We start from the raw sequence: 456172 nt of genomic DNA on the forward strand, positions 1-456172 counted from the left end.
GCGATTGCCTGGCTGGTGGCCCAGCTGGTTTCCAGCGTGCTGTTCGAGCGCAGCCTGAGCCAGGCGCTTTCCGACCTCCAGGCCCGCGGGGAGTGGCGAGTCAAGCGGGTGGAAAACGACGCCGGCTGGCTGAGTTCCGAGGGGCGTATCCTGCTGTCGCCGCTGCTGGGCCGCCCCTGGCGGCTGGAGCTTGACTATGACGTGCGTCACGGCATTTTATCCAGCGAGATCACCGGCACCCTGCGCCCGCGGCTGGACGGCACGCTGCAAAAGGCCGTGGGCGAAGTCGGTGCTACCGCCGCCCCGCGCCTGAACGGGCGCTATCACACCTACAGCGGGCGCTATGAAATGCGCGTGGCGCTGGCTCCGCTGACCATCACCCAGCACGGGCGCGAGCTTGCCGTGCGCGGTGCCCGGGTCAAGCTGCGCGGCGTTTACGGCGACTGGCGCCTGGCGGCCGAGCTCGACGAGCTTTCCCTGACGGATCACGGCGCCCGCCTTGCCCTGGGGCCGGCCACCCTGGAAAGCCGCTATACCTATATCGACGAAGCCTACCACTTCAACCAGCACGATAAATTGCGCATCGAGGCGCTGAGCCTTGACCACCCCGACCTGGCGCTTGAGTCCGCGCCGCTGGTGCTGCATACCGACATGGCGCTCGACGAGCGCGAGCTGCGCATTGACGGCGAGCTCATCCTCGACAACGTCTGGCTGGCGGAGGAGGCGCCGGATACGCCGGCGCTCCACGGCCGAATCGCGGGGACGCTGTCGCGCCTGGATGCCGACGCCGTGCGGCGCATCTTTGCCCGGCTGCGCCAGGATGCCGCCCGGGGCGACGCCGACATGCCCGTGGCCGACGACGCGCTCGAGCGCCTTTCGCCGCTGCTGCGCCAGGTACTGAGCGAGGCGCCGCGGCTGGACATCGAGGAAATTGCGCTGACCAGTCCCCTGCTGGATATCGCCATGGAGGCCGACGGCGCGCTGTTCTTTGATGCCCGCAAGATCGACGACCTGGATCTGGCCCGGCTCGACGAACCCGAGATGCAGGCGCGCTTTTTACGGCGGCTGAACGGCGACATTACCTGGCGCGACGCGCCGGCCGTCGCCGCGCTGTGGCTGGGCCTGCCGCTTGGCGAACGCGAGCTGACGTTTGACCTGATCCGGGGCGACTGGCGGGTCAACGGCCGCCCGCTGCCGGACTGGTAACGCAGGGGAAGGCTTGAAGTTTGGCTCCGGCGCCCGCATTCCCTTAGCAACCGCCCGGCAGCTACATCGCCGGCTTTTGTTAACGGAGGGTGCATGAGCGACCAGGACTATAGCGACCAGGGCTTTGACCGCGACGACCAGGCTCCCCAGTGGGAAGCGCACGACGAGACCACGGCGTACGAAGATGCCGGCGATGAGCTTGACAGCGAGCACCGCTCCGACGGCGAGCGTGCCCATAACCTTGTGCCGGCCGGCGAAGCGCTGCCCGAGCGCATCTATCTGCTGCCCATCAACAACCGGCCGTTTTTCCCCGCCCAGGTACAGCCGTTGCTGATCAACCGCGAGCGCTGGGAAGAAACCATGCAGCGGGTGGCCAACACGCCGCACCACACCATCGGCGTCGCCTTTGTCGGCGACGGCGATGACGGCGACGAGGCGCCCGGGGAAGAGGACTTTCCCGAGATCGGCACCGCCGTCAGGGTGCACAAGCTCAAGGCCGAAGATCACCAGATCCAGTTTATCGCCCAGGGCATGCAGCGCTTTCGTATCCGGCGCTGGCTGTCGAAGAAGCCGCCGTACCTGGTCGAGGTGAGCTATCCCAGGGAGCCGGTGGACAGTGAAGACGAGGAAACCCGCGCCTGGGCCATGGCGATCATCAACGGCATCAAGGAGCTGTTGCCGATCAATCCGCTCTACGGCGAGGAGCTCAAGCACTATCTCAACCGCTTCAGCCCCAACCAGCCCGGGCCGCTGACCGACTTTGCCGCGGCGATCACCTCGGCCAAGGGGCCCGAGCTGCAGGATGTGCTGGCGACGCTGTCGGTGATCGAGCGCATGCAGAAGGTGCTGCCGCTGCTGCGCAAGGAAATTGACGTGGCTCAGCTGCAAAACGAGATCAGCGAGCAGGTCAACGCCAAGATGCAGGAGCATCAGCGCGAGTTCTTCCTTCGCGAGCAGCTCAAGGTCATTCAGCGCGAGCTGGGGATTTCCAAGGACGACCGTGAAAACGACGTCGATACCTTCCGCGCCCGCCTTGAAGGGCTCACCGTGCCCGAGCGCGTCCAGGAGCGCATCGACGAGGAAATGGGCAAGCTCAGCGTGCTGGAAACCGGCTCGCCGGAATACGGCACCACGCGCAACTACCTGGACTGGCTGACCAGCCTGCCCTGGGGGATCACCAGCGACGACAGGCTGGATCTGGACCACGCCAGGAAGGTGCTCAACCGCGACCACGACGGGCTTGAAGAGGTCAAGGAGCGCATCGTCGAGTTTCTCGCCGAAGGCACCTTCAAGGGCGACGTCGGCGGCTCGATTCTGCTGCTGGTGGGGCCGCCGGGGGTGGGCAAGACCTCGGTGGGCCGTTCCATCGCCGACGCGCTGGGCCGCAAGTTCTACCGCTTCTCGGTCGGCGGCATGCGCGACGAGGCTGAAATCAAGGGCCACCGGCGCACCTACATCGGCGCCATGCCGGGCAAGTTTGTCCAGGCATTCAAGGAAGTCGAGGTGGAAAACCCGGTGATCATGCTCGACGAGATCGACAAGCTCGGGCAGTCGTTCCAGGGGGACCCGGCCTCGGCGCTGCTGGAAGTGCTCGACCCCGAGCAGAACGTGGACTTCCTCGATCACTACCTCGACGTGCGCATGGACCTGTCCAAGGTGCTGTTCGTGTGCACCGCCAACACCGTGGATTCCATTCCCCGGGCGCTGTTGGACCGCACGGAGCAGATTCGGCTCTCCGGCTATATCGCCGAGGAGAAGGTCGCCATTGCCAAGCATCATCTCTGGCCCAAGCTGCTCAAGCGCAACAATCTGCCCAAAAAGCGCATCAACCTGACCGACGCGGCGCTCAAGCAGGTGATCGAAGGCTACGCCCGGGAAGCCGGCGTGCGCCAGCTGGAAAAGCAGCTCCACCGTATCGTGCGCAAGGCGTCGGTAAAGCTGCTGGAAAGCGACCAGGAAGAGGGCGAGAGCACGGTCAAGGTCTCGGTGAAAAACCTTGAGGACTTTCTCGGGGCGCCACTGTTCCGCAAGGAGAAGGTGCTCAAGGGGGAAGGCGTGGTCACCGGGCTTGCCTGGACCTCCATGGGCGGGGCCACGCTACCGGTGGAGGCCACCCGGGTGCACGGGCTGGAGCGCGGCTTCAAGCTCACCGGCAAGCTGGGCGAGGTGATGCAGGAGTCTGCCAATATCGCCTACAGCTATACGCTGGGACACCTGAAGGAAAACGGCGCGCCGGAGGGCTTTTTCGACGCCTCCTTTGTCCACCTGCACGTGCCCGAAGGCGCCACGCCCAAGGACGGCCCCTCTGCCGGGGTGACCATGACCACAGCGCTTCTGTCCATGGCCAGGCGTCAGCCCATCGGCCGGCCGCTGGCGATGACCGGCGAGCTGACGCTGACCGGCCAGGTGCTGCCGGTGGGCGGTATCCGCGAAAAAATCATCGCCGCGCGCCGCAGCAGCATTTACGAAGTCGTGCTGCCGGCGGCCAACCGCCAGGACTATAACGAGCTGCCCGAGTTTCTCCGCGAGGGCATGACGGTCCACTTTGCCGACCGCTACCGCGACGTGGCCAAGGCCGTGTTTCAGTAGCGCCCGGGCTTTCGTGACGGGCGGTCAACGCCGGGGGCTGCCGGCCAGGCGGCCCCTTTTTCTGGCGGTTCGGCAAGCGCTGACGCAGGCCGTTACGGCACCAGCCCTTGGCGCTCGGCGCGCACCCGGTCCCGGGCAATGTAGAGCGCGGCGATGGCGCGGGCTTCGTGGAAGTCGTCCCGGGCGAGCAGGGTGTCGATGTCGTCGAGCGGCTGGCTTTCTACCACCAGCGGTTCGGGCTCGTCGCCGGGCAGGCGCTTGTCATAGAGATCGGTGGCCAGCAGCACGTTCATCCGGTGGCGCATGTAGTTGGGCGCCAGCGACAGCTCGCACAGCGGCTCGATGTGGCGAGCGCCCACGCCGCACTCTTCCATCAGCTCGCGGTTGGCAGCGGTCTCGGCGTCTTCGCCGGGGTCGATGAGCCCCTTGGGCAGCGTGAGCACGTAGTCTTCAAACCCGGCGGCGTATTCCCGGATCAGCAGCACGCTTTCCGGGTCGGGCATGGCGACGATCATCACCGCGCCGCTGCCCTTGCCGCCCAGGCGCTCGAACTGGCGCTCTTCGCCGTTGGAAAAACGCAGGTCAAGGGCCTCGACCCGAAACAAACGGCTTTGGGCAACGGGCGTGCAGGAGAGTATCTGCGGCCTTTGCCCGTGGGGTGGGGCGAGATAATGGTTCGCTGACATGCTGTCTCCGTGGCAGAGCAGGGGTGCGTCCCCCTGGCTGAATGGGTTGCGACCGGTGAACGCGGATCGGCACTCGTGGGCCAGCGGTCGTTGAGGCATCATCGATAGTCTACAATAGCACGCCTGGCCGGGCCGGCGCAGGCAAGCCCTGACCCGTTGCCCAGAGCCGCGGGCCCCGGCGCGGGAAGCGTCAGAGAACAGCACGCAAGAGGAGCGGCGATGATACCTTGGCAGACCATTGATACCGTACTGCTGGACATGGACGGCACGCTGCTGGATTTGCACTTTGACAGTCATTTCTGGCTTGAGCATCTGCCGCGCCGCTATGTGGAGCTGCACCAGCTCGACGAAGCGTCCCAGCGCGAACTTGAAGCCCGCATTGTCGGCGAACAGGGCACGCTCGACTGGTATAGCCTGGCCTACTGGCGCCGGGAGCTTGACGTGGATATCGTCGCGCTCAAGCGTGAGGTGCAGCACCTGATTGGCCTGCGCGGCGATGCCCTGGATTTTCTCCGCTGGCTGAAGATCGCCCACCCCAGGGTGGTATTGGCGACCAACGCCGACCGCGAAAGTCTCGAGCTCAAACTGCCGCTGACCGGCCTTGAGCCCTACCTGGATGCGATTGTGTCGTCTCAGGATCTGGGCGCGGCCAAGGAAGAGCAGGCTTTCTGGCACGCGCTCAGGGCCCGCGAGCCGTTCGACCCGGCGCGGACGCTGTTCATCGACGACAATCCGCGGGTGCTGGAAAGCGCCAAAACGTTCGGCATCTGCCATCTGCTGGGTATCAAGCAGCCGGACAGCCGGCGCCCGGAGCGGGAGCTGCAGACCTTTACCGCGCTTGGCCGCTTTGCCGAGATCTATCCCGCCGAGGTGCCGGAAACCGCAATGAAGGAGGGTTTTCATGGCTGATAGCGTACGTCTGGACAAGTGGCTGTGGGCGGCGCGCTTTTTCAAAACCCGCCAGCTGGCGAAAAAAGCCATCGAGGGCGGCAAGGTGCACTACGACGGCGGCCGGGCCAAAACCAGCAAGCCGGTGGAGCTGGACGCGCTGATTCGCATTCCCCAAGGGTATGATATCTACGAGGTCCGCGTGACCGGGCTTTCCGACCAGCGCCGGGGAGCGCCGGAAGCCAGAAAGCTCTACGAAGAGACCGCGGAAAGCGCCGAGCGCCGGGCGCGCGAGCTGGAAGCCCGGCGGCTGGGCCAGCAGGTCATGCAGCATCCGCACCGGCGGCCGGATAAAAAGCAGCGCCGCGAAATCAAGCAGTTCCAGCGTAACCAGGGCGGCTAATCCTCGCGCCGGCCGCGATTTCTTCTTTGCAGGTGACCGCACAACATGAATGACCAGATACAACGCTTTTTGTTTGACAACACCAACGTGCGCGGCGAAATCGTCACGCTGGAGAAAGCCTACGGCGACGTACTCAGCCGCCACGCCTACCCCCCGGCGGTGAACGCGCTGCTGGGCGAGCTGCTGGCCGCGGTGGCGCTATTGACCGATACCGTCAAGCTCGACGGCGTGATGAGCCTTGAGGTGCGCGGCGAGGGGGCGCTTTCGCTGCTGATGGCCGAATCCAACCCCGGCGGCGAGCTGCGCGCCATTGCCCGGGTTGCCGAAGACGCCGCGCTGCCCGAAGCCGATACTGAGTTTCGCGAGCTGGTGGGTGAAGGTCAGATCGTGATTACCCTGGACCCGCGCGAAGGCAACCGCTATCAGGGCGTGGTCGCGCTGGATCACCCGACCCTGGCCGAGTGCCTGGAGGCCTACTTCAGCCAGTCCGAACAGCTGCCCACCCGGCTGTGGCTTGCGGCCGACGGCAAGCGCGCCGGCGGGCTTTTGCTTCAGCGCCTGCCCCACGAAGCGCAAAATCAGGACGTGGACGCCTGGGAGCGCAGCGCCAAGCTGGCCGAGACAATCAAGCCTGACGAGCTTTTAGGCCTTGAGCAACGCCAGGTGCTCTACCGGCTCTACCACGAAGAAACCGTGCGCGTTTTCGAGCCCAAGGCGCTGTACTTTGGCTGCACCTGCTCCCGGGAGCGCATGGCCGACGGGCTTTTGACCCTGGGCGCCGAGGAGCTGCGCGATATCGTCAAGGAGCAGGGCGCCATCGATACCCAGTGCCACTTCTGCCATTCGAGCTACCGCTATACCGCCGCCGACGTGGAAGCGCTGCTCTCGGGTGACCCGGATGCCCCATCGCCCACGGTGCACTAGCGGCAGGCCTGCAGCCTGCGTCGCCCGGTAAACCGGCCTCCCACAAAATCAGCCGACCACGGAGCCTGTGGGAGGGCGGCTGTGCCGCGCGACGGTGGTGGCTGGATATTAAAAAGACCAATGGTTGTACGTTGGCTTTTTTTATTGGATTTTCTGTACAAGGGTGGTGTTACTATGCTGGCAGATGGACTCGAAAACCCTGAGGAGGTCTGCCGTCAGCTACCTCTCCCTGAAGGGAGAGGCTTGTGAAAGCAAGCCCGGCTGACCAGGGAAAGCGGTAGTCAACCCGCTACGCTGGTAACAGGTCGCCAAGACCCACCCCGCCGTGCTTCCTCAGCGGCGGGCTCTGGAAGGTCAGGATCATGCTGGCGCAAGGTAAAACGCCGAAGGTCTTGATCGCTGCCGTCAGGCAGGAGCCGGTTATCGACATTCCCGAGGGGAGACGGATCGAACGATCCGCGACACCAGGCCCGTAAGGGCATTAACACAGGAGAAAATCGCATGGCGGTTTTCGTATTGGACAAACAGAAACGGCCCCTGATGCCGTGCAGCGAGAAGCGCGCCCGGTTGTTGCTGGAACGCGGTCGCGCTGTGGTGCATAAGCGCTATCCGTTCACGATCCGGCTCAAGGATCGGGTGGATGGTGACACCCAGCCGCTGCGACTCGGCATCGACCCCGGCAGCAAGACCACCGGGCTGGCGTTAGTGCGCGAGGATGCCGAGGATCGTCACGTGCTGTGCCTGTTCGATCTTGTCCATCGTGGCTTTCAGATTCGCAAGGCGCTGGAGCAGCGCCGAGCCTTTCGTCGCCGTCGTCGCCGTCAGAACCTGCGCTACCGGGCGCCACGCTTCAACAACCGCACCCGACCCAAGGGCTGGCTGGCTCCCAGCCTGCGGCACCGTGTCGATACCATCACGGCTTGGGTGAACCGGCTGACTCGTCTGGCGCCGGTCACTGCCATCAGTCAGGAGTTGGTGCGCTTCGATACGCAGAAGCTGGACAACCCGGAGATCAGCGGTGTCGAGTACCAGCAGGGCTCGCTGCTCGGCTACGAGGTGCGCGAATACCTGCTGGAAAAGTGGGGGCGCGAGTGCGCCTACTGTGGTGATACCGACACCCCACTGGAAGTCGAGCATGTGGTACCTCGTGCTCACGGTGGCTCGCACCGCGTCAGTAACCTGACGCTGGCCTGCCACGCCTGCAACCAGGGCAAGGGCAACGGCACGCTGGACACTTTCTTCACCACCGACAAGGGGCTCAAGAAGCGACTCAAGGCTAACAACCTGTCGGCGGATGCTCGACAGGAGCGCGTGCAATGTGAGCTCAAGCGCCCGCTGCGGGATGCCAGCGCCGTCAACGCGACCCGTTGGGTGCTGTTCGGTGCTCTCAAGGCCACCGGTCTGCCGGTGACAGCAGGTAGCGGCGGGCGCACCAAGTACAACCGCCAGCGCCTCGGCATTCCCAAGACCCACGCCCTGGACGCCGCCTGTGTCGGCCCAATGGACGCCCTGCACCATTGGCAGGTGCCGACGCTGACGATCAAGGCCACCGGACGCGGCAGCTATCAACGCACCCGATTGAACCGGCACGGTTTCCCGCGTGGCTATCTGATGCGGCAGAAGCAGGTGCACGGTTTTCAGACCGGCGACATGGTGAAAGCCATCGTGCCCACCGGCAAGAAGGCCGGCATCCATACGGGCCGTGTCGCTGTGCGTAAAACAGGCAGCTTCAACATTCAGACCGAGCAGGGGGCGGTGCAAGGCATCTCGCACAAGCACTGCTTGCTGATCCAACGCGGTGATGGCTACGGCTACCGCCTCACCTCATCCATTCAACCAAAGGGAGGAGCGGGGCAGACGGTGGCGTAACAGGTCGCTCTGCGGGCGACGCGCTATCCCTCCCGGCACTGAAAGTACCGGGTATCCCGCGCAAAATCTGATGAAACGCCGCCATTTTCTCGGTCTTGCCGGCCTGACCGGCGTCGCCGGCGCGCTGCCCGGTGTGTCGTTCGGCTACCCAAGCGTTGATCTGAGCGCGTCCGGCGATATCGAGCCGCTCGAGCTGACCCAGGACGAGTGGCGCGAGCGCCTCTCGCCCAAGGCCTACAAGGTGCTTCGGGAAAACGACACCGAACCGGCCTTTTCCAGCCCGCTGGACGACGAAACCCGGGAGGGCGAGTTCCGCTGCGCCGGGTGCGATCTGGTGCTGTTTGAAAGCGCCATGAAGTACGATTCCGGCACCGGCTGGCCGAGCTTTTTCAGACACGTCGAAGGGCACCTGCTCAGCAAGCTGGACTTCAGCATGATCTGGCCACGCACCGAATACCACTGCGCGCGCTGCGGCGGCCACCAGGGGCACGTGTTTGAAGACGGCCCCGAGCCCACCGGCCTGCGCTGGTGCAACAACGGCCTGGCGCTGCGCTTCGAGCCTGCCTAGGCACCGTTTGTTGCGCGGCTGCCGGAAGCGGGGCGCGGACGAGTGTGGTACCTTGTGGCCCTCTTCATTGCTGCATGAGTTAGTTGCGATATATGAATGTCAATCAGCGTATTATGGAACGCTTGGCCGATGAGCTGGGCGTTCGCACGGCTCAGGTAGCCGCCACGGTAGGCCTGCTGGACGAGGGCGCCACGGTGCCCTTTATCGCCCGCTACCGTAAGGAAGTTACCGGGGCGCTGGACGATACTCAGCTGCGGCGCCTTGATGAGCGCCTGCGCTACCTGCGCGAGCTGGAAGAGCGTCGCGAGGCGGTGATCGCCACGATTGACGAACAGGGCAAGCTCACCTCGGCGCTTGCCGCTGACCTGAACGCCGCCGATACGAAGCAGCGTCTGGAAGACCTGTACCGCCCGTACCGGAAAAAGCGTCGCACCAAGGCTCAGATGGCCCGGGAGGCCGGCCTGGAGCCGCTGGCCGACGCGCTGCTGGCTGACCCCAGGCTCGATCCCGAGCGCGAAGCCGCTGCCTACCTGCGCCCGGCCGAGGGCGAAACCCCGGCGGTGGAGGACGCCAGGGCGGCGCTCGACGGCGCCAAGCAGATCCTGATGGAGCGCTTTGCCGAAGACGCCGAGCTCATCGGCCGGCTGCGCGAGCGGCTGTGGCGGGACGGCGAGCTCTCCGCTCGGGTGCTCGAGGGCCAGGAGCGCGAGGGCGCCAAGTTTGCCGACTATTTCGAGCACGACGAGGCGCTTGCCAAGGTGCCGTCCCACCGGGCGCTGGCGATGTTTCGCGGGCGCAACGAAGGCGTGCTGAGCCTGGCGATCCGCCTGCCCGGCGAAGACGAGGCGCCGATTCATCCGGCCCAGCTGGCCATTGCCAGGCAGGCAGGCATCAAGCTTGTACCGGCGGATAAGGCAGGCCCCGAAGGCCAAAGCCCTGGAGAAAGGTGGCTCGCCGAAGTCGTGCGCTGGACCTGGCGGGTGAAGCTCTACACCTCGCTGGAAACCGAGCTTCTGGGGCAGCTGCGCGAGCAGGCCGAGCTCACCGCTATCGAGGTGTTCGCCGCCAATCTGAAAGACCTTTTGCTGGCCGCGCCGGCGGGCCCCAAGGTAACGCTTGCCATTGACCCGGGCCTGCGTACCGGCTGCAAGGTGGCGGTGGTGGACGCCACCGGGCAGTTTCTGGCCCACACCACGATCTATCCCCACGCGCCGCAGAACCGCTGGCGCGAGTCCCTGGACGAGCTGGCTCGCCTGGTCAGGGAGCACGGCGTGGCGCTGATCGCCGTGGGCAACGGCACCGCCAGCCGCGAGACCGACAGGCTCGCCGGCGAGCTGGTCAAGGCGATGGCGGCCTCGCAGCCGCTGAGCAAGGTGATGGTGTCCGAAGCCGGGGCCTCGGTGTATTCGGCCTCGGAGTACGCCTCCCGGGAGCTTCCCGACCTCGACGTCACCGTGCGCGGCGCGGTGTCCATCGCCCGCCGCCTGCAGGACCCGCTGGCGGAGCTGGTCAAGATCGAGCCCAAGTCCATCGGCGTGGGGCAGTACCAGCACGACGTCTCCCAGCTGCAGCTGTCCAAAAGTCTCGAGGCGGTGATCGAGGACTGCGTGAACGCCGTGGGCGTGGACTTGAACACCGCCTCGAGCGCCTTGCTTTCCCGGGTGGCGGGGCTGTCCGCCACGCTCGCCGACAATATCGTCGCCGAGCGCAACCGCCGCGGCGCCTTCAATAGCCGCCAGGCGCTGCTGGAAGTCAACCGCCTGGGGCCGAAGACGTTCGAGCAGTGCGCCGGGTTTTTGCGCGTCACCGGCGGCGACAACCCGCTGGACGCCAGCGCCGTGCACCCCGAGGCCTATCCGTTGGCGGAGCGTATTGCCGGCCAGACCGGACGCGAGCTGAAAGGGCTGATCGGCGACAGCGCCACTCTCAAGGCGCTCGACCCTGCCGACTTCGCCGACGAGCGCTTTGGCGTGCCCACGGTCAGCGACATTCTCGCCGAGCTGGACAAGCCCGGCCGCGATCCGCGCCCGGAGTTCAAGGCCGCGGCGTTCCGCGAGGGCGTGGAAAGCCTGAACGACCTTGAGCCGGGCATGGTGCTGGAGGGCAGCGTGACCAACGTGACTCACTTCGGCGCCTTTGTGGATATCGGCGTGCATCAGGACGGGCTGGTGCATATCTCGGCGCTTTCCCACCGCTTTGTGGAAGACCCGCGCAGCGTGGTCAAGGCCGGCGATATCGTCCAGGTGAAAGTCATGAACGTGGACATACCGCGCAAGCGCATCGGGCTGTCCATGCGCCTGGACGACCAGCCCGAGGCGGACAGGGCCGCCGGTGCCAGTAGCGGCGCCCCGGGCACGGCCGACGGCAAGGCAGGGGCAAACAAGACCCGGCGCCGCAAGCGCGGCGGCAAGGCCGAGAGCCACGACGCCGACGTGGGGGCGCTGGGCGCTGCGCTGTTAAAGGCTCGCGGCGATAAATAGGCCCGCTTGAATATCGTTAGCCGGGCATCATATCTTACGCGTAAACGTTTTGGGCTGTGCCCCGGTGGCACAGCCTGATGCTTTTATGCAGGCTCGCGACGGCGAGCCGGTTAACCAGGCATTCAGGCCCGCGACGGTGGGCCGCCTAACTGGGAGTGCACTCCTTGTCTGAACCACTCACCGTGCCGACCACGCTTGGCCAGCGCATCGCAAAACTGCTGCCGGCCGCACGCGACGGACGCCTGGGCCGCCTGCGCCGAGGTATCGAGAAAGAAGGGCTGCGCGTGGATGCGAGTGGCCATGTCGCTCAGACCCCCCATCCGGAAGCGCTGGGCTCGAAGTTGACTCACCCGCATATCACCACCGATTACTCCGAAGCGCTGCTGGAATACGTCACGCCGGTGCTCAGCGAGCCCCGAGAGGCGCTGGCGTTTCTCTCTGATCTGCACGCCTACAGCTATCGTCATCTGGACGGCGAGTGGATCTGGCCGGCGAGCATGCCGTCAAGGCTTTCGGGGAACGCAAGCGTGCCCATCGCCGATTACGGCACCTCCAACTCGGGGATAATGAAGCACGTCTATCGCAAGGGGCTGGACGTGCGCTACGGGCGCATCATGCAGGCCATCGCCGGGGTGCACTACAACGTCTCGCTGCCCGATGAGATGTGGCAGGCGCTGCGCGAGGTGGAAGGCCAGAGCGATACCGCGTTCAAGGATTACCGCTCGACGCGCTACTTCAGCCTGATCCGCAATTTTCGTCGCCACAGCTGGCTGCTGCTTTATCTGTTCGGCGCCTCCCCGGCCATCGACAAGAGCTTTCTCGACGGCAAGCCGGTGCCGTCCAAGCTCGAGCCGCTGGGCGACGATACCTATATGGCGCCCTACGCCACGACGCTGCGCATGTCCGATCTGGGCTACCAGAACTCGGTGCAGGAGCAGCTCAAGATCTGTTTCAACTCGCTGTCGAACTACGTCAATACGCTGCGCAACGCCATTTCCACGCCCTGGCCGGACTATCAGGCCAAGGGGGTGAAGGTGGACGGCGACTGGCGCCAGCTCAACGCCAACATCCTGCAGATCGAAAACGAGTACTACAGCGACATCCGGCCCAAGCGCGTGGCCCGGTCGGGAGAAACGCCGAGCCAGGCGCTCGAGGCCCAGGGCGTGGAGTACATCGAGGTGCGCTGTCTGGATCTCGATCCCTTCGAGCCATTGGGCGTCAGCGAACCCCAGATGCGCTTTCTGGACACCTTCCTCATGTGGTGTTTGCTCAGCGAAAGCCCGTGGATTTCCGATGAGGAGTGCGACCATCTGGACGACAACCGCCGGCTGGTGGTGGAGCGCGGCCGGGACCCGGCGCTGCGCCTGAACAAGGACGGCGGCGCCATCAGCCTGCGCCAGTGGGGCGAGCAGATTGTCGCCGAGATGCAGCCAGTGGCGGAGCTTCTGGACGCCGACGAAGACGGCACGCCGCACCTAGATGCTATCGCTGCGCTGGCCCCGCGGCTGCAGGATGCCTCGCTGACGCCTTCCGCCCGGCTGCTCGAGCGGCTGCGCGAGGAGAACGGCTCCTTTGCCGACGTGGTGATGTCGCTGGCTCGGGAGCAGGCCGACATGCTGCGCCGTCAGCCGGCCACCACGACGCGAGAATCCCTGATGGAACAGCAGGCGGTAACCTCGCGCCAGCAGCAGCGCGACATGGACGCCGCCGACGAGCCGTGCTTTGACCGCTTTCTGGAAGACTATTTTGCCCAGGCCCGGGAATCCCACGCGGTAACGCCGCTGAGCATGGGAGCCGCCCGGTGAGGCCGGCGTGGCGGTGGCTGCCCCTGGCCGGGGTGGCGTTCTGCGCGCTGATGATGGCGGTAGCCCTGGGGCTTGAGCATGTCGGCGGGCTCGAGCCCTGCCCGCTGTGCGTTTTCCAGCGCGTGGGCGTGATCGCGACCGGGGTTGTGCTGGCCGTGGCGGCAGGGCATAACCCCGACGGCCGCCTGGGGCGCGGGGTTTACGCCGTGCTGGCGCTTGCCGGTGTGGCCGGCGGCGCCTTCGTTGCCGGACGCCACGTCTGGCTGCAGTCGCTGCCCGCCGACCAGGTGCCGAGCTGCGGCCCGGGGCTTGACTACATGATCGACGTGCTGCCCCTGCAGGAAGTCATCGCCACGGTGCTTTCCGGCTCCGGCGAGTGCGCCGCCGTCGACGCGGCGTTTCTGGGACTGTCGCTTCCGGCCTGGACCCTGGTCGGTTTTATCGCGCTGGCGGCGTTTCCGCTGGCCATGCTGTGGCGCGCTGTGCGCAGCTGCCCGGTGGAGTAACGGGCAGGTCAAGGAACCTGTGGGAGGGCGGCTATGCCGCGCGAGGGGTGCCGTCAGGCACCCTGGGGTTTGCCAGGCTCCATAGCCGGTATCCGGCAGGCTGCGGCCGGCGTCGCCCGGTAAACCGGCCTCCCACACAGTCGGCCGGCCACGGAACCTGTGGGGGGCGGCTTTGCCACGAGGGGTGCCGTCAGACGCCCCCTGGGGTTTTCCTGCATAGCCGGCATCCGGCAGGCCTGCGGTTTGCGTCGCCCGGTGAACCGGCCTCCCACACAGTCAGCCGGCCACGTAGCCTGTGGGGTAGGGCGGCTTTGCCGCGAGGGGTGCCGTCAGGCGGCCTGGGGTTTGCCAGGCTACATAGTCCAGCATCCGGCAGGCCTGCGGCCTGCTTTCGCCCGGTAAACCGGCCTCCTGGTATGGATTGACCTGTCAACGACTGGCTGAGGCTAACTACATGCGATGCTCTCCATGCTCATGGCTCAGGAAGCGAAGGGCTGTTAGCGACGGTGGATCTCTCTGGTATTCGTGGGTTGGTTACCGACCTGTCATCACTTCGTCGCGGAGCTTCCCGGGTCTACAATCGAGGGTCACCTTACCCCGGAGGGCAGGGCCTCATAGGAGGAGCTGGGGTTCTCCTGTCGGCCCGACGCCCCCTGAGCCATGAACACGGGAACCGCACGGTTATGCCGTGGCCCGACTGCCGTGGGGCTTGCCCATGGCTTCACAGGCGATGGCCCACAAGAAGCCCGCCAACTCGCGAGCGACCGCCGTGGTCACTTGCTGTTTGGCCTTCCCCGTAGCGGCTAGCCGGCGATAACGGCCGCACAGGCGTTTCTGCGCCTCCCAGGCGATGGCTTGTACCATCGGGGACGTTCGCTCGGCACGCTGCTGGATAATACGAGTTTTGCGCGCCGGGTAGCGATAGCTCCAGGCCGACTCCACCAGCACACGCCTGACGTGACCGTTGCCCGTCTTGGTGATCCCGCCTTGTCGACGACTGCCGCCGCTGGAGTGCTCGCTGGGCACCAGGCCCAGGTAGGCCATGAGCTGACGGGGCGAGTCGAAGCGGCTGATATCGCCCAGCTCGGACAGCACGGTCATGGCGGTGATCAAGCTGACGCCGCGCAGCGCCATGAGCGCCTCCACCACGGGAGCCAGTGACCACTCGGTCAACGCGGCTCGCATCTGCTTTTCCAGGCCGGCCACACGACGCTCGGCTTCCCTGACGTTTTCGATGTACTCCTGCAACACAAGCTGTTGAATGGGCGAGTCGAATCGGACGGTTTCCAGCCAGCGGTAGTGTGCTGCTGTCCAACGGCTCTTGCCGGGATAGGGCTTGTTGTGGCGCAACAGGAACGCATTGAGACGTTGCCGTGCTCGGAGCTCGGCGGCCTTCATGTCTTCTCGCGCCCGTGTTAAGTCGCGTATGGCCTCCTGTTCAGCCGTTGGCACCCATACGGCCGTCAGTTCCCCGGCACGTGACAGGCGAGCCAGCAACACGGCGTCTCGTCGATCGGTTTTCACCCTGTCCCCCGGCCGCTGGGGAATCAGCGACGGCGCCACCACCTCACTATCATGCCCGCTAGCCTGGATCTGATGATAAATGCCGTAGCCGCATGGCCCCGCCTCGTAGCAGAACAGCAGCGGCTGCCCGGCAAAGCGTTCGCTCATTTGCCGAATCAGCTGATCGATGGCCTTGGGCTCGTTGGGTATTTCCCCCAGGAATTCAGGCGCTTGTCGACCTTCTTCTGCAACGGCGACAGAGATGCTGACCTTGTGGACGTCCAGCCCGATGTAGGCGGCATGGCCGCTGCCGACGGCGTTGAGCCGCTTTGCGGCTTCACTTTCTACAAGAACGGGATTTGTTGCGTTAGACTGTTTCATGACCTGCCTCCTTCAATATTGGCACTGTGTTGTGGTCCCTACTTCAACATAACCCACGACGTTGAAGCGGGGCAGGTCCATCCATCATGTCTACACAGTCGGCCGGCCAAGGACCCTGTGGGAGGGCGGCTATGCCGCGCGAGGGGTGCCGCCAGGCACCCTGGGGTTTGCCAGGCTCCATAGCCAGCATTCGGCAGGTCTGCGGCCGGCGTCGCCCGGTAAACCGGCCTCCCACACAATCGGCCGGCCACGGAGCCTGTGGGAGGGCGGCTTTGCCGCGCGAGGGGTGCCGCCAGGCACCCTGCGGTTTCCCTGCATAGCCGGTATCCGGCAGGCCTGCGGCCTGCGTCGCCCGGTGAACCGGCCTCCCACACAGTCAGCCGGCCACGTAGCCTGTGGGGTAGGGCGGCTTTGCCGCGAGGGGTGCCGTCAGGCGGCCTGGGGTTTGCCAGGCTGCATAGTCCAGCATCCGGCAGGCCTGCGGCCTGCTTTCGCCCGGTAAACCGGCCTCCTGGTATGGATTGACCTGTCAACGACTGGCTGAGGCTAACTACATGCGATGCTCTCCATGCTCATGGCTCAGGAAGCGAAGGGCTGTTAGCGACGGTGGATCTCTCTGGTATTCGTGGGTTGGTTACCGACCTGTCATCACTTCGTCGCGGAGCTTCCCGGGTCTACAATCGAGGGTCACCTTACCCCGGAGGGCAGGGCCTCATAGGAGGAGCTGGGGTTCTCCTGTCGGCCCGACGCCCCCTGAGCCATGAACACGGGAACCGCACGGTTATGCCGTGGCCCGACTGCCGTGGGGCTTGCCCATGGCTTCACAGGCGATGGCCCACAAGAAGCCCGCCAACTCGCGAGCGACCGCCGTGGTCACTTGCTGTTTGGCCTTCCCCGTAGCGGCTAGCCGGCGATAACGGCCGCACAGGCGTTTCTGCGCCTCCCAGGCGATGGCTTGTACCATCGGGGACGTTCGCTCGGCACGCTGCTGGATAATACGAGTTTTGCGCGCCGGGTAGCGATAGCTCCAGGCCGACTCCACCAGCACACGCCTGACGTGACCGTTGCCCGTCTTGGTGATCCCGCCTTGTCGACGACTGCCGCCGCTGGAGTGCTCGCTGGGCACCAGGCCCAGGTAGGCCATGAGCTGACGGGGCGAGTCGAAGCGGCTGATATCGCCCAGCTCGGACAGCACGGTCATGGCGGTGATCAAGCTGACGCCGCGCAGCGCCATGAGCGCCTCCACCACGGGAGCCAGTGACCACTCGGTCAACGCGGCTCGCATCTGCTTTTCCAGGCCGGCCACACGACGCTCGGCTTCCCTGACGTTTTCGATGTACTCCTGCAACACAAGCTGTTGAATGGGCGAGTCGAATCGGACGGTTTCCAGCCAGCGGTAGTGTGCTGCTGTCCAACGGCTCTTGCCGGGATAGGGCTTGTTGTGGCGCAACAGGAACGCATTGAGACGTTGCCGTGCTCGGAGCTCGGCGGCCTTCATGTCTTCTCGCGCCCGTGTTAAGTCGCGTATGGCCTCCTGTTCAGCCGTTGGCACCCATACGGCCGTCAGTTCCCCGGCACGTGACAGGCGAGCCAGCAACACGGCGTCTCGTCGATCGGTTTTCACCCTGTCCCCCGGCCGCTGGGGAATCAGCGACGGCGCCACCACCTCACCATCATGCCCGCTAGCCTGGATCTGATGATAAATGCCGTAGCCGCATGGCCCCGCCTCGTAGCAGAACAGCAGCGGCTGCCCGGCAAAGCGTTCGCTCATTTGCCGAATCAGCTGATCGATGGCCTTGGGCTCGTTGGGTATTTCCCCCAGGAATTCAGGCGCTTGTCGACCTTCTTCTGCAACGGCGACAGAGATGCTGACCTTGTGGACGTCCAGCCCGATGTAGGCGGCATGGCCGCTGCCGACGGCGTTGAGCCGCTTTGCGGCTTCACTTTCTACAAGAACGGGATTTGTTGCGTTAGACTGTTTCATGACCTGCCTCCTTCAATATTGGCACTGTGTTGTGGTCCCTACTTCAACATAACCCACGACGTTGAAGCGGGGCAGGTCCATCCATCATGTCTACACAATCGGCCGGCCACGGACCCTGTGGGAGGGCGGCTATGCCGCGCGAGGGGTGCCGTCAGGCCCCCTTGGGTTTGCCAGGCTCCATAGCCAGCATCCGGCAGGCCTGCGGCCTGCTTTCGCCCGGTAAACCGGCCTCCCACACAGTCGGCCGGCCACGGAGCCTGTGGGAGGGCGGCTTTGCCGCGAGGGGTGCCGTCAGGCCCCCTTGGGTTTGCCAGGCTCCATAGCCAGCATCCGGCAGGCCTGCGGCCTGCTTTCGCCCGGTAAACCGGCCTCCCACACAGTCGGCCGGCCACGGAGCCTGTGGGAGGGCGGCTTTGCCGCGAGGGGTGCCGTCAGGCACCCTGGGGTCTGCCAGGCTGCATAGCCGGTATCCGGCAGGCCTGCGGCCTGCGTCGCCCGGTAAACCGGCCTCCCACACAATCGGCCGGCCACGGAGCCTGTGGGAGGGCGGCTTTGCCGCGCGACGGCATCCCCACTGCGGCTTACCCTGAACGCCGCTCCCCCAGCACCAGCATGCAGGGCGTCAGTAAGAGCGTCAGCCCGGTAGCAAAGGTCAGCCCGCCGGCAATGGCGCTGGACATCTGCCCCCACCACTGGGTGGATGGCGCGTTGAAGCCCAGCGCCGGTGCCATCAGGTTGACGTTGATCCCCAGCACCATGGGCATCAGCCCCAGCACCGTGGTGATGGCGGTGAGCAGCACCGGGCGCAGGCGCAAACAGCCCGCTTCCAGCGCCGCCGCCGTTGGCGCCATCGGCGCGTCTGCCGTTTCGCCTCCCCGGCGCAGGGCGTTGTAGGTATCGATCAGCACGATGTTGTTGTTTACCACGATGCCGGCCAGGGCGATGATCCCCATACCTACCATGACCACGCCAAAGGCCTGGCCGGTGATCAAAAGCCCCAGCAGCACCCCGGCGGTAGAAAGCACAATCGCCGACAGCACCAGCAGCGCCTGATAGAAGCTGTTGAACTGGGTGACCAGAATCAGCGCCATCAGGCCGATGGCGACGGCAAAGGCGCTGAACAGAAACTGCGACGCTTCCTGCTGGTCTTCCTGCTGGCCGGCAACGTTGACCCGCGCGCCGTCGGGAAGCGCACCTTCCAGCTCGTTGAACAGCGTCTCCAGGCGCTCCGCGGACTGGGCTTCGGGCGCGAGGTCGGCCTTGACGGTGATTGCCCGCCGGCCGTCGATGCGGCTGAGCGTGCCCACCCGGGGCGACGGCGCGATGTCGACAAAGTGGGTAATCGGCACCTGGCCGCGCGGGGTGTTGAGGGTGAGACGCTCGAGCTGATCGAGCGAGCGCCAGCCTTCGGGCATCCGCACGCGGATATCCACTTCGTCGTTGGCGGTGGGCGGGCGGTATTCGGCGACTTTCAGGCCGTTGGTCAAAAGCTGCACGGCGCTGCCCACGGTGGTGACGTCGGCGCCCAGCCGGGCGGCGGCCTCGCGGTCGACCCGGATGCGCCACTCCACGCCCGGCAGGCTGCGGTTGTCCTCGATGTCGATAAAGCCGCCCAGATCGCGCATGGCGCTCTTGAGCCGGTCAACGGCCTGGTTGGCCTTGTCGGGCTCGGCGGCGCTGACTTCGAGCACCACGGGCTTGCCGCTGGTGGGGCCCATTTCCTGCTCCTGGGTTTCCAGCACGATGCCGGGGAGCGAGGCGGTGCGTTCGAGCATGTCGTCAAGGATGGCCCGAGCCGGGCGGCGCTGATGCCAGTCGATGAACTGAAACTGCAGCACGCCGATGACGTCGTTGCCCATCTGCTCGTTGGGCACGGCAAAGGAGCGGGCGTAAAGCGCTTCTACCTCGCTCATGCCGCCCAGGCGCTGCTCGACCCGCTTGACGATGGCGTCGGTTTCCTCGGCGGAAAAGTCGCCCCGGGCGCGCACCAGCATCTGGGCGCTGTCGGGCTCGACGCTGGGGAAGAAGTCCACTCCGTGATTGAAGCGCGCATAGCCGCTGTAGACCACGCCCATCAGCAGCACGGCCAAAAGCACTACCCAGCCGGGGTGGCCGAGCAGCCGGGCGAGCAGCTTGCGGTAGCCGCGGCCAAAGGCGGTGGCGTCGGCGGGGGTGGCGCCGGCTGATGCGGTAGCGCTGCGGCGGGTGAAGACGCTGCCGAGCGTCGGCAAAAACACCAGCGCCATGGCCAGGGACGCCAGCAGACACAGCACCACCGTGGCCGGCAGGTATTTCATGAACTGGCCGACCACGCCGGGCCAGAACAGCAGCGGCAGAAACACCACCAGGGTGGTGGCGGTGGAAGCAATCACCGGCCAGCTCATGCGCGTGGCGGCGGCAAGCCAGGCCTGGCGCGGCGCCATGCCGTCGCGCAGGTGGCGATCGGCCAGCTCGCTGACCACGATGGCGCCGTCCACCAGCATGCCGGCGACCAGGATCAGCGCGAACAGCACCACGATGTTGAGCGTGAAGCCCAGCGCCCAGATCAGCATGATGCCGGTGAGGAAGGCCCCGGGAATGGTCAGCCCGACGAGCAGCGAGGTGCGCCAGCCCATGGCGGCAACCACCACAATGAGCACCAGCACCACCGCGGTGAGCACGTTGTTCAACAGCTCGCCGAGCAGGTCCTCCACGGTGGTCGACTGGTCGAGAATGGTGGTCAGATCCAGAGCGTCGGGAAAGCCTTCGCTGGCGGTGTCCATCAGCTCGTCCACCGCGCTGATGGTGGCGATGATGTTGGCTCCGGCGCGCTTGGAAACCTCCAGCACCACGGCGGGCTTGCCGGCAATCCGGGCAAAGCCCTCGGGGTCCTTGAAGGTGGGGTGTATCCAGGCGACGTCGCCGAAGGTGACCACGCGGTCTTCTTCCACCTTGATCGGCATGTTCATGACGTCGTCGAGGTTTTCGATGATGCCGGGCACCTTGAGCGGCGTGCGTCCGGCGCCGGTATCGAGGCTGCCGGCGGCGACCAGGCGGTTGTTGTTGCGCACCCGGTTGAGCAGGGTGTCGAAGTCCAGCCGGTAGCTTGCCAGCACCAGCGGGTCGACGACGATCTCCAGCAGGTCGTCGCGCTCGCCGGCGATCTCGACTTCCAGCACGTCGGCGATGCCTTCGATTTCGTCTTTCAGCCGTCGGGCCACGGCCACGCGCTCGCGCAGGCCAAGCTCGCCGGAGAGCCCCAGGGTGAGTACCGGAAACTCGGAGACGTTGACCTCGTTGACCCGGGGTTCTTCGGCTTCATCGGGCAGGCTGCTGCGGGCGATATCGACCTTTTCGCGGACGTCGGAAAGGGCGGTGTCGGCGTCAAAGCCGGCGTCGAACTCAAGCGTAACCGAGGCGTGGCCCTCGCTTGCCTGAGCGGTGAACTTGTGCAGCCCTTCGATGCCGCGCAGCTCCTGCTCCATGGGGCGAATGAGCAGGCGCTCGCCGTCTTCGGGGCTGACGCCGTCAAGGGTCATCGACACGTAAATGATGGGAATGGTGACGTCGGGGTTGGCTTCCTTGGGGATCACCTGCCAGGCGGCGATGCCGGCAAGCAGCAGCCCTGTCAGCAGCATCAGGGTGGTGCGCGAATAGGTCATCGCGGCGTTGATCAGCCGGCGCATCAGCGATCACTCCCGGCAGCGTCGCCCGCCGGCACGGCCTTGACCGGGTCGCCGGGCGCTACCAGCCCGGCGCCCAGGGTGATCAGCCGGGTGGATTCGGGCAGGCCGGCCACGTAGGCTCGGTCGGTGTCGGCGCTCACCAGCTCGACGGCGGTCTGCCGGACGCGGCCGTCGTCGCCCAGGTGGCGCACGCTGAGTTCGCCGCTGTCGTTCAGGCGTAACAGCGCCGGGGACAGCGCGTGCACCCGGCGGGGCGGCAGCTCGACGCTGAGCTCGGCGCTGGCGCCGGCCAGCCTTTGGCGCTCGGGGTTGGCCAGGGTCGCTTCCATGTAGAAGCTGCGGGTGTCGTCCTCGGCGCGGCTGGCCACGTGGGTGAGCGTGCCCTCGAGAGCGTGGCCGCTGAGCAGCCGAGCGGTCACGCGCTGGCCTTCTTCGAGCGGGCCCACGTCCTGCTGGGAAACCCAGCCGATGCCCTTCAGCGTGTCGTCCGCGATCAGCCGCCCCCACTCTTCCCCGGGCTGCACCAGTTCGCCCAGGTCCACGCTGACGCGATCGAGGCGGCCGGCAAAAGGCGCCTTGGGGCGGGTGTCGGCCTGCTGCTTTTCCAATCGCGCGACCTCGGCGATGCCCTGGCTGAGCGCGGCGCGCCGGCGCAGCAGTTCGGTTTTGGCAATCAGCTCCCGGCGGCGCAGCTTTTCCGCGCCGGCAAGCTCCGAGCGCGCCAGCTCGACGTTGTCCCGGGCCTCTTTGAGGCGCTCGGGGAGGGCGTCGTTGTCCAGCACCAAAAGCGTCTCGCCCTGGCTGACGCGCTCACCCTGCTTGACCGGCTTGTCCTGCACAAAGCCCTCGACGCTTGCCCGCAGCGCCACGTCGCGCACGGCTTCAAGTTCGCCCTGCACCACCTGGACGGGCGTATACTCCATGCGCTTTATCTGCCGGGTTTCAACACGGGTGGGAGCGGGCTCTGAGGCGGCATCGGCGGGGGCCTCCGAGCGAAAGGCGTTGAAATCCCCCAGTACCAGCCACAGCGCCAGTGCGAGCAGAAGCAGGCTTGCCAATACGTAGGAAAAGGGCAGTCGTGAAAATCGCGGTTGCCGCATGGGCCTTGTGTCTCTCGCTGAATCATGGGGCGGTCCGTTGATGCGACCGCCACGGGAAAGCGCCGGGGCGTGAAAACGCCAGGCGCGAAGGCGCTTTAGCCTGCCCGATAGCCGGGCCAAAGCGCAACTTTGCCAGCCCTACTGTACGGCCAAGGTCGGGCCCTTGACTGATTGTGTTTTGCGTTGGCGACGCCTAACATCGAAAAGGGCGTCGCAGCGTTTGGCGTGGCGCACTCAAGGTGAAACAACCAAGGAGTCATGATGAAAGATCCCGTACGTATTGCGATTACCGGCGGTGCAGGACAAATCAGCTATTCGCTTATTTTCCGCATTGCCGCAGGCGACATGCTGGGGCCGGATCAGCCCGTCATACTTCAGCTGCTGGAGATCCCCCAGGCCATGGAAGCCCTCAACGGCGTGGTGATGGAGATCAACGACTGTGCCTTCCCGCTGGTTCGCGATATCGTCGCCACGGACGATCCCAACGTCGCCTTCAAGGATATCGACTACGGCCTGCTGGTGGGCTCCAAGCCGCGCGGCCCGGGCATGGAGCGCAAGGACCTGCTGGAAGCCAACGCGGCGATTTTCTCCGTACAGGGCAAGGCGCTCAACGATCATGCCAGCCGCGACGTCAAGGTGCTGGTCGTGGGTAACCCCGCCAATACCAACGCGCTGATTGCGTCGTGCAACGCGCCGGATCTCGACGCCGGCCAGTTTACCGCCATGACCCGCCTTGACCACAACCGCGCCATGACCCAGCTGGCCCAGAAGACCGGCAGGCACGTCAACGATGTGGAAAGCCTGATCGTCTGGGGTAACCACAGCGCCACCCAGTATCCGGATATTTCCCAGTGTCGGGTCGACGGCAAGCCGGCGCTGGAGCTGGTCGAGCGCGACTGGTACGAAAGCGATTTCATCCCCACCGTGCAGCAGCGCGGTGCGGCGATCATCAAGGCCCGCGGCGCCTCGTCGGCCGCTTCGGCAGCGGCGGCGGCCATCGATCACATGCACGACTGGGCGCTGGGCAGCGACGGCATCGTCAGCATGTCGATCCCTGCCGACGGCAGCTACGGCATCGAGGAAGGCATCATCTATTCCTACCCGGTGCGCTGCAAGGGCGGAAGCTATGAAATCGTCCAGGGCTTCGAGATCGACGCCTTCAGCCGGGAAAAAATGCAGGCTACCGAGAACGAGCTGCGCGAAGAGCGGGCGGCGGTGGAGCACCTGCTGGGCTGAGGCGCGCTTCTGCGGCGCCATGCGCAGCCGCATTCTGCCCGCGTGGCGGCAAGCAGCGAGGCCGCAAACAAGCAGGCAATATGAAAACGGGCGGTACGACGTGTACAGACTGCGTTTTGTTGTCTAGCTTGAAAAGTGCGCAGCGGTAGAATGACCTGCCGCACCGATCCAGCGCCCTTAAGCTTTATTCTCGGGCGCTACTCAAGGAGGTAACGTATGACACTTCGCAACGTATCCCTCTCGATGATGCTGGCACTGGGACTCGCCGGCACCGCCGGCACGGCAATGGCCGCAGACGGCCCGTCTCTCGAGGCGGACGCTCAGTCGCCGGGCAAGGAAGTGACCGTCAGCGTGACGGCCGATGAGAAAGGCTTTGTGGTAATCCACGACAGCAACGAAGAAGGCAAGCCCGTGGCGCCGGCGTCCATTGGCCACGCCGCCATTGACGGCCAGGACGAAGTCACCGTCGAAGTGGATCGCGAGCTCGAGTCCGGTGACAAGGTGTTTGCCATGCTGCACAAGGACACCGGTGAAGAAGGCAAGTACGAGTTTGGCGAAGGTTCCACCGACGTGGATCCGCCCATGATGGCCGATGGCGAGCCCGTGGTTATCCCCGTCGATGTCGAATAACGGTTCGGCTCTTGCCGTCGTCATGCTCAGCAGATAGGCAAGACGCTGTAAACTCATCGTAGCGCCATGGCCCCGGTTCGCCGGGGCCATTTTTGTATTGGGCCCTGGCCTGTAAGGGGTGCCGAGCCATGTGCAACTTTGGTCGCGAAACGCGGCGTTTTGCGCTGAAGCGTGGCATCATGCGTCGCGGTAATCGGCAGCGGGGCAGTCCCGGTTGCCGTCGCGACCTGTCTGCTGAAGGAGACCCCATGTTTGACGAGGATTTGGCCAGCCAGCGCTGCCGCTGGCCCCAGTGGCGCGATAAGCTGCGCACCGCCGAGGAAGCCGCGGCGCTGATCGAGGACGGCATGACCGTGGGGATGAGCGGCTTTACCCGGGCCGGGGAAGCCAAGGCCGTGCCCCGGGCGCTGGCTGAGCGGGCCGGCCAGGCGCCGCTTTCCATCACCCTGATGACCGGTGCGTCGCTGGGTAATGACCTCGACAAGCTGTTGACCGAAGCCAACGCGCTCTCCCGGCGCATGCCGTTTCAGGTGGATGCCACCCTGCGCCGGGCGATCAACGACGGCCGGGTCATGTTCATGGACCAGCACCTGTCCGAGACGGTAGAGCTTTTGCGCAATCGTCAGCTGGCGGAAATGGACGTGGCGGTCATCGAGGCCTGTGCGATCACCGAAGACGGCGGTATCGTACCGACTACCTCGGTGGGCAACTCGGCCAGCTATGCCATACTGGCCAACAAGGTCATCATCGAGCTGAACCTGGATTCGCCCGCGGCGCTGGAGGGGCTGCACGATATCTACATTCCGCAGATGCGCCCCACGCGCACGCCGATCCCCGTGGTCGCGGCGGATTCGCGCATCGGCACGCCGTATATTCCCATCGATCCCGACAGCATCGCAGCGATCGTGGTGACTCGGGGCAAGGACAGCGCCTCCACGGTGCAGCCGCCGGACGCCGATACCCAGCGCATTGCCAACCACCTGATCGACTTTTTTGCCGACGAGGTGAAAATCGGCCGCCTGACGCCGTCGCTGCTGCCGCTGCAGGCGGGTATCGGCAACATGGCCAACGCCGTGATGAGCGGGCTGGCCGAGGGCCCCTTCGAGCACCTGACCATGTATTCCGAAGTGCTGCAGGATTCCACCTTCGACCTGCTCGACAGCGGCAAGCTGGACTTTGCCTCGGGCTGCTCGATCACGCTGTCGGAGGAATGCGGCGAGCGGGTGTGGAACAATATCGATCGCTATCGCGATCGTTTGGTACTGCGTCCCCAGGAGCTTTCCAACCATCCGGGCATCGTCCGCCGGCTGGGGGGCATTTCGATCAACACCGCGCTCGAGATGGACATCTACGGCAACGTCAACTCCACTCACGTGAGCGGCACCAGGATGATGAACGGCATCGGCGGCTCGGGAGACTTTGCCCGTAACGCCCAGCTGTCGGTGTTTGTCACCAAGTCGCTGGCCAAGGGCGGCGATATTTCCAGCATCGTGCCCTTTGTCAGCCACGTGGATCATACCGAGCACGATGTGGATATCCTCGTCACCGAGCACGGTCTGGCCGACCTGCGCGGGCTGGCCCCGCGGGAGCGAGCGGTACAGGTGATCGAGCGCTGCGTGGATCCTTCCTACCGCCCGGCGCTGCACCGCTATTTCGCCGATGCCAAAAAGCGCGGCGGACATACCCCGCACTGCCTGGAGCAGGCGCTTGGCTGGCATGTGGCCATGGAAGAAGAGGGCCACATGCGCCGCTTCCGGTACGACGCGACCGCCGACGCGGTTTCCTGAGCGCGCGGCGCGGTAACGCTTTCGGGTTAGCGGCGCGGCGGGTTGGCGACGGGTTCTGACGGCGTGGCGGTGGCGTCGGGGCGAGTGGCGATAAAGGTGGCCACCCCGGCGAAGAACAGCGCCAGCGCGGCCAGTAGCCAGGGAGAGGCGCCGCCCAGCCACAGCGTGACGAGGCTGAATACCAGCAGCGCGTAGGCGGTGAGCTTGGCGCGGGGCGGAATGGCCCGCTGTTCGCGCCAGGCATAGAGGTAGGGGCCGAAGCGCGGATGGTACAGCAGCCAGTTGGCAAGCCGGGGCGAGCCCCTGGTAGCGGCCCACAGCGCCAGCAGCAGAAAGGGCGTGGTGGGCAGCAGCGGCAGCACGATGCCGGCGGCGCCAAGGCCGATACAAAGGTAGGCCAGTGCGCTCCAGGCTAGAGGGGCAAAACGCATGTCAGGCTCCTTTGAACTTGCAATGGTCGGCGCGGCTTAGGCGGCGGCAAGCCAGGAAAGCGCGCTGTGCTGCGTTGCCGCACCCAGAATATAGGCAAACACCGCCACGGCGGCAACGGCAAACAGCGCCCGGCTGGCCGGCGTGGCGCCGCGTTTGATCGCCACGGTACCCAGCACGATATACACGATCAGGGCGACGATCTTTGCCGTGAGCCAGCCCGGCAGCGGCCAGAAGTTGAGCATGACGGCAAGCGCCACGCCAAACGCCAGCAGCGCGGTGTCGATGACATGCGGGGCAATCTTTACCCAGCGTGCCTTGAGCACGCTGTTTTCGTTGACCGACCAGAACGCCCGCAGCACAAAGAAGATAAGACTCAGATAAGCGGCGGTTACGTGGAGGTGTTTGACGGCGGTGTAGCTTTCCATGGAATGCGTTCCTGTTGTCAGTGTGTTCCGCTTCGGGCGGGATCAAGGCGTACGATGCCCGGACGGCGCTAGCCGGCCTTGCCGTCCGGCCGCGCGCTTGTCAAGGGGATCACATAGTACAGGATAAAGGCCAGATAGCTTAGGCACCACGCGATAATGGTCAGGCTGTACACCCAGTGGCTGGTTTGCGGATACAGCCATAGCCACGCCGAGCGCATCAGCGCGGCGAAGAGCATCAGGCCCAGGGCGATCCCGATACCCGGCAGAGTGCGGATGATGCGCCCGGTATGGCCCAGCGATACCCGGGACATCATCGACAGCATCATGGTGCCCATGCCGCCGATGGCGAGCGCGTGCAGCGCGGTTTCGATCCGCTGGCCGCCGGCGTGCTCGACGGCCCACATGAAAAGCCCCAGCGGGATGAAGGCGTAGCTGGCGTGCAGCCCCCACAGCAGCGGCTCGCGCAGGATTCTGACGTGATACCAGCGCGACAGCCGCCAGGCGTTGGCCGTGGCCGCGACCAGCAGCGCCGGCACCAGCAGGGCGTGGGCCGGCCCCAGTCCCGCAGCGGCAAGTATCTGCAGCGCCAGCACGGCGACAACGCCGCCCAGGCTGGCCGCTTCCAGCGGGCGCAGCCTGACGGGCTGCTCGATGCCTAGCTTGCGCGAGGTAAAGAACGGGATCACCCGCCCGCCGAGCAGCGTCATGACCAGCACGATCAGCAGCATGGCAGAGTGGCTGGCTTCGCGCATCAGCGTGCCGTCACCCTGCTGCGCGCCCAGGTGCATAAAACCGTTGGCACAGGCCAGGGCTAGCAGCAGCGGCACAAACGCCAGGTTGCGCCACATGCGTACGGCGACCACGCGCCGGGCCATGGCCAGCGCCGCCAGGGGCAGAAAGGCCACGTCCAGGGTAATCAGCAGCGTCGCCGGCAGCGAATCGCCGTAGGCCAGCAGCACGCGCGCCAAAAGCCACAGCGCGGCAAGCCCGGCAAGCGGCCAGCCACTCAGTCCGGGCCGGCCGGTCCAGTTCTGCACGGCGGTGAGCAAAAAGCCGACGATAATGGCGCTGCCAAAGCCGAACAGCATTTCGTGAGGATGCCACCAGAACATGCCGCCGTAAGGCGAAAGCCAGAGATTGCCGTGCCAGAAGGCCAGCCAGGCAAGCAGGGCAAGTACGCTGAACACGGCACCGAGCAGGAAAAAGGGGCGGAACGCCAGGCGCATGAGCGGCAGGCGGCGAAGCAGAGTCGTTTCCTTCATGGGCTATTCCTGACGGTTTTGCTGGGGAATGCGCCCCAGCATACGAAAAACGCATTAGGAATGCATGATCTGCGTCAAAGTGCTGCAGCACCCGGCGTTACGCTTTGCTAGGGCCTGTTGACGTTTCATGGCAGGGGTATTGGCAGGATAGGGGCAAGCTCGCAGAATAAAGGTTCCCACACCAACAAACTGCAAGCCTGCCATGCCCCGACAAATGCTCACGGATGAACACTGGTCGAAGCTGAAACCTATCCTGCTTCAACAAGGTATTTATGACAAGGCCGACTTGCGTACCACGATAGAAGGCATCCTTTATCGGATGCGCACCGGCTGCCCGTGGCGGGACCTACCGGAGACGTTTGGCCCCTGGAACACGGTCTACAAGCGTTTTAACGCCTGGTCAGCGAGTGGAAAGCTGATGAGGCTTTTCAGCTCTCTGGTGGAGGAGCCTGATGTTGAGTGGCTGTTCATTGATGGCTCCTACGTCAAGGCCCACCAGGACAGCACCGGAGCTGCCACGGAAGACGCAGAAGCCATTGGCAAAAGTCGTGCAGGCAATACCAGCAAGATCCACTTGACCGTAGATGCCTATGGGCTACCGATCACCTTCAGAATAACCGGGGGTGAGGTGCACGACAGCACGGAAGCCCGGGCATTGATTGACGATTTGCCAGCGGGTGATGCATTGGTGGCTGACAAGGGCTATGACAGCGAGCGTATCCGTGGACAGATCGAAGCCAAGGGCATGGCTGCCGTCATTCCACGCAAACGCAACTCAAAGAAAGGAAATGCCAATCTGGACAGAGGCTTATATCGCTATCGGCATCTGGTTGAGAATGCCTTTGCTCGATTGAAGCCGTATCGCGCCATCGCAACGCGTTACGACAAGCTCAAGCGAAACTACGAAAGCATGGTGGCCTTGGCCTGCGGCTTTTTATGGCTGCCCATGTGAAACGTCAACACGCCCTAGTGTCCTTGCTTTACACTGAGGTCTGCTTGTCTACCGGATTTGACGCCCTATGCTGGCATTTCTTCAAGGTTTCTCCTACGGCCTGTTTCTTTCCTGTCTGCCCTGGCTGGTGATCGGACTGGCAAGTCCGCACCGCGCCCTGGGCACGCTGCGACCCACGCGCTTGCAGGCGGTTGCCCGCTACGGGCTTGCCGTGCCTTTTGTAGCCGGGCTTTTGTGGCTGACGTCGCTGTGGGGCGGTTTCGGGCCGTCGCTCGGCGGCTGGCTGGCGGGGCTTGGCGCGGTGGCCGTGGCGGTTCCGCTGGAACGCCGCTGGCGCCTCTGGCGGCAAAGGCGCCGGCAGCGGCGGGAGAAAGCCCGCCGCGAGCGCGAAAGCGCTGCTCGCCGGGCAGAGCAGGCCCGCCAGGCTCGACAAAGAGGCGAGGAAAGCCTCGATCCGGCGCAGCCACCGGCAGACGCGGATGACGTTACCCTGGCGCTCTGCGAGGCCAAGAAGCGTCTGCTGGCGGCTCGGCAGCCGGCGGTTGCCGGGCAGGCGGACCAGCTTTACGGCCGCTATCGCAAGGCCATGGCGGTACTTTTAGAGCGCTTCGACCCAGGCGAGCTGGCCTTTGAGCGCGCGCGCTCGCTGGTCGCCGAAGTGTGCTTGACCGCGGTGGACAACCTGACCGCCATGGCGGCCCGGGCCAGCGGGGTGGCGGGGGTGGACGCCGAGAGCGCGCGCCGGCGGCTGGCTCGCGAAGGCGAGCGGCTGAGCCAGGCGGAGCGCCTGGCTCTGGAGCGCCGCCTGGCGCTGGTGGAAGACACCCGGCGGCAGCTCAGCGAGCTTGGCGGCCGCAATGAGGCCGCGCTGACCGCGCTGGACAATATGGCGGTGGCCATGGCCCGGGTGGATACGCGTCGCCCCCAGGCATCCGTCAGCGCCGATCAGGCGCTGGATGACCTGCAGCGCTTCGTCGCCGGAGCAGAGCGCTATAGCCGCCGCAGTTGAACTCGACGGCCTGGCCGTAGTCTTGTTGAGTTATTCTCTTGCCCAAGAAGGATGCCCGATTTATGTCCACGCCGCAGGATCCCCGTCATCAGGCACTGTATCTGCCGCCGGCAGAAGACGTTGCCGCCGAGCTTGAGCGCAGGACTTCTGCCGCCTCCGATGAGGAGCGCCTGGCGGATGAGGCGAAACGCTTTGCCGAGGCCTTGCTGGCCGAAGGGCAGGAGCGCCAGGCCCGGCGCCGCCACGTGGACGAGCTGGGCTACGACGTCCAGCGCCAGGCCGCCTATCACAGCGAGCTGCTCAAAACGCCCATGCGCACGCTTGCCGAGCAGGGCGAGGAAGGCGGGCCGGTAGCCCAGGCGCTGGCCGGGCTGCAAGGCCGCATGCGCGAGCTTGACCCCCAGCGCCATCGGCTTTCCCGGCGGGGGATCGATCGCGTGCTGAGGTTTATCCCCGGCATGAGCACCGGTCTTGAGCGCTATTTTCAAAAATATGAAAGTGCCCAGCAGGCGCTGGACGCCATCATCCACGAGCTGGAGTCGGGCAAGGACAGGCTGGGCCGCGACAACCTCACCCTGGCGGACGACCAGCAGGCGCTGGAAAACGCCGTTGACAAGCTCCAGGAGCAGATCGAGCTGGGTCAGATGATCGATCGGCGCCTGGTGTCGAGCGCCGAAGCGCTGCCGCCGGAAGACCCCGAGCGTGGCTTTATCGAAGAAGAGCTTGTGTTTCCGCTGCGCCAGCGCGTGGTCGATCTTCAGCAGCAGCGGGCGGTCAGCCAGCAGGGCGTGCTGGCGCTGGAGGTGCTCATCCGTAACAACCGCGAGCTGATGCGCGGGGTGGACAGGGCGATCAACGTCACCGTGTCGGCGCTGAGCGTTGCCGTGACCGTGGCGCTGGGGCTTGCCAACCAGCGGCTGGTGCTGGACAAGGTCGAGGCGCTCAACGCCACCACCTCGGACATGATCGCCGGCACCGCCCAGTCGCTGCGCCGCCAGGGGGCGGACATCCAGACCCGCGCCGGGTCGGCGATGCTCGACATGGAAAAGCTCGAGCAGGCCTTTGGCGACGTTATGGCGGCCGTTGACGACGTGTCGCGCTATCGCCGCGAGGCGCTGCCGCAGCTGGCAGAGCAGGTCAGCCGTCTGGAGGCGCTTTCCCGCGAGGGCAGTGACGCCATCGAGCGGATGCAGCGGGCCCGCGACGACGCCTCCTCTCGGTGAAGCGACTCCTCGCTTGCCTGGTGCTGATCGCCATTGGCGTGGCCCTCGACAAGGGCCTCTGGGAGGTTCCCCGGGAGTGGGATCCGTTCGCGCCGCTGCGTATTCGGGATCCGGTAACGCCGGTGACCGGCTGGAAAACCAGCCGGCTCAACGGCGACCGCGAGGGCTGCCTGGCAGCGCTTGAGCGCCTGCCGGACAGCTCGCTCGACTATCTGGCGCTTGAGGATTACACGCCGGTGCCCGACTGCCCGCTGACCAACGTGGTGCGCCTGAACGCCAGCGGCGTGGCGTTCAACCGTCGCTTTGTGGCCAGCTGCCCGCTGGCGCTTGGCTGGCTGATGTTCGAACATCACGTGCTGCAGCCGGCCGCCAGGGAGCATCTGGGCAGCCCGGTCAGCCGGGTGGAGCACTACGGCAGCTTTGCCTGCCGCAACGTCTACGGGCGCAAGAATGCCCGGCGCAGCGCCCATGCCACGGCGGACGCGCTGGACGTGGCGGCGTTTGGCCTGGAGGACGGCCGCCGTATCAGCGTGCTCGAAGGCTGGCAGCACGAGGACGAGCGCGGCCGGTTTCTCAGGGCGCTTCATCGCGGTGCCTGCCGCCACTTTGCCACGGTGCTGGGGCCGGACTATAACGCCGCTCATGCCAACCATTTTCATTTGGCCATGGGCGGGTTCGGCGCATGCCGCTAGCTACAGCCACTAGCAGCACGCTGGCCGATCGACTTGCCATTTCACTCTGGAGCAGGCGCTTGTGGAAACCGGACTGCTGTATTCTGCCCTGGTGTTTCTGGTCGCGGCGGTGGCGGTGGTGCCGCTGTGCAAGTGGCTGGGCCTTGGCGAAGTGTTGGGGTACCTGCTGGCGGGGGTGGCTATCGGCCCGGCGGCGCTGGGCCTGGTGCGCGAACCGGAACAGGTGCTGGGGTTTTCCCAGATCGGCATTGTGTTTCTGCTGTTTATCATCGGCCTGGAGCTCAAGCTTTCCCGGCTGAAGCTGATGCGCCAGTCGGTGTTTGTCTTCGGCGGCCTGCAGCTGCTCACCGCCAGCCTGGCCATCGCCCTCGTTGCCTGGCTGTTGGGGCTGTCGCCCACGGCGGCGCTGATTGTCGGTTTCGGTCTGGGGCTGAGCTCGACGCCGCTGGTGCTGCAGCTGCTGGGCGAGGGCGGCGAGCTGCAGAGCCGCCAGGGCCGCTATGCCTTTTCCATTCTGCTGTTTCAGGACATGGCGACGATTCCGGTGCTGGCGCTGATTCCTTTTCTCGGCGCCGGGGCGAACCTGAACGGCAACTCGTCCGAGATTGTCCGGGAGATTGTGCTGGGCATCGGCGCCTTTGCGCTGCTGATCCTCTGCGGGCGCTATTTGCTGCGCCCGCTATTCCACCAGGTAGCCAAAATGCGCAGCCGCGAAATGTTCCTCGCCGCCGCCCTGATGGTGGTGCTGGGGGCGGCTTTGCTGATGGAGCAGGCGGGGCTGTCCATGGCGCTGGGAGCCTTTGTGGCCGGCGTGCTGCTGGCGGACTCGGAGTACCGCCCGGCCATCGAGGCCGATATCCAGCCGTTCAAGGGCCTGCTGCTGGGGCTTTTCTTCATGGCGGTGGGCATGACCGCCCAGGTCGGGCTGCTGCTGGAACATCCGCTGCGCATCCTGCTGTTCGTCATCGGGCTGTCCGTGCTCAAGTTTCTCATGCTGGTGGTGGCGACGCGGCTGTATCGCCGGCCCTGGACCGTCGCGCTGCGGTTGGGGGTGCTGATGGGGCACGGCGGCGAGTTCGGTTTCGTGCTGTTCTCTGCGGCGCTCTCCGCCAGCGTGCTGGAGGCGTCGCTGGTCGATACGCTGATCCTGATCGTGTCGCTATCCATTGCGCTGGCACCCTTGATCAACGCCCTGGCGCTGCGCTCGGGGCTGCTGGCGCACAAAAGGCCGACCCGCGAATTCGACCGACCCCGGGACCACGAGCCCCGGGTGCTGATCATCGGCTTCAGCCGCTTTGGCCAGGTCGTCGGGCGGGTGCTGCAGAACCTGCAGATCCCCTTCACGGTGTTGGACAGCGACCCCGAGCGGGTGGATTTTGTCCGCCGCTACGGCCACCAGGTGTATTTCGGCGATGCCTCGCGGCTCGACCTGCTGGAAGCCGCCGGGGCCGGGCGCGCGCATCTGCTGGTGCTGGCAGTAAGCGAGGTAGACATGTCCCTGCGCGTGGCCGGCCTCATTCGGCGGCGCTTCCCCCGGGCCCGGCTGCTGGCCCGGGCGCGGGATCGCTACCATGCCCAGCAGCTGATGCGCCTGGGCGTCTCCGTGGTGATTCGCGAGCTGCTGCTGTCGAGTCTCGAGATGACCCGGCGGGTGTTAACGGAGCTTGGCGTCAAGGACGAGATCGCCCGGCATACCATCGAGACCTTCCGCCAGCACGACGAGCACACCCTGATGCGGCAGATGGAGGCGTCCCGGGAGGAGCAGCAGCAGCCACAAAGCCACGCCCAGGCCAACCGCGAACTGCAGGAGCTTTTCGAGGCGGACGCGGAAAGTTTGACCCCCGGAACCCTCGAGACGCCGTCGCCTCGTCGCTGACCTGCCGGCTTGCCGGTTCTTTGCATTGTGACTGTGCCGGCTTATGGTGGAGGGAGAGGCCTGCCGGGAGTGGGCCGGCGGCGGGCATGACAACCGGGAGGTGGACATGAGCCAGAAACAGAGACTGACGCAGCTTTACGTGTATTACGACGGCGCCTGCCCCATCTGCCGGCGCGACCGTGCCCGCTACGAGCAGTGGGCCGGCGAAACCGGCGATACGGTTACCTGGTGCGATCTCAACGAGTACGGCGAGCACCTGCACGCCATCGGCGTGGACCCCGAGGTGGCGCTTTTGTCGCTGCATCTGGAAGACGCCGAGGGGCGCTTATACGAGGGTATCGACGCCTACGTGCTGCTGATGAAGCGGGTGACCCGGCTGCGCCCGGCAGCTTTTTTCATGGCGCTGCCGGGCGTCAAGCCCGTGCTGACCGCGGTTTACAAGCGCTGGGTGCGTCGCCGGCTGGCCCGGGAAGGGCGCCTTCCCTCCTGACCGTTGCGGTTACCGGTCGAGTTCGTGGGCGTAGCAGGGCGGCGACGCCACCGGGTCACGGTCAGCGGCGTCTTCCTTTTCCAGCGCCTGCAGCACGCTCTCGCGCAGCGCCGGCAGATGAGAATCCTCGATACGCCGGCTGGCGGTTAACAGCGTCAGGCGCCCGGTTCGAGCATAGCGCATCAGCGGCAGCAGCAGGTCCTCGTTGTCGGCAAGCTCCAGACCGTAGCGGGTGTCGAATGCTGCCTTGCTGCGCCGATCGCGCCGGTACTGGCGTCGCAGCGCGTTGGTGGGCGTCGCCTCCGGATGCCAGGCGCTCAGCGCGAGCGCGTCTTGCGCCTTGCCCCGGGGCCACAGGCGGTCCACCAGCACTCGGGTGCCGTCGTCCGCCTCGGCGGGGGCATACACGCGCTTGAGCGCAATCGAGTAGCTCACTGTGCCTTCTCCTTGTTGTTAACTGAGGGGTGTTAACCGAGGATTGCCGGCTGATAAGAGATGGCCCTGGAAACAGTCTAGCAAATCTCCGGCCGACCGTTTACCGCCTGCAAACAGGTCGTCTATCTTGATCGCAGCGCCAGAAGCCCATAATCTGTCGCGCTATCGTCTCCCCCAGTGATACCGAGCCCCGTTCCCGTGAAGTCTATCGCTTGTGCCCCCGCAAAAGCCGCTGAGCTGACGCCCGCCGGCGATCGCTACTTTGACGGCATGGCGGAGAAGTTTGCCCGCTCGCTGTACAGCACCCCTCGGGGCGCGCTGCGCCTGGCGCTGCTCGACGAGCTTCTCCCCGACATGCTGGCCCTTGACGGCCAGCCGGCGCTGGACGTGGGCGCGGGGCTGGGCCAGCAGGCCGCCTGGCTGGCTCGGCGCGGCCACCCGGTGACGCTTGCCGAGCCCTCCGCCGACATGCTGGCCTACGCCCGCCGAGCGCTTGCCGGGGAGCCCTTTGCCCGGCGCATCGCGTTCCTGCAGGCACCGCTGCAGGCGCTGGAAGCGCGCGCCCCCGGCCCCTGGCCGCTGATATTCTGCCACGCGGTGCTTGAATGGCTGGGCGACCCCGGCGCGGCGCTGCAGTCGTTGAGCCGGCTGCTGGCGCCCGGCGGCCAGCTGAGCCTGATGGTGTTCAACCGCGACGCGCTGCGCTTTTCCAACGTGGTCAAGGGCAATCGGCAAAAGGCGCTGGACGACCGCCTGGAGGGCTGGGGGCGGGGCGCTCGTCTCACCCCGATCAGCCCGCTGACCCACGCCGATATCCAGCGCTTTGCTGCTGCCGCGGGGCTCGAGATCCAGGCCGCGGCGGGGGTTCGCATCTTCCAGGACTATCTGCGCGAGCCGCCGGCGGACGACGCCGATATGGCCACGCTGGAAGCGCTGGAACGTACCTACTGCCGGGTTGATCCGCACTGGCGGCTGGGCCGCTATTTGCTATACACCTTGTACAAGTCGCACCCTGCGCAAGCTATCTTCCCACCTTGAGTCACCGGAGAGTCCTGAATGAGTGCCCAGACGCCCAGCTGCCAGCTGCTTGACCGCCCCGCCTTTGCCGAAGACCCTGATTTTGCCGGCTTTTACGCCGTGGCCCCGCCGGACGATCCCTGGGTGTGGCACGCTGCTGGCGGCGTCATCAGCGCCGATGAGCGTCTGCTGTCGCGGTCTCGCGCGGCGGGCCGGCCGGCCGTACCGCCGCTGGGTGTGCAAGAAGAGGCAGTGCCGGCGGCGGTATTGTTCTGGCCCAAGGCGTTAAAGCTGGCCGGCTGGTGGCTGGACTGGCTCAACCGCTCGCTGCCCGATAGCACACCCCTTGCCGTAGTGGGTGAGCACGGCGGCGGGGTGCGCCGGGCGGCAAAAATGCTCGCCGAGCGCGGCATGGCGTGGGAAAAGCGCGACAGCGCCCGGCGCTGTTCGGTGTTTGTCAGCGAAACGCAAAAAAGCGCTGCACCGGCGGAAGAGGCTGCCTGGCAAACCTTCGGCATCGGTGAGGTAACGCTTGCCAGCCACCCCGGCGTATTCGGCCACGGCAAGGTGGACGAGGGCACCGCGCTGCTGCTCGACACGCTGGAAAGCGAGCTGGGTGGGGCGTCGCTCAGCGTACTCGACGTGGGTTGCGGCGACGGCATCATCAGCGCCTGGCTTGCCCGTCGGGGGCACGATGTCACCGCTGTGGACGTTAGCCACTTTGCGGTGGAGGCGACCCGGCGAACGCTTGCGCAAAACGGCCTTGAAGGTCGGGTGCTGGCAAGCGATGTCTACGCAGGGCTTGAAGAGGGCGAGCGTTTTGATGCGATTGTCAGCAACCCGCCGTTTCATCAGGAGCGCAACATCGACTACGGGCCCGCCGGCCGGCTGATCGGCCAGGCCGCCGAGCGGCTGAACCGGGGCGGGCAGCTGGTGCTGGTGGCCAACGCCTTTCTGCCCTACGCCGGGCCCCTGGAGCGTGCCCTGGGCAAGTTTGAAACGCTCGCCGACAACCGCCGGTTCAAGGTGTATCGGGCGCGTAAGGCGTAAATCCGGCAGGCCACGGGCAATGTTGGCTCGTCCCTGTATTCTGGCGATGTGGCTTGATCTTCGCTGAATAAATTCAGCTCCCACCATTCGCCAATAGCCCGAGCTTGTTGCTATCTTCGCTACGTGGTGGGAAATGGGATGGACCCGTCCTTCTGTGCCAAGCTGGATATAACATCTAGCCAGCAGTGCACAGAACACTGACGGCATCGGTGAAGGAGGATCCATCCATGAAACAGATTAGCATTATAGGCATTGACCTGGCGAAACACGTTTTTCAACTGCATGCCGTGGATGCGCACGGTCACAAAGTATTCAGCAAGCAAGTCCGGCGAGAGAAGTTACGCTTGACGCTGGCCCAAATTCCGCCTTGCCACGTCGCCATGGAAGCGTGCGGCTCCGCTCATTACTGGGCGAGAGACATTGGCACGCTGGGCCATGAGGCCGAACTACTGCCACCGCAGGCGGTCAAGCCCTTCGTGCTGGGCCACAAGAACGATGCGCGCGATGCCGCGGCTATCGCCGAGGCCGCGGCGCGCCCGGCCACGCCTCGAGTGACGATCAAGACGGAAGCACAACAGTCCCTGCAAGCAGTGCACCGAGTACGCAGTCGGTTAGTGCGCGAACGCACCGCCGTCGGCAACGAGCTGCGCGGCCTGCTGGGCGAGTTTGGTCTAATCGTGTCGCAGGGGCACGCGGTGATACGCCAGGGCGTTATTCGTGAGCGGCTGGACGAGCAACGGGCACGGCTGGGGGAAGAACTCTACACCCTGCTGAACGACCTGCTCGATCAATGGCTCGAGAACGATGCCCGGATCGCGCGCTATGACAAGCGTCTGCAGCGTCTGGCCAGGGCATCAGATGACATGCAGCGGCTGATGAGTCTGCCCGGCATCGGCCCGATCAATGCGACGCTGTTGTTCAGCCATCTGGGCGATCCGGCGCGATTCCCCAACGGACGTCAGTTCAGCGCCTCGTTGGGGCTAGGGGGCGTTAACAATTAGGCCAGCCATATGGCGGCTGACACGAGGCAGAGGAGTGACTGGTAGTTTCTTGCCAGTCGCTCATAGCGTGTAGATAACCGCCGGAACTTCTTGATTTTCTGAAAGAACCTCTCCACCAGATTGCGATCTTGGTAACAGTGCCAGTCTACTTCAATGCGCGCCAAACGATTCTTTTTCGGAGGAATCACCGGCTCGGCACCTGCGGCCTGAATCATGTCCCGCAGAGCAGTGGAGTCATACCCCTTGTCGCCCAGCACCGCTTGCGGGGAAAAACCTTCCAGTAGAGCGGGAGCAGCACCATACTCCGACGCCTGGCCCGGTGTGAGAACCAATCGTACTGGGTTACCTAACGCATCGACTGCGGCATGAATTTTGGTGCTCAATCCGCCTCGAGATTTGCCCATGGCTTCGACGTCTTGCGTGTTTTTTTTGACGCTCCATGCTGGTGCACCCTGACGATGCTACCGTCGATCATCAGCTGCTCTAGATCGGGATCGTCGGCTACTGTGTCAAAAATACGCTGCCAAACGCCCTTTCGTGACCAACGGTTATACCGCATGTAGACGGTGTGCCAGCGCCCAAAAGATTCGGGAAGATCACGCCACGGGGCGCCGGTCCGAGCGATCCAGAGCACGGCTTCCACGAACAGGCGATTGTCCTTGGCAGTTACCCCACAGTCTGAGGCTTTGCCGGGGAGCAGGTGCTCGATTCGCTCCCACTGATCATCGCGTAACTTCAACCGACTCATGGCCCACCAAAATCTATGAATACTAAATCAGTTTAAACGAAACTAATGATTGTTAACACACCCTAGTGCCACGCCAGCATTCCAGCGGGGGTCGCAACCAGTTGATGGGGATCACCAAACGCGGCAATGGCGAGGTTCGAAAGCAGTTGGTGCACGGTGCCCGCGCGGCATTACGCCAGTTCCAACGTCAGGAACATCCCGACCGGCTGTCCCGTTGGGCCTGCTCGTTAGCGGCGCGTCTTGGGCAACGCAAGGCCATTGTGGCCCTGGCGAACAAGATGGCGCGGATTTGCTGGTCGCTATTGGCCCATGAACGGCGCTATCAGCCACAGGAGGCCGCTTGATGATACCGAACAAACAGGGAATATAGCTTAGCATGCGATAAGTTACCCAACCCCGAGGTTGCGCAGGCGAGATGCTTCGATGGCATAACGGGTCAGACCGGCTTTCTGTCACTCTGTAAAGTGCGCAGGCCCATCACGAGGCCGAGTGGGAGATCAGAGCAGAGAGCGCGTATTCCATCAGGGCCAGGCACGGCAAGTGCCATCAATAGGCCGGATATAAGCGTGCAGTCCTCACTCTTATGCGTTGTTGCTTCTGGCTTGCACAACAGGACGGGTCCATATAAGCGCAATTTATTGCGCGAATGCTGTGTTGAAACACTATCTTCCTGATTCGGCATTCGCTTGTACGACAAGCCATCAAAGCGTTGTGCTGTTTACTTGACCTCCACAAAAAAACCGCGCGACCCGACAGGGCCGCGCGGTTTTGCGTCGAGGGCGTCAGCCCCGGGTTACAGCGAGGTCCACAGCGCCACGTTGGGCGCGAGGCTCGAGTCCACCGACATCATCACGCTGAGCGCGGTGATGGTAAGGATGGAAAAGCCGAACACCTGCCTGGCCCATTTCTCGTCGTCCCTGGCCTTGTAGCCTTCAAGCCCCAGGTAGAGCCAGTAGACCCCCATTACCAGGGCGACGGCGAAGTAGCCCACGCCGGCGTAGCCCGCCAGGCTGAGGGTCAGCGTGGCTACCACAAAGGCCAGAATGTAGCCGAGGATGTAGTGCTTGGCGGTCTCGATGCCGCGCACCACCGGCAGCACCGGAATCGACGCCGCGCGGTAGTCTTCGCGCCGGAAAATGGCGATGGCGTAGGAGTGGGGCATCTGCCACAGGCAGAAGATCGCCAGCAGGGTCATCGCCCCGGTATCGAACTGCCCGCTCACCGCGCAGTAGCCCACCACCGGCGGTACCGCGCCGGAGAGGCTGCCCACCAGGGTGCCGAACTCCGAGTGGCGCTTCATGTAGAGGCTGTAGGCACCGACATAGATGGCAAAGCCGAAGGCGGCAAGCCCTACCGTCAGCGCGTTGGTGCCCAGGGCAAGAAGGCCGAAGCCGCCCAGTCCCAGCAGGGTGGCAAATACCAGCGTTGCCGCCGGGGTAATCCGCCCCTGTACCAGCGGGCGGTTTTGGGTACGGCGCATGATGGCGTCGATATCGCGGTCGATGACGTTGTTGTAGGCGCACCCCGAGGCAATCACCAGGCCAAGCCCTGCCAGGGTGGCAAGAAACAGCCAGGCGTCGAACTCACCCCGGGCGGCGAGAAAATAGCCGCCCATCACCGAGATGACGTTGCCGCCGATGATGCCCGGCTTGGTCAGGGTGACAAAGTCCTGAAAACGACTCGGCGTCGCCACTAGCCGATCATCATGTTGAGATGCAGGTGATGCATGATCCACAGCGAACCTCCCACGACCAGGGCCAGTATAGTGAGCGTAAAGACAAACGACGTCAGGTTCCAGCCTTCGTCGGACTTGGTGTTCATGTGCATGAACATCACCAGCTGCACCAGTATCTGGGCGATGGCCATGGCCACGATAACGAGCACCGTCGTCGCGGTGTTGAAGGCCCCGCTCATCACCGCGGCAAAGGGAATGACCGTCAGCACAATGGAGAGGATCAGCCCCGTGACGTAGGTCTTGACGCTGCCGTGGCTGGCGCCGCCCGGCGCGGTATGCGAATCGCTCATATCACAGCACTCCCATCAGGTAGACGAAAGAAAAGACGCAGATCCAGACGATGTCCAGAAAGTGCCAAAAAAGGCTCAGGCACATGATTCGCGGGCGCGTCATGTTGTTAAGCCCCTTGGTGGACACCTGAACCAGCATCACGGCAATCCAGATCAGGCCGAAGGTGACGTGCAGCCCGTGAGTGCCCACCAGGGTGAAGAACGCGGTAAGAAAGGCGCTGCGATCCGGGCCGAAGCCTTCCTCGATCAGATGGTGGAACTCAAAGAGCTCCATGCCCACAAAGGCCGCGCCGAGCAGAAAGGTAATGCCCAGCCAGGCCTTGACCTGGCCGGCCCTGTCGGCGTTCATCGAAAGCACGGCCATACCGTAGGTGAAGCTCGAAAACAGCAGCAGGAAGGTCTCGACCAGCACAAAGGGCAGTTCGAAGATCTCCCGCCCCGAGGGGCCGCCGGCCGTGCCCCCGGAGAGCACGGCGTAGGTGGCGAACAGCGAGCCGAAGATCACCAGATCGCTCATCAGGTAGACCCAGAAGCCAAAGACCGTTTTGCCGCCGTCGTCGTGAGCGTCGGCGTGGTGGTCCTGGGCTTTCGCCGGAGCGTGCTGGTTAGTCATGGTTGTGGTTGCCATTATGCCCGTACCTCCACGCGGTGGGTGTTGTGCTCGAGTTCGTCGCGACGCAGGAAGCGCTCGCGGTGTTCGCGCTCGATGCGCTCGACCTCGGCGGCGGGGACGTGGTAGTCGATGTCGTCGTTGAACACGCGCATCAAAAAGGCCATGAAGATGCCCGCACCGCTAAGCGCGGCCAGCCACCAGATATGCCACACCAGGGAAAAGCCGAGAACGATGCTGAGGATACCCATGACCGGGCCGGCCACGGTGTTTTTGGGCATGTGGATGTCCTCGTAGGGCCCGTGGCTGAGCAGGGCCTCGGCGCCGTTTCGCTGCTTGTCTGCCCAGAAGCTGTCGATACCGGTGACGACCGGGAGATGGGCGTAGTTGTAGAACGGCGCCGGAGACGAGGTGGACCACTCGAAGGTCCGCGCGTCCCAGGGGTCGCCGGTGACGTCCAGGTTCTGCTTGCGGTCGCGCACGCTGACGTAGAGCTGGATCACCGTGCAGGCAATGCCCGCCATGATGATCACGGCACCCACCCAGGCGACGATCATCAGCGGCTGCCAGTCGGTGTTGGCATAGCTCTGCATGCGCCGCGCGGCACCGTAGAAGCTCAGTACGTAAAGCGGCATGAAAGCGGTGTAGAAGCCAATGAACCAGCACCAGAAGGCGCGCTTGCCCCATTTTTCGTTCAGGGTGAAGCCGAAGGCCTTGGGGAACCAGTAGGTGAGCCCTGCCATCATGCCGAAGACCACGGCGCCGATGATGACGTTGTGGAAGTGGGCGATGACAAAGAGGCTGTTGTGCAAGACGAAATTGGCGCCGGGCACCGCAAGCATCACGCCGGTCATGCCGCCGAGCGTAAAGGTCACGATAAAGCCCAGCGTCCACAGGATCGGCGAGGTGAACTGCAGGCTGCCGCGGTACATGGTGAACAGCCAGTTGAAGATCTTCACCCCGGTGGGGATGGCGATGATCATCGTGGCAATGCCGAAGAAGGCGTTGACGTTGGCACCGGCCCCCATGGTGAAAAAGTGGTGCAGCCAGACGATGAACGACAGCACTGTGATGCACACCGTGGCCCACACCATGGTGGTATAGCCGAACAGCCGCTTGCGCGCAAACGTCGAGGTGACTTCGGAGAACACGCCAAAGGCCGGAAGCACCAGGATATACACCTCGGGGTGGCCCCAGGCCCAGATGAGGTTGACGTACATCATCATGTTGCCGCCAAAGTCATTGGTGAAGAAGTGCATGCCGAAGTAGCGATCCAGGGTGAGCATGGCGATGCTCGCGGTGAGGATCGGGAACGCCGCGATAATGAGTACGTTGGCGCACAGCGACGTCCAGGTGAAGATCGGCATGCGAAACATCTTCATGCCTTTGGTGCGCATCTTGAGAATGGTCACAAAGAAATTGATGCCGGTAAGCGTGGTGCCGATTCCCGATATCTGCAGCGCCCATATCCAGTAGTCCACCCCGACGTCGGGACTGTACTGCAGCTCCGATAGCGGCGCGTAGGCCAGCCAGCCGGTCTTGGCGAACTCGCCGATGAACAGCGACAGGTTGACCAGCACCACGCCGGCGGCAAACAGCCAGAAGCTCAGGTTGTTGAGAAAGGGAAAGGCCACGTCCCGGGCGCCGATCTGCAGCGGCACCACCAGGTTCATCAGGCCGATGACCATGGCCATGGCGACAAAGAAGATCATGATCACACCGTGGGCGGTGAAGATCTGGTCAAAGTGCTCGGGCGGCAGATAGCCCGTCGCGCCCCCGGCGGCCAGCGCCTGCTGGCTGCGCATCATGATGGCATCGGAGAAGCCGCGCACCAGCATGACCAGGGCGACGAGAAAATACATGATGCCGAGTTTCTTGTGATCGACGGTGGTAATCCACTCCGACCACAGGTACTGCCATTTCTTGAAGTAGGTGATCGCCCCCAGCAGCAGCGCTGCCACTACCGCAATAGCCGCAACGGTGCCCATGATGATGGGCTCGTGGACGGGGATCGCCTCCAGACTCAGTTTTCCGAACATGGTTTACTCCGCTGCCTTGGCGTTTAGCAGTGCCTTGCCATCGCTTGATGACGCGTCATCCGCTTCGCGGCCGGTATGAAAGCTTTGCAGGATGTCTTCATAAAGCCCGGGCGATATCTCGGAGAAGTATTTCACCGGCACGTCTCGGGTGGGGAGCGCCAGATGGTCGTACTGCTCGGGGAACGTCAGGGACTTGTCGGACTCGCGTGCCTTGGCGACCCAGTCGTCAAAGCCTTCTGGCGACATGGCAATCGCGTCAAACGTCATGCCGGCAAAGCCTGATCCGCTGTAGTTGGTCGAGCGGCCCGGGTAGGTGCCCTGTTCATCGGCAATCAGGTGGACATCGTTGTCCATGCCCGCCATGGCGTAGATCTGGCTGCCCAGGCGCGGAATGAAAAACGAGTTCATCACCGAACCGGACGTCACCCGGAAGCGCACCGGGACATCCTCGGGGAAAGCCACTTCGTTGACCGTGGCAATGCCTTCTTCGGGATAGATGAACAGCCATTTCCAGTCCAGCGACACGACCTGGATTTCCATGGGGTCGGCGTCGCTTTCCAGCGGCTTGTGAGGGTCGAGGCTGTGGGTGGTTTTCCACGTCAGCGTCGCGAGAATCGCGATGATGACGCAGGGAATCAGCCAGACCACGACCTCGATGGCGTTGGAGTGCGCCCAGTCCGGCTGGTAGACCGCGCTTTTGTTGCTGCGGCGGTAGCGAACGGCAAACCACAGCGTCATGCCGATTACCGGGATAACCACGAGCAGCATCAGGCCGAAGGCGGTGAGGATCAGCCGGGTCTGCTCATGGCCGATCTGCCCCCTGGAATCCAGCAGGGCAGACCCGCACCCCGCCAGCAGTAGCGGTAGCGTGGTCAGCAGCAAGGTACCGATGGCGCGCGTAAAGCTCTTTCTTCTCATCTTGCGACCTCGTGGGAGTGAAGAGACGAGCGCGCTTTCAAACCGACCAGGCCATCAAGCCAGCGTCATGACAGCCGCCGAGGGAAGCCGTGTCCTTGAGCAGCGTTGGCAGGTTAATTGCTAGCAGGCTAACTTGTTGCGTAAGGCTGGCGTGTGCGACTTGGTGTCGGTGCCGGCTGGCGTAGACCTAACGGTAAGGAGGCGCGCCGTCTGGCGTAGGCCGCAGGTAAAGCCAGTGCGTCTGTCCGGCAAAAGGGAGGGAAAACCGGCGCAAACGCAGCGGCTTTAACCGCGGAGGGCGCATTATTGAACAGGAAAAACGACGCTGAAAAGCGACGTTTTGCCACACCTTTGCACCAGGGAAGGTTGATCTGGGTCAATGCAGCGTGCAGCGCCCGTGTTCAGGGGGCTGGCCAGGAGCGTGCCGGCCGCGAAAAAAATGGCTATCGGCCGGATAGCGTCAGGCAATGGGGGCGTAGCGAATGTCCGTCACCACGTAGTACTGCTCGCCGCCGGGCGCGGCCACGGTGACGTCGTCGTCCACGGCCTTGCCCAAAAGCGCTCGGGCCAGCGGGGCGTCCACGCTGATCCAGCGTTTTTGGGTATCGGTCTCGTCGTGACCGACAATGCGCAGGGAGAGGGTTTCGCCGTGCTCGTCCTCGAGCTCGACGAAGGCGCCGAAGAACACCTTGTCGGTGTCCGCCGGCAGACGATCGACCACCTGCAGCTCGTCCAGGCGCTTGGTCAGGTAGCGGATGCGTCCCAGTACCCGGCCGAGCTCTTTCTTGTTGTAGGTATAAAAGAACCCCTTCCTTCGAATACTATTCCCAAGGAGTTTTTTATTGACGACTGAAGGTTTTTGGTCTAGACATGAAAACAACCCCTAAAAAAGTACTATCTGATGCCCTTCGCACATAAGGTCCAAGTCCGCTACGTGGATGTGGCTAGCGGTAATGTTTACTTGTTGCCGGCTGTTTATACTGAAAGTGGAGTGATTGCATCCCACCTCAGATACTTGGCCTGGTTCAGTTACAAAAGTGAGTCTTGGAAAGAAAGGTCAGTCTTTTCACTTCGACTTTTGATTTCTTATATAAATTCGTTGAGTGGCGAGATTAGAGCTATTGACTTACTGAAATCATTCACCCGTTCTTTAGTAACAGGGACTATTGATTATGAAAGCTGTAACGACCCTATGGGGTTGTTCTGGCCCCCGCGTTCAACATTTGATGTGAACAATATCTTGTTTCATATAACACACTACACGGATTATTTGGCCAGGCAGCCTGAATATGAGGCCGCTCGTATAAATCCATTTGTAAAAGCAACGGGTTATGAAGAAAGGTTAAACTGGTGCGCATACTATAATAGAAATGCCAATGTTTTTCTCAATCACTTAAAGAAAAGAGCGGACGCCTATTTGGAAGTTGGGCGAACGAGAGCCGTGGCAGGGTATCGCGATCCTAAAATAGATAACGATAGGGTGGTTAAATTTCCTGATGACATGGTGGATGTTCTTTTGCAGGAAGGGTTTAGCAACTCTGTGGGAGTGAACTACAAATATCAACTAATGACCATGTTGATGAACTATGGGGGGTTGAGGAAGAGTGAGTTATTTCACCTTTACGTTTCAGATATCACTGTGCACCCTGAGCGAAGGGACGAGGCACTGGTTAGGGTGTATCACCCAGAGTATGGGAAGTCACCACTGCCGGATTATAAAAATAGAAGAGAATATCTTCTTGCAGAGACGCAATATAAGCCAAGAAATTCTTACCCGCTAAGCGAGCGGCTTCATGCAGGGTGGAAAGGTGCTCTTCTTACAAGCAGGGCTGGTTTTTTTGAAGTGATTTTTAATCCACCTAGCATGGCGAAAACCTTTTTAGCAGTTTGGGTGAAGTATTTAAAATACCAAAGAGTGGAGCCTGCTGCCAGCTTCCACCCATTTGCATTTACTAAAAAGAATGGCGGGCCTGAAACCTTAAAAAACTTCCAGCGCGCTCACAAGAGAGCCGTAGAAAAAATTGGCTTGGTATGTAAAAAAGAGTTCGGCACGACCGAGCATGGACACAGGCATGCATATGGTTATAGAGCTAGAAAATTTGGTTTGAGTCGGGTTGAAATACAAAAATCCATGCATCATAGAAGTCCTGATTCTTGTCTGGTTTATATTAAGCCAACCAATGAAGATATAAGGGAAATAATGCGGGGTGTTGCTGATGAAGATGCGTAAGCTTAAGATGCTTAATGTGGATGAGGATGTTCTTAAGCTACCTAAAGCGAATTTTTCTCTGCACGAAATGAAGCTTCTTTGCAAGAAGCATGGGATTAGCAACTCTTCTGAGTACAAGAAGCGATATAAGGAAGTCCCGGGATTGGTTGCTCATCCGGAGAGGATGTTTCCGGATGAGTGGGTTAGCTACAATGATTTTTTTGACATCCCAGAATTCTATACCTACGAAGAAGTTGTTTATAAGATTAAAGGGAAGGGGATAAGGTCTCAGTCAGAGTATAAGAAGTATGTCAAAGACCTCGGCGACCCCAGATTTCCATTTGACCCACAAGGCGCGTATGCAGAAAGCTGGAAAAACTGGTACAAGTTCTTGGGGAAAGAAGAACCATTCAATGTAGAGTTTATCCTGCCTGAATTTAAGCAGTGGCGCGTGAAGATAGATGAGTTTATGAGGCAGGCGCTGGGGGGAAGCTCGAAAAAATCCTATCTATGTAGGTTCGTGAGAGTTTATATTGAGAGGCATGATGGAAGTAAAAGTCCTCAGGAGTTTCTAACAAAGCAAAAAGTCAATATAAAACCATTTAGAGATGAGCTGGAAAATTTCTCAACAGACAATATGAGAAGAAATGTCATACTGTCAGTGAATGAATTTTTTGATTATATCATCGGGTCTGATTTGACTGTGGAGGATGAGGAGACTGGAGAAGTATTCAGGCTGATGGATGCCCGAAATCCATTTGAGTTTATGTTGACCGACTCGTATGTGTCTTCGCCTGGAAGAAGCGAGTCAACCAAACCTTGTCTTCAGTATCACTTTGTCAGGAAGGCCCAGTCATGGATTATTCCAGATTCAGCTAGAAGTTTTCGTGACCTTACACATCTTCATGAGTTCGATTCTGACTGGGTGAAAGTAGAAAGACATATTATTGACAAAGATGACCCAGACTGCGTTTACAAGAAAGCAGGGCCTTTCTGGTATCTATGGGTTCCGACAGACTGGATGCACACCTTTGCTTTGACAAAGGTTCCTCTTCGAGGAAGGCAGATCGCTTATAATGATTCGGGTGAAGCTGACGAATATATACCTGTAATTAAGGATGCTGGAGGAGTGGCGTGGGTAAAGAATCATGCCGAAATGGCAGGGATGACTAAGTCGCAGTCTTTTATTAAGCGCTATCCCGATGACCAGATTGGGATGTTTGTTACAACTAATAAGACATCGTCCAATAATGGCGGTTACTCCATACCATGGATGCCGGAAGATCTTGCATACTGGTTGATTAAGTTGAGAGAGTGGCAGGCTAAATATAATCCTGTCGATTTTCCTACCAGCTGGTCGCGGTGCAAGAGAACCAACTTAAATGAAATTCAGTTGAAGTCAAAAGGTGTTAACTGTTTTTTATTTAGGGCTTTTGAAGATGTTGAGCCAAAAAATGTCGGCACGGCTTTGACGGGCAGGTTGGCAGCTGCCATTTATCATATACAACCATCGCATCTTAGGCTTTCAGAGCTGAGTGGGCTGCCTAATAATATATCTTGTTATAAGTCTCCATACACCCCTCATTCCATGCGGGTGAGCTTGATTACAGCTTATGTTATGGAAATGGGGATGCCGGTTGAAGTTGTCATGAAGGTCGTGGGGCACTCCTCGATCGTCATGTCGATATATTATTGCAAAATATCCCATGGGGAAATAAGGCGGCGATTGGAGGAAGGCGAGAAGATTGCGCTTCAAGCCGAGGTGGAAGCAATACAAAAAACAATTGAGTCCAATAAAATTGAGTCGGTAAAGAATCAGTTAGTTTCTAATAATGAAGACCTTCTGCTGTCGCTAACCAATAGTGTGCCTGCAGGAAATTTTGTATTCAGAGACTATGGTATTTGTCCATTTGCCGCCTCACGCTGCGATGATGGAGGAGATCAGGTCGGCGCGACAAGAGTACGGGCTCCGGTTCCCATGGGGTATTTGGGAATGCAGAACTGTCTTAGGTGCAGGCATTTCATCACAGGACCGGTTTTTCTGGGTGGCTTAATGTCGGTTGGGAACGAGATTTTGTTCGTTTCGAATAAGCAGTCTGAAAAATGTATGCGGCTCCAAGAAGAAATCTCCACAATCACAGCAAGGTTGGAGAAGATAGATCGAGATGAGTATATTGCAAATGCAAAGGGCATGAATTTTGATCAGGCTGAGAGAGTTTCGCTTGAGGCAGAACAAAGAAAGCTGGAGTCAGAGTATGAGAGTGCAGCAAAGAAAATGGACATGTTCCTGTGCGATTTGCAGTCCTGCTATAAGCTAATCAGGATGTGCGTGTCAGCTGTCAATGGTGTCTCTTCTGATGCAGAGGATGGTATTTCGCTGATTAAGATGCCCGATTCCGAAATGGAGATAGAAATGGAGGAGGTCTCTTACTTTCAGCAACTGCATGAGATTTGCGAGAATGCAACAATCTACCATTCGGCTGATGCAGCCGTTGCAATAGCTCCGAGGTCTCAATTGTTGGACCGAATGTCGGTTTTTAATGAGTTGCAGCCGAGCCTTTTTATGTTGACGGATGAGCAGCAGCTTAAAGTTGGTAACCAGGTAGTCGGTTTTTTGAGGTCACGGCTGAAAACCTGGGAAAGAGTTGGCCAGGTCGTTGACTGTTCAGTGAGGCTAGACGAGTTGATGGAGGAGGAGAGAATTGATAGGTCGGAGCTTTCTCTGATTCTAAAGCCTCAGCTATTAAATGAGACGGGCTGCTAATATGAAAAATGAAGATCTTTTGTTGAAGCTAAAAGAAGACGCTACGCCTAGAACCAAGAAGACGCTTGATGCAATATATGAAGTGTGTAGTGAGCAGATGGAGAGAGGTGTTAGTGATTTCTCTATAGTAACTATATCTAGGCTGGGCGCCAAGCGAGGAGTTCCGAAGCCACAAAGTATTAGGAACAAGTCTGGAGAAAAATACCGTGCCCTCATAGAATCCTTTTCTGATATGGCCGGCGGCAATGTTAAGCGTCCCTCGCCAAGTGCTGATGACTGGGTAGAGGAGATTGCGAGTGCTAAACATAAGCTTCTTGTTAGATCGCTTCTTTCCGATCTCAAGAATGCTAAAAACAAGCTCAATGAAATTATTCCTCCGGGTAGTAGAATAGACGTATACGATCATAGGTCACAGCAAGCGGGCGAGGAAGAGAAGCTCTCCCAGCAGGAGAGAAGAGCGCTGGAATATCTGATATCCAATGAGTTTGTTGGTAAGTGGAATTTTCGCGCTACTGAGTTTGGTGAGGTTGTGGATGAGGGTGGTCAGGTGGTGTTCAAAGCTGCTACAATCGATGCTATTAAAAAGGCTCTAAATAACTTGTAGGTCAGCTATGAAGAATCCACTTGTAACAAGAGAGGGCTATGAAAGCCTGAAAGAAGAGCTTGACCATCTTTGGAGGGTGGAGAGGAGAGAGGTTACAGCTAAGGTGACATGGGCGGCCGGTCTAGGCGATAGGTCGGAGAATGCAGATTATCAGTATAACAAGAAGCGACTTAGAGAAATTGATAGGCGGGTCAGGTATCTACGGAAAAGACTGGATGAGCTTAAGGTGGTTGATTATCATCCGGATCAAGCGGGTAAGATTTATTTTGGCGCCCACGTGGTGCTTGTTGATGACGATGGCAGGGAGATGAAGTTTCGGATTGTAGGTGTTGACGAGATTTATGGAAAACAGGGGTATGTTTCAATTAATTCGCCTGCGGCTAGAGCCTGTTTAGGTAAAGAAATCGATGATGAAGTGGAGATCGTAACTCCGGATGGGCGGAAGCTATGGTATGTCGAAAGCTTTTCTTATAACAGATGATCCTTTTAAGGCTTTTATCTGCGAGTCCTTGTGAATACTGACACCTATGACTTCCGCTACGACTCCGACCTCATCGGTGGCTCGTTGATGGTCCGCGAGAGCCGCATCGTGGCGGAGCTGCTGCTGGCCGGCGTCGATGACGCAGCCTGGAAGGCGGCCATTCTCGACGAGAATCGTCTCCAGAAGGCGCGGCCGGCCACGGCCAAGCGCATGGCCCAGGCGATCCGCAAGCGGCTTGTGCGGCTGCCTGCGCCGTTCTGGGAGGCGTTGTGTGAGGGGGATGACCAGCTGGCCACCCAGGTGGCATTCTGCGCGGCGCTGGCCCGCAACCTGCTCCTGGTGGAATTTCTGGAAACGGTGGTGGCCGATGCCGTTGTGACCCAGGCCGAGCGCCTTGAGCCCTACCAGTGGGATGATTTTCTTGCCGACCGTGCCTATCGTGATTCCGCCATTAGTGGGTGGACGGCATCCTCTAGACGAAAGATGGGGCAGGTGGCCTTTCGCATGCTTTGCGAAGTAGACTTAATGACTGACAGTCGTAAGCGAACGTTACGACCGCTGATGCTGCGGCCCGAGGTGGTGGAATTGCTGGAGCGCCACCACCTGATTCGGCTGCTGGACTGCCTGATGCTCCTGGGGTCGCGTTGAACGCCATGGCTCCGGGCTGGCGGTAGCGTGCCTGTATGTCAGGGCTGTCGGCTGGCGATGCGGCAAGCTCTCGGGCAGCGTCTCGCAGCACGCCATAAAAAGAATGAGATGATGATAAGGAACGCAGACGCAGGGATGGGAACCACATGTCACACGCCGACACTCCCCTGGCTCACCGCCAGGCGGTCCGCCAGGACGATCCTCAGCTAAAGGATCGCCTCAACCAGATCGCCGATAAGATCACAAGCCCGGCCTTCCTTTCCGGCCAGGGCCTGGGCAACGAGATCGGCTTCTGGATCTTCGACTATCCCCCCGAGCACGAACTGCAGGTTCGCGAGTACCTCACCTTCCTGGAAGGGGTACTGTCCCGTCAGCACAGCGAGCTGACGGTTGACCACGTCAACCTGCTGCGCGTGCTGCGCGACTATCTCCATGAGCGTGGCTTCCTCGACAAGGCCATTGCCATGCAGCAGACCAAGGGCGATGCGGCGCTGCTCAAGGCGCTGCGCGGCCCGCTGCACATGGACAAGTTCGCCCCCTTCCTGATCCGACACGCGCTGTCGGACGACCCCGATATCATTCTGCTGTCAGGCGTGGGTAGCGTCTGGCCGGTGATGCGTGCCCACAGTTTGCTCAATGCGCTGCACGGCAGGCTCGGCCACAAGCCGCTGGTGCTCTTCTATCCCGGCCGCTACGACGGCCAGAGCCTGACCCTCTTCGATCAGATCGCCAGTAACCACTACTACCGGGCGTTTTCTCTCGTGCCGTGACGCATGGGCGCCCGGCTCAGTCAGTCCCCAGGGAACTCTCGATCTGAAGGCCAGCCGGCAGCCGTGCTGCCCTGGCACCCGCTTTGTTGACCGCCTTGCCCCACCACGGGAGCGAGGCGTTGCCCGTTAAGGAATCGATCGGACATGCGTATCCAGGACCTCTTCCAGAAACCTTTGAACCGCCCCATCAACGGTGTGGTGAAGGCCGACCAGAAGGACCGCGAGACGGTTTACCAGGAGCTCGACGAGTACGTGGTGACCAACGAGCTGGAGAAGCACTTCCGCGCCTTCTTCGAGTCCTACGCCACGCCGCTCAGTGACCCTTCCATCGCCAACCGGGTCGGGGTGTGGATCTCGGGCTTCTTCGGCTCGGGTAAGTCGCACTTCCTCAAGGCGCTGTCGTACCTGCTGGCCAACATCGAGGCCGAAGACGAGGCCGGCAACCACCGCCGCGCCGCCGAGTTCTTCGACGAGCACAAGCTCCATGACCCGATGATCCGCGCCGACGTCACCAAGGCGGTACAGCAGCCGGCCGATGTCATCCTGTTCAACATCGACAGCAAGGCGAGCTCCAACGACGGCGGCAACCCGATCCTCAACGTCTTCCTGCGGGTGTTCAACGAGTACCAGGGCTTCAGTGGCGATCACCCGCATATCGCTCACATGGAGCGCCACCTGGCCCAGCGCGGCGTGCTGGAACGCTTCAAGGCGGCCTTCCAGGAGGCCAGCGGTATGGTCTGGGAAGAGGAGCGCGACGGCTTCCAGTTCTATCAGGACGACATCGAGCAGGCGATCAGCCAGGCACTGGATCTCTCCCCGGAGGCGGCCCACAAGTGGTTCGAGGATTCCGAGGAGACCTTCAGCGTCTCGGTGGAGAACTTCTGCCGCTGGGTGAAGGAGTACCTGGACGCGAAATCCCCGACTCAGCGCATCGTCTTCATGGTGGATGAGGTGGGTCAGTTCATCGGCAGCAACACCCGCCTGATGCTGACCCTGCAGACGCTGACCGAGAACCTCGGCACCATCTGCGGCGGTCGCGCCTGGATCGTGGTCACCTCCCAGGCTGACATGGACGCCGTGCTCGGCGAGATGACCGCCGCCAAGGCCAACGACTTCTCCAAGATCGCCGGGCGCTTCAAGACCCGTCTGTCGCTGTCGAGCTCAAACTCCGACGAGGTGATCCGCAAGCGCCTGCTGGCCAAGACCCCCGAGGCCAGCGGTGAACTCGCCCAGGTGTTCGAGGCCAAGGGCGCGGTGCTGCGCAATCAGCTCACCTTCGACCGCTCCGGCCCTACACTGAGGAACGTCGACGGCGTGGAGAGCTTCGTCGCCAACTACCCGTTCGTGCCGTACCACTTTCAGCTGGTCCAGAAGGTCTTCGAGGAGATCCGCAAGGTCGGCGCTACCGGGGCGCACCTGGCCTACGGCGAGCGCTCCATGCTCGACGCCTTCCAGATGGCCGCCAAGGCGGTAGGTGACCAGGAGATCGGCGCCCTGGTGCCGATGCACAGCTTCTACCGCGCCGTGGAGGGCTTCCTCGATACCGCGGTGAAGCGGACCATCGACCAGGCCAGCGAGAACGTCGCGCTGGATGACTTCGACGTCGAGATCCTGCGTACCCTGTTCATGATCCGCTACGTGGATCTGGTCAAGGGCACCCTCGACAACCTGGTGACGCTCTCCATTACCCGCATCGACGACGACCGCCTGGCGATCCGCGAGCGCCTGGAAGGCACCCTGGCGCGGCTGGAGAAGGAGAGCCTGGTCACGCGCAACGGCGAGGAGTACCTGTTCCTTACCAACGAGGAGCGCGACATCACGCGCAAGATCAAGGCCACCGAGATCACCAGCAGCGACGAGAACAAGCTGCTGGCCGAGATGATCTACAAGGACCGCCTGCGCGACCGCAACAAGTACCGCTACCCCCTCAACAAGACCGACTACACCATCGGCCGCTACCTGGATGGCCATACCATCGACGGCCGCTTCCAGAGCCAGCTGCGCGTCGAGGTGGTCTCGCCGCTGGATATCGATTACGTCCAGAGCTACTCGGTCCAGAACGGCGAAGCGGGCTGCATCCACCGCAGCAATGAGAACCAGGGCCAGGTGCTGATCCGTCTCGGCGACAACAAGGCCTTCTTCGACGACCTGCGCACCTACCTCAAGACCGAGAAGTACATCCGCTTGAATGCCGCCTCGGGCGACAGCAGCGTGGAGCGTATCCTTGCCGACCGCGGCCGTGAGAACCAGGAGCGTCGCAAGCACCTGCTGGTGCGCTTGGAGGACATGCTGCTGGAGGCCGACGTCTACGCCCTGGGCCAGAAACTCGACATCAACCGCAGCAATCTGAGCACCCGCCTCGACGACGCCTGTCAGTACCTGCTGGAGAACACCTACAGCAAGCTCGGTTACCTGCAAGTACTTACCCCCGACCCCATGCGCGAGCTTGTCGCGGTGATGACCGCCGACGACATCGGTCAGCAGGCCATCGAACTCGACGGTGAGGAAGGCAACCCCCAGGCGGTGCGCGAGGTGGAGCAGTACATCAGCCTGCACGGCGGCGAGCCGGTGCCCCTCAACCCGCTGCTGGAGCGCTTCAACAACCGCCCCTTCGGCTGGCCGGTGGAGGAGACCCTGCTGATCCTCGGACGGCTGTATGCCGCAGGAAGACTCACCTTCCACACCGCCGGCCCGGCGCTGCCCGGCAAGGAGGCCTTCGAGCTGCTCAACAACAGCCGGCGGCGCAGCGAGGTAAGGTTGCAGAAGAAGCGCCAGACCGACGACGCCGTGCTGCGTCAGGTGCGCAACCTCACCAAGGACCTGTTCACCAAGCTCGGGCCCTCCAGCGAGACCGAGCTCTACGCCTTCTACGTTGAGCAGTTCAGCGCCTGGAAGAAGGACCTGGAGGCCTACCGCAGCAAGACCGAGGTGGGCCGCTTCCCGGGGCGTGCCGCCATCGACAGCACCCTCAAGGAGGTTGAGCGCCTGCTGCGCATCGACGACAGCTTCGACTTCTTCAAGGCGGTGGCCGACCAGCAGGAGGATCTGCTCGATCTTGAAGAGGAGTATCGCGACCTCCACGAGTTCTTCACCAAGCAGCTCACCACCTGGAAGCAGCTCGACCAGGCCCTGACCCGCTTCCAGCCCAACCGCCCGGCGCTGGAGAAGGAGCCCGAGGCGAAGGCGGCGCTGGCCGAGCTGGACCGCATCTACGCCTCCGAGGCGCCCTACGGCATGCTGCAGAAGGTCTCCGGGTTGATCCAGACCGTCGATGAGACCAACACCCAGCTGCTGGAGCAGAAGCGCGAGCATGCCATCGGCCGGATCGACCAGCGTATCGCCAACGTCAGCGCCGAGATCGTCAAGAGCGGCATCGGCACCCCGGAGCTCAGCAACCGCCTGCTGCGCCCCCTGCAGCTGCTCAAGCAGGACATCGAAAGCGCGGCCAGCATCGCCCAGATCTACCTGCTGCAGGGTGATACCGCCAATGACCGCGAGCAGGAGAGCCTCGACGAGCTCCACCGCGAGCAGGAAGCCGAGGCCGAACGCCAGCGCATCGCCCGCCAGAAGGCGGATAACGGTGGCAAGCCGGACCGCGATGCCACGCCAGACGGCGAGGGTGACTCAACCCAGGGCGGCGGCAGCGGTGATACCGGCACACCGCCCGATGAAGTGCGTGAACCCGCGCCCACCCGAGTCGCCGCACCCAAGCCGGTGGCCAACGTCAGCGTCAGCCAGGTGCTCAGCCGCACCCATGAAGGGGTCTACCTGGAGAGCCAGCAGGAGGTCGATGCCTTCCTCGACGCCCTCAAGCGCGAGCTCGACGACGCCATCCAGGCCAACAAGCGCATCCGCATCCGCTAAACCGACGCTATACCGAGCAGCCCCGCCTCTCAGAGCACGGGGCCGCCATGCCTCATTTGCCAACCCCTCGGCAACCCGCGCGATCAGGAATCCAGCATGAACACAGGGAACATCAAGAAGTACGCCCCCAAGGCGCGTACCCGCTTAATCGAGACCATGACCCGCCAGGCCGCCCGCTACGGCATCAGCTCCGGTCACAAGGGCGAGGGCCATGTGGCGCCCGCCGAGGTGCGCGGCGATGTGATGCTGATCAGCGCCCTGGATGGCCAGACCCACAGCTTCCCCAAGGCCCTGCGCGGCCCCCGCGAGGCACTGGCCAAGTGGGTGACCCAGCTGGGCTTCGAGCAGGCCATGGAGCAGGCCGCCTACAGCTGGTTCAACCGCCTGTGTGCGATCCGCTTCATGGAGCTCAAGGGCTATCTGGATCATGGTCGGCGGGTACTCTCCCACCCGGACCACGAAGGCGGCTTCCAGATCCTCGATGACTGCCTGGAGATCGACCTTCCCGGGCTGGATACCGCCCGCGTGCGCGAGCTCAAGCTCGACGGCACCCAGGACGAGGCGCTCTACCGCGAGCTGCTGCTGGCCCAGTGTCATGCCCTTCATGAGGCCATGCCGTTCCTGTTCGAACCGCTGGACGACGCCAGCGAGCTACTGCTGCCGGACAACCTGACCAAGACCGACTCGCTGATTCGCGAGCTGGTGGAAGCGATTCCCGAGGAGGACTGGCAGGACGTCGAGGTGATCGGCTGGCTCTACCAGTTCTACATCGCCGAGAAGAAGGACCAGGTGATCGGCAAGGTGGTGAAGAGCGAGGACATCCCCGCCGCCACCCAGCTGTTCACCCCCAACTGGATCGTCCAGTACCTGGTCCAGAACTCCGTAGGCCGCCAGTGGCTGCAGACCTACCCGGATTCTCCCCTCAAGGGCGAGATGCCGTACTACATCGAGCCCGCCGAGCAGGAGCCCGAGGTGCAGGCCCAGTTGGACGCCATCACCCCGGCCAGCATCGACCCCGAGACCATCAAGGTGCTCGACCCCGCTTGCGGCTCTGGCCATATCCTGGTCGAGGCCTACAACGTGCTGAAGGCCATCTACGAGGAGCGCGGCTACCGCTCCCGGGACATCCCCAAGCTGGTCCTGGAAAACAACCTGTTCGGTCTGGATATCGACGATCGCGCCGCCCAACTCGCCGGCTTCGCGCTGCTGATGAAGGCACGGGAAGACGACCGCCGCATCTTCAGCCGGGGCGTTCGCCTCAACGTGATGGCCCTGCAGAGCACCCAGCACCTGGACGCTAGCACCCTGTGGCGTGACCTCAACCTCACCGGCGACTGGCACCAGGGCCAGTCCCAGAGCCTTTTCGAGGGCGAGCAGAAGGAGCTTTCCAGCCATGACAGCACCTACAAGGCCATCGTCGACCTGATCGAACGCTTCCAGGACGCCAAGACCTTCGGCTCGCTGATCGAAGTGCCAAACAGCTTTGAAGCTCCGCTCAAGACCCTGCTGGAGGTGCTCACCGGGCTTGTGGATAGTGGCGACACCATGCAGAAGACCGCTGCCAGGCAGCTGATGACGGTTGTGCAGCAAGCTTGGGTATTGGCCCAGAGGTATGAGGCGGTGGTAGCGAATCCACCTTATTTAGGTGGCAGAGGGGTAACAGGCGTACCCAAAGTACTTGCTCCGTTAGCAAAGGGTGAGTATGCATTGGGTAAGATTGACGCGTACGCTATGTTTATCATATTGTCAAGAAATTTAGCCGTGGAACATGGTGTGTTTTCTTCTGTTGTTAAAGAAGAGATTCTTTACCTTCCAAGCTTATCAGAACTAAGAAGAAATCTTCTTGAAAAAAGTAAGGTTAGCAGCATTTGGCGAATTGGGAGTGGGGCATTTTCTGTTAGAGCCGCAGCATACGTGGCGAATAAAAATGTCACACCTGGTCGATTAAAGGTAGTGAGAAGCAACCGGGATGATGCATCTAAGTTAGGAGTAATGTCAGAATGGGATCAAAAAACGTTTGATTCACTTCCTTACTGCATAATCGACGATGACCTGCCCTCGAGTGTGGTGGAAATACTAAAGCTAAAGCCAAGGTTCGGAGATTTTACTACTGCAAAGCAAGGATTATCAACCACTGATAATGAGAGGTTTTTAAGATATTGGTGGGAAATTGGCGCTTCAGAATTAAAAAAGAGCAGGGAGAATCCCGAAAAAAAATGGCACCCCCACAACAAAGGTGGCAGCCCTAGGAAATGGTATGGGAACGTTATCCACACGATTGACTATAGAGACAACGGCTCTTTCTTGCTTGACTATGTCAGAGCAAAATATCCAAAAATATCTGACCCAGAGTTTATAATAAGAAATAGGTCTTCATATTTCAAAGAGTCTATTACATGGTCAAGGGTAAGAAGTAGCGGAAAGAGGGTCGGGTTCAGGCTTTCTCCAGAAGGACATGTTTTTGACACTGCCGCTATGTGCTTCAGTCATCCTGATATTGATAATTTATCAAATCTTGCATTCTTGAATTCATCTTTTATTTCCGACGCCATCCAGTTCCTCAGTCCGGGGACTGACCTGAATTCGGAATTCGACCAATTGCCAGCCTGCCCCGAAGACCTAAAATCCTCTCTATCACCTATCGCTTCACGTTCCATTAGTGCATCAAAGGAACTTTGGGATAGAGAAGAGATCTCAATGGAATTCTCAGTAAAGTCTATGAGGTTAAATTGTGAGGGATTTAAATCTTGGGAGAGAAATTTTTTAGAAGTCGAGAAAGGGTTGATTTCAGAAATCAATATACTCCAAGAAAAAATAGATAGGTTGGTCTGCAACTATATTTCTAGGGAGGCGGGTGAGAATCAGGAGTTTAAATCATACGAAGCTGAAAACATCAGTGCATCAGTAGCTCCAGCAAATATCCTAATGGCATTTTCCATTGGGTGTATGTTTGGAAGGTTTTCCCTGGATAAACCTGGCTTAATCCTTGCCAATCAAGGCGAAACCGTTCGCGACTACCTCGCCCAGATCCCTGAGCCCAGCTTTGCACCGGATAACAACGCCATTATCCCACTGACCGATCAAGAATGGTTCCCCGACGACGCGACCAACCGCTTCCGCGACTTCATCCGCACCGTCTGGGGCGAAGAGCACCTGCAGGAAAACCTCGATTTCGTGGCCGAAAGCCTCTGCCTGCATGCCATCAAGCCCAAGAAGGGTGAGGCGGCTCTGGACACCATCCGGCGCTACCTGAGCACCCAGTTCTACAAGGATCACCTGCGCACCTATAAGAAGCGCCCCATCTACTGGCTGTTCAGCTCGGGCAAGCAGAAAGCCTTCGAGTGCCTGGTCTACCTGCACCGCTACAACGAGAGCACGCTTGCCGAAATGCGCACCGACTATGTGATCCCGCTTACCGAGAAGCTCGCCGGCTACGTCGAGAAGCTGGAGCAGGACAAGGAAGCCAGCGCCTCCGCCGCCGAAGCCAAGCGCATCGAGAAGGAGCTGAGCAAGCTCTACAAGCAGCAGGCCGAGCTTAATTCTTTCGACGAGAACCTTCGCCACTATGCAGATCAGCGGATCTCACTGGATCTAGATGATGGGGTGAAGGTGAACTACGGGAAATTTGGTGATCTACTCGCCAACGTAAAAGAAATCACAGGTAGCAAGCCGGAGTAGTTATGTATCAGGCAGGTGGCACTATCGCAGCACTAATGGATCAAGTGAAGAACCATGGTCTGATTCTTCCGGCAATCCAGAGGGAATTTGTATGGAAGCCTGACCAGATCTGTAATTTGTTTGACAGCCTTCTTCAGGGTTATCCTTTTGGGGTTTTTCTATTTTGGCGAATACAGCCTGAAAACCGAGAAAAATATCAGTTTTACGATTTTGTTAAGGATTTCCATCAGCGTGACAACCCTCATTGCCCACCATTAAAGGATCTTCCTGAACGTGAGCTTGTTGCCGTTCTTGATGGCCAACAACGGATAACCGCGCTAAATATCGGCCTGCAAGGTTCCTACAGTCAGAAAATTCACGGGAAATGGTGGTCGAGCTCAGATGCCTTTCCCATGAAACACCTTTATATAAACCTTCTTGGTCAGCCTGAGGAGGAAACTGGCAGCCAGTATCAGTTTGAATTTCTCACAAGTAAACAGGCTGCTGACAAGAATGGTGAGGAATGCTGGTTCAGGGTTGCGCGGATCCTCGAAGAGGACCGAGATGATCTAAACGACGATCTCAATGATGGATGGGAAGGCGATAGAGAGTCTTTAAAGGCCGCTCGGAGTGTGCTCAGGCACCTAATCACCACAATCTTTGACAAAGACAAAATTGCTTACTACGAAGAAAAAGATCAAGACCTTGAGCGGGTGCTTAATATATTCATTCGTATGAATAGTGGCGGAACCATTCTTTCATATTCGGACTTGCTTTTATCAATAGCTGTCGCTCAATGGGACAACCTAGATGCTCGAGAGGAGATCCACTCTCTAGTAGATGAGATGAATAAAATTGGAGACGGCTTTTCTTACAGCAAGGATCTTGTTCTAAAAGCTGGATTGATGCTGTCAGATATAGGTAGCGTAGGGTTCAAGGTAGAGAATTTCAATAAATCCAATATGGCAATTCTTGAGCAGAATTGGTCGAATATCCGCAGTGCTCTTTTGCTTGCGACTGAGCTGTTGGCGACCTTCGGATTTAACTCCCAAAACCTTCGAGCAGATAGCTCAATCTTACCGATCGCTTATTATATTTATACGCGAAAGCCTGGTGAGGGTTACTTGTCTAGATCGGAGTTCGCAAAAGATCGTGAAGCCGTTCGACAATGGTTAATAAAATCACTTCTGAAAGCGTCAGGTATTTGGGGGAGTGGTCTCGATACACTTCTTACCAGCTTGCGGAGAGTACTAAAAGAAGAAGGGGAAGCAGGTTTTCCGGCGGATTCACTAGGCTCCGCTATGGCGTCCCGAGGGAAATCACTCCACTTTGTCGATGAAGAAGTCGATGAGCTTTCCGAATTGGAGTATGGTGGAAAAAGAACCTTTGCTCTTCTTTTACTCCTGTTCCCGGGGTTTGATTTTTCTAGGCACTTTCATGTTGACCACATTTATCCCAAAGGGTTGTTTTCAACTAGCAAGCTAAGAAAGTCAGGGGTGCCGGAGGAAAAAATAGAGACCTTCAAAATATGGGCCAATCGATTACCTAATCTGCAATTGCTCGAAGGTACCATTAATAACGAGAAGCGACAGAAGATGCCGTCAGACTGGTATGATAAAGCATGGCCTGACCCTGAAGCACGTCAACGCCACCTACACTCCCAAGGAATAGATTTGCTCCCAGGCGATATCAAGGAATTTGAAGGTTTTTACACTCAGAGGAAGAAAATCTTCAAGGCAAGGATCGAACAGGTAGTCAATAGGAAGGAAGATGGACTTTAAACAGTTACACCAAGGCCTATCTAGCTCTTTCTTCGCTGACGGCCATCGCCTCGTTTTCTGGTACGACCCCCCGGTCCACTTTGTCGAAGCACTAGATGAACTCGCACTAGATGGTGTACAGGTTCTCAACATGGCCGGGCAGTCCACCTTCGGCGTGAAGCTGCGCCTGGAGCTAGAGGAGCCGGAGACGCCGACGCTGCTCTACTTCCCCTACGCCGAGCCAGCGCCGGAGGATGACTGGCTTTTGGATATCAAGCTCTACTCCGGGCGCTTCTACGCCGATCAGCTGTCGATGATCTTCAACGAGCTGGGCCTTGCCCGGCATGTGCTGCGTGAGCACCTGGCCAAGCGCCAGGCGTTCCTGGGCAGTCGCAAGCGCATTGAGGCGCTCAAGCGCCTGGTCACCCCGGAGATGGACGAAGACGGTCTGGACCTGGCCATGTGCGCCGCCGTGGTGGGGGCGCCGACCTCGGATATTGCGACGCTGCTGTTCCACCTGGGCGATGAAGCAGTAGCCGAGGAGGCGGGGCTGGAGGGCAACCCCTCGTCCCTGACTGAAATGACCAAATACGCTCTTGTGCCGAGCCTGGTGCGAGCGCTGCAGCTAGAGGTGGGCTACCCCGCTAGTCAGGCAGAGCTCAGCGGCGACGCGCCGTTACCGTTCGGCCAGCTGATGCTGCGCCTGCTGACCACCGGCTACTGCGAGAGCATCTCCGAGATCCCCGACTGGGCACAGAGCCACGCCATCGCCTCGGTGAACGCACGCGCTACCTCCCGGGCGCTGCTGTCGCGCTGGCGGGACAGCTCGCGCTTCTATCCGGCCTTCGATGTGATCTCAGGCTGGGTCGCCGGGGCGCTGCGCATCGAGGACAAGATCCGAGACGTGCCGCTGGAGCAGCTTGCCAACGTGGCGACCTTCGAGGTCGTTGAAAAGCAGATCATCGTCGACCTATGCCAGGCGATCCCCCAGGCCGATATCCGCGACCTGGAGATGTTTCGCGGCATCATCGCCGAACGCCTGGATGGCTATTGGGCTTCTCGCCACAAAAACGACGAGCGGCGGACATTCTATCGAGGGCTCTATGCCGCGCTAAGCGCCGCCATCGACCTGTTCGCCCTGCGGCAGCAGCACCTCCACGGCTTTCACTACGAGAGTGTCGAAGCCCTTTACCACGCCTACTGCAGCGAGCTCTATCGTTTCGATACCGCCTATCGCCACTATGCGGTGGCTTCTGACAGCACCGGCGTGGAACTGCTCAAGAAGCTCGATGAGGCGGTGGAGCGCTGCTACGACGAGTGGTTCCTGGGCCAGCTCACCCGCAACTGGAGCGAGCGCATCGACGCCGAGGGGCGCCTGCACGACTGGAAGCTGCCGCGCATCCCCAACCAGCAGCACTTCTTCCGCGACGTGGTGCGCCCGCACCTGGACGCACATCGCAACAAGCGCCTGGTGGTGATCATCAGCGATGCCTTCCGCTATGAGGCGGCCGAGGAGCTGCGCGAGCGCATCAACGCCAAGCGCTACAGCGAGGCCACCCTGGGCAGTCAGCTCGGTGTAGTGCCCAGTTACACCACCCTCGGCATGGCCTCGCTGCTGCCTCACCGGGAACTGAGCTACCAGCCCGGCAGCGACAGCGTGCTGGTGGATGGCAAGTCCAGCCAGGGCACCGAGAATCGCAGCCAGCGCCTGAGCGCCGCCGTGAGCGGCCAGGCCATGGCCGTGACCGCCGAGGAGGTAAGGGGCTGGTCCCGCGAGCAGGGCCGCGAGGCGATCAAGGGGATGCAGCTGGTCTACGTCTACCACAACGTGGTGGACGCCCGGGGGGATACCGCCAGCACCGAAAGCGAGACCTTCGCCGCCGTGGAGGACGCCATCGAGGAGCTCGATACGCTCACCCGCAAGATCCTCATGCACCTCAACACCAGCACCGTGCTGGTCACCGCCGATCACGGCTTCCTGTTCCAGCGCAGCAAGCTGGACGCCACCGACCGCACGAGCCTGATCGAGAAGCCTGCCGACGCCTTCAAGAGCAAGAAGCGCTACGTGCTTGGGACCAACCTGCCCGACAACGCCAGCGTGTGGCACGGCCTCACCCGCGAGACCGCGGGCACCACCTGTGAGATAGAGTTCTGGATTCCCAAGGGCGCGCACCGCTTCCACTTCGTCGGCGGCGCTCGCTTCGTGCATGGCGGCATCATGCCTCAGGAGATCGTCGTGCCGGTGCTTACCGTCAAGCAGCTGCGTGGCGAGAAGGTCGAGAAGCGCACCCGCCGCAAGGTGGACGTGATCTCGCCCAAGGCCTCGCTAAAGATGGTCAACAACATCCAGCGTTTCGAGCTGTTGCAGACCGAGGCGGTTAGCGAGCAGCTCAAGCCCATCACCCTGGCCGTGGCCATCTACGAGGGCACCGAGGCCGTCTCCAGCGAAGAGACGGTGACCTTCGACAGCACGAGCGACAACATCAGTGATCGCATGAAGTCCGTGCGCCTGTCGCTGTCGGGGACCGACTTCGACCGCAAGCGCGACTACTTCCTGGTGCTGCGCGACAAGGATCTCGGCACCGAGCTTGAGCGGTATCGGGTGGTCATTGATCTGGCTTTCACCGATGATTTCTTCTGAGGTTGTCAATTGACAACCTAGGCAGCGAGTGCCTAAGCTACTGGCAGGAGACACGATGACCCGCCCACGACACAGCAAGAAGGAGATCGAGGCGGCACTGGCCCATGCCGAGGCGCAGGGCTGGCGGATTGAGCTCGCATCGGGGCATGCCTGGGGCCGGCTGTATTGCCCACACAACGACAGCGAGTGCCGCTGCGGTGAGTTCTGCATCGTCAGCGTGTGGAGCACACCGAAGAACCCCGCCAATCATGCCCGACAACTGCGCCGCGTGGTCGACAACTGCACGGGTGGCACATCCTCCGAGGAGGACGAGACATGACGACCTACGACTTTACCCTCAAGTTCGCGGTTCCCGGTGACCTCGGCATGGAGACGCTGGAATCCCTTCTATTCGAGGCGGGCTGTGACGATGCCTTGATCGGCGTTGGGTTGAAGGGGCGCTTGGCCCTGGAGTTTTCCCGCGAAGCGGTGTCGGCTCAGCAGGCGATTACCAGCGCCATGGCGGATGTGAAGCGCGCTATTCCCCAGGCCCGCCTGATCGAGGTGGGGCCAGACTTGGTTGGCGTCACGGATATCGCCGAGCTCCTGGATTTCACTCGCCAGAACATGCGCAAGCTGCTGCAAACGCACCTGGCGACCTTTCCGCTGCCGCTGCATGAGGGGCGTGCCTCGCTGTGGCACCTGGCCGAGGTGCTGGACTGGTTCCAGACCCATCAGCGCAGGAAGATCGACGACGCCTTGCACGAGGTGGCGCAGACCAGCATGCAGGCCAATGTGGCCCGTGAAAGCCGCCGGGTGCCGGCGGAACACATCCGCCACTTCGATGATGCCCTGGTGTCATAAATGACCACTCCGATGGAACCCGCTCGAATGGAAGCGCACCCCAACGTAAGCTCTGACGAGCCTGCCGATCTCGACACCCTGCTCAACACCCACTTCGCCGGCCGGGTGGTGCGCAAGGACCTGACCCAGCGGGTCAAGGAAGGCGCCAACGTGCCGGTCTATGTGCTGGAGTACCTGCTCGGCATGTACTGCGCCTCCGACGATCAGGAGGTGATCGACGAGGGCCTGAAGAACGTCAAGACAATCCTCGCCGACAACTACGTGCGCCCCGACGAGGCCGAGAAGGTGAAGTCGTTGGTCCGTGAGCGTGGCAGCTTCAAGGTGATCGACCGGGTGATGGTGCGCCTCAACGAGAAGCAGGACTGCTACGAGGCGGCGTTCAGTAACCTGGGGATCAAGGATGCCGAGATCTCCGCGGGTATCGTCAAGGAGCACGAGAAGCTGCTGGTGGGCGGGATCTGGGTTATTGCGACCCTGAGTTACTACCACGAGGAGGGGCAGCGCGGCTCGCCGTTCGGGGTCAGCCAGCTCAAGCCGATCCAGATGCCCCACATGAACATGGAGGAGCTGTTCGAGGGGCGCCGCGGCTTCACCACCGACCAGTGGCGTGAGGTACTGATCCGCTCCATCGGCATGGAGCCCGCCGAGCTCGACGCCGAGGTGCAGTGGCACCTGCTGGCCCGAATGATTCCCTTCGTCGAGAACAACTACAACGCCTGCGAGCTGGGCCCCCGCGGCACCGGCAAGAGCCATATCTACAAGGAGTGCTCGCCCAACAGCATCCTGGTCTCCGGTGGCCAGACCACGGTGGCCAACCTGTTCTACAACATGAGCTCGCGGCGCATCGGCCTGGTTGGCATGTGGGACCTGGTCGCCTTCGATGAAGTAGCCGGCATCTCGTTCAAGGACAAGGATGGCGTGCAGATCATGAAGGACTACATGGCCTCCGGTTCCTTCGCCCGTGGACGTGAACAGATGGAAGCCTCCGCCTCCATGGTGTTCATCGGCAACATCAACCAGAGCGTCGAGTCGCTGGTGAAGACCAGCCACCTGCTGACCCCGTTCCCCGACACCATGATCGACGCCGCCTTCTTCGACCGCTTCCACGCCTACATCCCGGGCTGGGAGATCCCCAAGATGCGGCCGTCGTTCTTCACACAGCGCTACGGCTTCATCGTCGACTATCTGGCCGAGTTCTTCCGCGAGATGCGCAAGCGCAGCTTCGCCGACGCCATCGATCAGCACTTCCGCCTGGGCGACAACCTCAACCAGCGCGACGTCATCGCCGTGCGCAAGACCGTCTCTGGCCTGCTCAAGCTGCTCTTCCCACATGGGGAGTACCAGAAGGATGACGTACGCCAGTGCTTGGAGTACGCCCTGCAGGTGCGCCGTCGGGTGAAGGAGCAGCTCAAGAAGATTGGGGGCATGGAGTTCTACGACGTCCACTTCAGCTATATCGACAAGGAGACGCTGGAGGAGCACTTCGTCTCGGTGAAGGAGCAGGGTGGCGGCGGGCTGATCCCCGAAGGTCTCGGGAAACCCGGCGTGGTGCACACCATCGGCCTCAGCGACAAGGGCATGCCTGGGGTCTACCGCATCGAGCTCCAGGTCACCGCCGGCAGCGGCAAGCTGGCGATGTCGGGACTGTGGAACTCCACCTCCGCCAAGGAGCAGGTCAAGATGGCCTTCGATTACTTCAAGGCCAACGCCAGCCGCATCAGTGGCTCCAGCAAGGTGCTGGAGCACGACTTCCACCTGCATGTGGTCGACCTGCAAAACACCGGCGTGCTGCGCGACCTGGCCCTGGCCAGCCTGGTGGCCTTCGCATCAGGGCTGCTGGGCAGGCCCACCCAGGGCCAGATGGTGGTGTTAGGCGACATGAGCCTGGGTGGCAGCCTAAAGCCCGTGGAGAACCTCGCCGAGTGCCTTCAAGTCGCCTTCGACGCCGGTGGCAAACGGGTCACCCTGCCCATGGCCAGCGCTGCGGATATCCCCACCATTCCCGCCGAGCTGTTCACCAAGTTCCAGACCAGCTTCTACGCCGAGCCGGTGGACGCCGTGGTGAAGGCGCTGGGGGTGGAGTGACAGCCTGTCGCTGCCGCATGCGACCTGATCGGGAGAGGAGACGCCGATGACTATGCCATCTGAACGAACACGCGCTGTAATTCACGCCAGAGAATTTCTGCAGACGCTTTCGCAGGATGCCTCCCTCCCAGAATCTGTCCGCCGGCAGGCGAGGGGGCTGCTGCGCCACTATCCGTCTCGGGAAGAGACGCTACACGCCGGCCAAGTGGAAGAGCAGCTGACCGAGGGAACTCTCTTCCAGCCCACCTTCAGTTCCTCGATAGACGACTAGGCCGGCTCGACGCCGCAACGCCACCCGGCGCCGCTCGCGCCGCCAACCACGAGACACTGCCATGAGCGCTGAACCCGAACTGATCCAGAGCCCCTTGAGCCAGTCCATCACCCGCGATGGCCACACCCTGCAGGTGGATATCTATCGCCTGGAGGAGGAGATCGACTGGCTGCTGGAGGTCGTCAACGAGGAGGGCACCTCCCATGTGTGGGACGACCGCTTCGCCACCGACCAAGCCGCCCTGGACGCGGTGCATGAGGCGATCGACGAGGAAGGCGTCGCTGCTTTTCTGGACTAATGCTGGTAACCGTAAGGAAGCAACGGTAGTCCGCGTTGGCCATGGGCTACCCTGAAAGCCACACCATCCGCTGGGTAGCCTCCCCATGACACAGCCTTCACAACCTCCCACAGACCCGCTAGCTCGTATCTTTGCCTACCGGGCCATCGACCTCCGTGACCGCTTCCCCCAGCCTCTGGAGAGCTTCCGCGAGGCGCTGGAATGCCTACAAAGCGACCGTTCCTACATGGCCGCCATGAGCGGCGAGATCATCGCCTACCTGCGCGGCGGTTACGCCCTGACCATTCCGGACGAGTTCTTCATCTGCCGCAGCGGTGAGATCGACGCCACCCTCGTGCCGCTCGGTAAAAATGATGAGGTGTGCAAGGAAGTAGAAGCGTGGCTGCGGGAAATGCTCACGCGACCCGATGTCGACACCACCAAGGCTGTTCCCGCGGAAGAGCGGCCTTACTCCCTCGATCAGCTACTGGCACAGTGCGATCCTCAGGCTCCAGTCCCTGATGAGCTAAAAGCCTGGCAGGACATGCCCGATGTTGGACACGAAATCCTGGAGGCGCCTACCGAGACAGATATCTGGCTAGCCGCCGAGCGATTGTTTGAAAGTCGAGAAGGTGCCGAACGCTGGATGATAAGCCCAGAAATTTCTCTCCGAGGTCGCACACCGGTAGATGTTATGGTTGAAGATCCTCAGCTAGTTTATGACCTCATCATGCGACTGGAGTATGGGGTGTATACATAAAGGAAAGACCGCTATCGACCCAAAGCCGACATGCCGGAAAAAGGTAGCAGGCACGCTCATCGGTGTTATGCAGCCGGCTACTATGATTGGTGTTATGCTGCCTACTCATAATTAATTCGAGTTTTTTCAGAAGATTATGGAGAGAACGCCGTGCAGTATAAAATTGTTGAACGTGCCTGCGCGTTAATTTAATATCAGAGGGTTCAGTCTAATACCTATAATGCACTTGGGAATGACAGATTGTGAAGCTAATTGACGAGATTATCGACGAGCTCAGTAGTGAGAGCGGCAACCTGACGGATGCGCTGCTGAAAACCAAGGTGGTCCTGAACAGCATGGGGCAAGGAGAGCTGGTTGCTTGGGTCAATCGAGAGCTGAATGGGTATTCTGAGGACGAGGAACTCCCGGAGTATCGAAAAGTACCAGCGCAGGTCTTGGCAAATCTCGCAAGCATGACTTGGACCGCGCAATCGCATCCAATCCCAATCGGTCATCTGGAGAAGCACGAACAGGAACAGCTTCAAACGGCGTATATGCGTCAGTCGCTAGCCGTTTTGCAGAAGTACGCGAGCTCTGACGGGGCCTTGGAAAGTCCGATTCCATTAGAAGCGAATCAGCGCCTTGGAGAGACGCTTGCGAAGGGCGTACATATCCAACGCGCTTGGTCTGAAATTCAGGCTGCATCAGTTGTTCAGATACTTACAGAAGTGCGGTCGAGGCTTTTGGACTTTATCCTTGGCTTGAAGAACGAACTGCCAGATGACCCTAGTCGCCAAGAGCGAGAGGCAGTAGATGCCATGTCTCTATTTAACAACTCCGTCCTTGGAGATAATGCAACTATCGTGATTGGTGATAAAAACAAGACGCAAGTAATTAACCAGCACTTGGTCGGCAACAAAGATGCCCTCGCGCATGAGCTCAAGAAGTACAACGTACACGATGACGATATCGGTGAACTTTTTGAGGCACTGGATGAAGATGAAGAACGAGGTGTGGATCATGAGTCAAAGCAATTTGGAGAAAGCGTCAAACTGTGGATGACGGGCATGTTGAGCAAGGCGGTTGAAGCGTCATGGAATATCGAGCTTGGTATCGCGTCTTCAATACTGGCCGATGCGCTCAAACACTATTATGGCTGGTAAGTATGCATAATGCGGCGCTCAATGGGACTGGGTTCCGCTTCCTTCCACCCAGCCCGTTAGCTGTCCGTTGGGAAAATTAGCGTTGAGGGAGTAAGTATGTACTGGTGGTTTGGCGGGGTGTTGCTCGGGGCAATCTTGGGAGCCCCCTTCCTGATTGCGGGAAATTCACTCGCGCAGAGCATGTTCGGACTACTGACTACCGTAACCGCAACGGCAGTCGGCATATTCGCAACATGGAAGTACTCGCAGAAAACAAAACAAGAAGAACTGACACGTTATGGATTGCTAGCGTGGAGGAACATCGACGCTCTTTCCGTAAAGATTCAGCAACAAATTGCCGAAGGCGAAGCGCGCACTGATGTTCTTGAGTCGTGGCTGCTGGACGTCGATCAAGCGAAATGGGCGTGGAGAGATTTGCTCCGGGAGTTGTTTGAACTTCAGAAACGCTTGGAGGCTGAGCGAGAGGAAGTCGCAATCAAGTACAAAGCCAAAATGGATGAAGCATCGTCGGAGGCGGACAGGCGTCGTCTCGAGAGGGAGTTGCGTGTCGAGCTCGCTAAAATTGGAGGCAAAGCGCCTCTCCCGTTGCGTGAAACAGAAGATGTCTTGTGCCCGAACTGCGGGCAAGATGTACAGACAATGATCGGATCGGATGTGGGATCAACAAGTTGGCCTAACTGTGGTGGGTGTGGTGCAACATTCCCTGTGCACCGGAAAGGCGATTCGGAAATCGTCGTAAACGAGGATGCGGTCAAGCTACCGGTTAATGGTGAGTGTCCTCACTGCGGCGCGGAGCATACGTGGAAGGTGCCCGCGGAAAGGTCTATTCGCTTCCGATATACATGCAATCAGTGCGACGAAGGGATTCAGTGCCTCGGGGACGCCGACGATTTCTCGGTGGAGAAAGTCCAGTGAAATATCTCGCTTTCTATTTGTCTATCGCCCAAGAAATACATGCAGCGGACGCTCGTTCCTCGCGCCGTTGATAAATCACGTTACATAAAACTCTCCGAAAGTCCGCTTCTTGCCGATAGCGACGGCATAGAGACTATGCCGTCGCTGGCTGTTGTTAGACCTCTGTCTGCTCAGCCATAACCAATGCGTCATCCACCTCAATTCCAAGGTATCTGACGGTGCTTTCGAGTTTTGTATGACCTAATAAAAGTTGAACGGCTCTCAAGTTTTTCGTTCGGCGATAGATTAAAGATGCTTTGGTGCGTCGCAACGTGTGAGTTCCATAGGCTGATGGCTCAAGCCCGCCTTATTCACGAAGACGCTGACTGGGCGGCGTGAAGAGGCTGGCTGGCGGCGTCGCTCATCAGGATCGGCCTCTCCGACGCGAGAGGCCGCTGAGTAATGCCCGAACATGGCTTTCTTCCCGGTTTCTTATAGCTCTTGGGAATCCATTGCGACCGTCAAAGCAGCCGTGACCGCCGGCCGCTGCAGCGGTCGCTCGATTTCAGGTCCTGAAGCCGTCTCGCCGGGCGTCAACTCAGCGCCGTCAGCTTCGGCAGCCCCTTCAGCAACGTCGGCCACCACTTATCGGCGGCGGCACCCAGATGAAGGGTGATCCGCCGGGCATGCAGCTTCAGTGTGGCGGCGACCTTAAGCACCTGCTCGCGCATCCGACTCAGGCTCCAGCCTTGCCGAGTCTGCCGCTCCAGCAGGCAACGCAGACCATGCAGGACCTGGTAAGCATAGAGGCTGAGTAGCAGGCTCACCTCGTTACGCGCCATCACGTCCTGAACCGTGGAGGCGCCACGATCCGTCGACGAGAGGTGTACGTCGAGCGCTGATTTCACCTCGCCCATGTGCGCTTCGGCGCTACCGCGCTTGCGGTACAGTGCCAGGACCTTCTCCGGCGGCCAGTCGAACTTGTTGAGGTTGGTGACCAGGAAGAAGGCATGCAACAGCAGGTCATCGGGTCGCTCTTGCACGACCAGTACCACGCGCCGTGGTTCAGGCCAGGTGCCGGCCTGGTACTCCAGGTCATGACACCATTCCCGTGGCTGCTCGGGCGGCCGACCTCGGGGCCGCTTCAGGTACGGCGCCGCCAGTGTCTGCAGCCCCGTGTGACTGCGCAGCCGGCCCAGGTACTCGATGCCGCGATCTTCCAACGCCTCCAGCGTGTCGTTGTCGGTGAACCCGGCGTCGATACGCACCCGAACCTGGGCGCCGGTGCTTTCGTTGAGCCGCTTCACCAGGTGCGGGATCCAGGTATCGGCGTTCTCGGCCGGGCCGGCGTTGCCTTCGCGTAGTAGGCCGCCCACCATGTCACCGGTTTCGGCCAGCGAGGCGACCAGCGGCGAGTAGATGCGGACCCCGTAAAGGCCATGATAGGCCGAGCCACCTTGGTGACCGTGGACCTCGATCGGCAGGCCGTCGATGTCGAGGGTCAACTGCTTGGGTCGCTCGCCGTTCTTCAGCGAGGTCAGGCGCCAGACTACCAGTCGCAGCAGGCCTTCATGCACGGCATCGATGTTGTCGTTGCGTCCAAGGCAAGTCAGCAGCCGCGACAGCGTGGCTTGAGACGGCCGGTCCTGGGCCAGTGGCGTCATTCCACGCGCATCGCTGCAGGCCAGCTGCCAGAGGGGATCACGCCGCAACGTGTCGGTATCGCTGAGGTCGATCCAGCCCATCGCGCGCTGCAGCACCAGGGTTCGCAGCTGGCTGGCCAGCGAGTGGCGGATGCGTAGCGGGTGGCGTTGATCGACCAGATTGTCTTCGAGCGCCTCGATCACACCGCTGTTGTCGAGGGCTTCACGCAGCAGCAGAGCGCCGCTGTCACTGGTGGTGCGGTGGCCGCTCAGCTCGACACGGACGGAGCCGTTGCACGAGGGCGTCCAGGTAGATAGGCTTTCACCCATAGCGGATGGCTCTCTTGGTTCAGGTTCTTGGCGGAACACATTGAATTTTCAAGAGAATACCATCCGCTATCTTCGTTTTCAGGCCGGCCTCATGAATAGGCCGGGTCAAGGCCAATAGAGGTTACCCAGGATTTAACGATGCGCGCGTACTGTCGCGTGGACAAGTGGCCCGCGCTGCTCAGACGACTTGGGAACAAGTAGTCATCGTTACGGAGATAGGCGCGCTGCATCCATTCCTCAAGGGCGGTGCGAGTCTGCTCGGTTATTTCAAACTGTACTGGCCTCTTCGTTTTCTGCTGCGTGACGATGGCTCTTGAAGCCACATGGTTGCCATGGGATACATCACGGACGCGTAATTTGACTAAATCACAGGCTCGCAGTTTGCTATCGATCGCCAGCTCGAACAGCGCTAGGTCTCTTATATTCTCAGCAAGCTGCAGCCTGACACGAATGGCCCAGATGTCTTTGAGCCGAAGCGGTGTTTTCTGACCAACTAGTTTGCCTTTGTTCCAAGGCTCGCGGGTAGCTGTTGCTGATGTGCTCATGGTGTGGACCTCCTCGGATGGAATGTATAGGATGGTCCAGAAAATGATCGACGTGTGCTGGAGCCAGCAGTCAGTCGTGATTCGACACAAAACGGACATGGAAGCAAATGCTGCGGGCGCGTTTATCGGTGTTAGAGGGTGGACTACCACTCACTCAATTTTTCTTAGGTCAGTTAATATGGTAGATAGAAGAGTCAAATGGTTGGCCTATACGGTTCTAGTCGGCCTTATACCAATAGGTTCGCGTTTTCTAATCTGGTTGGTCTCAACATCTAATACGATGCCGTTGTTCAATCCGTCTGACTTTGTTGCATTTGGATTGGTGCTGCACATATCTAATATCAATGAGATTGAGCATATAGGTGCAAACGACCATAATTGGAAAACCATACAGAACGGTGTTTCTTTGGCGTTTATTGTATTTTATGGTGTTCTGTATGCGTTAACGGTAATGTCCGATATGTCTCCAGGGATAATAAATTTAGAGACCATTAAATATTCAGCGATGATTCTTTGTGTAGTCTCATTGTTTTTAAGCTACTCCGTGTTTCATCGAGTGTCGATGATCGAGAAGGGTGGAGGCTAAAATGGATATACTAGTGATATTTATAGCCGCTATTCTAGTTGTATCCGGTGCTGGTGTTGGCGTTTGGTCAATATTAAGTACAAGGAAAAGATACCTTGATGACTATTTGAGAAGGAAGCGCAATGGAACATCTTAAGAACTTTATCTATCTGGATGAATACAAAATGTCTTCACTGTCGTCACAACTTTTTGAAGGCATTACAGAGTATCTTGTTTCTGCAAACAGGTCAGCGTCAGAGGAAAGTGAGCAGCAAAAAGGAGAAATTGGTAGTGGTCGTATTTTTGCTGATGCGCTTAGCAAAGATAGTAGCACAGAAGAGAAAAAGGTTCTTCACGACTATCTGTATTCAAAATTTGAAAATAGACTTCTAGAAAATGAAAAAGTTCTAATCGTGAAAGGTGGTTCGGAGTGTGATTTATTGGCTGAGATACCCAAATATCCATTCATAAAGATAACATCCAAGGCCATCTTCAATGATATTAATTCTATTAAAGCAACCCTGACTAATTTTAATGTTTTGGGCGAAGCATTTGCGTACGTAACTAACTTTGAAAAACTTAAGGAAGTTCAGTCTCAACTTGAAGAGGCAAAAAGGAATACGAAAGATCGAAATGAAAAAGCACGGCTACAGCAAGAGTATAAATCGATAACAAATATAAAAAAAGTGGCTAAGGAGACGGGCCTCCATCAAGATGAAAAATTTCTGGAAAAGCTAAATTATCTGTTGTCTTACGGTTTTGAAGATCAGTTCGAAATACAAATGAATGGTTCTGACCGTATATGTACCGCAAATTTAAATAGAGAATATTTGCGCGAGAATGAGTCTCTATTGAAAAGGAAATATTCGCGAATCACTGAAAAAGAATTTGTGATGTTTGGAGTGGTATCTCAAGCGAATAACTCAAAGAACATAGATATCGAGGGTGAAGAGGAGGTGGACGAGGAAAGATCAATTAAGGATGCATTGCTAAATCTGGTAGAGCACCTGACGAACTTGGAGAACCAGTTTACGGGTAGGCTTTCTAATGAAATCATCATTGATCCTATTGCAATTTATACAGAGCTCTAGAGAAACCTCCTCTAACATATTGCGCCACACGGATGGTCTTTTTTCTGCTTCGCTTAAAAAAGGCCAATGGTGTGCTCCACGTTAGATTTCAAAGGAGCTTCTACGTTGCCATTCCAGATCACCAAAGTTTCAGATCAAGGAACAGCCAATCCCATTGTGGCTCGCTTGAGTGTACAGACTAGTCAGCTGGTCAAGTTTTGTCCCGGTGGCGAAGAGTTACACAAATCTGTCCTTGAGCTTTTTCATGACTATGTCCAAAAACAATTGCTTGAATGTGATCAGATTTCCCAAGAAATCACTAGGGAAGTTTTAGAAATAGGCACCAAATTGGGAAAAGGAGGAATAAAAACTCAAGCTGCCGGTAGAGTGGTAGAGATTCTCCAAGTCATTCGCTTGAACCAAAGAGTTGAACAATTTCTTTACTGTGCAAAATCAGCGCTGCGTGACCTAGCAAGAATATTCGCTCTATTCTTTGGTAAAGAATTTGATTCGGCTCGTTATGACAGGATTATCGCATGGGCAGAAGAAGAATTTGGAGATGAGTCAGAACTCGTCCGTATTCTACGTCAGGATCATGATTTGTGGATAAAAAAACTAGTCTCAATGCGAAATGCTGTGGAGCACCCAGGAGGGTACTCTGGTCATCTGCACATTCATAACATCACTTTTGTTTCGCCTAGCCACCCCAATTACCCAACCCTGGAAACACCAAGTTGGCACTTAAATGATGAGCCGAAAGTACCCATCGTTGAATACCTTCAAGCAACGGTAAATAACGTCCTTGAGTTTTGTGAGGATATGCTCGCCATATGCATCACGATGTCGGGTTTGCCAGAAATGATTGGATTTGCCGAAATTCCGGAAAGTGAACGAGATCCAGCGTGCCCGATACGCATACGCGCAGTACCAAAGAATATTCAAACCTAACAATACCTTCCAGCGGACGCAGTCGCTTACGCGCCTGTCCGCTGAAGGTTGGTGTTATATATCAGAAAATTCTCAATGGCAGCTTGTGGCCGATAGATGACCTTGTTATTCTAGCATATATACAATAGTGAGTTTCACAGCCTGTTATAAATCTCCTAGTCCTAAAGTATATGATTCCTCGATCGGCTCCCTCCGCCCCTCCCTCCCTCCCTCTCTCTGATCCTCTGCCTCTCTCCCTCTCTCCCTCTCTCCCTCTCTCCCTCTAGCCATCCATCATTTATTTCTTAATAGGCGCATAGTCGATGTGCTGTTTGACCTAGCATGTTGCTGCGCTTATATTGTCATTTCCATGGTGTGATTGAGTTTAACGTGATGGAAAAAGATAATGAATTTGGGTTTATTTGCTATTTCGGCGACTTGTCGAATGAAGAGATTGAGGTAATAGATGACTATTGGTTGGTGACGGAGGATGGCGGTGTAAATGGAGGCTTCGCCTACTCAGTTTCTAGAGTTTCAGAAAGGCATGGTCTGCGTGAGGGGGATGTTAGAATTATAATTAAAAAAGGTTCTGGGTTTTGTGCGCCAGGAGGTGTGGGGCTATGTGGTTCTTGTGGGGATGTGGTTTTGTTGTCAAGCAGGATGAAGTATAAAGAGGCTCTCAAGGGGAAGAGGGGGACCTGTAAAAATTGTTTGCAAGAGCAGAGAGAGAAGTTTGACGAGGAATGTGAGAAGAAGCTTGTTGAGTACTTGGAGTCATCTTTGTCAGTAGAAGGCTATGAGTATTCGGATCTTAAGTATCTGGATAAAGTGTTTCTTCTGGCAATTCTCACTATGAATTATGATGGCGATGGACCTTTGAAGCTCGGGGCTGGTGGGTTTGGCTGGTCTGGCTTTAAGAGTATAGATGCTGAAGCTCTCAACTCGTTGGTTGCTAGGAAGGCCGTCAGGCGCGTCGAGCGAATGGGAGACGAGGCTGTAATGGCATATGTTCGCTTAAGAGGCGGGAGTGCCGAAAAGAAGTCTTTGCTCTCCAATGCAGGACTCAGGGATATTCCTCAACCAGGTTTCTATATTAACTTGCCTGATGGTTTATATAATATAAATGACTTTATGCAGGCAGTAAATGATGATGTGGTCGAAGGATGTATAACAATTGATGATATTGAAGATATTAGGCGTCTAGTAAATGATGTTCGGGTTGAGAAGCTTTATGCTGTTGTTGGGTATCTGGGGATGAGCTACAGGTTGAAAATAAATCATAACATCAAGCTGGATGCTGTTCTTAGACATATTGCTGTTACATATCCGCTGGATAAAGCTTACTATACCATGACCAGGATGGTGAAAGATGTAATTGAATATATGCATGTAGAGTATGTCAATAGCTTCGCTGCTGAGCATTTGTTCACTAAGTTTCTTGAGAGCTACCTGTCTAAAGTTAAAACCAGGGGTTGGGAGCTAAAAATTGCCAGATCCTTGCCTCAAGAAATTACGAGTTCAAACTTGGAGGCTATGGTTACTGCCATATTTCTAGAGGGGGCTTTGAGCTGGGATGAGCTGTCGGCAACAGAGGTCGCAGAGCGGTGGGTATCGAAGCTGCACGTTGCGGAGTCGCATGGGTAAATAGTACCTTTAATTAGTATTGATACTATTTTTTAATCGTTAAAAAACATAGGCTTGCTGTATATAGTATGTCATTTGAGGTTCTTTTTCCTAGTCGGCGTTTTCCGAGCGGTCGCCCTGGGCGGCGGCCTCGCCCACCTTGGTGGATAGCGCCGGGCGCTTCACCCGGGTCAGATGGTCGAGGATGCCGCGCAGGCGCGCTGCTCCTTCGGCGGTAATCAGGTTGCTCTTGGGTTCCTGGCGCGGGTCCTTGGCCGGATCGCGCCAGCGGGTCATGTTTCTGCCTTTCATGCCGGCTCCTTGTTAACCGTCGCGCGCTGTCAGCGGCCGCCCACTGTAGGCCGGCAGGGCGGCGTTGCCAAGCCGGCGCCCATTGGCATTTCAAGCCGCCAGCGCCGATAATGGGGAGATGTTGAACCGGGCGGGAGCCGTTGAATGACATCCATATCCGACGAATCGCCACTGTCCGCCAGCGCGCTATCGAAGCCGTCGTTTACCGGCGAGGACGTCGATATCGCCTCGCGCGAGGTGATCCAGCAGGGCTTTTTCCACGTGGAGGCGCTGACCCTGCGCCACCGCCTGTTCGAGGGCGGCTGGAGCGACACCGTGCGCCGGGAGCTGCACTGCCGCCACGGCGCGGTGGGCGTGCTGCTTTACGACGTGGCGCTGGATTCGCTGGTGTTTGTCGAGCAGTTTCGCGTCGGCGCGGTGGATGACCCCGCATCGCCGTGGAAGCTGGAGCTGGTGGCGGGGCTCAAGGACCGCGACGAAAGCGAGGAAGACGTGGTGCGCCGGGAGGCCATGGAGGAGGCCGGCTGCGAGGTTCAGGAGCTGACCCGGCTGCACCGTTATTACCCCAGCCCCGGCGCCTGCAACGAGCGGGTGACGCTTTACGCCGCGCTGGTGGACGCCGCTCACCTGGGCGGCGTGCACGGAGCGGAAGACGAGCACGAGGACATCCGCGTGCATGTGGTACCCTTCGCCGATGCTTGGGAACTCATGGAGGCGGGGCGACTCGATAACGCCATGACGTTGATTGGCATGCACTGGCTTGCCGGCAGGCGCGCTTCGCTGCGCGCCCTTCCCGAGCACGCGCGCCGCTTCGGCGCGACGACCGCGCAATAATTCGAGCAGGAGCGAACATGGCACGAAGCGCCTACGTTACCGATCTGAAAACGCTGCAGGGCGAATGCAGCGCCAACTATCTGCGTCTTCTGCGCCTGGTCGGCGACATGGAGCAGGGGCAGCAGCGCGAGATCGGTCTGGGCGACGCACCCGACGACGCCGAGGTGGAGAACCATTTTGCGCTGCGCCTGCACGTGCGGCAAAACGCGCCTTACACCACCCTGGTGGAAGTCAGTCAGACCGGCCCGCTGGACCGCGTGGTCGAGCGTCCGCGGATGCGCGTGCATCTGTATCACGACGTGCGCATGGCCGAAGTGATCGATTTTCAGCGCGAGCGCCACTTCAGCGGACGCTACCGCTACCCCAACCCGCGCATGCACCAGCCCGATGAAAAGCTCCAGCTGAACCGCTTTCTGGGCGAGTGGCTGGCTCACGGCCTGGCCCACGGGCGCAGTGCTTTTGTGGCCGAAACGCCGTAACTCACCCGTCTATAAAAGAGCCAGGAACAAGTTGCAGAGAGGGTTCTACGCCATGGATGGCGTAGATAGCGTCCAGAGAAGGATTTATAGCGCCCTCTCGGAGACTTGTTCCTGGCTCAATTTTGGTGATGGGCGAATGGCGATGATTCTGATCTTTCCATGATATGGGGCCAGCCATGAAGCTGATCCAGATTACCGATACCCACCTGCACGCCGACCCCGCCGCGCATTCGCGCACCGGTGTGCCCATGGCCCAGCTGGAAGCGGTGGTTGCCGCGGTGATCGACGAGCGCCCGGACGCGGTGATCGTCACCGGCGACATCAGCCAGGACGAGACGCCTGCCTCCTACGCCGCCGCCGCGCGGCTGTTTGATACGCTGCCGTGTCCCTGGTACTGGCTGCCCGGCAACCACGACCGGCTGGACCTGATGGCTGCCGAGCGCGAGCTGGTCGACGCCGTGGACCTTGGCGCCTGGCGCATGCTGCTGCTCAACACCCGAGTGCCGGGCAAGCCCCAGGGGGCGCTGGGAAAGGAAAAGCTCGCCGCGCTGGCGGCCTACCTGGCCGACGACAGCCGCCCGGCGCTGGTCGCCATGCACCATCCGCCGGTGGCGGTAGGCGCTGACTGGATGGACGCCATCGGCCTCGAGGACCGCGATGCCTTCTGGCGCACGCTTTCCCACTATCCCCAGGTGCAAGCGGTGCTGTTCGGTCACGCGCATCAGGCGTGGGCTCGCACCGTGGCTTGCGCTGGGCACAGCGTTGAGGTCTACGGCTGTCCGGCGGCGGCGGACCAGTTTCTGCCTCGCGCGGTTCACTTCGCCGTGGACGCCGAGGCCAGCCCCGGCTATCGGGTGATGACGCTTGGCGAGGGCGAGCTGGAAACTCGGCTGGAGCGCGTTGCGGTGGCAAAAGCGTCGGCCTGATCCGCGGCGGGTTTGCCGCGAATGCTGGCAGCGAGTAGGCTGGGATGCTTTAATCTTGTACAAGCATTATGCATCCACCGGGCGGCGGCAAAGCGTCTTCTGCAAGGAGTTGGACGTCATGAAACAGGGCCTGCGACGCGTTACGTATTTTTTCAAGCGGCTGGCCCACGTGGCGGCGTCGCCGGTGCGCCGGGACAACGGCCGCGGCGGGGTGGTGGTTCACCCCTACCGGGGTTACGGCTCCCGGGACGAGGCGTTTGTCATGGGGCGAGTGTATCGCCAGCTGGCGCTGGGGCGGATGATCCCCCGGCGCGGCGCGCTGCGCGATATCGCCGACGTCGCCCGGCGGATACTGCGTCGGGGGGTCAAGCGTGCCGGGGTGGAGGTGCGCCTGGGCGACAACCATCGCCAGGTGGTCACCGACCGCGACGGCTATTTCAACGTGCGCCTGCCGCTGGAGTCACCGCTACCCGTGGAGGTTTCCTGGCACCGGGCGGATATTGCAGTGAGCACCGCCGCTGGCCGTCTGGAGCACACTCATACGGAGGTCTATGTTCCCGCCGAGGCAACCGATCTGCTGGTGATCAGCGATATCGACGACACGGTGATGTTCACCGGCGTGGCCGAGAAGCTCAAGATGCTCTACCGGCTGTTTGTCAAAACGGCCGAGCGGCGCACGGCGTTTCCCGGGGTCGCGGCGCTGTATCAGGCGCTGCACCGGGGCGCAGACGGCAAGCTGGAGCGGCCGATTCTCTACGTCTCCCGAGGGCCCTGGGCGATCTATGAAATGCTCGAGGCGTTTTTCCAGCTCAACCGCATTCCCGTGGGTCCGATCCTGTTTCTGCGCGAGTGGGGGCTCTCCTGGCGCCATCCCTGGCCGCGTCGCGCCACCGATCACAAGCGCGATCTCATCGAGCGCATGCTCGGACTGTTCGACGACGTGCCCTGCGTGCTGATCGGCGACAGCGGCCAGCACGACCCGGAAGTCTACACCGAGATTGTCAAGGCCCACCCCGGGCGTATCGCCGCGATCTATATCCGCCGGGTGGATAATAACCCTGACCGCGAAACCGCCATCAACCGGCTACGCGAGGAGCTTTCCGGCAGCGACTGCGAGCTGATACTCGCCGCCGACAGCCTCAAAATGGCGCGCCACGCCCACCACCGGGGGTTTATTTCGGCCCACGGCCGCGACGCCGTGAGGCGCAGCGTTTGCAGCCACCCTGAAACCGTCGACAGCGCAGACGTTGCCGAAAGCGAGCGTGGCTAGCGCGGCCTGTCGGCAATGACCACCGCCCGGCGCGGCGCCGGGTAGCCCTCCAGGGTGCGGGTGCGGTCGTCAGGGTCGAGGAAATCGGCCAGCGACTGATAGGTCATCCACTCGGTGGCGCGCTGTTCGTCAAGCGTGGTCAGCCCTTCATCGACGACTCTGGCGTTGTCAAACCCGCAGCGCTCAAGCCAGTGGCAAAGTGCGGCGGACGAGGGCAGAAAATAGACGTTGGGCATCGCCGCGTAGCGGCTGCCGGGCAGCATGACGGTGCGCTCGTCGCCTTCCACCACCAGGGTTTCCAGCACCAGCTCGCCGCCGGGGGCCAGCGCGTCTTTGAGCTGCTGAAGGTGTTCAAGGGGCGAGGGGCGGTGATAGAGCACGCCCATGGAAAACACCGTGTCGAAAAAGCCCAGGTTGTCCGGCACGTCCTCGATGCCCACGGGCAGAAAGTGGGTGCGGCCGCCGTCGGCGTCGCCGACAAAGTGGCGCACCGCCTGAAACTGCCAGTAAAACCGCGGCGAGGGGTCGATCACCAGCGCGAACGCTGCACCGGCGCCGGCCATGCGCCAGGCGTGGTAGCCGCTGCCGCCGCCCACGTCGAGCACCCGGCGCCCCTCGAGCGAGGCCAGATGCGGAGCCACGCGCTGCCATTTCCAGTCCGAGCGCCATTCGGTATCAATTTCGATGCCGCCGAGCGAATACGGCCCTTTCCGCCAGGGCATAAGCTTTTTCAGCAGGCTTTCGCACTGGCGCCGGCGGCTATCGTCGAGGTCGAGATCCACGCGCACGGTGCTCTCGTCAAGCGTGACTCGGCGCTCATCCGGGAGCGCCGGCAGCTTGGCCACGGCCTTCTCCCACTGGGGCAGGTCGCCGTGGCGGCGCCGGTCCAGGCCTTTTTCCAGCTGCGCGGGCAGCCGCGAAAGCCACACCGTCAGCCCCTGGTCGAGAAACGCCTGGTAGAGCGCGCGCTGGTCGTCGGGCAGCGTGGACGGTTGAGCCATCTAGCCCTCCTTGAAGGCGATCATCGAGGCAAAGTTGAGGTACTGAAACCAGGTCAGCGAGCGGGCAAAGCCCGAGCGCTCAAGGCGGGCGTGGTGGGCTTCCAGGGTGTCCGGCACCAGCACGTTCTCGAGCGCGGTGCGCTTCTGGCTGATTTCCATGTCGCTGTAGCCGTTGGCGCGTTTGAAGTCGTGATAGCGCTCCACCCGCCAGGCGTTGTCGTACTCGTCGGCGTCCACGGTCTTTTCCGAGAGCACCAGCACGCCGCCGGGCTCGAGTGCCCGATACAGCCGGGCGAGCAGGGCGTCGCGGTCTTCCGGGGGAAGAAACTGCAGGGTGAAGTTGAGCATGATCATGCCCGCCGGGGCGTAGTCCACTTCGCGGATGTCGGCGACCTCCACCTGCATGGCGTGCTCGGGGCATTCGTCGGCAAAGGTGTGTCGGGCGCGCTCGACCATGGCCGGGGAAAGATCGAGACCCACGTAGTCGAAGGCGCCCGGCGGCAGGGCGCCGGCAAGCGCCAGCCCGCCGGCGCCGAGCGAGCAGCCCAGGTCGTAGACCCGGGCGCCGTGGCGCAGGTGGCGCTCGGCGATGAGTCCCAGCATGCCCAGCACCTGACCGTAGCCGGGCACCGAGCGGCGAATCATGTCGGGAAAGCACGCCACGACTTTCTCGTCGAAGGAAAACCGCGCCACCCGGTCAAGGGGTGTCGAAAAGATGGCGTCACGGTAAGATGCATCACTCATGGGGCAGGCGATCCGTAAAAGCGATCCGTCGAGAATGGAGCCCTAGTTTACGCGCCCCGCCATGACGCGAACAGACCCGACGCTAGAAGGAGAGGGCCACATGGTTGAAGCCGCAGCGACAACGCCCGACCGACTGCCCGCCTGGCAGGCGCTTTTGCGCCACGCCGAGGCGTACAAACACAGCCACGTGGCAGCGCTTTTGACCGCAAAGGGGCAGGAGCATCGCTTTGCCCGCTTCAGCCGTCGGGTGGCCGGGCTGACGCTGGATCTTTCCAAGCAGCGCTGGGACGACGACACGCTGGACCAGCTGCTGACGCTGGCCCGGGAGGCCGGCGTGCCCGAGGCCATCGAAAGCTTGCTCAGCGGCCAGCGGATAAACCAGAGCGAAAACCGCCCGGCGCTGCATACCGCGCTGCGCCTGCCGGCCGGGGCGACGCTCGAGGTAGAGGGCGAGGACGTGGTGGGCGCGGTACAGGAAAGCCTTTCCCGGATGGAAACCCTGGTCAAGCGGCTGCACGCGGGGCAGTGGCGGGGGGCGACGGGCAAGCCCATTCGCCGGGTCGTCAACCTGGGCGTGGGCGGCTCCGACCTGGGGCCGCAGATGGTGACCCACGCGCTGGCTGACTTTCGCCCCGACGATATTCATCGGCTGAAGATCCACTTTGCCTCGACCATGGACGGCTCCCAGCTGGTGGACTATCTCAGCCGGCTGGATCCGGAAACCACGCTGTTCGTGCTGTCATCGAAGTCGTTTACCACGGTGGATACGCTGTCCAACGCCGGTACCGCCCGGGACTGGCTGATTTCGCGCCTCACGGACAAGGGTGTGGCGCCCGTCAGCGCCGAGCTGATCATTCGCCAGCACTTCATCGGCGTTTCGGCCCGCCCGGAGAAAATGACTGCCTGGGGGATCGCCCCGGCCCATCAGCTGCGTTTCTGGGAGTGGGTTGGCGGGCGCTACTCGCTGTGGGGCACCATCGGGCTGCCCATCGCGCTGGTCATCGGCATGGCCAATTTCCGCCGCCTGCTGGCCGGCGCTCACGCCATGGACGATCATTTCGCCCGTGCCAACCTGGAAGACAACGCCCCGGTCATGCTCGCCCTGGCCGGTATCTGGAACGTCAACTTTCTGGATATCCGCGCCCATTCGATTCTGCCCTACGACGGCCGGCTGGAGTATTTCTCGGCGTATCTGGAACAGCTGGAAATGGAGTCCAACGGCAAGTCGGTGACCCGTCACGGCGAGGCCGCCGAGTATTCCACCTGCCCGGTGCTTTGGGGACAGCTGGGGCCCAACGCCCAGCACGCCTTTTACCAGCTGCTCCATCAGGGCACTCAGCCGGTAGCCTGCGACTTCATCGCGCCGCTTACGCGCTATGACGACGTCAAGGACGCCGAAACCCGCCGGCTGCTTCAGTCCCAGCATCGGCTGACGCTGGCCAACTGCTTTGCCCAGTCACGGCTTTTGATGCTGGGCGACGAGGCCATCGACGACGAGGCGCCGCGCCCGGCGCACAAGCGCTATCGCGGCAACCAGCCCTCGACCACGGTGCTGCTGGATCGCCTGACGCCGGAAATTCTGGGCTCGTTGATCGCCCTTTACGAGCACAAGGTGTTCGTTCAGGCAACGATCTGGGGCATCAACCCCTTTGACCAGTGGGGCGTGGAGCTGGGCAAGCAGATTGCCGGGCAGACCCAGCAGATTCTGGAAGGCGATGCCGAGCCCGACGGCATGGACGCCTCGACCCGGGGGCTGATGGAAGCCTTCTGGGCGGCGGGCGGCGGCCCGGCCGAATGAGGTTGCGTCATCTGCCAGGCGACGATCGTGTGTGACACGAAAAAGCCCGAACCGCATAGCGGCTCGGGCCCTGGTACTGGCGCTCGCTATTAACCGGGCACCCTAGTCGAGCTGCGGCAGCAGCGACTCCACGCTTTCTCTGGCGTCGCCGTAGAACATCCGCGTGTTCTCCTTGAAGAACAGCGGGTTTTCGATGCCGGAATAGCCGGTTCCCTGACCGCGCTTGCTGACGAAGACATTCTTGGCCTCCCACACCTTGAGCACCGGCATGCCGGCGATGGGACTGTTGGGGTCCTCCTGGGCCGCCGGGTTGACGATGTCGTTGGAGCCAATGACGATCACCACGTCGGTCGAGGCAAAGTCGTCGTTGATCTCGTCCATTTCCAGCACGATATCGTAGGGCACCCTGGCCTCGGCCAGCAGCACGTTCATGTGCCCGGGCAGGCGACCTGCCACCGGGTGAATGCCGAAGCGCACCTCCTTGCCGGCGTCGCGCAGCTTGCGCACCAGATCGCTCACCGCGTTCTGCGCCTGGGCTACCGCCATGCCGTAGCCCGGCACGATGATAACGCTGTCGGCGTCGTTGAGCGCGCCGGCCACGCCGGCCGAATCGATGGCGATCTGCTCGCCCTCGATTTCGGCTGCCGGGCCCTGGCTGCCGCCGAAGCCGCCGAGAATCACGTTGAGAAACTTGCGGTTCATCGCCTTGCACATGATGTAGGAGAGAATCGCACCCGAGGAACCCACCAGGGCGCCGGTGACGATCAGCAAATCGCTTGACAGCGTAAAGCCGATGGCCGCCGCCGCCCAGCCGGAGTAGCTGTTGAGCATGGAGACCACCACCGGCATGTCGGCGCCGCCGATGCCCATGATCAAATGCCAGCCGATGAAGAAGGCGAGAAGCGCCAGCAGCAGAAGCGTCCAGAAGCCTGCGCCGTTGATATAAGCCACCGCCAGCAGCAGGGATGCGGCGGCGGCGGCGGCGTTGAGCAGGTGGCCGCCGGGAAACTGCCGGGGCTTGCCGTCGACCTTGCCGGCAAGCTTGCCGAAGGCGATCACCGAACCGGTGAAGGTTACCGCGCCGATGAAGATGCCCAGCACGACCTCGATCTGCAGAAAGGTCAGCTCGGCCGGGGTTTTTTCCGCGACCAGGGCGGCAAAGGCGGAGAATTCATCGCTGGCGCTGCGAAGCGTCTGGCTGGCCAGCACCCGCCGACGCTCCAGGTCGGCGTTGAAGCCGACAAACACCGCCGCCAGACCCACAAAGGAGTGGAGCGCCGCCACCAGCTGCGGCATCTGGGTCATGTCGACCCGCCTGGCGATGTAGGCGCCGATCGCGCCGCCGATAATGACCAGCGGTATCAGCCAGCCAAAACCGCCCACGCCGGGCCCGAGCGCGGTGAACACCACCGCAATGGCCATGCCGACGATGCCGTACCACACCGCGCGCTTGGCTTTTTCCTGATTGCTCAGCCCGCCTAGGGACAGGATGAACAAGACACTGGCCGCAATGGCGGCGGCCGTGACGAACTGTTGTCCTAGCATTGCTTGATCTCCCCCGCTCAGGATTTCTGGAACATGGCGAGCATGCGCCGCGTCACCAGGAAACCGCCAAAGATGTTGGTCGAGGCGATCAGCACCGAGATGCCGGCCAGTAGCGCCACCGGCACGCTGCCGGAGCCGATCTGCAGAATCGCCCCCAGAATGATGATGCTGGAAATGGCGTTGGTCACCGCCATCAGCGGCGTATGCAGGGAGTGGCTGACGTTCCAGATCACCTGGTAGCCGACAAAGCAGGCCAGCACAAAAACGATGAAGTGCTGCATGAAGGAAGGAGGTGCCACCATGCCCAGCAGCAGCATCAGCGCGCCGCCTACTACCAGCATGGACACCTGGCTTTGGGTCTGCTTTTTGAAGGCGGCTTTTTCAGCGGCCTGCCTTTCTTCGGGGGTTGGCTCTTTTTCCCGGGGTTGGGGTTTGGCCGCGGCGATGGCCTTCACCTTGGGCGGCGGCGGCGGGTAAGTGATCTCGCCCTGATGGGCCACGGTGACGCCGCGGATCACGTCGTCTTCCATGTCGTGCACGACCCGGCCGTCCTTTTCAGGCGTCAGATCGGTGAGCAGGTGACGAATATTGTTGCCGTAGAGCAGCGAGGCCTGTGTGGCCATGCGCGACGGGAAGTCGGTGAAGCCGGCCACGATCACGCCGTTGTCGGTGACAATGCGCTGGTCGGGCACGGTGAGCTCGCAGTTGCCGCCGCGTTCCGCAGCCAGGTCGATCACCACCGAGCCCGGCTTCATGGCCTCGACCATGTCCTCGAGCCACAGCTTGGGGGCAGGGCGCCCCGGGATCAGCGCCGTGGTGATCACGATGTCGATCTCGGGTGCCTGCTCGCGGAACAGCGCCAGCTGCTTTTCACGAAACTCGGGGCTTGACGGCTCGGCATAGCCGCCGCTTTCCGAGCCGTCCTGGCTGTCTTCAAAGTCGAGGAACAGAAATTCGGCGCCCATGGACTCGATCTGCTCGGCCACCTCCGGGCGCACGTCAAAAGCGCGCACGATGGCCCCCAGGCCGGTGGCGGTGCCAATGGCGGCAAGCCCGGCGACGCCGGCGCCTACCACCAGTACCCTGGCCGGGGGCACCTTGCCCGCAGCGGTCACCTGGCCGGTAAAGAAGCGGCCAAACTGATTGCCCGCTTCGATGACGGCGCGGTAGCCGACGATATTGGCAGTGGACGACAGGGCATCCATCTTCTGGGCGCGCGAGATACGCGGCACCATGTCCATGGCGATCACGGTAGCGCCGGTTGCCTTGCAGCGTTCCAGTATCTCCTCGTTCTGGGCCGGCCAGAAAAACGAGATCAGCGTCTGGTCCTTACGCAGATAGCCCGCCTCGGTGTCGCCGGGTTCGCGCACCTTGATCACGATGTCCACCGCCTGCCACAGCGCCTCGGCACCTTCGATCAGAGTGACCCCTGCTTGGCGATAGGCTTCATCGGTGAAGCCTGCCGCCTCGCCGGCGCCGGCCTGAAGGTAGCATTCGTGACCAAGTTTCTGTATCTGGAGCGCACTGTCCGGCGTGAGCGCCACGCGCGCCTCACCGGCCGTGCTCTCTTTGGGTGCACCAATTTTCACCTTGGACTCCCCCTTGTTCGTATCGGTCGTTAGTGACGGTCGTTATTTATCATCGAGAACGCATAAAACCGGGTACGGTTTCCTTGACCGTGGCAAGAATGGCTCAGACTTGCACTGCCGGCCCGTTGTCATACCTCCATCGTGTTGTTGATCGGTTTGGCCTCCTCATCGTCCCACAGTAGCGCAGCAGACAGGCACCAGCGGGAAGAAAGATCAGCGAATTTCGGTTTTGTAGCTGAAGCGATCGGCACGGCCCTTGGTGGTTCGCACCTCGATGATACGGTCCTCCCTGGTATAGGTTGTTCGTTTGAGCACGACCACCGGGGTGCCCTTGTCGATATCGATCATCTCGGCCGTCCTGGCGTCGGCGGCGTCGGCGGTGAGCGTCTCCTGGGCGCGCACGACCGGGACGCCATACTGATCCAGGACGAGAGCGTAAAGGTAGTCGGGAATGTGAAGCGCCTTGTTCTCGAGGCCCGGCACTACGGTGGCAGGCCACCAGGAATACTCCACCAGAATCGGCTGGTTGCCGACCAGCCCCACACGCTCGATGTAGACCAGCTCGGTGCCTTCGGCCACGCCAAGACGCCGGCAGATATCGGCGGGGCCGGGCTGGCGGCAGCGCTCGGTGGTCTTTTTCTGAATGCGGATGGAGCGCCCTTCGGGATCGCCATAGGAGAAAAAGCGAAAGAGGCTCTTCTCGAAGTCCACCCGGGAAATATAGGTGCCTTTTCCCTGGTGTCTGAACAGCAGCTGCTCCCAGACCAGATTGGTGATGGCCTTCTTGACAGTGCCGGGGCTTACTCCCAGCGCCTTTGCCAGCTGCGACTCCGACGGAATCAGATCCCCCGGTACCAGCTGTCCCGTATTGACGAGGTGACGAATATGCTCCTCGACCACCCGATAGAGCGGCTTGCCTTTTGTGGCCTCGAGCGGCGTTGCGGAAAACAAGTGTAGACGGTCAACTTCTGTTGCCATATTCCCTTCCCCCCACTGATCCCGGGCCTGGCGTATTTGCCATTAGCTCGACGCTGTCAAAGTCGGTCCCGGTGCTGGCGTGCTTTCAAGGTTTTCGTGAGCGCTGGTGCGCCTGTTATGGCACCGACGCTGCCTTGGCCATGTTTGCGTCTGGCCCGGACTTTGTTTTCTAAAATTCTATTAAATTCAACAAGATATTTATTTTATAAAAAGTTGATGAAAAAGCGTTCGTGCTTTTGTAGGCGGCCTTGGGCCGGTTTTGTACTTCTTGTTTGACACCCTTTAAGCCCAAGTCTAGCCTATGATGTAGGTTATGTATATGACCTAGCGGTCAGATACTCCCTCATATAACAAGCACAATCACACGCCTGATTCCCGTGTAAAACGGAGCGGGCGAGGAGGAAAGACCCTGTGGAATTATTTGAGTACCTACCTCAGGTGTTGAGCGGCTGGAATCTCGTGATTCTTGTTGCCGGTACAGTCGTGGGACTGCTGCTTGGTGCTACCCCGGGGCTGAGTCCGACCATGGCGGTGGCATTGCTCATCCCCTTCACTTTCCAGATGGATGCTACCTCTGGCCTTATACTACTGGGCGTTCTGTATACCTCGACGGTAGCAGGTGGGGCAGTCAGCGCCATTCTGGTCAATATTCCGGGCGCTCCGGCCAATATAGCGACCATGCTCGACGGCCACCCGATGGCCAAAAAAGGCCGTGCTACCGAGGCCCTCCACTACTGCTTCATCAGCTCCGGCGTGGGCGGCATAATCGGCGTGCTGGTGCTGATCTTCTTTACGCCGGTGCTGGTAGGGTTTGCGCTGAGTTTTGGCCCCTCGGAGCTGTTCTGGACCGCGATCCTGGGCATTACGGTTATCGGTTCACTGGGCAGCAGTTCGGTTCTGAAAGGCTTGATCGCCGGGGCTTTCGGGATCTGGATTGCGCTGATCGGCTTTAATCCGGTCGCGGGAACCGAGCGTTTCGTATTCACCGAACATCTCCAGGGCGGCGTGACGATCATTCCGGCCCTGATCGGCCTGTTTGCCATTCCTCAAGTGTTTCAGATGATCGAGATGGCCAGGCAGGGCCGTGCTGGCGAGACCTTCGGCATGGAGCAAAGGCCGGTCTGGGCATCGGTTGTTTATAACCTGTCGAAAGTGCGCGCATTAGGTATCGGCAGCGTCATCGGTACCCTGGTGGGGCTGATTCCCGGCGCTGGAGGGCAGATAGCAGGGCTGATTGCCTATGACCAGACAAAAAAGTTTTCCCCGGATTCCGAGGCTTTTGGTCAGGGTGAGCCGGAAGGGGTGGTGGCCTCGGAAAGTGCCAACAACTCCATGGTTGGGGCTTCACTGGTTCCCATGCTGTCGCTGGGAATCCCGGGGAGTCCGACCGCGGCAGTACTGCTGGGTGGCCTTCTGATTCAGGGGCTGTTTCCCGGGCCGGATTTGTTTACAGAACATGCGCCGGTGGCCTGGACGTTCATGGGCGCGCTGCTGGTAAGTCAGGTCTTGCTGGTGATCTTCGGCCTTTATATCAGCCGGTTCAGTAAATACATCATTCGAATTCCCAAGCACTACATGGCAGCCGCCGTGGCGATTCTGGCAGTGTTCGGTACCTATAGCGTGCAAAACAGCGTGTCGGACGTCTACATCATGATGACCATGGGAGTGGCGATGTACTTTGCTACCTGGTTTGGGTTTAGCCCCGGTCCGGTAGTGCTGGGCATCATACTTGGGCCGATTGCCGAAACCAATTTCCTGCAAGGCGAGATGATCGCTCAGGCGATGGGCGGCACGGCCCAATACTTTCTCACCGGCAATATCAATATATTGCTGATAAGTCTCTGCGTTCTTTCCATCGGCTACAGTATCTTTGCCGAATATAGAACCAAGGCCAAGAGGCGTAGTCAGGAAACTGGTCGTACTATAGGAGTGCAGTCATGACTTCCGTGAAGCGTCACCTGACATCCCTTGTCACCTTGCTCATTGCCCTTGGTCTGGTAGCAGCTTCTTACTGGCCGTCGGAGTCCGGGTATGAGTTTCCGCAAATCATTGCCATCGTGACTGCCGCTATTTCAGCGATTCACTTGCTGGTGACGATAGCCACCAGAAAAGCGCACCGGACCGAATCCGCGGAAGCCGTTATTCCCTGGGCCGGAATTATACCTGTCCTGCTGATTCTCGGCGGTCTCCTGTTGGTTGCCGAGCGGCTGGGTTTTTTCGTGACCTCCTTCATGGCCTTCTCGTTAATCGCTGTGCTTTATACGCCGGGGCCATGGAGTTGGCGCCGAGTTATCCGCGGCTGTGCTATTTCAGCCATTTTCATGGGAGCGCTGTATGCCATCTTCGTTCTGTTGCTGGAAGTGCAGGTGCCAAAGGGAGCGCTGATATAAAGCGATGGAATGAAGAATTCAACAGTAATCAGCAGTAAAAGAACAATATTTATCCCCCGAGAGAGGAAGTGACAATGAAAAACAAACGCCAACTAAAGATAGTGAAAACCCTCGTGGGTATCGTCTCAGGCAGCTCGCTGTTGATGATGGGAAGTCTGGCATCCGCCGCCGAGGACTTTCCAACGCAGCCGCTGAACATGGTTGTTTCCTATTCGGCCGGCGGCGCCACTGATTTCCAGGCGCGTATTGCCAGCTCTAAATCGGAGCAGTACCTGGGCGAGCCGACTGCGATCGTCAACCGCCCGGGCGCCGGCGGCCAGGTAGGCTGGAACTATCTGGTCCAGAAAGGGAAGCAGGACGGCTATGACATAGCGGCGTATAACGTCCCCCATTTTATTGCGCAGTCCCTGATGTATGACACCCATTACAGCATCGACAATCTCGAGCCGATCGCTAACTGGGGGGCCGACCCGGCCGTTCTGATTGTGGGAAAGGATAGCCAGTTCGATACGGTCGATGAGCTGGTCAACTATGCCGAAGAGAACCCCGGCAAGGTGACGATGTCCGGTGCCGGCCTCTTTGTGGGCCACCATATTGCCGCGGTACAGCTGGAAAACGCTGCCGATATCGACCTGCAGTACATTCCCACTTCGGGGGGCGTCGACGCTTTGCGCCTCGTCGTTGGCGGCCAGGTCATGGCAGGTTTCAACAATCTCTCGGATGCCTATCGTAACCAGGATCGTCTAAAAATTCTGGGCGTTGCCGACACGGAACGGCACAGCGATTTCCTTCCCGACGTACCGACTTTTCAGGAGTCCGGCTACGAGGTCGACGATTCCAGTGTCAACATGCGTGGCGTCATGGCGCCATCCGGTGTCTCTGAAGAGCGTCTCGATGTGCTCTCCGAGAAGTTTGTGGAAATGTTCAACGATGAAGAAATCCAGGCCAAGCTCAAGAAAGGCGGGGCTCCCATGCGAGTCATGGATCGTGAGGAGCTAAAAGAGATGTGGAAGGAGCGTAAGGCTTATCTGGATGAGCTGTTTGAAGGCTTTGATGTCGAAGAGATAAAGGAAGAGAGCTGATACTGGACATTAAAGCTGCTGAGATATTGGGGCTTTAAGCCATGCATAAACAAGCAAGCGACGGCACGATTACCAGCGTCGTGACTGTCGCTGCCTGAAAAGCCGTATGGAGCAAGACAGCCATGAGTAACATGACATTGCAGCAGGATGCGTCATCCGAGGCGCAGGACATCGTGGCCGGCCTGATGGAGCGTGCCCGCACCGCTCAGGAGCAGTTTGCCCGGTACACTCAGGAGGAAGTCGATGAGGTGGTGACGGCCGTTGCCTGGGCGCTGGTGCATCCCGGACGCAACGAAGCCATCTCCCGGATGGCGGTCGAAACCACCGGGCTGGGTAACGTCAACGACAAGATCACCAAGAATCAGCGCAAGACGATGGGCCTGCTGCGCGATCTCAGGCAGGCCAAAAGCGTGGGCGTGATTCAGGAGCTGCCCGAGCTCGGACTGGTTGAAATTGCCCGGCCGGTAGGGGTGGTCGGTGCCGTTGTGCCCTCGACCAACCCGGCGGCTACGCCGACCAACAAAACCATCAACGCCCTCAAGGGCGGCAACGCCATCATCCTGGCCCCCTCGCCCAAGGGACAGCAGGTATGCGCCGAGCTTCTGGAGTATATGCACGCCGAGCTTGACCGGGTCGGCGCGCCCCGCGATCTGATACAGCAGCTGCCGGCGCCGGTCAGCAAGGCAACCACCTATGAGCTGATGAACCAGGTGGACCTGGTGGTCGTTACCGGCTCACAAAACAACGTGCGCTCCGCCTATTCCAGCGGCACTCCGGCGATCGGTGTCGGGGCGGGTAACGTGCCCGTGATCATCGACGATTCGGCCGACCTTAAGGAGGCGGCGCGCAAGATTGCCGCCTCAAAGACCTTTGACTACGCCACCAGCTGCTCGTCGGAAAACAGCCTGGTGATCCTCGACGGCGTTTACGATTCGGCCATTGCGGCACTTGAACAAAGCGGCGGCGCGATGCTTACCGCCGAAGAGAAACAGCAGCTGGAAGCGGCGATGTGGGAAGAGGGTAACCTCAGCCGACATGTCATTGCCCGTTCTGCTCCCGAGATTGCCCGGCTGGCGGGGCTGACGCGTCCGGCGCTGGAAAACGCGGCTTTCCTGATGGTCGCGGAGGACCAGGTTGGCAAGGAGCATCCCTTTTCGGGGGAAAAGCTCTCTCCGGTGCTGGCGGTGTATCGCGTTGAGGATTTCGATGCGGCCTTTACCCAGACCCACCGTCTGCTGGACCACCAGGGCAAGGGACACTCGTGCGGTATTCACACCGAAGACGAGTCCCATATCCAGCGCCTGGGGCTTGAGATGCCGGTCTGTCGCGTCATTGTGAACCAGGCCCATGCCTTTGCCTGCGGCGGTAATTTTGATAACGGCTTGCCGTTTTCGCTTTCCATGGGCTGCGGTACCTGGGGGGAAAACAGCATTTCGGAAAACCTCAACTACCGGCATTACCTCAATATCACTCGTATCGCCCGTACCATTCCCGTCGATGAGCCGTCCATGGATGAGCTCTTCGGCGGCTACCTGAGTCGTTATGGGCTTGCCAGTTCCTGATATATACAACAATGATGCTAGGAGTGTTGGCTTTATGACCATTCAAGATGCGATTCGCCGCTGGGCCTCCGATAGCGGAGACAGAGCCTTTCTGGTGTCTCCAGAAAATAACGAGACGCTAACTTTCCTGCAGCTTGACGAGCGCCTTGCCCAGATGGCGGCCCAGCTCGATGCCATGGGCATCGGGGCGGGTGAGCACGTGGCGATTCTCATGGACAACGGCCAGTGGACGGCCACGCTGCTGCTGGCGCTAATGGCCAGCGGGCGCGTGGCGGTACCGCTCAACGCCATTGCCGGCGACAGCCAGCTTGAGTACGTGCTGGATCACTGCGATGCCGATCTCGTGTTCGCCTCGCCGGCGCATGAGGAGCGGGCCGCTCAGCTTACCGGCCGGGTCGAACGGTCGATCCGGGTTATTCCGACCTGTCCGGATCGCGGGCCGAGCTGGGAAACCAGCGCGGACGCCGGTACGGCGTCCCTGCCGGCCGTCGATCCCGACGATACTGCCTTGCTGATGTACACGTCGGGCACCACCGGCAAGCCCAAGGGCGTCATGCTCAGCCACCGCAACGTGATCGCCGGCGGCATGAATACGGTAGAAGCGCACACCCTTTCCCGGGAGGATCGGGGGCTATGCGTGCTGCCGCTGTATCATATCAATGCCGAGATCGTGACATTGATCGCGCCGCTGATCAGCGGGGGCAGCGTGGTAATGCCGCACCGCTTCAGTACCCGTGCCTTCTGGGAGCTGATTCGCGAACAGCACTGCACCTGGTTCAGCGTGGTGCCCACCATTGTGACCTATCTACTGGAGCAGGCGAATAACGAGGATCCCGGGGTTCGGGACAACCCCGACTTTTCCCGGGTACGCTTCGGCCGTTCGGCGTCGTCGGCGCTGCCCGTTGCCACGCACAAGGCATTCGAAGAGGCCTTTGGCATACCGCTGATAGAAACCATGGGCCTGACCGAAACGGCAGCCCAGATCCTTTCCAACCCCTTGCCGCCTTTCCAGACAAGGTACGGTTCACCGGGCGTTGCCTACCGCAACAAGGTCAAGGTCGTCACCGAGAACGGCGAAGAAGCCAGGCGCGGCGAAGTCGGGGAGCTGGTGGTTCAGGGCGATAACGTGATGCAGGGCTACTACAAGAACCCCGAGGCGACCCAGGAGTCGCTGGATGAGGAGGGCTGGTTTTATACCGGCGACCTTGGCTATCAGGACGACGAGGATTTCTTCTTTATTACCGGCCGGCTCAAGGAGCTGATCATCAAGGGCGGCGAAAATATTGCGCCCCGGGAAATCGATGAAACCCTGCTCAGGCATCCGGCGATTCTGGAAGCTGCCGCCTTTGCCATCGACGATGCGCATTACGGTCAGGACATCATGGCGAGCGTGGTTCTCAAGCACAACCAGGAGGTAAGCGGAGAAGAGCTGACCGAGTTTTGCCAGGGGGAAATCGGCAAGTTCAAGACGCCCAGAGAGGTCCTGTTTGTACAGTGGCTGCCCAAGGGGCCGTCCGGCAAGGTCCAGCGGCTCAGCATTGCCGACATGCTCGATGACCTGAAGCAGAGCCCGGATATGGTTGCCGACAACCGGTGAAGTGGCAAACAGCGAAGCGGCGAAGCAGAGGCCCGGTATTCAACAGGCCCGGAGACCGACTTCCGGGCTATAGGGAGCGTCCGTTATGCAGTTCAATATCCAACGTATTCTGTATGCGACTGACCTCGGGCCGCACGGTCCCAAGGTCTTTCGCTGCGCCATAGGGCTGGCTGAAAAATTTGGTGCAGCAATTCATGTGCTTCACGTCATTGAGGATCCTGCCATTCTGCGAAACAACGTGGCCGAACGCTATATTTCGAGTTCCGTCTTGGGTACCTATCGCGGTACGGCCTTTGACGAAGCCGTTAGCGAGATAGAAAAACGGCTGGAGAGTTTTAGCCTGTCAGCGCTGGAGGCGGAGGATTCCCAGGGGGCAAGAGTGGCTGAAATCAGGGTGCTGGCCGGCCGCCCCGGGCGTACCATCCTCAACGAGGCGGAGCGTATAGATGCCGACTGCATCGTGCTGGGGACGCACCGCTATTCGGGAGTGAGCGACATGATCATTGGCTCAGTGGCAAGAAAAGTCACGCTCAAGACGCCGCGGCCGGTCTTTCTCTTTCCCGTCTGACGTTTCAGCCGGTTTGTTCATTTTCCTGTCCTTGCCGCCCTTCAGGGTAGAGCGGTGAGGTGGTGGAAAGCGCGCGGTGCGCCTCCATGGCGGGTTTGCCGCGCCCGGCGTTGCCAGCCTTCCATGTGATGCCGCCCCTCTGATCCCATAAGGTTTGCCAAGGCGCAACTCTGTTCGAATATACAGCATGCGTGGGTTTGGGGTATCCTGTGCCTTTTTGGCTCCTATCAGGAAATCAGTACCACATGTCCCAGTTTGATGCCGCTTCGTACGGCGCCAGCTCGATCGAAGTTCTGTCGGGGCTTGAACCGGTGCGCAAACGCCCCGGCATGTACACCGACACCTCCCGACCCAACCACATGGCCCAGGAAGTCATCGACAACAGCGTCGACGAGGCGCTGGCCGGGTACGCCAAAAGGGTCAGGGTGGCGCTGCTGGCGGACGGCGGTATCGAGGTGTCCGACGACGGCCGCGGGATGCCCATCGATACCCACCCCGAGCACGGCGTGTCCGGCGTCGAGCTGATCCTGACCAAGCTGCATTCCGGAGGCAAGTTCTCCGCTTCCAGCTACCGCTTTTCCGGCGGGCTGCACGGGGTCGGGGTTTCCGTGGTCAACGCGCTGTCGCGCCGGCTGGAAGTGGAGGTGACTCGCAGCGGCGCCCGCCACGCCATGGCCTTCGAGTTCGGGCAGAAGGTGGAAGAGCTGGCTCCGGCGGGCAAGGCACCCAAGCGCGCTCGCGGCACGCTGCTGCGTTTCTGGCCGGACGAGAGCTACTTCGACAGCCCCAAACTGGCAGTAGGGCGGATGAAACACCTGCTGCGCGCCAAGGCGGTGCTGTGCCCGGGGCTTGAAGTGACGCTGGTTGAGCCTGACGGCACCCAAAGCCAGTGGCAGTACGCTGACGGCCTGCGCGACTACCTGGTCGAGGCCACCGACGGCTATGAGGTGCTGCCCGCCGAGCCGTTTCTGGGCCATTTCAGCGACGACGACCACGGCGTGGACTGGGCCATCCAGTGGCTGCCCGAGGGCGGCGAAACCCTGGTGGAGTCCTACGTCAACCTGATTCCCACGCCCCTGGGCGGCACCCATATCAACGGCTTTCGCTCAGGGCTTCTGGACGCCCTGCGCGAGTTCTGCGAGTTCCGAAGCCTGTTGCCCCGGGGCATCAGGATCACCGCCGACGACCTCTGGGAGCGGGCGTCGTTCGTGCTCTCGGTGAAGATGCTCGACCCGCAGTTTGCCGGCCAGACCAAGGAGCGACTGTCATCGCGGGCCGTCTCAACGTTTGTCTCCGGCGTGGTCAAGGACGCTTTCTCGCTGTGGCTCAACCGCCACGTGGCCGATGGCGAAGCGCTGGCCGAGCTTGTGATCAGTGCCGCCCAGCGGCGCCAGAGAAAAGCCAAGAAGGTGGCGCGCAAGAAGGTGACCTCGGGCCCGGCGCTGCCCGGCAAGCTGGCCGACTGCTCCGGCCAGGACCCGGCCCAGAGCGAGCTGTTTCTGGTGGAGGGCGACAGCGCCGGGGGCAGCGCCAAGCAGGCGCGCAACCGCGAAACCCAGGCCATCATGCCGCTGCGGGGCAAGATTCTTAATACCTGGGAAGTGGAACCCCAGGATATCTACGGCTCCCAGGAAGTCCACGATATTGCCGTTGCCATCGGCGCCGACCCCGGCAGCGCCAACCTTGAGCGGCTGCGCTACCACAAGATCTGCATTCTTGCCGACGCCGACTCCGACGGCCTGCACATCGCCACGCTTTTGTGCGCGCTGTTCGTACGCCATTTCCCCAGCCTGGTGGACGCCGGCCACATCTTTGTTGCCATGCCGCCGCTGTACCGCATCGACCTGGGCCGGGAGGTTCACTATGCCCTGGACGAAAGCGAGAAGGACGCGATTCTCAAGCGGCTGGCGAAAAGGCGTGGCACCCCCAACGTCCAGCGTTTCAAGGGGCTTGGGGAGATGAGCCCTTTGCAGCTGCGCGAGACCACCATGGCGCCGGACACCCGCCGGCTGGTGCAGCTCACCCGCAGCGAGGGCGACGGCAGCGAGCAGATGCTTGACATGCTGCTGGCGAAAAAGCGCGCCTCCGACCGCAAGGAATGGCTGGAACACTACGGCAACCTCGCTGAGGTAGACGTATAAGCACCGGCGACGACCGATCTCGACAAGAGGCCCATTGATGAGCATGGATATTGCCGTGGCGGAAGGCGACGTTGAGCGCCTTTCCCTGCGCGACTACACCGAAAAAGCCTACCTCGACTATTCGATGTACGTCATTCTGGACCGGGCACTGCCCAACATCGGCGACGGGTTAAAGCCCGTGCAGCGGCGCATCGTCTACGCCATGCGCGAACTTTCGCTGTCGGCCAGTGCCAAGCACAAGAAGTCCGCGCGCACCGTGGGCGACGTGCTGGGCAAGTTTCACCCCCACGGCGACAGCGCCTGCTACGAAGCCATGGTGCTCATGGCCCAGCCGTTTTCCTACCGCTACCCGCTGGTGGACGGCCAGGGCAACTGGGGCAGTCCCGACGACCCCAAGTCGTTTGCTGCCATGCGCTACACCGAGGCGCGGCTTGCGACATTTGCCGAGGTGCTGCTCGCCGAGCTTGGCCAGGGCACTGTGGACTGGGCGCCCAACTTCGACGGCACCATGCAGGAGCCCGAAGTGCTGCCCGCTCGGCTGCCGCACATTCTTTTGAACGGCGGCACCGGCATTGCCGTCGGCATGGCCACGGATATTCCGCCGCATAACGTAAACGAGGTGGTCGAGGCGACCTGCCATCTGCTGCGCCACCCGGATGCCACCACTACCGATCTGACGGAATATTTGCCGGGGCCGGACTTTCCTACTGAGGCGGAGATCATTACCCCGCGGGCGGATCTGCGCAAGCTCTACGAAGCCGGGCGCGGCTCGGTGAAGATGCGCGCGCGCTTTGTCCGCGAAGACGCCAACATCGTGATTACCGCGCTGCCGTACCAGGTCAGCGGGGCCCGGGTGCTGGAGCAGATCGCCTCCCAGATGCAGGCCAGGAAATTACCCATGGTCGCCGACCTGCGCGACGAGTCCACCCACGAGGAGCCCACCCGGCTGGTCATCGAACCGCGCTCGGCAAGAGTCGACGTCGACGCGCTGATGGCGCATCTGTTTGCCACTACGGATCTGGAAAAGAACGCTCGCGTTAATTTCAACGTCATCGGTCTCGACGGCCGCCCTCGGGTGATGGCGCTGCCCGAGCTTTTGGGCCAGTGGCTCACCTTTCGCCGGGAGACGGTGCGCCGCCGGCTTGAGCATCGGCTGGGCAAGGTCGAGGATCGGCTGCACCTGCTGGAAGGGCTTCTGACCGCCTATCTCAACCTGGACGAGGTGATCCGCATCATCCGCGAGGAGGACGCGCCCAAGCCCGCGTTGGTCGCCGCTTTCGGTCTCTCCGAGCGCCAGGCCGAGGCGATTCTGGAGCTGCGCCTGCGCCATCTGGCCAGGCTTGAAGAAATGAAGCTTCGCGGCGAACAGGACGAGCTGGAAAAGGAGCGCAAGCGCCTGGAAAGGCTGCTGGGCAGCGAGGCCAGGCTTACCACCCTGATCGAGAAAGAGCTGCGCGCGGCGGGCAAGGAGCACGGCGACGCGCGCCGCTCGCCGCTGGTGGAGCGCAAGGAAGCCCGGGCGCTGTCCGAGGTGGAGCTTCTGGGCGCCGACCCGATCACCGTGGTGCTCTCCGAAAAGGGCTGGATTCGCGCCGCCAAGGGCCACGAGATCGACCCGGCAGGGCTCTCCTTCAAGGCCGGCGACCGCTTTGCCCTGGCCGCTCGGGGCAAGACCAACCAGCCGCTGGTGCTGCTCGACGATACCGGTCGCGCCTATACGCTTGCCGCGCACAACCTGCCCGGCGCCCGGGGGCAGGGCGAACCGGTGACCGGCCGAGTCAATGTGGCCGCCGGCGCGCAGATGGCCGGTTTGCTGCTAGCCCCGCCGGAGCAGCGCTTCGTGCTGGCCTCGGACGGCGGTTACGGCTTTGTCGCCGAGCTTTCCGCATTGACCGGCAAGAACCGCGCCGGCAAGGCGGCGCTGACGCTGCCCAAGGGCTGCAGCGTGCTGCCTCCGGCGGTCATTCCCGACCGCGAAGAAGAAGCGCTGTGGGTGGCGGCGATCTCCAACGAAGGGCGGCTTTTGCTGTTTAGGCTCGACCAGCTGCCGAAAATGGCGCGGGGCAAGGGTAACAAGCTGCTGGATATCCCGCCGGCCCGCGCGGCCAACCGCGAAGAGTTGGTCCGCGATATGACCGTGTTGGCGGAGAGCGACTCGTTGGTGGTGTACGCCGGCAGGCGCAAGCTGACGCTCAAGCCCGCCGACCTGGAATACTATCGCGGCGAGCGCGGCCGGCGCGGCAGCAAGCTGCCTCGGGGCTTTCAAAAAGTCGACAGTCTGCAGGCGCTGCCTGCCGAGTCGCGATAACGGCCGATTCGCCAAGCATGCCATAGAGGATAAAAAGAGAGTCACATGAGCCAACACGCACTGGTATTAACGCTGCTGGGCGAGTCGCTGCCCGCTTCGCTGCTGGATGACGTCACGGCGCTGACCGAGCGCCTGGGGCTGCACGCCTCGGCCCATCGCTGGCTGACCGATAAAGCCGCCGAACGCGCGCCGGGCCGAGCCGCCTGCCTTGCGATTGAGCTTGGCGGTCAGGCGCTGGCGGAAGGTCGGCTGGACGCGGAGGCGCTGCGCGAGCAGGCGCTGGCGCTGGGCCGTGCCCGGGGTGTGGACGTGGCGGTTCAGGATGCCGACGAGTGGCGCGGCCATCGCCGGCTGGTGTGCTTTGACATGGATTCCACGCTGATCAAGACCGAGGTCATCGACGAGCTGGCGCGCCGCCACGGCGTCGGGGGCGAAGTGGCGGCGGTGACCGAGCGGGCCATGCGCGGCGAGCTGGACTTTCAGCAGAGCTTTCGCGCGCGCATGGCCAAGCTCGAAGGACTGGACGAGGCGGTGCTTGAAGACATCGCCGCTAACCTTCCGCTGATGGACGGGCTGGAAACGCTGATGGCTGGTCTCAAGCGCCACGGCTACCGTACGGCGATCCTCTCCGGCGGCTTTACCTATTTCGCCCGGCATCTGCAAAAGCGCTTCGGCTTTGACGAGGTCCACGCCAACGAGCTGATCATCGAGAACGGCCGCGTCACCGGCGAGGTGCGCGAGCCCATCGTGGATGCGGCGCGCAAGGCCTGGCTGCTGGAAGACATGGCAGCGCGCGAAGGCTTATCCCTGAGTCAGACCGTGGCGGTGGGCGACGGCGCCAACGACCTGGAGATGCTTTCCCGGGCGGGGCTCGGCATTGCCTTTCGTGCCAAGCCGGTAGTGCGCGAAAAGGCCCGCCAGTCGATTACCGCCCTGGGGCTGGACGCCGTGCTTTATCTCATGGGCCACTCCCGGGCCGCGCCTGCCGTCGAGGCGTCTGCCGATACGTCTGCAGGCTAGTCGTCGTTGTCCGCAACGACGTCTTTGTCCGGCGGCGCCGCCGGGTTGTCGCTGCCTTCCTCGCGTAGCTCTCGCGGGTTGCCGCCGGTCTTGTCGGCGCGCTCAAGCTTCATGTGCAGGCCGGTCTTGGACAGCATGTGGGCGCTGACCGGGGCGGTGATGAACAAAAACAGCGTGATCAGCATCTCCTGGATGCTGGGGGTGCCGTGAAGCCCCCAGAAATACGTCATGGAGGCTATCAGTATGCAGCCAACGCCCAGGGTGGAAACCTTGGTGGGGCCGTGCAGGCGCATGTAAAAATCTTTCAGGTGCGCCATCCCCAGCGAGCCGATAAAGGCGAAAATACCGCCGGCTACCAGCAGTATCGATGCCAGCAGTTCTATCAGCGTATTCATTCGATAATATCTCCGCGCAGGATGTACTTGCAGATGGCCACGGTGCTGACAAAGCCTAGCATGGCGATCAGCAGGGCGGCTTCAAAATAGGTTTTGCTGTCCAGCCACAGGCCGAACATGGCCACCAGCGCAATGGAGTTGACGTACATGGTGTCCAGCGCCAGCACCCGGTCCGGCAGGCGTGGCCCCCGAGTCAGACGGTAGAGATTCATCATCAGGGCCAGAACCACCAGCATCAGGGCTATCGGCAGCGCAGTGCTCAGCATTCGAAAATCTCCTTGAGCGGTCGCTCATAGCGCTGGCGAATCTGCTCTATCAGCGCGTCGGGGTCTTCCACGTCCAGCGCGTGGATCAAAAGCGACTTGCCGTCCAGGCGCAGGTTGGCCGATACCGTCCCCGGCGTCAGGGTGATCGTGCTGGCCAGCAGGGTAATGGTAAAGCGCTCCTCGAGCATGAGCGGATATTCAACGAAGTAGGGACGCGTTTTACGCCAGGGGTTGACGATCAGGTAGGCCACTTCGAAGTTGGCGACGATGATGTCGCCAACCACGCGCAGCACGTAGCGCGCCAGCAGCCAGGGCTTTTGAATGTGCGGCTGAACGTCCCAGAAACGATGGGTCGCCAGCGGAATGGCGATCCCCAGCAGGCCTCCCAGCAGAATTTGCCCGGGGGCGATGCTGTGCGTCAGCAGCAGCCAGACCGTCAGCAGGAGAAGGGAGAGTACCGGCGTGGGCAGCCAGGGGCGCGGCTTGATCATGGCATATCTCCTGTGGTTGACAGCTCCGTTGCAGGCAGCAGCGTTTGTATGAGCGCCTCGGGGTGGGCCAGCTGTTCGGCGGTGGCCTGGGTGTAGTCGCTCACCGGGCCGGCAAATGCCACCAGGGCTATCGGGGCAGCCGCGACCAGCAGGATGACGCCGAAACACTGGGCCCAGGGCAGGGCGTCACCGCCGGACGTACCGCGGTGGCTGGCCCAGAACATGGTCGAGCCCGCCCGGGAAAGCGCCACCAGCGAAGCGAGCCCCGCCAGCAGCAAGATCGGCCACAGCCACAGCCGCTGGCTGCCTTCGGCGGCGTTGAGCAGCAGCGCCTTGCCCAGCGCGCCGGATAGCGGCGGGATCCCCGCCACGGCGACGCTGCCAAGGAAAAACAGCAGCGCCAGTCCGCCGCCTTCGGCCATGGGCCGCCCCTTGACCAGCCGCGTACCGGCCTTGCCGCGCTGGGTGCCGATCATGGCCGCGAGCAGGAAAAGCCCGCCGGTCACCAGCGTGGTATGAATCAGGTAATAAAGCAGCGCGGATATGGCCTCGGGCGTGCGCATGCCGATGCCGGCCAGCAGGGTGCCCACCGAGACCAGCACCAGATACGCCACCAGCAGGCGCAGATCCCGGGTGGCGAGCACGCCCATGGCGGCGACGACCAGAGTGCCAAGCCCCAGCCACCATACCCAGGGCTGTTCCAGCGCGGCAAGCCCGCCGGCCTGATCGCTGAAGATCAGCGTATACACTCGCAGGATCGAGTAAATACCCACCTTGGTCATAATCGCAAACAGCGCCGCTACCGGCGGCGGGGCATAGCCGTAGGTGCGCGGCAGCCAGAAATACAGCGGCAGCATGGCGGCTTTCAGTCCGAATACCACCAGCAGCATCAGCGCGCCGGCCACTACCAACCCCTCGCGTTCGGCAGGCAGCTCGGCCACGCGCAGGGCCATATCGGCCATGTTGAGCGTGCCGGTTGCCCCGTAGAGAATGCCCACGGCGATCAGAAACAGCGACGAGCCGGCGAGGTTGAGCACCACGTAGTGCACGCTTGCCTGGATGCGCGCCTTGCCGCCGCCGTGGAGCAACAGGGCGTAGGACGCCAGCAGCAGCACCTCGAAGAAGACGAAGAGGTTGAAAAGGTCGCCGGTCAAAAAGGCGCCGTTGAGGCCTACCAGCTGCCACTGGAAAAGGCCGTGGAAGTTGCTGCCCTTTTCGTCGTCGCCGCCGCAGGAATGAATCACCGCGCCCAGGGCCAGCAGCGACGTCACCGCCACCATCAGCGCCGAGAGGCGGTCAAGCACCAGCACGATGCCGAAGGGCGGCTGCCAGCTGCCCAACGCATAGTAGGTCACCTCGCCGCTCGCGGCCTGACACAGCAGCGCCACGGAAACCCCGACCAGCGCCGCCGTGGCTGCCACGCTGATGGCGCGCTTCTTGACGCTCAGCCGGCCAAGGCGGCGGTAGAGCAGCAGAATCCCCGTCAGCATGGGCAGCACGACGGGCAGAATAATCAGGTGCTGGGTCATTCGTGATCGTCCTTCTTGCCGTCCACGTGGTCGTTACCCACTTCGCTTCGCGCGCGCATGGCGAGGATCACGACAAAGGCCGTCATGGCAAAGCCGATGACGATGGCGGTCAGCACCAGCGCCTGGGGGAGCGGGTCGGCGTAGTCCACGGCCTGCTTGGCGGCGTCGCTGATCAGCACCGCGCCGTTGGTGGTCAGCCCGCCCATGGAAAACAAAAAGAGGTTGACCGCGTAGGAAAGCAGGGTGAGCCCCACGACCACGGGAAAGGTGCGCCCGCGCAGGGTCAGATAAAGCCCGCAGGCAGTGAGAATACCGGTCGCTATGGCGTAAAGCGCTTCCATCAGCTGGACTCCTTGCCGTTGCCGTTGCCGTTGCCGTTGCCGTTGCCGTTGCCGGGAGTGGTGCTGTCGGTATGCTCTGCCGGCGCGTCGGGTACCGGGCGATGGGGCGTGGTGACCTTGCCCAGGTTGGCCAGAATCATCAGCGTCGCGCCCACCACGGCGAGGTATACCCCGAGGTCGAACAGCAGAGCGGTGGCCAGCTCGACCTCGCCAATCAGCGGCAGCGAGAAGTGGCCGAAGGCCGAGGTCAAAAACGGTTTGCCAAACAGCCAGCTGCCAACCCCGGTCAGCGTCGCCGTGGCCACACCGGCGACCGCTATCGGCTGGAAGGGGAAGTCGAGGCGCTTCTGGGCCCAGTCCACCCCCCGCGCCACGTACAGCAGAATCAGCGCCACCGCGGTGACCAGGCCGGCAATGAAGCCGCCGCCGGGCTCGTTGTGGCCGCGCAGGAAGATAAAGGCCGAGACCAGCAGTGCCAGCGGCAGCAGCGCCATGGAGATCGACTTGAGTATGGGCGGATAGCGATCCGGCGACCAGGGGCGACCCTCCACGTCGCTGTGGGGCATGAACAGCCGCAGGCGATTGAGCAGCTTGAAAATGGCCAGGCCGGCCAGCGCCAGCACGGTGATTTCGCCCAGGGTATCAAAGCCGCGGAAGTCCACCAGAATGACGTTGACGGCGTTGTGCCCGCCGCCGCCGGGGACGCTGTTGGCGATGAAAAAGTCGGAAATCGACACCGTGCCCCGGGTCAGCACCGCGTAGTTGAGGCTGGCGACCACCAGCCCCAGTGCGCTTGCCAGCAGGATGTCGCGGACGTTGCGCATGGGGCTTGAGTCACGGGGGGTGCGCTGGGGCAGGAAAAACAGCGCCAGCATCAGCAGGATCATGGTCACGACTTCCACCGACAGCTGGGTCAGAGCCAGGTCCGGCGCCGAGTAGCGGGCAAAGGTCAGCGCCACAAACAGCCCCACGGTCGAGAGCATCAGCAAGGAAATCAGGCGGAAGCGGTGGGTGGCGGCGGTGGCGATACCGCCGAATACCAGCATGGCCGCGCCGAACAGCACCATGCCGTCGATCGGCTGGTTGCCCTGGGCGCCGGTCAGCGGCGCGATTTGCGCCAGGCCGATGACGCCGCTGACCAGCGCTGCCAGCATGAGAAACGCCATGTAGCGCTGCAGTGAGTTGCCCTCCAGCCAGGTCACGGTGCGTTCCGAGCCGTGCTTGCAGGCCAGCACGCCGCGCTCGAAAACAAACCTTGCATCCAGCCCCTTGAACTGGCTGAGAAAGCGGCGCATGTCGCGGTGATAGCCGTACATCAGCGCGCCGCCGGCCAGGGCTATGACGCTCATCGCCAGCGGGAGGTTAAAGCCGTGCCATAGGGCCAGGTGGAATTCCAGCGGCTCGCCGAGGACGGCGAGGGTGGCCAGGTCCAAAAGGCCGCCGGCAAAAAACATCGGAAACAGGCCGACCAGCACGCACAGCGCTACCAGCAGCTCCACCGGGGCGCGCATCAGCCGCGGCGGCTCGTGGGGAGGCTTGGGGGGCGCCTTGCGCGGCGGCTTGAAAAATACGGCGTGGGCCAGGCGCAGCGAATAGGCCACCGAGAGCACGCCGCCCAGGGTGGCGAGTACCGGCATGGTCCAGCTCAGGCCGGCGAGGATCGGCGTGTTCAGCGCTTCGGTAAAGAGCATTTCCTTGGACAGAAAGCCGTTCAAAAGCGGCACGCCGGCCATGGCCGCCGCGGCAACCGAGGTCAGCACCGCCATTACCGGCATGCTGGTGCGCAGCCCGCCCAGGCGCTTGAGTTCCCGGGTACCGGCTTCGTGGTCGATGATACCGGCACTCATGAACAGCGCCGCCTTGAAGGTGGCGTGATTGAGGATATGAAACAGCGCGGCAAGAATCGCCATGGGGCTGCCGATGCCCAGCAGCATGGTGATCAGCCCCAGGTGGCTGACGGTGGAAAAGGCCAGAATCCCCTTGAGATCGGTCTTGAACAGCGCAAACCAGGCGCCGTAGAGCAGCGTGACCGTTCCGGTTAGGGATACCAGCACGGTCCAGAGCACGTGGTCGCCGATGGCGGGATGCAGCCGCGCCATGAGCAGGATACCGGCCTTGACCATGGTGGCCGAGTGCAGGTAGGCCGATACCGGGGTCGGCGCGGCCATGGCGTGGGGCAGCCAGAACTGGAAGGGGAACTGCGCCGACTTGGTAAAGGCGCCCAGCAGCACCAGCACCAGCATGGCCGGGTAGCGCGGGTCGGCGGTAATGGCATCGCCGCTGGCCAGCACCACGTTCATGTCGAAACTGCCGGCCATGTGGCCCAGCAGCAAAACGCCGGCCAGCAGGGCAAGCCCGCCGGCGCCGGTGACGGTGAGCGCCATGCGCGCGCCCTTGCGCGCTGCGCTCTGGGTAGTCCAGAAGCCGATGAGCAGAAATGAAGCCAGGCTGGTGAGCTCCCAGTAAAGCCACAGCAAAATCAGGTTGTCGGCCATGGCAATGCCCACCATGGACGCCATGAACAGCACCATGAAGGCGTAAAAACGCCCCACCGGCTCGTCGTCCGCCAGATAAAAGTGGGCGTAGAGCAGAATCAAAAGCCCGATGCCCAGAATCAGCAGATTGAATAAAAGCGTGAGGCCGTCCAGCCGCAGCGCCAGCTCCAGCCCCAGCTGGGGCAGCCAGCCTGCGCCAAAGCGCAGCGTCTCGCCGTCGGCAAGCGCGGGGATCTGCGCAAGCGTCAGCGCCAGGGCAATGGCGGGCAGCGCGGTAGTGACAAGGGTGCAGGTAGCGCGCCCACGGCGTGCGCCAAGCACAGGGGCAAACACGCCCGCAAGCGGCAGTAAGGCTATCCACAGCAGTGTCATGGGGTCATCCAGCGGTTGAGTATCGTCGAGTGGCGTCCGTGCTGGCACGGCGCAAACCTTGGAGCCTACCAGTTGATTCGCCTTTGGGGAACTTTACTGCGCCCGTTTTGCTCGCCGAACAGCCATTGACAAACTTCGCCGAGACTGATTTTCTAAAGGCATGAAAATTTCCATGACGCTTCTTGTACTAGACCTACGACTACTAAGCGCTCGCCTCTGACACTTCAGGGCCGGGCAAGCGCCTCCGGGCGCGCATTCAAAGCATCGTCGTTAGCTGTTACAAGGTAAACTGTCATGGGATTCAAAGAAGCGCATTATTTTTGCAGCAAGTACCGTTTTTTCACTACGTCTTCTCGTCTGGAAAGCGGTGCCAGCCGTGTATGCTGCCCTATCCCTAAAGCGTCCGTATCGTCGGTAGCAATGCCTACCGTCATCGACGCTTGCGTACGTGTCAGCGCCTGTCCAAACGCCCCTTCGCCCCCGATGGTGAAGGGGCGTTTTGCGTGGGTGCCTGCAAGCCTCGACGCTTTTTATACTGTCTTTCGCCGCACGTTGTTCCTCCAGGAGAGCCGCCATGATGTTGTCTGATCCCGCACAAAAGTATCGCCCGTTCGCCGCTATCGACCTGCCCGACCGCCAGTGGCCGTCCCGGCGCATCGACGAGCCGCCCATCTGGACCAGCGTCGACCTGCGCGACGGCAATCAGTCGCTGATCGACCCCATGGACCAGGAGCGCAAGCAGCGGCTTTTCGACATGCTGGTGGACATCGGCTTCAAGGAAATCGAGGTGGGTTTTCCCTCGGCCTCGCAGACCGATTTTGACTTTGTCCGCTCGCTGATCGACGAGGGCAAGGTGCCCGACGACGTGACCATTCAGGTGCTGACCCAAGCGCGCCCGCACCTGATCGAGCGCACCTTTGAGGCGCTCAAGGGCGCCAGGAACGCCATCGTCCACGTCTACAACGCCACCGATCCGGTGTTTCGCCGGGTGGTCTTCAACGTTGACAAGCAGGACTGTATCAAGATTGCCCGTGAGGCCACGGCGCAGATTCGCGATGCCATGAACGCCGCGCCGGAAACCCGCTGGACCTTCCAGTATTCGCCGGAGCTTTTCACCACTACCGAGATAGATTTCGCCGTGGAGATCGTCGAGGCGGTAATGGACGTGTACCAGCCGACGACCGAGCACCGCATGATCGTCAACCTGCCGGCCACGGTGGAGTGCGCCACGCCCAACAACTATGCCGACCAGATCGAATGGTTCTGCCGCGAGGTAAACAACCGCGAGGCGCTGATCATAAGCCTGCATCCGCACAACGATCGCGGCACCGGCATCGCCGCCGCCGAGCTTGGCCTGATGGCCGGCGCCGACCGGGTGGAAGGCACGCTGTTCGGCAACGGCGAGCGCACCGGCAACGTCGATCTGGTGACCGTGGCGATGAACATGTACACCCAGGGTGTGCATCCCGGGCTGGACTTCTCCAACATCACCCCGATCATGCGCGAAGTGGAGCACTGCAACCAGCTGCCGGTGCACCCGCGCCACCCCTACGTCGGCGATCTGGTGTTCACCGCCTTCTCCGGCTCCCACCAGGACGCGATCAAGAAGGGCATGACCGAGCGCCGTGCCAACCCCGACGCCGTGTGGGAGGTGCCATACCTGCCCATCGACCCGCTGGACGTGGGCCGCAGCTACGAAGCGGTCATTCGCGTCAACAGCCAGTCGGGCAAGGGCGGCGTTTCCTACCTGCTGGAAGAAGAGCACGGCGTGGTGCTGCCGCGTCGACTGTCCATGGAGTTCAGCCAGGTGGTGCAGGAAGTGGCCGAGCGTACCGGCCGGGAGATCACCTCGCAGATGATCTATCAGGCCTTCAGCGACGAATATCTTGAGCGCACTGCGCCGTTCTCGCTTGCCAGCCACAGCATGTCTTCCGAGCCGGACAGCCCTACCGTGAATCTGGAAGCCACGGTGGATCTCGACGGCGAGCGCAAAACGCTGACCGGCCAGGGCAACGGCCCGCTGGCGGCCTTTGTCCAGGCGCTTTCAAGCGCCGGCCACGACGTGGAAATCATCGACTACCACGAACACTCCCGCGGGCAGGGCACCGATGCCGAAGCCGTAGCCTATGTGCAGGTGCGCGTGGGCGGCGAGTCGGTCTTCGGCGTCGGCATTGACGAAAGCATTACCAGCGCCTCGATGAAGGGCGTGCTCAGCGCGATCAATCGCCACCGCTCGACCCAGGCACCGGCGGCCAACGTCACCGCGGAAACGCTTGCCTGATTGCGGTCCGGAACCGGCGGGACATCGTTGATATGACCGGCGCCTCGGGCGCCGGTTTTTTGTTCCTGTGTGGCTAAAGCGGCGTTTTGCTCGGTTCGCCGGGAATTTCGCGCACCAGTCTCGGCATCAGAAAGCCCGGCAGGCGCTGGCGCAGCTTGTCCACCAGTTCCCGCGCCTCGTCGTCGCCGACGTCGAAGTGTGCCGCCCCGGCCACCGGGTCGAGGACGTGCAGATAGTAGGGCAGGATGCGCGCCTCGAACAGCCGTTCGGACAGTGCTTCCAGCGCCGACACGCTGTCGTTGACCCCGCGCAGCAAAACGCTCTGGTTGAGTAGCGTCACCCCCGCTTTTTGCAGCCGCGTACAGGCGTCGATTACCGCCTGGTCGATTTCGTTGGCATGGTTGATGTGCAGCACCATTACCGTTTGCAGCCAGGTGGCATCCAGCCAGGCGAGAAGAGCGTCGTCTACCCGGTCGGGGATTACCACCGGCAGCCGGGTATGAATTCGTAGCCGTTTGAGGTGCGCGATGTTTTCCAGCTCGCCGACCAGCCAGCCAAGCTGGCGGTCGCTTCCCGCCAGCGGGTCGCCGCCGGAGAAAATCGCCTCGCGGATCGAGTCATCGTCGCGCAGGTAGCCAAGCGCTTCGCGCCACTGGGCCCGGGAGGGGGCGTTGTCGGCGTAGGGGAAATGGCGGCGAAAACAGTAGCGGCAGTTCACCGCGCAGGTGGGGCTGGCGATCAGCAGTACCCGGCCGTGGTATTTGTGAATGAGCCCCCGGGCCGGGCGCTGTTCGGCCTCTTCCAACGGGTCCGCCACAAAGCCTGAGGTTTCGCGGGTTTCCTCGCCCAGCGGCAGCACCTGGCGCAGCAGCGGGTCGGCGAGATTGCCAGGCTCGATGCGAGCGAGAAAGGCTTCGGGCACGCAGGTCTCGAACAGCGCATGGCCGCCCTCGGCGCCGGGTAGCCAGGCGTCAGCCAGATTAAGCCTTCGGCACAGCTCGGCCGGGTCGCGCACCGCCCGGGAGAGCTGGCGCTTCCAGCCGGCGCTTTCCGCCGCGTCGGCGCTGTCTTTGACGATCAGGGTGTTGTCCTGCAAAAAGCCCTCCTTCGGGTTAGAATGCGGCGCACCGGTCAGGCGAACGCGCGCTGACGTTTTGACTCTTGTTTCAATGACGCAACCTGAGAGGCACTATGGCCAACTATTCTACCAACGAATTCAAGGGCGGTTTAAAGGTAATGCTCGACGGCGATCCGTGTTCGATCGTTTCCAACGAGCTGGTCAAGCCCGGCAAGGGGCAGGCCTTCAACCGCGTGAAGCTGCGTAACCTGATGACCGGCCGCGTCTGGGAGCGCACCTTCAAGTCCGGCGAATCCCTGGAAGGCGCAGACGTCCTGGAGCTGGAGATGGAGTATCTCTACACCGACGGCGACATGTGGTACTTCATGCGCACCGACGGCTCCTTCGAGCAGTACGCGGTAGAAAAGCGCGCCCTGGGCGACGATGAAAAGTGGCTCAAGGAGCAGGTGCCCTACACCGTGACGCTGTGGAACGACAATGCCATCCAGGTCACGCCGCCGAACTTCATCGAGCTTGAGGTCACCGAGACCGACCCCGGCCTCAAGGGCGATACCGCTCAGGGCGGCTCCAAGCCGGCCACGCTGTCCTCGGGGGCCGTGGTACGCGTACCGCTGTTCATCAACGAAGGCGAAGTGCTCAAGGTGGATACGCGCACCGGCGAATACGTGTCCCGCGCCTGATGAGCGACGCCTGGCGGCCCACCGCTGACATGACCACCTTGCGCGACCGCGCCCGGCTCATCGCCCGGGTGCGCGCCTTCTTCGCCGAGCGCGGCGTGCTCGAAGTGGAAACCCCGATTCTTGGCCAGGGCGGCAGCACCGATATTCATCTGGCGTCGCTTTCCGCCTTGGCGCGCACCGCTGCCGGCCGTCAGCGCCTGTGGCTGCGCACCTCGCCCGAGTTTCACATGAAGCGCCTGCTCGCCGCCGGCAGCGGGCCGATCTACCAGCTGGCCAAGAGCTTTCGCGACGGCGAAGTGGGCCGGCGGCACAACGTCGAATTCACCATGCTGGAATGGTACCGCCCGGGCATGAGTCTGGCATCGCTGATGGAGGAAACCGCCGCGCTGATCCGGGAGGTGCTATCCCCATCGACGCTTTCCGACGAGCAGGGGCCGTTGCGGTGCCGACCCTACCGCGAGCTGTTTCACGAACACTTGGAAATCGATCCCTTCAGCGTGTCGCTTGATCGCCTGCGCCGGCTCGCCGCCGAGCGCGGCTTCATGCCCAAGGGTGCGCTTGACGACGAGCCCCGGGAAACCTGCCTGGATCTGCTCATGAGCCTGGTCATCGAGCCGACGCTTGGCTGGGCAAAAGAAGATTCGAAGGGAGGGCAGGGCTCGCTTTGCGCGGTAGTGGACTACCCCGCCAGCCAGGCGGCCCTGGCCCGCCGTCATGTCGATGCCTATGGCGACGAGGTGGCCTCGCGCTTTGAGCTGTACTTCCAGGGCGTGGAGCTGGCCAACGGCTACGACGAGCTGACGGACGCCGCCGAACAGCAGGCCCGCTTCGACGAAGACAACGCCCAGCGCCGCCGGCTCGGGTTTGACGAAGTTGACGTCGATACCCGACTGGTCGCTGCCCTTGCCCAGGGCCTGCCCGACGGTAGCGGCGTGGCGCTGGGGCTTGATCGTCTCATTCAGCTGGCGCTTGCCAAGCCCCGACTGAGCGACGTGCTGAGCTTTGATACGTCGGGGTGTTAAGGGGAGCCGGTGTATTACCCAGCTCATAAAGCACAGGCCCGGGATATAGCCTGTTTGGCCAGTCCAGCAGCATGATGGCCAGCACGTTGCGGTGTTCGCCCTGAGCGAGGTCGGTGCTGCCGTCCTCGGCGGGGATCATCTGCGCGTCGGCGTCATAAGCCTCGAGCAAGGCGTCTTGCAGCTGCGTGACCGCCGGGTGTTCGCCTTGGCCGGCGAGCAGAAAGCTGATGCCGACTTCGGTGTAGATATCTGCCTTGGTGCGCGCGAGAAGAGGGTCCAGGCCGGCAGCAAATTCGTTCAGCGCCCAGCGAAACGCTTCGGCCTTCACCGGCTTTTGGTAGTAGTCGCTGGCGGCAATGACAAGGTGGGTCATGCCGTAGATCTTGTTGCGATACTCCGCTCGGGTTAGCGCAGCATTCCGGGTTGGCGGATACTGCTGGCGAAATGCCGTGATGACCTCTTCGCGCAGGTCGACCACGCCCAGGTCATGCAGATAGTAGGCCAGATTGGCGATCTGGGCGGCGTAGACGGTCATGACCTCGGCATCGAGTAGAAACGAACGGAAGTTGACGCTTTTCAAATAGGCCAGCGCTCGCTGATAATCGGGCAAGTCGGATTCGTTCAGCAGGCCATAAGCCTTGGTCTGCACCAGATCAAAGGCCAGACTCTTGGCGTAGGCGATCTCGCCCCACTGGGAGAGCATGCGCTTGCGGTGCCGCTTCTTTTCGCTGCTGGTCGGATAGTCGGCTATTGCTTCGCGCGCCCGGCGTTCGGCGTAGCCGGGTGTTGCCAGCGCGGCGATTTCTTCACGGAGCTTTTCGGTCAGGCGATCGCCATAGTCGCGGTTGAGAGGCAGGTAACGCTCGTCTCCGGTGATGCGGTAAAGCCGCTGGGCGTAGTGGCGCTGCTTGCTTTCGGGCAGGTCGACAAGGGCGGTTTCATAGCGTGCCCGGATCGCTTCGGCGATAGCTTCAGGTGCGCTGACGCCAGGGGTATCGGATGTCGGCGTTGAGCCGGCTGCCCAGGGCACCGTCAGCAGTAGCCAGAAAATAAGGCCCGTTAATCGGGAAAGAGATATAGCGCGCACGTCATCAAGCCACCTGCTGATAAAACGATCGGGGAAGCCTGAAACATGGCCCCAAACGCCGTCGTGACGTTAGGGGCCATGAGAGTTGTCGTTAGCTGTCCATGTGCTTGCGTCTTGAGTTATTCCTCTTTGGGATCCTCGGTTCGCTGCTGCTGCTTTTCTTTTTGCTTTTGTTCCTGCTGTTCTTGCTGCTGCTTTTCTTCTGTCTTGTAGGGCTCAGCGTTGTCGAGGTCTTTCTTCTCGATCGAGGTCTTCACCTGATAACTGGCCTCGTCTTCGGCCGTGGTAATTTCAACGGCGTCCCAGGAAAGGGCAACCTGCTTTTCTCCCATGCCCAGAAAGCCGCCTACGCCGACCACGATCCCGACGACCTGGCCATTCTGATTCATGATAAGGTCGGAAATCGAGCCGATCTTGTCATCGGAGGCATTAACGATGTTGCTGCCGACCAGCTGGTCGGAGCGAATCTGGTCTTCGGTCTGCTTGGTCATGAACATGTCGCCGGAAGCCGTGCTATCGGCGGACTGTTGCTCTGCCGAGGCGTCTTTCGCTGACTTGTCTTCTGTTCCTTCTGTCTGATTCTCTTCGGTTTGTGCTTCCTTGTTCGCTTGCTCCTGGCTCATGCCGTCGCCACTGGCGTTTGACTGCTGAGTCTCGGCCTGCTCTGCCTGTGCCGGATCGTTCTCTGGCGCCTTGTCGCTCTCCTGAGCCAGTGCAGCCCCCGACGCCAGCATTAAGCTAAGAATGCATGCCTGAATTTTTACCATGGTTTTTCTCCTTGAGTTTCACTGCGTGTCATCGGCTATAACAATCGAATCAGACGTAGCCGGTTTCTCCCTAATGCTTTATTTATCGCCTGGCGGCGATTTCCTTTTTAACTAATAGGTTAGGGGGGCCGGGGTGTCAAGAAGGTGAACAGCGGGAGTGGGGAATACATCGCGCCGCTTTCAGTCGCGGCCGTTTCGATAGCTGTCGCGATAGTGCCTGCGGCGCTCGCTGTTCTCCTGCCAGTGGTGCCCGCGATGGTGCCTGTAGCGTTCGCCGTTCTCTTGTCGGTGATGCTTACGGTGGTGTCTATGCCGATCGCCGCCGCGACTGTCCTGTTCGTGCCAGCGATGATGCCGGTGCTGGCTGCTATCGCGGCCTTGCCGGCGGTGTTCGTGTTGCCTGTGCCGGCTGTCATCATGGCGGCGCTGGTGGTGGTGTCGATGCTGGCTGTCGTGGTGATGGCGGTGGTGGCCGTCGTGGCCGTAGCGCTGCGGACTGTTCGAAAGCCGCGAGTCTCCCTGCTGGGCGACGGCGCCACCGGTTACCAGTGCGCTAGCCACGGCAAAAACGGCGAGCGACTTCTTGAGCATGAGCTTCTCCTTCTGCTGATAGCGTGAGGGCGCTTGATAAGGCCAACAAGTTAATCAGCCAGCCCTACGCCTCTTGCATTTATCTTGGGCTGGTATTTGGCAGAATGGCGGCCTTTGGAACGGCCCTTATTCATAAGCGCGGCTGTTTCAATGGCTGCCCCCGGTTTCTGCAGCCCAGCGGTTTCTCTTTTATTGAGGCTGATCTCAGCCCTCATCGTCCCGGGGAGATTCGTTCACGGCTTCAAAGGCCCGCTGGTCGTCGGGCAGGCGCACCATATCCCCCAGGCGGAGCTTGCCGTGCTGGCTTAGCCGCTTGCCCTGGGCATCAATGATGGCGGCGACGCTGCCGATGCTCACTCCGTCCTTGTAGGCCTCTACCTTGACGCGCACGTTGGCGCCTTCATAGCGTCCGGAAACAATCACGCCGGGACGTGGTTCGCTGTAGCCCTCTGGGTGCTGGGCATAGTAGGCAGCGACGCTCTGCGCACCGGGCGCGTCCCATTCGATATGTTGATGCATCGCCTCCTCCTTGTGTGATCCAGGTGTCTGAAGCTTAGCGCATTAAGACGATAAGCGGCCAACAAGGTCTCCGGCAACGGCATTGGCAGGATATCGTTAGCCTGTTATTGACACCGGAGAAAGCTATGGTATCGTTCCTGTTATTGATAATCAGTATTATTAGTCACTGCTGTTCATTCACAAGCGCTACCGCGCTGTCTATCACCGCGCCGGGGCGTTACGAGAAGGATGCACCATGCACAACGTTGCGAAACGCCTGTTAACCCCGGGATCCGCTGCGCTGGCCGCGCTGCTGCTGGCGGGATCTACCGCCGCTTTGGCCCAGGAGGACACGCTGACGATCTACAACGGCCAGCACAAGGATGCCACCCTGGCGCTGATCGATGGTTTCGAGGACAAGACCGGCATCAGCGTGGAGACCCGTAACGGTTCCAGCAACGAGCTGGCCCACCAGATCGTCGAAGAGGGCGACCGTTCTCCGGCGGATATTATCTACACCGAAGAGTCGACGCCGCTGATCATGCTGGCCGAAAAAGGCCTGCTGGCAACGATTGACGACTCGGCGCTGGCCAACATCCCCCAGGAGTATCAGGGCGATAACGGTGAATGGGTGGGGCTGCTCGCCCGCTCGCGGGTGGTGGTCTATAACAAGGACCAGATTGATGAAGAAAGCCTGCCAGGCTCGGTCAAGGACTTTGCCGACCCCGAGTGGGACGGCCGATTCGCCTTCGTCAAGACCAGCGGCGCGTTTCAAAAGCAGCTCTCGGCCATGATCAAGCTGGACGGCCGCGAGGCCGCCAAGGCATGGCTTGAAGGCCTCAAGAACAACGGCAAGGTGTACCGTAACAACGTCGCGGCCATGAACGCCGTCGAGCGGGGCGAGATTCCGGCGGCGCTGATCAACAACTACTACTGGGATGCCAAGGCACGGGAAGAAGGGGCCGAGAACCTCGATACCCGGCTGTATTTCTTCGGTACCAACGACCTGGGCGACCTGGTGACGGTATCCGGCGCGGCGATTCTTGCCTCCAGCGAGAATCGGCAGGCGGCTCAGAAGTTCATGACCTATGCCACCGGCGAAGAAGGCCAGCAGATACTGACGGATGAAAGCGCACAGTATCCGCTGAATCCTGACGTGGACAGCAAGGGGCTCAAGCCCTTTTCCGAGCTGACGCCGCCCAACGGCACCCTGGATCTCGGCGAGTACAGCAACGGCGATGCCGCCATCGAGCTGCTGCAGGAGGTCGGGCTGCTGTAAGGGCGGCGGTCACTGGCCTGATGGCTAACGTTCATGGTCAAGCCGGGGGTGCTGTGGGGCGCCTCCGGCGCGCTTTTGTGTGCCGATGCTTTTTCCGGGAACCCTGATGACTCCTCGTATTTCCCGCGTCCGGCGCCCGTCCGCCGTGCCGCTTGCCCTGGTGCTGGCCGTCGCGCTGGTAGCGCTGATGTCGCTGCTGCCGGTGCTGTACATTCTTCTGCGAGCTCGGGAGGCCGGCTGGGAACACTCGATGACGCTGGTGTTCCGCCCCCGGGTGTACGAGCTGCTGGTCAACACGCTGCAGATGGACGTTGCGGTGACCCTGCTCTGTGCGGTGATCGGTACGATAACGGCCTGGCTGATCGAGCGTACCGATCTGCCGGGCAGCAAGCTGTGGAACGCGGCGGTCATGCTGCCGTTTGCGGTGCCTTCCTTTATCGGCAGCTATAGCTGGGTGTCGATCCTGCCGGGTATTGAGGGGCTCAAGGGGGTCATTCTGGTCATGACGCTGTCCAACTATCCGCTGGTGCATCTGCCGGTGGCGGCGGCGCTGCGCGGCATGGACCCGGCCCTGGAAGAAACCTCCCGTTCGCTGGGGTACAGCCGAAAGCAGACATTTTTTCGCGTCATCCTGCCTCAGCTGCGCCCGGCGATTCTCGGCGGGGCCATCCTCATCGCGCTGCACATGCTGGCGGAGTTCGGGGCGCTGTCGTTTCTCAACTATGAAACCTTCACCACGGCGATTTTCGACCAGTACAACGTGGTATTTGACGGCGCTTCGGCGGCGATGCTGACGCTGGTTCTGCTCAGCCTTTGCGTGATGGTCATTGGCCTTGAGCTGCTGTCAAGAGGCCGGGCCCGCTACGCTACCCAGCGCCAGGGGGCGCCCGGTGAGCTCGAGCGCATTCGGCTGGGAGCGGGCAAGCCGCTGGCGCTGGCCGGCGTGGCCTGTCTGGTCGCATTGGCGGCAGGGGTGCCGCTGGGCACTATTACCTACTGGCTGCTGACCGGCTCATCGGCGGCCTTTGACGTTGCTATCGTTACCCGGTCGCTTTATACCACGCTAGCGTTCGGCATGGGGGGGGCGCTGCTGACGGTTCTGCTGGCCCTGCCGCTGGTGTTTCTGGCGGTGCGCTATCAGGGGCGGCTGGCAACTCTTGCCGAACGGCTGCCGTACTTTATTCACAGCCTGCCCGGGCTTGTGATCGGGCTGACGCTGGTATTTTTTGCCATCCGCTACGCCTACCCCCTTTACCAGACGGTGCCGCTGTTGCTGATCGGCTATGCGATGCTGTATCTGCCGCTGGCCCAGTCATCGATCCGCAGCGTGCTGGTGCAGGTGCCAAGCCAGCTCGAGGAAGTGGCCGGCTCGCTTGGCAAACGTTCCCTGAGCGTGTTTGCGCGGGTGACGCTGCCGCTGATAGCCCCGGGCGTGGGGGCGGGGCTGGCGCTGGTGTTTTTGCAGGTGATGAAAGAGCTGACGGCGACGCTGCTGCTGCGGCCCACGGGCGTCGATACGCTGGCAACCCGGGTATGGGTGCATACCGCCAGCGGTGAGTACGCCGCGTCCGCCCCCTACGCCGCGCTGCTGATTCTGGTGTCCGGGCTTCCGGTGTACCTGTTGACCATGCGCTCCTTTACCCGGAGCAAGCAAAAGAGAGGCGAAACATGACCAAGCTGCAGCTATCCAACGTTTCCAAGCGGTTTCAGGCCGTGCAGGCGCTTAAGGATGTCAGCCTGGAGCTTGACGCCGGACAGATGCTGGCGGTGCTTGGCCCGTCGGGCTGCGGCAAGACGACGCTGCTGCGCTCGATCGCCGGCTTCGAGTTCCCCGATGCCGGGGCCATCAGCGTCGACGGCAAGGTCTTCATGAATCGCCGGACCTGGGTCAGGCCCGAGAAGCGCCGCGTCGGCTATGTGCCCCAGAACGGCGTGCTGTTTCCGCACCTGACGGTGGCCAAAAACATTGCCTTTGGGCTTTCTCGCGCTGAGCGCAAGTCATCGCGCGTGAGCGACATGCTGGCGCTGGTGGGCATGGACGGGCTCGGCGAGCGCATGCCGCACGAGCTGTCCGGCGGCCAGCAGCAGCGGGTGGCACTGGCTCGGGCCCTGGCGCCGGCGCCGTCGCTGGTGCTGCTGGACGAGCCGTTCAGCGCCCTGGACGCCGGGCTTCGCGCCGCGCTGCGCGAGGAGGTGCGCACGACGCTGAAGGCCATCGGTGCGACCGCGATCATGGTCACCCACGACCAGGAAGAAGCGCTGTCGATGGCTGATCGAGTGGCGGTCATGCGCCACGGGTGCTGCGTGCAGGTGGCCGACCCCGTGTCGCTTTACAAGTACCCGGCGGACCTGGGCGTGGCCCGCTTTGTGGGCGAGGCCACCCTTCTCCAGGCGCCGGTGGCCAACGGCTGTATCGACACCCTGTTTGGCCGCCTGAAGGTGGCCTCCGGCTGCCCCGAGAACTGCCGCCGGGCCACCATCATGTTGCGTCCGGAGCAGTTTGTCGTCGGCAAGCCCCAGGGGCAGCCGGTGAGCGGGCGCGTACTGAAGACGATCTATCACGGCCATGACGCCCTGATCTATCTCAGGGCCGACGCGCCGCTGGGCACCGAGGATATCCGCGTGCGCGTCATGGGGGCGCCGGCGTTTGCCCCCGGCGACCGCGTGGGCATCGCGGTCAGCGGCGACGTCATGGCCTATCCGCAGCCGTCGCCGGAAGACGAGCGGGCAGGGCGGCAGGAACGCGCGGCCTGAGCGAGCGATCGGCATTGGTCCGCCGCCGGCTAGCGCCGGGCCATGACTTGTTCGGCTTTGCTGTCGCACTCCTGATAGTCTACGGAGGGGCTGACGAGCCGACTGGCGGCGCGAACGGCGTTCAGCGTCGAGGGATTGCGCCTGGTAGAGACGCTGGCGAGAGCTTCGGAGGAGGGCGGCATAGCGATGACAAAACGGCAACGTGACAGGGAAGAAGTCGCTGAAGCGCTCGACGCTCTTCAGGACGACGGCCAGGCGCTGCTTTCCATCGACGGGCTCTGGTGCCCCAGCTGCGCGGCGGCGACCGAGCAGGTGATCCAGCGAACGCCCGGCGTCATTGAGGCGGGGGTGAGCTTTGCCACTTCCACCCTGGTGGTGCACTGGGACCCTCGGCAGCTTCGGCTGCGCGAGCTGGCGCGCCGGGTTGCCCGCCTGGGCTATCGCCTGGGGCCGCCGCTGAGCGCGGCCGAGACCCTGGCGCGGATCGATCGGCACGTCGAGCGGCTGGGGATACGCCTGGCCATCGCCGCTTTTTTCGGCATGTGGACCCTGGTGCTGTCGCTGGTTCTCTACCTCGATAGAGGCGGCGTTGCCGCGAGCGCTACCGGCTGGTGGATCGCCAGCGTTGCCGGCATTCTTGCCGTGCCGGTTCTTGCGGTTGTCGGCCTGCCGATTCTTCTGGCCGGGTGGCGCACTCTGCGCACCGGCGTTCCCGGCATGGATACCCTGATCGGTATCGGCGTTACCGCCGCGGTGGGGCTGTCGGTCTGGCAGCTGAGCCAGGGCAGCAGCCGCGTCTACTTTGATACCGCCACAATGCTCGTCGGCCTGCTCACCCTGGGACGCTTTATCGAGACCCGCACCCTGCGCCACGCCACCCAGGCGATCGATGCCCTCAGAGATACGCTTCCGGAAACCGCGCAGCGTCTCGATACAGCGGGGCAGCCGGTCAGCGTGGCGGCGGATAGGGTCGTCAGCGGCGAGCGTATCCGGGTGGCGGCGGGCGAGCGCGTCCCGCTCGACGGGGTGGTGCTCGAGGGGGCGAGCCGGCTGGATCGCAGCGTGCTCACCGGTGAGTCGTTGCCGGCGCCGGTGAAAAGCGGTGACTACGTGGAGGCTGGGTGCGTCAACCTGAGCAGCGCGCTGACGCTGGTTGTCGACAAGCCGGTCGGCGGCCGGCGTATCGATCGCATTGGCGCGCGCATCGCCGAGGCGGTCGGCGCCAAGGGCGACACCCAGCGGCTGGCGGATCGGGTCGCCCGCTTTATCGTCCCCGTGGCGCTGGGGCTATCGGCACTTACGCTGCTGGGAAGCTTCCTTGCGGGGCTGGCGCTGGAAGAGACGCTGCTGCGGGCCGTATCCGTGCTGGTCATCGCCTGTCCCTGCGCGGTGGGTATCGCGGTGCCGGTGGCCTACGTGGCGGTGGCCAGCCAGGCGGCGCGCCGGGGCATTCTCTTTCGCCATCCCGCCGCGCTGGAGAGCATGGCGGGGGTTAATACCCTGATGTTCGACAAGACCGGCACCCTGACCGAGGGGCAGCTGGCCGTTGACGAAGTCCAGCTGCGCGCAGAGACGTCGCTGACCTCGGAGGAGGTGCTGGCGCTGGCCGCTCGGGCCGAACGGGACGTGGAGCACGTCATTGCGCGCGCCTTGCAGGCCGCCGGCGCGCTTTCGCCGGCCGCGCAGGACGAGGCGCCGCAGCGCTTTGAACGCGGGGTGCGCCTGGAGGCTGCCGGGCACGGTACGGTGCTGGTCGGCAGCGCCGATTTTCTCGAGAGCCAGGGCGTGGCGTGCCAGCGCGAGGACGCCGCCGGGGCCGCAGCGGCTATCCGCGTCGGCGTGGAGGTGGCCGTGGCCGGGCGCTGGGTGGCAACGCTCTGGCTTGCAGACCGGCTGCGCGACGATGCCGCCGAGGCCGTCGCCCGGCTGCGCCGCGGCGGCATCGAGTGCGCCATCGTCAGCGGCGACGCCGCGCCGCCTTCCCTGGCGGTGGCCCGGGAGCTGGGACTGCCGCCATCCCGGGTCTACGCCGACTGTTCGCCGGAGGGCAAGGCGGCCATCGTTCGCGCCACGCACGGCAGTGTCGCCTTCGCCGGCGATGGTATCAATGACGGCCCGGCGCTGGCCGAGGCGGCGGTAGGCATTGCGGTGAGCGACGCCGCTGGCCCCGCCATGAGCGCGGCCAGCGTGGCGATCGCCGAGGGCGGCGTCACGCGGGTTGCTGACGCCGTGGCGGCAGCGCGGCGCGCCTATGGCGTCATGCGTCAGAACTTGGTGTTTGCGGTGATCTACAACGCCGTGGGCCTGAGCCTTGCCGCCTTCGGCATGATTCCCCCGGTGGTGGCGGTCATTGCCATGGCCGCCAGCTCGCTGACGGTGACCGCCAACGCCTCGCGGCTGGCCGGGGAAGGCTAGGGCGCCGCCGCCTAGCTCTGCGGGGAAGCCCCCTTGCCAAGCGTGGCTCCGTTACGGGTCTCCCCGTAGTAGTCCTGGTGCTGGTGGTACGCTTCTTTGGCCTCGTCAAGATCAAGGTCTTCATCGACCTGGCGCGGGTCCGCCGGGCGCGGGAAGCTGTTGATATAGGCGGCGACGTCCCAGGCCTGCTGGTTGCTGAGGCTGTCGGGCCTGCCCAGCGGCATGTTGGCCTTGATGAAGCCGGCGGCGGTGTTGACCCGGTGCATGCCGGCGCCCCAGTTGTAGGAGTTGGGCCCCCACAGCGGCGGGAAGATATAGCGGCCGTTGAGGTCTTTCTGGCCCTGGCCGTTGAGCCCGTGGCAGACGGCGCAGTTGTCGGCGAACACCTGTTCGCCGCGATCTCGGTCGTAGTCCTGCTCCGGCTCCTCCAGCGAGGGGTAGCCGCGCCCGGGGACGTCTTCGCGCAGGGCGTTGCCGTCGGCCAGCCAGGAGAAATAGCTTTCAAGATCCTTGTAGACCTGATGCCCCTGGGGCGGTGGGCCGCCGCTTGGCGAGCCCGGGGCGTTCATCGAGTAGGTGAAGCAGCCGTTGACGCGGTCTTCGATGGTGTTGATCATCTCGTTCTTGCCGCGGTATGCCGGATAGTTGGTGATCGCCGCCCACATCGGTGCCGAGTTCGGCCGGCGCCCGGCGTTGAGATGGCAGTTGGCGCAGGCAAGATCGTTGCCGACGAACTCGCCGGCGTTGGTCCCGGTATTCACAAAGATTTCCCGGCCGCGGGTCACGGCGTCGCCGAACTCGTCGTCGGGAATGTCCTCCTTGAGCGGAGGCTGGTAGTAGCCTTTGGGGCCGACGGGCAGCTCGGGCGGCCCGGCGGAAAGGTCCTCCTGCCAGGCCTGGCGCTGTTCGTCGAGCTGGGTGCGCGCCGCCCGAGCAATCTGGGCACTGCGCTCTGCCTCGGTGGTTTGCGGCGCCGGGCCGGTGACGTAGGGCAGCAGATCATAGTCGGCGACCAGAGCACCCACAATAAATAGCCCTACCGCGCCGACGCTGGCATAGGCCAGGCGCCGCCGGGTGGATCTGTGCATTTGAGACGTCTGGTGATCACTCATGCTCGTCGCTCCCTCCTTGGCTATCGGCTTGGGCGGAGGTCGTCAACCGCTCGGGCGCCGGCGTTTCGAGCCGGGTCGACTGCCGGGCCGGCGGGGCAGGCAAGGTGGCCATGAAATCGGCCACCGAGCGCATGTCGTCATCGGAAAGCGCCGAGGCGACGCTGTGCATTAGCCTGCCCGGCGAGTTGCTGCGCCGGCCCGCCTCCCAGCCGGCGAGCTGGGTATAAAGGTAGCTTGGATGCTGGCCCGCCAGCGCCGGGAAACCTTGCCCCACGCCCCAGGCAGAGGAGCCGTGACAGGTGAAGCAGGCCGGCACGTCAAGATTCCAGTCACCCTGCAGCGCCAGTTCGCGGCCTCGCTCAAGGTCGCCGTTCAGCCGGGGGCTTGCGGTGCTGGAAGTGTTCATGCTCGAGTAGAACTGGCCGAGCGCGGCCATTTCCTCGGCGCTCAGCCCCTGGGCGATATAGCGCATGTTGTCATTCTGACGGCGCCCGCTGGCGTAGTCGTGCAGCTGCTTGGTGATGTAGCCCGCCGGCTGCCCGGCCAGGCGCGGGACGTTCTCGGCACCCTGGGCGCCGTGGCCGTGGCAGGTGCCACATGCCCAGTCCCGGTCGGTACCGATCCCGACCAGCGGGCCGGCGAGCTTGATGTTGGCGCTGAAGGCCTGCTGAGCAAAATAAACCGCGGCCAGCGGAGAGTCGATGCTCTGCTTGTCGGCATCCCGGGCGGTGGACTCGGCCGACGGTTCGTCGGTGGGCGGCTCGCCCTGACCGTAGGTCAGCATCGCCAGGCCAAGTCCGGCGGCGGCCAGAGCCGAAAGGCCGGCCAGCCTGCCGGGGGTTATCCAGGTTCGCATCAGGAGTCCTCCTCGCTAGGGGCCGGGGAGGCCGTGTCGGCGACGCCGAACGCATCCTCCAGCGCCTTGCCGCCTTCCCAGGGGCTCACCCGCCCGGAGAAGCGCTCGCGCTGCTCGGCCACGAAATCAGGCTCAATGCCGGCGGCCTGGTTGTCCCACTGGCCGCGCACGTGGGTCAGGATGGCGGCAATCTGTTCATCGCTTAGCTGATGTCCGAAAGTCGGCATGCGTCCGTTGTAGACGCTGCCGCTGACCTCGATCTCGCCGTCCAGGCCGTGCAGCAGGATATTGACCGGCACTTCCGCGTCGGCCAGAACGTAGTGCGAGCCGTTCAGCGGCGGTACGGCACCCTTGACGCCTGCGCCGTTGGCCTGGTGGCAGGTACTGCAGTAGGCGGTAAAGAGCCGTTGGCCATTAACACTTGGCGATGATGCCGCCTCAACGGCAGCCTGCTCGGCTTCCTCGCCGATCTGCGGCGGTGGCTCGGCAAGCTGGCTATCGGTGAGCAGGGCGACAGTGCCCCAAACCGCCAGTGCCAGCAGGATGGCAGTCACCTGCCAGGGGATAGGGTTATAGGCCTCGTAGGGATCAAAGTTCCGGTAACGGATACCGGCCACGGATCCCGGACGAGAGCGCTTGCTGGGACGCTGGGTCATGAATCCTCCTTCTCGGCGCGAAAGCCGTTGTCACGAAGGTGATCATGTTCGACCGGGTAGGTGCGGTCGAGGCTGAGCAGGTAGTCGGTCAAGTCAAGGGCGGCCTGCTTGGCCACGATGACCTTGCCCTCCGGGCGATACTGTTCGGGCAGCTTCACGACCACGTCATCGCTGCCTGCTTTCTCCTTGGCTTCGAAGAGGAAAGGGAAAGACGGCATGATGCTTGTCGGCGTGACCGCCCGGGGCTGGTAAAGGTGCGTCAGGTGCCACTGCCGGGAAGGCAGACGAGCGCCGACGTTGAGCAGGTCCGGACCGGTGCGCATGGTGCCGAGCAGGTGCGGTTCGTCATAGACATAGTCCGCGGCGGTGGAGGCGCGCCCCCAGCCGCGGGTCGCGTCCGGCGCCTGCTCGCTCGAGCGCGGCTGCTGGGTATGGCAGTAGACGCAGCCCATGCTGACATACACTTCGCGGCCGCGCTGCTCGGCCTCGCTATAGGGCTCAAGCCCCTCGGGAGGCTCGATGGTGCGAATCTGGGCGGCGGGGCCCGCCACCAGGAACAGCGTGGCAAAAGCCAGCAGCGCCAGAGCAACGATGATCAGGGGGAGTATGCGGTTCATGCCTCAGACTCCTGTGCCGGACGGGGTGACTGCGTTTCTTCGGCCTGTGGCGTCTCTTCGAAATGCCGGCGGGGGCCGAGGAACAGCACGGCCAGGTTGGCGGCAAAGACGAAGTGGCCCAGGGTCATCAGGGTGCCGCCCAGGGAGCGGCCGGCCAGATACGGCACGGTGAGCTCCATGCTTTCCAGCCACTCCCGGCTGGCGTCGACCATGGCCAGTCCCTGGAGCCAGCCGCCGATGGTCAACGCGAAAAAGTAGATGGCAAATCCGACGACGACCAGCCAGAAGTGCAGGCTGATGGCCCAGGGCATCGGCCAGGCGCGCCCGGTAATGCGCGGCAGCATGTAGTAGATGCCGCCGAACAGCACCAGGGCGACGAACGCATAGGCGCCCAGATGGGCGTGGCCCACGGTGTAGTGGGTGAAGTGGGCCACGGTGCTGAAGGCCCGCACGGCCTCGAGCGACCCCTGCAGCGAGGCCAGGGTGTACATGATGGCGCCCAGCGCCACGAAGCGCAGCGGCAGGCTCTCACGCCAGGCCCAGAGGTTGCCGAGGCTCAGCGTGTGCTGGTTGATGGCGACGGCAATGACGGGAACCACCATCATCACCGACTGCACGATGGAGAGCGAAACCACCCAGGTAGGGATTGGGCCGCCCACCAGGTGGTGCATGCCTACCTGGCTGTAAAACAGGGCCAGAGCCCAGAAACCCAGCAGCGACAGGCGATAGGAGTAGATCGGCTTGCCGATGATCTTGGGAATGAAGTAGTAGGCCGCGCCGAGCCCCAGCGGGGTCAGCCAGAGCCCCAGCACGTTGTGGGCGAACCACCAGTTGGCGGTGGCCTGCTGGGCACCGGTATGCACCGGCATGTTGGCCATGATGAACAGGGCGGGGAACCATACCAGGCCGGCCATGTAGTACCAGCCGGTCACATAGATATGGTTCACGCGCCGAGCGGCGGCGGTAAAGAGTAGCGGAACGGCAAAGCAGGCACCGCCAAGGGCCAGCAGAATGTCGAACTGCCAGGGAATTTCGAGCCACTCCAGGCCGTCGGTCCAGCCCCTGGCAATGGCGGTGACGCCGGCCAGAAGCCCCAGGTTCCAGATCGCCGCGCCCACCAGGCCCAGCCGCGGCTTGCGCAGCGGCGTCTTGAACAGCGTGGGCACCAGCCACATCGCCGTGCCGATGCCCCCGAGCGACAGAAAGCCGTAGATGACCGAGTTCAGGTGCAGGGTGCGCATGCGCCCAAAGGTCAGCGGCGCGCTCCCGGTCAGCCAGTCGGGCAGGTGCAGCTTCAGCGAGGCGATAACGCCGAATACCGAGCCGAACACCAGCCAGGCCGTGGCGGTGACGAACATCACGATCAGCAGGCGGTGCCAGTCGCGGGTGAGCCGCGGATCCTGAGTGGCAAGGCGCTCGCTGTGCGGCGAAGTGGGGTCGTCCAGCTTGCCGGCTTCGTCATCGTCTTCGAAGACGGTTCTGGCATCGCTTTCGGTAATGCGGAACTGGTGGGTCGAGATAGCCCAGATCAGGGCGATCACCGCAAGCAGCGAGGCGGCAAAGCTGAATGCCAGAAGGGACCCGATGGTGAAGTTCATGTCACCTCCGTTGGCTAGGTGTGATCTCTCGGTAGGTTGTTCATCCGGAGCCAACCCGGAAGACTGGAGATGCAAACCAACCAATCTCTCCAGGAGGCCCGGATGAACACCCATAAGAATGCCCGACTCACTCCGCACGGTCGAGCCCTGCTGGTCGCTCGCGTCATCGATGAAGGGTTGCGGCCCAGAGAGGTCGCGCAAGCCCAGGGCGTCAGTGTGAGAACGGCCTACAAATGGGTGCGTCGTTTCCGTGAGGAGGGACTCGAGGGCCTCCAGGACCGTCGGTCACGCCCTGCCCGAAGTCCCTGGGCGACCGACGCAACGACGGTGGAGCAGATCGTCGAGCGTCGTCAGCGACGCCAGACCTATTGCCAGATTGCCCAGGCGCTGGGGGTTGGCCAGAGCACGGTAGCGCGCATTCTCAAGCGCAAGGGGCTGAATCGCTTGGCGGCTCTGACACCGCCAAGGCCCAGCAATCGCTATGAGCACGACGCACCCGGGGATCTCCTGCATCTGGATATCAAGAAGCTCGGCTGCTTCGCGCGCCCGGGGCATCGGGTCACCGGCGATCGCCAACAGACCACGCGTGGCGCAGGGTGGGAGTATGTCCACATCGCCATCGACGATCACTCACGGGTGGCCTTCGGCACCCGCTACCCTGATGAAACCGGCTGGAGCGCCTGTTATGCGCTATTGGAGGCCATACGATACTATCGAGACTTGGGGACTCGCTTCACGCGGGTGCTCACCGACAATGGCGCCTGCTACCGGTCCCGGGCGTTTCACCGCCTGTGCCGGCGGGTAGGGCTGAAGCACAAGCGCACTCGCCCCTATACGCCCCGCACCAATGGCAAGGCAGAACGGTTCATTCAAACCGCTCTGCGCGAGTGGGCCTATGCCCAGTCTTATGAGAGCTCGGAGGAGCGAGGCAAACACCTTTCCGCCTGGCTTCACCAGTACAACTGGCACCGGCCACATGCCAGCCTGAACTATCACCCTCCGGTTAGCCGGTTGGGGCTTTCCGTGAACAACCTGGTGGGTTTACACAGCTAGGGGCGTGCGCGGCACCAGATGAATGGCTGCCCCGTAACAGTGTAGAGTGAGAAATCAGGGTTACTTTTGACTCGAGCTGAAAGCGTAGCAGGTTTTGACGTTTCACCGAAGCAGAGCGGAGTTGGCCGAAAGGCTAATGTACCAGCACAGCGGCCAGCCGTTTCCTCGGGCCGGACACGGCTTGCTCGGCTCGCTCGCCCCCATAAGGCAATACGTTACGCGGCGTGTCGCTACATTATTATGTATAGCTAATAAAGTTAAGTGTAGCTAAGCTTAACGAATTGGGCCCGGGCTTGACCAGGCCGCTCAGCCCGGCTCAGGCGCTTGTCGAGCGCTACGGACCTAAGCGTTCATATGCCCTAATCCCTGCCCCATCTGCACCTTGGCACCCGGGGGAAAGTCACAAAATGACACCGGGTCTGCAGTGCACATCACCACCGTTGAGCCGAGTTTGAAACGGCCGAGCTCGGCGCCTTTTTCCAGGGTGACGTGCTCATCCATGCGGGTACGCTGGGGCGTGCCGGCAAGCGGCGTGATCTGCCCGGCCCAGACGGTTTCAATGGCGGCGACGATCATCGCGCCCACCAGCACCACGGCAAGCGGGCCGTTGGCGGTGTCGAAAATACACACCAGCCGCTCGTTGCGGGCAAAGAGCCCCGGCACATGGCCGGCGGTGGCCTGGTTGACCGAGAACAGCCGCCCGGGCACGTAGATCGTCTCGCGCAGGGTGCCGGCAATCGGCATGTGCACGCGGTGATAGTCCCTGGGCGATAGATACACCGTGGCGAAGCTGCCGCCGGCGAAGGTCTCGGCAAGCGCCGCGTCGCCGCCCAGCAGCGCCCGGGTGGAAAAGCGATGCCCCTTGGCCTGCACCAGCTCGCCGGCCGCCATGCGCCCAAACTGGGATAGCGTGCCGTCGGCGGGGCTGATAAAGCCTTCCCCGACGGGTCGGGCGTCGCTGGTGAGCGCCCGGGTAAAGAAGTCGTTGAAGGTGGAGTAGGCGCGGTAGTCGGGCTCTTGCGCCTGGCTCATGTCCACCTTGAAGCGCCGGATGAAGGCGCGGATCAGGGCGTTTTTCAGCCCCGGGGAGCGGCACTCGGCCAAAAGCCCCGCCAGCCGCGAAATAGCGTGGTGGGGCAGCGGATACTGCATGAGTGCAAAGGCTTTTTGGGTAAGCGTCACGTATGTTGGTTCCACTGTCAGGCTGGCGCATGGAAGTGTAGCGACGTGGGTAATAGGTCTTCAGGGGGCGCTGTGAATCCATCCTTGGACGCTACCTACGCCATCTGACCGCCATGGATGGCGGAAATGCCGGAATGGCATGGAGCTATTGCCGGCTTTGGCGTGGAACCCTTTTCGAACTATCCCCAAACGTCGCCGGGGGTCAGGTTTCAACGGGCGTGTCGTCGCTGTTGCCCCATTCGCCCCAGGAGCCGGCGTAGCCGCGGATATTGAAGCCCAGCGCTTTGCCCACAAGCCAGGTAAAGGCGCTGCGGTGGTGGCCCTGGCAGTGGGTGGCGATCTCCATGTCCTGGGTGATGCCCATGGCCTCAAGCTCGGTGATCAGCTCGGCGTAGCCGCGAAGACGCAGGTCGCGCTCGGGGTCCATGGCGCTGGTCCACTCCATGTTGACCGCGCCGGGAATATGGCCCAGATGCTTGTTCTGGCCCTTCTCGCCGTTGTATTCCGCCGGGGAGCGGGCGTCCCAGACGGCAAAGCCGTCCTCGCCCAGGCGATCCTTGATCTCTTCGCAGGTGATGCGCGTCTCGGGGTTGAGAATTTCGGCGCGGTAGTCGGTTGGCGTGGGCTTTCTGGGCCTGGTTTCCAGGGGCAGGCCTTCGGCGCGCCAGGCAGTAATGCCGCCGTTGAGGTAGGAGTAGCGCCGATGGCCGATAAGCTCAAGCGTCCACAGAAGCCGCGCGGCAAAGCCGCCGCCTTCGTCGTCGTAGGCGACCACGTGAGTGTCCCGGGTCAGCCCCAGCTCGCTGAGCAGGGCCGAGAGCGTGTCGATATCCGGGACTTCGCTGGGCACCGGCGCTTCGCCGCGCATCAGGCGGCGGCTTTCCAGAAACAACGCGCCGGGGACATGGCCCCGGGCGTAGCTGCCGGGGTCCTTGGGCACGTCGATGATCAATAGCTCCGGGTCGTCAAGGTGGTCGCTGAGCGTCTCCGGCTCGACGATCAGCGGCAGCAGGTGGGCTTCCGAGCTTTGTTGTGGGGTGCTCATGACAACTCCTTACGTTGACGTGGCTTATTCAGCTTGGCGTGTCCAGGCTGGCGAGGATCTGCCGGTAGCTGGCAAAGCGTTGTGGATGGATATTGCCTGCCTCCACCGCGGCAAGTAAAGCGCAGCCGGGCTCGGCCTGATGGCGGCAGTCGCGAAAGCGACAGTGGCCCAGGTAGGGGCGAAACTCGATGAAGCCTTCGGTGACGGTCTCGGCATCGAGGTGCGTCAGACCAAATTCGCGAATGCCGGGGGAGTCGATGAGCACGCCGCCCTCGACGCCGGGCATGGCGTAGAGCCGGGCGGTGGTGGTGGTGTGGGTGCCCTTGCGCGTCTCGTCGGACAGCGCGCCGATGCGCAGGGTTTCGTTGGGCAAGAGGCGATCGATCAGCGAGGACTTGCCCACGCCGCTCTGGCCCACCACCACCGAGGTGCGCCCGGCAAGCTGGCGGCTGAGCGCGTCGAGCCCGGCATGCTGTTCGGTGGTGGCGCTGACCACCGGATAGCCGATGTCGCGGTAGCGCTGCAAAAGCTCGCTCAGCTTGCCGCCGTCGTCGGGCAGCAGGTCGATCTTGTTGAGCACCAGCGCCGGGGCGATGCCGGTGGCTTCGGCGGCGACCAGGTAGCGATCGATGAGGTTGGCGTGGGGCGTCGGTTCCGCCGCAAAGACGATGAGAATCTGATCGACGTTGGCCGCCACGGGCTTGAGCCGGCCCCGAGGGTCCGGGCGGGAGAGCACGCTTTCGCGCTCGGCGGCGGCGACCACCACGCCGGAGCCGTCCTCGCCTTCGCGCCAGATGACCACGTCGCCGGTGACCAGCCCCTGGAGGTTGGCGCGCAGGTGGCAGCGTACCGCCGCGCCGCCGGCACTGCGCACCTCGAGCGTGCGGCCGAAGTGGGCAAGGACCCGGCCGGTCTGCTCGGCGCCGTATTCGCCCGCGGCCAGCGCCTCGGCTTCCCGGGCGCTGTTTCTGGCGGCGCGCCTTTCGCGCTCGGCCTGGATCTTCTCCACTCGCCAGCGCTGCTGACGGGTCAGTTTACGTTTGCTCATGGCCACCTGTTGATCGGTACAGTTGAAGGGTACACTAGCGCTTTTTCGCATTGTAACGGCTTTGCCGGCGGCTGAGTGGCCCTTCGCCGCGCGCCAAAGCCATAAGGGAGAGCCATATGAGTGAGACAACGCCACGCAGCGATCGGCTGATCTGGATCGATCTGGAAATGACCGGGCTGGACCCGAACAAGGAGCGCATTATCGAGGTGGCCACCCTGGTCACCGACAGCGACCTGAACACCGTGGCCGAAGGGCCGGTGATCGCGGTCAAGCAGCCTGACAGCTTGCTCGAACAGATGGACGACTGGAACCGCAAGACCCACGGCGAGTCCGGCCTGGTCAAGCGAGTGCAGGAAAGCACCACGGATACCGCCGCGGCGGAAGCGCAGACGCTGGCGTTTCTGCGCCGCTACGTCGAGCCGGGCACCTCGCCCATGTGCGGCAACAGTATCCATCAGGACCGGCGCTTTCTGGAGCGGGAAATGCCCGAGCTCTGGGCTTTTTTCCACTACCGCAACCTGGACGTCTCCACGGTGAAGGAGCTGGCCAGGCGCTGGAACCCGGATGCGCTCAAAGGCTTTGGCAAGCGCGGGGCGCACCTGGCCATGGACGACATCAAGGAGTCCATCGAGGAGCTTTCGCATTACCGCCGCACGTTTTTGCTAACGGGCACCTGCGCCGAAGACCTCTACGGCGAAGAAGAATAGCTCGGGCTCAGCCGGCGGTGGCGATGCGCCGGCGGCGCTTTGCGCGCTGCTCGCCAAGCGCCCAGGCGACGTGTTCGCGCACCAGCGCGCTTGGGTAGGCGCGCCTTGCCATCAGGGCGGCCTCCACCGCCGGGCTGAAGGGGGCGTTGCCCAGCGCCACGGCGATGTTGCGCAGCCAGCATTCGTAGCCGATACGCCGTATCGCGCTGCCGGCGGTCCTGGCGAGAAACTCCTCTTCGCCCCAGCCGAAAAGCGTCACAAGCTCTGCACGATCGAAGTCGTTTCGCGGGTAAAAATCGTTTTCCCGGGTGGGGTGGGCAAAGCGGGTGAAGGGGCAGTAAAGCTGGCAGTCGTCGCAGCCGTAGATGCGGTTGCCCATGGCCCGGCGGTGCTCTTCGGGGATGGTGCCGGGAAGCTCGATGGTGAGATACGAAATGCACTTGCGCGCATCGACCACGCCGTCGTCGACGATGGCGCCGGTGGGGCAGACGGTCTGACAGCTGTTGCAGCTGCCGCAGTGGTCGCGCGCGAAAGGCGCGTCCACGGGGAGCGGCAGGTCGGTGTAGAGCTCGCCGAGGAAAAACAGCGAGCCGGCCCGGGGGTTGAGCAGCATGGAATTCTTGCCGAACCAGCCAAGCCCGGCCTTCTGCGCCAGGGCGCGCTCCATCACCGGGGCGGAATCGACAAAGGCGCGGTAGCCGATCTTGCCTACCCGCGCCTCGATGCGCCGGGCCAGCGCCGCCAGGCGCTTGCGCATCAGCTTGTGGTAGTCGCGGCCCAGGGCGTAGCGCGAAATATAGGCGCTTTGTGGCCGATTGAGCACCTCGAGACTTTCCATGTCTTCGGGCAGGTAGTCCATGCGCACGCTGATGACCCGCTGCGTGCCGGGCTCAAGCTCGGCGGGGCGGGTTCGCCTGGTGCCGTGCTTGGCCATGAAGCCCATTTCGCCGTGGTAGCCCTTGTCGAGCCAGGCGTTCAGATGGGCCTCGTGGTCGCCGCCGGGGCCTTGCGAGAGGTCGGTATCGGTAATGCCCACCTGCTGAAAGCCGAGCTCGTCGCCCCAGGCCTTGATATCGTCGGCAAGAGTCGCCAGCTCGGCCGAGGAAAGCGGCGAGTCGGGATCACGATCGGAGGCGTGGGCAGGGGGAACGGAAGCGGCCATGGCGGGTCAACGGTCAGACTGTAGCGCTATGCTAACGTATAAGCCGCGCCGGCCGAAACGCGCCGCTTATCCATCGGCAAAAGGAGTTATCGTGAGCTCTTTCATCTCGCAGCCCCCGCGCCCGCTCTACACCGCCGACCAGGCGGGAGACATCGATCGGCGTACCATCGCCGCCGGTACCGACGGTTTTGCCCTGATGCAGCGCGCCGCTGCCGGCGCCTGGCAGCACCTTCGTACCCGCTGGCCCGAAGCGCGCGCGCTGAGCTTGCTGTGCGGCGGCGGCAATAACGGCGGCGACGGCTATGTCATCGCCGCTCTGGCGGCTCAGGCCGGCCTTGCCGTGCAGTGCCTGGCGCTGAAGCCGGTGGAAGCGCTTGCCGGCGACGCCGCCCGGGCGGCAGCCATGGCAAGGGCCGCGGGTGTGCCGGTCGAGGAGTGGCAGGAAGGCTCTTCGCTGTGCGGCGAGGTGGTGGTGGACGCCATGCTGGGCACCGGGCTGGGCGGCGAAGTGAGAGGCGCCTATCGCCGAGCGATTGAGGCGGTCAACCAGGCGGGCAAGCCGGTACTGGCGGTGGATGTGCCCTCCGGGCTTGCCGCGGATAGCGGCGCGCTTCTGGGCGGCGCGGTACGCGCCGACGCCACGGTGACGTTCATCGCCGACAAGATCGGGCTTTATACCGGCCAGGCGCCGGATCACGTCGGCGAGGTAGCATTTTGCCCGCTGGGCGTAAACGCCCGGGCGCAGAGCGATATCGTGCCGCGCGGCGTCTTGCTCGACGAACGTCAGCTGACGGAGGCTTTTACTCCGCGCCGGCGCACCGCGCACAAGGGCGATATGGGGCACGTGCTGGTGCTGGGCGGCGCGCCGGGCATGGGCGGCGCGGCCCTGATTGCCTCTCAGGCCGCGGCCCGGCTGGGCGCAGGCAAGGTGAGCCTTGCCACCGCGCCGGAGCACGTGGCGGCGAGCCTGATCCGCTGCCCGGAAGTCATGGCCCACGGCGTGCGCGGCGGGGCGGACCTGGCCGGGCTGGTGGAACAGAGCGATGTGCTGGTGGTAGGCCCCGGTATCGGTCAGGGCGCCTTTGGCCAGGCCATGCTTGCCGCGGCGCTTGAGAGCGACAGGCCGCTGGTGGTGGACGCCGACGCGCTGAACCTGCTGGCCGAGCGCTTTGCCGGCGAGCGGCGCGAAAACTGGGTGCTGACGCCGCACCCCGGCGAGGCGGGACGTCTGCTGGGCATGAACGCCGCCGAGGTCGAAGCGGACCGGCCGGCGACGGCCGAGGCGCTTGGCCGCCGTTACGGCGGCTATAGCGTTCTCAAGGGCGCCGGCACCCTGACAGCGGGCCCCGGCGGGCTGGGCGTCTGCCCCTACGGCAATCCGGGCATGGCCAGCGGCGGCATGGGCGATGCCCTGGCGGGGATGCTCGGGGCGCTTTGCGGCCAGCGCGGCATGGACGATGACAGCATTCGGCTCGGCGTGCTGGTTCACGCCCTGGCGGCGGACATGGCCGCCCGCCGCCACGGAGAACGTGGTTTGCTGGCGAGCGATCTGGCATCCTGTGCGCGCCGGCTGATCAACCCCGGGTCTGACAATTTGCAATCAAGGTAATAGCCCTCATGCAGGTGCAACTCCCCGACGAGCACACCCAAGTCGCGTTCGGCGAAATCCTGGGACGACTGTTTCAAGGCCGCGGGCGTCTTTATCTACACGGCGAGCTGGGCGCCGGGAAGACCACGCTCACCCGCGGGGTGCTGCGCGCCTACGGCTACAAAGGCGCGGTGAAAAGCCCTACCTATACCCTGGTCGAGCCCTACGAGCTTGACGGCAGGCGCGTCTACCATCTGGATCTTTATCGCCTGGGCGACCCCGAGGAGCTCGAGTTCATCGGCGGACGCGACGTGCTGGCCGACGACGCCCTGTGCGTGGTCGAGTGGCCCAGCCGCGGCGCGGGCTGGCTGCCCCCGGCGGATGTGGATCTGACCCTGGACGCTGCCGGAGCCGGGCGCCGCGCGCGGCTGGCAAGCGCCACCTCTCGGGGCGAGGCGCTGCTGGAGGAGCTGGCAGCCGTTTGCGGCTCGCGTGAAGACGCTGCCGGCCTTGAGGGCGACGTGTGATGGCGGCGCGGAACGTTATTCGCGCTTTGCGCGGAGCCGCGGTGATAGCGCTGGGGCTCGTCGGAGTGGCGAGCGCTACCGCCGCGACGGCGGCAACGGTGGACAGCGTGCGCCTGTGGGCGGCGCCGGACCATGCCCGGCTGGTGTTTGACCTGTCCGAACCGGCAGAGGCCGAGGTGTTTGCGCTGGATTCGCCGTCAAGGCTGGTGATCGACCTGGCGGACAGCGACCTGCAGGCTGAGGTGGACGACCTGTCCCTGGAGGGCAGCGCCATTTCGGCGGTGCGCACCGGCGTGCGCGAGGGCGACGACCTGCGCGTGGTGCTCGAGCTCAGCCGCGAGATCGAGCCGCGCCATTTCCCTCTGGAGCCCAACGAAGAGTACGGCCACCGGCTGGTGGTGGACCTGGAATACCCCGGCGAAAGCGCGGTGGAAAACCCCATCGACCCCATCGAGTCGATGATTCGCGAGCAGGAAATCGCCGCCGAGCGCGCCAGCACCAAAGCGAAAGCGCTGGGCCGGGAGCCCGAGGAGACCTCGGTGGTCGAAAAGGCCGAACCGCATCCCCGGCGCGATATCATCATTGCCGTGGATGCCGGCCACGGCGGCGAGGATACCGGGGCGGTGGGCCCCGGCGGCACCCGAGAGAAGGACGTGGTGCTCGAGATCAGCCAGCGGCTGGCGGCGCGGATCAACGCCGCCGAAGGGTTCAAGGCGGTGCAGATCCGCGACGGCGACTACTATCTCGGCCTGCGTCAGCGTACGCGCCTGGCGCGCGAGCAGAAGGTGGACTTCTTCGTCTCGATCCACGCCGACGCCTTTACCAGCCCGCGCCCCCAGGGCAGCTCGGTGTTCGCGCTGTCTCAGCGCGGAGCCACGTCGGAAACCGCCCAGTGGCTGGCCGACAGCGAAAACCGCGCCGATCTGATCGGCGGCGTGGACGGCAATCTCTCGCTGCGCGACAAGGACCAGGTGCTGCGCGGGGTGCTGCTCGACCTGACCATGACCGCCACGCTCAACGACTCGCTGACCATCGGCGGCCAGGTGCTGGACCAGCTGGGGCGGATCAACCACCTGCACAAGTCCCGGGTCGAGCAGGCCGGCTTTGTGGTGCTGAAGTCGCCGGACATTCCCTCGCTGCTGGTGGAAACCGGGTTTATATCCAACCCCACCGAAGAGCAGCGCCTGGCAACGCCGTCGCACCAGGAAAGCCTGGCCAAGGCGATATTCGGCGGTATTCGCAAACACTTCGAGCGCCATCCGCCGCCGGCCAGCCTGCTGGCCTGGCAGCGCGATCATGACCGCCGCCCCGGCAGCGACGAGTACCGCATTCGGCGGGGCGACACGCTGTCGGCCATTGCCGCGCGCCACAACGTGCCGGTGGGCCGTCTGCGCCAGGCCAACGAGCTCAACGGCGACGTGATTCGCGTTGGCCAGGTGCTGCATATTCCCGAATCCTGACAAGGTGTTGGAGGTATATGGTGGACGATAGTGCGGCCGTGGCGCCCAGCATCCACGTGCTCGATCCGCGCCTGGCCAACCAGATTTCCGCCGGCGAAGTGGTCGAGCGCCCGGCAGCGGTGGCCAAGGAGCTGATGGAGAACGCCATCGACGCCGCCGCGCGGCGCATCGAGGTCGAGGTGGAGCAGGGCGGCGCGCGGCTGATCAAGGTGCGCGACGACGGCACCGGCATCGCCGAAGGCGACATGGCGCGGGCGCTGTCCCGTCACGCCACCAGCAAGATCGAAACCCTGGACGACCTCGAGGGGGTCAGCTCGCTGGGGTTTCGCGGCGAGGCGCTGGCCTCGATCAGCGCGGTCTCCCGACTTTCCCTGACGTCCAACGCCCTGGACGACCCCCGCGACGGGTTTCGCGTGGTGGCCGAGGGTCGCAGCATGGAAGCTCGGGTGACGCCGGCGCCGCACCCCCGTGGCACCAGCGTCGAGGTGCGCGACCTGTTCTTCAACACCCCGGCCCGGCGCAAGTTTCTGCGCACCGAAAAAACCGAGTTTGCCCATCTGGAAGAGGCGTTTCGCCGCCAGGCGCTGTCGCGCTACGACGTCGCCTGGACGCTGCGCCACAACCGCAAGACCGTCCACCAGCTGCCGCCGGGGGATTCTGCTGCCGCTCGGGAGCGGCGCATCGCTTCGCTGCTGGGCAAGACCTTTATCGAGCACGCGCGCCATATCGAGCGCCAGGTGGGCGATCTGCGCCTGTCCGGCTGGGTGGGGCTGCCCACGCACTCCCGGGCCCAGGCCGACCAGCAGTACTTCTTCGTCAACGGCCGGGTGGTCCGCGATCGTCTGGTGGCGCACGCCGTGCGCCAGGCCTACCGCGACGTGCTTTACGGCGGCCGCCACCCGGTCTTTGTGCTCTATCTGGACGTGGACCCGGACGTGGTGGATGTCAACGTCCATCCCACCAAGCACGAGGTGCGCTTTCGCGACGGCCGCAAGGTGCATGACTTTTTGTTTTCCAGCCTGCACCACTGCCTGGCCGATACCCGCCCCGACGCCGTGGCCGAGCCGTCCGCCGAAGCAGCGGTGGGTTCCTCGGAGAGCGTACCGGCAGCGCAGGGCGGTGTCGGCGCAGACGACGGCCGTTTCGAGCAGCAGGGCATGGCGCTGTCGCCTGCGCCTGGCCACCATGCCGGGGCAGCGGGTTCGTCTGCCGTCGGCCATCCCGGGGCCGCCAGGGTGCGACGTTTTATGCAGGGCTACCAAGCGCTGCATCCGGACCACGAAGAGACGCTGCTGACGCCGCGCTCCCCCGAGGAAAGCGCCCTTGACGTCACTCAGGCCCCGGGAGGCGACGCGCCGGCGACGGCAGAGGCCGGCATGCCCGCCGAGGACCCCACCGCCGCGCCGCCGCTGGGCTTTGCCCTGGGGCAGCTGCACGGCGTGTTTATTCTCGCCCAGAACGCCAAGGGATTGGTGATCGTCGACATGCACGCCGCCCACGAGCGCATCGTCTACGAGCGCATGAAGCGCCAGCTGGAGGCCGCGGGGGTGGATGCCCAGCCGCTTTTGGTGCCGGTGTCCCTCGCCGCGAGCCGTCAGGAAGTCGCCATCGCCGAAAGCGAAGCGGACGCCATCCGCCGGCTGGGTATCGAGCTTGACGCGGCCGGCCCGGAAACCCTGCTGGTGCGCCAGCTGCCGGCGCTTCTGGCCGGCGCCGATCCGGAGGCGCTGGTGCGCGCCATGCTCGAGGAGCTCGAACGCTACGGCCGCACTCGCCAGGTCGAAGCGCGGATACACGAGCTTTTGTCCACCATGGCCTGCCACGGCAGCGTGCGCGCCAACCGCCGTCTGACCCTTGACGAAATGAACGCCCTGCTGCGCGACATGGAGCGTACCGAGCGCAGCGACCAGTGCAACCACGGTCGCCCAACCTGGACGCAGATGAACATGCAGGCGCTGGACCGGCTGTTTTTGCGCGGCCAGTAGCCGTCAGCGGCTGTAGAAAAGGAGCCATTCAAGCCCATGACCGACTCACGCCCGCCGGCCATTTTTCTGATGGGGCCCACCGCCTCGGGCAAGACTGACGCGGCGATTGCCCTGCACGAGCGGCTGGGCTGCGAAATCATCAGCGTCGACTCCGCCATGGTCTACCGCGGGCTGGATATCGGCAGCGCCAAGCCCGATGCCCGGGAGCTTGCCCGAGCGCCGCATCGGCTGATCGATATCCGCGATCCGGCGGATCCGTATTCCGCGGCGGACTTTCGTCAGGATGCGCTGCGCGAAATGCGCGACATTACCGCTCGGGGCCAGATTCCATTGCTCACCGGCGGCACCATGCTTTACTACAAGCAGCTGCTCGAGGGCGTCGGCAACCTGCCGCCGGCGCATCCGGCCATTCGCGCGCGACTGGAGGCCGAACGGGCTCGGGACGGCCTGGCAGCTCTGCATCGTCGTCTGGAAAAGGTGGATCCGAGCGCCGCCGCGCGCCTGCATCCCAACGACCCCCAGCGCATTCTGCGCGCCCTGGAAGTTTTCGAGGCGAGCGGTCGTACGCTCACCGAACTGTGGGCCGAGCAGCGCCCGGAAACCTTCCCCTGGCGAGTACTGTCCATAGCCCTGGCACCTGCCGAGCGCGCCGTGCTGCACCGGCGAATTGCCGCCCGTTTCGCCGCGATGCTCGACGAGGGGTTGATAGATGAGGTCATCGCCCTCAGAAAGCGTAGTGATTTGCACGCTGACCTGCCGTCGATGAAAAGCGTAGGCTACCGCCAGGTGTGGGCTTATCTGGACGGCGAATACGATCGTCAGGCGATGGTCGAGCGCGGCGTCATTGCCACGCGTCAGCTGGCCAAGCGCCAGCTGACCTGGCTGCGCCGCTGGCAGGGTTTGCACTGGGTGGATGCCACGGCTGCCGGGGCGCTCGAGCGCGTCATGGCGCTGGCTCGCCATGGCGCCGGCGGAAATGAGCGCCTTTAAGGTCGTGCGTGAGCGTGCCGCTTAGCGTAAGATGGGCGCTTTAACGCGAGCGTTTGCGAGCGGCCGCGCGCCGGCCTTTGGGGTAACCCTGCTGCAGGGCGCTTCTGGCGCACTTTTAATAACCAACTCCAACGACAGTTTGGGAGAGTACCATGTCCAAAGGGCAGTCCCTTCAAGACCCGTACCTGAATATCCTGCGCAAGGAGCGCATTCCGGTGTCCATTTTTCTGGTCAACGGCATCAAGCTCCAGGGTCAGATCGAGTCCTTCGACCAGTTTGTCATTCTGCTGCGCAATACCGTCAGCCAGATGGTCTACAAGCACGCGATTTCCACCGTGGTGCCGTCGCGCAACGTGCGCCTGCCGGCATCCGACGCCGGCGATGTCGAAGCCTGATGCCGTGTCAACCCAAGCCATGAGGTACTGATTGTTTTTTGAGCGTCCCGATGCCGGTGAAACGGCTGTACTCGTGCACGTCGACTTTCCCGACGAGCACGCCCGGGAGGACCCGGGCGAATTTCTCGAGCTGGTGCGATCCGCCGGCGCGACGGCGGCCACCCTGCTGACTGCCAGCCGCAACCGCCCGGATACCCGCACTTTCATCGGCTCGGGCAAGCTTGAAGAGCTGCGTGCCATGCTGGCCGCGCACAAGGCCGAGCTGGTGCTTTTCAACCACGGGCTGAGCCCGTCCCAGGAACGTAACCTGGAGCGCGAGCTCAACTGCCGGGTGCTGGATCGCACCAGCCTGATACTGGATATCTTTGCCCAGCGGGCGCGAACCCACGAAGGCAAGCTGCAGGTCGAACTGGCCCAGCTCGAGCACGCTTCCACGCGCCTGGTGCGCGGCTGGACACACCTCGAGCGCCAGGCCGGCGGCATCGGCGGGCGCGGCCCCGGGGAAACCCAGCTGGAAACCGACCGCCGTCTGCTGCGCGGCCGGATCAAGGCGATCCACAAGCAGCTCAACAAGGTGCGCAAGCAGCGCGAGCAAAATCGTCGCGCGCGGGCGCGGGCCGAAATCAGCAGCATTTCGCTGGTCGGCTATACCAACGCCGGCAAGTCGACGCTGTTCAACGCGCTCACCGACGCCCGGGTCTATCAGGCCGACCAGCTGTTCGCTACCCTGGACCCGACCCTGCGGCGCCTGGAAATCGACGACGTGGGGCCGGTGATCATGGCCGATACCGTGGGCTTTATTCGCCACCTGCCGCACAAGCTGGTCGAGGCGTTTCAGGCCACGCTGCAGGAAGCGGTGGATGCCTCGCTTCTGGTTCACGTGATTGACGCTGCCGACCCCGACCGCGAGCTCAACGTCGAACAGGTCGACGAGGTGCTCGAGGAAATCGGCGCGGATGGCGTGCCCATGCTCAAGGTCATGAACAAGATCGACCAGCTGGACGGCGCCCCGCGCATCGAGCGCGACGGTGACGGCGTGCCCGATACCGTTTGGCTGTCGGCCAGGGACGGTCGCGGGATCGATTTGCTGTATCAGGCGTTGAGCGAGCGCCTGGCCTATGATGTCATCGACTTTTCGCTGACGCTGGCCCCGGAGCAGGGCAAGCTGCGCGCCGGCCTGCACGAACTTAACGCCGTTCAGTCCGAGTATTTTGACGACAACGGGCGCCCGGTACTTGACGTGCGTCTGCAGCGACGCGACTTTAACCAGCTGATGGCAAGACTTGGCGAACGTGCCGATACCTATTTGCCCGAGGCCCTCAAGGAGCCGGCCGGCTGGTAGCGTCCGACCCGGGCGCTGCCCGGTGCGCGCTGACGATGCGATACAACACCTTTGAGAACGATACGTTCACGATAGCAGGATGACAGGGCACGGCGTCGCGCCTAGGCGCCCCGACGCGACGTGCCGGTGAATACCTTGATGGAGAGTAACGTATGGCCTGGAATGAGCCTGGTGGTGGCAACCAGCACGACCCCTGGAGCGGGGGCGGCCGACGCAAGGGCGGCGGCAGCGGCGGCAACCGCGGAGGCGGCGGAAACGGCGGTGGACCGCCGGATCTTGACGAAGCGCTGAAGAAGTTTCAGCAGAAGATCAACGACATGCTGGGCAAAAGGAAAGGCGGCAGGCGCGGCGGCGGTAGCGGCGGCAACGGCGGCGGCAAGTCGCGCAGCGCCTTTACCCTGCCCGGGCTACTGCTCGTCGTGGCGCTGGCTATCTGGGCGGCCTCGGGTTTTTATCTGGTCGACCAGTCAGAGCGCGGCGTGGTGCTGCGCTTTGGCGAGTTCCAGGAAATCGTCACCCCCGGCCTGCAGTGGAATCCGCCGCTGATTGACGACGTGCGCATGGTCAACGTGACCCGGGTACGCTCGCTGACCCAGACCCAGTCGATGCTGACCCAGGACGAAAACATCGTGAAGGTCGAGATATCGGCCCAGTACCGGGTATCGGATCCGGCCAATTTCATGCTCAACGTGCGCAATCCCAATCTGACCATTGAAAACGCGCTGGATTCGTCCCTGCGCCACGTAGTCGGCGGCACCAACATGATCGATATCCTGACGTCCGGGCGTGAAATCCTCGGCAGCTCGGTGGCCAGCCGCCTGCAGAGCTACCTGGACAACTACGACGTGGGTATCCAGCTGCAGACCATCAACATCGAGTCCACTTCGGCGCCGGAGCCGGTGATCGACGCCTTCGACGACGTCATTCGCGCTCGGGAGGATCGCCAGCGGACGATAAACCAGGCCGTGGCCTACGCCAACGCCATTATTCCCCAGGCACAGGGGCAGGCGCAGCGGATTGTCGAGCAGGGCCAGGGTTACCGCGAGTCCGTCGTGGCCGAGGCCCAGGGCCAGGCCAACCGCTTTTTGTCGCTGCTTTCCGAGTATCAGAACTCGCCGGCGACCATGCGCGAGCGTCTCTATATCGAGGCGATCGAAGACGTCTTCGGTTCTACGCCCAAGGTGCTGCTGGATACCGGTGACAACGCGCCGCTGATGTATCTGCCGCTGGACAAGCTCGGCGGCAAGGGCGGCACCATGACCAACGACGGCGAGCAGCTCGACCCCCGCGTGCTGGAGAATATATCCCCGCAGGCGGCAGCGTCCTCGTCCTCATCGTCCTCAAGCCGCTCCGGCAGCAGCGCCAGCCGTTCCAACAACAGAACGTCCACCCGCAGGGAGGGCCGGTAAATGATCAATAATCGTTCCCTGCTGATCGTCGGTGGCCTGGCGGTTGCCGCTTGGCTTGCCAGCAGCAGCCTGTTTGTCGTGGATGAAACCGAACGCGCGGTGAAGCTTCGGTTTGGCGAAGTGGTGGAAGAGAACATCAAGCCGGGGCTGCATTTCAAGATCCCCATTACCCACACGGTGCGCAAGTTCGACACCCGGCTGCTGACCCTGGATACCGACACCAGCCGCTATCTGACCGAGGAGCAAAAAGCCGTCATCGTCGATTCCTATGTTCAGTGGGAAGTCATCGACCCGACGCTTTACTACGAGGCCACGGCCGGGGATGAGACCATGGCCGTGCGGCTGATCCAGCCGCGGGTGGACGAGAGCCTGCGTAACGCCTTTGGCCGGCTGGAGCTGCAGCAGATCATCGCCGAAAACCGTGACGAGCTCATGACCGGCCCCCGCAAGGACCTGGACAACCTGATGCGTGACGAGCTCGGGGTGGCCATCCGCGATATCCGCATCAAGCGTATCGACCTGCCCGAAGACGTTTCCGCGGCGGTGTTCGAGCGGATGCGCTCCGACCGTGAGCGCGAGGCCCGCGAGTGGCGTGCCCAGGGCAAGGAAGAAGCCGAGCGGATCCAGGCCAACGCCGACCGCCGGCGTCAGGTGCTGCTGGCTCAGGCCCGAGAGCGTTCCGAGACGCTGCGCGGTGAGGGTGATGCCGAGGCGGCGCAGATTTACGCCAACGCCTACGAGCAGGACGCCGAGTTCTTCTCGTTCTGGCGTAGCCTGAACGCCTACCGCAAGAGCTTTTCCGACAGCGACAACCTCCTGGTGCTGGAACCGGACAGCGAGTTTTTCCGCTACCTGAACAACGCCATGCCGGCGTCGGAAGACGCGGAGTAAGTCCCGGGCCGCCGGGGTAACGGGGTTTCTCCGGCGGCCAAACATGATAGGATTCGTTAACCGGGCGTTGCCCGGTTTTTTTGTGGCCTCACGCTAGCGGATTTGTCGCGCTGCCGACGAATTCCCGGAGGCTTTCACCGTCGTCTCGCAGGATTGTTGACATGACCATCGCTGACCGCTGGCTGTTGCCCGACGGCATGGATGAGGTGCTGCCGCCGCAGGCAAGCCGCATGGAGGAGCTCCGCCGCGGACTGCTGGACCTCTATTACCGCTGGGGATACGACCAGGTAATGCCGCCGCCGGCGGAGTTTCTCGATTCGCTTTTGACCGGCACCGGCACCGATCTTGACTTGCAAACCTTCAAGCTCACCGACCAGCTGACCGGGCGCATGATGGGCGCGACCGCCGACGTCACCCCCCAGGTGGCGCGCATGGACGCCCACTCGCTGCGCCGGGAAGGGCCGGTGCGGCTTTGCTACTGCACCAGCGTCATGCGCGCCACGGCTGATCCCTATCAGGGCGGGCGCAGCCCGGTGCAGGTCGGCGTTGAGCTGTTTGGCCATAGCGGGCTCGAGGCCGACAGCGAAATCATCCAGCTGGCGCTGGAGAGCCTGACCGCGGCCGGCGCCGGCGAGCTGCACCTGGCGCTTGGCCATATCGGCATCTATCGCAGCCTGATTGAGGCCGCGGCGCTCAACGACGAGCAGGAGCGGGCGCTGTTTGCTGCGCTGGCGCTGAAATCCCCCGGCGCCATCGCGCGCGAAGTCGAGCGTACCGTGAGCGACCCGGCGCTGGCCGACATGCTGGCGGCGCTGGGCGAGCTGCACGGCGGCGTGGACGTGCTCGACCGGGCCCGGGACGTCTTCGCCGGCGCGCCGGCCACGGTGACCGCTGCTCTCGACGAGCTCGAGGCGCTGCAGCGTCGGGTACGCGCGCGCTTTGACGTCTCGCTGTATTTTGATCTGTCCGAACTGCGCGGCTATCAGTACCACACCGGCATGATGTTTGCCGCCTACGTGCCGGGCTACGGCCATGCCCTGGCCAAGGGCGGCCGCTATGACGATACCGGGCGGGTCTTCGGCCGTGCCCGTCCGGCGACCGGCTTTTCCATGGATTTGAAACAGCTGGCGTCGCTGAAAGAGGCGGCGCCGGCGCGGGGGGCCATTCTGGCGCCGGCCATTGATGAGGAGGCGCTGGGCGACGCCGTGGCGGAGCTTCGCCGCCGCGGCGAGCGCGTCATTCAGGCGCTGCCGGGGCAGCGCGACGAGCCGTTGGCGCACGGCTGCGACCGTCGGCTGGAGCTAATCGACGGCCGTTGGCAGCCAACGGCCCTGACACAAGAGACGAGTGTATAATGGGTAAGAATGTCGTAGTACTGGGCACCCAGTGGGGTGACGAAGGCAAGGGCAAGATTGTTGATCTGCTCACCGAGTCGGCGTCGGCGGTGGTGCGCTTTCAGGGCGGCCATAACGCCGGCCACACGCTGGTGATCGACGGCGAAAAAACCGTGCTGCATCTGATTCCGTCGGGCGTTCTGCGCGACGACAAGATCTGCGTGATCGGCAACGGCGTGGTGCTTTCCCCGGAGGCGCTGCTCGACGAGATTCACGAGCTGGAAAGCAAGGACGTGCCGGTGCGCGAGCGGCTGCGGCTGTCGCCGGCCTGCCCGCTGATCCTGCCGTACCACGTGCGCCTGGACCAGGCTCGGGAAAAAGCCCGCGGCGTGGCCAAGATCGGCACCACCGGCCGCGGCATCGGCCCGGCCTACGAAGACAAGGTAGCGCGCCGCGGGCTGCGTCTCGGGGACATGCTGCACCGCGAACGCTTCGCCGCCAAGCTGGGCGAGGTGCTCGACTATCACAACTTCGTGCTGACCCGCTACCACGGCGAGCCGGCGGTGGATTTCCAGGCGGTGCTCGACAGCGCCATGGCCATGGCCGACGAGCTGCGGCCCATGGTCAGCGACACCGTAAGCCTGGTGCACTCCCTGCGCCAGCACGGCGAAAACATCCTCTTTGAGGGCGCTCAGGGCTCGCTGCTTGATATCGACCACGGCACCTACCCCTACGTCACCAGCTCCAATACCACCGCCGGCGGTACCGCTACCGGGTCGGGCGTGGGACCCTTGTATCTGGACTACGTCCTGGGTATCACCAAGGCCTACACCACCCGCGTAGGCTCCGGGCCCTTTCCCACCGAGCTGTTTGACGATCACGGCCGCCATCTGGCGGAAAAGGGCCACGAATTCGGTGCCACCACCGGGCGCGCGCGGCGCTGCGGCTGGTTTGACGCCGTGGCTTTGCGCCATTCGGTGCAGATCAACTCGATTACCGGGCTCTGCCTGACCAAGCTCGACGTGCTCGACGGCCTGGAAACCATCCGCGTGTGCGTGGGCTATCGCAGCAAGGACGGCGAGGTGCTGGACAACCCGGTGGACAGCGAAGGCTACGAAGCCATCGAGCCTTTGTATCAAGATTTGCCGGGCTGGGAGGAATCCACTCTGGGAATCAAAAGCGTCGACGGCTTGCCGGCCAACGCCCGGGCCTACATCAGCTTTCTGGAAGAGCAGATCGGCACCAGCATCGACATGATTTCCACCGGCCCGGACCGCGTGGAAACCGTTGTGCTGCGCAATCCGTTCGCTGGCTGATATTGCGCGGGCAGGTTAGAAATCGATGCCGCGGCGGGCCTGGATGCCGCTGGCAAAGGCGTGGCGGACTTCCTGCATTTCGGTGACGGTATCCGCCATGGCGACTAGGTCGCGGTGGGCATTGCGTCCGGTGATGATTACCGTCTGCTCCGGCGGGCGGTTTTCCAGCGCCTGCTTGACGGTATCGATGTCGAGGTAGCCGAACTTGAGCATGTAGGTGATTTCGTCAAGTACCACCAGATAAACGTCCGGGTCGGCGAGCATGCGCGCAGCCTCGGCCCAGACTTCGCGGCAGGCTTGGGTGTCGGCTTCGCGGTTCTGGGTTTCCCAGGTAAAGCCGGTGGCCATGATGGCAACGTCGAGGTTGGGGTCGTCTTCCAGGCGATTGCGCTCGCCGCACTCCCAGAGTCCCTTGATGAACTGCACCACGCCCACTTTGTAGCCGTAGCCCAGCGCTCGGGTCACGGTGCCCCAGGCGGCGGTGGTCTTGCCCTTGCCGTTGCCGGTGTTGACGATGATCAGGCCGCGCTGCTCGGTGGCGCTGGCGACTTTCTCGTCCACGCGTTCCTTCAGCTTTTGCATCGACGCTTTGTGCCGCGTCTCGCGATCGCTCATGGTGTCTCCCGAGGTGGTTGGATTGGCGTCGTAGCCTAGGCCATGCCTGCGTGCCGGGCAAGGCTTCGGTGGCTATTGTGACGGCCTTTATTAGACAGCTAATGAAATTGGCGGCCGGCGGGGCGGCTGCTCTAGAATAGCGGATCATCTGTTTCGGGAGGCGCTGCTGTCGGGAAGTCACCCTGCCTTCATTCATCCTCGGGAAAGCAGCGGCGTCGAGCTGGAGGGCGAGGCAGGCTGTCCGCTTCATCCGAGAGGAAAAGGGCTGCGCGGCGGGGAGGTCCCGCTCTGCCGTTGCAGACCGACATTGCGTGCCGCCAGTTTTGCGGCTGTCTGATTCGCGCCGCTGCGGGCGGCGCTTCTGGTCTGCTGCTTTTTTCTTTTACTGTATTGCCGTCGGCCCACCAAAGCCGGTATCAACAAGGAGTCATACGTTATGTCAGAACCGCAGCCGGTTTATTTGAGCGACTACCAGCCGCCCGCCTACCGCGTGACCCATGCCGAGCTGACGTTTGACCTTGATCCCGCCAATACCCGCGTCGAGGCGCGCCTGACGGTTGAGCGTCATCCCGATGCCGCCGCCGATGCGCCGCTTTATTTTCACGGCGAACAGCTCGCGCTCGAGTCCGTCGCCGTGGACGGCGAAACGCTGGCCGACAACGCCTACCGGCACGACGACAGGGGGCTGACCATTGCTCGGGTGCCCGCGGCGTTTACTCTGGAAACCCGGGTGCGCCTAGCGCCCGAGGACAACACCGCGCTGGAAGGGCTCTACCAGTCGAACGGCATGTACTGCACCCAGTGCGAGGCCGAAGGCTTTCGCCGGATTACCTTTTACCCGGACCGTCCGGACGTCATGGCGGTATTTCGCGTCACCGTGATCGGCGACGCCGAGCGCGAGCCGGTGCTGCTGGCCAACGGCAACCCGGTGGAGCGCGGCGAGCTTGAAGGCGGGCGCCATTTCGTGACCTGGGAAGATCCCCACCCCAAGCCCTCCTACCTGTTTGCCCTGGTGGCCGGCGACCTTGAGTGCGTGGAGGACAGCTTCACCACCGCGAGCGGACGCGACGTCACGCTGCAAATCTGGGTCGAGGCAGAAAACCTGGGCAAGACCGACCACGCCCTGGCCTCGCTCAAGCGCGCCATGCGCTGGGACGAAGAAACCTACGGTCGCGAGTACGACCTCGATCGCTTCATGATCGTCGCGGTCAACGACTTCAACATGGGCGCCATGGAAAACAAGGGGCTCAACATCTTTAACTCGGCGGCGGTGCTGACCCATCCGGACACCGCCACCGACGCGGCTTTTCAGCAGGTCGAGGGGATCGTTGCCCACGAGTACTTCCACAACTGGTCGGGCAACCGCGTGACCTGCCGAGACTGGTTTCAGCTGTCGCTGAAGGAAGGCTTCACCGTCTTTCGCGACCAGAGCTTCACCGCCGACACCAACTCGGCGGCGCTCAAGCGTATTCAGGACGTGGCCTTTTTCCGCACCGCCCAGTTTGCCGAAGACGCCGGCCCCACGGCGCATCCGGTGCGCCCGGACCACTACATCGAGATTACCAACTTCTATACCCTGACGGTTTACGAAAAAGGGGCCGAAGTGGTGCGCATGCTGAAAAACCTGGTGGGCTGGGAGGCCTTTCGCCGGGGCAGCGATCTGTACTTCGCGCGCTTTGACGGCCAGGCCGTGACCATCGAGGACTTTGTCGGCTGCATGGCGGAAGCCTCGGACGAGGATTTGTCCCAGTTCATGCGCTGGTATCACCAGGCCGGCACCCCGGAGATCGACGCCCACGGCGAGTACGACTATGTCAACGCCGAGTACCGCCTGACCCTGCGCCAGCGCACCCCGGTTACGGCGGGGCAGCAGGCTCCCGAGCCGCTGCACATTCCCGTGCGCATGGGGCTCATCGGGACCCGGTCGGGGCACGACCTGTCCCTGACCCTGGGCGGCGAAGCGTGCGGCAAGGATACCGTCCTTGACCTGCGCGAGGCCGAGCAGACGTTCGTCTTCACCGACGTGGCCGAGGCGCCCACGCCGTCGCTTTTGCGCCATTTCTCGGCGCCGGTGAAGCTGCACTTCCCCTATTCCCGAGAGGATCTGGCGTTTCTGCTTACCCAGGACAGCGACGGTTTCAACCGCTGGGAGGCCAGCCAGCGCCTGGCCATGCTGGCTTTGGACGATCTGATCGCAGCCCACCGCAACGGCGTGGAAAAGGTCATGGACACTCGGGTGATCGAGGCCTACCGGACGCTGCTCAACGCGCCGGAAGAAGACAGGGCGGTACTGGCCGAAATGCTGCGGCTGCCGTCCGAGGCCTGCATTGCCGAGCACCAGCCGCTGGTAGACGTGGACGCCATCCACGCCGCCCGGGAGTTCGTGCGCCAGTCGCTGGGCTTTGCGCTGCGCGACGAGTTCATGGCGCTTTACCAGGCCAGCCAGTCCGCTGAGCCCTACGCGCCCACCCCCGCGCAGATCGGCCGGCGCAGCCTGAAAAACGTGGCGCTTGAGTACCTGATGGCCATCGAGGACGAGGCGGGCATCGAGCACTGCCGGGCGCAGTTTGACGCCGGTCACAACATGACCGACGTGCGCCAGGCATTGACGCTGCTGGTGCATTCCAGCCGCGATGATCTCTCCGCTCCGGCGCTCAGGGCCTTTGGCGAAAAGTGGGCCCACGACCCCCTGGTGATGGATCAGTGGTTCAGCATTCAGGTATCTCGGCCCCAGGGCGACGTGCTCGACCGCGTCAAGTACCTGATGGAGCATCCGGCTTTTTCGCTGACCAATCCCAACAAGGTGCGGGCATTGCTGGGAACCTTTGCGCAGAACCGCATCAACTTTCATCGGCTGGACGGCGCCGGCTACGCTCTGCTGGCCGATACGGTGATCGAGCTGGACGGGCTGAACCCGGAAATGGCGGCTGGCCTGCTGACGCCGCTGACGCGCTGGCGCCGCTTTGACGATACCCGTCAGGCGCTGATGCAGGCCGAGCTTGAGCGCATCAATGAACGATCGCTGTCGGCCAACGTCTATGAGCTGGTGGACAAGGCGCTAGGCGAAAGGCGCTAGGTGTGTAAACTCACCAGGTTGTTCACGGAAAGCCCCAACCGGCTAACCGGAGGGTGATAGTTCAGGCTGGCATGTGGCCGGTGCCAGTTGTACTGGTGAAGCCAGGCGGAAAGGTGTTTGCCTCGCTCCTCCGAGCTCTCATAAGACTGGGCATAGGCCCACTCGCGCAGAGCGGTTTGAATGAACCGTTCTGCCTTGCCATTGGTGCGGGGCGTATAGGGGCGAGTGCGCTTGTGCTTCAGCCCCACCCGCCGGCACAGGCGGTGAAACGCCCGGGACCGGTAGCAGGCGCCATTGTCGGTGAGCACCCGCGTGAAGCGAGTCCCCAAGTCTCGATAATATCGTATGGCCTCCAATAGCGCATAACAGGCGCTCCAGCCGGTTTCATCAGGGTAGCGGGTGCCGAAGGCCACCCGTGAGTGATCGTCGATGGCGATGTGGACATACTCCCACCCTGCGCCACGCGTGGTCTGTTGGCGATCGCCGGTGACCCGATGCCCCGGGCGCGCGAAGCAGCCGAGCTTCTTGATATCCAGATGCAGGAGATCCCCGGGTGCGTCGTGCTCATAGCGATTGCTGGGCCTTGGCGGTGTCAGAGCCGCCAAGCGATTCAGCCCCTTGCGCTTGAGAATGCGCGCTACCGTGCTCTGGCCAACCCCCAGCGCCTGGGCAATCTGGCAATAGGTCTGGCGTCGCTGACGACGCTCGACGATCTGCTCCACCGTCGTTGCGTCGGTCGCCAAGGGACTTCGGGCAGGGCGTGACCGACGGTCCTGGAGACCCTCGAGTCCCTCCTCACGGAAACGACGCACCCATTTGTAGACCGTTCTCACACTGACGCCTTGGGCTTGCGCGACCTCTCTGGGCCGCAACCCTTCATCGATGACGCGAGCGACCAGCAGGGATCGACCGTGCGGAGTGAGTCGGGCATTCTTATGGGTGTTCATCCGGGCCTCCTGGAGAGATTGGTTGGTTTGCATCTCCAGTCTTCCGGGTTGGCTCCGGATGAACAACCTACCGAGAGATCACAGCTAGGCGAAAGGCGGACGGCTTCCGGCGACAGGGCACAACGGCAATACGAGGTGGAAGGGTACGGTGAGCGACATCAATCGGCGTTATGTAATGGTAGTAAACGGCAAGTCTGCCGGCGATCCGGCGCTGCGGGCCGCAGTGGCCAAGAAGCGGCGGGCGGGCATGGCGCTGATTGTGTATGCCACCTGGGAGGCCGGGGACGCGGCGCTGTTTGCCGAAGCGGCCGTGGATCATGGCGCCACCCACGTCATTGCCGGAGGCGGCGACGGCACGGTCAACGAAGTGGTCAACGGCCTGATGCGCCTGCCCAAGGAGAAGCGCCCGGCGCTGGGCATCGTGCCGCTGGGAAGCGCCAACGACTTTGCCCGCTCGCTGGGGCTGCCCCTTGAGCCTTACGCCGCGCTGCAAAAGATCTGCCGCTGGGAGCCCCAGCCGGTGGACGTGGTGCGGATTTCCGCCACCGGGCGTGGCAAGGGGGTGGACGAGTACTACCTCAACATGGCTACCGGCGGCTTTGGCGCCGAGGTGACCTCGACCACGCCCAAGCTGCTGAAGAAGCTCTTGGGCGGGGCGGCCTACTCGGTGATGGGGGCGCTCAAGACCTGGCGCCACCGCAGCTACGAAGGCACGCTCAACTGGGATCACTGCGAGGAAAAGGCCGCCTTCTTGCTGGTGGCGCTGGGCAACGCCCGCCAGTCCGGCGGCGGTCAGGTGCTGGCGCCCAGCGCCAGGATCAACGACGGCTATCTGGACATGCTGCTGGTCAAGGATTTTGCCTCCTTCAGCGAGCTGCCGCAGCTTATTCGCGAGCTGCGCGAGTTTCCGGCCCGGGGGCGCTTTGTGCGCTACCTGCCGGTGTCCAGGCTTTCGGTGAGCACCGACCCCAGCCATCCGCCCTGGCCGTTGACCCTGGACGGCGAGGCGCACCGCTTTGACGCCTTTTCCGTCGAGGTCGTCCCTCTGGCGCTGCGTTTGGCCATGCCCGCGGACTCCGAGCTGCTGGTGGCCACCCCTCCGGCGGCCTCTGCCGGCGACGATGAAGACAGCGCGGCTGAGGACCAGGACGGTCGCGATCACCAGGGCGGCGGCGAGACGCCGGCGCCCGGCAAGGCCGCGCAGACGGCAGGCTCTGACACCGCCCGGCCATCGGCCTAGCCCCGTTTTATTTACAGCGACGGTAAGGAGAATACCGCCATGTCAAACCGCTTTTGGATACCGACGCTCGTGGCCACGGCGCTGCTGCTTGGCGCCTGTAGCGATGACGACGCGCCAGAATCGGCACCGAGTAGCGATACCCCCGCCGAGCAGAGCGAAGAGGCGCCGGCGGAGACGGCAGACAGCGACGAGGCGGCGTCGTCAGACAAGACGCCCGAGCTGGACAGTGCCGAGTCGGAAACAGACGCGCAAGCCCCCGCCGGACAGCCGGACGGCCAGGCGCCTGCCGACGAGACAGCGTCCGACGATATGACGCCTGAAGGCGCTACGTCTGAAGGTATTGTTTCTGAAGAGGCTATGTCTGAAGAGCCTATGTCTGAAGAGACGACGTCTGAAGAGACGACGACTGAAGACGCTATGCCCGAAGAGGTCAGCGCCGACGACGACACGCTTTCCGCGGACCCGGAAGACGTTCTCGAGGACGAGGATGCCGCCATGCCCGGCGAGGTCACCGCCTCTGACGTGGACGACGTGATCAGCGATATCGACCGGCGCTTCGAAGAAGCCGAGCAGGAGCTCAAGGAGCAGTTCGAAGAAGCGGAAAAGCAGGCGCCGACAACCCAGTCGCTTCCCGGAGAGGAGGGCGCGTCAGCGGAGAACGGCATGCCGGAAGAAAGGGACGTCACGCTGCCGGACGAAAAGCTGGATATTGAGCCTTCCGCCCCGCCGGGCAAGCTCGACGGCGAGCTTGGCAAGTCGGAAGTCGACGAGCTGATAGAAGACGCCGAGCGGCGTTTTGAAGAAACTCAGCAGCAGCTACAAAAGCAGTACAAGGCGCTCGAGCAGCAGGACGTGGAGACCGCCTCGGATCCGGCGACGCCCACGGTCGAAGAGCCCGATAGCAGTGGCGAGAAGAGCAGTGGCGATCAGGACAGCGATGAGCCGAGCAGCGACGCCTCGTCGTCTGCTGAATCCGGCAGCTGACAGGCGTAAAAAAGCCCGCCGGCAGGCGGGCTTCTGCGATGTTTCCGGCGCTCGCAGGCGCTATATACTTCTTTAAAACTTGGCGTAAAGGCTTGGCCCGAAGGCTTTCATCCTTATGGCTCAAGTGGTGGTAGATCAGTGGGCCTGGATATTCGAGGCTTGCAGGCCTTTCTTGCCCTGGGTGACCTCAAAGCTGACCTTCTGGCCGTCCTGCAGGGACTTGAAGCCTTCGGCCTGAATTTCGGAAAAGTGGGCGAACAGGTCGTCACCGCCGTCATCCGGAGAGATGAAGCCGTAACCCTTGGTGTCGTTGAACCACTTTACAGTGCCAGTTGCCATTATCGATTTCCTTGCTTGCTTGATTATCTGACGAAGGGCACCTTTGCCTGATCGTCAATTTCAATGTAGAGGCTAAATGTCGGGGCGTAAAGTCGCGGCGAACGTTTTACCGCTTGACGGAGTCGGGCAGCATGGCCGAATGGAGTTTGATCGACGGGCGTTTCGGGGCTTTTGTGGTGGCCATTACGCTGCTTTCCCTGACGCCGGGCGTGGATACGCTGCTGGTAATGCGCAATACCGCCCGGGGCGGCGTGGGCGACGGCGTTGCCACCAGCCTGGCCATTGGCTGCGGACTCTTTGTTCACGCCGCGGTATCGGCGCTGGGGATTTCGCTGATCCTTCTGCAGTCGGCGGCGGCGTTCGGCGCGCTGAAAGTGGCCGGGGCCGCGTATCTGGTCTGGCTTGGCGTGCAGAGCCTGCTTGCCATGCGCCGGGGGCAGGGGCTGGCCGTGGAGGGAGCGGCGGACGGCCGGGGGAAGGCAGGGCGCCTTCAGGCGGTGCGGGAGGGACTCGTCTCCAACGTGCTCAATCCCAAGACCGTGGTATTTTACATGGCCTTTCTGCCGCAGTTCATCGCGCCCGAGGACCCGGCGCTGGTGAAGTCGCTGTGGCTTGCCGGCGTGCACTTTGCCATCGCCAACGCCTGGCAGATTGCCGTCGCGCTGATGGTGGGGCGTGCCGCTCGCTTTCTGGCAAGCGCGCGCGTGGCGCGCGCGCTCAACGGCTTGACCGGCAGCGTGCTGATTGGCTTTGGCATCAAGCTCGCGCTTGAGCAGCGCCCTTGATGCCGGATGTCTCACCCGGTCAAGGCCCGCCCCGCAAAGGCCGGGCCGGCGCCTCAGGGCATCACCAGCGAGCGGTTGTAGCGGCTGCTTTGCTCCGCTTTGCTGAGTAGCGACACGCCCTCGGCATCGCCGCCCTGGGCCAGGTGCTGAAAAATGGCGCGGTAGGTCAGCACGGCCTGGACGTAATGGCGGGTTTCGCGGAAGGGAATGCGCTCGACGAAGAGGTCGAAGGCCTCGGCGCGGTGCTCGCCAAGCCAGCGGTCCACCCGGCGGGGGCCGGCGTTATAGGCGGCCGTCGCCGCCAGGCGATTTCCTCGGTAGCGCCTTAGGGTTTTGCTGAAGTAGGCGCTGCCCAGGCGGATATTGAGCTCGGGGTCGAGCACGCCGTAGCGGCCGGGGGCGTCAAGCCCAAGCGCCTGGCTGACGTCGTTCGCCGTGCCGGGCATCAGCTGCATCAGCCCCAAGGCACCGGCGGGGGAGCGCGCTTTGGGGTTGTAGGCGCTTTCCCGCCGAGCAATGGCCATCAGCAGATAGGGGTCCACGTCGTTGCGGCGGCCAAAGCGCTCGAAGGTATCGCGGTAGGCGTGGGGAAAGCGCCACTCCAGCGCGTCCCACATCTTGCCGGCAATGGTGGTCTGCACCAGCCGGGCGGGCCAGCTTTCGTCACCTGACTCGGCCTGCTGCGCGGCGTAATCGGCCAGCGCCTGGGCGCGCTCGGGCGTGGCCCGGCGCACGGCGTGGAGCCACTCGCTGGTGGCAAGGCCCGGCTCGCCGATGCGGATCAGCGCCTCGGTGCGACGCACTTCGGGCAGCGCGGCAATGCGCTCCCGGGTGGCGTTGTCAAAGCCGTAGCGGGCCATGTTGAACGAGTAGGGCTGTTCCAGGCGCTCGGCGGCGGCGAAGCCGTAGAAGTCGCGCTCCCCGGCGGCGCTCTGGTAGTGGCGGCGGGCGGCGGCGTCATCGCCCAGCTGGGCATCGGCCCGGGCCAGCCAGTACTGCCAGCGGCTGTTTTCCTGCTCCTCGGCGGGCATTTGCCCGATCCAGTGGCGCACGTCTCCCCAGGCGCGCTCGGCCAGGGCCCGGCGGACCCGGAGCTCCCGTACCCGTTCGCTGTCGAGGGTGGGCAGCACGCCGTCGACCCAGTCAAGGGTGCCGGGAGTGTCGCGCACCAGGGCGTAGAACGCCAGCTCCTCTTCAATGGCGCGGCGGGCGGCGGGCGAGAGGTCAAGGCGCGAGGCCTTGGCCTGCCAGGTGGTAAAGGCACTCTCGGTATCCTCGCGGGTCAAACGCTCCATGGCGGCGCGGTAAAAGCCGTCGGTGGCGGCGCACCGAGGTCCCAGGCACTCCGGTGCCAGACGCAGGCTCTCGGGGTCACGCCGAGTGTCTTCGGCGGTGTTGATAGCGGTGTGCCAGTCCCCATCCAGCTGATCCAGCAGGTAGTTCATCAGCCGGGTCTGCTTGGCCTTCCAGGCGAGCATGGCGCGCTCCCACACGTCTTCACCGTCGATCACCCCGCGGCTTTGCAGGCGATGGAACAGGGTGTCGCAGGCGGCAGGGCGCGAGCGGCCCGCAAGCCACAGCTCGCGGCCGAGCTTTCCGGCTCGGGTCGGGCTCTGTGCCAGCAGGGCGGTGGCATAGTGGCACTGGCGTTCGGCCCCGGCCGGTTTGCCGTCGGCCACGGCCAGCAGGTCGTCAAACTGCTCGGCTTCGCCGTAGGCGCTGATGGCCTGGCCGCGCATCCAGACCGACAGCGGCGAGTCTTCGTGCTCCGTGATAAAGGCGTTGACCCGCTCGGGCGAGGCGTCGGGCAGCGCGCCCCGCAGTCGGTGGTAGTCGACGTAGCCGTGCAGGATATGGCCGGCAACGGCGCTGTCATCGATGCTTGCCCAGCGCTGTTCGCGAGCGTCGGCCAGGGCCTCGCGCATGCCCGTGTCGGACAGGGCTAGCGCCGCCGGCGGCAGGCAGCCCAGCAGTAGCGCTCCGGCCAGCGCCGCGGTCCTGGCTCGGTGATAAAGGCGGCGTCGCAAAGCGTGCATGACAAACTCCTCGCGTCAGGATGAAGCATCCGGGTCAGGGGGAACACAGCAGAGCGAAAGATGCTTGAAGCTCAAGGGCTGTTTGACTGTCAAAGGATGCGTAACGAACAGAAGTGAACGGACAGCCGCCCATGCTGCCCGAAACGCTGTCACGATCATACGGTGAGAAGCGCCGGAGTGCGATAGCCCGGTAGCCGCCGATCAACTGCCCGGAGGTGGCATATGGCACTTTACTCCCGTCAACGATGGCGCCGGCTGAAATCCCGGGCCTGGACGCTGCCGCGCATAGCCCGCGGGCTGCGGCTGTTTTTTCCCATGACCCGCGACGTCATGGGCGGGCGCTACCGCCCGGTACCGTGGAAGGCGTTTGCGCTGATGGGCGCGGCCCTTGGCTATCTGGTCATGCCCTTTGACTTGATTCCGGACTTCATTCTGCCGTTTGGGCTGATGGATGACGCGGTGATCGTCAGCTGGCTGCTGGCGCGTATCGACGAGCAGCTGGAAGCGTATCGGGCCTGGCAGGAGGCTCAAGGCCCGGACGAGCGTTCGCGCTGAAAGGCGTCTTGAAAACGGCTGGCCCAGCCCCATATTTCGTTCACGATCATTTCATGCCGCGCGGGCCCATCGCCTTCTGCGCGGCCGGTAGGAAACGACAACGACCCGAGGGCTGAAACAATGACCACCGCAACCAGGGAAGAAACGCTGGGTTTCCAGACGGAAGTCAAGCAGCTGCTGCACCTGATGATCAACTCGCTGTACTCCAACCGCGAAATTTTTCTCCGCGAGCTGATCTCCAACGCCGCCGACGCCTGCGACAAGCTGCGCTATGCTGCGCTCGACAACGACGCGCTTTACGAAGGCGACAGCGAGCTGCGCGTGGAGATCGAGCACGACAGCGACGCCGGTACCGTCACGGTACGCGACAACGGCATCGGCATGAGCCGCGACGACGTGATCGCCAACCTTGGCACCATTGCCAAAAGCGGCACCGCCGAGTTTCTCCAGCAGCTTTCCGGCGAGCAGCAAAAGGACGCCAACCTGATCGGCCAGTTCGGGGTGGGCTTTTACTCCAGCTTTATCGTTGCCGACGAGGTAACCGTGCGCACCCGCAAGGCGGGCCTGGCCGCCGGCGAAGGCGTGGAGTGGCGCTCGGCGGGCGAGGGCGAGTTCACCATCGGCGAACTCGAGCGCGAGGCCCACGGCACCGAAATCGTGCTGCACCTGAAGGAAGACGCCAAGGAGTTTGCCGACGACTTCCGCCTGCAGAATCTGGTACGCAAGTACTCCGACCACATCGAAGTGCCGGTGAAAATGCCCAGGACCGAAACGGCCAAGGACGACGACGGCAACGAGGTCGAGGGCAGCGAGGTCACCACCTGGGAGACCGTCAACGAAGCCACCGCGCTCTGGGTGCGCCCCAAAAACGAGATCAGCGACGACGAGTACAAGGCGTTCTACAAGCACGTCTCCCACGACTTCTCCGATCCGCTGACCTGGAGCCACAACAAGGTCGAGGGCAAGCTCGAGTACACAAGCCTGTTGTACGTGCCCGGCCGCGCGCCGTTCGATCTTTACGAGCGCGACGGAGCGCGGGGCGTGAAGCTCTACGTCCAGCGCGTGTTCATCATGGACGACGCCGAGCAGTTTTTGCCGCTCTACCTGCGTTTCATCAAGGGCGTGCTGGATACCCGGGATCTGTCGCTCAACGTCTCCCGGGAGATTCTCCAGCAGGACCCCCAGGTCGAGAAGATCAAGAGCGCGCTGACCAAGCGCAGCCTGGACATGCTGAAAAAGCTTTCCAAGGACGCCGAAACCTACCAGACGTTCTGGAATACCTTCGGCAGCGTGCTCAAGGAAGGCCCCGGCGAAGATCCCGGCAACCGCGAAAACATCGCCGGCCTGCTGCGCTTCTCGTCCACCCACACCGACAGCGCTACCCAGGATCAGTCCCTTGCCGACTACGTCGAGCGCATGAAGGAAGGCCAGCAGAAGATCTACTACATCGTCGCCGACGGCTTCAACGCGGCGAAGAGCAGCCCCCATCTGGAAATCTTCCGCAAGAAGGGCATCGAGGTGCTGCTGCTCTCCGATCGTATCGACGAGTGGCTGATGAGCCATCTCACCGAGTTTGACGGCAAGTCCCTGACCGACGTGGCCAAGGGCGAGCTGGATCTTGGCGACGTCGAGGACGAGGAAGAGAAAAAGGCCCAGGAAGAAACCGCCAGGGACAAGGAAGACCTGGTCAAGCGCGTTCAGGAAGCGCTGGGCGAGAGCGTCCAGGAGGTCAAGGTGACCCACCGCCTGACCGACTCGCCGGCCTGCGTGGTGCTGCCCGAGCACGAGATGGGCTTTCAGATGCGCCGCATCATGGAAGCCGCCGGCCAGCCGCTGCCCGAGGTCAAGCCGATTCTCGAGCTCAACCCGGGGCACGCGCTGGTGAATCGTCTGGAAAACGCCGACGAGGCCAGCTTCAGCGATCTGGCCCACATTCTGCTGGATCAGGCGATCATTGCCGAAGGCGGCCACCTGGAAGACCCGGCGGCCTACGTCAAGCGGTTGAACGGCGTCTTGACCGCGTAAACCTCCCCCGACGAGAGCCACGGCCCGTCAGGCTCGCCTGACGGGCCGTTTGTTTTGCTGGCGCATTTGCTAAAGTGTTGCGCAATCATCATTTCGGTAGGACACCCTGATATGGCGGAACAGCAGATCAAGGTTGCGGTGCTGGGGGGCGGCAGTTTCGGCACTGCGCTGTCAAGCATCGCGGCGGACAACGGCGCCCAGGTGCGCCAGTGGATGCGCGACGCCGCGCTGGTCGAGCAGATCAACCGCGAGCACCGCAACGGGCGCTACCTGCCCGACTACGCCATGAACGAGGCGGTACACGCCTCCACCGACATGCAGGCAGTGCTCGAGGGCGCCGAGCTGGTACTGATCGCCATCCCCTCCAAGGCGTTTCGCCAGGTGGTGCAAAGCGCTCGCCAGTGGCTGCGCCCGGAGCAGATCCTGGTGAGTACTACCAAGGGCATCGAGTCCGACAGTTTCATGCTCATGAGCCAGGTGCTGGAGCAGGAGACCGGCTTTGCCCACATCGGCGTGATTGCCGGGCCCAACCTGGCCTCGGAGATCGCCGACAAGCAGCTCACCGCCACGGTGGTGGCGAGCGCCGACGCCCAGACGCGTACCCGGGTGCAGCAGGTACTAAGCTGCGGGTATTTTCGCGTCTACGCCAGCAGCGACCGCCACGGCGTGGAGCTGGGCGGGGCGCTGAAGAATATCTACGCCATTGCCGCGGGCATGGCCGCGGCGCTGGGCATGGGCGAAAACACCCGCAGCATGCTGATGACCCGGGCGCTTGCCGAAATGAGCCGCTTTGCCGTGGCCCAGGGCGCCAACCCCATGACGTTTCTGGGGCTTGCCGGCGTCGGCGACCTGATCGTGACCTGCTCGTCGAGCCTGTCGCGCAACTACCGGGTGGGCTACGCCATGGGCGAAGGGCGCACCCTGGAGCAGGCGGTGGAGGCCCTGGGTCAGGTCGCCGAAGGGGTCAACACCGTAAAGCTGGTGTGCGCCAAGGCCGCCGAAATCGGCGTCTACATGCCGCTGGCCGAAGGGCTCGAGCGCGTGCTCTTCCAGGGCGTACCGGCCAAGCAGATGGCCAGCGGCCTGATGACCGGCGAGCAGAGTAGCGATGTGGAATTTGTGCTGCCCCGGGCCGAGGTGCAAAAGGCCCACCGAACAACCCCGGACAGCCAGACAACAGGAGACCCGCAATGAGTTATCTCTGGATCATGCGCCACGGCGAGGCCGCTGACGGCTCGCCGGACAGCGCCCGGCCGCTGACCGCCGACGGCGAACAGCAGGCAAGCCTCATGGCGAACCGGCTGGCCGAGCGCTGCCGAGCGGACGACGCGGCGGTCACGCGGATCGTGACCAGCCCGTATCTTCGCGCCCGGCAAACCGCGGCGATCATGGGTGAAGCCCTGGGCGTGGCCGTGGAAACGCTGTCCGGAATTACCCCCGAGGACTCCCCCCAGGCGTTTTGCGACTGGCTGGTCAACCAGTCGGGCAATCTGCTCATGGTCAGCCACATGCCGCTGGTTGGCGCCCTCGCCGGGCTTTTGGTCGAAGGCCGCGAAGATCAGGGCCGGGCGTTTCCCACCGCGGGCATTGCCGAGCTCGACGCCGACGTCTGGGCCGCCGGCTGCGCTCGGCTGGTAAGCTTTACCGCGCCCTGAGGCTTATACCAGCGCGTCGAGTTTTTCCTTGAGGCGCTGGTTGACCTGCTGGGGGTTGGCCGTGCCGCGGGAGGCCTTCATCACCTGGCCGACAAAGTAGCCGATCATCTTGCCGCGCTTGTCGGGTTCGGCCTCGACGTACTGGGCCACCTGTTTGGGGCTCTGGGCAATGACGTCGTCGATCATGGCGTCGATGGCGCCGGTGTCGGTGACCTGCTTGAGGCCCTTGGCCTCGATGATCTCATCGGCGCTTTCGCCCTGGCCGTCCCACAGCGCCTGAAACACCTGCTTGGCCGCCTTGCCGCTGATGGTGTCGTCCTGGACCCGGCCGATCAGCTCGCCGAGCTGGCGGGCGGTTATCGGGCTCTCGGTCACCTCCAGGTGCTCGCGCTTGAGCGCCGCGGAAAGCTCGCCCTGGACCCAGTTGGCCGCCTGCTTGGCGTCACCGCAGACGCGCATGGCTTCTTCAAAGTAGTCGGCCATGTCGCGGCTGGCGGCGATCACCGAGGCGTCGTAGGCGGAAAGCCCAAGCTCGTCCTCAAAGCGCGCGCGCTTGGCTTCGGGCAGCTCCGGCAGGGCGTCGCGCAGGTGGTCGATATAGGCCTGGTCGAGCACCACGGGCAACAGATCCGGGCAGGGGAAGTAGCGGTAGTCGTTGGCTTCCTCCTTGGTGCGCATGCTGCGGGTTTCGTCGCTCTCCGGATCGTACAGGCGGGTTTCCTGAACCACCTCGCCGCCGTCCTCGATGAGCTCGATCTGGCGCTCTACCTCGAAGGCGATGGCGTGCTCGACGAAGCGGAAGGAGTTGACGTTCTTGATTTCCGTCCGGGTACCAAGCGCATCCTGGCCCCTGGGACGCACCGAGACGTTGACGTCGCAGCGCATGGAGCCTTCGGCCATGTTGCCGTCGGAAATGCCCAGGTAGGTGACGATGGAATGGATCGCCCGCAGGTAGGCGGAGGCCTCTTTGGCCGAGCGCATGTCGGGCTCGGAGACGATTTCCAGCAGCGGCGTGCCGGCGCGGTTCAAGTCGATGCCGGTCATTTCCCGGCCGGTGGCGTCGGTAAAGCTCTCGTGGAGCGACTTGCCGGCGTCTTCTTCCAGGTGCGCATGGTGAATGCGGACGCGCTTGGTGACGTCGTCGTCCAGGCGAATAAGCAGCTCCCCCGGGCCGACGATGGGATGATACATCTGGCTGGTCTGGTAGCCCTTGGGCAGGTCGGCGTAGAAGTAGTTCTTGCGGTCAAACACGGACGTTTCGGCGATCTCGGCGTTGACGCCAAGGCCGAACTGCACGGCCATGGCCACCGCCTGCTCGTTGAGCACCGGCAGGGTGCCGGGCATCCCCAGGTCCACGGCGCAGGCCTGGGTGTTGGGCTCGGCGCCGAAAGCGGTGGAGGCGCCGGAGAAAATCTTCGAGCGCGTGGCGAGCTGGACGTGGACCTCGAGCCCAATCACGGTTTCCCATTGCATCAGGCGATCTCCTTGGCGAAAGCGGGACGTTGTTGGTGCCAGTCGGTGGTCTGCTGGAAGCGGTGGGCGACGTTCAGCAGCCGGGCCTCGGCGAAGTGCGAGCCGAGAATCTGCAGCCCCACCGGGCGGCCATCGACCATGCCGGCAGGCACGCTGATGCCGGGGATGCCGGCAAGATTCACGGCGATGGTGTAGATGTCCTGCAGGTACATTGACACCGGGTCTTTCTGGGCGCCGAGATCGAATGCCGGGGTGGGCGAGGTCGGCCCCATGAGCACGTCGACCTGGTCAAAGGCGTCGAGAAAATCCTGGCGAATCAGCCGGCGTACCTTTTGCGCCTTGGTGTAGTAGGCGTCGAAGAATCCCTCGGACAGCGTGTGCGTGCCGATGAGAATCCGCCGCTTGACCTCTTCGCCGAAGCCTTCGGCCCGGGAGCGCTGATAGAGATCGATCAGGTCTTCGGGATGCTCGCAGCGGTGGCCGAAGCGCACGCCGTCAAACCGTGCCAGGTTCGACGAGGCTTCCGCCGGGGCTATGACGTAGTAGGCCGAGGTGGCGTAGCGGGTGTGGGGCAGGCTGACATCGCGCACCGTCGCCCCCAGCGACTCGTACACCTTGACCGCCTCGCGCACCGCGCTTGCCACCGCCGGGTCCAGGCCGTCGCCGAAGTATTCCCGGGGCAGGCCGATCTTGAGCCCGGCAAGGGGGGCGTCGAGCTCGGCGGCGTAGTCGGGCACGCCGCGTGTGGCGCTGGTGGAGTCGCGCAGGTCGTGGCCGGCGATGGCGCCGAGAAGGTGGGCGCAGTCTTCGGCGGTGCGGGCCATGGGCCCGGCCTGATCCAGGCTCGAGGCGTAGGCGATGATGCCGTAGCGCGAGACGCGCCCGTAGGTAGGCTTGAGCCCGGTAACACCGCAGAAGGCCGCGGGCTGGCGGATGGAGCCGCCGGTGTCGCTGCCCATGGAGGCCGGTGTCAGGCCCGCGGCGACGGCGGCGGCGCTGCCGCCGGAGCTGCCGCCGGGCACGGCGGCGGAGTCCCAGGGGTTTTTTACCGCGCCGTAGTAGCTCGTCTCGTTGGACGAGCCCATGGCAAACTCGTCCATGTTGGTCTTGCCAAGGCTTATGCAGCCGGCGGCGGCGAGCTTGTCCACCACCGTGGCATTGTAGGGCGCGATGAAGTTGTCCAGCATTTTCGAGCCGCAGGTGGTCTTGACCCCCTGAGTGCAGAAAATGTCCTTGAGCGATATCGGCACGCCGGTGAGGAAGCCGGCGCAGCCGTCGGCCCGGGCCTGATCAGCGTCGTCGGCGGCGGCCAGCGCCTGCTCGGCGGTGACGCTGATAAAGCTGTTGAGCGTCGGCTCGGCGCGCTCGATGCGTTTCAGATAGTCGGTGGTCAGCTCGCGGCTGGAGGCGTCGCCGTTTTGCAGCGCGGCGGCAAGCGAGGTGACGGTGTGGTCAAAAGTGGCGTCAGCAGTGTGGTCAGACATGGCCCACAGGCTCCGTTGAGTAAAAGGTAACGGGTAAAGAGGGTACCGGTAGCGGGGTGCCGAGTAACAAGCTTGGGGAGCGGCGCCGGCCGGCGTCGCGACAAGGGCGAGGGCTATTCCACCACTCGGGGGACCAGATAAAGGCCGTCTTCGGTCGCCGGGGCCAGGCGCTGAAAGCGTTCGCGCTCGTTGCCTTCGGTGACGCCGTCGGCGCGCAGGCGCTGGGTGGCATCGAGGGGGTGCATCAGCGGAGCGACGTCGTCGGTCTCGACGCTTTGCAGCTGGTCGACCATCTCCAGTATCCGATTCAGGTCGTCAACAAAGCTCAGCGCCTGAGCGTCGCTTAGGTCGAGCCGGGCCAGCTGGGCCGCCCGGCGCACATGGGTCTGTTCGAGCGCCATGATCAAGTGTCCTCATCAACAGGGTGAAACAGGGTAGCCGAAGTGGCGCCGAAGGTAGCATATCCTGACGCTGGCGGGCAGTGGTGATGCGCTGCGCTGTTGCCGCGGTGGGGATGCGGTGATACCGTTTGCCCCCGCACAGGGTTCCCGGCCAGCACTAGGTAATAACATTCATGTTCAAACGTCTGAGGGGGCTGTTTTCCAGCGATCTGTCGATCGACCTGGGTACGGCCAACACACTGATATATGTACGCGGGCGCGGCATCGTCCTTGACGAACCTTCCGTTGTCGCCATCCGCCAGTCCGGCACCATGCGCAGCGTGGCCTCCGTGGGCACCGACGCCAAGCGCATGCTGGGGCGTACGCCCGGCAATATTACCGCGATTCGTCCGATGAAGGACGGTGTGATTGCCGATTTTACCGTCACCGAGCAGATGCTCCAGCATTTCATCCGCAAGGTGCATCAAAGCACGTTCCTGACGCCGAGTCCGCGGGTGCTGGTCTGTGTTCCCTGCATGTCGACCCAGGTCGAGCGTCGTGCCATCCGCGAGTCCGCCGAAGGCGCCGGTGCCCGGGAAGTGTTTTTGATCGAGGAGCCCATGGCGGCCGCGATCGGCGCCGGGCTGCCCATCGAGGAGGCTCAGGGGTCCATGGTGGTGGACGTCGGCGGCGGCACCACCGAGATCGCCATCATTTCGCTTAACGGCGTGGTTTATTCCGAGTCCATCCGCGTCGGCGGCGACCGCTTCGACGAGGCGATCACCGGCCACGTGCGCCGCTACTACGGCAGCCTGATCGGCGAGGCCACCGCCGAGCGCATCAAGGAAGAAATCGGCTGCGCCTATCCCGGCAGCGAACAGCGCGAAATCGACGTTCGCGGCCGCAATCTGGCCGAGGGCGTGCCGCGCAGCTTTACGCTCAACTCTCACGAGATCCTCGACGCGCTGCAGGATACCCTGGTGGCCATTGTCTCGGCGATCAAGAGCGCGCTGGAGCAGTCGCCGCCGGAGCTGGCCTCGGACATCGCCGAACACGGCCTGGTGCTGACCGGCGGCGGCGCCATGCTGCGCGATCTGGACAAGCTGATCGCCGAAGAAACCGGCCTGCCGGTGATCATCGCCGAGGACCCGCAGTCCTGCGTGGCCCGGGGCGGCGGCAAGGCGCTGGAAATGATCGATCAGCATACCTTCGAGCTGCTGTCGAGCGACTAGCCGCGCCGTCGGCTGTGCGGAGGGCTGCTTATTAAACCGCTGTTTACCCCTGGGTATCTGCCCGGCTATCGGCTGTTTTTTTGCGTACTGGCGGCAGGCGCGCTGATGTTTGCCGACCAGAACTTCACGCGCATGGAAACCCTGCGCGCCCAGCTTACCACCGTGGTGGCGCCCGTTCAGTGGGTAGTAAGCCTGCCCAGCGACCTGCTGAGCTGGGGGACGGTAGCGTTTAGCGAACAGCAGGCGCTGGTGGACGAAAATCGCCGGCTGCGCGAAAAAATGCTCACCCTGTCCCACCGCGCCCAGCGCATGGACAGCCTCCAGGCGGAAAACGCCGAGCTGCGCGATATTCTCGAGGCGGCGCAAAAGCGCGACATTGGCTACATCACCGCCGAGCTCATTTCCCTGGACAACGATCCCTACAGCCACCGCATGGTGATCGACCGCGGGCGGCGTAACGGTGCCTACGTGGGCCAGCCGGTGATCGATGCGTTCGGTCTGGTAGGCCAGGTGACGTCGGTGTCGGCGTATTCCAGCCGGGTCATCCTGCTGGTCGACGCCAGCCATGCGCTGCCGGTGCAGGTGACTCGCAACGGCCTGCGCTTTATCGTTCAGGGTACCGGGCGCTATGGCGCGGTCAAGGTGCTGCACGTGCCCGATACGGCCGATATTCGCGAAGGCGATCTGCTGACCACGTCAGGCCTGGCCGGCCGTTTTCCCGGTGGCTATCCGGTAGCGCGGGTGACCGAGGTCTACCATGACCCCGGCCGGCCGTTTGCCCGGGTGACGGCAAAACCGCTTGCGCAGCTTGAGCGTTCGCGTCACTTTCTGATGCTGTTTCCGCCGCCGAAGCGCGAGGCGCAAACGCCCTGGGGAGACAGCCTGGCGATCACCGACGTGGCCTTTGGCAGCGCCCAACGGGTAGCGGCCGCGCTGCGGGCCGAGGATGCCCCGAGGAGTCCCTGATGGCGCGAGTTTCCGGCATATCGCTTCCTGCAGTCTGGCTGGCTTTGCTGCTGGCGCTGTGCCTGCAGGTGATGCCGCTGGCGGAAGGCTGGCAGATGTACCGCCCGGACTGGCTGGGCCTGATGCTGATTTACGGCTGCATGCGCGCCCCCGAGCGCGTGGGCGTGCTCCACGGCTTTGTGCTGGGCCTGCTGCTGGACCTGATTCAGGGGCACGTGCTTGGGCAGAGCGCGCTGGTGCTGTCGCTGCTGGGATTTTTGTGCGCACTGGTCTACCCGCGTTTTCGCCGCTATTCGCTTTTGCAGCAGGCGGTACTGGTGCTGGTGCTGCTGGGGATTGTGCAGCTGCTGGAGCAGTGGGTGAGAACCCTGTGGGGCGACTCTGCCATCCACCTGGCCTTTTTGCTGCCGGCGGTCACCAGCGCCCTGCTGTGGCCCTGGCTTGCCACTCTGCTGCGCGTCCTGGAAGGCCGCCGGGGGAGTCAATGAGCCACGCCGCCCTGTGCCTGGCCTCGGCGTCCCCACGCCGCCGGGAGCTTTTGGCCACCCTGGGCGTGCCGGTGCGAGTGCAGCCCTGCGAGGTTGACGAAACGCCGCGGACGGGCGAGCCGCCGGACGCCTACGTGCGCCGCCTGGCCCGGGCCAAGGCCCAAGCGGCGGCGAAGTTGAGTATACTGCCTACGCTGGGGGCTGACACCGCCGTGGTGCTTGACGGCCATATTCTGGGCAAACCCCGGGATGCCGATCACGCCGCCGACATGCTGGCGGCGCTTTCAGGCCGCGAGCACCGGGCGCTCACCGCCGTGGCCGTGGAGGGACCGGCAGGCATGCTGAGCGCCTGCGTCACGACGCGGGTGAGAATGCGCGATATGTCGCCGGCGGAAATAAGCGCTTACTGGCACACCGGCGAGCCCGCCGGCAAGGCCGGCGGCTACGCCATCCAGGGCTTTGCCGGTGCCTTTGTCAGCGAGATTCACGGCAGCTACTCGGCGGTGGTGGGGCTGCCGCTATACGAAACGGCGGCAATGCTGCGCCGCCAGGGCGTGGCCCTCTGGCACGGCGCTTTGCCTTAACTTTGAACGTGATCCCCGGGGTTGCGGCGATGACATCGAGGAAGGCTGCATGAGTGGTGAAGTTCTCATCAATTTGACGCCCATGGAGACCCGCGTGGCGCTGGTGGAAAACGGCGTGCTTCAGGAGGCGCTGATCGAACGCTCGTGTCGACGAGGGATCGTGGGCAATATCTACAAGGGCCGGGTAGTGCGCGTGCTGCCCGGCATGCAGGCGGCCTTTGTCGACATCGGCCTTGAGCGCGCGGCGTTCATCCATGCCCACGAGGTCATGCCCGCGGGCACGCCCGCTGACGCGCAGCTGTCCATTGGCCAGCTGCTTCACGAGGGCCAGGCGCTGGTGGTGCAGGTCACCAAGGACCCCATCGGCACCAAGGGCGCGCGGCTGACCACCCATCTGTCGATTCCCTCGCGCTACCTGGTCTACATGCCGGATTCGCCGCACCACGGCGTTTCCCAGCGCATCGAGGACGAGGGCGAGCGCGAGCGGCTGCGCCAGCTGCTGGAGCGCACCGTGGCCGGCCAGCCGCTGGAAGCCGGCGGCGGCTTTATCGTGCGCACCGCCGCGGAAAGCGTCGGCGAGGAGGAGCTGGCAAGCGATATCCATTTTCTGCTGCGGCTGTGGCAGAAGGTTGGCGAGCGCAAGATCACCGCCGCTCCGCCCACGGTAATCTACGACGATCTGCCGCTTTTCATCCGCACGCTGCGCGACGTCATGCGCGACGATATCGAGAAAGTGCGCATCGACTCCCGGGAAAACTTTACCCGTCTCACAGAGTTTGCCCGGGAGTTCATGCCCACGGCTATCGAACGCATCGAATACTACCCGGGCGAGCGGCCGCTTTTTGATCTTTACAGCGTCGAAGACGAGATTCAGAAAGCACTCAGCCGCCGGGTGCAGCTCAAGTCCGGCGGCTATCTGGTCATCGACCCCACCGAGGCGATGACCACCATCGACGTCAACACCGGCGGCTTTGTCGGCCATCGCAACCTCGAGGAAACCATCTTCAAGACCAACCTCGAGGCGGCGACCTCCATAGCCCGTCAGCTCAGACTGCGCAACCTGGGCGGCATCATCATCATCGACTTCATCGACATGGAAGACGCCGAGCACCAGCGCCAAGTGCTGCGCCTGCTGGAAAAAGCCCTGGAACGCGACCATGCCAAGACCAAGTGTACCGGGGTGACCGAGCTCGGCTTGGTGCAGGTAACGCGCAAGCGTACCCGGGAAAGCCTGGCGCAGACGCTGTGCGAAGCCTGCCCCACCTGCGAAGGCCGGGGCATGCTCAAGACGCCGGAAACGGTGTGCTACGAGATTTTTCGCGAAATTCTCCGCGAAGAGCGGGCGTACAACGCCGAAACCTACATGGTGCTGGCCGCCCAGTCGGTGGTCGACCGGCTGCTGGACGAGGAGTCCACCTCGGTGGCCGACCTGGAAGCCTTTATCGACAAGCCTATCCGCTTTCAGGTCGAGCAGCACTATTCACAAGAGCAGTACGACATCGTGCTGATGTAGCCCATGACCCTGCCCACGCTGCGAAAAGGCTGCCTGCTGGTGCTGGCCTGGTGTCTGGGCACGCTGGCCGTGATGCTGCTGGTGCTGCGCCTGTTGGCAAGCCAGGCCGACGCGCTGACCCCGCACCTGGAAGCGTTTTTGCAGTCGCACCTCGGCGCGCCGGTGAGCATCGAGTCGCTGTCGCTTGGCGTGGAGCGCGACGGTCTGCGCCTGGATCTTCGCGGCGTAGAGTCCCGGCTGCCCGAGGGGCCGCTTTTCTCCCTGGGATCACTGCGCCTGCGGCTGGACGTCGGGCGCTCGCTCATGGCGCTGGCGCCGGTCTTTCGCCAGACGCGGATGGAAGGCTTTTCCCTGCACCTGTATCGCGGCGAAGGCGCCGGCTGGGGCTGGCCGGCGCCGGCGACGCTGCCGCTTTACTTCGCCCCGGATACCGAGGTTGACCTCGCCACCGTTGACGCCTGGACGCGGCTGGTGCTCCATCAGCGCCTGCAGATCACCGATACACGGCTGCTGATGCACGGCGATGACGGCAGCGCCACCGTGCATGCCCCCCGCCTGGCGCTGAGCGGCAGCGCCAGGCGAATCCGTATGGCCGGAGAGGTGGCGGTGGCCTCGTCGCTGCTGCCCGAGGCGCCGACCGACCTGCCCGCGGCGCGCCTCAGGGCCGACGTGCGCCCGGGTAGCGACGGGCTCAAGGACTACTCCGCGGCCCTGCAGCTCGATATGCAGCTGGAGCAGCTGTCGGCCCTGGCTGAGCTGGTGCGCCCGGACTTTGCGCCCCGGCTGGCGCTGTCCGGCGGCGAGTCAACGCTTTGGGGGCGCTGGCAGGCCGGCCGGCTGGAAGATGTGCGCCTGCAGTTCAATCTGCCCGAGCTTAAGCTCACCCAGGCGGACAAGCAGGTGGTGCTCAAGGGCCTGCAGGCGCTGGGCCAGTGGCGCCGGGTAGGCGAGGGTGGCGATGCCTGGCTGAGCGGCGACGTGGCTGACGCCGAGCGCGTGGCGACGTCCGGCAGCAAGGCGCCGACCCTGCCCCGCCACTGGCAGCTGACCCATCGGCAAAGCGACTGGGAGCTGCGCACCAGCGCCTTCGAGCTGGACTCGCTGGCCGCCTGGAGCGACTACGTGGTGCTGCCCGAGTCGCTCAAGCGCCCGCTGGCCGCGCTGGCGCCCAAAGGCACGGTAAGCGGGCTCCAGGTAGGCCAGCAAGGCGGCGAGTGGCGGGTCGATGCAGCGCTCCACGATCTGATCGTGTCGCCCTGGGACGAGGCGCCCGGCGGCGGGCCGCTGGATGCCTGGGTCAGGGCTCGGGACCAGCGCGGTCGGGTGACGTTTGCCGGCGGCGACGATACCTCGCTGTATTTTCCCCAGGTGTTTGCCGACCCCATGGCGCTTGGCCACGCCAAGGGCGAGGTGCAGTGGGTACACGACGGTCCGAGTACGCGAATCAGCGGCCGCCAGCTGGAAGTCCTGTGGAACGGCGCCAGCGTGTCGGGAGAGTTCGGCTTGGCAAGCGGCGGCGAGCGCCAGCAGATGGGGCTGGATCTCGCCTTCACTGACGTCGACGCGGTGAACACGCCGCTGATGTCGTGGCTGCCGGTGAAGGTGCTCGACGATGACCTCGCGGAGTGGCTGGCCGACGGCGTCAGCGGCCGGGTGAAACAGGGGACGCTGAAAATCACCGCGCCGCTTGGCGAGCGCACGAGTGCCGACAACATCGACACCACGCTGACGCTGGACATCAGCCGGGGAGCGCTGCCCATCGCCGAGGGCTGGCCGCATCTGAGCGGCGTCGAGGGGCGGATGCAGCTCGACCGCGGGCGCCTCGAGGCAAGCGTCGCCCAGGCGGAGAGCCACGGCGTGCGCGCGACGAACGGCGAGGTCGAGCTCGACGTGGCGAGCGGGGAGCTCGACATAACGGGCGACCTGGCGGCCGATGCGGACGCGCTCCGGGCCTTTTTTCTCGCCGCGCCGGCGCTTGAGGCCGCAAGCCTGCTGGAAGACGTTCGCGCCCGGGGCGAAGCCCGGGGCGAGCTGGAGGTCCGCCTCGGTCTTGACGACCCCGAGTCGCTGGCCCTGGACGTGCACGCCAGGCCGCGCTTCGAGCGGCTGGCCTATGCGCCTCTGGACACCGGTCTGAGCCAGCTGGAGGGCGATATCACCTGGCGCCAGCGCGGTCGCGAAGGCCACCTGCTGGGCGAGGCCCGGGCGGCGTTTCCGGGCGGCGATATCCGCGCGGATTTTACCCCGGATAACGTTGCTCTGGACGGCCAGGCCAACGCCGCCGGGCTGCTGGGCATGGCGGGGATGGCGCCGGAGGCGGCAGCCAGGCTCGCAAGCGGCAGCGCGCGCTGGCAGGGGGCGATGAAGCTGGGCGAGGCGCCCTCGCTGCATCTGCAAAGCGGGCTTGAAGGCATCGGCATCAAGCTGCCCGAGCCTTTTGCCAAGGCGGCCAGTGCGCGCCTGCCGTGGACCCTGGATGCCGACCTTGTCGCCGGGCGCGTGGAAAGCCGGCTCGGCCGCATGGCCACGCTGCGCGCACGCGGGGTCGACGGCGAGCTTGCGGGCCGTCTCAACCTGGGTACCCGGGCGGCCCGGCTGCCTCGCTGGCCGTCGCAGAGCGGCTGGCGCATCGCTGCCGGGGCCCAGGAGGTAGAGCCTTTGGCGTGGCGCGATCTGGGCTCCGTGTTATCTTCCCGCGCCGCTGACGCCGGCGAGCGAGCCGGCAGCCCGACCGCCGGCGGGCCGCTGACGCTGTCGCTTGAGACCCCGTGCGTGAAATATAACGACGAGTGTCTGGGCAGCGTCACGGCCACCGGCCAGCGTCTTGCCGGCGGCGGCGTGGATCTGGCGCTGGACGGTAACGTGCTTTCCGGGAACCTGCGCTATCGCCCGAACGAGGCCGAGCCCATGGATATTACCGTGGCCCGGCTGATGGTCGATCGGCTGCTGGGGCTTTCGCCTCCGGACAGGATCTTCGGGGACAGCGTCGCTCCCGCGCCCGGCAGCTGGATGGAGGCCGTGAAAACCCGAGTGCCGGCGCCGGCAGCGATGCCCGACTGGCTCACCGAGCTGCCCGCCGGCCGCCTGCGGGTGGCCGATATCGTCATGGGCAACAAGCGCTTTGGCCCGCTAACCGCCTACTGGCAGGCCGGCCGGCACCGGTTCACGCTGGCGCCGGTGGGGCTGACGCTTGGCGAGCTGTCGGCGCGCGGCGAACTGGTCTGGCAGGGCAGCGATCACTCCAGCCAGACCCGGGCGGACCTGACGCTTGACGGTGGCAACCTGGGCACGGCCTTGGCAAGCCTTGACCAGCCGCAGGCCATACGCAGCCAAAGCACCCGCGTGGCCGCTTCGCTTGAGTGGCCCGGCGCGCCCTGGCAGTTTGCCCTGAGCCGGGCCGGGGGCAGCCTTTCCACGGATATCCGCGACGGCCGCTTTCTCAATCTGGATTCGCCCTCGGCGCGGCTGGTGGGCCTGCTCAACTTTGAAAACATCCTGCGCCGGCTGCGGCTGGATTTTTCCGACGTTACCGGCAAGGGCACCGCCTTCAACCGCATCGAGGGCAAGGCCGATGTGGCCGGCGGCATGCTGCGCCTGCGCGGCCCCTTGACCATTGACGCTCCGGCGACGAGCATGCGGCTCACCGGCAGCGTGGATTTGCTCAGGCGTGAACTTGATCAGCGTCTGGGCGTCACACTGCCCATCAGTCAAAGTCTCCCCGTTGCCGCCTTTGTCGCCGGTGCACCGGTGGTAGGCGGCGCGCTGTTCGTGGCGCATACGCTGTTCGGCGATGCTCTCGAGCGCGCCACCACGATTCATTACCGGCTGGAAGGCCCCTGGGCTTCGCCGGACATCACACTGGAAGGTACCCAATGACGCAGCTTGATCAGGCAGCTTCGATATTACTGACGCCCGGCGGGCTCGACCTGGACAGCCTGGACACCGGGCTTGCCCACGCCATGGGTCCGGGTATCGACTACGCCGACCTGTATTTTCAGCGCCAGTGGCAGGAAGGCTGGATGCTGGAAGACGGCGAAGTCAAGGAGGCCAGCTACAACATTGACGGCGGCGTCGGCGTGCGTTCGCTGGCCGGCGAAAAAACCGGCTTTGCCTACTCCAACCAGATTAGTGCGGAGGCGCTGGTGGATACCGGCAAAACCGCGTCGGGCATCGTGCGCAGCGGCACGCAGCGCCACGGCCAGGCGGCCGGCCCGGTCAGCGCCGCGCTGTGCTATCCGGGCGTTGACCCGCTCGGCGATCTGAGCGCCGATGACAAGGTAGCCATGCTCAAGCTGGCCGATCGCGTGGCCCGGGCCGTTGACCCCCGAGTGAGCCAGGTCAGCGCCTCGCTGTCCGGCACCTATGAAGTGGTGCTGGTGCGCGCCAGCGACGGCACCCTGGCCGCCGATATCCGCCCGCTGGTGCGTTTCAACGTCAGCGTCATTGCGGCCAGCGGCGGACGTCGCGAGCGCGGCAGCGCCGGCGGCGGCGGGCGCTTTTCCATGGGCCGGCTGCGCGATGCCGGGGTGGCCGAAAGCTACGCCAGGGAGGCCGTACGCCAGGCGCTGGTCAACCTCGAGGCGGTAGACGCCCCGGCAGGGCAGATGCCGGTGGTGCTGGGCGCGGGCTGGCCGGGCATTCTGCTCCACGAGGCCGTGGGCCACGGCCTGGAAGGCGACTTCAACCGCAAGGGCAGCTCGGCGTTCGCCGGCAGGATGGGGCAGCGGGTGGCGTCAAAGGGCGTCACCGTGGTGGACGATGCCACCTTTGCCGATCGCCGCGGCTCGCTCAGCGTGGACGACGAAGGCACGCCGGGCCAGCGCACGCCGCTGATCGAGGACGGCATTCTCACCGGCTACATGCAGGACAAGCTCAACGCCCGACTGATGGGCATGGCGCCCACCGGCAACGCCCGGCGCGAATCCTACGCGCACATGCCCATGCCGCGGATGACCAATACGCTGATGCTACCCGGTCAGGACGAGCCCGACGACATCATCAAAAGCGTCCGGCGCGGCCTCTATGCGGTGAGCTTCGGCGGCGGCCAGGTGGACATCACCTCGGGCAAGTTCGTGTTTTCGGCGAGCGAAGCCTACCTGATCGAGGACGGCGCGATTACCGCGCCGGTGAAGGGCGCCACGCTGATCGGCAACGGCCCCGAGGCCATGGGGCAGGTATCGATGATCGGCCACGACATGGCGCTGGACAGCGGCATCGGCGTCTGCGGCAAGGAAGGTCAGGGCGTGCCGGTGGGCGTGGGCCAGCCCACCCTCAAGCTCGATGAGCTGACAGTGGGCGGGACTCAGTCCTGAGCCTTGAGCTCGGCGCTTTCGCGCAGGTGCCTGAACAGCTTGCGCGCGCTTGACGGCGGCTTTTGCTGCTCGCGCTCGCGCCGGGCGTTGCGGATCAGCTGGCGCAGGGTCTGGCGATCGGCGTCGGGATACGCCTCCAGGAAGGCGTCCACGGCGGGGTCGCCTTCGTCGACCAGGCGGTCGCGCCACGCTTCCAGGCGATGAAAGGCCTGGTCGCGCCAAAGGCGTTCCTGCTCCATGGCGTCAAACTCGGCGCGGATGGCAGGCAGATCTTCCCGGCGCATGAGCTTGCCGACGTACTGCATGTGTCGCCGGCGCGCCTCGCGGGAAGGGATCCGCGCGGTTTCTTCGATGGCATGCTGCAGGTCGTCGGACAGCGCAAAGCGTGCTCGTTCGGCGGGTTTCATGGCGATCAGGGTCTCGCCCAGCGCCTGGAGCTCGTGCATTTCGCGCTTTAGCTGGGTTTTGCTGGGGCGCTCGTCAGGTATTTCGCTGGCCGGGCCGGCATGTTTTTTGGGCATGAGTCCACTCGTTTAGGCAGTTGAACAGGAGGCCATTATGGCACAGGCATTTGATGCCGAGGCGCAGCAGGCAGTGCTTGCATCCCGTGCGGAGCAGGCGCTGGCGCTGGCCAAAGCGCTCGGGGCCGACGCGGCCGAGGTCGGCGCCAGCGTTGACCAGGGCGTTGAGGTCAGCGTGCGCCTTGGCGACGTGGAAACCGTGGAGCTGTCCCGGGACCAGGGCGTTGCCGTGACGGTCTACGTGGGGCAGCGCAAGGGCAGCGCCTCATCCACCGATGCCGGCGAGGATTCCATCCGCGCCGCGGTGGAAAAGGCGCTGGCGATTGCCCGCTACACCGGCGAAGACCCGGCGGCAGGGCTTGCCGACGCCTCGCTCATGGCAAGCGAGAATCCCGATATGGGGGTGCATCACCCCTGGGCGCTCTCTACCGAACAGGCGATCGAGCTGGCGCTTGAGAGCGAGCGGGCCGGCCGCGAGGTCGAGGGCATTACCCAGTCCGAAGGGGCCACGCTGTCCACCGGCGAGGGCGTGCGCGTCTATGCCAACAGCCACGGCTTTGTGGGCACCCAGAAGGGCAGTCGCCACGGGCTATCGTGCCTGCTTATCGCCGAAGACGACAGCGGCATGCAGCGCGACTTTGACTATACCACCGCGCGCAACCCGGCCGAGCTGCGCGACCCGGCGGAAGTCGGGCGCGAAGCGGCGCGCAAGACCCTGCGGCGGCTGGGCGCCCGTCGTCCGCCAACGGGCACGTTTCCGGTGCTGTTTGACCCCTCCCAGGCCGGCGGGCTGGTGGGCCATCTGATGAGCGCCCTGGCCGGCGGGGCCCTCTACCGCCAGGCGTCGTTTCTCTGCGACAGCCTGGGCAAGCCGCTGTTTCCGGAGTGGTTCAGCCTGGTGGAGCGTCCCATGGAACACGGCGCCACGGCCAGCTCGCCGTTTGACGGCGACGGCGTGCAGACGCGCAACAATCGCTTTATCGACCGGGGCAAGGTGGCAAGCTACATGCTCTCGGCCTACAGCGCCAGGCGGCTTTCCATGGAGACCACCGGCAACGCCGGCGGCGCGCGCAACCTGCGCCTTGACGCGCCGCTGGAGCCGGTCGAAGCGCTGCTCAAGCGAATGGATCGCGGCGTTTGGGTAACCGAGCTCATGGGGCAGGGCGTCAACGGCGTGACCGGGGACTATTCCCGCGGCGCCAGCGGCTTCTGGATCGAAAACGGCGAGGTGCAGTATCCCATCGAGGAGTTCACCATTGCCGGCAACCTCGAACAGATGTTTGCTTCCCTGGCAGGGCTCGGTGACGATCTGGATACTCGGGGCAGCGTCCATACCGGAAGCTGGCTGATCGACAGCATGACCGTGGCCGGCAACTAGGCCTGGCGGCTAGCGATCCTCGTCGAAGCGAGCGTCAAACAGCGCTTCGACGGCGTCGAGGGCCTGGTCCGCATCCTCGCCTTCGGCGTGCACGGTAAGCTCGGTACCGCAGGGGGCGGCCAGCATCAGTAGCGCCATGATATTGCGGGCATCGGCTTTTTGCTCGCCCCGATGAACGTGAACCTTGGCCGCAAACGGCTGGCAGCAGGTGACAAGCCGGGTCGCTGCGCGGGCGTGGAGGCCGCGGCGATTGGTCAGGGTCAGGGTCTTGCAGGGCACGCGGTGTCCTTTTGTTGATGGCGGATGTTCGTGGGGGACGTCGCTATGGCTGATGATCCTCGGCCGAGCGGGTGTACTGCACCGACAGCTCGCGGTGGCGCACCTGGATGTCGTCATGGGCATCAAGCAGCAGCCGGCCCAGCTGTTCGACCAGATATACCGAGCGGTGCTGGCCGCCGGTGCAGCCGATGGCCACGGTGATGTAGCTGCGCTGGCTGTTTTGGTAGGCCGGCAGCCAGCGCTCGAGCCAGCCGCGGATGTCTTCGCACATGGCGTCCACCATGGGGTAGCCGCGCAAAAACGCCTCGATTTCGGCGTCGCGCCCGTTAAGCCCGCGAAGCGCCGGGTCCCAGTAGGGGTTGGGCAGGCAGCGCGCGTCGAACACCAGGTCGGCATCCAGCGGCACGCCGCGCTTGTAGCCGAAGGATTCCACGGTCAGGGTCAGCTTTCCCGGCTGGCGGTGGGCCACCTGGTCGGCAATGCGCCGGCGCAGATCGTGCACCGACAGACGGGAAGTGTCGATGGTCAGATCCGCCAGGTCGCGCACGTCGCTCAGGGTTTCCTCTTCCTTGGCGATGGCCTCTTCCAGAGTCATGTCCGTGTCCCGGGTGAGCGGATGGCGGCGGCGGGTGGCAGAGTAACGCTCCAGCAGGATGCGCGCGTCGGTGGTCAGATAGACCACGTTAAAGCCGATGCCCCGGGCGCGCATGCCTTCGAGCAGGCCCGGCAGCAGCGCCAGAGCGCCGGGCAGGTTGCGCGCATCGATGCTGACCGCCAGGTGGGTACACCCGGTCTGGTGGCGCAGCTCGTCCACCAGCGAGCCCAGCAGCATGGCCGGCAGGTTATCGATGGCGTAATAGCCCAGATCTTCCAGCGCTTGCAGGGCAATGGACTTGCCCGAGCCGGAACGACCGCTGATGATGACCAGTTGCATGGCGTCTCTCGTGGTAGCGAGCGGTCCCCGCGGGTAGTGAAGGAGGCGGGGCGCTATGGGTCGGGCTGCTCGCGGATCTTGTGGATGATCAGCTCCAGCAGATGGCGCTGGCTTTGCGCGCGGCGCAGCTGCAGGCGGGTGTTGGCGTCGTTCATGATCATTGCGACCTGGCCCAGCAGCGCCAGATGGTTGTCGTCGGCCTCTTCGGGCACCAGCAGCACGAAAACCAGATCCACCGGCTCGCCGTCGATGGCGTCGAAGTCGACGGCCTCGGCCAGCTTGAGAAAGCCGGCGATGGGCGAGTGGCAGTGCGGGCTTCTGGCGTGGGGAATGGCCACGCCGTTGCCGATACCCGTACTGCCGAGCTTTTCTCGGCTGATCAGGCGGCTGAAGACTTCCTGGCTGTCCAGGCTGGGGATGTTTTGCGCAATAAAGGTGCTGAAAAACTCCAGCACCCTTTTCTTGCTGCCCCCGGGCACGTCGTAGAGCACGCGCTCCGGGGGGAGGATCGCTTCCAACGTCATTGTGCTTTAGCGCAGACCGGCGCCCTGGGCGCGGGCCTGTGCTTTTTCCTTGTGTTTGACCAGCTGGCGGTTGAGCTTGTCGGCCATCGAGTCGATGGCGGCGTACATGTCGGTTTCTGTCGCTTCGGCGTGGAGCTCGGCGCCGGCGACGTTCATGGTGCAGGCGGCCTGTTGGCGCTCTTTTTCCACGGATAGGGTGACCTGCACGGTAGTGATGTTGTCGTAGTGGCGTTCGACCCGGGCGAGTTTGTCATTGACGTACTCACGCAAGGCGTCAGTCAGTTCGAGGTGATGACCGGTCATGTTGACCTGCATGGACGTACTCCTTATCCGTGGGATGGTCGTTTGATTGTAACCCTTTTGGCCGGTAAACAAAGCCCCCGGCAAAGTGCGATGAACCAAAAGTTTCGCCGATCAGCTCCGGCGGCGCCGTTCGCTGGTGGATGGTATGCCCAGGGCCTCGCGGTATTTGGCAACGGTGCGGCGGGCCACCCGGATGCCGGCTTCGTCGAGCAGCGCGGCGAGACGGCTGTCGGACAGCGGCTTGGCGGGCGGCTCCTGCTCTATCAGCTGCTTGATGCGGGCGCGAATGGCGGTGCTCGAGTGGGCGCTGTCATCGTCGCCTGTGAGCTGGCTGGAGAAAAAGTACTTGAGCTCGAAAACGCCGCGGGGCGTATGCAGAAACTTCTGCGTTGTCACCCGGGAAACCGTGGATTCGTGCATGCCCACCGCCTCGGCAATATCGGCAAGCACCAGCGGCTTCATGGCCGCCTCGCCGTGGTCGAGGAAATCGAGCTGGCGGGCCATGATTTCGCGGCCGACGCGCAGCAGCGTATCGTTGCGGCTGGCGAGGCTCTTGATCAGCCAGCGAGCCTCCTGCAGGTGCTCCTTGAGGAAGCTGTTGTCCCGGCTGCTGTCGGCCTTCTGGATCAGCGCGGCGTAGTCGGGCTGGATACGCAGCTGCGGCAGTGCCTCGGGGTTGAGCTCGAGCTGCCAGCCGTCCTCGCTGCGCCGGGCGAGCAGGTCGGGCAGTACCTGGCCGCTGCCGGCGCTGTCAAAGGCGCTGCCGGGGCGCGGATCCAGGCTTTTGATCAGCTTGATGACCTCGTCGAGCCCGGCGTCGTCAAGGCCCAGCCGGCGCTTGAGCAGGCGTCTGTCGCCGCGGCCAAGGGCGGTGAGAAACTGCCGCGCCAGCCGGCGGGCGGGCATCAGCAGCGGCGTGGTGCCGGGCAGGGCATCCAGCTGCAGGGAGAGGCATTCGCCCAGATCCCGAGCAAAGACGCCGGTCGGGTCGAACTGCTGCAGGCGGTCGAGCATGCGTTCAAGGCGCTCGGCGCCGACGGGCTTGCCCTGTTGATCCTCAAGGCCGTCACCTATGGCGTCCAGCGGCTGAGTCAGGTAGCCGTTGGCGTCCACGGCGTCGATCAGCGCCTCGCCGGTGAGCCTGTCGTCGGGCGTCAGGTCGAGCATGGCCAGCTGCCAGAGCAGGTGGCCGTGAAGAGTCTGGCCGGCGGCCTGGCGCTCGAAGTCGGGGCCCTCGCCGGCGGTTTGCTGGGTGTCCGGGTAGGTGTCGGACCAGTCGCTGTCCACGGCGAGCTCGTCGGGGATCTGCTCGGCCCAGCCGTCTTCGGCGGGCTCGACGGCGGTCTGCTCGTCAAACTCGTCTTCCTGCTCGAGCAGGGGGTTGGCCTCCACCGCCTGCTGGACCTCCTGGCGCAGGTCCAGCGTCGGCAGCTGCAGTAAACCGATGGCCTGGCGGAGCTGAGGCGTCATGGTCAGCTGGGTACCGACGCGTAGCTGGAGAGACGCTTTCATGGCCATGGAGGAAACACTCGTCGCGTTGGAAGTATCACCCTAAGCCCGGGCGGAGCCTGGCGGCAAGCGGATGACGCTAGAGGCGGAATTCGTCGCCCAGGTAGACGTCACGGACCTGCTGGTTGTCGAGAATGCTGCGCGGCGCGCCGTTGGCGATGATGCGCCCGTTGCCGACGATATAGGCGGTGTCGCAGATATCCAGGGTCTCGCGCACATTATGATCGGTAATCAGCACGCCGATATGACGCTCTTTCAACGCCCGGATGACGGTCTTGATCTCGCCCACCGAAATCGGGTCCACGCCGGCAAAGGGCTCGTCCAGCAGGATGAACGCCGGTTCGATGGCAAGCGATCGGGCAATTTCCACCCGCCGGCGCTCGCCGCCGGAGAGACTCATGCCCAGGTTGTCGCGGATATGGCCGACGTGGAAATCCTCGAGCAGCGTCTCCAGGCGAGCCTGCCGGGCCTGGCGGCTGAGGTCCTTGCGGGTTTCCAGAATCGCCATGATGTTGTCGGCCACCGAGAGCTTGCGAAAAATCGAGGCCTCCTGGGGCAGATAGCCGATGCCCGCCCGGGCGCGTTCGTGCATGGGCGCCCGGGAAAGGTCGGTGTCGTTGATGCCGACACTTCCGGCATCGGCCTTGACCAGCCCGACGATCATGTAGAACGACGTGGTCTTGCCCGCCCCGTTGGGGCCGAGCAGCCCGACAATGCTGCCCTGGGAAATGTCCAGATTGATATCCTTGACCACCTGGCGACGCTTGTAGCTTTTGGCCAGATGGCGGGCGTGCAGCGTCTTGATTTCTGCCGGGGTCGGCGTGGCGGCGGTGATGTCGTCAAAAGACACAGGGGGCCTCTTTGTCGGTGAGCTGTCGCTTGCGGGCGCTGGCGGGCGTCATTCCTCGGGCTGCAGCGTCATGCGGATGCGCTGGTCGTCGCTGCCTTCGACGTCGGAGCGAGCCTTGACCACCTCGCGGTCGATGAAGTACTCAAGGCGGCCGCCCTTGAAGTGGTCGCCGCCCTGGTCGAGCTCGGCCTGGTCAATCAGTTCGACCCGGCGATCGGCAACGTGGTAGATGATCCGCCGGGCGTTGCCTTCGATGGGCGCCTTGTTCGGATCCGGCCGGTGGCGCAGATAGGCGCGCTCGCCGAAGGCCGTAGCGCGGGAGAGCTCGCCTTCGTCGTTGCGCTGTATTTCCACCCGGGCGCCGCGCAGGCGCATCTCGCCCTGGCGGATCTTGACGTTGCCACGGTAAACCGCCGTGCCGGCGCGCTGGTCCAGGTCGAGCTGGTTGGCTTCGACTTCGACAGGGTCAGCCGGGGCCGCCTGGGCGGTACCGGCGCCCAGCACGCTGAGGCCAAGGGTGGCCGCGGCAAGGCAGCCATAAAGACGTGTGTTCATGGGGACTCCTCAGAGGATGCCGCCGAGGGTGGATGAAAGCCGCGAACCTGGCCTTTCAGGCGTACCTTGCTGGTGTCCAGCCAGGCATCCAGCGTTTGGGCCCGCATGCGCTGGGGCGGCTGCTGCAGCAGAGCCGGGGTGTCGCTCCAGGCGTGCCGGGCGACGCTGTCGTAATGAAGCGTGCGGGTGTCGAGCTGCCAGCCCTGGTTGGGCGCCGTCAATCGGGTATCGCCGTCGAGGGTCAGCCGCTGCTGCTGACCGCTGAGCGTACCGCTGTTGGCAGTGGCGCGCCACTCGCGCTGCTCGCTGTCGATCAGCGTCGCGTGGGGCATGTCGAAACGGGTGATAGCCTGCTGGGGCGTATGGGTAATATGCGGGGAGGCCAGCCGCTGGGTCAGGTTGCCGGCGTCGTCGTAGAGTTTCAGCTCGGCGTTTTCGATCACGTGGCCGGGCTCCTCGGCCCGGGCGGCAGGGTCCGGCGGGGCCTGGCGGGTATCGCGCAGGTCGAGCCAGGCCAGCAACACGCCCAGCGCGACCACGAGCAGTCCCAGCCAGGCCCGCCTTGGCAAGCGGGCAAGCCAACTTTGGTGGGCGCGGGTAACAGAAGGCGTCTGCATGCGTTGCCTCACGACGACTGCGGTGCGTACCGGTAGCTTGCCATGATGGCGTCCCAGTGGCCCTGGGCGCCGAGCAGCGTATCGCAGATCTCGCGCACCGCGCCGTGGCCGCCCGTGCGCCTGGTGACCCAGTCGGCGTGCTTTTGCACATAGGCCGGCGCGTTGGGCACGCAGATGCCCACGCCGGCGACCTGGATCGCGGCAAGGTCGGGCAGGTCGTCGCCGCAGTAGGCGACCTGTTCAAGGCTGATGCCAAGGGAGTCGCAAAGTCCGCTGAGGGTGTCCAGCTTGTGTTCGCAGCCCTGGTAAACGTGGGGGATACCCAGCGCCGTGGCGCGGCGGGTGACCATGGGCGAATCGCGCCCGGTAATCAGCGCCACGTCAATGCCCATGCGCTTGAGCATCTTGAGGCCGTGGCCGTCCTGGGTATGAAAGGCCTTGGTTTCCAGGCCGTCGGCCTGAAAATAGAGGCGCCCGTCGGTCAGGACGCCGTCAACGTCAAGGGCGAGCAGGCGTACGTTCGCCAGTCCGGCGCTGGGAGCAATCGATTGAGGCATACTGAACTCCGTCAAGAATAAAGCGGGGCCCGCGCGCCGCCGGGGCTAAATGACGCCGCTGGCGAGCAGGTCGTGCATGTGCAGCGCGCCGATGGGGCGCTGTTGATCATCCACGACGGCAAGGGCGGTGATCTTGCCGTCTTCCATGATACGCACGGCTTCGGCGGCAAGCACGTTCGGGGCGATGCGCCGGCCCGGCCGGGTCATGACGTCATCGACGGTCAGGCTGAGCACGTCGCGGTGCTGATCGAGGGTACGGCGCAGGTCGCCGTCGGTATAGACCCCCGCCAGGGTGCCGTCGGCGTTGACCACGCAGGTAAAACCCAGGCCCTGGCGGGTGATTTCCAGAAGCGCGTCGCGCAGCGGGCTGCCAAGCGCCACCTGGGGTAGCCGCTCGCCGCTGTGCATGATGTCTCCGACGCGCAGCAAAAGGCGCTTGCCCAGGCTGCCGCCGGGGTGCGAAAGGGCGAACTGCTCGGCGGTAAAGCCGCGGGCCTCCAAAAGCGCCACGGCCAGGGCGTCGCCCAGCGCCAAAGCGGCGGTGGTGGAGCTGGTGGGGGCCAGATCCAGCGGGCAGGCTTCGCGCTTGACGCCGCTGTCCAGATGGGCGTCGGCGTGGCGAGCAAGGGTGGAGTCCGGGCGACCGGTCATGCTCACCAGCGGCACGCCCAGGCGCTTGAGCAGCGGCAGCAGCGCGGTGACTTCGCCGGTTTCGCCGGAGTTGGACAGCGCCAGCACCAGGTCGGTCGGGGTAATCATGCCCAGATCCCCGTGGCTTGCCTCTCCGGGGTGAACGAAAAACGCCGGGGTGCCGGTGCTGGCAAGGGTGGCGGCAAGCTTGCCGCCGATGTGGCCGGACTTGCCCATGCCGGTCACCACCACGCGGCCCCGGCAGGCCAGTATCAGTTCGCAGGCGCGGTCGAAGTGAGCGTCGAGCTTGGCCTTGAGATCGCCAATGGCGGCCTGCTCCACGGCCAGGGTGCGCAGTGCGCTGTCGCGCGGGGAGACGGGGGCGTCGGATAGGTCGGGCATGGCGTGACTCTTCTCTTGCTTTTGGGGCGTGCGCCTTGCGGCATGGCGCAAGGCGTCGCCGTGAGATCCTGTGGCCGCCGGAGATGAGGCGAATGCGGCAAAAGCGCTCGCTACGAATCGGCGAGTACGAGTATCGTACCATTGCGCGCCGGCCTGCCGAGGGGTTTATTTTCTTCGCCGGCGCATGGATTCCGCTTGGCTATGGCGTTAAAGTACGCTGTTCGATAACCTGAGCCGGGCGGTTGGCCCAGCAGACGATGATTTCTCCATCAGACGAGAGTGCCATGACGGATTCGGCCTTTATTGAAGTGGAAGACCTGCATTTTTCCCGCGGAGGGCGCGCCATTTTTCGCGGCGCCAACCTGTCCATTCCCCGGGGCAAGATGACGGGCATCATGGGGCCGAGCGGCACGGGGAAAACCACGCTGCTCAAGCTCATCGGCGGCCAGCTGACCCCGGACAGGGGCCGCGTGCTGATCGACGGGGAGGACGTGCACCGGCTGTCGCGCAAGGCGCTGTTTTCCCTGCGCCGACGCATGGGCATGCTGTTTCAGAGCGGGGCGCTGTTTTCCGATCTGAACGTGTTTGAAAACGTCGCGTTTCCGCTGCGCGTTCACACCGACCTGCCCGACGCCATGATCCGCGATATTGTCCTGCTCAAGCTGCAGGCGGTGGGGCTGCGCGGCGCCCGCGATCTGAGCCCGGCCGAGCTGTCCGGCGGCATGGCCAGGCGCGTGGCGCTGGCCCGGGCGGTGGCCCTGGACCCTGAGCTGGTGCTCTACGATGAGCCGTTTGTGGGCCAGGACCCCATCGCCATGGGCGTGCTGGTGCAGCTGATCAAGCGGCTGGGCGAGGCGCTTTCGCTGACGTCCGTGGTGGTGTCCCACGACATCAAGGAAACCGTCAGCATTGCCGACTACCTCTACCTGATTGCCGACGGCGATATCGTCGCCCACGGCACGCCGGCGAGCCTTGATACCCATGACGATGCCCGGGTCAGCCAGTTCATGCACGGCGAGCCCGACGGCCCGGTGCCGTTTCACTATCCGGCGCCGCCGTTCTACCGCGATATTCTCGGCGCAGACACAACCACGGGGGCAGACTAGATGGCGGCAGGGTTTTGGCGAGGGTTTTGGCGAGTGTTTTCGCGGCTGGCAGAGTGGGTGGCCGGCCTGGGGCGCGCGGCCTTCGGCGTCGTGGAGGCGCTCGGGCGGGCGGGTATTTTTCTCGCTCGCTCGGTCGCCGGCGTGCCCTCGGGCGAGGGAGTTCGCCTGTGGCTGCGGCAAATGCACTTTGTCGGCGTGATGTCGCTTGCCATTGTGCTGGTGTCGGGGCTTTTTATCGGCATGGTGCTGGCGCTTCAGGGCTATACGATCCTGATCGACTTCGGCGCCGAGCAGGCGCTGGGGCAGATGGTGTCGCTTTCGCTTCTGCGCGAGCTGGCGCCGGTGGTTGCCGCGCTGCTGTTTGCCGGGCGCGCGGGCTCGGCGCTGACCGCCGAAATCGGCCTGATGAAAGCCACCGAGCAGCTGACCAGCATGGAGATGATCGGCGTGGATCCGCTGCGCCGGGTGGTCGCGCCGCGCCTGTGGGCGGGCTTTGTCTCGCTGCCGCTGCTGACCGTTGGCTTCAGCGTGGTGGGCGTCTGGGGCGGCTACCTGGTGGGCGTGCAGTGGCTCGGGGTTTCCGAAGGCGCCTTCTGGGGCAGCATGCAGTCGAGCGTGGCGTTTTTCGCCGACGTGGGTAACGGCATGGTCAAAAGCCTGGTTTTCGCGCTCGTCGTCACCTGGATTGCGGTTTTTCAAGGCTATGACTTGATACCCACCTCCGAAGGGATTTCCCGAGCGACCACGCGCACCGTGGTGTATTCCTCGCTGGCGGTGCTGGGGCTGGATTTTGTGCTGACCGCCGTCATGTTCGGCGGCCTTTAAAACGCGGGAGCAGATGCATGCAACGCAGTAAAACCGTAGAGTTCGGGGTGGGGCTTTTCATTCTGGCCGGCATTCTGGGCATGGTCTTTCTTGGCCTGCGCGTCAGCGGCCTGACGCTTGCCGCGCCGTCGGACACCTTCCAGGTGGACGCCAGCTTTTCCGATATCGGCAGCCTCAAGCCGCGCGCCCGGGTCACCATGGCCGGGGTCACCGTGGGGCGGGTGGAGTCCATCGATCTGGATACCGAGTGGTTTGACGCTCGGGTGACAATGCGCCTGGACAGCGACCTGGAAGGGCAGCTTTCCCGTGATAGCACGGCCGCCATTCTCACCGCCGGGCTGCTCGGCGAGCAGTACGTGGGGCTCAGCGTAGGCGGCGATCCCGAGACGCTGGAGGACGGCGATACCATTCGCGACACCCAGTCCGCGCTGGTGCTCGAAGAGCTGATTCAGCAGTTCGTGTCGAGTATGGTCAAGGATTGAGCCGGGCCGGGGAAGCTCCCGACCGGGAAGAAACCGCAGCACGACGACCGAGCAGCATTGGCAACTGAACAGAGCGAGGAAGCGTCATGAAACTGAAATACTGGCTGAGCGGCGGCATGCTGGCCGCCTCCCTGGCGCTCGGTGCGCCGCTATATGCCCAGGAGCAGACGCCCGAGGCGTTGATCCGGGACAACATCACCGGCTTCATGTCGGACCTGGAGGCCCGAGAGGATTACTACGCCAACAACATCGACGAGCTCAAGGAGCTGGTCGACGAGAGCCTCGATGAAGTGGCCGACTTTCGCTATATCGGCGCCAGCGTCATGGGCAGCTATTTCCGCAATGCGTCCCCCGAGCAGCGCCGTCGCTTTGCCGAGGTGTTCCGCCAGACGCTGATCGATACCTATACCAAGGGGCTTGTCACCTTCGACTATGACAAGCTGCGCGTGGTGGACGAACAGCGCCCGCAGCGCTACGAGGATCAGGCCAGCGTGGAAATGGAAATCGTCGCCAACAACGGCGAGGTCTATCCGGTCAACTACAGCCTGCGTCTCAACGACGGCGAATGGCGGGTGGTCAACGTGATCGTCAACGGTATCAACCTGGGGCTTACGTTCCGCAACCAGTTCGACCAGGCCATGCGCGAACACAACCGCGACTACGACGCGGTCATTCGCAGCTGGTCGCCGGGGGTCGGCGTTGACGAGCTGGAAGAGGGGGGCGATGCTTGACGACGCTGTTTTCCCGCCGCGGCGTAGCGCTGGCTGCCGTGGGCGAAGCGCTCGTCGTCAGCGGCGATTTGGGCACCGGCGTGGCAGCGGCCCTTGCCGACACCGGCGAGCGGTGGCTCGAGCGCGCTGAGGCAGCCTCGCTGACGCTGGATTTAAGCGGGGTCGAGCGCGCCAGCAGCGCGGCCATCAGCGTGCTGCTTCAGTGGCTGCGGGTGTGCCGGCGGCGCGGCGTCGTCGTCAGCGAGGTGCGGCTTTCCGCCCCGCTGCGCCGGCTGACGACCCTGGCAGAGCTTGACGCCCTGTTTGACCACCCGGCGGCGTAGCCTGACGTCGGGCCCGGCAGGCCAATCGCCAAAGCGCCGGCTTTTCTTTATCATGGCCGCTACGTTTCTTTTTCCGACGGTTAGGAGTGTCTGCCATGCAACCCACTGAGGTAAAAGCGCTGCTCGAGTCGCATCTGGACGACTGCACGTTTCATGTACAGGGCGAGGGCTGCGATTTCCAGGTCATCGCCGTGGGCGAGGCGTTCGAAGGGCTGACGCCTGTCAAGCGCCAGCAGCTGGTATACGGTGCCCTGAGCGATCAGATCGCCTCGGGGGCGCTGCACGCTGTGAGCATCAAGACCTACACGCCGGCGCAGTGGGAAAACGCGCCGGAAAACGCGGGATAACGCCGGGCGCATGGACAAGTTAATCATTACCGGCAACGGTTCGGTCGACGGCGAAGTCTGGGCCAGCGGGGCCAAGAACGCCGCGCTGCCCATTCTCTGTGCCAGCCTGCTTGCCGACGGCCCGGTGGTTATCGGCAATCTGCCGCACCTGCAGGACATCACCACGACGCTTGAGCTCCTCGGGCGCATGGGGGTCGAGCCGGTGATGGGCGAAAAGCTCAGCATCCAGCTGGACGGCTCCCAGGTGACCGACTGCCACGCGCCCTACGAGCTGGTAAAGAAAATGCGCGCCTCGATTCTCGTGCTGGGGCCGTTGCTGGCCCATTTCGGCCATGCCGACGTGTCGCTTCCCGGCGGCTGCGCGATTGGCTCGCGTCCGGTGGATCTGCACATCCAGGGCCTGGAAGCCATGGGCGCGGAAATCCGCGTCGAGGGCGGCTATATCCGCGCCCGGGTCGACGGGCGCCTGCGCGGGGCGACAATCTTTTTCGATACCGTGACCGTCACCGGCACCGAAAACCTGCTGATGGCGGCGACCCTTGCCGAGGGCACCACGGTGCTGGAAAACGCCGCCCGGGAGCCGGAGATCAGCGATCTGGCCGAGTGCCTGATCAGGATGGGCGCCGACATTCGCGGCCACGGCACCGATACCATCACCGTCGAGGGCGTCGCGCGGCTGCACGGCTGCGAACACGACGTCATGCCCGACCGTATCGAGACCGGCACCTTTCTGGTCGCCGCGGCGATGACCGGCGGGCGGGTCAAGGTAACCCGTACCCGGGCGGATATTCTCGAGGCGGTGCTGGCCAAGCTCGAGGAGGCGGGCGCCGAGGTTGCCTGCGGCGCTGACTGGATCAGCCTCGACATGCACGGCAGGCGCCCGCGGGCGGTCAATATCCGTACCGCGCCGTATCCGGCGTTTCCCACCGACATGCAGGCTCAGTTCGTGGCCATGAACGCGGTGGCCGAGGGCAGCTCGCGGGTGGTCGAAACCATCTTCGAAAACCGCTTCATGCACGTCCAGGAGCTCAACCGCATGGGCGCGGATATCGCCCTCGAGGGCAATACCGCGCTGATTACCGGCGTCGAGTCGCTGTCCGGGGCGCCGGTCATGGCGACCGACCTGCGTGCCTCGGCGTCGCTGGTGATTGCCGCGATGATGGCCGACGGCGAGACCCAGGTGGATCGCATTTACCATATCGACCGCGGCTACGAATGCATCGAGGAAAAACTCCAGCAGCTGGGGGCGCGCATCCGCCGCGTACCGGGCTGAGCCGTCGCGCAGGCGCTGCCTGCGCGGCACCATGCGATAACGACTGGCCGACAACCATGAGCAAGCAACTGATTTTGGCGCTTTCCAAGGGGCGCATACTGGACGAAACCCTGCCGCTGCTGGCCGCTGCGGGCATCACCCCGGCCGAAGCACTCGACAAGAGCCGCAAGCTTTTATTCGACACCAATCTGGAGCACGTCAAGCTGATCGTTATCCGCGCCACCGACGTGCCCACCTACGTGCAGCTGGGCGCGGCCGACATGGGCATTGCCGGCAAGGACGTGCTGCTCGAGCACGGCACCGACAGCCTTTATGAACCGCTGGATCTGAACATTGCCCGCTGCAAGTTGATGACCGCCGGCACCCGGGGAGAGTGCTCCGGCCGGGCGCGTCGGCGGGTGGCCACCAAGTTTGTCAACGTCGCCCGGCGCTACTACGCCAGGCAAGGCATTCAGGCCGAGGTGATCAAGCTTTACGGCGCCATGGAGCTGGCGCCGATCATGAACCTGGCCGACGAAATCGTCGATATCGTGGATACCGGCAATACCATGCGTGCCAACGGCATGGAGCCCCGGGAGCTGATCGAACACATCAGCACCCGGCTGGTGGTCAACAAGGCCTCGATGACCATGAAACACGCGCGCATCAAGCCGCTCATCGAGCGTCTGGAAGCCGCCGTCGAGAGCCGCCGGTCGGCCGACGAAGCCAGCGCCTAGGCGCCGATTTATCGTAGTAGGCACGGCAACATTTGACGACGACAAAAAACACGAGGATAGCCATGAACGCGACGGCTGGCGCAGCAGAGATTAACAGGCTTGCTACCGACGAGGCCGATTTCGACCGGCGGCTGGACGCGCTGCTGGACTGGGAGGGCGTGTCGAACCAGGCGGTGCAGGCCCGGGTAAACGAAATCCTGGAGGCGGTCAAAATCCGCGGCGACGCCGCCGTCATCGAGGCCACCAACCGCTTTGATCGCCTGTCGGCCACCGCCATGCATGAGCTGACGCTGGCGCCCGAGCGCCTCGAGCAGGCCTTTAACAACCTGCCCGACGAGCAGCGCGACGCGCTTGCCGCCGCGGCCGAGCGCGTGCGGCGCTATCACCAGCGCCAGAAGCCCGAGTCCTGGCAGTACACCGAGACCGACGGCACGGTGCTTGGCCAGCAGGTGATGCCGCTGGACCGGGCGGGCATTTACGTACCCGGCGGCAAGGCGGCGTATCCGTCGTCGGTGCTGATGAACGCGATTCCGGCCCGCGTCGCCGGGGTCAGGGAAATCGTCATGGTAGTGCCGACGCCCGACGGCGTGGTCAGCGAGCTGGTGCTGGCGGCGGCGTACCTGGCCGGGGTGGACCATGTGTTCACCATCGGCGGCGCCCAGGCGGTGGCGGCGCTGGCCTACGGCACGGAGACGGTGCCGCGGGTGGATAAAATCGTTGGGCCGGGCAATATCTACGTGGCCACGGCCAAGCGCGCGGTGTTCGGCCGGGTGGGTATCGACATGATCGCCGGGCCTTCGGAGATCCTGATCGTGGCCGACGGCGGCACCGATCCTGACTGGCTGGCCATGGATCTTTTTTCTCAGGCCGAGCACGACGAAGACGCCCAGGCGATCCTGGTCAGCTGGGACAAGGCCCAGCTCGACGCCGTGGCCGCGTCCATCGAGCGGCTGCTGCCGACCCTGGAGCGGGAGCGTATCGTGCGCACGTCGCTTGGCAGCCGCGGCGCGCTGATCCACTGCGCAAGCGAGGCGGAAGCGGTCGCCCTGATCAACCGCGTTGCCCCGGAGCATCTGGAGCTCTCCGTGGCCGACCCCGAGCGCTGGCTGCCGGAGGTCCGCCACGCCGGGGCGATTTTCATGGGCCGCTATACCGCCGAGGCCCTGGGCGACTACTGCGCCGGCCCCAACCACGTGCTGCCCACTTCGGGCACCGCGCGGTTTTCCTCACCGCTGGGCGTTTACGACTTCCAGAAGCGCTCGTCGCTGATCCACTGTTCGGCCGACGGCGCCTCGGCGCTGGGTGAAGTTGCCGCGGTGCTGGCCCGAGGCGAGTCGCTGAGTGCTCACGCGCGCTCGGCGGAATACCGCCAGAAACGCTGAGTCCGCCGCGCTGGCCTTGCCGATACCGCTAGCGAGGCGCCGTGGGCTGCGACGGCAGCGACTGTTGCGGCGGCAGGGAGCGGGCGGAGAGAGGGCGCTCGCCGACGGTTAGCTCAAGCGTTTGCTTCTCGCCGCTGCGCACGATGGTCAGCGACAGCTCGGTGCCGGGCGTGAGCTCGGCGATGTCGCTCATGGTGCTGCGGGCATCGAGAATCGGTTCATCGCTGAGGGCGAGCAGCACATCGCCGGGCTGCAGGCCGGCGCGCTCGGCCGGTCCGTCCTGGGCTACTCCGGCGACGATCATGCCCTGGGGCGTGCGCAGCCCGAAGGAGGCGGCAAGCTCACGGGACAGTGCCTGGGCTTCGATGCCCAGCCAGCCGCGAATCACCCGCCCTTTCGTCACCAGCTCATCCATGATGCCGTGAGCGAGGTTGGCGGGAATGGCAAAGCCGATGCCCTGGGAGCCGCCGGAGCGCGAAAAAATAGCCGTGTTGATGCCCACCAGCGCGCCGTCCGGATTGATCAGCGCGCCGCCGGAATTGCCGGGGTTGATGGCCGCGTCGGTCTGGATGAAGTCTTCGTAGGCGCTAAGGCCCAGGTGACTGCGTCCGGTGGCGCTGATGATCCCCATGGTCACCGTCTGGCCCACGCCGAACGGGTTGCCGATGGCCAGCGCCACATCGCCCACCGTGACCTCTTCGGAGTCGCTGAGCTTGATGCTCGGCAGGTCGTCAAGCCCGATGCGCAGTATCGCCAGATCGCTCTCCGGGTCGGTGCCGATGACGCGGGCCAGGGTCTCGCGGCCGTCGCGCAGGGCTACCTGAATCTGGTCGGCTCCCTGGATGACGTGGTGATTGGTCAGCACGTAGCCGTCCTGGCTGACAATCACCCCCGACCCCAGGCTCGACAGCATGCGCTGCTGGCCGGTGGCGTCGTCGTTGTCGAAAAACTGCTGGAAAAACGGGTCCGACATCAGCGGGTGCTGGTCGCGCTCGACAATGCGCGTCGAGTAGACGTTGACCACCGCCGGCGCCGCCCGGTCCACGGCATCGGCATAGCTTGCCGGCCCCTGGTCCCGGGAAAGCGGCGCGGCTTTCTGGATCTGCGGCGCGGGGCGATCGGGGGCAGTCTCCCCGGCGGCAGGCGCGGTGCCGGTCTTTTCGGACACCGGCGACGAGGGCCCGGCAAAGGGGTTGGGCAGGCGTTCGGGAAACGCCAGCAGCAGCGCCGCGGCAATCACAACGCCGGCGATGACCGGCCAGAAATAAGGCATCAGGAAGCGTGGCAGTCGTACGTTCCTTGGCATCGGCGACGTTCCTTGGGGCATTTCAGCGGCAGGCGATAACGGCCGAAAAAGGCGCTGCCTGGGCCCAGGCTTCACGCCGGCATCGAACCGTCTTTATAGTGGCGCATGGTAACATTGTTCACGCCGCTGACCTTAACGGCTGCGGCAAACTTTCAGGGAGGCAGCATGCTCGATCGGGATACGCTGGTGGCAGCGTGCGAACAGCGCCTGGGCGCGCGGGGATTCAAGGACTTCACGGTCAACGGTTTGCAGGTGGAAGGCAGCGAGCGCATCACGCGAGTGATGAGCGGCGTCACCGCCTGTCAGGCGCTGCTTGATGAGGCGGCGGCGTGGCGGGCCGACCTGGTGCTGGTGCATCACGGCTATTTCTGGAAAAACGAGCCGGTGGCGCTGACCGGAATGAAAAAGCGGCGGATCAAAACGCTGCTCGACCACGATATCAATCTGCTGGCCTACCACCTGCCGCTGGATGCCCACGCCGCCCTTGGCAACAATGCCGAGCTCGGGCGGCGCATGGGCTGGCAGGTAGAGCGCTGCCTGGACGGCGAGATGGGAGAAGGGCTTCTATGGCAGGGACAGACCGCCGCGCCGCTGAGCGTGGAGGCGCTGGCCGGGCAGTTGGCCGACAGGCTCCATCGCGAGCCCCTGGTCATCAAGGCGCCGGGGGTGGGCGAGGTCGAGCGCATTGCCTGGTGCACCGGCGGGGCCCAGGACATGATCACCGCGGCGCACGAAGGCGGTGCCCAGGCGTTTGTCTCGGGGGAAATTTCCGAACGCACAACGCATCTGGCCCGGGAGCTGGGCATCCATTACCTGGCCGCCGGACATCACGCCACCGAACGCTACGGCGTCCAGGCGCTGGGCGAGTGGCTGGCGTCGGAGTACGGCGTGACGCATCGCTTCGTGGACGTTGACAACCCTGCCTGACGGCAGGGCGCGGCGTCGCTCAGTAGCGCGGCGGCTCGGGCGCCTGCCCGGCGTCGCTGGCCTTGTTTTTCAGGCCGAAGTCTTCCGACAGGGTGCCGCCTTCGCCGTCGGCGGCGTAGTCCTTGGGGCGCTCGCCCTCGCTGCTGCCGGCCGTTTGGGCCAGCGGCGCTCGAGCAGCGGTGCGCAGCGGGTCGTTGTCGTGGGAGATCAGTACATCGTCCGCTACCCCCCATGTCTTGGCCTGTCGATGCAGACCCTGGTCAAGCTCGGCAAGCGCGTGGCGGACGCCGTCTATTCGGCGGTGCGTGTCACCCAGGTGACTTTGCATGTCGGCCTTGAGCGCGGCGATTCGGCGCTCACTTTCCAGTAGCTCAAGCTTCATGCTGGATACCTGGCGCTGGCTTCTGCTCAAAAGGCGATGGCCAAATGCGCCGATCGCCATGCCGATAAAGATGCCGATAAGCGCAAACGTTAACTGCAGGCCTGGTTCTTCCACTCTGGTGTCTCCCTGGTTCCCGGGTCACTGGCCGCCGTGCACGGGGCCGGGCGATATTCTTGCGCTGCCATTATAGGCGCGTGCCGGGCTTGCAGGTCAATTCGACCATGTAACGGCGCACCGGGCATGCACCCCGGCGTCCGAGGACGTACAATTCGGCCTCCGGCAATGCGGGAGAATGATCATGGAACAGCAAAGCCCCCGGCGGGCGGGCGACTCACACGACCCCAGTCCCCTGTCGCCGCTGGCGCGCTACCAGGCGGACCTGGACAGCGGCGAGATCGTGTTTGATGCTGCGCAGCAGGCAGCGGCCACGCGCCTGCAGCGGCTTTACGAGGCGCTGCAGGCCGAGCCGCCGGCGCCGCCTCGCCGGCCGGCGCCAGGCGGCTTGTTACGCCGCCTGGCGGGCCGCAGGGGCACCCGGGATGACAAGGTTGACGCCGAGCCGCGCATTGCCGGCGTGTATTTCTGGGGCGGTGTGGGGCGCGGCAAGACCTACCTGATGAACGCATTTTTTGCCGCTCTGCCCTTCAGCGATAAAAAGCGCACCCATTTTCACCGTTTCATGCAGCACGTTCATGCCGAGCTTGGCCGCTACAAGGGGGAGAAAAACCCGCTGTCGCTGATTGCCGCCGATCTGGCCGCCGAGGCGCGGGTTATCTGCTTCGACGAGTTTTTTGTCGAGGACATCGGCGACGCCATGCTACTCGCCAATCTGCTCGAGGCGCTGTTTGCGCGCGGGGTGGTGCTGGTGGCCACGTCCAACGTGCCGCCGGATGAGCTTTACCGGGAGGGGCTTCAGCGGGCGCGATTTCTGCCGGCGATTGCGCTGCTCAAACAGCATTGTGACGTCATGCAGCTGGACAGCGGCATCGACTATCGCCTGCGCACGCTGACCCCGGCCGAAGTCTTCCACGTGCCGCTGGACGCCGCGGCCGAGCGGGCGCTCGAGCAAAACTTCCGCGAGCTTGCCGGCGGGGCGGGGGAGGCGCAGGCGGCGCTGACGATCAACGGGCGGGTCATCACGGCCAGGCGGCTTGCCGGAGGCGTAGCCTGGTTCGAGTTCGGCGAGCTGTGCGACGGGCCGCGCAGCCAGAACGACTATATCGAGCTTTCCCGCCGCTTTCACACCGTGCTGCTGGCCAACGTGCGGCAGATGGGAGCGCGCCACGAGGACCGGGTGCGGCGTTTTATCAATCTGGTCGACGAGTTTTACGATCGCGGCGTTAACCTGCTGGTCGCGGCGGAAGTGCCGGCAGCGTCGCTTTATACCGGCGGCCGTCTCGATTTCGAGTTTCGGCGCACGCTCTCAAGGCTCGAGGAAATGCAGTCCCGGGACTATCTGGCGCTACCCCATCGCCCCTGATTCGCGGCGGGCGCGGAAAAATCGGGCCAAGCGCTTAACTTTGGCGCCGTCTTGGGGTAGAATCCCGCCCCGCTCGACGTTGTCGCCACGGCTTTTGTTGCGGCAACCAAAAAAAATAGGGATGGTGCGCGCCTCTTGTTGGCGCATCAAGGCACCCAACACATTTTATCTGGTGATTTCATCCATGAAGACGTTCAGTGCCAAGCCGCAGTCCGTCCAGCGCGACTGGTACGTTGTCGACGCGACTGACAAAACGCTCGGTCGTCTGTCGACCGAAATTGCTCGCCGCCTGCGCGGCAAGCACAAGCCCGAGTTCACGCCCCACGTCGACACCGGCGACTACATTGTCGTGGTCAACGCCGAAAAGGTCCAGGTGACCGGCAACAAGGCAAGCGACAAGAACTACTACCGCCACACGGGCTACCCGGGCGGTCTGCGCTCCCTGAGTTTCGAGCAGATGATCGATCATGCTCCGGAGCGCGTTATCGAATCGGCGGTCAAGGGCATGTTGCCCAAGGGCCCCCTGGGCCGCGCCATGTATGCCAAGCTCAAGGTATACGCCGGCGGTGAGCACCCGCACGCTGCTCAGCAGCCGCTTGAACTGAATATCTAAGGGATTTTCTCGCCATGACACAGCAGTATTACGGTACCGGGCGCCGCAAGACATCCACCGCCCGCGTTTTCCTCAAGCCGGGAACCGGCAAGATTACCGTCAACCAGCGCGAGCTGGATCAGTATTTCGGCCGCGTGACCGGCCAGATGGTAGTGCGCCAGCCGCTGGAGCTGACCGAGACGCAGGATCAGTTCGACATTTACGTTACCGTTGCCGGCGGCGGCGGCTCGGCCCAGGCCGGGGCCATCCGTCACGGCATCACCCGAGCGCTGATGGACTATAACGAAGATCTGCGCCCGGCGCTGCGCGAGGCCGGCTACGTGACCCGCGACGCCCGCGCGGTCGAGCGCAAGAAAGTCGGTCTGCGCAAGGCACGCCGCAGCCCGCAGTTCTCCAAGCGTTAAGGCAAACGCGTGCGGCAAAACGCCCGGGTCATTGGCCTGGGCGTTTTTTTTGCTAGAATATCAATGAGTTAGCAGCGGTCGGCGGGCCTTTGTCGCAAGGGTTATTGTTGTGCAAAGCGCCGCATTTTTTTATTATAGAGCGTATTTTATATTCGTCGCCGTCATGGTTACGCGTTTGCGGCGTACGGGTGAGCAAAAGGGAGAAACCTGGAATGGCAGATAACGGCGTAAACAAGGGCCGGCGCCGTTTCCTCGTCGGTGCCACCTCCGTAGTGGGAGCAGTGGGCGCTGTCGGGGTTGCGGTCCCCTTTGTGGCTTCTTGGCAGCCTAGTGCCAAGGCGAGGGCGGCTGGCGCCCCGGTTCAAGCGGATATTTCCAAGCTTGAAGGGGGGCAGCGGTTGACGGTGGAGTGGCGCGGCCGCCCGGTCTGGATCATCAGCCGGACGCCGGAAATGATCGAGCGCACGGAAAAGCTGGGCGCCGACCGCCTGGCCGATCCGGATTCGGTTGTGCCCCAGCAGCCCGAGTATATCGAAGGCACGCTGCGCTCGATCAAGCCCGAGATCGGCGTGCTGATTGGCATCTGTACCCATCTGGGCTGTTCGCCCCTGTTCAAGCCGGAGCCCGACGCCGACGATGTCGGCACGGATAACTGGCCGGGCGGCTTTTTCTGCCCCTGCCACGGCTCCCGCTTTGATCTGGCCGGCCGCGTTTTTTCCAACGTGCCCGCGCCCACCAATCTGGAAGTGCCGCCGTATCGCTTCGATAGCGACAGCGTTATCGTCGTCGGCGAGGACAAGGAGACTGCCTGATGGGTAATCCACACAAGGCCAAGGCGGATCGCGGCTTCATGCGCTGGGTCGACGACCGCTTTCCCGCCACGCAGATGTGGCAAGAACATCTGTCGAAATACTATGCGCCGAAGAATTTCAACTTCTGGTATTTCTTCGGCTCGCTGGCGCTGCTGGTGCTGGTCAACCAGATCCTTACCGGCGTCTGGCTGACCATGAGCTACAACCCCACGGCGGAGGGCGCCTTCGCTTCGGTCGAATACATCATGCGCGACGTGGAGTGGGGCTGGCTGATTCGCTACATGCACACCACCGGCGCCTCGGCGTTTTTCGTGGTGGTCTATCTGCACATGTTCCGCGGCATGCTCTACGGCTCCTATCGGGCGCCGCGCGAGCTGGTGTGGATCTTCGGCATGACGATCTACCTGGCGCTGATGGCCGAGGCCTTCATGGGCTATCTGCTGCCCTGGGGCCAGATGTCCTACTGGGGGGCCCAGGTCATCATCTCGCTGTTCTCCGCGATTCCCGCCATCGGGCCGGACCTGGCGCAGTGGGTGCGCGGTGACTTCCTGATTTCCGGCATTACCCTCAACCGCTTCTTTGCCCTGCACGTGGTGGCGCTGCCCATCGTCATTCTGGCGCTGGTGGTGCTGCACATCATCGCGCTGCACGAGGTGGGCTCCAACAACCCCGACGGCGTCGATATCAAGAAGAAGAAGGACGAAACCGGCAAGCCCCTGGACGGCATCCCCTTCCACCCGTACTACACGGTCAAGGATCTGGTCGGCGTCGCGGTCTTTCTGTTCGTCTTCTGCGTGGTGATCTTTTACTTCCCCGAAGGCGGCGGCTACTTCATCGAGCAGCCCAACTTCGAGCCGGCCAACCCGCTGCAGACGCCGGATCACATTGCCCCGGTCTGGTACTTCACGCCGTTCTACGCCATTCTTCGCGCGATCACCTTCTCGATTTTCGGGCTGGAAGCGAAGTTCTTGGGCGTGATCTTCATGGGCGGTGCCATTGCCGTGCTCTTCGTGCTGCCGTGGCTTGACCGCAGCCCGGTGCTCTCCATCCGCTACAAGGGCTGGATCTCCAAGGTAATGCTGGCGCTGTTCGCCGTGAGCTTCATCGTTCTTGGTGTACTTGGCGTGCTGCCGGTGACAGCGGGGCGGACCATTCTCGCGCAGGTCTGTACCGTCATCTACTTTGCCTTCTTCCTGCTGATGCCGTTTTATACCCGGCTGGAGAAGACCAAACCCGTTCCGGAAAGGGTGACTGGCTAATGAAAAAGCAACTGTTTGCACTGCTCTTCGCGCTGCTGCCGGTAACGGCCATGGCGGCCGACGGGGGGCTGCCGTACTCCATGGAGCCGGACTTGCACGACCAGGCGTCGCTGCAAAACGGCATGAAACTCTACGTCAACTACTGTATGGGCTGCCACTCGCTCGAGCACCAGCGTTTCTCTCGGGCAGCGGAGGATCTGGGCATTCCCCAGGACCTGGTAGAGGACAACCTGATCTTCTCGCCGGATCAGGCGTTCAACGACCAGATGCACAACGCCATGCGGTCCGACGACGGGGAAAACTGGTTTGGTGCGCCGCCGCCGGATCTGACCCTGGAGTCGCGTCTGCGCGGCACGGACTGGATCTATTCCTACCTGCTGAGCTTTTACCGCGATGACAGCCAGTCGACCGGCGTCAACAACGCCGTGTTCGACCTGGTTGCCATGCCCAACGTGCTGGAGCCCTTGCAGGGCGTGCAGGAAAAAATCTGTGCGGCCACGGACGAGCCCGTCGAAGGGCAGTCGCCGGATCCGCTCACCGGCAAGTACCAGTCCTGCGACGTGCTCAGGGTAACCCAGCCGGGCGAGATGGAGCCTGACGAGTTCAAGGACGCGGTCTATGACCTGACCAACTTCCTGGCCTACGTCGGTGAGCCGTCCAAGCTCAAGGCCCAGGCGCTTGCGCCCAAGGTGCTGCTGTTCATTTTTATCCTGGGGATTATCTGCTACTTCCTCAAGCGGGAATACTGGCGTGATATTCATTAAGCCATGCTAGCCCCGTGAGCCAGGGCGCACGACGACCGTCGTGCGCCCTTTGTGTCTCGGGCGCCGGCGTGCCGGGCGTTTTCCCCAGAGACGCCGCGGCATGGTAGTATGACCTATTGACTTGAAGCGAGGATTGCTACATGGGTGTTGTGGCCAAACGGTCGTCGATGATTTTTTATTCCGGTACAGATGACCATTTCAGTCATCGGGTACGTATCGTGCTGGCCGAGAAGGGCGTGGCGGTGGATATCGTCGACGTAAGCGGCGGGCAGGCACCGGAGGAGCTTGCCGAGCTCAATCCCTACAACAGCGTGCCGACGCTTCTGGACCGTGATCTGGTGCTCTACGAATCCAAGGTGATGATGGAGTACCTGGACGAGCGTTTCCCGCACCCGCCGCTGCTGCCGGTGTATCCGGTGGCGCGGGCGCAAAGCCGGCTGTGGATGCATCGCATCGAGCGCGAGTGGTGCCCGATGGTCGAGCGCATTCGTACCGGCAGCAAGAAGGAAGCGGACAAGGCGCGCAAGGAGCTGCGCGAAAGCCTGGTGGGCATATCGCCCATCTTCGAGGACATGCCGTTTTTCATGAGCGACGAGTTTACCCTGGTGGACTGCTGTTTGGCCCCCATCCTGTGGCGCCTGCCCGAGCTTGATATCGAGCTGCCGGAAAAGCAGGTGCAGCCGCTGATGAATTACATGTCGCGCGTGTTCGAGCGCGATGCCTTCAAGGCTTCGCTCAACGAGCGTGAAAAAGAAATACGTGCCTGAGCGCACTTTGGTCCCTGGCCACAGTGTGCCCCTGATGCCGCGAAAGGAGAGCGACAATGACGCGTTCCAGCCGCCCCTATCTTGCCAGAGCCCTGTATGAATGGCTGCTGGACAACGAGCTGACCCCCTATCTGGTAGTGGATGCGACCCGCCCCGGCGTGGAAGTGCCCGAGCAGCTGGTGCAAAACGGCCAGATTGTGCTCAACGCCTCGCCGACCGCGGTGCGCGACTTCTTCATGGAAAACCAGGCCATCGGCTTCAGCGCGCGCTTTTCCGGCAAGCCGATGCAGATCATGATTCCCATGGAGGCGCTGATTGCGGTGTATGCCCGGGAGAACGCGGCCGGCATGGTGTTCGGCCATGAGCCTGACCTGGCGACGCTGGACGAAGAGGCCTCCGACGAGGCGTCTCCCGGAGACGACGACGCCAGGGCGCCGGCGCTGACGTCCGTGAGCGATAGCGGTGACGGCGCGCAGAAGGGCGAAAAGGACGAAGAGACGTCGTCCGACCGCGCCGGCGACAAGAGCGAAGAGACCGGCAAAAAAGATACCGGCAAAAAAAGGCCTTCGCTGCGGGTGGTCAAATAGAGCGGGCGAAATAACGGGGCCAAGCGCCACCACAGACTCGGCGAAACGCAAAACGCCTCGGCAGACGCCGAGGCGTTTTTTTCTGTGTGGCGTGATCTTGGCCTAGTTGGCCGCAGCACTGCCATCCAGGTATTCGAAGACCTTGACGATACGCTGTACGCCGGACACCCCGGATACCGCGGCGACGATGCGCTCGGCTTCCTGACGCGAAACGATGCCCATCAGGTAGACGCTGGCGTTTTCGGTGGTGACCTTGAGCTTTGACGAATCGATATGGTCGTTGGTGGCAAGCTGGCTCACCACGTTGGTCGTCAGCCAGGTGTCGGTCAGCCGCTGGCTGGCGGGCAGGCGGGCGGCAACGGCAAGCTCGTTGTGCACGGTCTCCACACCCCGCAGCTGCTCAGCTACCTGGGCGGCCTTTTGCTGCAGCTCTTCGCTGGGCACCTGACCGACCAGCAGCACCCGACCGTTGTAGCTGTGGGCGCGGATGCGGGCATCGCCCAGCCGGGCGTCAGCCTGCTCCAGCGCCTTTTCCACCTGATGTTCGATAGTGTCATCCACAGCCTTGACGTCGCCGGTGCGCTGGCCGTACTGGGACTGGTTGGTGGCTGAGCTGGTGGCGCAGCCGCCAAGCAGCAAAAGGCTGCCTGCGAACAGTGCCGCGGCGCAGGCGCGCGGCGTGGCAAGTGAGCGTAGCGTGGCGGCAAAGGCGTTTAACATGGGCTTGGCTCCCGGTAGTCACAAGAGGGTTCAACAGAAAAAGCGCTGGCACAGCAAGAATACTGCGCCGGACGGCAGAGCGATAGCCTGATGTGGCCGGCTTCAGGCACCGCCGAACAGCTGTTCATCGATTAGATCGCAGAGGCAGTGGATGACCAGCAGGTGAACTTCCTGGATGCGCGCGGTGGAAGTGGCCGGGACGCGGATTTCGCAGTCGTCCTGGCTCAGCAGCGCCGCCATGTCGCCGCCGTCGCGGCCGGTTAGCGCTACCACGGTCATTTCCCGGTCGTGGGCGGCCTGAATGGCCTGGACGATATTGGCCGAGTTGCCGCTGGTGGAAATCGCCAGCAGGACATCGCCGGGTTGGCCCAGCGCGCGAATCTGCTTGGAGAACACCTCGTTGTAGCTGTAGTCGTTGGCAATGGACGTCAGCGTTGACGAGTCGGTGGTCAGGGCCAGGGCCGGCAGGCTCGGGCGTTCGCGCTCAAAGCGGTTCAAAAGCTCCGAGGAGAAATGCTGGCTGTCGCCGGCGCTGCCGCCGTTGCCGCAGGCAACGACCTTGCCCTCGTTGACCAGGCTTTGCACCATCATCTGACTTGCGACCTCGATGAAGGGGGGCAGCACTTCGCTGGCGTAGGTCTTGGTATCGATACTTGAGTTGAAGTGATCGAGGATGCGGGTCTGAAAATCCATTGGGCGTCCTGTCTGCGTAGACCGTTTTGCCGAAAACGGTGTGGATCAAAAGGCGTCAAAGGCGGCCTGAACCCATTCAAATGTCAGCGCCGGAGGCGTCCCGAGGACGGCAAGAATATCAAAGCGGCAGGGGCCCTGGTGCGGCTCCCGGGCCAGATACGTGCGCGCCGCCTTGATCAGGCGGCGCTGTTTCTGCGCGGTAACGGTTTCCAGCGGATGGCCGTAGCGCGCGGTTTCCCGGTGCTTGACCTCGACAAAGACCAGGGTGTCGCCGTCCTCCATGATCAGGTCCAGCTCGCCGCCCTTGGCATGCTGGTTGCGCCCCACAAGCGCAAGCCCCCGCTGCTCGAGCCAGCGGGCGGCGAGGTCTTCGATGGCGCTGCCGCGCGCCCGCGCCGTTTGCGGACGGTTATTCACTGCTTGCAGGGCCGGACGACAGAATGGCGCCGGGTACGCCGTTTTGGAACTGCGCCCAGGGCAGCTTGCGGTAGATGCGTCCGTCGGCGGTCAGGTAAAGCTGCCCGGTGGCGCCCTGGAAGTTCTGCAGGGCGTTGATGTCGGCCAGCCGAGTGCCGGCTTCGTAGGCATCTACGCCCATGGCCAGCAGTCGGAACATGGAGGCGTCAGCGTCGTCGCTGAGCGCCCGATAGCTATTGTAGAAGGGCAGGGCCTCTTCGCCGCCGACGGCGGCATCGGGGATCTGCCAGGGGATATCGACGAAATTGATTCCGTCCAGGTTTTTGTCCTGGCGGGGCTGATCAATGCCTTCGTGCAGGTGCGAAGTGGCATACGTTGGCAGCTCGGAGGCGTAGTAGTAGTCCAGCAGCGATGGCACCTGACGGGCGTATTCGGGCACTGCGAGCAGGAAAAGCCCGTCAATGTTGTCCAGACGCGCGCGTTCGCCGCTGACGCTGAGCGCTTTTTTCACCGCGCTGTTGGCATTGCCTTCGGGGTTGTAGCGAATGGCGTTGGCGACGCTGCCGCCCTCGTTCTGCCAGGCGTCGAGAAAGGCCTCGCCGACGCGCTGGCCCCAGCTGTTGTCCGGCACCATCAGCGACATCTGCCGATGGCCCTCTTCGCTGGCGCGCTTGGCTACCTGGCGTGCCTCGTCTTCGGCAGAGAGGCCGTACTGGAAAAGCTGGCTGGCCTGGTTATGGTCGCTTTCGCCGTAGTTGAGGGCGAGCGTGGGCAGCGGTACGCTTCCGCGTTGCTCGAGCCTGGTGACGCTATCCTTGGACAGCGGGCCGATGACGATTTGGGCGTCCATGGCCCTGGCCTGTTCGTAGAGCTCGCTGAGCGATGCCTGGGAGGTGTCGAAAAAGCGCAGGCTGGTGCTGTCGCCCGAGATGTCCTGATGGGTCTGCATGGCGGTTTTCAGGGTGTCGGCCACGTTGCTCAGGGGGCCGGACTCCGGGAGGAAAACGGCGATGCGCTCGACCTTGCGGCCGGCAAGCCCGGGGACGGCAAGGCTTTTGAGGTCCGGCTGATCAAGCGCTTGGCGCGCCCAGCGGCGCCGCTCGATCAGGGTCTTTTGCTGTTCCGACGACATGGCCAGCTCGTCGTCCAGCACCCGCGCCGCCCGAGTAACGGCGCGGGGCTGCTCGAGCGCCCGGCCAAGCTCCGAGTGAAGCAGGGCCCAGCGTACGCGGTCGTCGGCGGAAAGCGCGCTTTCGTCGAGATTATCGGTGATCTCGTAGGCGCGCTCGCGATTGCCCTGGCGAGCCACGATGTGCGCTGCCTTCAGGCGGGTGCGGGCGGCTTCTGCCGGGGATTGGCTTTCGGCCTCGCCCATCAGCTGTCCGGCGTCGCGGTCGGAGGCGCGGTCTACCACGCTCGGGGATGGTTGCTGGGTGGCGCAGCCTGCCAGCAGCAATACCGCAAGCGCGGTGGCCAGCAGGCCACGAGATATCGGTTTCATGTATCCTTCCTTCGTTGGTAGTAGCGCGGATGCGTTGCTCGCGGCATTGGCTCGCTGATACGGCGATGATTCACCGTGAGGCGCTGCCCGAGACATCAGGTCCAAGGCTACAATGGCGCGCCGCGTATCGCCAGAGCGAGTCGGTCAACCCGCCAACACGTCAGCCATCATAAATCGGGAGTCACGATGACACAGAGGCGTACGGGCACATTGTACGTGGTTGCCACACCCATTGGGAACTTGGACGACCTGAGCGCTCGCGCCGCGCAGGTGCTGGGTCAGGTCGCCCGGGTGGCCGCCGAGGACACCCGCCACAGCAGCCGCCTGCTTGGCCACCTGGGCATCAGCGTGCCGATGCTCTCCCTGCACGAGCACAACGAGGCCGCGCGAGTCGCCCAGCTGACGCAGTACCTGGCCGCCGGCGAGGATGTCGCTCTGATCAGCGACGCGGGAACGCCGCTGATCAGCGATCCCGGTTTTCTTCTGGTGCGCGAGCTGCGCGCGCTTGACTATCCGGTAGTGCCGATACCCGGGCCGGCAGCGCTGATTGCCGCGCTGAGCGCTGCCGGGCTGCCCACGGATCGCTTTCGCTTCGGCGGCTTTTTGCCAGCCAGGCCCGGGGCCCGCCGCCAAACCCTGGAGACGCTTCGCGAGCGCGACGAGACGCTGGTGTTCTACGAGTCGCCGCACCGTATCGCGCATACCCTCGCGACTCTGGGGGAGGTGATGCCCGGGCGCCACACGGTGCTGGCCCGGGAGCTGACCAAGACCTTCGAGACGTTTTTGTCCGGCACCCCGGCAGAGCTCGGCGAGCAGCTCAAAAATGACGCCAACCAGGCCCGGGGGGAGTTTGTCATCATGGTGGAGGGTGCGCCCCCCGCCGTTGACAGCGAGCGTCGGGAAATGACGGCCGGGGCACTGCTGGAGGCGCTGTTGGCAGAAGGCGTGGGCGTCAAGCAGGGCGCGGCGGTGGCGGCGCGCCTTATGGGGGGGCGCAAGCAGAGCTGGTACGCGCGGCTGCAAGCGCTCAAGGAGAACTGAGCGCCCGGCTGCGGATAACGGCGGATCGCGATTGAGGCCGGGCGGGCGCGCTGTTATGCTTGCCCGCGGAGTTGGCCAGGCAGCCGCTGCCGCGCTTGCGCGGGGGAGGAAAGTCCGGGCTCCACAGGGCAGAGTGCCAGGTAACGCCTGGGCGGCGCGAGCCGACGGAAAGTGCAACAGAGAGTAGACCGCCAAGGCCTGACAAGGCCGGTAAGGGTGAAAGGGTGCGGTAAGAGCGCACCGCACGGCTGGCAACAGTGCGTGGCACGGTAAACCCCACTCGGAGCAAAACCAAATAGGAACCCGCTGGCGTGGCCCGCGCCGGGTTCGGGTAGGTTGCTTGAGCGCTGCGGTGACGCAGCGCCTAGAGGAATGGCTGTCCACGACAGAACCCGGCTTATCGGCCGACTCCCCCAGCAAACGCAGGGCGCAAGCGCGGCCTGCACAAGGCGCCGGCTTAGCCTGCGTCCTTATCCGTTAACCCGGTTGACAGACCTATGCGCGAGCGTCACATGTCCTTACCCGATGCGGCCCCGGCAGCCGAGGCCTTCCGCCATACCAGCGTACTGCTGGACGGCGCCGTGGAGACGCTGATGCACAAGGCAGACGGCGTGTATCTGGACGCCACCTTCGGCCGCGGCGGACACTCCCGCGCCATTCTGCAGCGCCTCGGCCCGGGCGGACGCCTGCTGGCCATGGATCGCGACCCCCAGGCCATCGCGGCCGCCGAAGAGATCAGCGACGCGCGCTTTCATATTACCCGCCAGGCGTTTGCCGAACTCGCCGAATTTGCCAGGGAGCAGGGCGTTTACGGCAGGCTTTCCGGGGTGCTGCTGGACATCGGCGTGTCCTCACCCCAGCTTGACGATCCCGAGCGCGGCTTCAGCTTCATGCGCGACGGCCCGCTGGACATGCGCATGGATCCCGGCCGGGGCGAAAGCGCGGCGGCGTTCCTCGCCAGGGCAGGCGAAGCCGATATTGCCCATGTGTTCAAGGCCTACGGCGAAGAGCGCTTTGCCAAGCGCCTGGCGCGTGCGGTCGTGACTCGGCGCAAAGAGGCGCCGTTTACCCGCACGGTGGATCTGGCCGAGGTGCTGAAAAAAGCCCATCCGGCCTGGGAAAAGGGCCGGCATCCGGCCACGAAAGCTTTCCAGGGGCTGCGTATCTACCTCAACGGCGAGCTTGAACAGCTCGACGCCGCCCTGGACGCCGCGCTCGAGGCGCTGGCGCCGGGTGGCCACCTGGTGGTGATCAGCTTTCATTCGCTGGAGGATCGCCGGGTCAAGCGCTTTATCCGTCACCACGTGCGCGGCGACGCTGACGTACCCCGAGGCATGCCGCTACGCGACGACCAGCTCAACCGCCGTCTCGAGTCGCTGGGCAAGGCGCGTCGCGCCGGCGCCGACGAAGTGGCCGATAACCCGCGGGCGCGAAGCGCGGTGATGCGCGCCGCGCGCAAGCGGGGGGCATGATGGGCAGCCGGGTAACGCCGCGGCCGCCGCACGCACGGCGACGAAAGGGCCCGAGCCAGTGGCTGAAGCGCCCAGAGGGGCCGTTTTCGCTGCGCGCCTGCCTGAGTCCGGGGACGCTGCTGGTGGCCGGGCTCATGGCGGCGTGCCTGTTCAGCGGCCTGAGCGTTGTCGTCATTACCCATGAGACTCGCGCCCAGTACGCCAGGTTGCAGACGCTGGAGCAGGAAAAAAATCAGCTAAATACCGAATGGGGCCGGCTGCTGCTGGAGGACGGCACCTGGTCGACGCCGGCTCGGATCGAAAAAATTGCCACGGAGCGATTGGATATGCGCATCCCCGATGTCCACGATGTCGAGGTCATCGCCCCGTGAGCGCCAGGCATCCGCGCGGCCGATCCGCCCCGCCTTCGGTAGCGCCGCCGCTCGCCCGCTGGCGTTTTGGCCTGGTCCTGGTGGGGATCGTCGCGGCGGCGGCGGTGCTGATCGGGCGAATTACGCTGCTGCAGGTGATGGACCGGCCGTTTTTGCAAAGCCAGGGCGACGCCCGCACGCTGCGCCACGAGGCCATTCCGGCCCACCGCGGCATGATAACCGACCGCTACGGAGAGCCGCTGGCCATCTCCACGCCGGTGGTCACGCTCTGGGCCAATCCTCAAAAGCTGCCTGAAGATCCGGTCAGGCGCGTGGTGCTCGCCCAGGCGCTGGACATGACTCTGGTTGACCTCGACGCCCGGATTGACCGCTATAGCGACCACGAGTTCATGTACCTGCGCCGCCAGATGACCCCACGGGCAGCGCAGGAAGTCCTCGATCTGCGCGTGGCGGGGGTGTACTCCCAGCAGGAGTACAAGCGCTACTATCCCGCCGGCGAAGTCGCCGCTCAGCTGATCGGCGTAACCGACGTGGACGACGCTGGGCAGGAGGGCCTGGAGCTTGCCTACCAGCCTTACCTGTCGGGCCGGCCCGGGCAGCGTCGTATTATCCAGGACCGTCGCGGTCGTTTGGTGCGCGAGCTCGGCGTGGTGCGCGAGGCTCAGCCCGGCGGCGATTTGACGCTTGCCATTGACCAGCGCCTGCAGTACATGGCCTACCGCGAGCTGCGCTCCGCGGTGGAAGACAACGACGCCGATGGCGGCGTGCTGGTGATGCTCGATTCGCGCACCGGTGAGGTGCTGGCCATGGTCAACCTGCCGTCCTACAACCCCAATAATCGCGCCGGGCTCGATCCCGGCGGGCTGCGCAACCAGGCGCTGGTGGACGTGTTCGAGCCCGGCTCGGTGGTTAAGCCGCTGGCGATGTCGACGGTGCTCGAAAAGCCTGGCTACAGCCCCGAGACGGTGATGGATACCGCGCCCGGCTGGATGCGCATCGATGGCTATACCATCCGTGACTTTCGCAACTACGGCGAGCTTAGCCTGACCGACGTGCTGGTCAAGTCATCCAACATCGGCATGTCGCGTCTGGCGCTGGAGCTTCGCGATACCGCCATCTGGGAGCGCTATAACCAGCTGGGCTTTTCCCACAGCCCGGGTACCGGCTTTCCCGGCGAGGCCGGCGGCAACCTGCCCGATACGGTGAATTTTTCGCGCAGCGAGCGCGCTTCGCTGGCCTACGGCTACGGGCTTTCGGTCTCGGCGGTGCAGCTGGCGAGCGCCTGTACCGCCATCGCCAATCGCGGCCGGCGTATGCCGCCGTCGCTTTTGAAGCTCGACGAAGCGCCGCCCGGCGAACCGGTCATCGAGCCGGCGGTCGCGGATGAGCTGATGGGCATGCTGGAGGCGGTGGTCGGGCCGGGTACCGGCGGCCGCCGCGCCCGGATAGAAGGCTATCGGGTGGCGGGCAAGACCGGCACCGTGCGCAAGACCGGCCAGAGCGGTTACGACGAGGATGCCTATCGCAGCGTCTTTGTGGGCATTGCCCCGGCCTCCAAGCCGCGCATCGTCACCGCGATAATGATCGATCACCCCAAGGCCGGGGAGTTCTACGGCGGCGCCGTGGCCGCGCCGGTGTTTTCCGACGTGGCCGGCAGCGCGCTGCGGCTGCTGGGCGTGCCGCCCGATGCCGACGAGTCGTCGCCATGAGGCCGAATCGCCACAGGTCAAGGAGACAGCATGACGCTTAGCGCAAGCGATCTGGTCCGGGCGCTGGAAAAGATCTGGCCCGCCAGCGACATTCCCTATGCGGCGCAGTATCTGCCCGAGACGCTAGGACTGCGAACCGATTCGCGCCAGGTAGCGGCGGGTGAGGTGTTCGTTGCCGTGCCCGGAAGCTCGGCCGACGGCCGGGACTTTGTCGATCGGGCCCTTGAGGCCGGCGCGGCGCTGGTGCTCAGCCATGCCGACGGCGGTGAGGCGACGCTTGAGGGGCGCATATTGACGCTGCCGCAGCTGGCGTCGCGGCTGGGCGAGCTGGGGCGCGCGCTGTTTGCCGTGCCCGACGCGCTCGAGGTGATCGCCGTCACCGGCACCAACGGCAAGAGCTCGGTGACCCACTACGTGGCCGCGCTGAGCGAGACGCTGGGTACGCCGGCCGGGGTGGTCGGCACCCTGGGTGCCGGGCGTCTCGGCGCCCTTGCCGATACCGGCCTGACCACGCCGGGCACGCTCGAGCTACAGGCCGCGCTTGGCCGCATGGCTCGGCAAGGGGTCAGGCGCGTGGCGCTGGAGGCGTCGTCCCACGCGCTGGATCAGCAGCGGCTTGATGCGGTGAGCATCAAGGCCGGAGTGTTCACCAACCTGAGCCGGGATCATCTGGACTATCACGGCAGCATGGCCGCCTACGCCGCGACCAAGGCCGGGCTGTTTCGCCGCGGCGAGCTTGCGCTGGCGGTGGTCAACGCCGACGATGCCCTGGCGCGGCTGATGCTGGCCGGCTGCCGCGAGGGCGTGCGGGTGCTGGCCACCGGTCAGGACGAAGCGGTGACGCTGCGGGTGCTCGAATGCTCGCTCCACGCCGCCGGGCTGCAGGCCATTATCGCCACGCCCGACGAAGAAAAGGTGCTTTCGCTTGGCCTGATGGGGCGCTTCAACCTGGATAATGTTCTGCTGGCCATGGCCGTGCTTTACGGACTGGGCGAGCCGCTGGACGCGCTAATCGAAGCGGCCGCCCGTCTGCAGCCGGTGCCCGGGCGCATGGCGCTTTACCGCATCGCCGGGGCGCCCAGCGTGGTGGTCGACTATGCGCATACGCCGGGGGCGCTGGAAAGCGCGCTGTCAGCGCTGCGCGCCCATCTGGGAAGCGCCGGGCAGCTGTGGTGCGTGTTCGGCTGCGGCGGCGACCGCGACCGCGGCAAGCGCGCGCCCATGGCTCGGGCGGCCGAAGCGGGGGCCGACCGCTGCGTGGTAACCGACGACAACCCGCGCAGCGAGTCCCCGGCAGCTATCCGCGAAGACATCGTGGCCGGGTTCGAGGATCCGTCCGCGGTGCTGGATATCGGCGAGCGCCGCCGGGCCATTGCCGAGGTGATCGCCCGGGCCGAGGTCGATGACGTGATCCTGGTCGCCGGCAAGGGGCACGAGGCCTACCAGGAGATCGACGGCGTACGCCATGACTACCTGGACGGTGACGAAGTCGAGCGCGCGCTTGCCGCCCGGAGCGAGTCATGACGCCGCTGGATGCAGGCCGCGTGGCCGGGGCCGTGGGCGGCGAGCGCCTCGGGGCGGCAGCGGACCTGCCTCTGGGCCGCGTGGTGACCGATACCCGTTCCCTGGCGCCGGGCGCCCTGTTCGTCGCGCTTGTCGGGGAGCGCTTCGACGGCCACGATTTTGTGGCCGAGGCGCGGGAGCAGGGCGCCGCCGCTGCCCTGGTCGAGCATCCCGTGGACGACGCGCTGCCCCAGATCGTCTGCGCCGATACCCGGCTGGCGCTGGGGCTGCTGGCCCGGGAGTGGCGGTTGGGTTTTGCCCACCCGCTGGTGGGGGTCACCGGCAACAGCGGTAAAACCACGGTCAAGGAGCTTCTGGCCGAGCTGCTGGCGCCGCTGGGGCCGGTGCATGCTACCCGGGGCAACCTGAATAACGACATCGGCGCGCCGCTGACGCTTTTGGGGCTGGCGCCCGAGCACCGCGCGGCGGTGGTGGAGCTTGGCGCCAATCACCTGGGCGAGATTGCCTGGACGTCCCGGCTGGCCATGCCCGGCGTTGCCGTGGTGACCAACGTCACCGGCGCCCACGTGGGCGAATTTGGCGGCATGGGGCAGATTGCCCAGGCCAAAAGCGAGATATTACAGGGCTTGCCGCCGGACGGCGTGGCGGTGCTCAATCGCGACGATCCCTACCATGCGTTCTGGGCGTGCTGTGCCGCGCCGGCGGCGGTGTCGAGCTTCGGTCTGCACCCCGAGGCCGATGTCCAGGCCCGGGCGCTTTCCTGCGATGCCCGGGGGCGTTATGCTTTCACGCTTGTCGTTGGCGGCAGGGACGTCGGTGAGGTTCGCCTCAGGCTTTGCGGGCAGCACAACGTCAGCAACGCCCTGGCAGCCGCCGCCGCTGCCCTGGCGTTGGGCGTCAGCGCGCCGGAGGCGGTCGCGGGGCTGTGCCGGGCAGAGGCGCTGGCCGGCCGGCTCAGCGTGCTGCCCGGCGTGCGCGATACCGCGCTGCTTGACGATTCCTACAATGCCAACCCCGGCGCGGTAAAGGCAGCGCTTGATACTCTGGCGCGCTTTCCCGGGCCGCGCTGGTGCGCGCTGGGCGCCATGGGCGAGCTGGGCGAGGCTTCCGAGGCGCTGCACGCCGACATCGGTACCCACGCCGCCGCGCTCGGCGTGGACGCCCTTTATACCCTGGGCGAGGCCGCAAGGCCTGCCGGTACGGCGTTTGCCGACGCCGCCAGTGGCGGGGGGCGGCCGCTTGATAGCCGTCACTTTGATAGCCGTCACTTTGATAACTACGCCGCGCTGGAGGAGCATCTCCGGCGCACGCTGCCCGAGGGGGCGAGCCTGCTGGTCAAGGGCTCTCGGAGCGCAGGCATGGAGCGGCTGATCGCCGCCCTGCGCAGGAACCAACTTTAAGGTAAGCGCCGCTCATGTTACTTCATCTGGCGAATTTTCTGGCGCAGTATCAAAGCGCCTTTCAGGTCATCAACTATCTGACGCTGCGCGTCATCCTGGGGGCGCTCACCGCCTTGCTGCTGTGCCTGTGGCTGGGCCCCTGGGTCATTCGTCGGCTGGTAGAGGGCCAGATCGGCCAGGCCGTGCGCGACGACGGCCCGCAGTCGCATCTGTCCAAGGCGGGTACGCCGACCATGGGCGGGGTGATGATGCTGATGGCGATTGCCGCAAGCACCCTGGTCTGGGGGGATCTGACCAACCACTACGTGTGGGTGGTGCTGGGCGTTACCCTGGGCTTTGGCACCATCGGCTGGATAGACGACTACCGCAAGGTGGTAGAGAAAAACCCCCGGGGCCTGCCGGCCAGGTGGAAGTATTTCTGGCAGTCGGCCATTGGGCTGGGGGCGGCCTGCATTCTCTATTTCACCGCGGCAAGCGCGGTGGAAATCAGCCTGCTTCTGCCCATGGTCAAAGGGGTGATGCTGCCCCTGGGCGCCTTTTTCATCGTGCTCAGCTACTTTGTCATCGTCGGCAGCTCCAACGCCGTCAACCTCACCGACGGGCTGGACGGGCTGGCGATCATGCCCACCGTGCTGGTGGCCATGGGGCTGGCGATTTTTGCCTACGCCAGCGGCAACGCGGTGTTTGCCGACTATCTGCACATGCCTTTTATTGCCGGCACCGGGGAGCTGGCGGTGTTTTGCGCCACCATCGCCGGGGCGGGGCTCGGGTTTCTGTGGTTCAACACCTATCCCGCCCAGGTGTTCATGGGGGACGTCGGCTCGCTGGCGCTGGGCGCGGCGCTGGGCGCGGTCGCGGTGGTGATACGCCAGGAGTTTGTGCTGTTCATCATGGGCGGAATCTTCGTGGTCGAGACGCTGTCGGTGATTCTCCAGGTAGGCTTTTACAAGCTTACCGGGCGGCGCATCTTCCGCATGGCGCCGCTGCACCACCACTATGAACTCAAGGGCTGGCCGGAGCCGCGCGTTATCGTGCGTTTCTGGATCATCACCGTGGTGCTGGTGCTGCTGGGACTCGCCACGCTCAAGGTCCGCTGACGGAGGAAAGGCATGACAGCTGTTCCGCGCGGCACGACGCTGGTAGTAGGGCTGGGCCTTTCCGGCCGCGCTATCTGCCGCCACCTGGCTCGCCTGGGCGTGCCCTTCATGGTCGCCGATACGCGCCGCGAACCCCCGGGGCTGGAGGCGTTTCGCCAGGCGCACCCGGGCGTTGCCGTGCACGGCGGCCCCCTTGAAGCGCTGGACATGAGCGAAGCCAAAGAGGTGGTGCTGAGCCCCGGCGTTGACCCGCACGCCCCGGCGTTTGCCGGCCTGGCGGAAGCGCACAGTCCGGCCACCGGCGAGCCGCGTCTGATAGGAGAGGTGGCGCTTTTCTGCCGCGCCGTGCGCGGGCGCGTGGCGGCGGTGACCGGCTCCAACGCCAAGTCCACGGTCGTTACTCTGCTGGGCGACATGGCGGCCGAGGCCGGCGTGCGGGTCGCCGTGGGCGGCAATCTGGGCACCCCGGCGCTGGACCTGCTCGCCGAGCATCCCGACGCCGAGCTGTACGTGCTTGAGCTTTCCAGCTTTCAGCTGGAAACCACGCCGCGGCTGGATGCCGAGTGCGCGGCCTTTCTCAACCTGAGCGAAGATCACCTCGACCGCCACGGCGACATGGCGGCCTACCGCGCCGCCAAGCAGCGTATCTTTCACGGCGCCCGCCACGCCGTGGTCAATCGCGACGACGTTGACACCTGGCCGGCAGCGACGTACGCGCTGGCCGATCGCCAAATCGTGCGCTTCGGCGTCGAGCCGCCGGAAGGGTCAAACTGGGGGCTTGCCCGTCGCGAGGGCCGGACCTGGCTGATGCAGGGTAAAACGCCCTGGCTTGCCGCCGACGAGCTGGGCATGGCCGGGCGGCACAACCAGCAAAACGCTCTGGCAGCGCTGGCCATGGGCCAGCTTCTGGGGCTGGCCCCGACGGCCATGGCGTCGGTGCTGCGCCGCTTTTCCGGTCTGGCTCACCGCAGCGAAACCGTGGCCTCGGCCAACGGCGTGCTCTGGGTGAACGATTCCAAGGGGACCAACGTGGGGGCGACCCTGGCCGCGGTGAAGGGCCTGGGACCGACCCTTGACGGCAGGCTGATACTGCTGGCCGGCGGCGAGGGCAAGGGCGCCGATTTCACTCCGCTGGCCGAGCCGCTCGCCGCTTGCGCGCGCGGCGCGATGCTTTACGGCGCCGACGCCGGCCGCCTGACCGAGGCGCTTGAGGGCCGTGTGCCGGTCAGGCGCTTTGACGATCTGGCGGGGGCCGCTCGCGCCGCTGCCGCGATGGCAGCTCCCGGCGACTGCGTGCTGCTTTCGCCGGCCTGCGCAAGCCTTGATCAGTTTACCGACTATCGGGCCCGCGGCGACGCCTTTTGCCGGCTGGTCGAGCAGCTCAAACAAGACGCCGGTTACGGAGTGAGCGCGTCATGAAAGATCGCCTCAAACGCTTGCGCGAAGCGCTCGATACCCGGCAGATGTCGTTTGACGTCTGGCTGCTGCTGGTGGCGCTGCTGCTGGCCGGCCTGGGATGGGTCATGGTCAGCTCGGCCTCGGTCGAGCTTGTGGACGACAGCTACCGCTATGCCCTGCGCCACGGCGTGTTTTTGCTCGCCGCCGCGCTGGCGGCGGTGCTCATGGTCAGCCTGCCCCTTGAGCTGTGGCGCCAGAATGCCGGCATGATTCTCGCCCTGAGCCTATTACTGTTGGCGCTGGTGCTGCTGGTAGGCCAGGACATCAACGGCAGCAAGCGCTGGATCGCGCTGCCCGGCCCCTTGCCCAGCCTGCAGGTCTCCGAGGTGGGCAAGATTGGCCTGGTATTCTACATGGCGGCGTTCATGGCGCGCTTCGCCGAGCCGCTGCGCACGCGCATGTTCACCCTGCTGCGCCCGCTGGCGGTGCTGGCGCTGCCGGCGGGGCTGTTGTTCGCCGCTCCGGACTTCGGCGGCATGGTGGTTTATACCGTCTGCGTGGTGGGCATGCTGATGATGGCCGGCGCTTCGCTGGTGCTGCTGGCGGGGGCCGGCGGGATACTGACCGCCGGCGCTACGCTGATGGTGGCGATGGAGCCCTACCGACTGGCACGGTGGACGAGCTTTCTCGACCCCTGGGCCGACCAGTTTGCCACCGGCTACCAGCTTACCCAGGCGCTGATTGCCTTTGGCCGTGGCCACGTCACCGGCACCGGCCTTGGCAATAGCATCCAGAAGCTGCATTTTCTGCCCGAGGCGCATACCGACTTCATCTTTGCCGTGATCGCCGAAGAGCTGGGCATGCTGGGGGCGGTGACCGTTGTGCTGCTGTTTACGCTGCTCATCGTGCGCGCCATGCTGGTCGGCCGGCGGGCGGAGCTTGCCGGCCACCTGTTCGCCGCCTACATGAGCTACGGCATCGGCTTCATCATTGCCGCCCAGGCATTCATCAACATGGCGGTGAGCTCGGGGCTTTTGCCGACCAAGGGACTGACGCTGCCGCTGATCAGCTACGGCGGCTCGAGCCTGCTGGTGACCGGAGTGATGATCGGCCTTCTGCTGCGTGCCGATCACGAAACCCGGCATTCTCCCCGACGGGCACCGACGCCGGCCCGCAAGCGCCGGCAGCCGGGCCTTTAAAGGATCGTTGGGCCTGCCTTTTGCGGGCCTGTCATGACAGGGAGACACGCGTGTCGCAACCTATCCCTCAACGTGTTTTGATCATGGCCGGCGGGACCGGCGGCCACGTGATTCCGGCGCTGTCGCTGGCCCGAGCGCTGGCGTCCCGGGGCGTGACGGTGGAGTGGCTGGGCAGCCCCCGGGGCATTGAAAATCGCCTGGTGCCCGAGGCGGGCTTTCCCCTGCACCGGCTGCGCATCGGCGGGCTGCGCGGCAACGGCCTGGCAGGCTGGCTCAAAGCCCCGTTCAATCTCTCTCGAGCCATCTGCCAGGCGCGCCGGGTGGTGCGTCGCTTCAAGCCCCAGCTGGCGGTGGGTCTGGGCGGTTTTGCCAGCGGCCCCGGGGGGCTGGCCGCCCGGCTCTGCGGCGTGCCGCTGATGATTCACGAGCAAAACGCCGTGGCCGGACTGACCAACCGCGTGCTGTCGCGGCTTGCCGGGCACACCTACGCAGCGTTTCCCCAGGCGTTTGGCGGGCGAGCCACGGTGGTTGGCAACCCGGTGCGCGACGACATCGCCGCGCTGGGCGAGACGCCGCGCAGTGCCCGGAAGATGCGGTCAAGGCGGCTGCGGCTGCTGGTAGTGGGCGGTTCGCTGGGGGCCGTGGCGCTCAATGAGCGTCTGCCCCGGGCGCTCGCCGAGCTGGACGAGGCGGCGCGCCCTGAGGTCTGGCATCAGGCCGGGCAGGACCGCGACGAGGCCACGCTTGAGGGCTATCGGCGGTGGGGCGTCGAGGCTCGAGTCAGCGCCTTCATCGACGATATGGCGGCGGCCTACGACTGGGCCGATATGCTGGTCTGCCGGGCCGGGGCGCTGACCGTGGCCGAGCTTGCCGCGGCGGCGAAGCCGGCGCTTTTTGTGCCGTTTCCCCACGCCGTCGACGATCACCAGCGGCACAACGCCCGAGTGCTGGTCGAGGCCGGCGCGGCGCGCTGCGTGGTGCAGCATGAGCTGACCCAAACGAAGCTGGCGCAGACGCTTGCCGAGCTCTTGTCCCCCGAGGTGCTGGCCGACATGGCCGCCCGGGCGCGGCAGGCGGCGCATCTGGATGCCACCGAGCAGTTAATGCAAGGCTGTCTACGCCTTGCCCGGAAGGAGAAAGTGCGTGACTGAGGGGACAGACAGTGCCGGGGCCGAGGCGCAAAGGCGCCCCCGGGGGCCCGGCATGCGGCGTATCCGGCGCCTGCATTTTATCGGCATCGGCGGCGCCGGCATGTGCGGTATCGCCGAGGTGCTGGCCAATCAGGGCTACTGCGTCAGCGGCAGCGACGTCAAGGTGACGCCGGTGGTGGAGCGCCTGCGCGAATGCGGGGTCAACGTGAGCCTGGGCCACGCCCGGGACAACGTCGAAGGCGCCGACGTGGTGGTGGTGTCAAGCGCTGTGGACGACGCCAATCCGGAGATCATCTGGGCCCGGGAACATCGAGTGCCGGTGGTGCGTCGCGCCGAAATGCTCGCCGAGCTGATGCGCTTTCGTCAGGGGATCGCGGTAGCCGGTACCCACGGCAAGACCACGACCACCAGCCTGACGGCCACGCTGCTCGCCGAGGGCGGGCTGGATCCCACCTTCGTCATCGGCGGCAAGCTCACCAGCGCCGGCACCAACGCGCGTCTGGGCGAGGGTGACTACCTGGTGGCCGAAGCGGACGAGTCCGACGCTTCTTTTCTGCATCTGCAGCCGCTGGTGTCGATTGTGACCAATATCGATGCCGACCACATGGCCACCTACGGCAACGACTTCGAGCAGCTCAAGGGCACTTTTCTCGAGTTTCTGCACAACCTGCCGTTTTACGGCCTGGCCGTGCTGTGCCTGGACGACCCTCAGGTGCGCGAGCTGTGCCCCCATCTTCAGCGCCACTTTGTCACCTACGGCTTTGACGCCGGCGCCGACTACCGCATCGTGGATTTTGTCCAGCAGGCCGGCGAAGTGCGCTTTACCGCGCTGCGCCCGGAAGGCGCGCCGCTGGACATATGTCTGGCCATGCCCGGGCGGCACAACGCGCAAAACGCCATGGCGGCGATCGTGGTGGCAAGCGATGCCGGCGTCAGCGACTCAGCGATTCTACGCGGTCTTGCCGGCTTTGCCGGCGTCGGTCGGCGCTTTCAGGTACACGGCGACTATCCGCTGCCCGGCGGCGGCGACCCGGTGATGCTGGTGGACGACTACGGCCATCATCCCCGGGAAGTGGAGGTCGGCATCCGGGCGGTACGCGACGGCTGGCCCGAACGGCGGCTGGTCATGCTCTATCAGCCGCACCGCTATACCCGCACGCGAGATTTGTACGACGACTTCGTGCGTGTGCTCTCGGGGGTGGACACGCTGCTGCTGCTGGACGTTTACAGCGCCGGCGAGACGCTCATCCCCGGCGCCGACGGCCGGGCGCTGGCGGGCTCGCTCCGCCAGCGCGGCGAGGTCGATCCGCTGTTTGTCGAACATAAAAGCGAACTGCCGGGGCTGCTGGCCAACGTGCTGCGCCCCGGCGATATCCTGATAACCCAGGGGGCCGGGGACATCGGCGGCATTGCCCAGCGCCTGGCCCGGGCCGAGCTGCTGCTTGACGAGGTGACACTGTGAGCCAACCCTTGACCTCCCATGCCGCTACGCCGGGAACGACCGCGTCGCCGGTGGTAGTGATCTATGGCGGCACCTCCGCCGAGCGCGAGGTGTCGCTCAAGAGCGGGGCGGCGATTCTTGCCGCTCTTGGGCGCAGCGGCGTTGACGCCGTGGGCTACGATCCCGCCGATCAGGGCCTTGTCGGCCTTGAACGGCTGGCGCCGGCCGCGGTGTTCATTGCGCTGCACGGCCGCGGCGGCGAGGACGGCTCACTGCAGGGGGCCCTCGAGCTGCTGGGCATTCCCTATACCGGCAGCGGCGTGCTGGCCTCGGCGCTGGGCATGGACAAGGCGCGTACCAAGCAGGTCTGGCAGGCGTTCGATTTGCCCACGCCGGAAAGCATCATGCTCAGCGGCGCCTCTGACTGGCAGGCGGTGGCCGGCCGGCTGGGGCTGCCGCTGATCGTCAAGCCCGTGCACGAGGGATCGACGCTTGGCATCAGCATCGTGCAAAGCGTCGCTGAGCTTGAAGCCGCGTATCATGAAGCCGCGCGCTTTGATGCCCGGGTCATGGCGGAGCGCTTTGTTCAGGGCGAGGAATATACCGTGTCGATCCTCGGCGATCGGGCGCTGCCGGCGGTCCGGGTCGAGGTGCCGGGGGGCTTTTACGACTACGAAGCCAAGTATCTGTCCAATACCACGCAATATCATCTGCCCTGCGGGCTCGATGAGGCTGACGAAGCCGAGCTTGCCGAACTTTGCCGGAAAGCGTTTGCGGCCATCGGCGGGGCCGGCTGGGGGCGCGTTGACGTCATGCGCGACGCCCGGGGGCATTTCTGGCTGATCGAGGTCAATACCGTGCCGGGCATGACCGACCACAGCCTGGTACCCCAGGCCGCGGCCCATACGGGGATGGACTTTGATCGGCTGGTGCTCGAGATTCTGGCAACCGCCGGCCATGTGGGCCACGATGCAGAAGCGTAACGTCTGGCTTGGCCTTCTGCTGCTGGCGCTGATGCTCGGCGCCGGCGGCCGGGCGCTGTGGCTGTGGCTGGATACGCCGGTCGAGCGCGTTTCGGTGCGCGGCGACTGGGACTACGCCAACGCCGACTATCTGCGTGGCCAGCTGGCGCCGCTGGTACGCGACGCGCGCTGGCTGTCGGTGGATCTGGCCGAGCTGCGACAGGCGGCGCTGGAAATCGGCTGGGTCAAGGAAGTCCGGGTGTCGCGCCAGTGGCCCGATGCCCTGGCGTTCGAGCTGGTCGAGCAGGAGCCGATCACGCGCTGGAACGATGATCAGCTGCTCAACGTCGAGGGGACACCCTTCGACTTTGCGCCGCTTGCCGCGCCGGAGGGGCTGCCTGACCTGGCCGGGCCGGAAGGCAGCAGCAAGGAAGTGCTGGCCTATTATCGGAGCCTGGAAAAGCAGCTGGGCAGGCTCGATCTGGCCCTTGATCAGCTGCGCCTCGAGCCTCGGGGCGCCTGGCGGCTGCAGCTGACTGACGGCGCCTGGGTCATGCTGGGTCGCCATCAGCGCGAGGCTCGTCTGGCGCGTCTGATGGCTTCCTGGCGGCACGAGCTTAACCGCTACGCCGGTGCTATTCGCTATATCGATCTGCGCTACCCCAACGGCGTGGCCGTCGCCTGGCACGGCGACTCGCCCCGAACGGCCGATGCCGTCTCGGAGGATCCGTCCTGAGCCGCGGCCTGGCCGGTAAGCGCTTGCCAACGGTGCAAATACTGTGCTCGGGGTTTAATTTCTGTATGGTTCTCAGTATCGTGGCGCCTGATAGTCGTTATACCATCTTTATGCCGATATTATAACGTCCGCCAGCCCTGCCGCCGTGACCGGATGTCATCAGGGCAGCGCCGGCGATGCCGACAGCTACGGCAGCTTATCCCATCTTTCAAGGCTACAAGGAGAATTCCCGGCTCATGGCAGGCTCATCCAGTGCATCCAGCATGGTGGTCGGGTTGGATATCGGAACGTCCAAGGTCGTTGCGATTGTCGGCCAGCCCACCGACGACGGTGGCATCGAGATTGCCGGGATCGGCTCCCACCCCTCGAACGGCATGAAGCGCGGCGTGGTCATCAACATTGAATCTACGGTGCAGTCCATTCAGCGCGCCGTGGAGGAAGCTGAACTGATGGCCGGCTGTGATATACACTCGGTCTATGTGGGGATTGCCGGCAGTCACATCAGCTCCATGAATTCCGACGGCGTCGTGGCGATCAAGGAGCGCGAAGTCAGCGCCTCGGATATCGATCGCGTGATCGATTCGGCCCGGGCGCGCGCCGTCTCCGAAGGCCAGCGCGTGCTCCACGTGCTGCCCCAGGAGTTTTCGATCGACGCCCAGGGCGGCATCCGCGAGCCGCTGGGCATGTCGGGCGTGCGCCTTGAGGCTCAGGTGCATCTGGTCACCGCCGCCGCCAACGCCGTACAAAATATCGAAAAGTGCGTGCGCCGCTGCGGCCTTGACGTTGACGCCACCATTCTTGAGCAGCTGGCTTCCAGCATGGCCGTGCTCACCGAGGACGAGCGCGAGCTGGGAGTGTGCATGGTGGACGTGGGCGGCGGCACCACCGACATGGCCATCTTTACCGAAGGCGCCATTCGCCACACCGCGGTGATTCCCATCGCCGGCGACCAGGTCACCAACGACATCGCCATGGCGCTGCGTACGCCGACCCAGCACGCCGAGGAAATCAAGGTCAAATACGCCTGTGCGCTGACCGAGCTTGCGGCCAGCGACGAGATGATCAAGGTCCCGAGCGTGGGCGATCGGCCCTCTCGGGACCTGTCGCGTCAGGCGCTGGCCGAGGTGGTCGAACCGCGCTACGAAGAGCTCTATATCCTGGTCAGGGAAGAGCTTCGCCGCAGCGGCTACGAGGACATGGTGGCGGCCGGCATTGTGCTGACAGGCGGCACCTCAAGGATGGAGGGGGCAAGCGAGCTTGCCGAAGAGATATTCCATATGCCGGTACGCATCGCCTGCCCGCAGAACGTGAAAGGGCTGGCCGACGTCGTGCGCAACCCGATTTATGCTACAGGCGTTGGCCTGTTGCACTACGCTTTGCAGGAAGCGCAGTACGGCCGCAGCCAGCAGGCGCAAGCCGGCGTGGTGGCCGCGCCTTCCGGGCGCGGCGACAAAAGCGCTGAGGCCGCCACCGGAACAACGCTTACGCGAATCAAGGGCTGGTTCAAGAGAAATTTCTGACAGGGTCGCAGACGCGGCTCAGGAGACGGGGCTTATGTTCGAACTGGTAGATAACGCACCCTCGAGCAGTGCGGTCATCAAGGTAGTGGGCGTTGGCGGCGGCGGCGGCAACGCCGTCAACCACATGGTGGAAAGCAACATCGAGGGCGTCGAGTTCATCTGCGCCAATACCGATGCTCAGGCGCTCAAGCGCGTCTCCGCCAAGACGATCCTGCAGCTCGGCAGCGAAATCACCAAGGGCCTTGGCGCCGGCGCCGACCCCGAGGTCGGCCGCCAGGCGGCCATGGAGGACCGCGAACGCATCGCCGAGCTGCTCGACGGCGCCGACATGATCTTCATCACTGCCGGCATGGGCGGCGGCACCGGTACCGGCGGCGCGCCGGTGGTGGCCCAGGTGGCCAAGGAGCTGGGGATTCTTACCGTCGCCGTGGTGACGCGGCCCTTCCCCTTCGAAGGTCCCAAGCGCTCGCGCTCCGCCGAAGAGGGCATGAAGGAGCTCTCCGAGCACGTTGACTCGCTGATCACCATTCCCAACGAGAAGCTGCTCTCGGTGCTGGGCAAGAGCGCCACGCTGCTGACCGCCTTCAGCGCGGCCAACGACGTGCTGCTGGGCGCCGTCCAGGGCATCGCCGAGCTGATCACCAGCCCCGGGATCATCAACGTCGACTTTGCCGACGTGCGCACCGTGATGTCGGAAATGGGCATGGCGATGATGGGCACCGGCGGCGCCACCGGCGAAAACCGCGCCCGCGAGGCGGCGGAAAAGGCCATCCGCAGCCCGCTGCTGGAAGATATCGATCTGCACGGCGCCCGGGGGATTCTGGTCAACATTACCGCCGGGCCGGATCTGTCGATTGGCGAATTCAACGACGTCGGTGCCACGGTCCAGGAGTTCGCCTCCGACGAGGCGACCATCGTGGTGGGAACTTCCATCGACATGGAAATGTCGGATGAGCTGCGGGTGACCGTGGTGGCAGCGGGGCTTGACGGCGGCCAGGCGCGCGTCGCGGCGCGCGAGCCGGCGCGGCGCGCGGCCCAGGCTGACGCCGGCGCCGACTATCGCACGCTCCAGCAGCCTACGGTCATGCGTCAGCAGCAGGCCGCGGCCCGGGCCGAAAAGCCGGAGAGCGAAAGCCGGCCTCGGTCCGACAAGCGCCGCGCCGCCGAGACGGACGACTACCTGGACATTCCGGCGTTTCTGCGCCGCCAGGCCGACTAGTTGTCAAAGCGACCTCGTTCACGGCAGGTCGGCAATCAATCCCGGCCTGCCGCACGGCGCACTCTGCGCCCGGGACAACACCCTTCATGATGGTTGCGTGCGCTGCCCGGCGGCGTGTTTTGCCATCAACGTTTTGCCATCACCACGGCCATCACTGGAGCCTGACTTCCCCCCATGATCAAACAACGCACACTGCAAAACGTCATCCGTGCCACCGGAGTGGGGCTGCACTCTGGCGCAAAAGTTCACATGGCGCTGCGCCCGGCACCCGCCAATACCGGCATCGTGTTCGTGAGGACGGATTTGCAGCCGGCGGTGGAAGTTCCTGCAAGGGCCGATCTGGTGGAAGACACCATGCTGTGCACGGCGCTTTCCCGCCGTGGTGTCAAGGTGGCGACCGTCGAGCACCTGATGTCGGCGTTTGCCGGCCTGGGGATCGACAACGCCTACGTTGACCTGAGCGCCGGCGAAGTGCCGATCATGGACGGCAGCGCCAGCCCGTTCGTGTTCCTGATCCAGTCGGCGGGCATCTGCGAGCAGAACGCGGCCAAGAAGTTCATCCGTATCAAGGAGCGAGTGAGCGTGGGCGACGCCGACAAGGAAGCCGTGTTTCTCCCTCACGAAGGTTTCAAGGTGTCGTTTTCCATCGACTTTGCCCATCCGGTGTTCGAGCAGCAGAAGCAGTCGGCGCTGATCGATTTTTCCACTACCTCCTTTGTCAAGGATGTTTCCCGGGCGCGGACCTTTGGTTTCATGCGCGATATCGAAAACCTGCGCGCCAACAACCTGGCCCTCGGGGGCAGCCTGGAAAATGCCGTCGTGGTAGACGACTACCGCATCGTCAACGACGGCGGGCTGCGCTACGACGACGAGTTCGTCAAGCACAAGGTGCTGGATGCCATCGGCGATTTGTACCAGCTGGGGCACAGCCTCATCGGCGAGTTTCGCGGGGTGAAGTCGGGCCATGCGCTGAACAATCAGCTGTGCCGCGAACTGCTGTCCCGACCGGAGGCCTACGAGATCGTTACCTTCGAGGAAGACAGGGCCGTGGCGCCGATTTCCTACGCCGCGCCGGCCATGGCGTAACGCTGCCGGCATGACAGGGCGGGCTGAAGGCACTGCCTCTGCTCAGGATGACGCCTGGGCAGGGCGGTGCCTTTTGCCGTTCAGGGGCGGGTTGGCCCCGGATTGTCGGGCCCTTTCAGCGGGGCGCGTGGGAGGCCAGCCGCTCAAGCGCGGCCTTGAGCCCGGGATCCCGGGTCTCCTCGGCGCATTCGGTGAGCACCTTGCCGGCGGATTGGGGCAGGGTGCGGCAGTAGCGGCGGGGCGCTTTCACCGGGCGCACCGGGCGCACCTTGAAGCGCAGGCCGGTCACGCCCTCAAACCCGGGGATGCCGTGGAGCAGCGTCAGCAGGCGCGGCTGCTCGAAGCGCAGCCAGGTGACCAGCGCGGCGCGGTCGCAGATCAGCGTCAGCCGCCCTTCGCTCACGCCGCCGACAAAGACGTGCTCGCGCATTGGCTCCGGCAGGTCAGCGCGCAGCCGGCGCTGGGCCTCGTCAATCAGGCGCGACGCCTGCATCAGCCGGCCGATATCGCCCCGGGGCTTGAGCAGTTGCCCCACGGGCTGTGCGCGAGAACGCTTAACCTTTATACTCATGCGCTTGCCTCGTGTGGATGCATCCATTCATGAAAGCCTAGCACGCCAAGGAGTGCGACCCCAGCATGCCCGCCCAGCCGACGCCCCAAGCGAACACTTCGCGGCCCTGCCGTCGGCGCGGCGTGGCGCGCTGGTGGCTGGCCGGCCTTCTGGTCAGCTGTCTGCTTCCCGTCGGACTGAGCGCCTGCCAGGCCGCGCGGCTGCCCGCCGGCCAGGTCTATGCGCTGGCCCTGGCGCCGGCCATCAGGCGTGTGCGGCGCCGTTCGGGGCGCCGGCGGCGGGCCATCATGCGCCGGCGGCGTCCGGGTCGCTGCTGCTCCCGTCTACCCGGCAGCCCGGCCCGCGTGCCGGGGCTGGTCGCCGCGCTCGATGCGGTGTCGCGCCGCGGGCCGCCAGCGTCTCTGCTCAAAACGCCTTGTTTCTTCGCGGCCAACCCGGTGGCACCGCTGTCGGCGGGTCGCCGCGCATTTTCCTGTTTTTACCGGGGACGCATGACGGCGTTTCCGGCAGCCATAGTGGAAAAGTCATGATCAGTAACGTACTGCGCAAAGTCGTCGGCTCCAAGAACGAACGCGAAGTCAAACGCATGCACAAGAGCGTGCAGCACGTCAACGCCCTGGAAAGCGAGTTCGAAGCGCTGAGCGAGGCCGAGCTGCAGGGCAAGACCGGCGAGCTGCGCGCCCGCCTGGACGACGGTGAGCCGCTGGACAGCCTGCTGCCCCAGGCTTTTGCCGTTGTCCGCGAGGCGAGCAAGCGGGTCATGGGCATGCGCCACTTCGACGTGCAGATGGTCGGCGGCATGACGCTCAACGACGGACGGATCGCCGAGATGAAAACCGGCGAGGGCAAGACCCTGGTGGCCACCCTTGCCGTCTACCTCAACGCCCTGCCGGCCAAGGGCGTGCACGTGGTCACGGTGAACGACTATCTGGCCCGCCGCGACGCCGACTGGATGCGTCCGCTGTACGAGTTTCTGGGGCTTTCGGTGGGCGTGATCTTTTCCGGCCAGCCCAACGAGGAAAAGCGCCACGCCTACGCCTGCGATATTACCTACGGCACCAACAACGAGTTCGGTTTTGACTACCTGCGCGACAACATGGCGTTTTCGCTCGAGGAAAAGGTGCAGCGCCCGCTGCACTACGCCATTGTCGACGAGGTGGATTCGATTCTTATCGACGAGGCGCGCACGCCGCTGATCATCTCCGGCGCGGTGGATGAAAACACCGAGCTTTACGGCGTCGTCGACCGTCTGGCGACACATCTGGAAAAGGGCGAAGAGCCGGAAGACGAAGATGCACCGCCCACCGGCGACTTTCTGCTCGACGAAAAGCAAAAGCAGGTCGAACTCACCGAGCAGGGGCATAACCGCGTGGAAGAGCTGATGCGCGCCGAAGGCCTGCTGGGCGAGGAGGAGTCGCTTTACGCCGCGCAGAACCTGGGGCTTTTGCAGCATATGCATTCGGCGCTGCGCGCCCGCCATCTCTATCAGCGCGACGTCGACTACATCATCGCCGACGGTCAGGTGGTCATTGTCGACGAACACACCGGCCGCTCGATGCCCGGGCGGCGCTGGTCGGAAGGGCTGCACCAGGCCGTGGAGGCCAAGGAGGGCGTCACCGTCCAGCGCGAGAGCCAGACCCTTGCTTCCACCACCTTCCAGAACTATTTCCGCCTTTACGAGAAACTGGCCGGCATGACCGGCACGGCGGATACCGAAGCCTTCGAGTTTCGCCAGATCTACGGCCTGGACGTGATCGTCATTCCCACCAACCGCCCCCAGGCGCGCCAGGATCTCAACGATCTGGTCTACCAGAGCGCCGAGGAAAAATACCGGGCGATCATCAAGGATGTGCAGGAGCAGACCGAGGCGGGCCGCCCGGTGCTGGTGGGTACCGCCTCCATTGACACCTCCGAGTACCTGGCGCGGCTGATGCGCGAGGCGGGCATCAGCTTCAACGTGCTCAACGCCAAGCAGCACCAGAGCGAAGCCGAGATCATCGCCCAGGCCGGGCGCCCCGGGGCCGTGACCATTGCCACCAATATGGCCGGCCGGGGGACGGATATCGTGCTCGGCGGCAACTGGGAAGCCGAGGCCGCCAGGCTGGAAAACCCCACCGCGGCGGATATCGAGACGCTCAAGAACGAATGGCAAAAGCGCCACGACGCGGTGCTGGAAGCCGGCGGCCTGCACGTGATCGGCTCCGAGCGTCACGAGTCCCGGCGCATCGACAACCAGCTGCGCGGGCGCTCCGGGCGCCAGGGTGACCCCGGCTCCACGCGGTTTTTCCTCTCTCTGGAAGACAGCCTGATGCGGCTGTTCGGCTCTGACCGCGTCAAGCGGATGATGAAGGCGCTGGGCCTCGAAGAGGGCGAGGCCATCGAGCACAAGATGGTGTCCAACGCCGTGGAGCGGGCCCAGAAAAAGGTCGAGGGGCGCAACTTCGATATCCGCAAGCAGCTGCTGGAGTACGACGACGTCTCCAACGACCAGCGTCGGGTGATCTACGAACAGCGCAACGACATTCTCAAGTCCGAAGACGTGGCCGACGCCGTGGCGGGCATTCGCGAAGAGGTCGTGGACGAGGCGATCAGCAGCTTCGTGCCGCCCCAGAGCCTCGCCGAGCAGTGGGACCTGGCAGGGCTTGAAACTCACCTCAAGACCGAGCTCAACCTGGAAGCGCCGGTGGTCGAATGGGCCCGGGAAGACCAGCGGCTGAGCGAGGAAAAGCTCCGCGAGCGGCTGCAGACCATGCACCGGGAGGCCTACGAAGCCAAGATCGAAGCGGCCGGCGAGGCGCTGATCCGGCGGTTTGAAAAGCAGGTGATGCTGCAGGTGCTGGATACCCGCTGGAAAGAGCACTTGCAGTCCATGGACCACCTGCGCCGGGGGATCCACCTGCGCGGCTACGCCCAGAAGAACCCCAAGCAGGAATACAAGCGCGAGTCCTTCGACCTGTTTCAACAGCTGCTGGCCAATATCAAGGCCGACGTCACGCGGATTCTGAGCCATGTCCAGGTGCGCCAGCCCGAAGAGGTTGACGCGCTGGAGCGCGAGCGTCGCGAAGCGCTCGAGCGCGAACAGGCGACCGCCGCCAGCCGCCACGACGAGCCCGAGGGCAGCGCGGATGAAACCGCATCCGAGACCCCCGAGGCCGCGGCCGCCGAGGGCCAGCCGGTGCGCCGGGAAGGGCCCAAGGTGGGGCGTAACGACCTTTGCCCCTGCGGCTCGGGTAAGAAGTACAAGCACTGCTGCGGCAAGCTCAGCTAAGCTAAGCGGCAATGCTTTCTGGTTGACAAACCCCGGCTGACGGCCCGGGCTGACGAAAGGAGGAATCCTATGGCGGTGGGTCATGTCCCGTTTCCCGCAATGCCGGCGCTTGACGGCGTACGCCTGGGCACGACCAGGGCCGGTATCGGCAAGGCCGGCCGGCGCGATCTGGTGGTGATCGAACTGCCCGATACGGCAAGCGTAGCCGGCGTTTTCACCCGCAACGCCTTTTGCGCCGCGCCGGTGCAGGTCGCCAGGGAGCATCTGGCCGCCTGCCGCCGGCAGGGCCAGGCGCCGCGCTACTGGCTGATCAATACCGGCAACGCCAACGCCGGCACCGGCGCCCAGGGGCTCGACGATGCCCGGGAAAGCTGCCGCGCGCTGGCCGCCGAGGCCGGCTTGCCGGCGCACCGGGTGCTGCCTTTCTCCACCGGCGTGATCGGCGAGGCGCTGCCCATGGAGGCGCTGCTGGCCGGCATCACCCCGGCGTTTGCCGCCCGAAGCGGCCAGAGCGAGGCCTGGGAGCAGGCGGCGGCGGGTATCCTCACCACCGATACGCAGCTCAAGGGGGCAAGCGTCGAAGTGCCCCTGGGCGATCGGCGGGTAACGCTCAACGGCATTGCCAAGGGGTCGGGCATGATTCGCCCTGACATGGCGACCATGCTCGGCTTTGTGGTGACCGACGCCGCCGTGGCGCCGGCGCTTCTCGAGCGGCTGCTGCGCCAGGCGGTAGACCGCTCGTTCAACTGCATCACCGTGGACAGCGACACCTCGACCAACGACGCCTGCCTGCTGGCCGCTACCGGGCAGGGGGCGGAAATCGCCACCGACGACGAGATTCGTGCCTTTGCCGACGGCCTCGAACAGGTGCTGGTGGCCCTGGCCCAGGCGATCATCCGCGACGGCGAGGGTGCCACCAAGTTCGTCACGCTCGACGTGGTCGGTGCCGCTAGCCGCCGGGAAGCGCTGGACGTGGCCTTTACCGTGGCCCATTCGCCGCTGGTCAAGACCGCGCTCTACGCCTCGGACGCCAACTGGGGGCGAATTCTGGCGGCGGTGGGGCGCGCGCCGGTGGCCGATTTCGACGTCGAGCGTGTCACCATTGACCTGGACGAAGTGCGTCTGGTAGAAGGCGGCGGCCGCGCGCCGGGCTATACCGAAGCCGCCGGCAGCGCGGTGATGGCGCGGGAGGAGATCGGCATCCGTATTGATCTGGGGCGCGGCGATAGCGACGCCAGGGTGTGGACGTCGGATCTTTCCCACGAGTATGTGTCCATCAACGCCGACTATCGCAGCTGAGCCTCCCGACCGGGCAGGGATTCGCGCCGATGATGATTCGTGCAGCAAGAGGCGTCGGCTAGGCCGATCAGCAAAACAGTGGAAAAAGACGTAATGAAAGCAATGGTAAAACGACGGGTTCACGTTGCCGCCGCGGCAATCATCAGCGATGACAAGCAGAAGGTGCTGATTGCGCGCCGGCCCTCAAGCTTCGATCAGGGCGGCCTGTGGGAGTTTCCCGGCGGCAAGCTGGCCCCTTACGAAACGGGTCTGGAAGGTCTCAAGCGCGAGCTGCACGAAGAGCTGGGGGTGGAAATTACCCGGGCCCAGCCGCTGATCCGCGTGCACCACGAATACCCCGACAAGCATATCCTGCTCGACGTATGGCAGGTTCATGCGTTTTCCGGCGAGCCGTTCGGCCGCGAAGGCCAGGCGGTGCGCTGGGTGCCCATGGAGGAGCTGTCGGGCTATCCGTTCCCGGCGGCCAACCTGCCCATTCTGCGCGCGGTCATGCTGCCCGCCGAATATCTGATCACCGCCGAAGAGGAAGACGAAGCGGTCTTTGGCGAGCGCCTGACCCGGGCGCTGGAGGAAGACGGCGTGCGGCTGGTGCAGCTTAGGGCCAAGAGCCTCGACGGCGAGCAGTATCTGGCCCGCGCCCGCCGGGCGCTGGCGCTTTGCCGGGAGTACGGCGCTCGGCTGCTGCTCAACGGCGACCCGGCTTTGCTCGAGCAGGTCGACGCCGACGGTATTCACCTGACCAGCGAGCGGCTGATGCAGCTTGACCGGCGGCCGATACCCGCGGGCAAGTGGCTGGGCGCCTCGACCCATAACGCCGAGCAGCTGGAAAAGGCGGCCGCTCTCGGCTGCGACCTGGTTACGCTGTCGCCGCTGGCGCCCACGCCTTCGCATCCGGACGCGGTGCTGATGGGCTGGCATGACTTTCAACAGCACGTGGAGCACGCCGGCATGCCGGTGTTTGCGCTGGGCGGAATGACGCGCCAGCATGCCAACCGGGCCCGCGCGGTGGGCGCCCAGGGCATTGCCTCGATCCGGGACTTCTGGCGCTGAGCCAAAGCGCGCCTGCCAGCGGGCAGGCGTTTTTATGCACGCCGGGCATGCCTGAGCGCTTGCCGACAAGGAGCACGTCATGCTTGACCGCTTGCCTTTTCTGGTGGGGCTGCGCTACGTGCGCGCCAAACGCCGCAACCATTTTATTTCGTTTATTTCGTTGACTTCCATGCTGGGCCTGATGCTCGGCGTGGCGGTGCTGATCCTGGTGCTGTCGGTGATGAACGGCTTTGACCACGAGCTGCGCACGCGCATTCTGGGCATGGTGCCGCACACCAAGATCGAGGCCGTCGACGGCCTCAAGGACTGGCAAGGGCTTGCCGAGCGGCTGACCGAGCGCGAGCGCGTGGTGGGCGCGGCGCCCTACGTGGAGCAGCAGGGCATGTTTTCCGCCGGCGGGCGCAACCAGGGCGGCATGGTGACCGGCATCAAGCCCGGCTGGGAAAGCCAGGTCTCGATCGTCGACGAGCACATGGAGCGCGGCAGCCTCGACGATCTGCAGCCCGGTACCTGGAAGGTGGTGCTGGGGTCGGCGCTGGCGCGCAACCTGGGGGTTGGCGTGGGTGACCGGGTGACCCTGCTGGTGCCCGAAGCCTCGATTACCCCGGCCGGGGTCTTCCCGCGGCTCAAGCGCTTTACCGTGAGCGGCATTTTCAGCGTCGGCGCCGAGCTCGATGCCCGCCTGGCCTATGCCAACATTGCCGACATGCAGACCCTGGCCCGGATGGGCAACACCGTGGGCGGGCTGCGCCTGGAGCTGGATGACCTCTTCGCCGCCAGCAGCGAGACCCAGGCCATTGTCAACGACCTGGGCGCGGGCTACCGCGGCCGCGACTGGACCTTCACCCAGGGCAACCTGTTTCAGGCCATCCAGATGGAAAAGCGCATGATCGGCCTGTTGCTCACGGTGATCATCGCCGTGGCGGCGTTCAACATCGTCTCCACTCTGGTGATGGTGGTCACCGACAAGCGCGCCGATATCGCCATTCTGCGCACCATCGGCGCCACGCCGCGTTCGATCATGGGTATTTTCATGGTCCAGGGCATGGCCATCGGCGTGATCGGCATCGCCATCGGCGTGGTCGTGGGCGTGCTGCTGGCGCTCACGGTGTCAGATCTGATCGGCTGGGTGGAAGGCGCCTTCGGCATCCACTTTCTCGATGCCGGAGTGTATTTCATCAGCGAGCTGCCCTCGCAGCTGCGCGGCAGCGACGTGCTCAATATTGTCGCGGCGGCGTTCGGCCTGACGTTTTTATCCACGCTGTATCCCGCCTGGCGCGCTGCCCGGGTGCAGCCCGCCGACGTGCTGCGCTATGAGTAAGGAAGCCTCCATGACGACCGCGACAACCGCCAACGCCGCCAAGGCTCGGGTGATGCTGGAATGCCGGGACGTGACCCGCACCTATAGCGAGGGGCCGGAAGACTTGACCGTGCTCGACGGGCTTTCGCTTCGCGTACGCGCCGGCGAGCGCGTGGCCATTGTCGGCAGTTCCGGCTCGGGCAAGACGACGCTTCTCAACCTGCTGGGCGGCCTCGATCGCCCCAGCCGGGGGCAGATCGTGATTGCCGACGAGCCGCTTGCGGGACTGAACGAAGCCGCGCTGGGGCGCTTTCGCAATCGCTATATCGGCTTTGTTTACCAGTTTCACCATCTGCTGGCCGAGTTCACCGCGCTGGAAAACGCCGCGCTGCCGCTGATTATCCGCGGTCAGCGCAAGCGCGAGGCGGAAAAGCGCGCCCGGGCGCTGCTCGAGCGCGTGGGTATGGCGCCGCGCGCCGATCACAAGCCGGGCGAGCTTTCCGGCGGCGAGCGCCAGCGCGTGGCCATTGCCCGGGCACTGGTCACCGACCCCGGCCTGGTGCTGATGGACGAGCCGACCGGCAACCTCGATCAGAGCACGGCGGCCACCATCCTCGGGCTGATGGACGAGCTGGCCCGGGAGAGCGCCTGCGCCTTTGTCATCGTCACCCACGATACCGATCTCGCAGCCCACCAGGATCGGGTCCTGCGCCTGGACGGCGGGCACCTGGTCGCGGACCCTGCCTGACGATCGCCGTCAGCTTCAGTCGTCAAATTCGGCCTCGAGGCGCGCCCGACGCTGGCGGCGTTTGCGCTGCCGGCGCCGCCAGTGGCGGGACACGTGCCAGCGCCAGATGAGGCGAACGGCAGCGTTGGCCAGCGCCGCCAGGATAACCGCCGAGATCAGCGAGCCGACCAGCAGCGCCGGCAGGATGTCGTGCATCTGCTCGGCGATCCAGCGGGCCGAGAGGCGCATCGGGGCTTCGCGAACCGGCGTGTCGAAAAACAGCGAGCCCAGCCGGTAGTTGGCGTAATAGATCAGCGGCATGGTCAGCGGGTTGGTGATCCATACCAGCCCCACCGCCAGAGCCAGATTGCAGCGGCTCAGGCGCGCGCCCAGGGCAGCGACTACCATCTGAAAGGGGATGGGCAAGAGCGCGCAGAATATGCCGACGCTGAAGGCGTTGGCCACGCTTCGGCGGGTGAGCAGCCAAAGCCTCGGGTCGGCAATCAGCGGCGCCATGAAACGCAGCGAGCGCCGGCGCTTCAGAGTGTCGGGTCGAGGCATGTAGCGCTGCAGGAAACGGCGCGGCATGTTGATTACTCTGGCCTTTGAAGCTAACCATTATCCATATACTGGGTGGTTTCGGCTATGCGGGCGTAGCGCCGCAAAGCGGGTCCGGGGAGCGGACAGACGATGGCGGCGAAAAAGCGCGGCGCAAGGGGTGTCAAGTATCGGCGTGCGGGACTCGCCTGGCCCCTGGCCGCGGCGGCGCTGGGCGGTGCCGGGGCAGGGGCTGCGGGCGTGGTCGACAACTATCCGCTGCTCGCCGCTGCCGTGCCGGGAGTGGCCTTGCTGCTGGCGGGACTGACGGGCCGACGATATCCGCTATGGCCGCTGCTGCTGGGGGCGTGGCTGCTGACCTGGGGCGGCGTTTTGCAGGAGCAGGCGAGCCGGCTGCCGCCGGGGCTAAGCGGCGTCGACCTTGGCGTTAGCGCGCGGGTGATCGAGGCGGATGACAGCGCCGGCATTCCCCGTCTGCTGCTGAGCGTCGATCGCTGCCGAGCGCCGCCCGGGCTGCCCCGCTGCGACCGGCTGGGCAAAGTCCGGGTCAGCGTTTACGGCGAGGCGCCCATGCGCCGGGGCGAGCGCTGGCAGATGACCCTGCGCCTGCGCCCGCCGCACGGGTTTCGCAACCCCGGCGCCTTCGACTATCAGGCCTGGCTGTGGCGCGAAGGCATTCACGCCACCGGCTACGTACGCCAGAGCCCGGCGCCGGTGCGTACCGACGCCGCCGCGCCGTCGCTGAAGCCCCGGGCGCTTTCCTTCATTGACCGTCACGCCGGCGATGCGGCCACCCGCCGCTGGCTGGCCGCGCTGACGCTGGGAGAAAGCAGCCGGCTCACCCGGGACGACTGGAACCTGCTGAACGCCAGCGGCACCACGCACCTGGTGGTGATTTCGGGTCTCCATGTAGGCCTGGTGGCGGGGTTTGGCCTCTGGCTTTCCCGGGCAGGGGCCCGCCGGTTAACGCCATGGAACTGGCGGCTGCGCCTATGGCCCTGGTGGGCGGCCGCAGGCTGTGCCCTGGGCTATGCGCTGCTTGCCGGACTGACGCCGCCGGCGACCCGGGCGCTGGTCATGGCGCTGGTAGGGCTCTGGGCGCTGGCCGGACGCCATGCTCCAGGCGCCTGGCAGGCGTGGTGGCTGGCCATGGCGATCATCGCAATAAGCGATCCTCTGGCCGTGTGGCGCCCCGGCTTCTGGCTATCGTTTGTTGCCGTGGGCTGGCTGATCGTGATCTGGCAGGGACGACGGCGGCCGACAGGGTGGCGCGGCTGGCTGTGGGCGCTGTGCCGCTCCCAGCTGCTGCTTGCCCCGATCATGGCCGCGGCGGTGCTGCTGGCCTTCGGCCGGGTCGCGCCGCTGGCCCCGCTGATCAACCTGGCGGCGGTGCCCTGGATGAGCATGATCATGGTGCCGCTGGCGCTGCTCGGCTGGCTGGCCGCGCCGCTTCCCTACGCAAGCGAGGCGCTCTGGTGGCTGTTTGGCCTGACGCTCGATCTGCTGCGCGGGCTGCTCGAGCTTGCGGTGACCGCGGCGCCGCTTTGGGAGCCGCCAATCGGGCAGATTGCGGCGGTGGCCGCCGCCCTTGGCCTGGTGGCGCTGTGCTGGGGGCTGCCCGCGGTTGCCCGGGAGCTGCGGACCTTGAGCCTGATGCTGATGTTGCTGGCGGTGGTGACCGTCTCGCCGCCGGCGCTGCCCGAAGGCGCGCTGCGGGTGCGAATCCACGACGTGGGGCAGGGGCAGCTGATCGAGCTGCGCACTCGCCATTCGCGCACGCTCTACGATACCGGACCGCGCTTTCGCTCGGGGTTCATGCCGCTTGCGGGGCTGTGGCCGCCGGGGCAGCGCTTTGACCGGGTGATCGTCAGCCACCGGGATAACCGACCACGCCGGCGGCATTCGCGCCCTTCAGGAAGCCCACCGGGTGGCTCGCTGGCAGGCGCCGGCCGGGGATGGCGTGGTGGCCGGGCAGCAGCCGTGTCGCAACGGGCAGCGCTGGCAGCGGAACGGCGTGGCGTTTGCCCACCTGTGGCCGCCGGCAAAAAGGCCGGGCGAGCTGTCGCCCAACGACGCCTCCTGCGTGCTGCAGGTGACGGCAGGCAAGCACCGGCTGCTGATCACCGGCGACGTGGGGGCCCGGGTCGAGCGCCGGCTTCTGTCGCTCGTCGACGCGCCGGTCAGCGTGCTGGTCGCCGGGCATCACGGTAGCGCGACGAGCTCCGGCGTGCAGTTCGTACGCTCGGTAGCCCCTCGGCACGCGGTGTTCAGCGCCGGGCGCAACAACCGCTTCGGGCACCCGGTAGACAGGGTGGTAAGGCGCTTTCGCCGCCAGACAAGCTGCCTTTGGAGTACTGCCCAGGACGGGGCGCTGACGTTCTGGCTGATCCCCGGGGAAGCGGTCAGGGTGGAGAGTGAGCGCGAGGTCCCGGGGGGCGAGCGGTGTTGATGGGCGCCGGCTTGAGGTAGAATCGGCGCATCGTGTTTTAGCGCCGGGAGTCCGCGTGATTGATTCAGGTTTGGCCATTTACAAGCGCCTGCTGGGCTATGTCAGGCCGCACTGGCGCGCCTTCGCCCTGGCGGTGACGGGGTTTGCCATCTATGCCGCGTCAAGCACGGCTCTGGCCGAGCTGATGAAACGCCTGATCGACGGCATCCAGAACCCCGACGCCGCCTTTCGTCTCTTTCTGCCGCTGTTTGTGATCGGCATGTTCGCCGCCCGGGGGCTGGGCACTTTTCTGAGCACCTATTTCATGGCCTACGTGGGGCGCTACGTGATTCACACGCTGCGCTGCGACGTGTTTGCCCATATGCTCCACCTGCCCGGGGTGTTTTTTGATCATCACTCCAGCGGCCATCTGGTCTCCCGGGTGACCTACCACGTGGAACAGGTCGCGGGGGCCGCCACCAAGGCGGTGACCATCCTGCTGCGCGAAGGGCTTTTTGTGGTGGGGCTGCTGGGCTATCTGCTGTGGACCAACTGGCTTTTGACGCTGCTGTTTCTCGCCGTCACGCCGCTGATCGCGCTGGTGGTGGGCTACGTCAGCAAGCGCTTTCGGCGTATTTCCAAGCGTATTCAGCACTCCATGGGCGACGTGACCCATGTGGCTTCGGAAGCGCTGTCCGGCTACCGCGTGGTGCGCACCCACGGCGCCGAAGCCCACGAAAAGCGCCGTTTCGAACGCGTCAGCGAGGAAAATCGCCGCCAGAGCATGAAGGAAGCGGTGACCAAGGCGGCGAGCTCGCCGGTGATCCTCATGCTGGTGGCCGTGTCCATGGCGGGGCTGGTGTGGGTGGCCATGGCGCCTTCGCTGCTCAACGACATGACCCCGGGGGAATTTGTCGCCTTCATTACCGCCGCCGCGCTGATGGTCAAGCCGGTGCGCCAGCTCACCGAGATCAACAGCCAGATCCAGAAGGGCATCGCCGCCTCCACCGAGCTCTTCGGGCTGATGGACGAGCCCGCCGAAGAGGACAGCGGCGAGCGCTTGCCAAAGCGCCTGCGCGGCGAGATCGCCTTTCGCGACGTCAGCTTTCACTACGCCGACGACCAGCCCGATGTGCTCCATCACGTTAATCTGGACGTGGCCGCCGGCGAGCTTGTTGCCATTGTCGGACGCTCGGGCAGCGGCAAGTCGACGCTTGCCAGCCTTTTGCCGCGCTTTTATACCTGCACCGGCGGCTATATTGCCATTGACGGCGTGGACGTGCGCGACTATCAGCTGGCCCCGCTGCGCCGCCAGATTGCGCTGGTATCCCAGCAGGTGACCCTGTTTAACGCCAGCGTGGCCGACAACATCGCCTACGGCTCCCGCGATCCCGACCCCGCGGCCATTGAAGCCGCCGCACGGGCTGCTTACGCCCACGAGTTCATCGATACTCTGCCCGACGGCTACGAGACTCGAGTGGGCGATAACGGCGTGATGCTCTCCGGCGGCCAGCGCCAGCGGCTGGCCATTGCCCGGGCGATTTTCAAGGACGCGCCGATCCTGGTGCTGGACGAGGCTACCTCGGCGCTGGACACCGAGTCCGAACGCTATATCCAGAAGGCCCTCGAGCGGGTGTGCGAAGGGCGCACGACCCTGGTCATTGCCCATCGGCTTTCCACCATCGAGCGCGCCGACCGCATTGTGGTCATGGAGCAGGGGCGTATCATCGAGCAAGGCACTCACCGCGAGCTGCTAAAGGTCGACGGCGCCTACGCCGCGCTGCATCGGCTGCAGTTTGAGGACGCGGCGTGAACCTGGCCGAACGCTGGGTCCGGGCGGCCTACCGCGGCAGCCCCTGGCTGTACCCGCTGCGCCCTCTGGCGGCCCTGTATCGGCTGATGGTCGAGCGTCGCCGGATAGCGTATGCCGGCGGTAAAAAGGCCGTGTGGCAGGCGCCGGTGCCGGTGATTGTCGTGGGCAATATTACCCTGGGCGGCACGGGCAAGTCGCCGCTGGTGGCCTGGCTGGTGCGCTGGCTAAGCGAGCGGGGCCATACCCCGGGGATTATTACCCGGGGCTACGGCGGCAGGGCCGACAGCTACCCGCTGCGGGTGACGCCGGCGACGCCGGTTGCGCAAAGCGGCGACGAGCCGCTGATGCTTGCCCAGCAGACCGGAGCGGCCGTGGTGGCCGACCCCGATCGCGTCCGGGGCGCTCGAGCGCTGGGGGAGGCCGGCTGCGATATTATCGTCAGCGACGACGGGCTGCAGCATCTGGCGCTGGGGCGGGATCTGGAGCTTGCGGTGGTGGACGGTGCGCGGGGCCTGGGCAACGGCCAGTGCCTGCCGGCCGGCCCCCTGCGCGAGCCGCCCCGGCGGCTGGCCGAGGTGGACGCCGTGCTGGTCAACGGCGAGGCGCGAAGGCGGCTCGGGGTGAACACCGTACCCATGCGGCTGGCGCCGATTCGCTGGCGCCGGCTGGCCACCGGAAAGACCTTTGCGCTCGACCCGCTGCCGTTTGCGCTGCCGGTGCGTGGCATTGCCGGCATCGGCCGGCCGGCGCGCTTTTTTGCCACACTGGAAGCGCTGGGCGTGTGCGGCTTCTGGCAGGGCTACGCCGATCACCATCGTTTCAGCGCCGGGGACCTTGAAACAGCACAAGGGCAGGCGCTGGTGATGACCGCGAAAGACGCGGTGAAGTGCGCGGCGCTGGCGCCGCCGAACAGCTGGGTACTGGACGTCGAGGCCGTTCTGCCCGCCGATTTCGAACGCTGGCTGGCCGCACGGCTGGCAGCTCTTACCTGCAGGAGACAGGCTCATGGATAAACAACTGCTGGCGATGCTGGTATGCCCCCAGTGCCAGGGCAAGCTTGAGTACGTGCGCGAGGCCGGCGAGCTGCACTGCCGCTACGACGGTCTGGCCTACCCGATAAAAGACGACATCCCGGTCATGCTCCCCGACGAGGCACGCCAGCTGAGCGTGGACGAAAAGCTGCCGGCGTCAACCGGCAGCGCGGGAGACGCCTGAGTGTCCGTGCCCGAATTCACCGCGGTCATTCCGGCGCGCTACGCCTCCACGCGGCTGCCGGGCAAGCCGCTTTTGCCCATAGCCGGCGAGCCGATGATCGCCCATGTCTGGCGGCGCGCCTGGCAAAGCGGCGCTGCCCGGGTGGTGGTCGCCACCGACGACGTACGCATCGACGAAGCGCTGGCCCCCTACAACGCCGAAGTGGTCATGACCCGGGCCGATCACGCCACGGGCACCGACCGGCTGGCCGAAGTGGCCGAGGCGCTGGCGCTTGCCGACGAGGCGCTGGTGGTCAACGTTCAGGGGGACGAGCCGCTGATGCCGCCGGCGCTGATTGATCAGGTCGCCGCGCGGCTGGCCGATGACCCCGGAGCTTCGATCGCCACGCTTGCCGAGCCGCTTACCGAGGTCGAGTCGCTTTTTAACCCCAACGTGGTCAAGGTGGTGCGCGCCTTCGACGGCCGGGCGCTGTATTTTTCCCGGGCGCCGGTGCCCTGGGACCGCGAGCATTTCAGCGACCCGCCGGCGCTGTTGGCGACCGATGCCTGGCTGCGCCATATCGGTATCTATGCCTACCGCGCGGCTTTTCTGCACGCCTTTCGCGACTGGCCGCCGGCCGCGCTCGAGCAGCTCGAGCAGCTCGAGCAGCTGCGCGCGCTGCAGCGCGGGCATGTTGTGCAGGTGGCGCTGGCCTGCACGGTCAACCCACCCGGCGTGGATACGCCGGATGATCTGGCGCGGGTGCGTCGCCTGATGGCGTCCCGCGACATCCATTCTGATAGGGAGTCACCATGAAGGTGCTATTCGTCTGTCTGGGCAATATCTGCCGTTCGCCGAGCGCCGAAGGCGTGTTTCGTCGGGCGGTAGAGCAGGCAGGGCTTGAGCCGCATGTCACCGTGGATTCGTGCGGTATCGGCGACTGGCATGCGGGCAACCCGCCCGACGAGCGGGCGCAGGCGGCGGCCAAACGTCGTGGTCTCGATATCGGCAATCTTCGGGCGCGCCAGCTTGGCCGCGAGGATTTTGACGAGTTCGACTATATTCTGCCCATGGACTACGGCAACCTGCGCGACATTCGTGCCATGGAGCCGGAGGGCCACGGCGCCCATATCGAGCTGTTCCTGGCGTTTGCCGGCATGCCCCAGGGTGAAGTGCCGGACCCGTATTACGGCGGCGAGCAGGGCTTTGAGGAGGTGCTCGACATGATCGAGGCGGCCTCCCAGGGGCTCGTCGAGCATATTCAGGCTGCCCGGTGATGCCGCCGTCGGCTCCCGCCACGTGGCAGCCCGACTGCGAGCTGGCTCGGGCCAACACCCTGGGCCTGCCGTGCCGGGCGGCATTTTTCGCCGCGCCGTCGACGCTTTCCGCGCTGCGCGACTGCCTGGGCGCGGCGCGCCGGGCGGGCCAGCGCATAACCCTGCTGGGCGGCGGCAGCAACGTGCTGCTGCCGCCCAGGCTGGGCGGCGTGGTCGTGCGCCCGGCGCTTCGCCAGTGGTGGCTTGAGCGCGACGGCGACAGAGTCCGGGCGCATGTGGGCGCCGGGGTAAACTGGCACGGCCTGGTAATGACGCTTGCCGCGCGCGGGCTCTGGGGCCTTGAGAACCTGGCGCTGATTCCCGGTGACTGCGGCGCGGCTCCGGTGCAGAACATCGGCGCCTATGGCGTCGAGCTGGCCGACGCGCTGCACGCGGTCGAGGTCATGTATCTGGCCAGCGGGCGCACTCGCCGGCTATCGCCCGGCGAGTGCCGGTTCGGCTACCGCGACAGCGTTTTCAAGCACGAGCTGGCCGGCGAGGTGGCGATCACCCGACTGGTGCTCGAACTTGGCCGTACTCCCCGCCCGGTGCTCGGGTACGGCGACCTGGCTGCCCGAGCAGGGGCCGATCCCACGGCCCTTGAGGTCGCGCAAACGGTGAGCGCCATTCGCCGGGAAAAGCTGCCGGATCCGCGGCGCCTGCCCAACGCCGGCAGCTTTTTCAAGAATCCTGTGGTGGAGCACAGCGTCGCCAAACGGCTGCTTGAGCAGCATCCCGACATGCCGCATTTTCCCCAGGCGGGCGGCGGCTGCAAGCTGGCTGCCGGCTGGCTGGTGGATCGCTGCGGCCTGAAAGGACAGCGCTTTGGCGCCTTTGGCGTCCACGAGCGTCAGGCGCTGGTGCTGGTGCATTTCGGCGGCGGTGATCGTGCCGGGCTTAAGCGCGCGGCAGGCCAGGTGGCCGGCGCGGTCAAGGAGCGCTTTGGCGTGGCGCTGGAAGTGGAGCCGCGCACGATTCCGGCGTGAGCGCACAGACATTTCGCCTTAAAAAAAAGCCCGGCACCTTCAAGGTGCCGGGCTTTTTTGTGGGCAGGCGGCGCTACTCGGCGCTGTTCTCCTGCTGGCGACGGCGCTGTTCGCGCGGGTCGTTATGCGCCCGGCGACGGCGACGCGGCTTGGCAGGGGCCTTTTCCGCTGCCCTGGCCGGGGCTTTTTCCTCGGCTTTCTGCGGGGCTTTTTCCGGAGGCTGTTCCGGGGTCGGCTCCGCTGCCTTTTCCGGCGCTGTCGGCTTTTCGGCTGCCGGGGCGTCGGCCTTTTCCGCTGCCCTGGCCGGCGCTTTTTCTTCGGCCTTCTGCGGGGCTTTTTCCGGGGGCTTTTCCGGGACCGGCTCCGCCGCCTTTTTCGGCGCTGCCGGCTTTTCGGCTGCCGGGGCATCGGCCTTTTCCGCTGCCGGGGCTTCAGCTTCGGCCTGGAGCCTGAGTTGCTCGGCTTCGGCCTTGGGGTTCAGCGCCTGCTTGCGGCTGCGCTTGCGCGGGTTGTTGCGAGTGCGCTTGGGCGTGTCCACGGCGACGGCCGGCGCTTCGTTCGGCGAGGCAGCTTTGGCCTCGTCGGGCTGCCTGCCGGTCTGGGGCTCGGCCTCCTTGGGCAGGGTAGCAGGCGTATCGGCGGGCTTGTCTGCCCGGGGCGCAGCCGCTGCGCTTTGGCGTTCTTTGCTGTCCTGCTGGGGGTGGCGACGACGGCTGCGCGAGCGGCTGGGGCCGCTGCGCTGGCTGTCCGCGCTGGCGGGTTTGCGCTGGGCATCGCTGCGCGTGTCATCGCTCTTGTCGCTGCGCGATGCGTGGCTACGCTGGGCGTTCGACGAGCTCTTGCTTGAGGCCTCGGTTTTTGCCGTCTCGTCGCCCGTGCGGCTGCGGGACTTGCCGGCAGCGTCGCTGCCGGTATCTTTTGCCGAGCTCTTGCCCTGGCGCGAAGCGCTGTCATGACCGGCGGTGCTGCCCTTGCCCGACCGACTTTGCTGCTGGTTTGCGCTGCGCGGGCGGCGCTCGACGGCCGGCTTGTGCCGGGCCGGCGCCGGGCGCGACCGGCGCTCGTCCGCGTCGGATGCCTGCCGGCTTTGGGTCTTTTCCAGTGCCTGTTCCGTTTCTTCGGCCCCCAGAAACTTGGCAAAACCGCGGATAAAGCGGCCCACCACGCCGGACGAGGCGTCGGGGGTGGCTTCTGCAGTCGTCCGAGGGGCGCTGTGGCCGTCGCTTTGCAGCGAAGCGGGGGCCGGGGCGTTGTGCGTTACGCTCTTGACCGCGGCGACGTCGCGCTGGGCCGGCGGCGTCATGCCGGGCTCCGACTCCTTGCCGGCTTCGCTTTCCACGGGCAGCTCGAAGCTGGAGGCCGCGGTGAGGTCGCCGCCTTCCAGATGGTCGTCGCGCAGGCGCTGAACGTCGTAGTGCGGCGTGTCCATGTCCGGGTTGGGCAGCAGCACCACGCGAACGTCCTGGCGCGCTTCGATATCGGCCAGCACGCTGCGCTTTTCGTTGAGCAGGTAGGTGGCGACCGGTACGGGCAAAACGGCGCGGATCTGGGCGCTGCGCTCTTTCATGGCTTCTTCTTCGAGCAGGCGCATCACCGACAGCGACAGCGAACGCACGTCGCGGATGGTGCCCTGGCCGTTACAGCGCGGGCAGACCACGCCGCTGGTTTCGCCAAGCGACGGGCGCAGGCGCTGGCGTGACATTTCCATCAGGCCAAAGCGCGAAATTCGCCCGATCTGGACTCGGGCGCGGTCGATCTTGAGCGCGTCACGGGTGCGGTTTTCCACTTCGCGCTGGTTGCGCGCCGGGCCCATGTCGATGAAGTCGATGACCACCAGGCCGCCGATGTCGCGCAGGCGCAGCTGGCGGGCGATTTCGTCGGCGGCTTCGCTGTTGGTCTGCAGCGCGGTTTCTTCGATATCGCTGCCCCGGGTCGCCCGGGCCGAGTTGATGTCGATGGAGACCAGCGCTTCGGTGTGGTCGATGACAATGGAGCCGCCCGAGGGCAGCTTGACTTTGCGCTGGTAGGCGGTCTCGATCTGGGATTCGATCTGAAAGCGCGAGAACAGCGGCACCTCGTCGGCGTAGAGCTTGATCTTTTGCTGGTAGGAGGGCATGACCTGGCGAATAAAGCCCAGCGCTTCGGCGTGGATCTCGGGGCTGTCGATCAGCACCTCGCCGATGTCCTGGCGCAGGTAGTCGCGCATGGCGCGGATGATGACGTTGGACTCGCGGTAGATCAAAAAGGGCGTGGCGTGCTTGCCGGCCTCCGCGGTGATCGACTCCCACACCTGCACCAGATAATCCAGGTCCCACTGGAGCTCTTCGGGCGTGCGGCCGATACCCGCGGTACGCACGATCAGGCCCATTTTGTCCGGCATGGTCAGCTGGCTCATGGCGTTTTTGAGCTGGCTGCGGTCCTCGCCTTCGATGCGCCGGGAAATGCCGCCGGCGCGGGGGTTGTTGGGCATCAATACCAGAAAGCGCCCGGCCAGGCTGATGAAGGTGGTCAGGGCGGCGCCCTTGTTGCCGCGCTCTTCCTTGTCCACCTGGACGGTGACTTCCTGGCCTTCCTTGATCACTTCCTTGATGCTGGGGCGGCCGTTGACGTCCTTGACGAAATATTCCCGGGAGATTTCCTTCAGCGGCAGAAAGCCGTGGCGCTCGGCGCCAAAATCGACAAAAGCGGCTTCCAGGGAAGGTTCAACCCGGGTGATGCGGCCGCGGTAGATGTTGGCTTTTTTCTGCTCCCGGGCGCCGGACTCGATATCCAGATCGTAAAGGCGTTGACCATCGACAAGAGCGACGCGCAGCTCTTCAGGCTGGGTCGCATTGATGAGCATCCGTTTCATGTTGTCTCGCATAGCGTTGCGTGCCGGTGCTCCGTCAAAAACGGTGCGGAGATGTCGCGGAAGCTACCGGCACAACGTTGAACTTGTTTTCGCCCGCCGCCGGGCGCGCTCGATGACGTGAAAGCACGGCGGCGCCGGGCGTAGCGTGTTGTCCTGTCCTTGCCAGGGCCGGCGCTTAGCGTTAAGCGCCGCCGGGCGAACGCGCGGGATAATCCCCGGGCGCCTGTGTCCTTTACCGGCAAGCTGTTACCGGCGGCAGCGATGCTGCCCGGATCCTTGCGGCTGCGCGCGGATACCATTGCCGTGGCGCGCAGATGACGGCGGCATGCGTACACGGCGTCGTCCTGCTCTGGCCTGCGTGTCGGTCGGGCAGGCGCTTTGTCCCAGGCAAGCGTTTGCCGGCCTTGCGGGCTTTCTGTGATGGCGCTTGTCTGGCGCTAGGGCACTTGTTCAGTCGTGCGCAGAGGCGTGGCACACAGAAGCGTGGAAACGCTTGGAGGGCGAGCGTTCCGGAATATAACAGCAAAGCCACCGACCAGCAATTTACCCGCCGATAAATGACGCCGGGTTCGCCTGCCCGGGGCGCATTGTTCGAGCGTGTGCGATAGAATGGCGCTTTTCCCGGCGCAAGGAGGACACCGCCATGGCCGAAGGGCGAGACGTGCAGTGGGTGGACATCGCCCCGGAGCAGGCGGGGCAGCGCCTCGATAACTTTCTCATGACCCGACTCAAGGGGGCTCCTCGGGCGCTGATCTACCGCATTGTGCGCAAGGGCGAGGTGCGGGTGAACAAAAAGCGCGTCAAGGCCGGCTATCGAGTGCAGGCCGGCGACACGGTGCGCGTGCCGCCGCTGCGGCTGGCGCCCCGGGAGGCGGTGAAGGAAGTCAGCGACAGCCTGCGCGACCTGCTGCTGGGCAGCGTACTGCGCGAAAGCGCCGACTGGCTGGTGCTCAACAAGCCGTCGGGGCTGGCGGTGCACGGCGGCAGCGGCGTCAAGATCGGCCTCATCGAGGCGCTGCGCCAGGTGCGCGACGATCTTGACTTTCTGGAGCTGGTGCACCGGCTGGACCGCGACACCTCGGGCTGCTTGCTTCTGGCCAAGTCCCGCGAAGCGCTGCTCTCGCTCAACCGGGCGCTCAAGGCGCAGGGCATGGAAAAGCGCTACCTGGCGCTGGTCAGTGGCCGCTGGCCGGCGCGCAAAACCTTTGTCAGCGCGCGGCTGGACCGCTTTGACGCGGGCAACGGCGAGCGTCGCGTGCGCGTGACGACCGACGGCAAGTTCGCGCGCACGCGCTTTGCCGTGGAGGAAGCGTTTGCCCACGCCACGCTGATCGAGGCCGAGCCGGTGACCGGGCGCACCCATCAGATTCGCGTGCACGCCGCCCATGCCGGGCATCCGCTGCTGGGGGATGACAAGTACTCAAGCCGGGAAAGCGCGGCGGTTTCTCGCCGCCTGGGCGCGGAGCGGCTTTTTCTGCACGCCCGCTCGCTGAGCTTTCCCGAGCCCGGAAGCGGGCGCATGATCACGGTCAAGGCGCCGCTCCCCGAAGCGCTGGAGAGCGTGCTGACCCCTCTTCGTGGATAGGACACAAGCATGTCGACAACAGCGTCGTTTGAACTGATGATTTTTGACTGGGACGGCACCCTGATGGACTCGGTGCCGCGCATTGTTTCCAGCATGCAGGCGGCCGCCCGGGACGTCGAGTGGGGGGAGCTTGCCCCCGATGCCGTGGAAAACATTGTCGGGCTGGGGCTGCCCGAAGCGGTGGAGATACTGTGCCCGGGTATTTCCGCGGCGCACTCGGCGCGCCTGCGCGAACGCTACGCGCACTATTTCGTCCACGCCGACCCCACCCCCATGACGTTTTTCGGCGGCGCCGAGGCGCGGCTCGAACGCCTGCACCGCCGGGGCGTCTCCCGGCTTGCGGTGGCCACGGGCAAGACCCGCCGCGGTCTCGATCGGGTTTTTACCGAGACAGACAGCGCTCGCTGGTTCCATGCCAGCCGCACCGCCGATGAGACCCGCTCCAAGCCGGACCCGCTGATGCTGGCCGAGCTGCTCGACGAGCTCGACGTGCCCGCCAGCCGGGCGGTCATGGTCGGCGATACCGAATACGACATGGCGATGGCCCGTGCGCTGGGCATGCCCCGGGTAGGCGTGAGCTACGGCGTGCACAAAAGCGAGCGGCTGGCGGCCTTTGCGCCGCTGCACATTGCCCACGATATTGACGGGCTCTTCGATTGGCTGGAGGCGTCAGCGGTGAAGACAGCGCCCGCGACAGCCGCGACGTGACAAGGAGACAGCATGAGCGATAAATCAGCCGGCAACGGCAGGGGAGAGCCGTCATCCCGAGCCGCCTCTGACCCCTGGACCGAGAACGAGGCGGTATCTGACACGGCTGCCGCCGAGGCTAGCTACCCGGACGACGACGCCGCGACCCTGCGCGAGCGCCAGCGCTTGCAGCAGCAGGAAATGATGGACCGCTGGATCGGCGGGGTGCTGGCCGAGCAGCGCCGCAGCCGGCGCTGGAAGATCGCCCTGCGGCTGACCCTGCTGGCGCTGCTGCTGGCGTCGGTGCTGCTCGGCGCCTACGGTCTGTTCGGCGACAGGTCGGCTACCCCAGTGAGCGCGCAGCCGCACCTGGGCGTGGTGGAGGTCGAAGGGGCCATTGCCGACGATTCGCCGGCCAATGCCGAGCGGCTCATCCGCGGGCTCAATCGCGCCTGGGAGGCGGATAACGCCAGGGCGGTGGTGCTGCACATCAACAGTCCCGGCGGCAGCCCGGTGCAGTCCCAGCGCGTCTACGCCGAAGTCATGCGCCTGCGCCAGGCGGGCGACAAGCCGATCATCGCGGTGATCGAGGATATCGGCGCCAGCGGCGCCTACTACATTGCCGCTGCGGCAGACGAGGTGGTGGCCTCACCGGCGAGCCTGGTGGGCTCCATCGGCGTGATCTACTCCGGGTTCGGCCTGCAGCAGGCCATCGACAAGCTGGGCGTCGAGCGCCGGGTCATGACCGCCGGGGAAAACAAGGCGTTCCTGGATCCGTTTCAGCCGCTTGACGAGGACACCGAGACGTTCTGGCAGTCGGTGCTGAATACTACCCATCAGCAGTTCGTGGCCGATGTGAAGGCCGGCCGCGGCGAGCGCCTGAGCGAGGATCCGCGGCTGTTCTCGGGGCTGGTGTGGAGCGGCGAACAGGCCCTTGAGCTGGGGCTGGTCGATCGCCTGGCGAGTATCGAAGAGGTGGCGCGCGACTATACCGACGGCCTGCGCCGGGAGGACTACACGCCGGCGCTTGGCCCGCTTGACCAGCTGTCGCGCCGCTTTGCCCGCACCGCGGCCCGGGTGCTGGGTGTTTCCACCTCGCCGTCACCGCTGCGGTTCACCATCGAGCGCTAGAGGGGCGGTGCCGCTTTATCCTTCCCTCAGGCTTTGACACCGGCGGGGGGAGTGCCTATCATTGCGCGCCTATGTTGACCTCACGACTTCCTGATCGGGTTGAGCCTTACAAGCTTGCCGCCCGTCGCGAACGCCTTGAAGGCCGGGTAGCGCTCAGCGGCCTCTCCCGTCTTGCCGAAGAAGCCGGCCCGCAGTCGGGAGATTGCCGCGTCGTGCTTGAGTTCGGCATTGACGCCCAGGGACGCCGCGAAATACACGGCTCGCTTGAGGCCTCGCTCATGCTCGCCTGTCGGCGCTGTCTGGTACCCATCGAGCATCCGGTGAAGAGCGACTTTCTGCTGGGCATGGTGGCCGACGAAGCGCTCGCCGGCGAGCTGCCCGCAAGCCACGAGCCGGTGCTGGTGGAAAACGAGCAGCTGAACCTTTTGACGCTGGTCGAGGACGAGCTGATTCTGAGTCTGCCCCAGGTGATCTATCACGATGAAGCCGACTGCCTTGTGCCGGCGGAGCAGCTGGTCAGCAAGGCCGACGAAGCCGAAGAAGACGAAGCGGCGTCTGACGACAATCCGTTTGCGGTGCTTCGCACCCTGAAAGACAAGCAATAAGTTTCTCTTACCATTGTTGGAGTAATGACCCATGGCAGTTCAAAAGAACCGTAAAACCCGCTCCGCCCGCGGCATGCGCCGCAGCCACGACTCGCTGAGCGCGCCGACGATTTCCGAGGACAAGGAAACCGGTACCAAGCATCTGCGTCACCACGTAGCGCCCGACGGCTACTACCGCGGCCGCAAGGTCGTCGAGGTTTAAGCGTCAAGTGTCTGACGTGCGAAAGCCCGACGACGCGTGCGCATAGCCGTTGATGTCATGGGAGGCGATCACGGCTCCCAGGCCATCATCCACGGCGCTGCGCGCGCAGCGCAGGAAGACCCCGGGCTGGTGCTTGAGCTTTTCGGCCCTTGTCAGCACGTACGGGCCGAAATTTCACGCTTGCCGCAGCCCCTGGCTGCGGCAGCGTCGCGTTTAATCCCCCGGGATGCCGCCGACGGCGTGCCGGCCGAGGCCACGGCGGCCTGGGCGCTGCGTCACGGCCAGTATACCAGCATGGCCTGCATGCTCGACGCCCTCGGCGATAGCCGGCGTCAGCTCGATGCCGCGGTGAGCGCCGGCAATACCGCGGCGCTGGTGGCGCTGTCGCGCCGCTCCCTGGGCACGCTCCCGGGCGTTGGCCGACCGGCAATCAGCACCGCCATACCGGCCCGTCGCCGGCGGCAGTGCTACCTGCTTGATCTGGGAGCCAACGTGGATTCGCCGGCGCGCCGCCTGGCGGACTTTGCCCTCATGGGGGCCGCCATGGCGCAAAGCGTGGACGGCCTGGAGAGGCCGCGCGTGGCCCTTCTGAACGTGGGTGCCGAGGCGACCAAGGGCAGCGCCGAGCTGCGCGACGCCGATACGATCCTGCGCCGCTACGGGGCCGTCGGGGCCTTTGACTATCGCGGCTACGCCGAAGGCGGCGACCTTTACAGCGGCTCGCTTGACGTTCTGGTATGCGACGGCCTGGTGGGTAACGCCGTGCTCAAGTCAAGCGAAGGCCTTGCCGGCATGCTGGTCGAGCGCGTGCAGGAAGCGTTCGAAGCCCGGCTCAGCGGCCGGCTGGCAAGCCTTCTGGCCCGGCCGGTGCTCAGGCGGCTAAAACGGGAGCTTGACCCCGTGCGCTATAACGGGGCGAGCCTGCTGGGGCTTTCTCGCATTGTGGTCAAAAGCCACGGCGGCGCTCACGAGGAAGGCTTCTACTATGCGATACGGCGGGCGATGCAGGAAGTCGAGCACGACCTGCCCGGCCGCCTCGCCGAACGCTGGCAGGCGATGCCTTAGGCGCCTTCGCCGCGCTCAAGCGGGCTCGGGCCGGGGCGCAAATGCCGAGAAAAGCCAACAAGAGCAAAGGTGAAATAACATGTCTCAACCCCTTGCCCTCATGTTTCCCGGGCAAGGCTCTCAGCAGCTGGGCATGCTGCGAGAGCTGGCAGAACGCTATAGCGTGGTGGGAACCACGTTCAACGAAGCGTCGGACGCGCTGGGCTATAACCTGTGGAAGGTTGTTCAGGAGGGGCCGGAGGCCTCGCTGAACGCTACCGCCTGCACGCAGCCGGCGCTGCTGGCGGCAAGCGTGGCGGTGTGGCGCGTGTGGCAGGAGCTGGAAGGACCGCGCCCGACGGTAATGGCGGGGCACAGCCTGGGCGAATACAGCGCCATGGTGTGCGCCGGCGTGATGAGCTTTGCCGAAGGGGTGCGCCTGGTGCGCCTGCGCGGCGAGGCCATGCAGCAGGCCGTGCCCGAGGGCGAGGGCGGCATGGCGGCGATTCTGGGCCTCGACGACAAGGCGGTAGAAGCGGTCTGCGCCGAGGCTGCCCAGGGCGAAGTCGTGGCCGCGGTCAACTATAATGCGCCGGGCCAGGTGGTGATCGCCGGCGCCAAGGCGGCGGTGGAGCGGGCCATTGCCGCCTGCCAGCAGGCCGGCGCCAAGCGGGCGCTGGCGCTGCCGGTATCGGTGCCGTCGCACTGCGAACTGATGCGCCCGGCGGCCGACAGGCTGGCCGAGGCCCTGGGCGAGGTCACGCTGCGGGCGCCGCGCTATACGGTGATCCAGAACGTTGACGCCCGGGCCCACGCCGATGTCGACACGCTGCGCACCCGCCTGATCGAGCAGCTGTATCGGCCGGTGCGCTGGAGCGACTGCGTGCTGGCCATGCAGGAGCAGGGCGCCAGGGTGTTTGTCGAGTGCGGGCCGGGCAAGGTGCTGACCGGGCTCAACAAGCGCATCGTGCGTGGCAGCAAGGGGCTTGCGGTCAACGACCCGGACAGCCTCGATGCCGCGCTGGAGCTGGCCCGGGCCGACGTTGCCGGCGAAGGCTGATCCTCCTTTGAGATTCCGTTCTGATTCTTGACTAGGGCATAGTGCAATGACACAGGGTGCAATGACACAGGAAGAGACGAGCCGGCAGCGCCGGGTAGCGCTGGTCACCGGCGCTACCCGGGGCATCGGCCGCGCCGTGGCGTACGAGCTTGGCCGCCAGAGGCGCATCGTGGTGGGTACGGCGACCAGCGACGCCGGCGCCGAAAAAATCGATGCCGCCCTTGCCGAACAGGGCATTGAAGGGGCCGGCATGCGCCTCGACGTTACCGACCAGGCAAGCATCGACGCCGTGCTCAAGGCCATTGGCGAGCGTTTCGGCGCGCCGACCATCCTGATCAACAACGCCGGCATTACCCGGGACAACCTGCTGATGCGGATGAAGGAAGATCAGTGGGGCGAGGTGCTGGATACCAACCTGACGTCGGTCTATCGTCTGAGCAAGGCCTGCCTGCGCGGCATGACCAAGGCGCGGTTCGGGCGCATCGTCTCGATCAGCTCGGTCGTTGCCACCATGGGCAACCTGGGGCAAAGCAACTACGCGGCGGCCAAGGCCGGCATGGAAGGCTTTAGCCGCGCGCTGGCGCGGGAGGTGGCCTCGCGCGCCATCACGGTCAACGCCGTGGCGCCGGGATTTGTCGCCACCGACATGACCGAGTCGCTGCCCGAGGCGCAGAAAGAGGCGCTGCTGGCGCAAATTCCGCTGGCGCGCCTGGGCGAACCCGACGAAATTGCCGCGGCCGTGGGCTTTTTGACCAGCGACGGCGCCGGCTACATCACCGGTGAAACGCTGCACGTCAACGGCGGTATGAATATGCGTTGATGCCCTTGGAAATGGCGGTTGCGTCAACTCAAGGGCGTCTATAAACTACCCGCAGCTTTTGGCTTGCGGTTTCCCCATAGCCGGCACAGACACGGCTGACGAGAATGACTGGAGTACGTTGATGAGTACTATTGAAGAGCGCGTAAAGAAAGTTGTAGCCGAGCGCCTGAACGTCAAGGAAGACGACATTCAGAGCAGCTCTTCCTTTACCGAAGATCTGGGCGCGGACTCGCTGGACACCGTTGAGCTGGTCATGGCGCTCGAGGAAGAGTTCGACACCGAAATTCCCGATGAGGAAGCGGAAAAGATCACCACGGTTCAGGAAGCTGTCGACTACGTGAACACCCACCAGTAAGGGTCGTGTTGCAGTGACAAACCGGGGCGGTGCAGTCGCCCACATAAAAGCCGTCCTGGCAGGGCGGCTTTTTGTTTGCCGGCTGAATACGGCGGGTAAATTTCGTTATACTGTGGCGCTTGATCTCTGCGCTGTTTACGCTGCAGCCAGTGCCCCCCAAGCGGGTTACGTCACCAAGGATGCCTGGAGGAAAGCTGATGGCACGAAAAAGGGTAGTGGTAACCGGGCTTGGCCTGGTGACCCCGGTCGGGAATACCGTTGACCGGTCATGGGCCAACATCGTGGCCGGCAAGAGCGGCATCGCCCCTATCGAGCATTTCGATACCCAAGGGTTCAACACGCGCTTCGGGGGATCGATCAAGGAATTTGACGTTTCGCCCTATCTCAATCCCAAGGACGCCCGCAAGATGGATCTGTTCATCCAGTACGGCATGGTCGCCGGGGCCCAGGCGATCGCCGATTCTGGTATCGAGTGCACGGAGGAGAACGCCGAGCGCATCGGCGTGGCCATCGGCTCCGGCATCGGCGGGCTGCCGATGATCGAACATAACCACAAGGCGCTGGAAAAGAGCGGCCCGCGGCGTATCTCGCCGTTTTTCGTGCCCGGCTCCATCATCAACATGATTTCCGGCAACATGGCGATCCAGCACGGCTTCAAGGGTCCCAATATCGCCATTACCACCGCCTGCACCACGGGCACCCACAACATCGGCTACAGCGCGCGGACCATTGCCTACGGCGACGCCGACGTGATGATCTGCGGCGGTGCCGAAATGGCCACCACGCCGCTGGGGCTGGGCGGCTTTTCCGCGGCCCGGGCGCTATCCACCCGCAACGACGACCCCGAAGCGGCCAGCCGACCCTGGGACGTGGAGCGCGACGGCTTTGTGCTCTCGGACGGCGCCGGCGTGCTGGTGCTGGAAGAGTACGAGCATGCCAAGGCCCGCGGCGCGACCATCTACGCCGAAATGAGCGGCTTTGGCATGAGCGATGACGCCTTTCACATGACCGCCCCGCCCGAGAACGGCAGCGGTGCGGCGCTTTCCATGCGCAACGCCATCAAGGATGCCGGCATCGATCCGGCCCGGGTGGACTACATCAACGCCCACGGCACCTCGACGGCCGCCGGCGATCTGGCCGAGAGCCGCGCCGTCGAGCAGGTGCTGGGCGAGGCCGCGTCCCGGGTGGCGGTGAGCTCCACCAAGTCGATGATCGGTCACCTGCTGGGCGCGGCCGGCGCCGTGGAGGCCGTGTTCAGCGTGCTTTCCATTCGCGACCAGGTGGCGCCGCCGACCATCAACCTGGACAACCCCCAGGATGGCTGCCGCCTGGACTACGTGCCGCATACCGCCCGCGACATGCGCATCGACGTGGCGCTGACCAACTCCTTCGGCTTTGGCGGCACCAACGGGTCGCTGCTGTTTCAGAAGGTCTGAGGACGCAGGCGTCGGACCGTCCAGGACGCGGAGGAGACCATGGCAGCAGCGGACCAGGTGCCGTTCGACGACCGCGGCCTGGCCTTCGGCGACGGCGTGTTTGAAACCGTGCTGATGCGCGACGGTGCGCCGCTGCTGTGGCCCCGGCACCGCGCTCGGCTGCGCCACGGCTGTCGGACGCTGGGGATTTCCCCTCCCGACGACGCTGCGCTCGAGGCCTGCTGGCAGCCGCCGGCAAGCGGGCTAGAAGTGCTCAAGATCATGGTGACCCGGGGCAGCGGCGGGCGCGGCTATGCGCTGCCCGAGCGTCAGCGGCCGCGGCTGCTCTACCGGCGCACGGCGTTTGCGCCGGCGCGCTCCCGCTGGCGCGGCGTCGACGTCTGCCTGTGCGCGCTGCGCCTGGCCCGCCAGCCGGCGCTGGCCGGCATCAAACACCTCAACCGGCTGGAAAACGTGCTGGCGCGCCGGGAGTGGCAGAGCGCCGACATTGCCGAGGGTCTGCTCGCCGATACCGACGGCAACCTTGTCGAGGCCACGGCAATGAACGTTTTCTGGCGGGCGGATGACGCCTACTGGACGCCGCCGCTCGACGCCAGCGGCGTCGCCGGCACGCTGCGCGCCGCCTTGCTGGAGCAGGGCCGGGTGCAGGAGGCGCCGCTGAGCGCCGAGACGCTGCTCGAGTCGTCCGCCGTCGAGCAGCTGTTCGTGGGCAACTCGGTTCAGGGCCTGTGGCCGGTGAACGCCCTGGTCACGCCCCGGGGCCGGCGCCTGCGGCGCTTTGCCGAGGCGGCCGGCGCGCCGCTGCAGGCCGACGCCCACGCCCTGCTGGGGTATCCAACACTGTCCCGGGAGGACTGACGTGAAATCTATCCTCAAAGCTTTAGTGGTGCTGATCGTGCTGGGGGCCGTCGCGGCGGCGGGTGGCTACGTCTACTGGCAAAGCCGGCTGGCCGCGCCGCTGGCGCTGGACAAGCCTTTGCTGTACCAGGTGCCCGAGGGTGCCGGCTTCAACCAGGTGGTGGACGAGCTTGGCCGGCGCGGAGTGATTGCCGACCCCTGGGCGCTGAAGGTGCTGGCCCGGGCCGAACCGGAAAAAGTGCCCTCGCCCCGGGTAGGCGAATACCGGCTGACGCCGGATATGGACAGCCGCGAGCTGGTAACGCTGCTGGGCAGCAACAACGTGGTGACGTACCCCCTCACCGTGCCCGAGGGCTGGACGTTTGCCCAGATGCGCCGCCTGCTGGACAGCGCCGCCAAGCTTGAACACCGCACCGCCGACATGAGCGACGACGAGGTGATGGCGCTGATCAATGCCGACAAGGAGCATCCCGAAGGCTGGTTTTTCCCCGATACCTATCGCTACCATCTGGGCATGAGCGATACGGACATTCTGCGCCAGGCCCACCGGCGCATGCAGCGCATGCTCAAGGCCGCGTGGGAGGATCGGGATGACGCGCTGCCGTTCGACTCGCCCTATGAGGCGCTGATCATGGCCTCGCTGATCGAGCGGGAAACCGGCGTCCCCGCCGAGCGCCGGGAAATCGCCGGCGTATTCGCTCGCCGCCTGGAGAAGGGCATGCGTCTGCAGACCGATCCCACGGTCATCTACGGCATGGGCAGCCGCTATGACGGCAACATCACCCGAGCCGATCTGCAGGAAAAAACGCCGTACAACACCTACGTGATCGAGGGGCTGCCACCCACACCCATTGCCATGCCGGGGAAGGCGGCCCTGGAGGCCGCGGTGAGCCCCGAGGAGGGCAATGCCCTGTATTTTGTGGCCAAGGGTGACGGTTCGCACCATTTTTCAGGCAGTTTGCGCGAGCACAACCACGCGGTGAACCGCTTTATCCGCAGCGAACGCAAGGACGATGCGGGCAGCGATGACTAACCTGACACACGGCGGCGAGGTATCCATGACTCAGCGCGGACGCCTGATCACCCTGGAAGGAGGAGAAGGCGTGGGCAAGTCAACCAACATGGCCTTTGTCAGCGCCTGGCTTGAAGCCCGAGGGGTCGAGGTGGTGCGCACCCGGGAGCCTGGCGGCACGCCCCGCGCCGAGGCCGTGCGCGAGCTGCTGCTGGACCCCGGGTTTGACGAGCCGCTGGCCGCGGACGCCGAGCTGTTGCTGATGTTTGCCGCCCGGGCCCAGCACCTAGCGGAGAAAATTCGCCCGGCGCTGGAGCGCGGTGCCTGGGTGGTATGCGATCGCTTCACCGACGCCACCTACGCCTACCAGGGCGGCGGGCGCGGGCTTGATGAGGCGCGCATCGCCGTGCTCGAGCGCTTTGTCCAGCAAGGCATGACGCCGGATCTGACTCTGCTGCTGGACATGCCCGTGGACGCCGCCTCGCGCCGGGTCAGCCAAAGGACGGATGCCGGCGGCGGCGAGCGGGATCGCTTCGAGCGCGAGCGCGAGGATTTTTTTTCCGCGGTGCGCCACGCCTACCGCCAGCGCGCCGAGGCTGAGCCCGAGCGTTTTGCCCTGATCGATGCCGCAAGGCCCCTGGCGGCGGTGCAGCATGAGCTTGCCGCCGTGCTTGACCGGCGGACGGCCCCATGGCGCTAGCCGCAGAGGACAGGCTGCCGCTGCCCTGGCACCGGCCGCTGTGGGAGCGTTTGTGGCAGCTCGAGCAAAGCAACCGGCTGCCCCATGCGCTGCTGCTGAGCGGCCCCGGGGGCGTGGGCAAGCAAGTGCTGGCCGAGGCGCTGGTGGCGCGCATTCTCTGCGCCGCCGATACGGCCACGGCCTGCGGCCGGTGCCACGCCTGCCGGATGCTGGGAGCGGGCTATCATCCCGACCTCATGCGCGTTGCCCCCGAGGAGGGCAAGCGCCAGATCCGTATCGACAGCGTGCGCGAAATCAACCGCTTTGTGGCCCAGACCGCTCAGCAAAGCGGCTATCGGGTGATCGTCATTGCCCCGGCCGAAGCGATGAACGTGGCGGCCAGCAACGCGCTGCTGAAAAGCCTTGAGGAGCCCGGGCGCCAGACCCTTTTCGTGCTGATTGCCGACGTGCCGTCGCGGCTGCTGCCCACGATTCGTTCGCGTTGCCAGCAGTGGTCGCTGGCGCCGGTGGCGTTTGACGACTGTCGCGCCTGGCTGGCCGGGCAGCTACGGGGAGACGACGAGGAAGCGCGCTTCTGGTGGCAGGTGGCAGGCGGCTTGCCGCTGCTGGCGCTCGAGCTTGCCGCGCCAGAGCAGCGGGCGCTGCGCCAGCAGCTCCACGACTGCTTTGAGCAGCTGGTGCGCGGCGCCGAGCCGGTCGCCGAGGCGGCGCGGTTTGACCGCGAGGCGGTAGACGCCATCCTGTGGTACGGTATCGCCTGGCTTGAGGATCTGATCGGCTTTGGCCTGTCCGGCGACAGCCGGCGGCTGCGCAATCCCGACCTGGTGCCGCTTTATCGCCAGGCGGCGAAGAATGCCCGGGTGCAGGACTGGTTCCGACTGCTCGACTACGCCCGGGAGCAGCGGCGCCTGTTGGCGGTGGGGGCCAACCCCAACCCGCAGCTGATGCTGGAAGCCTGGCTGGTGCGCTGGTCGGCGCTGCTGCGCTCTTGAAGGAGGCTTGCTGTGAGCACGCAAAAACTGCTGACAACGACGCTGCCCGACGTGCCCGCGCTGCTCGCGATGTACATGCCGTTTCTCGAGCGCGGCGGTCTGTTCGTCGCCACCCGGGAGCGCTGCACGCTGGGCGATCCGGTTATCCTGATGCTGACCCTGCCCGGTGATGACCAGGAGCTCACGGTGAACGGCAGCGTGGCATGGATTTCTCCCGATGGCGTTACCGGGCGGCGCCTGCCCGGGGTCGGCGTGCACTTCAGCCACCAGGACCACAACGTGCGCGACCGCATCGAGACGCTGCTTGCCGGGCAGCTGGACGGCGCCGCCGCTTCCTGCACGCTGTAAACGTCAATTTCTACCCAGGCGAAGTGTCCCATGTTTGTTGACTCCCACTGCCATCTAGACCGCCTTTCCCACAAGACCCACGGCAGCGACGTTGCCGCTGCGCTCGACGCGGCCCGCCGGGCACAGGTCAGCCAGTTTCTTGCCGTCTGCGTGAGTCTGGATGACATGCCCGGGCTTGCCGCTCTGTCCCGGGAGCACGACGACGTGGTGATTTCGGCCGGCCTGCACCCGTTGCATACCCCGACCGACGAACCTGACGTCGACGCCATCATGGACGCCGCTACCCGCTTTGACGCGGTGGCCATCGGCGAAACCGGGCTCGACTACCACTACCGCGACAGCGTGCCGGCGGACGTCCAGCACGCGCGTTTCGAACGCCACCTGATCGCCGCCCGGAAACTGGGGCTGCCGGTCATCGTGCATACCCGAGACGCCAAAGAGGACACCCTGGCGCTGCTGGAAAAGCACTTGGACCCAAGCGTCGGCGGCGTGCTCCACTGCTTCACCGAAGATCTGGACATGGCTCGCCGGGCCGTGGCGATGGGGCTTTATATTTCGCTTGCCGGCATTGTGACCTTTGCCAGCGCCGAGGCCCTGCGCGACGTGGCGCGCCGGCTGCCGCTGGATCGTTTGCTGATCGAAACCGACAGCCCCTATCTCGCACCGGTGCCGCATCGGGGCAAGCCCAACGAGCCGGCCTGGGTCGTGGCAGTCGCCGAGTGCATCGCTGAGACGCGCGGCATCAGCGTGGACGAAGTGGCGATGCAGACCCGGGCCAATTTCTACCGCCTGTTTCGCGCCGCCGCTCCCGAGGTGTCGGCCGAGCTGCGCGACTCGCTGAGCCGGGCTGGCATGGTATAGTGGCGCTGCCGTGCCATTGATGCTGGACCCCGCGCCGGGCACAGGCCGGGCGCCGGTAAAAACGGGAGGTTAGCATGCACCTTGAGCATTTGCTGGAACACGGCGAGAGCGCCGCGAAGATACCGCCGGTGGACCAGTGGCAGCCGCCGTTTTGCGGCGACATGCCGCTGACCATCCGGGCCGACGGCAGCTGGTGGCACCAGGGCGAGCCGTTTACTCGCCCGGAGCTGGTGCGGCTGTTGGCGAGCCTGATGCGCCGCGACCCGGAAGGGGTGTGCCTGGTGACCCCCGCCGAGCGCGTGCGCATCGAAGTGGAAGACTGTCCGCTGACGGTCGTCGCCGCCCGGCAGGAAGGCGACGACTGGTGGCTGACCACCGGGCAGGGCGATGAGTTTGCCCTGGACGCCGACCACCAGCTAACGATGACGCGCACGCCCGCCGGCGACGAAGCGCCGGAAGTGCCGGTGCGCTTTGGCCTGACGGCCAGGCTCAATCGCAACGTCTATTATCAGCTGGTGGACGCCGCCAGCCTGCGCCAGGGCGAAGACCATGCGCAGGCGCGCACCCAGGTCGGCATAGAAAGCGGCGGCGCCTGGCACGTGCTGGGTACGCTCGACGACGAGGCGCTGTGAAGCTTACCGCACAGCAGCAGGCGGTGATTCACCACGCCGGCGGCCACGCTCGGGTGGCCGCGGTAGCCGGTGCCGGCAAGACCACCACCATGGCGGCCAGGGTGCTGTACCTTCTCGACAGCGGTGTGGCCCCCAGGCGCATGCTGGTGCTGATGTTCAACCGCTCGGCCCGGGAAGATTTCCAGCGCCGCCTGGCCGGCATGGCGCCGCCGGAGCAGCCGCTGCCCGACGTGCGTACCTTTCACTCGCTGGGCCATCGGCTGACCCAGAGCCTGTGCCGCTGGGGCGTGCTCGAGCCGCGCCGACTGCTGTCGGCCGACTGGCAGCTGGAACGCCTGCTGCGCCAGGCCAGCCTGAGCGTGCTGGAGCACGAGCGCGAACGCCGGGACGCGGCCCTGGAGGGTGAGCGCCTGGAAACCCTGGCGCACTACTGCGCCCTGGTCAAGGCCGAGATGATCTCCCCCGAGGCGCTGTATCCGCGTCTCGACCTGGACCCCGACACGGACTATTTTCCCGCCGCCTTTCACGAAGCCGAGCGCCTTTTGCGCGACGACGGCGTAATGACCTATGCCGACCTGCTGTATCGGCCGCTTCGGGCGCTGGAGGCCGACGGCGCCCTGCGCGCTCGGGTAGAGGGCTTTCTCGATCACGTCATCATCGACGAGTACCAGGACATCAACGCCGCCCAGCAGCGCCTGCTGGCGATTCTGGCGGGCGAGAGAGCCGACGTGATGGCGGTGGGGGATGCCAACCAGTGTATCTACGAGTGGCGCGGCGCCCACCCCGACACCATGCTGGCGGACTTCACCGCGACCTTTGGCGCGGCCCGGGACTACCCGCTGTCGATCACCTTCCGTCACGGCCACGCGCTGGCGCTGGCGGCCAACTACGCCATTGCCGCCAACTGCCGCCGGCCCGATCAGCTGTGCCTGGCCGGCCCGGACAATCCGGCCACCCGGGTCACCGTCGGGCAGGGCAGCCGCGCGCTGCTGGATACGCTGAGAGACTGGCAGGCCCGGGGGCGCGGCTTTGCCGAGGCCTGCCTTCTGGTGCGCAGCTGGGCGCTGTCGGTGCCGTTCCAGCTGGCGCTGCTCCAGGCCGGTTTGCCGTTTCGCCTCTCCCGGGAAGACCGCTTTGTCTTTCGCCTGCCGCTGGTGCAGGCGCTGGCCGGCTATCTCAAGCTCGCCCGCCAGCCGGGACTGCTTCACGATCCCTCGCTGCTGCTGCTGCTGCTCTCCCAGCCGACGACCTTTGTCGCCCGGGAAAGGCTCTGGCGGCTAGCCTGCCGCCTGGCCGAGACCCAGCGCTGGCCCGAGCGCGGCGATTCGCTACTTACAGAGCTCAAGCCGCTGCAGCGGCGCACGCTGAAAAAGCGCTGGGCGCTCTTGTGCGAGCTGCCAAGGCTCGGCGCCTGGCCGCCGGCGAAGCTCTTGCGCCACGTGGTGGACGAAGTGGAAGCGGAAAAGGTGCTCAAGCGCGCCGCCGCCCGGCGGGACAAGGGCGAAGAGGACGTGCGCCTGCTGGATGTGCTGATCGAGCAGGCGCAAAGCGTACCCGACCCCGACGCCTTTATCGAGCTTTTGCAGCGGCCGGTGCACAACCGGGCCGAAGGCGTGCTGATCAGCACGGTGCACGCCGCCAAGGGCCTCGAGTGGCCGCTGGTGGCGGTCGCCGGAATCAACGAAGAAGACTTTCCCCACTACAGCCGCGACAACCCGCTCACCGACGAGCGCCTGGAGGAGGAGCGCCGGCTGTTTTATGTGGGCATTACCCGAGCCCGGGAAGCGCTGCAGCTGATCCACGACGGCGGCGAGCACCGCCCCAGCCGCTTTCTGGCCGAATGCGCCTGGCAGGATGCCATGGCGGTGGCCGGGCAGCTGGCTGCCGATTCGCCGCCCGCCAGGCCGCTGCCCGTGGGCTCGCCGGGCATTGCCCGGCGCTATCTGGAAGCCGTGGAGCGCAGCGACATAGCGCTCGAGGCGCAGCCTCAGGCGCCGGCCGCGGCGGTTCCGGCCTCCGGCGGCTTCTTTCCCGGCCAGCGGCTGCGCCATGCGGTGTTCGGCGAAGGCGAGGTCGCCGCCGTCGAGGGCAATCCCGACGATCCGGTGATCGACGTGCGCTTCCTGCGCGCCGGCCGCCGCCGCCTGATGGCCCGGCGGGCGCCGATTGAATCGCTGGACAGCGCCGCGCCTTGAGGCCAGCCTGTTCGTGTCTAGTTGTGTAAACCCACCAGGTTGTTCACGGAAAGCCCCAACCGGCTAACCGGAGGGTGATAGTTCAGGCTGGCATGTGGCCGGTGCCAGTTGTACTGGTGAAGCCAGGCGGAAAGGTGTTTGCCTCGCTCCTCCGAGCTCTCATAAGACTGGGCATAGGCCTAATGCCAGTCAGTTAACGCTGACTGGCATTTTTCTTAGTGGGGTATTTCTGTGGTCGCCGCCTGACTGAGCGAGGATAAGATCGTTCGCGTCGTTCAGGCAGGACGAAGGAAGGTGCCATGTCCAGCATCGACTGAACCACGCCGGGCACGCGTCCTGGCGAGACCCAGGGCAGGATCGTTAACTCCTTGATGAGCCAGTGAGCAGCCTGATGGAAGCTGAGCTGATTGGGATGCACGGCATCCAGGCTATAGGCCATGCGAGCCATCTGGAAGCGGATCAGGTTATAGGCTAACAACGTGCCCCAGAGCTCCTGAAAGACCATCTCCGGGGTGCGGCTACGCAGTGTCAGGCGGTTACCCAGCAGAGATTGCTTCATTTCCCGGTAGCCCAGTTCGATTTCCCAGCGGTGGCTGTAGAGATCGACGATATCCGCCGCCGGAAAGCGCAGCGGGTCGGTCATCGAGGTCAGGATCTGCACTTCCTTGCCGTTCACCTTGCGGCGTAACAGCCGCGCCGTCATCGTCGGCGGCAAGGCTGGCCACTTCTTGCGCGCCTGAGGTGACGTCGACAGGGTCACCAGGCGATCCTGCCGGCCTAGTGAGCGCTCTTCCTGATACTGTGTTCCCTTCTTTAGAGGAATCAGCCAATGCCGCTGCTCGCCGGCGCTCTGCCAGGCATGCAGCAAACCCAGTGAGTAGAACCCACGATCAAACAGCGTCAGGGAGTGATCCGGGGTGCTGCCGATGAGCTGAGTGGTCAGCTCCATTTCACTGCTCGCGACACTGTCGAAGGCGGATCCCGTCAGCAGGTGGCTGGTCAGCTCCATCTGGCACACCATGCGAATCTGCGGATAGCTCGCCTCCCCCTGAGCATTGCGCGTGCGCGCAAAGGCTGCCTGATTCTCGGGAGAGTCAGGAGTACGCCAGACCACACCATCAACGCCCAGTAACGTCAGACCACTCCAGTGGGGGTGAGGGGTCTGCTGATGCCACAGGGCCTGGGTCTGCTCGAAGACGCGCTTGACGGGCTCCACTCCAAGCCGTTGACGTGCCTGCACCACGGCACTGGGCGCGACGAAGGGACGCTTGCCGGGCAGCATGATGTCGAGGTGATTGACGATCTGCCCCATCGGGATATGCCGAAACAAGGCCATCCCGACAACCGCCCAGACCACCATGTCCAACGGCAGGCGACGCTTGCGCAGTGTGGCCACGCCGGCTTCTTCAAGACAGGTGTCGATCAGTTCAGGGGAGAGCACCTCGGAGAGGCTGGAGAAATCGTCGGGTACCGACTTGGCGATGGCATCAATAGCGTCGCTGAAATGCATGGACCTTCCCGTGTCAGTGTGCCTGACACGGGAAGGTCTCATGATCAACTTATTGAGAACAGGCTTAACTGACTGGCATTAGGGCATAGGCCCACTCGCGCAGAGCGGTTTGAATGAACCGTTCTGCCTTGCCATTGGTGCGGGGCGTATAGGGGCGAGTGCGCTTGTGCTTCAGCCCCACCCGCCGGCACAGGCGGTGAAACGCCCGGGACCGGTAGCAGGCGCCATTGTCGGTGAGCACCCGCGTGAAGCGAGTCCCCAAGTCTCGATAATACCGTATGGCCTCCAATAGCGCATAACAGGCGCTCCAGCCGGTTTCATCCGGGTAGCGAGTGCCGAAGGCCACCCGCGAGTGATCGTCGATGGCGATATGGACATACTCCCACCCTGCGCCGCGCGTGGCCTGTTGGCGATCGCCGGTGACCCGATGCCCCGGGCGCGCGAAGCGACCGAGCTTCTTGATATCCAGATGCAGGAGATCCCCGGGTGCGTCGTGCTCATAGCGATTGCTGGGCCTTGGCGGTGTCAGAGCCGCCAAGCGATTCAGCCCCTTGCGCTTGAGAATGCGCGCTACCGTGCTCTGGCCAACCCCCTGCGCCTGGGCAATCTGGCAATAGGTCTGGCGTCGCTGACGACGCTCGACGATCTGCTCCACCGTCGTTGCGTCGGTCGCCCAGGGACTTCGGGCAGGGCGTGACCGACGGTCCTGGAGGCCCTCGAGTCCCTCCTCACGGAAACGACGCACCCATTTGTAGGCCGTTCTCACACTGACGCCCTGGGCTTGCGCGACCTCTCTGGGCCGCAACCCTTCATCGATGACGCGAGCGACCAGCAGGGCTCGACCGTGCGGAGTGAGTCGGGCATTCTTATGGGTGTTCATCCGGGCCTCCTGGAGAGATTGGTTGGTTTGCATCTCCAGTCTTCCGGGTTGGCTCCGGATGAACAACCTACCGAGAGATCACATCTAGTTGAGTCATCACGGGAGCCATGCCATGTCACACCCGCTGATTAGCGCCGCAGCGCTTGATGCCGCCCTTGCCGGCAAGGCGCCGCCGCTGGTGCTGGACTGCCGCGCGCGGCTGGATGATGCTGAAGCCGGCGAGAGGCTGTGGGGCGAGGGCCATGTCCCCGGAGCCCGTTACGTGGCGCTGGAAGGCGATCTCGCCGGTGCGCCGGGCGCCGGCGGGCGCCATCCGCTGCCGTCGGCTGCGGCGTTTACCCGCACCGTGCAGCGCCTGGGCATTACCCCTGAGGCCGCGGTGGTAGTGTATGATGACCGCGGCGGCCAGCTGGCCGCCGCGAGGGCCTGGTGGATGCTGGCCGTGTGGGCCGACCACCCGGACGTGCGCGTGCTCGACGGCGGGCTTGATGCCTGGAAGCAGCGCGGCGGGGCGTTGGTAACGGCGACGCAAGCGCCGACCCCGAGCGCCTGGCAGCCGCGGTTCAACGACGCCGCCTGGGTGGGTGCCGATACCATCGCCGAAGGCGAGGTGCTGCCGGTCGACGCCCGGGCGCCGGCGCGGTTTCGCGGCGAGAGCGAGCCCGTGGACCCGGTAGCCGGTCACATCCCCGGTGCCCACAGCAGGCCAGGCGCGGACAATTTGACCGCCGACGGCTACTTCAAGCCCGCCGCCGTACTCGACGACGAGCTGCCCCGGGCGCCAGCCGTTGCGGCCTACTGCGGTTCCGGCATCACTGCCTGCCACAACGTCCTGGCCTACGCCGTGGCCGGGCGGGCGCTGCCGGCGCTTTACGCCGGCTCCTGGAGCGAATGGATCACCGTGGCGTCGCGCCCCGTCGCCACCGGCGAGTCGTCTCGGTAGCGCGGCGTGTCCGCTTTCCTGGGGCGCCGGCTTCTGATTGCCGGGCTCGGCAGGCATAATATCGGCGTATTAACACTCCCCTGATCTTTATCGGCGTGCCTTGAGCGGCCATTCCGCAGCGCGCAGATAGCGACGGGGAGTCGGCATTCCCCTCAGGTCAAGCGAGGCACCTATGAAAGTACTCGTCGCGGTGAAACGCGTCGTCGACCACAACGTCCAGATCCGGGTCAAGCCGGACGGTTCGGATGTGGAACTGACCCACGTCAAGATGGCCATGAATCCGTTTTGCGAAATTGCCGTGGAAGAGGCCGTGCGCCTGAAAGAGCAGGGCACGGCCAGCGAAATCGTGGCCGTGACGATTGGCCCCAGGGCCGCCCAGGAGCAGCTGCGCTCGGCCATTGCGCTGGGCGCCGACCGCGCCATTCATGTCCAGACCGAGGAGCGCGTGGACTCCCACTGTGCCGCCAGGGTGCTGGCGCAGGTGGCCGAGCAGGAGCAGCCCGGGCTGGTGCTGCTGGGCAAGCAGTCCATCGACAGCGACAACAACCAGACAGGCCAGATGCTGGCCGCGCTGATGGGCGCCGCCCAGGGAACCTTTGCCTCGAACATCGAGATAGACGGCCAGGCAGCGACGGTGACCCGGGAAGTCGACGGCGGCCTGCAAAGGCTGCGGCTGTCGCTGCCGGCGGTGATTACCGCCGACCTGCGCCTGAACGAGCCGCGCTACGCCAAGCTGCCGGCGATCATGAAGGCCAAGAAGACGCCGCTGGAGGATACCACCCCCGAAGCGCTCGGGGTCAGCACGGCGTCGAATATCGAGCTGCTGGGCGTTGAGCCGCCGCAAGAGCGCCGGGGCGGGGTCAAGGTAGCCTCGGTGGATGAGCTGGTGGACAAACTCAGGAATGAAGCAAAGGTGATTTCATGAGCATTCTGGTACTCGCCGATCTGGAAGCCGGCCGGCTGGCCGGCGAAACGGCCCACGTGCTGGCGGCCGCCCGGGCCATCGGCGCAAGCGTGGACGTGCTGGTAGCGGGCGAGGGCGTCAAGGCGGCTGCCGAAGCCGCCGCCGGGCTGGACGGCGTGCGCCGGGTACGCCTGGCGGACCACGACGTTTACGCCCACCGCTTGGCCGAGCCGATGGGCGCCCTGCTGGAAGCCCTCGCCGACGACTACACCCATGTGCTGGCAAGCACCTCCTCGGCGGGCAAGAACGTACTGCCGCGCCTGGCGGCGCTGAAGGGCGTGGGCCAGGTGTCCGATATCATCGCCGTGGAAAGCGCCGATACCTTCAAGCGTCCGATCTACGCCGGCAACGCCGTGGCGCGGGTGCAAAATCACGAGACGCTCAAGGTCATCAGCGTGCGCCCCAGCGCCTTTGATGCGGTGGCGCCGGCGGCAGAGGCGGCGCCGGTGGAGGCGCTGGATATCGTCGTGGAAAACACCCTAGCGCAGTTTGTCGACGAGCAGCTGGCCGCAAGCGAGCGCCCCGAGCTTGGCGGCGCCAGCGTCATCGTCTCCGGCGGGCGCGGCATGGGCAACGGCGAGAACTTCAGGCTGCTGGGCGGCATTGCCGACAAGCTCGACGCCGCTATCGGCGCCTCCCGGGCGGCGGTGGACGCAGGCTTCGTGCCCAACGACATGCAGGTGGGCCAGACCGGGAAGATTGTCGCCCCAGAGCTCTATATCGCCGTGGGCATCTCCGGGGCCATCCAGCACCTGGCCGGGATGAAAGACTCCCGGGTCATCGTCGCCATCAACAACGACGAGGAAGCGCCGATTTTCCGGATCGCCGACTACGGGCTGGTGGGGGATCTGTTCGAGGCCCTGCCCGAGCTTGAAAGCAAGCTCTAGGCGGTTGAATATCCTTTCTTTTCAGCGGAGCCTTGCGCCGGGCTAAAAACCCCGACCGGTTTTGTTCCCGGCGACGTCTTCGCTACACTCCCGGGCGTTGGCCACGCTGCCGGGCCATGGGCGTATGAGCAGGAAACGGTTGAAATTCTGCTGCCAAGGCCGCATCTTGGAAAGCGTTGGCAAGAGCAACGGTCACACCATAACGCAAGGAGAGGATGCAATATGGCACATAAACTGCCCGAACTACCCTATGCCTACGATGCGCTGGAACCGCACATCGACGCGCTGACCATGGAAATCCACCATTCGCGTCACCACAATACCTATGTCAACAACCTGAACGCCGCGCTTGAGGGCACCGGCCTTGAAGACGTGCCGGTGGAAGAGGTGCTGGCCGATCTGGATCGCGTCCCCGACGACAAGCGTCAGGCCGTGATCAACAACGGCGGCGGCGTCTCCAACCACAGCATGTTCTGGAAGATGATGTCGCCCAACGGCGGCGGCAAGCCTCACGGCGACGTGGCCAAGGCCATCGAGGCCGAGCTTGGCGGCTATGAGGCCTTCCAGGACGCGCTGAAAAAAGCCGCGCTGGGCCGCTTCGGCAGCGGCTGGGCATGGCTCTCGGTCACGCCGGAGAAAAAGCTGGTGGTAGAGAATACTCTCAACCAGGACAGCCCGATTTCCCACGGCAACACGCCGATCCTGGGGCTGGACGTCTGGGAGCACGCCTACTACCTCAAGTATCAGAACAAGCGTCCGGACTATATCGACGCCTTCTTCAACGTCATCAACTGGGATGACGTCGAGCGCCGCTACAAGGCCGCCGTTGCCTGAGTCGCATCTTGACGCTACCCCAACGGTAGCGCTCTCCAACCGCCCGCTGGCCGCCAGCGGGCGGTTTTTTTATGCCTGAACGTCCGCTTTTTTTGTTCGCTCTCCCGCCTGCCCAGCACTAGAACCGGCGCGCCGACAGCTTGACATCGCGCTATTTTTATAAACGGCTGTGTTAACTATATGTAGTGCCAATATGGGGTTGAAGTCGCGTATATATACTATATATTGTGTGCTCTCGGTGAGCGAAACCGCCGCCTGATACGCGATTTGGCACGGACAGAGGAGACCATCATGACTATCAGGGTGTATAGCGCTGCGGCCTGCGTGCAGTGCCTGGCGACCTGTCGGGAAATGGAAAAGCGAGGGCTTTCTTATACCGTTATCAACGTCGACGAAACCCCCGCCGCCCGAGAAGACCTCGCCCAGCTTGGCTATCGTCAGCTGCCGGTCGTTACCGTGGGCGAGTCGCACTGGTCGGGCTTTCGTCCGGATCGTATTCGCGAACTCGCCGGCGCTACGGCATGAGTCGCGCACCGGAGCTTGTGTACTTTTCGACAAAATCGGGCAATACCCGCCGCTTTGTCGAAAAGCTCGGCCTTTCCGCCGAGCGCATTCCCTTCGAGAAGGAGGCGACGCCGCTGAAGGTTGATTCGCCCTATATTCTCATCGTGCCCAGCTACGGCGGCGGCACAGTAGCGGGGGCCGTACCCAAACCGGTGATTCATTTTTTGAACGATGCGCACAACCGGCGCCTGATCCGCGGCGTTGTCGCCGCGGGCAATACCAACTTCGGCACTGCCTACGGCATTGCCGGTCGCATCGTCGCGGAGAAGTGCGGCGTGCCGCTTTTATATCGCTTTGAGCTTTTCGGCACGCCGCAAGACGTCGTCAACGTTCGTCAGGGAGTTACCTCGTTTTGGCAACCACATCTGTAGCACCGGCGCCTTCCCAGCAGGCAGCAAAAACGCTGGATTATCACGCGCTCAACGCCATGCTCAACCTGTACGGCGCCGACGGCCGCCTGCAGCTGGACAAGGACCGCGAGGCGGCGCGCCAGTATTTTTTGCAGCACGTCAACCAGAACACGGTATTTTTCCATTCGCTGGAAGAGAAGCTCGACTACCTGGTGGAAGAGGGCTATTACGAAGCCGAGATGCTCGAGCAGTACCGCCTTGATTTCGTCAAGGCGCTGTTTGAGCAGGCCTATGGCTACCAGTTTCGCTTCTCGAGCTTTCTCGGCGCGTTCAAGTACTACACCAGCTATACGCTCAAGACCTTCGACGGCAAGCGCTACCTGGAGCGCTTCGAGGATCGAGTCTGCATGGTGGCGCTGACTCTGGCGCGGGGCGATGAAACGCTTGCCCGCGCGCTGGTCGACGAGATCATCAACGGCCGTTTCCAGCCCGCCACGCCGACGTTTCTCAACTGCGGCAAGCGCCAGCGCGGCGAGCTGGTGTCGTGTTTTCTGCTGCGCATCGAAGACAACATGGAGTCCATCGGCCGCTCCATCAACTCGGCGCTGCAGCTGTCCAAGCGCGGCGGCGGGGTGGCATTTCTGCTCAGCAACATTCGCGAGCAGGGCGCACCGATCAAGCGCATCGAGGATCAGTCGTCGGGTATCATCCCCATCATGAAGCTTTTGGAAGACGCGTTTTCCTACGCCAACCAGCTGGGCGCGCGCCAGGGCGCCGGAGCGGTGTATCTCAACGCCCACCACCCGGATATCCTGCACTTCATGGACACCAAGCGGGAAAACGCCGACGAGAAGATCCGCATCAAGACGCTGTCCATGGGGGTGACCATCCCCGACATCACCTTTGAGCTGGCCAAAAGCAACGAGGACATGTATCTGTTCTCGCCCTACGACGTCGAGCGTGTCTACGGCGTGCCGTTCGGCGATATCAGCGTGACCGAGAAGTACCACGACATGGTCGCCGACAAGCGCATCCACAAGACCAGGATCAACGCCCGGGCGTTTTTCCAGACGCTCGCCGAGCTGCAGTTCGAATCCGGCTACCCCTATGTATTGTTTGAAGACAGCGCCAACCGCGACAACCCCATCGCCGGGCGGATCAACATGAGCAACCTGTGCTCGGAAATTTTGCAGGTGAACACGCCCAGTCGCTACGACGAAGACCTGGGCTATGAGCACGTGGGCGAAGACATTTCCTGCAACCTGGGCTCGCTCAACATTGCCAAAGTAATGGATTCCGGCGATATCGGCGCAAGCGTCGAGACCGCCGTGCGCGGGCTGACCGCGGTCTCCGAGATGAGCAATCTGGCCTCGGTGCCGTCGGTGGCCAACGGCAACGCCCAGTCCCGGGCCATCGGCCTTGGGCAGATGAACCTCCACGGCTTTCTCGCCCGGGAGCATATTTACTACGGCTCCGAAGAAGGGCTCGATTTCACCAACCTGTATTTCTACTGCGTGACCTACCACGCCCTGCGCGCGTCCAACCGCCTGGCCATGGAAAACGGCGACACCTTCAAGGGCTTTGCCGACTCCGACTACGCCAGCGGCCGCTTTTTCGACAAATATACCGACCGGGTCTGGGAGCCGCGCACGGCCAGAGTCAGGGAGCTGTTTGCGCGGGTCGGCATCGCGCTGCCGACTCAGGACGACTGGCGCGAACTGAAAGCGTCGGTGATGGCCTACGGGCTTTACAACCGCAACCTCCAGGCGATACCGCCCACCGGCTCGATTTCCTACATCAACCATTCGACGTCGAGCATTCACCCGGTGGCGGCGAAAATCGAAATCCGCAAGGAAGGCAAGCTCGGCCGGGCCTATTATCCGGCGCCGTACCTCGACGACGAGAACATGGCGTATTTCCAGGACGCCTACGAGATCGGCGCGGAAAAGATCATCGATACCTACGCCGAGGCCACCCGGCACGTGGATCAAGGGCTGTCGCTGACGCTGTTTTTCCCCGACACCGCCACCACCCGGGACATCAACCGCACCCAGATCTACGCCTGGCGCAAGGGCATCAAGACCCTTTACTACATCCGCCTGCGCCAGGCCGCGCTTGCCGGAACCGAAGTCGAAGGCTGTGTCTCCTGCACGCTATAAGGAAAAAAGATGACCGATATGCAAACGTCGACCGCCCCGCGGATCTCGCGGGTTGACGCGATCAACTGGAACCGCCTCCAGGACGACAAGGACCTGGAAGTCTGGAACCGCCTGACCAGCAACTTCTGGCTGCCGGAGAAGGTGCCGCTGTCCAACGATCTGCCGTCGTGGCATACGCTGACCGCCGAAGAGCAGCGGCTGACCATCCGCGTGTTCACCGGGCTTACGCTTCTCGACACCATTCAGAGCTGCGTCGGGGCGCCGGCGCTGATGCCCGATGCGCGCACCCAGCACGAAGAGGCGGTCTACGCCAACATCACCTTCATGGAGGCGGTGCACGCACGCTCCTACAGCTCGATCTTCTCGACGCTGTGCAATACCCGGGACGTGGACGACGCCTTTCGCTGGAGCGAGGAAAACCCCACGCTGCAGGCCAAGTCGACGCTGATTCTGGATCGCTACTATTCCGACGACCCGCTGATGCGCAAGGTGGCGAGCGTCTTTCTCGAGTCGTTTCTGTTCTACTCGGGCTTTTTTCTGCCCATGTACTGGTCAAGCCACGCCAAGCTGACCAACACCGCCGATTTGATACGGCTGATCATCCGCGACGAAGCGGTGCACGGCTACTACATCGGCTACAAGTTTCAGCTGGCCTACGAAGAGGCGTCTCCCGAGCGCCAGGCCGAGGTCAAGCAGTACGCCTATGACCTGCTGATGGAGCTTTACGACAACGAGGTGAAATATACCGAGTCGCTATACGACGGCGTCGGGCTCACCGAGGACGTCAAGAAATTCCTTCACTATAACGCCAACAAGGCGCTGATGAACCTGGGGTTCGAGGCGCTGTTTCCGGAAAGCTTGACCGACGTGGACCCCACCATCATGGCGGCATTGGCGCCCAACGCCGATGAAAATCACGATTTCTTCTCGGGGTCGGGCTCGTCCTACGTGATCGGCCGCGCCGAGGCTACCGAAGACGACGACTGGGCGTTCTGACGGGCTGCCCGTCCCGCCGGTGGAAACGCTTCCGGTCGCGCCGGGAGCGTTTTTTCATGGGCGGGACAGGGCCGATTTCCCCTGTGTTGAATGATAAATATTGTCATCTGAGCAGAAAATGATAGGCTGTGCCGCGTAAACGTAAACCGTTCTTATATCTTGGGCGTTCTCACCTATCGAGCGGCTAATATATAAGCAACGCTGACCCCCGCAGCGGAGATGACTCTTGAGCAAACTCTTTCGTGCGGCGGCGTATGGTCTGGTCATGGCCGGCAGCGCGGCGATGCTGCTGCCGGCTGGCCCCTCGCTTGCCGCTGATGACCCGGCTACGTCTCGCCTGGCGCAGAGCGGCGTGGACGCCCAGCGGACCCAGGCGGCGCTCCAGGAGCAGATCGACCAGGCCAGCGACCAGACCCGGGAGGCGCTTGCCGAACTGCGCGACCTGGAAAGCGAGACCCGCACGCTGCGCCAGCAAAACCGCACCCGCGCGCACCGCCTGGCCGACGAGGCCGAGCGGCAGCGGGCGCTCGCCCGGGCGCTGGATACCCTGGCGGACACGCGGGAGGCGCTGCCGCGCATCGAGCAGAACATGGCCCGCCAGCTGAGCCGCTTTATCGAGCGCGACATGCCGTTTCTGGCGCAGGAGCGCCTGGCGCGAGTGGAGAACGACGAAGCGCTTGCCCCCGCCGCGCGGATCCGCCGGCTGCTAAAAGCCTGGCGCACCGAGCTTGACTACGGGCGCGAAGTCGACAGCTGGCGCGGCCGGCTGAGCCAAGCCGACGACGACGCCCGGGAGGTGGATTTTCTGCGTCTGGGGCGTGTCGGCTGGTACTACCTGACGCCGGACGGCCGCGAAGGCGGCGTCTGGCAGGCAGAGCGCCGCGAATGGCAGCCGCTTGACGAAGCCGGCCGGCGCGAGGTGCGCCACGGCCTGCTGATGGCCGACGACCAGCGCGCGCCGGAGCTGTTGACCGTGCCGCTGTCGGTCAAGGTGTCCGCGACCTCGAGCAACAGCGAAGCGACCGCCGAGGGGGATGACGCATGAGCCGGTTTCGATGGATGACGCTGCCGGTCGTCGCCGCCGCGCTGCTGATGTCGCTGGCGGGCACCGCCCAGGCGCAAACGGCGCCCGACGTCGACTCGCTGCGCCAGGCGCGCCAGGCAGCGGAAATGCGCGACCGTCAGCGGCTGCTGACGCTGCTCGACGATCAAAAGGCGCTGGAAAGCGCGCTGGCCGACGCTCGGGAAGCCCACGCTCGGGCCAGCCGCCAGGACGCCGCGCTGCGTATCGAAGAGGCGGTTCGGGCGCTCAGCGCCGCTCGGCTGGAAAGCCGCCGAAGCGACCAGGACGACCGGCTCGCGGGCCTTTTGTCGGCGCTTGCCCGGCACAGCTCCGAGGTGCGCAACGCCCTGGGCGACGACAGCTGGCTGACCCTGGGCGATACGCCGCTGCCTCCGCGGCTGGACGATGCCGAAGTGCTCGAGCAGCGCCATCTGGAAGACGTGGTGGACAGCCTTGCCGCGCTGACCCGGGCGACCGGGCAGGCCACGGCGATGACGCTGCCCGTGGTCGAGCCCGGCGGCGACGTTCGCAAGCGCGAGGTCGTGCGGCTGGGCGACTTCGCTGCCTTTACCCCGGACGCCCTGCTGGCGCGCTCCGGCGCCGGCGAAAGCCCGGCACTGGAGCCCGACACGCCGAAGGAGGTCAGCCGCTGGCTGGCCGACTACGCCAGCGGCGAGGACCGCACCCTGGCCGTGGACCCCACCCGGGGCAGCGTGCTCGAGGCGCTGACCCAGCGGCCGACGCTTGGACAGCGCTTCCACCAGGGCGGCTACGTCGGCTACGTCGTGGTGACGCTGGGCGCGCTTGGCCTGCTGGCGGCCGCCCTGCAGTACGCCTACCTGCTGCTGGTCAGCGCCCGGGTGCGCCGCCAGCGCCGTGCGCCTGACACGCTGCGCTCGAACAACCCGCTGGGCCGGGTGCTGTTGCGCTTTGCGCGGCTGGACAAAGCCCAGCCGCCCGAGGCGCTGGAGGCCCGGCTGGACGAAGCCGTGCTGGCCGAGCTGCCGCGGCTCGAGCGCGGCCAGCCGCTGGTCAAGCTGCTCGCAGCTATCGCGCCGCTTCTGGGGCTGCTGGGTACCGTCACCGGCATGATCGTCACTTTCCAGGCGATTACCGTGTTCGGCACCGGCGACCCCCAGCTCATGGCCGGGGGCATCAGCCAGGCGCTGGTGACCACGGTGCTGGGGCTGGTGACCGCCGTGCCGCTGCTGTTTGCCCAGACGGCGCTGTCGAGCCGCAGCCGCGCCCTGATCCAGCTCATCGAAGGCCAGGCCAGCGCAGCGCTTGCCACCCATCTGGAAGCGCAGTCGCCGGAAGGCGCCGCGGAGGGCGGGCATGACCCTGCACCCCACCTGGCTTGAGCCGGTTGAGCGCCTGGTCGATGCCGGCGGCATGGTGCTGGTGGTGCTCGCCGGCGTGGCGGTGCTGGTATTCAGCATGGCGGTCGAGCGCTTCTGGTTTTACCGCCTGAGCTGGCGTCCGGCGCGCAGACAGCTGGTGCGCTACTGGGCGGCGCGCCGCGACCACCAAAGCTGGAGCGCGCGGACGCTGCGCGATGTCTGGGCCGATGCGCTCATTGCCCGGCTGGGCCGGCCGCTGCCGTGGCTCAAGCTGCTGGTGGCGCTGTGCCCGCTGTTGGGCCTGCTGGGCACGGTAACCGGCATGATCAGCGTCTTCGATAGCCTTGCGCTCAGCGATACCGGCCAGGCCCGGGCCATGGCCGACGGCGTGGCCCGGGCGACGCTGCCCACGCTCACCGGCATGGCCATTGCCGTGGTCGGGCTTTTGTTTATCAGCCGCCTTGAGCACGTGATCCGCCGGGAAGAACAGCGGCTGCACGATCGCCTGGCACAGGCTCTGGAAAATCGGGAACTGGCACTCCAGGCCCGGGAGGAAAAGGATGCGTAGACGCCGCTCGCGAGATATCGCTGACGACAGCAACGAAGTCAACCTCACGCCGATGCTCGACGTGGTCTTTATCATGCTGATTTTCTTTATCGTCACGACCAGCTTCGTCAAGGAAAGCGGGGTAGAGATCGAGCGGCCCGAGTCAAGCGAGGCGACGCCGCGTCCGGAGGCCCAGGTGCTGGTGGCGCTGACGCCGGAAGGCGCGGTCTGGGTGGACGGCAACCCGGTGGATACCCACCGCGTGGGGCAGACGGTGGCGGACATGATAAGCGACGACGGCGGCGTCGTGATCCAGGCCGATAAAAGCGCCGAGACCGGCCTGCTGATCGAGGTGATGGACCGGCTCAAGAAGGCCGGCGTCGAACAGATTGCCGTGGCCGCCAGCCGCGGCCAGGCGTGAGGTGGGCCATGGACAGCGCCTTGATTCAAAAGCCGGGCCGCCAGGACAGGCAAGGCATGCCGGAAGGCCGGCGTCGGGGAGGCTGCCATGTGGCGTAACAGCTTCTCTGCGCTCGGCGGCGCGGGACTGGCGCTGGGCCTTTTCTGGCTGCTGGCGCTGTTGGTGATGCCGCCAAGCGCCGACACGCAAACGCCCGATGAAGCAATGACGCTGTCGATCACCCGGGCGCCGCCGCAGCAGCAGAGTAAAAGCTCCTCGGTGGAAACGCCGCCGGAACCGGTGGAAAGCGCGGCGCCGCCGCCGCCCGCGCCGACACCGTCGCCGGCAGCAAGCAGTGCGGTTGCGCTGCCCGAGACGCCGTTGCCGGAAGCCAGGGCGGAGGAGGTGGCGCTGGACAGCCGGCTGCCCGAGCTGACCGAAGCCCGTCCCGAGCCGAAGCCCGAGCCGGAACCCGAACCGAAGCCGCAGCCAAAACCCGCGCCCGAGCCCGACCCGGAGCCGGCACCCGAGGTCAGCCCCGACCCCGCGCCTTCCCGCGCTGAGGCAGAAAGCGCCGCCTCGGCCGAGGCGGAGTCGAGCAACCCCGCCGCCAACGAGCCGGTGAACGTGGGTCAGGCGACCCCCACCAGCCGGGTGAATCCGACGTATCCGTCCCGGGCCCAGCGCCGGGGGATGGAGGGCTTTGTCGAGGTCAGCTTCATCATCCGCCGCGACGGCCGCGTGGAGCCCGGTTCCATCGACGTTACCCGGGCCAGGCCGCGCCGGATGTTCGACAAGGCCGCGCGGGAGGCCATCCGCCAGTGGCAGTTCGAGCCGAGTGAGCGGCGTCGCCGCGCCACCCAGCGTATTCAGTTCCAGTTGAGGTAGCCCCATGAAGCGTTGTCTTGCCCGCTTGCTGTGCCTTGCGCTATGCATCCTCTCTGTCGGGGCGCCGAGCGCCGGCGCCTGGGGCGCGCCCGCGCTTGCCGGCGGGGTGATCCGCGATCTGGAGTCGATCGAGCAGGCCCTCGAACAGGGCAAGCTTGCGCGGGTGGTGAGCCACGGCAAGCGTCAGGCCGAGCGCTTTGGTTCCGGCAACGCCGCCGACCGCTACGCCAGCGCGCTCTACCGCCAGCTCGCCGCCAGCGCCCTGACAGAGCAGGAGCGCTACGCTAAAGCCGCCGCCCAGCTTGCCCGAGCGCGACAGGCGCTGGGGCCGGCCAGCGCGCTGAGCCGGCGCTGGCTGCGCGAACAGGCGCGGCTTTACCGGGCGGCCGGGGAGCAGGAGCGGGCCATTGCCCGGCTGAGCGAGTGGCTCGAGACGGCCTCGGGCGGCGCCGAGCGTCGCGACGAGCGCTGGCGCCTGATCGGCTGGCTGGCCCGGGAGCAGCGCTGGCAGGAGGCAGCAGAGCAGCTGGACAGCGTCACCGCCGAGGGCGCGCCGGCTGACGACCACCGGCGCCGGCTGGCGCTGGTAGTGAACCTCAACGCCGGGCGCATGGAGAAGGCGCTTGGCGAGCTTGCCGCGGGGCTGGACGGCGAAAGCCCGGCCACGGACTGGCGCCGGGCTGCCGGCGTGGCGCAGCGTGCCGGCCAGCCGGGGGTAGCCGCCGGGCTCTGGGATACCGGCTGGCGGCTGGGTCGGCTCGAACGCCCGGACGACTACTGGCAGCTTTTGGCATTGCACATGGCGGGGGGCACGCCGGCCCGCGCTGCCGAGCTGCTGGAGACAGGGCTGGCAGAAGGGCGAGTGGTGCGCAGCGGCCTCACCCTTGAGCAGCGCGCGGCGGCCTGGCAGCAGGCCGGCGACATCCCCCGGGCGCTGGCCGCCCGGGAAGCGCTGGCTCGGCATACGCAGAGCGCCCACCAGTGGCGAACACTTGGCCAGCTGGCCTACGCCTGGGGAAAAGGCGACCGGGCCAAAGCGGCCCTTGAGCGCGCCGTGGCCCTGGGCGACGAGCAGGCAAGACAGTGGCTGGCGACGCTGTGATCAGGCCAGGGGCCAGTCGAACTGCGTCCACACCGGGGCATGGTCGGAGGGTTTTTCCATGCCGCGCAGCGCATAGTCGATGCCCGATTCCCGAACGCGTTCGGCAAGCGGCGAGCTGACCAGAATATAGTCGATGCGCAGGCCGCGCCGGGGGTCGCGGTCAAAGCCCCTGGAGCGGTAGTCAAACCAGCTGAAAAGGTCGTCGCGCTCGGGGTGGCGCACTCGATAGCTGTCGGCAAGCCCCCAGGCCTTGATCCCGCCGAGCCATTCACGCTCTATCGGCTGAAAGCTGGTCTTGCCCTCGCGCAGCCAGCGCTTGCGGTTGGCCTCGCCGATGCCGATATCGCGATCCTCCGGCGAAACGTTGAAATCGCCCATCACCGCCACGCGCTCGTCGGGGGAGTGGTGCTCCCGGAGCAGCCGCGAGAGCTGGGCGTAAAAGCGCGTCTTGTGCGGAAATTTGGTCGGATGGTCGACGTTTTCCCCCTGGGGAAAATAGCCGTTCCACACCGTCACCGCCTCGCCGTCAGCGCCGCGCAGGCGCACCCCGATCAGCCGCCGCTGGGCGTCGGCTTCATCGTCGGGAAAGCCGTAGAACACGGCTTCCGGCGCCTGGCGGCACATCAGCGCCACGCCGTAGTGGCCTTTTTGACCGTAGTAGACGACGTGATAGCCAAGCGCCTCCACGCTTGCCAGGGGAAACTCGCTGTCCTGCACCTTGGTTTCCTGTAGACCGATGACGTCCGGAAGATGGGCGTCGACGAGGGCTTTCAGCTGGTGCGGGCGCGCCCGTATGCCGTTGACGTTAAACGAGACCAGCCGCATCAGCGCGTCCCCTCGTTGTCGGGCGAGCCTTTCGTGGCCGGGTGTATCTCGATGTCCGGCGCGTTTTGCTGGCGCGCCAGGCGACGCTGCGCCTGCAGCTTGCGCTGCTTTTGCTTTTTGGCGGCAAAGCGCTTCGACGGCCCCGCCTGATCGGGGTTCTCGTGGCGCCATTGCTTGTAATCCTTACGCCGACCGGTGCGGAGGGATACCTTGTCGGCAAGCGAGCGGGTTTTTTTGCGACGCGTCATGGGGCGCTCCTGATTAACCTGTAGCCTGATATGGTGGCGCATTCTAACAGGCGGCAGCGTCGGGCATACAGCAACGCCGCGCCTCCGGCGCCAAGCCCTGTTACACTAGGGCGCTGGTGTACGCGCCTTGGCGGGTACGCCAGCCCTTTCGTGATGTCACTCATCCACCGTAACGGATAGATGGAAAGCCTATGAGCGAGTCGGAAAAGAGCACACAAGACGCGACGGCGCGAAAGCCCAAGCGCCGTCGCCGCAAGCCGCGTCGTCGCCAGTCGGGCTGGGACCTTCGCCAGTTCAAGGTGCCCGCCGTTGCCGGCAAGTGGCGCTTTCATGACTTTGACCTGCCGCTGCCCCTGATGCGCGGCATCCAGGCCCAGGGGTTTGAGTACTGCACGCCGATCCAGGCGGAAACCCTGCGCCATACGCTGCTGGGCGGCGACATCCTGGGCAAGGCGCAGACCGGTACCGGCAAGACGGCGGCTTACCTGATTTCGATTCTGGCCTACTTTCTGGAAGAGAAAGCCCCGGACGGACAGAAGCTCCGGGCGCCCAGAGCGCTGATCGTTGCCCCCACCCGGGAGCTGACGCTGCAGATCGAAAAGGAGGCCAGGGGGCTGGCTCGCTATACCCACCTGTACGTGACAAGCGCGGTGGGCGGTACCGACTACCAGCAGCAGCGCGAGCAGCTGGATCGAAAAGTCGACCTGCTGGTGGCCACCCCGGGGCGCCTGCTGGATTTCCAGCAGAAGGGCGAACTGGATCTTGCCCAGACCGAGGTGCTGGTGCTGGACGAGGCCGACCGCATGCTCTCCATGGGCTTTATTCCCGACGTCGAGCGCATCATCCCGCACATGCCGAATCGGGACGAGCGCCAGACCTGGCTGTTTTCGGCCACTTTCAGCGAGGATATCCGGGCCCTGGCCGAGCAGTGGGCGCAGTCCCCGGCCGAGGTACGCATTCAGGCCGACGCCGACAGCCAGGCGGACGTCGATCAGCGGGTTTACCAGGTCGCGGACGCCGACAAGCCGCAGCTTCTGGTCGCGCTTTTGCAGCGGGAAGGCGTCGAGCGGGCCATCGTGTTCGGCAATCGCCGGGACCGTATCCGCGAGCTCGAGGACGAGCTCCAAAAGGCCGGTATCAGCGCGGGAGTTCTCTCCGGCGATGTGGCCCCGGACGAGCGGATCACCACCCTGGATCAGTTCCGCGAAGGCAAGCTTCAGGTGCTGGTGGCGACCGACGTCGCCGGGCGCGGTGTCCACATTGACGACGTCAGCCACGTGGTCAACTACACGCTGCCGGAAGACCCCGAAGACTATGTCCACCGCCTCGGGCGTACCGGCCGGGCCGGCGCCAGGGGTACGCTGATCAGCCTGGCCGGCGAAGAAGATACCTTCTCGCTGCCCGAAATCGAACGCTACACCGGCGACAGGCTGCCTCGCGAGCAGCCGCCGGAAGGCCTGCTCTAGCCGCCATGCTCGACGATGCGCTCAAGGGCGAGATCCAGACCGCCTATCGGCATATGGTAGAAGCGCTGGCGCTGACGCCGCGCTACGGCCAGCGGCTGATGATTGCCGAGATTGCCCGCACGCTTGGCGGCATCGAAGTCGACGAGGCCGGCAAGCGCCAGGACGACACCCACGTCTGCGTGCTGGAGGCCGGCACCGGCACCGGCAAGACGCTGGCGTACCTGGTGGCCGCGCTGCCGGTGGCCCGGGCACGGGGCAAACGGCTGGTGATTTCTACCGCCACCGTGGCGCTGCAGGAGCAGGTGCTCAACCAGGATCTGCCGTCGCTTTCCGCCCACAGCGGGCTGGACTTTCGCTACGCGCTGGCCAAGGGGCGCGGGCGCTACGTCTGCGTGGCTCGGCTGGACGACGCCATGGGCGACAGCGAGCCCAACCCCACCCAGTCGCTGTTCGAGCAGGACCTGATCGCCAGGAGCGGTGATTTTACCCGCCTGGCCACCGAGATGGCCGAGGCCTACGGTCGCGGCGACTGGGAAGGCGACCGCGACAGCTGGCCGGACACCATCGACGACGCCACCTGGCGGCGGCTGACCGTGGACCATCGCCAATGCACCGGCCGGCGCTGCGGGCACTTCTCCGCCTGCGCGTTTTTCCGCTCCCGGCGGGAGCTGGAAAACGCCGACGTCATCGTCGCCAACCATGATCTGGTGCTGGCCGACCTGGCGCTGGGCGGCGGGGCGATCCTGCCCGATCCCGAAGAGTGCGTTTTCGTTTTCGATGAAGGCCACCATCTGCCGGACAAGGCGCTTTCCCACTTTGCCCACCGCTTTGCCGTACACGGCTGTTTGCGCTGGCTGAACACCCTGCGCTCAAGTCTCACCGAGCTCCACCAGGCGCTGGGCGCCCAGCCCGCCGTGGCGCGACTCCTGGCCGGGCTGCCGGAAACCCTGCAGGCCCTGGAGCCGGCGCTCAAGGAGGTATTCACCAGCGGCCATCAGCTGGCCGAGCGGCCTAACGGGCTCGGCGACAGCGAAGCCACGCACCAGCAGCGCTTTGCCAGGGGCGCGGTACCCGGGGCGCTGCGCGAGCAGGCCGGGCAGCTGTTGACCATGTTCGCCGTGCTTGCGCGCAGCCTCGAAAGCATCAGCGATATCCTGCGCGAAAGTCTCGACCCCGACAAACAGACCGGCCTTGAGCGCGAGCAGGCCGAGGCCTGGCTGCCGCTGGTGGCGCTGCTGCACGGCCGAGCGCTCGAGGCTCACGCGCTGTGGCAGGCGTTTGCCGCCGAGGATCCGCCGGACGCGCCGCCCCAGGCGCGCTGGCTGACGCTTTCCCGCTCGGGCGGCGAGGCCGAAATCGAGTTTTCCGCCAGCCCGGTGTCGGCGGCGCACACCCTGGCCAAGAACCTTTGGGGGCGCTGCCACGGCGCAGTGGTCACCTCGGCCACGCTTACCGCACTGGGGCGCTTCGAGCGCATTCAGGAGCGGGCGGGCCTTGCCGGGCGCTATCGCTACCAGGCGTTGCCCAGCCCCTTTGACTACGCCAGCGCCGTGCTCAGCGTGCCCCAGGCCGCCGCCGACCCGGGCGACCGCGAGGGCCATGAGCAGGCCATTGTCGACTTCATTTCCCGGCTGGCCCCCCGGGAAGCGGCGCTGGTGCTGTTCTCGTCCCGGGCGCAGCTGCGCGCGGTGCGCAAGGCGCTGCCGGCAGAGGTGGAAAAGCGCCTGCTGGCCCAGGGAGCGATGCCCAAGGCCGAGCTATTGAAGCGCCACCGCGCCGCGGTGGATCGCGGCGAGGGCAGCGTGATCTTCGGCCTGGCAAGCTTCGCCGAAGGGATCGATCTGCCCGGCGACTACCTGACCCACGTGGTGATTACCCGGCTGCCGTTCGCCGTGCCCGATGACCCGGTGGGCGCGACCCTGGCCGAGTGGATCGAGAGCCAGGGCGGCAACCCCTTCATGCGCATCAGCGTCCCCTATGCTTCGATAAGGCTGGTGCAGGCCTGCGGGCGGCTGATTCGCCAGGAAAGCGATACCGGGCGCATTACGCTTCTGGATCGCCGGGTGCTGACCCGGCGTTACGGCCGGGCGCTGCTGGACGCGCTGCCGCCGTTTACCCGGGAAATTGCCTGAGCCGATACCGAAAACAGAAACGCCCCGGCGAGTGCCGAGGCGTGGCAGGCGAGGCGGTTGAGCCGATCAGGCGGCGCTGCGCCTGGCCAGGGTGGCGGCGAGCTGGTCGCTCATGCGCACGAAGGATTCCACCGTGGTATCCCAGTCGATGCAGGCATCGGTAATCGACACGCCGTACTCAAGCTGGCTGATGTCCTCGGGGACCTTCTGGTTGCCCCAGCCGAGGTTGGACTCCACCATCAGTCCGATGATCGAGGTGTTGCCGTCGAGAATCTGATTGGTGACGTTTTCCAGCACCAGCGGCTGCAGCCCGGCGTCCTTGTTGGAGTTGGCGTGGGAGCAGTCGATCATGATGTTGGCCGAGAGGCCGGCGCCGGCGAGCTCCTGTTCGGCCAGGGCGACGCTGACGCTGTCGTAGTTGGGCTTGCCGTTGCCGCCGCGCAGCACCACGTGGCCGTAGGCGTTGCCCCGGGTGCGGATGATCGCGACCTGGCCGGAGTGGTTGATGCCGAGAAAGTTGTGCGGGCTGGCGACCGACTTCAGCGCGTTGATCGCCACGTCCAGGCTGCCGTCGGTGCCGTTTTTGAAGCCCACGGGGCCGGACAGGCCCGAGGCCATTTCGCGGTGGGTCTGCGACTCGGTGGTGCGCGCGCCCACCGCGGACCAGCTGATGCAGTCCTGGATGTACTGGGGGGAAATCGGGTCAAGCGCTTCGGTGGCCAGCGGCAGACCGATCTCGGAAAGCGCCACCAGCAGGCGCCGTGCCTTGTGCAGGCCTTCTTCGATTTCAAACGAGCCGTTCAGGCGCGGGTCGTTGATCAGGCCTTTCCAGCCCGTCGTGGTGCGGGGTTTCTCGAAGTAGACGCGCATCACGAGATAGAGGCTGTCGCTGACCCTGTCGGCCAGCTCGCGCAGGCGCTTGGCGTAGTCGATAGCGGCGTCGACGTCGTGAATCGAGCAGGGGCCGACCACGACCAGCAGGCGCGGATCCGTGCCGTCGAGGATGTTCTGGATGGTTTGGCGGCCGTCGATGACCGTGCGCTCGGCTTTGTCCGTGAGCGGAATCGTCTGCTTGAGCTCGTCCGGAGTGACGAGCACGTCCTGAGCGAGGACGTTGAGGTTGTTGACCTGTTGATCGGGCATCTTGCTACCTGTGCATGCGCGGAGTTCGAAAAACGTGTTGCGTGTATCGTCAGTGTGTCTACTATCGCCCGCCGTAGCGGTAAAAATCAATCGCTTTGCCGCCGGCAGCGAGGCCTGGGCGCCGTTCATGGTGCGAGGTGGCGCTTGATGCGCGCGGTGGAACGCGCAACACTGGCGTGATTTTGCCGGTGCGAGCTGTCGGGAGGCGACCGGAGGCCCGGGCGCGTGGCGGCAGCAGGGTGCTCAATGTGAATGTGAAATGAAAACTGCCCAAGGAACACTATGCGTTTTGCCGTGAATGCCACCCGTACCAGGGGGCTTGATAGAGTAGGTTGCCGCGCCGACTGGGCGGGCGTCAGGAGCGTGTAAATGGGCACTCGGGAAACGGATCAGCAGCTGGTGGAGCGGGCGCGCCAAGGCGATAACGGCGCGTTCGACCTGCTGGTGAAAAAATATCAGCACAAGATCATCGGCCTGATCAGCCGCTATGTCCACGACCATGCCGAAGTGCATGACGTGGCCCAGGAAGCCTTCATCAAGGCCTATCGGGCGCTTGGCAACTTTCGTGCCGAAAGCGCGTTTTACACCTGGATGTACCGGATCGCCATCAATACGGCCAAGAACCACCTGGTGTCTCGGGGCCGTCGCCCGCCGGGCAGCGACGTCGATATCGTCGATGCCGAAATCGTCGACCAGAGCGGGCGGCTGGCCGACAGCGAGTCGCCGGAAGCCGCGATTGCCCGGGACGAGCTGGAGGCGTCGGTATTCGAGGCCATCGACAAGCTGCCCGACGACCTGCGCACGGCCATTACCCTGCGCGAGTTCGACGGTTTGGCCTATGAGGACATCGCTCATATCATGCAGTGTCCGGTGGGCACGGTGCGTTCGCGTATCTTCCGCGCCCGGGAGGCGGTGGACGAGCACATCCGGCCGCTGATGACCACGGCGCGGAACAGTCGCGACGATTAGCGGTCAGAGGCCAGGGTGGCGTAGCGGCCGGCCAACAAAGCGTTACTGTTTTCCCCGATTTCTGAACTGTTGGCGCCTGCTGGCGTCATAAGGTCAGACAGGCGCCGCAGGGAAGCCGGCAACGCCTCATGAAGCCGAACTGGCGTCGGCTGTCTCCAATCAGTGTGAGGGTGTGAAGCATGAGTCAAGACACACGGGAAGCGCTTTCGGCGTTAATGGACGGCGAAGGTGACGAGCTGGAACTGCGGCGAGTGCTCAAGACGCTGCCCGAGGATACCGGCGCGGCGGATGCCTGGCGGCGCTATCATCTGGCGCGCAGCCTGATGCAGCGCGACCATGGGGTGGACACCAGCGCCGACCTGTCGGCGGGCGTCATGGCCAGGCTTCAGGACGAGCCTGTGCCGGTGGCCGAGGCGCCCACCGCGGCCGCACCCGCTGCCAGGGCATCGTCTCGCGTGTCGCTGATGCGCGGCGCCGGCGTCGCTGCCGCCGTGTCGCTGATGGTGATTACCGGCGTACAGTATTTCGGCAGTACCAGCAGCAACACCGCCGACTCGCCCGAGCTTGCCGGCGAGCCCGTGGCGAGCTCGGATGACGGCGCCCAGGCAATACCGCAGCCGGTGAGTCTGGCCGCATCCGAGTCGGGCGGCTCGACGCCGATGTTTGAGCCCACACCGTTTCAGCTGAATCGGGAAAGCCGCCGCCAGGGGCTGATGACCGTCAGCGACGGCGGCAGCCTGGCCCCATCGGCCGGTCAGGCGGGCGCCTCCCGGGCGGCCATGCAGGTAGACAGCGAGCAGATCCACCTGCTGCAGTCCTATCTTCAGGAGCACGCCCACGGCGCGGCCTACAGCAACAGCGACAGCTGGCTGCCGCTGTCGCGCTCATCGGCCATGTCTGACGCGCTGGGGCGCTAAGCGTCGATGCGCCGTCCACCACGCAACCCGTTTACCCCCATGCCCGATTTTGTTGCCTGCCGCTCTCTGTCCAGTTGGCATTTGAACGGCCGGGGTGCCGCTTTTGCACTGCTGACCGCGCTGGGCTTGCTGATGGCAACGCCGGCCGCGGCGGCGGAAGAAAACGCCGACGAGCCCGCAGGCGAGGCCACGCTGCGCTGCAAGTCGCTGGGTGAGGAGACGCCGCAAACGCCGGTGGCCTGGCTCACCGCCAGCCTCAAGGCGAGCCACTGCTACAGCTTTCAGGCCCGGGCCGTGGCGATCGACGCGCTCAACGTGCGCACCCTGGCGCTGTCCCACCGCATTCAGGACGGCGTTCGCCAGCAGGTGATTCAGCACCTTGACGGGCCGTCGGTCAACGTCGAGCGACGCGCTCGGGCCGGACTCTGGGGCTGGCCCGGCGGTCGGCCGGCGCCGGCAGAAGGAGCCGGTAGTGCCGGTGAAAGCGCTGACGCCCCCGCCCCCATGCCAAGACGCTGGGCCGAGCACGTGGCGTCGGTTTATGACATAACGCTTGACGCGGACAAGCGCGTGGCCGACCGCGATGCGGTGGCGCTGACCTTTACCCCCAAAAGCGGCGATCGCTACCGCCATCAGTGGTGGCTAGATCAAAACACCGGGCTTTTGCTCAAGCACGTACTGCGCGATAACGACGACGCCATTCTGGAAACCTTCCAGATCACTCGGCTGAAAACCCCCGAGCGCTATACCCGCGACGTTAGCGTAGCGCCGCCCCAGCGCGATGACGGGCCAAACTGGAAGACCGGCTGGCTGCCCGAGGGCATGGTTGAACAGCCCGATACGGTGGAGAAGGAGCACGAAGACCGCACCCGGCGCCTTTACAGCGACGGGCTTTCCACCGTCAGCGTGTTTGTCGAGGCACCGGCGGCCACCACGGCCCTTGCCACCGGGGTACACCGGCTGGGCGCCTCGGCGATTGCCGTGGAGCGTCATGACACCGCCGACCCCTGGCAGGTCATTGCCATCGGCGAAGTGCCGCCCAGGCTGCTTGGCCGCATCGCCCGCTCGGTAACGCGCACCGCGCCTGATACCGAAGAGCCGGAGGCTTCCGATTCCCCTTCTGACGCCCCCAACGCCGATGGCTCGGCGTAGGCAGAAACAGGCCGCCACGGGGAATGCGGCGGCCGCGAAAGCTTTATCAACAGCCGGCATCAGCCGGCTTTTACCCGTCGCCATGTCACGTCACCCCATGTCACTTTACCCAAGGAGTTCTTGCATGAAGCGCTTGATCCTCCCGGCCACGCTGTGGCTATGTTTGCTGTTCGCCGTTACCGCCGGCAGCGCCGCCCAGGCGCGGGACCTGCCGGACTTCACCCAGCTGGTCAAGGACGCCGCGCCGGGGGTGGTGAACATCGCCACCAGCCGCACGATCGAGCGGCGGGGCGGCTCGCCGCTGCACGGCTTTGAAGGCCAGGACATTCCGGAAATCTTCCGCCATTTCTTCGGCGATCGTTCGCCGATACCGCCCGGGCACGGCGGCCGCGGTCGCAGCCAGGAGCGCCAGTCGCTGGGCTCGGGATTCGTGATCGATGAAAACGGCTATATCCTCACCAACGCCCACGTCGTAGAGGACGCCGATGAAATTCTGGTGCGCTTCAACGACCGCCGCGAGATGGCAGCAAAAGTCGTGGGCAGCGATCCCAAGACCGATATTGCGCTGCTGAGCGTCGACGCCGACGACCTGCCCACCCTTGAGCTCGGCGACTCCGACGATCTCGAGGTCGGCGCCTGGGTGGCCGCCATCGGCTCGCCCTTCGGCTTCGATCATTCGGTGACGTCGGGCATCATCAGCGCGATGAACCGTACCCTGCCGCGGGATGCCTACGTGCCGTTCATCCAGACCGACGTGGCCATCAACCCGGGCAACTCCGGGGGGCCGCTGTTCAATCTGGACGGCGAAGTGATCGGCATCAACTCGCAGATCTTTACCCGCAGCGGCGGCTTCATGGGGCTGTCGTTCGCCATTCCCATCAACGTGGCCATGGACGTTGCCGACCAGCTGCGCAACGAGGGCCACGTCAATCGCGGCTGGCTCGGGGTGATGATCCAGCCGGTGTCCCGGGATCTGGCCGAGTCCTTCGGCATGGACAAGCCCGGCGGCGCGCTGATCGCCGATCTTGACTCCGACGGTCCGGCGGCCAAGGGCGGCCTGAAAGCCGGTGACATCATCCTCGCGGTGGACGACCAGGAAGTGACGCGCTCGAGCACGCTGCCGCGCCTGATCGGCCGGGTAGCGCCGGAGGAAACCGTCGAGCTCTCGCTGATGCGCGACGGGGAGAAGATGACCGAAACGGTGGCGCTTGGCAGCTGGCCCGATAGCGAGCAGTCGCCTCGTGACCAAAGCCGGAACGACAGCCAGGCCCGCCTGGGCATAGAGGTCGGGGAGATCGACGATGCCCTGCGCGAACGGCTGGGCGTTGACGGCGGCGTGGAAGTGCGCGACGTCGAGCCGGAAAGCGTGGCCGCCCGTGCGGGCATCCGCCCCGGCGATATTCTGGTCAGCATCGACCACCAGAGCGTGTCCACGGCCAGGGAGCTCAGCGAGCGGGTCGAGGCGCTGCCCGACGACCGCGCGATTCCGCTGCGGCTCTATCGGAACGGCCGTTCGCTGTTCGTGGCGCTGCGCCTGAAGTAAGCGCCCGAGCTCGCTTCACCGATGCCCGGCGACATGCCGGGCTTTTTATTGCCCTTGCCGGCCTCGGCACGGCATAGCACGGCGCACCCGGGAGCGGTACAATGGCCGCCATTAATTACACGCGCGCTGCGCTGAAAGTCGCCAAGGGCGTGACCATGAATCGGATTGTGGCACCTGATGACAGATAAAAATCGAAGCATTATCAAACATATACGAAATTTCTCCATCATCGCGCACATCGACCACGGCAAGTCCACGCTGTCGGATCGGCTGATTCAGGTCTGCGGCGGGCTCACCGACCGCGAGCTGAAAGAGCAGGTGCTGGACTCCATGGACCTCGAACGCGAGCGCGGTATCACCATCAAGGCGCAGTCGGTCACCCTGGATTACCGGGCCGCCGACGGCGAGCTTTACCAGCTCAACTTCATCGACACTCCCGGCCACGTGGATTTTTCCTACGAAGTATCCCGCTCGCTCTACGCCTGCGAGGGCGCGCTGCTGGTGGTGGACGCCGCCCAGGGCGTCGAGGCCCAGTCGGTGGCCAACTGCTACACCGCGGTGGAGCAGGATCTGGAGGTGCTGCCGGTGCTCAACAAGATTGACCTGCCTCAGGCCGACCCGGACAGCGTGGCCCAGGAGATCGAAGAAATCATCGGCATCGACGCCGCCGATGCCTGCCAGGTATCGGCCAAGAGCGGCCTTGGCATTGATGAGCTGCTGGAGCGCCTGGTGCGCGACGTGCCGCCGCCCAAGGGCGATGTAGACGCGCCGCTTCAGGCGCTGATCATCGATTCGTGGTTCGACAACTACCTGGGCGTGGTGTCGCTGGTGCGGCTTTTTGACGGCACCCTGCGCAAGGGCGACAAGGTGAGGATCACGTCCACCGGCGGCGACTGGGTGTCCACCGAGGTGGGCATTTTTACGCCGCTGCGCAAACAGACCGACGTGCTTCGCGCCGGCGAGGTGGGCTTTCTGGTGGCCGGGATCAAGGATATCCAGGGCGCCCCGGTGGGCGATACCATCACCCACAGCAAAACGCCCGACGTTCCCCGGCTGCCGGGCTTTCAACAGATTAAGCCCCAGGTCTATGCGGGGATGTTCCCGGTGAGCGCCGACGACTACGAAGGCTTTCGCGACGCTCTGGAAAAGCTCTCGCTCAACGATGCCTCGCTTGACTACGAGCCGGAAAACTCCGATGCGCTGGGCTTTGGCTTTCGCGTCGGCTTTCTTGGCACCCTGCACATGGAAATCGTCCAGGAACGCCTGGAGCGCGAGTACAACCTCGACCTGCTGACCACGGCTCCCACCGTGGTCTACGAGCTCTTGATGGAAGACGGTGAGGTGCGCTACGTGTCCAACCCGTCGAAGCTGCCCGACCTGGCCGACGTGGCTGAGATGCGCGAGCCGGTGGTACGCGCGAGCATCCTGGTGCCCCAGGAGTTCGTCGGCAACGTCATTGCCGAGTGCGAGCAGCGTCGGGGCACCCAGCTCGACATGCAGTTTCTGGGCAATCAGATTCAGCTTACCTACGAGCTGCCCATGGCTGAAGTGGTCATGGACTTTTTCGACCGTCTCAAGTCGCTGTCCAAGGGCTATGCGTCGCTCGAATACAATTTCGAACGCTTCGAGGCGGCGAAGCTGGTGCGCCTGGACGTGCTGATCAACGGCGACAGGGTGGACGCTCTGGCGGTGATTGTTCACCGCGATCAGGCCCATCCCCGGGGCCGGGCGCTGGTGGAAAAGATGAAGGAGCTTATCCCCCGGCAGATGTTTGACGTGGCGATCCAGGCGGCCATCGGCGGCCAGGTGGTGGCCCGCTCCACGGTCAAGGCGCTGCGCAAGAACGTGACCGCCAAGTGCTACGGCGGCGACATCACGCGCAAGAAAAAGCTGCTGGAAAAGCAGAAAGCCGGTAAAAAACGCATGAAGCAGGTCGGGCGCGTGGAAATTCCCCAGGATGCCTTTCTCGCCGTGCTCAGAGTCAACGACTAGGACAGACGCTACCCATGAATTTTTCCTTACTGCTGGTTCTGGCCGTAGCGCTGTCCGGCGTGATCTGTTTGCTGGACATCGTCATCTGGCGCCCGCGCCGCCGCGCCCGGGCGGCCCGCGCCGAGGCGTCAAGCGAAGGCGGGCTGGGCGCGGCCGAGCGCGCGAAGCTCTACAAGGAGCCCTGGCCTGTCGACTACGCGCGGTCGTTTTTTCCCGTGCTGCTGGTGGTGCTGGTGGTGCGCAGCTTCATCATCGAGCCGTTCCAGATCCCGTCGGGCTCCATGCGGCCCACGCTCAAGGTCGGCGACTTCATCCTGGTCAACAAGTACGCCTACGGCCTGCGCCTTCCGGTGATCAACACCAAGTTCCTCGACGTGGCGGATCCCGAGCGCGGCGACGTCATGGTGTTTCGCTACCCCGAAGAGCCGTCGGTCAACTTCATCAAGCGCGTGGTCGGCCTGCCCGGCGATCGGATTCGCTACGAGGGCAAACAGCTTTACGTCAACGGCGAGGCGGTTACCAAGACGCTGGTAGAAAAGGGGCCCGAGGCCTCGCCCCGCCAGCTGCTGCTGGGCGAAACGCTGGGAGAAACCCGTCACGACATCTACAATAATCCGCTGGATCCCGGTCCCCAGGTGCGCGAGGTCGAAGTGCCCGAGGGCCACTATTTCATGATGGGCGATAACCGCGACCATTCCAACGACAGCCGCTACTGGGGCTTTGTGCCGGAAGAGAACATCGTCGGCCGCGCCTTTGCCGTGTGGATGCACTGGGACGGCGGTCTGCCGAGTTTCACCAGCATCAGACACATCGAGTAAGCGCCCTGCGCGCGATATTTTACGCATCGCCGCCTCATTCACCCATCAACGTCTGTGACGTGGGAGTCCCGTGAGTCAGACCCTGAACGCCTTTAGCCAACGTATCGGCTACGAATTCAACGATACGGCGCTGCTGGAGCTTGCCATGACGCATCGCAGCTACGGCGGTCGCAACAACGAGCGCCTGGAGTTTCTGGGTGACTCGATCGTCAACTTTGTCATCGCCCAGGCGCTTTTCGAGCGGTTTCCCGAGGCCCGGGAAGGCCAGCTTTCCCGGCTTCGGGCGCGGCTGGTAAAAGGCCAGACCCTGGCCGAGCTGGCCCGGGAGATGCGCTTTGGCGAGTGCTTGCGGCTGGGGTCCGGCGAGATGAAAAGCGGCGGCCATCGGCGCGACTCGATCCTCGCCGACGCCGTCGAGGCGGTGATCGGGGCAATTTACCTGGATACCGGCATGGCCGCGGTCAGCGAGCGTATTCTGGCCTGGTTCCACGAGCGGCTGGCCGGCATCTCGCTGCAGGATACGCAAAAGGATCCCAAGACCCGCCTGCAGGAGTTTCTGCAGTCCCGCCAGGCGGCGCTGCCGCACTACGAGGTGGTGACGGTTAAAGGCGAAGCCCACGCCCAGACCTTTACCGTCGAGTGCCACGTCGAGCTGCTTGAACAGCACACGACCGGCAAGGGCGCCAGCCGCCGTCACGCCGAGCAGCAGGCGGCCAGCGACGCCCTTGACCACCTGGAAAAACGTTCCGGAGACAACGCATGACCCAAACCTGTGGATTCGCGGCCATTGTCGGGCGCCCCAACGTGGGCAAGTCCACGCTGATGAACCGCATACTGGGGCAGAAAGTGTCGATCACCTCGCGCCGTCCGCAGACGACGCGACACCAGGTCATGGGCATCAAGACCGAAGGCCAGGCCCAGTGCATCTACGTGGACACGCCGGGCATGCACATCATGTCCCGGGATCGCAACAAGGCCATCAACCGCTTCATGAACCAGGCGGCGGGCCGGGCGCTGCGCGACGTGGACTGCGTAGTGTTCATCATTGATCGCACCCGCTGGAGCGATGAGGACCAGGCCGTGCTCGAGCGTTTGGAGAACGTCACCGCCCCGGTGATTCTGGCGGTCAACAAGGTAGACCGCCTCCAGGACAAGGGCGAGCTTCTGCCCTGGCTCGAGTCCGTGGGCGCCCGGCGCGACTTTGCCGCCATTGTGCCGATCTCGGCCAAGCACGGCACCAACGTGGAAGCGCTGGAAGGCGAGGTGATGTCCCGGCTGCCGGAAAGCGTGCACTATTTCCCCGACGACCAGATTACCGACCGCAGTCTGCGCTTCATGGCCGCGGAGCTCGTGCGCGAAAAGATCACGCGCCAGCTCGGCGACGAGCTGCCGTACCAGATGACCGTGGAAATCGAAGAGTTTCGCGAGGCCGGCAACGTCACCCATATCAGCGCGTTGATTCTGGTTGAGCGCCAGGGACAGAAGGTCATCCTCATCGGCGATCGCGGCGAACGTATCAAGAGCATCGGCCGCGATGCCCGGCTGGATATCGAGCGCGTGCTCGACGGCAAGGTCATGCTCAACCTCTGGGTCAAGATCAAGCGCGGCTGGTCCGACGACAGCCGAGCGCTCAAGAGCCTTGGCTACGATCTGGACTGACGCGCGCCGTGACCCGGCAGATGCCCCCCGAGCCCGCTTTTCTGCTCCACCGCCGGCCGTACCGCGAAACCAGCGCGCTGGTCGATTTGCTCACGCTGCACCACGGCCGAATACGCGCCGTGGCCCGGGGCGTACAGCGCCCCGGCGCCAGGTCCCGCCAGCGCCTGCAGCCGTTTGCTCCGCTGTTCGTGACCTGGCGGGGCGAGCGCGAGCTCAAGCGCCTGATGCTCATGGAAACCCGCGGCCAGGTGGCGCTGCTGGCCGGGGAAGGGCTCTTGTGCGGGTTCTATGCCAACGAGCTGGCGACCCGGCTGCTGCCGCCGGAGATGCCCGCCGCCGACGTCTTCGCGTTCTATACCGCGCTGCTGGAAGCGTTGCCCCGCCCGCCCGAGCGCATGCTGGCGCTGCGCCGCTACGAGTGGTCGCTGCTCGAGGCGCTGGGCGCCACCCCGCGCTTTGCCACCCCGGACGGCGCGGCCCTGGACGGGCAGACGCGCTACGCCTTTGATGCCCCGAGCGGCGCCTTTGTCCCCGCCGACGGCGGTATCGACGGCCGCGCGCTTGGGCTTCTGGCTCGGGGGAGCTGGCACCGGCCGGGGCTTGCCGGCGCGCTGAAGGCGCTGATGCGCCAGGCGCTGGCGCCGCACCTGGGCCATACCGAGCTTCGCTCCCGGCGCCTGCTCCAGGATCTGATTCATCGCCGCCGCGCCCGCGGTAACGGCTAGGGCGCGGCGCTCTCGCCACGTTTTGGAGGCTTTATGCATCCCCCTCGCATCCTGTTGGGTGTCAATATCGATCACGTTGCCACGCTGCGCCAGGCGCGCGGCACGCGCTATCCCGACCCGGTACAGGCCGCGCTGCTGGCCGAGGAGGCCGGCGCCGACGGCATTACCGTTCACCCGCGCGAAGACCGTCGCCATATCCAGCCCCGGGACGTACGCCTGATAGCCCAGGTGCTCAATACCCGGATGAATCTGGAAATGGCGATCACCGAGGAGATGCTGACGCTGGCCGAAGAGGTAGGTCCGGCCCACGTCTGCCTGGTCCCAGAGAAACGCGAAGAGCTGACCACCGAGGGCGGGCTCGACGTCGCCGGCGGGTTTGACGCCTGCGCCGACGCCTGCGCGCGGCTTGGGACCATCGGCAGCGATGTTTCGCTGTTTATCGACCCCGAGCCGGCCCAGATCGACGCCGCGGTGCGCGCCGGCGCCTCCACCGTCGAGCTGCACACCGGCGGCTTTGCCGAGGCGGTACCCGGCAGCGCCGCCGCCAACGCCGAATACCAGCGCCTCACCGCCGCTGCGGTGCACGCCGCCGAGCTGGGCCTGGTCGTCAACGCCGGCCACGGCCTGCACTACCACAACGCCGAGGCCGTGGCGGCGCTTCCCGGCATCAACGAGCTCAATATCGGCCATGCAATTATTGCCCGAGCGCTGTTTGTCGGGCTGAAAGACGCGGTGCGCGAGATGAAGCGCCTGATCATCGCCGGCCAGGAAGCCGGGCTCATGGCCGCGCTGGACGCCCACGACCACGAACACGAGCACGAGCACGAGCACGGCCAGGAGCGCTGAGGTGATTATCGGCATCGGTTCGGACATCGCCCGGGTGCCCCGCTTCGAGGCGGCGCTTGCGCGCCACGGCGAGCGTTTTCCCCGGCGCGTGCTGGGCGACGACGAGTATCGGCGGCTGACGCGCCATGCTTTCCCGGCGGCGTTTCTGGCCAAGCACTTTGCCGCCAAGGAAGCCTTCGTCAAGGCGCTGGGCACCGGCTTTCGCTGGGGGATTCAGTGGCGCGATATCCAGGTGTACAACGACTCGCTGGGCAAGCCGGAGCTCGCTCTGAGCGGCCAGGCAGCGGCGGTGGCGCAAAGGGCCGGCGTGCAGGCAAGCCACCTCACGCTAAGCGACGAGGCCGACTACGCCCTGGCCTTTGTGGTGCTGGAGCGCTGAGCCGCCCGGCAGCGTATCTGTCTCGTCTGCCTTTGCCACGATACAATGCCGGCTAACGATGACAAGAAGGAAGGCACCATGGAATACCCGACCCTGGAAGATACCGTTGGCAACACCCCGCTGGTGCGCCTGAAGCGCATCGGCGCCGGGCGCAACAACACCCTGCTGGCCAAGCTTGAGGGCGACAACCCGGCGGGCTCGGTCAAGGACCGGCCGGCCATGGCCATGCTCGCCGAGGCGCAAAAGCGCGGCGACATTGCCCCCGGCGATACCCTGGTCGAGGCCACCTCGGGCAACACCGGCATTGCGCTGGCCATGGCCGCGGCGATCCTGGGCTACCGCATGGTGCTGGTGATGCCGGAAAGCGCCTCCGAGGAGCGCAAGCACGCCATGGCGGCCTACGGTGCCACGCTGATTTCGGCCAGCAAGGAAGGCGGTATGGAAGAGGCCCGGGATATCGCCGAGGCGATGATCGCCCGGGGCGAAGGCAAGCCTCTGGACCAGTTCGCCAACCCCGATAACCCGCTGTCCCACTACCGCACCACCGGTGCGGAAATCTGGCAGCAGACCGGCGGAGCGGTGACGCACTTCGTCAGCTCCATGGGCACCACCGGTACCATCATGGGCGTGTCGCGCTACCTCAAGGAGCGCAACCCAGACGTGGAAATCGTCGGCCTGCAGCCCGAGGACGGCGCCAGCATCGCCGGCATCCGCCGCTGGCCCGAGGCCTACCTGCCGTCGATCTTCGACGCCTCGCGGGTGGATGCCACCCTGGACATCGGCCAGTTCGAAGCCGAAGAGCACATGCGCCGGCTGGCCCGGGAAGAGGGGATTCTGGCCGGCGTTTCGTCCGGCGGCAGCCTCGCCGGGGCGCTGCGCATCGCCGAACGGGCGGAAAACGCGGTGATCGTGTTCATCGTCTGCGACCGCGGCGATCGCTACCTCTCCACCGGCCTTTACGCCCCGGAGGTGTAGATGGCGATGCTGGGCAAAAAGCGCCCGCCGCGCCGGCAATCCGGCATCTCGGGGCTGGCGCGGGTGCCGCACGGCGAGAAAGCGCCGCCGGAGAGCCAGGCGCCGGAAGCGCAGAGCGACGCCGCGGCGAGCACCGTGACCGTTGAGCGGCTGGCCCACGACGGGCGCGGGGTGGCGCGCTCCGCCGCGGGCAAAACCCTGTTCGTGACTCAGGCGCTACCCGGTGAGCGAGTCGAGGTTGCCGTGCATCGCACCCGCAAGCGCTTTGACGAGGCCCACGTCAAGCGGCGGGCGAACGACTCGCCTCGGCGGGTCACTCCGCCCTGCGCGTATTTTGGCCGCTGCGGCGGCTGCGACTTGCAGCACATGGCCCTGGACGCCCAGCGCGAGCACAAGGTAGCGGCGGTGCGCGAACTGTGTGCTCGCCAGGGGCTCGAGCTGCCCGCCGACATGGAAATGCTCGCCACTCGGGCAGAAGACTACCGCCGCCGGGCGCGGCTGGGGGTCAACGTCGACGGCCAGGGGCGCGTGCTCGTGGGCTTTCGCGCGGCGGGCAGCCAGCGGCTGGTGGATATCGACCGCTGCCACGTGCTGGTGCCTAAGCTTGCCGCGCTGCTGGCACCGCTGCGCGAAGTGATACAGGCGCTGGAGGCGCCGCGTCGGGTGGGCCACGTCGAGCTGGTCGACACCGCCGGCGGCTGCGCGATCACGGTGCGCCAGCCAAGGCCCCACGCCAACGATGCCGAGCGCTGGCGGGCCTTTGCCGACCGGCTCGCCGCGCAGGGAGTGGCGCTCGCTCTGCTAGAGGGCCGCGATGCGCCGCGGCTCGAGTGGCTTGGCGAGCCGCCGGCCCTGGCGGAAACGCTGGCGCTGCCGGGCCTTGCGCCGCTTGAACTGGGGGTGGCGCCGGGGGATTTTCTCCAGGCCAACGCCGCCGTCAACGCGCAGATGGTGGCCCGGGTCATGGAGTGGCTGGCGCCTTCGCCCGGCGAGCGCTACCTCGACCTCTTTGCCGGTATCGGCAACTTCAGCCTCCCCGCCGCGGCGGCCGGCGCCAGCGTCACCGCGGTCGAGGGCCACCCGGCCATGGTCGAGCGCCTGGCAGCCAACGCCCGGCGCAACGGCCTCGACCTGCGCGCTACCCGGGCCGATCTCAACGTCCCGGGCACCGCGGCGGCGCTGCTCGACGAGACCGCCGCCGACGCTCTGATTCTCGACCCGCCCCGAGCCGGGGCCGAAGCTATCTGCCGGACGCTCGCCGACGCCGTTTCGCGCCCCGCGCAGCTGGCCTATGTGTCCTGCGATCCGGCAACGCTTGCCCGGGACGTCGCGCGGCTCACCGCCGGCGGCTATCGCATCGGCCAGGTGGCCGTGGCCGACATGTTTGTGCACACTGCCCATATGGAAACGCTGATGCTGCTGGAGGATATCCGTCAGCCCGGCGCCAGCTAAAGTCGCGGCTGCCGGGCATGAAGGATCGTTTAAGCCGTCCGGGCAGGGCGGCAAGGCAAAGGCAACTACCGGCGCAGGGCCGTCAAGAGCAGACGCTGGCGGCTGGGCCGAAGGATAAGTGAACAACATGGTCAAAGTGCGTGAAGACCAACCGCTGACGACCGACGGCAGGGTAGACCTGCCCCAATGGCTCAGGCGCCTGCAGGAAGACGTGCGCCTTGACGACGCCGAGCGCTTGCGCGAGGCCTGCGAGCTTGCCGACAGGCTGGAACGGGAGGCTCCCGACGCCCCGCGCGGCTTTCTGACGCCGAGCTCGAGCTTTCGCATGGGGCTTGAGATGGCGGATATCCTCGGCGAACTCAAGCTTGACCAGGCAGCGCTTGAGGCCGCCGTGCTTTATCGCTCGGTGCGCGAGCGGCTGATGACGCTGGAGACCGTGGCTAAACGCTTCGGCGACGAGGTGGCAGGGTTGATCGACGGCGTGCTGCAAATGGCCGCCATCAGCCACTCCCAGTCGCCGCACCAGGGCATGAGCCAGCACAACCAGCAGGAAAACCTGCGCAAGATGCTGGTCAACATGGTCGACGACGTGCGCGTGGCGCTGATCAAGATTGCTGAGCGCACCTGCGCGCTGCGCCAGGTGCGCGATGCGCCCCGGGAAAAGTCCCTGGAGGTGGCCAACGAAGTGGCCGAGATCTATGCCCCGCTGGCCCACCGGCTGGGCATCGGCCAGGTCAAGTGGGAGCTGGAGGATCTGGCGTTTCGCTACCGGCACGCCGACGACTACAAGGCCATTGCCAAACAGCTGGCGGAAAAGCGCCTGGATCGCATCCGCTACATCAACGACGTGGTCGAGACCCTGAAGCAGCTGATGGGCGATCAGGGCATTCGCGACTACGACGTCAGCGGCCGGGCCAAGCATATCTATTCCATCTGGCGCAAGATGAAGCGCAAGGGGATCGATTTTTCCCAGGTCAACGACATCCGCGCGGTGCGCATCCTGGTCCCCAACGTGGCCGACTGCTATACCGTGCTGGGCATTGTCCATTCGCGCTGGCACCACGTGCCCGACGAGTTCGACGACTACATCGCCAACCCCAAGCAGAACGGCTATCAGTCGCTTCACACTGCGGTGCTCGGGCCGGAAAACAAGGTGCTGGAGATCCAGATTCGCACCTTTGCCATGCACGACGAAGCCGAGCTTGGCGTCTGCGCCCACTGGCGCTACAAGGGCCACGACTCCCGGGGCAAGAGCCGCGGCTATGAAGAAAAGATCGCCTGGCTGCGCCACGTGCTCGAATGGCAGGAAGAAGTCGGCGACCTGGGCGATCTGCGCGAGGGGCTGGCAAACGACGTGGCGCCCGACCGCATCTACGTGTTCACCCCGGAAGGGCACGTCATCGACCTGCCCAGCGTCTCCACCCCCATCGACTTTGCTTACCGGGTGCACACCGAGGTCGGCCATCGCTGCCGGGGGGCCAAGGTCGACGGGCGTATCGTGCCGCTGACCTACCGGCTCAAGACCAGCCAGCAGGTGGAAATCCTCACTGCCAGCAAGGGCGGCCCCAGCCGCGACTGGCTGAACCCGAATCTGGGCTACGTGCGCACCTCAAGGGCTCGGGCCAAGATCCAGGCCTGGTTCAAGTTTCAGGCGCGCGATCAGAACCTGGCAGAAGGGCGCGCGCTGTTCGAGCGGGAAATGCGCCGCCTGGCGGTGGAGGGCCTTGACCTTTCCCGGCTGGCCGCCGCGGTCAACCGCGCCGGCCCCGAGGACATGTACGCAGCCCTGGGGGCCGGCGATCTGCGCATCGGCCAGGTGCTCAACCAGGCCCAGCACCTGTTCGGCGAAAACGACGACCAGGAAAAGCTCAACCGGCTGCTGGCCAAGCCCCGGCGGCAGCCGAGCCGCAAGGCCCAAAACGACATCACCGTGCTGGGGGTGGGCAACCTCAAGACCCGCATGGCCAACTGCTGCCGCCCGGTGCCCGGCGAGCCCATTGCCGGCTTCATCACCCAGGGGCGCGGGGTGACCGTTCACCGCCAGGACTGCGCCAACCTTCTGCAGCTGCGCGCCGACGATCCCCAGCGCATTATCGAGGCCGAGTGGGGCGAGCGCGAGCAGACCCGCTACCCGGTGACCATCGACATCCAGGCCTGGGATCGCTCCGGCCTGCTGCGCGACGTCACCAACCTTCTGAGCCACGAAAAAGTCAACGTGCTGGCGGTCAATACCGACACCGACCCCGATGAAGGTACCGCGCGGCTGCGCATTACCCTGGAGGTGGACGGCCTGGAAACCCTGGGGCGGCTTTTTTCCCGCATCCAGCAGCTGCAAAACGTCATCGAAGTGCGCCGGCTGCGCAACGCCGCGCCGGCCGGCGTCGAGCACAAGGGAGGTGTGTGATGCGCTACACTGTGGATGACCTGCTGACGCTGATGGCGGTGCTGCGCGACCCGGATCAGGGCTGCCCCTGGGATATCCGTCAGGACTGGGACAGCATCGTGCCGCACACGCTGGAAGAGGCCTACGAGGTGGCCGACGCCATCGAGCGGCGCGCCTACGACGAGCTGCCCGGCGAGCTCGGCGACCTGCTGTTTCAGGTGGTGTACTACGCTCGCTTCGGCGAGGAAGAAGGGCGCTTCGACTTTGCCGACGTGGTCCATGCCCTGACCGCCAAGATGCTGAGGCGCCACCCCCACGTCTTTCCCGACGGCACGCTTGAATCGCGCCGCCCGCCGGGGGCGGATCCGGACGGAGTCGAGCAGCGCCACGTCAAGCAGAACTGGGAGGCGCTCAAGGCCCGGGAGCGCGAGCAGCGCGCCCGGGCGCCGGCCTCGGCGCTGGACGACGTGCCGCGGGCGCTGCCGGCGCTGTCCCGAGCGGCCAAGCTCGGCAAGCGCGCCGCCGGCGCGGGCTTCGACTTTGACGATGTCCGGGGCGTCATGGATAAGGTTCACGAGGAGCTCGCCGAAGTGGAAGAGGCGCTGACCCGGGACGATGGCGAACACGCCGGAGAGAAAGTGGGCGACCTGCTGTTTGCGGTCACCCAGCTGGCACGCCGGCTCAAGGCCGACCCCGAGCAGGCCCTGCGCGCCACCAGCGCCCGGTTTGAAGCCCGCTTTCGCTACGTCGAGCAGCGCCTGGGCGAGGGCGAGCAACGCCTGCACCGGGCGCCGGCCGAGGAGCTCGAGCGCTGCTGGCAGGCGGCCAAGCGTCTCGAATCGCTCAAGCGATAACCATTAGCCGCGATCCGGCTTGCCGGCCGGTTTTTCAGGAGGCCATGACATGAGCCACGACCTGCACGAATCCCTGCGCGACAACGTCCGCATCCTGGGCGATAACCTGGGGCATACCATTGCCGATGACCTGGGGCAGGAGTTTGTCGACAAGATCGAAGCCATTCGCTCCCGGGCCAAGCAGGGACGCCGGCAGGATACGCTCGAGCAGCGCGAGCTGATCGACTACCTGCGCAACTTGCCCGACGACGATCTGCTGCCGGTAACCCGGGCGTTCAACCAGTTTCTCAACCTCTCCAACATTGCCGAGCAGCACTACCGCGCGCGGTTTCGCTACGTGGAGGACTACAAGCCCGGCACCCAGCCCACCCTCGAGGAGCTTTTGCGGCGCGCCCGGGAGTCGGGGCGCTCGCCCCGGGAGCTGGTCAAGGCCCTTGCCGACATGCGCGTGGAGCTGGTGCTCACCGCGCACCCCACGGAAATCATTCGCCGCACCCTGATTCAGAAATACGACGCCATCGACGATTGCCTGGGCGCCATCGAAGGGGCAAACGCCGGCGAAGAGCGCGCCGCCCGGGCCCGGGGGCGGCTGGCCGAGCTCATCAGCCAGGCCTGGCACACCGACGAAATTCGCCACGAGCGCCCCACGCCGGTGGACGAGGCCAAGTGGGGCTTTGCGGTGATCGAAAACTCGCTGTGGCAGGCGGTGCCCGATTTTCACCGCGACCTGGACAACCTGCTGCTGGATACCGCCGGCGAGCGTCTGCCGCTGGACGCCGCGCCGATCCGCTACGCCTCCTGGATGGGCGGCGATCGCGACGGCAACCCCAACGTTACCGCCAGCGTCACCCGGGAGGTGCTGCTGCTGGGCCGCTGGATGGCGGCCGACCTCTACCTGCGCGATCTGGAACAGCTGAAAAACGAGCTTTCCATGTGGAAGGCCAACAGCGCGCTGAAAGCCGAAGTGGGCGAAATGGCCGAGCCCTACCGCGAGCTGGTCAAGCGCATCATCGCGCGGATGGAAGCCACCCGGGACTGGGCCGAGGCGCGACTCGAAGGGCGCAGCTTCGACGGCGGGCCGATCATCGAGACAAGGGATCAGCTCTACGCGCCGCTTTTGTCCTGCTACCGCTCGCTGTGCGACTCGGGGCTTGACACCATCGCCAACGGCGCGCTGCTGGACACCCTGCGCCGGGTGGCGGTGTTCGGCGTCACGCTGACAAAGCTCGACCTGCGCCAGGAGGCCAGCCGTCACGCCCAGGTGCTCGAGGAAATCACCGACGAGCTGGCCCTGGGCCGCTATCAGGACTGGAGCGAAAGCGAACGCCAGGCCTTTCTGCTGGCCGAGCTCAGGTCCAGCCGGCCGCTGATTCCGTTGCGCTGGCAGTGCTCGGCGGAAACCCGCGAGGTGCTGGAAACTTTCCGCGTGGTGGCCGAAGAGCACCCCGAGGCGCTTGGCAGCTACGTCATTTCCATGGCGGCCGAGCCCTCCGACGTGCTCACCGTGGCGCTGCTGCTGCAGGAAGTCGGCGGCCGGGTGACGCTGCCCATCGTGCCGCTGTTTGAAACGCTCAACGACCTGAACCGCGCCGGCGAAGTGATCGACCAGCTGCTGGCGCTGCCGCAGTACCGCGAGCTGATGCCGGGGCGCCAGGAAGTGATGATCGGCTACTCCGATTCGGCCAAGGACGCCGGCCAGCTGGCCGCCGCCTGGGCCCAGTACCGTGCCCAGGAAGCGCTGGTCGATATCTGCCATCGCCATGGCGTCAAGCTGCGGCTGTTCCACGGCCGCGGCGGCGCCGTGGGTCGCGGCGGCGGCCCGGCCCACGCGGCGATTCTCTCTCAGCCGCCGGGCTCGGTGAACGGCAGTCTCAGGGTGACCGAGCAGGGCGAGATGATTCGCTTCAAGTTCGGACAGCCGGATATTGCCCTGCGCTCCATGGAGATCTACGCCTGCGCGGTGCTGGAAGCGACGCTGCTGCCGCCGCCGGCGCCCGAGCCCCGCTGGCGCGAGGAAATGGATCAGCTGGCGCAAACCTCCCACGAGGTTTACGCCAGGGTGGTGCGCGACGACCCCGAGTTCGTGCCGTATTTCCGCGCGGTGACGCCGGAGAACGTGCTTGGCCGGCTGCCGCTGGGCTCGAGGCCCACCAAGCGGCGCCAGGACGGCGGCGTGGAAACCCTGCGGGCGATTCCGTGGATCTTCGCCTGGACCCAGACCCGGCTGATGCTGCCCGCCTGGCTTGGCAGCGAGCAGGCCTTTACCGGGCGTCTGGCCGAGCCCGGCGGATTTGAGGTGCTCAAGGAAATGCGCGACAGCTGGCCGTTTTTCGGCACCTACCTCGACATGCTGGAAATGCTGCTGGCCAAGGCCGACATAGGCATTGCCGCCTATTACGAACATCGGCTGGTGGACGAGCCGTCGCTGAAGACGCTGGGGCGCAAGCTGCGCGAGCGCTTCGAGCGCCTGGAAGACAGCGTGCTGACGCTTTTGGAGCAGGACGAGCTGCTGGAAAAAACGCCGCTGATCCACCAGGCCATCGCCGTGCGCAACCCCTATATCGATCCGCTGCACGGGCTTCAGGCCGAACTTCTGCAGCGCAACCGCGACGCCGACGGCGCGATCAGCGCGGATCTCTCCCGGGCGCTGATGGTAACCATGGCGGGGATTTCTGCCGGCCTGCGCAACACCGGCTAGAAGCCGCCGGCGGCCCCTTCTTTCACCGGTTTCTGAGAGGCAGTCTGCACAATGAGTAGCGTTGATTTTATCGAACACCCCGCCCGCGGCGGCTACCGCATCGGCGAGATTCGGCTCAACGCCGAGCGCTCGTTAAACGCCCTGACGATTGACATGATCGAGGCCATGCTTGGCCGGCTTGAGGCCTGGCAGGACGACCCCGGCCTGGTCGCCGTGGTGCTCGGCGGCGCCGGGGACAAGGCCCTGTGCGCCGGCGCCGACGTGGTGGCGCTGTACCGCGCGATTGTCGCCCCGGACGAGGTGCCCGCCGAGGCGCTTGAGGGAGCGTCGGACTTTGCCGAGCGCTATTTTGCCCGGGAATACCGCCTGGACTATACCCTGCACACCTATGCCAAGCCGGTGATCGTCTGGGGCAGCGGCATCGTCATGGGCGGCGGTATGGGGCTTTTGAGCGGCGGCAGCCACCGCGTGGTAACCGAAACCACAAGGCTTGCCATGCCCGAGGTGACCATCGGGCTTTACCCGGACGTTGCCGCCAGCTGGTTTCTCAACCCCCTGCCCGGCCAGATGGGGCGCTTTCTGGCGCTCACCGGCAGCCGGCTCAACGCCAGGGACGCCCGCCGGCTGGGGTTTGCCGACCGGCTGCTGGCAAGCGACAGCCGGGAGGCGCTGCTTTGGGGGCTGGTGGATGCCGAATGGGCCACGGCGGCGCGCGACGCCCACGCCGTGGTCAGCGGCGTGCTCCGCGGTCTGGAGCGCGAAGCCGACGCGGCAGGCCTCTTCGACGCCATGCCCATGCCCGCGGCGGAGCATGCCGAGCACGTACGCGGGCTGATGGACCACGACACCGTGGCGCAGCAGGTAGCGGCGATTCTCGACGACGACAGCGACGCCGACTGGCTTGCTCGGGCTCGGCAGACGCTGGCCAACGGCAGCCCGCTGTCCATCAGGCTGATCGCTGCCCAGCTTGACCGCACCCGGTACATGTCGCTTGCCGAGGTCCTGCGCGCGGAGCTATCGCTTTCCGTGCAGTGCTGTCGGCTGGGGGATTTTGCCGAAGGGGTGCGCGCGCTGCTGGTGGACAAGGACCGCAACCCGCAGTTTCGCTACGCCCGCCTGGCCGAGGTGGAGCCGGCTTTTGTCGAGACCATGCTGGCCGAGCTCTGGGAGGAAAACCCGCTGGCCGATCTTGACTAGCGGGCTTCTTTCTCCGCCAGCCGGGCGTTCAGCGCGCAAAGCGCAGGGCAGGGCAGGCAGTGGTGGCTGGCCCGGCGGATCAGCGGCGCGAGAATAGCGTCGCGCTCGGTGGCCCGGCCGGCGTCGATGTCCTGGAGCATGGAGGCGCGGTTGCCGGCGGTTGTCTTCATCACCCCTTCCACCAGCGTTTGCCAGCCGTCCTGGCCCCCGCCGCTCGGCGGGGCCACGCCGTCGGCGGCGAGAATCGCCGCGACCTCGGCGATCACGGCCTCGCGCTCGGCGGCAAAGCGCGGCTCGGCCAGCGCGCCGTTGGGCACCTCGTAAAGCGCCGCCAGCGGATTGATCGCCGCGTTCACCGCCAGCTTCTGCCACAGCCGAGTTTCGATGTCGTCCACGGCGCTTGCCGCCAGGTCGGCGCGGTCGAGCGCCCGGGCCAGCGCTCGGGCGAGGCCGGCGTGGCGGCCGCGCAAATCGCCGATGACGCTGGCGCCGCGCCCGGCGTGTACCGTGGTGGCGTCGTCAACCACGTAGGCCCCTTCCGTGGTCGAGGCGCAGAGCACCGGCCCCGGCCAGCGCGCGGTCAGGCGCGGCTGTACGGCAAAGCCGTTTTGCCACAGCACCAGCGGCGTGCCGGGGGCGATGCGCCTGGCCGCGGCCTCGGCCGCCGCTTCGGCGGCGTAGGCTTTGGTGGTCAGATGGACAAACGCCGGGGCCGTGTCCTCGAGCGTCGCCATGCAGGCAACGGACAGCCGCTGTGTGACGGTCTTTCCCTCGGGGGTGGTGAGCCTCTGCCGGGCCGGCAGAGGGCGGCGGGCGATCAGCGTGACCGGGAAGACCCCCGCCAGCGCATGGGCCAGCGTGCGCCCCAGCGCGCCGGGGCCGACAACAAGGTGCGACGCTGAGTCGGCCATCGTCATGAGTTTTCCCGCGCGCCGGCCGGCGCCTTAATGCTGGTCGAGGTACTGCTTGGCGGCGGTGAAGCCCATCAGCGAGACGTCGAGGTCCAAACGCTGGCCGTCGGGGTCGATCATGCTCACCGTGGCGGTGGAGCCGCCCTTGATCTGCGACAGCAGCTCCCGCTCCAGCGGCAGGTCGGCCCGGCAGCCCTGGGGCAGGCAGACCTGGTAGGGCATCCCCACCGGCTCGTTGCTGTCCACCTGTAGCTGCAGGCCGGCAGCGAGGCGCACGCCCAGGGGCGTGAGAATGGTCATGGCGGCGCTGTCCAGCTGGCGCGGGTTGCCCACGACCACGCGCAGCACCGGCTCGCCGCTGGCGTCCTCGACCATCTGGGTCATGGCGCAGTTGCCTTCGCCGGCGTTGACCGGGCAGTTGACCTCCCAGTCCTGAAAGGTTTCGGTGTCCATGGCCGGGCCGGAATCCTGGGCGAAGGCCGTCGGCGAGAGGGCCATCAGGCCCAGCAGGCCGGCGGTACGCAGGCGAGGCATGAGTTGATGCAACATGAAGCGAGTACTCCTCATCATAGGGTGGGCTTTATCCAGGCGGTGCGCCACGCAACGGTGTCGGGTGACAGCAAAGGGCTCAGAATGCCGGAGCTTCGCGGCCCAATGCAAGCGCCGACCCGCTGCCGGCTCGGTGTGCGGCTTACCGGGACGACCGGCGGCGCCTGCGCGGCCGCCGGGATTTACCGCCGCCGTCTGGCGCTGCCTCGCCCTGAGCGCTTTGCAGGCTCTGGCGCAGCCGGCCGGCGTCACGCTGGGCTAAAAGCCCGCGCAAATCCTCGACCAGCGCCTGCTGAAAAGCGCCGTCGTCGTCCCTGCGCTCGGCGATAGCGCTCAGGCGCTGCTCCCAGAGAGCGGTGCGCTCCGGGGTGGCGACGGCTTCGGGCAGCGCGCCGATCAGCGCCGCGCCCAGCCTGGAGGCGCGCAGGGCCTTTTGCCGACGCACCAGATAGCCGCGGGCGACCAGGGTTTCGATGATGCCCGCCCGGGTGGCCTCGGTGCCCAGGCCGTCGGTTTCGCGCAGGGTGCGTTTGACATCCGGGTCCTCGACGTAGCGGCCGATATTCATCATCGCCTTGATCAGGCTGGCGTCGGTAAACGGCTCCGGCGGGCGGGTCTCGCGCGCCTCCACCCCGGCGGCAAGCGCCCGGCACGCTTCGCCTTCCTGCAGCGGCGGCAGCGGCGGGGCCTCTTCCCGGCGGCTAAAAAGCGGCTTCCAGCCGGGGTCGAGCACCTGCTGGCCGCCGGCGCGAAAGGTGTCGCCGGCAATGGTCAGCTCGGCTCGAACGTCGAGGGTCACAAGCGGCGGGTAGAACTGGGCCAGCAGGTTGCGCGCGATCAGCCTGAACACCCTGGCTTCGGTGGCGGAGAGCCGGTCGAAATCCGGCGCCTTGCCGCTGGGGGCGAGGGCGTGGTGGGCGCCGACCTTTTTGTCGTTCCAGGCCTTCGAGCGCAGGCGGAAGTCGGCGCCGCCAAGCCAGCCGGAAAGCGTTGAGTCCGTGCGGCAAGCGCCGCCAAGCGTCTTCTGAGCGTCTGTCAGGTGGGCTTCGGGCAGATAGCGGCAGTCCGAACGCGGGTAGGTGATCAGCCGGTGGCGCTCGTACAGCGCCTGGCAGGTATCCAGCACCGCCTTGGCGGAAAACCCGTAGCGCCTTGCCGCATCGACCTGCAGCGCGGAAAGCGAATAGGGCAGCGGCGCGGCCTGGCGCTTTTCCTGCCGGGCCAGCCGGGTCACTTGGCCTTCCCGCCCGGGTAGCGCCTCGGCCAGGGCGTCCGCCGGGGCGCGCTCCAGCAGCCGTCCCCTGTCGTCCAGCCGGTGGCGCTCATCCGGTGCCCACCAGGCGCGCAGCTCGCCGCCGGCCACGGCCACGTCGACCCACAGCGGATAAAACGGGTAGGGCACAAACGCCCGGATGGCGGCGTCCCGGCGCACAATCAGCCCCAGCACCGGGGTCTGCACCCGGCCCACGGAGAGCACGCCGTGGTGGCCGGCCTGGCGGCCGGTGAGCGTCCACGCTCGGGTGAGGTTGATGCCGTACAGCCAGTCCGCCTGGGAGCGTGCCCGGGCGGCGCGGTACAGCGGCACGAAGTCGGCGTTGTCGGCAAGCCCTGAGAGCGCCTTTTTCACCGCCGGGCGGTTGAGGTCGCTCACCAGCAGGCGCTTGACCGGCCCGCGGTAGCCCAGATACTCGATCACTTCCTGCACCAGCAGCTGGCCCTCCCGGTCCGGGTCGCCGGCGTGGACGACGCTGTCGGCCCGCTTGAGCAGCCGGCGGATCACGGCGAGCTGGCCGCGTGCCTTGGGTCTGGGGACGTGCCTGAACGTGGCGGGCACAATCGGCAGGCGGTCCAGGCGCCACGACTTGTCGGCGGCGTCGTAGGCCTCGGGCGGGGCCTGCTCCAGCAGGTGGCCCAAACACCAGGTGACCACGGTGTCGCCGGCGTGCAGCGCGCCGTTGTCCCGGCGGGCACGCTCGGGCAGCGCCTCGGCAATGGCCCGGGCGAGGCTGGGCTTTTCGGCAATGATCAAACGCATCGGGCGCCCTCGGAGACAAAGCGGGACGCCATGGTAGCAGAGCCGGCGCCGTCGGGCGGGCGTCTGCGACACCGTCTGTTAACCAGGGTTTTCTTTTCGTCTGTTTTTCGTATAGCTTTTGTAGATATATCCGTTCAGAGGACGTGTTGATGCGTGAACGTGGCAGAACGCGGCGGCTTTTCGGGCTCGGCGCGCGCACCGGCGGCGCGATGCTGAAAAACCGCATGGGCGGCAGCGCCGACTGGGATGCTCTGGGCGAGGCGCTGTTTGACGGCCTTTCCGAGCTGCGCGGCCCGGCCATGAAGCTGGCGCAGATCGTGGCCCAGTGGGACGACGTGCTGCCGCCGGAGCTGGCCGATCGGCTGGCCCGCCTGCAGCGCCAGGCCGAGCCCATGCCCTGGCCGCGCATCCGCGAGGTGCTGGTCGCCGAGTACGGCGACCTGGAGGCGCGCTTTCGCCATGTCGAAGAGGCGCCCTTTGCCAGCGCCTCCATGGGCCAGGTGCATCGGGCCGTCACCCGGGACGGCGAAACGCTGGTGCTCAAGGTGCAGTACCCGGGCCTTGCCGGCGCTCTGGAAAGCGATCTGCGGCAGGTCAAGCGGATGATGCGGCTGGGCAGCTGGCTCAACGTCTCCCCGTCGCGGCTGGACGCGCTGTTCGAGGAGCTGGCCGCCGGGCTTCGCGACGAGCTGGACTACCGCGCCGAGGCGCAGACTCTGGCCCGCTACCGGGTGCGCTATCGCCACGAGCCGCGGCTGCGCATCCCCGAGCCCATTAAGGCGCTGTGCGGCGAGCGCGTGCTGGCCATGCGCTACCTGGCGGGCACGCCTCTTGACGAGGCGACCGCGGCCGACGATGGCCTGCGTCAGCAGGTGGCCGCTACCCTGGCCGACTGGCTGACCGAAGAGCTTTTCACCTACGGCGAGCTTCACGCCGACCCCCACGCCGGCAACTTTGCCGTGGACGCCGAGTCGCGGCTGATTATCTACGACTTCGGCGCGGTGATAGCGGTGCCGAAAGCTCGCCTTGTCACCATGATGGCGCTGCTGGAGGCCACCCTTGCCGGCGATCCCATGGCCATGGACGACGCCCTGCTGGCGCTGGGCGGCCGTCAGGGCCAGGGCGCGCCGCTGGCGCTGTATCGCGAGGCCGCCGAGGCCATTGCGCCGCTGTTCGCCCCCGGCGAGCAGGATTTTGCCGACGTGCGCATCCATCGCCGGCTGCGCGAGCTCTCGCCTCGGGTGTGGGCCGCCATGGATCGCCTGCAGCCCCCGGCGGATACGCTGCTGCTCTCCCGGGCGCTCAACGGCCACTATTGGAACATGGTGCGCCTGGGCGCCCGGCTGGACATGCACCGGCGCTGCGAGCCGCTGCTGGCCTGGGCGCGTGCCGCACCGGAGGCGGCGCTGCGAACGCCACCTGCGTAGCCGCGCGCGGGCATGCTAGACTACGGCGCTTTATTCCGCGCGCCTTTGGCGCCGGTGACAGACAAGGGAGACGGCAATGCTGGCGGTATGGGTCGAACAGCTGCTGGGTTTTGCCTCGGCGGCACTCTCGGCAATCAGGCACAAGGAGCACTACCCGGACTTCATGATCTGGGTGCGCGCCGAGGGCGGCGACTATTTCAACGGCGACGTTGCCACGGCGCAGGCGCTGGCGCCGGTATTGTGGTCCCAGACGCCGCTGGCGCGGCGCCACTTTGCCAGCGAACCGCTGGCCGAGCCGGGGCCGAACGAACCCTGCTGGTGCGACTCCGGGCTCAAGTACAAGCAGTGCTGCGCCCGGGTGGAGTTTCTGACCGAGGTCCCCGAGCAGATGATGTGGATGCTCTCGCTGCGCGAGTGGAAGGGGGACACGCTCAAGGCGGCGCTGGCAAGCGGCGAGGCCCCGGCCCAGGCGCTGCTGGAAGCCGGCCTGGTGGCCGCGGAAAGCGGCCAGACCGGCCGCGCCATGCAGGTGCTCGAATCGCTTTTTGATCGCCGTGACTGGTCGCGCCTGCCGGAACAGGCGGAGCCGGCGTTCGAGATCCTGCTCGATCTTTTCCAGGAGCGCGGCTTTACCCGCAAGCGCAGCGAGCTTCTGGACGAAGTGCTCGAGCGCGGCCCGCTGTTTCTGCGCGGCGTGGCCCTTGAGCGTTTGTGCCTTGCGCACCTGGACAACGATGACCTCGACAGCGCCCGGGCTGCCTTTGTCCGCGCCCAGCAGGCGCTGCCGGACTCGCCCACGCTTGCCTACATCGAAGCCATGCTGCTGCTCCACGAAGGCCACGAGGAGGAAGCCCGGGAGCGGGCGGACTTCTGGTATCGCCGGCTTTCGCGCCAGGGCGAGCTGGACGAAGACCAGCTCGATTTTCTCGCCGCGCTGGCCGACAACCCCGGCGCCACCCTGGCCGACCAACTGCTGAGCGCCGAAGAAGACCTGGCGACGCCGCTGATCAGCCTGCAGTCGCTGCTGGCCGCGCTGCCCACCGCACCCAAGCTTGCCTTTCGCGTCGACACCGAGACCCGGCGCCTTGCCTATCGCGAGAGCGCCCGGGAAGGCACGCTCTTTGCCGCCTGGCACGCTCACTTTCAGGTCATGGTCGACGAGGACTTGGCGCTGGGCTTTCGCGATGATCCCTGGGGCAACGCCGTGGAGTGGATGTCCGAGCTATGCGCCAACCCCGAATGGCTGGACAGCCCCCAGGTGGTGCAGGATCTGACCCTGGCGCTGACCAGCCGTTTCGGCAGCCTGCCGTGGATGGCGCCGAGCCTTCTTGAGCCCCTGGCGCAGAGGCTCTCGCGCTGGCTGGAGCAGGCCCGGGCCGCAGGCGAAGGCAGCCTGTGCTGGGACGACGGCGACAACGCCTTTCTGCTGCGCACCGGCCTTGCGCTGGTGGTGGGCATGGAGCGCGGCGCCCGGGAGCACTCCCGCCGGCTGGCCGAGCAGCTTCTAGCCATCAATCGGGAGGACAGCCTGGGGCTGCGCGAGCTGGTGCTCGATCAGCTGCTGCGCGACGAGCGCAACCGCGAAGCCCTGGCCCTGGCGGAAAACGCCGAAGACGACGGCTCGCTGTGGCTCAACATCCTCATGGGGCGCGCCCTGGCGCTGTATCGCCTCGAGCGCTGGGAGCAGGCCGAAGCGGCGCTTGGCGAGGTCAAGCGCCACAGCCGCTACGCGCTGGACATGCTCTGCGCCGAAAGCCCGCCCCCGGCGCTGCCGGACAAGGCCGGGCGGATCGACCCCGGGACCAGGGCCGAGGCCTGGCAGTACCGCACGCTGATGCGCGACCAGTGGCGCACCACCCCGGGGGCGCTCGAGTGGCTCGGCGAACACCGCTAGGCGCCGGGGCGCCCGGGCATGCCGCGGCTGACCCAGACGGCCAGCAGCACCGCGGGAATGCCCAGCAGCGAAGCCAGGGTAAAAAAGCTGGCGTAGCCCTGGGCGTCGACCACCAGCCCGCCAAAGCCGCTTAAGAACTTGCCGGGCAGGGTCATCAGCGACGAGAACAGCGCGTACTGAGTGGCGGTATAGGCCCGGGACGTCAGGCTCGACAGAAACGCAATGAACACCGCGCTTGCCATGCCGTTGGCCAGGTTGTCGCCGACGATGGTGACCACCAGCATCGGCAGCCTGTCGCCCATCAGCGCCAGCGCGACAAACAGCAGATTGGTCAGCATGGTCATCAGCGCTCCGGCCACCAGCATCCGGCCGATGCCGTAGCGCACCACCAGAAGGCCGCCGAGCACGCCGCCGCCGATGCTCATGGCAATGCCGAAAACGTTGGTGACGTTGGCGATGGTGGCCAGGGAAAAGCCCAGGTCGATGTAAAGCGGGTTGGCCATGGAAGCCATGGCCAGGTCGCTGACGCGAAACACCGCAATAAACGCCAGCAGCGCCAGCGCCTTCACGCCGTGACGGACAAAAAAGTCGGTAAACGGGCACACCAGCGCGCCGATGACCCAGGCACCGACGTGCCGCCATGCCCGCGGCTGGCCGCGGGTTTTACGCAAAAAGGCGCGCACCCGTGGCTCCAGCACGGGCTTGTTGCCGCCGGCCAGGCGCCGGGGCTCGGGGCGCAGCAGCACCGTCATCATGCCGACGCCGGTCAGCGCCGCCATGGTCAGGTAGGCGGCGTGCCAGGAGACCGCCGAGGCCACGTAAAGCGCGCCGGCGCCGGCGGCCAGAAGCCCGCCGCGGTAGCCGATGATGTAGGTCGAGGCCATGGCGGCCTGCATGTCATCGCTTGCCGACTCGATGCGAAAGGCGTCGATGGCGATGTCCTGGGTGGCCGAGCCAAAGGCCACCAGCAGCGCGAAGCCTGCCACCCAGCCAAGGTTGCCCACCGGCGGCGTGGCGGCCAGGCCGACAAGGCCGGCGGCAATCATTGCCTGGGCAAGCAGCATCCAGCTGCGCCGCTGGCCCAGCAGCCGGGTCATCAGCGGCAGCGTCACGCGGTCCACCACCGGCGCCCAGAAGAACTTGATCGAATAGAGCATGCCGATCCAGGAAAAAAAGCCGATGGCTGCCACCTCAACGCCTGCGCTTCTCAGCCAGGCCGAGAGCGTCGAGAACACCAGCAAAAACGGCAGGCCGGCGGAAAAGCCCAGAAACAGCATGGCGACGACCGGCGCGCGGGCGTAAACGGCCAGGGATTCGCGCCAGCTGCGCCGGGCGTCGGGAGTGGGCATGGCGATAGGGGCTCCTTGCACAGGCAAACGTCAAGCGCTACGCAAACCGCGTCAGGGTGGCACTGCCGCAGCGCTCAAAACGCCCGACAGCTTACCGGAGTGGGGTTTTTTTTGTCGATTGCCGCGTACTCTGTGACCGCTCTGCGCTACAAGAGGCGCATTGCTGCCGGGGCGGCGCCACCGCTTCAAGGAGGGCTGCAGGATGCGCTGGCGCAACGGGCATTCGGCGCGATTAACCTAGCCCGCTAAGGGTAAAGATGACGTGGATCAACTGCCACGGCCACAGGGCAAGGACGATGCCGGGGAATTGACCCACGTCAGTTTTTATTCGCCGTTTCCTGCCTAGTATGAAGCCAACACATCGCGGCGGGAGCAAGGCTATGTATTGGGACGACGCAGTCATTTTCGGTCTGGTCACTGTCGGCATGATGGTCGCTTTCATGGGCGGATGGGTAGCGTTCATCATCCGTGATCACCGCCGGAAACGCTAAGCCGGCGGCATTCGTCACAACGCGCTTTCAAGGAGGAGGATTCAAGGGACGGTTCTAGCGGACAGAGCGGCACGGATGCCACCACAGGGGAAAAAAGAAAAGCGTCACTGGGTGCTACCAGTCGTCAGGGGGAAGGCCGAGGGAGATTCCCGAGGCTTTCAGTCGCCGGCTCTTCGGAGCCGGCTTTTTTTATGCGCGGCCGGCACAATTGACAAGCGTTCACTAGGGCCTGTTGACGTTTCATGGCAGGGGTATTGGCAGGATAGGGGCAAGCTCGCAGAATAAAGGTTCCTACACCAACAAACTGCAAGCCTGCCATGCCCCGACAAATGCTCACGGATGAACACTGGTCGAAGCTGAAACCTATCCTGCTTCAACAAGGTATTTATGACAAGGCCGACTTGCGTACCACGATAGAAGGCATCCTTTATCGGATGCGCACCGGCTGCCCGTGGCGGGACCTACCGGAGACGTTTGGCCCCTGGAACACGGTCTACAAGCGTTTTAACGCCTGGTCAGCGAGTGGAAAGCTGATGAGGCTTTTCAGCTCTCTGGTGGAGGAGCCTGATGTTGAGTGGCTGTTCATTGATGGCTCCTACGTCAAGGCCCACCAGGACAGCACCGGAGCTGCCACGGAAGACGCAGAAGCCATTGGCAAAAGTCGTGCAGGCAATACCAGCAAGATCCACTTGACCGTAGATGCCTATGGGCTACCGATCACCTTCAGAATAACCGGGGGTGAGGTGCACGACAGCACGGAAGCCCGGGCATTGATTGACGATTTGCCAGCGGGTGATGCATTGGTGGCTGACAAGGGCTATGACAGCGAGCGTATCCGTGGACAGATCGAAGCCAAGGGCATGGCTGCCGTCATTCCACGCAAACGCAACTCAAAGAAAGGAAATGCCAATCTGGACAGAGGCTTATATCGCTATCGGCATCTGGTTGAGAATGCCTTTGCTCGATTGAAGCCGTATCGCGCCATCGCAACGCGTTACGACAAGCTCAAGCGAAACTACGAAAGCATGGTGGCCTTGGCCTGCGGCTTTTTATGGCTGCCCATGTGAAACGTCAACACGCCCTAATGCGGTTATTAGTAACGCTACCGCCACCTCTGAGCGCAACCAAGCGCTCGCCCAAAGGAGCCGCCCATGCTGAATAACGCTGTGCTTTTCTTGATCATCGCCATCATCGCCGCTTTTTTCGGCTTTGGTGGTATCGCCGGCGTCGCCGCGACGATTGCCAAGGTGCTGTTTGTCATCTTCCTGATACTGTTCCTCGTGTCGCTGGTAACGGGACGTCGATGACGGTATAGCCCATCGCCTGGCCGGTACCCGGGGGCAGTCAGGCCAAGGGGGTGCGCCAGGTACCGGAGATCGCGCCCCGCTCGTACGCCTTGGCGTACGAGCGGGGCGCGAGTCTTTCGGGAGGCGGGCAAGGCTCAAGGAGGGGGCGTCAGCCGCCAGCGACTCTGCCAGGTATCGAGCACGCGCTCCGGGTAGCGGGTGTGACTCAGGCTGCCGTTGTAGCGCGCCAGCGCCCGGGTAAAGTCACCGTTTTCCCGTGCCAGGTAATAGGCAAGAATCGTGCAGCCGTAGCGCAGGTTGCGCTCGGGCGCCTTCAGATCGTCGGCGGCAAGGCCCAGCTCCTCGATCCAGAACGGCATGATCTGCATCAACCCCACCGCGCCGGCAGACGACACCGCCTCGGGGCGAAACGCGCTTTCCACCTCGATCAGGGCCAGCACCAGCGACGGCGGCAGCCCCGCAAGCCGGGCTTCGCGATAAAGCCGTGTCAGCAGGGTTTTGCGCGCCGCCGCGTCACCCATGAACCTTGCCAGCCGCGCATCCATGGCGTCATGAAAGCGCCGCTGGGCCTTCTGCTGCCGGGCATCGGGTCGGGCGGCGTCGAAAGTGGGCTGAACCTCGGCGAAGGCGGCGGCTCCCAGCAGAGCGACGGCGCATAGAGCGCCGCTCAGGCGCTTTGCCAGGGACCTCCTTCGCCGCTGCGAGTGTCGTCTTCGCACGGGCAGAGGCATGGCGCTACGCCGTTTTCTCTTCCAGAAACGCCACGATCTGCTCAGCCGGCGTCATGGTCACCTCGGCATCCCGGCGGCCCTTGTACTCAAGTTCGTCCTTGTCCAGGCCGCGATCGCCGATGACGATGCGGTGGGGGATGCCCATCAGCTCCAGGTCGGCAAACTTCACCCCCGGGCGGGTGTCGCGGTCGTCCAGCAGCACGTCGAAGCCGGCCGCCGTCAGCGTCCGGTAGAGCTTGTCGGATGCTTCGCGCACGCGCTGGGACTTGTACGCGTTCATCGGTACCAGCGCCACCTGGAAGGGGGCGATGGCCTCGGGCCAGATGATGCCGGCGGCGTCGTGATTCTGCTCGATGGCAGCGGCTACCACTCGGGTGATGCCGATGCCGTAGCAGCCCATCCACGGATAGCTGGTCCTGCCGTTCTCGCCGAGCACCGTGGCGTTCATGGCCTCCGAATATTTCTGGCCCAGCTGGAAGACGTGGCCCACTTCGATACCGCGCTTGATCGACAGCGTGCCGTGGCCGTCCGGCGAGGGGTCGCCTTCCACCACGTTGCGCAGGTCAGCCACCTCGGGCAGGGGGGCGTCGCGCTCCCAGCTGATGCCGAAGTAGTGCTTGTCTTCCACGTTGGCCCCGGCGGCAAAGTCGCTCATCAGCGCCACGCTGCGGTCGATGATGATCGGCAGCTCTAGGTTGACCGGGCCCAGCGAGCCCGGGCCTGTGCCTACCGCGGCGCGGATCTCGTCTTCGTCGGCAAGCGTCAGCGGGGTCGCTACCTGGGCCAGGTTTTCCGCCTTGACGTCGTTCAGGGTGTGATCGCCGCGGACAATGAGGGCGACAAGCCCGCCGTCGGCGCCGTGGACCATCAGCGTCTTCACGGTTTTTTCAATGGGCAGATCAAACTGCTCGACCAGGTCGGCGATGGTCTTGACGCGAGGGGTATCGACCAACCGCAGCGCCTCGGCGGGGGCGGCGCGGGCAGCGTCGCTGCCCAGGGGGGCGGCCAGCGCTTCGGCCTTTTCCATGTTGGCGGCGTAGTCGGAGCCGGTGGAGAAAACGATGTCGTCCTCGCCGGAGTCGGCCAGCACGTGGAATTCGTGGGAGCCGGTGCCGCCGATGGAGCCGTTGTCGGCGATCACCGGGCGGAACTCAAGCCCCAGCCGGGTGAAGATGCGCGTGTAGGCGTCGTACATGCCCTGGTAGCTGTCCTTGAGCGAGGCCTCATCGACGTGGAAGGAGTAGGCGTCCTTCATGATGAACTCCCGGGAGCGCATGACGCCGAAGCGCGGGCGGATCTCGTCGCGAAACTTGGTCTGGATCTGGTAGAAGTTCATCGGCAGCTGCTTGTAGCTGGCGATTTCCTTGCGCACCAGGTCGGTGATGACTTCCTCGTGGGTGGGGCCCACGCAGTAGTCCCGGGAGTGGCGATCCTTCAGCCGCAGAAGCTCCGGGCCATACTCGTCCCAGCGGCCGGACTCCTCCCACAGCTCGGCGGGCTGCACCGCCGGCATCAGCACTTCCTGGGCGCCGGCGCGGTTCATTTCCTCGCGTACCACGGCTTCGACCTTGCGCAGGGTCTTGAGCCCCAGCGGCAGCCAGGTGTAAAGGCCCGACGTCAGCCGGCGGATCATCCCCGCGCGCAGCATCAGCTGATGGCTGATGATGTCGGCATCCGCCGGGGTTTCTTTCAGGGTGGCAATCAACAGTTGGCTGGCGCGCATGGGGACAACGATCCTTAAAGCTGGGCACGATTAGCGAAAAAGCGCAAAAAAGCGCTGCCGGCAGGGCGCCGGCAGTCGGGTATGAAACCATTGTACGGCGAAGCGCAAAGCGCGGCAAAGAAAGGGCGGGGAGGGTCGGGGCTATCGCAGAGGGGCCCGTGCCAGGGATGGCGCCCTCCCAGCCCCGCTGACGGCGCAGCCGGAGCGACTGAGCTAACGGCTCACCGGGGCGGCGGAAATGCCGCCGGCTCGTCGCTGATCACGCTGCGCACCCCCCACTGCCAGAAGGGGGCAAACGCCGCCGGGTCGTTGGCGGTATAGCACAGCACGGCGTAGCCCGCCCGGCGAATCGCGCCGAGCTGGCTGCGGGTGGCGTAGCGCCAGTCCAGATGCACGCTGAACGCCTCCACCGCCGCGCAGTGGCTGGCCCAGGCGGCGGGCAGCCGTTTATACAGCCTGCCCAGCGCCAGCGCCTCGGGCGGGGCGATGTCCCGGGCGACGGCCAGCGCCGGCTGGCTGAACGACGACACCAGCAGCCGCTCGGGCGGCAGCGCGGCAAGCGCTTTGGGCACGGCCTGCCGGGCCAGGGCAAGGGGGTCGCGGCCGCGGTTGACCTTGAGCTCGAGGTTGAGCCCCATGCCCAGGCTTGCCAGCAGGGCCAGCATATCGGTCAGGGTGGCGATCGGCTCGCCGCGAAAGGCCTCGCCAAACCAGGCGCCGGCGTCGAGCCGGGCGGCGCTTTCCTGATCGAGCCGGGCCAGCCGGGAGCGGCCGTTGGAGCAGCGGCTGACGTCGCGGTCGTGCCAGATGACCGGCGTGCCGTCGCCCAGCAGCTGGACGTCGAGCTCTACCCAGCCAATGCCGGCGCGGTGGGCCGCGCGTACCGCGGCCTGGGTGTTTTCCGGTGCCCGCCGGCTGTAGCCCCGGTGGCCGATCACCGGCGGCAGGGCGGCGGCGGGGAACGCCGTGGCAAGGCTCATTCGACGTAGGCACCCAGCTCGCGCATGCGCTGCTCAAAGCGGGTGACGTTATCCACTAGCTCGGCCGGCCCCCGGGCCACGCACTCGGCGAGCATGGCCTCGATCAGCGTGATGGCGGCGAGGATCGAGGGGAAAAAGTGCGGCGTGTCGCTTGCCAGGTTGAATACCAGGTCGGCGCCCGGCACCAACGGCGAGCTCAGGGTGTCGGTGACCACGATGAGGCCGGCGCCGCTTCGGCGGACAACCTCCAGCGCGCGAAGGGTTTCGGCGCAGTAGGGGGCAAAGCCGAACACCACGGCGAGATCCCCCTCGCCCAGGGGAGCAAGCTCGGTGAGCAGGCCGCCCTCAAGCCCGCGGATCAGCTCGATGTGCGGCATGGCAATGCGCCCCACGTAGGCAAAATGGTAGGCGCAGGTAAAAGTGTCGCGAAAGCCGATGGCGGCGATGCGCCGGGCGTCGAGCAGACGCTGGGCGGCGGCTTCTACCCGGGTCTGGTTGTCCGCGGTGAGCAGCGCGGCAACGTTGGCCAGAGCGGAGTCGCCGATATCGCCGAACACGCTGTTGGCGCGCGTTCGGGAGTGCTGTTTGAGCCGGGTGGCACGGCCGGAGAGCTCGCTTGAGCCTTCCTGCAGCGCGGCCTGGAAGACCTGGCGAAAAGGCTCATAGCTGCCAAAGCCCAGCTTTTTCGCCAGCCGTACCAGGGTGGAGGGCGTGACTCCGGCGGCGCTGGCCGAGCCGCGCACCGACTGGAAGGCGACCTCGCCCGGGTGGTCGAGCACATAGGCCGCCGCCTGGCGCAGCTGGGGGCTGAGGCCCGGGCTCGCGTCTGCCAGACGACGGGAAAGCTCGCTCAGGTGGTCTTCGGCGGTCAAGGGGTTGTCGGTGCTTGGCGTCATCGAGTCGGGCCGGCCGGGAAAATAAAGGAAGAGCGCGCTGGCTGCGGCGCGCAGTTTCAGCACGACTGTACCTGAAACGAAGAGCGCGGCACAGCCGTGTTGACGCGCGCCGGGGGCGCGGCTATGATCGGAAAGTGAAACGTATGTTTCTTCATTGAAATCATGAGAAACATATGTGCTATACACATAGGTATTGCAATACCGATTTGACGCTCTGCTTCTGACGCTCACCGCCTACCCGGAAGATACCCATGCCTGGTTTTGACGCCGCTACCGATGCGCTGCCCGACTACGACACCCTGCGCCTTGCCTGGCTGACGGCCGATGCCGACAGCCGCGTGCTGGAAATTCGCCTCAACCGCCCCCACCGGCTGAACGCCGTGGTCGAAACCCTCTACGACGAGCTGCTCGATGCCCTGGCTTTTGCCCGGGGGGAAAACCGAGTCCGCGCGCTGGTGCTGACCGGCGAAGGGCGAGCGTTCTGCGTCGGAGCGGACATGAAGGAACACGGCGGCGCCGAGCGTACGCTTTATCAGCGGCGTGCCTATCTGCAGCGCGGCAACGACGTGTGCGAGGCGCTTTATCGCCTGCCCAAGCCGGTGATCGCCGCGGTTAACGGCTACGCTCTGGGCGCCGGCGCGGAAATGGCCGTGGCCTGCGACTTCATCCTCATGGCCGACAAGGCGCAGATCGGCTTTCCCGAAACCGGCATCGGCACCTGCGTGGGCGGCGGCGTTTCCAAGATTTTGCCGCACCTGGTGGGTCTCGCCCAGGCCCGGCGGCTTTTGTACACCGGCGAGAAAATCGGCGGCGTGGAAGCGGCCCGGCTGCAGCTGGCGCTGGCGGCGTATCCCGAAGACGAGCTTGCCGATCAGGCGCTAACGCTTGCCGAGCGCCTGGCCGCCCAGGCGCCGGTGTCCATGGCCATGCTCAAGCGGCTGGTCAACCTCGGCGCGGCCGAAGCGCTGGGCGAGCACCTGCAGCAGGAGCTGGACGCGGTCTTTACCTGTTCGACCACCGACGACTGGCAGGAGGGCGTGGACGCCTTCGCGCAAAAGCGCGCCCCGCGCTTTCAGGGCCGTTAGCGCCCGCCGCCGACGTTTGCCGCCTTCTTCGCTCAACGCCCCCAGAGGTCAGCGTATTCCATGACTGCCATTGACGATCCCTCACCTGGTAAAAGCCCGCTGCACGCGCTGCTGGCCCCTGACAGCGTCGCCGTGATCGGCGCCTCCAACAACCCTGCCAAGCGCGGCTACAAGGCCATGCTGGGGCTGGTTCGGGGCGGCTACGCCGGGACGATCTACCCGATCAACCCCAAGGCCGACGCCGTGCTCGACGTACGCGCCTGGCCCAGTATCGACGCCGTCCCCGAGGCGCCGGCGCTGGCGCTGATCTGCACCCCGGCGGCCACGGTGCCGGAGCTGGTCGAGTCATGCGGCCGGCGCGGCGTCAAGGGCGCGATTATCCTCGCCAGCGGCTTTGGCGAAGCCGGCGCTGACGGCGCCCGCCTGGAAGAGGAGATGCTGAGGCGTGCCCGGGCCTGCGGCGTGCGGCTGATAGGCCCCAACACCTCGGGCGTGTTCAACCTGCATCATCGGCTCAACCTGCTGGCGCTTGACCGTCTTCAGCCCGGCGATATCGGCGTGGTTTCCCAGTCCGGCAACATGCTGCTGTCGCTGGCGCTGGAGGCTGAGCACCACGGTCAGGTGGGCTTTAGCACCTACGTCGGCCCGGGGAACCAGAGCGATCTGGGGTTTGCCGACTACCTGCGCTACCTGGGCGAGGACCCGGCGACCCGGGTAGCGACGCTCTACATCGAAGGCTTCAGCGACGGCCGGGCGTTTCTGGATACCGCGCGCCGGGTCAGCGCGACCAAGCCGGTGGTGGTGTACAAGTCCGGCGCCACGGCCCAGGGGCAGCGCTCGGCCAGCTCGCACACCGGGGCGCTGGCCGGCAGCTATCCGATGACCGTGGACCTGCTGCGCCAGGCCGGCGTCAGCGTGGTGTCGTACTCCGACGATATCCTGCCCGTGGCGGAAGGGCTCGGGCGGCTGCAGCGGTCGCCGGGACGGCGCGTGGCGGTGATCGCCGACGGCGGCGGCCAGGCTACCATCGCCGCTGACCGGCTGGCCGAGGCCGGGCTGGAGCTGGCAACGCTTGCCGCCGACACCCGCAAGATGCTTGCCGCCGTGCTGTTTTCCCAGGCCTCCACGGTCAATCCGGTGGACGTGGCCGGCACCACCGACGATCACCCTTCGCTGCTGGCGACCTGCATGGAGATCGTGGCGGCGGACCCGGGCGTGGACGCCGTGCTGCTGGTGGGCATGTTTGGCGGCTACGCCCGGCGCTTTGACGAGTCGCTTGCCGACGACGAAATGCGCGGCGCCGAAGCCATGGTCGAGCTGGCCGGAAGCGGCGACAAGCCCGTGGTGGTGTACAGTCTCTATGCCCCGGCCAGGCCGCCGGCGCTTGGCCGACTGCGCCAGGCCGGCGTGCCGGTGTACGACGCCATCGAGAACGCGGTGAACGTGCTGGCCGCGCTGGGCGATCGGGGGGCGTATCTGGATCGCCCCCTCGAAGCGCCGTCAGCGCCGGCCCGGCCCGGTCCCAGAGGGCAGGACCTGGTGGCGAACGCGCGCCATGAAGGGCGCCATCTGCTGGAGCCCGAGGCCAAGGCGCTGCTGGCCGAATACGGCATCGGCGTGCTGGAAGAGCGCCTGGTGCGCGACGCCGACGAGCTGGCCGAGGCGGCCCGGGCCTTCGCCGGCACGCCGGTGGCGATGAAGGTGGTGAGCCCGGATATCAGCCACAAATCCGACGCCGGCGGCGTGGCGCTGAACCTGGAAGGCGAGGCGGCGCTTACCGAGGCCTACGCCGATATTATGCGCTCGGCCGGGGAGTATGCCCCCCAGGCGCGAATCGACGGCGTTCTCGTCACCCCCATGGCGCCGCAGGGCGTGGAGGTGATCGTCGGCCTGATGCGCGACCCCACCTTCGGCCCGGTGGTGATGTTCGGCCTGGGCGGCGTGCTCGTCGAAGTGCTGGAAGACGTGGCGTTTCGCGCCGCGCCGCTGAGCCGCGGGGACGCCGCGGCCATGCTCGACCAGCTCAAGGCCCGCCGGGTGCTGGACGGCGTGCGCGGTGCGCCGGGAGTGGATAAAAACGCGCTGATCGAGCTGCTGCTCAGCGTCTCGCGGCTGATGGAGGCCTACCCGGCCATCGCCGAGCTCGACTTGAACCCGGTGATTGCCTATCCCGACGGCTATGCCGTGGTGGATGCCCGTATTCTTTTGGCAAACGATGTGGAGTCTGCACCATGACCAACGCTCATCCGGAAATGCAAAACAGCCCGTTACCCGAGCTGACCGATGCCGCGCTCGAGCTGGAAGGGCGTATCGCCACTTTGACGCTTGACCGCCACGACGTGCGCAACGCCCTGACCGGTACCGCGCTGATCGACGATATCGTCGCCGTGGCCGAGTGGGTCAACCGCTGCGAAGACGTATCGGTGCTGGTAATAACCGGCGCCGGCTCGACGTTCTCTGCCGGTGGCAACGTCAAGGACATGGCCGAGCGGCGCGGGGACTTCGCCGGCGACGTGGCCGAGGTGGCCGAGCGCTATCGCCGGGGCATTCAGCGCATTCCGCTGGCGCTGGCCGAAGTGGAAGTGCCGATCATCGCCGCGGTCAACGGCGCGGCCATCGGCGCGGGTTTCGATCTGGCCAACATGGCCGACATGCGCATTGCCTCAAGCCGGGCCAAGTTCGGCGAGACGTTCTTGAATCTGGGCATTATCCCCGGCGACGGCGGCGCTTTTTTCCTGCAGCGGCTGATCGGCTATCAGCGCGCCTTTGAGCTGACGCTATCGGGCCGGGTGATCGAAGCCGACGAGGCCAGGGAGTACGGCATCGTGCTCGACGTGGTCGAGCCCGAGGCGCTCATGGATACCGTCATGGCCCAGGCCCGGCGCATTGCTGCCCAGCCGCCCAAGGCCACGCGGCTGACCAAGCGGCTGATGAAGGAGGGCGGCCGCGCCGAGCTGAAACCGTTTCTGGAGAAGTGCGCGGTGTTTCAGGGCCTGTGCCACAACGAACCCGAGCACCTGGAGGCGGTCAACGCCATGCTGGAAAAGATGGCCCGGCGCTAGGCCGGTTTATACCCGTGCGGCTTAGGGGTATCATCGGCGGCGATATCCCGCCGGCGCCAACGCCGGCATTGACCCACTCAAGGAGCGCACGATGGAAGGGGTAAAGCACATGATTGCCGTTGCCTCGGGCAAGGGCGGTGTAGGCAAGTCCACGGTCACGGCCAACCTGGCGCTGGCGCTTTCCGCCGAAGGCTACCGCGTCGGCGTGCTCGACGCCGACATTTACGGCCCCAGCCAGGCGCAGATGCTCGGCGTCAAGGAAGGCGAGCGGCCGCAGACCGAAGGCGACCAGGCGTTTTATCCGCTGAAGGCTCACGGCCTTCAGGCCATGTCGATCGCCTTTCTGATCGACCACAAGGAGCCCATGGTCTGGCGCGGGCCGATGGTGGTGGGTGCCTTCCAGCAGCTGCTCAACCAGACGCTCTGGGACAACCTTGATTTTCTGCTCATCGACATGCCGCCGGGCACCGGTGACATTCAGCTGACGCTGTCCCAGAAGGTGCCGGTCTCCGGCGCGGTGATTGTCACCACGCCCCAGGACATCGCGCTTTTGGACGCGCGCAAGGGCATCGAGATGTTCCGCAAGGTCAACGTGCCGGTGCTCGGCGTTGTCGAGAACATGAGCCTTTATCACTGCGAGAACTGCGGCCACGAGGCGCCGATATTCGGCGAGGGGGGCGGCGAGCGCATCGCCGAAGAGTACGACACCCAGATGCTGGGGCGCCTGCCGCTGAGCCTGTCGATCCGCGAGTTTGCCGACTCCGGCCGGCCGTCGGTCATTGCCGAGCCGGACAGCAGCGTCAGCCAGACGTTTGCCCGCATTGCCCGTCAGGTCGCCGACTCCATGGATCAGGCGCCGGGCGAAGGTCCGAGCATTTCGTTCAGCGAGTAAGCCCGCCCACACGTTCCGGGCGGGAGAGTCCGGGCCTGTTGAGACCCTTTTATGAGCATAAAATCAGATAGATGGATCCGCCGAATGGCCCAGCGCGAGGGAATGATCGAGCCGTTCGAGGCCGATCAGGTGCGCTACGCAGGCGACCGGCGAGTGATTTCCTACGGCACCTCGAGCTACGGCTACGACGTGCGCTGCGCCGACGAGTTCAAGGTGTTTACCAACATCCATTCCGCGGTGGTGGATCCCAAGGGCTTTGACGAAAAGAGCTTCGTCGACGTCAAGGGCGACGTCTGCGTGATTCCGCCCAACTCCTTTGCCCTGGCAAGCACGGTAGAGTATTTTCGCATTCCGCGCAGCGTGCTGACCATTTGCCTGGGCAAATCGACCTACGCGCGCTGCGGAATCATCGTCAACGTCACCCCGCTGGAGCCGGAGTGGGAAGGGCACGTGACGCTCGAGTTTTCCAACACCACCAACCTGCCGGCCAAGATCTATGCCAACGAGGGCGTGGCGCAGATGCTGTTTCTGGAGTCCGACGAAATCTGCGAAACGTCCTACAAGGACCGCGACGGCAAGTACATGGGCCAGCGCGGCGTGACCCTGCCGCGCACCTGAGGCGGGAGCGCAGCGTGGTGCGGGAGCGGTGCGAGGCCATTCCTTCACGGCCTCAAGCCCGCTCCCGCCCGCCCGGCCGTGCGTCGCGCAGATCAAGGTCGGGTTGATTGCGCCGAGTCGTCGGTTTCGTCCAGCTCCTCGGCGGCGTCTTCGTGGCTCATGCGCATGCCGCGTTCGGGCAGGGCCACGCCGTCCATGGTGGCATGGGTGCCGTCAAAACGCAGCCGGCCTTCCACAAACCAGCTGACGGCAATGGGCAGGATCAGGTGCTCCCGGGCGTGAACCTTGTCCTTGAGCGTGGCCGGGGAGTCCTCCGGCGAGACGTTCAGCGCGGCCTGGAGGGCTACCGGTCCGCCGTCGAGCTCTTCGGTGACGAAGTGCACGCTGCAGCCGTGCTCGGCGACGCCGTCGGCCACCGCTCGGGCGTGGGTATCAAGCCCCTGGTAGGCCGGCAGCAGCGAAGGATGGATATTGAGCATCCGACCGATGAAGCGCTGAACAAAGCGCGGCGTGAGGATGCGCATGAAGCCGGCGAGCACGACAAGGTCGGGCTCGTGGCGCTCGATGACCTTGATCAGCGCGCCGTCGTAGGCCTCGCGGCTGTCGTATTCCCGGTGGGGCAGCGCCACGGCGTCGATGCCCGCCTCCCGGGCGCGCTTGAGCCCGTAGGCGTCGGCCACGTTGGAGACCACGGCGGCAATCTCGCCGCCGCCCAGGCGGTCATGGGACTGCGCGTCGATCAGCGCCTGCAGGTTGCCGCCGTTACCCGAAATCAGCACCACAATGCGCGGCGGCGTCACCGCCTCGGCGGTAAAGTCGTTCAGCGTACCGCTTCCGTCCTCAAACTCGCTCATGCCGATGTGTCCCCTTCGCTCAGGCGGTCCAGAATGACGCCGTCTGCGCCCTCTTCGCGGGCGGTAACCGAGCCGATGCGATAGACCGTTTCGCCGTGCGCCTCGAGATGGGCGCGGGCCTGCTCGGCGTGTTCGTTTGGCACCACCAGCGCCATGCCGATGCCGCAGTTGAGCACTCGGTGCATTTCGTCGTCGTCGACGTTGCCCTGGCGCTGGAGCCAGTCAAACACCGCCGGGCGCTGCCAGCTTTGGGTATCCAGCCGCGCGGCGAGATGATCGGGCAGCACCCGGGGCAGGTTTTCCAAAAGCCCGCCACCGGTAATGTGCGACAGCGCGTGGACGTCGACGTCGCTTGCATGAATCAGCGACAGCAGCGGCTTGACGTAGATGCGCGTGGGCGCCATCAGCGCCTCGCCGAGCGTGGCGTCGCCAAGGGGCATGTCCAGATCGGCACCGCTGACCTCGAGGATCTTGCGGATCAGCGAATAGCCGTTGGCGTGCGGGCCCGAGGAGGCCAGCCCCAGAATCGCATCGCCTGCGGCAACCCGGCTGCCGTCGAGGAGGGCGGATTTCTCCGCCACACCCACGCAGAACCCGGCCAGGTCGTAGTCGCTGCCGGCGTACATGCCGGGCATTTCTGCGGTTTCACCGCCGACCAGCGCGCAGCCTGCCTGGCGGCAGCCCTCGCCGATGCCCTTGACCACGTCGGCGGCGATATCCACGTCGAGCTTTCCCGTGGCATAGTAATCGAGGAACTGCAGCGGCTCGGCGCCGATCACCACCAGGTCGTTGACGCACATCGCCACCAGGTCAATGCCGATGGTGTCGTGTTTGCCAAGGGCCAGGGCAAGTTTTAGCTTGGTGCCCACGCCGTCGGTGCCGGACACCAGCACCGGCTCGCGGTAGCCGGCGGGAAGCTCGCACAGCGCGCCAAAGCCGCCGAGCCCGCCCATGACTTCCGGGCGCGTGGTACTTTGGGCAACGCCCTTGATGCGCTCGACCAGCGCGTTGCCGGCGTCGATATCCACGCCGGCGTCCTTGTAGCTCAGCGAAGCGTTGGCCGGTGGGGTAGAGGAAGTCTCGGTCATGGCAAGTCCTGTAAGGCAATTCCTGTGAGGCGGAGTAGTCAGTATCGCCGGCCCGGGTGGGGCGCGGCGAAAGTGTAACACCCGCCAGGGCGTATGGCATTGCGCATAACACAACACGTGCAGTCAGGAGAGTTCGCAAGTGCGATATTCATGGTGGTGGTTGTTAGTCGCCGTTGTGGCGGTGCTGCTGGTGTATTTGCTCAACGCCGTATTGATGCCGTTTATTGCCGGCTTGATTCTGGCCTACGTGGTCAACCCCCTGACCCACCGCTTCGAGCGGCTGGGCATGAACCGCACCCTTTCGGTGAGCAGCGTCTTTCTGGTCATGCTGGTGGTGCTGACGCTGAGCCTTTTCATTCTGATTCCCGCGGCGGTGCAGCAGGTCAAGCAGCTGGGCAACGCCGTGCCGGCCATGGTCGGCTGGCTCGAGGATGCCCTGGCGCCCCGGCTGAAAGAATGGATCGGCTACGATCTGCGCGCCGATCTTGCCGGTATCAAGCAGGTATTTGCCGAGAACTGGCGGGATGCCGGCGGTTATCTGGCCAGTGCGCTGGGTCAGCTGGGACGTTCGGGCATGGCGCTGGTATCATGGGTGACCTACACCGCGCTGGTACCGGTAGTGACGTTCTATCTGCTGCTGGACTGGCAGCGGCTGATCGACAACGCCAGCGGGCTGATCCCCCGGCCCTGGGTTGACGAAGTCACGCGCCTGGGTCGGCGCTGTAACGCCGTTCTCGCGGCGTTTTTGCGCGGCCAGCTGCTGGTCATGCTGTGCCTGGGCGCGATCTACGCGCTGGGGCTCAGTCTTTTGGGCCTGAACGTGGGGCTGGTGATCGGCTTTATTGCCGGGCTTGCCAGCATCGTGCCGTTTCTGGGCTTTATCGTGGGCATCAGCATTGCCCTGATCGTGGCGGTGTTTCAGATTGGCACCCTGTGGGCCATTGCCGGCGTGGTGGTCGTATTCACTATCGGTCAGATCGTCGAAAGCGTGGTGCTGCAGCCCAAGCTTCTGGGCGACAAGATCGGCCTGCACCCGGTGGCGGTCATTTTTGCCGTGCTCGCCGGGGGCAAGCTGTTCGGCTTTCTCGGCGTGCTGCTGGCGCTGCCCGCGGCGGCGGTGGTCATGGTGCTCTTGCGCGAGGGAATGGAACGTTATAAAAACAGTCCCTTATACGACGTTCGCCTTCAGCCGGCCGGCGACGACCGCGTGCCCGGCACGTCGCCGCAGACGAAAAGGGGCGAAGGGGAGGACTCATGAACCGACCGCCGGCACAGCTGCCGCTGGGAGTGGGGCTGCGCGACGATGCCACCTTTGGCAACTACTATCCGGGGCCGCGCAACGCCACTCTGGTCGAGCAGCTGATCCGCCAGCCCGCGCCCGACGGCGAGCCCTATCTCTACCTGTGGGGCGCGCCGGGCACCGGGCGCAGCCATCTGCTGCAGGCGGCGTGCCATCAGGCCTCGGATCAGGGAGGGCGGGCGCTGTACCTGCCGCTTGAGGATCTGGGCCACTTCCCGCCGCTGATGCTGGAAGATATCGAGCGGCTGGATCTGGTCGCCATCGACGACCTGGAGTGTGTGATCGGGCGCAAGCGCTGGGAGGAAGGGCTGTTTCACGCCTTCAACCGCCTGCGCGACGCCGGCAAGCGGCTGGTGATTGCCGCCGGCGCCGCGCCGCGCCAGCTGCCGGTGCTGCTGCCGGATCTGGCATCAAGGCTGACCTGGGGCATGACCTACCACGTCCAGCCGCTGGACGACGAGGGACGGCTGGCGGCGCTCAAGCTGCGCGCCGAGGTCCGCGGCATGGCGCTGTCCGACGACGTCGCGCGCTACATTCTGCACCGCGGGCCGCGAGCGCTCAGCGAGCTTTGCCGGGCGCTGGAAACCCTGGATCGGGCGTCGCTGTCGGCCAAGCGCAAACTCACCATTCCGTTCGTCAAACAGGCCCTTGGCTGGTAGCGTCGGCGCATCAGAGCGCTGCCCGCCAGGGGGTATCGAGAACCATTCCTGAGGAGAGTCGACATGTCTCGTCATTCTGCATCCACCCGTATCGAGCGCGACAGCATGGGCGAGCTCGAGGTGCCGCAAACGGCGCTCTACGGTGCCCAGACCCAGCGCGCGGTCAACAACTTCCCGGTCTCCGGCGAGGCCATGCCGCCGGCCTTCATCCATGCCATTGCCCGGGTCAAGCTGGCCGCCGCGCACGCCAACGAAGCCCTCGGGCTGCTGGACAAGGACCGCGCCAGGGCCATCCAGCAGGCGGCCGAGGCGGTGATCAACGGCGAGCACGACGACCAGTTCCCCATCGACGTCTACCAGACCGGCTCGGGCACGTCGAGCAACATGAACGTCAACGAAGTGCTGTCGCACCTGGCCAGCAGCGATGGCCTCGAGGTTGGACCCAACGACCACGTCAACATGGGCCAGTCGAGCAACGACGTGGTGCCCACGGCGATCCACGTCTCCGCGGCGATTGCCGTGGAGCGCTCGTTGCGCCCGGCGCTTTTGACGCTGCGCCAGAGCGTCGCCCGGCGCGCCGAGGAGCTTGAGGAGGTGGTCAAGACCGGGCGCACCCATCTGATGGACGCCATGCCGCTGACTCTGGGCCAGGAGCTGGGCGGCTGGGTCAACCAGCTCGACCAGGCCATCGAGCGTATCGACAGCGCCATGAACCGCGTGCAGCGCCTGGCCCAGGGCGGCACCGCCGTGGGGACCGGCATCAACGCCCCGGAAGGCTTTGCCGAGCGCGTGGCGATTCACTTAAGCGAGCAGACCGGGCTTTCGTTTCGTCCCAACGACAGCTTTTTTGCCAGCCTTTCGTCCCAGGACGCAGCGGTGGAGCTTTCCGGCCAGCTCAAGGGTCTGGCCTGCGTGATCATGAAGATCGGCAACGACCTGCGCTGGATGAACTCCGGGCCGCTGGCGGGGCTTGGCGAGATCGAGCTCGAGGCGATTCAGCCGGGCAGTTCGATCATGCCGGGCAAGGTCAACCCGGTGCTGCCGGAATCCGCCGTCCAGGCGGCCGCCCAGGTGATCGGCCTGGACTCGGCGATTACCGTGGCCGGCCAGAGCGGCAACTTCCAGCTCAACGTCATGCTGCCGCTGGTGGCCACCAACCTGCTGACCTCCATCACCTTGATGAGCAACACCGCCAGGCTGCTGGGCGAGCAGGTGATACCGTCGTTCAAGGTGCGCGAAGACAATCTGCGGGCGCCGCTTGAGCGCAACCCGATCCTGGTCACCGCGCTCAACAGCGTCATCGGCTACAACGCCGCGGCCCAGGTGGCGAAAAAGGCCTACCAGGCCGGGCGGCCGATCATCGACGTTGCCGAAGAGGAAACCGACATGGACCGGGAAACGCTCGAGCGTCTGCTCGATCCCAAAAAGCTCACCGAAGGCGGTATTCCCGAGTAGGCCTGCCTGCAGGAGCCGGGAACAGGTTGAAGAGAGGGTTCTACGCCATGGCCGAAAAAAAGCTCCATGCGTTTCCGGCATTTCCGCCATCCTTGGCGGTCAGATGGCGTAGATAGCTTCCAGAGACGGATTTATAGCGCCCTCTCGGAGGCCTTTTCCCGGCTCAGCTTGGGCGATAGGGCCCGGTGTACCCGCCTACTAGCGCCCTGGGCCTGTAGAAAAAATGCTTGCATTTCATCGGTGAAGTCGTAGAATACGCATCCGTTGCCAGACGTGTACGGCATACGGCAGGACCATAGCTCAGTTGGTTAGAGCGCCACGTTGACATCGTGGAGGTCGGCGGTTCAAATCCGCCTGGTCCTACCAAACACCCATCAGCCAGGCACGGCAGCCGGCGAAAACGCCAGCCCCCGTTTGCAGGACCATAGCTCAGTTGGTTAGAGCGCCACGTTGACATCGTGGAGGTCGGCGGTTCAAATCCGCCTGGTCCTACCAGTTTTGTACGCTAAAGCGCCCCGTCAGCTCGCAGGCCGACGGGGCGTTTTTGTGTGCGTGGCGTTCAGGAAAACGGGCTGGGCAACAGGCAGGCCCGGCCCGGAAAGGGGAGGCTTAGCCTGCAAAGTCCGGCAGGTCGCTGGCGGCGATAAAGGTCTCGACCAGCGCCTCGATGCCCGCCTGGTCGTCGGCGCTGAAGCGGCCTTCCACCGGGCTGTCGAGATCCAGCACGCCCCAGAGGCGCTCGCCGCTGACGATGGGTACCACCAGCTCCGAGCGCGAGTCGGCGTCGCAGGCGATGTGGCTCGCCAGGGCGTTGACGTCGTCGATCCGCTGGGTTTGCCGCGCGCGCGCGGCCGCACCGCAGACGCCCTGGCTGAAGGGGATCGGATGGCAGGCGGGCTTGCCCTGAAACGGCCCCAGGCTCAGCACTTTGCTTTCCCGCTGAAGATAAAGCCCCGCCCAGTTGAGCGTGGGGACCTGGTGGAAGACAAACGCGCACAGCTGGGCACCGTTGGTCAGCCAGTCCCGGGTATCCAGCAGGGCGGCGAGCTGGCGGTTGAGCAAGGCATAGTCCGCAGGCGCAGGGACCGGCGCCGGTTCGAGGGAGTCAGAAGCGTCCAGTGTCATCAGGGTTGGCCTTGTGAAACACCCGAGGCCGGCCAGGGGCCGGCCTGGGTAAAGTGGGAGGGCGCAATGGTCAAGCGGGCCCGCCGGGGATTACTCGGTCCAGCCGGGAACGGCGGCGCCCTTGAACAGCTCGTCGGCCTTTTCCATGACCGCCTCGCTCTGATAGGCGTCGACCAGCTGGCGAATGTCTTCGCGGTCTTCATCGCCGCTGCGCACCACGATCAGGTTGACGTAGGGCGACTCCGGGCCTTCCTTGATCAGCGCGTCGTCCAGGCTCAGGCCGGCGGGCTGGGCAAAGGTGTTGTTGATGAAGGCCATGTCCACGTCGGGCAGCACCCGGGGCAGCTGGGCGGCTTCGATCTCGCGGAAGTTGAAGTCGTGGGGATTGTCGGCGATGTCGATCGGCGTGGCTTCCAGGTTGGTCGGGTCGTTCAGCTCGATCAGGCCCTTGTTGTGCATCAGGATCAGCGACCGGCCTTCGTTGGACGGGTCGTTGGGCAGCGCAATGCGGGCGCCGTCGGGCAGCGCTTCGATGCTGTCGTACTTTTCCGAATACGCGCCGATGGGGTAGACGAAGGTATAGCCGGCCACGGCGAAGTCGTAGCCGCGGTCATTGACCATGGACTGCATGTAGGGCTCGTGCTGGAAGGCGTTGGCGTCCAGGCTGCCGTCGGCAAGCGCGGCGTTGGGAGTGACGTAGTCGGTGAACTCGACGATCTCGACGTCAAGATCGTGCCTTTCCTCGGCGATGTCCACGGCGACCTGCATGACGTCGGTTTCCGGGCCGGCCACGGTGCCGACTTTCAGGGGGGCGGCGTGGGCCGCGCCAATGCCCAGCGCCAAAGCGGCAAGGCTGCCAATCACGAGTTTTTGCATGTTCAGGCTCCGGTCGGTTTGAAAAGCGTTTAACGGCTGAAAAGCGATACAAGGGCTTAATACTGCGGCGATAAGAAATATAAGTCTAATGCTTTATGGTTATGCTTCGCTTCACTTGCGGTCGCTTTTGCGCACCAGGTAGTCGCCCAGGCTCTGAAAGCCCTGCACCATGACCACCAAAATCACCACGGTGATCAGCATGATGGTGGGGTTGAAGCGGTTATAGCCGTAGCGGATCCCCAGATCGCCGAGCCCGCCGCCGCCCACGGCGCCGGCCATGGCCGAATAGCTCACCAGCGTGACCAGCGTAATGGTGAGCCCGGTGATGATGCCGCCCCGGGCTTCGGGGATCAGCACCTTGCGCACGATCTGCCAGGGGGTGGCGCCCATGGCCTGGGCGGACTCGATCAGCCCGGGCGAAATCTCGTTCAGCGCGCCCTCTACCAGCCGCGCGACGAACGGTATCGCGGCGATGGTCAGCGGCACCGAGGCGGCGTTGATGCCGATGGAGGTGCCCACCAGCATGCGCGTAAACGGGATGATGGCGACCATCAGAATGATGAACGGGATCGAGCGGCCGATGTTGGTGACAATGCTCAGCGCCTGGTGGGTGATCGGCATGGCGAGAATCTGCCGCGGCCGGGTGACGTAGAGCAGCACGCCCAGCGGCACCCCGAGGAGGGTGGCGATCAGCCCGGAGACGCCGACCATGTAAAGGGTGTCAAGGGTGGCCTGCCAAATCAGATTAATCATCGCGCCGGACATGCCCGAGCACCTCCACTTTCAGTTCGTGAGATTCCAGATAGCGCATGGCCTGGCCGGTTTGCTCCGCGGTACCCATCAGCTCGGCGATCATCAGCCCCAGGGTGCGCTGCTGGATGGATTCGACCTTGGCCTGCAGGATGCTGACGTCCACGCCGCAATCCCGGGCCAGCCGCGAGATCAGCGGAGTGGAAACGGCATTGCCGGAAAACGTCAGGCGCACCACGGGGTGGGTATGCGCATCGGGGGTGTCCTGCAGCCGGCTGTTCAGCCCTCGGGGCGGCTCGAGCTGCAAAAAGTCGTTGAGAAACGTTCGACCCAGCTGGGTTGCCGGCGCGGTGAAGAAGTCGCCGACCTCGGCGTCTTCCACCAGCCGCCCGTCGGAGATCAGCCCGACGCGGTGGCAGATCGACTTGACCACCTCCATTTCGTGGGTGATCAACAGGATGGTAATCCCCAGGTCGCGGTTGATCTCGCGCAGGAGTTCCAGAATCGAGCCGGTGGTTTGCGGATCCAGCGCCGAGGTGGCCTCGTCGCAGAGCAGCACCGCCGGCTCGCTGGCCAGCGCCCGGGCAATGGCCACGCGCTGTTTCTGACCGCCGGACAGCTGGGCGGGAAACTGGTGGGCCTTGTCGGCGAGGCCCACCAGTTTGAGCAGGGGAGTTACCCGATGCCTGATGCTGGCGCGCCGGTGGCCCATGAGCTCCAGCGGCAGGGCGACGTTGGCAAACACGGTGCGCGTGGTCAGCAGGTTGAAATGCTGAAAGATCATGCCGATGCGATGGCGGGCGCGGTTAAGGGCCTGGCCGGAAAGGCGCGTCATTTCCTGGCCGTTGACCGTCACGCGGCCGTCGGTCGGGCGTTCGAGCAGGTTGACGCAGCGGATCAGCGTGGACTTTCCCGCCCCGGAAAGGCCGATGACGCCGTGAATGCGACCTTTGGGGATGTGCAGGTTCACCTTGCGCAGGGCGTGTACGGCCCCGTCGCCGCTGCCGTAGGTCTTACTGACGTTTTCAAGTTCTATCATGACGTCTGCTTTAGCGGGACCGACGCGCAGAGGACCGCGCCCCGGCCAAATCGGATGAAGCCGAAGGGACGGCGGCGCGGGCAAGCGCAGGGCAGGGAACGAAAAAGGCCACCCTGTCGGGTGGCCATTGACGCGGGGCACACCCTTTTAGCTGCACTTCACCGGCTGAAAGGCCGGTGGACGCCCGCAATCCGGGAACAAATCGGCGTCTGGAAATAATGGGGTATAGCGGCGGCTATTTTAGGGAGCGGCTCTCGAGGATGTCAAACCTGCCCGGCTCCTTGTCTACGCCTTTTGTCGCGAATCGAGCGGTAAAATTGACAAGCTTCGCCGTCATTGATAGCTCTCGGAGGTGCTTGAGTCTTTCTCACGAAAGCGATTCGACCCTGCGTTGCAAGGCGCGGGGCCCATGAGTACGACCTGTTCATATTGGCTTGATCGATCAGCCACCGGCTATGGGCGCAGCGAATCTGACAAGAACACCGGGGGTGGCTGGTTTTTCAAGCGGGCAGCACGCTTAAGCGCTAAGGAGAAGCAGTTAAATGAACAAGAAAAGCTCGGTTTCAGAGAACGTGGTGCTGGACGAGAAAACCCTGGCCGGGTTTCCCCAGCAGCCTCATGGCGGCAAGCTGGTTGACCGGGTAGCCAAGGGAGAGGAGCGCGAAAAAGAGCTGGAGAGGGCCAAAACCCTGCCCCAAATCATGGTCGACACCGAGGCCGCGATTACGCTGGAAATGATTGCGACCGGCGTCATGTCGCCCAACGAGGGCCTGATGGTCGAAGAGGACTATTTGTCCACCCTGGAGACGGGGCGTTTGAAAAACGGCCTGGTCTGGCCGATTCCCCTGAGCTTTGCGCCGACCGGCAAGCACAACACTGAGGTGGTGAACTCGCTTTCCAAGGGCGATGACGTCGTGCTGATCGACGTCAATCAGGAGCCGGTGGCAATTCTCAACGCGGAAGACATTTTTTCCTACGACAGGGACTACCGGGCGCAGCACGTTTTTGGCACCACCGATCGGAAACACCCCGGAGTGGACGCCATCTATCGGCGCATGGGCGACACGGCGCTCGGCGGCAAAATCACCCTGCTGAACCGGCCGGACTGGGGGCCGTTTGAGCCGCTCAGAATGGAGCCCAAGGACGCCTGGCAGCTGTTCTACGTGGAAAAGGAGTTCAAGACAGTGGCCGGCTTCGTGACCGGGGCCAACCCCATGCACCGCGGCCACGAATACATGCACAAAAATCTGCTGGAAGAGGTGGACGGCCTGCTGGTCTGCCCGCTGGTGGAGATGGCCAAGCGCGAATTCACGCGCCACGAATACCGGATGCTGGCGTACCGCGGGGTGCTCGAGCAGTACTACCCCAAGGACAGGACTATCCTCTGCCCGCTGCGCGTGACCTACGTCTTTGCCGGACCTCAGGAGGCGATACTGCACGCGCTGATCCTGAAAAACTTTGGCTGCACGCACAAAATCGTCGGCCGCGACTACGCCGGCGTTGGCGACTATTACGACAAGTACGCCAGCCAGAGCATTTTTGACCAGTATGCGCCCGAAGAGATCGGCATCGATATTCGCACCTTCCACGAGGCCTTTTTCTGCGTGCGCTGCAACACCGTCGCCACGGATCAGTCGTGCCCCCACGATGAAAGCGTCAGGGTGGGCATTTCCGGCACCAGCGTTCGGGAAATACTGCGCCACGGAATTCTGCCGCCCAAGGAAATCGTGCGCCCGGAATCGTCCCACGTGGCCATTCAGGGCGTGCAGCCCAAGGGGCGCGACGCCGACGGCAATACCGTTTTGCCCGTGGGCAAGCTCATCAAGAGCATGTTCCCGTTCTATCTGACCCACCGAGGCATTGGCGGACCCAGGCGGGAAACGCCGCTGAATCCGGACGACCTGACCAACGACGACCTGAACGCGGCCATTGCCGACGTTCGCGCCAACGGCGACCTGGTCTACCGCCAGACCTACGACACCTATACCCAGAGCGCCGATATCAACCGCTCCGTTCAGCCGGCCTGGGTGGATGAAACCAGGGCGTACATGCGCAAGCACCAGCAGATGGTGGTCGACAACCTGGAGGAGAAAGTCGCCATCGCCCCCGAGGAATCGTCGGACGAGTTCATGTACCAGGACAGGGAGGAAGCCGAAAAAGAGCTCGCAGTGGCCCGCCGAGTGCTGGAGGAGCTCTCCGTGCCCGTCGACGAGGAAAAGACCCGGGAGCGCGTGTGGAACATCGCGCCGTACGACAGCTACTACTAAGCACGATCTGCCAGGCTGCATAGCCAGGCGAAGGGTGGCGGTAAACAGCCGGCCACCCTTTTTTGTGTCGGTACAGGGCGGGAAAAAAGCCGCGCTTTCGCCTGCAGGCGCCGAGCGCGAATGGCACAATACTCCGCCGGCTCCGTGAGCCGGGCTGCGAACGTCAAGAGGAGACAACCCATGTTTACCGGTATCGTGCAGGGCACGGCAGAAGTGGTGGAGGTGCGCGAGCGCGAGGCGTTTCGCACCCACGTGGTGGCCATGCCCGAGGCGCTTCGCCAGGGGCTTGAAACCGGGGCATCGGTGGCGCACAACGGCGTATGCCTGACGGTAACCGCGTTAGACGGCGCTCATGTGCATTTCGACCTGATGCGCGAAACCCTGCGGGTGACCAACCTCGGCGAAGTTGTCGCGGGCAGTCGCGTCAACATCGAGCGGGCGGCGCGCTTTGGCGACGAGATCGGCGGGCATGCCATGTCCGGCCACGTGATGAGCGTCGCCGAGGTGCTTTTTGTTGAAGAGGCCCCGGATAATCGCCGGCTGTGGTTTGCGCTGCCCGAGCCGTGCGTGCGCTTTGTCTTCGACAAGGGCTATATCGGCATCGATGGCATCAGCCTGACGGTGGGGGAGGTGCGCCGCCCGACGGATGAGCCGGCAATGTTCTGCGTTGACTTGATCCCCGAAACCCTGGCGCGCACCACCCTTGGCGAGCGCAGGCCGGGGGACGGCGTCAACCTCGAGATCGATCCGCAAACCCAGGCCATCGTGGAGACGGCGGAGCGCTTTCTGCAAAGCCGATACGAGGCGATTTGACGCGCGGGCGGCACGTGTCGCGTTCGCATCGCGGCGCGCCTTTGGGTAAGATAGGCGGCTTTTCTTACCCTGCCGAGACCTCTGCCGGCGCGAAGGATAAAAAAGTCCATGAATTTTCTCCATAGCCACTTCAGGCTCGCCGAGCACGGCACCGATATAAAAACCGAGATCATCGCCGGGGTGACGACGTTCCTCACCATGGCCTACATCATCTTCGTCAACCCGAGCATTCTCTCGGAGGCGGGGATGGACTACGGCGCGGTCTTCGTCGCCACCTGCCTGGCGGCGGCCATGGGCTGTCTGATCATGGGCATCTGGGCCAACTATCCCATCGCCCAGGCGCCGGGCATGGGGCTCAACGCCTTTTTTACCTACACCGTGGTGCTGGGCATGGGCTATACCTGGGAGGCGGCGCTCGGCGCGGTGTTTTTCTCGGGGCTGTGCTTTTTCCTGCTGGGCGTTCTGCGCGTGCGCGAATGGATCATCAACTCGATTCCGCTCACGCTGCGGCTGGGCATCGCCGCGGGTATCGGCCTGTTTCTTGCGATGATCGCGCTGAAAAACGCCGGCATCGTGGTGGCCAACCCGGCGACCTTCGTGGCCCTTGGCGACTTGACCGAGCCCGCCGCCGTCTATGCCCTGGTCGGCTTTTTCGTGATTACCGCGCTTTCGTACCTGCGCGTGACCGGCGCGGTGCTGATCGGCATTCTGGGGGTCACCCTGGTCGCGACCCTGCTTGGGCATAACGCCTACGGCGGCTTGGTCTCCATGCCGCCGTCCATCGCGCCAACCTTTATGCAGATGGATCTGGCCGGGGCGTTTGACGTGGCCATGATCAGCGTGGTGTTTGCCTTTCTCTTCGTGGACCTGTTCGACACCTCGGGCACGCTGGTAGGCGTGGCCCACCGCGGCAAGCTGCTCGACGAAGACGGCAGGCTGCCGCGGCTGGGGCGCGCCATGGTCGCCGACAGCGGCGCCTCCATGGCCGGCGCGGTGCTGGGCACTTCCACCACCACCAGCTACATCGAATCCACCGCGGGCATTGCCTCCGGCGGGCGCACCGGGCTGACCGCGGTGGTGGTCGCCGGGATGTTTCTGATCAGCCTGTTCTTTGCGCCGCTGGCAGGCTCAATCCCGGCCTACGCCACTGCCGGCGCGCTGCTGTACGTGGCCGTGCTGATGGCCGGCAGCCTGGCTTACGCCAACTGGGAAGACCCCACCGATGCCGCCCCCGTGCTGCTGGCGGCCGTCGGCATGCCGTTGACCTATTCCATTGCCGAGGGCATCGCGCTCGGATTTGTCAGCTATGTGGCGATCAAGCTGCTGTCCGGTCGCTTTCGCGAGCTGAATCCGGCCATCGTCATTCTGGCGCTGCTGTTCGTCGGCAAGTTCGTATATTTGTAAATCCTGATCATCCATCAGCCCATGAGAGACGCGATGAGTATCTACGGCGACTATATCAAGTCGGTGATTCGCACGGTGCCGAACTGGCCGGAACAGGGCGTCAACTTCCGCGATATCACGCCGCTTTTGCAGAACAGCGCGGCGTTTCGCAAGCTGATCGAAAGCTTCGTCCACCGCTACCGGGACATGCAGCTGGACGCCATTGCCTCCATTGACGCCCGGGGCTTTATCGTCGGCGCGCCGCTGGCCTACGAGCTGGGCACAAGCTTTGTGCCGGTGCGCAAGAAAGGCAAGCTGCCGTTCAAGACCGTAAGCGAAACCTACAAGCTGGAGTACGGCCACTCCGAGGTCGAGCTCCACGCCGATGCCTTCCGGCCGAACGACCGCATTCTGCTGGTGGATGATCTGATTGCTACCGGGGGCACCATGCTCGCGGCGGCCAACCTGATCCAGCGCAGCGGTGGCCGCGTGGTCGAGACGTCGACTATCATTGATCTGCCCGAGCTTGGCGGGTCACAGAAAATTCGCGATGCCGGCTATGGCGTATTCGCGGTTTGTTCCTTCACCGAAGACGAGTAACGTCCCATGAGCAGCGAACGCTATCATCAGCACTTCACCGTATCCTGGGACCAGCTGCACCGCGACGTGCGCCAGCTGAGCCGCGAGCTGGTCGAGCGAAACTTTCAGGGCATCATCGCCATTACCCGTGGCGGTTTGATACCGGCGGCGCTGATCGCCCGGGAGCTGAACGTGCGCCTGATCGATACCGTGTGCATCAAAAGCTATGACCGCCAGGAGCAGGGCGGCCTCGAGGTGCTCAAGGGCGTGGACCACGACGGCGAAGGCTGGCTGCTGGTGGACGACCTGGTGGATACCGGCAAGACCGCCCGAGCGGTGCGCGACATGCTGCCCAGGGCGCACTTTGTCACCGTGTACGCCAAGCCCGAAGGCCGTCCGCTGGTGGATCAGTACCTCACCGAGGTGGGCCAGAACTGCTGGATCCAGTTTCCCTGGGACATGGGCGTCGCTTACGTCGAGCCGCTGGCGGACCAGATCAGAAAGTAAGCCGCGCGCAAAAGCCATTGGTCGAGACGTTTCGGAGTGAGCATGGCAAACCCGCTACCCGAGGAATGGAGTCGCTGGCTGGGCGAGGAGTTCCGGGCCGATTACATGCAGGCGCTGCGGCGCTTTCTCGCCGAGGAAAAAGCGGCGAAAAAGGTCATTTATCCGCATTCCAGCCAGTGGTTTCGCGCCTTCGAGCTGACGCCGCTGTCGGCGGTGAAGGTGGTGATTCTTGGCCAGGATCCTTATCACGGCCCGGGCCAGGCCCACGGGCTGTGCTTTTCGGTCAAGCCCGGGGTGAAGGTGCCGCCCTCGCTGGTGAACGTCTATAAAGAGCTTGCCAGCGACGTGGGCTTTACCCCGGTCCAGCACGGGTTTCTGGAAGACTGGGCGCGCCAGGGCGTGCTTTTGCTCAATACCGCGCTCACCGTGGAGCAGGGCCGCGCGGCCGCGCACCGCGGGCAGGGCTGGGAAACCTTTACCGACCGTGCCATCGAGACCGTCAGTGCCCAGGCGCCGCCCTGTGTATTTCTGCTCTGGGGCGGCCACGCCCGGCAGAAAAAGGCGCTGATCGATCAGTCGCGCCACCTGGTGCTCGAGGCGCCGCACCCGTCGCCGCTGTCGGCGCATCGCGGCTTCTTCGGCACCCGACATTTCTCCCGGGCCAACGCCTTTCTGGCCGCCCAGGGGCGCGAGCCGATCGTATGGCAGCTGCCGGAAAAGGTTTCACCCGGCCGGGGACAGGCGTAGAATATCGCGCAATTTGCTGATGCCGCCCCCGAAAAACGAGGAACCCTCATGAGTGTTCACGCCATCAACCACCCGCTGGTGCAGCACAAGCTCGGCCTGCTGCGCGAAGCCGATCTCAGCACCAAGAGCTTTCGCGAACTGGCCGGCGAGGTCGCCAAGCTGTTGACCTACGAAGCCACCCAGGGGCTGGTGCTGGAAGATCACGAGATTCGGGGGTGGAACGGCGAGCCCATTGCCACCCGGCGGCTCAAGGGCAAGAAGGTCACCGTGGTGCCGATTCTGCGCGCCGGACTCGGCATGCTGGAAGGCGTGACCGATTTGCTGCCCAGCGCGCGCATCAGCGTGGTGGGGCTCTACCGCGACGAGGAAACCTTCGAGCCGGTGCCGTACTTCGACAAGCTGGCCAACGATATCGAGGCGCGCCTGGCCGTGGTGATCGACCCCATGCTCGCCACCGGCGGCTCCATGGTGGCCACCCTTGACATGCTCCATCGGCGCGGCTGCCGCCGGATGAAGGTGATCGTGCTGGTGGCCGCTCCTGAAGGTATCGCCCGGGTGGAAGAGGCCTACCCCGACGTCGAAATCTATACCGCCTCGATAGACGAGCGGCTGGACGAGAACGGCTACATCGTCCCCGGCCTTGGCGATGCCGGCGACAAGATTTTCGGGACGCGCTAGGCCGTGTCCGCTGCTCCGTGCCCCTTGCGCCCTGGCGCCGGGGGCATTTTTTTGTCACCCGCGCGGCGCCGGTGCGTGCCGATCACCAAAGGAGTCTCTACCCAGTGAGTCACCCCGCTCCGGCCGAGTCCTGGCCTCGACTACTCCTCACCGGCGTGCAGATGCTGTTCGTCGCCTTCGGCTCGCTGGTGCTGGTGCCGCTGCTCACCGGCCTTTCGCCGAGCGTGGCGCTGTTTACCGCCGGCGTGGGTACGCTGATCTTCCACGCGGTGACGCGCTCGAGCGTGCCGGTGTTTCTGGCCTCGTCCTTTGCCTTCATCGCTCCGATTCAGGGATCGGTGGCGAGCTTCGGCATTCCGGCCACGCTCGGCGGGCTCATGGCGGCGGGCCTGGCCTACGTGGCCGTGTCCCAGGCCGTGCGGCTGAAAGGGACGGCCTGGCTGCATCGGCTGCTGCCGCCGATCGTGGTGGGGCCGATCATCATGGTTATCGGCCTGGCGCTGGCGCCGGTGGCGGTAGAGATGGCGACCGGGGAAACCAGCGACCACATCGGCTACGGCCGGGCCATCGTGCTGTCCATGGCGAGCCTGCTGGTGACGCTGGTGCTGGCGGTGTTCGGCCGCGGACTGTTGCGCCTGGTGCCGATCATGGGCGGCATTGCCACCGGCTACGCGCTGGCGCTGGCGATGGGCGCGGTCGACTTTGCCCCGATACGGGAGAGCGCCTGGGTGGCGCTGCCGGCCTTTACGCTGCCGACGTTTCACTGGGCGGCGATGCTGTTCATGGTGCCGGTGGCCATTGCCCCGGCGGTGGAGCACATCGGCGACATGGTGGCGATCGGCTCGGTAACGCGGCAAAACTATCTGGAGAAGCCCGGCCTGCACCGCACCCTGCTGGGCGACGGCCTGGCGACCATGGCCGCGGCGCTGTTCGGCGGGCCGCCCAACACCACCTATTCCGAGGTCACCGGGGCGGTGACGCTGACCCGGGCGTTCAATCCCAGCTACATGATCGTGGCCGCCGTGACCGCTATCATGCTGGCCTTTGTCGCCAAGCTCGGGGCGTTTTTGCAGACCATCCCCGGCCCGGTCATGGGCGGGATCATGACGCTGTTATTCGGCTCGATTGCCGTGGTGGGGATGAACACCCTGGTGCGCGCCGGCCAGGCGCTCACCGCGCCGCGCAACCTTGTCGTGGCGTCGCTGATTCTGGTGTTCGGCATTGGCGGCATGCAGTTCGGCAACGGCCAGTTTACCCTGCAGGGCGTGAGTCTGGCCGCGGTGGTGGGGATTGTGCTTAACTGGGCGCTGCCCCGCGCCAGTGATGATGAATAGCCGCAGGTATTGATCAGGAGACAGCATGTCGGCATCCGACTTTGATGCGCCGTTCCCGGTGCTTGCCGTGTCCGCGTGGAGCGGCACGGGCAAAACCACGTTGCTTGAGCAGCTGCTGCCGCGACTTGGCGAGCGCGGCCTGAACGTGGGGGTTATCAAACATGCTCACCACGCCTTTGACGTCGACAAGCCCGGCAAGGACAGCTACCGGCTGCGCAGCGCCGGCGCCGCGCCCATGCTGGTCGCGTCCCGGGAGCGCTTTGCGCTGATGCAGGAAACCCCCGGCCAGAGCGAGCCCGATCTTGAACGGCTGATCGAGCTGATGGTGCCCCACGCGCCGGATCTCGTCATTGCCGAAGGTTTCAAGGCCTGGCCGCTGCCCAAGCTGGTGCTTTATCGCGACGGCGTGGGCGATCCGGCGATCTTTCAGGACCCCTGGGTATGCGCCGTGGCCTGCAAGCAGGACGAGCGCGCCGCGCTTGAGCAGCACGGCCCGGCGCCGGGCGTTGATCGGCTTGACCTCGACGACGTGCCGGCAGTGGCGCGCTGGGTCGCGCAGTGGGTGGCCGGTCGGCCGACCGTCGAGACGGCGGCGGAGCAGAGCAACAGCGAAGGTGACACAACATGCATTTGACACATCTTAACGCCCGCGGCGAAGCCAGCATGGTGGACGTGGGCGACAAGGAGGAAAGCCGCCGGGAAGCCGTGGCGTCCGGACGGATCGTGATGGCGCCCGAGACGCTTGCGCTGCTTGCCGACGGCGCGCTGCCCAAGGGCGACGTGATTGCCACGGCGCGCATCGCCGGCATTCAGGCGGCCAAGCGTACCCATGAGCTGATCCCGCTGTGCCATGCCCTGGCGCTGACCAAGGTAGAGCTCGCGTTTGAGCTGGATACCGCCCGCAGCTGCGTCAACGTCGAGGCGCGCTGCCGGCTGACCGGCCGCACCGGCGTGGAAATGGAAGCGCTGACGGCGGTATCGGTGGCCTGTTTGACGCTTTATGACATGTGCAAGGCGGTGGACAAGGGCATGCATATCGAGGCGGTGCAGCTGGAGCACAAAAGCGGCGGCAAGAGCGGCGACTATCAGCGCCCGGGCAGCGACGTGGAGGACCCTATCGTCACCGGCGACAGCGCCGCCAGGGAAATCTCGCTCGGCGTGCGCAGCGATGCCCCCGGGGTGCGGGTCAAGTTTCTCGCCGAGCTTCGCGAGCGCGTGGGCGAAAGCGAAACCCTGGTCGAGCTGGAGCAGCTGGAAAACTGCGACGTTGCCGGCCTCAAGGCCGCGCTTGCCGCCCGGGACCCGGCCTTTGACGCGCTGCGCGAACGCCGCGTGCTGTGCGCCATCAACCAGGTCATGGCCAACGACAGCGCACGCATTACCGACGAAGACGAAGTGGCGTTCTTTCCGCCCGTCACGGGAGGCTAGGCATGAGCGTTCGCCAGGACATGGACATTCGCGTCAGCGTTCAGCGCGAGCCTTTTGGCGTCGCGGACGACAGCCGCGAGCTCTGCCGGGAGCGTAAGGATATCGGCGCCGTGGTGAGCTTCACAGGCCTGGTGCGGGATTTCAACGAGTCGCCGGACGTGACCGGCCTGACCCTTGAGCACTATCCGGGCATGACCGAACGCACGCTGGAGGACATCGGCCGACAGGCCTGGGAGCGGTGGTCGCTCAAGGCCGTGCGTATCGTCCATCGGGTCGGCTACATGGCGCCGGGTGACGGTATCGTGCGGGTGAGCACGGCCAGTGCCCACCGTCGGGACGCCTTCGAGGCCTGCGATTTCATCATGGACTTTCTCAAGACCCGGGCGCCGTTCTGGAAAAAGGAGCATGCTCGGAGCGGCGACTACTGGGTCAGTGAGCGCGAGTCCGACTATGCCGATGCCGATCGCTGGGGCGCCGGCGGCTAGCGCCTGGCCATCGCCAGGGCTTAGCCGGGGGAGGGCGCTTCCGCGGCCATGATCTGCAGGTGGATCTCGGGCAGGTGCTGCATGCGCTCGCCAAGCCAGGCCAGAAGCCGCGGTCTGAGCGCCTGGCGCAGTTCGGCCAGGGTGTCGGCGGCAATGGCGTAAAGCTGCTCGTCCAGCCAGTCGCTGAAGCTGTCTTCGTCCAGCGAGCTGGCGCCGGTATTTTCCAGCATCAGCCGGCCGATGCGCGCCCAGCCGGTGTCGGTGGCGGTGACCGGCAGGGCGAGGTAGAGACTGCCCCGGCGCGGGTGCCGAGCCGTTGAGCCGTCGAGCCCCGGGTGGGCCACCACGGCGTTCTGGCTGACGATGCAGGGCGGCTGCGGGGAGCGCGCCTCCCGGTGAAGGCCCTCGGTATCGAAGCGCAGCATGTCGCCGTTGAGCGGCGACAGCGGCGCGCTGATGCCGAGCCCTTCGGCAAGCTCGCGGTGCGCCCGCTGGTGCAGCGCCTCGCCGTGAACGGGCAGCAGGTGGCGCGGCCTGACCCAGCGATAGAGGGTGGTCAGTTCGTCCCGGGCGGGGTGCCCGGTAGCGTGCAGCGACGGCCGGCTGAATTCGTCGAACAGGGTGACGCCGAGCTGGCCGAGCCGGGTCTTGAGCCGCTCGATGGGGCGCTCGTTGCCGGGAATGGCCTTGGCCGAAAAGATCACGCTGTCGCCGGCGGCAAGCGCCAGGTGGGGGTGGCGCCCCTGGGCCAGTCGCGTCAGCGCCGCCCGAGGTTCGCCCTGGCTGCCGGTGGCAATCACCACGACTTCTTCGGGCGGCAGATAGCCCAGATCATGCACGGGTACCAGCGGCGGCAGCTCTTCCAGGTAGCCAAGCCCCCGGGCCACGCCGACCATGCGCTCCATGGAGCGCCCCATCAGGCTGATGCGCCGGCCGGTCTTCTGCGCTGCGCGAGCGACGGCGACAATGCGCGCGACGTTGCTGGCAAAGCATGAGACCACCACCCGGCCTCTGCATTCGCCAAGGGTCTCGGCAAGCGCGCGGGCGACGTCGCCTTCGCTCGCCGAGTGCCCGGCTACCGGGGCGTTGGTGGAATCGCCGACGACCAGGTCCACCGGCGCCAGCGCGCGAAACCGTTCGGGGTCAAACGTGGGCCCTGCCAGCGGTTCCGGATCCAGCTTCCAGTCGCCGGTGTGCAGCGTGCGGTAGCGGCCGGCGGCAATCAGCAGCGCGCAGCTTTCGGGAATGGAGTGGGGGAGCGGCAGGTAGCGCAGGGTGAAAGGCCCGGCGGCCAGGGCCTCCCCGGGCTCGATGACGCGAATCACGTCCGCTGCCAGGCCGTGCTCGGCAAACTTCAGCCGCAAAAGCCCGGCGGCCAGCGGCGTGGCATAGATTGGACACTGCCAGTGCGGCCACAGCCAGGCCGCCGCGCCGATGTGGTCTTCGTGCCCGTGGGTGATGAACAGCGCCCGGGGCGTAATGCCCAGACGGCGGGGCGTTTCCAGGTTGGGCACCTGCAGCGGCGCGTCGGGCAGATCCTGACGGATCATCATGCCGCAGTCCACGGCGATCCATTCGCTGGCGTAGCCGTAAAGCGTCAGGTTCATGCCGATCTCGCCGCAGCCGCCAAGCGGCAGCAGGCGCAAGGGAGAGCGGTAGCGGGGACGAACGGTGACGCGTGCGGGATCCATCAGGGTAAAAAAAGCCTTGAAAGTGGGGCTTTACTATACGGGATGGCCGGGGCCGGGCTCAATCGCCGCCGCCCGGTGCGCCCTACGCCGCGATTCGTTAGGGCGACCCAAGAACCCTCGCCCAAAGCGCTTGGCGCGGCGGGCGGGGAGTGTCAGACTGCGCGCCCCGACTGTCTTTCCGATGACGTCTTGCCGAGGTTGCTATGTCGTTTGCCCAAAGTGTGCTGGCCCCCTGGCTGCTGGTACTGTGCGCGGCCCTGTGTATCGGCCTGCTGGCCTGGGTCGCGACGCTCAGGCCCTGGCTGGCGCTTGTCGATGACACCGCACTTCAGCACCGCTGGCTGGCCGCGACCATGGGAGTCATCCTGCTCTGGCAGCTGCGCGCCCAGGCGGTGGACTGGCTGACCCTGCACCTGGTGTTTACTACCCTGCTGCTTTTGCTGTTCAAGGCGCCGCTGGCGCTTTTGAGCAACGTCATGGTCAACGTGGCGATGGTGGCGATCGGGCGCAACGAGTGGACGCTGCTAGGCGTCAACGTGCTGGTGACCGGCGTGGTGCCGGCGATTGTGGTGGGGCTGATCTGGCGCTTCGTCGACCGCAAGCTGCTGGACAACGTCATGCTGTTCATGTTTATCTGCGGGTTTTTCGGGGCGGCGGTGGCCACCCTGGCCGGCGGGCTCACCGCGGTGGGACTCATTCTGGTCGGCAGCCAGGATGCCCAGGCGGTGCTGCTGGCCAAGGAATACGCGATGTTTCTGCCGCTGCTGATGCCCTCGGAAGCCTTCATCACCGGTATGCTGCTGATCATTCTGATGGTGTACCACCCGGACTGGGTGGCCACCTTCAACGACCACCGCTACATCGACAGGCAGTAGCGAGGGTAGCCAGCAGCGGACTAGCTCAGCGCCTGGCCGTTGCCGCCGCGGATGACGCCCACGCCCACGCCTTCGATCTCCAGCGCCTGGGTGCGAAGGTCGATATCGATGGGGGCGAAGTCGGCGTTTTCCGCGAGCAGCTGAACCCGATGGCCCCGGCGCCTGAAACGCTTGACGGTGACGTCGTCCTCAAGCCTTGCCACGACGATCTGGCCGTCGCGAACGCGTTCGGTGCGGTGTACCGCCAGCAGGTCTCCTTCCAGAATGCCGGCGTCCTGCATCGACAGCCCGCGCACCCGCAGCAGATAGTCCGCGCGGGGGGTGAAGTACTCGGCGGGCAGCGGGCAGTAGCGGTCAATGTGCTCGGCGGCAAGAATGGGGCTGCCGGCGGCGACCTCGCCGATAATCGGCAGTCCCTGGGGGCTCTCGGCTGACGGCTCGTCGGGCGTTTCCGCCGCGGGCAGGCGTATCCCTCGGGAAGTGTTGCGAATGATGCGGATAGCCCCCTTGCGCTCCAGGGCGCGCAGATGCTCCTCCGCGGCGTTGGGCGAACGAAACCCCAGCGCCCGGGCGATCTCGGCACGGGTGGGCGGGTAGCCGTATTCGCCCATGGTTTTGACGATGAAGTCGTAGACGTTCTGCTGGCGAGCGGTCAAACGCTGGGTCATGGAAAACTCCCGTGTCGCAAGTGCCAGGAGCCGGCGGTGTCGGCTGCTTGAACCACCGGCAGGATAAAGGATCGGCGTATCAAGTGGTCAAGTATACAGTATGGCTCTATGTCCAGTATAGCGCCCGCGCCGAGCGCCGCCGATTGAGCCGTGCCGGGCGCTGGCGTAATATTCCCGAATGTTTCAAACCCTCGTTGCAAGCAGTCGTTTAGCGGCTGCCGTTTACCTGCAGCCTTTGACAAGGAGCGCCGCATGGCCCGGGCGGACACAACCACGCGCATTCTGGATACCGCCGAGGTGCTGTTTGCCGAGCGCGGCTTTGCCGAAACGTCGCTGCGCACGATCACCGGCAGGGCAGGCGTCAACCTGGCGGCGGTGAACTATCATTTCGGTTCCAAGAAGGCGCTGATCCAGGCGGTTTTTTCACGCTACCTTGACCCCTTCTCGGTGCGCTTTCACGACGCGCTCGATACGCTCGAGACCCGCTATCAGGGCGGAGTTATTCCGCTCGAAGCGCTGTTGGAAAGCATGGCCGAAACGGTGTTGGCGGTGCCTGCCGAGCGCGACAGCCTCAAGGTGTTCATGCGCCTTCTGGGGCTGGCGTACAGCCAGGCCCAGGGCCACCTTCGCCGCCATATCCAGCAGCACTACGGCGACGTTTTCACCCGCTTTGCCGGGCTGGTGCGCCGGGCGACGCCGGAGCTGCCCGATGCCGAGCGTTTCTGGCGGCTGCATTTCATGCTGGGCACGGTAGTTTTTACCCTGTCGGGGCTCGATGCCCTCAAGGACATCGCCGAAAAGGACTATGCTCAGCCGGTATCCGTTCGCGATCTGGTCAGGCGCCTGCGCCCGGTGGTGGTGGCGGCAATGAACGCGCCGCTCCCCGAGGCACCCGACACCTGACCGGCCAAGTCAGCCAAAGGAGTCCCATGCGTACGCCCAAGCTCCACGACCTTCCGCCCGCCGACGCCCCCTGGCTCGAGATCGACCTGGCCCGTCAGCGGCTTGTCCTGTGGCACGGCCGGGTGCCGGGCGAAGCCGTGGCGGTGTCGACCGGCAAGGCCGGCGCCGGCCAGCAGGACGGCAGCGGGCAAACGCCGCTGGGCTGGCACTACGTGCGCGCCGCCGTTGGCGAGAACGCGCCCCGGGAAGCGGTATTTCGCGGCCGGCGCCCGACCGGCGAGGTCTATTCCGAGGCGCTGGCGCGGGCGCACCCCGGGCGCGACTGGATTCTCGGCCGTATTCTGTGGCTGTGCGGGCTGGAGTCGGGGCGCAACCGCGGCGGCCGCGTGGATACCCAGCGTCGCTATATCTATCTGCACGGCACGCCGCCGAGCGAGCCCATGGGCGTGGCCCAGTCCCACGGCTGCGTGCGCCTGCGGCTGGATGATCTGATCAAGGTGTTCGCGCAGACGCCGCCGGGCACCCCGGTATGGCTACACGGCGGCGACGGCTGAGCCGGGCCGCCCTTCAGGCAGTCGGCCTGCGGCGTTTTTGACAGCCGGCAGCGATCGGCTAAAATTACGTTCCCTTTTGCAGGACTCTCACCATGACGCAACCCATTGGCCCGGTCATGCTCGACCTAGAGGGGCCCGCCCTCGACGCCGCCGAAGCGCGCCTGCTGCGCGATCCTGCGGTCGGCGGGGTTATCCTTTTTGCCCGCAACGTGGAAAGTGCCGCCCAGGTCAGCCGGCTGTGCGCCGCCATTCGCCGTCAGTGCCCGGAGCTGCTGATCGCCGTGGATCAGGAAGGCGGCCGGGTACAGCGGCTGCGCCAGGGAGTGACTCGCCTGCCGCCCATGGCCAGGCTGGGCGAGCGTTTTGCCATCGCCCCCGAAGAGGGGACGGCGCTTGCCAGGGACGCCGGCTGGCTGCTGGGCATGGAAATGGCCGCCTGCGGGCTGGATCTTACCTTTGCCCCGGTGCTGGACGTCGATACCGGCTTTTCCAGCGTCATTGGCGATCGCAGCTTCGCCGGCGACCCGGAGCACGTCGCGGTGCTGGGCGAGGCCTTTGTTCTGGGGCTGCACGAGGCGGGCATGGCGGCGGTGGGCAAGCACTTTCCCGGCCACGGCGGCGTCGCCGCGGACTCCCACCGGGAGCTGCCCGTCGACGAGCGGCCGCTGGCCGAGCTCAAGGCCCGGGATCTGGTGCCCTTTGCCCGGCTGGCCGGAAAGCTCGACGGCGTGATGCCGGCCCACGTGATCTATAGCGCCTTTGACCCCCGCCCGGCGGGATTTTCCCCCAGCTGGCTTGGCATGCTGCGCGAGTCGCTGGGCTTCAAGGGCTGCATCTTCTCCGACGATCTGAGCATGGCCGGGGCCCGCGAAGCGGGCGGCCCGGCGGCGCGCGCCGAGGCGGCGCTGAAGGCCGGCTGCGATACGCTGCTGGTGTGCAACGACCGCGAAGCGGCCAGGGAGGTCGTGGCGGTCTGTCGGGAGCGCCAGACCCGTCGTCCGGCCAAGCTGCGCTACGGCCGAGCGCGCCCCGAACTTGACGCGCTGCCGGCGCTCAACCGCTGGCGCCGTGCACGCGCCCGCCTCGAAGCGCTGGCCGACAGCGGCGCCTGACCGGACGCCGCTGCGTCACGGCTGCCGCTTTTATCTTCTCGACTTTCGTTTTCAACACCCAGGACCCCGCATGCAAGATCTGCACATGGCCAAGCTGGACAAACAAGCGCTCGAGTCCCGGGACTCGATGCGCACGCTGATGGACGAAGCCGACTGCCTGATCCCCCAGGCCCGGGTGGAGCAGGCGCTGGACCGCATGGCTGAAGCCATCACCCGGGACCTGGGGGACAAGCTGCCGGTGTTCTACTGCGTGATGAACGGCGGGCTGATCACCACCGGGCATCTGCTGACTCGGCTGGGGTTTCCGCTGGAAGTGGACTATCTCCACGCGACCCGCTACCGCAGCCGGCTATCCGGCGGCGAGCTGTTCTGGCGGGTCTCGCCGGAGATTCCCATGGCCGGGCGCCACGTGGTCATCGTCGATGACATTCTCGACGAGGGCGCCACCCTGGCCGCGATTCTCGATTACTGCCGCCAGGCGCGGGCGGCAAGCGTGACCACCGCGGTGCTGGTGGACAAGCAGCACGAGCGCAAGGCCGTGCCCGACCTCAGCGCCGACTACTGCGGCCTGGCCGTGGCCGATCGCTACGTGTTCGGCTTCGGCATGGACTACAAGGGCTACTGGCGCAACGCCCCGGGGATCTTTGCTCCCAAGGGGCTTTAGCCAGAGCGTTGGCGCGGTGGTTAGCGCGGCGAAAAGCGCCGTACCAGCCCGGTTTCGGCAATCATGCGGGTAGAGATTTCCTCCACGGAGAAGCGCGTGGTGTCGATGCTGGGAATGTTCAGCGAGCGATAAAGCGACTCCGTTTGCTCCACCTCCTGCAGGCACTGGTCCATGGAGCTGTAGCGGCTGTTGGGCCGGCGCTCGTGGCGAATGGCCGCCAGCCGCCGGGCGTCGATGGTCAGGCCGAACAGCTTATGGTGATGCTTGGCCAGAAAGCGGGGCAGCTTCAGCACGCCGTCCTCGTCCTGATCGTCTTCGGTAAGCGGATAGTTGGCCGCGCGAATGCCGAACTGCAGCGCGAGATACAGCGACGTCGGCGTTTTGCCGCAGCGCGACACGCCGATCAGGATAATGTCGGCCTCGTCATACTGGTGGGTGCGCGCGCCGTCGTCGTTGTCTAGGGCAAAGTGTACCGAGTGGATACGATCCATGTAGACGTCGTCGCTGCCGATGGCGTGGGTGCTGCCCACGCTGTAGGACGAGTGCGTGGCGAGCTCTTCTTCCAGCGGGGCGAGAAAGGTGGAAAACACGTCGACCTTGAAGCACGGCGCGGCGCGAATCACCTCGCGAATGACTTCGTCGACGATGGTGTCGATGACGATCGGCCGGTTGCCGTCGCGCGCGGCGGTGGCTTCGATCACGCCGGCCAGCTCCTCGGCTTTTTCCACGGTGTCCACGTAGGGCTTGGTCAGCATGGTGATCTCGATGCCCCGGAACTGCGCCAGCAGGCTGCGGCCCAGGCTTTCGGCGGTAATGCCGGTGCCGTCGGAAATAAAAAAGGCGGTGCGGGTCATGTTGAGTATCCTGAATCGTGCGGTGTGAGGCTTGCCGGTCAAGGGCGTCGGCAAGGATAGCACGGCAGCGCCGCCGGCCGATGACTACAGGAAACCCGGAAATTGCCGTTCTGTTGTAAATCTCCTCCACCGGGTTAGCGATTCGACCAATGGCTAAGGCGCCGGCCGGGTGTTAAGGTTGCCCACCTAAAATCGTTGGCGGCGCGGCGGCCGGGTGTGCCGCCGTCAAAATGTCGTGGCAAATATCAGTGCGAGGGGGTTGCGTGGAAAACTACATTCTATGGTTCGATGAACTGGGCATGGCCGATGTCGAGCGCGTCGGCGGTAAAAACGCCTCGCTTGGCGAGATGATTTCGAACCTGTCGGAAGTGGGGGTGACCGTCCCCGGCGGCTTTGCCACCACCGCCTACGCGTATCGCGAATTTCTTTCCCACGAAGGGCTGAACGAGCGTATCAACGAGCGGCTCAGGCGTCTCGACGTGGACGACGTCAAGGCCCTGGCCGATGCCGGGCGCGATATCCGCCAGTGGATCATCGACACGCCCTTGCCGCCCAACTTCGAAGCGGCGCTGGAGAGCGCCTACGCGGCGCTTCAGGCGCGCCACCCTAACCTCAAGGCCGCCGTGCGCAGCTCGGCTACCGCCGAAGACCTGCCCGATGCTTCCTTCGCCGGGCAGCAGGAAACCTTCCTCAACATCGAGGGTCTGGCCAACATCAAGCGCGCGGTGCACGAAGTCTTTGCCTCGCTGTTCAACGACCGCGCGATCTCCTACCGCGTACACCGCGGCTATGCCCACGAGAACGTGGCGCTGTCCGCCGGCATCCAGAAGATGGTGCGCTCGGAAACCGGCGCGGCGGGCGTCATGTTTACCCTGGATACCGAGTCCGGCTACCGCGACGCGGTGTTTGTCACCGCCTCCTGGGGGCTTGGGGAAACCGTCGTCCAGGGGGCCGTCAACCCCGACGAGTTTTACGTCCACAAGCCCACTCTGGCCGCGGGTCGGCCGGCGGTGCTGCGCCGCAATCTGGGCTCCAAACGTATCAAGATGGTCTACGGCGAGGACGCCAGCGCCGGCAAGTCGGTCGAGACCGTCGAGGTCGCCCCCCAGGAGCGCAACCGCTTTTGCCTGAGCGATGACCAGGTCATGGCGCTGGCCCGCCAGGCGGTCACCATCGAGGAGCACTATCACCGGCCCATGGATATCGAATGGGCGCTGGACGGCGACGACGGCGAGCTCTACATCGTCCAGGCGCGCCCGGAAACCGTGGTCTCCCAGCAGGAAGGCGGCCGCCTGGAGCGCTTCACCCTGAAAGAGAAGGGCCGCACGCTGATCAGCGGCCGGGCCATCGGTCAGCGCATCGGCAGCGGGGCGGTCAAGGTAGTGGAAACCCCGGACGATATGGACAAGATCCACGACGGCGACGTGCTGGTCACCGACATGACCGACCCCGACTGGGAGCCGGTGATGAAGCGCGCCTCGGCCATCGTGACCAACCGCGGCGGACGCACCTGCCACGCGGCGATTATCGCCCGGGAGCTGGGCATTCCCGCCGTGGTGGGCTGCACCGACGCCACCGAGCAGCTGCACGAGGGCGTGGACGTCACCGTCTCCTGCGCCGAGGGCGATACCGGTCAGGTCTACGAAGGCCTGCTGGCGTTTGACCGCAAGGTATCAAGTATCGACGCCATGCCCGAGCTTGCGTTCGACATCATGATGAACGTGGGCAACCCCGACCGCGCGTTCAACTTTGCCGGGCTGCCCGGCGCCGGCGTGGGGCTGGCGCGCCTTGAGTTCATTATCAACCGCATGATCGGCGTGCACCCCAAGGCGCTGATGGACTACGCCACCCTGCCCGCCGACCTGCAGCAGATCATCGATCTGCGCACCGCCGGCTACGACGATCCGGTGAGCTTCTACGTGGACAAGCTGGTGGAAGGGATCTCCACCCTGGCGGCGGCGTTCTACCCCAAGCGAGTCATCGTGCGGCTGTCCGACTTCAAGTCCAACGAGTACGAAAACCTCATCGGCGGCAAGCTTTACGAGCCCGGCGAAGAAAACCCCATGATCGGCTTTCGCGGCGCCTCGCGCTACGTATCCGACGCCTTCCGCCCGTGCTTCGAGCTGGAGTGCCGGGCGCTGGCCCGGGTGCGCGACGAGATGGGGCTGGATAACGTCGAAGTCATGGTGCCGTTTGTGCGCACGCCGGAAGAAGCCGAAGAGGTCGTGGAGCTGCTCGCCGCCAACGGGCTCAGGCGTGGCGATCGCGGCCTGAAGGTCATCATGATGTGCGAGCTGCCGGCCAACGCCCTGCTGGCGGACGAGTTCCTCGAGCACTTTGACGGCTTTTCCATCGGCTCCAACGACCTGACCCAGCTGACCCTGGGGCTCGATCGCGACTCGGGCATCGTCGCGCATCTGTTCGACGAGCGTAACGAGGCGGTGAAAAAGATGCTGGCCATGGCGATCCAGGCGTGCAAGGCTCAGGGCAAGTACGTCGGCATCTGCGGGCAGGGGCCGTCGGACTACCCGGACTTTGCCAAGTGGCTCATGGAGCAGGGGATCGACTCGGTCTCGCTCAACCCCGATGCGGTGCTGGACACTTGGCTGATGCTGGCCGGGGAAACCCAACGCTAGCAAGAGCGCTGAACGTACGCCCGGCCATGCGCCGGGCGTTTTGCTTTATACGCCTGCCTGACACACGGAGGAGGACAGTCCTCATGGCGCGCCTGGGAAGACATCTGCTGCCGCTTGGCCTGCTGCTAGTGCCGCTTGCGGCTCCCGGCTTTGACTATCAAGCGCCGTCGCTGAGCCCCGAGCCGGCGTCCGGCCTTGAGGAAAAGCCCGGCTGGGCGACAGAGTCCTTTGCCGTGGTGGCCGCCAACCCGCTGGCAGCGGATGCCGGCAATCAGATACTCGCGGCCGGCGGCAGCGCCGTTGACGCCGCCGTTGCCGTGCAGATGGTGCTGGCGCTGGTGGAGCCGCAGTCCAGCGGTATTGGCGGGGGCGGTTTCATGATGCATTTTGACGGCGGCGACATTACCGCCTTCGACGGCCGGGAAACCGCGCCGGCGGGCGCTGACGAAACGCTGTTTTTGGACGATCAGGGCGAGCCCCTGGCGTTCATGGACGCCGTGACCAGCGGCCGCTCGGTGGGCGTGCCGGGCATTGTCAGGATGCTGGAGAAAGCCCACGACGAATACGGCGAGCTTGACTGGGAAACGCTGTTTGTACCGGCTATCACCCTGGCGGAAAACGGCTTTGAGGTAAGCGAGCGGCTGCATCGGAGCCTGGCCAACGACGACCGTCTGGCGGAAGACTCGGCGGCCCGGGCCTTTTACTACCCCAAGGACGGCGAGCCCCTGGCCGTGGGCGAGACGCTGACCAACCCCGCGCTCGCCGCCGTCCTTGGCGATATCGCCGAAAACGGCAGCCGGGCGTTTTACCGGGGCGAGGTGGCCAAGGATCTGGCCGAGCGGGTGCAGTCGCAGGAAGTGCCCGGCTCCCTGGCGGTGGAAGATCTAAAGAGCTACGAGGCCAGGGCGCGCGAGCCGCTCTGCACGCCCTGGCAGCAGTGGACGGTATGCGGCTTTCCGCCGCCGTCCTCGGGCCATCTGACGGTGATGCAAATCCTCGGGATGATGGACGAAGAGCCCATGGCCGAGGCGCCGCTGGATGCCGGCGCGCCCAGCGACGACTGGCTGCACCGCTTTCTGGAAGCCTCGCGGCTGGCGTTCGCCGACCGCAACCGCTACGTCGGCGATCCGGCCTTTGTCGATGCCCCCGGCGGAGACTGGCAGAGCCTGCTGGCGCCGGCGTATCTGGAGCAGCGCGCCGGGCTGGTCGTCAGTGACCAAAGTCTGGGTGACGACGTCGAGCCTGGCGATCCCGGCGAGCTTGCGACGAGCCTGGCTACCCCGCCGCGTCAGCCGGAATACGGCACCAGCCACGTCAGCATCATCGATGCCGAGGGCCACGCCGTGGCCCTGACCGCCTCCATCGAGCAGGCCTTTGGCGCGCGGATCATGGCCGACGGCGGCACCGGCCTTGACGGCGGCTATCTGCTCAACAACGAGCTGACCGATTTTTCGTTCATTCCCACCGTCGACGGCAAGCCGGTGGCCAACCGGGTACAGCCGGGCAAGCGTCCGCGTTCCAGCATGAGCCCCACGCTGGTGTTCGAGCACGATGAAGAAAGCGAGGGCGAGTACGAGACGGGCGCGCTGGTGGCAACCCTTGGCAGCCCCGGCGGCGCGGCGATTATTCCCTACGTGGCGCAGACCCTGGTGGCGCTGCGCGACTGGGGGCTCGACGCCCAGCAGGCGCTCGCGCTGCCCCATGCGTTGACCCTGGGCGGCGATGTCGTCTACGTAGAAAAGGACCGCCTGCCGGAGATCACTCGGGAGGCGCTGCGCAAGCGCGGCCATACGCTCAGCGAGCGCGAGCTCTCCAGCGGCCTGGGCGTGCTGGTACGCCAGCCGGACGATACCCTGTATGGCGGCGCTGACCCCCGCCGGGAAGGCGTGGTAAAGGGGGACGAGCCCGACTGACGCCTAGCGTCGCAGCCAGCTGTGAAACTTGAGCAGAAGCAGGCCGGCGTCGCCGAGCTGACGGCGTTCGGCAAGCAGGGCGGCCAGGCGTTCCGGGTAGTCGGTGATGATGGCGTCTGCGCCCATGTCGATCAGCGTGGCCATGCGCTTGGGACTATTGACCGTCCAGGCGTGGACTTCGTAGCCGTAGGTCGTTGCCAGGCGCATTTCGTCTTCGGTGATGCGGTTGTGCCGCAGGCCCAGGGCATCGAAGCCGTACCGGTCCAGGGTGCCGGGCAGTACCAGCTGGGCCAACAGGGTGGTGCGCAGCGCCGGCGCCAGCTGCTTGACCCGGCGCACCAGCGTCGGCGACAGCGAGGCAATGCGCATTTCCCGGCGCGCATCGGGGTAGCCGCAGCGGCCCAGGGCGGCGATCGGCTCGTCGGCGTCGGCCCAGCAGGCGTAGCGGGTATCGGTTTCGCGGTTCAGCGCCGTCAGTACCTCCTGTGCCAGAGCCGTGCCGCGGCCGGGCGCAGGCTTGAGCTCGATCATCAGCCCGAGCTGGCCGCGGGTGGCGTCAAGCACCTGATCCAGGGTAGGAATACGCTCGCCGCGAAAGTCGTGGCCGAACCAGCTGCCGATGTCGAAGTTGGCCAGCTCCTCCCGCGTCAGGTCGCCGACGTGGCGCGGATCGCCGGTCAGCCGGGCAAGGCTGCTGTCGTGATACACCATGACCACGTCGTCGGCGCTCAGGCGCACGTCAAGCTCCACGGCGTCGGCGCCGTCCTTCACCGCCTGGCGAAAGGCCGACAGCGTGTTTTCCGGCGCGCGCTTGGAGCTGCCCCGGTGGGCGATGATGGCGACGTCGTCGTTGAGCTCGAAGCTGCCCAGGATCCACCAGGCCTGCAGTGCGGCGATCGCAATGACGGCAAACTCCACCGCCCAGGCCAGTCTCCCCGCTCGGGTGCCCGAGGGCGTGGGGGCGTATTCCCGGCCCCGGGCAAGCTGCATGTAAAGGCACGCCGAGAGCAGCGCATTGACCGCAATACCGGCAAAGGTCAAGGCAAGAGTGAGCAGCACATAGGCCGTGAGGTAGGCCAGCATCGCCGGGAGCAGCACCCTGTGGTACTCGGGCAGCCAGTCCAGCAGCGGGGCAAACAGCGCATCGAACGCCAGGGTGGCGAGTATCGGCAGCGCGATGATGCCGACAAGTACGGCCAGCACGGCGGCGGCAATGGAGCGGTGCCAGCCTCGGGTCAGCGCGACGCTGCGGGAAAGCGCGCGGCGGGGCGAGGCGTTTTCCAGCGCCACCAGCGGCAGCGCCAGCAGCCAGCGCAGGTAAAGCCGGCCGGCAAGCCAGGCCCAAAGCGCCAGCAGCGGCAGCGCGCAGGCAATGAAATACCATAGCTCCGCCGGGCGCACTTTTTGCAGGTAGTAAGTCTCAAGCCCGCCAAGCCAGGCGTCGTAAAGCCAGGCAAGGCCCGCCATGAACGGCGCCAGCAGCAAAAGGTGGCTGCCCACCTGCAGCACCACCAAACCGATAAGCGCCGGCAGGCGCCGGGTGCCGTGCCACAGCGCTTCCAGCGTCAGGCGGTAGTGGTTCTGGTGACGCTGGCTCAGGGCAATGTGCAGCATGCCCGCCTGCTGCCAGTAGAGCAGGCCAAACGCCAGGCCCTGCACGGCAAGAGCGCCGCTCAGCCCCGCCGGGGTAAAAAGCAGCGCCACCAGCGTATCCGTGGTGACCACATCCGTGCCGATACGCGCGTACAGCGCCCGTGTAATCCCGCCGATGCCCGGCAGCACCAGAGTGGAGGCCAGCAGGGTGAACAGCAGGTGGAAGGCAATCAGCGCGCGCAGGCGGCCGCGAAAAAGGCGCCAGAGAGAAGCGCCGAGCTGATTCAGCGGCCCGGCGCGTGACGACATAAAAGGCATGGCGAGTGGACCCGGGGGTTACAGCGAAAGTTCCCGTTCGGCAACCAGGATGCCGTTGCTGTCGGCATACAGCCATTGGCCGGGGGCGACCCGGGTGCCGGCGATGTCCACCGCCACGTCCCGGGTGCCTTCGCCGCGCTTGTGGCTCTTGCGCGGGTGGCGGCCCAGCGCCTGAATGCCGATGGGCAGGGTGGCCAGCACGTCGACGTCGCGCACGCAGCCGTACATGACAATGCCGGCCCAGCCGTTGGCCACGGCTTTTTCCGCAAGCATGTCGCCAAGCATGGCGCAGCGGTGCGAGCCGCCGCCGTCGACTACCAGCACGGCGCCGTTGCCGGGCTCGCTGACCGCTTCGCGCACCCGGGAGTTGTCTTCAAAGCAGGTGACGGTGCGCACCGGGCCGGCAAAGGCGGTGACGTCGCCAAAGCTGCTGAACGGTGCCTGGATGACTTGAGCGTCCGGATAGGCGTCGCAGATATCCGGGGTCACGATGCGGGTTGGGTCGAGAGCCGTCATGGCGGGCAATACCTCCAGGGGAATATTGATTAAAGACAATAAAAAGCCCCGACCCGAACGGATCGGGCCGGAGCGTCAAAGGCTCAATGTCTGGGCGCTTGCGGTCAAGCCTCTTCGGCAAGCGGAATCATGTTCAACGCGGCGTTCTGATATTCCTCGATCTCGTGGAAGTTCATGTAGCGGTAGATTTCTCCGGCCATGGCGTCGAATTCGCTCATGTAGCGGCGGTATTCGCCCACCGTGGGCAGGCGGCCTTCCACCGCGGCCACCGCGGCGAGCTCGGCCGAGGCCAGGTAGACATCGGCGCCGTCGCCCAGGCGGTTGGGGAAGTTGCGCGTGGAGGTGGACACCACGGTGCTCTTGGCTGCCACCCGCGCCTGGTTGCCCATGCACAGCGAACAGCCGGGCATTTCCATCCGTGCCCCGGCGCGGCCGAAGATGCCGTAGTAGCCTTCCTCCGTGAGCTGGTGCTGGTCCATCCGCGTCGGCGGCGCCAGCCACAGGCGGGTTTTCAGGCTGCCGGCGGGCTGCTGTTCCAAAAGCTTGCCGGCGGCGCGGAAGTGGCCGATGTTGGTCATGCACGAGCCGATGAAGACCTCGTCGATGGTCTCGCCGGCCACCTCGGACAGCAGGCGGGCGTCGTCGGGGTCGTTGGGTGCGCAGAGCACCGGCTCGGTGAGCTGGTCGAGGTCGATCTCGATGACCTCGGCGTACTCGGCGTCCTGGTCGGCGCGCATCAGGCTCGGGTCTTCAAGCCAGGCTTCCATACCGCGGATGCGCCGCTCGATGGTGCGGGCGTCGCCGTAGCCGTTGGCCAGCATCCACTTGAGCAGGGTGATGTTGGAGGTCAGGTACTCGCTGACGCTGTCTTCCGAGAGCGTAATGGTGCAGCCGGCGGCGCTGCGCTCGGCAGAGGCGTCGGACAGCTCGAAGGCCTGCTCGGCGGTCAAGTCTTCCAGGCCCTCGATTTCCAGAATCCGGCCGGAGAAAGCGTTTTTCTTGCTCGACTTCTCCACGGTCAAAAGCCCCTGCTGAATGGCGTAGTAGGGGATGGCGTGGACCAGATCGCGCAGGGTCACCCCGGGCTGGCGCTTGCCCTTGAAGCGCACCAGAACGGACTCCGGCATGTCCAGCGGCATCACTCCGGTGGCGGCGGCAAAGGCTACCAGGCCCGAGCCCGCGGGGAAGGAAATGCCCATGGGAAAGCGCGTGTGGGAGTCGCCGCCGGTGCCCACGGTATCGGGCAGCAGCATGCGGTTGAGCCAGCTGTGGATGATGCCGTCGCCCGGGCGCAGGGAAACGCCGCCGCGGTTCATGATGAAGTCCGGCAGGGTGTGGTGGGTATCCACGTCCACGGGCTTGGGGTAGGCGCTGGTGTGGCAAAACGACTGCATCACCAGATCGGCCTGGAAGCCCAGGCAGGCCAGGTCCTTGAGCTCGTCCCGGGTCATGGGGCCGGTGGTGTCCTGGGAGCCCACGGTGGTCATCTTCGGCTCGCAGTACATGCCCGGGCGCACCCCGTCCATGCCGCAGGCGCGGCCGACCATCTTCTGGGCCAGGGTGAAACCGCGGCCGGAATCCGCCGGCTGCTCGGGCAGGCGGAAGACGTCGGTAGCGGGAAGCCCCAGGGATTCACGGGCCTTGGCGGTAAGCCCGCGGCCGATGATCAGCGGAATCCGGCCGCCGGCGCGGACCTCGTCGAGCAAAAGCTGAGTCTTGAGCGCGAAGGTAGTGACGACCTCGTCGGTGCCGTGGCGGCAAACCTTGCCGGCGTAGGGATAGACGTCGATCACGTCGCCCATCTGGAGGTGCTCGACGTCCATCTCGATGGGCAGAGCGCCGGAATCCTCCATGGTGTTGAAGAAAATCGGCGCCACGCTGCCGCCGAAGCAGAAGCCGCCGGCGCGCTTGTTGGGCGCGTAGGGAATGTCGTCGCCGAAGAACCACAGCACCGAGTTGGTGGCCGACTTGCGCGAGGAGCCGGTGCCCACCACGTCGCCCACATAGACCACCGGGTAGCCCTTGGCCTTGACCGCCTCGATTTGCCCAAGCGGGCCCACCTCGCCGGGGACTTCGGGCTCGATGCCCTCGCGCGGGTTTTTCAGCATGGCGTTGGCATGGAGCGGAATGTCCGGGCGCGACCAGGCGTCCGGCGCCGGGGAAAGGTCGTCGGTGTTGGTTTCGCCGGGCACCTTGAACACGGTCAGAGTGATCTTCTCGGCCAGCGCCGGCTGGGACAGAAACCACTCGGCCTCGGCCCAGGACTCGAGCACGCCCTGGGCCACGGCGTTGCCGGCCCGGGCGCGCTCTTCCACGTCGTGAAAGGCGTCAAACATCAAAAGCGTGTGCTTGAGCTGCTCGCCGGCCTCGGCGGCCAGGTCGCCATCGTCCAGAAGTTCGACCAGCGAGGCGATGTTGTAGCCGCCCTGCATGGTGCCCAGAAGCTTCACCGCGTGGATCTTGTCGATCAGCGGCGATTGGGCCTCGCCCTTGGCGACGGCGGTGAGAAAGCCGGCCTTGACGTAGGCCGCCTCGTCCACGCCCGGGGGGATGCGCTCGGTGATCAGGTCCAGGATAAATTCTTCCTCGCCCGCCGGCGGGGCTTTCAGCAGCTCCACCAGAGCAGCGGTCTGTTCGGCATCAAGCGGCTTGGGCGGAACTCCGGCGGCGGCGCGTTCGGTGACATGTTGGCGGTAGGCTTTGAGCACGGTGGACCCTCTTTGGCTGGAAAAGGCGCGGCGACGCGCGGTGTCGGGACACGGCAGGCATCAGCAAGCCGGACAGGCGGCATGCGCGGCGAGGCGGCGCGACGAAACGGCGTAATATTACGGTAAACCGTTGACAATGTTAAGCGAATGCCCGAGCCCGACCGTTGCACTTTGGACGCAGCCCTTGGCGTAAAATAACGCCGTGCGCACGTTTTTTGCAGCGCCTGGGGAGTCGAACTACAAAACCGGCCAGCCGGGCAGATGTGATTGCGCGGGCGCCGCGTTACCATGCGAGGATACGACGTTTTAGCTGACGCCTATCCAACAGCAACGCTGGCCGGACGCCGGCCCCTTGGGTAATTTGACATGACGCACACGCTATCTTCTTCCGCCCGGGCAGCGGCGGTTAGCCCCCCGACCCCTGCCGAGCACGGCATGAGCGCCGAAGGGCTGCTGCCCGACAGCCTGCTCGCTTTTCTCGGCTGCCCGACGCCGGAGGCCTGGCTGGCCGAGGCGCTGGCCAACCCCGAGACGCTGCTGATCGATCACGCCCAGTGCGAGAAAAAGGCCGCGTCCACGGCCATGAACCTGCTGTATCGCTACGTCGACCAGCCGCTGTTGCTGAGCAAGATGTCCCAGCTGGCCAGAGAAGAGCTTTTGCACTTCGAGCAGGTGGTCAAGCTGATGGAGAAGCGCGGCGTGGCCTATCGTCACCTGAGCGCCTCGCGCTACGCCGAAGGGCTGCGCCGCCACCTGCGGGCCAACGACCCCGAGCGCCTGGTCGACATTTTGATCGTCGGCGCGCTGATCGAGGCGCGCAGCTGCGAGCGCTTTGCCCGACTGATCCCTTATCTGGATAGCGAGCTGGCGCAGTTTTACCGCACGCTGGTCAAGGCCGAAGGTCGCCACTACGAAGATTATCTGCTGCTGGCCCGGCAGCAGACCGACGCTCCCCTGGACGAGCGCATTGCGTTTTTCACCGCCCGCGAGGCGGAGTTGATACGCTCGCCCGACCCGGATTTTCGTTTTCATAGCGGCGTGCCCGCCTAGCTCGCCGCTTGCCAACGCCAGGACCCAATCCATGCGCGATGCTTGCGAGACTGACCGGCTTGTCTTTCTGGGGCATTTTTCGCTCACCCTGGATCAGGGTGTGCTCACCCGCTTCAGCTACGACAAGGTCAAGGCGCTGCTGGTCTATCTGCTGCTGCACCGCCAGCCGGTGAACCGGGCAGCGCTTGCCGAGCTGTTGTGGCCGGACCAGGGGGTCTCTGCCGGGCGTACCAACCTGCGCCACGCGCTGCACAGCCTGCGCCAGGCGCTGGGGCGGCATAGCGGTGAGGTGCTGAGCGTGTCGCGCCAGACCATTGCCTTTATCCTGCCGGAAGACTGGCAGGTCGACCTGCACCGCCTGGAAACGCTGCTCGACGGCCCCTGCAACCTGGCCGGCCTTGAAGCGGTACTTTCCTGCTATCAGGGTGATCTGGTCGAGGAGCTTGAGCTGGCCGGCTGCGCGGCTTTTCAGCGCTGGCTGGTGCAGGTGCGCAACGAGTGGCGCCAGCGGGTCATCCGTTTTGCCGAGCAGGTGCTGGACGGCGACGAGACAGTGCCGGATGCCGTGCTGGCCACCCTGACCCGCCGCTTTTCCGGCTACGGCCCCTTTCATCAGCGCCGCGTCAAACAGCTGGCCGAGCAGGGACAGCTGGCCGCCGCTCACGAGCAGTACAACGCCTACCTGCAGCTTTTGGCGCTGTCCGGCCAGCAGCCCGAGCCGGCGTTTCTGCAGCTGGCCGGCTACTGGTCGGACGCCGCCACTCCGCAGGCGATGACGCCCCAGGGCGCCTATTTCCGCGCGCTTGCCGCCGACAGCGCGCCGCTGCGCGAAGACGAGGTCGAGCTGCGCCAGCTGTCGGTCATGGCCATCCGCCTGACGCTTGAAGGCGAATGGCAGGAGCGCGGCGCTCTGCAGCACTGCCTGTCGCTGCAGCTTGCGCTGCTGCGCTGGCTGGAGCAGCAGTGCCATCACCTGGGCGGCTTCTGGCTGCCCGGCGCCACCGGGGGGCTGGGGCTTGCCTGTTTCGGCACCCACGGGCCGGCCCATCAGCTGGCCGAACTGGTGGCGCTCTACGAACACTGCCGCCAGGCGCTGCCCCAGGAGGCGGCGCGCCACTGGCAGGGGGACGGCGAAGTGCCGGGCTTTACCCTGACGGCCGGGCTGCACAGCGGCCGGGTGATCTACCTGCCCGAGCGCCAGCTGGCCGATCCGCTGGGCCAGGTCACGCAAACGTCGCTTGAGCTGATGAGCGCGGCGGATGACAGCGAACTGGTCATCTCCCGCGAGGCCGTTCAGCATATGCCGCCGGCGCTGGATTTGCAGCCGCGGCTGGCTACGCGGCTGGTGGCAAGCGACGGCCGGGTGCGCCTGCGAGCGCTGGCGCTGGGCCCGAATGAGGGCCGCCGGGAGGCGGTGCCGCCGAGCCTGGTGGGGCGCGAAACCGCCCTGCGCCAGCTGCGCGACGGGCTGGCCCGGGCCGGTATCGGGCTGCGCCAGAGCATCATGGTGAGCGGTGCCGCGGGCATGGGCAAATCGGCGCTGATGGTGGGGTTTCGCCAGCTGGAACTGAGCCGCGGCGCGGCAGTGTGCTGGCAGCCGATGACGCGGCTCTCCGTGCTCGAGCCGTACGCCGTGGCCCGGCGGCTGGTGGCCTGGCACTGCAAGGCCCGCCCCGACGCGGCACGTTTGCGGGCCTTGCAGGGTCGGCTGGCCATGCCCGAGTTGGAGACCGGGCGCCAACGGCTTTTGGAAGAGGCGCTGGGGGCCAGCGAAACGGCCGACGTAGCCAGGCTTGCGCGCAGCGCAGAAGCCACCGAGCTTGTGGTGTCGCTGGTTCGTCGGCTGGTAGAGCATCTGGCCGGCGAGCGCAGCCTGGTGCTGATGATTGACGATCTGCAGTGGGTCGACGAGCCGTCGTTCAAGATGCTATCGGCCCTGCAGGCGCGCCTGCCGATCAATACTGCCTTTATGCTGGTGGCCAGCCATCACGGCCGCGAGGCGCTGCCGGGCAAGCTGCACTGGGACCGGCAGATCGCGCTGGGACCGCTGGATGAAGCTCAGGCGTCGCGGCTTTTAACGCTGCTCGCCAGGCGCTATCGTCTGCATCTGAATCCGCGGCTGCGCACTCGGATCATCGAGCGCTGCGACGGGGTTCCGCTTTACCTGCAGGAAATCTGCCGGCGGCTGGACATGGACCAGCGCGACGGGCGTACGGTGCAGCTGGACACCCTGCCCAACGGGCTTTTCGGCCTGCTGGCCAGCCGTATCGATCAGCTGGGCGGCGACCGTCACGTCGCCCATGTCGCGGCGGTACTCGGCCGCCGCTTCCGCGAGGATTTTCTGGCCGCGTGCAGCGGACTGAACCCGGCGGCCCTTGGCCAGGCGCTCGAGCACATGCGCAAGCTCGAGATCATCGAGCCGGCGGACGATAAGCGCTCAGAGGAAAAGGTCTATCAGTTCAGCCATCAGCTGCTGCAGGAAGCCGCTTACCTGTCGTGTCCCCGGGACGTGCGCGAGACCCACCACCGGCAGGTGGTCGAGCTGATCGAGGCGCGCTTTCCCATCTGGACCAGCCGCCATCCGGGCGACTTTGCCGTGCACCTGGCGCGGAGCGGTCAGGATGCCCGCAGCGCCCGCTATTTCGAGCTTGCCGCCCGGGAGGCGCTCAAGGTCAGTGCCAACCGTACGGCGCTGCGCATGGCGGATGCGGGGCTTGATAGCCTGGCGCGGACGGACCGCGACCCGGCCCGGCGGATCAGCCTGCTGACGGTGCGCGGCCAGGCAGCCTTTGCGCTGGAGGGCCACGGCTCGCCCACGGCGCTGGAAAGCTTTCAGCATGCCCGGGCGCTGCTGGATTCAACAGCCGGGGAAGACGGCGTGCCCGCCGATACGGGCGCGGCGTTTCTGGTCAGCTGGGGGCTTTGGGTGGCGCGCAGCCAACGCTACGACCACAAGGAGGTCCATGAGCTGGTGGCGACGCTGACCGAGCTCTCGGCCCGGCTGGAAGAGCCGCGCTACCGCCGGCTGGCGGACTACGCTCGGGCCCACAGCGCCTACTGGGCGGGTAACGTCGACGAGGCGCACCGCCGGCTGGAAGCGCTGGATCCGCTCAACACGCCGATGATGATCGAGTGGCTGCCGTTTTCCGACCACCCCCAGGTGACCGCGGCGTGCTTTCATAGCTGGGCGCTGTGCCTTTACGGCGACTATGCCCGCGCCGAGCGTCAGGTGGAAAGCGCGATACGCCTGGCTGCGCGGGTCAACCATCCCGGCACGCTGGCCATGGCGCATTTGATCGGAGCCGCGCTGTACCGCCAGCTGGGGCATGTGCACCTGGCCTGCCGCCACGCTGAGCAGGCCGCCGCCATTGCCCATACGGCGGATCTGGCGCTGTGGCAGATCTCGGCCCGGGGCGTGCTGGGGTGGCAGCGAGCGCTGGGGGGCGACGGTGAGGGGCTTGCCGAGCTGGAAGCGTGCCTGACGCACATGGCCGAGCTCACCGGCTTTGAGCGCTATCTGCGCCCGGTGCTGTGGTACACCGATGCCTGCCTGGCGCTTGGCAAGCTGGACGTCGTGGAAGGCTATCTCGAGCGCTGCCTGGAAATTGCCCGAAAGCGCGAGACGCTGTTTCTGCCCGAGCTTGCCGTCCAGCTGGCCTACGTACGCGCTCGCCAGGGGCGACCGTCGGCGGACGTCAAGGCGCTCGCCGAGCTGGCGCTTGGCCAGACGCGCAGGCAGGGCAACCGTCACCAGGCGCTGGCCGCGCTTGAGCTGTGGCTGTGCCGCGTCGCCCCGGACGACAGGGCGGCGCTGGCAGACTTCCGGCGACTGCTGGGGGAGGTTCGGCACAGCGACGCGCCGGTGCTGCTGCGCTGGATGAGCCTTGCCGAGCGACGGCTGGCCGGGGTTTCCCGGGAATCATGACCGGCCCGGCGCGATAAAGGGCGGGCCGGCTCAGGCGGTCAGGGATTCCAGCGCCGCCAGGGTATCCAGGGCGTCACTGCGGCGTTCGCCGCAGATAGCGGCGTCGTAGTCGAACTGCCGGCAGACGTCCGGGCGGCGAGGGTCATCGAACAACCGGCAGAGGTTATCGTCATCCAGCTGGGCGCAGCGCTCCCCGGCCGGCTTGCCGTCGGGCATGCCCGGAATCGGCGAGCTGATGGAAGGCGCGATACAGCAGGCACCGCAGCCCGGCCGGCAGCCGTCAGCAACTGACGCCGGCGGCGCCTCGGCGGGGGCGATAAAAAATACCCGGCCGGCTGCGCTTTGGGAAGAAGGGCGGCTCATGGGCGGTGCGAAGCGCTAGCGTAGGCCAGCGGGTCGCCGACGCCGTTAGCGGCGAAGGCGTCGAGCCGCTCCCGGCAGCTGGCGCACCGGCCGCAGGCAAGTTCGCCGCCCGCATAGCACGTCCAGGTATCCGCGTAGTCAAGCCCCATGGCCAGCCCCTCGGCCAGAATCTCGCTTTTGGTGCGGTTCAGGTAAGGGGCATGCACCTCTACCGGCGCCAGGTTGGCAAGGTGCGCCGCGTGGCGCATGGCCTCGACAAACTCGGGGCGGCAGTCCGGGTAGAGCACGTGGTCGCCGCCGTGAGCGCCGTAGTCGACGCGGTCGGCGCCGATATTGACCGCCTTGGCGATGGCCAGCGACAGCAGAATCATGTTGCGGTTGGGAACCGCCGTCGCGGCGAGGTTGTCGTCGGCGTAGTCGTCTTCGGGAACGGGACGGGAGGCGTCGGTGAGCGCGGAGTTGTCGATCAGGCCGTGTATCGCGCGGATATCCACAATCTGGTGCGGTATATCCAGCGCTTGGCATACCCGACGTGCGGTATCCAGCTCCCGGGCGTGGCGCTGCCCGTAGTCGAACGACAGGGCATGAACCCGGCGGCCTTCGCGCAGGGCGCGGTGGAGTACGGTAAAGGAGTCCATGCCGCCGGAGTAGATGACGACGGTGGCGCTTGATCCAGAAGCGTTAGGGGCAGGCATACGGCGTCCTTTGGCGGAGAGTGTGTTGGCCTCGCGGGAGGCGGGGCGCGTCCGGGGTCCGGTCCGGCGCCGGGCAGTTTACGCCAGTCGGGTAGCCCGTGAAAGACGCCAGGTCCAGGCTGGGCTTTCACGAGGCTGGATTGGCAGGCCTGCCTTGCCGGCGTGTTAGGCTTGGCATCCTGGCCCTGTGCCAACGTCAATGACTTTTACCCGGGGAAACCCTCATGGCCACTATTGAACATAGCGAAATTGTCAGCGCTGCCCCCGAGCGCGTGTTTGCCCTCCTGCGCCGGGTCGAGGATTTTGCCGACTATTCGGACTTGATCGAGCGCATCGAGCCGCTGGGCGAGGAGCGCTACCGCTGGTATGTCCACGCGCTCAAGATGGACTGGACCTTCGACGTGGCGGTGGTGGAGGCCAGCGCGCCGACAACGCTTGCCTGGGAGTCGCTGAGCGGGGTGAAAAACCAGGGGCGCTATCACCTGGAGCGCGTGCCCGAAGGTACCGAGGTGACCCTGACGCTGAGCTACGAGATCGGCAGCCGGCTGATGGAAAAGGCCGTCAACCGGGCGGCGACCCCGCTGGTGAGCAAGGTCAGCCGGCAAATCCTCGAGCGGGTGGAAGCCAGGCTCGCCGGCGGCGATTAGCCCTCGCTGCGCTCTCCGGCCCAGCAGGCGGCGAATAGCCGGCGACGCGCGGCGTTATCCAGCGGCAGGGCGAGCAGGTGCACAAGCTTGGTGTAGACGGCTTCCGGCGTCATGTCGGCGCCGGAAAGCACGCCGGCCTGCTCAAGCCCCTGGCCGGCGGCGTAGGCCCCCATGGCCACGCTGCCCCGGGGGCACTGGCTGACCGCTGCCATCAGCTTGCCCCGGTTGCCGGCCCGCTCCAGCACCGCGCGCAGTGCCGGGTCGTCGGCCATGTTGCCCGCGCCCCACAGCTCCAGCAGCGCTCCTGTCACTCGGCTGTCCTCCAGCCAGGCGCTCAGCTGCCAGGCGGCGATGCCCGGCCACAGCACAATTCTTGCGACCTCTCCTCGGCTCACTCGCTCGTAGTCCGCCGATGCGCGGGTCAGCAGACTGTCGATTTCATCGTCAGGCTCGGCGGCGTTTGTCGCCATGCCCGGGGAGGATGTGAACAGCCGCGGCGCCCCGCGGTAGTCGCCCAGCGCCGGGGCGTTGGGGCTGGCGAACGCATCCGCCGCCGAGGCGTGCTCCTTGGTGGCTCGGGCGCCGTGGAGCAGACGGCCGGCGAAATACACCGCCACGCCGTCAAGGCCGGGCTCTGCGGCAAAGCGCAGCGCGCCCTCAAGGTTGCCCAGCGCGTCGCTGCCCGACGCTTCCAGCGGCTGCATGGCGCCGGTGACGATAACCGGCAACCCCGGAGCGCGCAGCTGCAGGGCGAGGCTCGCCGCCGTCCAGCTCAGGGTGTCGGTGCCGTGCACCACCACGACGCCGGCGTAGCCGGTACGGTGCGCTCGAATATCCTCGGCCAGGGCATGCCAGTCCAGCGGCGTCACCGCGCTTGAGTCAATCAGGCGCGAGTAGCTATGTACTCTCCGTGCCGGCAGCGTTCGGCGCCTGTCTGCCGGCAGGGTAGCCAGCGCCTTTTCCAGCCGGGCAGCGAAATCGCCGCCCGGGGCCAGGCCGCCGGCGCCGGGCAGCATGCCGACGGTGCCGCCGGTGTAGATCACCCGCACCGGCAGAGCATGGCGGCGATCAGCGGTATTACCCATGGCGCTCTCCTGGGCCGGGGTTAGAGGTGGGGGCGCAGGTCGCCGCGCACGGCGTCCAGCAGGGTGATGAAGTGATAGTCGCGGTCGTTATCCAGGCTGTCTACCTGCACGCTGGTGCGCATTCCTTTCTCCATGTGCACGCGGTCGAAAATTTCCAGAGTGATCTTGCGTGCGGGCTTGTCGCCGGGGTCGAGAACGCCGTCTTCCAGGGTAAAGGTTTCCAGCAGGGTAGCGCGTATCCGGGCCTGCTGGCCTTCGCTGAGCAGGCGGCGGACAAACAGCCAGCCTTCGCATACCAGCGCTTCGCTGCCTTCCCGGGTGCGCAAAAACAGAGTGCGGTAGCAGGCGCCTTCGGCGGCGGCCTTTTCCGCCATGCTGCGATAGGCCTGCACGACCTGCCGAGAAGAGGCATGGGCCTCCTCCAGGCGCTGGACGATGCCGGCGTGCTCCCGGCTCAGCTGTTCCTGGCGCTGAAAGGTGAGCCAGCGGCGGTAATCGGCAATCAGGCTGGACGACGCCATAGTCACTCCACGTTGTGTCAAAAAAGTCGTAGCAATAAAGAAGAGGCCGCGCGTAGGGGCTAGCGGCTCTGGGAGCTGCGCTGGCGGCTGCGCGAGCGCCGCGGCTTGCGGTTGCGGTCGGAGCCGGGGGCGCGATTGGCGCTGCGCGGCTTGCCCGAGCGGCGGCCGTTTTCGATCGGCTGGGCGACGGCGTTGGGGTCCGGCTCGAAGCCCGGCTCCACCCGGCGCTCCAGCGACGTCTTGATGACCCGCTCGATGTTTTTCAACAGCTGGGCTTCGTCGATACAGACCAGCGAAACGGCTTCGCCCTGGCTGCCGGCGCGGCCGGTACGGCCGATACGGTGCACGTAGTCCTCGGCGACGTTGGGCAAATCAAAGTTGACCACGTAGGGCAGCTGGTGGATATCCAGCCCGCGCGCGGCGATATCGGTGGCGACGAGCACCTGCAGGTCTCCGCTCTTGAAGGCCCCCAGGGCTCGCGTTCTGGCGCCCTGGCTCTTGTTGCCGTGGATGGCCATGGCGGGGATGGAACGCTTGGATAGCTGTTCGGCGAGACGGTTGGCGCCGTGCTTGGTGCGGGTAAAGACCAGCACCTGATACCACTGACGGGTGTCGATCAGGTGGGCCAGCAGCTCGCGCTTTTTTTCCCGGTCGACCTTGTAGACGACCTGCTCGATTTTTTCCGCGGTGGTGTTGCGCGGCGCCACGTCGATCTGTTTGGGGTTGTCCAGCAGCTGTTTGGCCAGCGCCTGAATATCGTTGGAGAAAGTAGCGGAGAACAAAAGGTTCTGCCGCCTGGTCGGCATCAGCCGCAACAGCCGCTTGATGTCGTGGATAAAGCCCATGTCGAGCATGCGGTCGGCTTCGTCAAGCACGAGGATTTCCAGGCTCGAAAGGTCGACGTGGCCCTGCTGGTGCAGATCCAGCAGCCGTCCGGGCGTAGCAATGAGGATATCGACCCCGCGCTTGAGCGCTTCGACCTGGGGGTTCTGGCCCACGCCGCCAAAGATGACCTGGGTGCGCAGCTTGAGTCCGGCGCCGTAGGTGGCGATGTCCTTGCCTACCTGAGCGGCGAGCTCCCGGGTGGGGGCCAGCACCAGCGAGCGCACCTGACGGCTCTTGGCCGGCCGGCCGCGATCAAGGCGCTGGAGCAAGGGCAGGCCGAAGCCGGCGGTCTTGCCGGTGCCGGTCTGGGCGCTGGCCAGCAGGTCGTGGCCTTCAAGCACCGCCGGGATCGCCTGGGCCTGAATGGGGGTGGGCGTGGTATAGCCTTCGGCGTTGATCGCTTCGAGCAGTTCGGCCGTTAGGCCTAGGTCAGAAAAATCCATGGTATCTCCGCACGGCGCCGAAAACGATCGCCGTGTGATAAAGCGCCGGCAAATGTTGTCCGGCGTAGCCAACAGTAGTGAAGGCCAATAAAGAGTGAAAGCGTCGCGCGCCAAGCGCGGCCGCGCATCATAACACGGCGCGCCGAATGCCGGCGGCCATCTCGTCGGCGGCTTGTTCAAGGCTCTTGCCCAGGGCGCGCACCAGCGCGGGGTAGCCGTCCCGCTCGAGGGCGGTATTGGCGCTGAAGCTGTCCATGTGCAAAAGGCGGCCTTGGGCGCTTCGCAGCTGCCACTGGCCGCTGGCCACGGCGTAGCCGTCGTGGCGTCCCTGGAACTGGTCGATGCTGACGTCCAGGGTGTAAGCGTCGTCGTCGCCAGGGCTCGCCCGGGTGACACGCCAGGTGGGCAAGTCCCGGGACAGATGGGCCTTGAGGTTGCGCGTCAGCTGCTGGTCGAGGCCTTCGGCCCAGCGATGCTCCCGGGCTTCGCGCAGCTCGATGTCGTCAAGCTGCATGACGATCCCCTCGACATCGAGGTAGTGCGCCAGGCGTAGCCGCCCAAGCTCCAGCGTAGCGTCGGGGGCGTCGGCCACTTCAGGGGCGACGGCCGGCAGCAGGTAGCGCGAGGACGGCGATACCTTGCCGGCGCAGCCGCCAAGCCCGAGGCCCAGCAGCAGCGCGGCGAGCAATGGCAAAAGGCGCTGGAAGACAAGCATGGCATTTCCTTTTTGGTGGCGTGGCACTCGGGTGCCGCGGCGTGATCAGGGTGACTCCGGCGCGCGCGGCACGGGATCTTCGGTATCCAGGTTGTCAAACAGCAGCGCCCGAGGATTCTCGTTCAGCGTTTTGGTTAACGGCTGGAGATCGCGCAGCAGGCGCTCGATGCGATCCATGGTCGAGAGAATGTCCCGGTACGCCGGCGAGTTCGGAGATACGCCCTCAAGCGTGGTGCGAAGCTCCTTGAGCGTGCTGTTCAGGTTGCCGCCGATGTTTTGGGTTTCGGGGCTGTCGAGCAGGTTGTTGAGCGACTCGGACACGCCCTGAACTTCGTTGAGCGTGGCTTCGGCGGCCTGCATGTTGCGGTCGAGTCCGTCGAGCAGCGGGTCGACATCGAGCTCGTTGAGCTTCTCCAGCAGCGCGGTGATCTGCGCCTGTATCTGCGCCAAACCGCCGGTGGTGGTGGGGAAGACGCGCACGTCGGCGAACGATTCGGCAACGTAGCCGTCGCTTTCGCTATCCTGGAAGTTCAGGTCGACAAACAGCGCCCCGGTGAGCAGGTTGCCGTTTTTGAGGGTGGCGCGCAGGCCGATGTCGAACATCTCCTGAAAGCGTGTTTGCCACTCGTCAAGATCGAGCGCTTCGTCGACAATGCCCAGGCGCTGGGGCTCGATCCGAATCAGCACGGGGATGGCGAAGCTCGAGCGTGAGTCCGGCTGGGGCGCGGTAAAGTTCCAGGGCACCGCGGCGACGGTGCCCACGCGGACGCCGCGAAATTCGACGGGGGCGCCCTTTTTCAGGCCGCGCACGGTGTCGTCGATCAGCAGGACGTACTCGATGTAGCGATCAAAGGTGCCCTGGCGTGCGCTGTCCTCATCGGCATAAAGGCTGAAACGGGTGTTGGACTCAACGGCCTGGCCCGTGGGCAGATCGGCAGGCACGCCAAAGGTGACGCCGCCGCCCAGCAAGGCCTCGAGGGATTCCAGGTTGACCCTGATGCCGTCGGCATCCAGGCGAAAGTCAATGCCGCTGGTATTCCAGAAGCGGGTGTTGTCGGTGACCAGGCTGGCGTAGGGTTTTTCGATAAAAATGTTGTGCGATACCTGGCGCTCTTCGGGGTTGAAGTCGACCTCTTCCACGCGGCCGACGGTGTAGCCCTGATAGGATACCGGGTCGCCTACCTTCATCGAGTTGCCCAGCTCGCTGACCAGGGTGAGCTGCAGGCCGGCGACGCCCGTGGGCGCTACCGGCGGCACGTCGCTGACCGTAAACTCGCGCTTGAGCTCGTCGGAGCTGCCCGGCTCAAGCTGGATATAGGCGCCGGACAGCACGGTGTTGAGCCCGCTGATGCCTTCCCGGCCAATGCGCGGCTTGACCACCCAGAAGCGGCTGTCTTCGGTCAGCATGCCCTCGGCTTCGGGATGGATCCGGGCGCCGATGACGGCGTGGGACAGGTCGTCGGACAGGCGCACGCTCTGAACCTGGCCGACTTCGACATTGCGCGTGCGGATCAGCGTCTTGCCGGCTTCGATGCCTTCGGCGTTTTCCATGGTGAGTTTGATCTGGGTGCCGCGGCTGGTGTAGTTGTCGTATACCAGCCACATGCCGATGATGACGGCGATCAGCGGAACGATCCAGATAGGCGACAGCCTTGCCTGAGCCGACGCCCTGGCCCGATCCAGCCCCGATGACGGCGCGGGTTCACTGGGCGTGCGGTGGTCGCGGGGTGTTTCATTAGCCATCGACAGTTCTCTGAAAGGCGGTGTGTGAATGCGTTTTGGCAGCGGGCAGGGGAGTGTCCCAGATCAGGCGCGGATCAAACGACATGGCGGCCAGCATGGTCAGAACGACCACTGCGCCAAAGGCCAGCTCGGCGGGGCCGGGGGTGATCGACATCAGCGTTCCGGCGCGGATCAGCGCCACGAGGATGGCCACGACAAACACATCGACCATCGACCAGCGGCCGATAAAGTCGGTAATGCGATAGAGCACGGTGCGGCTATGCGCGTTGACGTGGTGGCCTCGACGACTGACCAGGCACAGCCAGCCAAGGGCGAACAGCTTGCCCACCGGCACCATGACGCTGGCCACGAAAATCACCAGGGCAATGGGCCAGGATCCCGACTGGTAGAGCTCCACCACTCCACCGATGATGGTGGAAGGCGAGGTTTCCCCCAGGCTGGTCACGTTCATGATCGGATACAGGTTGGCCGGAATATACAGGATCGCCGCGGCGACGAGAAACGCCCAGGTGCGCTGGATGCTGTGCGGAAGACGGGCGTGAAGGCGCTCTCCACAGCGCCGGCAGCGCGTCCTGCCGGTGACGCTCAGGCGGTTGACCAGCCCGCAGGTGGCGCAGCCGGCGAGCTGCTGGGCCGCGGCGGGCGCCCCGGTTTGGGCGCCTTCCGGCGCCAGGGGTTCGCCGTCAAGGGAAAACCACAGCCAGTCGGCGTCCAGCGACTGGCTGGTCAGCAGCAGTAAAAAGGCGAAAACGCAGAAGGCCCAGAACGACAGCCCCAGCGATATCTGCGCCAGACCGGAGATCTTGATCAGGCTGACCAGGGCGCCAATGATGAAGACATCCGCCATCATCCAGGGCGTCAGGTGGGTGAGCGCCCGGGCAATATCGCGGCTGAACGGCAGCGGCCGGTAGCGCATGAGCCCCAGCTGCAGCCACATGACGGCCAGCAGGTAGCAGGCCGGCAGCACCACAATGGTCAGGATGACCACAATGGCTACCACCGGCTGATGGAAGTTGATGAGCGCCGTGGCGGTCTGGTGAAGCTCGATACGGTTGCTGACGCCGCTGACGCTGAAGCTGATGAAGGGAAACGAAACGGCCACCAGCAGGGCGATGAAGGCGGCAAGGGCCAGCGCCATGCTGCGCTGTGCCGGATGGTGGTGGCGCCTGACCAGCGCATGGTGGCAGCGCGGACAGGCCGCTTTTTCGCCGGGGCTCAGCGGCGGCAGGGCACAGAGCCAGTCGCATTCATGGCAGGCGCGCAGCCGCCGGCGCCGAGTATGCATCTCGGGGGGCGAACGGTCCACATACGGGGCCTGGCGAGGGAGCGCCGGCCGTTTGAGCAGACGATACTGAACCAAATCTTCTCCTTTCCACGCGCTGATCTATCGGCAAGCCTCGGGGCATGTGCCGCACGCCTATGCCTGAGTGCATATCAGCGCTTGACGCGCTCGGCCGCTTCCATAATGATGCAGCGGCGATAGTACCCAGATAAACCCACGAAGGAAACGTTATGCTGCTTCCCGTCCTGGCCGTGATAGCCGGCCTGGTGTTATTGATCTGGAGTGCCGACAGGTTCATTGACGGCGCGGCGGCAACGTCACGCTGGCTCGGGCTGTCGCCGCTGCTCATTGGCATGCTGGTGATCGGTTTTGGCACCTCGGCGCCGGAAATGATGGTGTCGGTGCTTGCCGCCCTGCAGGGCAGCCCCGGGCTTGCCGTGGGCAACGCCTACGGCTCCAATATTGCCAACATCGGCCTGGTGCTGGGCGTAGTGGCGCTGCTGGCGCCGCTTGCCGTGCACTCAAGCGTTGTCCGCAAGGAGATGCCGGTGCTGGTAATGGTGACGGCGCTGACCGGCATTATCCTGCTCGACGGCTTCGTTGCCCGCTGGGAGGCGGCCATGATTCTGCTGATTCTCGGCGGTTTCATGACGCTCAGTATTCTGCAGTCGCGAGCGCAAAAGGACGATGCGCTGATGGAGGAGGTCAGCGATTCGCTGGAGAGGCAGCCCATGTCCCGAGGCGCCGCGTTAGGCTGGACGCTCACGGGTCTGGTCGTGCTGATTGGCAGTTCGCGCCTGCTGGTATGGGGCGCGGTGGATATTGCCGAGGCCTTTGGCGTCAGCGAGCTGGTCATTGGGCTTACCGTTGTCGCCGTTGGCACCTCGCTACCCGAGCTTGCTTCATCGGCCAGCGCGCTGCGGCGCAAGGAGCACGATATGGTGCTGGGCAACGTGGTGGGCTCCAACCTTTTTAACACCCTGGGGGTAGTGGGGCTGGCCGGGGTGATCACGCCGATTGAAGCAGGGCCGGACGTGCTTACCCGGGACTGGTTCGTGATGACCGTGATGACCCTGCTGATGGTCCTCTTTGCGTTTTCCTGGCGTGGACGAGCGCGCAGAATCAATCGCCTGGAAGGGGGTATCCTGTTCGCCCTGTTCGTGGCATACACTACCTATATGGTAGCCATGGTTATCGTCTGACCCGGTTCATGGCGTGGCAATAACAAGGCAATAACAAAAAGGAAACGGTCATGCGGGATTTCTTGCAGCGGTTACCCAAGGCGGAGCTCCATCTGCATATCGAGGGGACGCTAGAGCCGGAGCTGATGTTCCGGCTGGCCGAGCGCAACCACATTGCGTTGCCCTACGCCGATATCGACGAGGTGACAGAGGCGTATCGCTTTCGTCATCTGCAGGAGTTTCTGGATCTTTACTACCAGGGCATGGACGTGCTGCGTACGCCGCGGGACTTTCATGATCTGGCCATGGACTATTTTGTCCGTGCCCGCAACGAGGGCGTGATGCATATTGACATGCATTTTGATCCCCAGGCACACATGCAGCGGGGCGTGCCTTTGGCAAGCGTGATGCAGGGGTTGCTGAGCGCGGTGCGCCATGCCGAGCGAACGCTGGATTTGAGCGTAGGACTGATCATGGCGTTTTTGCGCGATCGCCCGGTGGCCGAGGCGGCAGCGCTGCTCGAGCAGGCGCGCGACTACTGGCCGTATCTGAGCGCCGTCGGGCTGGACAGCGCGGAGCGCGGCTATCCGCCGGGCCGCTTTGCCGACGTATTTGCCCGGGCAGGCGAGCTCGGGCTGGCACGGGTGGCCCACGCCGGCGAAGAGGGGCCGGCGGCCTATGTGCGCGAAGCGCTTGATGAGCTTGGCGTCGAGCGCATCGACCATGGCGTACAGTGCATGGCCGACGAGGCACTGGTGGAGCGCTTGAGGCGTGAGCAAACGGTGCTCACCGTCTGCCCGCTATCCAACGTCAGCCTTGGCATCTATGCCGCCGTGACGGAGCATCCGCTGCCGGCCATGTGGGAGGCCGGGCTCAATGTTACGCTCAGCTCGGATGACCCGGCCTATTTCGGGGGCGGTATGCTGAGCAATCATCTGGCGTGCGCGGAGGCGTTTGGCTGGGGAAAGTCGACGTTTTTGTCCCTTGGCCGAAGCGCTATCAGCGCCGGATTTATGCCTGAAGCAAGGCGCCAAACGCTGCTGGGCCGCCTTGCTGAACAGGAAGGCGGCTCGGGGACATAAAAAAAGCGCGGCAGACAATTGACGCCGGGCGAATCGCTGGTATGATACGCACCCATTGAGAGGCAGCGCCAAGCGCGGTTCTCAGCTCTTTAACAAGTTGATCAGGTAATTCATGTGGGCGCTTGCCTGGGTGGGTGACAAATCACCTATCATCAAGGCAAGCGACTCGTCAGAGACCTTCGGGTCTCGTTTGAGACGTTTGATACCTTGAGCCAAGTTTGGTCCGCTTAACGGACTATATGATTGAAACCGAAGAGTTTGATCATGGCTCAGATTGAACGCTGGCGGCAGGCTTAACACATGCAAGTCGAGCGGAAACGACAGGAGCTTGCTCCTGGGCGTCGAGCGGCGGACGGGTGAGTAACGCATAGGAATCTGCCCGGTGGTGGGGGATAACCCGGGGAAACTCGGGCTAATACCGCATACGTCCTACGGGAGAAAGGGGGCTCAGGCTCCCGCCATCGGATGAGCCTATGTCGGATTAGCCAGCTGGTGGGGTAACGGCTCACCAGGGCGACGATCCGTAGCTGGTTTGAGAGGATGATCAGCCACACCGGGACTGAGACACGGCCCGGACTCCTACGGGAGGCAGCAGTGGGGAATATTGGACAATGGGCGAAAGCCTGATCCAGCCATGCCGCGTGTGTGAAGAAGGCCCTCGGGTTGTAAAGCACTTTCAGTGAGGAAGAAGGCCTGGCGGCTAATACCCGCCAGGAACGACATCACTCACAGAAGAAGCACCGGCTAACTCCGTGCCAGCAGCCGCGGTAATACGGAGGGTGCAAGCGTTAATCGGAATTACTGGGCGTAAAGCGCGCGTAGGCGGCGCGATCAGCCGGTTGTGAAAGCCCCGGGCTCAACCTGGGAATGGCATCCGGAACTGTCGCGCTAGAGTGCAGGAGAGGAAGGTGGAATTCCCGGTGTAGCGGTGAAATGCGTAGATATCGGGAGGAATACCAGTGGCGAAGGCGGCCTTCTGGACTGACACTGACGCTGAGGGGCGAAAGCATGGGTAGCAAACAGGATTAGATACCCTGGTAGTCCATGCCGTAAACGATGTCGACCAGCCGTTGGGGTCCTTGAGACCCTTGTGGCGAAGTTAACGCGATAAGTCGACCGCCTGGGGAGTACGGCCGCAAGGTTAAAACTCAAATGAATTGACGGGGGCCCGCACAAGCGGTGGAGCATGTGGTTTAATTCGATGCAACGCGAAGAACCTTACCTACCCTTGACATCCTGCGAACCCGAGAGAGATCTCGGGGTGCCTTCGGGAACGCAGTGACAGGTGCTGCATGGCTGTCGTCAGCTCGTGTTGTGAAATGTTGGGTTAAGTCCCGTAACGAGCGAAACCCTCGTCCCTCTTTGCCAGCGATTCGGTCGGGAACTCCAGGGAGACTGCCGGTGACAAACCGGAGGAAGGTGGGGACGACGTCAAGTCATCATGGCCCTCACGGGTAGGGCTACACACGTGCTACAATGGCCGGCACAAAGGGCGGCGAGCTCGCGAGAGTCAGCGAATCCCGTAAAGCCGGTCTCAGTCCGGATCGGAGTCTGCAACTCGACTCCGTGAAGTCGGAATCGCTAGTAATCGTGCATCAGAATGGCACGGTGAATACGTTCCCGGGCCTTGTACACACCGCCCGTCACACCATGGAAGTGGACTGCACCAGAAGTGGTTAGCCTAACTTCGGAAGGCGATCACCACGGTGTGGTTCATGACTGGGGTGAAGTCGTAACAAGGTAGCCGTAGGGGAACCTGCGGCTGGATCACCTCCTTAACCGATGCGTCACCCGCCCGGCAAGTGCCCACAATGAATTGCCTGATCAAGCAAAGAGAGCACGAAGTGTCCCTGCCGGTACGGCAGGCGGTCACGTTCGGGTCTGTAGCTCAGTTGGTTAGAGCGCACCCCTGATAAGGGTGAGGTCGGCAGTTCGAGTCTGCCCAGACCCACCAAATTCGCGTAAAGCGGCGTTGCTTTATGCCTCGCATAGCAGGCTATGCGTCGACATGAAAGCGCCTTGCCTTACACGAATTTTCGGTGGAAACAACGAACAGCAAACGATTCGGGGCCTTAGCTCAGCTGGGAGAGCGCCTGCCTTGCACGCAGGAGGTCAGCGGTTCGATCCCGCTAGGCTCCACCATTATCGTTCCCGGTGCCGTCCGTGCTGCTCTTGCGTTTCGTGACCAGTGATAAACGCATCGCGTGCGCTTATCACTGTTCACTGAACAGTCGCTCTTTAACAAGATATATCATGCTGACAAAACGATCTTCGCAAGAAGATCATGTGATACGTCTCAAGCGTATCCGGCAATCGTTGTCATTGCGACACCGACCCCTTGGGGTTATAGGGTCAAGCAATGAAGCGCACACGGTGGATGCCTTGGCAGCCAGAGGCGACGAAAGACGTGGCAGCCTGCGATAAGCGTCGGCGAGGTGGCAAACAACCTGCGACCCGGCGATCTCTGAATGGGGCAACCCACTCACCACAAGGTGAGTATCGTCTCCTGAATCCATAGGGAGACGAGGCGAACCGGGGGAACTGAAACATCTCAGTACCCCGAGGAAAAGACATCAACCGAGATTCCCCCAGTAGCGGCGAGCGAACGGGGAGCAGCCCTTAAGCGCGTGAACGACTAGACGAAGGCCCTGGGAAGGGCCGCCATAGTGGGTGACAGCCCCGTAGTCGAAAGTCCGATCGCGTGAAATCGAGTAGGTCGGGGCACGTGTAACCCTGACTGAAGACGGGGGGACCATCCTCCAAGGCTAAATACTCCTGGCTGACCGATAGTGAACCAGTACCGTGAGGGAAAGGCGAAAAGAACCCCAGTGAGGGGAGTGAAACAGATCCTGAAACCGTGTGCGTACAAGCAGTGGGAGCCGACTCGTTCGGTGACCGCGTACCTTTTGTATAATGGGTCAGCGACTTATTTTCCGTAGCGAGCTTAACCGATTAGGGGAGGCGTAGCGAAAGCGAGTCTTAACCGGGCGACAAGTTGCGGGGAATAGACCCGAAACCGGGCGATCTACCCATGGCCAGAGTGAAGGTTGAGTAACATCAACTGGAGGCTCGAACCCACGTATGTTGAAAAATGCGGGGATGAGCTGTGGGTCGGAGTGAAAGGCTAATCAAGCCCGGAGATAGCTGGTTCTCCTCGAAAGCTATTTAGGTAGCGCCTCACGTATCACCACCGGGGGTAGAGCACTGTTTCGGCTAGGGGGTCATCCCGACTTACCAACCCGAGGCAAACTCCGAATACCGGTGAGTGCCAGCGTGGGAGACACACAGTGGGTGCTAACGTCCATTGTGGAAAGGGCAACAACCCAGACCGTCAGCTAAGGTCCCCAAATCCTGATTGAGTGGGAAACGATGTGGGAAGGTTTAGACAGCCAGGAGGTTGGCTTAGAAGCAGCCATCCTTGAAAGAAAGCGTAATAGCTCACTGGTCGAATCGGCCTGCGCGGAAGATGTAACGGGGCTAAATCAGGTACCGAAGCTACGGACGTATCCTTCGGGAGACGTGGTAGAGGAGCGTCGTGTAAGCCGATGAAGGTGAGTCGAAAGGCTTGCTGGAGGTATCACGAGTGCGAATGCTGACATGAGTAACGATAAAGGGCGTGAAAAACGCCCTCGCCGGAAGACCAAGGGTTTCTGTTCGACGCTAATCGGAGCAGAGTGAGTCGGCCCCTAAGGCGAGGCCGAAAGGCGTAGTCGATGGGAAACGGGTCAATATTCCCGTACCTCACAGTATTGCGACGGGGGGACGAAGAAGGCTAGGTGAGCCGGGCGACGGTCGTCCCGGTGAAAGTCCGTAGGCCGAACCATCAGGGAAATCCGGTGGTTCAAGGCCGAGAGACGAGACGAACAGCCCACGGGCTGGAAGTCATCGATGCCACGCTTCCAGGAAAAGCCTCTAAGCCTCAGATACGGTGAGACCGTACCCCAAACCAACACAGGTGGTCAGGGTGAGAATCCCCAGGCGCTTGAGAAAACTCGGGTGAAGGAACTAGGCAAAATGGTGCCGTAACTTCGGGAGAAGGCACGCCGCCGGTACGTGAAGTCCCTCGCGGACGGAGCGGAAGGCGGTCGAAGATACCAGGTGGCTACAACTGTTTACTAAAAACACAGCACTCTGCCAACGCGCAAGCGGACGTATAGGGTGTGACGCCTGCCCGGTGCCGGAAGGTTAAGTGATGGCGTTAGCTCCGGCGAAGCGCTTGATCGAAGCCCCGGTAAACGGCGGCCGTAACTATAACGGTCCTAAGGTAGCGAAATTCCTTGTCGGGTAAGTTCCGACCTGCACGAATGGCGTAATGATGGCCACGCTGTCTCCACCCGAGACTCAGTGAAATTGAAATCGCCGTGAAGATGCGGTGTACCCGCGGCCAGACGGAAAGACCCCGTGAACCTTTACTATAGCTTCACACTGGACGCCGATGTTGCTTGTGTAGGATAGCTGGGAGGCCTGGAACCCCGGTCGCCAGACCGGGGGGAGCCACCCTTGAAATACCAGCCTGGCATCATTGGCGTTCTCACTCCGATCCGTGATCCGGATCGAGGACCGTGTGTGGTGGGTAGTTTGACTGGGGCGGTCTCCTCCCAAAGTGTAACGGAGGAGCACGAAGGTACCCTCAGCACGGTTGGACATCGTGCAGTGAGTGCAAGAGCACAAGGGTGCTTGACTGCGAGACAGACACGTCGAGCAGGTGCGAAAGCAGGTTCTAGTGATCCGGTGGTTCTGTATGGAAGGGCCATCGCTCAACGGATAAAAGGTACTCCGGGGATAACAGGCTGATACCGCCCAAGAGTTCACATCGACGGCGGTGTTTGGCACCTCGATGTCGGCTCATCACATCCTGGGGCTGAAGTCGGTCCCAAGGGTATGGCTGTTCGCCATTTAAAGTGGTACGCGAGCTGGGTTTAGAACGTCGTGAGACAGTTCGGTCCCTATCTGCCGTGGGCGTCGGATGTTTGAGAAGGGCTGCTCCTAGTACGAGAGGACCGGAGTGGACGCACCTCTGGTGTTCCGGTTGTCACGCCAGTGGCACTGCCGGGTAGCTAAGTGCGGACGGGATAACCGCTGAAAGCATCTAAGCGGGAAGCCCCCTTCAAGATGAGACATCCCCGAGGCCGTGAGCCTCCTGAAGGGCCCAGCAAGACGAGCTGGTTGATAGGCCGGGTGTGGAAGCGCTGCAAGGCGTTGAGCTAACCGGTACTAATGCGCCCGTGAGGCTTGACCCTATAACGCCCAAGGGGTCGGGTCGCAGACAACGAGCCGGATACGCAAGACGAGACGATCACACAGTTTTTATCCCTGGCTGAATAACTCAGCAGCATGATATATCACCGGTTACGCCTGACGGCCATAGCGAGCGGGAACCACCTGATCCCATGCCGAACTCAGCAGTGAAACCGCTCAGCGCCGATGGTAGTGTGGGGCCTCCCCATGCGAGAGTAGGACATCGTCAGGCACTGATACACAGAGAACCCGGCCCCGTGCCGGGTTTTTTGTGTGCGTGGAAGACAAGTCCAGCCGAAGCAGGCCGGCGTCGCTCGGCAAGCCGGCCTCCCGCAGTGCGGCGATATGTGATGGAGTGAGCCAGCGCCTAAGGCGCCCGGCTATCTTCGGAAGCGGCGCGCTTCTGCTTATCATCGGGCTTGCCGGGAACGCGATAGCGTACCGCCTTGTTACGCTCATCTTCATAGCGCGCGTTTTCTTTTTCTGCCGGCACGCCGAGCACGGTCTCCTTCGAGCCATCAGGCCATGTATAGGTGGTACAGCCCGCCGTGCCAACGATCAAGAAAACAGACAAAAACGTCAGGTAGAGTTTACGCACGATGGGCCCCTTTGATTACAATGCTATTGACAGATGACGGCGCAAAATTAACACGGGCAAGACATGAGCGCAGGGTCAGCTTAAGAGTCTGCTATACGAAGTGCATGAAATAGCGTACCCAGCTGTTCTCGATGGATAGCGTTGTGTACCATTGAGCCAGACAATTCAGGGCTCTTCGTCGTTGGGTGTGGAATTCGCCCCCTGAGCTGGGCCAGAATATGACCTCCACGACGACAGGAGGTATGACATGGACGGCACCCAGATTCTGACCCTCGGCCTGGGCTTGGAAGCGCCCTGGATTCTCAAGGACCAGCACCTGGACACCTCCGTATCGCCCCACCGTCTGGACCTCTACGTCGAGGCCGAGCGTGGCAGCCTCTACCCCTGCCCTGAGTGCGGCGAGGCCTGTCCGGCTCATGACTTCGCTGACAAGACGTGGCGGCACCTGAACTTCTTCCAGCATCACTGCTACTTGCATGCTCGCGTGCCGCGTACCAAGTGCCCGGAGCATGGCGTCAAGCGTATCGAGGTCCCTTGGGCGAGGCCGGGCAGCGACTTCACCCTGCTGTTCGAGCAGGCGGCCATGTCACTGGTCAAGGAGATGCCGGTGTTGGCCGTCTCCCGACAGCTGGAGATCTCCGACAAGCGGCTGTGGCGCATCGTGCATCACTACGTCGGTCGGATGCTGGGGCAGCTGGATCTGAGCAACGTGGCCACCGTTGGCGTGGACGAAACCGCGTCCCGGCGTGGCCAGCGCTATGTGACGGTGTTCCTTGATATGCAACGCAAGCAGGAACCGGTGATCTTCGCCGTCCCCGGCCACGGCAAGGACGCCATCAAGGCCTTTAGCGCCTTCCTGGCGGCCCATGGCGGCGATCCGGACAACGTGGTCGAGGTCGTCTGCGACATGTCACAAGCCTTCCTCAGCGGCGTGGCTGAGTACCTTCCCAAGGCCGAGGTCACGGTCGACTGGTTCCATATCGTGCAGACCTTCACCAAGCGGCTAGACGAGGTGCGCAAGAAGGAGCGCCGCGAGCAGGAACACCCCAAGTCGCTGCGCTGGGCCCTGCTGAAGAGCCTGGACAACGAGAACCTGACGCCCAAGCAGCTGGCGGCTCTCCAGGAGCTGGTGGCTGACCAGAGCGCCACGTCCGATGCCTGGGTGATCAAGGAGAAGCTGCGCTGGATCCAGAAGGCGCCGACGCCACGAGCGGCTCGATGGCGCATCACGCACTACCTCAGGGTCATGAAGGCGGCGGTCTCGGAGAAGCCATTGCTGAAGCCGATGGGAAAGGCCCTGGCGACGTTGGAGCGCCACGCCGATGCGGTGGTCAGGCGTTGGATTTCGGGACTGACGAACGCACGACTGGAAGGCATGAACGGTCTGTTTCAGGCGGCTCGGTCACGCGCACGGGGTTACCGGAACGAAGCCAACTTCATCGCCATGATCTACCTGATTGGCAGCCCGGTGGGGCGCCTGTTCGATCAGGCCAAATCCACATGAAACGACGAAGAACCCAATTCAGTCCGCCGGGGTAGTGATCTTATGAGCGCAGGCACAGCGATGATACTTTTGGCCGCTGGCGTTATCATCATTCTGCTATTAGCCGCCTATGCTACACGCCTGCGTCGGGAAGTGAAGCGGCGCGATGCGTTTCGCCGGGAAGAAGATACGCGAGCCATTACCAACAGCCTCGAAAACCTGGACTACGTGTCGGCGGCCCTGGTACAGGGGCAGGTCAATATCACCGAAGGCGCATGGCGCTGCAAGGTACTGCTTGAAATTATCGAGCCTACTTTGGTCGAGCGAGAAGAATTTCGCGCTTTTTCTGATGTTTACAGCAGAACGCGGCATTTGAAGACTCATTCAGCCAGAAGAAACCTGACGCCCCGCGAACGCATGGGGGAGGACAAGGAGCGGCTGCAGGTAGAAGAGGAAATGCACCAGCCGGTCATGGATGCAGCCAAGGCCGTGATGCTCTGGCGCTCAAAGGGTGGAAAAACGCTGCATTAGACGATATGCCATTGAAAATACATCTGTGGCCTTTATGCTAGGCTACCTATACCTTCGCATCGGCGGACGGCGGCATGTGCCACCTCTGCCTGGATGAAAGCCATCACCTATCGCCGGTTGGATGGGGTGAGATGATGAGGGTGCTTGAGCCAAGTAAAAAAGCCGCTTGCAAAAAAGAAGCACGAACAACGAGGCCGGCGCCATGTGGCCTCACGCATTGGATCAAAAAGGAGTCATACATGAAGAAATCAACGACTGGCTTGCTGCTCGGTTCCGCTCTGGCCCTGGGGCTTTCCGGCTGCGCTAACACGGCCTCACAGGCCGGCGGTCAGACGTCGAGCAGCGATGCCGACAATAGCTGGTATCAGCACCCTGCGGTATGTGGCCTTGCCGGCGGCTTGATCGGTAGCGGTTTGGGCTATGCTACCAGCGGTGACTCTGACGAAGAGAGCGGTGCGGCCATTGGCGCAACCACGGGTGCGGCCCTGGCAGCTTATCTGTGTGCTGACAAGAGCGAAGAAGTCAAGCCGCAGTGCCCGAGCTACGGGGAAGTGCCCGCAGGCGTTGCCGTTGATGCCGAAGGGTGCCCGCTCGACTCCGACAACGACGGCGTTCCGGACTTCCGCGACGAGTGCCCGGGTACCCCGGCAGGCGTTGAAGTCGATGCCAAGGGCTGCCCGCTTGACTCCGACAACGACGGCGTTCCGGACTTCCGCGACCAGTGCCCGAACACGCCGGCCGGTGTAGAGGTCAACGCGCTTGGCTGCCAGGAAAGCCTGGTGCTGGAAGGCGTCAACTTCGAGTTTGATTCTGCGAAGCTGACTCGTCAGGCCGAACAGGAGCTGAGCGAAGTGGCCGAGAAGCTCAAGCACAACACCAACGTTCGCGTGCGCATTGAGGGCCATACCGACTCCGTAGGCAGCGCGCAGTACAACAAGGATCTGTCCCAGCGTCGCGCAGAGTCCGTGGCCAGCTACCTCCAGGCCCACGGCATTCAGCAGAACCGCATGAACTCCATCGGTTACGGCGAAGCGCGGCCGGTAGCGTCCAACGATACCGACGCCGGTCGTGCCGAGAACCGTCGTGTAGAGCTCGACGAGTGGAAGTAAGCCACGCTTTGGCAAACTGACAGCGGTTAGCGCCGCTTGACCTGCTGGACGGGAGGCATAATGCCTCCCGTCTTTTATTTGAGCCGCTCGCAAATTTTGTTAATCTTGCCTTCCCCGCGGCCCCTGCTGCCGCGATGTATCGCTGATAAAGCCCATTGATAGCGACATGTGATCCTTGGTGTGGATCACCACTGCGCTCAAGGAAGTTTGAATGCCCATTGTTACCCTGCCTGACGGCAGCCAGCGCTCGCTGGATGAGCCCCTCTCCATTATGCAGCTGGCAGAGTCCATCGGCCCGGGCCTGGCCAAAGCCTGCATCGCCGGAAAAATCGACGGCGTACTCGTGGACGCCGCCGATATCATCGACCACGATGCCGAAGTTGCCATCATTACGTCGCGCGATCCCGAGGGGCTGGAAATTATTCGCCATTCCTGCGCCCACCTGGTCGGCCACGCGGTAAAGCAGCTCTACCCCGAGGCAAAGATGGCCATCGGACCGGTCATTGACGACGGCTTTTATTACGACGTCGACTTCGGCCAGTCGATAACGCCGGAAGATCTGGAAACCATCGAAGCGCGCATGGAGTCCCTGATCAAGCGAGAGTACGACGTCGTCCGCGAATACGTCGATCGCGACCAGGCGATGCTGACGTTTTTGCATCGGGACGAGCCGTATAAGCAGGAGGTGGTCCGGGATATCCCCGAAGGCGCCACGATCCGGCTTTATCATCACGAAGAATATATTGACATGTGCCGCGGGCCCCACGTGCCCAATACGCGCCACCTGAAGGCGTTCAAGCTGACCAAGCTGGCCGGCGCCTACTGGCGCGGGGATGCGGAAAACCCCATGCTGACGCGTATCTACGGCACCGCCTGGGGAGACAGGAAACAGCTCAAGGCCTACCTCAAGCGCCTCGAGGAAGCCGAGAAGCGCGATCACCGCAAGCTTGCGCGCCAGATGGATCTGTTTCACCTTCAGGAAGAAGCGCCGGGCATGGTGTTTTGGCACCCCAACGGCTGGCGTATGTATCGGGCGCTGGAAGACTACATGCGCGAAGTTCAGCTGCGCCACGGCTATCAGGAAATCAAGACGCCTCAGGTCGTTGATCTTTCCCTGTGGCAAAAGTCCGGCCACTGGGGCCACTACAGCGAGCTGATGTTTACCACGGAGTCGGAAAAGCGCGAGTACGCGGTCAAGCCGATGAACTGCCCGTGTCACGTTCAGGTGTTCAACCAGGGACTGAAAAGCTATCGCGACCTGCCGCTGCGCCTGGCAGAGTTTGGCAGCTGCCACCGGAATGAGCTTTCAGGGTCGCTGCACGGGCTGATGCGGGTGCGGGGCTTTACCCAGGACGACGCGCACATTTTCTGTACGGAAGGGCAGATCCAGTCCGAGGCGGAGGCGTTCATTGCGCAGACGCTGGAGGTCTACAAGACGCTGGGTTTCGACGACGTCGAACTGAAGCTGTCCACGCGGCCGGACGACTTTCTGGGCGAGCCCGAGCTTTGGAGCCGAGCGGAAAAAGGGCTGGAGTCGGCGCTTGACGCGACCGGGCTTGGGTGGGAACTGCAGCCGGGGGAAGGGGCCTTTTACGGCCCCAAGATCGAATTTTCCCTGCGTGACTGTCTCAATCGCGTGTGGCAATGTGGTACGCTGCAGCTCGACTTCAATCTGCCCGGCCGGCTGAGTGCCCAGTACGTGGACGAGGACGGCAGCCGCAAGGTGCCGGTGATGCTCCACCGCGCCATTCTGGGGTCCTTTGAGCGTTTTCTGGGCATCCTGATCGAGCACTACGCCGGTGCCATGCCCCTGTGGCTTGCCCCCCAGCAGGCCGTGGTCATGACCATCACCGATGCTCAGCGGGATTACGCCCTGGCCGTGGAGCAGCGGCTGGCAAAGACCGGGCTGCGGGTCAACGCCGACTTGAGGAATGAGAAGATCGGCTTTAAAATCCGTGAGCACACGCTGCAAAAAGTTCCCTATCTCCTGGTGGTAGGAGATAAGGAAGTTGAAACTGACTCGGTCGCCGTACGCACGCGCAGCGGCGAAAATCTTGGTACCATGACCGTTGATGCGCTTATTCAGCGTCTTGACACTGAGAGAGCAGTTCTGACGACATCGTCAATTGCCTAAGGAGACGGAGCAATCAAGCGAAGCAACCAGCGCGGGCGTCCACAAGACAAGCGCCCACCAATGAACGAGCGAATTACCGATAGCCAGGTGCGCCTCATTGACAGCAACGGCGAGCAGCTGGGCATTGTCCCCACGCGCGACGCCATTGAGCGTGCCGGAGAAGCGGGTATGGATCTCGTGCAGATTTCGAATGCCGATCCCATCGTCTGCAAGATCATGGATTACGGCAAATTCGTCTTTGAGCAAAAAAAGCAAAAAGCGGCTCAAAAAAAGAAGCAGAAGCAAATCCAGGTCAAGGAGGTCAAATTCCGGCCTGGCACCGATGAAGGCGACTATCAGGTGAAACTGAAAAACCTGACGCGCTTTCTGGAAAGCGGTGACAAGGGCAAGGTAACCCTGCGCTTCAGAGGGCGAGAAATGGCGCACCAGGATATCGGCCGCAAGCTGATGGAGCGGATCGCCGAAGACCTCGAGGGCCTGGGGACGGTGGAGTCTTTCCCCAAGATGGAAGGGCGCCAGATGATCATGATTCTTGCCCCCAAGAAAAAGTGACCCAGCGGCCGGTTAAACGGGCCAGCGCCAACGCTGGCAGGCCTTGGGTTTTCTAAAAAATATCGAATGGAGTATCTTTTCATGTCGAAAATCAAGACCAACAGCGGTGCTGCCAAGCGCTTCAAGAAAACCGCTAACGGTTTCAAGCACAAGCAGTCCTTTCGTAGCCACATCCTGACCAAGAAGTCGACCAAGCGTAAGCGTCAGCTGCGCGGTATGAAGCAGATTCACCAGGCCGACAAGCCGCTGGTTCAGCGCATGCTGCCGAATCTGTAAGGATCGAACTTTTCCCGGAACGCCTCGCTGCGTTCCAGCCCATCACGTCAGGAGTGTATTATGACTCGTGTCAAGCGTGGCGTTGTCGCCCGTCGTCGCCATAAAAAAGTATTGAAGCAGGCCAAGGGGTACTACGGTGCCCGGTCGCGCGTTTTCCGCGTTGCCAAGCAGGCCGTCATCAAGGCAGGCCAGTATGCCTACCGTGACCGTCGCAACCGCAAGCGGCAGTTCCGCGCCCTGTGGATTCAGCGGATCAACGCCGGTGCTCGTCAGCACGGCATGTCGTACAGCCGTTTCGTTGGCGGTCTGAGAAAAGCCGGTATCGAAATCGACCGCAAGGTACTGGCCGATCTGGCCGTTCACGAGAAAGCGGCCTTTGCGGCCATCGTGGAAAAAGCCAAGGCTGCCCAATAACGCACTGCGAACCTGCGCGTACGCAATGCCGTAGGTACGTGACCCATACAGGGGAAGAGCAGCCGCTCTTCCCCTGTTTTTTTGCCACTGCCAGCGCGCCATTTTTTGCTACTTTCTTGCTACAAGGGCAAACGTCTAACTCGGAGTCAATCGGATGGATCACCTTCCTAGCCTGGTTGCGGACGCGCGTGCCGCTATACAGGCTTCACAGAGCGTTGCGGCACTCGAAGAACTGCGTATCCGCTATTTGGGAAAAAAAGGCGAAATAACGGCTTTGCTCAAGGGACTGGGCAAGCTGCCGGCAGAAGAGCGGCCCGCTGCCGGTGAGCGCATCAACCAGGCCAAGCAGGCGCTGGCAGGCGATATCGAGCAAAAGCGAAAGGAGCTGGAGAAGGCAGCGCTCGACGCCCGGCTGGCAGCCGAAACGCTGGACGTCACGCTGCCCGGCCGCGGCCAGTCGTCCGGCGGGCTGCACCCGGTAACGCGGACGCTTGAGCGCATCGAGGGGCTCTTTACCCGGATCGGCTTTGACGTCGCCGTCGGACCGGAGATCGAAGATGACTATCACAACTTCGAGGCGCTGAACATTCCCGCGCACCATCCGGCCCGCGGCATGGCCGATACGTTTTATTTTGATGCCACAAGGCTGCTGCGGACCCACACTTCGCCGGTGCAGGTGCGCACCATGGAAGCCACGGCGCCGCCCATCCGCATTGTCTGCCCGGGGCGGGTGTATCGCAGCGACTCGGATTTGACCCATACGCCGATGTTTCATCAGGTAGAAGGGCTGCTGGTCGATGAAGACGTAAGCTTTGCCGACCTGAAGGGCACCATCGAGGACTTTCTCCACGGCTTTTTCGAACGCGAAGACTTGTCCGTTCGCTTTCGACCCTCTTACTTTCCGTTTACCGAGCCGTCGGCGGAAGTGGATATTCAATGCGTGATGTGCAACGGCGAAGGCTGCCGGGTGTGTTCGCACAGCGGCTGGCTCGAAGTCATGGGCTGCGGCATGGTGCATCCCGAAGTGTTTCGCCACTCGGCTATCGATGCCGAGCGCTTCAGCGGTTTTGCCTTCGGCATGGGGGCCGAGCGCCTGGCGATGCTGCGCTACGGCGTGAACGACCTGCGCCTGTTTTTTGATAACGATCTGCGCTTTTTGCAGCAGTTTGCCTGAGCCCTGCGCTGAATACGGGATAGAACATGAAGTTTTCTGAACAGTGGCTGCGCGAGTGGGTTTCGCCGCAGCTGGATACCCAGGCCATGGCCGACCAGGTCACCATGGCCGGTCTGGAAATCGATGCCGTCGAGCCGGTGGCGAAGGCGTTTACCGGCGTGGTGGTGGCCGAAGTATTGACCCGAAAGCCGCATCCCGATGCCGACAGGCTGAGCGTCTGCGCCGTCAACGACGGCTCCTCGGAGCCGATGCAGGTAGTGTGCGGCGCGCCCAACGTCGAGGCAGGCCAGAAAGTGGCGTTTGCCCGGGTGGGAGGTGTGCTGCCCGGGGATTTCAAGATCAAAAAGGCCAGGCTGCGCGGCGTGGAGTCCCGCGGCATGATCTGCGCCGCGTCCGAGCTGGGACTCGCGGAGGAGGCCTCGCCGGGTATTCTGGTGCTGCCGGCGGCGGCGCCGGTGGGCGAAGATTTTCGCCGCTATATGGCACTTGATGACAACGCTATCGAGGTCGATCTGACGCCCAACCGCGGCGACTGTCTGAGTCTCAAGGGGCTGGCCCGAGAAGTTGGGGCCCTGAATCGGCTGGGCGTCACGCCGCCGGACATGACGCCGGTGCCGGCTGACCACGACGCGACGCTGCCGATTGAGGTCGAGGCAAGAGCGCTGTGCCCCCGCTATGTCGGGCGGATCATCCAGGGCGTGGATGTAGAGGCAGAGACTCCGCTATGGTTGACCGAGCGGCTGCGGCGCAGCGGTATGCGCGCCATCGACCCGGTGGTGGATGTGACCAACTACGTCATGCTCGAGCTTGGCCAGCCGCTGCACGCCTTTGATCGCGACAACCTTGACGGCGGTATTGTCGTACGCAAGGCCCAGGACGGCGAGCGCCTCAAGCTGCTCGACGGCCAGGAGATCTCGCCGCGCCCGGAAACGCTGCTTATCGCCGACCACGAAAAGCCGCTGGCAATCGCCGGGGTCATGGGCGGAGAGGATTCCGGCGTCAGCCCGGCAACCCGCACGATTTTTCTCGAGTCGGCCTTTTTTACGCCGCTGGCCGTTGCCGGACAGGCGCGGTCCTACGGACTGCATACCGACGCTTCGCACCGCTTTGAGCGCGGCGTGGATCCTCGGCTGACCGCGCAGGCCATCGAGCGGGCAACAGCGCTGCTGCTGGATATCTGCGGCGGGCAAGCCGGCCCGCTGACCGAGGTAACAAGTGAGGCACACTGCCCCGATACCCGGCAGATCGGCCTGCGCGCTCGGCGGCTGGAAAAAGTGCTGGGCAAGGCGCTTGATGCCGGCGACGTGGAAGACATTCTCGCCCGGCTGGGCTTCGACGTGGCGGCAACGGCCGACGGCTGGGACGTGACGGCGCCCAGCTGGCGTTTTGATGCCGCGATCGAAGAAGACCTGATCGAGGAAGTCGCGCGGATCCACGGCTATAACAACTTTCCCGTTCGGCGTCCGGCGGCGCGTCTGGCGCTGCGCCCGGATAACGAGGCCGGCGTCAGCCAGGCTCGGCTGCGCCGACAGATGGTGGCCCGGGGCTACCAGGAAGCGATTACCTACAGTTTTGTGGCGCCCGAGCTCCAGGAAGCGCTGCTGCCGGAAGCCGTGGCGCCGACGTTGGCCAACCCGATTTCCAGCGACCTGTCGGTGATGCGGGCCAGTCTGCTGCCCGGCCTTGTGCGGGCGCTCGACCATAACCTCAAGCGCCAGCAGCCGCGCGTGCGGCTGTTCGAGACCGGGCTGGTTTTCAACGGCCATCTGGACAATTTGCGTCAGGTGCCGATGCTCGGCGCGCTGGCCTGCGGGTCACGCTATCCCGAAAGCTGGAGCGAAAGCGCCGAGCCGCTGGACTTTTACGACGTCAAGGGCGATTTGGAAAGCCTGTTTGCCCTGGGCAGCTGTCCGCAGGACTGGCGCATGGAGCCAGGCGAGCATCCGGCGCTGCATCCGGGGCAGAGCGCGCGTATTCTCTACCGGGGAGAGCTCGTGGGCTGGCTGGGAACGCTGCACCCCGAGGTCCGCCGCCGGGTAGGGCTCAGGGTCGACGCGGTCGGTTTTGAGGTCAGCCTCGACGCTCTGAGCCAGGGGCAGGTGCCGGCGTTCAAGCCGCTGTCGCGCTACCCGGAAGTGCGCCGAGACCTGGCCTTCAGCGTTGCCGATTCCGTACCCGTGCAGGCGCTGCTGGACGTGGCCAGCGCCCACGCCGGGGATTACCTGAGCGAAACGCGCCTGTTTGATGTCTACGCGGGGCAGGGCGTGGCCGAGGGTCGCAAGAGTGTCGCTCTGGGCTTGACCTGGCAGCATCCATCGCGCACGCTAAATGACGATGAAATCAATCAGTTGGTGGATTCAATCGTCGAGCAGATACAGCGCGAGTTTGATGCCGAGCTGCGCGGTTAATTGAGTCTGCCGCCAAAGCCGGCGCTACCGCCCAGGGTGGCGCCGGCGCGACGGGAGGGCATATGAGTGCGTTGACCAAAGCAGCGCTGGCCGAGCATTTGCATACCGAGCTTGCGCTGTCCAAGCGCGAAGCCAAGGCGGTGGTGGAAACCTTTTTCGAGGAGATTCGCGCCTGCCTGCGGGAGAACGAGCAGGTCAAGCTGTCCGGGTTCGGCAACTTCGAGCTCCGCGACAAGCGTGAAAGGCCGGGGCGCAACCCCAAGACCGGCGAGGAAATTCCGATTTCGGCCCGCCGGGTGGTGACGTTTCGCCCCGGGCAGAAGCTCAAGCAGCAGGTCGCGGAGCTCACGGCGAAAAAGCGCACCGGTCCCGACGCCTGAGGCGCCGGGCGTCCGACCTGTTCGTGAACCCGCTTATCCGCGAAAGAGTGTCCGCCGGCGCTCCTGCGCCAGGCGGGCCGGGCGAGGTCGCCTAGCCGCCAATGCCGCCTTCAAGCGCCCAGGTAATCACTACCTTGAGCACATAGCCGAGCATGCCTGCTCCCAGCACGATAAACAGCATGATGGTGCCGAAGCGCCCGGCGTCGGACTTCTTGGCCAGGTCCCAGATGATAAAGCACATGAAGATGATGAGCCCGCCAATCATCAGCGGCGTGATCCAGGCTTCGAACGTCTGTTGCAGGGTGGGTGACATGGGGTCCTCGGCTAGATGTGTGCGCCTTCACGGCATGTGCCAACAAATATCAACGTGCTAATATTTGAGCAAATTCATCGGGTATTTGTCGACTTTTGCCGCAGCAACTTCGGCAGTCATGCCAAAAGGAAGGAGAGAAGGGGTTCATGTCGCAGCTTAAAATACTGGTCGGCACCATGTACGGCGGCGCGCTTGACGTGGCCGAGCAGGTCATGCCGCTGTTCGAAGAGGCCGGCTACAGCGTCGAGATCACCGAGGAGGCAACGCCGGACATGCTGACCGCCCCGGAGACGTCGCTGGTGCTGTTTTGCGTTTCCACCACCGGCAGCGGCGATTTTCCCGGCAACTTCATGCCCTTTGTACGCGCGCTGCAGGAGCAAAGCCCGTCACTGGGCGGGCTGCACTACGGCCTTATTGCCCTGGGCGACAGCTCCTACGGGGAGTCTTTCTGCGGTGCCGGGCGCACCCTGGACGCGCTGCTGGAAGACCTGGGCGCCACGCGGCTGGGCGAGCGCCTGGAGGTTGACGCCATGGAAACCTTCATGGCCGACGACGCCGCCGTGCCCTGGGTGGAGGAGTGGATCGAAGAGCAGCAGCTCAAGGTCGCTTGAATGAGCGCCCGGTCAGCCTCTCCCGAACGGATCAGCCTGGGCGTGGGACTTTGCGCAGCCATGCTGGCGACGCTGCCGCGCTACGTCGCCGGCGGCCATGACACTCGCCTGGTGCTGATGCTGGGAGGGGTGGTCGCCATTGCCGCCGTCATGGGGGTGCAGTGGCGCTGGCTGAGTCAGGCCGGCCGCAAGCGTCTTTCCGGGCTGTTACGGCGCCTGGCCGCTGTGCTGGCTCTGGGCGTGGTGCTGGCTCTGGGCTGGTACGCGGCGGTAGGCGCCGCGCAAGGGTGGGCGGCGCTAGGGCTTTCCCACGGCGCTACGCTCGGGCTGCTGCTTTATGCCGTCACGCTGTGGCGCCGCTGAGCCCCCGCCGGGCCCTCGAGTGCAGCCGTTTTGCTCGCGACCGTGTCGAAAAATGTTCCTGAGCGCATCGCCGGGGTTGTTTTCCACGCAGGGGCCCCCATCATTACGCGCATGGCGCTTGCCAGCATGCTCAAGGGTTCTTAAAATTGATCCCTTGATCTTTTTAGCCAACACCATATCGCCCAGCCGCTAGAGGACAGTTCATGCAAGTTTCCGTCGAGACGACCACCCCGATTGAACGCCGCCTTACCATTCAGGTACCGGCCGCTGAAATCGACGAGGCCGTCAGCGCTCGCTTGAAAGACACCGCGAAGAACGTGCGCCTGAATGGCTTCCGCCAGGGGCGGGTGCCGATGTCCGTTGTTCGGCAGCGCTATGGTCAGAGCGTGCGCGACGAGATCGTCGGCGAGGTCATGCGCGAACGCTACGTCCGCGCGATTACCGATGAGGCGCTGAATCCGGCGGGCTATCCGTCCATCGATGCCACCGTCAACGAGGCCGGCAGGGACCTGGAGTTCGTCGCTACCATGGAGGTATACCCCGAGGTGGAGCTGGCCTCCATTGAGGGGACCAGCGTTGAGCGCCCGGTCGTCGAGGTCACCGATGCCGACGTCGAGGAAATGATCGAAACCCTGCGCAAGCAGAACGCCGACTGGGAAAGCGTCGACCGCGCCGCCGCCGAAGGCGACCAGGTCAAGATCGACTTTCAGGGCTTCATCGACGACGAGCCCTTCGAGGGCGGCAGCGCCGAAGGCCACGAGCTGGTGCTGGGCTCCAACAGCTTTATCCCCGGCTTTGAAGAGCAGCTGGAAGGCGCCAGGCCCGGCGACGACAAGACCGTAAGCGTCAGCTTCCCCGAGGATTACCAGGCCGAGCACCTGGCCGGCAAGGAAGCGACCTTCAAGGTCAAGGTGCACGAGGTCAAGGCGCAGGTATTGCCCGAGGTGGACGCCGAATTCATCGAGCGCTTCGGCGTGGAAAGCGGAGACGCCACCGAGTTCCGCGCGGAAGTGAAGAAGAACATGAGCCGCGAAGCCGAGCAGGCGGTGGACAACCGCGTCAAGCAGCAGGTGCTCGACGCGCTCAAGGCGGCCAACGATATCGCGGTCCCGGCCGCGCTGGTGCAGCAGGAAACCGACGGCATGAAGCGCCAGGCCGCGCAGCAGTTCGGCCTGGGCGAAGACTTTGACGTCAGCCAGCTGCCCAACGAACTGTTTGAAGAGCAGGCCAAGGGCCGGGTTCAGACCGGACTGCTGCTGGCCGAGGTGATCAAGCACAACGAGCTTGACGCCAGCGATGACGAGATCAGGGCCAAGGTCGAAGAGCTTGCCGGCCAGTACCAGGATCCTCAGGAGGTTGTTGACTACTACATGGGCAATGACCAGCTGAAGACCCAGGTGAAGTCCGCCATTCTTGAAGACAAGGCCGTGGCCAAGCTGATGGAGCAGGCTCAGGTGAGCGATGTCGAAATGAGCTACCAGCAGGCTCTTGCCGCGGCCCAGCAGCAGGGCGGTGAAGACGGTGCCTGAGAGCAAGCCAGGGCCTGACGCCCGCTGATCCCGAGCGGCGCGCTGCGCAAGCGGCGCGCCTTTCCCTGACCGGACGCAAGGAATCACCCGAATGAGTGAGTTGGATATTCAAAACGCCGGCGGCCTGGTGCCCATGGTGGTTGAGCAAAGCGCCAAAGGGGAAAGATCCTACGATATCTATTCGCGCCTGCTCAAAGAGCGCGTGATTTTCCTGGTGGGCCCGGTAGAAGAATACACGGCCAACCTGATCGTTGCTCAGCTACTGTTCCTCGAGTCGGAAAACCCCGACAAGGACGTGCATCTTTACATCAACTCGCCGGGGGGGTCGGTAACGGCCGGCCTGGCGATTTACGATACCATGCAGTTCATCAAGCCCGACGTCTCCACGGTGTGCATCGGCCAGGCGGCGAGCATGGGCGCGCTGCTGCTGGCCGGCGGCGCGGCGGACAAGCGCTTCTGCCTGCCCAATTCAAGGATGATGATCCACCAGCCGCTGGGCGGCTATCAGGGGCAGGCGTCGGATATCGAAATCCATACCCGCGAAATTCTCGGCATCCGCGACCGCCTGAATCGCATTCTGGCCCACCATACCGGCCAGGACATCGATACGGTGGCGCGCGATACCGACCGCGACAACTTCATGAGCGCCGAGCAGGCCACCGAATATGGCCTGATTGACGCAGTGCTGGATAAGCGGTCGACATCCTGATAGCGTGATGACCCCGCTTTTCCAACGAGCTTTTCCGGCGGCTGTTGCCGCCGCAGCGAAAGAGGTACGCCAATGGCCGACGGCAAAGGCAAGGACGAAGAAGGCAAGCTGCTGTACTGCTCGTTTTGTGGCAAGAACCAGAACGAAGTACGCAAGCTGATTGCCGGCCCGTCCGTGTATATCTGCGATGAGTGTGTCGATCTGTGTAACGACATCATTCGCGAGGAAGTTCTCGAAGCCGATGCCGAGAGCGACGATGAGCGTCTGCCCACGCCTCGCGAGATCCGCTACACCCTGGATGACTATGTCATCGGGCAGGATCGCGCCAAAATGGTGCTGTCAGTGGCGGTGTACAACCACTACAAGCGGCTGAAATCCGGCGTGGCCGAAGACGACGTCGAACTGGGCAAGTCCAATATTCTGCTGATTGGCCCCACCGGCAGCGGCAAGACCCTGCTTGCCGAGACCATGGCGCGGCTGTTGAACGTACCCTTTACCATCGCCGATGCCACCACGCTGACGGAAGCCGGCTACGTGGGCGAGGACGTCGAGAATATCATCCAGAAGCTTCTGCAGAAGTGCGACTACGACGTCGAAAAGGCAGAGCGCGGCATAGTCTATATCGACGAAATCGACAAGATTTCCCGCAAGTCCGACAACCCCTCCATCACCCGCGACGTGTCCGGTGAAGGGGTACAGCAGGCGCTGCTCAAGCTGATCGAGGGCACGACGGCTTCGATACCGCCCCAGGGCGGGCGCAAGCATCCCCAGCAGGAGTTCGTGCAGGTCAACACCGCCAACATGCTGTTTATCGTGGGCGGCGCCTTTGCCGGCCTGGACAAGGTCATCAGCGACCGTACCGACAAGGCCGGGATCGGTTTCAATGCCAGCGTCAAGAGCAAGGATACCGAGCGCGGCGTAGGCGAGATCCTGGCCGACGTGGAGCCCGATGATCTGGTCAAGTTTGGCCTGATTCCCGAGTTCGTCGGGCGTTTGCCGGTCATTGCCACGCTCACCGAGCTGACCGAGGACGCGCTGATTCAGATCCTGACCGAGCCCAAGAACTCGCTGATCAAGCAGTACGTCAAGCTGTTCGAAATGGAAGACGTCACGCTCGAGTTCCGCGAGGACGCGCTGCGCGCCGTTGCCGCCAGCGCCATGGCGCGCATGACCGGCGCTCGCGGACTGCGCTCCATTCTGGAGTCCGTGCTGCTGGACACCATGTACGAGATCCCTTCGCTGGAAGGGGTCAGCAAAGTCGTCATCGACGCCTCGGTGATTGCCAAGGAAAGCGAGCCGTTTTTGATCTATGCGCAGCAGGAGCAGACACGCAGCGACGGCACCAACGGCTGACGCCGTTCACCGGCCGGCCTGGCTGATACCGCTTGCGCCAGTTGAAGGGGCCGCCTTGGCGGCCCCTTTTGTTTGGCCGGCGGTGCTCGTCCGGCCGGCGTAGCCGGTCGAGGCGTGCCTGTACCCGGTATTCGCTTCAGTTTCTTCCGGACGTCTCGTCCGGGAGCTCACCCGATTTGTTGAGGAACGTCTGCGATGCAGCAGAACGCCGAAAAGTCACAGTGTTTTCCCTTGTTGCCGCTGCGGGACGTGGTCGTTTACCCGCAGATGGTTCTTCCGCTGTTTGTCGGACGCGAAAAATCCATTCACGCCCTCGAAGCGGCAATGGAAGCCGACAAGCGCGTGCTGCTTGTGGCCCAGCGCGAGGCGTCCCAGGATGAACCCGGCAGCGACGACCTCCATGCCATGGGCACGGTGGCCGACATCATGCAGCTGCTCAAGCTGCCCGACGGCACGGTCAAGGTGCTCATCGAGGGCGGCTTCCGTGCCGACGTCGACGGCATCGACGAGCACGAGGATGGCTATACTCGGGCGTTTGTTACGCCTCGGGACAGCGAGCCTTTGACCGATCGCGAACGCGAATCCCTGGTGCGCGTCCTGCTCAACCAGTTCGAGCAGTACGTCAAGCTGTCCAAGAAAGTGCCCAACGAGGTGCTCAACTCGCTGTCGGATATCGAAGATCCCAGCCGCCTGGTGGATACCATCTGCGCGCACCTGTCGCTCAAGATCGGTGACAAGCAGGAGCTTCTGGAAATGGATCGCGTACGCGATCGCATCGAGCACCTCATGGGGTTGATCGAGTCGGAAATCGATCTTCAGCAGGTAGAAAAGCGCATCCGCACTCGGGTCAAGGAGCAGATGGAAAAGACCCAGCGCGAGTACTATCTGAACGAGCAGATGAAGGCCATTCAGAAAGAAATGGGCGAGCTTGAGGACGTGCCCAACGAGGTCGAGAAATACGAGCAGGCTATCGAATCTGCCGGTATGCCCAAGGAGGCGGCGGAAAAGGCCACCCAGGAGCTCAACAAGCTCAAGATGATGTCGGCCAACTCCGCCGAAGCCACGGTAGTGCGTTCGTACCTCGACTGGCTGGTCGCCGTGCCGTGGAAGAAGCGCACCCGAATCAAGCACGACCTGGCCAAGGCCCAGCAGGTGCTCGACGAAGACCACTACGGTCTGGACGAGGTCAAGTCGCGTATCCTCGAGTATCTGGCCGTTCAGAAGCGCGTGCGCAAGATGAAAGGGCCGGTGCTCTGCCTGGTCGGCCCGCCCGGGGTGGGCAAGACCTCGCTTGGCCAGTCCGTTGCCCGGGCCACCAACCGCAAGTACGTGCGGCTGGCGCTCGGGGGGGTGCGTGACGAGTCCGAGATTCGCGGCCACCGGCGCACCTACATCGGCTCGCTCCCCGGCAAGATGATTCAGCGCATGACCCGGGCGGGGGTGAAAAACCCGCTGTTTCTCCTCGATGAGGTCGACAAGCTGGGCATGGATCACCGCGGCGATCCGTCGTCGGCGCTGCTGGAAGTGCTGGATCCGGAGCAGAACAACAGCTTCAGCGATCATTACCTGGAGCTGGATTACGATCTGTCGGAAACGCTGTTCATCTGCACCGCCAATTCGATGAACATTCCCGAACCGCTGCTCGATCGGATGGAAATCATCCGGCTGCCGGGCTACACCGAAGACGAAAAGCTGGCGATCGCCAAGCGCTATCTGCTGCCCAAGCAGATCAAGGCCAACGGCCTGAAACAAAACGAATTCGACCTGGACGACGACGCGCTGCTGGAGCTGATTCGCTATTACACCCGCGAAGCCGGCGTGCGCGAGCTCGAACGCCAGATCGCCAAGGTGGCGCGCAAGGTGCTGCGCGAGCGGGTCGAGCAGGAGCGCAAGGGCGAGGCGAAAAAGGGCGACGCTGCGAAGGCCGACAGCGTCCTGACGGCTCGGGACATCGAGGGCTACGCCGGCGTGCGCCGTTACAGCTACGGCCTGGCCGACCAGAACGATCAGGTCGGCCGGGTCACCGGGCTTGCCTGGACGTCCGTGGGCGGTGAGCTCTTGAACATCGAGTCGGTCGTCACGCCGGGCAAGGGACGGATCAACAAGACCGGTTCGCTTGGCGACGTGATGAAAGAATCCGTCAGCGCCGCCCACACGGTGGTGCGCGCCCGGGCAGAGGCGTATGGTATCGACGCCGAGCGCTTCGAGAAGGAAGATCTGCATATTCACGTGCCCGAAGGCGCGACGCCCAAGGACGGGCCCAGCGCGGGGATTGCCATGGTCACGGCCATGGTGTCGGCCTACAGCCAGCGTGCGGTGCGCTCGGCGGTGGCAATGACCGGTGAGGTCAACCTGCGCGGGGAGGTGCTGCCCATCGGCGGGCTCAAGGAGAAATTGCTGGCGGCCCGGCGCGGTGGTATAAAGACCGTCCTGATCCCCGAGGAAAACCGTCGGGACCTCAAGGAAGTGCCGGATAATATCAAGGACGCGCTGGATATCCGCCCGCTGCGCTGGATCGACGACGTGCTCGAGGTTGCCTTGACGCAAAACGGCGAGGGCAGTCGCGTAGTCGCCGAGCAGGGAAACAAGGCGGCGGACGAAGCGCTGGCCAACACCCATTAAACCGCCACGAAGGGCCGTCCAAATGGCGGCCCTGGATAGCCGAGTAGCGCCCAAAGCCTTGTATGGCGGGCATTTTGCGGCACGGTCGCTTGACAGTCATTTCGCCGCGTTGCTATAAACTGCAGCTACGCTTTGATCGTCAAGCCAACCGCTAACCGTGCCTTTCAGAGCCATTTTTTGAACCAGTCAAGGGGTGAAGTGTGAACAAGTCCGAGCTGATTGAAGCCATTGCGGCCTCTGCCGATATACCCAAGGCAGCGGCCACCCGTGCGCTGGATGCCATGGTGGAATCCGTCACCGATAGCCTCAAGCAAGGCGAGAGCGTGTCACTGGTAGGCTTTGGTACCTTTACGATCAAGGAGCGTGCCGCGCGCACCGGGCGCAATCCGCAAACCGGCCAGCCGATTGAAATCAGCGCCGCCAGGGTGCCCAGCTTCAAGGCCGGCAAGGCGCTCAAGGATGCCGTCAACTAGCGATGTCGGGCGCTGTGGCGAGACTTGAGCGGCGCGGATAACGGTGGCGCTGTCAAGAACGCTCTCAAGACATGGTGACATGGGCGCATCGCCGCAGCGGTGCGCCCATGTCATTTTTTAACGCGGAAAAAACGCAAAACGGCTCGCGTTTATCTGAGGCAAGCATGCTGCAAAATATTCGAGACGGTGCCAAAAGCTGGGCCGCGAAAATCATTATCGGCGTCATGGTGGCTGCCATGGCGCTGTTTGGCGTGGAGTCGCTGTTCAGCGTCTTCGGCAAGGACCCCGAACAGATAGCCAAGGTCAACGGCGATACCATTACTCGCCAGCAGGTCGAGCTGGAAGTGCAGCGCACCATGCGTTCGGGGCAGGTGCCCCCGGAGCAGGAAAAGGCGCTGCGCCGGGACATGCTGGACCAGCTGATCACGCAAAAGCTGCTGACGCAGTATGCCGAAGACGGCGGCTTCCGGGTCTCCGACGATCAGCTGGATCAGCTCATCGTCAACCTGGACGAGTTTCAGGACCAGGAAGGCAGTTTCTCGGCCGAGCTGTTCCGCAACCGCCTGTCCAGCGCCGGCTACACGCCGCTGGCGTTTCGCAACGAGCTGCGCGCTGACATCATGCGCCGCCAGCTGCAGCAGGGGCTTGCTCTTAGCGACTTTACCCTCGACGCGGAGCGCGAACGCCTGGCCAAACTGCAGCGCCAGTCGCGCAGCTTTCGCTACGCGCAGCTGACGCCGGCAAACGTCGACGTCGAAGCCACTCCCGATGGCGAGGCCGTCCAGGCCTACTACGATTCGCATACCGAGCTTTTCCGTCGCCCGGAGCAGGTCAAGCTCAACTACGTGGTGCTCGACCGTCAGGACATGGCCGATACCGCCGAGGTCAGCGAAGAGAAGCTGCGCGAGGCATGGCGCGAGCAGAACGACGAGGCCGATCGGCGCATTTCCCATATCATGATCGGCTTTGGCGACGAGCGCAGCCGCGAAGACGCCGAGGCGATGGCAGACGAAGCGCTGGATGATCTGGAGGCCGGGGAAAGCTTTGCCGACACCGCCGCGCGCTACTCGGAGGATACCGCCAGCGCCGAAAACGGCGGTGATCTGGGCGAGATCAGCCGCGGCTTTTTCGGCGAGGCCTTTGACGAGGCGGCGTTTTCTCTCGGGGAAAACGAGGTGTCCGAGCCGGTGGTCATGGACGGAGCGCTGCATATCATCAAGGTGACCCACATCGACCGGCCGCCGTTTGACGAGCAGCGCGACAAGCTGCGCCAGATGCTCGCGGCTCGCCAGGTGGAGGGAGAGTTCAACGACCGGGCCCAGCAGCTGATCGACGAAAGCTTTGCCGCCGACGACCTGCAGAGCGTGGCCGACGATATTGGCCTGACCGTCAAGCACAGCGGCTGGGTTTCCCGGGAAGGCGGCGACGGGGTGCTGTCCGAGCCCGGCGTCATGGACAAGGCGTTTGCCGAAGACGTGCTGGAGGACGGCTACAACAGCGACGTGATCGAGCTGGACGAAGACCGGCGCCTGGTGCTGCGGGTGACCGATCACCGCGACGCAACCACGCTGCCGCTTGCCGAGGTGCGCGACGATGTCGAGCAGCGGGTTACGGCGAAGCAGAGGGAAGAGGCGCTGGCACAGCGGGCAGAGACGCTGATTGAGCGCCTTGAGACGGGTAAAGACACCGACCTTCGCTGGCAGCAGGCAGACGACATATCCCGCCAGGAGGAGACTGCCGTCCCCGACGCTGTCGTCGGGGCGGCCTTCCGCCTGCCCAGGCCCGATGAAGGGCAGGCGACTTACGGCCATGTCACCACGTCCGACGGCGTGGCGATCATTGCCCTTGAGCGCGTCGCCGCAGGCGAGCCCAATGAGGAGGTGGAGGCCTTTGTGGCCCGAATGGCCGAGCAGATGCGCTCCCGGGCGGCGGTTCAGGGGCTGATCGACTATCTGCATCAGCAAGGTTCGATCGAGACGGACCGCTAAAAAGAACGCCGGCTTTCAAGCCGGCGTTCCTGTTTATGCAGAGCGCCATCCTGGCAAAGGCTCAATCGGCATTGGGCGGAGCGTCCAGCGGGAATCGGCGCAGCCGGGGGGAGAAAGCATTGCTGTCATCCGCCACGAGGTCCCAGCCATCTTCGTCGCTCCAGTCGCCGAGCACGTAGCGCCTGGCGGGCTCGCCGGCCACGATGAGGTCATGGACGTCGGGGCGATGGGTGTGGCCATGGATCATGGTAGTGACGCCGTATGCCTCCATCAGCTTGACCACTTCGGTCGGCGTCACATCCATGATGTTTTCCGCCTTGGCGGCGTTGGCCTCACCGGATTTTTCGCGCATCTGCCGCGCGAGTGCGGCGCGCTCGGCAAGGGGCATGGCCAGCATCTGCGCCTGCCACTGCGGGTCGCGGGACTGCTGACGAAACGCCATGTAGGCGCTGTCCCGGGTGCACAAACTGTCGCCGTGCAGCAGCACCGCGGCAACGCCGTGCAGCTCGACTTCGGCTACCTCGGGCAGCAGCGTCGCCCGGCAGGCGTCGGCGAAGCGCTCGCCGATCAAGAAGTCGCGGTTGCCGTGGGTGAAATAAACCGCGGTGCCGCTGTCGGCCAGGCGGCGCAGCGCTTCGATTACCTCCCATGCCGTCTCGGCCAGCGGGTGCGGCTGGTCGAGCAAATCATCCCCGAGCCAGGCATCGAACAGATCGCCGAGGATGTAAAGGGCCCGGGCGCCGGGCGCAGTGGTTTCCAGGTAGCGGATAAATCCCCGGGTCATGGCCGGGGTATGCTCGCTCAAGTGCAGGTCGGCGACGAGTAGCGTGCGCATGGGGGCTCCGTCTCAGTCGGCGTCCTTGACCGCGTCCTTTACGTAGGCGCGCTCGATGATCACGTCCTCGGCAGGCACGTCGGCGTGCATGCCCCGGCGGGTGGTGGCAACGCCCTTGATGTCGTTGACCACGTCCATGCCGTCCACCACCTCGCCGAACACGGCGTAGCCCCAGCCCTGGGGGGTCTTGCCGGTGTGGTTGAGAAAGTCGTTGTCGCCGACGTTGATGAAAAACTGCGCGGTGGCCGAGTGCGGGTCCTGAGTGCGTGCCATGGCCAGCGTCCCCTTGACGTTCTTCAGCCCGCTGTCGGCTTCGTTGTTGACGGGCGCGCGCGTGGGCTTCTGGTTGAACTCTTGATCGAAGCCGCCGCCCTGGACCATGAAGCCGTCGATGACCCGGTGAAACAGCGTGCCGTCGTAAAAGCCGTCGCGCACGTAGCGCTCGAAGTTGGCCGCGGTTTTGGGGGCCCGGTCGTGATTCAGCTTGACGGTGATATCACCGTGATTGGTCTGTAGTACGATCATGGATAAATTCCTGTTCAATAAGGGCGTTGGCCCTGCCCGGCAAGGCATTTGCCTTGGCCCTCGGCAGCGGCGTCACGTTATAATACGGGTTTTTGCCGGGCACCGCGAAGGCCGGCACGCCATCGACTATGAGGTTTTCAACGCCACCATGACCACCGAGACTCCTAAAGCGCCCAACTTTATCCGTAATCAGGTACGCGAAGAGATGGCGGATGGCCAGGTCGAACGCATCGTGACGCGCTTTCCCCCGGAGCCGAACGGCTTTCTGCATATCGGTCACGCCAAGTCGATCTGCCTGAACTTCGGGCTTGCCGAAGAGACCGGCGGGCAGTGCCACATGCGCTTTGACGATACCAACCCGGCCAAGGAAGAGCAGGTCTACATCGATGCCATCAAGGAAGACGTCAACTGGCTGGGCTATGAGTGGACGGGACCGGTGCGCTTTGCCTCGGACTACTTCGACCAGCTCTACGTCTGGGCGCAGCACCTGGTGCGCGAAGGCAAGGCCTACGTCGATGACCTTTCGCCGGACGATATTCGCGACTACCGCGGGACGCTCACCGAGCCCGGCACCCCGAGCCCCTACCGCGAGCGCGGCGTGGAAGAAAACCTCGAGCTGCTGGAGCGCATGCGCCAGGGCGAATTTGCCGAGGGCGGCAAGGTGCTGCGGGCCAGGATCGACATGGCCTCGCCCAACATCAACCTGCGCGATCCGATCCTCTACCGGATCCGCCATGCCACTCACCACCAGACCGGCGACAAGTGGCACATCTACCCCTCCTACGACTTTACCCACGGCCAGTCCGACGCCATCGAAGGCATTACCCATTCACTGTGCACGCTGGAGTTCGAGGATCACCGGCCGCTTTACGAGTGGTTTCTCGACAACCTGCCGGTGCCCGCCAGACCGCGCCAGATCGAGTTTGCCCGGCTGAATCTCAACTACACGCTGACTTCCAAGCGCAAGCTCAAGCTGCTGGTGGACGAGGGCATCGTCGACGGCTGGGACGACCCGCGCATGCCGACCATCTCGGGCATGCGCCGCCGGGGCTATACGCCGGCCTCGATCCGCAAGTTCTGCGACATGGTCGGCGTCAGCCGCTCGGACAGCGGCCTTGTCGATATCGCCATGCTCACTCACGCCATTCGCTCGGACCTGGAAGACAACGCCCCCCGGGCCATGTGCGTGCTGCGGCCGCTGAAGGTGGTGCTGACCAACGTGGCGGAGGACTTCGAGGAAACCTACGACGTCGCCGGCCACCCCGCACGGGACGACATGGCGGTACGTCGGGTGCCGCTTACCCGAGAGCTCTACATCGACCACCACGACTTCATGGAAGAGCCGCCGAAAAAGTTCTTCCGCCTGGCGCCGGGCAGGGAAGTGCGCCTGCGCAACAGCTACGTCATCCGCTGCGACGAGGTGATCAAGGATGCGAGCGGCGAGGTGGTCGAGCTGCGCTGCTCGGTCGACTTCGACACCCTGGGCAAGAATCCCGAAGGGCGCAAGGTCAAGGGCGTGCTTCACTGGGTCAGCGCAGTGCACGGCGTTCCTCTGGAAGTGCGGCTTTACGATAACCTGTTCACCGAAGAGCAGCCCGACCGCGACAGGGACGCCGATTTTTTCGACCACCTGAATCCCGAGTCGCTGATTACCTACCGGGCCATCGGCGAGCCGAGCCTTGCCGGCACAGCGCCGGAGACGCGCTTCCAGTTCGAGCGCGTGGGCTACTTCTGTACCGATCGCCACGCCTCAACGCCTGAGCACCTGGTGTTCAACCGCACCGTGGGGCTCAAGGACACCTGGGCGAAGATCAGAAAAAAAGGCTAAAAGGCTGAAACGGCAAGGGCCGAGGAGAAATGCAGTGCAAATTTACAATACCCTGACCCGGCGCAAGGAACCGCTGGCGCCGCGAGAGCCGGGCAAGATCGGCATGTACGTATGCGGCATGACGGTATACGACTACTGCCACCTGGGCCACGCCCGGGTCATGGTGGCGTTCGACCTGATCAGCCGCTACCTGCGCGCCCGAGGGTTTGACGTGACCTACGTGCGCAACATCACCGATATCGACGACAAGATTCTCAAGCGCGCCGCCGAGAACGGCGAAACCATCGAAGCGCTGACCGAGCGCATGATCGCCGCCATGCACCAAGACGAAGCGCGGCTCGGCGTACTTCCCCCGGACGCCGAACCTCGGGCCACCGGTCACGTGGACGAAATCATCGCCATGATCCGGGTGCTGATCGACAAGGGCTACGCCTACGCGGCGGCCAACGGCGACGTCTACTACCGCGTGCGCCAATTTCCCGACTACGGCAAGCTCAACAATCGCCGGCTCGACGACATGCGCTCCGGGGCTCGGGTCGAGGTGGACGAGCACAAGGAAGATCCGCTGGACTTCGCTTTGTGGAAGGCGGCCAAATCCGGCGAGGCAAGCTGGCCGTCGCCCTGGGGCCCGGGGCGGCCCGGCTGGCATATCGAATGCTCGGCCATGTCCACCTGCAGCCTGGGCAACACCTTCGACATCCACGGCGGCGGGCCGGATTTGACCTTTCCCCACCACGAAAACGAGATCGCCCAGTCCGAGGCGGCCACCGGCCAGACCTACGTCAACACCTGGATGCACGCCGGCGCCGTGCGGGTCGACGAGGAAAAAATGTCCAAGTCGCTGGGCAACTTCTTCACCATCCGCGACGTGCTCGGCGAGCACGACCCCGAAGTGGTGCGCTATCTGCTGGTAGCCAGCCACTATCGCAGCGCCATCAACTACTCGGCAGACTCCCTGGTGGAGGCGCGCCGGTCGCTGACGCGGCTGTACACGGCGCTGGAAGGCGTCGAGCCCGAGCCGGCCGGCGCTGACCTGGCCAACCCCCAGAGCCCTTACGCCCGGCGCTTTGTCCAGGCCATGGATGACGATTTCAACACGCCAGAGGCGCTGGCAGTACTGTTCGAACTGGTGCGGGAGCTTAACCGCGCCAGAGCCGACGGCGCCGATAGTGCCGCCCGGCTGGCCGGCGAGCTGGTGTCCCTGGGCGGCGTGCTGGGCATCCTGACCCAGCCGCCGCGGACGTTTCTTCACGGCGGCGACAGCCGAGTGGACGAAGCCCATATCGAGGCGCAGATCGCTCGGCGAGCCCGGGCCAAGGCCGACCGGGACTTTGCCCTGGCCGACGCCATCCGCGACGAGCTCGCCGCCGAGGGCGTGGTGCTCAAGGATTCCCGGGAGGGCACGCGCTGGAGTGTTCAGGCGGATGACGCCTGAGCATTGCTCGACTAATTTTGGCTATTATCGGCCGGCCCGTGTGGCTATAGTAGCGGTATGGCTTGTGCCGCCAGGGCATGAACCCAGATTCCCACGCCACGATAAAGGACGATGACAATGCGCTGGTCTCTTACACGGATATACGCCGGCCTTGGAGCCGCGGTTTTGCTGGCGCCGGTGGTCGGCCCCCAGGCGGTCGCCGCCTCGACGCCGGAAGACAGGGCCGTGGTGGTCGGTTCCAAGATCGACACCGAAGGGGCAGTGCTCGGCGAGCTGGTGCTGCAAACGCTCGAGCGTATTGATGTGCCCGTGGAAAACCGGCTGCAGCTCGGCGTGACCAGCGTGGTTCGCCAGGCGCTCGAGACCGGAGAAATCGATCTTTACCCCGAATACACCGGCAACGGCGCGTTTTTCTTCGACATGACCGACAGTCCGGTATGGAACGACGCCGAGAAAGCCTGGCAGACCGTCCGCGACAGGGACGCCGACAACGGGCTGGTGTGGCTGTCGCCGGCCAGCGCCAACAACACCTGGTCGATGAGCGTGCGCCAGGATCTCGCCCAGGAGCATGACCTGGCCACCCTCGACGACCTGGCCGACTATCTCGACGACGGCGGCGAGTTCAAGTTCGCCGCCAGCGCCGAGTTCATCGAGTCGGAGCAGGCGTTGCCGGCCTTCCAGCAGGCCTACGGCTTTACCCTGGACGAAGACCAGCTGCTGGTCCTGTCCGGCGGCAATACCGCGGCCACCATGCGCGCCGCTGCTCGCCAGACCAGCGGCGTCAACGGCGCCATGACCTACGGCACCGACGGCGGGCTTGCCGCTCTGGGACTTACGGTGCTGGAAGACACCCGCAACGTGCAGCCGATTTACCAGCCGGCACCGGTGGCTAGGGAGTGGGTGCTGGAGGCCTATCCCGAGGTGGAAGCGGCGCTGGAAAACGTGTTCGACACCCTCGATGAGTCCACGCTGCAGGAACTTAACGCCGACGTCGCAGTGAACGGCCTGTCCGCCGACCGGGTGGCCGGCGACTACCTCGACGGTCTGGATCGCTGATCCCGTGCCATGGAGGGAAGCCCTTCCGGGCCCCCAGGGGCGCTTTCGTCCCAATCGGGTACTGTTCAGCCTGGCAATAGTGATGCTGGCCGCGCTTTGGGGGCTGGACGCGGCAAGCGTGGCGCCGAATCGCATCGTGGCGAGCACCGGCTATTCGCTGTGGCAGGCGCTGGGCTGGCCCGCAGCCGGGTTTGCCACCTTGCTGTGGGTAGCGATGGCGGCGCTCGCCGCCTATCCGGCGCGCCATCGCTATTCGGCGCTGCTCGCGCTGGGCACGCTGCTGCTGGCGCTGATGCCGTTTGGCCTGATGCTGGCCGCCCAGCGGCTGATAACGGCAGACATGCCTCAGGCCAGGCTGAGCCTGGGGCCGGCCAGCTGGGTGATGCTGTTTATGCTCTCGCTGTGCCTGGTGGAGCTACGCCTGGCCATGGGCCTGAAGCGAAGCCGGATGGCGCTGCTGCTGGCCGGCGTGGCGGGCGTCTGGTGGCTGTGCGCGGCGCGCTGGCTCGACTCGCTGGCGCTGGTGCAGGAATTCCAGGCGCGCAGCGCGCTGTTTTACCGCGCCTTGGGAGAGCACCTGGCCCTGGTGGGCCTCGCCGTTAGCGCCAGCGTAGTGCTCGGCGTGGCCACGGCGCTGCTGATTCGCCGCTTCAGCGTCAGCCAGTCGGCGGCTTTCGCCGTGCTCAATTTTCTGCAAACCGTGCCCAGTCTGGCGCTTTTTGGCCTGCTGCTGGCGCCGCTGGCCTGGCTTGGGGCCAACGTCGAATGGCTTGCCATGCTGGGTATCAGCGGCATTGGCTGGACGCCGGCGCTGCTCGCCCTGACGATCTACAGCCTGCTGCCGGTGGTGCGCAATACCTGCGTGGCGCTGGAAGCGGTCAACCCGGCGGTGCTGGACGCCGCCAGCGGCATGGGCATGCGTTCGGCCCAGCGTTTCTGGCAGGTACGCCTGCCGCTGGCGCTGCCGGTGCTGCTGGAAGGCGTGCGGATTACCACGGTGCAGGCCATCGGGCTTACCGCCGTGGCCGCGCTGATCGGCGCCGGAGGGCTTGGTGACTTTATCTTTCAGGGGCTGGGGCAGGCTGCCATGGACATGGTGCTGCTGGGGGCGCTGCCGATCATCGCCATGGCGCTGGTGGCCGATATGCTGCTGGGCGCGCTGGCCGACCACTTTCGCCGGGGAGATGCGGCATGATCGAGCTACGCAACGTCAGCAAGCACTTCGGCGAGACGCCGGCGGTGGACAGCATCAGCCTTAGCGTACCCCGGGGCCGTTTCTGCGCGCTGGTGGGCACTTCGGGGTGCGGCAAGTCCACTACGCTGCGCATGATCAATCGCCTCACCGCGCACACCGGCGGCGAGATTGTGCTCGACGGCCAGGCGATCGACGCCTACGATCCGGTGCAGCTGCGCCGCCGCATCGGCTACGTCATCCAGGACACGGGGCTGTTTCCCCACTGGAGCGTGGCGCGCAATATCGGCACCGTGCCGCGGCTGCTGCAGTGGTCGGACAGGCAGGTGAGCGAACGCGTGGAAGAACTCATGCTCATGCTCAACCTGCCGGCCGCCGAGTTCGCGCACAAGTACCCTCACCAGCTGTCCGGGGGGCAGGCCCAGCGCGTGGGCGTTGCCCGGGCGCTGGCGGCGGACCCCGATATTCTGCTGATGGACGAGCCGTTCGGCGCGCTGGATCCGATTACTCGGGAGCAGCTGCAGTCCATGCTGGCAACACTCCAGGCGCGCCTGCATAAAACCGTGGTGCTGGTCACCCACGACATGGACGAAGCGTTGCGCCTGGCGGATCACCTGGTCGTCATGCGCGAGGGAAAAATCGTTCAGCAGGGTAGCCCGCTGGCGGTGCTGCAACGGCCCGCGAACGCCTTCGTCGAGTCGCTGCTGGGCGGTCTCGAGCGGGGGCTCAAGCAGGCATCGCTTGCCCGGGTGCGCGATCATCTGGCGCCTGTGGGGTCGTTAGCCGCGGCCGCGCCGCGGGTGCCAGCCGGCTATACCCTGCGCCAGGCGCTCTCGGTAATGCTGGGCGACGGCTGCGAGCGCGTGATTGCCGTGGACGAGCACGACGCGCCGGTGGGAGAGCTGACCCTCAGCCAGCTGGTCGCCAGCGCCCGAACGGAGCAGGCCGATGCCGAGGCTTGAGGCGCTCCCGAGTCGCTGGCTGATGCCGGCGGCCTGGCTTGGGCTGCTGCTGCTCGCCGGCTGGGCCATGCCGCTGGCCGAACCGCTGTGGCAGTGGCTGGCACCGGACGCTCGCCAGCTGGTCTACCAGCGCGCGGCGTTTTTTACGTTGCTTGGCCGCCATGCGCTGACCGTCGGCCTGGCCGCGGCCATAACCGTTAGCCTGGGCATTGGCGCGGGCATCGCCGTGACCCGTAAAGCCGGGCGGGACTTTCTGCCGCTGGTGGCCCAGCTGGCGTCGCTGGGGCAGACGTTTCCGCCGGTAGCGGTTCTCGCGCTGGCGGTGCCGGCGCTGGGCTTTGGGCTCTTGCCCATAGTGGTAGCGCTGTCGCTTTACGGGCTGCTGCCCGTGGTACGCAACACCATCGCCGGGCTCAGGGGCGTCGACGGCGCTGCGACAACCGCGGCCCGAGGTATGGGCATGACCGCCGGTCAGCGCCTCCGGCAGGTCGAGCTGCCGCTGGCCGCGCCGGTGATTCTGGCCGGGGTGCGCACCTCGGTCACCATCAACATTGCCACGGCGGCGCTGGGAGCCACCGTGGGCGCCAGCAATCTGGGCGATCCGATCATCGCCGGCATCGTCAACGGCAATACTGCCTACGTGGTGCAGGGAGCGGTAATGATCGCGCTGCTGGCCCTCGCCGTGGACAGCCTGTTCAGCGTATGGCAGCAGCGGATGCGGCGCAGCTAAAGGCGGGTGGCGAACGGGCTCCCGGAATAGATGGTTATACCGTTATCTCCCAGTCATCGTTTCCCTCATCTTTATACCTTTCCAACGCAATTACCTGTCATGTAATGCCTGCCAGGCGGCGTAGGTGCTCAGAAAGACCCGGCCGGTGAGCTGCTCGGGGAAGGTGCTGTGATTCAGGCGGTCCATCACCGGCCCCTTGACTTCGGCCAGATGCAGCGTCACGCCGGAATCCCTGAGCCGAGCGTTGATCGCCTCAAGGCTTTCCAGCGCCGAGGCGTCGATCAGGTTCACCGCCGAGCACACAATCACCACGTCCTCCAGCGCCGGCCGGCTGGCGACCAGGTTGTAAAGGGTGTCTTCGAGATAGCGCGCGTTGGCAAAGTACAGGCTCTCGTCGATGCGCAGCAGAGCGACTCCGGGCGCGGTTTCCACCTCGTGGCGGGCCACGTTGCGAAAGTGCTCGGTGTCCGGTACGCGCCCGATCAGCGCGCTGTGCGGACGGCTGGTGCGGTAGAGAAACAGCGCCACGGAAACGGCAATGCCGCCGATGATGCCGGCCTCGATGCCTTCGGCCAGGGTCAGGCCGATAGTGAGGGCCTGGGCGGTAAAGTCGCTGCGCGAATAGCGCCAGGTAGCGCGCAGCGTGGCTACGTCGACCAGCGTCAGAACCGACACCAGGATAAACGCCGAGAGCGTGGCGATGGGCAGGTAGTAGAGCCAGTCGGTCAGCGTGTAGGTGACCACGCCAATGCCCAGCGCGGCAAAGGCGCCCGCCGCGGGAGTCTGGGCGCCGGCGTGAAAGTTGGCCACGGTGCGCGACAAACCGCCGGTGACGGGCATGGCGCCGGAGACGCCGGCAGCCAGGTTGGCAACCCCCAGCCCGACCAGCTCCTGGTTGGGCGAGATTCGCTGGCGACGCTTGGCGGCAAGCATCTGGCCCATGGAGACTGACTCCACAAACCCCACCAGGCTGATCAGCAGCGCCGGCACCAGCAGCGTTTGCCACAGCGCGAGGTCGGGCCAGGGCAGGGTAAGCGGCGGCAGCCCCCCGGGCACCGTGCCGACCACCTCCACTCCGGCGTCCTCTAGCTGCCACTGCCGGGCGGCCAGGGTGGTGGCCACCACGGCAAGTACCGGCCCGGCCCGGGCCAGGAGATTGGCGGTGCCGGCGGCCAGTCCCAGCCGCTTGAGCAGCGTGCTGCCGTAGCGGCGCACCCCGACCAGAAAGCCCAGCACGAAAACGCTCATCAGCAGGGTGGGCCAGCTGATCCCGGGCAGGTGAAGCCACAGCGACGCCAGCCGCTCCCAGAGGGTAAAGCCGCTGCTTTCCACGCCCAGCAGGCCGCCCAGCTGGCTGGTGGCAATGAGGATGCCCGAAGCGGTGAGAAAGCCGGAAATCACCGGGTGGCTCAGAAAATTGCTGAAAAAGCCCATGCGCAGCATGCCCATCACGACCAGAATGGCGCCGGAGAGCAGCGTCAGCGCGAGCGCGGCTTCCAGGTACTCGGCGCTGCCGGGCACGGCGATCTGGCTCAGCGCCGCCCCGGTCATCAGCGCGACAATGGCCACGGGCCCTACCGCCAGAGTGCGGCTGGTGCCGAAGAACGCGTAAACCAGCTGGGGAAGAATGCTGGCGTATAGCCCGACCACCGCCGGCAGCCCGGCCAGCAGGGCATAGGCCAGCGACTGCGGAATCACCATGACGGTGACGATGACCCCGGCCAGCAGGTCGGCGCCAAAAAGCCGCGCCTGGTAGTGCGGCAGCCAGGCAAGCGCAGGCAGGTAGCGTTTCAGCATGGAATCAGCGCAGCATTGAATAACATGGCGCTAAGCCTAAACGATATTGGCCTGAAGGTTGAGGGTTGATTAGCATTGGGCCTTTGTCACACCCCCCGTTTTCGTCTCGCAAGGAGCTCACATGAAACGCGACACCATTGCCCTGCACCACGGCTATTCGTCGGATAGCCAGAACGCCGTTGCCGTTCCCATTCATCAAACCACCTCCTACAGCTTTGACAGCGCTCGCCACGCCGCGGACCTGTTTGATCTGAAAGAAGAAGGCAATATCTATTCGCGCATCATGAACCCGACCTGCGGCGTGCTCGAGCAGCGCGTGGCCGCTCTGGAAGGCGGCATCGCGGGCCTTGCCATGGCGTCGGGGATGAGCGCCATTACCTGCGCCATCCAGACCGTTGCCGAGGCCGGAGACAATATCGTCTCCATCAGCGAGCTCTACGGCGGTACCTATAACCTCTTTGCCCACACGCTGCCGCGTCAGGGCATCAGCGTCAGCTTTGCCGACAAGGACGACATGGACGCCATCGAGGCGTGCATCGACGGCCGCACCAAGGCCGTCTTCTGCGAAAGCGTGGGCAACCCTTCCGGCGGCGTCGTCGATATCGCCGCTCTGGCCGAGGTGGCGCATCGCCACGGTGTGCCGGTCATCGTCGACAACACCACGGCCACGCCGTTTCTCTGGCGGCCCATCGAGCACGGCGCGGATATCGTCATCCACTCGGCGACCAAATATATCGGCGGCCACGGCACCACCCTGGGCGGGGTGATCGTGGACAGCGGCAAGTTCCCCTGGGCCACCCACGCCAACCGCTTTCCGCTACTCACCGAGCCGGACGCCTCCTACCACGGCATCAGCTATACCCGGGACGTCGGCGAAGCGGCCTTCATCACCCGCGCCCGGGTGGTGCCGCTGCGCAACATGGGGGCGGCGCTCTCTGCCCAGGCGGCGTGGAACCTGCTTCAGGGGCTGGAAACGCTGTCGCTGCGCATCGAGCGTATCTGTGACAACACCCTGGCCGTCGCGCGCCACCTGGAAGCGCATCCCGACGTTAGCTGGGTGCAGTACGCGGGCCTGGAAAGCCATCCGGACCACGCCCTGGCCAAGCGCTACATGGGCGGCCGGGCCTCGGGGATTCTAAGCTTCGGCATTCGCGGCGGCCAGGCCGCCGCCGAGCGCTTTTACGACGCTTTGGGACTGATTCTGCGCCTGGTCAACATCGGCGATGCCAAGAGCTGTTCGTCGATTCCGGCCGCGACGACCCACCGTCAGCTGGACGAGCAGGAGCTGGAAAGCGCCGGTGTCACCCCGGAAATGGTGCGGCTTTCCATCGGCATCGAGCATCGGGACGATATCATCGCCGATCTCGACCAGGCGCTTGCCGCCAGCCGCTGAGCTGACGCCCCAGGCGTCACTCGCGGTGCGACTGCTGCCAGGCGGACCAGGAGTAGAGCGCAAGCCCTGTCCAGATCAGCGCGAAGGTGCCCAGCTGGACGGGGCTGAGCGGCTCCTGGAACACCAGCAGCGCGATAAAGAACTGGATACTGGGGTTCAAGTACATCAGAAACCCAAGCGTTGCCAGACGCAGCCGCCGCGCCGCGCCGGCAAAGGCAAGCAGCGGCAGGGCAGTGACCACCCCGGCGGCCATCAGCAGTGCCATGGAGCGGGTCGACTGGGTGAAGTGCGAAAGCCCCTGGGCTTCCAGCCAGGCAAAAACCAAAAGCGCCACCGGCAGCAAAAGCAGCGTTTCCACAAACAGGCCCGAGAGGCCGTCAAGGGGCACCTGCTTGCGAAAAAGGCCGTAGGTGCCGAAGGAAAACGCCAGCATCAGGCTGAGCCAGGGCAGCTCGTTGAGCAGCAAAAACTGCATGCCGATGCCCAGGGTGGCAAGGCCCAGCGCTACCAGCTGGGCCTTGACCATGGTTTCGCGCAGCACGATAACGCCCAGGCCGACGTTGACCAGCGGCGTGAGAAAATAGCCCAGACTCGCCTGGAGCACGTGGCGGGTTTCCACCGCGTAGATGTAGATTCCCCAGTTCAGGCCGATGAGCACGGCGCAGGCCAGCACCCGGCCCAGGCGCCCGGGGTGGCGAAGCGCCATCTTGACCGGCGACCAGCGCCGCAGCAGGGTGATCAGCCCGGCGAGAAACAGGCACGACCAGATGATTCGGTGCAGCACGATCTCAAACGCCGGCACGTCGTTGAACAGGGCAAAAAACAGCGGGAAACAACCCCACATGAGATAGGCTGCAAGCCCGAAGCCGACTCCTTTGACGGCCTCGGGATCACGAACGGAATGGCTGGACATGGCGGCCTCGCTAGGGAGATGGTGGCTGCAGGATAGCGTATGCGACGGCGTGCGCGACAAAAACGGCGGATAGCGCCCGCACGGCGGAAACCGCGCTAACCTATCACATTCAGCAGAGTTTCAGGGAGAACACAATGAGCAAGCTAACCGTGAGCCTTGTGCAGTGCGATCTGCGCTGGGAAGACCCGGAGGCCAACCACCGCCAGCTGGAAGACCAGCTGGGCGAGCTGGGCGGTGACAATACCGACCTGATCGTGCTGCCGGAAATGTTTGCCACCGGCTTTACCATGAACTCCCGGGACATGGCCGAGCCCATGGCGCAAAGCGAAAGCGTGGCCTGGCTTCGCCGCCAGGCCGAGGCGCGCGGCTGCGTCATTACCGGCAGCGTTGCCGTCGAAGACGGCGGGCAGCACTATAACCGCCTGGTCTGGGCGCAGCCCGACGGCGAGCTGATTCTTTACGACAAGCGCCATCTGTTTCGCATGGCCGGCGAGCACGAACGCTACGCCGCCGGCAGCGAGCGCCCGGTGATCGAGTACAAGGGCGTGCGCCTGCTGCTGACCGTTTGCTACGACCTGCGCTTTCCCGTCTGGCTGCGTCAGCAGCCCGAAGGCGAGGCGCCGTTCGAGTACGATGCGCTGCTGTGCGTGGCCAACTGGCCCACGCCGCGCCGCCACGCCTGGCGTACTCTGCTCCAGGCCCGGGCAATCGAGAATCTGTGCTACGTCATCGGCGTCAACCGCGTTGGCGAAGGGGGCAATGGCCTGTCCTATAGCGGGGACTCGATGCTGGTGGACTTCAAGGGAGAGGCGAGGGTGGACCCGCCGGCGGACACGGCCTGTATTGAAACCGGCACCCTGGATACCGACGCGCTGGCGGCCTTCCGCGAAAAGTTTCCCGCCTGGCAGGACGCTGACCGCTTTCAGCTGCTGCCCGGTACCGCGGCTGACGACGTCTCTTCCCCATGAGCCCTATAGCCAAGCGAGTGTCCGTTCATGAGTAAGCCCGCCACTATGCGCCTCGACCGCTTTTTAAGCGAAACCACGCCGCTGACCCGCAGCCTGGCCAAGCGCGCGCTCAAGGCCGGAGACGTTGCGCTTAACGGCGAGCCGGTCAAGCAGGGGGCCCGGCAAATCGATCCCCAGGCGGACGTCGTTACCTGGCAGGGGGAGCCGCTGGCGCTGCTGGGCAAGCGCTACCTCATGCTGCACAAGCCGCCGGGGGTGGAGTGTACGGCCCGCCGCGGGCTTTACCCGCGCGCGATTGACCTGTTGGACGTGCCCGACGCCGAAAGGCTGCAGCCGGTGGGCCGGCTCGACGTGGATACCACCGGGCTTTTGCTGATGACCGACGACGGCCAGTGGCTGCACCGCATTACCGCGCCCAGGCGCCGCCGGGACAAGGTCTACCGCGCCACCCTGGCCGAACCGCTGGAAGGCGAGGCGGCAAGCCGAGCCGTCGCCCGGGTGGCCGAAGGTCTCTGGCTTGACGGCGACGACACGCCCACCCTACCGGCGTCCTTGCGGATGCTGGCGCCCTTCGAGGCCGAGCTTGCCATCAGCGAAGGCCGCTACCATCAGGTCAAGCGCGTGTTCGGCGCTCTTGGCAACCGCGTGGTGGCCCTGCATCGCCGGGCCATCGGTCCGCTTGAGCTGGATGCGGCTCTCGCCCCCGGCGAATGGCGGGCGCTGGCCGCAGACGAAATCGCTCTGTTTTAGACGGCCCTCCCTGCTAAGGGGCCTATGCTAGGCTGATACCGAACCACAAGTCTCTCAGGGTAGGGGTGAGATGATAAAAGCGCATCGCCACGGCCTGTCCGGACGTGCAGTCGTGTTCGCAAGCCTGCTGTGCCTGGCGCTGGGGACGGCTCTGCTGGCCTGGCAGGCCCAGGCACAGCAGGGTGGGCGCAGCGCCCTGGTCATGACCGTCGACGGCCCCATCGGGCCGGCCATCGACGACTATTTCCAGCGCGGTCTGGAACGCGCCGCCGAAAGCGATGCCGAGCTGGTGGTGGTGCGCCTGGATACGCCCGGCGGCCTCGACGCTTCGATGCGCTCGATGATTTCGGCCATGCTGGCCGCCGAGGTGCCGGTGGCTTTTTACGTTTCCCCGGCCGGGGCTCGAGCCGCCAGCGCCGGCACCTATCTGCTCTATGCCAGCCACGTGGCGGCCATGGCGCCGGCGACCCATCTGGGTTCGGCCACGCCCGTGCAGCTTGGCGGCGGCGGGCTGCCGGGCCTTGGCGATAACCAGCCGCCCGACGACGACGCAGATGAGGGGGCATCGAAGGAAGGTTCAGGCGCCGAGAGCGCCGACGAGGCCGAGCCCGGGAAGCGCCGCGGCGATACCGCCATGGAGCGCAAGGTGCTGGAAGACGCGGTGGCCTATATCCGTTCGCTCGCCGAACGTCACGAGCGCAATGCCGACTGGGCCGAGGCGGCGGTGCGCGAAGCGGTCAACCTCGGCGCTCGCCAGGCGCTGGAAAAGAACGTCGTCGACGCGATAGCGGACGACCTCGATGATCTGCTTGCCCGGATTGACGGCCGTGAAGTGGTCATGGCCGACGGGACGCGAACGCTGGCTACCGCTGAGCTTACCCTCGAGCGTTTTGATCCGGATTGGCGCACCGAGCTGCTGGCGGTGATCACCAACCCCAACGTGGCCTATTTGCTGATGATTATCGGCTTCTACGGGCTGGTTTTCGAGCTGATGAACCCCGGGGCGCTGGTGCCGGGCACCGTCGGCGCCGTCAGTCTGCTGCTGGCGCTGTTCGCCTTCCAGGTGCTGCCGATCAACTATGCCGGACTGGGCCTGATACTGTTGGGACTGGGGCTGATCCTGGGCGAGGCGCTGATGCCCAGCTTCGGCATTCTGGGAATAGGCGGCATCGTCGCCTTTGTGATGGGGTCGGTGATGCTGATGGACGCAGAGTCTCTGAGTATCTCGCTGCCGATGATCGGCGGCGTCGCCCTGCTGGCAGCGGGGCTGATGCTGTGGGTTGTGATCCGCTTTCTCGCCCTGCGCCGGCGCCCGCCGCGAACCGGCCAGGACGAGCTGGTGGGCTGTCGGGCCCGGGTGGAGGCGGATTTCACGGACAGCGGGCACGTGCGCCTGAAAGGCGAGCGCTGGAAGGCCCGCAGCGCGCGCCCGCTGAGCCGCGGTCAGGCGGTGCGGGTGACCGCGGTCGACGGCCTTGTTCTCGAGGTCGAGCCGCTGGGCTCGGTGTCGAACTAGGGGCGAGCGGCGCGCTGCTGGCCCCTGAGCACCTTGGCGTAGCCTTCCAGCAGGCGTTTGTGGCCCACGGTAGGAGCGTCCGGGTTCATGGCGCCAAGCCCGGGGAAGGTCGTGACGCCGTCGGCCAGTGCCCTGGCGTGGGCAAAGGCCTCGCCGTGGTAAAAGGCAAGCGCCCGAGCGTAGTCGTCGACGGGCTCATTGGCCACGGTCAGCTCCAGCACGCTTGCCAGGGCGTCGAAGCGACGCTCGTCCTCGGCCACCAGGTTGCCCGAGGCGCGCACCATGGAAAGCTGCTCGAAGGCGGCGTCCTGCTCGCCCAGCGCCAGCAGCAGCCACAGCTTGAGCTCGCCCACTCGCAGCCGCTCCCAGGCGGTGTCGGGGTCGGGGACGATGCCGGCCCATTCCAGCACGCTCATCTGATCGTTGACGTTGTTGTCCTCGAGGCAGGCCAGCAGCGCCTGCCAGGCGGCGGCGCCGGCATCGGGCAGGGCAAAGAGGGTGCTGCGGTGGGGCACGGCCTGGTTGTTGTTATGCCACTTCAGCTCGTCGGGCAGGTAGATGTCGGAAAAGCCCGGCACCAGAATACGGCTGGCGTAGGCGCCAAGCTCGGTGTGTTCGGCGATGTAAACGTCGTGGCCTTCGTCATGCAGAAGCTCGATCAGGCTCTCGCGCTGCTCGGCGTTGCCGCGCGAGTCGTCCCAGTCGCTGAACGCCACGTCCGGCGTCTCGCCCAAAAGCGCCCAGCTGACGTAGCCGCTGGCGTCGATGAAGTGAAGCTCGAGGTTGTGCGGGTCGGTGACCAGGTCCATGTCCGCCGTAGGCGGGGGAAAGCCGCCCAGCTCGTCCAGCGCCCGGCCCTGCACCAGCTCGGTGAGCGCGCGCTCCAGCGCCACTTCAAAGCGCGGATGGGCACCAAAGCAGGCGTAGAGGCCGCCGTCGTCCGGGTGCAGCAGCACCACGCTGATCACCGGGTATCTGCCGCCCAGGGAGGCGTCCAGCGCGCGCAGCTGAAAGCCGCTGGCTTCCAGCGCCGCCATGCCCTGCTGGATTCGCGGGTAGCGCGCCAGCACCTCGGCGGGGATCTCGGGCAGAGTGATTGCATCGCGGATGATGCGCTCCTTGATCCCGCGCTCGAGGATTTCCGATAGCCCCTGGACCTGGCCTTCGTCCCGGGTGTTGCCGGCGGACATGCCGTTGGAAACGAACATGTTGCCGATCAGGTTCACCGGCACGTTAACCGTTTTGCCGTCGCGCTGGCGCACGTAGGGCAGGGTGCAGACGCTTGGCGCGGCATCGCCGCCGTTCATGTCCCGAAGCTCGGCAAGCGTCAGACTGTCGCCGTAGCGCTGCAGAAACGCCTCGTCGAGCACCTCGGCGAGGGGAGTCTCCGGGGCAAACCACTGCTCTTCGGCCTGGTGAATGAAGGGAAAGTGGTTCTGCGCCGGGGTCAGGTAAAAATCCGCCCACAGATAGCGCGTGGCCAGGCGTTCGAGCATCTCGCCGTAGGCGCTGGCGAGCGCCGCCTTGCGGGTAGCGCCCTTGCCGTTGGAAAACACTTGGGGGCAGTCGCGATCGCGGATGTGCACCGACCAGATATAGGGGGCGGGATTGAGCCAGCGCGCCTCCACGATATGAAAGCCGAGGCCCTCGATATGGCCTTTGAGCGTATCCAGCGAGGTTTCGAGCGCGGCATCCTTGCCGGGGATAAACGTAGCGGTCATGGGGCGTCCCGGAATGTAGAAATATGGCCCTGGCAGCGAAGCTGTTGAGCGAGGCCGGCAAAACAAGGGCGCGCACTGTATCATTCCGCTGGGAGGGTCGCTAGACGCGCGTACGCTGTTCGGGCTTCGCCGCCTCGATCAGCCGGCGGGTATAGGGGTGGCGGGGCGCGTCAAAGAGCGCCTCGCACTCGCCCTGCTCCACCACGTCGCCGTCCTTGAGCACGATCACCCGGTGGGCCATGGCCCGCACCACCGCGAGGTCGTGGCTGATGAACAGATACCCCAGCCCGCGCTCGGCCTGCAGCCGGCGTAAAAGCTCGATGAGCTGTTTTTGCACTTGGCGGTCCAGCGCCGAGGTGGGCTCGTCCAGCACCAGAAGCTCCGGCTCGAGAACGATCGCCCGGGCCACGGCGATGCGCTGGCGCTGGCCGCCGGAAAACTCGTGGGGGTAGCGCGCCGCCACGCTCTGCGGCAACCCCACGTCTTCAAGGGTTTGGTGGACTCGTTCGCGCACGGCCTGCTCGCCGAGGTCGGGAAAGTGAAAGCGCAGGCCTTCGCTTATGATGTCGAACACCGGCATCCGCGGCGACAGCGCGCCGTAGGGGTCCTGAAACACCATCTGCAGACGGTGGCGCCGGCGGCGCAGCGAAGCCCCCTTGAGCCGGTCCAGCCGATCTTCCCCGAGCGTCACTTCGCCCCGGCTTGCCACCAGCCGCATGATCGCCGAGGCCAGGGTGGTCTTGCCCGAGCCGGACTCGCCGACAATGCCCAGGGTCTCCCCCGGCCGCAGGCGTAAATCCAGCGGCTTGAGCGCCTCGAACGCCGGCGGCGCGGGGCGGAATAGCCCGCGCCGCGGGCGGGAGAAGCTCACGGCAAGCTGCCGGGCGGTCAAAAGCGGCGCGGCGTTCGCCACCGGCTCCGGGCGGCCGTCGGGCTCGGCGGCCAGCAGCGCCCGGGTGTAGGCGGTTTGCGGGGCGTAAAAGACGTCGTCTACCGCGCCGGTTTCTTCCACCCGACCGGCGCGCATGACGCACACGCGGTCGGCGTGGCGGCGCACCAGGTTCAAATCGTGGGTAATGAACAAAAGCCCCATGCCGTATTCGTCGCGCAGCTCGCGCAGAAGCGCGAGGATGTCCTGCTGAACGCTGACGTCGAGCGCGGTGGTAGGCTCGTCGGCAATCAGCAGGCGGGGATTATTGGCAATGGCCATGGCAATCATCACCCGCTGGCGCTGGCCGCCGGAGAGCTGGTGCGGCCAGGCGTCCAAAAGCTCTCCCGCTCGGGGCAGTTTGACCCGCTGCAAAAGCGCCAGGGCCCGGGCGCGGGCGGCGCTGGCGGAAAGCCCCTGATGCAGGCGCAGGGTCTCCACGATCTGCTTGCCAATCTTGTGCAGGGGGTTGAGCGAGGTCATGGGCTCCTGGAACACAAACCCAACCCGGCCGCCGCGCACGGCGTTCCACTGGTTCCGGCTCAGCCGGGCAAGGTCAGTGCCTTCAAGCGCGCGCGCGCCTTGCACCCGGGCGTTGGGCGGCAGCAGGTTCAAAAGGCCGAGCGCGGTGACCGACTTGCCCGAGCCGGACTCGCCCACCAGCGCCAGGGTTTCCCCGACGTTTAGCCCAAGCGACAGGTCTTCCACCACGGGCACGCCGTCAAAGGCGATGGACAATCCCTCAACGGATAGCAACGGTGTCATGTCAGCGTCCTCCGGCGTGGCGCGGGTCGAAGGCATCGCGCAGCCCTTCGCCGATGAATACCAAAAGCGAAAGCATGATCCCCAGGGTCAGAAAGGCGGTGATGCCAAGCCAGGGCGCGTGCAGGTTGTTCTTGCCCTGGGCGGCCAGCTCCCCAAGCGAGGGCGAGCCCGGCGGCAGGCCGAAGCCGAGAAAGTCCAGCGCGGTCAGGGTGCTGATGGCCCCGGTGAACAAAAACGGAATGAACGTAAGCGTCGCCACCATGGCGTTGGGCAAGACGTGACGCCGCATGATCAGCCGCGAGGGCAGACCCATGGCCTTGGCCGCGCGCACGTACTCCAGGTTGCGCGCCCGGAGAAACTCGGCGCGGACGATATCGACAAGCCCCAGCCAGGAAAACAGCAGCATCACGCCCAGAAGCCACCAAAAGCCCGGCTGAACGAAGCTTGCCAGAATGATCAGCAGAAACAGCACCGGCAGCCCGGCCCAGATCTCGCTCAGGCGCTGGCCGATGAGGTCCACCTTGCCGCCAAAGTAGCCCTGCACGCCGCCGATGACCACGCCCAGCACCAGCGAGCCCGCGGTCAGCGCCAGGGCAAACACCACCGACAGGCGAAAGCCGTAGATCACCCGTGCCAGCACGTCCCGGCCCTGGTCGTCGGTGCCCAGCCAGTGGCGCGCGCTGGGCGGCGCGGGGGAGGGGCGCGCCATCTGCATGTCCAGGGTCTGGTAGGAAAAGCGTACCGGCGGCCACAGCGCCCAGCCGTGGTCGCGGATCTGCTCCTGCATGAAGGGGTCGAGGTAGTCCGCCCGGGTGGGCAGAAAACCGCCGAACTCGGTTTCCGGGTAGTCGTAGAGAAGCGGCGCGTACCACTGGCCGTCAAACTGCATGACGATGGGCCTGTCGTTGGCGATCAGCTCGGCTGCGAGGCTCAGCACAAACAGCGCCGCGAACAGCCACAGCGACACCCGCGCCCGGCGGTTGCTCTTGAACGCCGCCAGCCGCCGGCGGGTGATGGGGGATAGACGTGGTGACAGGCGCATGGCTCAGGCCTCCCGGGTGGCAAAGTCGATGCGCGGGTCCACCCACACATAGGTCAAATCGGACACCAGCTTGAGTACCAGCCCCACCAGGGTATAGAGAAACAGCGTGCCAAAAATCACCGGGTAGTCCCGCTGCATGACGGCCTCGAAGCCCAGAAGCCCCAGGCCGTCCAGCGAGAAGATCACCTCGATCAAAAGCGCTCCGGTAAAGAAGATGCCCACCAGCGCGGCGGGCAGCCCGGCGATGATGATCAGCATGGCGTTGCGGAACACGTGGCCGTAGAGAACCCGCCGCTCGTCGGCCCCCTTGGCCCGGGCGGTGAGCACGTACTGCTTGTGGATTTCGTCGAGAAAGCTGTTCTTGGTCAGCATGGTGAGGGTGGCAAAGCTGCCGATGGAGGCGGCGAGCACCGGCAGCGTCATGTGCCAGGCGTAGTCCTTGACCTTGCCCCAGGCCGACAGCTCGGCAAAGTCCGGCGAGGTGAGCCCGCGCAGGGGAAACCAGTCGAAGTACGCGCCGCTGGCAAATAGCACGATCAGCAGAATGGCGAACAGAAAGCCGGGCACGGCGTAGCCGACGATGACAAACCCCGAGGAGTAGACGTCAAACCTTGAGCCGTGGCGCAGGGCCTTGCGAATCCCCAGCGGGATCGACACCAGGTAGACCAGAAGCGTGCTCCAAAGCCCCAGCGAAATCGACACCGGCAGCCGCTCGATCATCAGGTCGATCACCGGCCGGTCGCGGAAGAAGCTGGTGCCGAAGTCGAAGGTGGCGTAGTCGGCGAGCATGCCCAGAAAGCGCTCGTGGGCGGGCTTGTCGAAGCCGAACTGCTCTTCGAGCTGCTGAATGAAGCGCTCGTCGATGCCCCGCGCGCCCCGGGAATCGTCGCTTACGGTAATGTCGCCGCCGCCGGTATCCAGCCGGGTGCTGGCCATGGCGTCGGCGTTTTCGAAGCGCGCCAGCATCTGGTCGATGGGGCCGCCGGGCGCGGCCTGTACGATAATGAAGTTGAGCAGCAAGATCCCCACCAGGGTGGGGATCATCAGCAGCAGTCGGCGCAGGGTGTAGCGGGCCACGGGCAGCTCCTTGTGTGGATCTTTCGCGGACAGGCGCAAAAGCGACGCTGTTTCGGCACTGTTCTCGGCACTAAGGTCTCTACAGGGTGGGAGCGGACTTTAGTCCGCGAAGATATCGCCTCAGTACAGCATTCGCGCAATAAATTGCGCTTATATGGACCCGTCCTGTTGTGCAAGCCAGAAGCAACAACGCATAAGAGTGAGGACTGCACGCTTATATCCGGCCTATTGATGGCACTTGCCGTGCCTGGCCCTGATGGAATACGCGCTCTCTGCTCTGATCTCCCACTCGGCCTCGTGATGGGCCTGCGCACTTTACAGAGTGACAGAAAGCCGGTCTGACCCGTTATGCCATCGAAGCATCTCGCCTGCGCAACCTCGGGGTTGGGTAACTTATCGCATGCTAAGCTATATTCCCTGTTTGTTCGGTATCATCAAGCGGCCTCCTGTGGCTGATAGCGCCGTTCATGGGCCAATAGCGACCAGCAAATCCGCGCCATCTTGTTCGCCAGGGCCACAATGGCCTTGCGTTGCCCAAGACGCGCCGCTAACGAGCAGGCCCAACGGGACAGCCGGTCGGGATGTTCCTGACGTTGGAACTGGCGTAATGCCGCGCGGGCACCGTGCACCAACTGCTTTCGAACCTTGCCATTGCCGCGTTTGGTGATCCCCATCAACTGGTTGCGACCCCCGCTGGAATGCTGGCGTGGCACTAGCCCCAACGAGGCGCTGAACTGACGTCCGTTGGGGAATCGCGCCGGATCGCCCAGATGGCTGAACAACAGCGTCGCATTGATCGGGCCGATGCCGGGCAGACTCATCAGCCGCTGCATGTCATCTGATGCCCTGGCCAGACGCTGCAGACGCTTGTCATAGCGCGCGATCCGGGCATCGTTCTCGAGCCATTGATCGAGCAGGTCGTTCAGCAGGGTGTAGAGTTCTTCCCCCAGCCGTGCCCGTTGCTCGTCCAGCCGCTCACGAATAACGCCCTGGCGTATCACCGCGTGCCCCTGCGACACGATTAGACCAAACTCGCCCAGCAGGCCGCGCAGCTCGTTGCCGACGGCGGTGCGTTCGCGCACTAACCGACTGCGTACTCGGTGCACTGCTTGCAGGGACTGTTGTGCTTCCGTCTTGATCGTCACTCGAGGCGTGGCCGGGCGCGCCGCGGCCTCGGCGATAGCCGCGGCATCGCGCGCATCGTTCTTGTGGCCCAGCACGAAGGGCTTGACCGCCTGCGGTGGCAGTAGCTCGGCCTCATGGCCCAGCGTGCCAATGTCTCTCGCCCAGTAATGAGCGGAGCCGCACGCTTCCATGGCGACGTGGCAAGGCGGAATTTGGGCCAGCGTCAAGCGTAACTTCTCTCGCCGGACTTGCTTGCTGAATACTTTGTGACCGTGCGCATCCACGGCATGCAGTTGAAAAACGTGTTTCGCCAGGTCAATGCCTATAATGCTAATCTGTTTCATGGATGGATCCTCCTTCACCGATGCCGTCAGTGTTCTGTGCACTGCTGGCTAGATGTTATATCCAGCTTGGCACAGAAGGACGGGTCCATCCCATTTCCCACCTCAGTTATCGAAGCGCCGTGCCGATTTTCACGATGATCGATCAGCGCCGCTGTTCCAGCCTGGTGGCGCGCTCGGGGTCGACCCACCAGGCGTCCAGGTCCATGCCGTACTCGGGAAACGGTCGGGGGTAGCCGAACTTGTCCCACACGGCGATGCGGGTCTCACCCGAATGGTAGTGCGGAATCACGTAAAACCCCCAGCGCAGCACCCGGTCCAGCGCGTGGGTGACGGTGTTGAGCTCCTTGCGGCTGTCGGCGGTAATCAGTTCTTCCACCAGCGCATCCACGGCGGGGTGTTCAAGTCCCATGACGTTGCGGCTCTGGGGCCGGCTGGCGGCGGCGCTGGTCCAGAAATCCCGCTGCTCGTTGCCGGGGTTGTTGGACTGGGGAAACTGGCTGATCACCATGTCAAAGTCAAAGCTTCGCACCCGGTTCAGATACTGGCTGATATCCACGATGCGAATCGAGGTCTGCACGCCGAGCCGTGCCATGTTGCGCAGCATCGGCTGCACCACCCGCTCAAGGCCGGAGTCGTAGAGCAAGACTTCCAGGCGCAGCGGCGCGCCGTCTGGGCCCACCAGGGTGCCGTCTTCCACCGTATAGCCGGCGTCATACAGCAGCTCCAGCGCCTTTTTCAGCCGGGCGCGCAGCGCCTCGGGCTGCTCGATGGGCAGCGGCCGGGTAAAAACGGCGTTTGAGCCGTGGGAGGCGATCAGCTCGTCGCGAAAGGGTGCAAGCAGGGCAAGCTCGGCGTCCGAGGGCAGGCCTTCGGCCTGCATGGGCGAATTCTGGAAAAAACTCTCGGTACGCCGGTAGGTATCGTAAAAGATGTTGGCGTTGAGCCAGGGGAAGTCAAAAGTCAGGCTCAGGGCCTCGCGCACCCGAGGGTCTTCAAACTTGTCCCGGCGCAGGTTGAACACGAACGCCTGCATCCGTGAGGGGTTGACGTCGGGCACGGTCAGGCGCTTGATCAGCCCTTCCTCGACGGCGGGAAAGTCGTAGCCGATGGCCCAGGTGGCCGCCCGGGCGTCGGTGCGGTAGTCGGTAAGCCCGGCCTTGAACGCCTCCCAGGCAATGTCCCGGTCGCGGTAGTAGTCAAACACCAGCCGGCCGATGTTGTGCTGGCCGACATTCACCGGCAAACCCTTGCCCCAGTAGTCCGGATCCCGGGCGTAGACAATGCGCCGGCCCGGGTCGACCTCGGCGATGCGGTAGGGGCCGGAGCCCGGATGGGCGGCGAGAGTGGGCCTGGTGAAGTCGCGTTCGGCCCAGTAGTGCCGGGGCAGGATCGGCAGCTGGGCGACGATCAACGGAAGCTCCCGGGATTCGGTGTCGCTCAGGGTGAAGCGTACCCGGTGAGGCGAAAGCGCCACGGCCTTTTCCACCCCGGCGTAGTAGCTGCGATAAAACGGATTGCCCTCTTCGCGCAGGATATCCAGGCTGAATACCACGTCCTCGGCGGTGAGCGGCTCGCCGTCCTGAAAGCGCGCCGACCGGCGCAGGTCAAATTCGATCCAGGAGCGGTCAGGGGCAATGCGCACGCCCTTGGCCACCAGGCCGTAAAGGCTGAACGGCTCGTTGGGGTTTGCTTCCATCAGGGTATCGTAGATCAGGCTGACGTCGCTTGCCGGCGTGCCGCGCACGATAAAAGGGTTGGTGGAATCGAAGCTTCCGCCCACGGCGGTGCGCACCATGGTGCCGCCTTTGGGAGCGTCGGGGTTGACGTGGGGAAAGTGCGCGAAGCCTTCGTCCAGCTCGGGCGTGCCGTAAAGGGAGAGGGCGGAAACCGTGCCGGCGCTGGGCGACGCCTCGTCAGGCGCCGGCTGTGCCGCTGTCGTCCACAGGCTCAGCGTCAGACAAAGGCTCATAAAGGCAAGCCGGCGGCGACGTAATGGCGTTTTGTGGCGCATGGCGGCCTGCCTCCCCGAAAGACGTGACGCCGGCCGGCTTGTTGCAGGGCGCCACGCCGTCGATAACTTGCGCCTAGCCGTCCGAAAGCGTCAGTAGCTGGCCCGGGCGCAGCGTGCCGGAGCGCTCGATGGCATTCCAGCGGACAAGCTCATTAGGGCTGACATCGTAGCGCATGGCAATAGTGGTCAGGCTATCGCCGCTTTCCACTCGGTGAGTCGCCTGCTCGGAGGAGGTGCCGGCGTTGCTGAAGGCGGCCAGGGTCTGGCGATCGGCATCGCTCGGCACCAGCAGCGTGGCACCGTGGGCAGGGTCGACGGTGCCCCGCAGAACGCCGGGATTGAGCCTTGCCAGCCGGGAAGCGCTGACGTCCAGGCGGCGAGAGAGGTTGGCAAGCGACATGGAGCGATTCAGCTCTACCGTGGCAAAGGCCGGCGCTGCGTTGATGTCCGGCAGGTTGACGCCGTAGCGGTCGGGGTGCCCGATAATTTCGGCGATGGCGTAGAGTTTGGGCAGGTACTGCATGGTCTCGCCGGGAAGGTCGAGCGACCAGTAGTCGCCACCCCGGCCCTGACGCTGCGCCCGGCGGCGCGCCTTGTTGACCGTGCCCGCCCCGGCGTTGTAGGCCGCCAGGGAAAGGGCAATATCGCCGCCGTACCAGCGCTGGGCCTGGGATTCGATATAGCCCAGCGCGGCTCGGGTCGAGGCGGCCACGTCCAGCCGGCCGTCGTAGCGACCGTTGCGCAAAAGCCCCAGGGCGTCACCGGTGCGGGGCATGAACTGCCAGAGACCGGCGGCGCCCCGGTAGCTGCGCGCGGCGGGGTCGAACGAGCTCTCGACAAAGGGCAGCAGGGCGATTTCGCCCGGCAGGCCGCGCTCTTCCACCTGCTGGGTGATCCAGGCAAGCCAGGGCTTGGCTTCGCGGGTAATGCTGGCAATGTTTTCCGGGCTCTGGCGGTAGCGGGCAATCCACTTGTCCACTCGCGCCCGGGCCCCGGGCGGCAGCCGGTCAATGTCCCAGGCAAGATTCTGGCGCAGGCGCGTCCAGGCATCTTGCGGCCGGGCATCCAGCGCTTCCCAGAAAAGACCGAGCGGAGCCGGATCAGAGACCGCCGGGGCAGCGGCGGAAGAAGACTCTGCTGGCAGCTGCGGCGGGGTGGCGTTGCCCTCGGGGGCACGGGGCATGGCCGAGGCGTTATCGACGGTGGCAGCCATCAGTAAACTGACGACAAGGGTGCTGCCGGCGCTCAGCACAAAACGTTGGCGCAAGGTGTGGTAGGTCATAAGCGTGTAAAAAAGTCCGTTAAACAGCCGCTTTGCCGCGTGCCGGCAATCCGGCAGACGTTAGAAGCGGTTTTTCCATTCGCGAAGCGTGGTGAAGGTGGCAAGGTCGCTGTCGTCGGCGCCCTGGGCAGCCGCGGCCTTGCGCACGCTGGCGGTATGGACACGCAGATAGGGGTTGATGTTCAATTCGCGGCCGATCGTGCTGGGAAGCGTCGGCCGTTCGGCTTCGCGCGCCCGGCGGCAGTCCTCCAGCGCAGAGGCAACCTCGTCGTTGTCGGGGTCGGCCTCGCGGGCAAAGGTCAGGTTGGCCTGGGTATACTCGTGGGCGGCAAACACCAGGGTTTCTTCGGGAAGCTCGGCAAACCGCCGAAGCGAGTGGTAAAGCTGCTCCGGGGTGCCTTCGAACAGTCGCCCGCAGCCGGCGCAGAAGAGCGTGTCGCCGCAGAACAGCAGCGACGGGATGCCCGGGGTGAAAAAGCTGATATGATCCAGGGTGTGCCCGGGGGTGGCCATGACCTCGAAAAGACGCCCCATGACGCGAACTTCGTCGCCTTCGCCAACTGTCTGGGTAATGCCGGCAATGGCGGGATTGTCCGGCCCGATCACTTTGGGCGAGTAGCGCTTGATCAGCTCCTCAAGCCCGCCGGTATGGTCATGATGATGATGGGTGATCAACACCGTCTCCAGCTCCAGCGCTTCGCGCTCCAGCACTTCCATTACCGGAGCGGCGTCACCGGGATCCACCACGCAAACCTTCTGGCTCGCATCTTGTCGCAACAGCCAAATATAATTGTCGCTAAAGGCGGGTATCGGTGTCACGCTCAGCATGGGGCGAGATCCTTCCTGTCACGGGGTATGATAAACGCCGATACTTTGGAGGGGAGCGCTATTTATGTCAACTTCGCAGGCGCAGGCCGAGTGGGGCGAGCGGCTGGCCCTGAGCCGGTGCTACTGGGCGTCCGGGCGGGGCCGGGCGCTGATCACGGCGCAAGCCGCTTGCCTGGGGCCGGTGCTCGAAGCGCGCCGCGACCGGCACGCTCTGGAGCTGTCCATGGGCGCTTCGCTGCTGGCGCACCTGTCCGCTGCGGGCCCGACCCATGCGGTGCAGTGGGCGCCGGCTCTTGCCGAAGCCAAAAGCGAGGCCACGCTGGTCTGTCCGCCCCGGGCGCTGGCGCTGCCCGACGAGTGTCTGGATCTTACCCTGCTGCATCATTTTCTCGAACACTGCCCCGACGCCCATCAGGCCCTGGCGGAGGCGGCTCGGGTAACCCGGGACAGCGGCCTGATGGTGATTTTCGGCTTTCAGCCGCTGGGCCTGGCAGCGCTTGCCTACCGGCTGGGCAAAAAGCGCCGACACTACCCGGGCAACGGCCGCTGGTATACGCCGGGAAGGCTGCGCGACTGGCTGGCATTTGTCGATTTTGAAATCGAAGGCGTAGACTATTGCGGTTTTGGCCCGGGAAGAGGCGGCGTGTGTCACGAGCGTCGGGAAACGCTGGGGCGGCGGCATAACGTGCCGCTGGGCACCAGCTATATGATCCGCGCCCGCCGGCGCCGCCGCCAGGCGCCCGTTCAGCGCCTTCGCTTTGGCTTGCAGCCCCCCGCAGCGGCAGGGCCATTGGGCATCACCCGGGGCCAGACGGCGCCAGGGCAGCGCTCTTTGCGAGCCCGCCGGCCCGGCGAAGTCCGGGCTGCGGACGCCGGCGCCAAAACCCCCTCACAGCACGAGGAACACAAGCGTTGAACGAACAGGCAAACGCGCGGCTGCCGCGCGTGACGGCGTATACGGACGGCGCCTGCCGGGGCAATCCCGGCGTGGGCGGCTGGGGCGTGGTGCTGCAAAGCGGCGACCATGAGACCACGCGCTACGGCTTTGAGGCCCATACCACCAACAATCGCATGGAGTTGATGGCCGCGATCAGCGCGCTGCGCACGCTCAATACGCCCTGCGAGGTGTCGCTGTGGACCGACTCCCAGTACGTTCGTCAGGGCATTACCCAGTGGATTCACAGCTGGCTCAAGCGCGGCTGGCAAACCGCGGCCAAAAAGCCGGTGAAAAACGCCGAGCTGTGGCAGACGCTGCACGCCGAAACCCGGCGTCACCGCGTAGAATGGCACTGGGTAAAAGGCCACAGCGGCCATCCCGGCAACGAGCGTGCCGATGCCCTGGCCAACCAGGCCATCGACGAGAACACCTGATCGACAGGCGATAACATGCAGGAGTAGTCATATGCGCCAGGTCGTCCTGGACACCGAAACCACCGGCATCGACCCCAAGCAGGGACATAAGCTGGTAGAAATCGGCGCGGTGGAAATGGTCAACCGGCGTTTGACCGGTCGCACCTATCACCAGTACATCAATCCCGAGTGCCATATCGATGCCGAGGTCGTCGCGATACACGGCATCGACAACGAGAAAGTCGCCAACGAGCCGGTCTTTGCCGAGGTGGCCGACGCTTTCTGGGCGTTCATCGAGGGCGCCGAGCTTGTCATCCATAACGCCCCCTTCGACGTCGGCTTTATCGACCACGAGCTTGCCCGGATCAACACGCATCGCCAGGCGCCGCTGGGGCCGGTGGCCGAGCACTGCGCCATTCTCGATACGCTGACCATGGCGCGCAAGCTGCATCCGGGGCAGCGCAACACCCTGGACGCGCTGTGCAAGCGCTACGATATCGATAACGGTCACCGGGTGCTCCACGGCGCCCTGCTTGACTCGGAGATACTCGCCGACGTCTACCTGGCGATGACCGGCGGGCAGACGGCGCTGACGCTGGATGCCGAGCCGGCCGAGTCTGCGCCCGACCGCCAGGCGGCCAGCGCCGAGGGCGGCCTTGCCATACGCCGGCTGTCGCTGACACCCGGGCAGCTGCGCGTGATTGCCCCCAGCGCCGAAGAAGAAGACGCCCACCGCGCCAAGTGCGCCGCCCACGGGCTGCGCTGGGAGCAAGCCGGGGGCGACGATGCTCAGACGTGAAATACCGGCCGGCGCCGGTGCCGGCCGAGTGATCGTGATGGCCAATAACCGAGTGGCGCCGGCGCCGGGAGACGGCGGCGGAGACAGCCGGGAAATTCCGCTGCAGCCCTGGCAGCGCTGGGACGAGACCATGCAGCCGCTGTGCTACTGGGACGATGAGCCGGTGGCGCTGGCCTTCGCCTCGAGGCCCGGAGACAGCTGGCCGAGCGGCCGGGAATGGCTGGCGCTGGTGTCCAACCGCTGGTTCAGCCTGCTGTCCACGGCGCTGCAGGTGGGGGCCTGGCTGCAGAATCACCGCTTTTGCGGCCGCTGCGGGGCGAAAGCCACCCGTCTGTCCGCGGAGTTTGCCATGCACTGCGAGCGCTGCGGCCACCGCAACTATCCGCGCATTTCGCCGTGCATCATTACCCTGGTCACCTCCGGGGAAAACATGCTGCTGGGGCGCAGCCCGCGCTTTCGCCCGGGGCAGTATTCCACCCTGGCCGGCTTTATCGAGCCCGGCGAGTCCGCCGAAGAGGCGGTCCACCGCGAGGTGTACGAAGAGGTCGGCGTGCACATCGATCAGCTGCGCTACTACCGCAGCCAGGCGTGGCCGTTTCCGCACTCGCTGATGATGGGTTTTTTTGCCGAGGCTACCACTCGGCGCATCCGCATCGACGAAAACGAAATCAGCGATGCGGCCTGGTTTACCCCGCGCCGGTTGCCGGGCCTGCCGGCGCCTTACTCCATTGCCCGGGAGCTGATCGAGGCGCACCTGGCCCGATGGCGCGAGTAGGGCATAACGTTTCAGTCGCCGGGAAACAGCGCGCTCAGCCGGGTAGCCAGCATGACGTTGCCCGTGGCCTTGAGCTGGCCGCTCATGAGCGCATTCATGCCGCTGATCTCGCCGCGCATCAGGCGTCTCAGGGTATCGCTTGACAGGCTCAGGCTCACCGAGGGGTCGTCGTGTTCGCCGTCTTCCACGGCCAGCGCTCCGTCGTCCACGCAGAGGTGATAGTCGCCCAGATCCGTAAAGTGAAACTGAAAGATCTCGTGCATGTCCCGGGCAGCCTCGGGGTCAAAGCGGGCGTGCAGTTTCTCGAGCGGCGTGGGGGTGGGCATCGCGATATTCCTGGTGGCGAGTGTTCGCGCCAAGCCTAACACCCCTGGCCCCGCCTGCGCTAAAGTGCGCGCTACCCGGTCAATCAGCCACCCAAGGCGTCACAACGAGGAGAGTCCCAGTGGGCGAGTGGATCATCAATATCGTCACCTTTTTTATCCAGGCGGCTATCGTCATCGGCCTGGGCACGCTGGCAGCGCTGCTGTTCAGGCGGAAAAAAAGCGACGGCGACGACGGGCTGACCCTGCATACCGAGGTGCTCAACGACCAGCGCGACAGGCGTCAGCGTCATCTTGACCAGGCCGGCCGCGCCGCTGAAAAAGGGCGCGGCCGGCTGCGGCGGGCGCTGCGCTCTCGGCGCCGCAAAAAGGCGGCGGCCGCGGATGATTCGGCCGCGCCGGCAGCGTCCGGGGGCAAGACCGGGGAGGGCGTTGGCCCACGCGTCTGGGTGCTGGACTTTCACGGCGATCTCCAGGCGTCGGCCACCGGGCACTTTGCCGAGGAAGTGTCGGCGGTGATCCGCGTCGCGAACAAGGTGGATGAGGTTGTCGTCAGGCTGGAGTCCGGCGGCGGGCTGGTGCACGCCTACGGCCTGGCGGCGGCAGAGCTTGAGCGACTGGCAGCGGCAGGGCTTGCGACAACCGTGTGCATCGACAAGGTGGCGGCGAGCGGTGGCTATCTGATGGCGTGCAGCGCCGGCCATGTCAAGGCGGCGCCCTTCGCCGTGATCGGCTCTATCGGCGTGGTGGCCCAGGTGCCCAACGTGCACCGTCTGCTCAAGCGCCACGATATCGACGTCGAGCTGCTCACCGCGGGGAAACACAAGCGCACCCTGACGATGCTGGGCGAAAACACCGAGGAAGGGCGCGCCAAGTTTATCGAGGACCTGGAGAACACCCACCGCCTGTTCAAGGACTATGTGGCTCGCCATCGCCCCGCGGTCGACATCGAAGCGCTCGCGACCGGTGAGATCTGGTACGGCAGCGAGGCGCAAAAGCGCGAACTGGTAGATAGCGTGCAGACCAGCGAGGCTTACCTGGTCGAGCGCATGGCCGGCGCCCGGGTGATCAGCGTCTGGCTGGAAAGGCCCCGGCAGCTGAGCGATCGGCTGGGCATTGCCCTGGCCCGAGGGGCCGAAAGCGCCGTGGTCAGGGGGCTGGGGGCCCTGAGCGCCATGCGCTGGCATCGGCATTGAAAGGGGAAGACTAGTCGGCGGTATCGGCCAGCGCCTGAATAACCGCCTTGACGGTATCGCTTGCCAGGGAGTAATGGATCGTCTGGGACTCCCGCCGCGTGGTCACCAGCGATTGCTGGCGGAGAATCGCCAGGTGCTGGGATAGCGCGGACTGGCTCAGCGCCAGCTGCTGGTTGAGCCGAGTAACCGAAAGCTCGCCTTCAGCCAGCAGGCACAGGATGTGCAGGCGCTTGGCGTTGGCCATGGCCTTGAGTATTCGGGCGCCCGTCTCGATGGCGTCGCCGTTATCATCGAGCAGGTGCATGGCAGCGCGGGGAAAGCTAGGCATGATCGACTCCTGACATGTGGCTCCTGGCGTCCGTGAAAGGGCTTGATTTACGTTTCCGTACATTAGCTTAATTTGCCCAATGGTGATTCAACGGTACGGCAGGGCTTCTTCAACGCCCGCCGGCGCCGGCTTTTTTTCCTTTTGCCGTCGGGTATAATGGCCGCCGCCCGTACGGGCAGGAGGGTTCCCTCACCCCTCCCTTTTTCACTCGATAAAAAGGATGCCTGCCAGCCGATGTTTGTCCTGCCCGATCTTCAGCACCGCCGTTGCCTCTTTCTTCTGGTGACGTTCCACATCGCTATTATTGCCGCGAGCAACTATCTGGTACAGCTGCCGTTTACGCTGTTTGGCCTGAATACGACCTGGGGCGCGTTCAGCTTTCCGTTCATTTTTCTCGCCACGGACCTCACCGTGCGGCTGTTTGGCAAGGAGCCTGCCAGAACCATTGTGCGGCGAGTGATGCTGCCGGCGCTGGTGGTCTCCTACGTGGTCTCGGTGGTCTTTCCCCGGGGGGAGTATGCCGGTCTCGCGGCCCTGGGGGAGTGGGATACCTTCGTGGCGCGTATCGCGCTGGCAAGCTTCATGGCTTACGTGGTGGGGCAAACCCTCGACGTCCATGTGTTTAATCGTCTGCGCCGGATGGTGTGGTGGGTGGCTCCGGTGTTTTCCACGGTGGTGGGCAACCTTGCCGATACCCTGACGTTTTTCTTCACTGCCTTTTACCAAAGCCCGGACGCCTTTATGGCGGCCAACTGGCTGGAAATCGCGCTGGTGGACTATGCCATCAAGCTGGGAATCAGCATGGTGCTTTTCCTGCCGCTTTACGGCGTGCTGCTGGCCTGGCTGACGCGCAAAATGATGGCCTGGACAGAGACCGCCGACGCCGCGCCCAGCACCGCTTGACCCCGATTTCGTACAAGACACGCCTGATCATGACAAGGAGCCACTATGCCGTCTGCGGCCGAGCCCACCCCGGTGGAACTGTACTGCATTGACAGCGGGGAAGATGACGGCAGCGAGCTGCCGCTGGTTGTCATTCACGGCCTGCTGGGCAGCGCCGATAACTGGCGCTCGCACCTCCGCGACTGGCGGCGCGGGCGGCGGGTGATTGCGGTGGACTTGCGCAACCACGGCCGCTCGCCCCATGCCGACGGCATGGACTATACGGCCATGAGCGACGACGTGCTGGCGCTGCTGGACCGGCTGAGCCTCGAGCGGGCGCACGTGCTGGGCCATTCCATGGGCGGCAAGGTGGCGATGAGTCTGGCATGCCGGAAGCCGCAGCGCGTCGCCTCGCTGATAGTGGCGGATATCGCCCCGGTCGCCTACCGGCACGGCCACGACGACATTTTTGCCGCCATGCGCGAGCTTGAGCAGGGGCGTCCGGCGGATCGCCGGGAGGCGGATGCGCTGCTGGCGCGGCATATCGACTCGCGCCCCATTCGGCTGTTTCTGGCCACCAATCTTCAGCGCGCTGAAGGCGAGATGACGCTGCGGATAGGCCTGGACCGTATTATCGCCGGCTACCCCGACATTATTGCGCCGCCGACTGGGGAAAGCGCCTTTGACGGCCCGGCCATGGTGCTGCGCGGGGCAGAGTCGGACTACGTGCAGGATGCCATGCTGCCCAGGCTTCGCGAAGTGCTGCCCAAAGCGCGTGTTGTCACGCTCAAGGGAGCCGGCCACTGGCTGCACGCCGAGCAGCCCCAGGCTTTTCAACAGGCAGTGAACACCTTTCTGGCGGCCCATCCGCATGGCCGCTGACCTCAGTCCAGCGTCGTGATTTCCAGGCCGTAACGGGCGGGATCGTGCAAAAACCGGCTGAGTATCCGGTAGCTGTCCATATCAAAGGTCGGCGATTCGCTTTGCAGGCGCGCGGCGGCCTGGCAGCTTGCCGCATGGCCCAGGTAGCACCAGTGCCATATCACATGCCAGGTAGCCAGGCGGCTTGCCGGATGCTGCTCCTTGACCGCAATGCGTCCGCGCCAGGGCCAGGCGTCAAGCCGCAGCGGCTCAAGCGCCTTTCGGGCGCGGCGTGCGTGCGCATCCAGCGATTCCCGGCCGCAGCAGGCGCCGCGGCACTTGCCCAGCTGGCTGGCAAAGCAGCGGCCGCGTCCGCGCTCAAGGCCCAGCACTTGCGGGCACAGCTGATGCTGTGCGGCAACCTGCTGCAGGGTCGTGCGCGCCTCACGCTGGGAGCGGAACAGGCCGTAAAGCGGAGCGCCAGCTGATGCATTCGGCTGTGTCGCCGGGCGGGCCGGGTCTACCGCTTCGGGGCAGGCGGCACCGTCCGGCCATTGCCATGCGGTCAGCCGGCGCTGCCTGCGTAGCTGGCGATTGAGGATCGGCAGCAGGGTCTTGACCAGTTCGGCTTCGCGAAGCTGAGCGCTCAGGTCGCCGGCGGTTTCTTCCCATTCCACGTGCTGTACCTGGCGTGCCAGGCGCATTTCCCGGTCGTGGCGATGATCGCTCTGAAAATGTCCCCATACCCGCCGGCGGAGGTTGACGCTTTTGCCCACGTACAGCGGCAGCCGGTTGTGCCCGTAGAACAGATAGACGCCGGGGGCTGCGGGCAGCTGTTTCAGCGAGTCGGCATCAAGCTGCGCCGGCAGACTCTGCTGGCGCCGTTCGGTTTCGAGTCGCGCCGGCCACTCTTCGCCGTGAAGGCGCTGCCAATGCTGCCACAGCGCCCAGAGGGCATCGACGTTGCCCTCTGGGCCTGGCGCTGCTGCTATGCGGTAGTGCGCCAGCAGCGCGTGCAGGTGCTGCTCGGCAAGCTCCGGCGCCAGCCGCTGGGCCAGGCGACGGGTGCAGATCAGGCGAGCTTCATAGCGGATGCCGGCCCGTTTGAAGGCGTTACGCAGGAAGGCATGGTGCACCCGGGCATTGTGGGCGATCAGGATGGCATTTCCCAGCCAGCTATGCAGCTCTGTTGCCGCCTGCTCGAAGGAGGCGGCGTCGGTTAGCGTGGCGTCATCCAGGGCAGTGACGGCAGCCGGGACGCGCTGGCCGGGGTTGAACCGCTGTAGTCGGCGCTCGACAATAGCGCCGTTTTCCACCCGCAGGGCGGCGAGTTCGATAATCCGGTCGCGGGTGGGCCGGGTGCCGGAGGCGTTCACCTGGAGGAAAACCAGCGGTGTCGGATCAGCGGTATCAGCCGGCACGGGAAAGCCTAGAGTCCATGAGGGTCCACGGCTAGCGCGCGGGCGGGCAGGCGCGTGTCGGTGATGCCGCGCTCCTGCAAAAACGCTTCCATGCGCTGATAGCGTCGCGTATCCACCGCTGCCGGGCGCAGCGCCATGCGGCGCACAATCGCAGGCCAGGCGGCCTGGTTGACGCTGTTGTCCAGCACCGGGTAGGCCTCGGTCAGCGTTTCCCAGGCGCGTGCGGGGTCGTCGGCAATCCAGCGGGCGGCGTTTTCCAGGGCAACGGTCAGGCGCTGCCAGGTGTCCTTGCGCGCTCTCAGCGCATTGCCGTTGATCATCAGCACCAGTCCGTCGTGTGCCGGCAGTCCCAGCTCGGTATAGGGAATGACGCTGGCATTGATGCCGTCGGTTGCCAGCTGGGCAGGCAGCGAGTGATTGAAACCGTCGGCCATGATCTGGATGTTGCCTTCCTGGAGATGGCGCTCGCTGCCGTAGTGCACGTTGAGCGGGGCGCTATAGCCATCGGTCTGCCGCACGCTGCCGGGAACCAGCAGCGGTACGATAAGCTCGGCGCCTTCCCGGGTGGCATAGCCGTAAGACAGCGTGGCCAGCGCGTCGAGCTCCTCCGGCCGGGCATCGCCGGTGACGATGACCGCATTGAGCGGTGTGGCCATCAGCGTGGCGATACGGACCAGGCGGTCATCGTCGTGATCGCGAAGATGCAAGAGCGGCTGGCGCGCCAGGGCGGCGTCGACTTCGCCGGCGGCCAGCAGCTTGGCGGGTAGGGACGGGTCTGCCGGCGGCTTGAGCGTCACCTCGAGCCCCTGCTCCAGGTAAAGCTCCCGCGCCTTGGCTACCAGCAGCGGCGCGTGCTGAGGGCTTAAAAACCAGTCGAGCATGATGGTCAGCGACTCTACCGGCGGCGGCGGTAGCGGCTCAGGCGCCGCCACGGCGATAGCCGGGGCGGGGATCACGATTTTATCCGGCGGCCAGAGGTTGTCGGGCAGCTTCACGTCGCTGTTCAGCGTCAGGGCGTCGTCATCCGCGGAGCCATCCTGCGCCCAGATGCCGACGCTGACCAGCCACAAAAGCGCCAGCAGGCAGGAGCCTGGGCCGGGGAGGCAGCGTAACCGGGAGGAGGTTGTCGATGTCATGAAGCGGAGTGTATCCGCATGATAAACGGCCTGGCTAGCATAGCGGATGCGCTCGGGCCTGGAATGTCACGGTAAAGCCGTGCACGGCATGGCATAATGGCCCGGATCACGCGGTCGAGACGGGGAGACATGGACGCAATATATACCTTCTTTTTACTGGGCGGCGGCTTGATGACCCTGAGCATTCTGGCCAGCCGCCTGTCATCGCTTTTCGGCCTGCCGCTTTTGCTGATCTTCCTGGGCCTTGGCATGCTGGCCGGCGAGGAAGGCATCCTCGGTGTCGAGTTCGACAACTATTCCATGGCCTTCATTATCGGGCATTTGGCGCTGGCCATGATTCTGCTCGACGGCGGCCTGCGCACGCGGCTGAAAACCTTCCGGGTCGCCTTCAGGCCGGCGCTGCTGCTGGCAACGTTCGGCGTACTGGTGACCAGCGCCATTGTCGGCGCGATCGCCATGCTGATTTTCGATCTGACGCTGATCCAGGGGCTGCTGGTGGGCGCTATCGTGGGCTCGACCGATGCGGCCGCGGTGTTTTCCATGCTCAGAGGACACGGCGTCAATCTCAACGAGCGGGTGGGCGCGACGCTTGAGATTGAGTCCGGCACCAACGATCCGATGGCGATCTTTCTGACGCTGATGCTCATTGAGGTGCTGCGCGGCGATATCGGCGGGATCGGCGAAACGGCGCTGTTTTTTGCGACCCAGTTCGGTATCGGGCTTGCCGTGGGCATCGGCGGCGGCTGGCTCAGCGCCAAGCTGCTGCGCTTCATGGATCTGGCCCCGGGGCTTTATTCCATGCTGGCGCTAGCGCTGGGATTCAGCGTTTTCGGGCTGACCAGCGTGCTTGGCGGCAGCGGCTTTCTTGCCATCTATCTCGCCGGGCTGATGATCGGCAACCAGCCCGGACGCCACCTCAGCGCCATCCTCCCGGTACACGACGGCTTGGCCTGGCTAAGCCAGATCGGCCTGTTCTTGGTGCTGGGGCTGCTGGTGACGCCAAGTCAGCTGTGGGACGTGGCCCTGCCTGCCTCCCTGGTGGCGCTGGCGCTGATCTTTGTGGCCCGTCCGATTGCCGTGTTTGCCATCATCAGGCCGTTTTTCAAGTTTCGTACCCGGGAGGTGCTGTTTATTGCCTGGGTCGGGCTGCGCGGGGCGGTGCCCATTGTCCTGGCGATTTTCCCGCTGATTGGCGGGGTGGACAATGCTTTCCTGTATTTCAACGTGGCCTTTGCCGTGGTGCTCATGTCGCTGCTGGTTCAGGGGGGGTCGCTTGCCTGGGTGGCACGCTGGCTCAAGCTCGAAGTGCCCGACGGCGCTACCCCCAACCGCCGGGGGCCCTTGGGCATTTTGCCGGAAAACGACTTCGAGATGTTTGTCTATGAAGTGGAGAATCTCGATCTCGACGACGTCCCCATCCGCCTGCTGCGGTTTCCTTCCGGGGCGTTGATTTCCGCGCTGTTTCGCCAGCATGCCATGCTCCATCCGAAGGGAAATACGCGCTTGAAGATCGGCGACGTCCTCTGCGTGATCGGGCGGGAAGAAGACATCGTGGCGCTGAATCGCCTGTTCAACGGCGACGCGCGCTTCAAGCGGGAGCGAGCCTTCTTCGGGGCCTTCACCCTGGATGCCAGCGCGCGGATGAAGGACATTGCCGAAGCGTACGGCCTTACTCTGGGGTCGGGCACCCCCGACATGACGCTGGCCGAATTTATGGCGCTGCGGGTCGGCGGGCATCCGGTGGTAGGCGACGACGTGGACTGGCACGGCATTCAATGGGTTGTCAGCGAAATGAACGGCAACCTTATCACCCGGGTGGGCCTCAGGCTTTACTAATCGTATTGATTTCCAGCGGAAAACCGGTAAAATTCGCTCCCGTGCCGGAGGGATGGCAGAGTGGTTGATTGCACCGGTCTCGAAAACCGGCGTAGGTTTGTAGCCTACCCAGGGTTCGAATCCCTGTCCCTCCGCCAAGAAACTTGGCAAAAAAAGCGCCTGCGGGCGCTTTTTTTATCTTTGGTGGTGAGTAAAGCGAAAGGCCATGCCGCCGTCCGAATAAGCGCCGGGTCGCGACGAAAAGCATTGACTTTCAACGGCGGGCTGGTAGGATGCGCCCACGTCGGAGGGATGGCAGAGCGGTTGATTGCACCGGTCTTGAAAACCGGCGTAGGTTTGTAGCCTACCCAGGGTTCGAATCCCTGTCCCTCCGCCAAAAACATGGTAAATCAAGCGCCTGCCGGCGCTTTTTTTGTTTTATAAGCCGCTATCCGGCGTGGAGCGGAGCCTGGTGCCCGCCGGCGGCCGGCGATAGAGCCGACGAAACGCTAGCGTATTCAAGGCGTTTGGGGGTAGGCCCGCCCGCAAAGCCCGCAAGCGTTGAATGCGCATGCGGCGATAAAGGCTTTTCAGGCTTGCGTATGGAACCTGTGGGCGGCATGCTTGTCGATTGTTGAGAAACGACCAACGGAGCATGTTTCACATGGCTTACAACGAATCACGCCTTTCCAGATCGCAGTCGACGCAGGCCGTAAGCGATCTCGGTGCCAGCAAGGTGCTGCGTAATACCTATGCGCTTCTGGCCATGACGCTGCTGTTTTCTGCGCTGACCGCGGGTGCCGCCATGGCCATGGGCATCGAGCGGATCAATATCCTGGTATTTTTCATCGGCGCCTACGGGCTGATGTTTCTCGTCCACAAGACGGCCAACTCCGCCACCGGGCTTGTGGCGACCTTCGCCTTTACCGGTTTCATGGGCTTTACTCTTGGCCCTATTCTCTCGGCCTATTTGACGCTGCCCAACGGTGCCGAGCTGATCATGACGGCGCTTGCCATGACCGGGCTGACCTTCTTTGGTCTGTCGGCGGTGGCGCTGGTGACCAAAAAGGACTTCAGCTTTTTAAGCAACTTCCTGATGGCCGGCGCTATCGTGTTGATTCTGGCCATGGTGGCGGGGCTGGTCTTCCAGATTCAGGCGCTGTCGCTGATGGTATCGGCAGGCTTCGTGCTGTTTTCTTCAGCAGCGATTCTCTATCAGACCAGCGAGATGGTGCACCGCGCCGGCGAGACCAACTATATACTCGCCACCATTACGCTGTACGTGTCCATCTACAATCTCTTTATCAGCCTGCTTTCTCTGCTGGGCGTCATGAGCAGCGATTAAGCGCTCCGCTATATTCTCAAACCGGCCGGGCCTTGTGCGTCAGCTTGCTCTGATGCCAGGGCCTGCGTTGTTTTTGGCCGAATGATGGGGGGGGGGACAGATGAAATACGCACTGCTGGTCATGGGCGCGCCCTATAGCAGCCAGGCACCGCATTCGGCGCTGCGCTTCGCTCGGGCGCTGCTGGAAGGGGGGCATACGCTGGACAGCGTTTTCTTTTACCGCGAGGGGGTACACAACGCCTCTTTTCTGATGACGCCGCCCCAGGACGAGGCAAACCTGCACCGGCTCTGGTGCGAGCTGAATCGGGAGCACGGCGTAAAGCTCGACGTCTGTATCGCCGCGGCACTGCGCCGCGGCCTGATGAACGCCGAAGAGGCGGCGCGGCACGGCTACGACGAACATAGCGTCGCCCCCCCTTTTGCGCTGACCGGGCTCGGGCAGCTGCTTGACATTCAGCAGCGCTGCGACCGGCTGATCACCTTTGCCGCCTGAGGCTTTCGTAAACGGGCCATCAATCCCTTCTGTGAAGTGACACCCGCGATGGATAATACGCTACTTGTCGTGATACGCAGCGCGCCTTACCAGGGCGTCAGGCTGCGCGAAAGCCTGGATGCGCTGCTGGTCGGGGCGGCGTTTGGCAAGCCGGTAGTGCCGCTGTTCATGGGGCAGGGCGTTCTGGCGCTGCTGCCCGGGCAAGCGCCCGGCGCGCCGGGTCAGAAGGCTGCGCTGCCGATCATCGAGATGCTGGAAATGTACGATATCGATACGCTTTACCTGCCCGCCGCAGACGCCGCCGCCCGCGGGCTCGACGGACGTGACCTGATAGCCAACACGCGGCTGCTTGACGCCGACGCCGTGAAGACGCTGCTCCATGAGGCCGGGCAGGTCCTGACGTTTTGACAGCCCCGGTTCCCGCAAAAGATGACACAGGGCCGATAATGATACTGCATATCCTCAACTGTCCTCCGGATGCAGGCCAGGCAAGCGCCCAGGCGCTTGCGGCTATGGCGGCAGAAGATGCGCTGCTGCTGATCGAAGACGGCGTCTACGCCGTGCTTGATGCCGACTGGGAAGGTCTCGGGCTCGGCGCCGGGCGTCTTTACGCGCTTGAGGACGACCTTGCCGCCCGGGGGCTTGGCAGCCAAGCACACAAGCGCGACATTGACACCGTCAGCATGGAAGGCTTTGTCAGTCTAACCGCCAGGGCGCGGCAGGTTGTTAGCTGGTACTGAGTATGGCTGAAGTAAAAATATACCGTTATCTCCATATCAATAATAAAAAAATTCCGCTGGATCCCGAAGACTATCTTGTCTACATGGATGACTGGACAGAAAGCGTGGCAGAGGCGTTGGCCGAAGAAGACGGTATCACGCTGACCGAGGCCCACTGGGAGCTCATCTGGGTGCTGCGAAACTTTTACGCTCGCTTTGAGATGGCGCCGGCCATGCGCGCCTGGATCAAGGCGATCAAGCAGCAGCTGGAGCTGGGCGAGGAAAAAGGGCGTTCGATCTATGTGATGTCGCTTTTTCCCGGCAGCCCCGCCAAGCGTGCCGCTCGCATTGCCGGGCTGCCCAAGCCCACCAACTGCCTTTAGGCCGCATCGGCAAAGGGCAGCCCCAGCAGTGCCTTGACGTGAGCCAGGGTAGCGCTTGCCAGCGAATCCAGGTGATAGCCGCCTTCCAGCACCGACACCAGCCGACCGTCCGCATACAGCGTGGCTATCTCCAGGGCCAGCCGCGTCACCCAGTAGAAATCTTCATCTTCCAGCTCGATATTCGACATGGGGTCATCGCGGTGGGCATCGAACCCCGACGACAGCAGCACCAGATCGGGCTTGAAGGCGTGCAGCGCCGGAAGCCACTGATCTTCTATGGCCTGGCGAAACGCCTCTCCGCGGGTGCCCGCTTCAAGAGGCGTATTCACCACGTTGTGGTAGTCGTCTTCCAGGTACCGCCAGGGATAGAAGGGCGCCTGGAAGCTGCTGCATATCAGTATGTTCGGGTCCTGCTTGAAAATATCGATGGTGCCGTTGCACTGGTGCACGTCGAAATCGAGAATGGCAATGCGCCGCGCCGAGTATCGCTTGCGCGCATAGGCGGCCGCCACGGCCACGTTGTTGTAAAAGCAAAAGCCCATGGTCGCCGCTGCCTCGGCGTGATGACCCGGCGGGCGGACCGCGCAAAAGACGTTGTCGGCCTGGTGGCGAAACACCTGATCCACGCCCCGCAGCGCGGCCCCGGCGGCCATTGACGCTGCTTTCAGGCTCTCCGGATTCATTAGGGTGTCGTCATTGAGCATGACGATATCCTGGTGGGGCACCACGTCCTTGAGCGCCTGGAGGTGCTCGCCTGGATGCACCCTGGCCAGATCTTCCCGGCCGGCCTCCTTGGCATCCGACTGCATGGTCTGCTGCAGTAGCCCGGCAAGCGCCAGACGCGCGCTGATCGCTTCCAGACGCTTTGGCGATTCGGGGTGTTCCGGCCCCATATAGTGCAGGGCACAAGAGGGGTGCGTGATATAGGCAGTGATCATGTCGGAGCTCCGCTGTGGCTCGGGACAGCTTAAGCCTAAAGCCGGGATGTGTCATAGTGCCCATAGGTCGTAACGACACGATTCCCGGGGGGAGTACCCAAGTGAGCACCAAGTTTCTGCATCATTTTCTACAGCCGGCATCGCTTGCCGTTATCGGCGCTTCGGAAAAGTTTGAATCCCTGGGCGGCCTGGTGCTGCGCAACGTTCAGGAAGGCGGCTTTCGGGGCAGGCTCTGGGCGGTCAATCGGCGGGGCTACGACGAAGTGTTCGGTGTCCCCTGCGTGGCGCGGGTGCGCGATCTGCCGGCCATTCCGGATATGGCGGTTATCTGTACCGCCATCGAAGGGGTGCCGGCGCTGATCGACGAGCTGGGAGAGCTGGGCGTCAGGGCGGCGCTGGTGCTCTCCGGCGGTGCCCATCTGGATCGCGACACTCACCGTCACGGTTCGATCAAGGCGCGCATGCTCAGGGCCGCCCGGGCGTCGGGCATTCGCCTGCTGGGACCGGAATGCATGGGCGTTATCGTTCCCGGCAAAAAGCTGAACGCTTCCTACGCGAGCCAGCCGGTCAAGGCAGGGCGAGTCGCCTATCTGGGACAGTCGGGCATGCTGGCCAACGCCATGATCGACTGGGCGGCCGGGCGCGACGTGGGGTTTTCCCACGTGATTACCGTGGGCAACAGCGTCGACGTGCTGCTCCCCGACGTGCTGGACTACATCAACCAGTTTTCGCCGTCCCAGGCGATCCTGTTGCACCTTGAGCATATCCGCGATGCCCAGCACTTCATGACGGCGCTGCGGGATGCTTCGCGCAACCGTCTGGTAGTGGCCATCAAGAGCGGGCGCACCACGGCCTCGGAGCTGAATGAGCCGCTGGTCACGCCGGGCATCGCCCGGCGCGATACGATCTTCGACGCGGCTTTGTCCCGAGCCGGCGTGGTGCGGGTCGACGACTCCGACGAGCTGCTCGATGCGCTGGAGACGCTTTCGCGCATGCGCCCGCTGAAAGGCGATCGGCTGGCGGTGGTATCCAACGGCCTGGGGCCGGCCATGCTGGCAATCGACAAGCTGATCAGCGCCGGGGGCAAGCTGGCCGTTTTCAGCGACGACACCCGACAGGCGCTGGAACAGCAGGGCCTGGATATCAGTAAGCCCGGGGAAAACCCGGTGGACCTCAGCGGCAACGCCACGCCGTCGCGCCTGGTCGAAGCGCTTGCCATCGTCAGCGCCGACCCGGGGGTGGATGCCGTGCTTCTGGTGCACGCCGCAACCCGCCTGGCACCGTCCCGGGAAACGGCCGAAGCCCTGATTGACCAGCGCCCCAAGGTTCGGCGCAATCTGCTGACCAGCTGGATGGGCCTCAAGGAAGCCCAGGCCGCGCGTCTCGCCTGTAGCCAGGCCGGCATCCCTACCTATATTTCCCCGGAAAAGGCGGTCAAGGCCTTCATGCACATGGTGGACTACCAGCGCGTGCAGAAGCTGCTGCAGGAAACGCCGCCGAGCCTGCCGTTTACCACCAGCGCCACGATTCGCGCCCGCTGCCATGCGCTGATTCAGACGGCCCGGGACGAGGCTCGGCATACCCTGACCCACGGTGAAACGGCCCAGGTGCTGGAAGCCTACGGCATACCCACAGCACCCAGCCTGTATCTGCACACGGCACAAGAGGCGCAAGAAAAAGCCGACCGGATCAGCGGGCCCAAAGCGCTGAAGATCGTTCACGAGGGCAACTGCCGACCGTTTCGCTATCGCCGGCATCCGCACAAGATTTCCGCCGGGCTGCTGCAGGATCTGGAGACGCCGGAGCAGGTCGCCGACGGCATAACGCGCCTGGGCGACAAGGTGCGCGAGAAATTCCCCGACTACGCCATTCGCGAGTACTGTCTGCAGCCCATGCAGCGGGGCAAGCATTCTACCCAGGTGTGTGCCGGCATTACCCGGGATCCTGTCTTCGGCCCGCTGATTGTCTTCGGCATCGGCGGGTACAAGGTCAACGTGTTGGCCGACCGACAGGTGGCGCTGCCGCCGCTGAACATGAGCCTGGCCGCCGATATGGTGGGGCGCACCCATGTCGCCTCGCTGATACGCGAGCACTCGTCGCTGCCTTCGCGCGATATCCAGCGACTGTGCGAGCTGCTGGTCAAGCTTTCGCAGATGGCAACGGATCTGTTGGAGCTGCAGGGGCTCGAGCTTAACCCGCTGCTGCTCAACCGCGACGGCATGGTGGCGGTGGACTTTGCCATGGATCTGGGCAAGCCGGCGCGCTTTGCCATCATGCCGTACCCGGAAGAGCTCAGAGAGTGGACGACGCTGAAAAACGGCTGGCCGGTAGAAGTGCGCCCGGTTCGCGCCGAAGACGCGCCGCTGATCAGCGCCTTTCACCGCAAGCTCTCCGAGCAGAGCATCCGCTTTCGCTATTTCCACAACAAGGCGGATCTGTCCCAGCGGGACCTGTCGATCCTTTCCCACATCAACTACGATCGCCAGATGGCCTTCATCGCCGAACACCGGCCGGAGGCGGGAGAGCGCCAGATGCTGGGCGTGGTGCGCGTGTGGAACGACCCCGACAATCTGCGCACGGAGTTTTCCATCATCATTCGCGACGATCTCCAGGGGCTCGGCATCGGCAGCCTGCTGATGCACAAGATGATCAGCTACTGCCGCCACATCGGCATCATCGAGATGACCGGCACTATCATGATGAATAACCATCCCATGCGCGCGCTGATGAAGCACCTGGGGTTCCGGTGCCGCTATGACATGGAAGAGCAGGTGGTCGAGGCCACGCTGCGGCTCAACGAGCCGGAGAACGAGTGGCAGCGCCACCGGCTGGAAACCTCGAGCTGACCACAGCCGGTGGCCGTTTTTTCAGGGCGCCAGGCGAAACCGCTGCCAGCTTTCGCTATCGCGGCGCTCGTAGCGGATACGGTCATGCAGCCGGCTGGGCTGGCCCTGCCAAAACTCGATCATGTCGGGTACCACGCGGTAGCCGCCCCAGTGGATGGGCCGGGGGATTTCCTGATCGCTGTAGGCCCGCTCGAAACGCTGCTGACGCTCTTCGATCCAGTTGCGGTCGGGGATCACCACGCTCTGAGTGGCAATCCAGGTGCTCAGCTGGCTGCTACGCGGGCGGCCCTGGAAATAGGCGTCGGACTCGTCGCTGTCGACCTGCTCGACGCTGCCTTCAACGCGTACCTGGCGGGAAAGCGACGGCCACCAGAAGGTCAGCGCGGCGAAGGGCACGTTGCCAAGTTCGCTGCCCTTGTGGCTGTGATAGTTGGTATAGAAGACCATACCGTGAGCGTCGAAGCCCTTGAGCAGCACGATTCGTGCGTGGGGGCGCCCCTGATTGTCGGTAGTGGCCAGGGTCATGACGTTGCCTTCATGCCCTTCCTTTTCCAGCGCGAGGGTCAGCCATTCGTCGAACAGTGCCAACGGCTCGTCGGGCGTTTGCGACTCGTCGAGACGACCGCCTTCATAGTCACGCCTGATATCGGCTATGTCGCGTGTCATGGGTTTTCTCTCTTGAATGTAGGAGCCATGTTGGCTGCTATGGAAACAAAGCTCAACCCACCCAGCTAAGCTGGACCATGAGCATATAGCTAGCGGTACCCAGCACAATCGAAAGCAGGGCGTTGCGCCGCCACAGGTGTAGCCCCGCCACCAGCAGCGAAGCCAGGACCAGCGGCAGGCCGTCATCCCCCATGTTGAGCTGCCAGTCGCCTGCCAGCGGGGTAAAGTCGCGCAGCGCATAGATCACCAGGATCAGCATGACCGCCGGCGGCAGATAGCGCCCGAGGTGCAGAATCAAGGGGTGATCGGCCTGGCGAGACAGCGCCACGAAGGGCAGCAAGCGAGTGGCAAAGGTCGCCAGCGCGCAGACCACAATCAGTTGCCAAACCGGATCAAGAAGCATGATGACTCTCCCGGCGCCGATCATGACGGTAGTGCGCCAGCAGCAATAAACTGGCGCTGCCAATTGCGCCCAGCAGTAAATGCCGGTCCGGCAGCAGCAGTACGGCGCCAAGCCCGGTCACCAGCGCAATGAGAAAAGGCAGCGCCTGCTTGAGCCGCCGAGCCTGCTCAAGCGTCAGCACGATAAACAGGGCGGTCAGGGCAAACTCGATCCCCTGGCTATTGAACAGCTGCGCGCTACCCACGGCAACGCCGATCAGGGTGCCGGTAAACCACCAGAGATGATTGAGCAGGCTGATGCGGAACCCCAGCGCGTGGGTATAGGCCTGCTGACTGGTCAACAGCGAATAGGTCTCATCGGTCAGGGCGAAAATCATGTAGGGCTTGCGCCAGCCGGCACCCTGAAAACGCTTCAGCAGCGACAGACCGTAAAACACGTGGCGCGAGTTGAGCATCATGGTGGCCACGGCGACTTCGGTCAGCCCGGCCCCGGCGGCCAGCAGCGTGGTCGCGAGGAACTGGCCGGCGCCGGCATAGATGATGATCGACATCGCCGCTGCCGCGTACCAGGGAATGCCCACCTCGATTGCCACGATGCCGAACGCGGCTCCCAGCGGCAAATATCCGAACATGACCGGCAGCGTCTGCTTGCCGGCTTCGCGCCACGCTTGGCTGATCACGTTTCTGCCTCCCTGGTAGCCCTGTGTTGTCCGACCCGTGTTGACCTGGCCTGTTGCCAATAACCCTATGCTCAGCCCGATCGGCTGCGGCACCGAGCCACGGTTTTTCACCATGCGTTATTCTATGAGAAAGCCTGAATAAATGCGAAACTGCTATATCCATATAGGCGGGTATGAACGGGAGTGGAGCGATGCAGCGTATTCGTGTCTGGGACCTTTATGTGCGGTTTTTTCACTGGGCGCTGGTAATGTCGGTGCTGGTATCATTTTACACCATGAAAACCGCAGGCGAGCCGTTTCTGTTTCCCGCAGCGGTTCACGCCAAGGCCGGCTACGTGACGCTCGGGCTCCTAACCTTTCGCTGGCTGTGGGGTTTTTTCGGCAGCTTTTTTGCCCGCTTCACCACCTTTCTGCGCTCGCCGCGCATTTCGCTTGGCTACGCCTGGAGTCTGATAAAGCGACGCCCCAAACCCTACGCCGGGCATAACCCCATAGGCGGCTGGATGGTGCTTGTCATGCTGCTTTCGCTGACGTTCCAGGGTGTAAGCGGGCTGTTTTTGAGCGACGACATTTTCTTTGAGGCGCCGCTCTACGGCGCGCTGGGGGCCGACACCAGCAAAACGCTGCTTACCCTGCATCGCTATAACAGCACGCTGCTGCTGATCCTGATCGGCCTTCACATTGGTGCCGTTATCTTTCATCGGCTGCTGGGTGAAAAGCTGGTGGGCGCCATGTTTACCGGCAACAAGCGCTTGCCCGGCCCGCCCATGGACGCCGACCCGAGCTCATCCCGGCTGGCGGCACGCCCGCTGTGGCTGGGCCTGCTGGCCATTGCCTGTGCCCTGGGCGTCAGTCTCACCTGGTGGTTCTGGTAGCGTACGGATACAAAAACGGGAAGCCGTGGCTTCCCGTCCGGATACGCAGCCTGTCCTCAGGCAGCCGGATCTTTCCGGCCCTTGCCCGTTTTACTCGGCGCGGTAGTCGTCGTGGCAGTTCTTGCAGGTCTTGCCCACCTTGGACAGCTGGGCACGCGAGCTTTGAAAGTCCTTGTCCTTGGCAACCGTGGCGAGTTTCTGCGACTCGTCGATCAGATCCTGCTGCTTTTGCTCAAAATCATCCGGGTTATCGGCAATCTTTGCCAGCGCATCAGTATCCACGCCGTGGCCGCCGTCCTCATAGCTGCCGTCAACAAAGCCTTCCCAGGGCATGCTGGCGAGATTGGCGACGTTCTGTGCCCGACGCGCGAACTCGTCGCCGTCATACTCGATGTCGCCCTTGGCCATGTCGGCAATCGGGCCAAAATGCCAGCCCATGACCCCTAGCGCCGACTGGCGGTAATGAATGGCATCTTCGGGCTCAACGGCGCTGGCGGTGACGCTCGTGGCCAGCAGGGCGGCACAGACTGCGGCACTCAGGCCGGTTTTCATGATACGCATCAGGCATCTCCCTTGTCGTCATTACGGCATCGTCATAACGGCCGGACTGTCATTTTTACGCTAGCGTTTTACTCTAGCGTTGTGCCCAAGTGCTCCTGGCACATGGGGTTACGGCGGTAACACCCCATCATCTTAGCCTAATAAGCTTAGCACTTGAAGATCCGGCACTCCCCGGCCGCCGCGCTTCGCGCTTTGGGCAAGAGTTTTTGGGTCGCCCCAACTAGGGGATGGCTGACGAATCCAGCTCAGCCGCCGGGACGCTCGCGCAGCAGCCGGCTGCGAAAACGCGCGTAGCCCATGCAGCCGGCAAACAGCGCCAGCGCCACTCCGGCCTCGAGTACGCCGCGAAAGTGCTGCCCGGGTAGCGTGGCCACCATCACGCCCTGCATAAAATACAGCAGGCTGACAAACGCAAGCCAGGCGTGCCCGCGAGGGCGCCTGCCGAGAATCGAAGGCAAAAACAGCACCAGCGGCAGGACAAAGGCGACGATCGGGCGCCAGTTGAAGCCGGCGTCGCCCTGAATCATCAGACCGCGATACACCATCAGCATCAGCAGCAGGGCAAAGCTTGCCACGACGAGATGACGTGAATGACGGGTGAGGGTAGCCAGGCCCCGCCGGCGTTCCAGCTCTTCCAGCCACTGACGCATCACTCGGCCTCCCGCATGGCATGCAGCGCCAGGCCCAGGCGGGCCATGCGCTTGCCCTGAGCCACACAGAGCTCGCGTTCGTGATCGTCCACCGGGCGATCGCTGCGCGGGCCGGCCACGTGGCTGGGCCCGTAGGGCGTGCCGCCGCCCCGGGTTTCCAAAAGCGCCGTTTCGCTGTAGGGGATACCCGCATAGACCATGCCGTGGTGCAAGAGCGGCAGCAGCATGGAGATCAGCGTGGTTTCCTGGCCGCCGTGAAGACTGGCGGTTGAGGTGAAGGCGCAGGCCGGTTTGTCGACCATGGCGCCGTTAAGCCAGAGCCCGCTGGTGGTGTCGAGAAAATACTTGACCGGGGAGGCCATGTTGCCAAAGCGGGTGGGGCTGCCCAGCGCCAGACCGCTGGCATGGCGCAGATCATCGTGGTCGACGTAAACCGCGCCTTCTTCGGGGATTTCCGGCGCCACTGCCTCGGACACCGGCGACACCGGCGGCGCCGTTCGCAGGCGCGCCTCGATGCCGGGCACGCTTTCGATTCCCTTGGCGATCTGGCGCGCCATGGTGGCTGTCGCTCCGGAGCGGGAATAGTACAACACAAGAATATACGGCAGTTCGGCACTCATTAACGGGCTCCCTGGTGAGCGTCAGTGGCGGTGTGCGTAAGGGATGAGGTATCGGCGTCCATGGTATCAGAGCCGGGGCAGCCGATGGGCGTTTGCCCGGGGGCAGTGGCGTCGAGCCGCCGGTAAACCCAGGCCCGGGTCTTGTCGGCTAGCGTGACCGCAAGACGCGTGTAGCGCCTGCCCAGCCGCTCGTAGCGGTCCAGGCGGGAGAGTTCGGCAGCGGAGACACTGAATACCTTCCCCGGGACGCGCCCGCCCGGGGCCGGCGCAATGTTCAGCCCGCAGCGTCGGTAGCCGACCAGGGTGGCGTCATCGGTGTTGCCGGCGGAGCCCATGATCAGGTAGCGCACCGGGGCGTAGCGCAGGGTGCCGTAGACAAAGACCTGATGCGACCCTGGCGCTACCGGCGCAAGGTGGGCCGGACGCTCATAGCCCCAGGGGCTCAGCCAGACAAACCACCACCAGGTGGCCGCGGCCAGCAGCAGAATGCCGGCAAGCCCGAGGCCGGTTTTCACCGCCCGCTTAAGCCGCTGTGAAGGTTTTGATAAGCTTGGCCGGGGTAAGCTGAATAACGTCATGTGTCGTCAGCCGGAGGGATTAACATGAACCAGTCACAGCGTGACCAGACGAAGTTTGCGGCGTTGGTTGGCGACGTAGCCCCGCTCAAGCGCGATAATCGCGCCGATCCGGGTAAAGTTCCGCCGGTCTCGGCCGATGCCGGGCAGGCTCGCCGCGCCGCCGCCGAAGAACATATCGGCGAGCGTAATTTTCTCTCGGACGATTTTGTCGACCTGCTGCCGCCCGCCGACCCCATGGCGTTTCGCCGCGACGGTATCCAGCGGGGCGTGGCCGACAAACTCAAGCACGGCGGCTACCCGGTGCAGGCCCAGCTGCATCTGCTGCGCCTGCCGCTGGGCGAGTGCCGGCAGCGGCTCTTTGCCTTCATGGAAGACGCCTGTCGCAACGATCTGCGCTCGGTGCTGATTGTGCACGGCCGCGGGCGCGAAATCGACAGCCCGGCCAACGTGTTGCGCTCGTATTTGGCCAAGTGGCTGACCCAGTTTGACCAGGTACAGGCCTACGTCTCGGCCCAGCAGGCCAGCGGCGGGTTGGGAGCGACCTGGGTCATGCTGCGTAAAAGCCAGCGCGCCAAGGCCAATAACCGCGAGCGCCAGCAAAAACGCCGCGGCTAGGCAGGCTCAGCCTCCGGTATCGCCCAGCGGCGGCGCTGCCATATCCACAGAAACCCCAGCGAGTTGAGCACCCGATAACCCAGCTGGGCCAGCCAGATCCCCAAAAGCCCGTAGCCGCCGGCAACGCCGACCCCCCAGGCCGCGGGCAAAAATACCAGCCACTGCATGGAAAGCGTCAGCGTCATCACCGTGCGCTGGGCGCCGGCGCCCATCAGCGCTTGGGCCAGCACCAGGGCGGCGGCGTCCAGCACGATCATCGCTCCGGTCAGGCGAAGCGGCAGCGCCCCCAGCTCGATCAGCGCGGCGTCGTGCAAAAACAGCCCGAGTATCGGCCGGGGAAAGGCCAGCATGGGCAGCGCCAGCGTCGCGAGCAACAGCCAGGCAAGCCCGAGGGCATCGAGCCCCCAGCGGTGAGCATCGCCGCGGGCATCGCGGCCCAGGGCGTCGCCTACCAGGCTCATGGCGGCCACGCCCACGCCGACGCCGGGCAGCACCAGCAGCAGGGAAAGGTTGATCAGTATATGCCCCACGGCCACGCTCTGGGTGCCGACCCGGCCCAGCATCCAGAACAGCACGGCGTAGCCGGCGGCAAAGCACAGCTGCTGCAGCGAGTGCGGCCAGACCAGCGCCGCCAGGCGCAAAAAGCGACCTGGCGTCGGCAGGCAGGCGAGGAATCCGTGCGCCCGCGCGCCCCTGAAACTCACGCCCAGCCACAGACAAAGCCCCAGACACAGCGACAGCGCCGTACCCGCTCCGGCGCCTTCGGCGCCCATGGCCGGCAGGCCAGCCAGGCCAAAGATCAGCCCCAGACTTGCCAGTACGTTGAAGGCGTGAACGCAAAGAATAATGCGCAGGTACATGCCGGTTTGCTGGCGGCCGTTCCAGTAGCCGCGCAGGCACAGGGTCATGGCTACCGCCAGCAGCGCCGCGACGCGCCAGCGAAAGTAGCTCACGCCCGCTGCCTGCACCTCGGGCGCCGGTGTCATCAATCCGATCAGCGCAGGCGCCAGCCACCAGGCCGCAAGGCTTAGCGGCGCGGCCATGAGTATCGCCAGCAGCAGCCCGCCGTTCAGCGGCCCGGCCGGGGCGGCGGCGTCTTCGCCCAGCCGCCGGGCGGTTTGCGACTGCACCGCCGAAGAAAGCCCGAAGACCAGGGCCGTCATCATGAACATGGCATAGCCGCCGACGCCGACGCCGGCCAGCGCCACCTCGCCGAGCGATCCCACCATGGCCGCGTCGATCAGGTTGAGCACGCTCTGGGAGAGCATGCCCAGCATGACCGGAAGCGCCAGGCGCATGACCCGGCGCCGGCGCGGGGGCAGCAGCGTCACCGCTTATTCCGGGTTGTAGGAGAGCACTGGCGCCAGCCAGCGTTCCATCTCGTCCAGCGGGCGCTCCTTGCGCTCGGCCAGCGCCGCCACCTGATCCCGGGTGATCTTGCCGGTGGCAAAATACTTCGACTGCGGGTGGGAGAAGTACCATCCGGCCACGGCCGCCGCCGGCCACATGGCAAAGTTCTCGGTCAGCGCCAGGCCGGTGTGCTCGGTGGCATCCAACAGCTCGAACAGCTTGGTTTTCTCGGTGTGATCCGGGCAGGCCGGGTAGCCCGGCGCCGGGCGAATGCCCTGATACTTCTCCGCGATCAGCGCGGTGTTATCCAGGGTTTCTTCCGGCACATAGCCCCAGTATTCCTTGCGCACCCGCTCGTGAAGCAGCTCGGCAAAGGCTTCGGCCATGCGGTCGGTGAGCGCCTGCACCATGATGGCGTTATAGTCGTCGCCGGCGTCCTTGTAGGCTTGGCCGAGCTCCTCGACGCCGTGGCCGGTGGTCACGGCAAAGCCGCCGATCCAGTCGGGCCTGCCGGTGTCTTTCGGAGCGACGAAGTCGGCCAGGCTGTAGCACAGGCCGTCGCGGCCCTTGGTGGTTTGCTGGCGGATATGGAAAAGCCGCTCGACCACTTCGCTGCGGGAGTCGTCGCGGTAGACTTCGATCTCGTCGTCATCCACGCTGTTGGCCGGCCACAGGCCGATAACGCCGCGTGCCCGAATGCGCTTTTCGTCGACCATTTTCTTGAGCATGGCCCGGGCATCGGCATAGAGGCTGCGTGCCGCCTCGCCGACGACCTCGTCGTCCAGAATCTTCGGGTACTTGCCGGTGAGCTGCCAGCTCATGAAAAACGGCGTCCAGTCGATGTAGTCGACGATCGCCTCCAGGTCGTAGTCGTCGAAGGCAATCACGCCCTGCCTGTTGGGCGCCGGCGGGGTATAGGCGTCCCAATCGGTGCGAAAGCGCCGTTTGCGCGCCTGCTCGTAGGTCAGATCGGCAGCCTTGGGACGGCGTTTGGCGTTGCGCTCGCGAACCTTGTCGTAGTCGGCGCTGATTTCGGCCACGTAGGCTTCTTTCAGGTTGTCGGCCAGCAGGCGGCTGGCCACGCCCACCGCCCGGGAGGCGTCGGTGACGTAAATCACCGGGTTTTGATACTGGGGGTCGACCTTTACCGCGGTGTGCGCCTTGGACGTGGTGGCGCCGCCGATCAGCAGCGGCAGGTCGAACCCTCGGCGCTGCATTTCCTTGGCGACGCTGACCATTTCGTCGAGCGACGGCGTAATCAGACCGGAAAGCCCGATCATGTCGGCGTTCTCGTCGATGGCGGTTTGCAGAATCTTCTCCGCCGGCACCATGACGCCAAGGTCAATCACTTCGTAGTTGTTGCACTGCAGCACCACGCCGACGATGTTCTTGCCGATATCGTGCACGTCGCCTTTCACCGTGGCCATGACGATCTTGCCCTTGGACTGGGTGTTCTCGTCCTTTTCCGCCTCGATGTAGGGCAGCAGATGGCCCACGGCCTGCTTCATCACCCGGGCGGACTTGACCACCTGGGGCAGAAACATCTTGCCCGCGCCGAACAGATCGCCGACCACGTTCATGCCGTCCATCAGCGGACCTTCGATGACCTCGATGGGGCGGTCAAACTGCTGGCGGGCCTCTTCGGTATCGTCGACGATATGGCTGGTAATGCCCTTGACCAGGGCATGCTCCATGCGCTTGGCGACGTCGTACTCGCGCCATTCGAGGTCTTCCTTTTGGGAGCTGCCGCTGGCCGCCGCGCTCTTGTAGCTTTCGGCCAGATCCAGCAGCCGTTCGGTGGCGTCCTCCCGGCGGTTGAGCACCACGTCTTCCACGGCGTCGCGCAGCTCGGCATCCAGGTCGTCGTAGACGCCGAGCTGGCCGGCGTTGACGATGCCCATGGTCAGGCCCGCACGTACCGCATGATAGAGAAAGACCGAGTGGATGGCCTCGCGCACGGCGTTGTTGCCGCGAAACGAGAACGAGACGTTGGACACCCCGCCCGAGACCATGGCGTGGGGCAGGTTGTCGCGAATCCATTCCGTGGCCTGGATGAAGTCCACGCCGTAGTTGTTGTGCTCCTCGATGCCGGTGGCGATGGCGAAGATGTTGGGGTCGAAGATGATGTCTTCGGCGGGAAAGCCGATGTCGTCGACCAGCAGGCGATAGGCCCGGGCGCAGATCTCGGTCTTGCGGGCAAAGGTATCGGCCTGGCCGTCTTCGTCGAAGGCCATGATCACCACCGCCGCGCCGAAACGCTGACACTTGACCGCCTGCTCGCGAAATGCCGCTTCGCCTTCCTTGAGCGAGATGGAGTTGACGATGGCCTTGCCCTGAATGCACTGAAGTCCTGCCTCGATGATCTCCCACTTGGACGAGTCGATCATGATCGGCACCCGGGCAATGTCGGGCTCGCCGGCGATCAGGTTGAGAAAGCGCACCATGGCGTCCCGGGATTCCAGCATCCCTTCGTCCATATTGATGTCGATGACCTGGGCGCCGTTTTCCACCTGCTCGAGGGCCACCTCCAGAGCGGTCGTGTAGTCCTCGTCCTTGATCAGCCGCTTGAACCGCGCCGAGCCGGTGACGTTGGTGCGCTCGCCGACGTTGACGAACAGCAAGTCGGCGTCGATGTTGAACGGCTCGAGCCCGGAGAGCCGGCAGGCGGGCGGGCGCCCGGGCACCTTGCGCGGGGGCATCTCGGCCACGGCGTCGGCGATCATGCGAATATGCTCGGGGGCCGAGCCGCAGCAGCCGCCGATGATGTTGACCAGCCCGCTTTCGGCGAACTCGGCGACGATGGACGACATCTCTTCCGCCGACTGGTCGTATTCGCCGAACTCGTTGGGCAGCCCGGCGTTGGGATGGGCGGAGACAAAGGTATCGGCCTTGTCGGCAAGCTCGGCCAGGTAGGGGCGCAGCTCGCTGGCTCCCAGCGCGCAGTTGAGGCCGACGGAAAACGGCTTGGCGTGGCGTACGGAGTTCCAGAATGCCTCGGTGGTCTGGCCGGAAAGCGTGCGCCCGGAGGCGTCGGTAATGGTGCCGGAAATCATCACCGGCGTGCGCTCGCCGCGCGCCTCGAACAGCTCTTCCAGAGCGTAGATGGCCGCCTTGGCGTTGAGCGTGTCGAAAATGGTTTCGATCAGAATCAGGTCGGCGCCGCCGTCTACCAGCGCCGTGGCGGCTTCCAGGTAGTTTTCCCTGAGCGCATCGAAGGTGACGTTGCGCCTGGACGGATCGTTGACGTCCGGGGACAGCGACGCGGTGCGCGAGGTGGGGCCCAGCACCCCGGCCACGTAGCGCGGCGTGCCGGTCTCCGCGGCCACGGCGTCGCACACTTCCCGCGCCAGGCGGGCCGCCTCGAAGTTGATCTCGGCGACCAGCGCCTCCATGCCGTAATCCGACTGGGACAGCCGGGTGCTGTTGAAGGTGTTGGTTTCGATGATGTCGGCGCCGGCCTCAAGGTAGTCGCGATGAATGCGCGTCACCACGTCCGGGCAGGTCAGTACCAAAAGGTCGTTGTTGCCCCTGAGGTCGCTCGGCCAGTCGCGAAAGCGTTCGCCCCGGAACTCTGTCTCGCTCAGCTGCGCGTTTTGCAGCATGGTGCCCATGCCGCCGTCAAGAATCATAATGCGTTGGGAAAGGTGCTCTTCAAGAGTCGCGGTCAAAGCACTAGCAGCCATAGCGAGGGGGAGCCTCCAGCGTCACCGTCAGGAAAAATTAAGTTGTCTTGTTGCGCCATCGGCAGGTGAGCGGGCACGACGGGCGGGCGCGTATCATACCAAAGTCACCGCTTGCGCGCAGCGAGGCGCCAAAGCCGAGTAAAACACTCAGGATTGTATCGACGCTCGGTTTTGCTTACCATTGGGGCGTATATTGTTCGCCGTGCGCAGCCCGGCTGCCACCGTAGGAGACAAGTTCCATGACCACGACCGCTGAAGTACAAGATTCGCAAACTCGGCAGGACGTCGCTGAAGAAACCAGGCAGGGCATCGAGATTACGCCGAGCGCCCAGGATTATCTCGCCGAGCTTTTGGAAAAGCAGAATGTCGAAGGCATTGCCGTGCGTATCTTCATTACCCAGCCCGGCACGCCCTACGCCGAAACCTGTTTGGCCTACTGCCGCCCGGGCGAGGAAGAACCTGACGACGTGGCGCTCGATCTGGAAAAGCTCCGCGTGTTTCTGGAAAAGAACAGCGTCAACTTTCTGGAAGAGGCGGTGGTCGACTTCAACGCCGATCGCATGGGCGGCCAGCTGACCATCAAGGCGCCCAACGCCAAGATGCCCAAGGTCAACGCCGACAGCCCCCTGGAAGACCGCGTCAACTACGTGCTCTACAGCGAGATCAATCCGGGGCTTGCCGCCCACGGCGGCGAGGTTCGGCTGGTTGAGCTGACCGACGACAACGTGGCCGTGCTTTCCTTTGGCGGCGGCTGCCAGGGCTGCGCGGCCGTGGACATCACGCTCAAGCACGGCGTCGAGCGCACGCTGCTCGAGCGCATTCCCGAAATGGGCGGTATCCGCGACGTCACCGACCACTCCGATACCACCAACGCTTACTACTAGAACATCTTCGCCGCTTACCCAAGATGGCCCTGATAGCTTGCTGTCAGGGCCATTTTATTGTTTGCACCTGCGATGTGCCTGCCACTTTTACCCGCTCGTCAAGGTTTGATAAATCAGGAATACGTTCAGCGCGATAATCACCAGAGCGATCAGCCAGGCGAGTCGAGTGGTCCATCGGTGGTTCACCAACGTGCCCATCAGCTCCCGGCTGGAGCAGAAGATGATCAGCGGGATCAGCGCGAACGGAATACCAAACGAGAGAACCACTTGGCTAAGTACCAGGGAAGTGCTGGGATCAAGCCCGAACCCAAGTACGGCCAGCGCCGGCAGCATGGTGATCAAGCGGCGCAGATAGAGGGGGATTCGGCGATTGATGTAGCCCTGCATCACAACTTGCCCGCTCATGGTGCCCACCGAGGAGCTGGAAAAGCCGCTGGCCAGCAGGCCGACGCCGAACAGCAAAGAGGCAAGAGGGCCAATCTGATCGCCCAGGCGGGAAAAAGCGCCTTCGATGGAAGAGACGATATCACCGCTGCCAAAGAAGAGCCCGGCCGACATGACCAGCATCGCGCCGTTGATAATGCCGGCAATGGCCATGGCAATGAGAATATCGGCCATCTCGAAGCGAAAAATTCGGCGGCGCTCGTTCTCGTTGCGGCCCGTTACTCGGTGCTGGGTCAGCGACGAGTGCAGATAGATCACGTGGGGCATCACCGTGGCGCCCAGGATGCCGGCGGCCAGCAGTACGCTGTCAGCGCCGGCAAAGCGCGGCACCGTCAGCCCGTAAAGCAGGGCGCTGCCGTCCGGACGGGCCATGACGACTTCATAGCCGAACGAGACTACGACAATGCCGACCAGGCAGGCAATGCCGGCTTCCAGCCAGCGATAGCCGCGGCGCTGCAGCTCCAGCAGGGCAAAGGAAAACACGCCGGTAATCAGCGCGGCCGGAAAAAGGGGAATACCGAAGAGCAGGTTCAGGCCCAAGGCGCCGCCGATAAACTCTGCCAGATCGGTGGCGATGGCGATGAACTCCGCCTGGATCCAGAGACCAAAGGTCGTCGGCCGAGAGAAGCGTTCGCGGCAGATTTCCGGCAGATTACGTCCGGTGGCAATCCCCAGCTTCGCCGACATCGCCTGGACCACAATGGCCATGAGGTTGGACAGCAGAACAACCCACAGCAGCATATAACCGTGGGTGGAGCTGCGGCAATGTTGGTGGCAAAGTTGCCCGGATCGATATAGGCGACGGCGGCGATAAACGCCGGCCCAAGAAACGGCCAGAGCCCTTTGAGGCCGCGCGCATGGCCATCGAGAGAGGCGCGAGCTCCGGGAACAGCCGCGTTTTCGCCGGCTGCCGGGGCATCGGCTGACGCTTGCTGCACCTTCATTATCCCTGCGTCCCCGAAGCTTTTGCTCTGACACTGCGGAGTCGATCGAATAGCCGCTGCGCTGCCTGTGTCACTCGCCTGCTCCCTTAGCTTGAAACGTTCGATATTGCCGGCAGCGAGAAGCTGCCAGGCCTCGAGCCGGCTTTTGCCCGATAGTTGACTATATGGCAATGAGTTAAGCCGAGGCTCAAATTTAAAACCTGGTGAAAACTGCCGTCAATATGTTCGCCACGATCCAGCGCTCAGGACGAGGCGCCGGGGTCTCTAGGCGGCTGTGCGGGCAGAGTGGCCACCTGCTTTTGTAGCGCCTCCAGGCGCTGGCCGAGCGACGCCTGCCAATCGCATTCGCGCCGGTAACGCTCGCGCTCCTGCTCGAGTTCGCGCTCAGCGCGGCTCAGCCTTTCCTGCAGGCGATCCATTTCGCTACCCGCCTCTTCTACCGCTTTTTTCTGCTCCAGCAGCCTGTCTTCCAGCTGCCCGTGGCGCTTTTGCCACTGGCTTTCGGCATCCCGGGCTGCCTTTAGCTCCTGTCTTACCCGCTGGTTTTCCCCGGCAGACTTTTCCAGGCGCGCCTCAAGCTGGCGCACGCGCTTTTGATGCGCCTTGTCGTCGTCGGCACGCTCCTGGCGCAGCCCATCCAGCAGGGCAAGCAGCTTGCCTTCGGTCGTCTCGTTGCGCTGCTGTTCTTCGGCTAGCTGGCGGTCGAACGCTGCTCGCTGCTGCCCGACGTTGTCGCTATGGGCTCGGGCCTGCTGTTCCAGCCTGGCATCCCGTTCGGCGACTTCTTCTTTCAGCGCCCGGCGCGCCTGCTCTGCGCTGTCGCTGCGTGACTGCAGCTGCTCCTGCTGCGTGCGACTTTCGGCCAGCTGGGCTCCCAGCCCTTCGATGTGCGCTTCCCGGTGGCGCAGATGCTCGGCCAAGGCGCTTTCTCGCTGAGCCGCGTTGTCGGCTTCCTGCCGCGCTTTCCGTGCCTCCTGCCTGGCCGTCTCCACCTCGCGGTTGGCTTCCTCGCGATAGTGGGCGAGGCCCTCGTTGGCGACGTCCTGGGCCTGGCGCCACATATCCGTTGCCAGCGACACGATGGCCTCGGGTAGCTCCCGCGGTGGAGGCACATCGCGATTTTTTTCACGCTCGTCGCGCCAGCAGCGAAAGTGCTCGCTGATGGTGGTAAAGCTGCCGGTGCCGAGCACCTCGCGGATGCGCTGCACGCTGGGGCTGTCGCCCCGAGCGATCAGCTCATCGATCGCTCGTCGCACGTCAGCGTACTGAA

At 64.5% G+C, this 456172-nt stretch carries 409 protein-coding genes, 6 tRNA genes, 3 rRNA genes, 1 other RNA gene and 5 pseudogenes (2 of these 424 only partly in view); 287 read left to right on the top strand and 137 right to left on the bottom strand.

Annotation, left to right across the window (positions count from 1 at the left end; all coding sequences use genetic code 11):
- Both P1P91_RS06130 and lon (P1P91_RS06135) read left to right on the top strand, forming a co-directional pair.
- On the top strand, nucleotides 1-1206 hold the 3' portion of the coding sequence (locus tag P1P91_RS06130) for a DUF945 family protein (protein WP_311885261.1). 42 nt of this gene lie to the left of the window's left edge; the window shows 1206 of its 1248 coding nt (coding positions 43-1248); its start codon lies off the left edge, out of view; it ends in the stop codon at nucleotides 1204-1206.
- A 93-nt stretch (nucleotides 1207-1299) separates the two neighbouring features.
- Nucleotides 1300-3795 carry an endopeptidase La gene (gene lon, locus P1P91_RS06135; protein ID WP_311885262.1) on the top strand — a complete coding sequence of 832 codons (2496 nt, stop codon included), beginning with the start codon at nucleotides 1300-1302 and terminating at the stop codon, nucleotides 3793-3795.
- A gap of 92 nt (nucleotides 3796-3887) precedes the next feature.
- Here lon (P1P91_RS06135) and nudE read toward each other — a convergent pair whose 3' ends face one another.
- Nucleotides 3888-4481, bottom strand: coding sequence for an ADP compounds hydrolase NudE (gene nudE / locus P1P91_RS06140; protein ID WP_311885263.1), 594 nt, complete (start codon nucleotides 4479-4481; stop codon nucleotides 3888-3890).
- Between the two features lie 219 nt (nucleotides 4482-4700).
- On the opposite strand from nudE, the gene yrfG reads away from it, so the two are divergent.
- Genes yrfG through hslO form a run of 3 tightly spaced genes read left to right on the top strand, consistent with a single transcriptional unit; the run spans nucleotide 4701 to nucleotide 6696 of the window.
- Nucleotides 4701-5390, top strand: coding sequence for a GMP/IMP nucleotidase (gene yrfG / locus P1P91_RS06145; RefSeq protein WP_311885264.1), 690 nt, complete (start codon nucleotides 4701-4703; stop codon nucleotides 5388-5390).
- Nucleotides 5383-5772, top strand: coding sequence for a ribosome-associated heat shock protein Hsp15 (gene hslR, locus P1P91_RS06150; RefSeq protein WP_311885266.1), 390 nt, complete (start codon nucleotides 5383-5385; stop codon nucleotides 5770-5772). Before yrfG ends, hslR begins: the two co-directional genes overlap by 8 nt.
- Nucleotides 5773-5817: 45 nt before the next feature.
- Nucleotides 5818-6696 carry an Hsp33 family molecular chaperone HslO gene (hslO, locus tag P1P91_RS06155; protein WP_311885268.1) on the top strand — a complete coding sequence of 293 codons (879 nt, stop codon included), beginning with the start codon at nucleotides 5818-5820 and terminating at the stop codon, nucleotides 6694-6696.
- A gap of 289 nt (nucleotides 6697-6985) precedes the next feature.
- Here the strand turns inward: hslO and P1P91_RS06160 are convergent, their stop codons facing one another.
- Complete coding sequence (locus P1P91_RS06160) at nucleotides 6986-7126, bottom strand: hypothetical protein (RefSeq protein ID WP_311885270.1); 141 nt, start codon at nucleotides 7124-7126, stop codon at nucleotides 6986-6988.
- Nucleotides 7127-7197: 71 nt separating this feature from the next.
- Here P1P91_RS06160 and iscB point away from each other — a divergent pair, with 71 nt between their 5' ends.
- From iscB to P1P91_RS06185, 5 genes are all read left to right on the top strand, one after another.
- Entirely contained in the window at nucleotides 7198-8565 is a 1368-nt protein-coding gene (gene iscB, locus P1P91_RS06165) for an RNA-guided endonuclease IscB (protein WP_311885271.1), read from the top strand.
- 70 nt (nucleotides 8566-8635) lie between these two features.
- On the top strand, nucleotides 8636-9133 hold the full coding sequence (msrB, locus tag P1P91_RS06170; protein WP_311885274.1) for a peptide-methionine (R)-S-oxide reductase MsrB: 498 nt from the start codon (nucleotides 8636-8638) through the stop codon (nucleotides 9131-9133).
- 92 nt (nucleotides 9134-9225) lie between these two features.
- Nucleotides 9226-11613, top strand: a complete 2388-nt coding sequence (locus P1P91_RS06175; protein WP_311885275.1) for a Tex family protein — start codon at nucleotides 9226-9228, stop codon at nucleotides 11611-11613.
- A 164-nt stretch (nucleotides 11614-11777) separates the two neighbouring features.
- On the top strand, nucleotides 11778-13418 hold the full coding sequence (gene gshA, locus P1P91_RS06180) for a glutamate--cysteine ligase (RefSeq protein WP_311885277.1): 1641 nt from the start codon (nucleotides 11778-11780) through the stop codon (nucleotides 13416-13418).
- Between the two features lie 50 nt (nucleotides 13419-13468).
- On the top strand, nucleotides 13469-13924 hold the full coding sequence (locus P1P91_RS06185; RefSeq protein WP_311885716.1) for a disulfide bond formation protein B: 456 nt from the start codon (nucleotides 13469-13471) through the stop codon (nucleotides 13922-13924).
- A gap of 681 nt (nucleotides 13925-14605) precedes the next feature.
- On the opposite strand, the gene P1P91_RS06190 is transcribed toward P1P91_RS06185, so the two are convergent.
- From P1P91_RS06190 to P1P91_RS06205, 4 genes are all read right to left on the bottom strand, one after another.
- On the bottom strand, nucleotides 14606-15808 hold the full coding sequence (locus tag P1P91_RS06190) for an IS110 family RNA-guided transposase (protein ID WP_311885249.1): 1203 nt from the start codon (nucleotides 15806-15808) through the stop codon (nucleotides 14606-14608).
- A 781-nt stretch (nucleotides 15809-16589) separates the two neighbouring features.
- On the bottom strand, nucleotides 16590-17792 hold the full coding sequence (locus P1P91_RS06195; RefSeq protein WP_311885279.1) for an IS110 family RNA-guided transposase: 1203 nt from the start codon (nucleotides 17790-17792) through the stop codon (nucleotides 16590-16592).
- Between the two features lie 581 nt (nucleotides 17793-18373).
- Nucleotides 18374-21457, bottom strand: a complete 3084-nt coding sequence (locus P1P91_RS06200; RefSeq protein WP_311885280.1) for an efflux RND transporter permease subunit — start codon at nucleotides 21455-21457, stop codon at nucleotides 18374-18376.
- Nucleotides 21457-22557 (bottom strand): efflux RND transporter periplasmic adaptor subunit, encoded by a 1101-nt coding sequence (locus P1P91_RS06205; protein ID WP_311885281.1) that lies wholly within the window; start codon nucleotides 22555-22557, stop codon nucleotides 21457-21459. The genes P1P91_RS06200 and P1P91_RS06205 overlap by 1 nt, the downstream gene beginning before the upstream one ends.
- Before the next feature lie 261 nt (nucleotides 22558-22818).
- Here P1P91_RS06205 and P1P91_RS06210 point away from each other — a divergent pair, with 261 nt between their 5' ends.
- The 3 genes from P1P91_RS06210 to P1P91_RS06220 all read left to right on the top strand — a co-directional run bounded on the left by P1P91_RS06210 (nucleotide 22819) and on the right by P1P91_RS06220 (nucleotide 26210).
- Nucleotides 22819-23793, top strand: coding sequence for a malate dehydrogenase (locus P1P91_RS06210; RefSeq protein WP_311885283.1), 975 nt, complete (start codon nucleotides 22819-22821; stop codon nucleotides 23791-23793).
- Nucleotides 23794-24009: 216 nt separating this feature from the next.
- Nucleotides 24010-24423 (top strand): DUF7282 domain-containing protein, encoded by a 414-nt coding sequence (locus P1P91_RS06215; RefSeq protein ID WP_311885284.1) that lies wholly within the window; start codon nucleotides 24010-24012, stop codon nucleotides 24421-24423.
- Nucleotides 24424-24671: 248 nt separating this feature from the next.
- Complete coding sequence (locus P1P91_RS06220) at nucleotides 24672-26210, top strand: acetyl-CoA hydrolase/transferase family protein (RefSeq protein WP_311885285.1); 1539 nt, start codon at nucleotides 24672-24674, stop codon at nucleotides 26208-26210.
- Between the two features lie 26 nt (nucleotides 26211-26236).
- On the opposite strand, the gene P1P91_RS06225 is transcribed toward P1P91_RS06220, so the two are convergent.
- The 3 genes from P1P91_RS06225 to P1P91_RS06235 form a co-directional block, all read right to left on the bottom strand.
- On the bottom strand, nucleotides 26237-26641 hold the full coding sequence (locus P1P91_RS06225) for a YbaN family protein (RefSeq protein WP_311885286.1): 405 nt from the start codon (nucleotides 26639-26641) through the stop codon (nucleotides 26237-26239).
- A gap of 36 nt (nucleotides 26642-26677) precedes the next feature.
- Nucleotides 26678-27067: a SirB2 family protein gene (locus tag P1P91_RS06230; protein WP_311885288.1), complete on the bottom strand. Its 390-nt coding sequence runs from the start codon at nucleotides 27065-27067 to the stop codon at nucleotides 26678-26680.
- A 68-nt stretch (nucleotides 27068-27135) separates the two neighbouring features.
- A complete protein-coding gene (locus P1P91_RS06235) occupies nucleotides 27136-28329 on the bottom strand; it encodes an NnrS family protein (protein WP_311885290.1) in 1194 nt (397 codons plus the stop codon).
- A 202-nt stretch (nucleotides 28330-28531) separates the two neighbouring features.
- Between P1P91_RS06235 and P1P91_RS06240 the strand changes: the two genes are divergently transcribed.
- The 6 genes from P1P91_RS06240 (at nucleotide 28532) to P1P91_RS06265 (ending at nucleotide 34571) form a co-directional block, all read left to right on the top strand.
- A complete protein-coding gene (locus P1P91_RS06240; RefSeq protein ID WP_311882126.1) occupies nucleotides 28532-29281 on the top strand; it encodes an IS5 family transposase in 750 nt (249 codons plus the stop codon).
- Between the two features lie 67 nt (nucleotides 29282-29348).
- Nucleotides 29349-30290 (top strand): cobyrinic acid a,c-diamide synthase, encoded by a 942-nt coding sequence (locus tag P1P91_RS06245; protein WP_311885291.1) that lies wholly within the window; start codon nucleotides 29349-29351, stop codon nucleotides 30288-30290.
- A 62-nt stretch (nucleotides 30291-30352) separates the two neighbouring features.
- Nucleotides 30353-31513 carry a toxic anion resistance protein gene (locus P1P91_RS06250; protein ID WP_311885292.1) on the top strand — a complete coding sequence of 387 codons (1161 nt, stop codon included), beginning with the start codon at nucleotides 30353-30355 and terminating at the stop codon, nucleotides 31511-31513.
- A complete protein-coding gene (locus P1P91_RS06255; RefSeq protein ID WP_311885293.1) occupies nucleotides 31510-32205 on the top strand; it encodes an extensin-like domain-containing protein in 696 nt (231 codons plus the stop codon). Before P1P91_RS06250 ends, P1P91_RS06255 begins: the two co-directional genes overlap by 4 nt.
- Before the next feature lie 61 nt (nucleotides 32206-32266).
- Nucleotides 32267-34081, top strand: coding sequence for a monovalent cation:proton antiporter-2 (CPA2) family protein (locus P1P91_RS06260; RefSeq protein ID WP_311885294.1), 1815 nt, complete (start codon nucleotides 32267-32269; stop codon nucleotides 34079-34081).
- A gap of 106 nt (nucleotides 34082-34187) precedes the next feature.
- On the top strand, nucleotides 34188-34571 hold the full coding sequence (locus P1P91_RS06265) for a thiol-disulfide oxidoreductase DCC family protein (RefSeq protein WP_311885296.1): 384 nt from the start codon (nucleotides 34188-34190) through the stop codon (nucleotides 34569-34571).
- Nucleotides 34572-34580: 9 nt separating this feature from the next.
- Here the strand turns inward: P1P91_RS06265 and P1P91_RS06270 are convergent, their stop codons facing one another.
- Nucleotides 34581-35006 carry a DUF488 domain-containing protein gene (locus tag P1P91_RS06270; protein ID WP_311885297.1) on the bottom strand — a complete coding sequence of 142 codons (426 nt, stop codon included), beginning with the start codon at nucleotides 35004-35006 and terminating at the stop codon, nucleotides 34581-34583.
- A gap of 270 nt (nucleotides 35007-35276) precedes the next feature.
- Between P1P91_RS06270 and P1P91_RS06275 the strand changes: the two genes are divergently transcribed.
- From P1P91_RS06275 to P1P91_RS06285, 3 genes are all read left to right on the top strand, one after another.
- Nucleotides 35277-36044 (top strand): methyltransferase domain-containing protein, encoded by a 768-nt coding sequence (locus tag P1P91_RS06275; RefSeq protein ID WP_311885718.1) that lies wholly within the window; start codon nucleotides 35277-35279, stop codon nucleotides 36042-36044.
- Nucleotides 36045-36062: 18 nt separating this feature from the next.
- Nucleotides 36063-37073: a methyltransferase gene (locus tag P1P91_RS06280; protein WP_311885298.1), complete on the top strand. Its 1011-nt coding sequence runs from the start codon at nucleotides 36063-36065 to the stop codon at nucleotides 37071-37073.
- 227 nt (nucleotides 37074-37300) lie between these two features.
- On the top strand, nucleotides 37301-38074 hold the full coding sequence (locus tag P1P91_RS06285) for an IS110 family RNA-guided transposase (RefSeq protein WP_311885299.1): 774 nt from the start codon (nucleotides 37301-37303) through the stop codon (nucleotides 38072-38074).
- On the opposite strand, the gene P1P91_RS06290 is transcribed toward P1P91_RS06285, so the two are convergent.
- Nucleotides 38071-38822 (bottom strand): IS5 family transposase gene (locus P1P91_RS06290; protein ID WP_407650535.1). Its coding sequence is split into 2 segments (ribosomal slippage): nucleotides 38071-38487 and nucleotides 38490-38822, totalling 750 coding nucleotides; the frame shifts between segments, so codons are not numbered across the junction. The genes P1P91_RS06285 and P1P91_RS06290 overlap by 4 nt on opposite strands.
- 104 nt (nucleotides 38823-38926) lie before the next feature.
- Here P1P91_RS06290 and P1P91_RS06295 point away from each other — a divergent pair.
- Nucleotides 38927-39166: a hypothetical protein gene (locus P1P91_RS06295; protein WP_311885300.1), complete on the top strand. Its 240-nt coding sequence runs from the start codon at nucleotides 38927-38929 to the stop codon at nucleotides 39164-39166.
- A gap of 449 nt (nucleotides 39167-39615) precedes the next feature.
- Here P1P91_RS06295 and cyoE read toward each other — a convergent pair whose 3' ends face one another.
- From cyoE to P1P91_RS06325, 6 genes are all read right to left on the bottom strand, one after another.
- On the bottom strand, nucleotides 39616-40515 hold the full coding sequence (cyoE, locus tag P1P91_RS06300) for a heme o synthase (protein ID WP_311885301.1): 900 nt from the start codon (nucleotides 40513-40515) through the stop codon (nucleotides 39616-39618).
- Complete coding sequence (locus P1P91_RS06305) at nucleotides 40515-40847, bottom strand: cytochrome o ubiquinol oxidase subunit IV (RefSeq protein WP_311885303.1); 333 nt, start codon at nucleotides 40845-40847, stop codon at nucleotides 40515-40517. Before P1P91_RS06305 ends, cyoE begins: the two co-directional genes overlap by 1 nt.
- A 1-nt stretch (nucleotide 40848) precedes the next feature.
- Entirely contained in the window at nucleotides 40849-41475 is a 627-nt protein-coding gene (gene cyoC / locus P1P91_RS06310) for a cytochrome o ubiquinol oxidase subunit III (RefSeq protein ID WP_311885305.1), read from the bottom strand.
- Nucleotides 41475-43496: a cytochrome o ubiquinol oxidase subunit I gene (cyoB, locus tag P1P91_RS06315; protein ID WP_311885307.1), complete on the bottom strand. Its 2022-nt coding sequence runs from the start codon at nucleotides 43494-43496 to the stop codon at nucleotides 41475-41477. Before cyoB ends, cyoC begins: the two co-directional genes overlap by 1 nt.
- A 3-nt stretch (nucleotides 43497-43499) precedes the next feature.
- A complete protein-coding gene (gene cyoA / locus P1P91_RS06320) occupies nucleotides 43500-44414 on the bottom strand; it encodes a ubiquinol oxidase subunit II (RefSeq protein ID WP_311885309.1) in 915 nt (304 codons plus the stop codon).
- A gap of 460 nt (nucleotides 44415-44874) precedes the next feature.
- Nucleotides 44875-45234, bottom strand: a complete 360-nt coding sequence (locus P1P91_RS06325; RefSeq protein WP_311885720.1) for a GreA/GreB family elongation factor — start codon at nucleotides 45232-45234, stop codon at nucleotides 44875-44877.
- An 81-nt stretch (nucleotides 45235-45315) separates the two neighbouring features.
- On the opposite strand from P1P91_RS06325, the gene gmtY reads away from it, so the two are divergent.
- The 18 genes from gmtY (at nucleotide 45316) to P1P91_RS06415 (ending at nucleotide 70105) form a co-directional block, all read left to right on the top strand.
- Nucleotides 45316-46644: a gamma-mobile-trio recombinase GmtY gene (gene gmtY / locus P1P91_RS06330; RefSeq protein ID WP_311885311.1), complete on the top strand. Its 1329-nt coding sequence runs from the start codon at nucleotides 45316-45318 to the stop codon at nucleotides 46642-46644.
- Nucleotides 46631-49387, top strand: coding sequence for a gamma-mobile-trio integrase GmtZ (gene gmtZ, locus P1P91_RS06335; RefSeq protein WP_311885312.1), 2757 nt, complete (start codon nucleotides 46631-46633; stop codon nucleotides 49385-49387). The genes gmtY and gmtZ overlap by 14 nt, the downstream gene beginning before the upstream one ends.
- Nucleotide 49388: 1 nt before the next feature.
- The gene (gene gmtX / locus P1P91_RS06340; RefSeq protein WP_176676587.1) at nucleotides 49389-49991 is read left to right on the top strand and encodes a gamma-mobile-trio protein GmtX; all 603 of its coding nucleotides are present in this window, start codon (nucleotides 49389-49391) and stop codon (nucleotides 49989-49991) included.
- Between the two features lie 7 nt (nucleotides 49992-49998).
- Nucleotides 49999-50472, top strand: coding sequence for a transcription elongation factor GreB (greB, locus tag P1P91_RS06345; RefSeq protein ID WP_311885314.1), 474 nt, complete (start codon nucleotides 49999-50001; stop codon nucleotides 50470-50472).
- Nucleotides 50473-50502: 30 nt separating this feature from the next.
- Nucleotides 50503-51120, top strand: coding sequence for a DUF1819 family protein (locus P1P91_RS06350; protein ID WP_311885316.1), 618 nt, complete (start codon nucleotides 50503-50505; stop codon nucleotides 51118-51120).
- A 146-nt stretch (nucleotides 51121-51266) separates the two neighbouring features.
- The gene (locus P1P91_RS06355; protein ID WP_311885317.1) at nucleotides 51267-51890 is read left to right on the top strand and encodes a DUF1788 domain-containing protein; all 624 of its coding nucleotides are present in this window, start codon (nucleotides 51267-51269) and stop codon (nucleotides 51888-51890) included.
- A gap of 144 nt (nucleotides 51891-52034) precedes the next feature.
- Nucleotides 52035-55754, top strand: a complete 3720-nt coding sequence (brxC, locus tag P1P91_RS06360; protein ID WP_311885319.1) for a BREX system P-loop protein BrxC — start codon at nucleotides 52035-52037, stop codon at nucleotides 55752-55754.
- Nucleotides 55755-55850: 96 nt separating this feature from the next.
- Nucleotides 55851-59432, top strand: coding sequence for a BREX-1 system adenine-specific DNA-methyltransferase PglX (pglX, locus tag P1P91_RS06365; RefSeq protein WP_311885321.1), 3582 nt, complete (start codon nucleotides 55851-55853; stop codon nucleotides 59430-59432).
- A gap of 2 nt (nucleotides 59433-59434) precedes the next feature.
- Nucleotides 59435-61192: a DUF262 domain-containing protein gene (locus P1P91_RS06370; protein ID WP_311885323.1), complete on the top strand. Its 1758-nt coding sequence runs from the start codon at nucleotides 59435-59437 to the stop codon at nucleotides 61190-61192.
- Complete coding sequence (gene pglZ / locus P1P91_RS06375; RefSeq protein ID WP_311885325.1) at nucleotides 61182-63812, top strand: BREX-1 system phosphatase PglZ type A; 2631 nt, start codon at nucleotides 61182-61184, stop codon at nucleotides 63810-63812. The genes P1P91_RS06370 and pglZ overlap by 11 nt, the downstream gene beginning before the upstream one ends.
- Nucleotides 63813-63867: 55 nt before the next feature.
- Nucleotides 63868-64131: a hypothetical protein gene (locus P1P91_RS06380; protein ID WP_311885327.1), complete on the top strand. Its 264-nt coding sequence runs from the start codon at nucleotides 63868-63870 to the stop codon at nucleotides 64129-64131.
- The gene (locus P1P91_RS06385) at nucleotides 64128-64655 is read left to right on the top strand and encodes a helix-turn-helix transcriptional regulator (RefSeq protein ID WP_311885329.1); all 528 of its coding nucleotides are present in this window, start codon (nucleotides 64128-64130) and stop codon (nucleotides 64653-64655) included. Before P1P91_RS06380 ends, P1P91_RS06385 begins: the two co-directional genes overlap by 4 nt.
- Nucleotides 64656-64667: 12 nt before the next feature.
- A complete protein-coding gene (gene brxL, locus P1P91_RS06390) occupies nucleotides 64668-66740 on the top strand; it encodes a protease Lon-related BREX system protein BrxL (RefSeq protein ID WP_311885331.1) in 2073 nt (690 codons plus the stop codon).
- A 52-nt stretch (nucleotides 66741-66792) separates the two neighbouring features.
- Complete coding sequence (locus tag P1P91_RS06395) at nucleotides 66793-67011, top strand: BPSL0761 family protein (RefSeq protein WP_311885722.1); 219 nt, start codon at nucleotides 66793-66795, stop codon at nucleotides 67009-67011.
- 61 nt (nucleotides 67012-67072) lie between these two features.
- A complete protein-coding gene (locus tag P1P91_RS06400) occupies nucleotides 67073-67309 on the top strand; it encodes a hypothetical protein (RefSeq protein WP_133483512.1) in 237 nt (78 codons plus the stop codon).
- An 85-nt stretch (nucleotides 67310-67394) separates the two neighbouring features.
- Entirely contained in the window at nucleotides 67395-68048 is a 654-nt protein-coding gene (locus tag P1P91_RS06405; RefSeq protein WP_311885335.1) for an antitoxin Xre/MbcA/ParS toxin-binding domain-containing protein, read from the top strand.
- 242 nt (nucleotides 68049-68290) lie between these two features.
- A complete protein-coding gene (locus P1P91_RS06410; protein WP_311885336.1) occupies nucleotides 68291-69190 on the top strand; it encodes an AbiTii domain-containing protein in 900 nt (299 codons plus the stop codon).
- A 96-nt stretch (nucleotides 69191-69286) separates the two neighbouring features.
- Nucleotides 69287-70105, top strand: a complete 819-nt coding sequence (locus P1P91_RS06415; RefSeq protein ID WP_311885337.1) for a hypothetical protein — start codon at nucleotides 69287-69289, stop codon at nucleotides 70103-70105.
- A 154-nt stretch (nucleotides 70106-70259) separates the two neighbouring features.
- Here the strand turns inward: P1P91_RS06415 and P1P91_RS06420 are convergent, their stop codons facing one another.
- The 3 genes from P1P91_RS06420 to P1P91_RS06430 form a co-directional block, all read right to left on the bottom strand.
- Nucleotides 70260-70415: a hypothetical protein gene (locus P1P91_RS06420; protein WP_456068618.1), complete on the bottom strand. Its 156-nt coding sequence runs from the start codon at nucleotides 70413-70415 to the stop codon at nucleotides 70260-70262.
- A 262-nt stretch (nucleotides 70416-70677) separates the two neighbouring features.
- Nucleotides 70678-72057 (bottom strand): IS1380 family transposase, encoded by a 1380-nt coding sequence (locus P1P91_RS06425; protein ID WP_376717491.1) that lies wholly within the window; start codon nucleotides 72055-72057, stop codon nucleotides 70678-70680.
- 89 nt (nucleotides 72058-72146) lie between these two features.
- A complete protein-coding gene (locus P1P91_RS06430) occupies nucleotides 72147-72602 on the bottom strand; it encodes a tyrosine-type recombinase/integrase (RefSeq protein WP_311885339.1) in 456 nt (151 codons plus the stop codon).
- A gap of 97 nt (nucleotides 72603-72699) precedes the next feature.
- On the opposite strand from P1P91_RS06430, the gene P1P91_RS06435 reads away from it, so the two are divergent.
- The 4 genes from P1P91_RS06435 (at nucleotide 72700) to P1P91_RS06450 (ending at nucleotide 76808) form a co-directional block, all read left to right on the top strand.
- The gene (locus P1P91_RS06435) at nucleotides 72700-73188 is read left to right on the top strand and encodes a hypothetical protein (RefSeq protein ID WP_311885341.1); all 489 of its coding nucleotides are present in this window, start codon (nucleotides 72700-72702) and stop codon (nucleotides 73186-73188) included.
- Nucleotides 73189-73310: 122 nt separating this feature from the next.
- A complete protein-coding gene (locus tag P1P91_RS06440) occupies nucleotides 73311-74258 on the top strand; it encodes a DUF6414 family protein (RefSeq protein WP_311885343.1) in 948 nt (315 codons plus the stop codon).
- 105 nt (nucleotides 74259-74363) lie between these two features.
- Nucleotides 74364-75185, top strand: coding sequence for a hypothetical protein (locus tag P1P91_RS06445; protein WP_311885345.1), 822 nt, complete (start codon nucleotides 74364-74366; stop codon nucleotides 75183-75185).
- A gap of 354 nt (nucleotides 75186-75539) precedes the next feature.
- Nucleotides 75540-76808, top strand: a complete 1269-nt coding sequence (locus tag P1P91_RS06450; RefSeq protein ID WP_311885346.1) for a hypothetical protein — start codon at nucleotides 75540-75542, stop codon at nucleotides 76806-76808.
- A 93-nt stretch (nucleotides 76809-76901) separates the two neighbouring features.
- Here P1P91_RS06450 and P1P91_RS06455 read toward each other — a convergent pair.
- Nucleotides 76902-77099: pseudogene (locus P1P91_RS06455) on the bottom strand (transcription elongation factor GreB); the annotation flags it as partial.
- Nucleotides 77100-77243: 144 nt separating this feature from the next.
- On the opposite strand from P1P91_RS06455, the gene P1P91_RS06460 reads away from it, so the two are divergent.
- The 4 genes from P1P91_RS06460 (at nucleotide 77244) to P1P91_RS06475 (ending at nucleotide 80608) form a co-directional block, all read left to right on the top strand.
- Nucleotides 77244-77933, top strand: coding sequence for an NUDIX domain-containing protein (locus P1P91_RS06460; protein ID WP_311885347.1), 690 nt, complete (start codon nucleotides 77244-77246; stop codon nucleotides 77931-77933).
- A 17-nt stretch (nucleotides 77934-77950) separates the two neighbouring features.
- Nucleotides 77951-78412: a DUF1249 domain-containing protein gene (locus P1P91_RS06465; RefSeq protein ID WP_311885348.1), complete on the top strand. Its 462-nt coding sequence runs from the start codon at nucleotides 77951-77953 to the stop codon at nucleotides 78410-78412.
- A gap of 176 nt (nucleotides 78413-78588) precedes the next feature.
- Nucleotides 78589-79338, top strand: a complete 750-nt coding sequence (locus P1P91_RS06470; RefSeq protein ID WP_311885349.1) for a metallophosphoesterase — start codon at nucleotides 78589-78591, stop codon at nucleotides 79336-79338.
- Nucleotides 79339-79456: 118 nt separating this feature from the next.
- A complete protein-coding gene (locus P1P91_RS06475; protein ID WP_311885350.1) occupies nucleotides 79457-80608 on the top strand; it encodes an App1 family protein in 1152 nt (383 codons plus the stop codon).
- On the opposite strand, the gene cmoB is transcribed toward P1P91_RS06475, so the two are convergent.
- Nucleotides 80605-81609 (bottom strand): tRNA 5-methoxyuridine(34)/uridine 5-oxyacetic acid(34) synthase CmoB, encoded by a 1005-nt coding sequence (cmoB, locus tag P1P91_RS06480; protein ID WP_311885351.1) that lies wholly within the window; start codon nucleotides 81607-81609, stop codon nucleotides 80605-80607. The two genes, P1P91_RS06475 and cmoB, sit on opposite strands and share 4 nt — an antisense overlap.
- Complete coding sequence (gene cmoA / locus P1P91_RS06485) at nucleotides 81610-82353, bottom strand: carboxy-S-adenosyl-L-methionine synthase CmoA (protein ID WP_311885353.1); 744 nt, start codon at nucleotides 82351-82353, stop codon at nucleotides 81610-81612.
- A 100-nt stretch (nucleotides 82354-82453) separates the two neighbouring features.
- Between cmoA and pgi the strand changes: the two genes are divergently transcribed.
- Nucleotides 82454-84151: a glucose-6-phosphate isomerase gene (pgi, locus tag P1P91_RS06490; protein ID WP_311885355.1), complete on the top strand. Its 1698-nt coding sequence runs from the start codon at nucleotides 82454-82456 to the stop codon at nucleotides 84149-84151.
- A 102-nt stretch (nucleotides 84152-84253) separates the two neighbouring features.
- On the opposite strand, the gene P1P91_RS06495 is transcribed toward pgi, so the two are convergent.
- The 3 genes from P1P91_RS06495 to P1P91_RS06505 form a co-directional block, all read right to left on the bottom strand.
- Entirely contained in the window at nucleotides 84254-85696 is a 1443-nt protein-coding gene (locus tag P1P91_RS06495; RefSeq protein ID WP_311885357.1) for an NAD(P)(+) transhydrogenase (Re/Si-specific) subunit beta, read from the bottom strand.
- A gap of 17 nt (nucleotides 85697-85713) precedes the next feature.
- Complete coding sequence (locus P1P91_RS06500) at nucleotides 85714-87285, bottom strand: Re/Si-specific NAD(P)(+) transhydrogenase subunit alpha (RefSeq protein WP_311885359.1); 1572 nt, start codon at nucleotides 87283-87285, stop codon at nucleotides 85714-85716.
- A gap of 213 nt (nucleotides 87286-87498) precedes the next feature.
- Nucleotides 87499-88263, bottom strand: a complete 765-nt coding sequence (locus P1P91_RS06505) for a GntR family transcriptional regulator (RefSeq protein ID WP_311885361.1) — start codon at nucleotides 88261-88263, stop codon at nucleotides 87499-87501.
- A gap of 411 nt (nucleotides 88264-88674) precedes the next feature.
- Between P1P91_RS06505 and P1P91_RS06510 the strand changes: the two genes are divergently transcribed.
- The 9 genes from P1P91_RS06510 to serB all read left to right on the top strand — a co-directional run bounded on the left by P1P91_RS06510 (nucleotide 88675) and on the right by serB (nucleotide 100931).
- Nucleotides 88675-90204: a tripartite tricarboxylate transporter permease gene (locus tag P1P91_RS06510; RefSeq protein WP_311885363.1), complete on the top strand. Its 1530-nt coding sequence runs from the start codon at nucleotides 88675-88677 to the stop codon at nucleotides 90202-90204.
- Nucleotides 90201-90653 (top strand): tripartite tricarboxylate transporter TctB family protein, encoded by a 453-nt coding sequence (locus P1P91_RS06515; RefSeq protein ID WP_311885365.1) that lies wholly within the window; start codon nucleotides 90201-90203, stop codon nucleotides 90651-90653. Before P1P91_RS06510 ends, P1P91_RS06515 begins: the two co-directional genes overlap by 4 nt.
- Before the next feature lie 74 nt (nucleotides 90654-90727).
- Nucleotides 90728-91735 carry a Bug family tripartite tricarboxylate transporter substrate binding protein gene (locus P1P91_RS06520; RefSeq protein WP_311885366.1) on the top strand — a complete coding sequence of 336 codons (1008 nt, stop codon included), beginning with the start codon at nucleotides 90728-90730 and terminating at the stop codon, nucleotides 91733-91735.
- A 122-nt stretch (nucleotides 91736-91857) separates the two neighbouring features.
- Nucleotides 91858-93297, top strand: a complete 1440-nt coding sequence (gene sauS / locus P1P91_RS06525; protein ID WP_311885368.1) for an acylating sulfoacetaldehyde dehydrogenase — start codon at nucleotides 91858-91860, stop codon at nucleotides 93295-93297.
- Nucleotides 93298-93331: 34 nt separating this feature from the next.
- Nucleotides 93332-94894, top strand: coding sequence for an AMP-binding protein (locus P1P91_RS06530; protein WP_311885369.1), 1563 nt, complete (start codon nucleotides 93332-93334; stop codon nucleotides 94892-94894).
- Between the two features lie 85 nt (nucleotides 94895-94979).
- Complete coding sequence (locus P1P91_RS06535; RefSeq protein ID WP_311885371.1) at nucleotides 94980-95462, top strand: universal stress protein; 483 nt, start codon at nucleotides 94980-94982, stop codon at nucleotides 95460-95462.
- Nucleotides 95463-95707: 245 nt separating this feature from the next.
- A complete protein-coding gene (parE, locus tag P1P91_RS06540) occupies nucleotides 95708-97603 on the top strand; it encodes a DNA topoisomerase IV subunit B (protein WP_311885372.1) in 1896 nt (631 codons plus the stop codon).
- A 37-nt stretch (nucleotides 97604-97640) separates the two neighbouring features.
- Nucleotides 97641-99911, top strand: a complete 2271-nt coding sequence (gene parC, locus P1P91_RS06545; RefSeq protein ID WP_311885373.1) for a DNA topoisomerase IV subunit A — start codon at nucleotides 97641-97643, stop codon at nucleotides 99909-99911.
- Between the two features lie 45 nt (nucleotides 99912-99956).
- Nucleotides 99957-100931: a phosphoserine phosphatase SerB gene (serB, locus tag P1P91_RS06550; RefSeq protein ID WP_311885374.1), complete on the top strand. Its 975-nt coding sequence runs from the start codon at nucleotides 99957-99959 to the stop codon at nucleotides 100929-100931.
- Here serB and P1P91_RS06555 read toward each other — a convergent pair.
- Genes P1P91_RS06555 through P1P91_RS06580 form a run of 6 tightly spaced genes read right to left on the bottom strand, consistent with a single transcriptional unit; the run spans nucleotide 100928 to nucleotide 106820 of the window.
- Nucleotides 100928-101326 (bottom strand): Na+/H+ antiporter subunit G, encoded by a 399-nt coding sequence (locus tag P1P91_RS06555; RefSeq protein WP_311885375.1) that lies wholly within the window; start codon nucleotides 101324-101326, stop codon nucleotides 100928-100930. The genes serB and P1P91_RS06555 overlap by 4 nt on opposite strands.
- Nucleotides 101323-101592 carry a K+/H+ antiporter subunit F gene (locus P1P91_RS06560; protein WP_311885377.1) on the bottom strand — a complete coding sequence of 90 codons (270 nt, stop codon included), beginning with the start codon at nucleotides 101590-101592 and terminating at the stop codon, nucleotides 101323-101325. Before P1P91_RS06560 ends, P1P91_RS06555 begins: the two co-directional genes overlap by 4 nt.
- Complete coding sequence (locus tag P1P91_RS06565) at nucleotides 101586-102083, bottom strand: Na+/H+ antiporter subunit E (protein ID WP_311885378.1); 498 nt, start codon at nucleotides 102081-102083, stop codon at nucleotides 101586-101588. The genes P1P91_RS06560 and P1P91_RS06565 overlap by 7 nt, the downstream gene beginning before the upstream one ends.
- Nucleotides 102080-103612, bottom strand: coding sequence for a monovalent cation/H+ antiporter subunit D (locus P1P91_RS06570; RefSeq protein WP_311885379.1), 1533 nt, complete (start codon nucleotides 103610-103612; stop codon nucleotides 102080-102082). Before P1P91_RS06570 ends, P1P91_RS06565 begins: the two co-directional genes overlap by 4 nt.
- Nucleotides 103609-103953 carry a Na+/H+ antiporter subunit C gene (locus P1P91_RS06575; protein WP_311885381.1) on the bottom strand — a complete coding sequence of 115 codons (345 nt, stop codon included), beginning with the start codon at nucleotides 103951-103953 and terminating at the stop codon, nucleotides 103609-103611. The genes P1P91_RS06570 and P1P91_RS06575 overlap by 4 nt, the downstream gene beginning before the upstream one ends.
- Nucleotides 103953-106820 carry a monovalent cation/H+ antiporter subunit A gene (locus P1P91_RS06580; RefSeq protein WP_311885383.1) on the bottom strand — a complete coding sequence of 956 codons (2868 nt, stop codon included), beginning with the start codon at nucleotides 106818-106820 and terminating at the stop codon, nucleotides 103953-103955. Before P1P91_RS06580 ends, P1P91_RS06575 begins: the two co-directional genes overlap by 1 nt.
- Before the next feature lie 574 nt (nucleotides 106821-107394).
- On the opposite strand from P1P91_RS06580, the gene leuA reads away from it, so the two are divergent.
- Nucleotides 107395-109101: a 2-isopropylmalate synthase gene (gene leuA, locus P1P91_RS06585; protein ID WP_311885385.1), complete on the top strand. Its 1707-nt coding sequence runs from the start codon at nucleotides 107395-107397 to the stop codon at nucleotides 109099-109101.
- A gap of 73 nt (nucleotides 109102-109174) precedes the next feature.
- Here leuA and epmB read toward each other — a convergent pair whose 3' ends face one another.
- The gene (epmB, locus tag P1P91_RS06590) at nucleotides 109175-110197 is read right to left on the bottom strand and encodes an EF-P beta-lysylation protein EpmB (RefSeq protein ID WP_311885387.1); all 1023 of its coding nucleotides are present in this window, start codon (nucleotides 110195-110197) and stop codon (nucleotides 109175-109177) included.
- Between the two features lie 95 nt (nucleotides 110198-110292).
- On the opposite strand from epmB, the gene efp reads away from it, so the two are divergent.
- Both efp and epmA read left to right on the top strand, forming a co-directional pair.
- Nucleotides 110293-110859, top strand: a complete 567-nt coding sequence (gene efp / locus P1P91_RS06595; protein WP_311885388.1) for an elongation factor P — start codon at nucleotides 110293-110295, stop codon at nucleotides 110857-110859.
- Nucleotides 110859-111881: an EF-P lysine aminoacylase EpmA gene (epmA, locus tag P1P91_RS06600; protein ID WP_311885389.1), complete on the top strand. Its 1023-nt coding sequence runs from the start codon at nucleotides 110859-110861 to the stop codon at nucleotides 111879-111881. The genes efp and epmA overlap by 1 nt, the downstream gene beginning before the upstream one ends.
- Here epmA and P1P91_RS06605 read toward each other — a convergent pair.
- Together P1P91_RS06605 and P1P91_RS06610 are read right to left on the bottom strand one after the other, a co-directional pair.
- Nucleotides 111814-112968, bottom strand: a complete 1155-nt coding sequence (locus tag P1P91_RS06605; RefSeq protein ID WP_311885391.1) for a DUF3541 domain-containing protein — start codon at nucleotides 112966-112968, stop codon at nucleotides 111814-111816. The two genes, epmA and P1P91_RS06605, sit on opposite strands and share 68 nt — an antisense overlap.
- A 119-nt stretch (nucleotides 112969-113087) precedes the next feature.
- The gene (locus P1P91_RS06610) at nucleotides 113088-113735 is read right to left on the bottom strand and encodes a PRC-barrel domain-containing protein (RefSeq protein WP_311885392.1); all 648 of its coding nucleotides are present in this window, start codon (nucleotides 113733-113735) and stop codon (nucleotides 113088-113090) included.
- 309 nt (nucleotides 113736-114044) lie between these two features.
- Between P1P91_RS06610 and P1P91_RS06615 the strand changes: the two genes are divergently transcribed.
- Nucleotides 114045-114353 carry a hypothetical protein gene (locus P1P91_RS06615; protein WP_311885393.1) on the top strand — a complete coding sequence of 103 codons (309 nt, stop codon included), beginning with the start codon at nucleotides 114045-114047 and terminating at the stop codon, nucleotides 114351-114353.
- Between the two features lie 177 nt (nucleotides 114354-114530).
- Here P1P91_RS06615 and P1P91_RS06620 read toward each other — a convergent pair whose 3' ends face one another.
- Nucleotides 114531-114845: a hypothetical protein gene (locus P1P91_RS06620; protein WP_311885394.1), complete on the bottom strand. Its 315-nt coding sequence runs from the start codon at nucleotides 114843-114845 to the stop codon at nucleotides 114531-114533.
- A 235-nt stretch (nucleotides 114846-115080) separates the two neighbouring features.
- Between P1P91_RS06620 and P1P91_RS06625 the strand changes: the two genes are divergently transcribed.
- The 4 genes from P1P91_RS06625 to P1P91_RS06640 all read left to right on the top strand — a co-directional run bounded on the left by P1P91_RS06625 (nucleotide 115081) and on the right by P1P91_RS06640 (nucleotide 121272).
- Entirely contained in the window at nucleotides 115081-116103 is a 1023-nt protein-coding gene (locus P1P91_RS06625; protein ID WP_311885395.1) for an extracellular solute-binding protein, read from the top strand.
- Between the two features lie 106 nt (nucleotides 116104-116209).
- Complete coding sequence (locus tag P1P91_RS06630; protein ID WP_311885396.1) at nucleotides 116210-117775, top strand: ABC transporter permease; 1566 nt, start codon at nucleotides 116210-116212, stop codon at nucleotides 117773-117775.
- Nucleotides 117772-118857, top strand: a complete 1086-nt coding sequence (locus P1P91_RS06635; RefSeq protein ID WP_311885397.1) for an ABC transporter ATP-binding protein — start codon at nucleotides 117772-117774, stop codon at nucleotides 118855-118857. The genes P1P91_RS06630 and P1P91_RS06635 overlap by 4 nt, the downstream gene beginning before the upstream one ends.
- 186 nt (nucleotides 118858-119043) lie before the next feature.
- Complete coding sequence (locus P1P91_RS06640) at nucleotides 119044-121272, top strand: heavy metal translocating P-type ATPase (RefSeq protein WP_311885398.1); 2229 nt, start codon at nucleotides 119044-119046, stop codon at nucleotides 121270-121272.
- A gap of 11 nt (nucleotides 121273-121283) precedes the next feature.
- Here the strand turns inward: P1P91_RS06640 and P1P91_RS06645 are convergent, their stop codons facing one another.
- The 5 genes from P1P91_RS06645 to P1P91_RS06665 are packed head-to-tail and all read right to left on the bottom strand — an operon-like array spanning nucleotide 121284 to nucleotide 126111.
- Nucleotides 121284-122384 carry a c-type cytochrome gene (locus tag P1P91_RS06645; protein ID WP_311885399.1) on the bottom strand — a complete coding sequence of 367 codons (1101 nt, stop codon included), beginning with the start codon at nucleotides 122382-122384 and terminating at the stop codon, nucleotides 121284-121286.
- On the bottom strand, nucleotides 122377-123240 hold the full coding sequence (locus tag P1P91_RS06650) for a c-type cytochrome (protein WP_311885400.1): 864 nt from the start codon (nucleotides 123238-123240) through the stop codon (nucleotides 122377-122379). The genes P1P91_RS06645 and P1P91_RS06650 overlap by 8 nt, the downstream gene beginning before the upstream one ends.
- Nucleotides 123240-123896, bottom strand: a complete 657-nt coding sequence (locus P1P91_RS06655) for a c-type cytochrome (RefSeq protein WP_311885401.1) — start codon at nucleotides 123894-123896, stop codon at nucleotides 123240-123242. Before P1P91_RS06655 ends, P1P91_RS06650 begins: the two co-directional genes overlap by 1 nt.
- Nucleotides 123893-124513, bottom strand: coding sequence for a cbb3-type cytochrome c oxidase subunit II (locus P1P91_RS06660; protein WP_311885402.1), 621 nt, complete (start codon nucleotides 124511-124513; stop codon nucleotides 123893-123895). Before P1P91_RS06660 ends, P1P91_RS06655 begins: the two co-directional genes overlap by 4 nt.
- Nucleotides 124510-126111 (bottom strand): cbb3-type cytochrome c oxidase subunit I, encoded by a 1602-nt coding sequence (locus P1P91_RS06665; RefSeq protein ID WP_311885404.1) that lies wholly within the window; start codon nucleotides 126109-126111, stop codon nucleotides 124510-124512. Before P1P91_RS06665 ends, P1P91_RS06660 begins: the two co-directional genes overlap by 4 nt.
- Before the next feature lie 102 nt (nucleotides 126112-126213).
- On the opposite strand from P1P91_RS06665, the gene P1P91_RS06670 reads away from it, so the two are divergent.
- On the top strand, nucleotides 126214-127164 hold the full coding sequence (locus P1P91_RS06670; RefSeq protein ID WP_311885724.1) for an IS481 family transposase: 951 nt from the start codon (nucleotides 126214-126216) through the stop codon (nucleotides 127162-127164).
- Between the two features lie 342 nt (nucleotides 127165-127506).
- Here the strand turns inward: P1P91_RS06670 and asd are convergent, their stop codons facing one another.
- The 3 genes from asd to rsgA all read right to left on the bottom strand — a co-directional run bounded on the left by asd (nucleotide 127507) and on the right by rsgA (nucleotide 130439).
- Nucleotides 127507-128346, bottom strand: a complete 840-nt coding sequence (asd, locus tag P1P91_RS06675; RefSeq protein WP_311885406.1) for an archaetidylserine decarboxylase — start codon at nucleotides 128344-128346, stop codon at nucleotides 127507-127509.
- 202 nt (nucleotides 128347-128548) lie between these two features.
- Nucleotides 128549-129391 carry a sulfurtransferase gene (locus P1P91_RS06680; protein ID WP_311885407.1) on the bottom strand — a complete coding sequence of 281 codons (843 nt, stop codon included), beginning with the start codon at nucleotides 129389-129391 and terminating at the stop codon, nucleotides 128549-128551.
- 28 nt (nucleotides 129392-129419) lie between these two features.
- On the bottom strand, nucleotides 129420-130439 hold the full coding sequence (rsgA, locus tag P1P91_RS06685) for a small ribosomal subunit biogenesis GTPase RsgA (protein ID WP_311885409.1): 1020 nt from the start codon (nucleotides 130437-130439) through the stop codon (nucleotides 129420-129422).
- A gap of 116 nt (nucleotides 130440-130555) precedes the next feature.
- Here rsgA and orn point away from each other — a divergent pair, with 116 nt between their 5' ends.
- Nucleotides 130556-131146 carry an oligoribonuclease gene (orn, locus tag P1P91_RS06690; RefSeq protein WP_311885411.1) on the top strand — a complete coding sequence of 197 codons (591 nt, stop codon included), beginning with the start codon at nucleotides 130556-130558 and terminating at the stop codon, nucleotides 131144-131146.
- A 7-nt stretch (nucleotides 131147-131153) separates the two neighbouring features.
- On the opposite strand, the gene queG is transcribed toward orn, so the two are convergent.
- A complete protein-coding gene (gene queG / locus P1P91_RS06695; RefSeq protein ID WP_311885412.1) occupies nucleotides 131154-132308 on the bottom strand; it encodes a tRNA epoxyqueuosine(34) reductase QueG in 1155 nt (384 codons plus the stop codon).
- Between queG and P1P91_RS06700 the strand changes: the two genes are divergently transcribed.
- From P1P91_RS06700 to P1P91_RS06750, 11 genes are all read left to right on the top strand, one after another.
- Nucleotides 132307-133917 carry an NAD(P)H-hydrate dehydratase gene (locus tag P1P91_RS06700; protein WP_376717191.1) on the top strand — a complete coding sequence of 537 codons (1611 nt, stop codon included), beginning with the start codon at nucleotides 132307-132309 and terminating at the stop codon, nucleotides 133915-133917. The two genes, queG and P1P91_RS06700, sit on opposite strands and share 2 nt — an antisense overlap.
- Before the next feature lie 8 nt (nucleotides 133918-133925).
- Entirely contained in the window at nucleotides 133926-134423 is a 498-nt protein-coding gene (gene tsaE / locus P1P91_RS06705; protein ID WP_311885414.1) for a tRNA (adenosine(37)-N6)-threonylcarbamoyltransferase complex ATPase subunit type 1 TsaE, read from the top strand.
- Nucleotides 134423-135883 (top strand): N-acetylmuramoyl-L-alanine amidase, encoded by a 1461-nt coding sequence (locus P1P91_RS06710; RefSeq protein ID WP_311885416.1) that lies wholly within the window; start codon nucleotides 134423-134425, stop codon nucleotides 135881-135883. The genes tsaE and P1P91_RS06710 overlap by 1 nt, the downstream gene beginning before the upstream one ends.
- 17 nt (nucleotides 135884-135900) lie before the next feature.
- A complete protein-coding gene (gene mutL / locus P1P91_RS06715) occupies nucleotides 135901-137868 on the top strand; it encodes a DNA mismatch repair endonuclease MutL (protein ID WP_311885418.1) in 1968 nt (655 codons plus the stop codon).
- 36 nt (nucleotides 137869-137904) lie between these two features.
- Nucleotides 137905-138858, top strand: coding sequence for a tRNA (adenosine(37)-N6)-dimethylallyltransferase MiaA (miaA, locus tag P1P91_RS06720; RefSeq protein WP_311885419.1), 954 nt, complete (start codon nucleotides 137905-137907; stop codon nucleotides 138856-138858).
- A gap of 152 nt (nucleotides 138859-139010) precedes the next feature.
- The gene (gene hfq / locus P1P91_RS06725; protein WP_311885420.1) at nucleotides 139011-139253 is read left to right on the top strand and encodes an RNA chaperone Hfq; all 243 of its coding nucleotides are present in this window, start codon (nucleotides 139011-139013) and stop codon (nucleotides 139251-139253) included.
- Between the two features lie 31 nt (nucleotides 139254-139284).
- Nucleotides 139285-140595 carry a ribosome rescue GTPase HflX gene (hflX, locus tag P1P91_RS06730; RefSeq protein WP_311885422.1) on the top strand — a complete coding sequence of 437 codons (1311 nt, stop codon included), beginning with the start codon at nucleotides 139285-139287 and terminating at the stop codon, nucleotides 140593-140595.
- A gap of 152 nt (nucleotides 140596-140747) precedes the next feature.
- The gene (gene hflK, locus P1P91_RS06735) at nucleotides 140748-142004 is read left to right on the top strand and encodes an FtsH protease activity modulator HflK (protein ID WP_311885424.1); all 1257 of its coding nucleotides are present in this window, start codon (nucleotides 140748-140750) and stop codon (nucleotides 142002-142004) included.
- A complete protein-coding gene (hflC, locus tag P1P91_RS06740; RefSeq protein WP_311885426.1) occupies nucleotides 142005-142895 on the top strand; it encodes a protease modulator HflC in 891 nt (296 codons plus the stop codon).
- Nucleotides 142896-143056: 161 nt separating this feature from the next.
- A complete protein-coding gene (locus P1P91_RS06745) occupies nucleotides 143057-144250 on the top strand; it encodes an ATP phosphoribosyltransferase regulatory subunit (protein ID WP_311885427.1) in 1194 nt (397 codons plus the stop codon).
- Nucleotides 144250-145545, top strand: coding sequence for an adenylosuccinate synthase (locus P1P91_RS06750; RefSeq protein WP_311885429.1), 1296 nt, complete (start codon nucleotides 144250-144252; stop codon nucleotides 145543-145545). The genes P1P91_RS06745 and P1P91_RS06750 overlap by 1 nt, the downstream gene beginning before the upstream one ends.
- A 15-nt stretch (nucleotides 145546-145560) precedes the next feature.
- On the opposite strand, the gene cobO is transcribed toward P1P91_RS06750, so the two are convergent.
- Complete coding sequence (cobO, locus tag P1P91_RS06755; protein WP_311885430.1) at nucleotides 145561-146160, bottom strand: cob(I)yrinic acid a,c-diamide adenosyltransferase; 600 nt, start codon at nucleotides 146158-146160, stop codon at nucleotides 145561-145563.
- Nucleotides 146161-146596: 436 nt separating this feature from the next.
- On the opposite strand from cobO, the gene pepN reads away from it, so the two are divergent.
- Nucleotides 146597-149236 (top strand): aminopeptidase N, encoded by a 2640-nt coding sequence (gene pepN / locus P1P91_RS06760; RefSeq protein WP_311885431.1) that lies wholly within the window; start codon nucleotides 146597-146599, stop codon nucleotides 149234-149236.
- Here the strand turns inward: pepN and P1P91_RS06765 are convergent.
- Nucleotides 149233-150183 (bottom strand): IS481 family transposase, encoded by a 951-nt coding sequence (locus P1P91_RS06765; protein WP_311885726.1) that lies wholly within the window; start codon nucleotides 150181-150183, stop codon nucleotides 149233-149235. The two genes, pepN and P1P91_RS06765, sit on opposite strands and share 4 nt — an antisense overlap.
- A gap of 148 nt (nucleotides 150184-150331) precedes the next feature.
- Between P1P91_RS06765 and yegS the strand changes: the two genes are divergently transcribed.
- Both yegS and P1P91_RS06775 read left to right on the top strand, forming a co-directional pair.
- A complete protein-coding gene (gene yegS / locus P1P91_RS06770) occupies nucleotides 150332-151423 on the top strand; it encodes a lipid kinase YegS (protein WP_311885433.1) in 1092 nt (363 codons plus the stop codon).
- Between the two features lie 39 nt (nucleotides 151424-151462).
- Nucleotides 151463-152407 (top strand): putative sodium/potassium/calcium exchanger, encoded by a 945-nt coding sequence (locus tag P1P91_RS06775; RefSeq protein WP_311885435.1) that lies wholly within the window; start codon nucleotides 151463-151465, stop codon nucleotides 152405-152407.
- Between the two features lie 135 nt (nucleotides 152408-152542).
- On the opposite strand, the gene P1P91_RS06780 is transcribed toward P1P91_RS06775, so the two are convergent.
- Nucleotides 152543-152746, bottom strand: a complete 204-nt coding sequence (locus tag P1P91_RS06780) for a cold-shock protein (protein ID WP_311885436.1) — start codon at nucleotides 152744-152746, stop codon at nucleotides 152543-152545.
- A 131-nt stretch (nucleotides 152747-152877) separates the two neighbouring features.
- Between P1P91_RS06780 and P1P91_RS06785 the strand changes: the two genes are divergently transcribed.
- On the top strand, nucleotides 152878-153531 hold the full coding sequence (locus tag P1P91_RS06785) for a LysE family translocator (RefSeq protein ID WP_311885438.1): 654 nt from the start codon (nucleotides 152878-152880) through the stop codon (nucleotides 153529-153531).
- A gap of 53 nt (nucleotides 153532-153584) precedes the next feature.
- Here the strand turns inward: P1P91_RS06785 and P1P91_RS06790 are convergent, their stop codons facing one another.
- Nucleotides 153585-155567: a transglycosylase SLT domain-containing protein gene (locus P1P91_RS06790; protein WP_311885440.1), complete on the bottom strand. Its 1983-nt coding sequence runs from the start codon at nucleotides 155565-155567 to the stop codon at nucleotides 153585-153587.
- A gap of 222 nt (nucleotides 155568-155789) precedes the next feature.
- Between P1P91_RS06790 and P1P91_RS06795 the strand changes: the two genes are divergently transcribed.
- The 4 genes from P1P91_RS06795 (at nucleotide 155790) to sixA (ending at nucleotide 159802) form a co-directional block, all read left to right on the top strand.
- Nucleotides 155790-156122, top strand: coding sequence for a YkvA family protein (locus P1P91_RS06795; RefSeq protein ID WP_311885441.1), 333 nt, complete (start codon nucleotides 155790-155792; stop codon nucleotides 156120-156122).
- A 120-nt stretch (nucleotides 156123-156242) separates the two neighbouring features.
- Nucleotides 156243-158147 carry a molecular chaperone HtpG gene (htpG, locus tag P1P91_RS06800; protein WP_311885442.1) on the top strand — a complete coding sequence of 635 codons (1905 nt, stop codon included), beginning with the start codon at nucleotides 156243-156245 and terminating at the stop codon, nucleotides 158145-158147.
- A 111-nt stretch (nucleotides 158148-158258) separates the two neighbouring features.
- The gene (locus tag P1P91_RS06805) at nucleotides 158259-159341 is read left to right on the top strand and encodes an NAD(P)H-dependent glycerol-3-phosphate dehydrogenase (protein ID WP_311885443.1); all 1083 of its coding nucleotides are present in this window, start codon (nucleotides 158259-158261) and stop codon (nucleotides 159339-159341) included.
- A complete protein-coding gene (sixA, locus tag P1P91_RS06810) occupies nucleotides 159338-159802 on the top strand; it encodes a phosphohistidine phosphatase SixA (protein ID WP_311885444.1) in 465 nt (154 codons plus the stop codon). Before P1P91_RS06805 ends, sixA begins: the two co-directional genes overlap by 4 nt.
- A gap of 3 nt (nucleotides 159803-159805) precedes the next feature.
- Here sixA and gatB read toward each other — a convergent pair whose 3' ends face one another.
- The 3 genes from gatB to gatC form a co-directional block, all read right to left on the bottom strand.
- Nucleotides 159806-161275 (bottom strand): Asp-tRNA(Asn)/Glu-tRNA(Gln) amidotransferase subunit GatB, encoded by a 1470-nt coding sequence (gene gatB / locus P1P91_RS06815; RefSeq protein ID WP_311885445.1) that lies wholly within the window; start codon nucleotides 161273-161275, stop codon nucleotides 159806-159808.
- Nucleotides 161275-162759 (bottom strand): Asp-tRNA(Asn)/Glu-tRNA(Gln) amidotransferase subunit GatA, encoded by a 1485-nt coding sequence (gatA, locus tag P1P91_RS06820; protein ID WP_311885446.1) that lies wholly within the window; start codon nucleotides 162757-162759, stop codon nucleotides 161275-161277. Before gatA ends, gatB begins: the two co-directional genes overlap by 1 nt.
- A 113-nt stretch (nucleotides 162760-162872) precedes the next feature.
- Nucleotides 162873-163160, bottom strand: coding sequence for an Asp-tRNA(Asn)/Glu-tRNA(Gln) amidotransferase subunit GatC (gene gatC / locus P1P91_RS06825; RefSeq protein WP_311885448.1), 288 nt, complete (start codon nucleotides 163158-163160; stop codon nucleotides 162873-162875).
- Nucleotides 163161-163333: 173 nt separating this feature from the next.
- Between gatC and P1P91_RS06830 the strand changes: the two genes are divergently transcribed.
- Genes P1P91_RS06830 through tldD form a run of 7 tightly spaced genes read left to right on the top strand, consistent with a single transcriptional unit; the run spans nucleotide 163334 to nucleotide 173234 of the window.
- A complete protein-coding gene (locus P1P91_RS06830; protein ID WP_311885449.1) occupies nucleotides 163334-164371 on the top strand; it encodes a rod shape-determining protein in 1038 nt (345 codons plus the stop codon).
- A gap of 24 nt (nucleotides 164372-164395) precedes the next feature.
- Nucleotides 164396-165337: a rod shape-determining protein MreC gene (gene mreC, locus P1P91_RS06835; RefSeq protein ID WP_311885729.1), complete on the top strand. Its 942-nt coding sequence runs from the start codon at nucleotides 164396-164398 to the stop codon at nucleotides 165335-165337.
- Complete coding sequence (gene mreD / locus P1P91_RS06840) at nucleotides 165337-165825, top strand: rod shape-determining protein MreD (protein ID WP_311885451.1); 489 nt, start codon at nucleotides 165337-165339, stop codon at nucleotides 165823-165825. The genes mreC and mreD overlap by 1 nt, the downstream gene beginning before the upstream one ends.
- On the top strand, nucleotides 165822-166409 hold the full coding sequence (locus P1P91_RS06845; protein ID WP_311885453.1) for a Maf family protein: 588 nt from the start codon (nucleotides 165822-165824) through the stop codon (nucleotides 166407-166409). Before mreD ends, P1P91_RS06845 begins: the two co-directional genes overlap by 4 nt.
- A 49-nt stretch (nucleotides 166410-166458) precedes the next feature.
- A complete protein-coding gene (gene rng / locus P1P91_RS06850) occupies nucleotides 166459-167922 on the top strand; it encodes a ribonuclease G (protein WP_311885454.1) in 1464 nt (487 codons plus the stop codon).
- Between the two features lie 3 nt (nucleotides 167923-167925).
- Entirely contained in the window at nucleotides 167926-171798 is a 3873-nt protein-coding gene (locus tag P1P91_RS06855; RefSeq protein ID WP_311885456.1) for a YhdP family phospholipid transporter, read from the top strand.
- Nucleotides 171795-173234, top strand: a complete 1440-nt coding sequence (gene tldD / locus P1P91_RS06860; RefSeq protein ID WP_311885458.1) for a metalloprotease TldD — start codon at nucleotides 171795-171797, stop codon at nucleotides 173232-173234. Before P1P91_RS06855 ends, tldD begins: the two co-directional genes overlap by 4 nt.
- Here tldD and yjgA read toward each other — a convergent pair.
- The gene (gene yjgA, locus P1P91_RS06865; protein ID WP_311885459.1) at nucleotides 173225-173755 is read right to left on the bottom strand and encodes a ribosome biogenesis factor YjgA; all 531 of its coding nucleotides are present in this window, start codon (nucleotides 173753-173755) and stop codon (nucleotides 173225-173227) included. The two genes, tldD and yjgA, sit on opposite strands and share 10 nt — an antisense overlap.
- Before the next feature lie 37 nt (nucleotides 173756-173792).
- On the opposite strand from yjgA, the gene pmbA reads away from it, so the two are divergent.
- Entirely contained in the window at nucleotides 173793-175133 is a 1341-nt protein-coding gene (gene pmbA, locus P1P91_RS06870; RefSeq protein WP_311885460.1) for a metalloprotease PmbA, read from the top strand.
- Nucleotides 175134-175142: 9 nt separating this feature from the next.
- Here the strand turns inward: pmbA and P1P91_RS06875 are convergent, their stop codons facing one another.
- From P1P91_RS06875 to P1P91_RS06920, 10 genes are all read right to left on the bottom strand, one after another.
- The gene (locus P1P91_RS06875; protein WP_311885462.1) at nucleotides 175143-175412 is read right to left on the bottom strand and encodes an HPr family phosphocarrier protein; all 270 of its coding nucleotides are present in this window, start codon (nucleotides 175410-175412) and stop codon (nucleotides 175143-175145) included.
- Nucleotides 175413-175455: 43 nt separating this feature from the next.
- A complete protein-coding gene (rapZ, locus tag P1P91_RS06880; RefSeq protein ID WP_311885463.1) occupies nucleotides 175456-176346 on the bottom strand; it encodes an RNase adapter RapZ in 891 nt (296 codons plus the stop codon).
- Between the two features lie 53 nt (nucleotides 176347-176399).
- Nucleotides 176400-176870: a PTS sugar transporter subunit IIA gene (locus tag P1P91_RS06885; RefSeq protein WP_311885465.1), complete on the bottom strand. Its 471-nt coding sequence runs from the start codon at nucleotides 176868-176870 to the stop codon at nucleotides 176400-176402.
- Nucleotides 176871-176876: 6 nt separating this feature from the next.
- Nucleotides 176877-177185 carry a ribosome hibernation-promoting factor, HPF/YfiA family gene (gene hpf / locus P1P91_RS06890; RefSeq protein ID WP_311885467.1) on the bottom strand — a complete coding sequence of 103 codons (309 nt, stop codon included), beginning with the start codon at nucleotides 177183-177185 and terminating at the stop codon, nucleotides 176877-176879.
- 99 nt (nucleotides 177186-177284) lie between these two features.
- Nucleotides 177285-178691, bottom strand: coding sequence for an RNA polymerase factor sigma-54 (locus P1P91_RS06895; protein WP_311885469.1), 1407 nt, complete (start codon nucleotides 178689-178691; stop codon nucleotides 177285-177287).
- Nucleotides 178692-178761: 70 nt separating this feature from the next.
- The gene (gene lptB, locus P1P91_RS06900) at nucleotides 178762-179487 is read right to left on the bottom strand and encodes an LPS export ABC transporter ATP-binding protein (protein ID WP_311885731.1); all 726 of its coding nucleotides are present in this window, start codon (nucleotides 179485-179487) and stop codon (nucleotides 178762-178764) included.
- 93 nt (nucleotides 179488-179580) lie between these two features.
- The gene (lptA, locus tag P1P91_RS06905) at nucleotides 179581-180087 is read right to left on the bottom strand and encodes a lipopolysaccharide transport periplasmic protein LptA (RefSeq protein ID WP_311885470.1); all 507 of its coding nucleotides are present in this window, start codon (nucleotides 180085-180087) and stop codon (nucleotides 179581-179583) included.
- Entirely contained in the window at nucleotides 180084-180704 is a 621-nt protein-coding gene (gene lptC / locus P1P91_RS06910) for an LPS export ABC transporter periplasmic protein LptC (RefSeq protein ID WP_311885472.1), read from the bottom strand. The genes lptA and lptC overlap by 4 nt, the downstream gene beginning before the upstream one ends.
- Before the next feature lie 8 nt (nucleotides 180705-180712).
- Nucleotides 180713-181261 (bottom strand): KdsC family phosphatase, encoded by a 549-nt coding sequence (locus P1P91_RS06915; RefSeq protein WP_311885473.1) that lies wholly within the window; start codon nucleotides 181259-181261, stop codon nucleotides 180713-180715.
- Nucleotides 181262-181306: 45 nt separating this feature from the next.
- Nucleotides 181307-182293, bottom strand: coding sequence for a KpsF/GutQ family sugar-phosphate isomerase (locus P1P91_RS06920; protein ID WP_311885475.1), 987 nt, complete (start codon nucleotides 182291-182293; stop codon nucleotides 181307-181309).
- 284 nt (nucleotides 182294-182577) lie between these two features.
- Between P1P91_RS06920 and P1P91_RS06925 the strand changes: the two genes are divergently transcribed.
- The 9 genes from P1P91_RS06925 (at nucleotide 182578) to hisD (ending at nucleotide 189478) form a co-directional block, all read left to right on the top strand.
- Complete coding sequence (locus P1P91_RS06925; protein WP_311885477.1) at nucleotides 182578-183399, top strand: ABC transporter ATP-binding protein; 822 nt, start codon at nucleotides 182578-182580, stop codon at nucleotides 183397-183399.
- A complete protein-coding gene (mlaE, locus tag P1P91_RS06930; protein ID WP_311885479.1) occupies nucleotides 183400-184224 on the top strand; it encodes a lipid asymmetry maintenance ABC transporter permease subunit MlaE in 825 nt (274 codons plus the stop codon).
- 17 nt (nucleotides 184225-184241) lie between these two features.
- The gene (gene mlaD / locus P1P91_RS06935) at nucleotides 184242-184706 is read left to right on the top strand and encodes an outer membrane lipid asymmetry maintenance protein MlaD (protein WP_311885481.1); all 465 of its coding nucleotides are present in this window, start codon (nucleotides 184242-184244) and stop codon (nucleotides 184704-184706) included.
- Nucleotides 184707-184792: 86 nt separating this feature from the next.
- Nucleotides 184793-185437 carry an MlaC/ttg2D family ABC transporter substrate-binding protein gene (locus P1P91_RS06940; RefSeq protein WP_376717172.1) on the top strand — a complete coding sequence of 215 codons (645 nt, stop codon included), beginning with the start codon at nucleotides 184793-184795 and terminating at the stop codon, nucleotides 185435-185437.
- On the top strand, nucleotides 185434-185760 hold the full coding sequence (locus tag P1P91_RS06945; protein ID WP_311885483.1) for an STAS domain-containing protein: 327 nt from the start codon (nucleotides 185434-185436) through the stop codon (nucleotides 185758-185760). The genes P1P91_RS06940 and P1P91_RS06945 overlap by 4 nt, the downstream gene beginning before the upstream one ends.
- A 95-nt stretch (nucleotides 185761-185855) precedes the next feature.
- The gene (locus P1P91_RS06950; protein ID WP_311885485.1) at nucleotides 185856-186107 is read left to right on the top strand and encodes a BolA family protein; all 252 of its coding nucleotides are present in this window, start codon (nucleotides 185856-185858) and stop codon (nucleotides 186105-186107) included.
- A 10-nt stretch (nucleotides 186108-186117) separates the two neighbouring features.
- Nucleotides 186118-187380, top strand: a complete 1263-nt coding sequence (gene murA, locus P1P91_RS06955) for a UDP-N-acetylglucosamine 1-carboxyvinyltransferase (protein WP_311885486.1) — start codon at nucleotides 186118-186120, stop codon at nucleotides 187378-187380.
- A gap of 56 nt (nucleotides 187381-187436) precedes the next feature.
- On the top strand, nucleotides 187437-188096 hold the full coding sequence (hisG, locus tag P1P91_RS06960) for an ATP phosphoribosyltransferase (protein ID WP_311885488.1): 660 nt from the start codon (nucleotides 187437-187439) through the stop codon (nucleotides 188094-188096).
- Nucleotides 188097-188158: 62 nt separating this feature from the next.
- Nucleotides 188159-189478: a histidinol dehydrogenase gene (gene hisD, locus P1P91_RS06965; RefSeq protein ID WP_311885489.1), complete on the top strand. Its 1320-nt coding sequence runs from the start codon at nucleotides 188159-188161 to the stop codon at nucleotides 189476-189478.
- 28 nt (nucleotides 189479-189506) lie between these two features.
- Here the strand turns inward: hisD and P1P91_RS06970 are convergent, their stop codons facing one another.
- The gene (locus P1P91_RS06970; protein ID WP_407650610.1) at nucleotides 189507-190784 is read right to left on the bottom strand and encodes a Do family serine endopeptidase; all 1278 of its coding nucleotides are present in this window, start codon (nucleotides 190782-190784) and stop codon (nucleotides 189507-189509) included.
- 165 nt (nucleotides 190785-190949) lie between these two features.
- Between P1P91_RS06970 and P1P91_RS06975 the strand changes: the two genes are divergently transcribed.
- The gene (locus P1P91_RS06975; RefSeq protein WP_311885491.1) at nucleotides 190950-191711 is read left to right on the top strand and encodes a Nif3-like dinuclear metal center hexameric protein; all 762 of its coding nucleotides are present in this window, start codon (nucleotides 190950-190952) and stop codon (nucleotides 191709-191711) included.
- 19 nt (nucleotides 191712-191730) lie between these two features.
- On the opposite strand, the gene P1P91_RS06980 is transcribed toward P1P91_RS06975, so the two are convergent.
- Entirely contained in the window at nucleotides 191731-192207 is a 477-nt protein-coding gene (locus P1P91_RS06980) for a ZapG family protein (protein WP_311885494.1), read from the bottom strand.
- 184 nt (nucleotides 192208-192391) lie between these two features.
- Here P1P91_RS06980 and zapE point away from each other — a divergent pair, with 184 nt between their 5' ends.
- Complete coding sequence (gene zapE / locus P1P91_RS06985) at nucleotides 192392-193573, top strand: cell division protein ZapE (protein WP_311885497.1); 1182 nt, start codon at nucleotides 192392-192394, stop codon at nucleotides 193571-193573.
- On the opposite strand, the gene P1P91_RS06990 is transcribed toward zapE, so the two are convergent.
- On the bottom strand, nucleotides 193556-193720 hold the full coding sequence (locus P1P91_RS06990; RefSeq protein ID WP_311885498.1) for a hypothetical protein: 165 nt from the start codon (nucleotides 193718-193720) through the stop codon (nucleotides 193556-193558). The genes zapE and P1P91_RS06990 overlap by 18 nt on opposite strands.
- Nucleotides 193721-193757: 37 nt before the next feature.
- Between P1P91_RS06990 and rplM the strand changes: the two genes are divergently transcribed.
- From rplM to P1P91_RS07025, 7 genes are all read left to right on the top strand, one after another.
- Complete coding sequence (gene rplM / locus P1P91_RS06995) at nucleotides 193758-194186, top strand: 50S ribosomal protein L13 (RefSeq protein WP_311885499.1); 429 nt, start codon at nucleotides 193758-193760, stop codon at nucleotides 194184-194186.
- A gap of 14 nt (nucleotides 194187-194200) precedes the next feature.
- Nucleotides 194201-194590 (top strand): 30S ribosomal protein S9, encoded by a 390-nt coding sequence (gene rpsI / locus P1P91_RS07000; protein WP_311885500.1) that lies wholly within the window; start codon nucleotides 194201-194203, stop codon nucleotides 194588-194590.
- A gap of 212 nt (nucleotides 194591-194802) precedes the next feature.
- The gene (gene petA, locus P1P91_RS07005; RefSeq protein ID WP_311885501.1) at nucleotides 194803-195402 is read left to right on the top strand and encodes a ubiquinol-cytochrome c reductase iron-sulfur subunit; all 600 of its coding nucleotides are present in this window, start codon (nucleotides 194803-194805) and stop codon (nucleotides 195400-195402) included.
- The gene (locus tag P1P91_RS07010) at nucleotides 195402-196661 is read left to right on the top strand and encodes a cytochrome b (RefSeq protein ID WP_311885502.1); all 1260 of its coding nucleotides are present in this window, start codon (nucleotides 195402-195404) and stop codon (nucleotides 196659-196661) included. The genes petA and P1P91_RS07010 overlap by 1 nt, the downstream gene beginning before the upstream one ends.
- Nucleotides 196661-197425, top strand: coding sequence for a cytochrome c1 (locus P1P91_RS07015; protein ID WP_311885504.1), 765 nt, complete (start codon nucleotides 196661-196663; stop codon nucleotides 197423-197425). Before P1P91_RS07010 ends, P1P91_RS07015 begins: the two co-directional genes overlap by 1 nt.
- 140 nt (nucleotides 197426-197565) lie before the next feature.
- Nucleotides 197566-198192: a stringent starvation protein SspA gene (sspA, locus tag P1P91_RS07020; protein WP_311885506.1), complete on the top strand. Its 627-nt coding sequence runs from the start codon at nucleotides 197566-197568 to the stop codon at nucleotides 198190-198192.
- Between the two features lie 56 nt (nucleotides 198193-198248).
- On the top strand, nucleotides 198249-198779 hold the full coding sequence (locus tag P1P91_RS07025) for a ClpXP protease specificity-enhancing factor (RefSeq protein ID WP_311885508.1): 531 nt from the start codon (nucleotides 198249-198251) through the stop codon (nucleotides 198777-198779).
- 102 nt (nucleotides 198780-198881) lie between these two features.
- Here the strand turns inward: P1P91_RS07025 and P1P91_RS07030 are convergent, their stop codons facing one another.
- The 4 genes from P1P91_RS07030 to P1P91_RS07045 form a co-directional block, all read right to left on the bottom strand.
- Nucleotides 198882-199499, bottom strand: coding sequence for a BON domain-containing protein (locus P1P91_RS07030; RefSeq protein WP_311885509.1), 618 nt, complete (start codon nucleotides 199497-199499; stop codon nucleotides 198882-198884).
- Nucleotides 199500-199601: 102 nt separating this feature from the next.
- Nucleotides 199602-200192, bottom strand: coding sequence for a phosphoheptose isomerase (locus tag P1P91_RS07035; protein ID WP_311885510.1), 591 nt, complete (start codon nucleotides 200190-200192; stop codon nucleotides 199602-199604).
- 45 nt (nucleotides 200193-200237) lie between these two features.
- A complete protein-coding gene (locus tag P1P91_RS07040) occupies nucleotides 200238-200609 on the bottom strand; it encodes a YraN family protein (RefSeq protein ID WP_311885513.1) in 372 nt (123 codons plus the stop codon).
- Complete coding sequence (locus tag P1P91_RS07045; protein ID WP_311885514.1) at nucleotides 200602-202110, bottom strand: penicillin-binding protein activator; 1509 nt, start codon at nucleotides 202108-202110, stop codon at nucleotides 200602-200604. The genes P1P91_RS07040 and P1P91_RS07045 overlap by 8 nt, the downstream gene beginning before the upstream one ends.
- Before the next feature lie 186 nt (nucleotides 202111-202296).
- On the opposite strand from P1P91_RS07045, the gene rsmI reads away from it, so the two are divergent.
- The 17 genes from rsmI to lpxC all read left to right on the top strand — a co-directional run bounded on the left by rsmI (nucleotide 202297) and on the right by lpxC (nucleotide 221436).
- The gene (gene rsmI / locus P1P91_RS07050) at nucleotides 202297-203151 is read left to right on the top strand and encodes a 16S rRNA (cytidine(1402)-2'-O)-methyltransferase (RefSeq protein ID WP_311885516.1); all 855 of its coding nucleotides are present in this window, start codon (nucleotides 202297-202299) and stop codon (nucleotides 203149-203151) included.
- Nucleotides 203152-203218: 67 nt separating this feature from the next.
- An RNA gene (gene rnpB, locus P1P91_RS07055) (RNase P RNA component class A) lies at nucleotides 203219-203567 on the top strand.
- 96 nt (nucleotides 203568-203663) lie between these two features.
- The gene (gene rsmH, locus P1P91_RS07060; RefSeq protein ID WP_311885517.1) at nucleotides 203664-204623 is read left to right on the top strand and encodes a 16S rRNA (cytosine(1402)-N(4))-methyltransferase RsmH; all 960 of its coding nucleotides are present in this window, start codon (nucleotides 203664-203666) and stop codon (nucleotides 204621-204623) included.
- Nucleotides 204623-204994, top strand: a complete 372-nt coding sequence (gene ftsL, locus P1P91_RS07065; RefSeq protein ID WP_311885520.1) for a cell division protein FtsL — start codon at nucleotides 204623-204625, stop codon at nucleotides 204992-204994. Before rsmH ends, ftsL begins: the two co-directional genes overlap by 1 nt.
- Nucleotides 204991-206703 carry a peptidoglycan D,D-transpeptidase FtsI family protein gene (locus tag P1P91_RS07070; protein WP_311885522.1) on the top strand — a complete coding sequence of 571 codons (1713 nt, stop codon included), beginning with the start codon at nucleotides 204991-204993 and terminating at the stop codon, nucleotides 206701-206703. The genes ftsL and P1P91_RS07070 overlap by 4 nt, the downstream gene beginning before the upstream one ends.
- A gap of 30 nt (nucleotides 206704-206733) precedes the next feature.
- The gene (locus tag P1P91_RS07075; protein WP_311885524.1) at nucleotides 206734-208227 is read left to right on the top strand and encodes a UDP-N-acetylmuramoyl-L-alanyl-D-glutamate--2,6-diaminopimelate ligase; all 1494 of its coding nucleotides are present in this window, start codon (nucleotides 206734-206736) and stop codon (nucleotides 208225-208227) included.
- The gene (locus tag P1P91_RS07080; RefSeq protein ID WP_311885525.1) at nucleotides 208224-209627 is read left to right on the top strand and encodes a UDP-N-acetylmuramoyl-tripeptide--D-alanyl-D-alanine ligase; all 1404 of its coding nucleotides are present in this window, start codon (nucleotides 208224-208226) and stop codon (nucleotides 209625-209627) included. Before P1P91_RS07075 ends, P1P91_RS07080 begins: the two co-directional genes overlap by 4 nt.
- Nucleotides 209628-209641: 14 nt before the next feature.
- Nucleotides 209642-210724, top strand: a complete 1083-nt coding sequence (gene mraY / locus P1P91_RS07085) for a phospho-N-acetylmuramoyl-pentapeptide-transferase (RefSeq protein ID WP_311885527.1) — start codon at nucleotides 209642-209644, stop codon at nucleotides 210722-210724.
- Nucleotides 210725-210736: 12 nt separating this feature from the next.
- Complete coding sequence (gene murD, locus P1P91_RS07090; RefSeq protein ID WP_311885529.1) at nucleotides 210737-212143, top strand: UDP-N-acetylmuramoyl-L-alanine--D-glutamate ligase; 1407 nt, start codon at nucleotides 210737-210739, stop codon at nucleotides 212141-212143.
- Nucleotides 212140-213321 (top strand): putative lipid II flippase FtsW, encoded by a 1182-nt coding sequence (ftsW, locus tag P1P91_RS07095; protein ID WP_311885531.1) that lies wholly within the window; start codon nucleotides 212140-212142, stop codon nucleotides 213319-213321. Before murD ends, ftsW begins: the two co-directional genes overlap by 4 nt.
- Before the next feature lie 83 nt (nucleotides 213322-213404).
- Nucleotides 213405-214472 (top strand): undecaprenyldiphospho-muramoylpentapeptide beta-N-acetylglucosaminyltransferase, encoded by a 1068-nt coding sequence (gene murG, locus P1P91_RS07100; protein WP_311885533.1) that lies wholly within the window; start codon nucleotides 213405-213407, stop codon nucleotides 214470-214472.
- 52 nt (nucleotides 214473-214524) lie between these two features.
- Entirely contained in the window at nucleotides 214525-215934 is a 1410-nt protein-coding gene (gene murC, locus P1P91_RS07105; RefSeq protein WP_311885734.1) for a UDP-N-acetylmuramate--L-alanine ligase, read from the top strand.
- Nucleotides 215931-216896 carry a D-alanine--D-alanine ligase gene (locus P1P91_RS07110; protein ID WP_311885536.1) on the top strand — a complete coding sequence of 322 codons (966 nt, stop codon included), beginning with the start codon at nucleotides 215931-215933 and terminating at the stop codon, nucleotides 216894-216896. Before murC ends, P1P91_RS07110 begins: the two co-directional genes overlap by 4 nt.
- On the top strand, nucleotides 216883-217611 hold the full coding sequence (locus P1P91_RS07115) for a cell division protein FtsQ/DivIB (protein ID WP_311885538.1): 729 nt from the start codon (nucleotides 216883-216885) through the stop codon (nucleotides 217609-217611). Before P1P91_RS07110 ends, P1P91_RS07115 begins: the two co-directional genes overlap by 14 nt.
- 236 nt (nucleotides 217612-217847) lie before the next feature.
- On the top strand, nucleotides 217848-219131 hold the full coding sequence (ftsA, locus tag P1P91_RS07120) for a cell division protein FtsA (RefSeq protein WP_311885540.1): 1284 nt from the start codon (nucleotides 217848-217850) through the stop codon (nucleotides 219129-219131).
- A 34-nt stretch (nucleotides 219132-219165) separates the two neighbouring features.
- Nucleotides 219166-220350 (top strand): cell division protein FtsZ, encoded by a 1185-nt coding sequence (gene ftsZ, locus P1P91_RS07125; RefSeq protein WP_311885542.1) that lies wholly within the window; start codon nucleotides 219166-219168, stop codon nucleotides 220348-220350.
- 174 nt (nucleotides 220351-220524) lie between these two features.
- Nucleotides 220525-221436, top strand: a complete 912-nt coding sequence (lpxC, locus tag P1P91_RS07130; protein ID WP_311885544.1) for a UDP-3-O-acyl-N-acetylglucosamine deacetylase — start codon at nucleotides 220525-220527, stop codon at nucleotides 221434-221436.
- Between the two features lie 115 nt (nucleotides 221437-221551).
- Here lpxC and P1P91_RS07135 read toward each other — a convergent pair whose 3' ends face one another.
- Nucleotides 221552-222007: a DUF721 domain-containing protein gene (locus P1P91_RS07135; RefSeq protein ID WP_311885546.1), complete on the bottom strand. Its 456-nt coding sequence runs from the start codon at nucleotides 222005-222007 to the stop codon at nucleotides 221552-221554.
- Nucleotides 222008-222072: 65 nt separating this feature from the next.
- Between P1P91_RS07135 and P1P91_RS07140 the strand changes: the two genes are divergently transcribed.
- The 6 genes from P1P91_RS07140 (at nucleotide 222073) to P1P91_RS07165 (ending at nucleotide 229672) form a co-directional block, all read left to right on the top strand.
- Nucleotides 222073-222537, top strand: coding sequence for a hypothetical protein (locus P1P91_RS07140; protein WP_311885548.1), 465 nt, complete (start codon nucleotides 222073-222075; stop codon nucleotides 222535-222537).
- Nucleotides 222534-225275: a preprotein translocase subunit SecA gene (secA, locus tag P1P91_RS07145; RefSeq protein WP_311885550.1), complete on the top strand. Its 2742-nt coding sequence runs from the start codon at nucleotides 222534-222536 to the stop codon at nucleotides 225273-225275. Before P1P91_RS07140 ends, secA begins: the two co-directional genes overlap by 4 nt.
- Before the next feature lie 69 nt (nucleotides 225276-225344).
- The gene (gene argJ / locus P1P91_RS07150; protein WP_311885552.1) at nucleotides 225345-226574 is read left to right on the top strand and encodes a bifunctional glutamate N-acetyltransferase/amino-acid acetyltransferase ArgJ; all 1230 of its coding nucleotides are present in this window, start codon (nucleotides 225345-225347) and stop codon (nucleotides 226572-226574) included.
- Between the two features lie 93 nt (nucleotides 226575-226667).
- Nucleotides 226668-227624 (top strand): Nudix family hydrolase, encoded by a 957-nt coding sequence (locus P1P91_RS07155; RefSeq protein ID WP_311885554.1) that lies wholly within the window; start codon nucleotides 226668-226670, stop codon nucleotides 227622-227624.
- A 79-nt stretch (nucleotides 227625-227703) separates the two neighbouring features.
- Nucleotides 227704-228945, top strand: coding sequence for a lipoprotein-releasing ABC transporter permease subunit (locus tag P1P91_RS07160; RefSeq protein WP_311885555.1), 1242 nt, complete (start codon nucleotides 227704-227706; stop codon nucleotides 228943-228945).
- A 10-nt stretch (nucleotides 228946-228955) separates the two neighbouring features.
- Nucleotides 228956-229672 carry an ABC transporter ATP-binding protein gene (locus P1P91_RS07165; protein WP_311885556.1) on the top strand — a complete coding sequence of 239 codons (717 nt, stop codon included), beginning with the start codon at nucleotides 228956-228958 and terminating at the stop codon, nucleotides 229670-229672.
- Between the two features lie 15 nt (nucleotides 229673-229687).
- Here P1P91_RS07165 and P1P91_RS07170 read toward each other — a convergent pair whose 3' ends face one another.
- Nucleotides 229688-230239 (bottom strand): DUF2062 domain-containing protein, encoded by a 552-nt coding sequence (locus tag P1P91_RS07170; protein WP_311885558.1) that lies wholly within the window; start codon nucleotides 230237-230239, stop codon nucleotides 229688-229690.
- Nucleotides 230240-230341: 102 nt separating this feature from the next.
- On the opposite strand from P1P91_RS07170, the pseudogene P1P91_RS07175 reads away from it, so the two are divergent.
- The 9 genes and pseudogenes from P1P91_RS07175 to murB form a co-directional block, all read left to right on the top strand.
- Nucleotides 230342-231763: pseudogene (locus P1P91_RS07175) on the top strand (ComEC/Rec2 family competence protein); the annotation flags it as partial.
- 373 nt (nucleotides 231764-232136) lie between these two features.
- A pseudogene (locus P1P91_RS15130) lies at nucleotides 232137-232427 on the top strand (ComEC/Rec2 family competence protein); the annotation flags it as partial.
- A 9-nt stretch (nucleotides 232428-232436) separates the two neighbouring features.
- Complete coding sequence (locus P1P91_RS07180; RefSeq protein ID WP_311885561.1) at nucleotides 232437-232658, top strand: ComEC/Rec2 family competence protein; 222 nt, start codon at nucleotides 232437-232439, stop codon at nucleotides 232656-232658.
- A 55-nt stretch (nucleotides 232659-232713) separates the two neighbouring features.
- Nucleotides 232714-234450 carry a lipid A export permease/ATP-binding protein MsbA gene (msbA, locus tag P1P91_RS07185; protein WP_311885562.1) on the top strand — a complete coding sequence of 579 codons (1737 nt, stop codon included), beginning with the start codon at nucleotides 232714-232716 and terminating at the stop codon, nucleotides 234448-234450.
- Complete coding sequence (gene lpxK, locus P1P91_RS07190; protein WP_311885563.1) at nucleotides 234447-235463, top strand: tetraacyldisaccharide 4'-kinase; 1017 nt, start codon at nucleotides 234447-234449, stop codon at nucleotides 235461-235463. The genes msbA and lpxK overlap by 4 nt, the downstream gene beginning before the upstream one ends.
- Entirely contained in the window at nucleotides 235456-235665 is a 210-nt protein-coding gene (locus P1P91_RS07195; RefSeq protein ID WP_311885564.1) for a Trm112 family protein, read from the top strand. Before lpxK ends, P1P91_RS07195 begins: the two co-directional genes overlap by 8 nt.
- Complete coding sequence (gene kdsB, locus P1P91_RS07200; RefSeq protein ID WP_311885565.1) at nucleotides 235666-236460, top strand: 3-deoxy-manno-octulosonate cytidylyltransferase; 795 nt, start codon at nucleotides 235666-235668, stop codon at nucleotides 236458-236460. It abuts the gene before it with no gap.
- Entirely contained in the window at nucleotides 236457-236921 is a 465-nt protein-coding gene (locus P1P91_RS07205) for a low molecular weight protein-tyrosine-phosphatase (protein ID WP_311885566.1), read from the top strand. Before kdsB ends, P1P91_RS07205 begins: the two co-directional genes overlap by 4 nt.
- The gene (murB, locus tag P1P91_RS07210; RefSeq protein WP_311885569.1) at nucleotides 236921-237946 is read left to right on the top strand and encodes a UDP-N-acetylmuramate dehydrogenase; all 1026 of its coding nucleotides are present in this window, start codon (nucleotides 236921-236923) and stop codon (nucleotides 237944-237946) included. The genes P1P91_RS07205 and murB overlap by 1 nt, the downstream gene beginning before the upstream one ends.
- 73 nt (nucleotides 237947-238019) lie before the next feature.
- Here murB and rne read toward each other — a convergent pair whose 3' ends face one another.
- Nucleotides 238020-240797: a ribonuclease E gene (rne, locus tag P1P91_RS07215; RefSeq protein ID WP_311885571.1), complete on the bottom strand. Its 2778-nt coding sequence runs from the start codon at nucleotides 240795-240797 to the stop codon at nucleotides 238020-238022.
- Nucleotides 240798-241440: 643 nt separating this feature from the next.
- Between rne and P1P91_RS07220 the strand changes: the two genes are divergently transcribed.
- The 18 genes from P1P91_RS07220 to P1P91_RS07305 all read left to right on the top strand — a co-directional run bounded on the left by P1P91_RS07220 (nucleotide 241441) and on the right by P1P91_RS07305 (nucleotide 257320).
- Nucleotides 241441-242382, top strand: a complete 942-nt coding sequence (locus P1P91_RS07220; RefSeq protein WP_311885573.1) for an RluA family pseudouridine synthase — start codon at nucleotides 241441-241443, stop codon at nucleotides 242380-242382.
- Between the two features lie 9 nt (nucleotides 242383-242391).
- Nucleotides 242392-243090, top strand: a complete 699-nt coding sequence (locus P1P91_RS07225) for an HAD family hydrolase (protein WP_311885575.1) — start codon at nucleotides 242392-242394, stop codon at nucleotides 243088-243090.
- Between the two features lie 12 nt (nucleotides 243091-243102).
- Complete coding sequence (sppA, locus tag P1P91_RS07230; RefSeq protein WP_311885577.1) at nucleotides 243103-244200, top strand: signal peptide peptidase SppA; 1098 nt, start codon at nucleotides 243103-243105, stop codon at nucleotides 244198-244200.
- 71 nt (nucleotides 244201-244271) lie between these two features.
- Nucleotides 244272-244805, top strand: a complete 534-nt coding sequence (locus tag P1P91_RS07235) for a YceD family protein (protein ID WP_311885579.1) — start codon at nucleotides 244272-244274, stop codon at nucleotides 244803-244805.
- 31 nt (nucleotides 244806-244836) lie between these two features.
- Nucleotides 244837-245007, top strand: coding sequence for a 50S ribosomal protein L32 (rpmF, locus tag P1P91_RS07240; RefSeq protein WP_311885580.1), 171 nt, complete (start codon nucleotides 244837-244839; stop codon nucleotides 245005-245007).
- 36 nt (nucleotides 245008-245043) lie between these two features.
- Nucleotides 245044-246072: a phosphate acyltransferase PlsX gene (plsX, locus tag P1P91_RS07245; protein WP_311885582.1), complete on the top strand. Its 1029-nt coding sequence runs from the start codon at nucleotides 245044-245046 to the stop codon at nucleotides 246070-246072.
- Between the two features lie 79 nt (nucleotides 246073-246151).
- Entirely contained in the window at nucleotides 246152-247111 is a 960-nt protein-coding gene (gene fabD / locus P1P91_RS07250) for an ACP S-malonyltransferase (protein WP_311885583.1), read from the top strand.
- Between the two features lie 61 nt (nucleotides 247112-247172).
- The gene (fabG, locus tag P1P91_RS07255; protein ID WP_311885584.1) at nucleotides 247173-247931 is read left to right on the top strand and encodes a 3-oxoacyl-ACP reductase FabG; all 759 of its coding nucleotides are present in this window, start codon (nucleotides 247173-247175) and stop codon (nucleotides 247929-247931) included.
- A 121-nt stretch (nucleotides 247932-248052) separates the two neighbouring features.
- Complete coding sequence (acpP, locus tag P1P91_RS07260; RefSeq protein ID WP_311885585.1) at nucleotides 248053-248286, top strand: acyl carrier protein; 234 nt, start codon at nucleotides 248053-248055, stop codon at nucleotides 248284-248286.
- Between the two features lie 197 nt (nucleotides 248287-248483).
- Nucleotides 248484-249722 carry a beta-ketoacyl-ACP synthase II gene (fabF, locus tag P1P91_RS07265; protein WP_311885587.1) on the top strand — a complete coding sequence of 413 codons (1239 nt, stop codon included), beginning with the start codon at nucleotides 248484-248486 and terminating at the stop codon, nucleotides 249720-249722.
- Between the two features lie 39 nt (nucleotides 249723-249761).
- A complete protein-coding gene (pabC, locus tag P1P91_RS07270) occupies nucleotides 249762-250580 on the top strand; it encodes an aminodeoxychorismate lyase (protein WP_311885588.1) in 819 nt (272 codons plus the stop codon).
- A gap of 1 nt (nucleotide 250581) precedes the next feature.
- Complete coding sequence (mltG, locus tag P1P91_RS07275) at nucleotides 250582-251613, top strand: endolytic transglycosylase MltG (protein ID WP_311885590.1); 1032 nt, start codon at nucleotides 250582-250584, stop codon at nucleotides 251611-251613.
- Between the two features lie 25 nt (nucleotides 251614-251638).
- A complete protein-coding gene (gene tmk / locus P1P91_RS07280) occupies nucleotides 251639-252292 on the top strand; it encodes a dTMP kinase (RefSeq protein WP_311885735.1) in 654 nt (217 codons plus the stop codon).
- A complete protein-coding gene (locus P1P91_RS07285) occupies nucleotides 252283-253284 on the top strand; it encodes a DNA polymerase III subunit delta' (RefSeq protein WP_311885591.1) in 1002 nt (333 codons plus the stop codon). The genes tmk and P1P91_RS07285 overlap by 10 nt, the downstream gene beginning before the upstream one ends.
- Before the next feature lie 12 nt (nucleotides 253285-253296).
- Complete coding sequence (locus tag P1P91_RS07290) at nucleotides 253297-253632, top strand: PilZ domain-containing protein (RefSeq protein ID WP_311885593.1); 336 nt, start codon at nucleotides 253297-253299, stop codon at nucleotides 253630-253632.
- A 30-nt stretch (nucleotides 253633-253662) separates the two neighbouring features.
- Complete coding sequence (locus P1P91_RS07295) at nucleotides 253663-254493, top strand: TatD family hydrolase (protein ID WP_311885595.1); 831 nt, start codon at nucleotides 253663-253665, stop codon at nucleotides 254491-254493.
- A gap of 74 nt (nucleotides 254494-254567) precedes the next feature.
- Nucleotides 254568-255125, top strand: a complete 558-nt coding sequence (locus P1P91_RS07300) for a DUF1285 domain-containing protein (protein ID WP_311885597.1) — start codon at nucleotides 254568-254570, stop codon at nucleotides 255123-255125.
- On the top strand, nucleotides 255122-257320 hold the full coding sequence (locus tag P1P91_RS07305; RefSeq protein ID WP_311885599.1) for an ATP-dependent helicase: 2199 nt from the start codon (nucleotides 255122-255124) through the stop codon (nucleotides 257318-257320). The genes P1P91_RS07300 and P1P91_RS07305 overlap by 4 nt, the downstream gene beginning before the upstream one ends.
- A gap of 17 nt (nucleotides 257321-257337) precedes the next feature.
- On the opposite strand, the pseudogene P1P91_RS07310 reads toward P1P91_RS07305, so the two are convergent.
- The 3 genes and pseudogenes from P1P91_RS07310 to P1P91_RS07320 form a co-directional block, all read right to left on the bottom strand.
- A pseudogene (locus tag P1P91_RS07310) lies at nucleotides 257338-257499 on the bottom strand (integrase core domain-containing protein); the annotation flags it as partial.
- A 14-nt stretch (nucleotides 257500-257513) separates the two neighbouring features.
- Nucleotides 257514-258830 (bottom strand): IS4 family transposase, encoded by a 1317-nt coding sequence (locus P1P91_RS07315; RefSeq protein ID WP_311882673.1) that lies wholly within the window; start codon nucleotides 258828-258830, stop codon nucleotides 257514-257516.
- Nucleotides 258831-258912: 82 nt separating this feature from the next.
- Nucleotides 258913-259710 (bottom strand): annotated as a pseudogene (locus P1P91_RS07320) (IS481 family transposase); the annotation flags it as partial.
- A gap of 112 nt (nucleotides 259711-259822) precedes the next feature.
- Here P1P91_RS07320 and P1P91_RS07325 point away from each other — a divergent pair.
- The 14 genes from P1P91_RS07325 to P1P91_RS07390 all read left to right on the top strand — a co-directional run bounded on the left by P1P91_RS07325 (nucleotide 259823) and on the right by P1P91_RS07390 (nucleotide 272747).
- Nucleotides 259823-260653: a sulfurtransferase gene (locus tag P1P91_RS07325; RefSeq protein WP_311885600.1), complete on the top strand. Its 831-nt coding sequence runs from the start codon at nucleotides 259823-259825 to the stop codon at nucleotides 260651-260653.
- Nucleotides 260654-260825: 172 nt separating this feature from the next.
- Nucleotides 260826-261578: an electron transfer flavoprotein subunit beta/FixA family protein gene (locus P1P91_RS07330; protein WP_311885601.1), complete on the top strand. Its 753-nt coding sequence runs from the start codon at nucleotides 260826-260828 to the stop codon at nucleotides 261576-261578.
- Nucleotides 261575-262504: an electron transfer flavoprotein subunit alpha/FixB family protein gene (locus tag P1P91_RS07335; RefSeq protein ID WP_311885602.1), complete on the top strand. Its 930-nt coding sequence runs from the start codon at nucleotides 261575-261577 to the stop codon at nucleotides 262502-262504. Before P1P91_RS07330 ends, P1P91_RS07335 begins: the two co-directional genes overlap by 4 nt.
- 222 nt (nucleotides 262505-262726) lie before the next feature.
- Nucleotides 262727-263338 (top strand): superoxide dismutase, encoded by a 612-nt coding sequence (locus P1P91_RS07340; protein WP_311885603.1) that lies wholly within the window; start codon nucleotides 262727-262729, stop codon nucleotides 263336-263338.
- Nucleotides 263339-263629: 291 nt separating this feature from the next.
- Nucleotides 263630-263863: a glutaredoxin-like protein NrdH gene (nrdH, locus tag P1P91_RS07345; protein ID WP_311885605.1), complete on the top strand. Its 234-nt coding sequence runs from the start codon at nucleotides 263630-263632 to the stop codon at nucleotides 263861-263863.
- A complete protein-coding gene (gene nrdI, locus P1P91_RS07350; protein WP_311885607.1) occupies nucleotides 263860-264273 on the top strand; it encodes a class Ib ribonucleoside-diphosphate reductase assembly flavoprotein NrdI in 414 nt (137 codons plus the stop codon). The genes nrdH and nrdI overlap by 4 nt, the downstream gene beginning before the upstream one ends.
- A complete protein-coding gene (gene nrdE, locus P1P91_RS07355) occupies nucleotides 264255-266411 on the top strand; it encodes a class 1b ribonucleoside-diphosphate reductase subunit alpha (RefSeq protein WP_311885608.1) in 2157 nt (718 codons plus the stop codon). Before nrdI ends, nrdE begins: the two co-directional genes overlap by 19 nt.
- A gap of 9 nt (nucleotides 266412-266420) precedes the next feature.
- Nucleotides 266421-267407: a class 1b ribonucleoside-diphosphate reductase subunit beta gene (nrdF, locus tag P1P91_RS07360; protein WP_311885610.1), complete on the top strand. Its 987-nt coding sequence runs from the start codon at nucleotides 266421-266423 to the stop codon at nucleotides 267405-267407.
- 226 nt (nucleotides 267408-267633) lie between these two features.
- Nucleotides 267634-268452, top strand: a complete 819-nt coding sequence (locus P1P91_RS07365) for a DUF3450 domain-containing protein (RefSeq protein WP_311885611.1) — start codon at nucleotides 267634-267636, stop codon at nucleotides 268450-268452.
- Nucleotides 268449-269831 (top strand): MotA/TolQ/ExbB proton channel family protein, encoded by a 1383-nt coding sequence (locus tag P1P91_RS07370; RefSeq protein WP_311885612.1) that lies wholly within the window; start codon nucleotides 268449-268451, stop codon nucleotides 269829-269831. The genes P1P91_RS07365 and P1P91_RS07370 overlap by 4 nt, the downstream gene beginning before the upstream one ends.
- Nucleotides 269806-270378 carry a MotA/TolQ/ExbB proton channel family protein gene (locus tag P1P91_RS07375; protein ID WP_311885614.1) on the top strand — a complete coding sequence of 191 codons (573 nt, stop codon included), beginning with the start codon at nucleotides 269806-269808 and terminating at the stop codon, nucleotides 270376-270378. The genes P1P91_RS07370 and P1P91_RS07375 overlap by 26 nt, the downstream gene beginning before the upstream one ends.
- On the top strand, nucleotides 270371-270778 hold the full coding sequence (locus tag P1P91_RS07380) for an ExbD/TolR family protein (RefSeq protein WP_311885615.1): 408 nt from the start codon (nucleotides 270371-270373) through the stop codon (nucleotides 270776-270778). The genes P1P91_RS07375 and P1P91_RS07380 overlap by 8 nt, the downstream gene beginning before the upstream one ends.
- A gap of 87 nt (nucleotides 270779-270865) precedes the next feature.
- Complete coding sequence (locus tag P1P91_RS07385; protein ID WP_311885617.1) at nucleotides 270866-271645, top strand: energy transducer TonB; 780 nt, start codon at nucleotides 270866-270868, stop codon at nucleotides 271643-271645.
- A gap of 4 nt (nucleotides 271646-271649) precedes the next feature.
- A complete protein-coding gene (locus tag P1P91_RS07390; protein ID WP_311885619.1) occupies nucleotides 271650-272747 on the top strand; it encodes a hypothetical protein in 1098 nt (365 codons plus the stop codon).
- Here the strand turns inward: P1P91_RS07390 and xthA are convergent, their stop codons facing one another.
- Both xthA and P1P91_RS07400 read right to left on the bottom strand, forming a co-directional pair.
- Nucleotides 272748-273572 (bottom strand): exodeoxyribonuclease III, encoded by an 825-nt coding sequence (gene xthA / locus P1P91_RS07395; protein ID WP_311885620.1) that lies wholly within the window; start codon nucleotides 273570-273572, stop codon nucleotides 272748-272750.
- Nucleotides 273572-273820, bottom strand: a complete 249-nt coding sequence (locus P1P91_RS07400) for a hypothetical protein (RefSeq protein ID WP_311885622.1) — start codon at nucleotides 273818-273820, stop codon at nucleotides 273572-273574. Before P1P91_RS07400 ends, xthA begins: the two co-directional genes overlap by 1 nt.
- A gap of 191 nt (nucleotides 273821-274011) precedes the next feature.
- Between P1P91_RS07400 and P1P91_RS07405 the strand changes: the two genes are divergently transcribed.
- Both P1P91_RS07405 and dinG read left to right on the top strand, forming a co-directional pair.
- On the top strand, nucleotides 274012-275286 hold the full coding sequence (locus P1P91_RS07405; protein WP_311885623.1) for a DEAD/DEAH box helicase: 1275 nt from the start codon (nucleotides 274012-274014) through the stop codon (nucleotides 275284-275286).
- 5 nt (nucleotides 275287-275291) lie between these two features.
- Nucleotides 275292-277418 (top strand): ATP-dependent DNA helicase DinG, encoded by a 2127-nt coding sequence (gene dinG, locus P1P91_RS07410; RefSeq protein ID WP_311885624.1) that lies wholly within the window; start codon nucleotides 275292-275294, stop codon nucleotides 277416-277418.
- 66 nt (nucleotides 277419-277484) lie between these two features.
- Here the strand turns inward: dinG and P1P91_RS07415 are convergent, their stop codons facing one another.
- Entirely contained in the window at nucleotides 277485-278561 is a 1077-nt protein-coding gene (locus P1P91_RS07415; RefSeq protein WP_311885626.1) for a 3-deoxy-7-phosphoheptulonate synthase, read from the bottom strand.
- A 369-nt stretch (nucleotides 278562-278930) separates the two neighbouring features.
- Between P1P91_RS07415 and rpoE the strand changes: the two genes are divergently transcribed.
- From rpoE to P1P91_RS07500, 17 genes are all read left to right on the top strand, one after another.
- Complete coding sequence (gene rpoE, locus P1P91_RS07420; RefSeq protein ID WP_311885627.1) at nucleotides 278931-279530, top strand: RNA polymerase sigma factor RpoE; 600 nt, start codon at nucleotides 278931-278933, stop codon at nucleotides 279528-279530.
- 179 nt (nucleotides 279531-279709) lie between these two features.
- On the top strand, nucleotides 279710-280447 hold the full coding sequence (locus P1P91_RS07425; RefSeq protein WP_311885628.1) for a sigma-E factor negative regulatory protein: 738 nt from the start codon (nucleotides 279710-279712) through the stop codon (nucleotides 280445-280447).
- Nucleotides 280448-280486: 39 nt separating this feature from the next.
- Nucleotides 280487-281599, top strand: a complete 1113-nt coding sequence (locus P1P91_RS07430; protein ID WP_311885630.1) for a MucB/RseB C-terminal domain-containing protein — start codon at nucleotides 280487-280489, stop codon at nucleotides 281597-281599.
- Between the two features lie 124 nt (nucleotides 281600-281723).
- The gene (locus P1P91_RS07435; protein WP_311885632.1) at nucleotides 281724-283142 is read left to right on the top strand and encodes a DegQ family serine endoprotease; all 1419 of its coding nucleotides are present in this window, start codon (nucleotides 281724-281726) and stop codon (nucleotides 283140-283142) included.
- 177 nt (nucleotides 283143-283319) lie between these two features.
- The gene (lepA, locus tag P1P91_RS07440) at nucleotides 283320-285134 is read left to right on the top strand and encodes a translation elongation factor 4 (RefSeq protein ID WP_311885634.1); all 1815 of its coding nucleotides are present in this window, start codon (nucleotides 283320-283322) and stop codon (nucleotides 285132-285134) included.
- Between the two features lie 14 nt (nucleotides 285135-285148).
- Complete coding sequence (lepB, locus tag P1P91_RS07445; protein ID WP_311885636.1) at nucleotides 285149-285952, top strand: signal peptidase I; 804 nt, start codon at nucleotides 285149-285151, stop codon at nucleotides 285950-285952.
- A gap of 70 nt (nucleotides 285953-286022) precedes the next feature.
- On the top strand, nucleotides 286023-286715 hold the full coding sequence (rnc, locus tag P1P91_RS07450; RefSeq protein ID WP_311885637.1) for a ribonuclease III: 693 nt from the start codon (nucleotides 286023-286025) through the stop codon (nucleotides 286713-286715).
- Nucleotides 286712-287611 carry a GTPase Era gene (gene era / locus P1P91_RS07455; protein WP_311885639.1) on the top strand — a complete coding sequence of 300 codons (900 nt, stop codon included), beginning with the start codon at nucleotides 286712-286714 and terminating at the stop codon, nucleotides 287609-287611. The genes rnc and era overlap by 4 nt, the downstream gene beginning before the upstream one ends.
- Nucleotides 287612-287631: 20 nt before the next feature.
- Nucleotides 287632-288336, top strand: a complete 705-nt coding sequence (gene recO / locus P1P91_RS07460; protein WP_311885736.1) for a DNA repair protein RecO — start codon at nucleotides 287632-287634, stop codon at nucleotides 288334-288336.
- Nucleotides 288337-288369: 33 nt separating this feature from the next.
- Complete coding sequence (gene pdxJ / locus P1P91_RS07465; protein ID WP_311885641.1) at nucleotides 288370-289182, top strand: pyridoxine 5'-phosphate synthase; 813 nt, start codon at nucleotides 288370-288372, stop codon at nucleotides 289180-289182.
- 1 nt (nucleotide 289183) lies between these two features.
- Nucleotides 289184-289561, top strand: a complete 378-nt coding sequence (gene acpS / locus P1P91_RS07470; RefSeq protein ID WP_311885642.1) for a holo-ACP synthase — start codon at nucleotides 289184-289186, stop codon at nucleotides 289559-289561.
- A gap of 78 nt (nucleotides 289562-289639) precedes the next feature.
- Nucleotides 289640-290536, top strand: a complete 897-nt coding sequence (gene cysM / locus P1P91_RS07475; RefSeq protein WP_311885643.1) for a cysteine synthase CysM — start codon at nucleotides 289640-289642, stop codon at nucleotides 290534-290536.
- The gene (locus tag P1P91_RS07480) at nucleotides 290537-291988 is read left to right on the top strand and encodes a TRAM domain-containing protein (protein ID WP_311885645.1); all 1452 of its coding nucleotides are present in this window, start codon (nucleotides 290537-290539) and stop codon (nucleotides 291986-291988) included.
- Between the two features lie 127 nt (nucleotides 291989-292115).
- Entirely contained in the window at nucleotides 292116-294392 is a 2277-nt protein-coding gene (relA, locus tag P1P91_RS07485; RefSeq protein ID WP_311885646.1) for a GTP diphosphokinase, read from the top strand.
- Nucleotides 294392-295225 carry a nucleoside triphosphate pyrophosphohydrolase gene (gene mazG, locus P1P91_RS07490; RefSeq protein ID WP_311885648.1) on the top strand — a complete coding sequence of 278 codons (834 nt, stop codon included), beginning with the start codon at nucleotides 294392-294394 and terminating at the stop codon, nucleotides 295223-295225. Before relA ends, mazG begins: the two co-directional genes overlap by 1 nt.
- A gap of 49 nt (nucleotides 295226-295274) precedes the next feature.
- Nucleotides 295275-297923 carry a phosphoenolpyruvate carboxylase gene (gene ppc / locus P1P91_RS07495; protein ID WP_311885650.1) on the top strand — a complete coding sequence of 883 codons (2649 nt, stop codon included), beginning with the start codon at nucleotides 295275-295277 and terminating at the stop codon, nucleotides 297921-297923.
- Between the two features lie 51 nt (nucleotides 297924-297974).
- Nucleotides 297975-299120: an enoyl-CoA hydratase/isomerase family protein gene (locus tag P1P91_RS07500; protein ID WP_311885652.1), complete on the top strand. Its 1146-nt coding sequence runs from the start codon at nucleotides 297975-297977 to the stop codon at nucleotides 299118-299120.
- Here P1P91_RS07500 and P1P91_RS07505 read toward each other — a convergent pair.
- The 3 genes from P1P91_RS07505 to P1P91_RS07515 all read right to left on the bottom strand — a co-directional run bounded on the left by P1P91_RS07505 (nucleotide 299117) and on the right by P1P91_RS07515 (nucleotide 302615).
- Nucleotides 299117-300037, bottom strand: a complete 921-nt coding sequence (locus tag P1P91_RS07505) for a ketopantoate reductase family protein (protein WP_311885653.1) — start codon at nucleotides 300035-300037, stop codon at nucleotides 299117-299119. The two genes, P1P91_RS07500 and P1P91_RS07505, sit on opposite strands and share 4 nt — an antisense overlap.
- Before the next feature lie 27 nt (nucleotides 300038-300064).
- Complete coding sequence (locus P1P91_RS07510; protein ID WP_311885655.1) at nucleotides 300065-300580, bottom strand: invasion associated locus B family protein; 516 nt, start codon at nucleotides 300578-300580, stop codon at nucleotides 300065-300067.
- A gap of 142 nt (nucleotides 300581-300722) precedes the next feature.
- Nucleotides 300723-302615 (bottom strand): DNA topoisomerase III, encoded by a 1893-nt coding sequence (locus tag P1P91_RS07515; protein WP_311885657.1) that lies wholly within the window; start codon nucleotides 302613-302615, stop codon nucleotides 300723-300725.
- 149 nt (nucleotides 302616-302764) lie between these two features.
- On the opposite strand from P1P91_RS07515, the gene P1P91_RS07520 reads away from it, so the two are divergent.
- Together P1P91_RS07520 and P1P91_RS07525 are read left to right on the top strand one after the other, a co-directional pair.
- Nucleotides 302765-304042, top strand: a complete 1278-nt coding sequence (locus tag P1P91_RS07520; RefSeq protein WP_311885659.1) for an ABC1 kinase family protein — start codon at nucleotides 302765-302767, stop codon at nucleotides 304040-304042.
- Between the two features lie 76 nt (nucleotides 304043-304118).
- A complete protein-coding gene (locus P1P91_RS07525) occupies nucleotides 304119-305936 on the top strand; it encodes an SEC-C domain-containing protein (protein ID WP_311885660.1) in 1818 nt (605 codons plus the stop codon).
- On the opposite strand, the gene P1P91_RS07530 is transcribed toward P1P91_RS07525, so the two are convergent.
- On the bottom strand, nucleotides 305933-307285 hold the full coding sequence (locus tag P1P91_RS07530; RefSeq protein ID WP_311885662.1) for an AmpG family muropeptide MFS transporter: 1353 nt from the start codon (nucleotides 307283-307285) through the stop codon (nucleotides 305933-305935). The two genes, P1P91_RS07525 and P1P91_RS07530, sit on opposite strands and share 4 nt — an antisense overlap.
- A 428-nt stretch (nucleotides 307286-307713) precedes the next feature.
- Between P1P91_RS07530 and P1P91_RS07535 the strand changes: the two genes are divergently transcribed.
- The 3 genes from P1P91_RS07535 (at nucleotide 307714) to P1P91_RS07545 (ending at nucleotide 309083) form a co-directional block, all read left to right on the top strand.
- Nucleotides 307714-307776, top strand: a complete 63-nt coding sequence (locus P1P91_RS07535) for a hypothetical protein (protein ID WP_311885737.1) — start codon at nucleotides 307714-307716, stop codon at nucleotides 307774-307776.
- Between the two features lie 317 nt (nucleotides 307777-308093).
- Nucleotides 308094-308843, top strand: a complete 750-nt coding sequence (locus tag P1P91_RS07540; RefSeq protein ID WP_311882126.1) for an IS5 family transposase — start codon at nucleotides 308094-308096, stop codon at nucleotides 308841-308843.
- A gap of 84 nt (nucleotides 308844-308927) precedes the next feature.
- The gene (locus P1P91_RS07545; RefSeq protein WP_311885664.1) at nucleotides 308928-309083 is read left to right on the top strand and encodes a DUF1328 domain-containing protein; all 156 of its coding nucleotides are present in this window, start codon (nucleotides 308928-308930) and stop codon (nucleotides 309081-309083) included.
- A 134-nt stretch (nucleotides 309084-309217) separates the two neighbouring features.
- Here P1P91_RS07545 and P1P91_RS07550 read toward each other — a convergent pair whose 3' ends face one another.
- From P1P91_RS07550 to P1P91_RS07565, 4 genes are all read right to left on the bottom strand, one after another.
- Nucleotides 309218-309802 carry a lytic transglycosylase domain-containing protein gene (locus P1P91_RS07550; protein ID WP_311881681.1) on the bottom strand — a complete coding sequence of 195 codons (585 nt, stop codon included), beginning with the start codon at nucleotides 309800-309802 and terminating at the stop codon, nucleotides 309218-309220.
- 16 nt (nucleotides 309803-309818) lie between these two features.
- A complete protein-coding gene (locus P1P91_RS07555; protein ID WP_311881683.1) occupies nucleotides 309819-311537 on the bottom strand; it encodes a proline--tRNA ligase in 1719 nt (572 codons plus the stop codon).
- Nucleotides 311538-311758: 221 nt separating this feature from the next.
- Nucleotides 311759-312517, bottom strand: coding sequence for a glycerophosphodiester phosphodiesterase family protein (locus P1P91_RS07560; protein ID WP_311881685.1), 759 nt, complete (start codon nucleotides 312515-312517; stop codon nucleotides 311759-311761).
- Nucleotides 312514-313476, bottom strand: a complete 963-nt coding sequence (locus P1P91_RS07565) for a MurR/RpiR family transcriptional regulator (protein ID WP_311881687.1) — start codon at nucleotides 313474-313476, stop codon at nucleotides 312514-312516. Before P1P91_RS07565 ends, P1P91_RS07560 begins: the two co-directional genes overlap by 4 nt.
- A gap of 188 nt (nucleotides 313477-313664) precedes the next feature.
- Between P1P91_RS07565 and P1P91_RS07570 the strand changes: the two genes are divergently transcribed.
- From P1P91_RS07570 to dcd, 5 genes are all read left to right on the top strand, one after another.
- Nucleotides 313665-314498 carry an enoyl-CoA hydratase/isomerase family protein gene (locus P1P91_RS07570; RefSeq protein ID WP_311881688.1) on the top strand — a complete coding sequence of 278 codons (834 nt, stop codon included), beginning with the start codon at nucleotides 313665-313667 and terminating at the stop codon, nucleotides 314496-314498.
- Between the two features lie 60 nt (nucleotides 314499-314558).
- Nucleotides 314559-316733, top strand: coding sequence for an acetate--CoA ligase family protein (locus P1P91_RS07575; RefSeq protein WP_311881689.1), 2175 nt, complete (start codon nucleotides 314559-314561; stop codon nucleotides 316731-316733).
- Complete coding sequence (locus P1P91_RS07580; protein ID WP_311881690.1) at nucleotides 316730-317560, top strand: enoyl-CoA hydratase-related protein; 831 nt, start codon at nucleotides 316730-316732, stop codon at nucleotides 317558-317560. Before P1P91_RS07575 ends, P1P91_RS07580 begins: the two co-directional genes overlap by 4 nt.
- A gap of 91 nt (nucleotides 317561-317651) precedes the next feature.
- Nucleotides 317652-318452, top strand: a complete 801-nt coding sequence (gene apbC, locus P1P91_RS07585) for an iron-sulfur cluster carrier protein ApbC (protein WP_311881693.1) — start codon at nucleotides 317652-317654, stop codon at nucleotides 318450-318452.
- A 51-nt stretch (nucleotides 318453-318503) separates the two neighbouring features.
- Nucleotides 318504-319070, top strand: a complete 567-nt coding sequence (gene dcd / locus P1P91_RS07590; RefSeq protein ID WP_311881694.1) for a dCTP deaminase — start codon at nucleotides 318504-318506, stop codon at nucleotides 319068-319070.
- 92 nt (nucleotides 319071-319162) lie between these two features.
- Here dcd and purN read toward each other — a convergent pair whose 3' ends face one another.
- On the bottom strand, nucleotides 319163-319924 hold the full coding sequence (purN, locus tag P1P91_RS07595) for a phosphoribosylglycinamide formyltransferase (RefSeq protein WP_311881696.1): 762 nt from the start codon (nucleotides 319922-319924) through the stop codon (nucleotides 319163-319165).
- Entirely contained in the window at nucleotides 319921-321012 is a 1092-nt protein-coding gene (purM, locus tag P1P91_RS07600; protein ID WP_311881698.1) for a phosphoribosylformylglycinamidine cyclo-ligase, read from the bottom strand. Before purM ends, purN begins: the two co-directional genes overlap by 4 nt.
- Before the next feature lie 139 nt (nucleotides 321013-321151).
- Between purM and P1P91_RS07605 the strand changes: the two genes are divergently transcribed.
- The 5 genes from P1P91_RS07605 to P1P91_RS07625 all read left to right on the top strand — a co-directional run bounded on the left by P1P91_RS07605 (nucleotide 321152) and on the right by P1P91_RS07625 (nucleotide 324921).
- Entirely contained in the window at nucleotides 321152-322270 is a 1119-nt protein-coding gene (locus tag P1P91_RS07605) for an AI-2E family transporter (RefSeq protein ID WP_311881699.1), read from the top strand.
- Nucleotides 322267-322971, top strand: coding sequence for a DnaA regulatory inactivator Hda (hda, locus tag P1P91_RS07610; protein WP_311881700.1), 705 nt, complete (start codon nucleotides 322267-322269; stop codon nucleotides 322969-322971). The genes P1P91_RS07605 and hda overlap by 4 nt, the downstream gene beginning before the upstream one ends.
- 63 nt (nucleotides 322972-323034) lie before the next feature.
- Nucleotides 323035-324426: a class II fumarate hydratase gene (locus tag P1P91_RS07615; protein WP_311881703.1), complete on the top strand. Its 1392-nt coding sequence runs from the start codon at nucleotides 323035-323037 to the stop codon at nucleotides 324424-324426.
- A 289-nt stretch (nucleotides 324427-324715) separates the two neighbouring features.
- A tRNA-Val gene (locus P1P91_RS07620) sits at nucleotides 324716-324792 on the top strand.
- A gap of 52 nt (nucleotides 324793-324844) precedes the next feature.
- A tRNA-Val gene (locus P1P91_RS07625) sits at nucleotides 324845-324921 on the top strand.
- A 114-nt stretch (nucleotides 324922-325035) separates the two neighbouring features.
- Here the strand turns inward: P1P91_RS07625 and P1P91_RS07630 are convergent.
- The 4 genes from P1P91_RS07630 to P1P91_RS07645 all read right to left on the bottom strand — a co-directional run bounded on the left by P1P91_RS07630 (nucleotide 325036) and on the right by P1P91_RS07645 (nucleotide 328216).
- Complete coding sequence (locus P1P91_RS07630) at nucleotides 325036-325551, bottom strand: GAF domain-containing protein (RefSeq protein WP_311881705.1); 516 nt, start codon at nucleotides 325549-325551, stop codon at nucleotides 325036-325038.
- 90 nt (nucleotides 325552-325641) lie between these two features.
- Complete coding sequence (locus P1P91_RS07635; protein WP_311881707.1) at nucleotides 325642-326427, bottom strand: MetQ/NlpA family ABC transporter substrate-binding protein; 786 nt, start codon at nucleotides 326425-326427, stop codon at nucleotides 325642-325644.
- 111 nt (nucleotides 326428-326538) lie between these two features.
- Nucleotides 326539-327192, bottom strand: a complete 654-nt coding sequence (locus P1P91_RS07640; RefSeq protein WP_311881709.1) for a methionine ABC transporter permease — start codon at nucleotides 327190-327192, stop codon at nucleotides 326539-326541.
- On the bottom strand, nucleotides 327173-328216 hold the full coding sequence (locus tag P1P91_RS07645; RefSeq protein WP_311881711.1) for a methionine ABC transporter ATP-binding protein: 1044 nt from the start codon (nucleotides 328214-328216) through the stop codon (nucleotides 327173-327175). Before P1P91_RS07645 ends, P1P91_RS07640 begins: the two co-directional genes overlap by 20 nt.
- Nucleotides 328217-328758: 542 nt before the next feature.
- On the opposite strand from P1P91_RS07645, the gene P1P91_RS07650 reads away from it, so the two are divergent.
- The 11 genes from P1P91_RS07650 to moaE all read left to right on the top strand — a co-directional run bounded on the left by P1P91_RS07650 (nucleotide 328759) and on the right by moaE (nucleotide 338437).
- On the top strand, nucleotides 328759-330483 hold the full coding sequence (locus tag P1P91_RS07650; RefSeq protein ID WP_311881712.1) for a sulfate adenylyltransferase: 1725 nt from the start codon (nucleotides 328759-328761) through the stop codon (nucleotides 330481-330483).
- Between the two features lie 180 nt (nucleotides 330484-330663).
- Nucleotides 330664-331296, top strand: a complete 633-nt coding sequence (locus P1P91_RS07655) for a riboflavin synthase subunit alpha (protein WP_311881713.1) — start codon at nucleotides 330664-330666, stop codon at nucleotides 331294-331296.
- Between the two features lie 108 nt (nucleotides 331297-331404).
- On the top strand, nucleotides 331405-332700 hold the full coding sequence (locus tag P1P91_RS07660) for an NCS2 family permease (protein ID WP_311881714.1): 1296 nt from the start codon (nucleotides 331405-331407) through the stop codon (nucleotides 332698-332700).
- Between the two features lie 33 nt (nucleotides 332701-332733).
- Complete coding sequence (locus tag P1P91_RS07665; RefSeq protein WP_311881715.1) at nucleotides 332734-333279, top strand: adenine phosphoribosyltransferase; 546 nt, start codon at nucleotides 332734-332736, stop codon at nucleotides 333277-333279.
- 6 nt (nucleotides 333280-333285) lie between these two features.
- Nucleotides 333286-333765 carry a xanthine phosphoribosyltransferase gene (gene gpt / locus P1P91_RS07670; protein ID WP_311881717.1) on the top strand — a complete coding sequence of 160 codons (480 nt, stop codon included), beginning with the start codon at nucleotides 333286-333288 and terminating at the stop codon, nucleotides 333763-333765.
- A gap of 42 nt (nucleotides 333766-333807) precedes the next feature.
- Nucleotides 333808-334512, top strand: coding sequence for a uracil-DNA glycosylase (gene ung / locus P1P91_RS07675; RefSeq protein ID WP_311881719.1), 705 nt, complete (start codon nucleotides 333808-333810; stop codon nucleotides 334510-334512).
- A gap of 48 nt (nucleotides 334513-334560) precedes the next feature.
- On the top strand, nucleotides 334561-335190 hold the full coding sequence (upp, locus tag P1P91_RS07680) for a uracil phosphoribosyltransferase (RefSeq protein ID WP_311881721.1): 630 nt from the start codon (nucleotides 334561-334563) through the stop codon (nucleotides 335188-335190).
- Nucleotides 335191-335351: 161 nt separating this feature from the next.
- Nucleotides 335352-336524: a uracil-xanthine permease family protein gene (locus P1P91_RS07685; RefSeq protein ID WP_311885738.1), complete on the top strand. Its 1173-nt coding sequence runs from the start codon at nucleotides 335352-335354 to the stop codon at nucleotides 336522-336524.
- Nucleotides 336525-336549: 25 nt separating this feature from the next.
- Nucleotides 336550-337158, top strand: coding sequence for a molybdopterin-guanine dinucleotide biosynthesis protein B (gene mobB / locus P1P91_RS07690; protein ID WP_311881724.1), 609 nt, complete (start codon nucleotides 336550-336552; stop codon nucleotides 337156-337158).
- On the top strand, nucleotides 337149-337952 hold the full coding sequence (gene moaC, locus P1P91_RS07695) for a cyclic pyranopterin monophosphate synthase MoaC (protein WP_311881725.1): 804 nt from the start codon (nucleotides 337149-337151) through the stop codon (nucleotides 337950-337952). The genes mobB and moaC overlap by 10 nt, the downstream gene beginning before the upstream one ends.
- Nucleotides 337953-337954: 2 nt before the next feature.
- Complete coding sequence (gene moaE / locus P1P91_RS07700) at nucleotides 337955-338437, top strand: molybdopterin synthase catalytic subunit MoaE (protein WP_311881727.1); 483 nt, start codon at nucleotides 337955-337957, stop codon at nucleotides 338435-338437.
- A gap of 20 nt (nucleotides 338438-338457) precedes the next feature.
- Here the strand turns inward: moaE and P1P91_RS07705 are convergent, their stop codons facing one another.
- A complete protein-coding gene (locus P1P91_RS07705) occupies nucleotides 338458-340044 on the bottom strand; it encodes a ribonuclease J (protein WP_311885739.1) in 1587 nt (528 codons plus the stop codon).
- Between the two features lie 287 nt (nucleotides 340045-340331).
- Between P1P91_RS07705 and P1P91_RS07710 the strand changes: the two genes are divergently transcribed.
- The gene (locus P1P91_RS07710) at nucleotides 340332-341003 is read left to right on the top strand and encodes an energy-coupling factor ABC transporter permease (RefSeq protein ID WP_311881729.1); all 672 of its coding nucleotides are present in this window, start codon (nucleotides 340332-340334) and stop codon (nucleotides 341001-341003) included.
- 20 nt (nucleotides 341004-341023) lie between these two features.
- Here the strand turns inward: P1P91_RS07710 and lexA are convergent, their stop codons facing one another.
- Complete coding sequence (gene lexA, locus P1P91_RS07715) at nucleotides 341024-341671, bottom strand: transcriptional repressor LexA (protein WP_311881731.1); 648 nt, start codon at nucleotides 341669-341671, stop codon at nucleotides 341024-341026.
- Nucleotides 341672-341923: 252 nt separating this feature from the next.
- Here lexA and P1P91_RS07720 point away from each other — a divergent pair, with 252 nt between their 5' ends.
- The 4 genes from P1P91_RS07720 (at nucleotide 341924) to P1P91_RS07735 (ending at nucleotide 344904) form a co-directional block, all read left to right on the top strand.
- Nucleotides 341924-342574 carry a TetR/AcrR family transcriptional regulator gene (locus P1P91_RS07720; protein WP_311881732.1) on the top strand — a complete coding sequence of 217 codons (651 nt, stop codon included), beginning with the start codon at nucleotides 341924-341926 and terminating at the stop codon, nucleotides 342572-342574.
- A 26-nt stretch (nucleotides 342575-342600) separates the two neighbouring features.
- The gene (locus tag P1P91_RS07725) at nucleotides 342601-343128 is read left to right on the top strand and encodes a L,D-transpeptidase (protein ID WP_311881734.1); all 528 of its coding nucleotides are present in this window, start codon (nucleotides 342601-342603) and stop codon (nucleotides 343126-343128) included.
- A gap of 92 nt (nucleotides 343129-343220) precedes the next feature.
- On the top strand, nucleotides 343221-344240 hold the full coding sequence (gene nagZ, locus P1P91_RS07730) for a beta-N-acetylhexosaminidase (RefSeq protein WP_311881736.1): 1020 nt from the start codon (nucleotides 343221-343223) through the stop codon (nucleotides 344238-344240).
- Nucleotides 344241-344325: 85 nt separating this feature from the next.
- Nucleotides 344326-344904: a hypoxanthine-guanine phosphoribosyltransferase gene (locus P1P91_RS07735; RefSeq protein WP_311885740.1), complete on the top strand. Its 579-nt coding sequence runs from the start codon at nucleotides 344326-344328 to the stop codon at nucleotides 344902-344904.
- A gap of 20 nt (nucleotides 344905-344924) precedes the next feature.
- On the opposite strand, the gene ppsR is transcribed toward P1P91_RS07735, so the two are convergent.
- Entirely contained in the window at nucleotides 344925-345758 is an 834-nt protein-coding gene (gene ppsR / locus P1P91_RS07740; RefSeq protein ID WP_311881738.1) for a posphoenolpyruvate synthetase regulatory kinase/phosphorylase PpsR, read from the bottom strand.
- Between the two features lie 263 nt (nucleotides 345759-346021).
- Between ppsR and ppsA the strand changes: the two genes are divergently transcribed.
- The gene (gene ppsA, locus P1P91_RS07745) at nucleotides 346022-348394 is read left to right on the top strand and encodes a phosphoenolpyruvate synthase (RefSeq protein ID WP_311881739.1); all 2373 of its coding nucleotides are present in this window, start codon (nucleotides 346022-346024) and stop codon (nucleotides 348392-348394) included.
- An 83-nt stretch (nucleotides 348395-348477) separates the two neighbouring features.
- A complete protein-coding gene (gene ggt / locus P1P91_RS07750) occupies nucleotides 348478-350307 on the top strand; it encodes a gamma-glutamyltransferase (RefSeq protein WP_311881740.1) in 1830 nt (609 codons plus the stop codon).
- 3 nt (nucleotides 350308-350310) lie between these two features.
- Here the strand turns inward: ggt and P1P91_RS07755 are convergent, their stop codons facing one another.
- From P1P91_RS07755 to acnB, 3 genes are all read right to left on the bottom strand, one after another.
- Nucleotides 350311-352209, bottom strand: a complete 1899-nt coding sequence (locus P1P91_RS07755) for a glycerophosphodiester phosphodiesterase family protein (protein WP_311881741.1) — start codon at nucleotides 352207-352209, stop codon at nucleotides 350311-350313.
- 27 nt (nucleotides 352210-352236) lie between these two features.
- Nucleotides 352237-352734, bottom strand: a complete 498-nt coding sequence (gene rraA, locus P1P91_RS07760; RefSeq protein ID WP_311881743.1) for a ribonuclease E activity regulator RraA — start codon at nucleotides 352732-352734, stop codon at nucleotides 352237-352239.
- Between the two features lie 104 nt (nucleotides 352735-352838).
- Nucleotides 352839-355442: a bifunctional aconitate hydratase 2/2-methylisocitrate dehydratase gene (gene acnB / locus P1P91_RS07765; protein WP_311881744.1), complete on the bottom strand. Its 2604-nt coding sequence runs from the start codon at nucleotides 355440-355442 to the stop codon at nucleotides 352839-352841.
- Between the two features lie 435 nt (nucleotides 355443-355877).
- Here acnB and miaE point away from each other — a divergent pair, with 435 nt between their 5' ends.
- Both miaE and P1P91_RS07775 read left to right on the top strand, forming a co-directional pair.
- Entirely contained in the window at nucleotides 355878-356492 is a 615-nt protein-coding gene (miaE, locus tag P1P91_RS07770; protein WP_311885742.1) for a tRNA-(ms[2]io[6]A)-hydroxylase, read from the top strand.
- A gap of 31 nt (nucleotides 356493-356523) precedes the next feature.
- Nucleotides 356524-360417 (top strand): AAA family ATPase, encoded by a 3894-nt coding sequence (locus tag P1P91_RS07775; protein ID WP_311881746.1) that lies wholly within the window; start codon nucleotides 356524-356526, stop codon nucleotides 360415-360417.
- Between the two features lie 30 nt (nucleotides 360418-360447).
- Here the strand turns inward: P1P91_RS07775 and P1P91_RS07780 are convergent, their stop codons facing one another.
- Together P1P91_RS07780 and queC are read right to left on the bottom strand one after the other, a co-directional pair.
- Complete coding sequence (locus P1P91_RS07780; RefSeq protein WP_376717177.1) at nucleotides 360448-360780, bottom strand: YkgJ family cysteine cluster protein; 333 nt, start codon at nucleotides 360778-360780, stop codon at nucleotides 360448-360450.
- Nucleotides 360777-361475, bottom strand: a complete 699-nt coding sequence (gene queC / locus P1P91_RS07785) for a 7-cyano-7-deazaguanine synthase QueC (protein ID WP_311881748.1) — start codon at nucleotides 361473-361475, stop codon at nucleotides 360777-360779. The genes P1P91_RS07780 and queC overlap by 4 nt, the downstream gene beginning before the upstream one ends.
- A 224-nt stretch (nucleotides 361476-361699) precedes the next feature.
- Between queC and P1P91_RS07790 the strand changes: the two genes are divergently transcribed.
- The gene (locus tag P1P91_RS07790) at nucleotides 361700-362122 is read left to right on the top strand and encodes an SRPBCC family protein (RefSeq protein ID WP_311881750.1); all 423 of its coding nucleotides are present in this window, start codon (nucleotides 361700-361702) and stop codon (nucleotides 362120-362122) included.
- Here P1P91_RS07790 and P1P91_RS07795 read toward each other — a convergent pair.
- The 6 genes from P1P91_RS07795 to P1P91_RS07820 form a co-directional block, all read right to left on the bottom strand.
- Nucleotides 362119-363207 (bottom strand): asparaginase, encoded by a 1089-nt coding sequence (locus P1P91_RS07795; protein ID WP_311881751.1) that lies wholly within the window; start codon nucleotides 363205-363207, stop codon nucleotides 362119-362121. The genes P1P91_RS07790 and P1P91_RS07795 overlap by 4 nt on opposite strands.
- A 20-nt stretch (nucleotides 363208-363227) precedes the next feature.
- Nucleotides 363228-363728 carry a hypothetical protein gene (locus P1P91_RS07800; protein WP_311881753.1) on the bottom strand — a complete coding sequence of 167 codons (501 nt, stop codon included), beginning with the start codon at nucleotides 363726-363728 and terminating at the stop codon, nucleotides 363228-363230.
- Between the two features lie 59 nt (nucleotides 363729-363787).
- Nucleotides 363788-365056 (bottom strand): DEAD/DEAH box helicase, encoded by a 1269-nt coding sequence (locus tag P1P91_RS07805; protein ID WP_311881754.1) that lies wholly within the window; start codon nucleotides 365054-365056, stop codon nucleotides 363788-363790.
- Between the two features lie 127 nt (nucleotides 365057-365183).
- Nucleotides 365184-365771 (bottom strand): PqiC family protein, encoded by a 588-nt coding sequence (locus tag P1P91_RS07810; RefSeq protein ID WP_311881756.1) that lies wholly within the window; start codon nucleotides 365769-365771, stop codon nucleotides 365184-365186.
- A 45-nt stretch (nucleotides 365772-365816) separates the two neighbouring features.
- Nucleotides 365817-367514: an intermembrane transport protein PqiB gene (pqiB, locus tag P1P91_RS07815; RefSeq protein ID WP_311881757.1), complete on the bottom strand. Its 1698-nt coding sequence runs from the start codon at nucleotides 367512-367514 to the stop codon at nucleotides 365817-365819.
- Nucleotides 367507-368799, bottom strand: a complete 1293-nt coding sequence (locus tag P1P91_RS07820; protein ID WP_311885746.1) for a paraquat-inducible protein A — start codon at nucleotides 368797-368799, stop codon at nucleotides 367507-367509. Before P1P91_RS07820 ends, pqiB begins: the two co-directional genes overlap by 8 nt.
- 227 nt (nucleotides 368800-369026) lie before the next feature.
- On the opposite strand from P1P91_RS07820, the gene P1P91_RS07825 reads away from it, so the two are divergent.
- The 7 genes from P1P91_RS07825 (at nucleotide 369027) to rrf (ending at nucleotide 376529) form a co-directional block, all read left to right on the top strand.
- Entirely contained in the window at nucleotides 369027-369998 is a 972-nt protein-coding gene (locus tag P1P91_RS07825) for a calcium/sodium antiporter (RefSeq protein WP_311881758.1), read from the top strand.
- Nucleotides 369999-370048: 50 nt separating this feature from the next.
- A complete protein-coding gene (locus tag P1P91_RS07830) occupies nucleotides 370049-371059 on the top strand; it encodes an adenosine deaminase (RefSeq protein WP_311881759.1) in 1011 nt (336 codons plus the stop codon).
- A gap of 246 nt (nucleotides 371060-371305) precedes the next feature.
- Nucleotides 371306-372837, top strand: a 16S ribosomal RNA gene (locus P1P91_RS07835).
- A gap of 99 nt (nucleotides 372838-372936) precedes the next feature.
- A tRNA-Ile gene (locus tag P1P91_RS07840) sits at nucleotides 372937-373013 on the top strand.
- 112 nt (nucleotides 373014-373125) lie between these two features.
- Nucleotides 373126-373201 (top strand) — tRNA-Ala (locus tag P1P91_RS07845).
- A gap of 208 nt (nucleotides 373202-373409) precedes the next feature.
- Nucleotides 373410-376299, top strand: a 23S ribosomal RNA gene (locus P1P91_RS07850).
- A gap of 114 nt (nucleotides 376300-376413) precedes the next feature.
- Nucleotides 376414-376529 (top strand): 5S ribosomal RNA (gene rrf / locus P1P91_RS07855).
- Together the 16S, 23S and 5S rRNA genes with 2 tRNA genes alongside form the textbook arrangement of a ribosomal RNA operon.
- 135 nt (nucleotides 376530-376664) lie before the next feature.
- On the opposite strand, the gene P1P91_RS07860 is transcribed toward rrf, so the two are convergent.
- The gene (locus P1P91_RS07860) at nucleotides 376665-376895 is read right to left on the bottom strand and encodes a hypothetical protein (protein WP_311881761.1); all 231 of its coding nucleotides are present in this window, start codon (nucleotides 376893-376895) and stop codon (nucleotides 376665-376667) included.
- Between the two features lie 247 nt (nucleotides 376896-377142).
- Here P1P91_RS07860 and P1P91_RS07865 point away from each other — a divergent pair, with 247 nt between their 5' ends.
- The 10 genes from P1P91_RS07865 (at nucleotide 377143) to ihfA (ending at nucleotide 387356) form a co-directional block, all read left to right on the top strand.
- Nucleotides 377143-378399, top strand: a complete 1257-nt coding sequence (locus P1P91_RS07865; protein ID WP_311881765.1) for an ISL3 family transposase — start codon at nucleotides 377143-377145, stop codon at nucleotides 378397-378399.
- A gap of 42 nt (nucleotides 378400-378441) precedes the next feature.
- Nucleotides 378442-378909 carry a DUF2489 domain-containing protein gene (locus P1P91_RS07870; RefSeq protein ID WP_311881766.1) on the top strand — a complete coding sequence of 156 codons (468 nt, stop codon included), beginning with the start codon at nucleotides 378442-378444 and terminating at the stop codon, nucleotides 378907-378909.
- A 239-nt stretch (nucleotides 378910-379148) separates the two neighbouring features.
- On the top strand, nucleotides 379149-380018 hold the full coding sequence (locus P1P91_RS07875; RefSeq protein WP_311881767.1) for an OmpA family protein: 870 nt from the start codon (nucleotides 379149-379151) through the stop codon (nucleotides 380016-380018).
- Between the two features lie 211 nt (nucleotides 380019-380229).
- A complete protein-coding gene (gene thrS / locus P1P91_RS07880) occupies nucleotides 380230-382152 on the top strand; it encodes a threonine--tRNA ligase (RefSeq protein ID WP_311881769.1) in 1923 nt (640 codons plus the stop codon).
- A gap of 60 nt (nucleotides 382153-382212) precedes the next feature.
- A complete protein-coding gene (gene infC / locus P1P91_RS07885) occupies nucleotides 382213-382704 on the top strand; it encodes a translation initiation factor IF-3 (RefSeq protein WP_311881771.1) in 492 nt (163 codons plus the stop codon).
- A gap of 81 nt (nucleotides 382705-382785) precedes the next feature.
- Nucleotides 382786-382980, top strand: a complete 195-nt coding sequence (gene rpmI / locus P1P91_RS07890; RefSeq protein WP_311881773.1) for a 50S ribosomal protein L35 — start codon at nucleotides 382786-382788, stop codon at nucleotides 382978-382980.
- A 60-nt stretch (nucleotides 382981-383040) separates the two neighbouring features.
- Nucleotides 383041-383394, top strand: a complete 354-nt coding sequence (gene rplT, locus P1P91_RS07895) for a 50S ribosomal protein L20 (RefSeq protein ID WP_311881775.1) — start codon at nucleotides 383041-383043, stop codon at nucleotides 383392-383394.
- A 154-nt stretch (nucleotides 383395-383548) separates the two neighbouring features.
- Nucleotides 383549-384568, top strand: a complete 1020-nt coding sequence (gene pheS, locus P1P91_RS07900) for a phenylalanine--tRNA ligase subunit alpha (protein ID WP_311881777.1) — start codon at nucleotides 383549-383551, stop codon at nucleotides 384566-384568.
- A 26-nt stretch (nucleotides 384569-384594) separates the two neighbouring features.
- Nucleotides 384595-386976, top strand: a complete 2382-nt coding sequence (gene pheT / locus P1P91_RS07905) for a phenylalanine--tRNA ligase subunit beta (protein ID WP_311881779.1) — start codon at nucleotides 384595-384597, stop codon at nucleotides 386974-386976.
- Between the two features lie 62 nt (nucleotides 386977-387038).
- Nucleotides 387039-387356 (top strand): integration host factor subunit alpha, encoded by a 318-nt coding sequence (gene ihfA / locus P1P91_RS07910; RefSeq protein WP_311881781.1) that lies wholly within the window; start codon nucleotides 387039-387041, stop codon nucleotides 387354-387356.
- Nucleotides 387357-387447: 91 nt separating this feature from the next.
- Here the strand turns inward: ihfA and P1P91_RS07915 are convergent, their stop codons facing one another.
- Nucleotides 387448-387669 carry a DUF2788 domain-containing protein gene (locus tag P1P91_RS07915; protein WP_311881783.1) on the bottom strand — a complete coding sequence of 74 codons (222 nt, stop codon included), beginning with the start codon at nucleotides 387667-387669 and terminating at the stop codon, nucleotides 387448-387450.
- Between the two features lie 146 nt (nucleotides 387670-387815).
- Between P1P91_RS07915 and P1P91_RS07920 the strand changes: the two genes are divergently transcribed.
- From P1P91_RS07920 to P1P91_RS07955, 8 genes are all read left to right on the top strand, one after another.
- Nucleotides 387816-388280: a flavodoxin domain-containing protein gene (locus P1P91_RS07920; RefSeq protein ID WP_311881785.1), complete on the top strand. Its 465-nt coding sequence runs from the start codon at nucleotides 387816-387818 to the stop codon at nucleotides 388278-388280.
- Nucleotides 388281-388643 (top strand): hypothetical protein, encoded by a 363-nt coding sequence (locus P1P91_RS07925; protein ID WP_311881786.1) that lies wholly within the window; start codon nucleotides 388281-388283, stop codon nucleotides 388641-388643.
- Nucleotides 388644-388846: 203 nt separating this feature from the next.
- Nucleotides 388847-390172 carry a trigger factor gene (gene tig, locus P1P91_RS07930; RefSeq protein WP_311881787.1) on the top strand — a complete coding sequence of 442 codons (1326 nt, stop codon included), beginning with the start codon at nucleotides 388847-388849 and terminating at the stop codon, nucleotides 390170-390172.
- Nucleotides 390173-390263: 91 nt separating this feature from the next.
- Nucleotides 390264-390881 carry an ATP-dependent Clp endopeptidase proteolytic subunit ClpP gene (gene clpP / locus P1P91_RS07935; protein ID WP_311881788.1) on the top strand — a complete coding sequence of 206 codons (618 nt, stop codon included), beginning with the start codon at nucleotides 390264-390266 and terminating at the stop codon, nucleotides 390879-390881.
- Nucleotides 390882-390953: 72 nt separating this feature from the next.
- Complete coding sequence (gene clpX, locus P1P91_RS07940; protein ID WP_311881789.1) at nucleotides 390954-392234, top strand: ATP-dependent Clp protease ATP-binding subunit ClpX; 1281 nt, start codon at nucleotides 390954-390956, stop codon at nucleotides 392232-392234.
- A 195-nt stretch (nucleotides 392235-392429) separates the two neighbouring features.
- Nucleotides 392430-394856 carry an endopeptidase La gene (gene lon, locus P1P91_RS07945; RefSeq protein ID WP_311881790.1) on the top strand — a complete coding sequence of 809 codons (2427 nt, stop codon included), beginning with the start codon at nucleotides 392430-392432 and terminating at the stop codon, nucleotides 394854-394856.
- Between the two features lie 200 nt (nucleotides 394857-395056).
- On the top strand, nucleotides 395057-395329 hold the full coding sequence (locus P1P91_RS07950; RefSeq protein WP_311881791.1) for an HU family DNA-binding protein: 273 nt from the start codon (nucleotides 395057-395059) through the stop codon (nucleotides 395327-395329).
- A gap of 164 nt (nucleotides 395330-395493) precedes the next feature.
- Nucleotides 395494-397317, top strand: a complete 1824-nt coding sequence (locus tag P1P91_RS07955; protein WP_311881793.1) for a SurA N-terminal domain-containing protein — start codon at nucleotides 395494-395496, stop codon at nucleotides 397315-397317.
- A 61-nt stretch (nucleotides 397318-397378) separates the two neighbouring features.
- Here the strand turns inward: P1P91_RS07955 and P1P91_RS07960 are convergent, their stop codons facing one another.
- Together P1P91_RS07960 and P1P91_RS07965 are read right to left on the bottom strand one after the other, a co-directional pair.
- Nucleotides 397379-398152, bottom strand: a complete 774-nt coding sequence (locus P1P91_RS07960) for a UDP-2,3-diacylglucosamine diphosphatase (RefSeq protein ID WP_311881795.1) — start codon at nucleotides 398150-398152, stop codon at nucleotides 397379-397381.
- Between the two features lie 12 nt (nucleotides 398153-398164).
- Nucleotides 398165-398677: a peptidylprolyl isomerase gene (locus tag P1P91_RS07965; protein ID WP_311881798.1), complete on the bottom strand. Its 513-nt coding sequence runs from the start codon at nucleotides 398675-398677 to the stop codon at nucleotides 398165-398167.
- Between the two features lie 148 nt (nucleotides 398678-398825).
- On the opposite strand from P1P91_RS07965, the gene P1P91_RS07970 reads away from it, so the two are divergent.
- The 6 genes from P1P91_RS07970 (at nucleotide 398826) to P1P91_RS07995 (ending at nucleotide 405880) form a co-directional block, all read left to right on the top strand.
- Nucleotides 398826-400505 carry a glutamine--tRNA ligase/YqeY domain fusion protein gene (locus tag P1P91_RS07970; RefSeq protein ID WP_311881800.1) on the top strand — a complete coding sequence of 560 codons (1680 nt, stop codon included), beginning with the start codon at nucleotides 398826-398828 and terminating at the stop codon, nucleotides 400503-400505.
- A gap of 34 nt (nucleotides 400506-400539) precedes the next feature.
- Nucleotides 400540-401940, top strand: a complete 1401-nt coding sequence (gene cysS, locus P1P91_RS07975) for a cysteine--tRNA ligase (RefSeq protein WP_311881802.1) — start codon at nucleotides 400540-400542, stop codon at nucleotides 401938-401940.
- Nucleotides 401941-402057: 117 nt separating this feature from the next.
- A complete protein-coding gene (gene osmF / locus P1P91_RS07980; protein WP_311881804.1) occupies nucleotides 402058-402996 on the top strand; it encodes a glycine betaine ABC transporter substrate-binding protein OsmF in 939 nt (312 codons plus the stop codon).
- An 82-nt stretch (nucleotides 402997-403078) separates the two neighbouring features.
- Nucleotides 403079-404191, top strand: coding sequence for an ABC transporter permease (locus tag P1P91_RS07985; RefSeq protein ID WP_407650520.1), 1113 nt, complete (start codon nucleotides 403079-403081; stop codon nucleotides 404189-404191).
- Nucleotides 404188-405150, top strand: a complete 963-nt coding sequence (locus P1P91_RS07990; RefSeq protein ID WP_311881806.1) for an ABC transporter ATP-binding protein — start codon at nucleotides 404188-404190, stop codon at nucleotides 405148-405150. Before P1P91_RS07985 ends, P1P91_RS07990 begins: the two co-directional genes overlap by 4 nt.
- Nucleotides 405137-405880, top strand: a complete 744-nt coding sequence (locus P1P91_RS07995) for an ABC transporter permease (protein WP_311881807.1) — start codon at nucleotides 405137-405139, stop codon at nucleotides 405878-405880. The genes P1P91_RS07990 and P1P91_RS07995 overlap by 14 nt, the downstream gene beginning before the upstream one ends.
- A 90-nt stretch (nucleotides 405881-405970) precedes the next feature.
- Here P1P91_RS07995 and P1P91_RS08000 read toward each other — a convergent pair whose 3' ends face one another.
- Complete coding sequence (locus P1P91_RS08000) at nucleotides 405971-407677, bottom strand: SulP family inorganic anion transporter (RefSeq protein ID WP_311881808.1); 1707 nt, start codon at nucleotides 407675-407677, stop codon at nucleotides 405971-405973.
- A gap of 121 nt (nucleotides 407678-407798) precedes the next feature.
- On the opposite strand from P1P91_RS08000, the gene P1P91_RS08005 reads away from it, so the two are divergent.
- Nucleotides 407799-409070 (top strand): O-acetylhomoserine aminocarboxypropyltransferase/cysteine synthase family protein, encoded by a 1272-nt coding sequence (locus P1P91_RS08005; protein WP_311881809.1) that lies wholly within the window; start codon nucleotides 407799-407801, stop codon nucleotides 409068-409070.
- Between the two features lie 16 nt (nucleotides 409071-409086).
- Here P1P91_RS08005 and rarD read toward each other — a convergent pair whose 3' ends face one another.
- A complete protein-coding gene (rarD, locus tag P1P91_RS08010; protein ID WP_311881810.1) occupies nucleotides 409087-409983 on the bottom strand; it encodes an EamA family transporter RarD in 897 nt (298 codons plus the stop codon).
- A gap of 134 nt (nucleotides 409984-410117) precedes the next feature.
- On the opposite strand from rarD, the gene P1P91_RS08015 reads away from it, so the two are divergent.
- The 3 genes from P1P91_RS08015 to P1P91_RS08025 all read left to right on the top strand — a co-directional run bounded on the left by P1P91_RS08015 (nucleotide 410118) and on the right by P1P91_RS08025 (nucleotide 413217).
- Nucleotides 410118-410951, top strand: a complete 834-nt coding sequence (locus P1P91_RS08015; protein WP_311881811.1) for an amidohydrolase — start codon at nucleotides 410118-410120, stop codon at nucleotides 410949-410951.
- Nucleotides 410952-410996: 45 nt separating this feature from the next.
- Entirely contained in the window at nucleotides 410997-411701 is a 705-nt protein-coding gene (locus P1P91_RS08020) for a pseudouridine synthase (protein WP_311885748.1), read from the top strand.
- A gap of 70 nt (nucleotides 411702-411771) precedes the next feature.
- A complete protein-coding gene (locus tag P1P91_RS08025; RefSeq protein WP_311881812.1) occupies nucleotides 411772-413217 on the top strand; it encodes an NfeD family protein in 1446 nt (481 codons plus the stop codon).
- Here the strand turns inward: P1P91_RS08025 and ycaO are convergent.
- From ycaO to gloB, 8 genes are all read right to left on the bottom strand, one after another.
- Entirely contained in the window at nucleotides 413214-414938 is a 1725-nt protein-coding gene (ycaO, locus tag P1P91_RS08030) for a 30S ribosomal protein S12 methylthiotransferase accessory factor YcaO (protein WP_311881813.1), read from the bottom strand. The two genes, P1P91_RS08025 and ycaO, sit on opposite strands and share 4 nt — an antisense overlap.
- 100 nt (nucleotides 414939-415038) lie before the next feature.
- Entirely contained in the window at nucleotides 415039-416631 is a 1593-nt protein-coding gene (locus tag P1P91_RS08035; RefSeq protein WP_311881815.1) for an ABC transporter ATP-binding protein, read from the bottom strand.
- 1 nt (nucleotide 416632) lies between these two features.
- Nucleotides 416633-417673, bottom strand: coding sequence for an ABC transporter permease (locus P1P91_RS08040; protein ID WP_311881817.1), 1041 nt, complete (start codon nucleotides 417671-417673; stop codon nucleotides 416633-416635).
- 3 nt (nucleotides 417674-417676) lie between these two features.
- The gene (locus tag P1P91_RS08045) at nucleotides 417677-418750 is read right to left on the bottom strand and encodes a microcin C ABC transporter permease YejB (RefSeq protein ID WP_311881819.1); all 1074 of its coding nucleotides are present in this window, start codon (nucleotides 418748-418750) and stop codon (nucleotides 417677-417679) included.
- Between the two features lie 434 nt (nucleotides 418751-419184).
- Nucleotides 419185-420219: an IS110 family RNA-guided transposase gene (locus tag P1P91_RS08050; protein WP_311881821.1), complete on the bottom strand. Its 1035-nt coding sequence runs from the start codon at nucleotides 420217-420219 to the stop codon at nucleotides 419185-419187.
- A gap of 142 nt (nucleotides 420220-420361) precedes the next feature.
- Nucleotides 420362-422188: an extracellular solute-binding protein gene (locus P1P91_RS08055; RefSeq protein WP_311881823.1), complete on the bottom strand. Its 1827-nt coding sequence runs from the start codon at nucleotides 422186-422188 to the stop codon at nucleotides 420362-420364.
- A 115-nt stretch (nucleotides 422189-422303) separates the two neighbouring features.
- Nucleotides 422304-423512 (bottom strand): transglycosylase SLT domain-containing protein, encoded by a 1209-nt coding sequence (locus tag P1P91_RS08060; protein ID WP_311881825.1) that lies wholly within the window; start codon nucleotides 423510-423512, stop codon nucleotides 422304-422306.
- Nucleotides 423513-423572: 60 nt separating this feature from the next.
- Nucleotides 423573-424340, bottom strand: a complete 768-nt coding sequence (gloB, locus tag P1P91_RS08065) for a hydroxyacylglutathione hydrolase (protein WP_311881828.1) — start codon at nucleotides 424338-424340, stop codon at nucleotides 423573-423575.
- A gap of 64 nt (nucleotides 424341-424404) precedes the next feature.
- Here gloB and P1P91_RS08070 point away from each other — a divergent pair, with 64 nt between their 5' ends.
- Genes P1P91_RS08070 through nudC form a run of 4 tightly spaced genes read left to right on the top strand, consistent with a single transcriptional unit; the run spans nucleotide 424405 to nucleotide 427264 of the window.
- Nucleotides 424405-425256 carry a methyltransferase domain-containing protein gene (locus P1P91_RS08070; protein ID WP_311881830.1) on the top strand — a complete coding sequence of 284 codons (852 nt, stop codon included), beginning with the start codon at nucleotides 424405-424407 and terminating at the stop codon, nucleotides 425254-425256.
- Nucleotides 425253-425711, top strand: coding sequence for a ribonuclease HI (gene rnhA, locus P1P91_RS08075; RefSeq protein ID WP_311881831.1), 459 nt, complete (start codon nucleotides 425253-425255; stop codon nucleotides 425709-425711). Before P1P91_RS08070 ends, rnhA begins: the two co-directional genes overlap by 4 nt.
- A 31-nt stretch (nucleotides 425712-425742) precedes the next feature.
- Nucleotides 425743-426489: a DNA polymerase III subunit epsilon gene (dnaQ, locus tag P1P91_RS08080; protein ID WP_311881832.1), complete on the top strand. Its 747-nt coding sequence runs from the start codon at nucleotides 425743-425745 to the stop codon at nucleotides 426487-426489.
- Nucleotides 426476-427264: an NAD(+) diphosphatase gene (gene nudC / locus P1P91_RS08085; RefSeq protein WP_311881833.1), complete on the top strand. Its 789-nt coding sequence runs from the start codon at nucleotides 426476-426478 to the stop codon at nucleotides 427262-427264. The genes dnaQ and nudC overlap by 14 nt, the downstream gene beginning before the upstream one ends.
- A gap of 11 nt (nucleotides 427265-427275) precedes the next feature.
- On the opposite strand, the gene P1P91_RS08090 is transcribed toward nudC, so the two are convergent.
- Nucleotides 427276-427590, bottom strand: coding sequence for an SCP2 sterol-binding domain-containing protein (locus tag P1P91_RS08090; protein WP_311881835.1), 315 nt, complete (start codon nucleotides 427588-427590; stop codon nucleotides 427276-427278).
- A gap of 119 nt (nucleotides 427591-427709) precedes the next feature.
- On the opposite strand from P1P91_RS08090, the gene sohB reads away from it, so the two are divergent.
- On the top strand, nucleotides 427710-428783 hold the full coding sequence (gene sohB, locus P1P91_RS08095; RefSeq protein WP_311881837.1) for a protease SohB: 1074 nt from the start codon (nucleotides 427710-427712) through the stop codon (nucleotides 428781-428783).
- 10 nt (nucleotides 428784-428793) lie between these two features.
- On the opposite strand, the gene P1P91_RS08100 is transcribed toward sohB, so the two are convergent.
- Nucleotides 428794-429111: an ArsR/SmtB family transcription factor gene (locus tag P1P91_RS08100; RefSeq protein WP_311881839.1), complete on the bottom strand. Its 318-nt coding sequence runs from the start codon at nucleotides 429109-429111 to the stop codon at nucleotides 428794-428796.
- A 234-nt stretch (nucleotides 429112-429345) separates the two neighbouring features.
- Between P1P91_RS08100 and P1P91_RS08105 the strand changes: the two genes are divergently transcribed.
- Together P1P91_RS08105 and P1P91_RS08110 are read left to right on the top strand one after the other, a co-directional pair.
- The gene (locus P1P91_RS08105; RefSeq protein ID WP_311881841.1) at nucleotides 429346-430014 is read left to right on the top strand and encodes a 7-cyano-7-deazaguanine/7-aminomethyl-7-deazaguanine transporter; all 669 of its coding nucleotides are present in this window, start codon (nucleotides 429346-429348) and stop codon (nucleotides 430012-430014) included.
- Nucleotides 430015-430059: 45 nt separating this feature from the next.
- Nucleotides 430060-430875 carry an alpha/beta fold hydrolase gene (locus P1P91_RS08110; RefSeq protein ID WP_311881843.1) on the top strand — a complete coding sequence of 272 codons (816 nt, stop codon included), beginning with the start codon at nucleotides 430060-430062 and terminating at the stop codon, nucleotides 430873-430875.
- A gap of 2 nt (nucleotides 430876-430877) precedes the next feature.
- On the opposite strand, the gene P1P91_RS08115 is transcribed toward P1P91_RS08110, so the two are convergent.
- Both P1P91_RS08115 and P1P91_RS08120 read right to left on the bottom strand, forming a co-directional pair.
- On the bottom strand, nucleotides 430878-432275 hold the full coding sequence (locus tag P1P91_RS08115) for a 3'-5' exonuclease family protein (protein ID WP_311881845.1): 1398 nt from the start codon (nucleotides 432273-432275) through the stop codon (nucleotides 430878-430880).
- Nucleotides 432276-432283: 8 nt separating this feature from the next.
- Entirely contained in the window at nucleotides 432284-433411 is a 1128-nt protein-coding gene (locus P1P91_RS08120) for an ABC transporter substrate-binding protein (RefSeq protein WP_311881847.1), read from the bottom strand.
- A gap of 129 nt (nucleotides 433412-433540) precedes the next feature.
- On the opposite strand from P1P91_RS08120, the gene P1P91_RS08125 reads away from it, so the two are divergent.
- The 8 genes from P1P91_RS08125 (at nucleotide 433541) to P1P91_RS08160 (ending at nucleotide 438166) form a co-directional block, all read left to right on the top strand.
- Complete coding sequence (locus tag P1P91_RS08125; protein ID WP_311881849.1) at nucleotides 433541-435247, top strand: potassium/proton antiporter; 1707 nt, start codon at nucleotides 433541-433543, stop codon at nucleotides 435245-435247.
- Between the two features lie 46 nt (nucleotides 435248-435293).
- Nucleotides 435294-435384, top strand: a tRNA-Ser gene (locus P1P91_RS08130).
- A gap of 148 nt (nucleotides 435385-435532) precedes the next feature.
- A tRNA-Ser gene (locus P1P91_RS08135) sits at nucleotides 435533-435623 on the top strand.
- A 267-nt stretch (nucleotides 435624-435890) separates the two neighbouring features.
- On the top strand, nucleotides 435891-436571 hold the full coding sequence (locus P1P91_RS08140; RefSeq protein WP_311881851.1) for a Bax inhibitor-1/YccA family protein: 681 nt from the start codon (nucleotides 435891-435893) through the stop codon (nucleotides 436569-436571).
- 100 nt (nucleotides 436572-436671) lie between these two features.
- Nucleotides 436672-437064, top strand: a complete 393-nt coding sequence (tusD, locus tag P1P91_RS08145) for a sulfurtransferase complex subunit TusD (protein WP_311881853.1) — start codon at nucleotides 436672-436674, stop codon at nucleotides 437062-437064.
- A 48-nt stretch (nucleotides 437065-437112) separates the two neighbouring features.
- On the top strand, nucleotides 437113-437472 hold the full coding sequence (gene tusC, locus P1P91_RS08150; RefSeq protein ID WP_311881854.1) for a sulfurtransferase complex subunit TusC: 360 nt from the start codon (nucleotides 437113-437115) through the stop codon (nucleotides 437470-437472).
- 38 nt (nucleotides 437473-437510) lie between these two features.
- Nucleotides 437511-437804, top strand: coding sequence for a sulfurtransferase complex subunit TusB (gene tusB / locus P1P91_RS08155; protein WP_311881855.1), 294 nt, complete (start codon nucleotides 437511-437513; stop codon nucleotides 437802-437804).
- A gap of 2 nt (nucleotides 437805-437806) precedes the next feature.
- Nucleotides 437807-438166 carry a TusE/DsrC/DsvC family sulfur relay protein gene (locus P1P91_RS08160; RefSeq protein WP_311881856.1) on the top strand — a complete coding sequence of 120 codons (360 nt, stop codon included), beginning with the start codon at nucleotides 437807-437809 and terminating at the stop codon, nucleotides 438164-438166.
- Here the strand turns inward: P1P91_RS08160 and P1P91_RS08165 are convergent.
- Nucleotides 438163-439104: a histone deacetylase family protein gene (locus P1P91_RS08165; RefSeq protein WP_311881858.1), complete on the bottom strand. Its 942-nt coding sequence runs from the start codon at nucleotides 439102-439104 to the stop codon at nucleotides 438163-438165. The genes P1P91_RS08160 and P1P91_RS08165 overlap by 4 nt on opposite strands.
- Before the next feature lie 101 nt (nucleotides 439105-439205).
- Between P1P91_RS08165 and P1P91_RS08170 the strand changes: the two genes are divergently transcribed.
- Entirely contained in the window at nucleotides 439206-441950 is a 2745-nt protein-coding gene (locus P1P91_RS08170) for a bifunctional acetate--CoA ligase family protein/GNAT family N-acetyltransferase (protein ID WP_311881860.1), read from the top strand.
- Nucleotides 441951-441971: 21 nt separating this feature from the next.
- On the opposite strand, the gene pdxH is transcribed toward P1P91_RS08170, so the two are convergent.
- The 3 genes from pdxH to P1P91_RS08185 are packed head-to-tail and all read right to left on the bottom strand — an operon-like array spanning nucleotide 441972 to nucleotide 443698.
- A complete protein-coding gene (gene pdxH / locus P1P91_RS08175; RefSeq protein WP_311881862.1) occupies nucleotides 441972-442616 on the bottom strand; it encodes a pyridoxamine 5'-phosphate oxidase in 645 nt (214 codons plus the stop codon).
- Between the two features lie 52 nt (nucleotides 442617-442668).
- A complete protein-coding gene (locus P1P91_RS08180; RefSeq protein ID WP_311881863.1) occupies nucleotides 442669-443019 on the bottom strand; it encodes a branched-chain amino acid transporter permease in 351 nt (116 codons plus the stop codon).
- The gene (locus P1P91_RS08185; protein WP_311881865.1) at nucleotides 443009-443698 is read right to left on the bottom strand and encodes an AzlC family ABC transporter permease; all 690 of its coding nucleotides are present in this window, start codon (nucleotides 443696-443698) and stop codon (nucleotides 443009-443011) included. Before P1P91_RS08185 ends, P1P91_RS08180 begins: the two co-directional genes overlap by 11 nt.
- Before the next feature lie 191 nt (nucleotides 443699-443889).
- Here P1P91_RS08185 and P1P91_RS08190 point away from each other — a divergent pair, with 191 nt between their 5' ends.
- Complete coding sequence (locus tag P1P91_RS08190) at nucleotides 443890-444573, top strand: cytochrome b/b6 domain-containing protein (protein ID WP_311881866.1); 684 nt, start codon at nucleotides 443890-443892, stop codon at nucleotides 444571-444573.
- Nucleotides 444574-444663: 90 nt separating this feature from the next.
- On the opposite strand, the gene P1P91_RS08195 is transcribed toward P1P91_RS08190, so the two are convergent.
- From P1P91_RS08195 to P1P91_RS08210, 4 genes are all read right to left on the bottom strand, one after another.
- The gene (locus P1P91_RS08195) at nucleotides 444664-445134 is read right to left on the bottom strand and encodes a c-type cytochrome (protein ID WP_311881867.1); all 471 of its coding nucleotides are present in this window, start codon (nucleotides 445132-445134) and stop codon (nucleotides 444664-444666) included.
- Nucleotides 445135-445379: 245 nt separating this feature from the next.
- Nucleotides 445380-445784, bottom strand: coding sequence for a DUF2069 domain-containing protein (locus tag P1P91_RS08200; protein WP_311881868.1), 405 nt, complete (start codon nucleotides 445782-445784; stop codon nucleotides 445380-445382).
- Nucleotides 445784-446404, bottom strand: a complete 621-nt coding sequence (gene wrbA / locus P1P91_RS08205; RefSeq protein WP_311881869.1) for an NAD(P)H:quinone oxidoreductase — start codon at nucleotides 446402-446404, stop codon at nucleotides 445784-445786. Before wrbA ends, P1P91_RS08200 begins: the two co-directional genes overlap by 1 nt.
- Nucleotides 446404-446919 (bottom strand): gamma-glutamylcyclotransferase family protein, encoded by a 516-nt coding sequence (locus tag P1P91_RS08210; RefSeq protein WP_311881870.1) that lies wholly within the window; start codon nucleotides 446917-446919, stop codon nucleotides 446404-446406. The genes wrbA and P1P91_RS08210 overlap by 1 nt, the downstream gene beginning before the upstream one ends.
- Nucleotides 446920-447006: 87 nt before the next feature.
- Between P1P91_RS08210 and smrA the strand changes: the two genes are divergently transcribed.
- Nucleotides 447007-447597 carry a DNA endonuclease SmrA gene (smrA, locus tag P1P91_RS08215; RefSeq protein WP_311881872.1) on the top strand — a complete coding sequence of 197 codons (591 nt, stop codon included), beginning with the start codon at nucleotides 447007-447009 and terminating at the stop codon, nucleotides 447595-447597.
- Here smrA and P1P91_RS08220 read toward each other — a convergent pair.
- Complete coding sequence (locus P1P91_RS08220) at nucleotides 447594-448928, bottom strand: MATE family efflux transporter (protein WP_311881873.1); 1335 nt, start codon at nucleotides 448926-448928, stop codon at nucleotides 447594-447596. The genes smrA and P1P91_RS08220 overlap by 4 nt on opposite strands.
- Nucleotides 448929-448931: 3 nt before the next feature.
- Nucleotides 448932-452630, bottom strand: coding sequence for a methionine synthase (metH, locus tag P1P91_RS08225; RefSeq protein WP_311881875.1), 3699 nt, complete (start codon nucleotides 452628-452630; stop codon nucleotides 448932-448934).
- A gap of 239 nt (nucleotides 452631-452869) precedes the next feature.
- On the opposite strand from metH, the gene nfuA reads away from it, so the two are divergent.
- On the top strand, nucleotides 452870-453514 hold the full coding sequence (gene nfuA / locus P1P91_RS08230; RefSeq protein WP_311881877.1) for a Fe-S biogenesis protein NfuA: 645 nt from the start codon (nucleotides 452870-452872) through the stop codon (nucleotides 453512-453514).
- Between the two features lie 87 nt (nucleotides 453515-453601).
- Here the strand turns inward: nfuA and P1P91_RS08235 are convergent, their stop codons facing one another.
- Both P1P91_RS08235 and P1P91_RS08240 read right to left on the bottom strand, forming a co-directional pair.
- Complete coding sequence (locus tag P1P91_RS08235; protein WP_311881879.1) at nucleotides 453602-454699, bottom strand: Nramp family divalent metal transporter; 1098 nt, start codon at nucleotides 454697-454699, stop codon at nucleotides 453602-453604.
- A 445-nt stretch (nucleotides 454700-455144) separates the two neighbouring features.
- Nucleotides 455145-456172: the 3' portion of a DNA-binding protein gene (locus P1P91_RS08240; protein ID WP_311881880.1), read on the bottom strand. 16 nt of this gene lie beyond the right edge of the window; the window shows 1028 of its 1044 coding nt (coding positions 17-1044); the start codon falls outside the window, past its right edge; its stop codon occupies nucleotides 455145-455147.

It is taken from the genome of Halomonas piscis (assembly GCF_031886125.1).
Taxonomy (GTDB): domain Bacteria; phylum Pseudomonadota; class Gammaproteobacteria; order Pseudomonadales; family Halomonadaceae; genus Vreelandella; species Vreelandella piscis.

Coding starts and splice junctions, on each gene's coding strand:
- P1P91_RS08005 (WP_311881809.1), top strand. CDS start 407,799: ATGAAACGCGACACCATTGCCCTGCACCACGGCTATTCGTCGGATAGC.
- nfuA (WP_311881877.1), top strand. CDS start 452,870: ATGACCACGACCGCTGAAGTACAAGATTCGCAAACTCGGCAGGACGTC.
- moaE (WP_311881727.1), top strand. CDS start 337,955: ATGAGCGTTCGCCAGGACATGGACATTCGCGTCAGCGTTCAGCGCGAG.
- mazG (WP_311885648.1), top strand. CDS start 294,392: ATGCGCTACACTGTGGATGACCTGCTGACGCTGATGGCGGTGCTGCGC.
- P1P91_RS07315 (WP_311882673.1), bottom strand. CDS start 258,830: ATGCATTTCAGCGACGCTATTGATGCCATCGCCAAGTCGGTACCCGAC.
- P1P91_RS06265 (WP_311885296.1), top strand. CDS start 34,188: ATGAGCCAGAAACAGAGACTGACGCAGCTTTACGTGTATTACGACGGC.
- cyoC (WP_311885305.1), bottom strand. CDS start 41,475: ATGGCAACCACAACCATGACTAACCAGCACGCTCCGGCGAAAGCCCAG.
- P1P91_RS07820 (WP_311885746.1), bottom strand. CDS start 368,799: ATGCATACTCGGCGCCGGCGGCTGCGCGCCTGCCATGAATGCGACTGG.
- P1P91_RS07140 (WP_311885548.1), top strand. CDS start 222,073: ATGCCCGCCCAGCCGACGCCCCAAGCGAACACTTCGCGGCCCTGCCGT.
- miaA (WP_311885419.1), top strand. CDS start 137,905: ATGACCGACTCACGCCCGCCGGCCATTTTTCTGATGGGGCCCACCGCC.
- P1P91_RS07035 (WP_311885510.1), bottom strand. CDS start 200,192: ATGGATTTTCAGACCCGCATCCTCGATCACTTCAACTCAAGTATCGAT.
- secA (WP_311885550.1), top strand. CDS start 222,534: ATGATCAGTAACGTACTGCGCAAAGTCGTCGGCTCCAAGAACGAACGC.
- dinG (WP_311885624.1), top strand. CDS start 275,292: ATGCTCGACGATGCGCTCAAGGGCGAGATCCAGACCGCCTATCGGCAT.
- P1P91_RS07510 (WP_311885655.1), bottom strand. CDS start 300,580: ATGTTGCATCAACTCATGCCTCGCCTGCGTACCGCCGGCCTGCTGGGC.
- P1P91_RS08060 (WP_311881825.1), bottom strand. CDS start 423,512: ATGACCTACCACACCTTGCGCCAACGTTTTGTGCTGAGCGCCGGCAGC.
- hslO (WP_311885268.1), top strand. CDS start 5,818: ATGAATGACCAGATACAACGCTTTTTGTTTGACAACACCAACGTGCGC.
- P1P91_RS08000 (WP_311881808.1), bottom strand. CDS start 407,677: ATGCTGAAACGCTACCTGCCTGCGCTTGCCTGGCTGCCGCACTACCAG.
- lon (WP_311885262.1), top strand. CDS start 1,300: ATGAGCGACCAGGACTATAGCGACCAGGGCTTTGACCGCGACGACCAG.
- P1P91_RS07915 (WP_311881783.1), bottom strand. CDS start 387,669: ATGTCACCCACCCTGCAACAGACGTTCGAAGCCTGGATCACGCCGCTG.
- P1P91_RS06175 (WP_311885275.1), top strand. CDS start 9,226: ATGAATGTCAATCAGCGTATTATGGAACGCTTGGCCGATGAGCTGGGC.
- mlaD (WP_311885481.1), top strand. CDS start 184,242: ATGCAACGCAGTAAAACCGTAGAGTTCGGGGTGGGGCTTTTCATTCTG.
- P1P91_RS07300 (WP_311885597.1), top strand. CDS start 254,568: ATGCACCTTGAGCATTTGCTGGAACACGGCGAGAGCGCCGCGAAGATA.
- P1P91_RS07790 (WP_311881750.1), top strand. CDS start 361,700: ATGGCCACTATTGAACATAGCGAAATTGTCAGCGCTGCCCCCGAGCGC.
- P1P91_RS07990 (WP_311881806.1), top strand. CDS start 404,188: ATGATCGAGCTACGCAACGTCAGCAAGCACTTCGGCGAGACGCCGGCG.
- dnaQ (WP_311881832.1), top strand. CDS start 425,743: ATGCGCCAGGTCGTCCTGGACACCGAAACCACCGGCATCGACCCCAAG.
- P1P91_RS06565 (WP_311885378.1), bottom strand. CDS start 102,083: ATGATCAAGCCGCGCCCCTGGCTGCCCACGCCGGTACTCTCCCTTCTC.
- P1P91_RS08025 (WP_311881812.1), top strand. CDS start 411,772: ATGATAAAAGCGCATCGCCACGGCCTGTCCGGACGTGCAGTCGTGTTC.
- sixA (WP_311885444.1), top strand. CDS start 159,338: ATGAGTTATCTCTGGATCATGCGCCACGGCGAGGCCGCTGACGGCTCG.
- P1P91_RS06195 (WP_311885279.1), bottom strand. CDS start 17,792: ATGAAACAGTCTAACGCAACAAATCCCGTTCTTGTAGAAAGTGAAGCC.
- gmtZ (WP_311885312.1), top strand. CDS start 46,631: ATGAAGATGCGTAAGCTTAAGATGCTTAATGTGGATGAGGATGTTCTT.
- rplM (WP_311885499.1), top strand. CDS start 193,758: ATGAAGACGTTCAGTGCCAAGCCGCAGTCCGTCCAGCGCGACTGGTAC.
- hflC (WP_311885426.1), top strand. CDS start 142,005: ATGATCAATAATCGTTCCCTGCTGATCGTCGGTGGCCTGGCGGTTGCC.
- P1P91_RS08125 (WP_311881849.1), top strand. CDS start 433,541: ATGGACGCAATATATACCTTCTTTTTACTGGGCGGCGGCTTGATGACC.
- upp (WP_311881721.1), top strand. CDS start 334,561: ATGAGTGTTCACGCCATCAACCACCCGCTGGTGCAGCACAAGCTCGGC.
- fabD (WP_311885583.1), top strand. CDS start 246,152: ATGTCTCAACCCCTTGCCCTCATGTTTCCCGGGCAAGGCTCTCAGCAG.
- P1P91_RS07810 (WP_311881756.1), bottom strand. CDS start 365,771: ATGCTTGTCTTCCAGCGCCTTTTGCCATTGCTCGCCGCGCTGCTGCTG.
- rapZ (WP_311885463.1), bottom strand. CDS start 176,346: ATGCAACTGGTCATCATCAGCGGTCGTTCCGGCTCGGGCAAGTCCATT.
- tmk (WP_311885735.1), top strand. CDS start 251,639: ATGACTCAGCGCGGACGCCTGATCACCCTGGAAGGAGGAGAAGGCGTG.
- P1P91_RS07630 (WP_311881705.1), bottom strand. CDS start 325,551: ATGACACTGGACGCTTCTGACTCCCTCGAACCGGCGCCGGTCCCTGCG.
- P1P91_RS07160 (WP_311885555.1), top strand. CDS start 227,704: ATGCTTGACCGCTTGCCTTTTCTGGTGGGGCTGCGCTACGTGCGCGCC.
- ftsW (WP_311885531.1), top strand. CDS start 212,140: ATGAAAGATCGCCTCAAACGCTTGCGCGAAGCGCTCGATACCCGGCAG.
- cysM (WP_311885643.1), top strand. CDS start 289,640: ATGGAATACCCGACCCTGGAAGATACCGTTGGCAACACCCCGCTGGTG.
- P1P91_RS07325 (WP_311885600.1), top strand. CDS start 259,823: ATGTCACACCCGCTGATTAGCGCCGCAGCGCTTGATGCCGCCCTTGCC.
- P1P91_RS07430 (WP_311885630.1), top strand. CDS start 280,487: ATGCCCGATTTTGTTGCCTGCCGCTCTCTGTCCAGTTGGCATTTGAAC.
- P1P91_RS07650 (WP_311881712.1), top strand. CDS start 328,759: ATGAACAAGAAAAGCTCGGTTTCAGAGAACGTGGTGCTGGACGAGAAA.
- P1P91_RS06765 (WP_311885726.1), bottom strand. CDS start 150,183: ATGAACACCCATAAGAATGCCCGACTCACTCCGCACGGTCGATCCCTG.
- P1P91_RS06795 (WP_311885441.1), top strand. CDS start 155,790: ATGGCACTTTACTCCCGTCAACGATGGCGCCGGCTGAAATCCCGGGCC.
- P1P91_RS08140 (WP_311881851.1), top strand. CDS start 435,891: ATGGCTTACAACGAATCACGCCTTTCCAGATCGCAGTCGACGCAGGCC.
- P1P91_RS06670 (WP_311885724.1), top strand. CDS start 126,214: ATGAACACCCATAAGAATGCCCGACTCACTCCGCACGGTCGAGCCCTG.
- P1P91_RS07615 (WP_311881703.1), top strand. CDS start 323,035: ATGTCTCGTCATTCTGCATCCACCCGTATCGAGCGCGACAGCATGGGC.
- ycaO (WP_311881813.1), bottom strand. CDS start 414,938: ATGACCGCTACGTTTATCCCCGGCAAGGATGCCGCGCTCGAAACCTCG.
- P1P91_RS07830 (WP_311881759.1), top strand. CDS start 370,049: ATGCGGGATTTCTTGCAGCGGTTACCCAAGGCGGAGCTCCATCTGCAT.
- mutL (WP_311885418.1), top strand. CDS start 135,901: ATGGTGGACGATAGTGCGGCCGTGGCGCCCAGCATCCACGTGCTCGAT.
- rpsI (WP_311885500.1), top strand. CDS start 194,201: ATGACACAGCAGTATTACGGTACCGGGCGCCGCAAGACATCCACCGCC.
- P1P91_RS07435 (WP_311885632.1), top strand. CDS start 281,724: ATGAAGCGCTTGATCCTCCCGGCCACGCTGTGGCTATGTTTGCTGTTC.
- ggt (WP_311881740.1), top strand. CDS start 348,478: ATGGCGCGCCTGGGAAGACATCTGCTGCCGCTTGGCCTGCTGCTAGTG.
- P1P91_RS07985 (WP_407650520.1), top strand. CDS start 403,079: ATGCTGGCCGCGCTTTGGGGGCTGGACGCGGCAAGCGTGGCGCCGAAT.
- tusC (WP_311881854.1), top strand. CDS start 437,113: ATGGATAATACGCTACTTGTCGTGATACGCAGCGCGCCTTACCAGGGC.
- murA (WP_311885486.1), top strand. CDS start 186,118: ATGGACAAGTTAATCATTACCGGCAACGGTTCGGTCGACGGCGAAGTC.
- P1P91_RS06895 (WP_311885469.1), bottom strand. CDS start 178,691: ATGGCCATGAAAGCGTCTCTCCAGCTACGCGTCGGTACCCAGCTGACC.
- rng (WP_311885454.1), top strand. CDS start 166,459: ATGAGTGGTGAAGTTCTCATCAATTTGACGCCCATGGAGACCCGCGTG.
- ihfA (WP_311881781.1), top strand. CDS start 387,039: ATGAGTGCGTTGACCAAAGCAGCGCTGGCCGAGCATTTGCATACCGAG.
- xthA (WP_311885620.1), bottom strand. CDS start 273,572: ATGCGGCTGGTCTCGTTTAACGTCAACGGCATACGGGCGCGCCCGCAC.
- hda (WP_311881700.1), top strand. CDS start 322,267: ATGAACCGACCGCCGGCACAGCTGCCGCTGGGAGTGGGGCTGCGCGAC.
- argJ (WP_311885552.1), top strand. CDS start 225,345: ATGGCGGTGGGTCATGTCCCGTTTCCCGCAATGCCGGCGCTTGACGGC.
- hpf (WP_311885467.1), bottom strand. CDS start 177,185: ATGCAGGTCAACATGACCGGTCATCACCTCGAACTGACTGACGCCTTG.
- ftsA (WP_311885540.1), top strand. CDS start 217,848: ATGGCAGGCTCATCCAGTGCATCCAGCATGGTGGTCGGGTTGGATATC.
- metH (WP_311881875.1), bottom strand. CDS start 452,630: ATGGCTGCTAGTGCTTTGACCGCGACTCTTGAAGAGCACCTTTCCCAA.
- P1P91_RS07515 (WP_311885657.1), bottom strand. CDS start 302,615: ATGCGTTTGATCATTGCCGAAAAGCCCAGCCTCGCCCGGGCCATTGCC.
- P1P91_RS07955 (WP_311881793.1), top strand. CDS start 395,494: ATGCTGCAAAATATTCGAGACGGTGCCAAAAGCTGGGCCGCGAAAATC.
- P1P91_RS08015 (WP_311881811.1), top strand. CDS start 410,118: ATGAGCAAGCTAACCGTGAGCCTTGTGCAGTGCGATCTGCGCTGGGAA.
- P1P91_RS06380 (WP_311885327.1), top strand. CDS start 63,868: ATGACCCGCCCACGACACAGCAAGAAGGAGATCGAGGCGGCACTGGCC.
- P1P91_RS07030 (WP_311885509.1), bottom strand. CDS start 199,499: ATGTTAAACGCCTTTGCCGCCACGCTACGCTCACTTGCCACGCCGCGC.
- P1P91_RS07960 (WP_311881795.1), bottom strand. CDS start 398,152: ATGCGCACGCTACTCGTCGCCGACCTGCACTTGAGCGAGCATACCCCG.
- P1P91_RS08035 (WP_311881815.1), bottom strand. CDS start 416,631: ATGACACCGTTGCTATCCGTTGAGGGATTGTCCATCGCCTTTGACGGC.
- P1P91_RS06435 (WP_311885341.1), top strand. CDS start 72,700: ATGGAAGCAAATGCTGCGGGCGCGTTTATCGGTGTTAGAGGGTGGACT.
- P1P91_RS06440 (WP_311885343.1), top strand. CDS start 73,311: ATGGAACATCTTAAGAACTTTATCTATCTGGATGAATACAAAATGTCT.
- pheS (WP_311881777.1), top strand. CDS start 383,549: ATGGATCACCTTCCTAGCCTGGTTGCGGACGCGCGTGCCGCTATACAG.
- P1P91_RS06250 (WP_311885292.1), top strand. CDS start 30,353: ATGTCCACGCCGCAGGATCCCCGTCATCAGGCACTGTATCTGCCGCCG.
- P1P91_RS07370 (WP_311885612.1), top strand. CDS start 268,449: ATGAGCCGGTTTCGATGGATGACGCTGCCGGTCGTCGCCGCCGCGCTG.
- pabC (WP_311885588.1), top strand. CDS start 249,762: ATGGCAGCAGCGGACCAGGTGCCGTTCGACGACCGCGGCCTGGCCTTC.
- lexA (WP_311881731.1), bottom strand. CDS start 341,671: ATGACCCAGCGTTTGACCGCTCGCCAGCAGAACGTCTACGACTTCATC.
- tsaE (WP_311885414.1), top strand. CDS start 133,926: ATGCAGGTGCAACTCCCCGACGAGCACACCCAAGTCGCGTTCGGCGAA.
- P1P91_RS06280 (WP_311885298.1), top strand. CDS start 36,063: ATGAGTGCCCAGACGCCCAGCTGCCAGCTGCTTGACCGCCCCGCCTTT.
- P1P91_RS06950 (WP_311885485.1), top strand. CDS start 185,856: ATGCAACCCACTGAGGTAAAAGCGCTGCTCGAGTCGCATCTGGACGAC.
- P1P91_RS07480 (WP_311885645.1), top strand. CDS start 290,537: ATGGCGATGCTGGGCAAAAAGCGCCCGCCGCGCCGGCAATCCGGCATC.
- lpxC (WP_311885544.1), top strand. CDS start 220,525: ATGATCAAACAACGCACACTGCAAAACGTCATCCGTGCCACCGGAGTG.
- P1P91_RS07330 (WP_311885601.1), top strand. CDS start 260,826: ATGAAAGTACTCGTCGCGGTGAAACGCGTCGTCGACCACAACGTCCAG.
- P1P91_RS06465 (WP_311885348.1), top strand. CDS start 77,951: ATGGCACGAAGCGCCTACGTTACCGATCTGAAAACGCTGCAGGGCGAA.
- pdxJ (WP_311885641.1), top strand. CDS start 288,370: ATGCATCCCCCTCGCATCCTGTTGGGTGTCAATATCGATCACGTTGCC.
- P1P91_RS06405 (WP_311885335.1), top strand. CDS start 67,395: ATGACACAGCCTTCACAACCTCCCACAGACCCGCTAGCTCGTATCTTT.
- gatB (WP_311885445.1), bottom strand. CDS start 161,275: ATGCAATGGGAAACCGTGATTGGGCTCGAGGTCCACGTCCAGCTCGCC.
- P1P91_RS08120 (WP_311881847.1), bottom strand. CDS start 433,411: ATGACATCGACAACCTCCTCCCGGTTACGCTGCCTCCCCGGCCCAGGC.
- P1P91_RS06745 (WP_311885427.1), top strand. CDS start 143,057: ATGACCATCGCTGACCGCTGGCTGTTGCCCGACGGCATGGATGAGGTG.
- rpoE (WP_311885627.1), top strand. CDS start 278,931: ATGGGCACTCGGGAAACGGATCAGCAGCTGGTGGAGCGGGCGCGCCAA.
- fabG (WP_311885584.1), top strand. CDS start 247,173: ATGACACAGGAAGAGACGAGCCGGCAGCGCCGGGTAGCGCTGGTCACC.
- cmoB (WP_311885351.1), bottom strand. CDS start 81,609: ATGGCTCAACCGTCCACGCTGCCCGACGACCAGCGCGCGCTCTACCAG.
- tig (WP_311881787.1), top strand. CDS start 388,847: ATGCAAGTTTCCGTCGAGACGACCACCCCGATTGAACGCCGCCTTACC.
- P1P91_RS08180 (WP_311881863.1), bottom strand. CDS start 443,019: ATGCTTCTTGATCCGGTTTGGCAACTGATTGTGGTCTGCGCGCTGGCG.
- P1P91_RS08235 (WP_311881879.1), bottom strand. CDS start 454,699: ATGCTGCTGTGGGTTGTTCTGCTGTCCAACCTCATGGCCATTGTGGTC.
- P1P91_RS07295 (WP_311885595.1), top strand. CDS start 253,663: ATGTTTGTTGACTCCCACTGCCATCTAGACCGCCTTTCCCACAAGACC.
- P1P91_RS08190 (WP_311881866.1), top strand. CDS start 443,890: ATGCAGCGTATTCGTGTCTGGGACCTTTATGTGCGGTTTTTTCACTGG.
- osmF (WP_311881804.1), top strand. CDS start 402,058: ATGCGCTGGTCTCTTACACGGATATACGCCGGCCTTGGAGCCGCGGTT.
- P1P91_RS06185 (WP_311885716.1), top strand. CDS start 13,469: ATGATGGCGGTAGCCCTGGGGCTTGAGCATGTCGGCGGGCTCGAGCCC.
- pheT (WP_311881779.1), top strand. CDS start 384,595: ATGAAGTTTTCTGAACAGTGGCTGCGCGAGTGGGTTTCGCCGCAGCTG.
- P1P91_RS06620 (WP_311885394.1), bottom strand. CDS start 114,845: ATGCATCAACATATCGAATGGGACGCGCCCGGTGCGCAGAGCGTCGCT.
- clpX (WP_311881789.1), top strand. CDS start 390,954: ATGGCCGACGGCAAAGGCAAGGACGAAGAAGGCAAGCTGCTGTACTGC.
- P1P91_RS06970 (WP_407650610.1), bottom strand. CDS start 190,784: ATGCCAAGGAACGTACGACTGCCACGCTTCCTGATGCCTTATTTCTGG.
- P1P91_RS06750 (WP_311885429.1), top strand. CDS start 144,250: ATGGGTAAGAATGTCGTAGTACTGGGCACCCAGTGGGGTGACGAAGGC.
- epmA (WP_311885389.1), top strand. CDS start 110,859: ATGAGCGACGCCTGGCGGCCCACCGCTGACATGACCACCTTGCGCGAC.
- hflK (WP_311885424.1), top strand. CDS start 140,748: ATGGCCTGGAATGAGCCTGGTGGTGGCAACCAGCACGACCCCTGGAGC.
- pdxH (WP_311881862.1), bottom strand. CDS start 442,616: ATGACACGCGACATAGCCGATATCAGGCGTGACTATGAAGGCGGTCGT.
- cobO (WP_311885430.1), bottom strand. CDS start 146,160: ATGAGCGATCGCGAGACGCGGCACAAAGCGTCGATGCAAAAGCTGAAG.
- nudC (WP_311881833.1), top strand. CDS start 426,476: ATGCTCAGACGTGAAATACCGGCCGGCGCCGGTGCCGGCCGAGTGATC.
- P1P91_RS07505 (WP_311885653.1), bottom strand. CDS start 300,037: ATGACGATGGCCGACTCAGCGTCGCACCTTGTTGTCGGCCCCGGCGCG.
- murC (WP_311885734.1), top strand. CDS start 214,525: ATGCGGCGTATCCGGCGCCTGCATTTTATCGGCATCGGCGGCGCCGGC.
- P1P91_RS07335 (WP_311885602.1), top strand. CDS start 261,575: ATGAGCATTCTGGTACTCGCCGATCTGGAAGCCGGCCGGCTGGCCGGC.
- P1P91_RS06285 (WP_311885299.1), top strand. CDS start 37,301: ATGAAACAGATTAGCATTATAGGCATTGACCTGGCGAAACACGTTTTT.
- P1P91_RS07340 (WP_311885603.1), top strand. CDS start 262,727: ATGGCACATAAACTGCCCGAACTACCCTATGCCTACGATGCGCTGGAA.
- rpmI (WP_311881773.1), top strand. CDS start 382,786: ATGTCGAAAATCAAGACCAACAGCGGTGCTGCCAAGCGCTTCAAGAAA.
- rpmF (WP_311885580.1), top strand. CDS start 244,837: ATGGCAGTTCAAAAGAACCGTAAAACCCGCTCCGCCCGCGGCATGCGC.
- gloB (WP_311881828.1), bottom strand. CDS start 424,340: ATGCTGAGCGTGACACCGATACCCGCCTTTAGCGACAATTATATTTGG.
- P1P91_RS07010 (WP_311885502.1), top strand. CDS start 195,402: ATGGGTAATCCACACAAGGCCAAGGCGGATCGCGGCTTCATGCGCTGG.
- P1P91_RS06660 (WP_311885402.1), bottom strand. CDS start 124,513: ATGAACCGCATACTCCCCCTGATCATCGTTGCTCTGGCGCTGCTGGCT.
- P1P91_RS06785 (WP_311885438.1), top strand. CDS start 152,878: ATGGCCGAATGGAGTTTGATCGACGGGCGTTTCGGGGCTTTTGTGGTG.
- P1P91_RS06425 (WP_376717491.1), bottom strand. CDS start 72,057: ATGGGTGAAAGCCTATCTACCTGGACGCCCTCGTGCAACGGCTCCGTC.
- P1P91_RS07400 (WP_311885622.1), bottom strand. CDS start 273,820: ATGACGCGTCGCAAAAAAACCCGCTCGCTTGCCGACAAGGTATCCCTC.
- P1P91_RS07870 (WP_311881766.1), top strand. CDS start 378,442: ATGAGCGCAGGCACAGCGATGATACTTTTGGCCGCTGGCGTTATCATC.
- nrdI (WP_311885607.1), top strand. CDS start 263,860: ATGAGTCGCGCACCGGAGCTTGTGTACTTTTCGACAAAATCGGGCAAT.
- P1P91_RS06430 (WP_311885339.1), bottom strand. CDS start 72,602: ATGAGCACATCAGCAACAGCTACCCGCGAGCCTTGGAACAAAGGCAAA.
- moaC (WP_311881725.1), top strand. CDS start 337,149: ATGCATTTGACACATCTTAACGCCCGCGGCGAAGCCAGCATGGTGGAC.
- P1P91_RS07205 (WP_311885566.1), top strand. CDS start 236,457: ATGAAGGTGCTATTCGTCTGTCTGGGCAATATCTGCCGTTCGCCGAGC.
- P1P91_RS06210 (WP_311885283.1), top strand. CDS start 22,819: ATGAAAGATCCCGTACGTATTGCGATTACCGGCGGTGCAGGACAAATC.
- nudE (WP_311885263.1), bottom strand. CDS start 4,481: ATGTCAGCGAACCATTATCTCGCCCCACCCCACGGGCAAAGGCCGCAG.
- P1P91_RS06630 (WP_311885396.1), top strand. CDS start 116,210: ATGACTCCTCGTATTTCCCGCGTCCGGCGCCCGTCCGCCGTGCCGCTT.
- mlaE (WP_311885479.1), top strand. CDS start 183,400: ATGGCGGCAGGGTTTTGGCGAGGGTTTTGGCGAGTGTTTTCGCGGCTG.
- P1P91_RS06680 (WP_311885407.1), bottom strand. CDS start 129,391: ATGAGCACCCCACAACAAAGCTCGGAAGCCCACCTGCTGCCGCTGATC.
- P1P91_RS08200 (WP_311881868.1), bottom strand. CDS start 445,784: ATGCGTCAGTGGCTGGAAGAGCTGGAACGCCGGCGGGGCCTGGCTACC.
- P1P91_RS06575 (WP_311885381.1), bottom strand. CDS start 103,953: ATGGAAGCGCTTTACGCCATAGCGACCGGTATTCTCACTGCCTGCGGG.
- P1P91_RS07195 (WP_311885564.1), top strand. CDS start 235,456: ATGGATAAACAACTGCTGGCGATGCTGGTATGCCCCCAGTGCCAGGGC.
- mreD (WP_311885451.1), top strand. CDS start 165,337: ATGGCGCGAGTTTCCGGCATATCGCTTCCTGCAGTCTGGCTGGCTTTG.
- lptA (WP_311885470.1), bottom strand. CDS start 180,087: ATGAACACACGTCTTTATGGCTGCCTTGCCGCGGCCACCCTTGGCCTC.
- P1P91_RS08020 (WP_311885748.1), top strand. CDS start 410,997: ATGCGCCTCGACCGCTTTTTAAGCGAAACCACGCCGCTGACCCGCAGC.
- P1P91_RS07825 (WP_311881758.1), top strand. CDS start 369,027: ATGCTGCTTCCCGTCCTGGCCGTGATAGCCGGCCTGGTGTTATTGATC.
- gmtY (WP_311885311.1), top strand. CDS start 45,316: ATGCCCTTCGCACATAAGGTCCAAGTCCGCTACGTGGATGTGGCTAGC.
- P1P91_RS06845 (WP_311885453.1), top strand. CDS start 165,822: ATGAGCCACGCCGCCCTGTGCCTGGCCTCGGCGTCCCCACGCCGCCGG.
- rraA (WP_311881743.1), bottom strand. CDS start 352,734: ATGACGGCTCTCGACCCAACCCGCATCGTGACCCCGGATATCTGCGAC.
- pgi (WP_311885355.1), top strand. CDS start 82,454: ATGGTTGAAGCCGCAGCGACAACGCCCGACCGACTGCCCGCCTGGCAG.
- P1P91_RS06885 (WP_311885465.1), bottom strand. CDS start 176,870: ATGACGTTGGAAGCGATCCTCCCCCCGGAGCGCGTGCTCTACGACGTG.
- hslR (WP_311885266.1), top strand. CDS start 5,383: ATGGCTGATAGCGTACGTCTGGACAAGTGGCTGTGGGCGGCGCGCTTT.
- P1P91_RS07575 (WP_311881689.1), top strand. CDS start 314,559: ATGACTGCCATTGACGATCCCTCACCTGGTAAAAGCCCGCTGCACGCG.
- P1P91_RS07530 (WP_311885662.1), bottom strand. CDS start 307,285: ATGCCCACTCCCGACGCCCGGCGCAGCTGGCGCGAATCCCTGGCCGTT.
- ung (WP_311881719.1), top strand. CDS start 333,808: ATGGCAAACCCGCTACCCGAGGAATGGAGTCGCTGGCTGGGCGAGGAG.
- P1P91_RS07380 (WP_311885615.1), top strand. CDS start 270,371: ATGCGTAGACGCCGCTCGCGAGATATCGCTGACGACAGCAACGAAGTC.
- orn (WP_311885411.1), top strand. CDS start 130,556: ATGAGTGAGACAACGCCACGCAGCGATCGGCTGATCTGGATCGATCTG.
- P1P91_RS06915 (WP_311885473.1), bottom strand. CDS start 181,261: ATGCCTCAATCGATTGCTCCCAGCGCCGGACTGGCGAACGTACGCCTG.
- P1P91_RS07075 (WP_311885524.1), top strand. CDS start 206,734: ATGACGCTTAGCGCAAGCGATCTGGTCCGGGCGCTGGAAAAGATCTGG.
- P1P91_RS07225 (WP_311885575.1), top strand. CDS start 242,392: ATGTCGACAACAGCGTCGTTTGAACTGATGATTTTTGACTGGGACGGC.
- P1P91_RS07025 (WP_311885508.1), top strand. CDS start 198,249: ATGACGCGTTCCAGCCGCCCCTATCTTGCCAGAGCCCTGTATGAATGG.
- P1P91_RS06245 (WP_311885291.1), top strand. CDS start 29,349: ATGCTGGCATTTCTTCAAGGTTTCTCCTACGGCCTGTTTCTTTCCTGT.
- P1P91_RS07170 (WP_311885558.1), bottom strand. CDS start 230,239: ATGCCGCGCCGTTTCCTGCAGCGCTACATGCCTCGACCCGACACTCTG.
- P1P91_RS06790 (WP_311885440.1), bottom strand. CDS start 155,567: ATGCACGCTTTGCGACGCCGCCTTTATCACCGAGCCAGGACCGCGGCG.
- parC (WP_311885373.1), top strand. CDS start 97,641: ATGAGCATGGATATTGCCGTGGCGGAAGGCGACGTTGAGCGCCTTTCC.
- murB (WP_311885569.1), top strand. CDS start 236,921: ATGCCGCCGTCGGCTCCCGCCACGTGGCAGCCCGACTGCGAGCTGGCT.
- P1P91_RS07755 (WP_311881741.1), bottom strand. CDS start 352,209: ATGTCGTCACGCGCCGGGCCGCTGAATCAGCTCGGCGCTTCTCTCTGG.
- P1P91_RS07390 (WP_311885619.1), top strand. CDS start 271,650: ATGAAGCGTTGTCTTGCCCGCTTGCTGTGCCTTGCGCTATGCATCCTC.
- ppsR (WP_311881738.1), bottom strand. CDS start 345,758: ATGACCCGCACCGCCTTTTTTATTTCCGACGGCACCGGCATTACCGCC.
- brxL (WP_311885331.1), top strand. CDS start 64,668: ATGGAACCCGCTCGAATGGAAGCGCACCCCAACGTAAGCTCTGACGAG.
- P1P91_RS07570 (WP_311881688.1), top strand. CDS start 313,665: ATGCCTGGTTTTGACGCCGCTACCGATGCGCTGCCCGACTACGACACC.
- P1P91_RS06830 (WP_311885449.1), top strand. CDS start 163,334: ATGTTCAAACGTCTGAGGGGGCTGTTTTCCAGCGATCTGTCGATCGAC.
- sauS (WP_311885368.1), top strand. CDS start 91,858: ATGAGTAACATGACATTGCAGCAGGATGCGTCATCCGAGGCGCAGGAC.
- nrdF (WP_311885610.1), top strand. CDS start 266,421: ATGACCGATATGCAAACGTCGACCGCCCCGCGGATCTCGCGGGTTGAC.
- P1P91_RS06460 (WP_311885347.1), top strand. CDS start 77,244: ATGACATCCATATCCGACGAATCGCCACTGTCCGCCAGCGCGCTATCG.
- P1P91_RS07655 (WP_311881713.1), top strand. CDS start 330,664: ATGTTTACCGGTATCGTGCAGGGCACGGCAGAAGTGGTGGAGGTGCGC.
- P1P91_RS07405 (WP_311885623.1), top strand. CDS start 274,012: ATGAGCGAGTCGGAAAAGAGCACACAAGACGCGACGGCGCGAAAGCCC.
- P1P91_RS07995 (WP_311881807.1), top strand. CDS start 405,137: ATGCCGAGGCTTGAGGCGCTCCCGAGTCGCTGGCTGATGCCGGCGGCC.
- sspA (WP_311885506.1), top strand. CDS start 197,566: ATGGGTGTTGTGGCCAAACGGTCGTCGATGATTTTTTATTCCGGTACA.
- P1P91_RS07520 (WP_311885659.1), top strand. CDS start 302,765: ATGCGTGAACGTGGCAGAACGCGGCGGCTTTTCGGGCTCGGCGCGCGC.
- P1P91_RS08055 (WP_311881823.1), bottom strand. CDS start 422,188: ATGAGCCTTTGTCTGACGCTGAGCCTGTGGACGACAGCGGCACAGCCG.
- pmbA (WP_311885460.1), top strand. CDS start 173,793: ATGGCACAGGCATTTGATGCCGAGGCGCAGCAGGCAGTGCTTGCATCC.
- P1P91_RS08100 (WP_311881839.1), bottom strand. CDS start 429,111: ATGCCTAGCTTTCCCCGCGCTGCCATGCACCTGCTCGATGATAACGGC.
- P1P91_RS06215 (WP_311885284.1), top strand. CDS start 24,010: ATGACACTTCGCAACGTATCCCTCTCGATGATGCTGGCACTGGGACTC.
- P1P91_RS07220 (WP_311885573.1), top strand. CDS start 241,441: ATGGCCGAAGGGCGAGACGTGCAGTGGGTGGACATCGCCCCGGAGCAG.
- P1P91_RS06940 (WP_376717172.1), top strand. CDS start 184,793: ATGAAACTGAAATACTGGCTGAGCGGCGGCATGCTGGCCGCCTCCCTG.
- apbC (WP_311881693.1), top strand. CDS start 317,652: ATGGAAGGGGTAAAGCACATGATTGCCGTTGCCTCGGGCAAGGGCGGT.
- msrB (WP_311885274.1), top strand. CDS start 8,636: ATGAAACGCCGCCATTTTCTCGGTCTTGCCGGCCTGACCGGCGTCGCC.
- P1P91_RS08160 (WP_311881856.1), top strand. CDS start 437,807: ATGGCTGAAGTAAAAATATACCGTTATCTCCATATCAATAATAAAAAA.
- P1P91_RS06560 (WP_311885377.1), bottom strand. CDS start 101,592: ATGCTGAGCACTGCGCTGCCGATAGCCCTGATGCTGGTGGTTCTGGCC.
- purM (WP_311881698.1), bottom strand. CDS start 321,012: ATGACCGAGACTTCCTCTACCCCACCGGCCAACGCTTCGCTGAGCTAC.
- P1P91_RS06415 (WP_311885337.1), top strand. CDS start 69,287: ATGTACTGGTGGTTTGGCGGGGTGTTGCTCGGGGCAATCTTGGGAGCC.
- P1P91_RS06385 (WP_311885329.1), top strand. CDS start 64,128: ATGACGACCTACGACTTTACCCTCAAGTTCGCGGTTCCCGGTGACCTC.
- wrbA (WP_311881869.1), bottom strand. CDS start 446,404: ATGAGTGCCGAACTGCCGTATATTCTTGTGTTGTACTATTCCCGCTCC.
- P1P91_RS07415 (WP_311885626.1), bottom strand. CDS start 278,561: ATGCCCGATCAACAGGTCAACAACCTCAACGTCCTCGCTCAGGACGTG.
- nrdH (WP_311885605.1), top strand. CDS start 263,630: ATGACTATCAGGGTGTATAGCGCTGCGGCCTGCGTGCAGTGCCTGGCG.
- lon (WP_311881790.1), top strand. CDS start 392,430: ATGCAGCAGAACGCCGAAAAGTCACAGTGTTTTCCCTTGTTGCCGCTG.
- P1P91_RS07080 (WP_311885525.1), top strand. CDS start 208,224: ATGACGCCGCTGGATGCAGGCCGCGTGGCCGGGGCCGTGGGCGGCGAG.
- P1P91_RS06470 (WP_311885349.1), top strand. CDS start 78,589: ATGAAGCTGATCCAGATTACCGATACCCACCTGCACGCCGACCCCGCC.
- P1P91_RS06200 (WP_311885280.1), bottom strand. CDS start 21,457: ATGCGCCGGCTGATCAACGCCGCGATGACCTATTCGCGCACCACCCTG.
- gmtX (WP_176676587.1), top strand. CDS start 49,389: ATGAAAAATGAAGATCTTTTGTTGAAGCTAAAAGAAGACGCTACGCCT.
- P1P91_RS06655 (WP_311885401.1), bottom strand. CDS start 123,896: ATGACCCAGCGTCCCAGCAAGCGCTCTCGTCCGGGATCCGTGGCCGGT.
- P1P91_RS07660 (WP_311881714.1), top strand. CDS start 331,405: ATGAATTTTCTCCATAGCCACTTCAGGCTCGCCGAGCACGGCACCGAT.
- gatC (WP_311885448.1), bottom strand. CDS start 163,160: ATGGCGCTCGAACAGACCCATGTGCGCCGGGCGGCCCAGCTGGCCCGG.
- P1P91_RS06555 (WP_311885375.1), bottom strand. CDS start 101,326: ATGAATACGCTGATAGAACTGCTGGCATCGATACTGCTGGTAGCCGGC.
- P1P91_RS06400 (WP_133483512.1), top strand. CDS start 67,073: ATGAGCGCTGAACCCGAACTGATCCAGAGCCCCTTGAGCCAGTCCATC.
- P1P91_RS07540 (WP_311882126.1), top strand. CDS start 308,094: ATGCCCCGACAAATGCTCACGGATGAACACTGGTCGAAGCTGAAACCT.
- P1P91_RS07545 (WP_311885664.1), top strand. CDS start 308,928: ATGCTGAATAACGCTGTGCTTTTCTTGATCATCGCCATCATCGCCGCT.
- nagZ (WP_311881736.1), top strand. CDS start 343,221: ATGACGCAACCCATTGGCCCGGTCATGCTCGACCTAGAGGGGCCCGCC.
- P1P91_RS06650 (WP_311885400.1), bottom strand. CDS start 123,240: ATGCGAACCTGGATAACCCCCGGCAGGCTGGCCGGCCTTTCGGCTCTG.
- rsmH (WP_311885517.1), top strand. CDS start 203,664: ATGTCCTTACCCGATGCGGCCCCGGCAGCCGAGGCCTTCCGCCATACC.
- efp (WP_311885388.1), top strand. CDS start 110,293: ATGGCCAACTATTCTACCAACGAATTCAAGGGCGGTTTAAAGGTAATG.
- rsmI (WP_311885516.1), top strand. CDS start 202,297: ATGACACAGAGGCGTACGGGCACATTGTACGTGGTTGCCACACCCATT.
- P1P91_RS06275 (WP_311885718.1), top strand. CDS start 35,277: ATGGCGGAGAAGTTTGCCCGCTCGCTGTACAGCACCCCTCGGGGCGCG.
- brxC (WP_311885319.1), top strand. CDS start 52,035: ATGCGTATCCAGGACCTCTTCCAGAAACCTTTGAACCGCCCCATCAAC.
- tldD (WP_311885458.1), top strand. CDS start 171,795: ATGACGCAGCTTGATCAGGCAGCTTCGATATTACTGACGCCCGGCGGG.
- P1P91_RS07735 (WP_311885740.1), top strand. CDS start 344,326: ATGGCCAAGCTGGACAAACAAGCGCTCGAGTCCCGGGACTCGATGCGC.
- P1P91_RS08040 (WP_311881817.1), bottom strand. CDS start 417,673: ATGCGCCTGTCACCACGTCTATCCCCCATCACCCGCCGGCGGCTGGCG.
- P1P91_RS06710 (WP_311885416.1), top strand. CDS start 134,423: ATGGCGGCGCGGAACGTTATTCGCGCTTTGCGCGGAGCCGCGGTGATA.
- parE (WP_311885372.1), top strand. CDS start 95,708: ATGTCCCAGTTTGATGCCGCTTCGTACGGCGCCAGCTCGATCGAAGTT.
- P1P91_RS06220 (WP_311885285.1), top strand. CDS start 24,672: ATGTTTGACGAGGATTTGGCCAGCCAGCGCTGCCGCTGGCCCCAGTGG.
- zapE (WP_311885497.1), top strand. CDS start 192,392: ATGGAACAGCAAAGCCCCCGGCGGGCGGGCGACTCACACGACCCCAGT.
- sppA (WP_311885577.1), top strand. CDS start 243,103: ATGAGCGATAAATCAGCCGGCAACGGCAGGGGAGAGCCGTCATCCCGA.
- P1P91_RS07385 (WP_311885617.1), top strand. CDS start 270,866: ATGTGGCGTAACAGCTTCTCTGCGCTCGGCGGCGCGGGACTGGCGCTG.
- P1P91_RS07780 (WP_376717177.1), bottom strand. CDS start 360,780: ATGAGCCGCCCTTCTTCCCAAAGCGCAGCCGGCCGGGTATTTTTTATC.
- fabF (WP_311885587.1), top strand. CDS start 248,484: ATGGCACGAAAAAGGGTAGTGGTAACCGGGCTTGGCCTGGTGACCCCG.
- tusD (WP_311881853.1), top strand. CDS start 436,672: ATGAAATACGCACTGCTGGTCATGGGCGCGCCCTATAGCAGCCAGGCA.
- pepN (WP_311885431.1), top strand. CDS start 146,597: ATGTCAGAACCGCAGCCGGTTTATTTGAGCGACTACCAGCCGCCCGCC.
- P1P91_RS06640 (WP_311885398.1), top strand. CDS start 119,044: ATGACAAAACGGCAACGTGACAGGGAAGAAGTCGCTGAAGCGCTCGAC.
- P1P91_RS06530 (WP_311885369.1), top strand. CDS start 93,332: ATGACCATTCAAGATGCGATTCGCCGCTGGGCCTCCGATAGCGGAGAC.
- P1P91_RS08090 (WP_311881835.1), bottom strand. CDS start 427,590: ATGCCCACCCCCACGCCGCTCGAGAAACTGCACGCCCGCTTTGACCCC.
- cyoA (WP_311885309.1), bottom strand. CDS start 44,414: ATGAGAAGAAAGAGCTTTACGCGCGCCATCGGTACCTTGCTGCTGACC.
- P1P91_RS07705 (WP_311885739.1), bottom strand. CDS start 340,044: ATGAACCTGACGCTTTACGGCTACGCCAGCGAATGGATCGCCGTGGAC.
- thrS (WP_311881769.1), top strand. CDS start 380,230: ATGCCCATTGTTACCCTGCCTGACGGCAGCCAGCGCTCGCTGGATGAG.
- yjgA (WP_311885459.1), bottom strand. CDS start 173,755: ATGCCCAAAAAACATGCCGGCCCGGCCAGCGAAATACCTGACGAGCGC.
- P1P91_RS06475 (WP_311885350.1), top strand. CDS start 79,457: ATGAAACAGGGCCTGCGACGCGTTACGTATTTTTTCAAGCGGCTGGCC.
- pqiB (WP_311881757.1), bottom strand. CDS start 367,514: ATGGCTAATGAAACACCCCGCGACCACCGCACGCCCAGTGAACCCGCG.
- murD (WP_311885529.1), top strand. CDS start 210,737: ATGACAGCTGTTCCGCGCGGCACGACGCTGGTAGTAGGGCTGGGCCTT.
- P1P91_RS07555 (WP_311881683.1), bottom strand. CDS start 311,537: ATGCGCGCCAGCCAACTGTTGATTGCCACCCTGAAAGAAACCCCGGCG.
- mobB (WP_311881724.1), top strand. CDS start 336,550: ATGTCGGCATCCGACTTTGATGCGCCGTTCCCGGTGCTTGCCGTGTCC.
- yrfG (WP_311885264.1), top strand. CDS start 4,701: ATGATACCTTGGCAGACCATTGATACCGTACTGCTGGACATGGACGGC.
- P1P91_RS06355 (WP_311885317.1), top strand. CDS start 51,267: ATGTCACACGCCGACACTCCCCTGGCTCACCGCCAGGCGGTCCGCCAG.
- ftsL (WP_311885520.1), top strand. CDS start 204,623: ATGGGCAGCCGGGTAACGCCGCGGCCGCCGCACGCACGGCGACGAAAG.
- P1P91_RS06700 (WP_376717191.1), top strand. CDS start 132,307: ATGGCGGGTCAACGGTCAGACTGTAGCGCTATGCTAACGTATAAGCCG.
- P1P91_RS07525 (WP_311885660.1), top strand. CDS start 304,119: ATGCTGGCGGTATGGGTCGAACAGCTGCTGGGTTTTGCCTCGGCGGCA.
- queC (WP_311881748.1), bottom strand. CDS start 361,475: ATGCCTGCCCCTAACGCTTCTGGATCAAGCGCCACCGTCGTCATCTAC.
- P1P91_RS06535 (WP_311885371.1), top strand. CDS start 94,980: ATGCAGTTCAATATCCAACGTATTCTGTATGCGACTGACCTCGGGCCG.
- P1P91_RS07920 (WP_311881785.1), top strand. CDS start 387,816: ATGTCGCAGCTTAAAATACTGGTCGGCACCATGTACGGCGGCGCGCTT.
- P1P91_RS06230 (WP_311885288.1), bottom strand. CDS start 27,067: ATGGAAAGCTACACCGCCGTCAAACACCTCCACGTAACCGCCGCTTAT.
- P1P91_RS06235 (WP_311885290.1), bottom strand. CDS start 28,329: ATGAAGGAAACGACTCTGCTTCGCCGCCTGCCGCTCATGCGCCTGGCG.
- leuA (WP_311885385.1), top strand. CDS start 107,395: ATGATGTTGTCTGATCCCGCACAAAAGTATCGCCCGTTCGCCGCTATC.
- P1P91_RS07135 (WP_311885546.1), bottom strand. CDS start 222,007: ATGAGTATAAAGGTTAAGCGTTCTCGCGCACAGCCCGTGGGGCAACTG.
- P1P91_RS06305 (WP_311885303.1), bottom strand. CDS start 40,847: ATGAGCGATTCGCATACCGCGCCGGGCGGCGCCAGCCACGGCAGCGTC.
- P1P91_RS06855 (WP_311885456.1), top strand. CDS start 167,926: ATGACCCTGCCCACGCTGCGAAAAGGCTGCCTGCTGGTGCTGGCCTGG.
- P1P91_RS07500 (WP_311885652.1), top strand. CDS start 297,975: ATGAGTAGCGTTGATTTTATCGAACACCCCGCCCGCGGCGGCTACCGC.
- rsgA (WP_311885409.1), bottom strand. CDS start 130,439: ATGAGCAAACGTAAACTGACCCGTCAGCAGCGCTGGCGAGTGGAGAAG.
- P1P91_RS06625 (WP_311885395.1), top strand. CDS start 115,081: ATGCACAACGTTGCGAAACGCCTGTTAACCCCGGGATCCGCTGCGCTG.
- smrA (WP_311881872.1), top strand. CDS start 447,007: ATGAACCAGTCACAGCGTGACCAGACGAAGTTTGCGGCGTTGGTTGGC.
- P1P91_RS06240 (WP_311882126.1), top strand. CDS start 28,532: ATGCCCCGACAAATGCTCACGGATGAACACTGGTCGAAGCTGAAACCT.
- serB (WP_311885374.1), top strand. CDS start 99,957: ATGAGCCAACACGCACTGGTATTAACGCTGCTGGGCGAGTCGCTGCCC.
- greB (WP_311885314.1), top strand. CDS start 49,999: ATGAAGAATCCACTTGTAACAAGAGAGGGCTATGAAAGCCTGAAAGAA.
- P1P91_RS06225 (WP_311885286.1), bottom strand. CDS start 26,641: ATGCGTTTTGCCCCTCTAGCCTGGAGCGCACTGGCCTACCTTTGTATC.
- lptC (WP_311885472.1), bottom strand. CDS start 180,704: ATGCAGACGCCTTCTGTTACCCGCGCCCACCAAAGTTGGCTTGCCCGC.
- pglZ (WP_311885325.1), top strand. CDS start 61,182: ATGGACTTTAAACAGTTACACCAAGGCCTATCTAGCTCTTTCTTCGCT.
- P1P91_RS07710 (WP_311881729.1), top strand. CDS start 340,332: ATGTCGTTTGCCCAAAGTGTGCTGGCCCCCTGGCTGCTGGTACTGTGC.
- P1P91_RS06505 (WP_311885361.1), bottom strand. CDS start 88,263: ATGGCAACAGAAGTTGACCGTCTACACTTGTTTTCCGCAACGCCGCTC.
- P1P91_RS07375 (WP_311885614.1), top strand. CDS start 269,806: ATGACCCTGCACCCCACCTGGCTTGAGCCGGTTGAGCGCCTGGTCGAT.
- P1P91_RS07560 (WP_311881685.1), bottom strand. CDS start 312,517: ATGAGCCTTGCCACGGCGTTCCCCGCCGCCGCCCTGCCGCCGGTGATC.
- P1P91_RS06775 (WP_311885435.1), top strand. CDS start 151,463: ATGTCAAACCGCTTTTGGATACCGACGCTCGTGGCCACGGCGCTGCTG.
- P1P91_RS07165 (WP_311885556.1), top strand. CDS start 228,956: ATGACGACCGCGACAACCGCCAACGCCGCCAAGGCTCGGGTGATGCTG.
- P1P91_RS06920 (WP_311885475.1), bottom strand. CDS start 182,293: ATGCCCGACCTATCCGACGCCCCCGTCTCCCCGCGCGACAGCGCACTG.
- hfq (WP_311885420.1), top strand. CDS start 139,011: ATGTCCAAAGGGCAGTCCCTTCAAGACCCGTACCTGAATATCCTGCGC.
- P1P91_RS07580 (WP_311881690.1), top strand. CDS start 316,730: ATGACCAACGCTCATCCGGAAATGCAAAACAGCCCGTTACCCGAGCTG.
- ftsZ (WP_311885542.1), top strand. CDS start 219,166: ATGTTCGAACTGGTAGATAACGCACCCTCGAGCAGTGCGGTCATCAAG.
- P1P91_RS06205 (WP_311885281.1), bottom strand. CDS start 22,557: ATGCGGCAACCGCGATTTTCACGACTGCCCTTTTCCTACGTATTGGCA.
- P1P91_RS07800 (WP_311881753.1), bottom strand. CDS start 363,728: ATGGCGTCGTCCAGCCTGATTGCCGATTACCGCCGCTGGCTCACCTTT.
- rplT (WP_311881775.1), top strand. CDS start 383,041: ATGACTCGTGTCAAGCGTGGCGTTGTCGCCCGTCGTCGCCATAAAAAA.
- P1P91_RS07865 (WP_311881765.1), top strand. CDS start 377,143: ATGGACGGCACCCAGATTCTGACCCTCGGCCTGGGCTTGGAAGCGCCC.
- P1P91_RS06370 (WP_311885323.1), top strand. CDS start 59,435: ATGTATCAGGCAGGTGGCACTATCGCAGCACTAATGGATCAAGTGAAG.
- relA (WP_311885646.1), top strand. CDS start 292,116: ATGGTCAAAGTGCGTGAAGACCAACCGCTGACGACCGACGGCAGGGTA.
- lepB (WP_311885636.1), top strand. CDS start 285,149: ATGAATTTTTCCTTACTGCTGGTTCTGGCCGTAGCGCTGTCCGGCGTG.
- queG (WP_311885412.1), bottom strand. CDS start 132,308: ATGGCCGCTTCCGTTCCCCCTGCCCACGCCTCCGATCGTGATCCCGAC.
- P1P91_RS07665 (WP_311881715.1), top strand. CDS start 332,734: ATGAGTATCTACGGCGACTATATCAAGTCGGTGATTCGCACGGTGCCG.
- P1P91_RS07805 (WP_311881754.1), bottom strand. CDS start 365,056: ATGGATTTTTCTGACCTAGGCCTAACGGCCGAACTGCTCGAAGCGATC.
- P1P91_RS07925 (WP_311881786.1), top strand. CDS start 388,281: ATGAGCGCCCGGTCAGCCTCTCCCGAACGGATCAGCCTGGGCGTGGGA.
- era (WP_311885639.1), top strand. CDS start 286,712: ATGACCCAAACCTGTGGATTCGCGGCCATTGTCGGGCGCCCCAACGTG.
- hisD (WP_311885489.1), top strand. CDS start 188,159: ATGAACGCGACGGCTGGCGCAGCAGAGATTAACAGGCTTGCTACCGAC.
- P1P91_RS07685 (WP_311885738.1), top strand. CDS start 335,352: ATGCTGTTCGTCGCCTTCGGCTCGCTGGTGCTGGTGCCGCTGCTCACC.
- P1P91_RS06990 (WP_311885498.1), bottom strand. CDS start 193,720: ATGCGCCAACAAGAGGCGCGCACCATCCCTATTTTTTTTGGTTGCCGC.
- P1P91_RS07645 (WP_311881711.1), bottom strand. CDS start 328,216: ATGATAGAACTTGAAAACGTCAGTAAGACCTACGGCAGCGGCGACGGG.
- P1P91_RS07045 (WP_311885514.1), bottom strand. CDS start 202,110: ATGAAACCGATATCTCGTGGCCTGCTGGCCACCGCGCTTGCGGTATTG.
- recO (WP_311885736.1), top strand. CDS start 287,632: ATGCCCCCCGAGCCCGCTTTTCTGCTCCACCGCCGGCCGTACCGCGAA.
- P1P91_RS08195 (WP_311881867.1), bottom strand. CDS start 445,134: ATGCGTATCATGAAAACCGGCCTGAGTGCCGCAGTCTGTGCCGCCCTG.
- P1P91_RS07725 (WP_311881734.1), top strand. CDS start 342,601: ATGCGTACGCCCAAGCTCCACGACCTTCCGCCCGCCGACGCCCCCTGG.
- infC (WP_311881771.1), top strand. CDS start 382,213: ATGAACGAGCGAATTACCGATAGCCAGGTGCGCCTCATTGACAGCAAC.
- gpt (WP_311881717.1), top strand. CDS start 333,286: ATGAGCAGCGAACGCTATCATCAGCACTTCACCGTATCCTGGGACCAG.
- P1P91_RS08165 (WP_311881858.1), bottom strand. CDS start 439,104: ATGATCACTGCCTATATCACGCACCCCTCTTGTGCCCTGCACTATATG.
- P1P91_RS06520 (WP_311885366.1), top strand. CDS start 90,728: ATGAAAAACAAACGCCAACTAAAGATAGTGAAAACCCTCGTGGGTATC.
- cyoB (WP_311885307.1), bottom strand. CDS start 43,496: ATGTTCGGAAAACTGAGTCTGGAGGCGATCCCCGTCCACGAGCCCATC.
- P1P91_RS06570 (WP_311885379.1), bottom strand. CDS start 103,612: ATGACCCAGCACCTGATTATTCTGCCCGTCGTGCTGCCCATGCTGACG.
- P1P91_RS07965 (WP_311881798.1), bottom strand. CDS start 398,677: ATGATCGTACTACAGACCAATCACGGTGATATCACCGTCAAGCTGAAT.
- P1P91_RS07235 (WP_311885579.1), top strand. CDS start 244,272: ATGTTGACCTCACGACTTCCTGATCGGGTTGAGCCTTACAAGCTTGCC.
- P1P91_RS07635 (WP_311881707.1), bottom strand. CDS start 326,427: ATGCAAAAACTCGTGATTGGCAGCCTTGCCGCTTTGGCGCTGGGCATT.
- P1P91_RS07970 (WP_311881800.1), top strand. CDS start 398,826: ATGACCACCGAGACTCCTAAAGCGCCCAACTTTATCCGTAATCAGGTA.
- P1P91_RS07640 (WP_311881709.1), bottom strand. CDS start 327,192: ATGTCCGGCGCGATGATTAATCTGATTTGGCAGGCCACCCTTGACACC.
- P1P91_RS06160 (WP_311885270.1), bottom strand. CDS start 7,126: ATGTCGATAACCGGCTCCTGCCTGACGGCAGCGATCAAGACCTTCGGC.
- P1P91_RS07775 (WP_311881746.1), top strand. CDS start 356,524: ATGCGCGATGCTTGCGAGACTGACCGGCTTGTCTTTCTGGGGCATTTT.
- P1P91_RS06780 (WP_311885436.1), bottom strand. CDS start 152,746: ATGGCAACTGGCACTGTAAAGTGGTTCAACGACACCAAGGGTTACGGC.
- clpP (WP_311881788.1), top strand. CDS start 390,264: ATGAGTGAGTTGGATATTCAAAACGCCGGCGGCCTGGTGCCCATGGTG.
- P1P91_RS06645 (WP_311885399.1), bottom strand. CDS start 122,384: ATGAGTGATCACCAGACGTCTCAAATGCACAGATCCACCCGGCGGCGC.
- P1P91_RS06515 (WP_311885365.1), top strand. CDS start 90,201: ATGACTTCCGTGAAGCGTCACCTGACATCCCTTGTCACCTTGCTCATT.
- dcd (WP_311881694.1), top strand. CDS start 318,504: ATGAGCATAAAATCAGATAGATGGATCCGCCGAATGGCCCAGCGCGAG.
- P1P91_RS08050 (WP_311881821.1), bottom strand. CDS start 420,219: ATGAAACAGATTAGCATTATAGGCATTGACCTGGCGAAACACGTTTTT.
- P1P91_RS06295 (WP_311885300.1), top strand. CDS start 38,927: ATGGGGATCACCAAACGCGGCAATGGCGAGGTTCGAAAGCAGTTGGTG.
- P1P91_RS06495 (WP_311885357.1), bottom strand. CDS start 85,696: ATGCTAGGACAACAGTTCGTCACGGCCGCCGCCATTGCGGCCAGTGTC.
- tusB (WP_311881855.1), top strand. CDS start 437,511: ATGATACTGCATATCCTCAACTGTCCTCCGGATGCAGGCCAGGCAAGC.
- P1P91_RS07875 (WP_311881767.1), top strand. CDS start 379,149: ATGAAGAAATCAACGACTGGCTTGCTGCTCGGTTCCGCTCTGGCCCTG.
- P1P91_RS07155 (WP_311885554.1), top strand. CDS start 226,668: ATGAAAGCAATGGTAAAACGACGGGTTCACGTTGCCGCCGCGGCAATC.
- P1P91_RS06925 (WP_311885477.1), top strand. CDS start 182,578: ATGACGGATTCGGCCTTTATTGAAGTGGAAGACCTGCATTTTTCCCGC.
- P1P91_RS06805 (WP_311885443.1), top strand. CDS start 158,259: ATGGCGGAACAGCAGATCAAGGTTGCGGTGCTGGGGGGCGGCAGTTTC.
- P1P91_RS08105 (WP_311881841.1), top strand. CDS start 429,346: ATGTTTGTCCTGCCCGATCTTCAGCACCGCCGTTGCCTCTTTCTTCTG.
- P1P91_RS06615 (WP_311885393.1), top strand. CDS start 114,045: ATGCCGATCGCCGCCGCGACTGTCCTGTTCGTGCCAGCGATGATGCCG.
- P1P91_RS06395 (WP_311885722.1), top strand. CDS start 66,793: ATGCCATCTGAACGAACACGCGCTGTAATTCACGCCAGAGAATTTCTG.
- P1P91_RS06580 (WP_311885383.1), bottom strand. CDS start 106,820: ATGACACTGCTGTGGATAGCCTTACTGCCGCTTGCGGGCGTGTTTGCC.
- P1P91_RS06610 (WP_311885392.1), bottom strand. CDS start 113,735: ATGGTAAAAATTCAGGCATGCATTCTTAGCTTAATGCTGGCGTCGGGG.
- P1P91_RS07285 (WP_311885591.1), top strand. CDS start 252,283: ATGGCGCTAGCCGCAGAGGACAGGCTGCCGCTGCCCTGGCACCGGCCG.
- P1P91_RS07425 (WP_311885628.1), top strand. CDS start 279,710: ATGAGTCAAGACACACGGGAAGCGCTTTCGGCGTTAATGGACGGCGAA.
- P1P91_RS07115 (WP_311885538.1), top strand. CDS start 216,883: ATGCAGAAGCGTAACGTCTGGCTTGGCCTTCTGCTGCTGGCGCTGATG.
- purN (WP_311881696.1), bottom strand. CDS start 319,924: ATGAGCGAGTTTGAGGACGGAAGCGGTACGCTGAACGACTTTACCGCC.
- ppc (WP_311885650.1), top strand. CDS start 295,275: ATGAGCCACGACCTGCACGAATCCCTGCGCGACAACGTCCGCATCCTG.
- rne (WP_311885571.1), bottom strand. CDS start 240,797: ATGAAACGGATGCTCATCAATGCGACCCAGCCTGAAGAGCTGCGCGTC.
- miaE (WP_311885742.1), top strand. CDS start 355,878: ATGAGCGCCGAAGGGCTGCTGCCCGACAGCCTGCTCGCTTTTCTCGGC.
- P1P91_RS07720 (WP_311881732.1), top strand. CDS start 341,924: ATGGCCCGGGCGGACACAACCACGCGCATTCTGGATACCGCCGAGGTG.
- petA (WP_311885501.1), top strand. CDS start 194,803: ATGGCAGATAACGGCGTAAACAAGGGCCGGCGCCGTTTCCTCGTCGGT.
- hisG (WP_311885488.1), top strand. CDS start 187,437: ATGAGCAAGCAACTGATTTTGGCGCTTTCCAAGGGGCGCATACTGGAC.
- P1P91_RS08070 (WP_311881830.1), top strand. CDS start 424,405: ATGTCAACTTCGCAGGCGCAGGCCGAGTGGGGCGAGCGGCTGGCCCTG.
- iscB (WP_311885271.1), top strand. CDS start 7,198: ATGGCGGTTTTCGTATTGGACAAACAGAAACGGCCCCTGATGCCGTGC.
- P1P91_RS06665 (WP_311885404.1), bottom strand. CDS start 126,111: ATGAACTTCACCATCGGGTCCCTTCTGGCATTCAGCTTTGCCGCCTCG.
- htpG (WP_311885442.1), top strand. CDS start 156,243: ATGACCACCGCAACCAGGGAAGAAACGCTGGGTTTCCAGACGGAAGTC.
- pglX (WP_311885321.1), top strand. CDS start 55,851: ATGAACACAGGGAACATCAAGAAGTACGCCCCCAAGGCGCGTACCCGC.
- lepA (WP_311885634.1), top strand. CDS start 283,320: ATGACAGATAAAAATCGAAGCATTATCAAACATATACGAAATTTCTCC.
- P1P91_RS06190 (WP_311885249.1), bottom strand. CDS start 15,808: ATGAAACAGTCTAACGCAACAAATCCCGTTCTTGTAGAAAGTGAAGCC.
- gatA (WP_311885446.1), bottom strand. CDS start 162,759: ATGTCTGACCACACTGCTGACGCCACTTTTGACCACACCGTCACCTCG.
- P1P91_RS07015 (WP_311885504.1), top strand. CDS start 196,661: ATGAAAAAGCAACTGTTTGCACTGCTCTTCGCGCTGCTGCCGGTAACG.
- cmoA (WP_311885353.1), bottom strand. CDS start 82,353: ATGAGTGATGCATCTTACCGTGACGCCATCTTTTCGACACCCCTTGAC.
- P1P91_RS06975 (WP_311885491.1), top strand. CDS start 190,950: ATGCTCGATCGGGATACGCTGGTGGCAGCGTGCGAACAGCGCCTGGGC.
- rarD (WP_311881810.1), bottom strand. CDS start 409,983: ATGTCCAGCCATTCCGTTCGTGATCCCGAGGCCGTCAAAGGAGTCGGC.
- mraY (WP_311885527.1), top strand. CDS start 209,642: ATGTTACTTCATCTGGCGAATTTTCTGGCGCAGTATCAAAGCGCCTTT.
- P1P91_RS06635 (WP_311885397.1), top strand. CDS start 117,772: ATGACCAAGCTGCAGCTATCCAACGTTTCCAAGCGGTTTCAGGCCGTG.
- murG (WP_311885533.1), top strand. CDS start 213,405: ATGGCCGGCGGGACCGGCGGCCACGTGATTCCGGCGCTGTCGCTGGCC.
- acpP (WP_311885585.1), top strand. CDS start 248,053: ATGAGTACTATTGAAGAGCGCGTAAAGAAAGTTGTAGCCGAGCGCCTG.
- P1P91_RS08110 (WP_311881843.1), top strand. CDS start 430,060: ATGCCGTCTGCGGCCGAGCCCACCCCGGTGGAACTGTACTGCATTGAC.
- P1P91_RS07795 (WP_311881751.1), bottom strand. CDS start 363,207: ATGGGTAATACCGCTGATCGCCGCCATGCTCTGCCGGTGCGGGTGATC.